337 protein-coding genes, 5 tRNA genes, 1 rRNA gene and 2 riboswitches (2 of these 345 running past the window's edge) are annotated in these 461,373 nt (G+C 61.8%); of the genes, 168 read left to right on the forward strand and 175 right to left on the reverse strand.

Annotated elements, in window-relative coordinates; all coding sequences use genetic code 11:
- The 11 genes from J4862_RS05115 to J4862_RS05165 all read right to left on the reverse strand — a co-directional run.
- On the reverse strand, positions 1–806 hold the 5' portion of the coding sequence (locus tag J4862_RS05115; RefSeq protein ID WP_211788054.1) for an LPS export ABC transporter periplasmic protein LptC. The gene continues 10 nt to the left of window position 1, outside the view; the window shows 806 of its 816 coding nt (coding positions 1–806); the start codon lies at positions 804–806; its stop codon lies off the left edge, out of view.
- A gap of 19 nt (positions 807–825) precedes the next feature.
- Positions 826–2,175 carry a M48 family metallopeptidase gene (locus J4862_RS05120; protein WP_211788055.1) on the reverse strand — a complete coding sequence of 450 codons (1,350 nt, stop codon included), beginning with the start codon at positions 2,173–2,175 and terminating at the stop codon, positions 826–828.
- Positions 2,176–2,229: 54 nt separating this feature from the next.
- The gene (locus tag J4862_RS05125) at positions 2,230–3,528 is read right to left on the reverse strand and encodes a hypothetical protein (RefSeq protein WP_211788056.1); all 1,299 of its coding nucleotides are present in this window, start codon (positions 3,526–3,528) and stop codon (positions 2,230–2,232) included.
- Positions 3,529–3,534: 6 nt separating this feature from the next.
- Positions 3,535–4,263, reverse strand: a complete 729-nt coding sequence (locus J4862_RS05130; RefSeq protein ID WP_211788057.1) for a type III pantothenate kinase — start codon at positions 4,261–4,263, stop codon at positions 3,535–3,537.
- A gap of 128 nt (positions 4,264–4,391) precedes the next feature.
- Positions 4,392–4,841, reverse strand: coding sequence for an rRNA maturation RNase YbeY (gene ybeY, locus J4862_RS05135; RefSeq protein ID WP_211788058.1), 450 nt, complete (start codon positions 4,839–4,841; stop codon positions 4,392–4,394).
- A gap of 28 nt (positions 4,842–4,869) precedes the next feature.
- On the reverse strand, positions 4,870–5,502 hold the full coding sequence (locus J4862_RS05140) for an L-threonylcarbamoyladenylate synthase (protein WP_211788059.1): 633 nt from the start codon (positions 5,500–5,502) through the stop codon (positions 4,870–4,872).
- 27 nt (positions 5,503–5,529) lie between these two features.
- Positions 5,530–6,273: a 23S rRNA (guanosine(2251)-2'-O)-methyltransferase RlmB gene (gene rlmB, locus J4862_RS05145; protein ID WP_211788060.1), complete on the reverse strand. Its 744-nt coding sequence runs from the start codon at positions 6,271–6,273 to the stop codon at positions 5,530–5,532.
- A gap of 91 nt (positions 6,274–6,364) precedes the next feature.
- Positions 6,365–7,066 carry a precorrin-2 C(20)-methyltransferase gene (locus tag J4862_RS05150; RefSeq protein WP_211788061.1) on the reverse strand — a complete coding sequence of 234 codons (702 nt, stop codon included), beginning with the start codon at positions 7,064–7,066 and terminating at the stop codon, positions 6,365–6,367.
- A 485-nt stretch (positions 7,067–7,551) separates the two neighbouring features.
- Positions 7,552–8,739 (reverse strand): PepSY domain-containing protein, encoded by a 1,188-nt coding sequence (locus J4862_RS05155; RefSeq protein ID WP_211788062.1) that lies wholly within the window; start codon positions 8,737–8,739, stop codon positions 7,552–7,554.
- 133 nt (positions 8,740–8,872) lie between these two features.
- Positions 8,873–10,312: a DUF4374 domain-containing protein gene (locus J4862_RS05160; RefSeq protein WP_211788063.1), complete on the reverse strand. Its 1,440-nt coding sequence runs from the start codon at positions 10,310–10,312 to the stop codon at positions 8,873–8,875.
- Between the two features lie 33 nt (positions 10,313–10,345).
- A complete protein-coding gene (locus J4862_RS05165; RefSeq protein WP_211788064.1) occupies positions 10,346–12,739 on the reverse strand; it encodes a TonB-dependent receptor in 2,394 nt (797 codons plus the stop codon).
- A gap of 485 nt (positions 12,740–13,224) precedes the next feature.
- Between J4862_RS05165 and J4862_RS05170 the strand changes: the two genes are divergently transcribed.
- The 3 genes from J4862_RS05170 (at position 13,225) to bioB (ending at position 17,126) form a co-directional block, all read left to right on the forward strand.
- Positions 13,225–14,328, forward strand: coding sequence for a DUF4831 family protein (locus tag J4862_RS05170; protein WP_211788065.1), 1,104 nt, complete (start codon positions 13,225–13,227; stop codon positions 14,326–14,328).
- Between the two features lie 55 nt (positions 14,329–14,383).
- The gene (locus tag J4862_RS05175) at positions 14,384–15,943 is read left to right on the forward strand and encodes a peptide MFS transporter (RefSeq protein ID WP_211788066.1); all 1,560 of its coding nucleotides are present in this window, start codon (positions 14,384–14,386) and stop codon (positions 15,941–15,943) included.
- Between the two features lie 181 nt (positions 15,944–16,124).
- Positions 16,125–17,126 (forward strand): biotin synthase BioB, encoded by a 1,002-nt coding sequence (bioB, locus tag J4862_RS05180; RefSeq protein WP_211788067.1) that lies wholly within the window; start codon positions 16,125–16,127, stop codon positions 17,124–17,126.
- A gap of 510 nt (positions 17,127–17,636) precedes the next feature.
- On the opposite strand, the gene J4862_RS05185 is transcribed toward bioB, so the two are convergent.
- From J4862_RS05185 to nrfH, 12 genes are all read right to left on the reverse strand, one after another.
- The gene (locus J4862_RS05185) at positions 17,637–18,308 is read right to left on the reverse strand and encodes a thiamine diphosphokinase (RefSeq protein WP_211788068.1); all 672 of its coding nucleotides are present in this window, start codon (positions 18,306–18,308) and stop codon (positions 17,637–17,639) included.
- Positions 18,305–18,922, reverse strand: coding sequence for a nicotinamide riboside transporter PnuC (gene pnuC / locus J4862_RS05190; protein WP_211788069.1), 618 nt, complete (start codon positions 18,920–18,922; stop codon positions 18,305–18,307). Before pnuC ends, J4862_RS05185 begins: the two co-directional genes overlap by 4 nt.
- Before the next feature lie 41 nt (positions 18,923–18,963).
- Entirely contained in the window at positions 18,964–21,207 is a 2,244-nt protein-coding gene (locus tag J4862_RS05195) for a TonB-dependent receptor (protein ID WP_249107399.1), read from the reverse strand.
- A gap of 50 nt (positions 21,208–21,257) precedes the next feature.
- A riboswitch (TPP riboswitch) is annotated at positions 21,258–21,368 on the reverse strand.
- Between the two features lie 498 nt (positions 21,369–21,866).
- Positions 21,867–21,948, reverse strand: a tRNA-Leu gene (locus tag J4862_RS05200).
- A gap of 129 nt (positions 21,949–22,077) precedes the next feature.
- Positions 22,078–23,403, reverse strand: coding sequence for an MATE family efflux transporter (locus J4862_RS05205; RefSeq protein WP_249107400.1), 1,326 nt, complete (start codon positions 23,401–23,403; stop codon positions 22,078–22,080).
- A gap of 101 nt (positions 23,404–23,504) precedes the next feature.
- Positions 23,505–24,944 carry a hypothetical protein gene (locus tag J4862_RS05210; protein WP_211788071.1) on the reverse strand — a complete coding sequence of 480 codons (1,440 nt, stop codon included), beginning with the start codon at positions 24,942–24,944 and terminating at the stop codon, positions 23,505–23,507.
- 48 nt (positions 24,945–24,992) lie between these two features.
- Complete coding sequence (locus J4862_RS05215) at positions 24,993–25,637, reverse strand: carbohydrate-binding family 9-like protein (RefSeq protein ID WP_211788072.1); 645 nt, start codon at positions 25,635–25,637, stop codon at positions 24,993–24,995.
- An 88-nt stretch (positions 25,638–25,725) separates the two neighbouring features.
- A complete protein-coding gene (locus J4862_RS05220) occupies positions 25,726–26,313 on the reverse strand; it encodes a LysE family translocator (protein ID WP_249107401.1) in 588 nt (195 codons plus the stop codon).
- A 925-nt stretch (positions 26,314–27,238) separates the two neighbouring features.
- Positions 27,239–28,027 (reverse strand): cytochrome c biogenesis protein CcsA, encoded by a 789-nt coding sequence (gene ccsA / locus J4862_RS05225; protein ID WP_211788074.1) that lies wholly within the window; start codon positions 28,025–28,027, stop codon positions 27,239–27,241.
- A 121-nt stretch (positions 28,028–28,148) separates the two neighbouring features.
- Positions 28,149–29,357 carry a cytochrome c biogenesis protein ResB gene (locus J4862_RS05230; protein WP_211788075.1) on the reverse strand — a complete coding sequence of 403 codons (1,209 nt, stop codon included), beginning with the start codon at positions 29,355–29,357 and terminating at the stop codon, positions 28,149–28,151.
- Positions 29,358–29,490: 133 nt separating this feature from the next.
- The gene (gene nrfA / locus J4862_RS05235) at positions 29,491–30,978 is read right to left on the reverse strand and encodes an ammonia-forming cytochrome c nitrite reductase (protein WP_211788076.1); all 1,488 of its coding nucleotides are present in this window, start codon (positions 30,976–30,978) and stop codon (positions 29,491–29,493) included.
- Positions 30,979–31,034: 56 nt separating this feature from the next.
- The gene (gene nrfH / locus J4862_RS05240; protein ID WP_211788077.1) at positions 31,035–31,619 is read right to left on the reverse strand and encodes a cytochrome c nitrite reductase small subunit; all 585 of its coding nucleotides are present in this window, start codon (positions 31,617–31,619) and stop codon (positions 31,035–31,037) included.
- Between the two features lie 407 nt (positions 31,620–32,026).
- Here nrfH and J4862_RS05245 point away from each other — a divergent pair, with 407 nt between their 5' ends.
- The 7 genes from J4862_RS05245 (at position 32,027) to J4862_RS05275 (ending at position 41,407) form a co-directional block, all read left to right on the forward strand.
- Positions 32,027–32,599 (forward strand): Imm15 family immunity protein, encoded by a 573-nt coding sequence (locus tag J4862_RS05245; RefSeq protein WP_211788078.1) that lies wholly within the window; start codon positions 32,027–32,029, stop codon positions 32,597–32,599.
- Positions 32,596–33,327, forward strand: a complete 732-nt coding sequence (locus tag J4862_RS05250; RefSeq protein WP_211788079.1) for a hypothetical protein — start codon at positions 32,596–32,598, stop codon at positions 33,325–33,327. The genes J4862_RS05245 and J4862_RS05250 overlap by 4 nt, the downstream gene beginning before the upstream one ends.
- A gap of 104 nt (positions 33,328–33,431) precedes the next feature.
- A complete protein-coding gene (locus J4862_RS05255; protein WP_211788080.1) occupies positions 33,432–33,941 on the forward strand; it encodes an SMI1/KNR4 family protein in 510 nt (169 codons plus the stop codon).
- Between the two features lie 288 nt (positions 33,942–34,229).
- A complete protein-coding gene (locus J4862_RS05260; protein WP_211788081.1) occupies positions 34,230–35,033 on the forward strand; it encodes a GLPGLI family protein in 804 nt (267 codons plus the stop codon).
- 6 nt (positions 35,034–35,039) lie between these two features.
- On the forward strand, positions 35,040–37,700 hold the full coding sequence (locus J4862_RS05265) for a carboxypeptidase-like regulatory domain-containing protein (RefSeq protein ID WP_211788082.1): 2,661 nt from the start codon (positions 35,040–35,042) through the stop codon (positions 37,698–37,700).
- A 597-nt stretch (positions 37,701–38,297) separates the two neighbouring features.
- On the forward strand, positions 38,298–39,659 hold the full coding sequence (locus J4862_RS05270) for a trigger factor (protein ID WP_211788083.1): 1,362 nt from the start codon (positions 38,298–38,300) through the stop codon (positions 39,657–39,659).
- Positions 39,660–39,787: 128 nt separating this feature from the next.
- Positions 39,788–41,407: an ABC-F family ATP-binding cassette domain-containing protein gene (locus J4862_RS05275; protein WP_211788084.1), complete on the forward strand. Its 1,620-nt coding sequence runs from the start codon at positions 39,788–39,790 to the stop codon at positions 41,405–41,407.
- Positions 41,408–41,573: 166 nt separating this feature from the next.
- Here the strand turns inward: J4862_RS05275 and J4862_RS05280 are convergent, their stop codons facing one another.
- The 4 genes from J4862_RS05280 to J4862_RS05295 all read right to left on the reverse strand — a co-directional run bounded on the left by J4862_RS05280 (position 41,574) and on the right by J4862_RS05295 (position 47,049).
- On the reverse strand, positions 41,574–42,104 hold the full coding sequence (locus J4862_RS05280) for a GNAT family N-acetyltransferase (RefSeq protein ID WP_211788085.1): 531 nt from the start codon (positions 42,102–42,104) through the stop codon (positions 41,574–41,576).
- 106 nt (positions 42,105–42,210) lie between these two features.
- Positions 42,211–42,711 (reverse strand): flavodoxin, encoded by a 501-nt coding sequence (locus J4862_RS05285; RefSeq protein WP_211788086.1) that lies wholly within the window; start codon positions 42,709–42,711, stop codon positions 42,211–42,213.
- A gap of 83 nt (positions 42,712–42,794) precedes the next feature.
- Positions 42,795–44,768 (reverse strand): fructose-1,6-bisphosphatase, encoded by a 1,974-nt coding sequence (locus tag J4862_RS05290; protein ID WP_211788087.1) that lies wholly within the window; start codon positions 44,766–44,768, stop codon positions 42,795–42,797.
- A 40-nt stretch (positions 44,769–44,808) separates the two neighbouring features.
- The gene (locus J4862_RS05295; protein WP_211788088.1) at positions 44,809–47,049 is read right to left on the reverse strand and encodes a bifunctional (p)ppGpp synthetase/guanosine-3',5'-bis(diphosphate) 3'-pyrophosphohydrolase; all 2,241 of its coding nucleotides are present in this window, start codon (positions 47,047–47,049) and stop codon (positions 44,809–44,811) included.
- Between the two features lie 764 nt (positions 47,050–47,813).
- Here J4862_RS05295 and J4862_RS05300 point away from each other — a divergent pair.
- Together J4862_RS05300 and J4862_RS05305 are read left to right on the forward strand one after the other, a co-directional pair.
- Positions 47,814–50,522, forward strand: a complete 2,709-nt coding sequence (locus J4862_RS05300; RefSeq protein WP_211788089.1) for a peptidase M49 — start codon at positions 47,814–47,816, stop codon at positions 50,520–50,522.
- Between the two features lie 35 nt (positions 50,523–50,557).
- Complete coding sequence (locus J4862_RS05305) at positions 50,558–52,852, forward strand: exo-alpha-sialidase (RefSeq protein ID WP_211788090.1); 2,295 nt, start codon at positions 50,558–50,560, stop codon at positions 52,850–52,852.
- A gap of 371 nt (positions 52,853–53,223) precedes the next feature.
- On the opposite strand, the gene J4862_RS05310 is transcribed toward J4862_RS05305, so the two are convergent.
- From J4862_RS05310 to mce, 7 genes are all read right to left on the reverse strand, one after another.
- Positions 53,224–53,895 (reverse strand): YceI family protein, encoded by a 672-nt coding sequence (locus J4862_RS05310; protein WP_211788091.1) that lies wholly within the window; start codon positions 53,893–53,895, stop codon positions 53,224–53,226.
- Positions 53,896–54,608: 713 nt separating this feature from the next.
- Entirely contained in the window at positions 54,609–55,760 is a 1,152-nt protein-coding gene (locus tag J4862_RS05315; RefSeq protein WP_211788092.1) for a sodium ion-translocating decarboxylase subunit beta, read from the reverse strand.
- 4 nt (positions 55,761–55,764) lie between these two features.
- Complete coding sequence (locus J4862_RS05320; RefSeq protein ID WP_211788093.1) at positions 55,765–56,262, reverse strand: acetyl-CoA carboxylase biotin carboxyl carrier protein subunit; 498 nt, start codon at positions 56,260–56,262, stop codon at positions 55,765–55,767.
- A 35-nt stretch (positions 56,263–56,297) separates the two neighbouring features.
- Positions 56,298–56,474: a hypothetical protein gene (locus tag J4862_RS05325; protein WP_211788094.1), complete on the reverse strand. Its 177-nt coding sequence runs from the start codon at positions 56,472–56,474 to the stop codon at positions 56,298–56,300.
- Positions 56,475–56,489: 15 nt separating this feature from the next.
- Complete coding sequence (locus J4862_RS05330; RefSeq protein WP_211788095.1) at positions 56,490–56,990, reverse strand: OadG family protein; 501 nt, start codon at positions 56,988–56,990, stop codon at positions 56,490–56,492.
- A gap of 48 nt (positions 56,991–57,038) precedes the next feature.
- The gene (locus J4862_RS05335) at positions 57,039–58,592 is read right to left on the reverse strand and encodes an acyl-CoA carboxylase subunit beta (RefSeq protein ID WP_211788096.1); all 1,554 of its coding nucleotides are present in this window, start codon (positions 58,590–58,592) and stop codon (positions 57,039–57,041) included.
- A gap of 167 nt (positions 58,593–58,759) precedes the next feature.
- On the reverse strand, positions 58,760–59,173 hold the full coding sequence (gene mce, locus J4862_RS05340; RefSeq protein WP_211788097.1) for a methylmalonyl-CoA epimerase: 414 nt from the start codon (positions 59,171–59,173) through the stop codon (positions 58,760–58,762).
- Between the two features lie 745 nt (positions 59,174–59,918).
- On the opposite strand from mce, the gene secDF reads away from it, so the two are divergent.
- From secDF to J4862_RS05400, 12 genes are all read left to right on the forward strand, one after another.
- Positions 59,919–62,831, forward strand: coding sequence for a protein translocase subunit SecDF (secDF, locus tag J4862_RS05345; RefSeq protein WP_211788098.1), 2,913 nt, complete (start codon positions 59,919–59,921; stop codon positions 62,829–62,831).
- A 226-nt stretch (positions 62,832–63,057) separates the two neighbouring features.
- A complete protein-coding gene (locus J4862_RS05350; RefSeq protein WP_211788099.1) occupies positions 63,058–64,593 on the forward strand; it encodes a BACON domain-containing protein in 1,536 nt (511 codons plus the stop codon).
- A gap of 50 nt (positions 64,594–64,643) precedes the next feature.
- On the forward strand, positions 64,644–67,427 hold the full coding sequence (locus J4862_RS05355) for a S8 family serine peptidase (RefSeq protein ID WP_211788100.1): 2,784 nt from the start codon (positions 64,644–64,646) through the stop codon (positions 67,425–67,427).
- 15 nt (positions 67,428–67,442) lie between these two features.
- Positions 67,443–68,417, forward strand: a complete 975-nt coding sequence (locus J4862_RS05360; RefSeq protein WP_211788101.1) for a PorV/PorQ family protein — start codon at positions 67,443–67,445, stop codon at positions 68,415–68,417.
- Positions 68,418–69,052: 635 nt separating this feature from the next.
- Positions 69,053–69,274, forward strand: a complete 222-nt coding sequence (locus J4862_RS05365; RefSeq protein WP_005467333.1) for a DUF2795 domain-containing protein — start codon at positions 69,053–69,055, stop codon at positions 69,272–69,274.
- 106 nt (positions 69,275–69,380) lie between these two features.
- Positions 69,381–70,799 (forward strand): SUMF1/EgtB/PvdO family nonheme iron enzyme, encoded by a 1,419-nt coding sequence (locus J4862_RS05370; protein ID WP_211788102.1) that lies wholly within the window; start codon positions 69,381–69,383, stop codon positions 70,797–70,799.
- 9 nt (positions 70,800–70,808) lie between these two features.
- The gene (locus tag J4862_RS05375; RefSeq protein WP_211788103.1) at positions 70,809–71,417 is read left to right on the forward strand and encodes a hypothetical protein; all 609 of its coding nucleotides are present in this window, start codon (positions 70,809–70,811) and stop codon (positions 71,415–71,417) included.
- Positions 71,418–71,493: 76 nt separating this feature from the next.
- Complete coding sequence (locus tag J4862_RS05380) at positions 71,494–72,552, forward strand: GldM family protein (RefSeq protein ID WP_211788104.1); 1,059 nt, start codon at positions 71,494–71,496, stop codon at positions 72,550–72,552.
- A gap of 17 nt (positions 72,553–72,569) precedes the next feature.
- A complete protein-coding gene (locus tag J4862_RS05385; RefSeq protein ID WP_211788105.1) occupies positions 72,570–73,487 on the forward strand; it encodes a hypothetical protein in 918 nt (305 codons plus the stop codon).
- Positions 73,488–73,530: 43 nt separating this feature from the next.
- Positions 73,531–74,130, forward strand: a complete 600-nt coding sequence (locus J4862_RS05390) for a Crp/Fnr family transcriptional regulator (RefSeq protein WP_211788106.1) — start codon at positions 73,531–73,533, stop codon at positions 74,128–74,130.
- 194 nt (positions 74,131–74,324) lie between these two features.
- Entirely contained in the window at positions 74,325–75,179 is an 855-nt protein-coding gene (locus J4862_RS05395) for an alpha/beta fold hydrolase (RefSeq protein ID WP_211788107.1), read from the forward strand.
- Positions 75,180–75,195: 16 nt separating this feature from the next.
- Positions 75,196–76,200, forward strand: coding sequence for an NADP-dependent oxidoreductase (locus tag J4862_RS05400; protein WP_211788108.1), 1,005 nt, complete (start codon positions 75,196–75,198; stop codon positions 76,198–76,200).
- A 170-nt stretch (positions 76,201–76,370) separates the two neighbouring features.
- Here J4862_RS05400 and smpB read toward each other — a convergent pair whose 3' ends face one another.
- The 10 genes from smpB to J4862_RS05450 form a co-directional block, all read right to left on the reverse strand.
- Positions 76,371–76,838 carry an SsrA-binding protein SmpB gene (smpB, locus tag J4862_RS05405; RefSeq protein WP_211788109.1) on the reverse strand — a complete coding sequence of 156 codons (468 nt, stop codon included), beginning with the start codon at positions 76,836–76,838 and terminating at the stop codon, positions 76,371–76,373.
- 15 nt (positions 76,839–76,853) lie between these two features.
- A complete protein-coding gene (locus J4862_RS05410; protein ID WP_211788110.1) occupies positions 76,854–78,044 on the reverse strand; it encodes an LptF/LptG family permease in 1,191 nt (396 codons plus the stop codon).
- A 34-nt stretch (positions 78,045–78,078) separates the two neighbouring features.
- Positions 78,079–79,212: a tRNA guanosine(34) transglycosylase Tgt gene (gene tgt / locus J4862_RS05415; protein WP_211788111.1), complete on the reverse strand. Its 1,134-nt coding sequence runs from the start codon at positions 79,210–79,212 to the stop codon at positions 78,079–78,081.
- Positions 79,213–79,355: 143 nt separating this feature from the next.
- A complete protein-coding gene (locus J4862_RS05420; RefSeq protein WP_211788112.1) occupies positions 79,356–81,140 on the reverse strand; it encodes an aminopeptidase P family protein in 1,785 nt (594 codons plus the stop codon).
- A 66-nt stretch (positions 81,141–81,206) separates the two neighbouring features.
- Entirely contained in the window at positions 81,207–82,739 is a 1,533-nt protein-coding gene (locus J4862_RS05425; protein WP_211788113.1) for a DUF4301 family protein, read from the reverse strand.
- Positions 82,740–83,283: 544 nt separating this feature from the next.
- On the reverse strand, positions 83,284–84,591 hold the full coding sequence (locus tag J4862_RS05430) for a DUF4302 domain-containing protein (RefSeq protein ID WP_211788114.1): 1,308 nt from the start codon (positions 84,589–84,591) through the stop codon (positions 83,284–83,286).
- Positions 84,588–85,637: a substrate import-associated zinc metallohydrolase lipoprotein gene (locus tag J4862_RS05435; protein ID WP_211788115.1), complete on the reverse strand. Its 1,050-nt coding sequence runs from the start codon at positions 85,635–85,637 to the stop codon at positions 84,588–84,590. Before J4862_RS05435 ends, J4862_RS05430 begins: the two co-directional genes overlap by 4 nt.
- Positions 85,638–85,676: 39 nt before the next feature.
- Positions 85,677–87,242 carry a RagB/SusD family nutrient uptake outer membrane protein gene (locus J4862_RS05440; RefSeq protein WP_211788116.1) on the reverse strand — a complete coding sequence of 522 codons (1,566 nt, stop codon included), beginning with the start codon at positions 87,240–87,242 and terminating at the stop codon, positions 85,677–85,679.
- A 30-nt stretch (positions 87,243–87,272) separates the two neighbouring features.
- Positions 87,273–90,386: a SusC/RagA family protein gene (locus J4862_RS05445; RefSeq protein ID WP_211788117.1), complete on the reverse strand. Its 3,114-nt coding sequence runs from the start codon at positions 90,384–90,386 to the stop codon at positions 87,273–87,275.
- A 256-nt stretch (positions 90,387–90,642) separates the two neighbouring features.
- Positions 90,643–91,026 (reverse strand): hypothetical protein, encoded by a 384-nt coding sequence (locus J4862_RS05450; protein ID WP_211788118.1) that lies wholly within the window; start codon positions 91,024–91,026, stop codon positions 90,643–90,645.
- A gap of 814 nt (positions 91,027–91,840) precedes the next feature.
- Between J4862_RS05450 and J4862_RS05455 the strand changes: the two genes are divergently transcribed.
- The 9 genes from J4862_RS05455 (at position 91,841) to J4862_RS05495 (ending at position 104,487) form a co-directional block, all read left to right on the forward strand.
- Positions 91,841–91,913, forward strand: a tRNA-Gly gene (locus J4862_RS05455).
- Positions 91,914–92,054: 141 nt separating this feature from the next.
- Positions 92,055–94,145, forward strand: coding sequence for a DNA topoisomerase 3 (locus J4862_RS05460; protein ID WP_211788119.1), 2,091 nt, complete (start codon positions 92,055–92,057; stop codon positions 94,143–94,145).
- A 146-nt stretch (positions 94,146–94,291) separates the two neighbouring features.
- Positions 94,292–96,643, forward strand: coding sequence for a transglycosylase domain-containing protein (locus tag J4862_RS05465; RefSeq protein WP_211788120.1), 2,352 nt, complete (start codon positions 94,292–94,294; stop codon positions 96,641–96,643).
- 540 nt (positions 96,644–97,183) lie between these two features.
- Positions 97,184–98,104: a 16S rRNA (cytosine(1402)-N(4))-methyltransferase RsmH gene (gene rsmH / locus J4862_RS05470; RefSeq protein WP_211788121.1), complete on the forward strand. Its 921-nt coding sequence runs from the start codon at positions 97,184–97,186 to the stop codon at positions 98,102–98,104.
- A 16-nt stretch (positions 98,105–98,120) separates the two neighbouring features.
- Positions 98,121–98,612, forward strand: coding sequence for an FtsL-like putative cell division protein (locus J4862_RS05475; RefSeq protein ID WP_211788122.1), 492 nt, complete (start codon positions 98,121–98,123; stop codon positions 98,610–98,612).
- A gap of 21 nt (positions 98,613–98,633) precedes the next feature.
- The gene (locus tag J4862_RS05480) at positions 98,634–101,036 is read left to right on the forward strand and encodes a penicillin-binding protein (protein WP_211788123.1); all 2,403 of its coding nucleotides are present in this window, start codon (positions 98,634–98,636) and stop codon (positions 101,034–101,036) included.
- 83 nt (positions 101,037–101,119) lie between these two features.
- The gene (locus J4862_RS05485) at positions 101,120–102,586 is read left to right on the forward strand and encodes a UDP-N-acetylmuramoyl-L-alanyl-D-glutamate--2,6-diaminopimelate ligase (RefSeq protein WP_211788124.1); all 1,467 of its coding nucleotides are present in this window, start codon (positions 101,120–101,122) and stop codon (positions 102,584–102,586) included.
- 32 nt (positions 102,587–102,618) lie between these two features.
- The gene (mraY, locus tag J4862_RS05490) at positions 102,619–103,887 is read left to right on the forward strand and encodes a phospho-N-acetylmuramoyl-pentapeptide-transferase (RefSeq protein WP_211788125.1); all 1,269 of its coding nucleotides are present in this window, start codon (positions 102,619–102,621) and stop codon (positions 103,885–103,887) included.
- A 15-nt stretch (positions 103,888–103,902) separates the two neighbouring features.
- Positions 103,903–104,487 carry a DUF3109 family protein gene (locus J4862_RS05495; protein ID WP_211788126.1) on the forward strand — a complete coding sequence of 195 codons (585 nt, stop codon included), beginning with the start codon at positions 103,903–103,905 and terminating at the stop codon, positions 104,485–104,487.
- Positions 104,488–105,215: 728 nt separating this feature from the next.
- On the opposite strand, the gene J4862_RS05500 is transcribed toward J4862_RS05495, so the two are convergent.
- From J4862_RS05500 to J4862_RS05520, 5 genes are all read right to left on the reverse strand, one after another.
- On the reverse strand, positions 105,216–107,645 hold the full coding sequence (locus J4862_RS05500) for an aspartate kinase (RefSeq protein ID WP_211788127.1): 2,430 nt from the start codon (positions 107,643–107,645) through the stop codon (positions 105,216–105,218).
- 3 nt (positions 107,646–107,648) lie between these two features.
- Complete coding sequence (locus J4862_RS05505; RefSeq protein ID WP_211788128.1) at positions 107,649–108,596, reverse strand: alpha/beta fold hydrolase; 948 nt, start codon at positions 108,594–108,596, stop codon at positions 107,649–107,651.
- The gene (locus J4862_RS05510) at positions 108,589–109,869 is read right to left on the reverse strand and encodes an O-acetylhomoserine aminocarboxypropyltransferase/cysteine synthase family protein (RefSeq protein ID WP_211788129.1); all 1,281 of its coding nucleotides are present in this window, start codon (positions 109,867–109,869) and stop codon (positions 108,589–108,591) included. The genes J4862_RS05505 and J4862_RS05510 overlap by 8 nt, the downstream gene beginning before the upstream one ends.
- Before the next feature lie 788 nt (positions 109,870–110,657).
- Entirely contained in the window at positions 110,658–111,878 is a 1,221-nt protein-coding gene (locus tag J4862_RS05515; RefSeq protein ID WP_211788130.1) for an FRG domain-containing protein, read from the reverse strand.
- A gap of 242 nt (positions 111,879–112,120) precedes the next feature.
- Positions 112,121–113,650, reverse strand: a 16S ribosomal RNA gene (locus tag J4862_RS05520).
- Between the two features lie 967 nt (positions 113,651–114,617).
- On the opposite strand from J4862_RS05520, the gene J4862_RS05525 reads away from it, so the two are divergent.
- Genes J4862_RS05525 through J4862_RS05545 form a run of 5 tightly spaced genes read left to right on the forward strand, consistent with a single transcriptional unit; the run spans position 114,618 to position 120,742 of the window.
- Positions 114,618–116,474, forward strand: a complete 1,857-nt coding sequence (locus J4862_RS05525; RefSeq protein WP_211788131.1) for an ABC transporter ATP-binding protein — start codon at positions 114,618–114,620, stop codon at positions 116,472–116,474.
- 46 nt (positions 116,475–116,520) lie between these two features.
- On the forward strand, positions 116,521–119,163 hold the full coding sequence (locus tag J4862_RS05530) for an AAA family ATPase (protein WP_211788132.1): 2,643 nt from the start codon (positions 116,521–116,523) through the stop codon (positions 119,161–119,163).
- A gap of 6 nt (positions 119,164–119,169) precedes the next feature.
- The gene (locus J4862_RS05535; protein WP_211788133.1) at positions 119,170–119,739 is read left to right on the forward strand and encodes an RNA polymerase sigma factor; all 570 of its coding nucleotides are present in this window, start codon (positions 119,170–119,172) and stop codon (positions 119,737–119,739) included.
- A gap of 60 nt (positions 119,740–119,799) precedes the next feature.
- The gene (locus tag J4862_RS05540; RefSeq protein WP_211788134.1) at positions 119,800–120,183 is read left to right on the forward strand and encodes a hypothetical protein; all 384 of its coding nucleotides are present in this window, start codon (positions 119,800–119,802) and stop codon (positions 120,181–120,183) included.
- A gap of 25 nt (positions 120,184–120,208) precedes the next feature.
- Positions 120,209–120,742: a hypothetical protein gene (locus tag J4862_RS05545; RefSeq protein WP_211788135.1), complete on the forward strand. Its 534-nt coding sequence runs from the start codon at positions 120,209–120,211 to the stop codon at positions 120,740–120,742.
- A gap of 420 nt (positions 120,743–121,162) precedes the next feature.
- On the opposite strand, the gene J4862_RS05550 is transcribed toward J4862_RS05545, so the two are convergent.
- The 18 genes from J4862_RS05550 to rdgB form a co-directional block, all read right to left on the reverse strand.
- On the reverse strand, positions 121,163–122,662 hold the full coding sequence (locus tag J4862_RS05550; RefSeq protein ID WP_211788136.1) for a glutamine synthetase family protein: 1,500 nt from the start codon (positions 122,660–122,662) through the stop codon (positions 121,163–121,165).
- 40 nt (positions 122,663–122,702) lie between these two features.
- Positions 122,703–123,014, reverse strand: coding sequence for a DUF4298 domain-containing protein (locus J4862_RS05555; protein ID WP_211788137.1), 312 nt, complete (start codon positions 123,012–123,014; stop codon positions 122,703–122,705).
- Between the two features lie 212 nt (positions 123,015–123,226).
- The gene (locus J4862_RS05560; RefSeq protein ID WP_211788138.1) at positions 123,227–123,940 is read right to left on the reverse strand and encodes a Bax inhibitor-1/YccA family protein; all 714 of its coding nucleotides are present in this window, start codon (positions 123,938–123,940) and stop codon (positions 123,227–123,229) included.
- 25 nt (positions 123,941–123,965) lie between these two features.
- Positions 123,966–125,663: an OmpP1/FadL family transporter gene (locus J4862_RS05565; RefSeq protein ID WP_211788139.1), complete on the reverse strand. Its 1,698-nt coding sequence runs from the start codon at positions 125,661–125,663 to the stop codon at positions 123,966–123,968.
- 38 nt (positions 125,664–125,701) lie between these two features.
- Positions 125,702–126,943: a hypothetical protein gene (locus J4862_RS05570; protein WP_211788140.1), complete on the reverse strand. Its 1,242-nt coding sequence runs from the start codon at positions 126,941–126,943 to the stop codon at positions 125,702–125,704.
- A gap of 200 nt (positions 126,944–127,143) precedes the next feature.
- Entirely contained in the window at positions 127,144–127,656 is a 513-nt protein-coding gene (locus tag J4862_RS05575; protein ID WP_211788141.1) for a hypothetical protein, read from the reverse strand.
- A gap of 435 nt (positions 127,657–128,091) precedes the next feature.
- A complete protein-coding gene (locus J4862_RS05580) occupies positions 128,092–128,439 on the reverse strand; it encodes a DUF2149 domain-containing protein (protein WP_211788142.1) in 348 nt (115 codons plus the stop codon).
- A gap of 2 nt (positions 128,440–128,441) precedes the next feature.
- Positions 128,442–129,044 (reverse strand): MotA/TolQ/ExbB proton channel family protein, encoded by a 603-nt coding sequence (locus tag J4862_RS05585; protein ID WP_211788143.1) that lies wholly within the window; start codon positions 129,042–129,044, stop codon positions 128,442–128,444.
- A gap of 7 nt (positions 129,045–129,051) precedes the next feature.
- Positions 129,052–129,732, reverse strand: coding sequence for a hypothetical protein (locus tag J4862_RS05590; RefSeq protein WP_211788144.1), 681 nt, complete (start codon positions 129,730–129,732; stop codon positions 129,052–129,054).
- Positions 129,733–129,745: 13 nt separating this feature from the next.
- Positions 129,746–134,080, reverse strand: coding sequence for a cobaltochelatase subunit CobN (locus J4862_RS05595; protein ID WP_211788145.1), 4,335 nt, complete (start codon positions 134,078–134,080; stop codon positions 129,746–129,748).
- A gap of 715 nt (positions 134,081–134,795) precedes the next feature.
- Positions 134,796–136,406 carry a RagB/SusD family nutrient uptake outer membrane protein gene (locus tag J4862_RS05600; RefSeq protein WP_211788146.1) on the reverse strand — a complete coding sequence of 537 codons (1,611 nt, stop codon included), beginning with the start codon at positions 136,404–136,406 and terminating at the stop codon, positions 134,796–134,798.
- A gap of 18 nt (positions 136,407–136,424) precedes the next feature.
- The gene (locus J4862_RS05605) at positions 136,425–139,697 is read right to left on the reverse strand and encodes a SusC/RagA family TonB-linked outer membrane protein (RefSeq protein WP_211788147.1); all 3,273 of its coding nucleotides are present in this window, start codon (positions 139,695–139,697) and stop codon (positions 136,425–136,427) included.
- Positions 139,698–140,363: 666 nt separating this feature from the next.
- Entirely contained in the window at positions 140,364–141,902 is a 1,539-nt protein-coding gene (locus J4862_RS05610; RefSeq protein ID WP_211788148.1) for a YifB family Mg chelatase-like AAA ATPase, read from the reverse strand.
- 89 nt (positions 141,903–141,991) lie between these two features.
- Positions 141,992–142,699, reverse strand: a complete 708-nt coding sequence (locus J4862_RS05615; RefSeq protein ID WP_211788149.1) for a hypothetical protein — start codon at positions 142,697–142,699, stop codon at positions 141,992–141,994.
- On the reverse strand, positions 142,699–144,804 hold the full coding sequence (locus J4862_RS05620) for a GDSL-type esterase/lipase family protein (RefSeq protein WP_211788150.1): 2,106 nt from the start codon (positions 144,802–144,804) through the stop codon (positions 142,699–142,701). The genes J4862_RS05615 and J4862_RS05620 overlap by 1 nt, the downstream gene beginning before the upstream one ends.
- A 17-nt stretch (positions 144,805–144,821) precedes the next feature.
- Positions 144,822–145,433 (reverse strand): DUF4294 domain-containing protein, encoded by a 612-nt coding sequence (locus tag J4862_RS05625; RefSeq protein ID WP_249107402.1) that lies wholly within the window; start codon positions 145,431–145,433, stop codon positions 144,822–144,824.
- Positions 145,434–145,603: 170 nt separating this feature from the next.
- Complete coding sequence (locus J4862_RS05630) at positions 145,604–146,362, reverse strand: 1-acyl-sn-glycerol-3-phosphate acyltransferase (RefSeq protein WP_211788152.1); 759 nt, start codon at positions 146,360–146,362, stop codon at positions 145,604–145,606.
- A 35-nt stretch (positions 146,363–146,397) separates the two neighbouring features.
- Entirely contained in the window at positions 146,398–146,985 is a 588-nt protein-coding gene (rdgB, locus tag J4862_RS05635; RefSeq protein ID WP_211788153.1) for an RdgB/HAM1 family non-canonical purine NTP pyrophosphatase, read from the reverse strand.
- Between the two features lie 102 nt (positions 146,986–147,087).
- Here rdgB and J4862_RS05640 point away from each other — a divergent pair, with 102 nt between their 5' ends.
- Genes J4862_RS05640 through J4862_RS05655 form a run of 4 tightly spaced genes read left to right on the forward strand, consistent with a single transcriptional unit; the run spans position 147,088 to position 150,053 of the window.
- Positions 147,088–147,480 carry an MmcQ/YjbR family DNA-binding protein gene (locus tag J4862_RS05640; RefSeq protein ID WP_211788154.1) on the forward strand — a complete coding sequence of 131 codons (393 nt, stop codon included), beginning with the start codon at positions 147,088–147,090 and terminating at the stop codon, positions 147,478–147,480.
- Positions 147,481–147,526: 46 nt separating this feature from the next.
- A complete protein-coding gene (locus J4862_RS05645) occupies positions 147,527–148,285 on the forward strand; it encodes a biotin--[acetyl-CoA-carboxylase] ligase (RefSeq protein WP_211788155.1) in 759 nt (252 codons plus the stop codon).
- Positions 148,275–149,051 (forward strand): RNA methyltransferase, encoded by a 777-nt coding sequence (locus J4862_RS05650; RefSeq protein WP_211788156.1) that lies wholly within the window; start codon positions 148,275–148,277, stop codon positions 149,049–149,051. The genes J4862_RS05645 and J4862_RS05650 overlap by 11 nt, the downstream gene beginning before the upstream one ends.
- 6 nt (positions 149,052–149,057) lie before the next feature.
- On the forward strand, positions 149,058–150,053 hold the full coding sequence (locus tag J4862_RS05655) for an alpha/beta hydrolase (RefSeq protein ID WP_211788157.1): 996 nt from the start codon (positions 149,058–149,060) through the stop codon (positions 150,051–150,053).
- 73 nt (positions 150,054–150,126) lie between these two features.
- On the opposite strand, the gene J4862_RS05660 is transcribed toward J4862_RS05655, so the two are convergent.
- The 24 genes from J4862_RS05660 to J4862_RS05775 form a co-directional block, all read right to left on the reverse strand.
- A tRNA-Gly gene (locus J4862_RS05660) sits at positions 150,127–150,202 on the reverse strand.
- Positions 150,203–150,282: 80 nt separating this feature from the next.
- The gene (locus J4862_RS05665; protein ID WP_211788158.1) at positions 150,283–150,735 is read right to left on the reverse strand and encodes a hypothetical protein; all 453 of its coding nucleotides are present in this window, start codon (positions 150,733–150,735) and stop codon (positions 150,283–150,285) included.
- Between the two features lie 414 nt (positions 150,736–151,149).
- Positions 151,150–152,559, reverse strand: a complete 1,410-nt coding sequence (locus tag J4862_RS05670; protein WP_211789564.1) for a TrkH family potassium uptake protein — start codon at positions 152,557–152,559, stop codon at positions 151,150–151,152.
- 66 nt (positions 152,560–152,625) lie between these two features.
- Positions 152,626–153,975, reverse strand: coding sequence for a Trk system potassium transporter TrkA (gene trkA / locus J4862_RS05675; RefSeq protein WP_211788159.1), 1,350 nt, complete (start codon positions 153,973–153,975; stop codon positions 152,626–152,628).
- A 2-nt stretch (positions 153,976–153,977) separates the two neighbouring features.
- On the reverse strand, positions 153,978–155,930 hold the full coding sequence (gene dxs, locus J4862_RS05680; protein ID WP_211788160.1) for a 1-deoxy-D-xylulose-5-phosphate synthase: 1,953 nt from the start codon (positions 155,928–155,930) through the stop codon (positions 153,978–153,980).
- Positions 155,931–155,937: 7 nt separating this feature from the next.
- Positions 155,938–157,302, reverse strand: a complete 1,365-nt coding sequence (gene hisS, locus J4862_RS05685) for a histidine--tRNA ligase (RefSeq protein ID WP_211788161.1) — start codon at positions 157,300–157,302, stop codon at positions 155,938–155,940.
- Between the two features lie 60 nt (positions 157,303–157,362).
- Positions 157,363–157,866 (reverse strand): dihydrofolate reductase, encoded by a 504-nt coding sequence (locus J4862_RS05690; protein WP_211788162.1) that lies wholly within the window; start codon positions 157,864–157,866, stop codon positions 157,363–157,365.
- Between the two features lie 26 nt (positions 157,867–157,892).
- On the reverse strand, positions 157,893–158,687 hold the full coding sequence (locus tag J4862_RS05695) for a thymidylate synthase (protein WP_211788163.1): 795 nt from the start codon (positions 158,685–158,687) through the stop codon (positions 157,893–157,895).
- Positions 158,688–159,185: 498 nt separating this feature from the next.
- Complete coding sequence (locus J4862_RS05700; protein ID WP_211788164.1) at positions 159,186–159,467, reverse strand: DUF1294 domain-containing protein; 282 nt, start codon at positions 159,465–159,467, stop codon at positions 159,186–159,188.
- A 5-nt stretch (positions 159,468–159,472) separates the two neighbouring features.
- Positions 159,473–159,871, reverse strand: coding sequence for an FKBP-type peptidyl-prolyl cis-trans isomerase (locus J4862_RS05705; RefSeq protein WP_211788165.1), 399 nt, complete (start codon positions 159,869–159,871; stop codon positions 159,473–159,475).
- Positions 159,872–159,876: 5 nt separating this feature from the next.
- Positions 159,877–160,353: a hypothetical protein gene (locus tag J4862_RS05710; protein ID WP_211788166.1), complete on the reverse strand. Its 477-nt coding sequence runs from the start codon at positions 160,351–160,353 to the stop codon at positions 159,877–159,879.
- Positions 160,354–160,409: 56 nt separating this feature from the next.
- On the reverse strand, positions 160,410–162,080 hold the full coding sequence (locus J4862_RS05715) for an alpha-amylase family glycosyl hydrolase (RefSeq protein ID WP_211788167.1): 1,671 nt from the start codon (positions 162,078–162,080) through the stop codon (positions 160,410–160,412).
- The gene (locus J4862_RS05720; RefSeq protein WP_211788168.1) at positions 162,070–162,858 is read right to left on the reverse strand and encodes a patatin-like phospholipase family protein; all 789 of its coding nucleotides are present in this window, start codon (positions 162,856–162,858) and stop codon (positions 162,070–162,072) included. Before J4862_RS05720 ends, J4862_RS05715 begins: the two co-directional genes overlap by 11 nt.
- Before the next feature lie 151 nt (positions 162,859–163,009).
- Complete coding sequence (locus tag J4862_RS05725; protein WP_211788169.1) at positions 163,010–163,483, reverse strand: biopolymer transporter ExbD; 474 nt, start codon at positions 163,481–163,483, stop codon at positions 163,010–163,012.
- A gap of 7 nt (positions 163,484–163,490) precedes the next feature.
- On the reverse strand, positions 163,491–164,102 hold the full coding sequence (locus J4862_RS05730; RefSeq protein WP_211788170.1) for a biopolymer transporter ExbD: 612 nt from the start codon (positions 164,100–164,102) through the stop codon (positions 163,491–163,493).
- Positions 164,103–164,138: 36 nt separating this feature from the next.
- The gene (locus J4862_RS05735; protein WP_211788171.1) at positions 164,139–164,600 is read right to left on the reverse strand and encodes a hypothetical protein; all 462 of its coding nucleotides are present in this window, start codon (positions 164,598–164,600) and stop codon (positions 164,139–164,141) included.
- Positions 164,601–164,627: 27 nt separating this feature from the next.
- Entirely contained in the window at positions 164,628–165,458 is an 831-nt protein-coding gene (locus J4862_RS05740; RefSeq protein WP_211788172.1) for a MotA/TolQ/ExbB proton channel family protein, read from the reverse strand.
- Between the two features lie 768 nt (positions 165,459–166,226).
- Positions 166,227–167,615: a sodium:proton antiporter NhaD gene (gene nhaD / locus J4862_RS05745; RefSeq protein ID WP_211788173.1), complete on the reverse strand. Its 1,389-nt coding sequence runs from the start codon at positions 167,613–167,615 to the stop codon at positions 166,227–166,229.
- Between the two features lie 60 nt (positions 167,616–167,675).
- Entirely contained in the window at positions 167,676–168,914 is a 1,239-nt protein-coding gene (locus J4862_RS05750) for a phosphatase PAP2 family protein (protein ID WP_211788174.1), read from the reverse strand.
- An 11-nt stretch (positions 168,915–168,925) separates the two neighbouring features.
- The gene (locus J4862_RS05755) at positions 168,926–169,558 is read right to left on the reverse strand and encodes a metal ABC transporter ATP-binding protein (RefSeq protein WP_211788175.1); all 633 of its coding nucleotides are present in this window, start codon (positions 169,556–169,558) and stop codon (positions 168,926–168,928) included.
- 24 nt (positions 169,559–169,582) lie between these two features.
- Positions 169,583–170,443: a metal ABC transporter solute-binding protein, Zn/Mn family gene (locus J4862_RS05760; RefSeq protein WP_211788176.1), complete on the reverse strand. Its 861-nt coding sequence runs from the start codon at positions 170,441–170,443 to the stop codon at positions 169,583–169,585.
- A 65-nt stretch (positions 170,444–170,508) separates the two neighbouring features.
- The gene (locus tag J4862_RS05765; RefSeq protein WP_211788177.1) at positions 170,509–171,480 is read right to left on the reverse strand and encodes a DNA/RNA non-specific endonuclease; all 972 of its coding nucleotides are present in this window, start codon (positions 171,478–171,480) and stop codon (positions 170,509–170,511) included.
- Between the two features lie 15 nt (positions 171,481–171,495).
- Positions 171,496–173,172 (reverse strand): AMP-binding protein, encoded by a 1,677-nt coding sequence (locus tag J4862_RS05770; RefSeq protein ID WP_211788178.1) that lies wholly within the window; start codon positions 173,170–173,172, stop codon positions 171,496–171,498.
- Positions 173,173–173,423: 251 nt separating this feature from the next.
- Entirely contained in the window at positions 173,424–174,131 is a 708-nt protein-coding gene (locus tag J4862_RS05775; protein ID WP_211788179.1) for an energy transducer TonB, read from the reverse strand.
- A gap of 716 nt (positions 174,132–174,847) precedes the next feature.
- On the opposite strand from J4862_RS05775, the gene J4862_RS05780 reads away from it, so the two are divergent.
- From J4862_RS05780 to mutL, 12 genes are all read left to right on the forward strand, one after another.
- Entirely contained in the window at positions 174,848–175,423 is a 576-nt protein-coding gene (locus tag J4862_RS05780) for a 50S ribosomal protein L25/general stress protein Ctc (RefSeq protein ID WP_211788180.1), read from the forward strand.
- A 127-nt stretch (positions 175,424–175,550) separates the two neighbouring features.
- Entirely contained in the window at positions 175,551–177,101 is a 1,551-nt protein-coding gene (gene dacB / locus J4862_RS05785; protein ID WP_211788181.1) for a D-alanyl-D-alanine carboxypeptidase/D-alanyl-D-alanine-endopeptidase, read from the forward strand.
- Between the two features lie 763 nt (positions 177,102–177,864).
- Complete coding sequence (locus J4862_RS05790) at positions 177,865–179,061, forward strand: efflux RND transporter periplasmic adaptor subunit (RefSeq protein ID WP_211788182.1); 1,197 nt, start codon at positions 177,865–177,867, stop codon at positions 179,059–179,061.
- 21 nt (positions 179,062–179,082) lie between these two features.
- Positions 179,083–182,232, forward strand: a complete 3,150-nt coding sequence (locus J4862_RS05795; protein WP_211788183.1) for an efflux RND transporter permease subunit — start codon at positions 179,083–179,085, stop codon at positions 182,230–182,232.
- Entirely contained in the window at positions 182,219–183,619 is a 1,401-nt protein-coding gene (locus J4862_RS05800; RefSeq protein ID WP_211788184.1) for an efflux transporter outer membrane subunit, read from the forward strand. The genes J4862_RS05795 and J4862_RS05800 overlap by 14 nt, the downstream gene beginning before the upstream one ends.
- A gap of 507 nt (positions 183,620–184,126) precedes the next feature.
- On the forward strand, positions 184,127–184,795 hold the full coding sequence (clpP, locus tag J4862_RS05805) for an ATP-dependent Clp endopeptidase proteolytic subunit ClpP (RefSeq protein WP_211788185.1): 669 nt from the start codon (positions 184,127–184,129) through the stop codon (positions 184,793–184,795).
- Between the two features lie 2 nt (positions 184,796–184,797).
- Positions 184,798–186,051, forward strand: coding sequence for an ATP-dependent Clp protease ATP-binding subunit ClpX (clpX, locus tag J4862_RS05810; RefSeq protein WP_211788186.1), 1,254 nt, complete (start codon positions 184,798–184,800; stop codon positions 186,049–186,051).
- A gap of 61 nt (positions 186,052–186,112) precedes the next feature.
- A complete protein-coding gene (gene recQ / locus J4862_RS05815; protein WP_211788187.1) occupies positions 186,113–188,287 on the forward strand; it encodes a DNA helicase RecQ in 2,175 nt (724 codons plus the stop codon).
- A gap of 37 nt (positions 188,288–188,324) precedes the next feature.
- Positions 188,325–189,719, forward strand: coding sequence for a peptidylprolyl isomerase (locus J4862_RS05820; RefSeq protein ID WP_211788188.1), 1,395 nt, complete (start codon positions 188,325–188,327; stop codon positions 189,717–189,719).
- Entirely contained in the window at positions 189,720–191,783 is a 2,064-nt protein-coding gene (locus tag J4862_RS05825) for an OstA-like protein (protein ID WP_211788189.1), read from the forward strand.
- Positions 191,741–192,037 (forward strand): hypothetical protein, encoded by a 297-nt coding sequence (locus J4862_RS05830; RefSeq protein ID WP_211788190.1) that lies wholly within the window; start codon positions 191,741–191,743, stop codon positions 192,035–192,037. The genes J4862_RS05825 and J4862_RS05830 overlap by 43 nt, the downstream gene beginning before the upstream one ends.
- A complete protein-coding gene (gene mutL, locus J4862_RS05835) occupies positions 192,037–193,956 on the forward strand; it encodes a DNA mismatch repair endonuclease MutL (protein WP_211788191.1) in 1,920 nt (639 codons plus the stop codon). Before J4862_RS05830 ends, mutL begins: the two co-directional genes overlap by 1 nt.
- Positions 193,957–194,126: 170 nt before the next feature.
- Here the strand turns inward: mutL and J4862_RS05840 are convergent.
- From J4862_RS05840 to J4862_RS05870, 8 genes are all read right to left on the reverse strand, one after another.
- Positions 194,127–194,199, reverse strand: a tRNA-Pro gene (locus J4862_RS05840).
- Positions 194,200–195,669: 1,470 nt separating this feature from the next.
- On the reverse strand, positions 195,670–197,082 hold the full coding sequence (cobJ, locus tag J4862_RS05845; RefSeq protein WP_211788192.1) for a precorrin-3B C(17)-methyltransferase: 1,413 nt from the start codon (positions 197,080–197,082) through the stop codon (positions 195,670–195,672).
- Between the two features lie 754 nt (positions 197,083–197,836).
- Positions 197,837–199,420 (reverse strand): RagB/SusD family nutrient uptake outer membrane protein, encoded by a 1,584-nt coding sequence (locus tag J4862_RS05850; protein WP_211788193.1) that lies wholly within the window; start codon positions 199,418–199,420, stop codon positions 197,837–197,839.
- Between the two features lie 15 nt (positions 199,421–199,435).
- On the reverse strand, positions 199,436–199,765 hold the full coding sequence (locus J4862_RS08840) for a hypothetical protein (protein WP_249107403.1): 330 nt from the start codon (positions 199,763–199,765) through the stop codon (positions 199,436–199,438).
- A complete protein-coding gene (locus tag J4862_RS05855) occupies positions 199,656–202,427 on the reverse strand; it encodes a SusC/RagA family TonB-linked outer membrane protein (protein ID WP_249107404.1) in 2,772 nt (923 codons plus the stop codon). Before J4862_RS05855 ends, J4862_RS08840 begins: the two co-directional genes overlap by 110 nt.
- Before the next feature lie 113 nt (positions 202,428–202,540).
- Positions 202,541–204,673: a glycoside hydrolase family 97 protein gene (locus tag J4862_RS05860; protein WP_211788194.1), complete on the reverse strand. Its 2,133-nt coding sequence runs from the start codon at positions 204,671–204,673 to the stop codon at positions 202,541–202,543.
- 1,419 nt (positions 204,674–206,092) lie between these two features.
- Complete coding sequence (locus J4862_RS05865; RefSeq protein WP_211788195.1) at positions 206,093–207,793, reverse strand: hypothetical protein; 1,701 nt, start codon at positions 207,791–207,793, stop codon at positions 206,093–206,095.
- A 29-nt stretch (positions 207,794–207,822) separates the two neighbouring features.
- Positions 207,823–210,375 carry a hypothetical protein gene (locus tag J4862_RS05870; RefSeq protein ID WP_249107405.1) on the reverse strand — a complete coding sequence of 851 codons (2,553 nt, stop codon included), beginning with the start codon at positions 210,373–210,375 and terminating at the stop codon, positions 207,823–207,825.
- Between the two features lie 631 nt (positions 210,376–211,006).
- Between J4862_RS05870 and J4862_RS05875 the strand changes: the two genes are divergently transcribed.
- The 14 genes from J4862_RS05875 to J4862_RS05940 all read left to right on the forward strand — a co-directional run bounded on the left by J4862_RS05875 (position 211,007) and on the right by J4862_RS05940 (position 226,644).
- Complete coding sequence (locus J4862_RS05875) at positions 211,007–212,377, forward strand: TolC family protein (RefSeq protein WP_211788196.1); 1,371 nt, start codon at positions 211,007–211,009, stop codon at positions 212,375–212,377.
- A gap of 18 nt (positions 212,378–212,395) precedes the next feature.
- Positions 212,396–213,445 (forward strand): HlyD family secretion protein, encoded by a 1,050-nt coding sequence (locus J4862_RS05880; protein ID WP_211788197.1) that lies wholly within the window; start codon positions 212,396–212,398, stop codon positions 213,443–213,445.
- A 1-nt stretch (position 213,446) separates the two neighbouring features.
- Positions 213,447–214,619 carry an ABC transporter permease gene (locus J4862_RS05885; protein ID WP_211788198.1) on the forward strand — a complete coding sequence of 391 codons (1,173 nt, stop codon included), beginning with the start codon at positions 213,447–213,449 and terminating at the stop codon, positions 214,617–214,619.
- 3 nt (positions 214,620–214,622) lie between these two features.
- Entirely contained in the window at positions 214,623–215,816 is a 1,194-nt protein-coding gene (locus J4862_RS05890; protein WP_211788199.1) for an ABC transporter permease, read from the forward strand.
- 4 nt (positions 215,817–215,820) lie between these two features.
- On the forward strand, positions 215,821–216,462 hold the full coding sequence (locus J4862_RS05895) for an ATP-binding cassette domain-containing protein (RefSeq protein WP_211788200.1): 642 nt from the start codon (positions 215,821–215,823) through the stop codon (positions 216,460–216,462).
- 16 nt (positions 216,463–216,478) lie between these two features.
- Positions 216,479–217,687, forward strand: a complete 1,209-nt coding sequence (locus tag J4862_RS05900) for an FtsX-like permease family protein (protein WP_211788201.1) — start codon at positions 216,479–216,481, stop codon at positions 217,685–217,687.
- Positions 217,688–218,061: 374 nt separating this feature from the next.
- Positions 218,062–218,763 (forward strand): rhomboid family intramembrane serine protease, encoded by a 702-nt coding sequence (locus J4862_RS05905; protein ID WP_211788202.1) that lies wholly within the window; start codon positions 218,062–218,064, stop codon positions 218,761–218,763.
- Positions 218,747–219,646 carry a rhomboid family intramembrane serine protease gene (locus J4862_RS05910; RefSeq protein ID WP_211788203.1) on the forward strand — a complete coding sequence of 300 codons (900 nt, stop codon included), beginning with the start codon at positions 218,747–218,749 and terminating at the stop codon, positions 219,644–219,646. The genes J4862_RS05905 and J4862_RS05910 overlap by 17 nt, the downstream gene beginning before the upstream one ends.
- Entirely contained in the window at positions 219,633–220,766 is a 1,134-nt protein-coding gene (locus J4862_RS05915; RefSeq protein WP_211788204.1) for an endonuclease/exonuclease/phosphatase family protein, read from the forward strand. Before J4862_RS05910 ends, J4862_RS05915 begins: the two co-directional genes overlap by 14 nt.
- Positions 220,767–220,790: 24 nt before the next feature.
- A complete protein-coding gene (locus tag J4862_RS05920) occupies positions 220,791–222,212 on the forward strand; it encodes a polysaccharide deacetylase family protein (protein ID WP_249107406.1) in 1,422 nt (473 codons plus the stop codon).
- Entirely contained in the window at positions 222,202–223,296 is a 1,095-nt protein-coding gene (locus tag J4862_RS05925; protein WP_371742381.1) for a bifunctional 3-deoxy-7-phosphoheptulonate synthase/chorismate mutase type II, read from the forward strand. The genes J4862_RS05920 and J4862_RS05925 overlap by 11 nt, the downstream gene beginning before the upstream one ends.
- Positions 223,297–223,300: 4 nt before the next feature.
- A complete protein-coding gene (locus J4862_RS05930; protein WP_211788205.1) occupies positions 223,301–223,699 on the forward strand; it encodes a 2-amino-4-hydroxy-6-hydroxymethyldihydropteridine diphosphokinase in 399 nt (132 codons plus the stop codon).
- Between the two features lie 37 nt (positions 223,700–223,736).
- Positions 223,737–225,314 (forward strand): tRNA uridine-5-carboxymethylaminomethyl(34) synthesis GTPase MnmE, encoded by a 1,578-nt coding sequence (gene mnmE / locus J4862_RS05935; RefSeq protein WP_211788206.1) that lies wholly within the window; start codon positions 223,737–223,739, stop codon positions 225,312–225,314.
- 184 nt (positions 225,315–225,498) lie between these two features.
- Positions 225,499–226,644 carry a site-specific integrase gene (locus tag J4862_RS05940; RefSeq protein WP_211788207.1) on the forward strand — a complete coding sequence of 382 codons (1,146 nt, stop codon included), beginning with the start codon at positions 225,499–225,501 and terminating at the stop codon, positions 226,642–226,644.
- 72 nt (positions 226,645–226,716) lie between these two features.
- On the opposite strand, the gene J4862_RS05945 is transcribed toward J4862_RS05940, so the two are convergent.
- From J4862_RS05945 to J4862_RS05955, 3 genes are all read right to left on the reverse strand, one after another.
- A complete protein-coding gene (locus tag J4862_RS05945) occupies positions 226,717–227,109 on the reverse strand; it encodes a hypothetical protein (RefSeq protein WP_211788208.1) in 393 nt (130 codons plus the stop codon).
- A 70-nt stretch (positions 227,110–227,179) separates the two neighbouring features.
- Positions 227,180–228,151: a P63C domain-containing protein gene (locus J4862_RS05950; RefSeq protein WP_211788209.1), complete on the reverse strand. Its 972-nt coding sequence runs from the start codon at positions 228,149–228,151 to the stop codon at positions 227,180–227,182.
- Positions 228,152–228,168: 17 nt separating this feature from the next.
- On the reverse strand, positions 228,169–228,783 hold the full coding sequence (locus J4862_RS05955; RefSeq protein WP_211788210.1) for a S24 family peptidase: 615 nt from the start codon (positions 228,781–228,783) through the stop codon (positions 228,169–228,171).
- A 352-nt stretch (positions 228,784–229,135) separates the two neighbouring features.
- On the opposite strand from J4862_RS05955, the gene J4862_RS05960 reads away from it, so the two are divergent.
- The 18 genes from J4862_RS05960 to J4862_RS06045 all read left to right on the forward strand — a co-directional run bounded on the left by J4862_RS05960 (position 229,136) and on the right by J4862_RS06045 (position 248,221).
- Positions 229,136–229,372: a hypothetical protein gene (locus tag J4862_RS05960; RefSeq protein ID WP_211788211.1), complete on the forward strand. Its 237-nt coding sequence runs from the start codon at positions 229,136–229,138 to the stop codon at positions 229,370–229,372.
- 34 nt (positions 229,373–229,406) lie between these two features.
- Positions 229,407–229,661 carry a hypothetical protein gene (locus J4862_RS05965; RefSeq protein WP_211788212.1) on the forward strand — a complete coding sequence of 85 codons (255 nt, stop codon included), beginning with the start codon at positions 229,407–229,409 and terminating at the stop codon, positions 229,659–229,661.
- Between the two features lie 56 nt (positions 229,662–229,717).
- Entirely contained in the window at positions 229,718–229,999 is a 282-nt protein-coding gene (locus J4862_RS05970; protein WP_211788213.1) for a helix-turn-helix domain-containing protein, read from the forward strand.
- 21 nt (positions 230,000–230,020) lie between these two features.
- Entirely contained in the window at positions 230,021–230,347 is a 327-nt protein-coding gene (locus J4862_RS05975; protein ID WP_211788214.1) for a hypothetical protein, read from the forward strand.
- Positions 230,348–230,365: 18 nt separating this feature from the next.
- Positions 230,366–232,363 carry a hypothetical protein gene (locus J4862_RS05980; protein ID WP_211788215.1) on the forward strand — a complete coding sequence of 666 codons (1,998 nt, stop codon included), beginning with the start codon at positions 230,366–230,368 and terminating at the stop codon, positions 232,361–232,363.
- Positions 232,364–232,371: 8 nt separating this feature from the next.
- Positions 232,372–233,295 (forward strand): recombinase RecT, encoded by a 924-nt coding sequence (locus J4862_RS05985; protein WP_211788216.1) that lies wholly within the window; start codon positions 232,372–232,374, stop codon positions 233,293–233,295.
- A gap of 1 nt (position 233,296) precedes the next feature.
- Positions 233,297–234,040 (forward strand): MBL fold metallo-hydrolase, encoded by a 744-nt coding sequence (locus J4862_RS05990; protein ID WP_211788217.1) that lies wholly within the window; start codon positions 233,297–233,299, stop codon positions 234,038–234,040.
- Between the two features lie 2 nt (positions 234,041–234,042).
- A complete protein-coding gene (locus J4862_RS05995; RefSeq protein ID WP_211788218.1) occupies positions 234,043–235,089 on the forward strand; it encodes a DUF4373 domain-containing protein in 1,047 nt (348 codons plus the stop codon).
- 107 nt (positions 235,090–235,196) lie between these two features.
- Positions 235,197–237,083, forward strand: coding sequence for a bifunctional DNA primase/helicase (locus tag J4862_RS06000; protein WP_211788219.1), 1,887 nt, complete (start codon positions 235,197–235,199; stop codon positions 237,081–237,083).
- Positions 237,084–237,152: 69 nt separating this feature from the next.
- Positions 237,153–237,539 (forward strand): hypothetical protein, encoded by a 387-nt coding sequence (locus J4862_RS06005; RefSeq protein WP_211788220.1) that lies wholly within the window; start codon positions 237,153–237,155, stop codon positions 237,537–237,539.
- Between the two features lie 99 nt (positions 237,540–237,638).
- Entirely contained in the window at positions 237,639–238,010 is a 372-nt protein-coding gene (locus tag J4862_RS06010; protein ID WP_211788221.1) for a DUF3310 domain-containing protein, read from the forward strand.
- A gap of 3 nt (positions 238,011–238,013) precedes the next feature.
- Positions 238,014–238,382 carry a hypothetical protein gene (locus tag J4862_RS06015; RefSeq protein WP_211788222.1) on the forward strand — a complete coding sequence of 123 codons (369 nt, stop codon included), beginning with the start codon at positions 238,014–238,016 and terminating at the stop codon, positions 238,380–238,382.
- 58 nt (positions 238,383–238,440) lie between these two features.
- Complete coding sequence (locus J4862_RS06020; protein ID WP_211788223.1) at positions 238,441–238,968, forward strand: hypothetical protein; 528 nt, start codon at positions 238,441–238,443, stop codon at positions 238,966–238,968.
- A gap of 215 nt (positions 238,969–239,183) precedes the next feature.
- Positions 239,184–243,635 (forward strand): tape measure protein, encoded by a 4,452-nt coding sequence (locus tag J4862_RS06025; RefSeq protein ID WP_211788224.1) that lies wholly within the window; start codon positions 239,184–239,186, stop codon positions 243,633–243,635.
- A 20-nt stretch (positions 243,636–243,655) separates the two neighbouring features.
- Entirely contained in the window at positions 243,656–244,576 is a 921-nt protein-coding gene (locus J4862_RS06030; RefSeq protein ID WP_211788225.1) for a hypothetical protein, read from the forward strand.
- 29 nt (positions 244,577–244,605) lie between these two features.
- Positions 244,606–246,009, forward strand: coding sequence for a phage portal protein (locus J4862_RS06035; protein ID WP_211788226.1), 1,404 nt, complete (start codon positions 244,606–244,608; stop codon positions 246,007–246,009).
- Between the two features lie 3 nt (positions 246,010–246,012).
- Entirely contained in the window at positions 246,013–246,231 is a 219-nt protein-coding gene (locus tag J4862_RS06040) for a hypothetical protein (RefSeq protein WP_211788227.1), read from the forward strand.
- On the forward strand, positions 246,215–248,221 hold the full coding sequence (locus J4862_RS06045; RefSeq protein WP_211788228.1) for a toxin glutamine deamidase domain-containing protein: 2,007 nt from the start codon (positions 246,215–246,217) through the stop codon (positions 248,219–248,221). The genes J4862_RS06040 and J4862_RS06045 overlap by 17 nt, the downstream gene beginning before the upstream one ends.
- Positions 248,222–248,577: 356 nt before the next feature.
- Here J4862_RS06045 and J4862_RS06050 read toward each other — a convergent pair whose 3' ends face one another.
- The 5 genes from J4862_RS06050 to J4862_RS06070 form a co-directional block, all read right to left on the reverse strand.
- Positions 248,578–249,687, reverse strand: coding sequence for an ImmA/IrrE family metallo-endopeptidase (locus J4862_RS06050; protein WP_211788229.1), 1,110 nt, complete (start codon positions 249,685–249,687; stop codon positions 248,578–248,580).
- A 12-nt stretch (positions 249,688–249,699) separates the two neighbouring features.
- The gene (locus tag J4862_RS06055; protein WP_211788230.1) at positions 249,700–250,008 is read right to left on the reverse strand and encodes a type II toxin-antitoxin system RelE/ParE family toxin; all 309 of its coding nucleotides are present in this window, start codon (positions 250,006–250,008) and stop codon (positions 249,700–249,702) included.
- A gap of 159 nt (positions 250,009–250,167) precedes the next feature.
- Complete coding sequence (locus J4862_RS06060) at positions 250,168–250,410, reverse strand: hypothetical protein (RefSeq protein WP_211788231.1); 243 nt, start codon at positions 250,408–250,410, stop codon at positions 250,168–250,170.
- A gap of 4 nt (positions 250,411–250,414) precedes the next feature.
- Entirely contained in the window at positions 250,415–250,894 is a 480-nt protein-coding gene (locus J4862_RS06065) for a DUF4494 family protein (protein WP_211788232.1), read from the reverse strand.
- Positions 250,895–250,900: 6 nt separating this feature from the next.
- A complete protein-coding gene (locus tag J4862_RS06070; protein WP_211788233.1) occupies positions 250,901–251,374 on the reverse strand; it encodes a hypothetical protein in 474 nt (157 codons plus the stop codon).
- Positions 251,375–251,669: 295 nt separating this feature from the next.
- Here J4862_RS06070 and J4862_RS06075 point away from each other — a divergent pair, with 295 nt between their 5' ends.
- From J4862_RS06075 to J4862_RS06140, 14 genes are all read left to right on the forward strand, one after another.
- The gene (locus tag J4862_RS06075; RefSeq protein ID WP_211788234.1) at positions 251,670–252,359 is read left to right on the forward strand and encodes a hypothetical protein; all 690 of its coding nucleotides are present in this window, start codon (positions 251,670–251,672) and stop codon (positions 252,357–252,359) included.
- Between the two features lie 33 nt (positions 252,360–252,392).
- Positions 252,393–252,953, forward strand: coding sequence for a hypothetical protein (locus J4862_RS06080; RefSeq protein ID WP_211788235.1), 561 nt, complete (start codon positions 252,393–252,395; stop codon positions 252,951–252,953).
- A gap of 12 nt (positions 252,954–252,965) precedes the next feature.
- Positions 252,966–254,057 (forward strand): major capsid protein, encoded by a 1,092-nt coding sequence (locus tag J4862_RS06085; protein ID WP_211788236.1) that lies wholly within the window; start codon positions 252,966–252,968, stop codon positions 254,055–254,057.
- A 22-nt stretch (positions 254,058–254,079) separates the two neighbouring features.
- A complete protein-coding gene (locus J4862_RS06090) occupies positions 254,080–254,412 on the forward strand; it encodes a hypothetical protein (protein ID WP_211788237.1) in 333 nt (110 codons plus the stop codon).
- Positions 254,409–254,741, forward strand: coding sequence for a hypothetical protein (locus J4862_RS06095; protein WP_211788238.1), 333 nt, complete (start codon positions 254,409–254,411; stop codon positions 254,739–254,741). The genes J4862_RS06090 and J4862_RS06095 overlap by 4 nt, the downstream gene beginning before the upstream one ends.
- A gap of 2 nt (positions 254,742–254,743) precedes the next feature.
- Positions 254,744–255,229 (forward strand): hypothetical protein, encoded by a 486-nt coding sequence (locus tag J4862_RS06100; RefSeq protein ID WP_211788239.1) that lies wholly within the window; start codon positions 254,744–254,746, stop codon positions 255,227–255,229.
- Between the two features lie 15 nt (positions 255,230–255,244).
- Positions 255,245–255,670: a hypothetical protein gene (locus J4862_RS06105; protein ID WP_211788240.1), complete on the forward strand. Its 426-nt coding sequence runs from the start codon at positions 255,245–255,247 to the stop codon at positions 255,668–255,670.
- Positions 255,671–255,695: 25 nt separating this feature from the next.
- Positions 255,696–256,391, forward strand: coding sequence for a BACON domain-containing protein (locus J4862_RS06110; RefSeq protein ID WP_211788241.1), 696 nt, complete (start codon positions 255,696–255,698; stop codon positions 256,389–256,391).
- 66 nt (positions 256,392–256,457) lie between these two features.
- Entirely contained in the window at positions 256,458–261,968 is a 5,511-nt protein-coding gene (locus J4862_RS06115) for a hypothetical protein (RefSeq protein ID WP_211788242.1), read from the forward strand.
- A gap of 107 nt (positions 261,969–262,075) precedes the next feature.
- Entirely contained in the window at positions 262,076–262,585 is a 510-nt protein-coding gene (locus J4862_RS06120; RefSeq protein WP_211788243.1) for a phage holin family protein, read from the forward strand.
- Positions 262,575–262,988 carry a D-Ala-D-Ala carboxypeptidase family metallohydrolase gene (locus J4862_RS06125; protein WP_211788244.1) on the forward strand — a complete coding sequence of 138 codons (414 nt, stop codon included), beginning with the start codon at positions 262,575–262,577 and terminating at the stop codon, positions 262,986–262,988. Before J4862_RS06120 ends, J4862_RS06125 begins: the two co-directional genes overlap by 11 nt.
- A gap of 12 nt (positions 262,989–263,000) precedes the next feature.
- Complete coding sequence (locus tag J4862_RS06130; RefSeq protein WP_211788245.1) at positions 263,001–264,722, forward strand: hypothetical protein; 1,722 nt, start codon at positions 263,001–263,003, stop codon at positions 264,720–264,722.
- A 2-nt stretch (positions 264,723–264,724) separates the two neighbouring features.
- Complete coding sequence (locus J4862_RS06135) at positions 264,725–265,162, forward strand: hypothetical protein (protein WP_211788246.1); 438 nt, start codon at positions 264,725–264,727, stop codon at positions 265,160–265,162.
- Between the two features lie 989 nt (positions 265,163–266,151).
- Positions 266,152–269,931: a hypothetical protein gene (locus J4862_RS06140; RefSeq protein ID WP_211788247.1), complete on the forward strand. Its 3,780-nt coding sequence runs from the start codon at positions 266,152–266,154 to the stop codon at positions 269,929–269,931.
- Between the two features lie 255 nt (positions 269,932–270,186).
- Here the strand turns inward: J4862_RS06140 and J4862_RS06145 are convergent, their stop codons facing one another.
- The 19 genes from J4862_RS06145 to mscL all read right to left on the reverse strand — a co-directional run bounded on the left by J4862_RS06145 (position 270,187) and on the right by mscL (position 296,224).
- Entirely contained in the window at positions 270,187–273,324 is a 3,138-nt protein-coding gene (locus tag J4862_RS06145) for a TonB-dependent receptor (RefSeq protein WP_211788248.1), read from the reverse strand.
- Between the two features lie 240 nt (positions 273,325–273,564).
- Positions 273,565–274,110 (reverse strand): 30S ribosomal protein S16, encoded by a 546-nt coding sequence (locus J4862_RS06150; RefSeq protein WP_211788249.1) that lies wholly within the window; start codon positions 274,108–274,110, stop codon positions 273,565–273,567.
- Between the two features lie 312 nt (positions 274,111–274,422).
- A complete protein-coding gene (locus J4862_RS06155) occupies positions 274,423–275,544 on the reverse strand; it encodes a DUF4876 domain-containing protein (RefSeq protein ID WP_211788250.1) in 1,122 nt (373 codons plus the stop codon).
- A 24-nt stretch (positions 275,545–275,568) separates the two neighbouring features.
- On the reverse strand, positions 275,569–276,978 hold the full coding sequence (locus J4862_RS06160) for a hypothetical protein (protein WP_211788251.1): 1,410 nt from the start codon (positions 276,976–276,978) through the stop codon (positions 275,569–275,571).
- Positions 276,979–277,014: 36 nt separating this feature from the next.
- On the reverse strand, positions 277,015–278,457 hold the full coding sequence (locus J4862_RS06165; RefSeq protein WP_211788252.1) for a hypothetical protein: 1,443 nt from the start codon (positions 278,455–278,457) through the stop codon (positions 277,015–277,017).
- Between the two features lie 2 nt (positions 278,458–278,459).
- Positions 278,460–280,877 carry a TonB-dependent receptor domain-containing protein gene (locus tag J4862_RS06170; RefSeq protein WP_211788253.1) on the reverse strand — a complete coding sequence of 806 codons (2,418 nt, stop codon included), beginning with the start codon at positions 280,875–280,877 and terminating at the stop codon, positions 278,460–278,462.
- Between the two features lie 1,166 nt (positions 280,878–282,043).
- Positions 282,044–282,736 (reverse strand): RluA family pseudouridine synthase, encoded by a 693-nt coding sequence (locus tag J4862_RS06175; RefSeq protein ID WP_211788254.1) that lies wholly within the window; start codon positions 282,734–282,736, stop codon positions 282,044–282,046.
- 10 nt (positions 282,737–282,746) lie between these two features.
- Positions 282,747–283,544 carry a HEAT repeat domain-containing protein gene (locus J4862_RS06180; RefSeq protein WP_211788255.1) on the reverse strand — a complete coding sequence of 266 codons (798 nt, stop codon included), beginning with the start codon at positions 283,542–283,544 and terminating at the stop codon, positions 282,747–282,749.
- A 19-nt stretch (positions 283,545–283,563) separates the two neighbouring features.
- On the reverse strand, positions 283,564–285,360 hold the full coding sequence (locus J4862_RS06185) for a chloride channel protein (protein ID WP_211788256.1): 1,797 nt from the start codon (positions 285,358–285,360) through the stop codon (positions 283,564–283,566).
- 18 nt (positions 285,361–285,378) lie between these two features.
- Entirely contained in the window at positions 285,379–285,972 is a 594-nt protein-coding gene (locus tag J4862_RS06190; RefSeq protein WP_211788257.1) for an L-threonylcarbamoyladenylate synthase, read from the reverse strand.
- A complete protein-coding gene (gene thiL / locus J4862_RS06195) occupies positions 285,959–287,050 on the reverse strand; it encodes a thiamine-phosphate kinase (RefSeq protein ID WP_211788258.1) in 1,092 nt (363 codons plus the stop codon). The genes J4862_RS06190 and thiL overlap by 14 nt, the downstream gene beginning before the upstream one ends.
- Before the next feature lie 31 nt (positions 287,051–287,081).
- Positions 287,082–288,188: a tetraacyldisaccharide 4'-kinase gene (gene lpxK / locus J4862_RS06200; RefSeq protein WP_211788259.1), complete on the reverse strand. Its 1,107-nt coding sequence runs from the start codon at positions 288,186–288,188 to the stop codon at positions 287,082–287,084.
- Positions 288,189–288,221: 33 nt separating this feature from the next.
- Positions 288,222–290,048 carry a signal peptide peptidase SppA gene (sppA, locus tag J4862_RS06205; RefSeq protein WP_211788260.1) on the reverse strand — a complete coding sequence of 609 codons (1,827 nt, stop codon included), beginning with the start codon at positions 290,046–290,048 and terminating at the stop codon, positions 288,222–288,224.
- Between the two features lie 382 nt (positions 290,049–290,430).
- The gene (locus J4862_RS06210; RefSeq protein WP_211788261.1) at positions 290,431–291,612 is read right to left on the reverse strand and encodes a TlpA disulfide reductase family protein; all 1,182 of its coding nucleotides are present in this window, start codon (positions 291,610–291,612) and stop codon (positions 290,431–290,433) included.
- A 62-nt stretch (positions 291,613–291,674) separates the two neighbouring features.
- On the reverse strand, positions 291,675–292,859 hold the full coding sequence (locus tag J4862_RS06215) for a hypothetical protein (RefSeq protein WP_211788262.1): 1,185 nt from the start codon (positions 292,857–292,859) through the stop codon (positions 291,675–291,677).
- On the reverse strand, positions 292,852–293,301 hold the full coding sequence (locus J4862_RS06220) for a YhcH/YjgK/YiaL family protein (RefSeq protein ID WP_211788263.1): 450 nt from the start codon (positions 293,299–293,301) through the stop codon (positions 292,852–292,854). Before J4862_RS06220 ends, J4862_RS06215 begins: the two co-directional genes overlap by 8 nt.
- Before the next feature lie 42 nt (positions 293,302–293,343).
- On the reverse strand, positions 293,344–294,597 hold the full coding sequence (locus J4862_RS06225; protein WP_211788264.1) for an MFS transporter: 1,254 nt from the start codon (positions 294,595–294,597) through the stop codon (positions 293,344–293,346).
- 120 nt (positions 294,598–294,717) lie between these two features.
- Positions 294,718–295,827: a hypothetical protein gene (locus J4862_RS06230; protein ID WP_211788265.1), complete on the reverse strand. Its 1,110-nt coding sequence runs from the start codon at positions 295,825–295,827 to the stop codon at positions 294,718–294,720.
- The gene (gene mscL, locus J4862_RS06235) at positions 295,802–296,224 is read right to left on the reverse strand and encodes a large-conductance mechanosensitive channel protein MscL (protein ID WP_211788266.1); all 423 of its coding nucleotides are present in this window, start codon (positions 296,222–296,224) and stop codon (positions 295,802–295,804) included. The genes J4862_RS06230 and mscL overlap by 26 nt, the downstream gene beginning before the upstream one ends.
- A gap of 613 nt (positions 296,225–296,837) precedes the next feature.
- Between mscL and J4862_RS06240 the strand changes: the two genes are divergently transcribed.
- Positions 296,838–299,201, forward strand: coding sequence for an outer membrane beta-barrel protein (locus tag J4862_RS06240; RefSeq protein WP_249107407.1), 2,364 nt, complete (start codon positions 296,838–296,840; stop codon positions 299,199–299,201).
- A gap of 6 nt (positions 299,202–299,207) precedes the next feature.
- Positions 299,208–300,281 (forward strand): OmpA family protein, encoded by a 1,074-nt coding sequence (locus tag J4862_RS06245; RefSeq protein WP_211788268.1) that lies wholly within the window; start codon positions 299,208–299,210, stop codon positions 300,279–300,281.
- A 243-nt stretch (positions 300,282–300,524) separates the two neighbouring features.
- Here J4862_RS06245 and J4862_RS06250 read toward each other — a convergent pair whose 3' ends face one another.
- The 8 genes from J4862_RS06250 to J4862_RS06285 form a co-directional block, all read right to left on the reverse strand.
- Positions 300,525–300,830, reverse strand: coding sequence for a glutaredoxin-related protein (locus tag J4862_RS06250; protein WP_211788269.1), 306 nt, complete (start codon positions 300,828–300,830; stop codon positions 300,525–300,527).
- 412 nt (positions 300,831–301,242) lie between these two features.
- The gene (locus tag J4862_RS06255; protein WP_211788270.1) at positions 301,243–304,473 is read right to left on the reverse strand and encodes a S41 family peptidase; all 3,231 of its coding nucleotides are present in this window, start codon (positions 304,471–304,473) and stop codon (positions 301,243–301,245) included.
- A gap of 66 nt (positions 304,474–304,539) precedes the next feature.
- Positions 304,540–305,628 carry an RluA family pseudouridine synthase gene (locus tag J4862_RS06260; RefSeq protein ID WP_211789568.1) on the reverse strand — a complete coding sequence of 363 codons (1,089 nt, stop codon included), beginning with the start codon at positions 305,626–305,628 and terminating at the stop codon, positions 304,540–304,542.
- 149 nt (positions 305,629–305,777) lie between these two features.
- Complete coding sequence (locus J4862_RS06265) at positions 305,778–306,431, reverse strand: PASTA domain-containing protein (protein ID WP_211788271.1); 654 nt, start codon at positions 306,429–306,431, stop codon at positions 305,778–305,780.
- A 23-nt stretch (positions 306,432–306,454) separates the two neighbouring features.
- A complete protein-coding gene (locus J4862_RS06270) occupies positions 306,455–307,186 on the reverse strand; it encodes an ABC transporter ATP-binding protein (protein WP_211788272.1) in 732 nt (243 codons plus the stop codon).
- Positions 307,187–307,190: 4 nt separating this feature from the next.
- Positions 307,191–307,937, reverse strand: coding sequence for an ABC transporter permease (locus tag J4862_RS06275; protein WP_211788273.1), 747 nt, complete (start codon positions 307,935–307,937; stop codon positions 307,191–307,193).
- Between the two features lie 36 nt (positions 307,938–307,973).
- The gene (locus tag J4862_RS06280) at positions 307,974–308,606 is read right to left on the reverse strand and encodes an outer membrane lipoprotein carrier protein LolA (protein ID WP_211788274.1); all 633 of its coding nucleotides are present in this window, start codon (positions 308,604–308,606) and stop codon (positions 307,974–307,976) included.
- A 35-nt stretch (positions 308,607–308,641) separates the two neighbouring features.
- Positions 308,642–311,197 (reverse strand): DNA translocase FtsK, encoded by a 2,556-nt coding sequence (locus tag J4862_RS06285; RefSeq protein WP_249107408.1) that lies wholly within the window; start codon positions 311,195–311,197, stop codon positions 308,642–308,644.
- 565 nt (positions 311,198–311,762) lie between these two features.
- On the opposite strand from J4862_RS06285, the gene cysS reads away from it, so the two are divergent.
- From cysS to J4862_RS06305, 4 genes are read left to right on the forward strand one after another with little or no spacing between them, the layout of a single operon-like run.
- On the forward strand, positions 311,763–313,235 hold the full coding sequence (gene cysS / locus J4862_RS06290) for a cysteine--tRNA ligase (protein ID WP_211788275.1): 1,473 nt from the start codon (positions 311,763–311,765) through the stop codon (positions 313,233–313,235).
- Between the two features lie 2 nt (positions 313,236–313,237).
- Positions 313,238–314,230, forward strand: coding sequence for a glycosyltransferase (locus tag J4862_RS06295; RefSeq protein WP_211788276.1), 993 nt, complete (start codon positions 313,238–313,240; stop codon positions 314,228–314,230).
- Positions 314,223–314,831, forward strand: coding sequence for a DUF5106 domain-containing protein (locus tag J4862_RS06300; protein WP_211788277.1), 609 nt, complete (start codon positions 314,223–314,225; stop codon positions 314,829–314,831). Before J4862_RS06295 ends, J4862_RS06300 begins: the two co-directional genes overlap by 8 nt.
- Positions 314,821–315,468, forward strand: coding sequence for a MarR family winged helix-turn-helix transcriptional regulator (locus J4862_RS06305; RefSeq protein ID WP_211788278.1), 648 nt, complete (start codon positions 314,821–314,823; stop codon positions 315,466–315,468). The genes J4862_RS06300 and J4862_RS06305 overlap by 11 nt, the downstream gene beginning before the upstream one ends.
- A 217-nt stretch (positions 315,469–315,685) precedes the next feature.
- On the opposite strand, the gene J4862_RS06310 is transcribed toward J4862_RS06305, so the two are convergent.
- The 3 genes from J4862_RS06310 to J4862_RS06320 are packed head-to-tail and all read right to left on the reverse strand — an operon-like array spanning position 315,686 to position 319,122.
- The gene (locus J4862_RS06310) at positions 315,686–316,573 is read right to left on the reverse strand and encodes a YicC/YloC family endoribonuclease (protein ID WP_211788279.1); all 888 of its coding nucleotides are present in this window, start codon (positions 316,571–316,573) and stop codon (positions 315,686–315,688) included.
- 24 nt (positions 316,574–316,597) lie between these two features.
- The gene (locus tag J4862_RS06315) at positions 316,598–318,100 is read right to left on the reverse strand and encodes a fibronectin type III domain-containing protein (protein ID WP_211788280.1); all 1,503 of its coding nucleotides are present in this window, start codon (positions 318,098–318,100) and stop codon (positions 316,598–316,600) included.
- A gap of 41 nt (positions 318,101–318,141) precedes the next feature.
- Entirely contained in the window at positions 318,142–319,122 is a 981-nt protein-coding gene (locus J4862_RS06320) for a polyprenyl synthetase family protein (protein WP_211788281.1), read from the reverse strand.
- Between the two features lie 494 nt (positions 319,123–319,616).
- Between J4862_RS06320 and J4862_RS06325 the strand changes: the two genes are divergently transcribed.
- From J4862_RS06325 to J4862_RS06390, 14 genes are all read left to right on the forward strand, one after another.
- Entirely contained in the window at positions 319,617–320,468 is an 852-nt protein-coding gene (locus J4862_RS06325) for a DUF4595 domain-containing protein (protein WP_211788282.1), read from the forward strand.
- Between the two features lie 446 nt (positions 320,469–320,914).
- On the forward strand, positions 320,915–321,829 hold the full coding sequence (gene pyrB, locus J4862_RS06330; protein ID WP_211788283.1) for an aspartate carbamoyltransferase: 915 nt from the start codon (positions 320,915–320,917) through the stop codon (positions 321,827–321,829).
- 13 nt (positions 321,830–321,842) lie between these two features.
- Positions 321,843–322,307, forward strand: coding sequence for an aspartate carbamoyltransferase regulatory subunit (locus tag J4862_RS06335; protein ID WP_211788284.1), 465 nt, complete (start codon positions 321,843–321,845; stop codon positions 322,305–322,307).
- Entirely contained in the window at positions 322,304–322,888 is a 585-nt protein-coding gene (locus tag J4862_RS06340) for a flavin reductase family protein (protein ID WP_211788285.1), read from the forward strand. The genes J4862_RS06335 and J4862_RS06340 overlap by 4 nt, the downstream gene beginning before the upstream one ends.
- Positions 322,889–322,991: 103 nt before the next feature.
- The gene (locus J4862_RS06345; protein WP_211788286.1) at positions 322,992–325,586 is read left to right on the forward strand and encodes an endonuclease MutS2; all 2,595 of its coding nucleotides are present in this window, start codon (positions 322,992–322,994) and stop codon (positions 325,584–325,586) included.
- Between the two features lie 394 nt (positions 325,587–325,980).
- Positions 325,981–327,945 (forward strand): threonine--tRNA ligase, encoded by a 1,965-nt coding sequence (gene thrS, locus J4862_RS06350; RefSeq protein ID WP_211789570.1) that lies wholly within the window; start codon positions 325,981–325,983, stop codon positions 327,943–327,945.
- A gap of 87 nt (positions 327,946–328,032) precedes the next feature.
- The gene (gene infC / locus J4862_RS06355) at positions 328,033–328,611 is read left to right on the forward strand and encodes a translation initiation factor IF-3 (protein ID WP_211788287.1); all 579 of its coding nucleotides are present in this window, start codon (positions 328,033–328,035) and stop codon (positions 328,609–328,611) included.
- A 99-nt stretch (positions 328,612–328,710) separates the two neighbouring features.
- Positions 328,711–328,908, forward strand: coding sequence for a 50S ribosomal protein L35 (rpmI, locus tag J4862_RS06360; protein WP_211788288.1), 198 nt, complete (start codon positions 328,711–328,713; stop codon positions 328,906–328,908).
- 122 nt (positions 328,909–329,030) lie between these two features.
- Positions 329,031–329,375 carry a 50S ribosomal protein L20 gene (rplT, locus tag J4862_RS06365; protein ID WP_009432755.1) on the forward strand — a complete coding sequence of 115 codons (345 nt, stop codon included), beginning with the start codon at positions 329,031–329,033 and terminating at the stop codon, positions 329,373–329,375.
- Positions 329,376–329,940: 565 nt separating this feature from the next.
- A complete protein-coding gene (locus J4862_RS06370; protein WP_211788289.1) occupies positions 329,941–333,282 on the forward strand; it encodes a S41 family peptidase in 3,342 nt (1,113 codons plus the stop codon).
- A gap of 554 nt (positions 333,283–333,836) precedes the next feature.
- Positions 333,837–334,358 (forward strand): HAD family hydrolase, encoded by a 522-nt coding sequence (locus J4862_RS06375; protein WP_211788290.1) that lies wholly within the window; start codon positions 333,837–333,839, stop codon positions 334,356–334,358.
- Positions 334,359–334,371: 13 nt separating this feature from the next.
- The gene (locus tag J4862_RS06380) at positions 334,372–335,022 is read left to right on the forward strand and encodes a Maf family nucleotide pyrophosphatase (protein ID WP_211788291.1); all 651 of its coding nucleotides are present in this window, start codon (positions 334,372–334,374) and stop codon (positions 335,020–335,022) included.
- Positions 335,007–336,179: an N-acetylglucosamine-6-phosphate deacetylase gene (gene nagA, locus J4862_RS06385; protein ID WP_211788292.1), complete on the forward strand. Its 1,173-nt coding sequence runs from the start codon at positions 335,007–335,009 to the stop codon at positions 336,177–336,179. Before J4862_RS06380 ends, nagA begins: the two co-directional genes overlap by 16 nt.
- A 120-nt stretch (positions 336,180–336,299) precedes the next feature.
- Positions 336,300–337,853 carry a sulfatase gene (locus J4862_RS06390; protein ID WP_211788293.1) on the forward strand — a complete coding sequence of 518 codons (1,554 nt, stop codon included), beginning with the start codon at positions 336,300–336,302 and terminating at the stop codon, positions 337,851–337,853.
- 504 nt (positions 337,854–338,357) lie between these two features.
- Here the strand turns inward: J4862_RS06390 and J4862_RS06395 are convergent.
- The 5 genes from J4862_RS06395 to ribD form a co-directional block, all read right to left on the reverse strand.
- Positions 338,358–344,258 carry an alpha-2-macroglobulin family protein gene (locus tag J4862_RS06395; protein ID WP_211788294.1) on the reverse strand — a complete coding sequence of 1,967 codons (5,901 nt, stop codon included), beginning with the start codon at positions 344,256–344,258 and terminating at the stop codon, positions 338,358–338,360.
- A gap of 418 nt (positions 344,259–344,676) precedes the next feature.
- On the reverse strand, positions 344,677–346,269 hold the full coding sequence (locus tag J4862_RS06400) for a RagB/SusD family nutrient uptake outer membrane protein (protein ID WP_211788295.1): 1,593 nt from the start codon (positions 346,267–346,269) through the stop codon (positions 344,677–344,679).
- Between the two features lie 14 nt (positions 346,270–346,283).
- Positions 346,284–349,601: a TonB-dependent receptor gene (locus J4862_RS06405; protein WP_211788296.1), complete on the reverse strand. Its 3,318-nt coding sequence runs from the start codon at positions 349,599–349,601 to the stop codon at positions 346,284–346,286.
- A 781-nt stretch (positions 349,602–350,382) separates the two neighbouring features.
- A complete protein-coding gene (gene mnmA / locus J4862_RS06410) occupies positions 350,383–351,564 on the reverse strand; it encodes a tRNA 2-thiouridine(34) synthase MnmA (RefSeq protein WP_211788297.1) in 1,182 nt (393 codons plus the stop codon).
- A gap of 38 nt (positions 351,565–351,602) precedes the next feature.
- Positions 351,603–352,613, reverse strand: a complete 1,011-nt coding sequence (gene ribD, locus J4862_RS06415; protein WP_211788298.1) for a bifunctional diaminohydroxyphosphoribosylaminopyrimidine deaminase/5-amino-6-(5-phosphoribosylamino)uracil reductase RibD — start codon at positions 352,611–352,613, stop codon at positions 351,603–351,605.
- Positions 352,614–352,637: 24 nt separating this feature from the next.
- Here ribD and prmC point away from each other — a divergent pair, with 24 nt between their 5' ends.
- From prmC to J4862_RS06430, 3 genes are read left to right on the forward strand one after another with little or no spacing between them, the layout of a single operon-like run.
- The gene (prmC, locus tag J4862_RS06420) at positions 352,638–353,543 is read left to right on the forward strand and encodes a peptide chain release factor N(5)-glutamine methyltransferase (RefSeq protein ID WP_211788299.1); all 906 of its coding nucleotides are present in this window, start codon (positions 352,638–352,640) and stop codon (positions 353,541–353,543) included.
- Entirely contained in the window at positions 353,540–354,052 is a 513-nt protein-coding gene (locus tag J4862_RS06425) for a regulatory protein RecX (RefSeq protein WP_211788300.1), read from the forward strand. Before prmC ends, J4862_RS06425 begins: the two co-directional genes overlap by 4 nt.
- Before the next feature lie 3 nt (positions 354,053–354,055).
- Entirely contained in the window at positions 354,056–354,877 is an 822-nt protein-coding gene (locus J4862_RS06430; RefSeq protein ID WP_211788301.1) for a ComF family protein, read from the forward strand.
- Here J4862_RS06430 and J4862_RS06435 read toward each other — a convergent pair.
- The 6 genes from J4862_RS06435 to tsaD all read right to left on the reverse strand — a co-directional run bounded on the left by J4862_RS06435 (position 354,861) and on the right by tsaD (position 360,517).
- Complete coding sequence (locus J4862_RS06435) at positions 354,861–355,520, reverse strand: aminotransferase class IV (RefSeq protein WP_211788302.1); 660 nt, start codon at positions 355,518–355,520, stop codon at positions 354,861–354,863. The two genes, J4862_RS06430 and J4862_RS06435, sit on opposite strands and share 17 nt — an antisense overlap.
- Positions 355,521–355,650: 130 nt before the next feature.
- Entirely contained in the window at positions 355,651–356,649 is a 999-nt protein-coding gene (locus tag J4862_RS06440; protein WP_211788303.1) for an aminodeoxychorismate synthase component I, read from the reverse strand.
- On the reverse strand, positions 356,646–357,515 hold the full coding sequence (locus tag J4862_RS06445; RefSeq protein ID WP_211788304.1) for a S1 RNA-binding domain-containing protein: 870 nt from the start codon (positions 357,513–357,515) through the stop codon (positions 356,646–356,648). Before J4862_RS06445 ends, J4862_RS06440 begins: the two co-directional genes overlap by 4 nt.
- 4 nt (positions 357,516–357,519) lie before the next feature.
- A complete protein-coding gene (locus J4862_RS06450) occupies positions 357,520–358,920 on the reverse strand; it encodes a PDZ domain-containing protein (RefSeq protein ID WP_211788305.1) in 1,401 nt (466 codons plus the stop codon).
- Positions 358,921–358,926: 6 nt separating this feature from the next.
- On the reverse strand, positions 358,927–359,448 hold the full coding sequence (locus J4862_RS06455; protein ID WP_211788306.1) for a CinA family protein: 522 nt from the start codon (positions 359,446–359,448) through the stop codon (positions 358,927–358,929).
- 43 nt (positions 359,449–359,491) lie between these two features.
- Positions 359,492–360,517, reverse strand: coding sequence for a tRNA (adenosine(37)-N6)-threonylcarbamoyltransferase complex transferase subunit TsaD (gene tsaD / locus J4862_RS06460; protein WP_211788307.1), 1,026 nt, complete (start codon positions 360,515–360,517; stop codon positions 359,492–359,494).
- Positions 360,518–361,013: 496 nt separating this feature from the next.
- Between tsaD and ftsH the strand changes: the two genes are divergently transcribed.
- The 10 genes from ftsH (at position 361,014) to J4862_RS06510 (ending at position 376,611) form a co-directional block, all read left to right on the forward strand.
- Positions 361,014–363,047 (forward strand): ATP-dependent zinc metalloprotease FtsH, encoded by a 2,034-nt coding sequence (ftsH, locus tag J4862_RS06465; RefSeq protein ID WP_211788308.1) that lies wholly within the window; start codon positions 361,014–361,016, stop codon positions 363,045–363,047.
- 22 nt (positions 363,048–363,069) lie between these two features.
- On the forward strand, positions 363,070–363,897 hold the full coding sequence (locus J4862_RS06470; protein WP_211788309.1) for a phosphatidate cytidylyltransferase: 828 nt from the start codon (positions 363,070–363,072) through the stop codon (positions 363,895–363,897).
- On the forward strand, positions 363,897–365,441 hold the full coding sequence (locus J4862_RS06475) for a glycoside hydrolase family 10 protein (RefSeq protein ID WP_211788310.1): 1,545 nt from the start codon (positions 363,897–363,899) through the stop codon (positions 365,439–365,441). Before J4862_RS06470 ends, J4862_RS06475 begins: the two co-directional genes overlap by 1 nt.
- A 421-nt stretch (positions 365,442–365,862) precedes the next feature.
- On the forward strand, positions 365,863–366,432 hold the full coding sequence (gene efp / locus J4862_RS06480) for an elongation factor P (RefSeq protein WP_211788311.1): 570 nt from the start codon (positions 365,863–365,865) through the stop codon (positions 366,430–366,432).
- 169 nt (positions 366,433–366,601) lie between these two features.
- Positions 366,602–367,519: a dihydrodipicolinate synthase family protein gene (locus J4862_RS06485; protein WP_211788312.1), complete on the forward strand. Its 918-nt coding sequence runs from the start codon at positions 366,602–366,604 to the stop codon at positions 367,517–367,519.
- A gap of 15 nt (positions 367,520–367,534) precedes the next feature.
- Entirely contained in the window at positions 367,535–368,719 is a 1,185-nt protein-coding gene (locus J4862_RS06490; protein ID WP_371742410.1) for an AGE family epimerase/isomerase, read from the forward strand.
- A 598-nt stretch (positions 368,720–369,317) separates the two neighbouring features.
- Positions 369,318–370,535: an N-acetylmuramoyl-L-alanine amidase gene (locus J4862_RS06495; RefSeq protein WP_249107409.1), complete on the forward strand. Its 1,218-nt coding sequence runs from the start codon at positions 369,318–369,320 to the stop codon at positions 370,533–370,535.
- A gap of 51 nt (positions 370,536–370,586) precedes the next feature.
- Positions 370,587–371,465 carry an MlaD family protein gene (locus tag J4862_RS06500; protein ID WP_211788315.1) on the forward strand — a complete coding sequence of 293 codons (879 nt, stop codon included), beginning with the start codon at positions 370,587–370,589 and terminating at the stop codon, positions 371,463–371,465.
- Between the two features lie 37 nt (positions 371,466–371,502).
- Positions 371,503–372,522, forward strand: a complete 1,020-nt coding sequence (locus J4862_RS06505) for an NAD(P)-dependent oxidoreductase (RefSeq protein WP_211788316.1) — start codon at positions 371,503–371,505, stop codon at positions 372,520–372,522.
- A 57-nt stretch (positions 372,523–372,579) separates the two neighbouring features.
- Positions 372,580–376,611 carry a glycoside hydrolase family 2 TIM barrel-domain containing protein gene (locus J4862_RS06510; RefSeq protein ID WP_211788317.1) on the forward strand — a complete coding sequence of 1,344 codons (4,032 nt, stop codon included), beginning with the start codon at positions 372,580–372,582 and terminating at the stop codon, positions 376,609–376,611.
- Between the two features lie 97 nt (positions 376,612–376,708).
- Here J4862_RS06510 and J4862_RS06515 read toward each other — a convergent pair whose 3' ends face one another.
- Complete coding sequence (locus J4862_RS06515; RefSeq protein WP_211788318.1) at positions 376,709–376,936, reverse strand: hypothetical protein; 228 nt, start codon at positions 376,934–376,936, stop codon at positions 376,709–376,711.
- 492 nt (positions 376,937–377,428) lie between these two features.
- On the opposite strand from J4862_RS06515, the gene J4862_RS06520 reads away from it, so the two are divergent.
- From J4862_RS06520 to pgk, 13 genes are all read left to right on the forward strand, one after another.
- Positions 377,429–378,730: an NAD(P)/FAD-dependent oxidoreductase gene (locus J4862_RS06520; protein ID WP_211788319.1), complete on the forward strand. Its 1,302-nt coding sequence runs from the start codon at positions 377,429–377,431 to the stop codon at positions 378,728–378,730.
- A 15-nt stretch (positions 378,731–378,745) separates the two neighbouring features.
- Positions 378,746–379,846, forward strand: a complete 1,101-nt coding sequence (locus tag J4862_RS06525; RefSeq protein ID WP_249107410.1) for a metallophosphoesterase — start codon at positions 378,746–378,748, stop codon at positions 379,844–379,846.
- 249 nt (positions 379,847–380,095) lie between these two features.
- Positions 380,096–380,695, forward strand: a complete 600-nt coding sequence (locus tag J4862_RS06530; protein WP_211788320.1) for a hypothetical protein — start codon at positions 380,096–380,098, stop codon at positions 380,693–380,695.
- A gap of 266 nt (positions 380,696–380,961) precedes the next feature.
- Positions 380,962–382,722 carry an aspartate--tRNA ligase gene (gene aspS / locus J4862_RS06535; protein ID WP_211788321.1) on the forward strand — a complete coding sequence of 587 codons (1,761 nt, stop codon included), beginning with the start codon at positions 380,962–380,964 and terminating at the stop codon, positions 382,720–382,722.
- Positions 382,723–382,801: 79 nt separating this feature from the next.
- A complete protein-coding gene (locus tag J4862_RS06540; protein WP_211788322.1) occupies positions 382,802–383,347 on the forward strand; it encodes a hypothetical protein in 546 nt (181 codons plus the stop codon).
- Complete coding sequence (gene miaA / locus J4862_RS06545; RefSeq protein ID WP_211788323.1) at positions 383,328–384,266, forward strand: tRNA (adenosine(37)-N6)-dimethylallyltransferase MiaA; 939 nt, start codon at positions 383,328–383,330, stop codon at positions 384,264–384,266. Before J4862_RS06540 ends, miaA begins: the two co-directional genes overlap by 20 nt.
- Before the next feature lie 447 nt (positions 384,267–384,713).
- Positions 384,714–385,718: a type I glyceraldehyde-3-phosphate dehydrogenase gene (gene gap / locus J4862_RS06550; protein WP_211788324.1), complete on the forward strand. Its 1,005-nt coding sequence runs from the start codon at positions 384,714–384,716 to the stop codon at positions 385,716–385,718.
- Positions 385,719–386,912: 1,194 nt separating this feature from the next.
- A complete protein-coding gene (locus tag J4862_RS06555; RefSeq protein ID WP_211788325.1) occupies positions 386,913–387,164 on the forward strand; it encodes a YtxH domain-containing protein in 252 nt (83 codons plus the stop codon).
- 114 nt (positions 387,165–387,278) lie between these two features.
- Positions 387,279–388,115: a hypothetical protein gene (locus tag J4862_RS06560; RefSeq protein WP_211788326.1), complete on the forward strand. Its 837-nt coding sequence runs from the start codon at positions 387,279–387,281 to the stop codon at positions 388,113–388,115.
- A gap of 56 nt (positions 388,116–388,171) precedes the next feature.
- Positions 388,172–389,032 carry a carbohydrate kinase gene (locus tag J4862_RS06565; RefSeq protein ID WP_211788327.1) on the forward strand — a complete coding sequence of 287 codons (861 nt, stop codon included), beginning with the start codon at positions 388,172–388,174 and terminating at the stop codon, positions 389,030–389,032.
- Between the two features lie 371 nt (positions 389,033–389,403).
- Complete coding sequence (locus J4862_RS06570; protein ID WP_211788328.1) at positions 389,404–390,126, forward strand: hemerythrin domain-containing protein; 723 nt, start codon at positions 389,404–389,406, stop codon at positions 390,124–390,126.
- A gap of 36 nt (positions 390,127–390,162) precedes the next feature.
- Positions 390,163–390,774: a LuxR C-terminal-related transcriptional regulator gene (locus J4862_RS06575; RefSeq protein ID WP_211788329.1), complete on the forward strand. Its 612-nt coding sequence runs from the start codon at positions 390,163–390,165 to the stop codon at positions 390,772–390,774.
- A 1,772-nt stretch (positions 390,775–392,546) separates the two neighbouring features.
- Positions 392,547–393,803, forward strand: a complete 1,257-nt coding sequence (gene pgk, locus J4862_RS06580; RefSeq protein ID WP_211788330.1) for a phosphoglycerate kinase — start codon at positions 392,547–392,549, stop codon at positions 393,801–393,803.
- Positions 393,804–393,945: 142 nt separating this feature from the next.
- Here the strand turns inward: pgk and der are convergent, their stop codons facing one another.
- The 5 genes from der to J4862_RS06605 form a co-directional block, all read right to left on the reverse strand.
- Positions 393,946–395,256, reverse strand: a complete 1,311-nt coding sequence (gene der / locus J4862_RS06585) for a ribosome biogenesis GTPase Der (protein ID WP_211788331.1) — start codon at positions 395,254–395,256, stop codon at positions 393,946–393,948.
- Positions 395,257–395,295: 39 nt separating this feature from the next.
- A complete protein-coding gene (era, locus tag J4862_RS06590) occupies positions 395,296–396,201 on the reverse strand; it encodes a GTPase Era (protein ID WP_211788332.1) in 906 nt (301 codons plus the stop codon).
- A gap of 101 nt (positions 396,202–396,302) precedes the next feature.
- Entirely contained in the window at positions 396,303–397,304 is a 1,002-nt protein-coding gene (locus J4862_RS06595) for a beta-ketoacyl-ACP synthase III (RefSeq protein WP_211788333.1), read from the reverse strand.
- Between the two features lie 114 nt (positions 397,305–397,418).
- Complete coding sequence (gene rpmF, locus J4862_RS06600; protein WP_211788334.1) at positions 397,419–397,595, reverse strand: 50S ribosomal protein L32; 177 nt, start codon at positions 397,593–397,595, stop codon at positions 397,419–397,421.
- A 23-nt stretch (positions 397,596–397,618) separates the two neighbouring features.
- Positions 397,619–398,158, reverse strand: coding sequence for a DUF177 domain-containing protein (locus tag J4862_RS06605; RefSeq protein WP_211788335.1), 540 nt, complete (start codon positions 398,156–398,158; stop codon positions 397,619–397,621).
- 695 nt (positions 398,159–398,853) lie between these two features.
- Here J4862_RS06605 and J4862_RS06610 point away from each other — a divergent pair.
- The 5 genes from J4862_RS06610 to J4862_RS06630 all read left to right on the forward strand — a co-directional run bounded on the left by J4862_RS06610 (position 398,854) and on the right by J4862_RS06630 (position 405,835).
- Positions 398,854–399,759 (forward strand): diaminopimelate dehydrogenase, encoded by a 906-nt coding sequence (locus J4862_RS06610; RefSeq protein WP_211788336.1) that lies wholly within the window; start codon positions 398,854–398,856, stop codon positions 399,757–399,759.
- A 67-nt stretch (positions 399,760–399,826) separates the two neighbouring features.
- Complete coding sequence (gene lgt / locus J4862_RS06615; RefSeq protein ID WP_211788337.1) at positions 399,827–400,672, forward strand: prolipoprotein diacylglyceryl transferase; 846 nt, start codon at positions 399,827–399,829, stop codon at positions 400,670–400,672.
- Between the two features lie 86 nt (positions 400,673–400,758).
- The gene (locus J4862_RS06620; RefSeq protein ID WP_211788338.1) at positions 400,759–401,970 is read left to right on the forward strand and encodes an FprA family A-type flavoprotein; all 1,212 of its coding nucleotides are present in this window, start codon (positions 400,759–400,761) and stop codon (positions 401,968–401,970) included.
- Between the two features lie 67 nt (positions 401,971–402,037).
- Positions 402,038–402,823, forward strand: coding sequence for a glucosamine-6-phosphate deaminase (gene nagB, locus J4862_RS06625; RefSeq protein ID WP_211788339.1), 786 nt, complete (start codon positions 402,038–402,040; stop codon positions 402,821–402,823).
- Positions 402,824–403,015: 192 nt separating this feature from the next.
- Positions 403,016–405,835, forward strand: coding sequence for a TonB-dependent receptor (locus J4862_RS06630; RefSeq protein WP_211788340.1), 2,820 nt, complete (start codon positions 403,016–403,018; stop codon positions 405,833–405,835).
- Positions 405,836–406,335: 500 nt separating this feature from the next.
- Here the strand turns inward: J4862_RS06630 and murG are convergent, their stop codons facing one another.
- From murG to glgP, 4 genes are all read right to left on the reverse strand, one after another.
- On the reverse strand, positions 406,336–407,433 hold the full coding sequence (gene murG, locus J4862_RS06635; protein ID WP_211788341.1) for an undecaprenyldiphospho-muramoylpentapeptide beta-N-acetylglucosaminyltransferase: 1,098 nt from the start codon (positions 407,431–407,433) through the stop codon (positions 406,336–406,338).
- Positions 407,411–408,745: an FtsW/RodA/SpoVE family cell cycle protein gene (locus tag J4862_RS06640; protein WP_211788342.1), complete on the reverse strand. Its 1,335-nt coding sequence runs from the start codon at positions 408,743–408,745 to the stop codon at positions 407,411–407,413. The genes murG and J4862_RS06640 overlap by 23 nt, the downstream gene beginning before the upstream one ends.
- Positions 408,738–410,123, reverse strand: coding sequence for a UDP-N-acetylmuramoyl-L-alanine--D-glutamate ligase (gene murD, locus J4862_RS06645; protein WP_211788343.1), 1,386 nt, complete (start codon positions 410,121–410,123; stop codon positions 408,738–408,740). Before murD ends, J4862_RS06640 begins: the two co-directional genes overlap by 8 nt.
- 403 nt (positions 410,124–410,526) lie before the next feature.
- Entirely contained in the window at positions 410,527–413,103 is a 2,577-nt protein-coding gene (gene glgP, locus J4862_RS06650) for an alpha-glucan family phosphorylase (protein WP_211788344.1), read from the reverse strand.
- 591 nt (positions 413,104–413,694) lie between these two features.
- Between glgP and J4862_RS06655 the strand changes: the two genes are divergently transcribed.
- Positions 413,695–414,606 (forward strand): hypothetical protein, encoded by a 912-nt coding sequence (locus J4862_RS06655; protein ID WP_211788345.1) that lies wholly within the window; start codon positions 413,695–413,697, stop codon positions 414,604–414,606.
- 1,630 nt (positions 414,607–416,236) lie between these two features.
- Positions 416,237–417,136, forward strand: coding sequence for a DUF3078 domain-containing protein (locus J4862_RS06660; protein ID WP_211788346.1), 900 nt, complete (start codon positions 416,237–416,239; stop codon positions 417,134–417,136).
- A 90-nt stretch (positions 417,137–417,226) separates the two neighbouring features.
- Here J4862_RS06660 and trxA read toward each other — a convergent pair whose 3' ends face one another.
- From trxA to J4862_RS06715, 11 genes are all read right to left on the reverse strand, one after another.
- A complete protein-coding gene (gene trxA, locus J4862_RS06665; RefSeq protein ID WP_211788347.1) occupies positions 417,227–417,541 on the reverse strand; it encodes a thioredoxin in 315 nt (104 codons plus the stop codon).
- A 49-nt stretch (positions 417,542–417,590) separates the two neighbouring features.
- Positions 417,591–421,289: a DNA polymerase III subunit alpha gene (gene dnaE, locus J4862_RS06670; RefSeq protein ID WP_211788348.1), complete on the reverse strand. Its 3,699-nt coding sequence runs from the start codon at positions 421,287–421,289 to the stop codon at positions 417,591–417,593.
- A 208-nt stretch (positions 421,290–421,497) separates the two neighbouring features.
- A complete protein-coding gene (locus J4862_RS06675; RefSeq protein WP_211788349.1) occupies positions 421,498–423,000 on the reverse strand; it encodes an acetyl-CoA hydrolase/transferase family protein in 1,503 nt (500 codons plus the stop codon).
- 56 nt (positions 423,001–423,056) lie between these two features.
- On the reverse strand, positions 423,057–423,749 hold the full coding sequence (gene trmD / locus J4862_RS06680; protein WP_211788350.1) for a tRNA (guanosine(37)-N1)-methyltransferase TrmD: 693 nt from the start codon (positions 423,747–423,749) through the stop codon (positions 423,057–423,059).
- 34 nt (positions 423,750–423,783) lie between these two features.
- Entirely contained in the window at positions 423,784–424,998 is a 1,215-nt protein-coding gene (locus tag J4862_RS06685; protein ID WP_211788351.1) for an ROK family transcriptional regulator, read from the reverse strand.
- 117 nt (positions 424,999–425,115) lie between these two features.
- Entirely contained in the window at positions 425,116–426,534 is a 1,419-nt protein-coding gene (locus J4862_RS06690; RefSeq protein ID WP_211788352.1) for a DEAD/DEAH box helicase, read from the reverse strand.
- A gap of 2,336 nt (positions 426,535–428,870) precedes the next feature.
- A complete protein-coding gene (gene uvrB / locus J4862_RS06695) occupies positions 428,871–430,895 on the reverse strand; it encodes an excinuclease ABC subunit UvrB (RefSeq protein ID WP_211788353.1) in 2,025 nt (674 codons plus the stop codon).
- A 6-nt stretch (positions 430,896–430,901) separates the two neighbouring features.
- Entirely contained in the window at positions 430,902–431,822 is a 921-nt protein-coding gene (locus tag J4862_RS06700; RefSeq protein ID WP_211788354.1) for a mechanosensitive ion channel family protein, read from the reverse strand.
- Between the two features lie 31 nt (positions 431,823–431,853).
- A complete protein-coding gene (locus J4862_RS06705; protein WP_211788355.1) occupies positions 431,854–433,212 on the reverse strand; it encodes an MATE family efflux transporter in 1,359 nt (452 codons plus the stop codon).
- A gap of 7 nt (positions 433,213–433,219) precedes the next feature.
- Positions 433,220–435,220, reverse strand: coding sequence for an LTA synthase family protein (locus J4862_RS06710; RefSeq protein ID WP_211788356.1), 2,001 nt, complete (start codon positions 435,218–435,220; stop codon positions 433,220–433,222).
- A gap of 207 nt (positions 435,221–435,427) precedes the next feature.
- The gene (locus J4862_RS06715; protein ID WP_211788357.1) at positions 435,428–437,221 is read right to left on the reverse strand and encodes a DUF349 domain-containing protein; all 1,794 of its coding nucleotides are present in this window, start codon (positions 437,219–437,221) and stop codon (positions 435,428–435,430) included.
- Positions 437,222–437,754: 533 nt separating this feature from the next.
- Between J4862_RS06715 and pth the strand changes: the two genes are divergently transcribed.
- Complete coding sequence (gene pth, locus J4862_RS06720) at positions 437,755–438,312, forward strand: aminoacyl-tRNA hydrolase (protein WP_211788358.1); 558 nt, start codon at positions 437,755–437,757, stop codon at positions 438,310–438,312.
- A gap of 182 nt (positions 438,313–438,494) precedes the next feature.
- Here the strand turns inward: pth and J4862_RS06725 are convergent, their stop codons facing one another.
- The 4 genes from J4862_RS06725 to J4862_RS06740 form a co-directional block, all read right to left on the reverse strand.
- Positions 438,495–438,968 (reverse strand): Dps family protein, encoded by a 474-nt coding sequence (locus tag J4862_RS06725; protein ID WP_211788359.1) that lies wholly within the window; start codon positions 438,966–438,968, stop codon positions 438,495–438,497.
- A gap of 150 nt (positions 438,969–439,118) precedes the next feature.
- Positions 439,119–439,661 carry a CvpA family protein gene (locus J4862_RS06730; RefSeq protein WP_211788360.1) on the reverse strand — a complete coding sequence of 181 codons (543 nt, stop codon included), beginning with the start codon at positions 439,659–439,661 and terminating at the stop codon, positions 439,119–439,121.
- A gap of 59 nt (positions 439,662–439,720) precedes the next feature.
- Positions 439,721–440,413 (reverse strand): pimeloyl-ACP methyl esterase BioG family protein, encoded by a 693-nt coding sequence (locus J4862_RS06735; protein ID WP_211788361.1) that lies wholly within the window; start codon positions 440,411–440,413, stop codon positions 439,721–439,723.
- A gap of 27 nt (positions 440,414–440,440) precedes the next feature.
- Positions 440,441–440,881, reverse strand: a complete 441-nt coding sequence (locus J4862_RS06740; RefSeq protein ID WP_211788362.1) for a DUF695 domain-containing protein — start codon at positions 440,879–440,881, stop codon at positions 440,441–440,443.
- A gap of 562 nt (positions 440,882–441,443) precedes the next feature.
- Here J4862_RS06740 and ahpC point away from each other — a divergent pair.
- On the forward strand, positions 441,444–442,010 hold the full coding sequence (ahpC, locus tag J4862_RS06745) for an alkyl hydroperoxide reductase subunit C (protein WP_211788363.1): 567 nt from the start codon (positions 441,444–441,446) through the stop codon (positions 442,008–442,010).
- Positions 442,011–442,164: 154 nt separating this feature from the next.
- Entirely contained in the window at positions 442,165–443,712 is a 1,548-nt protein-coding gene (ahpF, locus tag J4862_RS06750; protein WP_211788364.1) for an alkyl hydroperoxide reductase subunit F, read from the forward strand.
- Between the two features lie 142 nt (positions 443,713–443,854).
- Here ahpF and J4862_RS06755 read toward each other — a convergent pair whose 3' ends face one another.
- Positions 443,855–444,628, reverse strand: coding sequence for a YaaA family protein (locus tag J4862_RS06755; protein WP_211788365.1), 774 nt, complete (start codon positions 444,626–444,628; stop codon positions 443,855–443,857).
- Between the two features lie 352 nt (positions 444,629–444,980).
- On the opposite strand from J4862_RS06755, the gene J4862_RS06760 reads away from it, so the two are divergent.
- From J4862_RS06760 to trxB, 7 genes are all read left to right on the forward strand, one after another.
- Positions 444,981–447,743 carry a P-loop NTPase fold protein gene (locus tag J4862_RS06760; protein WP_211788366.1) on the forward strand — a complete coding sequence of 921 codons (2,763 nt, stop codon included), beginning with the start codon at positions 444,981–444,983 and terminating at the stop codon, positions 447,741–447,743.
- A gap of 46 nt (positions 447,744–447,789) precedes the next feature.
- On the forward strand, positions 447,790–449,271 hold the full coding sequence (locus tag J4862_RS06765) for a PepSY domain-containing protein (RefSeq protein ID WP_211788367.1): 1,482 nt from the start codon (positions 447,790–447,792) through the stop codon (positions 449,269–449,271).
- Positions 449,272–449,793: 522 nt separating this feature from the next.
- Positions 449,794–449,870 (forward strand) — tRNA-His (locus J4862_RS06770).
- Between the two features lie 65 nt (positions 449,871–449,935).
- Positions 449,936–450,808 (forward strand): HAD family phosphatase, encoded by an 873-nt coding sequence (locus J4862_RS06775; RefSeq protein ID WP_211788368.1) that lies wholly within the window; start codon positions 449,936–449,938, stop codon positions 450,806–450,808.
- Positions 450,805–451,473, forward strand: coding sequence for a uracil-DNA glycosylase (ung, locus tag J4862_RS06780; RefSeq protein WP_211788369.1), 669 nt, complete (start codon positions 450,805–450,807; stop codon positions 451,471–451,473). The genes J4862_RS06775 and ung overlap by 4 nt, the downstream gene beginning before the upstream one ends.
- A gap of 144 nt (positions 451,474–451,617) precedes the next feature.
- On the forward strand, positions 451,618–452,121 hold the full coding sequence (locus J4862_RS06785) for an RNA polymerase sigma factor (protein WP_211788370.1): 504 nt from the start codon (positions 451,618–451,620) through the stop codon (positions 452,119–452,121).
- 49 nt (positions 452,122–452,170) lie between these two features.
- Positions 452,171–453,118, forward strand: coding sequence for a thioredoxin-disulfide reductase (trxB, locus tag J4862_RS06790; RefSeq protein WP_211788371.1), 948 nt, complete (start codon positions 452,171–452,173; stop codon positions 453,116–453,118).
- A 139-nt stretch (positions 453,119–453,257) separates the two neighbouring features.
- Here the strand turns inward: trxB and J4862_RS06795 are convergent, their stop codons facing one another.
- A complete protein-coding gene (locus tag J4862_RS06795) occupies positions 453,258–454,688 on the reverse strand; it encodes an aspartate ammonia-lyase (RefSeq protein ID WP_211788372.1) in 1,431 nt (476 codons plus the stop codon).
- 484 nt (positions 454,689–455,172) lie between these two features.
- A riboswitch (TPP riboswitch) is annotated at positions 455,173–455,285 on the forward strand.
- A 154-nt stretch (positions 455,286–455,439) separates the two neighbouring features.
- Here J4862_RS06795 and thiS point away from each other — a divergent pair.
- The 5 genes in view from thiS to thiH are tightly spaced (at most 53 nt apart) and all read left to right on the forward strand, a layout consistent with a single transcriptional unit that may run on beyond the window.
- Positions 455,440–455,643 (forward strand): sulfur carrier protein ThiS, encoded by a 204-nt coding sequence (gene thiS / locus J4862_RS06800; protein WP_211788373.1) that lies wholly within the window; start codon positions 455,440–455,442, stop codon positions 455,641–455,643.
- A gap of 53 nt (positions 455,644–455,696) precedes the next feature.
- Positions 455,697–457,529: a phosphomethylpyrimidine synthase ThiC gene (gene thiC / locus J4862_RS06805; protein WP_211788374.1), complete on the forward strand. Its 1,833-nt coding sequence runs from the start codon at positions 455,697–455,699 to the stop codon at positions 457,527–457,529.
- A 3-nt stretch (positions 457,530–457,532) separates the two neighbouring features.
- Positions 457,533–459,572 (forward strand): thiamine phosphate synthase, encoded by a 2,040-nt coding sequence (gene thiE, locus J4862_RS06810; protein WP_211788375.1) that lies wholly within the window; start codon positions 457,533–457,535, stop codon positions 459,570–459,572.
- A 3-nt stretch (positions 459,573–459,575) separates the two neighbouring features.
- Positions 459,576–460,340 (forward strand): thiazole synthase, encoded by a 765-nt coding sequence (locus J4862_RS06815; protein ID WP_211788376.1) that lies wholly within the window; start codon positions 459,576–459,578, stop codon positions 460,338–460,340.
- A gap of 12 nt (positions 460,341–460,352) precedes the next feature.
- On the forward strand, positions 460,353–461,373 hold the 5' portion of the coding sequence (thiH, locus tag J4862_RS06820; protein ID WP_211788377.1) for a 2-iminoacetate synthase ThiH. The gene runs 95 nt beyond the window's last position; the window shows 1,021 of its 1,116 coding nt (coding positions 1–1,021); its start codon is at positions 460,353–460,355; the stop codon falls past the right edge of the window.

Genomic DNA, 461,373 nt, shown 5'->3' on the forward strand with positions numbered 1-461,373 from the left:
CGGGCTGGTGCAGCGGGACGAGCTGAGGCAGCGGGGGTCGACGGAGTAGCTGGAGCGGAGGGGCGAGCAGGGGCTGCAGGCGTAGCGGGGATAGCGGGCTGCACGGGGGACGAGGTAGGTGTGGGAGACGAAGCGGGGGAAGCAGGGGCGGGCTTATCCTCGTACTCTAGGCTGCCCTTATTATCCTGGATCTCGTACCAGCTGAGGTCATCGGTGGCCTCGAAGCGTGAGCCGCGGAGCTCACGCCCCTGAGTAAAGAAGTAGGTCGTGTCCCGCGAATAGAGCTTGCGGGCATCGCGCTGCCAGAAGAGGCGGTGCGTGCTGAGGCGCTCGCCCTTGGGGCCTTGCACCTGGACGTGGCCGACCAGCTCCCACTCCTCGTGCTCGGTGCGCCGTACCGCCGAGTCCGCCTTAATGAAGACCTGGCTGCCCTGACTGCCATCGTAGGGACGGAGCAGCAGGCCCTTGGGGAAGACCCATTCGTTGCGCTCGGGACGCTCATAGATAAGCAGCACTGGGGCCGTCATACGATAGCGGACAAGGCCCGAGTCCGAGATCAACGTGTTGAGCTGGAGCATGCGTGCCGTGTAGAGCGAGTCGGGGTTGACGTCTAGGTTCTTGACCTCGACACGCTCCTTCGTGCAGGCCGTCGTGAGGCCGAGGAAAAGGAGCCCTAAGGCCGCCCCCAGACGCGCGAGCAGCAGGCGTAGGGAAAAAGAGGAGCTCTCCACCGAGGACCTACGATCCTCGGTGGAGAGCTCTAGTTGTAATGGCTTCGCCCCTCGGGGCGAGCGCAAGTCTATCATACGCTAGGTATGCTCTAGACTAAGGGATGACGATGGTCTCGCCACCGATGTTGAGCGTGCTGCCCTTCTTCAGCTCGGGGTGCATGAAGATGTCCTGAGCGGAGGGGAGGTAGCGCTGGTAGGAGGCGATGAGGCGGTTGGCCTGACCTGCTACCTTGGGGTCCACGCTAGCGGCACGGCGCAGCTTGTTGATGACGAGGTAGTAGACGCAGCGCTGCTTCACGGGGTCACCGGGGAAGAAGCTGCTGGCGGAGTTAGCCGTGCTCTGAGCCAGGACGATGAGCGCCTGACCGGAGTTGGGGTTCTCGGCGAGCACCTTGTTGGCATAGGTACGTGCCTGACCGTGGTTGCCCTGCTTGAGCGAGAGCTGGATGAGGACCTCGTAGCACTTGACGCGCTCAGAGGAAGTCTTCGCCAGAGCGATGGCCTTGTTGAGGTACTCCGAAGCCTCGGCGTACTTGCCCGAGGAGATGGCTTCACCAGCCAGACCCATAGCAGCGTTGGCCGTAGGCTCGATATCGAAGAGGTAGCGGCTAGCGCGGAAGACGGCAGGAGCGTCACAGCCAGCAGCCTGGAAGAGGGCTACCGTCGTCGTCAGATAGGCCTTGTCTGCCTTGTGCTCGTCGATCTTGTCCGAGGTGTAGAGCTTGGTCAGCAGGTCACAGCCAGCCAGCCCACTCTGAGCGAACTCAGCATCCATAGGATTCTTGAAGTCCTCGACGAGCTTGCGTGCAGCGGCGTCTTCGCCAGCGGCAGCCAGCGCCTCATCGGCGAAGCCCGTAGCCTCGAGGTAATCCTTGATGTAGTTCTCGATCTTCGTGGTGTCACGCATAGCGACCGAGCGAGAGGCGAAGGTATAGTAGTAGAGGGCCTCAGGAGCCGTAGCGCCCTTGGTCTGAGCGATGGCAGGCTTCAGCCAAGCGTAGATCTTGGTGTAGTCAGCGTCCTTACCTGCTATGGTGAGGTAATCCTTCGTCTTGGCGAGCATAATCTTGTCCACAGGCATCTTGTCGTCGTCGCCGAAGTAGGTAGCGCGATCATCGTAGAGCTTGAGGAGCTGCTCCAGGACAGCCTTCTTCGCTGCGGGATCCTTGGCCTGCTCTAGGCGCCAGTGCAGGATCTTCGAGCCGATGATGTAGATATTCTTAGAGGAGGCGGGGCACTCGTCGTAGGCCTTCTTCCAGTGCTCGAGCGCATCCTGGTAGTTGCCCGTCTTCCCTAGGCTCGTGAAGAGGCTGATGCTTTGGCGGCAGCGGATACTATCCTGACCGTGACCAAAAGGCGTCCCAGAGGCCTTCCCCGTCTGGGCATAAGCAGCCGTGGAGAGAAGTCCCAGGGCTGCGACCAAGAGCATTCTGTTCAGTTTCATGTGTCTTGTCTTCTATTTAGTGTGATATCAATCCTTGTATAGCGATGCGCGAGGCTAGTTGATGCGCGCCTTGCGGAACCAGCCCTCGTTGAAGGTGATGCCGACCGTCAGACCGAGGCTGTGCTCGCTGACCATATCGGCCTTGCCAGGGCGGAGGTAGTTGTAGTCGATGCTGATGTTAAGCAGCGAGCGGCGGTCGATGAGCGGGATCCCGACCCCGAGGGAGGCACCTAGCTCGGTGTAGCCCGTGAGCTCCCCGCTAGGGGTAGGCACCTTGAGGTAGGAGTTCGCTCCGTTCAGCCCGAGGCGATAGCGTGCCTGAGAGAAGGGGTTACGTGCACGGTGGTTGGGAATCCACTCGAGCCCGAGGGCGGCACGATAGCGGTCGGTGAAGCTAGCGTCGCCGTCGGTGTACTTCGACTCACTCCACTTCTGATAGCTGGCGTCGAGGCCGATGAGGAGTGAGTTAGCACGTCGGTAGCTGATCCCGAAGCCCGCGCTGAGGGGTACGATATGCTGGCTCGTCGAGCTCGTCGTGTCGCTCAGCTGGAGGGTGCTCTGATTGGTCTGCCCATTGTAGCGCAGCTGCTGCTGAATGCGCTCCGAGCGCAGCGACATCTTGGGGGCGAAGGTCGCCCCTATCGTGAGGCTATGCTCATGCTTCTTGTCCAGCATCAGCTCGTACTGCAGGCCCGCATCGACCTTGAAGCCCGTCAGGTGGAGCTGCGTCAGGTAGATGGGATTGACCGCCTCCTCACGTAGGAAGTTGATCTGTCGCTGATGCGAGGTGTAGCCGAAGAGGTAGGCGGCATTGACCCCGAGCGAGAAGTGCCCGATACGCCCTGCTAGCCCGAGGTAGAGGTCATTGATGCTCCCCTGCCCCGAGTAGGTACGACGGTAGGGATTGGCCCCCTCGGTGCCCTTGAGCTGCTGGGTATTGCCGAACTGGTAGCCGACCGTCGAGAAGGGCATGATCCCTGCGCTCACCGCCAGATGACGGCTCACGGGGAAGAGGATCGTGGCGTAGTCGAGATTGCCGAGCACGCGGCTATCCGTCTTGCCGTTCTCCTTGAGGTAAGCCCCGCGCAGCGATACGGCCAGATCCATGATGAAGGTCATCGAGTCCACGGCCGTGTAGGAGGCGGGGTTCGCTGGATTGGCCACGAGCCCGTCACGCAGGCTGATGCCTAGTCCTCCCATAGCCCGAGCTGCGGCCGTCTGGCGGGCGCCGAGTCGGCCATAGCCGTAGCGGCTGTAGGGCGAGCGCTCGTTATTGTTCTGCGCGAGCACGCTTGTACTCACGGCCAGGGTGAGGAGGCCGCCATGGACCAGCTGTATGAGTAGCTTCTTCATTGACTACTATTTATTGTACTCCAGTATTTCATTTAGTCCGTAGAGGACAAGATCAGGGTCGACACAGACCTCCTGGCGCAGCGTCTCCTGTATTAACGTAGCATCGCCGCCCGTCAGGTATACCACCGCGTCGGGGTGCGCTGCTCTCAGGGCCTGTATGTAGCCGTCTATCTCATAGACGATCCCCTGCAGCACGCCGCGGCTGATGGCCTCACGCGTCGTCTGCCCGAAGCCGAGCGTCAGATCCTCTAGATCCGAGAGCAGCGGAAGACGCGAGGTGAAGTGATTGAGCGCCTTGGTCCTCGTGTAGAGTCCCGGGGAGATGTTGCCCCCGAGATGGACGCCCTCACTGGTGATCCGCTCGATGGTGATGGCCGTGCCAGCATCCACGACGAGCAGCTCACGCCCTCGGCCTACCCGAGAGTAGGCCCCGACCACCCCCGCGAGGCGATCGCTCCCGAGGCGTGCTCGGTCGTAGCGTATCTCTAGGGGTACTGGGGTGCTCGCCCCGATCTCTATGACCAGAGGCATACGCTCCGACAGCATCCCGAGCAGCGGCTGATCCACCTGGGCTACCGAGCTGTAGACGGCTGCGTCTATGTCGGGATAGACCGCTAGGATCTGATGCACATCGCGCAGGGAGAGCTGGGGGTAGGTACAGTGCTTGTGCAGCTCCTTGCCCACAGCCACCGCTACCTTACATACCGTATTCCCTTGGTCGATGATTAAGTTCACGTCTCGATCGAATTGTCCAATTAGACTACAAAGTAACGGCTTTTCTGCGTAAGAGCGACCACTGGGGCTGGGAGCGGACGCATCTGCGCCGCCTCAAGTCCCTGTAGAAGAGGCATTAGACGGGTCATCTAGAGTAGGAAGGGCTCGCCTGGCTTGAGGTGCGAGCGCAGGAGCTCCAGCGCCTTATCCTCGGCGGCACGCATCTGCTCAGGCTCGCCAGGGGCCTTGTCATTGAGCCCGCAGAGGTGCAGCACCCCATGGATGATCACCCTGTGGAGCTCCTCGTCGAAGGGGACGCTCGCCTCCTCGGCATTGCTCCTGACCGTGTCGAGGCTGATCAAGAGATCACCCGCGATGCGCTGCCCCTCACTGTTGTCAAAGGTGATGATATCGGTGTAATAGTCGTGCTGGAGGAACTCCTGATTGACCCGCAGGATATGCTCGTCGCTACAGAACTGGTAGTACAGCTGGTCGACCTTACGCTTGTAGCTCGCGGCGACCTCCTTGATCCAGGTCTTCACCAGGCGCTCGCGCAGGGCGGGACGCACTACATCCTCATCCGCAAAGAATTCGATCATCGTCTCAATAGATATATATAGGTCTAGGCTAGTCCTCGCGCAGCAGCGGCTCGTCATCGGTCAGACGACCGTGGCCGTGGCGTAGCACCTCGAAGGGCTCGGTCGTGCAGTCCACGATCGTCGAGGGGGCGAGCGGGACAATCCCCGCGTCGAAGACCCCTGCCACCAGGCGCCCGAAGCGCTCATCGATCAGCTCGGGATCGGTCGCATACTCGGGCTCGGTCTCGTCCTCGATGGGGAGCGAGGCCGTCACCAGCGGATTACCGAGGTGCTCCGAGAGCAGACGCCCTACAGCATGCTGTGCTAGGCGTACCCCGACTTCGTTGCGGCGCTTGAAGATCTTGGGCAGTGCCCCCGCAGCTGGTAGGATGAAGGTATAGTTGTGCTCGTGGTCCTTGATGAACTTGAAGGCACGGTCGTTCATCTTGCAGTACTCCGATACCTGGCTCAAGGAGGCGCAGGCGATGGAGAGGGACTTCTTCTTGGGGTCAACCCCCTTGAGACGGCACAGTGCCTCGATCGCCTTGGGCTGCAGGGCATCGCAGCAGTAGGCATAGCCCGAGGCTGTAGGATAGATGAAGACGGCGCCCTCACGCAGCTGGTCGATGAGCTCACTCAGCAGGCGATAGTCGGGGGCGTCGGGGTAGAGTCGTATCAGCATAGCCTCGTCCTCCTCGTATAATATGGCTTAGGCGCCGAGCTGCTCCTGACGTACGGCCTCGTAGATCAGGATACCAGCGGCGACGGAGACGTTGAGCGAACCGATGGCACCGACCTGTGGGATGCGGGTGATGCTATCTGCCATGCGGAGCACATCGGTCGATACGCCGTGGTCCTCAGCGCCCATGACGAGCCCCAGCGGGAGCTGGAGCGCGGTCTCGGTATAGCGCTCCTCGGCCTTCTCCGAGGCAGCCACCACGCGCACACCACTGCTCTGCAGCAGGCCGACAGCTGCGGCGATGCTGCTCACGCGGCACACGGGGATACGGTGCAGGGCCCCGGCGGAGGTCTTGACGGCGTCGGCCGTCACGCTCACGCTGCCCCGCTCGGGGATGACGAGGGCATCTACCCCAGCGCACTCAGCTGTGCGGGCGATCGCGCCGAAGTTACGCACGTCCGTCAGCCCATCCAGCAGCACGATGAAGGGGGCACGCCCCTCCTCGTAGACACGCGCCACCAGCTCCTCCAGCGGCGTGTACTCGATCTCGCTGATGAAGGCGATGACGCCCTGGTGCTGGCGCTGGGTCAAGCGCCCCAGACGCTCCTCGGGGACGAACTGTACGGGTACCGAGCGCTCACGCGAGAGTGCTAGGATACGTGCGCTCTCCTCGGTGCGCAGTCCGCGCCTCATCATTACCTTGTCGATCTCTCGGCCTGCCTCCAGCGCCTCTAGCAGCGGGTGGATGCCGAAGATCATATTACTCTTTGCCATCTATCTTCTTGTCTTTAGCTCAATAGCCTCACGCTGAGGCAGCAGGGCAAAGATACGACAATCCCTGCGTCTAGCCCGAGGCCCAAGCCGCCTAGCGGCGCTTACTGATGATGATCGAGAAGTAGGGGAAGCTGCGCTCTAGGATCTCCTCAGGGCGCTCCGTGACGTACTCCTTGGGCATGCCGACGAACTCGAAGTACTGCCAGCGACGCTCGGGATGAGCCGCCACCGCCCGCTTGATCTCGGCCTCGCACAGCGAGCCCTTCATCACCACGATCGTATGGATAGAGCCCCAGGCCTCCTGCCACTCAGCCTCGGTGGCCTCGCCTGGGATCACACGGCACTGCTCCTCGAGCTGCACCAGCTGCCCGCCCGCCAGCGCATTGCAGGCGATGAAGGCAGGCACCCCGCAGAGCTGACGTACCGCGAGCCCCGCAGCCTCTACCTGCTCGCTGATGTAGGCCGAGGAGGAGTAGAAGCCACTATCGCCCTCAGCCACCACCACGAGGGAGCGCCCGGGCTCGGCCTGCTCGCGGCGGATGAGCTCCTCGGCGAGCTGGCTGTAGGCCGCGCAGGCGCCCTCACGCTGCTTGCTCATCGGCAGATCATAGAGCTGGATCTGCTCGGGGCGAATGCCTAGGGCGAGCATCATCTCCTCGGCCTTGGAGCTGTGGCGTCCCTTGGCCGAGACGGGGACGGGGGCGTAGATGCAATCGGCCGCCTGCAGGCAGCGAAGCGCCTGCAGCGTGATCAGCTCGGGGTCACCTGGCCCCAGGGATACGAAGGATATCATAATCGTAGTGGAGAGCTTAGTTAAGTCATTGGTCGCCTCAGCCTAGTGCTAAGGCGCAGCAAAAATAAGGATTTCTCCCCGCCCAGCGCCTCCCGCTAGCGAGCTGCGTCCTAGGGCTGAAGCCTCCTCCCCTAGCCCTCGGGCTGCCTCCGTGAGTAGAGACAGGACGAAGGATCGGGGCTACTCCTGAGCGCCTTGGCCCTAAGGGGAGGGCTTCTGAGGGATATCAGTCAGCCCCTTGAAGGACGCGAGTGCGGAGCGTGAGGGGTATCAGTCAGGGAGGCCAAGGGATACCAGTCAGGGAGCTAGGATACGCACATCAGCTTGCCCCCACCCTTCCCGGCCTTCATGGATCGGCCTAGACTAGAGGCACTCCTCCTCAGTTAGAGCTCCTCTAGCTGTAGGGCTAAGCGCTCCGAGGCGAGCACCTTGGACTAGGCGAAACCAGCAGCGAAGAGCTACGCGGCTTGGGGGCTAGCCTTGCCCTAAGAGCGGACGGAGCGCTTCTTCGCTCCCTTTCTCCAGCGACGCCGTGCGAAGAGGTAATAGCCCGTGAGCGGCAGCGTCCCCCCGAGGAGTGCCGCTAGGCAGTAGAGGAGCTTGGTCAGCCAGCCACCCCAGGCACCCGTATGGAGGGAGTAGATCCAGCCACGCAGGCGACCTGCAGGCGCGGCCTCATCATAGCGCTTGCACGCGCCGAGGACGCCCGTCTCGGGGTCGAAGCTATAGACATCGGCGGCACGGACGTTCCCCACAGTGCTGCAGCGGGCACTCACCTCGTCCTTACGCAGCGTGATCTCAGGGTAGGGCTTCACCTGGCGCACCGCGGCATAGAGCTGCGGCCAGTAGACAGAGCTCGGCGGTAGTGCTTGGCGTGATGGGCCCGCCCCTTGGCTCTTATCGCCCTTAGCCGCTCTACCCCGAGCGCCTTTACCATGGGCGCCCTTAGCTCCTTCAGGCTTCCCCCCGTGCTGCTCCTTCGGTAGCTCGACGCCTAGGACGGCATAGAAGCCGCTCTTGTACCACTCGAAGGACCAAGTGAGCCCCGTGAGTGACATCACCAGCAGCAGGACGAGCGCATAGACCCCCCCTACCGTGTGCAGCTCGTGCATGAGGCGCGGCCGTCCCTTATCGGTATGGATCTTCAGCCGCTTCCCTAGCCCCTTGAGCTGCTTTGGCCACCAGGCCAGGAGCCCCGTCAGGAGGCTGAGGACGAAGAGGAGCACGCTCGTCCCGACGATGATACGCCCCCAGGAAGGGCCGTCGCCCTCGGTTGGCTTGCTCCAGAGTAGCCAGCGATGCAGGCGGCGGACGGTGGCGAAGAAAGGCGTCCGATCACTCCGCCCGAGGATCGTGCCGCGGTAGGGATCGACGAGGACACCCGCTCCGCGCGGTGCCGACAGGAGGACAGTATAGGAGCGCGTACTATCTGAGGGCACGGTGATGCCCGTGACAGTCACCGTATCGGGGAGCGTCCTGGAGACCGTGAGGGCTAGCTGATCCAGCGGCAGGCGGGGAGTCGGGAGCGGCTCCACGTAGTAGCGAGGGCGGTAGACGAGCTCCGTCAGCTCCTGCTCGAAGGCCAGGACGGCGCCCGAGAGACAGATGAGCGAGATGACGAGACCCAGCGGGAGGCTGAGCCAGAGGTGTAGCTTCTTCGATACTTTACGCATAGTGTCGCTTGACTAAGGAGATAGGTAAGCCTGTAGGGGGATAAAGGAAGAAATCCTAGGGCGCCCTGATCCAGTGTAGACAGGACGCCCTAGGCTAAGGCTTGGGATATAAGTGCAGGCTAAACCAGAGGGCTTAGCGCTGGAGGTAGCCGACAGAGCTGATACGCGTAGCCTCTACCTCGACACGGCGCGTGGCGACGCCCGTCGTGAGGTCGATCGAGTAGAGCGCGGGGCGCTGAGACTTGCTCATGACGGGCACATAGGCTAGCCCCTGCTCCACCAGCGGACGGCCACCGAACTCGGTGACATCCTGAGGCAGCCCCGTCACATTGACCCAGCGACCCGTCTGCGCGTGGAAGATAGCCAGCTGCGAGGCCAGCTGCTGATTGGTCAGCTTAGCGAAGGACTGATCATACAGGTAGAGGAGGAAGGCATCTCCCGAGAGGGGGAAGACATGCTGGAAGCCTCGGTCGCCCGACAGCTGATCGAGGTTGTAGTAGTAGCTCGCATCAAAGGCCTCGGTCCCCTTACGGATACGCATCACCCCAGCGGGGAGCTTGGTGCGCTGACGGGCATCGGTCATCGTCTTGGCAAAGCTAGGCGAGAAGACATAGAGGTCCCCCGAGGCATCGGGCCAGATCATCTGGTAGTACTGGCTCTTGAAGCGACCTGCAGGGTAGCTGATGCGATCAGTCTTGATGACCTTGGGCGAGCTAAGGCGGCTGTCGGCGAAGATAGCCACATGGCAGGAGTCAGGGTACTGCGTCCACTGCAGCTCACCGCGCTTGTAGGCACTGCTCTGGGCTCCTCCGTTCTGGGTCTTCACGAGGTCTTCATTGCCCTTCTTGACCCACTTGCCCGAGACATAGCTATTGCCCTGCCACTGCGCATCTATATTCGCCCCGTACTGACTAAGGCCCATGGGGATGATCCCAGCATAGATCTTGCCCTCGTGAGGCTGTAGGCCGCAGAGCGTGACGAACTCGCCCGTACCGAGGAAGTTCTCGGCCGTCAGCTGGTTGTACTGCGTCTGGGTCTCGGCCTCTGCATCTAGGTAGGTCAGCAGGAAGGACATAGGGCGATAGCCAGCCGCATCGGGCGTGCTCTGTGGCGACTGCCCCGTGGAGCTGGTGATGAGGGTATTGCCTACGATGCCGAAGGAGGTAAAGCGATTGCCCTCGAAGCTCTTGCTTCGCTTGGTCAGCGCCCCATCCGCACCCAGCGCATAGGAGAAGGTCGCCGTCTTGCCTGCCTGGCGGTAGGCGATGCTGTAGAGGTAGCGATGATCATTGAGGTAGACGTACTCGGTGCCGCCATCGGTCTGTAGGCCTTCGGCGACCGAGAGGGTACGCGGGCTGGTGATATCAGTGAGCTTGAGCAGCAGCGTGGTGGACTGGTTGCCCGAGGCACTGGCGTTCACCGCTAGGACATAGTTCTTAGCAGCGGGCTGAGGGCCAGGGTTGGGCTTAGGAGTAGGTTGGGGAGTATCGTTCTTGCTAGAGCAGGAAGCGAGGAGGCCGACACAGAGGGCCAGCCCCGATAGGCCTAGAGAGGGGATCAGATGATAGCGCATGGGGTAGTTGGATTACTGAATAATAAAGGTGAATTAGTGCCCGAGGTGCACGCGTAGCTTGGCGTAGAGGGCACGCCCAGCCTTCTGGAGACTATAGTTATCGTATAGGGCTGCATCGGTCAGATTGCGGCACTCGAGGGAGAGCGCATAGCGCTCCCGAGCCAAGGAGAGCGTCATGGTGAGGTTGTGCGCGAGCTGGTCGGGCACGAGGAAGTCACGGGCGTTCACCCCGAGACGCTCGGAGTAGAAGGTGAAGGCACGCGTATACTGGTTGTCGTAGCCTAGGCTCAGGAGGGAGCCCTCGCCGAGGATCCCCTTTCTCCTGAGGCTAAGCTCGAGGCCTCCGAAGGAGTAAGGGAGGTTAGGCATACGATGCTTGTAGCCCACGTTGGGCAGGCCACTGGTCGGGTCGGTGGGCAGGGCATCGCGTACGTCCATCAGCGTGTAGTTCCCCCCGAGGCTTAGCCAGTCGGCATAGTCGTAGTGCAGGCCGAGGTTGAGCCCACGGGTATGGACGCGGCCGTAGTTGATGTAGCTAGCGCCCCAGTGCCCGCCACCATTATTCTGCACCGTACGCTGGATGTAGTCCCGGGTATCACGCCAGATCAGTCCCCCCTCGAGGAGGAGCTGATGCAGCGCACCGAGGCGATGGCTCCAGCTCGCATTGAGATTGAGGTTATGGCTGTACTCGGGGCGCAGTCCTAGCTTGCCCTGATCGAGGTCATTGTCGCCGAAGAGCTCCGTGATCGAGGGCAGTCGGTAGGCGCGCTCATAGGAGGCCTTGAGCTGCCAGCCACGGCCCAGCTCGGCCGAGCTCGCCAATCCGTAGCCGAAGGTACTGGTCGCATAGCTGTGACGGACGAACTGACCCTGCAGCCCCGTCGTCGCTATAGCCCCCGAGACACGCTGCAGGTAATGCTTCGCGAAGAGCGTCATCCCGAGCCAGCCCTGAGGGCGCAGCTGCAGCGAGAGCCCCGTGACGCCCTTAGCCGTTCGATCGGGGATATCTGTCCCCACGGCCTGGCGCGCCAGCAAGGAGCTCGTCTCGCGGGTGAAGTGACTGAACTGATGGCTCAGCTTGAGCGCTGCGCCCGACCTCAGACGCAGCAGCGAGGATAGGGAGGCCGTCCAGGTACGCTCATCGTCACGATTGTGCGCATAGCCCTGCTCCCCGAGCCCCAGGCCGAGCTCACGCTCTCCGCGCCAGTTGTACTTATAGGCCGTGGTATCGATGAGGGTACTGCGCGCCTGCGTGTAGCTCGTCATCAGCGTCAGATCCAGGCGCCCATCCAGCAGCTGGCGGCGTACGTACTCCAGCGTGGGGGACCAGCTGTAGCCACGGCGATGACGCTCGCCGAAGACGATGCTCTGCCGCACGCCCGTCTGGATCTCCTTGTAGTACTGAGCATAGCGCAGGCTCAGCTGGAGGCGATCTGCCCAGGGCTGGCGCTGCAGACCGAGCTTGGCAATCACCGCCTCATTATGATAGGTATCGTGGAAGCGCTGCACGTGCTCCACGCGGTCTAGGTCGATTGTCCCCGAGGCGAAGTCCTGCACGGGCGTGTCGACCCAGTAGTTGTTGCGCGAATAGTTCTGGAAGGCCTCGACTCCGAAGAAGCCAGCTTGCCCCAGGCGTCCCCCCACGCTGAGCGTCGAGCGATGCGTAGCGAAGGAGCCTGCCGCGTAGGAGGCGTCGACATACCAGGGACGCGTGCGCTGTGAGGTGACGATATTGATCACACCCCCGATAGCGTCCGTAGCGAAGTCCACGGGGACTACCCCTCGGTAGACCTCGATGCGCTCGGCATAGCTGATGGGGATATTATTGAGGCCGAGGCTCCGCCCTAGTCCCTCCTGTGGGATACCGTCGATGAAGACCTTGACATGCTTGCCGCTGAAGCCGTCCAGCGATACATTCGTATCCGAGCCGACCCCGCCCGTCTGACGCACCTTGACGCCTGGCGCTGCAGCGAGGACTTCGCTTAGGCTCTTGGTCGAGGAGCGATAGGCGCGGCTCTCCAGCGTCACGGCGTTATACGGCGATCGCTGCAGACGCCCTATTCCTCGGGCTACGATCTCTACGCCCTCCAGCTGGCGGCTGCTGGCCACGAGGCGGAAGTCTAGCTGTAGCTCAGGCGTGCGCGTCGTCAGCACGAGCTCACGCTGCTGGCTCTGATAGCCTAGCGCAGAGACGCGCAGGCGGTAGCGCCCCTCGGGGAGCTGCAGCTGATAGCCCCCCAGCGAGTCTGCTACGGCGCCCCGTCGGCTTCCCTCGAGCTGCAGGCCAGCGTAGGGGATAGCCTGCCCCTCTGTGGTGAGCACTCGGCCGCGTAAGGTCACGAGGCCTTGCGCCTCGGCTAGGGTCGGGACTAGGAGAAGCAAGAGGAGGAAGTATGGGGCTAGGCCGCGCTGGAGGAGATGATGCATTGACGTAATGGGTCTCAATTCGGTAAAGCGCCGCAAAGATAAGAGTCTGACCTACGCGCCGCAATCACCGAAGATAGGTATTTCCCCTTCGCAGCGCTACAATATAGTAGGTAGGCCGATCCCGCTACTTCGGCCGCAGCACGCTCGCACGCTGCGAGCGACAGCCCTTATGGAAGTCGCTTTGGGGATACTTCACCGGGGTAGAGGTACGGGGAGGTGAGCCCCTCAGCCTCCTGCCCCTTAGCTCGAGCGCCTATGAGGGATATCAGTCAGCGCCGTGAGGGATACCAGTTAGGGGGGCTGAGGGATATCAGTCAGCACCCTCGAGGGATATCCCTCACAGAGGCGAGGGACAAGGCCGAGCAGCACGCCCAGCAGGCCGTGGGGACGGCGCTAGCGCTTTGGCAGGACATTGAGCGTTTTTTAGTAGCTTTGTATAACGAACTTACTAGTATAATGCACGCCTTACACAAGGCCATCATGATATGAGACGTCTTTTGCTGGGCCTCGTGGCCCCTCTTACCCTCGCCAGCCTCGTAGCGTCGACCGAGCTGGCTGCGCAGACGCGCGTCAAGCGCTATGATGTGACCAAGGAAACGGACTACGGTATCGTCTACCGCCTCCCCGAGACACAGCTGAGCTTCGTGCTCGACGTGCGCGAGCAGCACTATCAGCCTGGATCCCTAGCAGCCTACGCCGACAAGTACCTAGGGCGCAGGGTGGAGGGCGAGCCTCAGCACAGCTACCGCCTCGAGTCAGCGCGCGCCGTCCTCACAGGGATCCCCGACGAGACCCAGCAGTTCCTCATCGCCTTCGACCGCAAGACGGTGGCGCCCTTCGTCCTACTCACCGACAAGGGCATCCTCTACAGCATCAACGGCAGCGAGGAGCTCCCCGCGGACCAGGCCCAGCAGATCCCCCTGACGCAGCTACGCTCGGAGCAGCTGCCCGACCAGACTGCCCCTGCCCTGCCCCGCGAATACAGCCAAGCGGGCACCCGCGCCAGCCGCGCCGAGATCGCAGCGAACTATCTCTACGAGCTGCGTGAGTCCTCCATGAACGTCCTCACGGGCGCTGTCGACAACATGCCCAAGGACGGCGAATCCATGCGCCTTGTCCTCGACCGCCTACGCCATGAGGAGGCCCGCACCCTGCGCCTCTTCGCTGGCGACACGACCCAGCGCCTCGTCGCGCACCGCATCGACTACCTCCCCACGGGTGAGGATCTCGAGGCCTACACGCTGGCCCGCTTCTCCCCCAGCCTCGGGCTGCTGGAGCCCTCCGACCTACGCGGCACGCCCATCACCCTCTCCATCAAGGCCCTCGAGCGCGCCGATGAGCTCGACGAGAAGGCCGAGCGCCGACACGAGAAGCAGCTGGAGCATAGCATCGTCTATTGCCGTCCAGGGCTCGCCCTCGTACGCCTCAGCTGGGAGGGCAAGACGCTCCTGCAGGAGAAGGTCCCCCTGACGCAGCTCGGCGCACTGCAGGCCCTAGCGCCCAAGATGCTCAACCTCAACCAGGGGAAGACCACCTCGATCTACCTCGACACCCGTACGGGAGCCGTGCGCCAGATCAAGCAGGAATAGACCAGGCATCACTGCACCAACCATACTAACTCACACCTATCAACAACTAACGTCTATGTTCAAAAATCATCCTAAGGGACTGCTCGCAGCCTCGCTATCCAATATGGGCGAGCGCTTCGGCTTCTACATCATGATGGCGATCCTTACGCTCTTCATCTCGGCCAAGTTTGGTCTATCGGAGAAGACGACGGGCATCATCTACTCGGCATTCTATGCCTCGATCTATCTACTGGCGCTCGTCGGGGGGATCATAGCGGACCGCACCAAGAACTACAAGGGGACGATCATAGCTGGCCTCATCCTCATGGCAGTAGGCTACGTGCTCATCGCCATCCCCACCCCCACCATCGTAGAGAGCATCACGCCCTACCTCACACTGTTCTGCGTCGGGCTGGCGGTCATCGCCTTCGGTAACGGGCTCTTCAAGGGCAACCTGCAGGCACTGATAGGCCAGCTCTACGATGACCCTCAGTACTCCAAGGTCCGTGACGCGGGCTTCCAGATCTTCTACATGTTCATCAACGTAGGGGGGATCTTCGCGCCCTTCGTCGCAGTGGCTATCCGCAACTGGTGGCTCAAGGCCAATGGCTTAGCCTACAACGCCGACCTGCCTGCCCTCTGCCACGACTACCTGCAGCATGGGGAGAGCATGAAGCCCCAGGCGCTGGAGAACCTCAAAGAGCTCGCGACCCGCGTGCCCCTGGATGGTCAGACCTTCGCCAGCACCAAGGACTTCGCCCAGAGCTACCTGAGCGTCTTCTCTGAGGGCTTCCACTACGCCTTCGCCGCAGCGATTGTGATGATCTTCGTCTCCCTGGTCATCTTCTTCGTCAACAAGTCTCGCTTCCCCAATCCCGGGCAGAAGGCAGTGGCTAGCACTGACGGGTCGAAGCTGAGCCGCGAGGAGATCAAGATGAGCGCCCAGGAGGTACGTCAGCGCGTCACAGCACTCTTCGCCGTCTTCGCCGTCGTGATCTTCTTCTGGATGTCCTTCCATCAGAACGGCTTCTCCCTCTCCTACTTCGCCCGTGACTACGTGGATCTCTCGACGATCCGCATTGACCTCGGCTTCACCGTGATCCAGGGGGCCGAGATCTTCCAGGCGGTCAATCCGATCTTCGTCGTCCTGATGACGCCCGTGGTCATGGCCATCTTCGGCGTGCTTGGGCGTAAGGGCAAGGAGCCCTCGGCACCACGCAAGATCGCCATCGGGATGGGTATCGCTGCCCTGGCCTACGTCTTCCTCTCCTTCGTCTCCCTTGACCTGCCGGGCAAGGAAGCCCTTGCGGACATGTCGGAGGCCGCCAAGGAGGGCATGCGCCTGACGCCTATGGTGATGATCGGGCTGTACTTCATCCTCACCGTGGCCGAGCTCTTCATCTCGCCCCTTGGGCTCTCCTTCGTATCCAAGGTAGCACCTCCCCACATGCAGGGGCTGATGCAGGGCTGCTGGCTCGCTGCTACGGCGATCGGGAACTCCCTGCTCTTCATCGGTGGGATCCTCTACACCTCGCTACCCCTCTGGGCCTGCTGGCTCTTCTTCGTGGTGGCCTGCGCCATCTCGATGTTCCTGATGCTCGCCATGCTCAAGTGGCTGGAGCGCATCGCTAAGTAAGCCCACGAGCACCGAGCACATGCACCTCGAGCCGCCGCAGCACGACACGTACTCCCCCCCCCTGGAGACGTGCTGTGCTGCGGCGCTCTATATATATCCTCATCGGCAAGGACTGGCTACCGAATAGCTTAGCCTCTCGCCCCGCTAGCGGCCCTGGCGCTAGCCTGTCACTTAAACACCTATGACCCTAGACATCACCGAGCTCAAGCAGCGCGTCCTCGACGGCGGCAGCCTGAGCCCCGAGGAGGGCTATGCCCTACTCACCCACCCCGACAAGGAGGCCCTCTACGAGGCTGCCCACGAGCTGACCGAGCACTTCCTCGGCAAGGCCTTCGATACCTGCTCCATCATCAATGCCAAGAGTGGCAACTGTCCCGAGGACTGCAAGTGGTGCGCCCAGAGTGGGCACTACGCCACGGGAGCCGAGCGCTACGCTCTGGTCAGCCCCAGCGCCTGCGTGGCACAGGCAGCCTACAATCACAAGCAGGGCATAGGGCGCTTCTCCCTCGTGGCGAGCGGACGACGCCAGACGGACAGCGAGATCAAGCAGATCGCCATCAGCTACCGCGCCATCAAGCGCGCCGTACCCGAGATGAAGTGCTGTGCCTCGCTCGGGCTGCTGAAGGAGCACCAGCTGCAGGAGCTCTTCGAGAGCGGCGTGACCACCTACCACTGCAATATGGAGACCGCCCCCAGCTACTTCGCTCAGCTCTGCACGACACACACCCAGCAGGACAAGGCCGATACCCTCGCTGCCGCCCGTCGCGTAGGCATGCGCATCTGCTGCGGGGGCATCCTCGGGATGGGTGAGACGCTCGAGCAGCGCGTAGAGCTAGCCTTCTATCTACGGAGCCTCGGTTCGGAGAGCATCCCGGTGAACATCCTCCAGCCCATCGAGGGGACGCCCCTCGGCAAAGCCTCTCCGCTGACGCCCGACGAGATCCTCTCCGCCATCGCCCTCTTCCGCTTCGTCAACCCCAAGGCCTTCCTCCGCTTCTCGGGTGGACGCGCCCAGCTCAGCCCCGAGCTGCAGCGCCGTGCGATCTATGTAGGGATCAACTCCGCCATCACGGGCGATCTCTTGACCACCATAGGGCAGCAGGCGCGGCAGGATATGGCGATGATCGAGGAGTGCGGCAAGGAGAACTGCGCTCAGGACTGGGAGGTCAGCTACGACTACTAAGCGCAGGGACGGCTCTTCGTCACCGACCTTCCCCCCCAAGCAATATCCCCCGATAGCTCCACGGAGCTATCGGGGGGTATTATTTAGGACGACTACGAGCCCGATGCAAGGCGGACAGAATGGCCCTTCTTCTCCGCCTCGAGGGCGAACTTAAAGCTAGTGTAAGGGAAGCAAGCCCACGCCCTCCCGCGAGGGAAAGTAGCGGCCGAGCAAGCCACGAGCCTACCCCCAGCCCCGCGAGGGATATCCCTCAGCGCCTTCCACTGATATCCTTCAGCCTCGTCACTGCCGTCCCTCAGCGCGCTGACGGATATCCCTCAGCGCGCCTCCCCTAGCGCGGCAGCCCGCTGAGGCCTGTACCCTCCTTCGCTTTAAGGCAAGGGCTAGGCGGGAGCACCCTAGGCTGCCCCCGCCTGCCCCCAAAGCAGCGCCCCCGCTAGCTCTAGAAAGCTAGCGGGGGCGCGGTATTGAGGCTAGGAGGTTAAGCGGTCGGGCAGCGCCGCTCGGTGGCTAGAGGTTCGCCACGTAGAGGAGTAGCGGCCGCTCCGCCTCGAGGTAGACCTCGGGGGCGGTGGCGCAGTTCAGCGAGCCACTCGACAGCTCCGGCAGCGTGTGCGCCTCCAGCGGCCAGCGTACGCCGCGGAAGGTGAGCGGCTGGCGGTAGAAGTCGAAGACCGAGAGCTGCTGGCCAGGCTCTACCTCCACCAGCGAGGGCTCGGTGATGAGGAGGAAGTAGCCCTCGTCGGTCAGCATCACGAGCTCGTCCACCAGTGGGGCGTAGGTCGGCAGCAGCACCAGGTTCGCCAGCAGGTGATCCTCACGCCCTCCGCTGGCCCCGAGCAGCGTGATGGCGCTTGGCCCGTAGCTGGCATGGAGGTAGCGCATGGTCTTCGTCAAGTCGTTGGTCTCCTGGTCGGGACTATGGTGCGTACGATCCGCGAGGAGCTGCCTCAGCTCGGGGGCAGTGGAGTCGAGGTCACCCACCACGGCGTCGGGTAGGCGCTCGGTGTACTGCCTGAGCTTGTTCACCCCACCATCGCAGCAGGTGAGGCTATAGCCCTCGGCGCCCGCCACCCAGCGGTCGATGAGCGCTAGCGGCAGGGGTGCCTGGGGGAAGGCGCCGTTCGCGAGGACAATGCGCTTGGCCAGCGTCTCGAGGCTATAGCGTGGGTAGTGCTTCATCGGGCTGCAGCTGTAGCGTCCTGCTCCTTCATCAAGAGCGACCACTTGCGGTAGCCGAAGAAGGAGACGACGAAGTTCGTCAGGTAGACCAGCATCGAGAGGTAGTCCTCGGCCGCCCACAGCGAGATGATGCCGGCGGCGTTGGCCACGATCCAGCAGAGCCAGTGCTGGCGCCACTTGCGCCCCATCCAGATCATCCCGACGATGGAGGAGACCGTCAGGAGGCCATCAGCCCAGGGGATGCGCCACTCGGGGAGATAGTTCGTCCCCAGCGCGATGAGGAGGCCGTAGAGGGGGCCCGAGAGGAGGAGCGTCCAGCCGAGCGTGCGGCGTGGGATGTCCGTGATGGGCAGCTCCTCGGCCGCCGTGCTGGGCCTACGACGCAGCCAGACGAACCAGCCCCAGGCGCTCGTCACCAGGTAATAGACGTTGATGGCGAGCATCCCGTAGAGGCGCGCCTCCCAGGCGATAGGGATCCACAGCAGGGGCAGGATGATGCCCACAGGCCACAGCCAGATGCTGGCGCGGTACTCCAGCACGAGCCAGACGAGGGAGATGCAGATGGTGACGAGCTCCAGCGGATGACTCGCCAGATAAGGGAGCACTTGGTCCATAGGGGAAGGGGAATAAGGGTAAGCAGTAGCTACGCGAGCCGCTAGAGGGTGATCGTCGTCCCTAGCAGCAGGTGGCGACCCGCCTGCGGGTAGAAGACGAGCCACGAGGACTCCTGCCCCCCAGAGAGGCCGAAGCCTCCCCAGCCGCCACTGACATAGCGGCGATCCAGCAGGTTGCTGAGCTGTAGGCTCAGGCTCCAGCCCTTGACGAAGCTCACGGGCAGCTCGTAGCCGAAGCGCAGATGCTCTACGTGGTAGCTCGGGATGCTACGCGTCTGGCTGGTCGTATTGTCTAGGTACTGGCGGCCGACAAACTGGCTGGAGAGGGCGGCCTCGAAGCGCCCGAGCGTCAGCGTCAGCGTGTTGCTGACGGTCGCCGAAGGCGAGTAGGCGATCTCCGTATCCTGATACTGCTTGGCCACGAACTTGCCACTGTCGTAGTCCTCGACGTAGAGCGTGTAGTCAGCGATCCGATTGCGGCTCATCCCGAGGGCGAGGTCCCAGCGGAGCGAGGGGAGCAGCAGGAGGGAGGAGGATAGCTCGACGCCCGCGCGGTAGCTCTTGGCGACGTTCTCACTGAGGTCTCCGCCGACGTCGCTCTTCTTGCCGTTCTTCACCAGCTGATCCTTGTAACGCATGTAGTAGACGTTGATGCCCGCGGTGAAGCGCTCGCTGCGGTAGCCGTAGCCCAGCTCCCAGTCGGTGAGGCGCTCGGCACTGGGGTAGTCCTTGGGCGTGACCTTGGTGTAGTTGTCCCTATTGGGCTCGCGGTGTGCTACGGCTACTGAGGCGTAGAGGTGATGCTGGGGGGCGAACTGGTAGAAGAGCCCCGCCTTGGGATTGAAGAAGTTGAAGCGCTTCCTGAGGCTTAGTTCCTGAGGCTTACCCTGCTCTACTCGATCGTTGGTCCCCGATATGCGGTAGTCGATGAAGCGGTACTGCAGGTCGGCGAAGAGGCTCAGCCCCGAGAGGAGCTCATAGCTCGCCTTGACGAAGCCCGAGAGGTCGGTCTTGTGGGCGCGGTTGTCATAGTAGCGCTGCGAGGGGTCGAGGCTGTAGGGCGTGGAGGTGATAGGCGAGCGGTAGCCGTAGTGGTCGTTGACGAAGTGATTCCCCGAGAGGCCCGCCGTCAGCTCCAGGCGGGGCGCCTTGTACTCAAGCCCTGCGATGAGGCCGCCGAAGTCATTGTCCAGATACTTGGCCTGCAGTAGGTCGATCTTCTTGATCTTCTTCGTCGAGCCGTCGGGCTGGGTCTGTGAGAAGCTCGCCAGCCCGAGTTTGGAGAGCTTCTCCTGGGATCTGTACTCATCGTAGTAGCCGTAGCCCTTGGTGTAGTGAGCCGTGAGGCTCAGCGTCAGCCGATCGCTGAGCTGCTGGGTGAGCTGTGCCTGGTAGTGGCGCTGCTCGTAGTTGTCGGTGTTCTCGCGGTAGCGTGCCTCGGAGGCTGGGGCGCTGGGATTGACGTGCCCAGCACTGTTGTAGGTGCGGCCATACTTAGCCTCTTCCTCGGGGCTCAGCCCGTTCCAAGCGATGCCCGTACGCTGCTTGCCGCCGAAGGCCAGGAGCTTGAAGACGCTGCGCTCCCCGAAGTAGCCCGCCTGGAGGAAGTAGGAGTCGCCCTTCGTACCGCTTCGATCCACGTAGCCATCGGTCGCCGTGCGCCCTACGCGTGCCTCGAGGGCCCAGCGGCCAGCGATACGCCCCGTAGAGGCGCTGACCTCACGGCGCAGCGTGTGGAAGGAGCCGCCGAGGACGGAGATCGACGCCTGGGGTGTGAGGGAGAAGTTGTCCGTACGCAGGTTGAGGCTGGCGCCGAAGGCTGCCGAGCCATTGGACGAAGTGCCGACGCCGCGCTGCAGCTGGGCATCCTGGACGCTGGAGGAGAAGTTGGGCATATTGGCCCAGAAGACGCCTTGGCTCTCCGAGTCATTGAGCGGTACGCCGTTGGTCATCACATTGATCCCCGCAGCATCTACCCCGCGCACACGGATGTAGGTGTAGCCGATCCCGAAGCCGGGCTCACTGGTGGCCACGACCGAGGGCGTCTGCAAGAGGAGGTAGGGGATGTCCATCCCGAGGTTGGACTTCTGTAGCTGTACCTTGCCCACGTTGGTGTAGGACATGGGCGTCTTGGCCGAGGCGCGGGTCGCGGTGACCTGCACCTCCTCGAGGCGATGCGTCTTGATGCTATCCTGTAGGCTAAGCCCTATAGCGTGGAGCGAGTGGGAAGGGAGGCCAGTCAGTGAGAGGGCCACCACGGGGAGGATAAGTTTTCTCTTCATCATACAATACTTGTACTATACGGTAGTGCAGAGCGAAGGGAAAGGGTCTACTGGTATGTGATGATGACAATTCCTACGCCAGCATTGTCTGGGTCAAGTGTTGAGGGTCTCATCTCAGCCTCTGACCGCCCTACGGCGGATCATCGGCACCCCTTTGTCCTTGGTTCTTCGGGGAACAAAAATACGGCAGTCCATGCAGATAAGCAAGTTTGCCCCCACGAGCTCCCACCGAGCACCTCCTCTGTCGTGCGGCTGATGCGGGGAGCGAGGTAGCTCGAGCACAGCGAGCTAAGGGCAAGCCCGCGTCGAGACTTCAGAGCTTCGCCTAGGCACTCGGAGCAGAGCGCGCAAGGAGGCGGAGCACCGCGCGAGCCTTGCCCCAGCATCCTGAGGGATATCCCTCAGCGCGCTGACTGCTATCCCTCACGAGCCTGACAGGCGTCCCTCAGCGTGCTGACGGATATCCCTCACGAGCACCTCCCCTAGCGGGGCATAGCAGGCGAGCTTAGTAATCCCCTTCGCCCGCTGTGGAGAGCAAGGAGACTAAGACCGAACTAAGGCTGCCATCTGAGCTAAGGTTGAGAACTAGGGAAGCAAGGGGAAGGGAGCGGTCTAAAAAGACGGAGCGCTTAGCCCTCCTAAGGAGAACTAAGCGCTCTAAGTGCGGCTGAAGGGACTCGAACCCCCACGCCTCGCGGCATCAGATCCTAAGTCTGACGTGGCTACCAATTACACCACAGCCGCCGCTCATCTGCATCACGCTTTCGCGATTTGCTCTGCAAAGGTAGCTCTTTCTCTGCATATACACAAGTTAGGACACAGCCGCAGCCCTCTCGAGAGCTTAGCCTCAAGACGAGGACAGAAGGCCTCCCGCTAGGCGCTCTGCTGCGCCATACGCTGTGTCGCCCAGCGGAAGCGGATCGCCAGCAGGATCCCGAGCAGCAGCAGGCTCACGGGGAAGGAGGACCAGATAGCCGTCAGCTGCGCCCCTGGCTCCGTGAGCCCGAGGTGGAAGCCAAAGGCATAGGACAGCAGCGGAGCCAGCACGAGGTGAATCCCGCAGGCATAGTAGGTCATCCGCTTGACATCCTCGATCCCGCGCAGCGCATTGCCATAGATCACCTGCAGCGCATCCCCTGGCTGATAGAGCGCCATAGGGATAACCGCCAGCGCCGTCATCGTGACCACGGCGGGATCGTCGCTGAAGATATAGCCCAGCCAGTGCCGCCCGAGCAGGAGCCCACTCATCACAAGCAGCGCCACCAGCTCTGCCAGCAGCAGGGCCACGTGGACCACGCTACGCGCACGCGCCACATCGCCCTCCCCATGAGCACGGCTGACGAGGATCGTCGTCGCTGCCCCGAGGCCGTAGTAGATGAAGTAGCCCAGCAGCGTGAGGGTGATGAGATTCTGATGCACCGCCAGCGCGTTCACCCCGAGGGGCGTGACCAGCAGGATGGCCACCGTCCAGGCAGCGGCCTCCACACCCATCTGCACGCCTATGGGGAAGCCTAGGCGGAAGAGGCGACGCAGGAAGGCAGCGTGCAGCCTCAGCTCACGCACGTAGCGATAGGTCACGCCTAGCGTGCGGTTATAGCGCAGTGCCACGAGCAGCACGCCAAGGGCGAAGATGCGGGCGAAGAGCGTCGAGAGCCCCGCGCCGAAGAGGCCCAGCTCGGGGCAGCCCAGCGCGCCGAAGATCAGCAGATAGTTGCCGAGGACGTTCAGGACATTCGACAGCAGGATCGCCCACATAGGCACGATGGTGCGCCCTATCCCGTCGAAGAACTGCTTCAGCGCCCCCGTAGCCATGAAGACCATGAAGCTCGCCAGCTGCAGGAGGTAATAGGAGCGCACCTGCGGTAGCAGGCGCTCGGCCAGGTCGAAGCTCGGGAGGAAGGCGTACACGCCGACCAGCAGGAGCGAGAGCAGCAGCCCGACGGCGAGGTTGAGCAGCAGGCTATGACGCAGCAGACGCCCCAGGCGGCTCGACTGCTGCCGAGCATGCGCCTGCGAGACGAGCGGCGTCAGCCCGTAGCTGAAGCCCAGGCCGAGCACGAAGAAGACCGAGAAGATATTGTTGACAAAGGAGGCTGAGGCCAGCGCATCGGTATGGTACTTCCCCACCATGATGTTGTCGGCAAGGCTGACCAGGATAAGGCCGATCTGCCCTAGGATGATGGGGGTGCCGATGCGCAATAGGTCGGCTAAGGCCAGCCGTCGGCTAGCCCGAGCAAGAGTAGCTTGTGCCAAGAAGATGAGCTATGAGGTAATGAGTAGCGCCGTGAGGCTAGGCTAAGCTAGCGGCGCTCGCTCCAGCTGGAGCTGAGGCAGAGGATGGGGAGGCTGAGGCGCAGCGCCAGGCGTGTCTTGCTCCGCTGCAGCTCGTGCCCGACGAAGAGGCCGAGGCGCGCCATATCCCCCCAGCCGAGGGAATAGCCTCCCTCGAGGTAGCTACGGCCGTCACGCGTCTCTACGGCCTTGAAGTGAAAGGCCTCGTCCAGACGCAGCACCTCCCCCAGACCGCGGCTACGCGTCAGGAAGAAGTCTCGCCCTAGGTAGTTGACGCTCTGGCTCGCCCAGGCCTCGCCGCCCGTGAAGTCTATAGGCATCGTAGCCCAAGCGTAGCGGAAGGGCACACGCCCCAGGTCACTGAGCTGCTCAAAGTAGCGTGCCTCACCACTGTCCAGGAGCTCATCGTCCCAGCGCTTCCCCACCAGTGCGGTGAAGTCCAGCTGGCCTCTACCGAGGACGAAGCTCCCGCGAGCGAAGAGCTCCAGCTGCTGATAGCGGAGATAAGGCACAGCGCTGCGATCCAGCGCGCCGAGGCCCGTAGCCTGCTCGTAGCTTAGCCCAAGCTCACGTCGGTAGCCTATGGGGAGGAGTTCGCCCGCTGCAGTGCGATTGAGCGCCTGTGGGGCCAGCAGCAGCTGCGTGCTGTAGCCAAAGCGGCGATGGTGCTGCAGCGGCAGCTCCACCTGCGGGCGTCGATCCTCCCAGCTCAGCGCCGTGGTGAGGTGCAGCTGCCCTCCGAGGAAGCCGAGGCCATTGCGCAGCGAGACGAAGTCCTTGCTGTAGGCGCGCATCGGGCCATTGCCGAGCTGCAGTGAGGGGTAATAGCCGCGGTAGATCTCCTCGGGCGTCAGGTGGTACGTCCCTCGCGAGGTACGCCCTCCAGAGAGGACGAGGAGCCCCGCGCGCTGGGGCGCGTAGTAGAGCAAGAGATGGTTCTCGCTGAACCACTGGCGGCTACGCAGCGTGTAGTTATTCGAGCTGCGCAGCGCTACGCTACGCCCCGGAGCGAGATGACGCACCAGCTGGACCTCATAGCCCAGCCACTGCCCGTCGATGCTATTGCGGTCGGGGATAAGGTTCGCCAGTCCGTCGATACCCAGCGTCCAGCGCCCAAAGTCGAAGTTGCGCCCCACCGCCAGCTCTACGATCCTGCGGAAGGTATGCCCGCTGCCCCCTGTCTCGGACTGGCGGCTACGCATCTGCCCCGCTGCATAGGCGGCGAGGAAGTGATAGCCCTGCGTATCGTTGTAGGGATAGGGCGGCTCGTAGCGGAAGAGGCGATCGAGGTCGGGGTCAAGGCCCTGAGGCTTGACACGGGGAGCCAGCAGCTGTAGCCGCAGCTGCTCGAGGCGCTGCCGCTCGGTGCTGTCGGACTGCTGTGCCTCAGCCCGCTGCCCCCCGAGGAGGGACAGCAGGCCGAGGAGGAGTAGGATGGGTCGCTTCATCGGGGTCAATGCACTTGGCGGGGGAGCTTGCTCCAGGCTATCCCTAGCCTAGTCCAGCACGAAGGTGCCGAAGAACTGGGGGCGATGGAAGGCCGGCTCCACCTCCTGGATCGGAGCCCAGCTGAGGAAGTGTGGGTGTGCCGTCTTGTCCCCGCACTTGTAGAGATTGGCATAGAACTCGCGGGGCAGCTGTCCTGCAGCATAGCCCATCGTCGTCCAGGGGATAGCCACCGTCAGCTGCCAGGCTGCAGGGCCCGTACGCTCGAGGCCGTGCTGCCCCTGATGGTCACCCCAGCGCTCGATGCTGGCGAATTCCTCGGCGCTCAGCAGTACCGCCTCCGAGGGGCTGGCATGGTGAGCCGCGTAGCAGACACCTGCCGCGTTGAACTCAAAGTTGATGTAGGCCGTGCCGCGCTCGCGCTGCATGAAGAACTCGACGCAGCTATCCTCGTGCACGTAGTTGCCGTCCCCAGGGGAGAGCGTGCGTAGGTCCTCGCCCGAGACGCGGTAGTTGATGTAGAGCGCCTCGGCGTCGTAGGCCAGGTAGGCAGCCACGAGGGGGCGGTGGGGGAAGTCCTGACGCCAGTTCAGCGTGTCGATATAGAGGAGCTGGCCCTGCTCCTGCAGGAGAGGCGTGAATTCCTGTAGGCTGAGGGTGCCGCGCTCGAGGCGGGGAAGTCTAGCTGAAGACATAGGTAGTATAATGTATTGGTGAGCACTCGCTGGGGCTGTCCTGACCGAGGCGGCACGCGTGGCGCCCCAGTAGGGATAGCTCGCCCAGCTATTCGTGGAAGACGGAGTATATACCCATGAGGGCGATGACGATGAGCACGAGGGCGACGATGCGATTGATCCACTCCAGGCGATGTGAGCCGAAGCGATTGGACACCTTGCGCACGATGTAGGTCAGCGTGATCCACCACAGGAGGCACCCAAGCCCTATGCCCGACATCGCGACGAAGAACTCCACGAACTGGAGCTGGACGACGCGCACGAACTCTAGACGCGCATACAGCGGCAGGAAGAGTAGGATGATGAAGGGATTGGAGAGGGTCAGGAAGAAGGCTCCGGAGACCTTCTTCACGCTGTAGGTGGACTTCAGAGGATGGCTCTCGACGGGCTCATCCTCCTCCCCCGTAGGCATACGACGCCGCAGCAAGAAGAAGCAGAAGGCAAGGATGAAGACGCTCCCCCCGAGACGCAGCTCGCTGCTGTAGCGATCCAGCAGATTGAGGATGAAGCCCACCCCGAGGTAAGCGATGAGGCCATACAGCAGATCGCTCAGGGTAGCTCCTAGGCCGACGAGCATACCCTCGCGCCGCCCGCCTCGTGAAGTCTCACGTAGGCAGAGGAGGCCTGTCGGTCCCATAGGTGCGGAGACCAAGACCCCGATAAGTATCCCTTTGAGGAACGTAAAGAGTAGGTCTAGGAGTAACATTGCAGGGACAAAGATACTCATTCTCGAGATACAGCCCCTATATATAGGTATGCGCGAGGCTGCCACTCCCCCAGCTTGGGAGGCTGTAGTGAGGGCTTATTCGGGCCGCCTTAGCCGAGGGGAAGGGCATTCCTTCAGCTCCTAGAGCCACTGGCTGGAGCTTGGTCGTAGTCGCCCCTCGTCGGGGTCGAACTGATACAAGGAGCGTGCTGACCGAGGCATGGAGACGAGCAAGCGGATAGCGGGGGCGGAGCTGAGGGATATCCATGAGGGCTGCTGACTGCTATCAGTCACGGCCGCTACGGACGCCCCTCAGCGCCGTGACCGATATCCCTCAGACGGCCTTCCTCTATACCAGCGCTGCGCTTGGGCTCGCTAGCGGCTTCGCTTAGACCAAAGGCAGAGGAAGGCGGACGAGCTGCTTCGTCACCCCGAGCACTTGCCCCAAGCAGGTCGCGTAAGGAAGATCAAGGAGGTGGGACCAAGAGCTAGAGTAGGCAAGAGCTATACCTTGCGGGGGCAAAACGTATACGTTTCACGGCCAAGACGTATACGTTTTGGGCTCAAGACGTATACGTTTCGGAGGCAAGACGTATAGCCTTCGGTCGTGGAAGATATAGCTTGGGGCGCAGCTAGCCCTTTGCGGCACTTCGCACGGTCCGCAGTGCGAAGGTGCGGCGAAGCACTTCGGCAGCGCGACGAGCGCCTGGCGGGGCGGCAAGCACACACGACAAAGACCGCCCGCCCCTATACGAAGCGTCCCCACCTCCTGCCGTAGCAAAAGATGGGGACGCTGTCTTTACAGCTCGACGCAGGCTCTAGAGGAAGAGCAGCGCGGGGCAGGGCTTAGCCGAACTTAGCCCATGCTGTAGGTGTGGACGCTCACGCCTTGGGCCGAGGGCAGATAGTTGATGCCCCACCAGCACATCTGCAGTAGGATGAAGGAGATGACGAGCCCCCAGAGCGCGGTACGATGGTAGCGGTCAGCCCTCAGGCGCAGATGGATGTAGGCCAGGTAGGCAAACCACGTGGCGGCCGCCCAAGTCTCCTTGGGGTCCCAAGCCCAGTAGTGCCCCCAGGCTTCCTTGGCCCACAGCGCGCCGAAGAGGATCCCGACGGTCATGAAGGCCCAGCCCACCTGCACGAGGTTGTCGCAGATATCGAGCTCATGCTCGGTGGCGGGCTTCTTCTTGAACCACAGCAGATAGGCCGCCATGAGCGCTGCGGCACCGAGCACAGCGTAGGCGAACATATAGACGATGACGTGCGGGGCGAACCACGGGCTCTGCAGCGCAGGCATCAGCGTCTTGTTGTGGATATCGGGGTTCACGAGGTTGATCGTCGTGAAGACCCCAGCCAGCACCGTGCTGAAGGCTAGGATCCAGGGGTAGCGCCAACGGGAATACACGATGAGCCCTGCCGTGGGGAGGAAGAAGGCGTACCACAGACGCGTCTCCCCCATCGTGCGCAGCGGCGGACGCTCCAGCGAGAGCCACAGCCCGAGGATAAAGGCGAAGTAGACAGCTAGCCCAGCGAAGGTAAGGAGGTAGGTGGGAAGGGGACGCTTGTTCCAAGCCGTCCAAGCACCGCCCGCCCACAGCAGGAGGGCAGGGATGGCGAAGTATATGAAGGAATCCCAAGTCATGGAGATCGTACTTAATGAGGTGAAGAGGAGAAGCGATCGAGGCATAGGACGCAGCGGCACACGCTTGAAGCCATCCTAGGCGTGCAGCGTGCGGGGCAGGCCTTCGCTCAGCGAGGGAGCGCTAGCGCCGTTTCTGCGAGAAGATGAAGGTGAGCACAGCACCCGCTAGCAGCAGGAAGATCCCTACGTAGACAGCAGGCAGCCAGGGGTCCTTGACGAGCTCGAAGGTGCTGGTCTCGCTCCATCGGCCCATCGACTCATCGTAGCTGAGCTGATAGATGCGCCAGCCGTCGACGGAGACGGGCTTATTGACCTCGACGGTAGCGACGATGTTCTTCTGCGACCTCGTATAGACATGGATGCGGGAGGCGTAGCGCTCCGGCTCGCGGCGTGCCATCACAAGGCTCAGGTCCTTGGTCAGCTTGAGCTCCTGGAAGGGGAAGAGGTAGCTGCCGCAGGTGACCCAGCCTACCAGAGGCTTGCCCACAGCGCGATCGCCCTCCATGGGCTGCGCCTCCACCAGAAGCGCCGTGACGGCTCCAGACGAGCCCCAGCCGACGTACTTGACGGTGTCGGAGGTGACGACGGGTGCTGCGAGCGGGAGGTTCTGACGCACGCGGATGCGCCACTTCAGGAGCTTGCCCTCGCGGAAGTGCTTATCGACAAGGACGATCTCGGGATTTTTCGCAGGGATAGACTTCCCCGTCTTGCTATTGATGATGAGGAGCTTGGGCGGGTACTCGTCGATGGTGAACTTCTCCAGCTGGATCGCCAGCGGCAGCTCGAGGAAGCCCTGCTCGTGTGTGGCACGCCACTCGGGCATATCCATGCTGGCCGTCAGCTTGACGCGCTCCATGTCGGCACTCCCGAGGGTCGCAGCGACGATAGCGATGAAGACGCCTAGGTGCGACAGTAGGGAGGGCAGCTCTCTGAGACGAAAGTGAAGGATCTGCCGTATCGCGATGAGCCCTACGATACCCGTGAGGCGGCCATAGATGAGCACAAAGGGCCAGAAGGACAGCATACGCGTCAGCCCGATGGGATCGATGGCTCGCTCGTGAGGCGCTACCTGTCGGGTGAGCCCCATCGCCACGGTGAGCAGCGCCGCATAGACGAGCGTGGGAACGGCGGCCTCCGTCGTGAAGAAGAAGGAGAAGAGCCGTACGCGATGACGCAGCGCATAGATGAGGGCCAGGAAGGCGAGGTAGAGGACGAGGCAGATGGCATTGATCGGGAAGGCAAAGGCTGACCAGTCCAGAGGGCCGACGCTGTACTGTAGCGCCAGCCCCACGAGGATCAGCCCTGCACCGGTGACAAAGCCTTCCTTCATTTTCCAGAGTCTATTGAACATAGGAGCGTGGGGAGAGAGGTTGGAGAGAGAGGAAGCGCGGCGGCAGACGATGAGGTCTGTCGCCGCGTCGAAAAGGGATATGGGATGCGACTCTAGCCGAGGGCGGCTAGGTCTAGAGCTCGATGAGCTTGCCTTGCTGCTTAGCCGACTGGACCCACTTGGGGACTACCGTCTTGAGGAACTCAGCCTTATCAGCCTGCAGCTTCTTGCCGTCGAGGCCAATGTAGGCCCAGGCCTTTTCCTTGCTCGAGATATCAGGCATGGGGACGTCACCAGCGAAGCCGTGCTTAGCCAGTACCTTAGCGATGGCCAGTCGTGCCTCCTGTGCATAGCCGAGGCTCTGCCCAAGGATGCGCGTCACCTCCTGCGGTGCGTGGAAGGAAGCTCCGTGGCTAGCGACAGCAAAGTCCCAGCGCCACTGGCTCTTGCGGATAGCCTGCAGGGCATCCTTCATCTCAGGCTCGGTAGCGCCCTTGTCCCAAGCGTACTTAGCCTCGATATGCGCCTTCGCCAGTTCCTTCTCTACGCGGTTGCGTACGTCGTTGGCCATGCGCTGACGATCATACACGTTCCGTCGGAGGGTCTCTTCATCCTCACGGTGGCAGGTCTGACAGGTCTTGTCGATACGGGCCAGAGGACTGACGATCTGGTGGTCGGAGTACTTGACGCCACCCTCGCTCACGTAGGGCATATGGCAGTCAGCACAGGAGACGCCACGCTGTCCATGGATACCCATGCGCCAGAGCTCGTAGTCGGGGTGCTGGGCCTTGAGGATAGGGGCACGGGAGAGCTTGTGCGTGTAGTCGGAGTAGTTCATCTCGTCGTAGTACTTCTCTATATCCTCTACCGTGAAGCCCTTGTCCTGGGGGAAGGTGAGGTACTTGCCGTCACCCTTGAAGTAGTACTCGGTGTGGCACTGCGCGCAGACCAGTGAGCGCATGTCCTGGTGGGACTGCTTGGAGAGATCCTCCCCGCGGCGCTGGAAGGCCTCGTAGATAGCGGGGCGAGCGGGCTTGAGATTCATGGTGCGGGCATCATGACAGTCCGAGCAGCCGATGGTATTGACGATCTCATTACCCCACTGACTCCAGGGGGCCTTGTAGAACTCAGCGATGCCCTTCTCGCGCATCATACGGGGGACGTCGGGGCTCTTACAGGTCCAGCAGGTACCAGGCTGGATATCCTTATTACCATCCACCCCTGGGGAGCCCGTACGTAGGATCTCGGTCATATCCTCGATAGCGTGCTTGTGACCGCGGGGCGTGTTGTACTCCATAGCGAAGGAATAGCCAGCCCAGAGGACGACCATCTCGGGGCGAGCGGCGAGCACATCGGCGCGCTGAGAGCCATTGAACTCACCCTGGTAGGTCGTGTCAGCAGTCCTCTTCCAGGACTGATATTCGCGTGGGAAGTCTTCGGCGAACTTCTCGTTCTGCGAGACGATCGAGTCCGTGAAGAGGTGCTTACGATTGTTGTAGATGCTCACTACCTCAGCGCGACGCTCCAGAAGCGAGGAGACGACGAGGCCAAGGATGAAGACTAGGACCATTGAGCCTCCGAATAGGAGCCATCCCTGCCAACGCTTTAGTTGTTGTGCCATGATCTTGCGTGTCTTTGTTGTTTATACTGAGTGTTGTTCTTATGCAGTAAGGGCGCTTAGTTCACCATCTTCTGCAGCCAGTCAGGCACCGGCGTTTTGGGCAGCGGCACCTGAGCTCCTGGAGTGGACGAAAGGGAATTCATCTTGCCGTGAGCAACGTCTCGGTGACAGTCCCAGCAAGCTTGACCGGCGCCGCACTTGACATCCATGTAGGTGATGCGACCGGTGTTGACCAATTCGGTGTTAAGCGTAGCGTGGCAGCGTACGCAGTTCTCCATGATGACCTCCGCGCTCTCATCGATGGCGCGGATCGCCTGTCGCTCCTGTCGAGTGACAAACTTGTACACATGGTTCATCCCGTCCTTACCCTTGAAGTAGTACTTACGGAATACATTGTCGTGCGGTACGTGACAGTCGTTACACGTGGTATTGCGGGCATGAGCACCATGCATCCACGTAGCGTAGTAGGGGGCCATGATGTGGCAGTTGACACAGGCGGAGGGGTCGTCTCCTAGGTAGGTGTGGAACCTAAGCAAATAGAGGAAGAGCCCGATCAAGCCTACCACCACCCCGCCCACAAGCAGCAGGGCGACCTTCATGCGGCGCCCCAAGCGCGGTAAACGTTGTAGGAATCTGTTCATTACCCTGTATGGTCTAAGTGATAGTTGTACTCCAAATATACACAACTTTTTATTCATTACGATCACGTACTACTTAGGTCGTAGCAAGGTCTATTTACGGACAAATTTTAAGAAGCCTCTGGACAGCTAGCTTACCCCTCTCTGGAGGAGCTGCAAGGCCCTTCCCATCGTCTTTCCAGAAGTAGCCCGAGCGGCCTTCTAGACTAAGGCTCAAAAGCAGAGCCACAAGGCCAAGCTAAGCCACTGCTGGGCACGTGGCGAATTCTCCCTAAATTCGTGCTCGGAGCGGCGTGCCTCTCGACGAAGGGCCGCCAGCTCCGCAGCAAGGTGTACAAATAAAGGAAAGGAATGCAAGGACGCTAGGCTCAGGACTCAGCCAAGCCTCGTCCCAGTCACTCGAGGAACACATGACGCAGCAAGCACAGCAGACATTCATCACCGCCGAGGTGCATCGGCGGCTATTGACGCCCCAGCTCTTCGACGCGATAGCAGGCCTCTGCTTCGCCGACGGGCGCTTCGAGGAGCTGCCGCTTATCACGAGGTACAGCAGCGTGGACTTGCTTAGGGACTACTTCGACGGCGAGGAGCTATCGCGCTACCTGCTTTCCCTGGCCGAGGGCTTACTGCGCGACAGCCGGATCTACCACCGACGCTTGCTCCCACCGCACGTCTACGATAGCCTCTTCAGCTGCCTGACCTTCGTAGACCTCGAGGAGGAATGGGAGGAGGTGGGCTTCTGCGTGCCACAGCTCTTCTTCAGTACGCTCCCCACGGTCAGCTACCTAGACAGCGCCGAGCGCCTCGGGCTGGAGGCGCAGCCTACCTTCGGACGAATCTATGCCCCCTGCCTGGCGGGGCAGGAGCGGCAGATCTACAGGACGAGAACAAGACAAGGCGGAGTGGAGACTGAGCGCATCTACCTGCTCGCCGCCGAGGAGCTGCTCGCAGACAAGCCACCCCACACAGAACAAAGCCTATGACAAGCCAAGGACAGCTCCTAATGAAGGGCGATAAACGAAGTCTAAAGAAGCTCCTTATCGAGCAGCTCGTGGATCTCATAGAGGCAGAGCTTAAGGCCAAGATCAGCACGCAGCTCGGGCGCAATGAGGTGAGCTTTAGGCTGCAGGAGGACGCGATAGAAGTCTTGCGGATGCGCTTCCTGACTGGGACGCACGTCCCTATGGGGGCGGCCTTAGCCTTCATCTTCCACATCAGCGTCACCCAGGGACGGATCGGCAGCCTCCTGAGGTCCTTACTCGATGAAGGGAACAAGCTACAGAGTGTCTATACCGAGCACTCCTCTAACCTCACCCGAAGGGCAGCATTCAGGAACTACGGCATAGTCTGCCTGTATCCTGGCGAGGATGCTCGCAGCCTTGCCCAGCTACTTCTCCCGCCACTTGTCAGGGACTTCATCTCCCCTGCGCTCGCCCTGCTCCGAGAAGAGGAGGTAGTCCTAAGCCAGGTAGTCGCCAAGCCAAGCGCCTATGCCTATCCCCTAGCGACGATCCTGATCCTCCTTTGGCTACAAGGGCGGCTGGATGATTACGAACAGCTGCTCTCTGCTTACCCTGACTTCAAGCCCAGTGATCGCGGACTCGTCCAGCGCCACCAAGTGCTCGAGCAGCTCCGCAGCTTAACGCGCCTGGAGGAGCTACTCGCAGACAAACCACACGACGATACGGCACTAGTCCAAATAGAATCATAATGAAGGAGCAGCAAGCAGCCCACGCTGACAAGATCAAGGTCTCCCTCCTGCGCGAGCCGTAGGGGTAAGCCCCCGCAATTCGCAAGACATATACACTATATATTATGGGCAAGCAGCAAGGTAGTATTCGTCCAGCGAGCGAGCCCGCCCTATTCCACGGGGCGGAGTACGTCGTGGAGGCGCCGCTGAAGAGCGCGGAGGCCGTCGAAGCAGTATACTTGGGCGACTTCCCAGGTAAGGAGGCGCTCATCCACTTCTATACTGAGGTGGGGGCGGGCTCCTTCCCAGACGGGGCGTGTGTCACTTCGGCTGAAGGCGAGGGCGAGGAAGCGCCCGAGTACGGGATGGAGGTCGAGCGCTTCTTCTCCCTAGAGGAGATCCCTGACTACCTAGCCGAATACCAGGAGTTCGGCGACTTCGAGACCTACTGCGCGGGCTATATCCCGATCGCGGGCGATGGCTTCGGGAATGACTTCTTCGTGAGTACCCGCACGGGGGAGGTCTTCTACCTAGACCACGAGTACGGCTTCGAGGAAGGGATCCTCAGGGTCGCAGGGAGCTTCGCCGAGTTCCTTTCCTCGATCTCCCCCCTTGAGCCAGGCACGGCTGACTAAGGCCTAAGGGGCAAGCTCCGCCTCCCCACTCTGAGCACCGCGACCAGCAACCAAGACAGCAGCCCAGCCCTATGCCCAAGGATCCTCAGGCATAGGGCTGGGCTTCCTTATGGATATCAGTCAGCGCTCTGAGGGACGTCAGTCAGGAGTGTGAGGTACGCCCCTCAGCGGCTCCACGGATATCCCTCAGCGCGCCCAGCTACGCCCGTCACGAGCGCCGCACCGAGATCGGGAATGAATTACTACCTTTGAGCCAGGGAACTAACCTCTTCTATTAAGACCACCGCAATGAAGATGAAGACACTAGGCCTGGCCCTCCTTGGCCTCCTCGGCAGCAGCACGCTCGCCGCTCGGGCACAGAGCTCGGACAGCATCGCCCACACGCTCCTGGTAGCGAACTACGACTACAGCTGTCGCAGTACCGACGCCCAGGGGAAGCAGCTCACCATCAGCTACGGCCTCACGCTGCAGGTCGGCCAGGATCAGGCATGTACCCTCGGGCGCAAGCGCCACGACGGGGAGAAGGATCAGAGCGAGCAGCTGCTCTACGTCCCCACCACCTGGCAGAACTACCCCACAGGCCGCATGACCTCCCTCGAGACCGTACCCCCCTACCGCTACCTCACCGATGAGGCGATGCGCCCGCTCCGCTGGACGATGCTCACGGAGCGCGACTCGATCTGCGGGCACCTCTGTCAGAAGGCTACCGCCGAGTACGCGGGACGCAAGTGGACGGCTTGGTTCGCCGAGAGCCTCCCCACGCGCTTCGGCCCCTGGCGCCTGAGCGGGCTCCCTGGACTGATCCTGCGCGCCGTATCGGAGGACGGCATCCACCGCTTCGAATGCCTCGGCGTAGAGGCCGTGAAGGAAGCCATCAGCTACAGCGTGCCCGAGGGGGCGGTGAAGTGTCCACGGAGCAAGTTCGTCGCGCTACGCAACCGCCTCTTCGGTAACCCCAACTACCTCACCCAGCCCTACTACTATATCAAGCCCGAGGAGATCAGTAGCATGACCGTCGTGAAGGGCGCGATGATCCTCGGGGATGTACTGATCAACATGAAGCCTGCCAAGTTCCAGCCCCTAGACTACTAAGCGCGCATGCTACGGCGCCTCTTACTCCTCCTGGTGCTCCTGGTGGGGCTCTCCCCTGCCCGAGCTCAGGCGCAGAGCCAGCCCCAGCTACGACGGATGAGCCTCAGCGGACAGCTGCGCTCGGGCACGGAGCCCGTGGCGGGTGCGGTGCTCGCACTCCTACAGCCCACCGACTCCAGCATGCTGGCCTATGCCATCACGGACAGCCAGGGGCGCTACACGCTCCAGCTCGAGACGGCGCTCCCCGAGCTGCTGCTGCGCGTGCGCAGCCTAGGCTACCGCCCCCAGCTGCGGCGGATCAAGGCCGAGACCCAGAGGCTCGACCTCAGCCTAGAGCGCGAGGAGCGGCTGCTACGGGAGGTGCTGGTCAAGGCACAGCGGCTATGGGCGCAGCGCGACACGCTGAACTACCTCGTCTCGGCCTACACCCTGCAGCAGGACCGCACCATAGGGGACGTGCTGCGTAGGCTACCTGGCATCACCATCGAGGACAACAAGGTGATCAAGTACCAGGGCGTCCCGATCAACCGCTTCTATATCGAAAACCTCGACCTCCTACGGGGGCGCTACAATCTGGCCACCGAGGGGATCAAGGCCGAGGACGTGGCCACCGTGCAGGTACTGGAGCATCACGAGCCCGTGCGTGCGCTGCAGGATCAGCGCCCCGCGCAGCAGGCCGCCATCAACCTACGGCTCAAGGACAAGGCCAAGGGCGTATGGTCGAAGGCCCTACGCCTAGGGGCGGGTGCCTATGCCCCTGGCCCCCTATGGGACGCCACCCTGCAGGCGAGCTACTTCGGCAAGGGGCGGCAGCAGCTCCTCCGCTACAGCAGTGACAATCTAGGACGCGATCACGATCCAGCAGCCGTACTCTATGGTGCCTTCGTCAGCGAGCCCACACAGCTGCTGGAGCTCGTGGCACATGGCCGCCCACCCGTAGGCAATGGCCTCTTCGGCTACCGCCACGGCGCCCACCTCAGCTCCCTTACCAAGCTCGCCGACAGCGCCAGTCTCAGCTACCAGCTCCACTACCGACATCAGTCCACCCACGGCAGCTCCCTCACCGAGACCTCCTACCTCCTGCCCGAGGGGACGAGGCTGCAGCTCACCGAGGACATCAGCGACCGCACGCAGCGCCACGCCACGGAGCTCCAGCTGAGCTACGAGAAGAACCGCGCGCAGAGCTTCGTCAGCAGCACGCTCGTCCTCTCAGGAGAGTGGAATGAGGGGCGCGGGGAGCTGAGCTCCGTGAGCCGCAGGCTCCCCCAGGCTGCGGGAGGCACGGCCGAGATCGGGGAGCGCCTGCAGGCCCTGCATCACCGCACGCTCCGACTGAATAGCCACACGCGCTGGGTGCACCGCGGGGCAGGCGGGGCAGGCTTCGAGTGGAGCTCCACCAACAGCCTCAGTTCGTCGCCTCAGGCCCTAGTGCTGGAGGGGAGCAAGGCAGCACGCCAAGACCTCAGCCTGAGCACCTACGCCTCCTCCAATACGCTCGAGCTGCTGCGCAAGGTCGAGACGCAGCGCTGGACGCTCTCGGCAACAGCGCATCTCGACGCCCGCTACACGACGCTGAGCTCCAGCCTCACCCACCCCGACGTCCCTAGGGGAGGCCGTGGCGAGCTAAGCCATCTACACACCCGCCTCGCGCTGGGCCCCATCCTACGCTACAGCCACGGGACGCTCCAGGGCTCGCTCCGCCTCCCACTCGCCCTCGGCTACACCCTGCTGGACAATACCCCTGTAGCAGGCGAGCGCAGTGATGCCCAGCGGCTGAAGCTGCACCTACAGCCCTCCCTCAGCCTATCGTGGAGGCTCAGTGACAGCTATAGCCTGCAGGCTGGTACCAGCTACAGCGCCAGCGAGACCCCCTGGCGCCAGCTGCTCACAGCGACCATCATGCAGAGCTACCGCAGTCTAGCGCGCTACCGCGCTGCGCTCCACGACAGCCACGCCGCTAGTGCCGAGGCCCGGCTCTCCTATCGGGATCTATTCAGCCGCATCTTTGCCCACATCGAGGCGGGCTGGCGGCGCTCGTGGAGTGACATCAGCTACGGCACACGGCTCGACGAGGAGGGGCAGCGCCTCCTCGAGGCCGCCTACCTCCCCCACCACAGCGAGCGCTACACGCTCACAGCCTACGGGCGCAAGGATCTCGACTGGCAGACGACACAGCTCGCCCTCTCGGCTACGCTCTCCCGCAGCGAGCAGGAGCTCCTCCGTCAGGGCGTCCGCCTCCACTACCGCGCCCTGGGCTACGGCCTACAGGGCTCCGTCGGGCTCGACCTCACCAGCGGCTACCGCCTCGAGTATGATGCCCGCTGGCAGGGGCTCCGCTCCGAGCTCGTGGAGCAGCGCCTCTGGAGCGGCGCACTGACGCAGCGCCTCCAGCTGAGCCTCGCCCTCCTGAACGCACGGCTGCAGGCCAAGCTCCATGCCAAGCACAGCCACGATAGCAGCCTCGCCCTCGGGCAGCGGGACTTCCTCTTCCTCGGGGCGAGCCTGAGCTACAAGCCCAATCGACGCCTGGAGCTCATCCTCGACGGCGACAACCTCAGCGACATCCGCAGCTACGCCACCCGCCGCCTCGAGGAGCTCGAGGAATACCGCAGTGTCTATCACCTGCGCCCCCGCTCGCTCGTCCTCTCCCTACGCCTGACCCTCTGAGCCAGCGCGCACGCCCTGTGCTGAGGCACTGCGGGTAGCTCCTTCCCCCTTTCACTTACCCCCTACCCTCCTCATGCTCCAGTTCGCTGGGGCACAATACGTCTATGCTCATTGCGAGGAGGGGGCGAGGCAGCGGAGCAGCTGAGGACAGAAGGCAGGGCTAAGGGGGAGGGGGCGTGAAGGCTATCCGTCAGCGCTCTGAGGGACGTCAGTCAGGAGCGCAAGGGATAGCCATGAGCCAACTGAGGGATATCCCTTACGGAGGCGGGAGGCCGCCCGCAGCGCGGTGGATCGATGGAGGGCCTCGAGTGGGAGACCCTAGGCAAGCCTTCGCACGCCTCTCGGGGGCGTGGTCATCAGGCCTTCGGGCAAGGCTAGAGCCTCAGCGTGTACGTCAGCGCGACCCGCCAGGCGGCGAGGGCTCGAGGCAGGCCCAGCGGCTCGGGATAGGGATTGGACCTCAGCCCCTCCCTAAATCGGCCTAGTCTTGTCTAAGTGTATGATTTTCCCTATTTTTGTGGCTAATTGTTGCGGGCAGCTCTAGGGCTGCCTGTGGTATCCAAGACAAGAGTAATACATTATATAGAACAAGAAGAAATGGCTGTATCGATTAAGCAGACTTCGGACGTAGCTGCCGTCATCACCGTCTCGGTGAAGGGAGCAGACTACCAGGCACAGGTAGAGAAGGAAATCAAGAACTATCAGAAGAAGGCTACGCTGCCTGGCTTCCGTAAGGGGCACGCACCTCTGGGCCTGATCAAGAAGCAGGTCGGCGAATCCATCAAGGTAGATGAGATCAACCGCTACGTGGTCAAGGAGCTCTTCGGCTACATCGACGAGCAGAAGCTCCAGATCCTCGGGCAGCCCCTGCCCGTAGTCGCAGACTATGACTTCGCTACGCAGGAGGACTTCGACTTCGCCTACGACGTGGCTCTGGCACCCAGCATCGACGTCCAGCTGAGCAAGGAGGACAAGCTGACCTACTACAACATCGCCGCTACCAAGGAGATGGAGGACGAGCAGATCAAGCACATGCTCGACAACGCTGGCACACAGATCGACGCCGAGGAGGTCGCTGACAACGATGTCGTCTACGGCCGTATGGTCGAGCTCGCAGGCGGTGCGCCCAAGGAAGGCGGTATCGTCGCAGAGAAGGCCCTCATCCTCCCCCGCTTCGCACGCAACGAAGAGCAGAAGGCTAAGCTCATCGGCGCTAAGCTCGGTGACGTCCTGACGCTCGTCCCCTACAGCCTCTATGATGGCCAGCCCGCAGAGCTCACCTCGCTGCTCGACATCAAGCGTGAGGACGTGCCCGCACTCGAGGGCGTCGAATTCAGCTACGAGATCAACAAGATCTCCCGCCGTCAGCCCGCTGAGATGAACGAAGCCTTCTTCGTCGAGGCCTTCGGTCAGGAGAGCGAGATCCGCACGGAGGAGGCACTGCGCCAGAACATCCGTGAGAGCTTCGGCGAGCAGTTCGCTACCGAGAGCGACTTCAAGTTCGCCCGCGACCTGCGTGAGCTGCTGCTGGCCAAGGCTGGTGACGTCAAGTACGACGAGGCCCTGCTGAAGCGCATCTTCCTGGCCAACAATAAGGAGGCTAAGGAAGAGGACATCGACCGCGACATGCCCCAGGTGCTGAAGGACATCACCTTCGACCGCATCAAGGGTGACCTACTGAAGGCGCACAACGTCAAGATCGAGGATGCCGACCTCGAGAAGCTGGCTCTGATCGTGGCCAAGAACCAGTTCGCCATGTACGGTATGACCTCTGTGCCCGATGACCTGCTGGCTAGCTACGCCAAGAACATGCTGCAGGACGAGCGCACGAAGGAGAACCTCATCGACCGCGTCGCCGACTCCAAGCTCGCTGAGATCGCCAAGTCCGTGATCAGCGTCGAGGAGAAGACGGTAACTCCCGAGGAGTTCAATGCTCTGGTGAACGGAGCCAAGGCCTAAGGCCACGCCCCTCCCATCGAAGGTCTCTCCACAGGGTCTACGCTCTGTAGAGAGACCTTCGTCTTGTCCACTCGCTAGCCCTCGCAGAGGGGCGAGCATTCACTCGACACCCCTATTACCTATAGCTTATGATCACAGTCAGCGATCTCTCTGTGCAGTTCGGGAAGCGCATCCTCTTCCAGGACGTCAACCTCAAGTTCACCCCCGGCAACTGCTACGGCATCATCGGGGCTAACGGTGCCGGTAAGTCTACCCTACTACGCACCATCAGCGGCGCCCTCGATCCTACGCGTGGGAGCGTCACCCTCGGCCCTGGCGAGCGCCTCTCGGTACTGAGCCAGGACCACTATGCCTTCGACGAGTACACCGTCATGGATACGGTGCTGATGGGGCACAGCGTCCTCTGGGCCATCATGGAGGAGAAGAACGCCCTCTATGCCAAGCCTGACTTCAACGACGAGGACGGCAACCGCGTGGCCGAGCTCGAGGACAAGTTCGCCGAGATGGAGGGCTGGAATGCCGAGAGCGATGCCGCCATGCTCCTGAGCGGCCTCGGCATCAAGGAGGACCTCCACTACAAGCTGATGAAGGAGCTCAGCGGTAAGGAGAAGGTACGCGTGCTGCTGGCACGTGCCCTCTACGGCAAGCCCGACAACCTCCTGCTCGACGAGCCGACCAATGACCTCGACCTCGAGACCGTGGCTTGGCTGGAGCACTACCTCTCAGAGTACGAGCAGACGGTGCTCGTGGTCAGCCACGACCGTCACTTCCTCGACTCGGTCTGCACGCACACGGTGGATATCGACTTCGGCCGCGTACAGCAGTTCGCTGGTAACTATAGCTTCTGGTACGAATCCAGCCAGCTCGCCCTGCGCCAGCAGCAGCAGCAGAACAAGAAGGCAGAGGAGAAGCGCAAGGAGCTGGAGGAATTCATCCGTCGCTTCAGCGCCAATGTGGCCAAGAGCAAGCAGACCACCAGCCGCAAGAAGATGCTGGAGAAGCTGAACGTCGAGGAGATCAAGGCCAGCAGCCGCCGCTACCCAGGGATCATCTTCACCCCCGACCGTGAGCCAGGCAACAAGATCCTTGAGGTCAAGGGTCTGACGGCCTACGCCGACGACGGCACGCTCCTCTTCCGCGACCTCAACTTCAACGTAGAGAAGGACGACAAGATCGTCTTCATCAGTCGAGACCCACGTGCTATGACGGCGCTCTTCCAGATCATCAACGACGAGGAGAAGGCCAGCGAAGGCAGCTACGAGTGGGGGCAGACGATCACGATGGCCTACCTACCGCTGGACAACTCTGCCTTCTTCGACACGGACATGAACCTTGTGGAGTGGCTCTCGCAGTTTGCCGCCGACACCAATGAGGTTTACCTCAAGGGCTTCCTCGGGCGTATGCTCTTCTCTGGCGAAGAGATCCTCAAGAGCGCCTCTGTCCTCTCTGGGGGCGAGAAGATGCGCTGCATGATCTCGCGTATGATGCTCAAGAACGCCAATACGCTCGTCCTTGACAGCCCTACCAACCACCTCGACCTCGAGTCCATCCAGGCCTTCAACAACACGCTCAAGGCCTTCAAGGGCAATGTCCTCTTCACCAGCCATGACCATGAGTTCATCCAGACGGTCGCCAATCGTATCATCGAGCTGACGCCCGGCGGGATCATCGACAAGATCATGGACTACGACGACTACATCACCGACCCCACGGTCGCTGAGCTCAAGGCCAAGTACTACGGCAACTAAGCCGAGCTACCGAAGCCTCTCAAAGCACACAGCCCCCGAGCCGCAGATCTGCGGGCTCGGGGGCTGTGTGCTTTGTAGGGCTAGGGCTGCAGCCTGATGCGAAGGGCTGCGTTGTGCTTCATGGGAGGAGGCGCCGTCTGAGCGGACCAGTCTCGGCGGGCTAGTGCTAGCCGCACTCCCCTTGTGCCGAGGGCTCGGGCGCAAGCTGGGCGTAGTGCCATTCATCTAGGATGCGGCCGTTCTTGATCACAGCACGCTCCAGGACGCAGCAGAGGCGATAGCCGGCCTTCTCGAGGACGCGCTGCGAGGCTTTGTTGTAGTCGAAGACTCCCGCGAAGATGCGTACCAGCCCAAGCTGCTCGAAGCCGTAGGCCGTCATCAGCCGTGCCGCCTCGCTCGCATAGCCGCGTCCCCAGTAGGGCTCACCGATCCAGTAGCCCAGCTCGGCCGAGCAGCGGTGGATGTCTACCCCTGGGACGAGGCCGACGACACCGACCAGCTGCCCCTCAGCCTCAATGGCGAAGTTCAGCTGCGGGCAGTCGGCTTGGCAGAGGGCGATGAAGGCCTCGGCATCCTCGAGGCTATAGGGAGAGGGGATGAAGTCGCGAAGGTTATCCCAGATGCGGCGATTATTGCACAGCGCCGCGAGGGTAGGAGCATCCTCGGGCACGAGGGGACGGAGGCGTACGGAGCTCATAGTAGTGGCTAGCTAGGGTCAAGGGCAAAGGACAATAAAGAACGAGCCCCAGCGGCTCCTCGATCGAGGGGGCGCTGGGGCTCGTCGTGCTTGGGATCTCTAGCTACTAGAGCTCGGGCTGGATCAGAGCTACCCACTTCTCGATGCGCTCATCGGTGAGGTCGGACTGATTGGCCTCGTCGATGCAGAGCCCGATGAGCTTGCCATCCTCTTCGGAGGCCGTAGCGTCGTAGCTGTAGCCTTCGGGAGCGATCGCGCCGATGAAGGTCACGCCAGCACCCGCCAGGCCTTCCTTGATCTTAGCCAGAGCCTCACAGAAGCTGTCGGGATAGCTGTCGGCATCTCCACAGCCGAAGAGGGCTACCTTCTTCCCAGAGAGGGGCTGCTCAGCGAGCTTGGGGAGGAAGTCCTCCCAGTCGTCCTGCAGGTCACCGATCCCCCAGGTCGAGGAGCCGAGGAGGAGCACGTCGAAGGCTGCTGCCTCTGCAGCGCTTGCGCTCGCTACGTCAAAGATGTTTGCTTCAGCACCGAGTGCCTTACCGAGGCGCTGTGCTACCTCACTCGTCGAGCCCGTAGAAGAGCCGTAGAAAATACCAATCTTGCTCATATTATTCTAGCGATGATATGTTAGTAATGTGATTTGCTTCAGCAAAGATAGTAAACTATCTCAGCACTGCACACCTCAGAGGCCTACTCGACCTCCTTGATGAGCCCGTGGCGGTAGGCGTAGAGCAGCTTCTTGAGCTCGGATACCTGATCCTTGAGCACGCCGCCCTGGTCCGTAGCCTGCACCAGCACACGGTCGGTGGCGTACTCTCTGACTACAGAGGTACTGCTGATATCGGCCATATGCTCGATGGCCTCCTTGGTCGAGCTGAAGGGCTCGTGCTTCACTAGGTGCAGCCCCTGCGAGTTGAAGATCAGCGTGTAGCCCGCGATCCCCGTGCTCGACTGATAGGCACGGCTGAAGCCTCCGTCGATGAGCATCAGCTTGCCCCCAGCCTGTAGCGGGTGCTCGCCCTTGACGGCCTTGACGGGCACGTGCCCATTGATGATGTGCGTGTCGGGGCCCGTCAGACCGAACTCCTCAAGGATGCGCTCGCACACCTCCTGCTCCGTACGGTAGACATAGTAGTAGCCCTTCTCCTCGTGGTGCGTAGCCTTGTCGGCGATGAAGTAGCGCTCGAAGGTCGTCATCGCGCTCTTATCGAAGAGCGGCGAGTCGGGGCCGCACCACAGGTACCACATGAAGTCCACAGCCTCCTCGTGCTCCTCCTGGTCGCGCGCGGTCCAGTGCGCCAGGCGGACGAACTCGTCCACGCGGTCCATCAGCGCACGCCCTGCGTAGAGCTTCTTACCGATGCGTACCTTGCGGAAGCTCTTGTCCTTGTTGAGGGGCACGGAGGCGTGGAAGAGGAGGTTATGGTTGTAGGTCAGGTACATGCTGCCCTTCTTGTAGAGGAAGTTGATGTGCGCACGCAGCTTGTCACTGTGGCGGAAGGAGTGCAGCAGACGCTCTACGACCTCGGCCTCCTGCTCAGTCAGGCGGTAGGGGTCGCTGGGGTCCACGGTCGGGAAGTGGGTATCCTTCAGCGGGTGTGTCTGTCCGTCGGGCAGGGTGATCGTCCCCTCACCGAAGTTGATGCGATGCAGTAGGTCGCGATCCTCCATGTGGTACTCGGGACGGCGGGCGATGATCTGGTGCTCGAGCTTGAACTGGATGATGGCGATGGCCTTGTGCATCTGCCCCATCAGCACGAGGCTCTTGTCGTCGTACTTCTCATCCGTATCGCCGAGCTTGGGCTTGAAGGCCTCGCAGGGATCGCTGCCGTAGACCTCCATCGCTAGACGCGCCAGTGGGAGCATATTGATCCCATAGCCACCCTCGAGCGTAGCGGAGTTGGCATAGCGCAGGGCGATACGTATGGCGTTGGCCATGCTGGCGGCATTGCCCACCGCAGCCCCCATCCAGAGCATATCGTGATTGCCCCACTGGAAGTCGAGGTTGTGGTAGGTTAAGAGGCGCTCCATGATGACATCAGCCCCTGGGCCGCGGTCGAAGACGTCGCCCACGATATGCAGCCGGTCGATCGCCAGGCGCTGGATGGTCTCGCACAGGGCCGTGATGAAGTCATCGGCCTGCCCCGTCTCGATGATGGAGTCGAGGATAGCACCGACGTAGGCAGACTTCTTGGGGTTCATGCTGTCCTCGTGCGTCAGCTCCTGCGTGATGTAGCTGTACTGCGGGGGCAGCGCCTTGCGCACCTTACTGCGGGTGTACTTCTCGCTGACGCGCTGCAGCACCTTGATGAGCTGATTGAGCGTGACCTTGTACCAGTCATTGGAGATCTGGTCCGTCTGCGCTAGGCGCTCGAGGCTCTCCTTGGGGTAGTAGATGAGGGTGCAGAGCTGGCGAAGCTCCTGCTCGCGGATCTGGCCTGAGAAGAGGCTCTCTACCTTGGTACGGATGGTCCCCGAGGCATTCTTCAGCACGTGGATGAAGGCCTCGTACTCGCCGTGGATGTCGGCCAGGAAGTGCTCCGTCCCCTTAGGGAGGTTGAGGATGGCCTGGAGGTTCATGATCTCCGAGGCTGCCGCCGCGGCATTGGGGAACTGCTTGGAGAGCAGGCCGAGGTACTTGAGTTCGCGTTCTGTGATGTCCATAGTTGTAGGGTCGTATCGTTTGGGGATGTATTCCTATTACCTATTGCTGGCCGACCTCGCGCACCTGCTTGACGCCCGAGGCCGATCGTATCTTCTTGATGAGGATAGTGAGCGCCTCGCGACGCTCGTAGTAGAGGACGAAGGTGCCGTGGAAGAGGCCGTCCTCTGAGTGGATGGAGTAGCTGCGGAGCTTGATCCCTGCCTCCTTGCGGATGAGCGAGGTGATGTTGGTCGCTATGGCCAGCTCGTCGCGCCCGATGACCTCGAGGCTCGCCAGCTGGCTGTACCCCTCGTCGCCATTCCAGCGCGCGGCGATGATCTTGTGCGGCGAGTGGGCGAACATATCGGGTGCGTTGGGGCAGCTGGTGCGGTGCACCTTGATGCCGCGACTCGTCACCAGGCCGAAGACCTCGTCCCCGAAGAGCGGGTGGCAGCACTGCGCCAGGCTGTAGGCCACCCCCGAGAGGCCGCGGTCGAGGATCAGCATCTCCTTGCTCGAGAGAGGCTGGTCAGCCTCCTGTGGCTCCGTGTAGACGAAGGCCTCAGCTGAGCGCGCAGCGCCGATCGTGGGGCTAGCCTCGAACTGGGCGACCTGCGTCAGCTCCTGCTCGTAGAGGCCAAGGATCTCCGCCGTGTCGATCCGCTCGTGCGTCAGGTCACGGTAGAAGTCGGAGAGCGTCTTGTAGCCCTTGCGCTGCGTGATGCGGATGAAGGCCGCTTCGTCGAAGGGTAGCTTGCGGTTCTTGATCCTGCGGCGTATCATCTCCTTCGCCAGCGCGATGCCCGACTCCTCCTCGGCGCGCAGCAGCTGGCGGATCTTGGCCTTGGCCTTGGGGCTGACGACGATGGACAGCCAGCCTGGCTTGGGACTCTGCTGCGGGGCGGTGAGCACCTCGACGCTGTCGCCATTGTTCAGCACGTGGCGCAGCGAGGCGTTCTTACCGTTGACCTTACCCGAGATGGCCTTAGCGCCCACACGGCTGTGGATGGCAAAGGCAAAGTCCAGAAGGGTCGCCCCTAGCGGGAGCTTGAGGATCTCGCCCATGGGGGTGAAGACATAGATCTCCTGCGCCTTGAGCGTCAGCAGCGAGGCCTCCAGCGTCTGGCGCTTCTCCTCCTCGTGCTCGGAGGTCTTGACCGCCTCGAGGGCCTCACGGACGGAGGCGAGGAATTCGTCCAGCCCGTTCTCACTCTTGATCCCCTTGTAGCGCCAGTGTGCCGCCACGCCCTGCTCGGCGATGGCATCCATGCGGCGCGTACGTATCTGCACCTCTACCCACTTGTTCTCAGGGCCCATGACCGTGGTGTGCAGGCTCTCGTAGCCGTTGCTCTTGGGGATGGAGATCCAGTCCTTGAGACGCTCGGGATTGGGGCGGTACATGTCGGTGATGATGGAGTAGACCTGCCAGCAGGCACTGCGCTCGCGCTCGGCCGGCACGTCGAGGATGACGCGTATGGCGAAGAGGTCATAGATGTCCTCGAAGTTCTGCTTGCGTAGCTTGTTGCTGATGGAGCTGACGCTCTTGACGCGTCCCTTCATCTCGAAGGGCACGCTGAGCTCACGCTCCAGCTGCGCCCGCACGGGGGCGATGAAGGAGGCGATATAGGCGTCGCGGGCGTGCTTGGTCTCGCCGAGCTTGCGGGTGATGAAGCCGTAGGTCTTGGGCTGGAGGTACTTGAGGCAAAGGTCCTCCATCTCGCCCTTGATGGTGTAGAGTCCTAGGCGGTGGGCGATCGGGGCGTAGAGGAAGGAGGTCTCACGCGCCAGCTCCTGCTGGTCGGCCTCGCGGAACATCGAGCGGGCATGCCTCAGCAGATACAGCCGATCGGCTATGATCAGCAGCACGACGCGTATGTCCTCGGCCATGGAGATCAAGAGGCGATGGAAGTTCTCCGAGCTGATGGACTCACGCCGCGTGTAGAGCTCGGCCGTGCGCGCCAGCAGCTGCAGGAGGCGTACCTCCTCGGCTCCCAGCTCGCGCCCCAGCTCCTCGAGGCTCAGGGTACCGCCCTGCACGGGGCGATAGAGCAGCACCGCCAGAGCGCAGTGATGATCCAGTCCCAGCTCGCCGAGGACGAGCAGTGCCACCTCCAGATGCTGGACCAAGCCAGGGATGCTGTGCGTCCCCTCTTGACTGGACTCGAAGCAGCCCGCCTCCTGCGCCGCGCGCAGCCAGAGATAGACACGACGTATTTGCTCGGGGCTCAGCTGAGCATGCAGCTGCCCGAGGAGCTGGCGGCTACAGCGCCAGAGTGCTTGCACTTCGTGGGGTCTAAACATCGGACAAGTAGTGGTCTAAGGGTGACTAGTAGCTGCAATAAAGGTACGAAAAGACCTCCGTCAATCCAATAGACGGCGTCTACCGACCCTTTGCCCTCGTCTACTCCTCGCCCGCAGCTGCGGCCATCGCTAAGCGAAGCGAAGCGCGCCATCCACCTCGACCGAAGGCCTTACGCTGGGGGACTTAGCTCGTCCCCCTCAGCCTCTTAGCCCGCCGCACAGAGGCTCGTGACGAAGCCTTATAAGGCAGTCAGCGAGCCTACATCATAGGCTTGGCGAGCGAAGATCATAGACTTCCCGAGCAAAGTAATAGTATTGCTTGGGATTTATTATATAACTTCTCGGGAAATATTATATTACTTTCTGCGAAATATTATATAACTTTTCTCCAAATATTATATAACTTTTCCCGAATTATTATATTACTTTTCCCGAGAACTTATATAAGAATGCTGGAGAAGTAATATAAGAAAGCGCAAGAAGTATTATTACTTCGCTCGCTCAGCTTAGGAGAAAAGCTCGCCCTACCTTATATATAGCCTTGCCCGCCCCGATAGCTAAGCTCGGCCTACCTTATATATAGGGCTGCTCTACCTTATATATAAGGCGCGCGCGAGGGAGCTGTCGGGGCGGGGGGAGTAGCTGGCCAAGGCCGTACGGCGCGGCTCGGCATATTGGCTTATCTTTGCGTAACGCGGCCCTCAGACGGGCCTTATCCCTGCGCAGACGAGTGCGCTGGGAGACTACAAACATCAGCACAGACAATGCATCATCCAGCACATGGGGCGAGCGTCACACGCTTCGCCGATATAGAGATCCTACGCTACACGATCCCAGGCTTCGAGGCGCTGCCTCTGGAGCGTAAGCTCTTCGTCTATCACCTTAGCCAGGCAGCTCTGGCGGGGCGGGACATCGCCTTCGATCAGAATGGACGTCACGGCCTCCGCCTACGTGCCCTCCTGGAGGGCATCTACCGCCACTACAGCGGCGAGCGCACGACGGCCGACTTCCGCGCCCTAGAGGAATACCTCTTCCGCCTGTGGTTCTCCTCGGGCATACATCATCACTACGGCTCGGAGAAGTTCGAGCCGCACTTCAGCCGCAGCTTCCTCACAGAGGCACTGGACGAGGTGCAGGAGGAGACGGGACAGCTGCTGCGCTTCCGCGGCAAGGAGCTCACGGAGCTGCTGGACCTGATCTTCGACCCCACGATCGCCCCCAAGCGTACCGTGCAGACGGGCGCCGAGGATCTGCTGGCGGCCTCATCGGCGAACTTCTACGCCCCGGGCATCAAGCAGGCCGAGGCCGAGCACTTCTATCGGGAGGCCTACGCTGAGCTCAGCGAACGCGAGGCCGCTGCACCACCTTCGCTCGGGCTCAATAGCCGCCTCTCTAGCACCGAGGACGGCCGCCTCTACGAGGAGGTCTACCGCGTCGGCGGGCTCTACGGCAGTGCCCTAGAGTGCATCTCGGGGCATCTGAAGAGTGCGCTGGCCTACTGCGAGAGCGAGGAGCAGCGACAGAGCATCCTGCATCTACTGCAGTACTACAAGACGGGCGAGCTCTCCGCCTACAATGACTACTGCATCACGTGGGTCGCTGACACAGCGCCCCAGGTGGACTTCATCAACGGCTTCACCGAGGTCTATACCGATCCGCTCGGCATGAAGGGAATGTGGGAGAGCCTCGTGCACATACGCCACGAGGAGGCGAGCAAGCGCACGGCGAAGATCTGCCAGGAGGCGGGATGGTTCGAGGCGCATGCGCCCATCGACCCGCGCTTCCGCAAGGAGTCCCCCCGCGGCGTCTCCGCCACCGTCGTCTCTGTGGCCATGCTCGCAGGGGACTCCTACCCCGCCACACCCATAGGGATCAATCTGCCCAATGCAGACTGGATACGTGCCGAATACGGCTCCAAGTCCGTGACCATAGAGAACATCCACAGCGCCTACGAGATCGCCTCGGAGCACAGCGGACTGACGGAGGCCTTCGTCCACGACGCTGAGACGCTGACGCTGCTGAAGCGCTACGAGGGCACGACCGAGCAGCTGCACACCGACCTACACGAATGCCTCGGCCACGGCTCGGGGCGTCTGCTGGAGGGCGTCAGCCCCGAGGCACTCGGCGCCTACCACTCGACGCTGGAGGAGGCACGCGCGGATCTCTTCGCCCTCTACTACATGGCGGACGAGCACCTCATAGAGCTCGGCCTGCTGCCCGACGGGGAGGCCTACAAGGCTTGCTACTACCGCTACCTGCTCAATGGACTCATCACCCAGCTGGTGCGCATCCGCCCAGGACATCAGCTCGAGGAGGCCCACATGCGCAATCGCGCCCTTATCGCCCGCTACGTCCTAGAGCGCGGGGAGGCCCTCGGCGCCCTGAGCCTCGAGGGGCTCGAGCTCCGCATACACGACTATGCCGCCCTGCGCCCCATCATCGCCGAGCTGCTGGCTGAGGTGCAGCGCATCAAGAGCGAGGGCGACCAGCCCGCAGGCCGTGCCCTTGTAGAGCGCTATGCCGTAGAGGTCGATCCAGAGATGCATGCCGAGATCCTCGAGCGCTACGCCCAGCTCAACATCGCCCCCTATAAGGGCTTCGTCAATCCCCGCCTCGAGCTCGTCTACGATGCCGAGGGCGGTATCAGCGACGTCCTGGCGCACTACGACGAGGGCTATGCTGAGCAGATGCTCCGCTACTCGGAGGAGTACAGCACCCTCACCGAGGACCCCGTCGGCGCCTACGAGCTGCAGCAGCCCGAGCCCTCTGACGCCACGCTCGCCCTAGCCAAGGAGCTGCGCGGGCAGCTGCGCCACGCCATGGACGGGCAGGTGGCCAGCTCGATGCGCAGCAAGGGGCTCTACTACGGGATCAACTTCGGCATCACGCTCGATCATATCCTGCGCCTCAGTGCCCGCCTACCTCAGGACGCCGCTCTAGCACGCTACATCCTCAGCCGCGACGTACGCGAGCTGAAGATCATCGGCCAGCTCATCTACCCCGTCGAGGCCCTCAGCTACGAGGAAGCCTCCACACTGGGACGGACGACCTTCGCCAATCCCGAGCTACGCGACTACCTCGCCAAGCACCTCTTCGACCGCCATCCCGAGGCACCCTACTGGGCGCTGGACTGGATCCTCACCCCACGCGCCCAGCGCTGGGAGGATCTGCTGCCACTGGGCTTCACGATCCTAGCGCGGCAGTTCAGCCGCGGCTTCACGATCAGCTCCGAGGCGCAGCGCCGCCTCCTGCTGCGGGAGACGCTGGAGCTACTCTCCGACGAAGAGCTCCCCTACCCCACGCCACTACAGCGTGCCGCCCTACTGATGCTCAAGCGCTGGGGACGCAGCGACGAGGCGCTCCGCACGCAGCTCCTTGCTTCGGAGGCCCTCGCCCGATGGGCTGAGAGCAGCTCGGCCGTGCAGCGCGAGTTCGCCGACGACCTACGCTTCGAGCTCGAGTCCTTCTCCTGAGAACAGAATGCTAACACCACTATACCCATAGACAGATGAAGTACACCAAGCAGCTTATCAGCCTGGCCCTAGGGAGCGCCCTCACCCTCCCTGTGGCCGCACAGATCCCGCACCGTAGCTATATCGAGCTCGATGGCTTCGGCGACCACCTCTCGGTGCCCGCGCATGCCGACTTCGACATCAGCCCTACGGACAGCTATACGATCTGTCTCTACCTCTCGGGCGACCGCACGATCACCTACGCCTCAGGCCAGCGACTCGTCTCCCGACGGGACACGCAGCTCAAGGAGGGAGACAAGAGCGGCTACGAACTGCTCGGGCTGAAGAACGTCGCCAAGGACTTCTTCGGCGTCTCCACCCCCGACCAGACGGGCGGCTACGCCCACTCGCTGAATGCCTGGGCAGGCGATGCGCTCCTGCGGCGCGAGCTCCGCAGCTGGCACCACGTGGCCTGGGTCGTCGACCGCAGCCAGAGGCGCATGCAGCTCTACATAGACGGGCAGCTGCAGCAGGTCGGTAGGGACAAGGACATAGAGGGGTGGTCGAGCGCCAACAGCCTCCCCGTGCTCCTAGGTGCGGGACGTGCTGCGGGCAAGGCGACGGCCTTCTTCGGCGGCAAGCTCGACAACATCCGCTTCTACAAGCGCGCCCTTAGCGCCGAGGAGATCAAGCGCGATGGACGCACCGAGCGTATCGCCGCACGCACCCCAGGGCTCGTGGCGGCCTTCGACTTCGACGGCTATCAGGCAGGGGCCAGTCAAATCACCGACGCGACGGGACGCCATACGGCCGAGCTCATCGGCTTCGGCACGAAGGTCCAGCACCCCGAGGTGGCCAGCTACCGCGAGTACATGAATAACGCCTCCCTCGTAGGCCGTGGCAAGGATCAGCCGATTTTCAGCTTCAACCTCGGCCTAAGGAAGCCCCTGCCGCTCCACCAGCTGCAGCTCGACCTCACGGGGACGACGGCGCTCAGCGACATTAAGCAGCTGAAGCTCTACGCCACGGATAACCTCGACCGCTTCGACCCACGAAGCCCGGGGCAGCTCCTTGCTGTAGGGACGGTCAAGGGCAATCCGTTCGTCTCCCTCACACCCGTAGGCCGCGGCGCACAGCTCACCAGCGGCACCAAGCTCTGGGTCGTAGCCGACATCTCAGACGAGGCCGGGGAGGGCCACGAGCTGCAGGTCAAGCTCCACGCCATCAGCCTCGGCGCGGGTCGGCAGCCCTTCGCCCCCGAGGCACTGGCCGCAGTGCACAGCTACGGCATCGTCCTGCAGCGCAGCCTCATCTGGGCGCCAGGGGAGAACCACTCCGCTCACTACCGCATCCCAGGCATCATCCGCCTCAACGATGGCACCCTCGTGGCGAGCATCGACAAGCGTAAGAACAGCGAGTACGACCTGCCCGAGGATATCGACATCGAGGTCAAGCACAGCCACGACGGTGGCAAGACCTGGAGTGCCCCCACGACGGTAGCTAAGGGGCGCCCCGAGCAGGGCTTCGGCGACGCCGCTATGGCTACCGATGGCAAGAATATCTACATGGTCATGGTCAGCGGCTCGGGACTGTGGAACTACCCTAGCCAGGCCTCCAAGCCCCTACAGATGTACGCCACCAAGAGCACGGACGGCGGCCGCAGCTGGGAGCCCGTGCGTGAGATCTCCAGCGAGGTCTACACCGACCGCTTCCCCTATGGCGGCTTCTTCGGCTCGGGCAATGGGATCATCACCAGCAAGGGCCGCATCATGTTCGTCGCCGCTATGCGCATGGGCGCCAACTGGGGCGGGCAGATGGACAACGTGCTCGTCTACTCCGACGACCAGGGCAAGAGCTGGCATAGCTCACCCATCGTACGTAGCAACGGTGACGAGGCTAAGGTTATCGAGCTCTCCGACGGATCGCTCCTCGTCTCGAGCCGCAACCGCGCAGGCGGAGCCAACGAACGCACCTTCGTCCGCTCTCGCGACGGCGGCCTCACCTGGACGGCACCTGCCACCTGGCCCGAGCTGAAGGGCAATTCCTGCAACGCCGCCCTCACGCGCTACGCCCCCGTAGGCACCAGCAAGGACAGCCATCTGCTGCTGCACACCCTACCCACCAGCCCCACGCGTGACCACCTGCGCATCTTCCTCAGCGAGGACGAAGGCAAGACCTGGGGCTACTCGCGCGAGCTCTGCCGCGGTGAGGCCGTCTACAGCGAGGTCGTCATCCTCGAGGACGGCACCCTCGGCATCATCAGCGAGGAGAACGATCGCCCCGGCTTCGACATCTACTTCACCCGCGTCTCCCTCGACTGGATCCGCAAGGGGACGAAGCACCAGCGCTAGCCCTCCTCCACTACGCTTCCCTCTAAGGAGGCGCGCCGTGCATCACTTGCACGGCGCGCCTCTCCCTTTTACCGACAAGTAAGCCTAGGACTCCTCGAAGCCTGACCTTACTTCTCGGCAACAGTCGTATCGCTTCCCTTGAGACTAGCGAAAGACAGCCACCACAGCTCTCCCTCGCCTAGCCCTCAAGCATCCACTCCAGCGCTCCAGCGGCTAGGGAGCTCCCTCCCCCGTACCCCAAGCGAAGCACCTCCAGGGAGTACTGCGCTAGCTCCAAGGGCTCACGATCTAGCCCAAGCAAATAGCCCCAGCACCGAGACTCGGTACTGGGGCTATTTGCCTTAGTGTGCGGCCTCGGCCGCAGGGAGGGGCTAGAGCGTCTGAAGGACGAAGCTCAGCTCAATCTCGTCGTTGATGAACTTATCGCCGAGGCCGGTGAAGAAGCTCTTGGAGCCGTACTTCACGTTCCAGTCCGCACGGTTGATGCGGAAGGTCTGGCTGGTGAAGCTGTACTTGCCCGTAGCGGCGTCGCGCTGTATGGAGGCCACGGGGATGGTGATGTTCTTCGTCACATCCTTGAGCGTCAGGTTGCCCTTGAGCTCCTTGATGTCGGCGATCTTGAGCCCTTCGGCGGGGACGTCCGTCAGCTCGAACTTAGCCTCGGGGTACTTCGCAGCGTCGAAGAAATCCTCACCTTCGAGGTGTGCCTTCAGCTTGTCCCCACCGTCCTCGGCCTTGAGGTCCTCGACGATGATGCCGTCCATCTTGATGGTGACGTAGCCGCCGTGCAGCACATCATCCTTGATATCCAGCTGGCCCGCGCTGATGGGGAGCTTGCCGTAGTGCTCTCCGCCGGGCTTGAAGCCCTTCCAGGAGAGGGCCGAGGCCGTAGCGTCTACGGACAGAGCTTCAGCTGCTACATCGCTGACTGCAGCTGCTTCGCTAGCTGCTACACTGCCCTCGCCCTTGCTGCTACCAGAGCAGGAGGCAAGGCTAAGCCCTAGCGCAAAGATCCCGGCCAGGGCAATCGTCTGATACTTCATATTCCTTATATCCTTGTGATGTCGTGGCGCAGGCAGTGCCCGCACCGATACCAATTCTTATACGCCCCTTTCTTGGGGCTATGGGTAAGTAACGCTTGTTCCTTACCTTTTGTTTTGCCTAAGCCTTCGCGGCGCTCAGCTCAGTGCTTGCGCTCCTTACCTTGATTGCCCACCTCCGCCTCGCTGTCGTCCGCTCGCCTAGTCTCGAAGGAGCCTCACGGCCTACAACCACATCGCTCCCCAGCGAAGCGCAAGCATAGTCCGAGGCTCCCTGAGGGATATCAGTCAGGACGCTGAGGGACGTCCTTCAGGAAGCTAAGGGATATCAGTCAGGCAGCTGAGGGATATCCCTCAAGACGCCCGCACAAGGCACGCAGTTTGCTTCGCCCCCCTTGCTCGCTCCCGCTGAGGCAGCTTAGGCGAGGCCTCACCAGCTGAACTGCGAGCACCTTTGGGCAATGGAAACGAACGAATGCTCCTACAAGCGTACTAGGCAATGCATCTACTCTAAGATTCCCCTCCCAAGGAGCGCAGCCTCGGAGCGCTTGCCCCTAAGCAAACCGAGCTATAGACGCGAGCTAGCTTGGGAACAACACCGATGAGGGCGACAAGAGGGCCTAAAATACAGTGTCCGCCCCTCCCTAGCCGAGGCTAAGGGAGAGGCGGACACTCTGTGCACCTATGGGGTGGCGAGGATATGCTATCTCTGAGATCTAGCTGAGGAAGCTCAAGAGGATACCCGCGGCGACGGCTGAACCGATGACCCCAGCTACGTTGGGCCCCATGGCGTGCATGAGGAGGTAGTTGGTCGGGTCATACTCGAGGCCCAGCGTCTGCGAGATGCGCGCCGAGTCGGGCACAGCCGATACCCCGGCATTCCCGATAAGCGGGTTGATCCTATTCTCTGGCTTGAGGAAGAGGTTGAAGAGCTTCACAAAGAGGACTCCGCAGCAGGTGGCCACGATGAAGGAGAAGGCTCCGAGTCCGAAGATCAGCACCGAGTTCCCCGTGAGGAACTCTGTGGCCTGCGTCGAGGCCCCGACCGTCACCCCTAGGAGGATGGTCACGGTGTCGATGAGTGGCCCCTTAGCCGTATCTGCCAGGCGCTTGGTGACGCCGCTCTCACGTAGCAGGTTCCCGAAGAAGAGCATACCCAGAAGAGGGAGCGCCGGTGGGACGAGCATCGTGGTGAGCAGCAGTCCTGCGATGGGGAAGATGATCTTCTCCGTCTGCGAGACCTGGCGGGGGCGCTTCATACGCATGACGCGCTCCTTGGAGGTCGTCAGTAGACGCATGAAGGGGGGCTGGATCACCGGTACGAGGGCCATGTAGGAGTAGGCCGAGACAGCAATCGCGCCGAGTAGGTGGGGCGCTAGGCGGTTGGAGAGGAAGATAGCCGTAGGGCCATCAGCCCCGCCGATGATGCCTATAGCACCAGCCTCTGGGGGAGTAAAGCCCAGCCCCAGAGCTGTCATGTAGGCGGCGAAGATACCAGCCTGCGCAGCAGCCCCGACGAGCATGAGCTTCGGGTTCGAGATGAGCGCGGTGAAGTCGGTCATGGCGCCGATCCCCAGAAAGATCAAGGGCGGATACCAGCCCTGTCGTACTCCCTGATAGAGGATATTCAGCACCGAACCTTCCTCGTAGATACCTACCTGCATCCCCTGCTGCATCGGGATATTACCGATGAGCATGCCGAAGCCAATGGGGATGAGCAGGAGGGGCTCGAACTCGTATTTGATCGCCAAGAAGATGAAGAGCAGCCCCACCAAGATCATGATGAGGTGGCCCATCGTTGCATTCGCCATTCCCGTGAAGGAATAGAACGTCTGCATATTCTCGACTAAGAAGCCCCAGAAGGACATAGTACTAGCCTATGATGACGATGTCCGAGCCTTCGAGGATGTTGTCCCCCTTGGCTACCTTGATCGCCGTGATGACGCCATCGCACTCAGCGTTGATGTTGTTCTCCATCTTCATTGCTTCGAGGATAGCGACGGTCTGGCCTGCCTTGACGCTGTCACCTACAGCTACCTTGATGTCGAGGATGACACCAGGCAGGGGCGACTGTACGGGCGTACCCTTGCCAGCAGGAGCAGCAGGCTCAGCAGCGGGGGCTGGAGCAGCGGCAGGAGCGATGGGCTGGGGTGCTGGGGCTGCAGCTGGAGCAGGGGCAGGAGCTGCAGCGGCTGCGGGTGCTGCGGCAGGCTTAGCTGCGGGGCGAGCCACTGGGGCGCTGAAGCCCTCGTCGAGGATGTCTACCTTGTAGGAGACCCCGTTCACTTCGACAGCAGCGGTCGTACCGTCGATATCGATGATGGCTACGCTGTAGTCGTTGCCGTTGATCTTATACTTGTACTCTTTCATGAGGATGCGTTATTTGTTGGTGTGGTATATCTGTACTATCGAGTAGGCAGCACACGCATGGTGTGCGCCTTGGAGCTCCAGGCCGAGGGGACGCTGCTACGCTTGTAGGTCAGCACGTAGGACTCTTGGTCGTGATTGTGCTTACCCAGCTCCTCATGCAGGGCATAGGAGATAGCGGCGAAGACCTCGGAGAGATTCTTTTCCTGCTGCATAATGCGGGGTTTCGATTAGTGATTATAGCGTTGTAGCCCCTGGATGCGCGCATTCCACTGCGTAGGTCGGCGGCGAATGGTCAGGACGTAGCTCTCGTGGTCGTGCTGGGCCTCGCGCTCGCTAGCCAGTGCCATAGCTATGGCGGCAGCTAGCTCACCCGAGGGCGCAGTGCTCGCGGCGCGGAGGGCCAGCGAGATGGCCACTAGAGCCTCTGGACTGGGCTTCGCTGCTCCAGAGGCAGCGGGGCTACCAGCGGTAGCCTGCGCTACGGGAGCTGTACCCTTACCTCTGGTGAAGAGGCAGCCTAGGTACTTGAAGACCAGCACGAGCATCGTGAGGGCGAGGAAGACGACGAGGACGGCCGTGAGGGTCATGATGAGCCCTGCAGGATCCTGCGCTTGCAGGGTCTGCACCTTCGCGGAGAGCGGGGCGGTCTCGGCCGCCCACAGGCTATCCGCGGCGGCTGCTCCGAGGAGCAGGCCAGCGGATAGTGTGTATCTGCGTAGGGTATTCATGCTGCGGTAGAGCTTGAATGAGGACACGGCTGCGTCTCCAGCGCTAGACTAGAGAGGCAGGTTGTCGTGCTTCTTGGCAGGATTGATCTGCTTCTTGGTACGCAGCTGCTCGAGGGCGCGGATGATGCGGAAGCGCGTGTTGCGTGGCTCGATGACATCATCCATGAAGCCATAGGAGGCAGCGTTGTAGGGGTTGGCGAAGGCCTTGCGGTATTCCTCTTCCTTCTGTGCAGCAGCCTCGGCGGGGTTCTCAGAGGCGGCTACTTCCTTGGCGAAGATGACCTCTACGGCACCTGCAGGGCCCATCACAGCGATCTCAGCCGAGGGCCAAGCGAGGTTGACATCCGAGCGGAGGTGCTTGGAGCTCATGACGATGTAGGCACCACCATAGGCCTTACGCAGCGTGACGGTGATCTTGGGCACCGTAGCCTCCCCGTAGGCGTAGAGCAGCTTAGCACCGTGGACGATGACCCCATTGTACTCCTGGCCCGTACCGGGGAGGAAGCCTGGGACGTCGACGAGCGTAACCAGAGGGATGTTGAAGGCGTCACAGAAGCGGACGAAGCGGGCAGCCTTACGCGAAGCGTTGCTGTCGAGCGCACCGGCCATAACCATGGGCTGGTTCGCTACGATACCGACGCTCTGACCGTTGAAGCGAGCGAAGCCGATGATGATGTTCTTGGCGTAGTCCTTGTGGATCTCGAGGAACTCACCGTTATCGACGATCGTGCCGATGACGTCATACATGTTGTAGCCGCGGTTGGGCTGGTCGGGGATGATGGTATTGAGGACATCATCGACGCGGTCTACAGCGTCCGTGGGCTCTACGCAGGGAGCCTCCTCCATGTTGTTCTGAGGGATGAAGGAGAGCAGGTGACGGATGAGGCGGATACCCTCCTCTTCGTTGTCGACGGCGAAGTGAGCGACACCACTCTTGGAGGCGTGTACGCTAGCACCACCGAGCTGCTCCTGCGTCACATCCTCGCCCGTGACGGTCTTGACGACCTTAGGCCCGGTGAGGAACATGTAGCTCGTGCCCTTGCTCATGATGTTGAAGTCCGTCAGTGCGGGCGAGTAGACAGCACCCCCAGCGCAGGGACCGAAGATCGCGGAGATCTGAGGGACGACACCCGAGGCCAGGATATTGTTCTGGAAGATGTCCCCGTAGCCGCTCAGGGCGTTGATCCCCTCCTGGATACGAGCACCGCCCGAGTCATTCAGACCGATGACAGGGGCACCCATGAGCATAGCCAGCTCCATGACCTTACAGATCTTGGAAGCGAGCATCTCAGAGAGGGCACCGCCGAAGACCGTGAAGTCCTGAGCGAAGACGTAGACCAGACGACCATCGATCGTACCCGAGCCCGTGACGACGCCGTCACCGAGGAACTTCGTCTTGTCGATACCGAAGTTGGTAGAGCGGTGCAGGACGAAGGTATCGATCTCGTCGAAGCTGCCTTCGTCGAGGAGCATGGCGATACGCTCACGTGCGGTGAACTTGCCCTTCTGATGCTGGCTGTCGATTCGCTTCTGGCCGCCACCGAGGTGCGCCTGGGCACGGAGCTGGATCAGCTCCTTGATTTTCTCTAACTGAACACTCATATTGATTAGCTTTTAGACTATTGCTTGTCTAGGTAGTTTGATGGGAAGTCCCGCCGCGGATCCTCTAGGCGCTCAGCCTAGGCTCCCGACAGCGAGAGGGACACAAGCGAGGATGGGATGACAGTAGCCTGATATAGTACTACTATCATCCCATCCTCATCAGATGCTTACTTGACGTCGCGGCTATCGCATAGCTCGGTGAGGACGCCCAGCGTGCTCTTGGGGTGAAGGAAGCCGATATTGAGCCCCTCAGCACCCTTGCGCGACTGCTTGTCGATGAGCTGTACCCCCTTGTCGCCCAGCTCCTGGAGCGCCTCGTCGGTATTGGGCACTGCGAAGGCGATGTGGTGGATCCCCTCGCCGCGCTTCTCGATGAACTTAGCGATCGTGCTTTCAGGCGAGGTAGCCTCGAGGAGCTCGATCTTCGTCTGACCGACCTTGAAGAAAGCCGTCTTGACCTTCTGGTCAGCAACTTCCTCAATGTTATAGCACTTCAGCCCTAGGAGACCTTCGTAGTAGGGCAGGGAGGCCTCGATGCTCTTGACAGCAATACCGAGGTGTTCGATGTGTGTAAGGTTCATAAGCTATCTGTGATGCTTTGAATAATGTTGGTGCGGGGGACGCTCCCCCGCCTGTTCCTACTGCAAATGTAAGAATATATCTCTAATCCCAGGCCATGCTCCGCACCCGAGCCTGTCGAGGGCCTGCGGGCAGCCTACGCTCTGGCCACTCGGGGCCGCACTCAGGCAGGCCTCGCACCGAGCTGCGACCTAAGGGGGACGCCGCCGCGAGGCAAAGGGGAGCGGGAAAAGTAATATAAGAACTGGCACTGAGGGCTATCAGTCAGCGCGCTGAGGGATAAGGGGGACGGCGAAAAGTAATATAAGAATTCTCGGCGCCCCTATAGACGCGCCACGCTGAACTACAGCTCGCGCCTTGCTGAGGGCTTGCTTGGGGCGCGGGGAGTCCTTGGTCGAAGCTCGTGGAGCGCTTATGCACACCTTCCCGAGGGCATTCCACCCAGGCAGCGAGGCCCAGCTCCCCTACCCCTCAGCGCTCCGAGCGAGGTGCGGGAGCGGCAGTCGCGGGGCAAGCGCAGCGGCTGGAGGAGGCCACTTCGGAGGCCGCTCGGAGCTGCTCCCTATACATTATTATATAGCCCCTCGCCCGAGGGGGTGCGGAGGCTCCGCAAGCGGGGGCAGCGCAGGCACAGGAGGCTGGCAGTGGGATATTACGTAGAAAACGGCTATTTTTGTGGGCGTTATACCCCTATATCCACACAGGACCCAAGGAATCAGATAACAATTATATAAGTAAACAGACACGATGCAAAACAAAGGATTTGTGACCTTCGTCACAGCGAGCTTGGCTTTGATCTGTGCCTTCTACCTATCCTTCTCCTTCGTAACGAACCATTACGATAAAAAGGCGGAGCAGATGGGTGAGGCTGCGGGCAAGGCCTACCTCGACTCGATGGCCAACGAGAAGGTCTACTTCGGCTACACCCTCAAGGAGGTGCGTCAGCAGCAGATCGGTCTTGGGCTTGACCTCAAGGGCGGGATGAACGTCATCCTCAAGCTCAACGCTGCCGATCTAGTGAAGAATCTCGCTGGTAATCCAGAGGACCCCAACTTCGCGAAGGCACTCGATGCTGCCTCCAAGAGTCCCTCACAGAGCAACTACATCGACCAGTTCGTCACCGAGTACAAGCGACTCAGCCCTGGGGCTAACCTAGCCGTCCTCTTCGGCTCGGGCGACCTGCGCGACCAGATCAACCCCTCCACGAGTGAGGCTAAGGTCATCGAGCTGCTCAAGGAGAAGTACAACAGTGCTGTCGAGGCCTCGTTCAACGTCCTGCGTGTACGTATCGACCGCTTCGGGGTCGTAGCGCCCAACCTGCAGCGCCTCGAGGGCCAGGGCCGCATCCTCGTCGAGCTCCCTGGTGTCAAGGAGCCCGAGCGTGTACGCGAGCTCCTGCAGCGTAGCGCCAACCTTCAGTTCTGGCGCACCTACACCATCGAGGAGGTGGGCAACGACCTAATGGGTCTGAGCGATCGCCTGCTGGCACTCGGTGCTCCCGCACCTGCTGCAGCCCCCGCCGACAGCCTCGCCGCTGACTCCACGCACCAGCATGTAGCTACGGCACCCGCCGCTGCTGTACCTGCCCACATCGACACGCTGGCCAAGTACCTGCAGATCGGTGGTCGTGGTGGCGCTACTGTCGCTATCGCCAACGACCGCGACCGCAGCAAGATCGACTCCCTGCTGGCCCTGGCGACAGAGCACAAGCTCCTACCCGAGGACCTCAAGCTCATGTGGGGTGCTAAGGCGATTGAAGACCCCAAGACGGGTAAGGCTACCAGCCTCTACGAGCTCTACGCCATCCGCACCAACCGCAGCGGCAAGCCCGACCTCTCGGGGGATGTCGTCGTCAGTGCTAAGGGCGACGTAGACCACCAGCAGATCGGTAGCGCTCAGCCCCACGTCTCCATGACGATGAACCAGGAGGGCGCTCAGATCTGGGCACGCCTGACGAAGGAGAACAAGTACCGCTGCATCGCCATCGTCCTCGACGGGGTCGTCTACTCCGCCCCCAGCATCCGTGACGAGATCACGGGCGGGCAGTCCTCCATCTCGGGGAACTTCACCATCGAGGAGGCGACCGACCTGGCGAACGTGCTGAACTCGGGTAAGATGGAGACCACCATCGTCATCGAGCAGGAGAACGTCGTAGGGCCTACCCTCGGCCGTGCCTCCATCGAGGCTGGGATCATCTCCTTCGCCATCGCTCTGGTGCTGCTGATGATCTACATGTGCCTGGCCTATGGCTTCATCCCTGGGATGATCGCCAACCTCGCCCTCGTGGTCAATAGCTTCTTCACCCTCGGGATCCTGGCTTCCTTCAACGCTGTGCTCACCCTCTCGGGGATCGCCGGGCTTGTCCTGACCCTCGGTATGGCGGTGGACGCCAACGTGCTCATCAACGAGCGCATCAAGGAGGAGCTGCGCAAGGGCAAGGGCATGACGCGCGCCATCGCCGACGGCTATGGCAATGCCTTCAGCGCTATCTTCGACTCCAACCTCACGTCCATCATCACGGGCGTAGTCCTCTTCTACTTCGGCTCGGGCCCCATCCGCGGCTTCGCCACGACGCTCATCATCGGTCTGGTAGCCTCCTTCATCACGGCGGTCTTCCTCACCCGTATGGCCTTCGAGGCGCTGGATAAGCACCACAAGCTGGACAAGGTGACCTACACGACAGCCATGACGCGCAATCTGCTGGTCGACCCCAAGTTCAACTTCCTCGGCGCTCGCATCAAGGGCTACATCCTGCCCGCAGTGCTGCTCATCGCTGGGCTCGTAAGCTACATCAGTGTAGGGCTCAATCAGGGGATCGAGTTCTCGGGCGGACGTAACTACATCATCAAGTTCGACCAGAAGGTAGACAACCAGCAGGTCCGTGAACGTCTGGCTCCCGTCCTCGACGGCAAGCTCGTCCTCACTGCCATTGGTACCGAGGGCAACGAGGTACGCGTCTCGACGAACTACCTCATCGAGAACTCGGGCGACCAGGTAGAGCAGGAGCTCGTGTCCAAGCTCTACGAAGGGCTCAATGGCTTCTATAAGGTCAAGCCCAGCCAGGCAGACTTCGCGACCGAGTACATCGTCAGTTCGCAGAAGGTCAGCGCTAGCATGTCCTCCGACATCACGCAGGGCGCCGTCATCGCCGTCTGCCTCGCGCTGCTCTTCATGGCCGTGTACATCCTCATCCGCTTCCGCAACGTAGCCTTCTCCATCGGGGCCTTCGCCTCGGTCACGGTCACGACGCTGCTCATCATCGCCATGTACGCGCTGCTGTGGAAGGTCATGCCCTTCACCATGGAGGTAGACCAGAACTTCATCGCCGCCCTACTGGCCGTCATCGGCTATGCCATCAATGACGTGGTGATCGTCTTCGACCGTATCCGTGAGGAGCTAGGTCTGCGTCCGCAGGCAGAGCGCTTCGAGGTGATCAACGGCGCACTGAACTCGACGCTCTCCCGTACGCTGAATACTTCCTTCACGACCTTCCTCGTGATGATCATCGTCTTCGGCTTCGGTGGTGCCTCGATGCGTAGCTTCACCTTCACCATCCTCCTCGGGATCATCTTCGGTACCTACTGCACGCTCTTCGTCGCTACGCCGATCGCCTACGAGCTGATCAAGCGTCGCAGCGCCAAGGCAGCAGTCAAGGCCTAGTCCTCCCGCCTCGGGCTCGCTCCTAGCGTAGCCCATGAGCTAGACGCCCCCAGCATCCGCCGATGGATGCTGGGGGCGTCTAGCTTTTTTGTTACCTTTGCTAGGCCGCAGCGGGGGAAGCTGTCCTCCCTACTGTAGCAACCCAAAGAACGCACATACATACCACACTCAGTAGAGCTCGCCCACCCACACGCGACAACCTTTCTCTTAATTACATATACACCCTATGAAACGTGGCATCTACCACTGTACGCTAGCACTACTGCTAGCACTACTGCCTGCCCTCCCCAGCTGCAAGGCGCAGACCGAACTCGAGGAGACCAGCCTCACCGTCTCGACCACGACGCTCAGCTTCGCCAGCACCGCCTCCGAGCAGAGCATCTCCGTACAGACGAGCGCCGAGAGCTGGTCCTACCTCTCCCCACAGGAATTCACTTGGTTCACCCTCGAGCAGAGCGGAGCGCAGCTCAAGGTCAAGGTCAAGGCTAATACCGAGGCGCGTGAGCGCACGGGCGTCATCGCCATCAGCTCGGGCGGACAGCAGCGCCGCGTGCTGGTCAAGCAGGCTGCCGCTGAGGCGACACTCACGACCGAACTCAAGCGCATCGAGCTTCCCCAGGAGGGCGGCACACGCACCATCCTCCTCACCAGCAACGGCGAGGCCATCAAGGCCGAGCTCGCCACCGCGAGCAACTGGCTGAGTATCCTCGAGGTGAGCCCCACCAAGCTCGTCCTCCAGGCAAGCCCCAACAGCGAGCAGGCTGCCCGCTCGGCTAAGATCAACCTCAGCCTCGGCAAGAGTCTGCGTGAGCTCGAGGTCGTCCAGCAGGGTACCCTCTCCTACTACCTTCCCCTAGAGATCTACCCAGCCCCCCTACACCAGATACTTAATTATGAACGCGCGCGCGGGAGTGTCCTCGCCAGCGTCGCGACGGATCAGCAGCAGGGGCGCACGGTCTACCACTTCCTCTCGACCAATCCGCAGATCGCCTCCATCGACTACAGCTTCCAGACCAAGCACCAGCACAGCTACTACACGGCCACCATCACGAGCCAGCACCCCGAGCTCTACAAGGGTAATGCCGCCTTCGCCAGCTACCTCAGCGCCCAGGGCTTCACGAAGCAGGGCGAGAAGAAGCAGGACGATATCCTGATCGAGGTCTACAGCAAGGACAAGAGCTCCTACGTCCTGCAGGTAGTCTACACGCCCACTGCCGTCACCCTCACCTTCCAGTACCTGAGCATACAGCGCCAGAGCTACGCCACCTTCAAGACGCTGCCCATGCAGCTGCAGCTCACCCGCCTCGGGAACCGCAAGATGAATATCCTCGGTACCGCGCGCAGCGAGATCGCCGCCTACGAGGGTGGCCTGCAGAGCACGCTCGACAAGAATCTGGGCGTCGCCACCTATGACCGCTACTACGTCAAGCAGAGCATCGACGGAGAGTTCGTCCGTGGCTACTTCTTCTACGCTGCAGGCGGTGACATCCCCGCAGGCGACCCCCACATCGACCACATCACGGCCGTGCAGGGGCTCTACGAAGAGAAGAGCCTAGGCTTCTACCTTGATGACTTCGGCGAGTACCACCTGACGCAGGAGTTCACCAAGCTGCTCAGCGACGCAGGCTACCAGTACCAGTACCGCCTCAAGGGAGGGCAGCAGTTCTTCTACAACAGCAGCAAGAAGACCGCCCTCTTCGCCTCCATCACCACCCTCGACGGGGTCAAGTACATCCTTCAGATCCAGGCGGCGCTCCTCTAGCGCGGCCCTCGATCGGCATCGCCTTGTACCCTCCAATCAGTCGGTAACAGATGAACAAAGCATTCCTTAGCCTCACGCTGCTCTCGCTCCTCAGCCTAGGAGCCTGCCAGCGTGAGCTTGATACCCCCCAGACGTCCCAGGCGCCGCAGCCCGAGCAGCTCGCTGCCCCCAGCGGGAGCGCCGCCTCGAGCGGCCTCCCCACAGCGGGCGCCGAGCCTGGCAAGCTCTATATCCGCGTCCGTCAGGGAGCGCAGCGCCTCTTCCGCGACTTTGCCTTCCAGCAGAGCGCAGCCAGCAGCGCCCGTGCCCTACAGGCGCTGCCCGAGCAGATGTCACGCAGCCTGCGTAGCATCTCCACCGAGACTCTGCAGCCCGTCTTCCCCATAGACCCGCGCTTCGAGAAGCGTATGCGCCGTGCGGGGCTAGACCGCTGGTACGTAGTGCACTTCGACCAGAAGCAGGAGCTACGCAGTGCCATGCGCACGCTCAGTGCCGTGCCCGAGATCGAGTACGCCGAGCCCGTGTACTCTATGACACGTCCCGCAGGCAAGGCTATCCCCACGGACCTGCCCATAGCCCGACGTGCCTCGTCCGAAGCCATGCCCTACAACGACCCACTCCTCTCCGACCAGTGGCACTATCATAATGTAGGGAAGTACCACGGCTCCATCGCTAGTGCAGACATCGACCTCTTCAAGGCTTGGAAGGTCGAGACGGGTAAGCCCAAGGTCATCGTCTCCATCGTCGACGGGGGGATAGACCTGACCCACCCCGACCTCGTGGACAACCTCTACGTCAACGAGGAGGAGAAGAACGGCACGCCAGGGGTCGACGATGACCAGAACGGATACATCGATGACATCCACGGCTACAACTTCATCAAGGACGACGCCACCATCTACCCAGACAAGGAGTCCCACGGCACGCACGTGGCGGGGACGGTCGCTGCCCGCACGGGCAACGGCATCGGCGTCTCGGGGATCGCTGGGGGCAACGGTACGCCAGGCTCTGGCGTGCGCATCATGAGCTGCCAGATCTTCGGCGCCGAGAAGGAGAACGGCGACTCGCCCGCAGCCATCGTATACGGTGCCAACAACGGTGCGGTGATCAGCCAGAACTCCTGGGGCTACCCCTACAAGGCACAGATCACCGCCATCCCCAAGGTCATTCAGGACGCCGTAGACTACTTCATCAAGTACGCGGGCTGCGACGATGACGGCAATCAGCTCCCCGAGTCACCGATGAAGGGCGGCGTCGTGATCTTCGCCGCAGGTAATGATGGGATGGACTATTATTCCTATCCCGCCGCCTACGATGCCATCATCGCCGTCTCCTCCATGGCACCCAACTGGACTGCCGCCTACTACAGCAACCGCGGTGACTGGGTCGACATCATGGCCCCTGGGGGAGACCTCAACTTCCCCAACGGACAGGTCCTCAGCACGCTCTCCAAGCAGATCACGGGCAAGGAGTACGGCTACATGCAGGGTACATCCATGGCTTGCCCCCACGTCTCAGGTATCGCGGCGCTCATCGTCTCGCACTTCGGTGGACCAGGCTTCACGGCCGAGCAGTGCAAGGAGCGTCTGCTGGGATCGCTGAAGTTCAAGAACATCGACGCCGCCAACCCCAAGTATGCTGGCCGCCTTGGCCGTGGCTATATCGATGCCTCGGCCGTCTTCGCCACCAACCAGCACAAGGCTCCGCAGCGAGTCTCCGCTATCCAGGCCGAACACATCTCCTTCTCCACAGCTGACCTCTCCTGGGAGGCTGTACGCGACGAGGACGACCGTGTGGCTAGCTACTACAAGGTCTACTTCGCCGATCAGCAGCTCACGGCGGCCAACGTCACGAGCCACCTGGTGAGCGAGATCAATGCTGCGGGCATCGAGGCAGGCAGCAAGGTCTTCTACCCCGTAGCAGGGCTGAAGGAGGACACCGAGTACCACGTAGCGGTCGAGGCCGTAGACCGCTGGGGGCAGAGCTCAGGCCTGAGCTTCGCCCGCTTCAAGACGAAGAAGAACACCCCTCCCTCCATCAAGTTCGCCCCCGAGCGCCCGCTCCGCGTCTCCGCCCTAGAGAAGCGCATCTTCCACGTGCAGGTCACCGACCCCGACCATCAGAAGGTGAGCATCCAGCTCAGCGGCGAGCAGCGCGGCGTCAGCTACCAGCAGGAGGGCGACCTGGTGACCTTCACCCTACGCGCCATAGCCCCCCTAGGCAAGCACGAGCTCCTGCTGACGGCGGTGGATGAGCTGGGGGCGAAGAGCGAGCTGCGTATCCCCTTCGAGGTCTACGAGTACCAGCCCCCGACCTTCAGCGCCTCCCTCGGCAGCCAAATCGTAGGGCTGGGTAAGGACCGAAGCCTCGACGTGACGACGGCCCTCAGCTACGACAAGGAGAGTCCCCTGAACTTCAAGGCACACAGCGCCGACGGCAAGGTCGCCTCCGCCAGCATCTCCCCCGAGGGACGCCTGACCATCCACGGCAAGCAGAAGGGCGTGACGAGCATCATCCTCGAGGTCTCGGACGGTATCAGCCAGCCCATCACGACGACCCTGCCCCTACGTGTCGTGAGCGACACCGAGGCCATCGTCTATTCAGTCTACCCGCTCCCCGCGACGACGGAGCTCAATATCGCCCTCGATCCCACGATCGACCAGGCACAGGTAGAGCTACGGAGCCTCATGGGCGTGCAGGTGCTGGAGAAGACCTTCCAGACCAAGGGTAGCGGCGCCATCCGCATCCTCACGCGTCGCCTCACCCCAGGCAGCTACACCCTGCACGTACGCACCGCCAAGGGCAAGTACACGCAGACCTTCGTCAAGAACTAAGTCCTCCCTCACAGCATGATTATCCCTACCAAGCGTCTCCTCCTCGGAGCGCTCCTCGGCCTCACTAGCCTCCCGCTGGCGGCACAGAAGGTCAAGCAGGTGCGTACCCTGCCGCTACTCGAGCTCAGCACGGACGCCCGTAGCGCTGCCCTCGGCGGCAGCCACTACGGCGAGGCCAGCAGCTCGCTCCTCTACACCAATCCCACCAGCCTCCTCTACAGCCCCTCCCAGTTTCACGGCAGTGCCTCGGCACGCCTCATGGGCAGGCTGGAGGGCGCCGACGGCTCGCTGCAGCTCTATCAGGCTACGGCAGGGCTACGCCTCGGGGAGTGGCACGGCCTCTTCGCTGGCTTCCGCTACCTCGGCGGTCTCCAGTACGAGGCGGTGAACGGACAGGAGCAGAGCAAGGGCCCCCTCTCCCCCTATGACTATAGCCTCGACCTAGGCTACGCCCTGCGTCTGGGGCACCTCTCGGCCTACGCCACAGCGGGCTATGTGCAGAGCGAGCTCGGCGACCGCTCCGCCAGCACAGTCACCTTCGGCCTCGGCGCCTTCTACCGCAGCCACGCCGAGGAGCCGAGCCAAGGCCTCAGCTACCTCGTCGGGGCAAAGGCGCAGAACATGAGCCTAGGCTTCAAGTACGCCAAGCACGAGCGCCGCGAGCTCTACGCCCCGGTCTTCGTCGGTGCGGGGGGCGAACTGCACTACGGCCTCAGCCAGGAGCATCGCCTAGGGCTCAGCGCGGGTGCCGACGTCTTCACCTACCCCGTCAATAGCTCCTCGGTGGCCCTACACTTCGGGGGCGAATACAGCTTCCGCCGTATGCTCGCCGCCCGCGTCGGCTATCAGCACGACACGAACGGCCTGCAGGGCTTCACCCTCGGCCTAGGCTACCACGGCCGCCGCTTCCAGTTCGACGGCGCCTACCTAGCCCCGAGCACAAGCGGCGCCAATAGCTCCCTCCTCTTCACGGCGGGCATCTCCCTCTAGCCCTAGGGCAAGTGTAGTCCCTTTGCTAAAGGGCCTGCGCCGAGCCTCCCAAGCACGCAGCGCCCCCAGCCTCCCTCCGCGGAGACTGGGGGCGCTGTCCTTTTCTCCCCTCTGCAAGTTCAGCTTATCCCGAAGCTAGCTCCCCGCTTGCGCCGCCCCAAGCCTTAGGCTTCCTTCACACCCCCTCCCGCCTCCGAGCCTCGCCCAAGCAGCGCCCGGAGGATCTCCCAGCGAAGGCTCCCCGCACTCCCCCTTAGCCTTCAGTTCGCTGACCGATACCCCTCACGGCGCTGACAGATGTCCCTCAGCTCGCCCACTGATATCCCTCAGCTCGATCCGCCTTAGGTCTTAGCTTCGCCCTCCTTATTCCCGCGCTGGGCTAGGGCAGGCGGCAAGCAGTTCCCTAAGCGATAAGTCCCGACCGTAGCCCTGCAAAGGACGCCCACCTGCGAAGCTATCAAGAGCAGACATACGGAGCCCATGCGGACGGCTTGAAGCGCGGAGCAGAGCGAGGGGCGGGCGAGGGCTGTGGGTGGCCTTTTCCTTAGCTTTAGGTCGAATAAGGAATAAATAGTACTTTTGCAGCTACATATTATCAAGACAAGAAGACTTAATCCACAAAACAACAGCAACAAATGTACTGGACCCTAGAACTAGCCTCCAAGCTAGAGGATGCACCGTGGCCTGCCAGCCGTGACGAACTCATAGACTACGCCCAGCGCTCTGGCGCACCCATCGAGGTCATCGAGAACCTCCAGGAGATGGAGGACGAGGGCGAGCTCTACGAGTCCATCGAGGACATCTGGCCTGACTACCCGAGCAAGGAAGACTTCTTCTTCGACGAAGAGGAATACTAGCCTCCGCTCGCTCCCTACCCCTTAGGAGCAGGCTACGGACGCCCTCTAGGATCCCTAGAGCTAGGGCTCCGTATCCTGCTCCTATTCATTACTGCAGTCATCGACGATGAAGCGATCAGCAAGCCTTCTCCCCGCCGCCAGCCTCACGCTAGCGCTCCTACTCGGGGCCTGCGGCTCCCTCAGCTCCAGTGGCAGCCGCCCCTCTGAGAGGCGTGCCCAGCTCGTCTCCTGGAGCGAGCCCGCACCCGCGGGGATGCTCCTCATCCCTCGAGGGCACGTACTGATGGGGCGTGCCGAGGCCGACAGCCTCTGGGGCGAACCGGCTCAGAGTCGGGGCATCTCGGTAGAAGCCTTCTGGATGGATCGCACCGAGGTGACCAATGCCGCCTACCGCGAGTTCGTCCACTGGGTACGTGACTCCATCCTGCGCGAGCGTCTGGCAGACCCTGCCTACGGCGGAGACGAGCGCTATCGGATCACCGAGGACCGCTATGGCGAGCCCGTACGGCCGCATCTGGACTGGTCGCGCCCATTGCCTAGCGAGCGCCGTGCCACGGAGGAGGAGCTACGCGCCCTACGGAGCCTCTACTACACCGACCCCGTGACGGGCGAGCGCCGCCTCGACCCGCGGCAACTCAACTACCGCTATGAGCGCTACGACCGCCACGCCGCGACCCTCTACCGCGACCGACTGCACCGCGCCCAGACGCACACCGCCTGGGACCGCAATCCCACAGAGCGCCCCATCATCAGCAAGGATACAGCCTACCTCGATGCCTCAGGGCGTATCGTGCGCGAGACGCTGACACGCCCCCTCAGCAGCGAATATGACTTCGTCAGCACCTACATCATCCCCGTGCTGCCAGACGAGACCGTCTGGGTCAAGGACTTCCCCGAGGCACGCAATGAGGGCTACAGCAAGAAGTACTTCGAGCACGCGGGCTACGATCAGTACCCCGTGGTAGGCGTCAGCTGGGAGCAGGCCACAGCCTACTGCGCCTGGCGTACGGCCATGACCCTGCGCACGCTGCGTCTCCCCGAGGGGCAGACGCTCGAGGAGTACCGCCTACCCACGGAAGCCGAATGGGAATACGCGGCCCAGCTCGACAAGGAGTGGGGCAAGCATGGCGTACGTCAGACGAAGGGTAAGGTCTGCTTCGTGGGCAACTTCAAGCCCGGCGATGGCGACTACACCGCCGACCGACACCTCATCACCGCGCCTGTGGCCTCCTACGCGCCCAACGCCTTCGGCCTCTACGACATGGCGGGCAACGTCGCCGAGTGGACGAGCACCAGCTGGAGCGCCTCGGGCCTCCTACAGACCAGCGATGTCAACCCCGAGCTACGCCGCAGCGTCAGCTACAGCGACCCGCTGGAGCGCACGCTCAAGGTGCTCAAGGGGGGCTCGTGGAAGGATATCGCCCGCTTCATCCAATCGAGCGACCGCAGCCCCGCAGCGCAGACCGCCCAGCATGCCTATATAGGCTTCCGCTGCGTGCGCTCGGCCATCACCTTCGGCAAATAAGCCTCTGCCATGTCCCTCAGCCCACAGCCCAGTTCGCGCGGATCTCATCTCAGCCGCTGGCTCACCTCACCCCGCGGCCAGCTCCTGCTGCACCGCAGCTACTCCTGGGGAGCCGCGCTGGTCATCCTCGGCGCGCTCTTCAAGATCCTCGAGCTCCCCTACGCGGATCAGCTACTGCTGGTGAGTATGCTCACCGAGTGCCTCATCTTCATCCTCTCGGGCTTCGATAGCCCTAAGGAGGAAGCGGCTACAGGCTCAGAGGCAGGCACGACAGCCCCCCCCCAGGCGAGCCGCCAGCTGCACGAGAGTATCGAGGCGCTACGCCTGAGCGTCGAGCAGCTGAGCCAGCAGCTAGTCCCTTCGCCCAGCCTTCACACGAGCCGCTCTGAGGGCGAAGGGCTCGGCAGCAGCCTCAGCCCCGCAGGCTATCAGGAGGAGCTCCGACAGCTCACCGAGCGCGTGCAGCAGCTGCGCCTCGTCTACGAGACGAGCCTACAGGGGAGCAGCGAATTCCAGCGGCAGAATGAGCGGCTCGTCGCGCAGCTCATCCAGCTCAACGAGCTCTACGCGCGCATGATCCACAGCCTTTCGGTAAGTGCAGGCATCCCGAAGCCTTAGCCGCCCGATCGCCTTAGCTCTCCCACGCGCACTCCCTCTAGCCCATTCCCTAATCCCATCCCTCAGCTCCCCAGCTATGATCCTCGGCGGCAGCCATCCCTATAGGCAGCGCATGATCAACCTCATGTACCTGGTCTTCATCGCACTTCTGGCGATGAAGGTCTCGCCGCGGAAGGAGAAGCAGCCCGCCAAGGCCGAGGGACAGCCGAAGGGCACAGTACCACGAGCACAGACGACTGCCCCCAAGGCGAACAGCTCCCCACGCCCCCAGCTCGAGGCCCTCGTCCTCCCCCCGCAGGGCCCTATCGTCACAGGCGTTCCCACCCGAGCTCGGCTCGTCCTCTCCCTCAGAGACAGTAGCCTACACCCCGAGCTGCAGCTGGGTACGACAGCTACCCCACTTGACGCTGCGGGCACCCTCAGCCTACCGACCTCCCGTGCAGGACGTATCCAGCTCGCAGGCCAAGTCCTCGTGACACACTCCAACGGCCGCCGCGAGCAGCTCCCCTGGCACACCGACTACGAGGTACTCGCCCCGCAGCTTAGCCTCTCCCCGACACTGACGCAGGTCGTCTACGCGGGCATAGACAATCCCCTAGAGCTCGCCGCCGCAGGGCTCAGTACAGAGGCCCTCGTCCTCACAGCCAAGAGCGGCGGGACGCTCCGCTCACTGGGAGCAGGACGCTGGAGTGCACGGCCTACACTTGGGGCAGAGGAGCTACGTCTCGCGATCGCCCAGCGGCTTCCCGATGGGGGAGTGCGCCCCCTAGGCGAGCGCAGCCTCAGGATACGCCCCCTGCCCGACCCGCTTCCCTACCTCCAGCTCGGGGCGCAGCGCTTCCGCGGCGGTCGCATCAGCCGCAGCGCGCTCCTCTCCTCCGCCCAGGTGCAGGCTGCGCTGGATGACGCGCTCCTCGATGTCCGCTACAGTGTCGAGCGCTTCCAGCTCATCGCCTTCGACGCGCTGGGCAATGCCCTCCCCGAGGTGAGCAGCGGCAGCCGCTTCAGCGAGCGCCAGCTACAGCTCATCCGCGAGACGCCACGCGGGCGCCGTCTCTACATCAGCGAGATCATCGCCCGCGGTCCCGATGGTCTCGACCGACGCCTCCCCTCGCTGGAGCTGATCCTCTACTAATAGCCCTCCCCTAGCCTATGAAGTCCCTTATACTGCTCACGATACTCGCTAGCCTTGCCCCCCTTGGGCTCCCTGCACAGCAGCCGACAGGCCGCAGTCCCGAGCTACGCAAGCAGCGCGCAGCCGAGCCTCAGCGTACCCTCCCCCCGAGCCTCGGGGCGCAGCAGTCCGCGAGTGCGCGGCCTACCTCAGGCCTTGCCTGGCGCCGAGGGATCTACCGCCAGCTGCAGCTCACCGAGCCGGCCAATACGCCCATCTATGCCGAGGGCGAGGACGGGCAGAGCCTCTTCGACCTCATCATCCAGCTTTACCTCGGGGGCAAGATCAAGGTCTACACCTACGGCACGGGGCGTGAGCACCTTGACGCCGCCCACGAGCTCGAGCCGCGGGACTTCCTCGAGCGCTTCCGCATCCCCTATACTGAGGCTGCCGCTGGGGTGACGCCCCGCTACCAAGTGCTCCCTGCAGACCTCCCCACGAGCCAGGTACGCAGCTATTACCTCAAGGAGCAGCACAGCCTCGAGCGCGCCACGACCAGCTACCGCCGTGAGGTGGAGCTCCTCTGCCCCATACTGGAGACCGTGGGCGACTACGGGACGGCGCCGATGCCGCTCTTCTGGCTGCGCTACAGCGAGCTCGCGCCCTACCTCCGCGAGCTCCCCACGGCACTGATGCCTGGGGGCAGCCCCGATGCGGGGACGCTGGAGGACTACTTCACCCTCGGCCTCTACCGTGGGGAGATCATCCGAGTGGCGCATGACCCGCTCTACCTTGAGCGAGCGAAGAGCCCCGAGGAGCGCGCAGCCCTACGTCAGCGCCTCGAGGACGAACTGCAGCAGCTACGCAGCCAGCTCTCCGTCCCCGACAGCCTCCGCTACCTCCCGCCCAAGGACAAGGCTGCAAAGGCGGGACGCCGCGAGCCTATCCGTCGCTAAGCGCTCGCCTCAGACTACTCTACCCTAGCAGGCCCCCTTCGCTATGTCCCGCTCCTCCACACTCGACTACGGCAGGCAGCGCCTCGCTGAGCTTTGCCCTAGCCTTCCATCCGACCTCATCGAGGAGCTGACGCTGGGTTGGCGCGTCTTTAGCTTCGGTCGGCGCGAGGAGCTGGCGCCTGCGGGGCGCATCCATCGGGAGGCCTTCCTGATCGTGGAGGGACTGGTACGCGCTTATTACCCCACACCCGAGGAGGACATCACGATCAACTTCATCCCCGAGGGAGACTTCGCTACGCACTACACCTCCCTCGAGGCGCCACGCCCCTCGCACTTCAGCTTCCAGGCTCTAGAGCCCGGCCTAGCCATCGCCTTCTCCTACGAGTACGTCCATCAGCTCTGCCAGCGCCGCCCCGAGACCGAGCGACTGCTACGCCTCCTCCTGGAGCGGGAGTACTCCCGCCTCATGACCCATACCGAGTGCCTACTGCAGCGCCATGCCGAGGATCGCTACCGCATCTTCCTCGAGAGCCACGGGCAGCTACTCAGCCGCATCTCTGTCGCAGATCTCTCGAGCTACCTCGGCGTGAGCCGGCAGAACCTCACCCTCATCCGCAAGCGGCTCCTCGGGAGGAAGCCCTGAGCTTCGCCTCGCCCCAGCTCCCCCCACTAGGCGCACCTACAGCATACGGAGCCGAGGGGCTCCCCATCCCTTACCCTACAGCCTACCCCTAGCACTCGCAGGGACTCACCATCGAGCTTGACAAATATCTGTCAGGTGCGGAGCAAAGGCTTACCCTACCTTTGCACCAGCTAAACAAGATAATGACAGAGACAATGACAAGCTACAAAGCGGCCCCCATAGAGCGCATCGCCGTACAAGGTCAGGCCATCGCCTATAAGCGCGTGGGCAAGCCAGGGGCAAGCCCCATCCTCTTCCTCAATCACCTCGCCGCCAACCTCGACGGCTGTGATCCCTTGATCATCGACACGCTAGCCCAGCACTTCGAGGTGTACTGCTTCGACTACCCAGGGATCGGCCGCTCCGAGGGCAAGGCTCCGCTGAGCATCGAGGCTATGGCAAGCGCTACAATCGGCTTCGTACGGGCACTGGGCCTCGAGCACATCCACCTCCTCGGGCTCTCGCTCGGGGGCTTCGTAGCCCAGGCCATACTGCAGGAGGCACCGACGCTCGTCGAGAGCGTCATCCTCGCAGGGACAGGCCCTGCGGGAGACCGAGGCATCGCCCGTGTCCCGAGGATCACCTTCTACGACATGCTCCGTGGTGCCCTGACGGCAAGCGACGTGCGCCTCTACCTCTTCTTCCCGCAGACCAGCGCAGCTAGAGCTCGGGGCAAGGACTTCATCCAGCGCAGCAAGAGTAGCCAGGACAAGCCCACCACGCTCCCTTCCTTCCTCAGGCAGCTCCGCGCAGTCGTCGCCTGGGCCAAGGCTCCCCAGCAGGACTTCGCAGGCACACAGCATCGGGTATGGGTCGTCAATGGCGACAAGGATCGTATGGTGCCGACCCAGGGCAGCTATGCTCTAGCCGAGCGCCTCCCCAATGCCACACTCACCATCTATAAGGGTGCGGGGCATGGCGCCATCTTCCAGGAGGCCGAGCTCTTCACCCAGCAGGCCATCGCCTTCTACAAGGCCAACGACCCCCTCTACAGCAGTAATAAGGACTAAGAACGACAGCAGCACAATGAAAGCATTACAGATAGCACGCTACAGCAAGACCGACCTCAGCGTACAGCTCACCGAGCTCGAGCGCCCACAGCTAGCGCCCCGCGAGGTACTCATCCAGGTGAAGGCCGCAGGGGTCAATCCCCTAGACAACATGGTCACGCGGGGCGAGGTCAAGCTCATCGTCCCCTACCAGCTCCCCCTGACGATGGGACACGAGTGCTCGGGGGTCATCGCCGAGGTAGGCGCAGAGGTCTCGGACTTCGCGCCAGGCGATCGGGTCTTCACGCGCCTGCCCAATAAGCGCCCTGGCACCTTCGCCGAATACGTAGCCGTCGAGGCCAGCGCCGTGGCGCTGATGCCCCAGACGCTGGACTTCGTAGAGGCTGCCAGCATCCCGCTGACGGCACTCACGGCCTATCAGGCTCTAGAGCTCCTGGGGGCCAAGGCCAGCGAGAGCATCTTCATCTCCGGTGGCTCGGGCGGACTCGGTGCTATGGCCATCCCTCTAGCGAAGGCACGCGGGCTCATCGTCTACACCAACGGCAACGCCGCCAGCCACGAGCGCGTGCTGGGGCTAGGAGCTGATCGCTACCTCGACTACAAGAGCGAGGACTACCTCAAGGAGCTCCCTCAGGTAGACTACGTACTGGACAGCGTCGGGGGTAAGGAGCTAAGCCGAGAGATGAAGCTCCTCAAGGCAGGGGGCAAGATCGTCTCGCTCAAGGGACTCCCCAACGGTCGCTTCGCTCGGCGCTTTGGCCTGCCGCTGTGGAAGCAATGGCTCTTCTCGCTCGTGGCCAGAGGGCTGGAGCGTGAGGCCAAGGCACAGGGCGCTACCTACGAGTTCCTCTTCGTCGAGAGTAACGGCAAGCAGCTGCATGCTATCGCCCAGCTCATCGAGCAGCAGGGCATACGCCCGTCCGTCGACAAAGTATACCCCTTCACCGAGGCAAATGCGGCTCTAGCTAAGGTAGCAGCAGGCGGAGCCGCTGGCAAAATCGTCCTACAGGTCGGGCAGTAGCCCGCCCCCAGCTCCTAAACAAAATAAGGCCCTCACCCCACAGACTCCAACCAGGGAGCGCTGTGGGGCGAGGGCCTTTGATGTATCGTTGGCAAAGAGTGCCGACGCTATGGGAGGGGTGCTGCCGAGCGAGGTACAGCGGCAACGGCGCTAGAGTCTAGGCGGCTGCACTAGCGTTTCATGGCGCGGTCCATCTCGCGGCGGTCGTCCTTCTCTCGCAGCGAGGCGCGCTTGTCGTAGAGCTTCTTCCCGCGGGCGGGAGCGATGACGACCTTCGCCAGGCCTCGCTCGTTGATGAAGATCTTCGTAGCGATGATGGTGACGCCAGGCGTCTGGGCGTAGTCGGCGAGCTTGCGCAGCTCCTTCTTGTTGAGCAGCAGCTTACGGTCGCGCCGCGCCGCATGGTTGTTGTACGAGCCGTAGAAGTACTCGCTGATATTCGCATTGTGCAGCCAGAGCTCGCCGCCATGGAAGTGGCAGAAGGAGTCCACGAGGCTGGCCTTACCGAGGCGTAGCGACTTGATCTCCGTCCCCACGAGGACGATGCCCGCCGTGTAGAGGTCGAGCAGCTCGTAGTCGAAGGTGGCGCGCTTATTCTGTATCTGCACGCTGCGTGGTGCTTTGGGTTTCGTTGCCATAGGGGTAGAGGGTCGTTACTGTGGAGCCTTGCGCCAGAGGGAGAAGGAGATGAAGACGAAGAGGATGTTGGGGAGCCAAGCCGCCAGCCAGGGCGCCATGATGCCCACGGTGGCGAACTGCCCCGTCAGCGTCGTCAAGAGGATGTAGCCGAAGCAGAGTGCGAAGCCGATGACGAGGTTGATCCCGAGGCCGTTCTTCATCTTCTTGGCCGAGAGGACGGCGCCGATGAAGGTGAGGATGAAGGCTGAGAAGATAGCCGCATAGCGCTTGTGCAGCTCGAGCTCGAAGATGCGCGTATTGCTCGCCCCGCGCTCACGCTGGCGCTCCACATAGCGCGAGATCTGGTCGTTGCGCATCTTCAGCGCATCCTTATCGTTGACGAGGAAGTCCGTGGGGCGTATCCTGAGGTTGGTATCGAGGTCGTAGCCCACGGTGTCGATGGCCTTCAGCCCTGGGAAGCGGCGGATGTGGAAGGAGGACATGTGCCAGCTGTCCCCACCCGAGTAGGAGGCCTCCTCGGCCGTGAGGCGGGAGACGAGCTTCTGCCCCTTGAACTCGTCGACGGCTAGCGAATAGGCCACCTGGCTCTGGCTCTCGTAGCTATTGATATAGAGGTAGACGTCCTTGTCGATGGCGATCTGGATGTTGCTCGTGTATTTGGCGGAGCGGCTCTTGATATACTCCTGCTCGAAGGCCAGACGCACCTCATTGCCCGAGGGGATGATGAAGCCATTGAGTACATAGGTCGCAAGCGCGATCACCGCAGCCGAGACCATGTAGGGTCTGAGCAGGCGGCGGAAGCTCATTCCACTAGCTAGCATCGCCACGATCTCCGTATTGGCCGCCATGTTGGAGGTAAAGAAGATGACGGAGATGAAGACGAAGAGGGGACTGAACATATTCGCATAGAAGGGAATGAAGTTCAGGTAGTAGTGGAAGACGATCTTGTAGAGCGGCACCTCGGGCTTGAGGAAGTCCGAGATCTTCTCATTGACGTCGAAGACCACCGCGATCGATAGGATGAGTGCGATGGAGAGGATATAGGTGGAGAGGAAGGTACGGATGAGGTAGCGGTCCGTGCGGCCGAGCCAGGGGCGGTATGCCTTCTTGGGCGCGGCGGGCTGAGCCTGCTCAGCGGCGGGCTCGGTGCTGTCGCTGGGCTGGAGAGTGTGCTGCTCCTCGGGGACTTCGTCGTGGGGCTTCATCGTGGGGATTGAGCTAGCAGGGAGCCTTCCGCCCCTAGAGGCGGTGGTTCATCTGGCGTACCATCTGCTCCTTCCAGGGGAGGAAGTCCCCCTCGAGGATATGACGGCGCGCCTCACGCACGAGGCGGAGGTAGAAGGCGAGGTTGTGGATCGAGGCGATCTGCAGCCCGAGGATCTCGTCGGCACGGATCAGGTGGTGCAGATAGGCCAGACTGTACTGGCTGTCTACGAAGGACCAGCCCTCCTCGTCGATGGGGGAGAACTCACGTGCCCACTTAGCATTGCGGATGTTGATCGTGCCGCGACTGGTGAAGAGCTGCCCGTTGCGCCCGTTGCGCGTGGGCATGATGCAGTCGAACATGTCTACCCCGCGGGCGATGTTCTCCAGCAGGTTAATCGGCGTCCCCACGCCCATCAGGTAGCGGGGCCGATCCTTGGGGAGGATGCTATTGGTCAGCTCGACCATCTCGTACATCTTCTCCGTGGGCTCGCCGACAGCGAGCCCGCCGATGGCGTTCCCCTCAGCTCCGAGGCTAGCGACGAACTCTGCCGCCCGCGTGCGTAGCTCGGGGTAGACGCAGCCCTGCACGATGGGGAAGAGGCTCTGGTGGTAGCCATAGAGCGGGTCGGTCTCCTCGACTCGCTGCACGCAGCGCCGTAGCCAGCGCTCGGTGAGATCCAGCGACTGACGCGCGTAGCGGTAGTCGGCGTCCCCGGGGCAGCACTCGTCGAAGGCCATGATGATGTCCGCCCCGATGACGCGCTCGATGTCCATCACTCGCTCGGGGGTGAAGAGGTGGCGCGATCCGTCGATATGCGAGCGGAAGGTCACCCCCTCCTCCGTGATCTTGCGCCGATGCGCGAGGCTGAAGACCTGATAGCCTCCGCTGTCGGTGAGGATGGAGCCTGACCAGCTGTTGAACTTATGCAGTCCGCCAGCCTCACGCAGCGTCTCCAGCCCGGGACGCAGGTAGAGGTGATAGGTATTCCCTAGGATGATCTGTGCCTGTATGTCCTCGCGAAGCTCCGTCATGTGGACGGCCTTCACAGAGCCGACGGTGCCGACGGGCATGAAGATAGGCGTAAGGATCTCTCCGTGGTCTGTCTCGATGCGGCCAGCTCGTGCTGAGGTCTGGGCGCAGGTCTTATGTAGTTCGAATTTGAGCATATGGATAGCCTCTAGCATCCCTCTAAGGCGGCACTAAGGGCGCTATGATGCTAGGATGTACAAAGATACGAAGATATGCGCAAAGCCCCTCGCCGCCGAGGCAGCGAGAGGCTTCGTGTCTTGTCTCGTGAGGGGAGGAAGGGCTAGAGCGCCGCGGTCTTGGTGCGTAGCCAGGCGGCCTCCTCGGGGCTCAGCAGGGGCTGCAGCGTCTGGTAGACGCGCTCCTGATAGGCATTGTACCACGCCAGCTCCTCGGCCGTCAGCAGGCTCTTGTCCACCAGCTGGTTATCCAGGAAGCAGATGGTCACCGTCTCGAAGCCAAAGAAGCGGCCGAACTCGGTCTCCTCACGCAGCTCTGTGACCACGAGGTTCTCGATGCGGATACCATACTTGCCCGAGCGGTAGATCCCAGGCTCGTTGCTGGTGATCATCCCGAGCTGCAGCTCCGTGGGGTTGACCTCGGTGCGGATGTTCTGCGGCCCCTCATGCACGTTGAGGAAGTAGCCGACGCCATGCCCTGTGCCGTGGCCGTAGTTGAGCCCACGATCCCAGAGCGCCTTGCGCGCCAGGATGTCGATCTGGCTGCCGCGCGTGCCCTCGGGATACTTGGCCAGCGCGATCTGGATGTGCCCCTTCAGCACGAGCGTGTAGTCCGTACGGAGCTCATCGCTAGGGGCGCTGAGGGCGATGGTACGGGTGATGTCGGTCGTACCGTCGATGTACTGTCCGCCGCTGTCGAGCAGTAGCACGCCCTCGGCCTTGACACGCGCTGAGGTCTCGGGATCGGCGTGGTAGTGCACGATGGCGCCATTGCCCTGATAGCCGCAGATGGTGGCGAAGCTGTCGCCGTAGAAGCGCTCACCACGCGCACGGTACTCATTGAGACGTACGTCCAGCTCGTGCTCGGTGTAGCTCTCGTCACGGGCCAGTGCCTCCTCGAGCCACTTGAAGAAGCGCGTCAGCGCTACCCCATCGCGTGCCATGACGCGACGCAGGTTCGCCAGCTCGGTATCGTTCTTGATCGCCTTGAGCTGCGTGAGGGCCGAGACGCCCGAGACCCGACGGCAGTGCGCAGGGATCTGGGAGGCTAGGCGGTAGGTGATGCGCTTAGGGTCTACCAAGAGGCGCACCTCAGCTCCGAGGCCAGCGACGAAGCTATCGATGGCCGTGTAGTCGAGGATGCGCACGCCATTGCCCGTCAGGTCGGCACGCACCTCCTCGGTGACCTTCTCGGGGAGGGTGAAGAGCACGGCGTCATCCGCTCCGATATAGCCGAAGCCCACACCTACGGGATTGTAGGCGACGTCGTAGCCGCGGATATTGAAGACCCAGGCCAGCTCGTCGATCATCGTCACAATGGTCGCATTGGCTCCCTGAGCCTTCAGGCGACTGCGTACCTCAGCGATGCGCTCGGCAGCGGTACGGCCTGCATACTGGGCGGGATGGAGGAAAAGGGGCTTGGCGGGGATGCCAGGGCGATCCTGCCACACGCGCTCCAGCAGATCCTTGTCGAGGCGGTAGCTGATGCCGTAGACCTCGAGCTGACGGCGCGTGTCCTCAGCCTCCGCGAGCGATAGACAGGCGCCATCGGCAGCGACGACAGCGCCTGCACCGAGCTCCTCGGCGAGGAAGCCCTCGATGCTGGGCGTCCCTGGGACGCCCATCTTGTAGAGCTCGATCGTGCTGCCCTCGAGCTGGGCAGCCCCCTGGAGGAAGTAGCGGGAGTCCGTCCACAGCCCCGCCTTGTCGAGCGTGACGACGACGGTACCCGCCGAACCATTGAAGCCGCTGATCCAGCTACGCCCCTGCCAGCGCAAGGGGGTGTATTCGCTGAGGTGGGCATCGGAGGAGGTGATGATGTAGGCGGAGAGGCCCTCGGCCTTCATCGCTTGACGTAGGAGTGCTAGGCGCTCTTTGATTGAACTCATAGGTCAATGATATTTAGGGTTAGTGTTCCTTTGGCTTGATATAGGAGCGGGGCTAAGCCTCTGAGGCTAAGCCTGATGCTCGGGGCGCAAGAGGTCGTTGACCTCCTTGACGGGGTTGAAGGTCTCCAGCGGCACCTCCACGAAGGCGGTATTCCAGTCGTGCATGGCGCCATTCCACAGCCCGGGACGCTCCAGGGCCAGGAGCTCACGGCCTACCTGGCTCTTGTGGGCGATGAAGGCGGTCTTGGGATTGACGTAGCGCTCTAGGTCGAAGGGCTTACCCTGCCAGTCGCGCAGCGAACAGACGAGGTCTACGGGATTGAAGTACTGCCCGGCCTCGAAGAACTGACGCTGCCCCTCGTCGGCCATATTGATCTGGCTGCTCTCGAGGATCTGCAGCGAGCTGCTGCCGTCGGTCTCGCGGATGACAAAGGGTCCCCCGCCGGGCTCACCCTCGTTGCGCACCATACCGCAGACGCGGATGGGGCGGTTCAGCTTCTCACGTAGCCAGGGTGCTAGCGACTCATCGTCCAGCACCTCGGGCAGGCGGATGCCGAAGGCGTCGCGCATGAAGGCGCTCATCTCCTCGAGCTGGCTGTGGCTCACCTTGCCCTTATCCAGCTGGCGCAGGTAGCCGAAGACCTGATCGCGGATGGCGACGAGGACGCCCCCGAGGTACTTCTTGTACATCACGGTCGGGCCCTTGTACAGGTCGAGGACGACGTTGTCGATATTCTTGATGAAGACGATGTCGGCATCCAGCGCATTGAGATTGCGGATCAGCGAGCCATGCCCCCCAGGGCGGAAGAGCAGGCTACCATCCTCGCGGCGGAAGAGCCCCCCTTCAGGGGTCAGCGCCAGCGTATCGGTCGCGGGCTCCTGCTGGCTGAAGCTCACCAGATAGCGCACGCTGTAGTGCTCCTCGTAGCAGTCCTTGACGCGCGCTACGAGGCTCTCGAAGTCACGCTGATGCTCAGGGGAGATGGTGAAGTGCAGGTGTACCTGACCGAGGCTATCGCGAGCGTAGAGGGCGCCCTCGACGAAGTGCTCCTCCAGTGCCGTACGCTCGACCTTATCGTAGCGGTGGAAGAGGAGCAGTCCCTTCGGCTTGCTCCCATAGCCCAGCCCCTTCGGCAGGAGCAGCGTCTCCACGACGGCCTTATAGTCGCCCTGCGCTAGGAGCTTGGGGATGCTCTTCCAGTGGTTGCGCAGGCAGGCCTCATTGAGCAGCTCGTAGAAGGCAAAGTGGTGCAGCTCGTCGAAGAAGCGGCGCTCGGCCTCGGTACGCGGCTCGCTGTAGTCGGCGTCGAGGAAGGAGAAGAGCATCTTGAACATACGCGAGGCAGCGCCCGAGGCGGGTACCATCTTGTACACCGAGGCGTCCTTGCGCTCTAGGTAGCGCTCCCAGAGGCTCATATAGCGCTCCTCTTGGCTGGGCTCATTGCTGATGATACCGTCCTCGAGGGAGGCTGAGGCGAGGATCTCTAGGTAGGGGAAGCCCTGACGAATATCCTCTACCTGCTGGGTGGCCTCCTCAAGGCTGATGCCTCGGCGCTGCAGTTCCTCGAGGTCCTGGGCGGTAAATAGTTCCTGCTCCATAGTGGTCGTGCGTGTATGGTGATCTCCTATAGTGATGGCGGGCGGCAGGCCGCATGCGGGGCGCCGCTCTCGTGTCGTAAAGTTAGCGAATACCCGCGGAACTACCGCACGAAGAGCTCAAGAAAGCCCCCGCCCGCCGCCCCATCCTGCCCCTCACCTCCTTCCCCGCCTCGAGGGACGAGGGAGGGAGAACGGAGCCCCAGCAAGGCGCGCCCTCCCCAAGCCTCGGCTAGCGCAGCAGACACTCCAGCCCCTTTTCCAAGGCTTCCTAAGGACGGGCAGCCTACTAAGGGCCAGCGGCACGATCCTCCGAGGCGCTCGGGAGGCCACGGCACAGCCCTATTCGAGCTCGCTGACGGGTATCCCTCAGAGCGCTGATGGGCGTCCCTCGGGGCGCTGACGGATATCCCTCAGCGCCCTAAGGGATAGGTCGGACGAAGGCAGAAGCCAAGGGTGGGCCTCAGATACATAAAGCACGAGCGCCCGAAGCAGCTAGGCTACTTCGGGCGCTCGCGTCGTGCTTGAGGGATCTAGCAGCGGGGCGCTACTGAGCCGCGTAGAGGTAGAACCACGTCTTCTCGTCCTTGACGCTGGAGAGCTTGTAGTAGGTCGCGCCCTCCGTATCGGTCAGCGTCTCCACCTTGTAGGGCGCACGGGAGCGCAGGCGCGAGATCCAGTAATCGGCCGTCCCAGCGTACCAGTACCAGAAGGTCGTCTCGTTGCCGTCACGCGTCAGGATGTCCAGCTGTGTCGGGTCACTGCCCACGGGGACAAAGTCCGCCTCGTAGGAGAGACGCGTGTAGCTGCCGTCCGACTGCTCGAAGATGGGCATCGTGATGAAGCTCGTCACCTGGGTATCGTTGCCCACGAGGCCTTGCTGCTGATCCGCCTCGGTATTCACCCCTAGGTAGCAGCGCGTACTCATACGTGCCTGGCGGCTGCGGTAGAGGGCGGCATTGACCTGGGTGAAGTAGCTGATGAGCGTAGGGGAGGCATAGCCCGTCGTGAGGTAGAGGACATAGCTCTTGGTAGCCAGCTCCAGAGGTGCCGACACCAGCGAGGTCGTGACATCCCCCTCCAGAGAGGTGACGCTCGTGCCGTCGCTCGAGAGGCGGAAGCCCGAGATCGTAACCCCGCCGATAGTGATCGGCTCGTAGAAGCGCAGCCCCTCGGTCGTGTAGGCAAAGGCCATCTGCTGCCTGCTCGTGCTCGTCCCTTCGCCTGGGAGGACGAACTCCAGCTGGCGGTAGGTCGGGTGCAGACGCAGCTCCACCTTGCCTGCCGTGCCGATCGTGACGGGCACGAGACCCTTGCCCTGGAACTTCTGCGCCATAGCCTGCAGGGCCGCGATCTCCGCCTTGGGATCGGTCGTCATGGGCACGAGACTCATGAGATTGCGGTACTTGCGCCCCTGCAGCAGGATGCTATCGCCACGGGTACCCGTCAGCAGCAGCTCGAAGTCGCCCCCGCGGGCATTACGGAAGTATTCGGTCGAGGTACTGAAGTGGTGCAGGATATTGCTGCGCGTGTCGAAGGCCAGTGTCGGCATATCGATATTGCGCACGGCGTAGGTGGAGCTGGTGGAGGTCGTCGAGAGCTCCGAGAGGGCGGTGACGCGTCCGTCCTTGAACTGCACGTACATCGAGTAGCCCCCATAGGCGCGCTTCGAGTCGGGGTAATAGGTCAGACGCCAGTAGCCATTATGCCCCTCGAGGCTGGCGACCGTCTCCGAGATCGCCTGCTGGGTACGCACGGCAGCCTCGGGGAGCTTGTCCAGATCGCTCGAGCTGGTGCAAGAGCTCATCCAGAGGAGGGAGCCCGCCGTGAGGGCTAGGATCTTCTTGTAGTTCATTGCTGTGTCGTGGATGAGGTCATAGTAGTGAAGTCCTGCCGCGCAAAGTCAGGGTAGCGCTTCTGCAGCTGCGCACGGAGCTTGTCCATATCGAGGCCCCAGGTATTGAGCATGTAGTCCTTGATGATACGGATCTTCTCCTCGATGATGGAGCGACCCGAGCGGGTGCGCCCCGAGGGGACGACATCGGCCGAGACGAGCTTAGCCTCCCACTCCTCGGTGCTCATGATGACATAGTTCCCGAAGAGCTCGGCGAAGTCCTCGTGCGGCTCCTGGCTGGCGTAGTTGGTGATGAAGCCGTACTCGATGGACTTCTTACCCTCGCGCGTCCAGCCCGAGATCCAGTCGGCCTGTCGGTAGTCCAGCGAGGTGATCTTATCGAAGTCCGTCGTGGGCTCGACACGCTGGTGGAAGGTGTGCGCAGCCTCGTGGTACATCGTGCGGAGGTAGACATCCTTGAGACGGTCGAGGTAGGCTGAGTTCTGCCCGTCCAGCCAGTTCTTCCACTGATCGTACTCCGACTGCACCGAGCTGTCCGTCTCCAGCACCTTCTTCAGACTATCCATCGTATGGTAGTAGTTGCCCAGCGAGGGGAAGTCGAAGCTATTGATGTTCATGAAGATGATCTTGATCCCGTTGACCGTCGAGGCACGTGTGTTGGAGTTGCTAGGCGGTGGGTTGTAGGCCAGGAGCCCCGTGAGGACAAAGGCCTGAGGCGTGAAGCGGCGCACGAAGTCCACCCCCATCACCTCGGTGTAGGGCTCGAGGAAGAGGTACTTCAGGACGTTGACGAACTGGAGGCTATTCTGCTCGTTGGCAGGCGAGGTCACCCAGTTGCGCCCGATCTCACTCTCGGTATAGCGGTAGTAGATCTGTATGTTGTAGGGCGAGGTGATCTCACGCTCGATGTACTCATCCATAGCCGTGCGGCTGGAGGCAGGGCTGAGTACAGAGCCCGAGGTAATATCTGCATCCACCTTGCGGCAGCTGCCGAGGGCCATCAGGAGCGAGCCGAGGGCCCACAGGGAGGCGTTCCTTAGAGTCATATGCATAGTGTGGTACGCTCCGTAGAGCGAGCGGGGGATTTACTTAGTGCGGGGCGTGGGCTCCAGGCCAGCGTTGCGGACGTTCTGCGGGATCTGGAAGGTCGTGTGCTCATCCCAGGAGGTGAGGGTCTTGGCGACGGTGAACTTGGCACGATCCTTGGCATCATGGACGAAGCGGAAGACCTCGATCCCGTAGCGGCGGATGTCGAACCAGCGGAGTCCCTCGTGGGCTGTGGCCACACGGCGGCACTGCAGGAGGTGGTGCAGGAGCATCAGCTGATCCTCTCCCCCATCGAGGGTGAAGGCTGGGTGCAGCTGCTTCTTCATCGTCGGATTGGTCGCTGTGCTGTAGTCGAGCGCCTTGTAGAAGGCGATGATCTCGTCCTTGGTGAAGGTCTTCTTCGTCGTGTTGAGGTAGGCGGCGCTCCAGGTGTTGAGGTCGGCTACAGCGGCATCGTACTGCTTCTGGATGATCTCGGCCTCGGCGCGTACCAGTAGGGTCTCCTCGGCTGTGAAGGGGACGCAGAGCGTCTTGTCCTTGTTGCTGGCGTAGTAGGGGTACTTCGACTGGTTGATGACATCACGGTAGTTGTACGAGGGCGAGACGAAGGGGACCTGCCAGTAGTCGGCCTGTGCCGTCGTCGAGCTGCGCCAGATGTTCTCCCCGAGGAAGAGCTCCTCGGCCACGCGATGCGTCATAGAGAAGCGCTTCATATTGGCGTAGGAGAAGTTCGAGACTGCCCCTGAGGTCACGGGCAGCAGGAGGAAGTTCGCCGCCACCGTCTCTCTCGTGTAGAGCTTGGCATAGGCATCCTCGGTCTTCGCGCCGACGATGGCCGCGTCCTGGAACTCCGACCAGCGGCGGGGGCTCTTACCATCGAGGGCCGTCGTAGCATGCTTGATCGCCTTGTCCCACTTCTCGTAGAAGAGGTAGAAGCGAGCGGCGAAGGCCTCGGCCGCAGCCTTGTTGAAGTGGTAGATCTTCTGGCTGTAGAAGCTGTCCAAGATGAGCGGGAGTCCCTCGGTGAGGTCCTTGTCGATGGCGGCATAGACCTCAGCGACGGTATTGCGCGTGTACTTGGGGTCCAGCGTCTCCTCGGGCGCAGTCATGTAGGGCACACCTAGGTCCTTGGCGCTGGTACTGCTGTTGTAGTGCTTACCGAAGAGGTTCACGAGGACGAAGTGCGAGTAGGCGCGGATCACGAGGGCCTCTCCCTTGGCTGCCGCCAGCTCGCTGCCTCCGCCGAGGGCGTCGATAGCCTTCAGCGCAGCATTGGCGTGCTGTATGGAGAGGTAGTGGGAGCGCCACAGGGCACGCAGGCCGTCGGAGCTGTTGTACTCGGGTCCGTCGTTCCAGTAGGCTAGGTCGTAGGTGAACTTGGTGAAGTGCGGGTTGTCCGTACCGTAGTCATCGAGGTTGTCCGTAGACATCTCGCAGGCGTAGGCGTAGGAGGTCAGCGGATAGGCATTGACCAGGATGCGGCGTATCTTGTCGGGGCTGGTCAGGAGCACACGTTCGTCGGGCTGCTCATCCAGGAGCTTATTGCAAGATCCCAGCACGAGGGGAGCGACGAGGGCCACGAGGGGCACGAAGAGTCTATTCATCCTATTCATCATAAGGCTATCTCGTGGGGCTTAGAGTCCGACACGCAGGGTAAGGATCAGCTTGCGCGGAGCAGTGACCGAGGAGCTATACATGTACTCGGGGTCATCGCCACGCAGGCGGGCATCCGAATAGAGGAGCATGAGGTTCTGCGCCTGCAGCTTGAGGGAGAGGTTCTTCAGCGGGGTGCGACGCAGCAGCGCCTTGGAGATGACGTACTCGAGCGAGATCTCCTTGAGGCGAACGAAGTCGGTGCTGACGATACGGGTCGTGGAGGCGCTGTAGGCATAGTAGCCATTGATCAGGTTGTCCGCACCGTACTGGTCGAAGGCATAGCTGGTCGGGAGACGAGGGATGTCGGTATGCGCCTCATCGCCGGGCTTCTTCCAGCGCTGCGTCAGCTCACGGGGGAAGGCCGAGTAGTCATCGGTATTGGTGATGCTACGCAGGCGGGTGACGGCGCCGAACTGGTAGTTGATATTGGCCGAGAGCGAGAAGTTCTTGTAGCGGAAGGTATTGGTCAGCGTCCCCACGTCCGTCGGGTCGAGCGTCCCACTGTACTTGAGGAAGTCGATGTCACTACTGGAGAAGTTGAAGTCGCCCAGCGTCTCCACCCCGCGCTCATTATAGAAGCGCGGCATCCCCTCATTGGTCAGCCCGAGGAAGGGGATAGAGAAGACCGAGGACAGGGGATAGCCCTCGTAGGAGAAGCCCGAGCCCGAGATCATCGTGCGTACCGTGGGATTGCTCAGCAGCGAGGTGATCTTATTCGTCTTATGCAGGTAGGAGAAGCCCGTCGTCCAGCTGAAGTCCTTGAGCTTGAGATTAACCATCGAGAGGGTGAACTGTAGGCCCGAGGACTGCAGCTCAGCCACGTTACCACTCTTCTGCGCTTCTCCACCGATCGACTGCGTGTAGATGGGCCCGACGAGGTCATAGCTGCGGCGGCGGTAGGCGTCGAACTCCGCGGAGATGCGTCCCTTGAAGAGGCCGAAGCCGAGACGTGCCCCGTAGGTCAGGGTCTTCTCGTAGGTCAGGTCGTGGTTCGCTAGGTTGGTGAAGGCAAGGCCGATCTCCTTGGAGCTGGGGCGCCAGGGGATGCTGGGATAGATCTCCTCGAGCGAGTTGGTCACCGAGGGGTTATCCGCGACCATCCCTACATAGGTCTTGAGGCGCAGCGAGGAGAGGGGAGCGAGGTGGCGGAAGAAGCGCTCGCGGTCGACACCCCAGGTCAGCTCCACATTCCACGTCGGGAGCCAGCGCACGTAGCGTGAGGGGCCGAAGCGGTTGCTGGCGTCGAAGCGCAGCAGCGCGTCGATGGAGTAGCGATTGGCGTAGGAGTAGCTGGCGCGCGTCAGCATCCCGATGTTGTTGTTGACTTTGTTGCGTATCGTGTAGTAGTCCTTCCCCTTTTCGTAGAGGCGCTGGATGGCGTCGGGGATGTAGTAGGAGTGATAGCCGAGGTCGTAGAGGACGCCGTAGTTGATGTTCCAGTTGTTCTGCACCGTGCCTTGATTGAGCTCCACGCCCGCGGAGGCAAGGACATTGTGCTGGCCAAAGCTCTGGTGGTAGTCGAGGTCGAGCTTGAAGCTATTGACATAGTTCTGCACGAAGCGGCTCTCCCGTATCCCGCCCTCAGGAAGCACCGAGTAGGGCTGAGCGTAGGGGTCGTTGGGGTCGGTACGCAGGTTCTTGTTGCTGTTGCGTATGTTGGTGGTCTGCATGGCACGCATGCTACGTGCTAGGACAGAGTGCTCGGTATTATCACTGAAGGTCGCGGTACTCGTGTACTTGATGTCGGTGACGAAGGTCGCACGTAGCTGCTTGAGGATATCCCAGGTCGCTGTCCCCTGGATGCCGAGGTAGCCGAGGGTCTTGGTGCGGCGGCTCTCCCGCAGCTCGTCGAAGATGTTGTAGGGGACGTAGTCCTTGGTGTAGTTCTCGTGGGGCAGCAGTGCGCGGCTGGTGCTATTGGCGTACTTGACGGCCGAGGTCAAGGGGTCCTCAGAGGTCGTGTACTCGCCGATGAGGTTGAGCCCGATCTTGAGCGTCGGCAGGAGCTTGTAGTCGGCACTGATGTTGCCCGAATAGGTATTAGCTCGGCTGGCGATCGTCCAGCCTGGGTCGACGCGTGCGGTGAGGGAGGCGAAGAGGTTCGTCTTGCTCGTCCCGCCGTTGAAGCTCAGCGTGTGGTTGTGGACGATGCTATTGCGGTAGAGCTCCTTGAACCAATTGGTATTGGCGTGCTCGGCAGCGCGGAAGTAGGCCAGACGCGAGGCCTCATCGTTCGTCAGGCGTGGCTTGCCCGAGGCGTCGAGCTCGTTGAAGAGCTGGTACATACGCCCGACGAGCCCCTGGTCCTTGTTGGTCTCCAGCGTGTGTATGGGGTACATCCCACCGTCGAGCAGATCCTGGATGAGCGCCACGTGCTGCTGCGAGTTCATGACGTTGAGGTCGTTGTAGGTGGGGATGGGGCGGTACATGAACTCCCCTCGATAGCTGAGGGAGGAGACCCCTGCAGCACCGGAGCGCGTGGTGATCTCTACGACCCCAGCGATCCCGCGTGGGCCGTAGCTGGAGGTCTCGGAGGAGGTGGTGAGGATACGTACAGAGGCGATGTTGTCGACGCTCAGCCCGGGGACGATGCCCGCGGCTACCTGCTTGGGGTCGGCGCCAGAGAAGGCCTCGAGGCTCCCGTAGTCGCTGCCGAGGACGACTCCATTGAGCACCCACAGCGGCCGCGCCTTACCCGTGATCGAGGTAGCCCCACGGCTCGAGGTCGAGAGGATGACCTCATCCTTACCCTCCCCCTGGTGTACGGCAGTGCTGTCGGCCTTGGTCTTATCCTTGTCCACCGCGGGCAGCGTGAGCACCACATCGAGCTGGGGCTGGGTCGCTACTAGGGTCTTGAGGATCTTGCCATCGAGGATGAACTGGAGGGTCTGGCCTGCCTCGAGCTCCAGGACATATAGCCCCTGCTCGGTGGTCACCATACTACGACCGGTCTCCTTCACAACGACTTGGACCTTGGGGAGCACCGCCTTCGAAGCATTGGTGACACGCCCTGTGACCAAGATTTTCTGCGCCGAGGCCGCGCCTCCACCGAGGAGGAGCGCTAGGGCCAGCGCTGAGAGTCTTGTCTTCATATACTCTGTAGATATCGATTGTACCCGCGAAGATACTATTTTTACCCTAGACCAGGGACCCCGCGATTGGCGGCATTTAATTAAGTTTTTAAGGAGATCCGCCCTCACCACCGCCCTGTAGCAAGCTCCCCCAAGAACCCAAGGCCAGCCCCTCACCCCGAGGAGCTGGCCTTGCTCTTTAGCCAAAGGGAAGGGCGCCCTGCTACGCCTCCGTAGGATATGGAGGATTGGGGCAAGGATTTTCCTCCACAGGGGATTATTCTGCCTTTCTACCAAGCATTATCGTTGGAAGATCAGGATCAGGCCAATCGTAGTCTCCGCCTTCAATCGATTTAGAGAGTATAAGCACCTCACATCTCTTGAAGAGCTTGAGAAGATCATTCAAGTTCTGCTTTTCCTCAAAGCCTATAGAGACAATCCTCCCTCTCTCTGAAGCCAAGTCTTTACAAAGGATCGTAAAGGAAGGGGCATACTCATTTGTCTGGATTCTTAGCCCTATTGGCTTAAACTGAGAAGAGGATATTCCTTTGCTCTCCAAATACCCTTCTAACCCCTTATCCATACTGTCGTATAGATCTGCTGCAGACGTTCCTTCGAAGTCTCCATACTTAGCTCTTGCAATCCATTTCTGTTTTTCCATAGCTATTTGTGTTATAATATAGAATCGCGGCAAAGATAGTCTTAAATTCCTTTCCGATACGAATATCAAGAAGCGCTACCCCCTAAGCACACAGAAGCTCCCCATTCTAACTTGAAGCTATACAATTGGAGTCATCCTTACCTCATCGAAAGTCTCTTATCCCCCTGCCCCTCCCCCCAAAAAGAGATGCACGCTAGTGTAGGGAGACGTATCAACCATACAGCAAGCCAAGGAACCATTTTCAGGGCTCTCGTTCTCCACCTAGATACAACACAGACGCCAGCGCTGTGGACGGTCTTAGCACAGCACATCAAGAAACGAACTCGCATACAGGTTGCAGCGCCTTATCCAAGGCCTCGCAACAAGCCCCAAGCCAAGCCCCAGCGAGGCGACAGCCTTGTCCCAGCTCCGCGAGGGATATCCCTCAGCACGCTGACTGCTATCCCTCACGCGTGCCACAGAAGGCACTCAGCCTCCTGAGGGATATCCCTCGCGGAGCCTGCCCTTATCCCGCGCCGCGCGGGGAGCTTGTGACTCAAGGCGGAGTCAAAGTCAAAGACCCCGACTGCCCTTATCCCGCGCCGCGCGGGGAGCTTGCCCAGCCCTTCGCTTACCCTAGCTATAGCGTAGCTCCGCGGGCAGCATGAGGCCTCAGCCCTAGCCTATTACGCACGGAGGCGAGGAGGATGCGGGCGGGCGTCGGGAGGGGATTTGGGGCTGCTTTTGGACGTGCTTTTGGTCAATTCAAAAAAAGGTCTTATCTTTGCAGCGCAAACGGGGCAGGAAGCCGCCCACGAGCGATTGAAATCATAACGCGGAAGTAGCTCAGTTGGTAGAGCATAACCTTGCCAAGGTTAGGGTCGCGGGTTCGAGTCCCGTCTTCCGCTCAACTAAGGTTTCCATAGTTTTGATGTGTATTTGTTTGATGAGGCATTCTGAGATTCAGTAGCAATCTTGGGATGTTTCTTCTTTTTATACCCTAGCCTCCGCTCCCCCTAGAGCCCCAGCCCACCTCACTACGTACACGCATGATCCTTTGCATCGCCGAGAAGCCCAGTGTGGCACGTGACATCGCCAATATCCTAGGCGCGACCCACCGCGAGGGGACGCAGGGCCTGGGGTATATGGAGGGCAACGGCTACGCAGTGACCTGGACCTTCGGCCACCTCTGCACGCTCAAGGAGCCCCACGACTACCACCCCTCCTGGCGCGCCTGGAGCCTCGGCGTCCTGCCGATGATCCCCGAACGCTTCGGTATCAAGCCCATAGAGATCGACCACTACAAGCGTCAGCTCGAGATCATCGAGCGCCTGGTCGGCGAGGCCTCGGAGGTCATCAACTGCGGCGATGCTGGGCAGGAGGGCGAGCTGATCCAGCGCTGGGTGCTGCAGCGCGCAGGCTGTAGCGTACCCGTCAAGCGCCTATGGATCTCCTCCCTCACGGACGAGGCCATACGCGAGGGCTTCGCCCGCCTGCACGACGCGGAGGACTATCAGTCCCTCTATGAGGCAGGCCTAGCGCGCGCCATCGGCGACTGGCTGCTGGGGATGAACGCCACACGCCTCTACACGCTCCGCTACGGCGGGCGTGAGCGCAAGCAGCCCCTCTCTATCGGCCGCGTACAGACCCCCACCCTAGCCCTCATCGTAGAGCGCCAGCAGGAGATCGAGCACTTCGTCCCCGAGACCTACTGGGAGCTCAAGACCCGCTACCGCGATACACTCTTCTCCGCTGACAAGGGGCGCTACAGCGATAGGGCCAAGGCGCAGGCAGCACTAGAGAGCATACAGGGCAAGGAGCTGGAGATCACCTCGGTGAAGAAGAAGGACGGGAAGGAGCTACCGCCCCGCCTCTTCGACCTGACGAGCCTACAGGTGAGCTGCAACCGCAAGTTCGCCATGAGCGCCGAGGAGACGCTGTCCACCGCCCAGAGCCTCTATGAGAAGAAGCTGCTGACCTACCCGCGCGTCGACACCACCTACCTCAGCGAAGACATCTACCCCAAGGTCGCGGGCATCCTGCGCGACCTCGTGACGCCCTACCCGCAGCTAGTGGCCCCGCTGCTGAGCGGCGCCCCCATACGCAAGAGCAAGAAGACCTTCGACAACGCCAAGGTCACCGACCACCACGCCATCATCCCCACAGGGCAGCGCGCCCAGGGGCTCTCGGAGCGCGAGCAGCGCGTCTACGACCTCGTGGCGCGTCACTTCATCGCGGCCTTCTACCCTGACTGCCGCATCAGCACAACCAGCGTCGAGGCCGAGGTAGAGCGGATCAAGTTCAAGGTCTCGGGCAAGGAGATCCTCTCCCCAGGCTGGCGCACGGTCTTCGCAGGCGAAGCGGAGGAGGCCGAGGCCAAGGAGGGCAAGGAGGAGAGCGAGACCGAGGCCATGCTGCTGCCGACCTTCGTCGAGGGCGAGCGCGGCCCCCAGCAGCCCGAGCTCAAGGAGCGCCAGACGCAGCCCCCCAAGTACTACACCGAGGCCACCCTACTGCGCGCCATGGAGACGGCGGGCAAGTTCGTCGAGGACGAGGAGCTCCGCGAGGCCATGAAGGAGAACGGCATAGGCCGCCCCTCCACCCGAGCCAACATCATCGAGACCCTCTTCAAGCGCGGCTACATCGAGAAGGTCAAGCGCAGCCAGATCCACGCCACCGAGACCGGCAAGCAGCTCATAGGGCTCATCAACTACGACCTCCTGAAGAGCGCCGCCCTCACGGGGCAGTGGGAGTACAAGCTCCGCCAGATCGAGCGCCGCGAGCTGGAGCCCCGCAGCTTCATCGAGGAGCTCAAGGAGATGCTCCGCCAGCTGACCCTATCCGTCCTACAGCCCGAGCCGCCCGCTGCGTCCTCCACAGCAGCCGCGCCCGAGCCTACAGCTGCCGCCTCTAGCCCTGCGGCCGACCCGCGAGATACGGGCCTTCGCTGCCCCCGCTGCGGTGCGGGCACACTGCTACGCGGTCGCAGCGCCTTCGGCTGCTCGGCCTACAGCGCAGGCTGCAGCTACCGCATCCCCTTCGCCACCTGCCCCGAGACGAGCAGCCCCGAGGAGCTCGAGGCCTACCTAGAGCGGGAGGCGCGTGAGGCCACAGACAGCGTGCCTGAGTCCCTCTTCTAGGCACTGCCGAGCCGAGGCCTGCACCTAGACCTCCGGCAATGTAGGCAAATGCGTATCTTTGCGCTCATAGAGTATAAGCCCTGCTGCGTCTAGCCCGCCCCTCGGGCGCAGCCCAGCGCAGCAGCTACTATATATATAGGATATAGATGAAGGAAAAGATAAAATCAGGGCTGTGGCTAGCCTTCGGGCTGGCCTGGCTCGGGATCTTCGGCGGGATCTTCGCCATCTCGATGGGCTGGATAGGCTACCTGCCGCCCATCGAGCAGCTGCAGAACCCGATCGATAAGTACGCCTCGCAGATCTTGGCGTCCAATGGCGAGGTCATCGGCACCTTCGCCCACAGCGGCACCAACCGTACCCTCGTCGACTACAAGGACCTATCCCCCGAGCTCGTCAAGGCGCTCATCGCCACCGAGGACGTACGCTTCGAGGAGCACTCGGGCATAGACTTCCGCAGTCTGGCACGCGCCATCTTCAAGACCGGGATCCTGCAGCAGAAGAGCGCTGGCGGTGGGAGCACCATCTCCCAGCAGCTGGCCAAGATGCTCTACTCCCCACCGAGCTCCAACTTCTTCACCCGTATGATGAAGAAGCCCGTGGAGTGGGTCATCGCCGCCAAGCTCGAGCGCTACTACACCAAGAGCGAGATCCTGGCGATGTACCTCAATCAGTTCGACTTCCTCTACAACGCTGTGGGCATCCGTAGCGCGGCCTTTACCTACTTCGGCAAGACGCCCCGTGAGCTCAACGTGCAGGAGGCTGCCGTGCTCGTGGGCATGTGCAAGAACCCCACGATCTACAACCCCGTCCTGCGCCCCAATAGTCCTCTGCCGCTGGAGCGACGCAATACCGTCTTCCAGCAGATGCAGAAGGCAGGCTACTTGACAAGCGCCGAGGTGGACTCCCTCTCCCGCCTGCCGATACAGATCTCCTTCCACCGCGTCGACCACAAGCAGGGCATCGCACCTTACTTCCGCGAGCATCTGCGCAAGATCATGATGGCCGACAAGCCCGAGCGCAGCGACTACGCCTCCTGGCAGTACGACCGCTACCGCGACGATAGCATCCAGTGGGAGAAGAATCCTCTCTTCGGCTGGTGCAACAAGAACCGCAAGAAGGACGGCTCCCCCTACAATATCTACACCGACGGGCTGAAGATCTACACGACGATCTCCCCCGAGATGCAGCGCTATGCCGAGGAGGCTATGCGCGAGCACCTAGCGGACAATCTCCAGCCCGCACTGACGCGTGAGCGCCTGGCGCGTGGCGGCGATCCCTTCAGCACGAGCCTGACGCAGCAGCAGCGCGACGACATCCTGCGCCGTGCCATGAAGCAGTCCGACCGCTGGAAGCTCAATAAGGAGGACGGGCTGTCGGACGAGGCGATCCTCGCCCAGTTCCGCCGCAAGACCAAGATGCAGGTATGGTCGTGGAATGGCCTACGCGATACGGTGATGACGCCCATCGACTCCATCCGCTACATGAAGGGCATCCTCCGCTCGGGCTTCATGGCGATGAACCCGCACAACGGACACGTGCTGGCCTACGTCGGGGGGATCAACTTCGGGCAGTTCCAGTACGACATGATCTCGGACGGACGCCGCCAGACGGGCTCGATCATCAAGCCCTACCTCTACTCCCTCACCATGGCCAACGGCTATTCACCCTGCGACCAAGTGCTGCACGTACAGAAGAGCTACAAGCTCGAGAACGGCCAGTACTGGACGCCGCGCAATACCAACCACCGCCGCGTCGGTGAGATGGTCTCCATCCAGTGGGGGCTGCAGAACTCGGACAACTGGGTGACGGCCGAGCTGATGAGCCGTACCTCGACCAAGGAGTTCAAGCGTCTCTTGGAGAGCTTCGGCCTGCGTGGCCCCATCGAGGAGGCTATGGCCATGTCCCTCGGTACGCCTGAGGCGACCGTCGGCGAGATGGTCTCGGGCTATACGACCTTCGTCAATGACGGCGTGCGCGTCGATCCACTGATGGTCACGCAGATCGAGGATATGAATGGCAACATCGTGGCCACCTTCGCCCCACAGACGACCGAGGTCCTCGACCTCGACGCGGCGAGCAAGATGCTCTACATGCTCCAGAGCGTCGTCGCGGGCGGTACGGCGAGCCGCCTACGCTATGCCTTCGGCCTAGATATGCCCCTAGGGGGGAAGACGGGTACGACGCAGAACAACAGCGATGCTTGGTTCGTGGGCTTCACGCCCGACCTCGTAGCAGGCTGCTGGATCGGCGGTGAAGAGCGTAGTGTGCGCTTCAACTCGATGAACTTCGGTCAAGGTGCCGCCGCTGCGCTGCCTATCTTCGGCCGCTTCCTCAAGAAGGTCTACAGCGACAAGTCGCTGGGCTACCTGACGGGCATCCCCTTCCGCATGCCGCAGGGCTTCTCCCCCTGTGGGGGCAACACCCAGGAGGCTGAGGCCGTCGAGGTCTTCGAGGGCGAAGGCGAAGGTACGAGCTCCGACATACCTCCCATAGAGTAGCCCCCGCCTCCGCGTATTAGCCTTCGGCCTCCCTAGGCTTCTGGAGGCATCATCATCCGCAGCCACTTCCTCAGCTCGAGGGGGTGGCTGCTGTCGTATTGGGGGGCTAGGTAAGGGAAGCGCACGCCCCGCCTTGAGCCCGCGCACAGAGCTTCCTCGGATCTTGATCCAAAGCTCAAGGCGCGCCCCCTTAGCTCTACCCTAAGCCAGCGCAAGCAAAGTCAAGAAGCCACGCCCAGAGCCGCCCATCGAAGGAGTCCGCAGAGGCACAGCGCAGCAGCAGCCTTGTCGGGGCACGCTGAGGGATATCCCTCGGCGGCCTCACCGATATCCCTCAGCCTCGCCACGGATGCCCCTCAGCGGCCTGACTGATATCCCTCAGCACCCCTTACCCTATCCTCCAAGTGCGCCCCCTACCTATTCGCCCCTCCACCGAGTAGCTAGGCGGAGGAAGGAGCGAGGGCGACACGCAGTCTCTGCACGGCGTGGGCTGGCAGCAGCCTGCTAGTTTTCGTATCTTTGTAAGACATTGTAGCTATTATGAACATCGTACGCGCAGAAGACTATCATGTCCCCGTGATGCTCCAGGAGTGTCTCGAGGGGATGCAGCTAAGGCCTGAGGGCTGCTACGTGGATGTGACCTTCGGAGGCGGAGGACACTCGCGGGCTATACTGAAGGAGCTCCAGGGGGCAGGGATGCTCTACTCCTTCGACCAAGACCCCGACGCTGCGGCGCGTGCTCCCCAGCAGCCTTGTTTCACCTTCATCGCCAGCAACTTCCGTCACCTCGCCCGCTTCATGGACTACTACGACCGCCTGGGACAGGTGGACGCTATCCTTGCGGATCTCGGTGTGTCCTCGCATCACTTCGATGCGATGGAGCGCGGCTTCAGCTTCAGGGACGAGACGCCCCTGCTGGATATGCGCATGAATAATAGAGCTGGCCTCAGCGCCCGTGACCTCCTGAATAGCTACGAGGAGGAGCAGCTGGCCGACGTCCTCTACCGCTACGGCGAGCTCAAGCAGAGCCGCAGCCTAGCCAAGCTCATCGTCAAGGCACGCTCTGTCGCCCCCCTGCAGACGGTCGGCGATCTCATCGCTGCCATACGCCCTGCCCTGCGCCCCGACCAAGAGAAGAAGCTGCTGGCGTGCATCTTCCAGGCCCTGCGCATCGAGGTCAACGGCGAGCTCAAGGCCCTCGAGGAGCTCCTCGAGGCTTCGCTCTGCGTGCTACGCCCTGGCGGTCGCCTCGTCGTGATGACCTACCACTCGCTGGAGGATCGCATCGTGAAGAACTTCCTCAAGGGGACGGACGACTCGGCCGAGGCACAGATCTACGGCACCGCTCGCAGCGCCTGGCGCCTCGTCACCCGCAAGCCCCTCGTAGCCTCCGCCGAGGAGCTGGAGCGCAACCCCCGCTCCCGCAGCGCCAAGCTACGTATCGCCGAACGTATCCGCTAAGTCCCCCCGATCCCCGATGAACGCTACCGACCAGCCCAGCAGCGACGAGCGCGACCAGATGCGCGCCCCCTACCTCCAGGAGCATGAGCCCTCCCTAGAGGAGTCCCTTGACGCAGCCGCCGATCGCCTCTCTGGTGAGGAGGATGAGGCCGACGGCGAGATCCCCAGCTCGGGCTGGGAGACCCTCGAGGGCAACCTACTGGCACATCCGCGGGCTCGCTACTGGCTCCAGGTGGCGGGCTTCTACCTCATCTGCGGTATCGCCTGCGTCCTGTGGACCTACCACTTCAGCAGCCAGACGCAGCAGCTCGACCGCCTAGAGCGCCAGCTCAAGGATATACGCTTCCGCTCGCTCTTCATCTCCTCCGAGCTCATCAAGAGCACCCACATCGACAACATCACCCAGCGCGTGACGGACTACCAGCTGCCGCTCGTACCCGCCACCAAGCCGCCCTATCAGCTCATTGACTCGGGACAGTTCCCAGTCCCCAGCCCCGAGGCGAAGTAGCCCCCCTCCCCGCAGTACACTATGTGGTCCAAAGTCCTCATCTTCCTCCAGCAGCTCATCCAGCTACTCCGCAACCTGCGCGCCTGGCTCTGGGCTAGGCTCAGCCCGCTACTTGCCCGCCTGCTCGCCCCCTTCTGCCGCTACGAGGTAGAGACGCTCAAGGGGCGCCGTCTCGTCTGGGACTTCTATCCCCTCGTGATGGCAGGCTTCACCCTGCTCTTCGTCGCGATCATCATCTACGTGATCCGCTTCTCCTACTCCAGCGAGGGGGCACGCTACCGAGCTGCTGCCGAGCGCGTGCAGCGTGAGAAGCGCGTGCAGGACCTCCCCCTGCGCGGCTCCATCCTCGCCAGCGACGAGCGCCCCGTGGCCGTCACGACCCCCGTATATCGCCTGGGCCTGGACTTCCTCTCTGAGCCGCTCAAGGTGCTCTACGCCCCCCTCCCCACAGGCAAGACGCACCAGGACTCCCTCGAGCGCGCCAAGTACTACGCCACGCGGCAGGAGCTCGACTACGGGCTGGATCGCCTGGCGGTACTCATAGACAGCATCTACGACCTCAAGGCACATGGTCTCAGCCGTCAGCAGCTCAAAGCACGCTGGCGCAAGGGGCTAGAGCAGCGCAAGCGTGGTCTACCCGTCATCAATCTGGACGTCAGCTACCAGCAGTACCAGATCCTGATGGCCTCCTCCCCCTTCGCGCCGAAGATCATCAAGAACAAGCGCGTCCCCAGCCTCCTATCCAAGATGATCATCAGCACCGAGCGTACCAAGCGTATCTACCCCTTCGGCTCACTCGCCTACCGCACCATCGGCCAGCTGCAGCCCTCGGGAGAGAACAATATCTCCAAGGGCAAGAGCGGGCTAGAGCTCCGCTACGACGACCTCCTACGTGGCCGCATCGGCTCGGCACGACGCGTCTACTACGGCAATAGCTACCGCCGCATCGTGGACGAACCCGCCCTCGACGGCGCCGACATCGTCACCAACCTCGACATGGACATCCAGAGCATCGTGGAGCACTCCCTACGCGAGCAGCTGCAGCAGCTGGAGGCCGAGAGCGGCACCGTCGTACTGATGGAGGTCAAGACGGGGAAGATCGTCGCCATCTCCAACCTCGAGCAGGTCAAGCGTAGCCCAGGCACCTACAGCGAGTCCATCAATATGGCCATGACCAACAAGGCCGAGCCAGGCTCAACCTTCAAGGTAGCCTCCATGATGGTGGCCCTGGACGATGGGATCGTCCGCCCCAATGACACCATAGACGTCGGCAACGGCCTCTGGCCGCATGAGGGCCGCGTCGTGCGAGACCACAATGCTGGCAAGGGCGGCTACGGACGTATCTCCGTGGCGCAGACCATCATCAAGTCCAGCAACGTAGGGGTCGCCAAGATCATCGTCAAGGGCTATAAGGACAAGCCCGACGAGTACGTCGAGAAGATCCGCAGACTAGGCTTCGGCTTCAACTTCCAGAAGGAGGTCGACCTACAGGGCGTGGAGCGTGCCTCCATCCGCAAGCGCTCGGACAACCCCAACCGCTGGTACAACACCACGCTGGCGTGGATGTCCTACGGCTACGAGACGCAGATCCCCCCGATCTATACGCTGGCCTTCTTCAACGCCATCGCCAACGGCGGACGCTATATGCGCCCCTACTTCGTCTCCGAGATACGCCGCCGCGACAGCCTCACCCAGCACATCGAGCCTAAGGTCCTGAAGGAGCAGATCTGCAAGCCCGAGACGCTGCAGGCGATCCAGGAGATGCTACGCCGTGTGGTCACCGAGGGCACGGGGAAGAAGGCTCGCTCGGCCTACGTCGCCATCAGCGGCAAGAGCGGTACGGCTCAGCTCTCGGGCAAGCACGGCTACCGCGACTCGCTGGGGCAGGTGCGCCACCAGGTATCCTTCTGCGCCTACTTCCCCTCCGAGGCGCCGCGCTACTCTTGTATCGCCGTGATCCGTGCCCCATCAGCCCGCTACAGCGCAGGCGGGGGGGTGATGGCCGCCCCCATCATCCGCCGCATCGCCGAGAGCCTCGTGGCGCTGGAGAAGCCCCGCCCGCTGGACTCCCTCCCTCGCTCGGCCTCGCCGCTAGCCTATACGCGCCATATCGCCGCAGGGCGCACGGAGTCCCTCCTGCAGCTCCTCGAGCAGATGGGACTCCCCACGCCGCAGCTCGGGTCGAAGGCTCCCGCCTACATCCGCATTGATTCGGCCGCCCACATCTCAGCGCTGCCGCTGAACACGCACGATATCCCTGACCTCAGGGGCATGAGCGCTATGGACGCCGTCTACCTCCTGCGTAGCCGCGGCTACCGCGTGCAGCTCGTCGGGGCGGGGAACGTCGTGAGCCAAAGCATCCCAGCAGGTACAGCCGCGGCCCGAGGCAGCGAGATCGTCCTCCAGCTCGGCTACGAGGCCTAGCCTAGCGCCGCACTTCGCCCTCCGAGCAGCCGCCCTCACTTGCCCTCCCCCAAGGGCCTCTCACTAGACAGACCAAGCATCAGATGATACTCTCCCAGCTACTGGCTCGCCTCGACTACCGCACGAGCGCCAGCCCCGAGCAACTCGAGACGCTCGAGGTCACCAGCGTCACCGACGACTCCCGCAGCGTCGTCCCCGGCAGCCTCTTCGTCGCCCTGCAGGGCGTCCACGTCGATGGCAATAGCTTCATCCCCAAGGCGGTGGAGGCAGGCGCCCGCGTCTGTGTCGTCCAGCAGCTCCCAGCCGAGCAGCTCCCAGGCGTCCTCTATATAGAGGTTGCCTCAGCCGCTGAGTCCCTCGGCCTCCTCTCGGCAGCCTGGCACGGCTACCCTGCCGAGCAGCTCCAGGTCATCGGCGTCACGGGGACGAATGGCAAGACGACCATCGCCACCCTCCTCTGGCGCCTCTTCCGCAGCCTTGGCTACAAGGCGGGACTACTGAGCACCGTGTGCAACTACGTCGACGCTGAGGCCGTCCCCTCGACCCACACCACGCCCTCGGCACCGCAGCTGCAGGCGCTCCTGGCGCGTATGCTCGCCGCGGGCTGCACGCACGTCTTCATGGAGGTCAGCTCCCATGCTATGGCACAGCGCCGCGTAGCGGGGATCCCCTTCCGCGGCGGGATCTTCACGAACCTCACTCGCGATCACCTCGACTACCACGGTAGCGTCGAGGAGTACCTCAAGGCCAAGAAGAGCTTCTTCGACGGACTGCCCAAGGGTGCCTTCGCCCTCAGCAATGCCGACGACAAGAACGGCTTCGTGATGCTGCAGAATACTGTCGCCACGCGCTACAGCTACGCCCTGCGCGCCGCAGCCGACTACCGCACCCGCATCCTCGAGTCCTACCCCTACGGCACGCTCATCGAGCTCGAGGGGCAGGAGCTGCTCGTCCAGCTGGTCGGCGAATTCAACGTCTACAACGTCCTAGCCGTCTACGCCGCGGCGCGCCTGCTGGGCCTAGAGCGCAGCGAGGTACTGGTGGCCCTCAGCCAGCTCACAGCTGTCGACGGGCGCTTCCAGACGCTGCTCTCTCCCCGCGGCTACATCGCCGTCGTCGACTACGCCCACACGCCCGACGCCCTGCTGAATGTGCTGGAGACCATCGAGGAGCTGCGGCCTAAGGGCGCCCGCATCCTCTGCGTCGTCGGCTGTGGCGGCGACCGCGACAAGGGGAAGCGTCCCCAGATGGCGCAGGTAGCGGCGCAGCACTCCGACCGCCTGATCCTCACCTCGGACAACCCCCGCAGTGAGGACCCGCTAGCCATCCTCGCGGACATGAAGGCAGGCCTCAGTCCCGACGAGCTGGCCCATACGCTGGTCATCGCCGACCGTGCCGAGGCCATACGTACGGCCACGATGCTCGCCGAGCCCGGGGATATGCTCCTCGTCGCGGGCAAGGGGCATGAGACCTATCAGGAGATCGCGGGCGTGCGTCATCACTTCGACGACAGAGAGATCCTGCAGGCACAGTTCGCCACCGAAGCATAAGCCACACACCTACTCCTCTAAGCATTTAGACTATGATTTATCACCTCTTTGCCTACCTCACGAGCCAGGGCTACAGCTCGACGATCGCACGCCTGATGAGCTACGTCTCGGTACGCGTAGGCCTAGCGGTCATCCTCGCGCTCCTGATCAGCACCATCTGGGGGGGGCGTATGATCAAGTACCTCCAGCGCAAGCAGATCGGTGAGCTGGTACGTGACCTCGGCCTCGAGGGCGAGCAGCAGAAGAAGGGCACCCCCACCATGGGCGGTATCATCATCCTGCTCTCCATACTCATCCCGACGCTCCTCTTCGCACGGCTGGACAATATCTACATCCAGCTGATGATCATCACCACGCTGCTGATGGGGCTGCTGGGCTTCGCTGACGACTATATCAAGGTCTTCAAGAAGGACAAGAACGGCCTGAAGGAGCACTACAAGATCCTCGGGCAGCTGCTCCTAGGGCTCATCGTCGGCGTCACGCTCTACCTCAGCCCCAGCGTCGTCATCAAGCGTAATAGCGAGGTCGTCCGTGAGGGTAATGCCCGTGAGATCCGCTTCGAGACCACCGACACCAAGAGCCTCGAGACGACCATCCCAGGCTTCAAGAACAACAACCTCGACTATGCCGAGCTCATCCCCCTAGGCGATAGCGACACGCGCAAGCTCATCGGCGTGGGTATCTTCATCATCATGACCGTAGGCGTGGTGATGCTCCTCTCCAACGGCGTCAACCTCACCGACGGCGTCGACGGCCTGGCCTCGGGCAGCTCCGCCATCGTGGGGCTCGTCCTCGGCATCCTGGCCTACGTCTCCAGCCACCACGACATGGCGGGCTACCTCAATACGATGTTCATCCCCGGCGCCGAGGAACTGGTGATCTTCGCCGCCACCTTCGTCGGGGCGACCCTCGGCTTCCTCTGGTACAATTCCTACCCTGCGCAGGTCTTCATGGGCGACACGGGCAGCCTGGCCCTCGGGGGGATCATCGGCGTCTTCGCCATCGTCATCCGCAAGGAGCTGCTACTCTTCATCCTCTGCGGGGTCTTCATCGCGGAGTTCGGCTCCTCCTTCATCCAGCGCTTCTACTTCAAGTTCACCCGCCTGACCCGCGGCAAGGGGCAGCGTGTGTTCAAGATGGCGCCCCTGCACCACCACTTCCAGCTGCCTGGCGGTGCCGCGACTGAGGCGCTCTGGAAGCGTCCTGTGCAGAAGGTCCCCGAGGCGAAGCTGACGATGCGCTTCTGGCTCATCGGCATCATCCTCGCCGTGCTGACCATCGTCTCGATGAAGATCCGCTAGCCCTCCCAGCACGCTATGTATCAGATAGAGGATAAGATCGTCAGCCAGGACATCTTCGATGTGCTCTTCGCCTGCGACTATGCCAAGTGCAAAGGCATCTGCTGCGTCGAGGGTGACAGTGGGGCTCCGCTGGAGGCAGGCGAACGGGAGCAGCTGGAGCGCTACCTGCCCGAGGTCAAGCATCTCCTCTCGCCCGCGGCTCTGGACGTCATCGAGGCGCAGGGCGTCAGCTACCTCGATGAGGACGGCGACGAAGTGACCTCCATCGTGGGCGGCAAGGACTGCGTCTTCACCACCTACGACGCTGAGGGCAACTGTCAGTGTGCCTTCGAGAAGGTCTACTACGAGGGCAAGACGGACTGGATCAAGCCCATCAGCTGCCAGCTCTACCCCATCCGCCTGACCAAGTACCGCGACTTCACCGCCGTCAACTACCACAAGTGGTCGGTCTGCAAGTGTGCGCTCAAGCGCGGCAAAAGCCTTGGCCTGCCCGTCTACCGCTTCCTCGAGGGGCCGCTGGTCCGTGCCTTCGGCCGCGAGTGGTACCAGCAGCTCGAGGAGGTCGCCGCCCTCATCAAGGAGGAGCAGATGGGCGACTAGCCGCAGGCAGCGATCGCTCGGCACGCGACCAAGCACCACATACAGATCAAGCCCCACTGGGAAATCTCCTCTCGCGAGGAGCCTTTCCCAGTGGGGCTTGTCTTTTCCTAAGCTCAGCCGCCCCCCCCGCTACAAGCGACGGCCAAGTAGCCCCGCAATATCGGCCAAGCAAGCCCGCCGCACGGCAAGCTCCTAGCACCAGCTCCACACGGGCTATCCCTCAGCCTGCCCACTGATATCCCTCACACCGCCGACTGCCGTCCCTCAGCGCCCTGACTGATATCCCTCAGCAGCCCTCCCCCTATACCAGCACCCCGCCGAGCCCGATACCGCCCCTCGATCACCTAAAGCTGGGGCGAGAGCTACGGTCGCCCCGATCATCTGAAGCAAGAATAGGAGCATATCCCTTGGTGGACTAGCAAGGGATAGGACAGACTAATTAGCTGGCCTTACTTGCGACCAGCCACAGCAAATAGGAGAAGCCCCAACGGGGCGCCCCTTTCAAAGCCCAGGGTGCGCAGCCCTGCAAGGGCGACCAAACCCTGGGTAGTCAGGGGCAATAAGGATAAAGCCCTACAGGGGCGATCCACAAGATGATCGTGGCGACGAAGAAGGACGACGACAGCAGCCATAAAGGGCAAGCCCCGCGTAGAGAGACTCCTCACTCGAGGAGCATCCCTAGCGGGGCTTACCCTTTCCTTAATACCTAGCTAAAAGGGAATAGCCAGCTAGCTCTCGTAGCCCTCGGCGAGCCTCAAGACATCGCCGAAGACGCCGCGCGCCGTGACCACAGCCCCCGCGCCCGCGCCCTGAATGACGATGGGCTGGCTGCCGTAGCTCTCAGTGTAGATCTCGAAGCAGCTATCCGCCCCGCGTACCCTCCCGAGGGGTGAGTCACGCCGTACACGCCTCAGGCCTGCCGAGAGGTGCGCCTCGCCACGCACGCCGTCCCAGACGATGTCGCCGACGTAGCGCAGCACTTCGTCTGGGCCGCAGGCGGCGCGCTCGGCCTGGATAGCCTGCTCCAGCTCCTCGAAGCGCTGCCAGAAGTCCTCTAGGCTCAGCTCCCCAAGGGCCTCGGGGACGGGATTGACCCAGTCGACATCCCCCAGCTCAGCCGCTACATCCAGCTCTCGGACGAGGATGAGCACCTTGCGTGCCACATCCTCCCCACTGAGGTCCTCACGCGGGTCGGGCTCGGTGAGCCCCAGGCGCGCCGACTCCTCGACAACCGCCCGCAGCGTGAGGCTGGGATCCTCCCCGAGGCGGTTGAAGATATAGCTGAGGCTCCCCGAAAAGAGCCCGTGGATACGGGTGATCTGCTCGCCCGCTAGGTGCAGCAGCTTGAGGTTGTCGATCAGCGGAAGGCCCGCACCGACATTCGTCTCGTAGCGATAGCTGCGGCGATGCAGCTGCAGGGTCTGTCGGAGATAGAGGTAGTCGGCGTAGGGGGCGATGTTGGAGCGCTTGTTGGAGGAGACGATATCGAAGCCGTAGCTAGCGAAGAAGGGGTAGAGGGAGGCGATATAGCTGGAGGCGGTGTTGTCCACGAGGATCATGTTCTCCAGCGCATGGCTCTGCCCGTAGTCTACGAGCTGCTCCTCCAGAAGGCCCTCCTGCTCTGCCTCCCGTAGGCGCTCCTCCCAGCCTAGGCCTATGCCCTCGGCATCGAGGAGCAGGTGGCGCGAGTCGGCGATAGCGAAGATCCTCAGGTCAATGTGCTTCTGCTCCCTGAGCTGCTCGCGCTGCTCGATGAGCTGCCCGATGAGCGCACCGCCGACGGTGCCGTGGCCGATGATCGCCAGGTGCACGCGCTTCGGGCGCTCGAAGAGCTCGCCGTGGATGACCTTGAGCGCCTTCGCCCGCTCCTGCTCCGTCACCACGAGGCAGAGGGTATTATCGGGCACCGTATTGCTCAGCAGGATGGGCAGCACCCTGTTGCGTACCAGTGCGCGGTAGGGGCGGTCGAACTCCAGGAGGTTCAGCCCGATGATCGCCACCACCGCCAGCCCCTTCTCGGCATAGATGCGCGTCGTGCGCCCCTCGATGAGGTCCTGGCGGAACTCCGTCTTCAGCGCCTCCACTGCACGATCCGCGTCCCCCTCTGCCACCACGATGGCCGTACCGCGCTCCGTAGAGCCCTGCGATACCAGCCCCGCACTGACATCGGCGTCACGCAGCGCGCCGAAGATACGCGCATCGACCCCCGAGTGTCCCAGCATATTGCGCCCCTCGAAGTGGATGAGGGCACGGTGCGACTGTGAGGCCAGGGCACGCACCACCTCACGGCGTGGCTGTGAGGTCACCAGCGTCCCTCCCGAGCCGCTGCCGTAGCAGAAGGTGCTGAGCACGCGCAGCGGGATATTCTTGGCCTCGAGCGGCTCTATGGTCTTGGTGTGGAGGATCTCGGCGCCGAACTGTGCCAGCTCGGCAGCATCGCCATAGGAGAGCTCGTCGATACGGCGCGCCTCGGGGACGAGCTCGGGATTGGCCGTATAGATGCCATCGACATGGGTATAGTTCTCCATCAGCGAGGCGTCGAGGAAGTTCGCCAGCAGGGCGGCGCTGTAGTTGCTGCCGTTGCGTCCCAGCGTCGTACGTAGCCCCGCAGCATCCCGTGCGATGAAGCCCGTGACGATGGGGATAGCCGCCTCGGGCAGGCGAGCGAAAAGCTCGACGCAGCGCCCACGGGAGCACTCTAGGTCGACCGCCGCAGCGCCGTACTGGCTATCCGTGACGAAGAAGTCCCCCGCATCGATCGCCCGAGTATCGTAGCCCTGCCGTCCCAGCAGGTGCGCCAGGTACTGCACCGAGAGCAGTTCGCCGTAGCTGACAAGCTCGTCCCGAAGGCGCGCACTGCACTCGCGGACAAGGGCGATCCCCGTCAGAAGCTGCGAGAGCCGCTGCCGCTCGGGGTAGAAGGCCAGCGCCGTGCCTGCCACCTGGTGCTCCCAGAAGCGCTCCAGCGAGGCGGCGAAGTCCTCCCCGCGTACAGCCTGATCAATCAGTGCCAGCAGCGCATCCGTACTGCCCCCGCGCGCCGAGACCACGACCACTGGCCGCTCTCCACGCTGGTAGCTGTCGATGATGATCTCTTGGACCCGTGCTATACCAGCACCATTATCTAGGGACTTACCCCCGAACTTCAATACCTTCATAAGCTAGCGAGCGAAATAAGGACGGAGCAAAGCGTTGAGCTGCTCGTACTCCATGAGGAAGGCGTCATGGCCGTGGATCGAGTGGATGACGTCGAGCGTCACCCCCGGACGCAGCGCAGCGAGCGTGCGGTAGGTCGCCTCGGCACGGTCATGCGTGAAGAGCAGATCGCTGTCGATCGAGACGATATGGATGTCCGAGGCGATACGCGCGAGCTCAGCCGCCTCCTGGCAGACACCGATGCTGTAGGTCAGGTAGGTCATCACCCCATAGGCGGAGAGGAGGAAGCGCTCCTTGAGGCGGTCGCCGTGATAGCGTAGCCAGCTCTCTACCCTGTAGCAGCGACCCTCCTCATCCAGCTGGCTGGTGAAGCGCGCATTGAGCGACTGCGGCGTGCGGTAGCAGGCCATAGCGTGGATACGTGCGTCCCTCAGCGGGTCGGAGGAGTTGGCCAGGATCTGCCGCTGGATGAGCGTCTGCGTCAGCAGCCAGTCCGAGGCCCGCCAGTCCGAGGCTATGGGGACGATGTGCTGCGCCAGCTCGGGACGCAGATAGGCCAGCTGCCAGGTCAGCGCCCCACCCATGGAGCCACCCACGATGGCATAGAGCTCAGCGATCCCAAGCGCCTCGAGGCCCTGCAAGATGAGGTGGGCGACATCGAGCAGCGTGAAGCGCTCGGGGTCCTCGCACAGCTCACCATCATAGCCATTGCCCGGGATGTTGAACGCCAGGATCGTGTACACCTCGGGGGAGATCGCCCCCTCGGGGCTGACGAGGCGATTCCACCAGCCCTGCTTCCCCGCTACGGACGAATTGCCCGTGAGGGCGTGGTTGACCAGCACGATGGGGGCTGTCCCCAGTGCTGGCCCAGCGAGCTCGTAGCTCAGGCGCAGCACGGGGTGCAGCTCTCCACGCTCGGAGCGGTAGTCCCTGATCTCTAGGTAGCTAAGCATGCGCTCCTGATGCCGCCAGTGCCTGCTTGATATCGGCCTTGAGGTCCTCTACATCCTCCAGCCCGATGGACAGGCGTACCAGCTCGGGGCTCACACCTGCGCTCTGCTGCTGCTCGGGGCTCAGCTGGCGGTGCGTCGTGCTGCTGGGGTGGATGATGAGCGACTTCGTGTCGCCGAGGTTGGCCACGATGCGGAAGATCTTCGTACTATCGACGAAGGCCTTGGCAGGCTCGTATCCGCCCTTGAGCCCGAAGGTGATGATGGCGCCGAAGCCCCCCTGGAGATAGCGGCTGCAGATCTCGTGGTAGCTATCCGTCTCCAGCCCAGGGTAGTGGATCCACTCCACCTCAGGCTGCTCCTGCAGCCAGCGGGCGATCTTGAGGGCGCTGGCCGAGACCTCGCGGATGCGCAGGGCGAGCGTCTCCAGCCCCTGCAGGACGAGGAAGCTATTGGTCGGGCTGATGCAGCCTCCGAGGTCGCGCAGCCCCTCAACACGAGCCCGCGCGATGAAGGCGGCAGGACCAAAGGCCTCACTGTAGACGAGCCCATGGTAGCCGGGGCTGGGCTCAGTGAAGTCGGGGAACTTACCATTCGTCCAGTCGAACTTCCCCGAGTCGATGACCGCACCGCCCATCGCGGTACCGTTGCCACAGAAGTACTTCGTCAGCGAATAGATGACGATATCCGCGCCGTGCTCGATGGGCTTGAAGAGGATAGGCGTCAGCGTGTTATCCACCACCAGCGGCAGGCCATGCGCGTGGGCGATGTCCGCCACGGCACGGATATCGACGAAGTCCAGCTTGGGGTTCCCCAGCGTCTCGGAGTAGACTAGCCTGGTCGTGGGCTGGATAGCCGCCTCGAAGGCCTTGGGGTCACTGGCATCGACGAAGGTCGTCGTGATCCCGAGGCGGGGAAGCGTGACACTCAGCAGATTGTAAGTCCCCCCATAGACGCTGGAGGAGGCGACAATATGATCCCCCGCACGCAGCAGCGTGAGGATGGTCGTGGCGATGGCACTCATCCCGCAGGCGGTAGCGATCGCCCCGACCCCGCCGTCGATGGCTGCTAGGCGCTGCTCCAGTACGTCGGTCGTGGGATTATTGAGGCGCGTGTAGAGGTAGCTGGCCTCGGCGAGGTCGAAGACCCGAGCCGCATGGTCGCAGCTCTCGAAAGTGAAGGCATTGCCCTGATAGATGGGTACGGAGGTAGCGCCAAGGTTTTGGGAGGGCTCAAACCCTGCGTGTAGGGCTTCTGTCGTAGCGTTCGTCGTCATTGTCGTCTGTGATTAGGAGGGGTGAATAAGCTAGGTCTATATAAGCAGACAGGCCGCTGCCACTCTGATGTGTGCAACGGCCTGTCGGTATATCTCTAGGAGGAGCAGTGCTAGGAGCGCTCGGGGTACACGACAGCCGATGCAGACATCATCTGCATCATCATCATCGTCATGTACATCGTAGCCTTCATCTTAGTTCTTGTCCTTCTTGTCTGCTATCTATACGGCAAAGGTAGTATAAAATTTGTAAAGAGCAAATCCGCACGCGCCGCCTCTCCGCCCCTAGCTCACTCTCCCCCAAGGCAAGCCCTCTCGCTCCACTCCTCATCCCCCTTCTCCCCTTCAAGCTACACCGCCTAGCCCAAGCCACTCCAAGCACGCCTACCCGCCGAGGGCCACGAGCGCTCACAGCCAAGGGCACACGCCTACAAGCAAGGAAGGCAAAGGTGCAAGCGGAAGGGAGAAGGGGACGCAAGATGAAGAAAAAGCAACGCAAGGTAAAGGGTACAAGAGCCGCAGTCCCGTCCCAGCTCCGCGAGGGCTATCCCTCAGCCTCCTGACTGATATCCCTCAAGCCTCCGACTGACGTCCCTCAGTACCCTGACGGATATCCCTCAGACACCCCTCCGCTATCCTCGCGTTCGCTCGCGGCTTACGCACCCCGCCGCTTTGCCTAGGGACTGATTAAGCGGGGCTCTAGCTCGCAGCACGCTGATAGTGCCCTTTTGCCAAGCTCACCGCCAACCCCGAACTCCCTTCCGAGCCTACACCGCAGCCGCTGTCTCACCCTAGAGCTTATACCGCTGCTTCAACTCCTTCGCGTACTGCTCTATGCCTGGATAGATGTATGAATCCGTTATCCCTAGATTCGCCAGCTCCTTGCGGATAGTCTCTTTCTTACCCTTTGGAATAATGAGCTTTCGCTTAATCCACTCGTTAGGTACCTCTAGATGCACCTCCTTACTGAGGGAAGCCCCTCCCCCTACTCCATCATTACCCTTAGCTTGCTTTAGCCCAAGACCGAATAGCAAGAATGCCCCCATCTGATTGATAATACGCTGATTCCCATTCCTCGGCTTCACCAAGAGGATCCTATTCAAGTCATCAACCTTAACCGAGGGAGAGAAGTAAGGCTTCTCCCCCCGAATCTGATAAATGAGTTCTCCAATACTAGCTTGCTCATTGAAGTCCTTCACAGAGGGTAAGGCAAGGCAGTCTTCAGTAATCTCACACTTCGCAAGATTGGCCAGCACAGAGACAGTATCGCTATCATAGTGCTTAACCTTGGTCTCAGGAACAGAAAATAGATAAACTGAACCATCCGCTGCTCTTTCCCTGGCAGCAGCCTGGACAAAGGGGGAGAGATGCTTAGCAATACTTCTTGCAGTATCACGATCTACTTCCCTCAGAATTAAGCTAAGGGCTATCCCAGCCTGTGTCTCATAGTTTTCCGAAGTAGCTGCCCCTGCGGTAACCCCAGCGAGTAATATTGGAAGAATCCTATCAATCTCCTCTTTATCCTTCAGAAAAGCAAGAGAACTCCTCAGCTTACCTAGGCTGTTCTCAGAATTCTCGCGCATCATCTGAGAGACAGCTATCCGTGCTTTATCCAAACTAGTTTGGTCGTCAGAAAGTGCTGATTGACATGCAAAATATAAAGCTATAAGAGGATTCATTGTCACATCTAGGAGTCGTGTAGGAAGTCCATAATGCTGCATATGGACTAGATGGTCCAGGGTGGACCTACATTCGGAGAAGCTCTGAGGTTCATGTGACACCATATTGCGAAAGATCAGATTCTCCTTATCCGCCCCATTAGACGTCCTCAAGAGCGAGGGAAGGAGCTTCCACTCTATATTCGCATGACCTCGATAGAAAGTTTCGGTACCTTCTTTAATATCAATCTGGGCAAGCTGATCAATAAACTCAGCAACTGAGTTCACTACGATCTCATTTTCCGCTGGAGCTACAACGGGAGAGCTACTATGAGCCTCAATATCTTGGTTCATGTGGGGGGGGATTAAGCGATTAAAGTTTTAGAAGACACTGGTACCTTATATAGCATAGGAATGGCAGTAAGCCCAAAAGCAAGAAAGGCGATAACTAGCAGCAGCTAATCATCGCCTCCTCGGATGGGTGAGAACATTGATATGACAGCAGAAGGTAGCACGCGCGCTAAAGGTCCAAAACCTAACACATCTATACGTACATACTACACTAACTATACTAAAGCCCATTTTCAGAACTCCAGAAAGGAGGTGTTCCAGCCGCACCTTCCGGTACGGCTACCTTGTTACGACTTAGCCCCAGTCACCTGTATTACCCTAGGCCGACCCTCGCGGTTACGGACTTTAGGTACTCCAGACTCCCATGGCTTGACGGGCGGTGTGTACAAGGCCCGGGAACGTATTCACCGCGCCATGGCTGATGCGCGATTACTAGCGAATCCAGCTTCACGGAGTCGAGTTGCAGACTCCGATCCGAACTGTGATGGGGTTTGGAGATTCGCATCCTGTCGCCAGGTAGCTGCCCTTTGTCCCCACCATTGTAACACGTGTGTCGCCCCGGATGTAAGGGCCGTGCTGATTTGACGTCATCCCCACCTTCCTCACGCCTTACGACGGCAGTCTCTACGGAGTTCCCAGCATCACCTGATGGCAACCGTAGACAGGGGTTGCGCTCGTTATGGCACTTAAGCCGACACCTCACGGCACGAGCTGACGACAACCATGCAGCACCTACATAGATGCCCCGAAGGGAAGCCGACTTTCACCGGCGGTCATCTACATTTCAATCCCGGGTAAGGTTCCTCGCGTATCATCGAATTAAACCACATGTTCCTCCGCTTGTGCGGGCCCCCGTCAATTCCTTTGAGTTTCACCGTTGCCGGCGTACTCCCCAGGTGGATAACTTAACGCTTTCGCTTAGGAGCATACTGTATATCGCATACGCCCAGTTATCATCGTTTACTGCGTGGACTACCAGGGTATCTAATCCTGTTTGATACCCACGCTTTCGTGCTTCAGCGTCAGTTGTACCTTAGTAAGCTGCCTTCGCAATCGGAGTTCTGCGTGATATCTATGCATTCCACCGCTACACCACGCATTCCGCCTACCTCATCTACACTCAAGCCCGCCAGTATCAATGGCAATTTAGGAGTTAAGCTCCTAGATTTCACCGCTGACTTAACAGGCCGCCTACGCACCCTTTAAACCCAATAAATCCGGATAACGCTCGCATCCTCCGTATTACCGCGGCTGCTGGCACGGAGTTAGCCGATGCTTATTCGTAGGGTACATTCACTGAGGCACACGTGCCCCTCTTTATTCCCCTACAAAAGAAGTTTACAATCCATAAGACAGTCATCCTTCACGCGACTTGGCTGGTTCAGGCTCTCGCCCATTGACCAATATTCCTCACTGCTGCCTCCCGTAGGAGTCTGGTCCGTGTCTCAGTACCAGTGTGGGGGTTCAACCTCTCAGTTCCCCTACCCATCGTCGCCTTGGTGAGCCGTTACCTCACCAACTAGCTAATGGGACGCATGCCTATCTCACAGCGAATTTCATTTCCTTACCAAAGGATGCCCTCCGATAAGTGTACGCGGTATTAGTCCGTCTTTCGACGGGTTATCCCCCTCTGTGAGGCAAGTTGCATACGCGTTACGCACCCGTGCGCCGGTCGCCATCAGTCTTAGCAAGCTAAGACCATGCTGCCCCTCGACTTGCATGTGTTAAGCCTATCGCTAGCGTTCATCCTGAGCCAGGATCAAACTCTTCATTGTCAATATTTTTATTGTACTTTATTTCTGTTTGTCTTGCTCCGAAGATGTTTCTTGCTTCAGATTCATTAGTGTTCTTACCTAAGTAAGGTTCGTATTGACGGTTAGGTCTTTTTGTTCCCTAAACGTTTGTTACTACACTTCTGTTTGTCAATATCAAATATCTCAAAGATCTCTCAAAGTCAGTCAGTAAGCGTCTCTCAGCTCAACTGCCCGTTTTTTTGATTGCGAGTGCAAAGATAAGAGCTTTTATCCAAACCACCAAATCAGCGCGGTGATCCTTTGCTCTGCGTCCTGCTGCGACTTAGTCGTCAGCTAGCCTCGCTATCGTATCTCATTTTCGTCGCGCCCCTCGCTCGGTTTGCGGTTGCAAAGATAGAGCTTTTCTTGAATACAATCCAAATCAAAAGAAAAAGTCGTACGCAAGTGAGCCTATATAAGGGAATTAGGGAAGGCGATTCAAGGCCAGGGAGCCGCTTCGACGGGACTCCCAGCACGGCGGATAGCTGGGAAGAAGGGCTGCTGAAAAGAATGGGAGCAGGGCTGCGAGGCAAGAAGAGCGAGCTACTTTATAGCTCGCGGGGCACCTATATATAAGGATGGACGAGCCGAGATCTAAGGCTCCCCTCCCCCACCGATATCAGTCAGCCGCCCCACTGACGCCCCTCAGAGCGCTGATGGACGTCCGTCAGCACGCTGATGGGTATCAGTCACGGAGAGCACAGATAAAGGCGAGGCAGGCTGCAAGCAGAGCGGAGCGCAGCCGACCTTCGACCCTAAGCCAAGCTAAGAGCCGCTGCGACAGGCACGGCGGGCGGCTTGGCACAATGCGTTTACGCCGATTATCGTATCTTTGATTTAATAGTAATCACACATTAGATATATAATAGACAGCCCCAGGCAGGGCCAGCGGTCGGACGGCGCCCCAAGGAAGCGCCCCGCCCTCCCCCACCCGAGGCCGAGCATTTAGATGAAAGATATCCTCCTACTCCTAAGGCGCTTCATAGCCCCCTTCTACAAGGGCTACCTGTCGCTAGCTGTAGTCTTCAACATACTGGGCGCCCTGCTCAACCTCCTGGCCTTCTCGCTGGTGATGCCCATCCTCAACATCCTCTTCCAGATCGAGGAGCGCGTGACGACCTTCATCCCCTGGTCGAGCATCGACCTCGGCCGCGCCGAGGACTGGGGCCGCCTCACGAAGGTAGCCTCGCACAACTTTGCCTACTTCGTCTCCTCGCTCATCGATCGCGAGGGCGCCTCCTATACCTTAATTATACTAGGGGTGTACTTGACGGTGATGACCTTCCTCAAGGTGGGGGCCACCTACCTCGGGATGTACTTCCTCGTGCCCATACGTACGGGCGTGGTGCGCGACCTTAGGAATCAGCTCAACAGCAAGATTCTCGCCCTGCCGCTGGGCTTCTTCAGCGAGGAGCGCAAGGGCGACGTACTGGCACGCATCACGGGGGACGTCGGCGAGGTGGAGAACTCGGTGATGAGCTCCCTCGACCTCCTGCTCAAGAATCCCATCCTCATCATCATCTACCTCGGCAGTATGCTCGTCCTGAGCTGGCGCCTCACGCTCTTCGTCTTCCTCGTCCTGCCGCTGGCGGGCTTCGTCATGGGGCGCGTGGGCAAGAGCCTCAAGCGCAATAGCCTCGAGGCACAGACGCTGTGGGGTGAGCTCATCAGCCAGGTCGAGGAGACCCTCGGGGGGCTACGTATCGTCAAGGCCTTCCGCGCCGAGCGCTACGTATCGGAGCGCTTCGAGGGGAGCAACGAGCGCTTCCGCCGTACCGTGATGGGCGTCATGCGCCGCCAGCAGCTGGCGCACCCGATGAGCGAGTTCCTCGGCACGATGACCATCGCTATCGTCCTCTGGTACGGGGGTACGCTGATCATCAACCATGAGAGCGGGATGAACGCCTCGGCCTTCATCTACTATCTGGTTATCTTCTACAGCCTCATCAACCCCCTCAAGGAGCTCAGCAAGGGCATCTACGACATCCGTCGCGGGATGGCCTCCATGCAGCGCATCGACAAGATCCTGCAGGCCGAGAGCAATATCCTAGAGCCCGCCGAGCCGAAGGAGCTGCACTTCGACCGCGAGATCAAGCTCGAGCAGGTCTCCTTCCGCTACGAGGACGAATGGGTACTGCGCGATGTCAACCTCACGATCAAGAAGGGCCAGACCGTCGCACTGGTGGGGCACTCGGGCTCGGGTAAGTCTACGCTAGTCGACCTCATCCCCCGCTTCTACGACGTCGTAGAGGGGCGCATCACCATCGACGGCACGGACATCCGTGAGGTCTCGCTGCACGAGCTGCGCGGGCTGATGGGCAATGTCAATCAGGAGCCTATCCTCTTCAACGCCTCGGTCTTCGACAACATCGCCTTCGGCGTGCGTGACGCTAGCCTTGAGGAGGTCAAGCGTGCCGCCGCGGTGGCGCACGCGGATGAGTTCGTTGACGAGCTCCCCGAGGGCTACGACACCAATATCGGCGACCGCGGGGGCAAGCTCTCGGGCGGCCAGCGTCAGCGCCTGAGCATCGCCCGCGCCGTGTACAAGAATCCGCCCATCCTCATCCTCGACGAGGCCACCTCGGCCCTCGACACCAAGAGCGAGCGCCTCGTGCAGAGCGCCCTCGACCGCCTGATGACGGGGCGCACGACCATCGTCATCGCCCACCGCCTCTCCACCATCATCCACGCCGACCTGATCTGCGTGGTCGATGCAGGGCGCATCGTAGAGCAGGGGACGCACGAGGAGCTCCTCAATCTCGGCGGGCACTATGCTCGCCTCCACGCCATCCAGGTACAGGGCTAGCCCCGCAGCTGGGCCCCGCCCCCTTCTCCTAAAGCAGACAGTCGCTATGAAGTACAACTATACGGACACCTTCCGCTCCACCCTCGAGCTCGCCACCGAGCAGGCCCTCCAGCTCGGCCGCAGCGAGATCACGCCCGAGCTGCTCCTCTGGGGCATCCTCAAGGAGGGTACGAGTACTGCCATCAACGTACTGAGCGAACTCGGGGTCTCCAGCGCCCAGCTGATGACGGCTCTTGAGACGCAGATCGCCGCCCGCCCCGAGGAGGCCAGCCGCGAGGAGGAGCCCATGGGCGAGGCCTCCATCTACAGCATCGAGGCGCACGAGGTGCTGGCGCGTGCTGCACGTATCTGCACCATCCTAGACAACTCAGCCATCAGCCCCCTGCACCTGCTGCTGAGTATCTACTACAGCGAGTCCTACACCTTCCTCAGCGACTACCTCAGCGAAGGGCAGATCCCCGAGGACTGGCAGCAGCGCCTCAGCGAGATCAAGCAGCGCCTTAGCCATACAGCAGAGTCAGCCCCCGCCCCCTCCGAGGCGCTGGAGCAGGCCGAGGCACCAGCCAGCGCACCCGCTGCCCTCGAGGAGCAGGCGGCCAATCCCCTCGAGGAACTCAAGCGCCTACTCTCCGACCCCGACCTCCCCATAGGCATCAGCAAGATCAGCATCATCTCCCCACGTAAGGGACGGAGCACCGACGCTCTAGGCAAGCGTCGCCCCGAGGTGCATGAGCTCCGCGGACGAGAGGCCCAAGACCTACTCAACCGCCTACTTGGTGCCAGCCCCATGGACGAGGAGGAGCCCACCAAGGACGCCCAAGCAGGCGAAGACGACACGCCCGAGAGCCCCGCGGAGCAGCGCCTCCGCCGTGAGCGCCGTCAGTCCGAGGCGCTGCAGCCCCTAGGCGAAGTCATCCGCCTCCTGAGCCCCTGCCTCAACGAATACCAGCTCCCCACTCCGCTACAGCGAGGGGAGGAGCTAGAGCAGCTCAAGCAGGCCTTGATACGCCAGCGACTACGCATCCCGCTGCTCGTAGGACCTGCCCATGTGGGGAAGACTTCGCTGCTGCTACGCCTGGCGCTAGACATCGAGCAGAGCTGCGTCCCGGAGGGCTTCCCCTACGAGGCCTGCGTGCTCCTAGACTTCGCGAAGCTGCAGGACAGCATCCTCGAGTACGGCAGCCACGAGCTCGCCCTGCAGCAGCTCGTCGGCCGTATGCGTCGCCACCCCGAGGTACTGCTGCTCATCGACGGGCTGGAGTACTTCGTCAGCCGCAGGGCGCAGGGCATCGAGCTCCTGACACCGCTGCTGCTCTACGCCCGAGAGCTGCGTATCCCCTTCGTCGCGACCACGAGCCCCGAGGGCTACCGACAGATCACCGAGAGCAATAGCATCGCCCGCAGCCTCCTGGAGCCCATCATGCTCGAGCCCCTACCCAAGGGAGAGGGGCGCCAGCGAATGATGCACCAGAGCCTGCACGAGCTGCGCAAGGCCTATCAGATCGACATCAAGATGGAGGAGCAGGAGCTGATCTACGCCCTCTGCGAGCGCTACCTGGGGCACCTTCCCCAGCCCCACGCCCTCATCGAGCTGCTGGAGCGTGCCGCCGCGATCACCCGCCTGAGAGTAGGCACGCTGCCCCGTAGCGGCGTGCGCTCCAAGCGCCGCCTCTACCCCGAGGACCTCTACAAGGCCGTGGCACAGCTGACGCAGCTCCCGCTGGAGCGCATCTCGACGAAGGGCGAGCTGGAGCAGCTGCGCCGCCTCCCCGAGCGGCTCAAGGCACAGGTACTGGGACAGGACGAGGCCGTCCTACGCATCGCCCACACGATACAGCGCGCACGCCTCGGTCTCAGCGACGAGCAGCGCCCCGCCTCCTTCTTCTTCCTGGGGCCGACGGGGGTGGGTAAGACCTATCTGGCGAAGACGCTCGCGCAGGAGCTCTTCGGCAGCGAGGACGCCATGGTACGTATAGATATGAGTGAGTTCGCCGAGGCCTTCGCTGTGACACGCCTCATCGGCGCACCTCCAGGCTATATCGGCTATGGCAAGGGAGGGGAGCTGACCGAGCCCGTACGCACCAAGCCCTACCGCATCATCCTGCTGGACGAGCTAGAGAAGGCGCACCCCGATGTGTACAACATCCTCCTGCAGCTGCTCGAGGACGGGCGCCTGACCGATACGGAGGGGCAAGTCGTGGACTTCCGCCACACGATCATCATCATGACGAGCAATATCGGTTCGCGCGAGGCCAAGGACTTCGCCCACGGACTGGGCTATACGCCTGAGGATAGCGGGAGGCGTAGTGAGGCCATCGTGCGCAAGGCGCTGGGGCGTCGCTTCAGCCCTGAGTTCATCGGCCGCGTCGATGAGTTCATCACCTTCGCTCCGCTGGATGATGCTACGCTCACCGAGATCCTCGCCCTCGAGCTGCAGCCGCTCATCGAGCGCGTCCGCACCCTCGGCTACGGCCTCAGCCTCACCTCCGAGGCCCGCCAGTGGCTCGCCCTACACGAGACCGACCGCGCCCAGGGGGCTCGACCGCTGCGCCGCCGCCTACGCCGCGAGGTAGAGGATCCTCTGATGGACCACATCCTAAGCGAGCAGCTGCAGGTGGGACAGAGCCTAATCATCAGCCTCCGTGACGGCGCCCTACACTATGAGATCACCCCAGGGATCGTAGACTAAGCCGCCATGCCCCACCCGACCATCACCGAGGAAGAGCTGCAGCGACAGCTCGCCGATCCCGCGACACGCCGCAGCGCCTTCGCCACCGTCGTACACCTCTACGCCAAGCAGATCTACTGGCAGATACGCCGCATGGTCTACATGCACGAGGACGCCGACGACCTGGTGCAGGACACCTTCATCAAGGCCTGGGAGGCCATCGGCGGCTTCAGAGGCGAGGCCAAGGTCTCGACCTGGCTCTACCGCATCGCCACCTATGAGGCACTGAACTTCATCAAGAAGCGGCGCAGCGAGGAGGAGCAGCGTGTCGACGCCGGCAGCGACGAGGAAGCCAGCTACCTGCTGGGACGGCTCGTGGCGGACGAATATTTCGACGCCGACGAGGCCGAGCTTCGCTTCCAGAAGGCCCTGCTTAGCCTTCCGCCCAAGCAGCAACTCGTCTTCCGCCTACGCTACTATGACGAGATGCCCTACGAGGAGATGGCTGCCCTCACGGGGACTAGCGAGGGCGCGCTCAAGACCTCCTATCACCTAGCGATGAAAAAGGTCACCGAGCAGCTCAAGAGCAGCGACTAAACCTTAGCCCTTTTGCCTTGTCTCAACTACGAGAGGCAGCATGCGCCTCCACCAGTGTCTATGAATAAGCAGCACGAACTACCCCAGGCGGAGGACAGCCGCCAGCACTACAGCGTCCCCGAGGACTACTTCTCCCAGCTGGAGGAGCGTATCCTCGCGCAGATCCCCGAGGAGGAGCCTGAGGCCGAGGAGCCCAAGCCGAGCCTCTGGATACGCCTCCGCCCCATCGTCTACCTAGCGGCGGTCTTCGTCTCACTCAATCTCCTGATCCGTGCTCTAGCGCCTCAGCAAGGGCAGCCGACGAGCTCGACGCTCGCCTCCGCAGAGCTCAACGACGAGGACTACCGTAGCTACTATAGTGAGTACGGTGCCCACGCCAGCTACCTCGAGGCTGTGGATGCCGTGTACAGCGAGGAGGCCAGCGATCAGACCCTCGAAGAATAGGACAAGCCTCGAAGCATAGGACAGAATGAAGACAAAGACCCACCGAACCGCCCTGCTGAGCCTCCTGGCCCTCACCCTCTGGCTTAGCCCCCTGGAGGCACAGCAGCCCAAGCGCCCCGCCAAGCCCAAGCACGAGTCACTGCACCAGCAGATACGCAGTGCCAAGCGCAAGTACCTCATCGAGGAGCTCAGCCTCACAGAGAAGGAGGCCAAGGACATCATGCCCATCCTCGACGAGCTCGACACCAAGCGCTATCAGCTCTGGCGCGAAGGAGCCCCCTTGGGCAAGCGTATCCGTCAGGGCGACAAGAGCCTCACCGATGCCGAGCTAGAGAAGCACCTCGACTACACGCTCAACGCTAGCGTGCAGGAGGCCGAGCTGGAGCGGACCTACTACAACAAGTGCCGTGGCCTGCTGCCGCTGCATAAGCTCGTGCGCCTTCCCTTTGCCTGCAAGGACTTTGCCCGCGACTTCTTCTCCAAGCACCGCAAGGGCCTCCCACCCCACGGCAAGGACGCCGCTCAGTCCAAGCCTAGCGCTGCTCATCCCAAGAAGTAGCGAGCTCCCCGCGCCAAGGCAGGCCGTCTGCCTTAGCCTCTTGGCAGTACTCACCGCTCCTCGCTCTAAGCAGCCTAGCACAAGGCTGCTCGCACTCCTCCTATCAGAAGGAGGGAGGCACGGAGCAGCGAGCGCCCTCCCCTCAATTAGGTAGGGAAGGGAGATTGTAGTACCTTTGCTAAGAAACTTACACCTCCCTCGTCCCAGCGTGGACACTTCGGGAGAGACAAAGACCCAACTCTCGTCGCCAATAGCGCTGCCGCAGCACGGCGTCCCACGGACACCAAGGAGCAGCAGAGCAGCCACAGGATGCCGACGAGCTCTTAAACGGTCGAAGCCCAATCCAGCATGCCTCATAGGAGGACACTGGATTGGGCTTCTTTAATTATCTAGCTAGGCTGTAGACAGCGCGGACGCTCCCTAGCAGTAGAGGTGACGCTCTACGAGCTCCATGAGGAACTGTGGGTCGGCCTGTGCCTTAGCACGCAGGTCAGCATCCTCGAAGGCCTCGAGCTGACGGATCACGCCGTCGATGGCTGCAGGGCTGAAGACGCCCATAGCCTCGTAGGCAGCACGATCCTGACGCAGGCGCTCAGCCGAAGCGACGCAGGAGGTAGGCAGGCTGTCGAGGTGCTCGACCGAGGAGGCGAACTCGTCCTTGTGGATGTTCACCGAGACATAGGTCTGCTTGGCCAGCTCGAGGGCATTAGGCAGCTCGAAGCCGCGGCGTACGGCCGTCGTGATCCCAGCCAGCAGCAGATAGGCGTTGGCCGAGCCGTCGGAGGCACGGAACTCGATCGTCTGCTTGTTCGTGTAGCGCTTCATCTGAGGCTGCTCCAGCGGATTGACCAGGCTCGACATATCGACCTTCGCGCTCCAGCCAAGCGGCACGCGCACCAGCGCCGAGCGGTTGCGGTCGCCCCAGCATACCGTCGTAGGCGCCTCCTGATGAGGCACGAGGCGGAGGTAGGAGGTGGGGTTCATGTTGCCGAAGGCCGTCAGCGATGCTGCCAGGCTCATCATCCCAGCTACAGCCTTGCGCGCAGTATCCGTCAGCTGCCCCTCGGCATCGACGTACTGGTTCACGCCCTGCTTGTCCACGATCTTGGTATGGATGTGCATGCCGCTACCTGCCTTGCCGACGATGATCTTGGGGGCGAAGGTGACCTTGAGGCCCATACGCCAGCCGAGCTCGAAGAGGATCCACTTACCGAGCTGGAGATGACGGGCTGCCTCCTCGACGGGGACGGGGAGGAACTCGATCTCGTTCTGCTCGTAGTTGTACTCCTCGGTGCTGAAGTTCCCTACCTCACCGTGGCCGTACTTGATCTGCCCGCCACACTGGGCGATGAGGCGCATGGCCTCGGTGCGGAAGGCGATCTGCTTGCTGAAGGGAGCCATCTCGTGGTAGCCACGCTGGTCTACAGCCTCGTAGCCCTCCTCCTTAGGACTGATCACATAGTACTCGAGCTCGCCCATAGCGTGGAACTCCAGCCCGCCCGTAACCTCACGGAAGGCCTGGGCAGCACGGCGCAGGATCTGGTCGGGTGCGATCGAGAGTGGCTGCCCATCCTTGTCCATATAGGCGCAGAAGAAGCTGATCGTGGGCTCATCCGCGAAGGGGTCGAGGAAGGCCGAGGAGAAGATAGGCACCACGTAGAGGTCAGAGGAGCCGGCCTCCATGAAGCCAGGGAAGAGGCTCGAGCCATCGACACGCTCGCCCGAGGAGAGTACCTCGTCGAGGTAGTCGACATCCTGGAGGACGAAGTTGAGCTCCTTGAGGCGGCCGTCGGCAGCGGTGTAGCGGAAGTTCAGCGCATGGATATCGTTCGAGACGATGTAGTGGATGAGGTCAGCCTTGGTGAATTCGGCGGGCTGCTTCCCTAGCGCGCGGGCTATAGGATTGAGGTTGTACTCCATAGCTTGATTGGTGTATAGTGTTAGGTATGCGATAGACTTGTCAGGGGATCGCCTTCATGCGCTCATCTAGGGCCTTGACAGCCTGGATGTGGGCGTAGAGCTGTGTCAAGAGATCAAAGACTGCATCCTCACTCAGCACCCCCTGAGGTAGCTCCTCGGGGTATTCACCGCGATTGCTCCGCTGGTAGTCCAGCTGCCACTGGGGCGAGCTGTAGTAGCGAATCAAGGCCTCCAGCTGGGGGGCTGCTGCCTCCATCTGCTCGAGTAGTAGCTCGGCGCGATTCCCTAGCTCGGTCCAGGCGTTGAGCGCGGCCTCCATCTGGATGAGCCGCTCAATTGACGCTGCGTCCATTGTTCTCTCCTTGGCTAAATCTCTAGCAAATATACGTATTTATCCTACACTTTGTCCTCGCTCAGCGAAGGCCGTGCGGACACTTTGCCACAGCCCGCCGTGAGGCGCCCTCGGTAGCCCCTGGTGAGGGCCTCCCCCTCAAATAATCCAGGCCCGAGTCGACAGCCTAGGGCTGCCGACTCGGGCCTGAACACTTCAGCTAATAGAATCAGTTAATCCCTCCTCCCGCCGAAGATGCGGAGCAGGAAAAGGAAGAGGTTGATAAAGTCAAGGTACAGCGACAGGGCGCCTAGGAGCGCCACGCGCTTGGTGCGCTCCTCATCCTGCGAGGAGGCCAGCAGCATGTGCTTGATCTTCTGCGTGTCGTAGGCCGTCAGCCCGACGAAGATGACCACCCCAGCATAAGAGGTGACGTAGCCCAGCCAGCTAGCGCCGACGAAGATATTGACCACCGAGGCGATGATGATCCCGATGAGGGCCATCGTGAGTAGGCTCCCGAGCTTCGTCAGGTCGCGCTTGGTCGTGTAGCCGACCAGCGCCATAGCGGCGAAGGTACCGGCGGTGATGAGGAAGGTCGTCGTCAGCGAACCCAGCTCATAGACGAGGAAGATGGGACTAAGCGTCAGGCCGTTCAGAGCAGCGTAGACGGCGAAGCAGGCCGTAGCTACGGGCATGCTCATCTTCTCGATGCGCGCGGAGAGGAAGTAGACCAGCACCAGCTCTAGGATGACGAAGCCCCAGAAGGTAAGTGCAATGGTATTGACGAAGCCCGTATCGGCAGCGAGGAGGCCTGCGAAGGCCGTGATCGCCAGCCCGAGGGTCATCCAGAGGAAGGTGCGCTGCAGCGAGCGCTGCACGACGGCTGTATCGAGTACGGCGTAGTCTGCCTCGGCAGACTGCCCGTAGGGATAGGAATTGCTATTCATTGAGTAGTTGTGGGTAGAGCTTAGTCTAGAAGCGATAGGTCAGCGACAGGAGCAGCTCCTGCTGGCGCAGGGACTCCTGAGCAGCCTTGAGGCCAAGGAGGTTCTCGGGCTGCACCTTGCCACTCTGCACATCGGGGTCACGACGGTTGAGCACAGGGCCGTAGTCGCGGACGAAGGGGAAGGCGAAGACCTGATTCGTGCGCTGCTGTGAGACAAAGGCCAGATCCAGCGAGAGGTCGGGCGTGATGCGGTAGCCTGCCCCCAGCGAGAAGGAGTTCAGCGCGCCAGGCAGCGTGTAGTGTACCTGCGTCCCTGGGACGAAGACCTCACCCTGAGCATAGCCCTCAGAGACGACGCCCGACTTGACGGGGCTGCTGCTGTAGCGATAGCCCGCACGCAGCGCCAGGCGCTGCGTAGCCATCAGCTCAGCACCGAGGCGCAGGGTATGTACGCCCGTGTAGTGCGCGGCGATACGCTCATTGTCCGCATCGTAGCGGCTGCCCGTATCCCACATATCGGAGCGTCCCGTCTCCCCGAGGCGCATGCTCCCGTAGAAGGCACACTCGTAGTCGGCGCTGAGGATAGCGCGATGCCCAATGATGTAGGCAGCGCTCGCCCCGAGGCGCCAAGGCGTGTGCAGGCGGAAGGCCGTGGCCGCGGTCGCAGGGCCTACGAGCGGCGTCTGATTGCGGTCATCCTTGCGCGGCGTCACCGTGGGGCTCGCGTCGATATTGGTGTACATGAAGCTCGGCGTATAGAGCGAGGCCCCTATGCGTAGCCCATCGAGGGGCTCATAGAGCAGCCCCAGCCCCACACGGAAGCCACCAGAGGAGATGCTCACGCGGTTCTGCAGCCCGAGGTAGTCGCCCCCCTCGAAGTCCTCACGATAGATGGAGGAGAGGTTGTAGCTCATGTCCGTGTAGGTGAAGCTCGCCCCGAAGCGCAGCGTCTCAGTGGCACGCAGCGCTACCGCTAGATCATAGTCCGTGATCGCGCCCGTCTCACGCAGCGACAGGTAGGCTGCGGAGGGACGCATGATGCGCCCCGAGCCATCGAGGTAATTATTGGAGTAGAGCCCCCCGCGGCCGTTGGGCGACTTGATCCACCCAGCCTGCGCCCCGAAGATGCTGAGCCAGGGGTAGCCATTAGAGAAGGCATTGCGCGAAGCTAGCGTAGCATCGGGGATCAGCTGCCCGTTCTGGTCATACTGGAGGTTATTGACCCCTGCAGCGGCATAGTCGGCTAGGGAGTTATCGAAGCTGCTCGTCCCCTCGGAGCGGCGATAGTTCGCTGCGATGCCCGAGGCAGAGGCACTGAAGCTGCGGTCGAAGCGGCCGGCATTGCGCGCCGCCAGGACGACGGAGAAGTTGCTGCCGCCCTTGGCTCCCATCTGATAGTAGAGCTCCTTGAAGCGGAAGGCCGAGTTCTCCATCTTGCTCTCACCGCCCCCGTACCAGCTGCCCTTATTGACCGACCAGTCGTAGCCGTAGGTGAGGCTGAGGCGGTTGGCCCCAGAGAAGAGGGAGATACCCGCTGGGTTGCGGGCGATGGAGGCAGGGTCAGAGCCGATAGCACCCATGGCGCCCGAGAGGGCGGCATAGCGTGCCGAGCCCTGAGGCTCGTAGGTGTGGGTGAGCTGCAGCGCCGTCGTCTCGCTCTGCGCCGCGAGCGTCAGGGGGCAAAGCATCAGTGCCAGCCCGGTGAGGATCTTATACTGAGTCATCTTAGTCTAGTTCTTAGGAATATCTGAGGCACGGCTGCCTAGCGACGACGTGCGGGTCCGCTGTAGTCGCTACCGCTACCGCCCGTACCGCGCTGCTCGCTGCTGCTGCTCGAGCTTGAGCTCGAGGTGCTGCTGCGGTAGCCTCCCGAGCTGGAGGAGCTACCCTGGCTACGATAGGGCTCGTAGCTCTCGTGACGGCGAGGCTCGTAGGGGACATTGCGGTCGTAGCTACGTGCAGGATAGCTCTGCTGATAGCTGCCACGATCGTAGCCCTGAGCCTCGTAGCTGCGGCTCGTGGAGTAGCCGCTGCGCTCGGTGCTGCGAGGCTGCCATACGCCATCACGTACCTCACCGTCGCGCACCGCCGTATAGGCACTGTAGGCGCTACGTGAGGCGCGCGACTGGCTGAGGGCTCCATTGGAGAAGACCCCAGGGGCATACTTATTATTGTAGTAGTGGTCGCTGTAGGCACGATAGGCACGTCCCTCGGCATAGCCCCAGCTGTAGGGACTGCCCCAGTAGCCATCATAGTAGCCGCCCCAGTAATTGCCGTAGTAGCCGCCATAGTAGCCATTCCAGTAGCTACCCCAACCAGGATAGCCCCAGGACGAATAGCCCCAGTAGGGTGAGCCCCAATAGGGATCATAGCCGCCATACCAGCCTCCCCAGCGGGGATAGCTCCAGGAGGAGTAGCCCCAGCTCCAGGAGGGCATGTACCAGCTAGAGCCCCAGCTCCAGTCCCAGTCCCAGCGGCTCCCCCAGTAGGGACGTGAGCCTACCGAGACATAGACGTCTGGGCCCGCGACGCGGTAGTCGAGGTCGCCCCAGGGATCGGTGTCGATGTAGACGCGGCGCGCGCCATCGATGATGGTCGAGCCATCACCGTAGAAGCGCTGCAGACGTGAGGAGTAGGGTCCCCACACGCGTACATCCTTATCCTTGCGCTGATCGGCGAGCAGCCGAGCCAGCTCGGCGCGCGTCAGCTGGATGGTATCCTCGGGCAGGGCTAGGTGCCCATTGTAGGCATCGAGCTCCTGATCGGCCTTCTTGCGCTTGTAGCTAGCGACGAGCTCGGCCTGCTTCTTCTCCCAGGCCTCGCGCTCGGCGCGGTAGATGGCCTCACGGCGTGCGGCCTCCCTACGCTGCTCCTCATCGATCTTCTTGATATCCCTACGGCTATAATAGGAGTCATCGAGGTAGCGCGTGTCATTCTGTGCCTGGAGCCCGAAGAGGCTCACCAGGCTTACTCCCAGCAGGAGTAGGGACTTCCTTGCATTCATGTCAGTAGTCGCCTTTAGAGTGAAACATCATCAGTGTGCCCCTCGGATACGCGCCGTCGGGGCAGGAGGGCATAGCCTCTCCTATCGTCTTAACGCTCTGAGCCCTAGGGCTAGTATAGTCTGAGACTCAGAGCCCTGCGTGCAGCGCCTGCAGTGAGGAGTATCGACCTCCCGAGCGCGGTGCCCGCAGCGAGCTAGGGCTAGTTCGGCAGCCCTGAGATCTGGCTAAGCTCCTCCACCTCTTCCTCCTCGCGCTCGTACTCCTTGATGAGCTCGGGCAGCTTGCGGTGGAAGAAGGCGATCGTCGCCGCCAGGGCATCATTGAGCCGCAGCGCTAGGGGCGCCACAGGTGTCCCCGGCAGGAGGAAGCTCTCGACCGAGAAGACCACATCGCCCTCCTCATCGACATAGGCCTTGCTGACCTTCTGATCGAAGTCGGTCGCCGCACAGGCCTTGTAGATGAAGGCCTCGTGCACGTCCTCGTAGACGCTGCGCTCGAAGGTCGCCCGCAGCAGGAGGAACTCGGGGTCCTCGGTACGGTAGTAGAAACAGAAGTAGGTGCCTTCGTTCTTATATACGATACGTATATCATTGTCTTGAGTAGGACGATAGCCCTCTGCAGCCAGTGCCTCCAGGATCTCCGGGAGTACCTTCTCTGGCTCCAGCTCTAGGGGCTTATCAGCTGCCGCTCGTGACTTCTTCAGTAGTGCCATACACATCTGTTCGTTTTAGGGCCATAAGTTGGCCCATCTAGGACAAAGATACATAAAAGGGGATAGAGTCGAAGCAATGCGCCAGCCCGCATCCCCTAAGAACGGGCAACTTGACCCGCCGCACGGTCGACCACAAGGGGCGACTTCGCCCTCCCCTGCTCGGGCACTCGTGAGGGATACCCTTCAGCGGGCTGAGGGACGTCCATCAGCGCCGTGAGGGATAGCAGTGGACGCGCTGAGGGATAGCAGTGGGCAAGGTGCAGGCTAGGAGCAAGCTCCCTCAGAGAAGTATCGGAGGCTCCCACTCCCCTACAGCAGCGGCTGTACAAAAAGTATGCCAAGGGCTAGAAAAGAAGCGCCGCGAGCCTCCGCCCCCCGATCGGGAGGTAGAGGCTCGCGGCGCTTCTTTTCTAGCTAGGGACTGAGCCCGTGGGGCTAGTCCTCGGGGACGTAGTAGACCTGGCCGTCCTCCATCTCATAGGCGACGCCGACCTTGCGCCCACGGCTGCCCTGCTTGGTATCCTGGGCATCCTTGCTGGGGGTGTAGCGCTCGATCTTGCCGCCCTTCTTCGTGATGATCTCCATGTTGTCCTTCCCTGGGTTCTTGACCACAGAGAAGTCCTCCTCAGTGAAGACCTCCGTCATATTCATATTCATCACCATGGCCACCATCAGCGAGACGGCGAAGACCATAGCGACGTCGAAGAGGTTGACCACGACCGTCAGCGGGTCGGTATCCTCGCCCTGCATCAGCTTGCTCGGGCGGCGGGGCTTGCGTGCCATACTTACTTCTTGGCTTGGGCCTCCAGGAGGAGGGAGGAGACATACTCGAGGATGCTGACGTCACGCGTGTACCAGCGCTGCTTGTACTGCAGGGTGATGAGGCCGACGAGGCTGATCACCAGCCCCACAACTGTGGTGGCAAAGACGACCTGCATATTATAGGCCATAGCCGCGATATCACCCGAGGAGAGCCCCACCAGCGCGGGACTCATCGCGATGAGCGTCCCGACGAGTCCGAGCACAGGGCCGATCTTCGTCAGCAGCTTAGAGAGGGTGAGGTCCTTCTCCGCTACGTGCTCGTAGCTGCTGAGCTGGTAGTTGACATAGTCCTCCGTCAGCCCTTCCCGCTGCAGCAGGTCATCGAGGTGCTCCACGAAGGCCGAGCGGCGCGTCTTCGGTAGACGAGCCTGCAGCTCGGCGAGCGTCTCGGGCGTCAGGCTGCGCACATCACCGATGAGGCGCGTCGTGTGACGGCGCTGCATGAAGGCATTGTAGAAGCTGCCCACCAGCATCAGCGAGCGCAGGAAGAGGAGAATGAGGAAGAGGATGTCTGGGATGAGCAGACTGTTGGCGATGAGGAAAAGGAGCTTGGAGATCTGATCCATGAGGGATTTATGCTTTGTGTCTAAGGGATTGCTTGATGCGAGGGATGAGGTAGCCGAGGCCGAAGCAGAGGACGGCGATCCCCGCACTGAGTGCGAGGCCACGCCAAGCGATGGGGCTGGAGGGCGCCGTGCGCACCGTCTCGTCCACCGAGGCAATGATGCCGAGGATGAAGGTGAAGAGCTGCACGAGGAAGAAGACCTCCAGGCGCAGCTCCTCCTCGGGCACGAGCCACCTCAGCGCGTGCCCCAGGCCGTAGACCGCCAGCGCGCTCGCCACCGCCAGCAGGAAGGCCAGCAGGCTGAAGCTGACACCCGGCAGGGCGAAGAGCAGTGTACTCTGTAGATAGAAAAGGACGGGAAAGAGCAGGAGCCCAGGATAGGCTGCCAGCGCTAGGGCTAGGAGCTGCCTCCGCCGCGAGCTGGGACGCTCCAGGCGGGAGAAGCTATAGCCAACGAAGAGGGCCACCTCTAGGGAGATGAAGATCGCCGCGTACTCCCGCAGCGAGCGATCAGCGATGTAGGCGGCCAGTCCGGTCTTCGTCTGCTCGATCGCATAGGGCGAGGAGAGGTAGACGAAGCCCCCGAGGAGGAGCGCATAGACCAGCGCGTAGCCTCGTGAGGAGAAGGAGAGGCGTAGTGCTGTAGCCAGCACCACGAAGAGCATGAGGATCTGTACGAGCAGTTCCATAGTGCGGCGGGGCTTAGGCGGCGTCTTGGTCGCGACGACGGCGGTAACGCACGAGCACCAGGAGACCGACGAAGAGGACAGCTACCCCAGCGACGACATAGAGCCCGCTGAAGCTCCTGGACTCGGAGGCAGCGTACTGGTCGCGGACGGTCTCCTTCTTCATCACCATGCCGCTCTTAGAGTCGGGGCCCGTAGCTGTGCCCGACTCGTCGAGCTGCTGCATGCTCTTGTCGAAGGCCTTGGCAGCCTCGGTGTCGACGTGCTGGGCGATGAAGCTACGCAGCTTGCGGTTATCCGCCGTCATGCTCCCCCCCGAGGGGCCGTACTTGGCCACCAGCTCCGTATGGTGCTTCGCCAGCGTCGCCACCTGCTCGGGGCTCGCCTGCCACATGCCCTTGCGGATGGTCTCGAGCATCACAGCAGTGAGGTCCTCGAGCGCGGCGGGGCTCTTCTCCTCGAAGCTCCGCGCCACACCGAGCTGATGGACATCCCGCACGTACATATCGTAGAGCTGGTCCCAGAGCTCCTTATCGATGACCTCAGGCTTCATGACATTCCAGCCGTAGGTGTTGGTGACGACCTCGGCGATGTTGGCCACGCTATTGGCGCCGCCCGCTAGAGCCTCCTTGACGTAGGCGGGATTGAGGACGGTGCTACGGCTCTCGACGCCTATGGCCTCCTTGAGGTCCTGCATGTGCATGTTGGCATGGTTGCGGTAGTCCGCCAGGTAGGTATCGGGGTCCTTACCCGTGACCTGACGTACGGAGAGCGTCAGCCCACCCATGAACTCGTAGACGTGGTCAAGGCTGAGGGCACCCCAGGTATTATTCTGTCGCGGCTGGACGACGACGTCGGTATTGCGCAGCGCGGCACGGAAGAGCGGCTTGACGAAGCGTCCCCAGTCCTCCTTCTTGCCCGTATAGGCCGCCCCCATATTATTAAGGTAGACCTCGGCGATCTCGCGCTCGCTGTCCCACTTGTCCCCTGCCGTGACCATCTCCTGAATGCCCGTGCCGTACATACCGTTGATGCCGCCGAAGATGCGGACATTGGCCAGCTCGCGGGCCTCCTTGGGCGAGAGTCCCTGCTCGACGAGCTCCTTCTCTGTGGCCACAGAGCCCTCGGCGACATAGTTCGGCTGCTCCTCCTTGCCCTGCGCTGCGACGAGCTCAATGGCCTTGGTGATGAGCGCCAGACGTGAGGCCGCCAGGTCGCGGAACTGACCCGAGGTCTGGACGACGACGTCGATGCGAGGACGGCCCAGCTCGCTGGCGGGGATCAGGCGGATGTCCTCCACGGAGCCGAACTGGCTACGCACGGGCTCCACCCCGAGCATGTAGAGCACCTGGGCGATGGTCACGCCCTCGGTCTCGACGAACTCGCTGCTCCAGAAGGTATAGCTGACCTTGGTGGGATACTTACCATGCTGCTCGCGGTAGGCCTTGAGCGTCTGTTGTGCCAGCTGGACGCCGCGGCTCCAGGCACGCTGCGAGGGCGTGCTCTCGGCACGGACAGAGTAGAGATTGCGCCCTGTGGGGACGGTCTGCGGATTGGCCACGACGTCTCCCCCGGGGCTGGGGGCGGTGAAGCCACCCGCTAGCGCATTGACCAGCGCGTCCAGCTCGAGGCGGGGGCTGGCGATGATCGCCTGATGGTAGCGGGGGACGGACTCAATGGCCTTCACCAACTCCATGATCACCTCGGCACGCTCACGCTGCTCCTTGCTCACGCTGGCAGCAGGCGTACTGTGTACAGGCATCTGGTGCATCACCTTCGCCGTGCCCTGAGGTTGCTTGGACGAAGGCGCGGCCGTAGCGGCGTGCTGGGGAGAAGTAGCGGAAGGCTTGGGGGGCGTTGTTGTGCTAGTCTTGGACTGAGCAGCCGGAGTGCTCGCGGTGGGGGCTGCGGACTGCTTGCCAGCCTGAGTGCGGGAGGCCATCATGCGGGCTCGCATCGCCTCGGTGTCCTGCGGCTTGGTGAGGCGGCGTGCCTCGGCGATCTCGGCGGGGCTGAGCTCAGCGAAGCGTGTGACCTGTGCCTCATCCACACGGCCAGCACCGAAGATCTGCCGCACCAGCTGCTGAGCGGGCTGGAGGTAGCGCTGGCCGAAGCGGCGCTTGTCGCTCGTGTTGTCCAGCGGCTTAGCCGCCCGCAGGCGGTCCAGCCTTGCCTTGGCATAGGCAATCGGGTCGGAGCACATAGCGATGACGGTCGACTGCAGCTTGGCTGGCGTGTAGCTGACACCCGTGGTGTAGAGCTGCCCCGTGATCTTCTCCGAGGCGATCTCCTCGGCGAAGTTATCGATACGCTCGATGTCCTTAGACGCGTAGGGACGAGTAAGGACGGAGTCCAGACGTAGGTCGCGGTGTACGCCGAGGTCTACGGCGAGGCGCTTGACGAGGAGCGACTGCTGCTCCTTGGCCGCGGGCTCCTTGAGCTCGTAGTACTTCTCGATGGCCTGCTGCAGCTCGGTGAAGATATGACGTGTGCGGCTCTCGTCGAAGGGCGGCGTGATGTAGGAGACGACGCTCGCGTAGGAGCGGCGCTTGGCCATCATGCTCTCCCCGACGTTCCCTATAGTATAGTAGTAGAAGTGCGGCAGCGGGGCGACGAGCGCCTCCCCCCAGTCGCTGGCGGAGAGGGCGACCTGCTTGCGTGGGGTGAACTCGAGGCTGCCGTGCGTGCCGAAGTGCATCAGGGCATCTGCGTCGAAGGCGTGGCGCGCCCAGAGGTAGGAGGCCACATAGGGGTAAGGGGGCGGAGCGCCTGCGCCGTGGATGATGGCGAAGCTATCCTCGCCGAGGCCCGCCATGGGCTGAGGGAGGAGGATGACCTTACCGTACTGAATGCGCGTGACCGCCAGCTCGGTATCCCCCGAGCGCTGCTGCGTCATGTAGCTGCCGGGGGTAGGGCCGTACTTCTCCTTGAGCTCGGCTAGCTGCTGGGCGCTGAGGTCGGCCTGCATCCACTGATCCAGCTCGGCGCGCTTGACCCAAGCGGGGTGTCCGTGCTGGAGGTAGTCGGCCATCATGCCGCCCGAGACGTCCTGGATGACGGGGCCCTCACGCATCAGCTGCTGGGCGAAGGCCTCCTGGGTCTCGGGAAGCCCCGTGAGGTCGTAGCCTACCGACTGCAGGTGACGCAGGAAGCGATAGAGCGAGGGGACGACCTCCAGCCCCTGTGCGGCGAGGGTCTCCTGTCCAGGGCCCTTGAAGTAATAGATCGCTAGGCGCTTCTCGCTATTAGGCTTCTGCTGGAGCGTGAGGAACTTATGCACCAGCGTGGTGAAGCGGGCGAGGCGCTCGGGGATCGCCCGCAGCATCACCAGCCCCTCCTCATCGCGCTCCTCGGTGGAGAGCACGTAGGGGTAGACGGCGCCGTCGAGCTCGGGCATGCCTATCGTCTGAGAGAGGAAGCTGCCCATCATCCCCTGGGGATCGGACTCCCACTCCTGGCGCCCTGCCATGAGGGTGAGCGGAGCGAGCACGGGGATGTTGCGCTCCTTGAGATAAGCCACGACCTCATCCCCGCCCGTCATCGAGATACGACCGTGGGGGAAGTGGACGAGGAGATCGGGGGAGACCTCCTTGAGGAAGCGCAGGCGCTGGCTGAAGCTCGTCACGGGATAGACGTTGAGCCCCGAGCGCGTCAGGCTCATGATGATGCTGTCGAGGTTCTGCTTGTTGCCGCCGAAGGGGTCATTGAGCCCGCCGACGAGCATGACCTTCTTGGCCCCGGGGTGGTAGTAGCCCTGCTGCTTGAGGTAGGCCTCGTAGTCGCTGAGCTTAGCGAAGGCCACGGACTCATCTACGTGGTAGTAGACATCGGTGGCGCTGGGAGCTACGCTGTCGGGCTCGGGGGCGAACCAGCGCTTGGCATCCACGTAGCGGCGGATGTAGCGGGCCAGTGAGCGGTAGTTGGCCTTATTGCCACTGCCGAAGTACTCGCTGATGCGCTTGCCCTCCTTGCTGCCGAGGGTGTTGATATTGTTCTCGTCGGTGGTGGCGAAGAGGACGAGATGCTTGGCCCCGTGCTTCCCCTGCTCGGCGATCTTAGCCCGGTCCTCTGCTGTCCACTTCAGCCCCATGCCGAAGGTCAGGACGCAGTCGTAGTCCTCCAGCTTATCCAGCTCCGTCTGCTCGAGCTCGTCATAGCTGATGTGCCTGCTGTCATTGGAGCGGATGATACCCGAGGACATATAGCCTGGGAAGTTGACCAGAGCGATGCGCGTCGGGGCACCGTAGTGTCCCCATAGAAGGTAGCCCCCTATCCCGACGAGGAGGCAGGCTAGGAGGAGGGCGATCAGTCCGCGACGGCGGAGTAGATCCCTGAGCTTGGTAGCACTCATACGTATCTATTAAGGTAGTTCATTGTCCCTACAGTGAGGAGGCGGAGCGGCGCCCCGAGCCCCCTACCTATAGCCGTACAGAGCTAGGACTATAGGCTGCTGCAAAAGTACGCCAGTCCGCCACGCGACGGAATACCTATATGTGGGGATATTCGTCCAAGGCCCTCCCTTATAAATAGGTAGGGCCTCCTCCCAAGCCCGCCCCCAGCACAATCCTACCCCTATCCTACCCGAGCCGCGCCCAGCTCGCGGGCGCTGGCTCGAGGGGGCTGGGCGCTCAGCTGGGGCTAGGCAGTGACCAAGGCGCAGAGCGCGCTACCTGAGTGCTACCCTAGACAGCTGTAGCTACCCAAGCCAAGCAATAGCCGTGCCAAAGGAGGCGGGGTGGCGAGCGCGCATGAGGGGCAGCCCCACGGGGAGGCTATACCTATATATGAGGTAAGCGCGGCTACCCAAGCCGCGCAATAGCTGCAGTGGAGGAGGCGGGGCAGAGGAGGCGGGACGTGCAAGAGAGAGAGTATGTGTGTGGGGGGAGAGGGGCAGCACCACGGGGAGGCTATACATATATATAAGGAGTAGCGCCAGCAATCCCCCTCAAAAAGGAGCGCGCCACCGATCCCCTGGAAAGGGCGAAGCCCCCTACCCTACCCGGGCAAGAGGCTTCTACGGATTGTACTAACTAATTAAGATCAATATGCTCTAGGATCTTATGCGGCTAGGGGTTGTCCTGGCAGAGCTTGTTCCCCTTGAGTTCTTGGTAGGGGATGACGAACTGCCAGCGGTTGTCGTCCGCCGTGGTCGGGATCTCCTTGGCGAGGTTGCCCGTATTGCGGTTCAGCCCCACAGTGTAGGCGTTCTTACCTCCACCGAGGCCCTGATAGTTGAGCAGGATGGTGAAGTTGGAGGCCTTGCTGCGGTCGAAGGCCTTCGCCAGACGCTTGAGGTCGAGGAAGCGGACGCCCTCCATGTAGAGGTCGATACGCTTGTGGGCGAAGATCTTGTCGATCAGCGCATCCCCCGACTCGGTAGGTAGGGTGAAGGCGGCATCACGCGTACTGACGATGTCGAGGAGCGTCTGGCGTGCAGCGGCCTCCTTGCCCTGACGCGCCTCAGCCTCGGCCTTGATGTAGTACATCTCAGCCACACGCATCATCACCAGGTCCATGAAGGTAGAGCCCTGAGCCTTGGAGCGGAACTTGATGCACTGCCCCGTGATCTCCCACTGAGGCACATCACCGTTCATCGCGAAGTAGACGCTGTAGGCATCCTTGGGCACCTCGTCGCCCCGGTCGAGGCAGACCCACCACTTGCGGCGTACGTCGCCCGAGCCGAGCTGATCGTAGATGTCACGGTTGATGGCGTAGCGCAGGGACTTGTTGTGTCCAGCGACATTATAGGAGTAGGCTACGGAGAAGCTCCCCCAGCCTAAATCCTGAGTATCGCTCTGGTGATAGCCCCACATCCACTCGGGTGCCTTGTAGTTGTTGAAGCCGTCGATGAGCTCCTCTCCCTTCGCCAGGCGGGAGTTGGACTGCTGGATCGCCTGCGTAGCGTAGTCCTCCGCTGCAGCCCAGTCCTCTTTGCACAGGGCTACACGCGCTGCAATACCGCAGACGGTGGAGTAGCGCAGGTGGTTGCGGTCGGTGGCCTGCTCCAGCCCCTTGAGCACGTCGAGGGACTCCTTGAGGTCCTCCTCGATCTGCTTGTAGGTCTCAGCGACCGTGGAGCGCGCCATCGGCTCGAACTGCTTGGACTGATCCTTATCCGTCCTGAGGATGACCCCGAGGTCGGTGGCAGCGGTAGCCGCACGGTAGCGCTTGGCAAAGAGCTGCACCAGCTGGTGGTAGGCGTAGGCGCGGATGGCCAGGGCCTCGCCATAGGCGTAGCGTGTGGCCACGTGCTTACGCTCCTCCTCGGGCAGGATGGTGCGGTAGCCCGCGATCGCCTTATTGGCGTGCAGGATCAGCGTGTAGTAGCCGTCCCAAGCCTTGTAGGTGAGGCTCTTGTCATTGTCGGTACGATCGCGGTGATCCTGCCAGCGGTAGGTCGCCATGTGGTAGGCGGGCTTGGTATTGATACCATCGTCCCCCAGCATATCCAGCTGTACATTCATCGAGGGGAAGCCGTAGGAGAAGACCTGCTCGAAGTTGTAGTTGTACATCATGTTATGCAGCCCGTTGACGAGCCCCACGATGCCAGGCTCGGTAGCCTCGGCATCCTTATTACTGAGGTTCGCGGTCGGCGTGACGTTGAGGAAGTCCTTCTTGCAGGAGGCCAGCGAGAGGAGCCCGAGGCCGCCTAGGAGTATATACTTCGTGAGTTTCATTGTCGTAGCGATGAGGAGTTAGAAACTTACCTTGAGCGACGTAGAGAAGGTGCGTGGCTGGGCGTAGCCTGCTACAGAGATCACCCCAGAGTAGCTCTGCATCGGGTTCATCCCTCGGCGTGCCGAGAGGACGAAGAGGTTCTCGGCCATGACGCCTATGGCGGCACCCTTGAGCCCGAGCTTCTTGACGATCTTGTCCTCGATGTTGTAGTTCAGCGCGATGTTCTTCAGCGCCAGAGCGGAGCTAGAGATGAGGAAGCGGTCGGACTGCAGCGTGGAGTAGTCCTTCCCCGAGGCCGTGAGGGCGGGGACATCAGTGACGTCACCAGGGTTCTTCCACGCCTTCAGGAGATCGGCGTGCTTGGCACGTCCTCCATTGAGGCTGCGGGACATCAGATCAGCGTAGACCTTGTCGTAGGTCTTACCCCCGAGCTGATAGGCGAAGTTGATGCCGAGGGAGAGACGGCGCCAGGTCAGGTTCGTAGAGAAGCCCCCTGTGACGTCGGGGATCGAGCTGCCGCAGAAGTGACGGCGGGCGAAGTTCCCATCCTTGGTATAGGTAGCCTTGTCCGTATCGTTGAGCCCCTTCTGATCAGGGTAGCGCTCCTTGTCGAGGCGGAACATTGGGCGGCCATCGGCAGGGTCTACCCCGAGGTACTCGTTGAGGTAGAAGTCGTAGATGCTCCCCCCCTCGACATACTTGGTGTACTTGAGCTCGATCCCGTCCTTGCGGTTGGCATCAGGCAGACGGACGATACGATTGGTCAGGAAGGTAGCATTAGCCCCGAGACTCCACTCGAAGTCCTTGGTGCGGAGCAGGGTGCCGTGCAGCTCGAGCTCCAGCCCATAGTTGCGCACCTTACCGATATTGCGATCCTGCGAGCCCATCCCTGAGGAGGCGGGCAGTGAGTAGGCGAAGAGCAGATTGCGCGACTCCTTGTTGAAGAACTCGATCGTCCCCTTGAGGCGACTGCGCAGGAGGACGAACTCCAGGGCGATATCGGTATTCATCTGCGACTCCCAGACGAGGCTAGGATTCCCCAGTACTGCCATACGTAGGCCAGGCTGCTGGTCGTTCTCGTTGGACATACTGTAGAGCGTCTGATAGGGGTAGTAGACCGAGTGGCCCTCCGAGTCGAGGAGGCCGTCATTCCCCGTCCCCCCGATGGAGGCACGTAGCTTCAGCTCATTGATCCAGTCGTAGCGCTGGAGGAAGGATTCCTTGGAGAGGATCCAGCCCGCACCCAGTGACCAGAAGTTCCCCCAGCGGGCATCGGGAGCGAAGCGTGAGGAGCCATCGCGGCGGAAGGAGCCAGAGAAGTTGTAGCGCTGGTCGTAGGTGTAGTTGAGACGAGCGAAGTAGCCCTCCTTGCGGTAGCGTGTGAGGTCAGAGGTGAGGCCAGAGACCTTGGTATAGTTGGACAGCTGGTCGATGACGAGGAACTTCAGTCCCTTCTTCGCCCCATGGAGGTAGTCGTAGTCGTAGCTGTAGCTCTCATGCCCGAGCAGCGCGCTGAGGCTGTGCTTGCCGTAGTCCTTGTCCCAGGAGAGGAGCTGGTTGAAGGTCATCGTCGTCAGGCGTATCTGGTCGTAGTTGAGCAGCCCCCTATTGGACGACTGGTCACCCATGATGTGGTTATAGCGGTGGATGGCCTTCTCGTTATTGACGTCGTAGGAGAGGTTGAGCTGCAGCTTGAGCCCATCCATAGGCTTGATGTCGACGGTGGTACGGGTGGTGACGACATCCTTGCGCGTCGTACGGAGGTCACGCTGTGCGGTCTCGAGGGCGTTGAACCTTCCTAGGTACGGACGATCCTCGCTGTGGTCCCACTGCGGGCGGCCGTTCTCATCGAGGATCAGCTCGCCCGTATGCCGATCACGCAGGTGCATGGGGTAGATGGGGGCGATGCCGTTGACGAAGGAGGGCATATTGGAGGAGTAGGCCCCCAGCGTCCCGGGAGCATCCTGCTCGCTACGGGTGAAGGAGAGGCTCCCCCCGAGGGTGAGGTAGCGGCGCAGGTCGTAGCTGAGGTTGACACGCCCCGAGTAGCGGCGGAAGTTGGTATTCTTCAGGAAGCCCGTCTCATCGAGGTAGCCGAGCGAGAGGAAGGAGCGCATCTTCTCGGTATTGAGCCCCCCGCTGACGCTGTACTCCTGGCGGTGTCCGTGGCCGAAGAGGGCATTATCCCAGTCGAGGTCATCGCCCCACTTGAGGCCCGTGATCTCGGGGTTCATCGTCCCGTCGGGGAGCATGACAGCGGGTATAGAGCCTTTCTTGGGGTCGTAGGTAGTCCCCAGCTGGTATTCCCCAGAGGCGTCAGGCGTGTAGTAGCGCTTGATCCCTGCGTAGGGGTTGTACTTGAGGTCATTGTAGACATCGATGGCAGCCTGCTGCTTAATCGACGTATCCCAGTCGGCATCGCTCATGCCTGCAGGCTTGCGGTAGTTGAGGCGGTAGTCATTGTACCACTGCTGCCAGTGCACCTTGTAGTAGTCCATGGCGCCGATACGGTCGTAGCTGGGGATCCCGCGCTGGGTGAAGCCCTGGCTCATCGAGAAGCTGAAGCTGGGCTCGCCCTTGCTCGCGCCGCTCGCGCCGCGGCGCGTGGTGACGAGGATGACCCCATTCCCTGCGCTCGAGCCGTAGAGGGCGGTAGAGGCAGCGTCCTTGAGGATAGCTACGTTGAGGATATCGGAGGCAGGGAAGTCGGAGAGGCTACCATTATAGATAGCACCGTCGACGACATAGAGCGGAGCAGAGGAGGCATTGATCGAGCCGAAGCCGCGGATGCGGATATCCGCTCCCGAGCCAGGCTGCCCCGAGGACGAGACGACCTGCAGCCCTGGGGCAACCCCCGCCAGCGTCGTGGTGATGTTGGCCACGGGGCGGGACTCCAGCTGCTTGGCCCCGAGCGAGGCCTGTGCCCCGACCAGGCTCTGACGCTTCTGCGTCCCGTAGGCGACGATGACGACGTCGTCCGTGACGCGCTCCTCGGCCTTCAGGATGACCTTCAGCGGCTTACCCGTGAGGGGCACCTTCTGCGTGAGGTAGCCAATACTGCTGATCGTCAGCGTCTTGGCTTGCTCGGGCAGCTTGAGGGTAAAGCGCCCTTGGATATCGGTGAGCACCCCTGTGGAGGGGAATTCAGCACATACGACACTGGCCGCGATGATGGGCTCCTTGTCGTTGGAGGCGATGACCACCCCTGTGACGGTGATCTGCTTCTTCTGCGCCCAGCTGGCTCCTGTGAAGAGGAGCAAGGCCAGGAGAGTGAGTAAACTTCTTCTCATAAGACGCGTGTATTTGAAGTGATCGATAGTGTTTCCTTGTCCTAGTGGGCATCCTGATATGCCGCTAGCGAACTCTTGTGTTGATCCGTCTCGTGTCGTGCTGCGCCGTCCCTCTCTCGTGTGGTATCTTCCTATCCGTGCTACGGCGTCTCGGTAGCCTAGTCTTTCCTTTGTTCGTAGCAAAAGTACACACTCCTCCCATAGAATGCAAGCTCTATTTAAGCAAATATATTAGAAAGACATACATAATTATTTACCGAAGCCGCTACGGGAGCAAAATGTGACAATACGCTACACTCAGCGCCGCTTCCCCACCCGTCAGGACCGCGCTGAGGAGGACAAATAACTTTTATCCGAGCCTAGGGAAAGGCGTCTTTTTGCCAAATTCTCCCCGAAATCAGCCACCCTGGAGCCGCTCCTCCCCCACCCTAAGCAAAAAGACAGCCCCCCCGAGGGCAGCGCAGTGGATGCCAAGGGGGGCTGTCTCTAGGGATAGCAGTCAGCGCTCTGAGGAACGTCAGTCAGCGCCGTGAGGGATAGCAGTCGGGAGGCTGAGGGGTATGGGTCAGCTGCCTGAGTGATCGGGCTCAGGGAGGTAAGCGGGCAAGCGGGGCAAGGGGAGCGGACTGGAGCAAGGGCGGCCCGCCCCCAGCAAGCGCCTGATGGCTAGCGTCCCCAGCTGCTGCGGTCGAGCTTGCGGTAGCTGATGGCCTCGCTGATGTGCTCCTTGCCTATGGTCTCCTCACCCGCGAGGTCGGCGATGGTGCGCGCCACCTTGAGGATGCGGTCGTAGGCGCGGGCCGAGAGGTCGAGGCGCTCCATAGCGACACGCAGCCGCTCCAGCCCCTCGGCATCGGGACGCGCCAGGCGCTGCGTCAGCGCCGCCGTCATCTGAGCGTTGCAGTGCACCCCAGGGCAATCTGCGAAGCGCTGGGTCTGCAGCTCGCGCGCCCGCAGCACCCGCTCTCGGATGGCGGCACTCGCCTCCCCGGGCTCCGTGGCGGAGAGCTTCTCGAAGGGTACGGGAGCTATCTCCACCTGCAGGTCTATGCGGTCCAGCAGCGGGCCTGAGACCTTGCCCAGATAGTGCTGCACCTGCTGCGGCGTGCACTCGCAGTGCCGTGTGGGGTGATTGTAGTAGCCGCAGGGGCAGGGATTCATCGCCGCCACGAGCATGAAGCCCGCGGGGTAGTCCACCGAGTAGCGCGCTCGTGCCACCGTCACCTGCCGCTCCTCCAGCGGCTGGCGCATGACCTCCAGCACGCTGCGGCTGAACTCGGGCAGCTCGTCCAGGAAGAGCACCCCATTATGCGCCAGGCTGATCTCGCCCGGCTGCGGGCTGGCACCGCCCCCCACCAGCGCCACGGGCGAGATGGAGTGATGCGGCGCGCGGAAGGGGCGCGTCGTCATCAGCGTCACATCACGCCCTAGCTTCCCCGAGACGGAGTAGATCTTCGTCGTCTCGAGGGACTCGCCGAGGGTGAAGGGCGGCAGGATGCTCGGTAGGCGCTTGGCCATCATCGACTTGCCGCTCCCTGGGGCACCTATCATCAGGATGTTGTGCCCCCCAGCGGCGGCGACCTCGAGGGCGCGCTTGACCCGCTCCTGCCCCCGCACCTCGGCGAAGTCCAGCGTCAGCTCCTCTCGTGCCTCGTAGAAGGTACGACGCGTATCGACCTCTACCTCGGGGAGCTCCGCCTGCCCCGTGAGCATATCGATGACAGAGCGGAGCGTGGGGGCGCCATAGACCTTGAGCTGATTGACCACCGCGGCCTCGCGCGCATTATCCTCGGGGAGGATGAAGCCCTCGAAGTGCTCTGCACGCGCCTGTATGGCTATGGGCAGCGCCCCGCGGATCGGGCGGAGCGATCCGTCCAGCGACAGTTCGCCCATGATCATGTAGCGCTCGAGGGCCTCCGCGGGGATCTGCCCATCGGCAGCGAGGATGCCGAGGGCTAGCGGCAGATCATAGGCCGAGCCCTCCTTCCGGAGGTCGGCAGGGCTCATGTTGATCACGAGGCGCTTGCCGGGGAACTTGTAGCCGCTGGACTCGATAGCGGAGATGATGCGGTCTTGACTCTCCTTGATGGCGGCATCGGGAAGCCCGACGAGCTGAAAGTAGCAGCCGGGCGTACAGTTGACTTCGATCGTCACCGTCCGCGCCTGGATACTCTGCAGGGCGGCGGCAAAGGTGCGTACGAGCATGGTATATATAAGGTATAGGCGGAGCGGCACCACCTGGGCGCTGCCCCTAGAGCTAGGGAGGAAAAAAGCTAAGGTCAAGTGCCCGAGGGCTACTTGACCTTACCTAGTGTGTCGATGTGGAAGAGGCGGGTGGCGGCGGTCCCCGTCAAGCCGTAGCTGCGGCGTAGCTCAGTGACCAGCCCCAGGCTGTCGCAGAAGGCGATGCCCTCGAGGCTATCGCGGCGCAGCTGCTGGCGTGCCTCGCGTGCGGAGGGCGTAGGCAGGAGGAAGACGAAGCCGAGGCTATCAGGGCGCGCAGCAGCACGCAGACGACGCTGCTCGGTAGCCGTGAGGATCACCCCGCCCTCGGGCGAGGCGAAGACCAGCACCAGCGGATGGCGCGCATAGAGCTCGGAGAGGCTACGCTCGCGCCCCTCGATGTCGCGCCCTGAGAAAGGCAGCGCCGCCGTGGGGCTGAGCTGGACACCCGCTAGAGGCGGCTCCTGCTCCTGCCAGCGCCCTCCACGCAGCTCGTAGTAGCGCAGGCGCTGTCCACCCGCATGGCTGATGAGCACGGCGTGGTAGCGGCTGGTGTCGGGGCTGAGGCTAAGCGCCGCGTCGTAGTGCAGGAGGCTATCCGTGTACTGCGGCTGGCCGATGTAGGTCACGAGCGCCAGCGTATCGCTTGACCCCTGCCGCTCGAGCTTGGTCTCGAGCTCGGGGAGGGAGGAGGAGCGGCAGGCACTAGCGAGGACGAGCAAAGCGAGGGCGCCGAGGCTGCGGCTAAGGAGCTTCTTCATCGGAGTACAACTTGTCATTAGGGACGCACATAGTCTTCGCTGAGGGAGAAGGTCGAGACGGGGAGCCCCGTACGGCCTACGAGATTGGCATCGGTATAGGGGCGCCAGGCGTAGCGTACCGTGAGGCAGCCGCCCTGCAGCTGCGTGGGGACGGTCAGCCGCAGCTCAGCCCCCTGCACTCGAGCCTCGACGGGATAGACGAGCCCATCCTCCGTGAGGAGCTCGAAGCCTCGTATCGGCTGTCCGTCCGAGGTCCTCAGAGCGCTCGTATGGACGAAGCTCAGGAAGAGCTCACCGCCCTGACGCGTGATGCGCGCCACCTCGGGGCTGCGCGCCTCGAGGCTGCGGTAGCCGTAGTCATTATAGAGAGCCAGCAGCGCCAGGCGATGCCCTAGCGGCTGCTTCTGTCGTGGATGGACATCCTTAGGGTCGCCATGGTCGCTGGAGACGATCATCTCAAGGCCCTCGGAGGGGCGCTGCATGCGGCGCTGGCTGTCGCGGAAGTGCGGCCAGGAGGGGCGGTTGATGGAGCTGAGCTGCACGTAGTAGAAGGGCAGGGGCGCACCGAAGTAGCTGCGCCAGCTCTTGACCAGCAGGGGAAAGAGACGCTCGTGCACCTCGATGTTGTGGGCGTTCGACTCGCCCTGATACCAGAGGACGCCGCGCAGCGCATAGTGCTCCAGCGGACGGATGCCCGTATCGAAGAGGTAGTGCGGCGCATAGGGGTGACGCGTCAGCGGGCTATCCTTCAGCTTGACATTCTCCGAGGCACGCTGCCGCACCCAGGGCATGATGAAGTCATTGCTCCGCCAGCGACGCAGCAGCCCAGGGAGCTCCTCCTCGAGGCTCGCGCGGTCGATCCACGCCTCCGTGGGCGCCCCTCCGACGGCGTTGACGATGATGCCGACGGGGACCCTGAGGCTGTCGCGTAGCTCGCGGGCAAAGTGGTAGGCCACGGCCGAGAGGGAGGCAGCCGTCTCAGGTGTCGTGCGCTGCCAGCGGGCAGGCAGGTAGTACTCCAGGCGGTTCAGCGAGTCAAGGAAGCTCACGGGCCAGCTCACGGGGTCGGTAGCGTGCGCGGGCTTCATATCATAGATACGTAGGAGGCTGTCGGAGGCCGAGGCAGCCTGCTGGCGCGTGTCGGTCTCGCGGAGCATCATCGCCATATTGGACTGCCCCGAGCAGAGCCACACCTCGCCGAAGTATACATCGCGTAGGGCGAGGGCCTTGGTCTTGGTCGCAATATCCAGTCTGTAGGGCCCGCCTGCAGCATGGGGCGGCAGCTGGAGCGTCCAGCGGCCATCGTCAGTGGCGCGGGTGGTGAAGCGCTGCCCCTTGAGGCTCACGCGCACCTCTTCGCCGGCATTAGCACGGCCACGCAGCGTGAGGGGACGATCGCGCTGCAGTACCATCCCATCGGTATAGACAGCGGGCAGCTGCAGGCCGCCGTAGTCGCCCGTGATGGCGCCGTAGACCGTCTGCGCTAGGATCACCGCTCCCGCAGGGTCGGGATGGATAGCGTCGGGGAGGTAATGGGGATAGGGATAGAGGGGCTCGTGCAGGTCGATAAGCTGGACGCCCGCCCCGCGTGCCACCTGGTCGATGGCGTGCTGAATCTGGGTCTGCCAGTCCCGCGTGCCCGACTCAAAGCGTGGGTGCTCCGCCCCTATGGGCGTGGTGCGGGCGATGAGGATGCGCACCTTGGGATTGATCGTGCGCAGGGTGTCGATGAGGTGGCGGTAGTTGGGGACGAACTCGTCACGGTAGTTGGGCCAGTTGCGCGGGTCGGTATCGTTGACCCCGAGGTGGATGACGGCGATGTCGGCCTTATAGGCCAGCGCCTGCCGATACTCCTCCTGCTGGACGTAGGGACGGTGGCCGCGCTCCAGCAGCGTCGCCCCAGACTTACCGAAGTTGCCCACCTCGTAGCGCTCTCCCAGCATGCGCTGCAGGAGCGCGGGGTAGGCTTGCTGCTCTCTATCAGGCAATAGGTAGCCGTAGGTGATGCTATTACCTATACAGGCTACGCGTAGGGGCTTACCTTTGTGCCTGGCGGCCTGCCCCGTGAGGGAGAGCCCCGAGAGGGCGAGCACGAGGAGAAGGGGACGTAGTGCTTGCTTCATATTCTATAGTAGGGAGGTCATAGGAGGTGGCGCTCGTAGAGCTGTACGATGCGCTCGGTGACGGCATCATCGGGGTTGTGCTCGGGGTCGTAAGGGGCCTTGAGGCTAGCGCCCATCACGCGAGAGAAGACCTGCCAGGTCCAGGCGCGGAAGCCCCCGAGGAAGGCCTTCACGAGCTCGTAGCCCGTCATGCCGCACTGGCGGTGGATGAGCTTGATCAGGAGCTGTCCCTGCCGGAGCGTCAGGTCGCGCATCTTGGGCTCCATATCGCGGCGCAGCTCCTTCTCCACGAGCTTGAGGTGCGCCTCCTGCTGCTTCTCGGGCAGCGTCTGCATGTATTCGTAGGTCTCGATGATGGTCGCGGCGACGTACTTGGCATAGGGCATCGTCTTCTTGACATCACGGATACGGTGCCACAGCTCACGCCGCTCGGCCAGGCTCAGCGGGCGTACACGGTGCCGCGCGAAGACGTTGACATCGGGTAGATCTACCTCCACGAGGCTGTCATTGACCGTACGCACGATGGCCTGCCGCGGCAGAGGCGTCTGCGCCACCAGCGGAGCGAGCCCACAGCACAGCAGTACCACGAGGAGGAGGCAAGGGCGGGGAGCGAATCGGGGACGTGTCATAGTAAAGCAGGAGCCTAAGTAGATCATCTAGCACGAAGGGCGGAGCGGCGGCTCGGAGTAGCTCCTCGAAGCCGTCCCGCCTCGTCTAGCTAACGCGCGCGACAGGCCTTTTATTGGGTCCAGGCCTCACCTGAGGCGAGCCAGCAGCCCCGTGCGGGGAGGGCCTAGGGCTAGTCCTTGCGCTCGCGAGGGAGCACCGAGGCGATGGTCTGCTGCGCGTGGCGTGCCGAGGCCGCGATATGTGCGGGGGGCTCGGCCAGCTCGCTCATGCGGAAGGCGGGGTGGATCGTGAGGATGATCTTGTGCGGGGAGGGAAGGTAGTGCCCACGCGGCAGGACGTCGTAGGCGCCGTCGATGCTGACGGGCAGAATGGGCACATCCAGCTCCGAGGCTATGACGAAGCCTCCCTTCTTGAAGCGTGTCATGCGCCCCGTCTCGGTGCGGCTGCCTTCGGGGAAGATGAAGATGGAATTGCCCGTAGCGAGCACGCGCTTGGCATCCTCCAGCGTGTGGACGATGGAGGAGGGCTTCGTCTCGTCGACGAAGATGTAGTGCGCCGCAGCGCAGGCCTTACCCACGAAGGGCATCTTGCGCAGCTCGGCCTTCAGCACCCACTTGAAGGGGATGCCGATATGCCCATTGAGGGCGAAGATGTCGTAGGAGCTCTGATGATTGGCCACGACGACACAGGGCGCGTCGGGGCTAGGTAGGTGCTCGCGTCCACGCAGCTCGACAGGACAGAGGCTCACGGCCAGGCAGACGCGTGACCAGATACTCGTGGCCCAGCTGATGAAGGAGGCAGGAGCGCCGAGGAGCCCAGAGAGGATGACGACCAGGCAGCACAGGATCGTCGCCAGGACGAGGAGTGGGCCGCCGATGCAGACGAAGTAAAGGAGGTAAAGCGGGCGTAGGAGGGTGTGTAGGTGCATAGTCTAGAGCTAGTATAGTAGGGGGATCAGTGAGCTCAGTCCTTCAGAGCACGGAGGTAGCTGGCTAGGCGTGCTACGGCGCGGCCTCGGTGGCTCAGAGCGTTCTTCTCGGCCTCGCTGAGCTCGGCGAAGCTCCGCTCACTCCCCTCGGGGCGGAAGACGGGGTCGTAGCCGAAGCCATGCGTCCCGCGACGCTCGGTGAGGATCTCGCCCTCGACCGTCCCCTCGAAGAAGTGCGTCCCGTAGCCATCGATCAGCGCGATGACGGTGCGGAAGCGAGCACGACGGGGACTCGCTACGCCACCCAGGCGCTCCAGCAGCAGGGAGACATTATCCTCTGAGCTGGCCGCATCGCCAGCAAAGCGTGCCGAGCGCACCCCAGGGGCTCCGTCCAGCGCCGCTACCTCGAGGCCCGTATCATCGGCGAAGCAATGGCAGCCGTAATGCTCCCAGATGTAGCGTGCCTTGATCAGGGCGTTGCCCTCGAGGCTATCGGCCGTCTCGGCGATGTCGTCATGGCAGCCCAGCTCGGCGAGACTGATGACCTCAACTTGCCCGGAGAGGATGGCGCGTATCTCCTCGAGCTTGTGGGGGTTATTACTGGCGAATACTAGTTTTTTCATACATTTGCTTGAGTCATGTCCCTGAGCGCACTCACAGGCACCACCTAAGGTGCTGCAAGGCCTCAGCTTACTTAGGCAAAAATAAGGATAAATAGCTTACAGATGGATATAGAGCGCTTCCGCGAGGCCTGTCTAGCGCTACCTCGAGCAGAGGAGGAGATGCCCTTCGGGGACGATGTCCTGACGCTCAAGGTAGCGGGGAAGTGCTTCGCCTTCGTCTCCCTCAGAGGCGATGACCTCGATGCCTACCTCAAGTGCGAGCCTGAGTATGCCCTGCAGCTACGTGCCCACTACGAGGCCATCACCCCAGCACGCAGCCACCTCAACCGCCAGCATTGGAATAGCGTCTACCTCGACCGAGGCCTCCCCTCGGCCGTCATTCTACATCTCCTGCGTCACTCCTATCGGCGCGTCGTGGCGGGCCTCTCCCGCAGCCAGCGCGCTCAGCTGCCTCCGCTCCCCTGGGACGAGGAGCTCGACAGCCCCCTACTCTAGCCTATCTGGCACCCCACCCACCCCACTTCTAAGCACCAGCATCACTATGGACACCTCACTCCTAGAGTTCATCGACCAGGTCGATAGCACCAATACCTACCTCATGGAGCAGATCGCCTCGGGGCGTAGGCTCCCCCAGCTGCACACCGTCGTCGGCCGTCAGCAGACGGCAGGCCGAGGGATGCGCGGCAATAGCTGGGTCTCCCGTCAGGGCGACAGCGTCACCTGCTCACTGCTCCTGCGCTCGGACATGCTGCAGGGACGTGATCAGTTCGCCGTCTCTGAGCTCATCGCCGTAGCCGTCAGCCGCACCTTCGCCTCCTTCATGACCGAGGAGCAGCGCAAGCAGCTGTCCATCAAGTGGCCCAACGACATCTACTGGGGCGACCGCAAGCTCGCCGGCATCCTCATCGAGCACAGCCTGACGGGTCAGCGCGTGGACTACTCGGTCGTCGGCATCGGAATGAACGTCAATGACGAGAGCTTCCCACCCGAGCTCCCCTTCGCCATATCACTCCGCATGATCACGGGGCACAGCCTCCTGCCGATGGAGATCCTCATCCGCCTGCATGATCAGATCGCGCCGCTGCTACCCGACTTCCTCCTCGGCCACTACGCTGACGTGCACCGCACCTTCATGCGTCAGCTCTACCGCCGCGAGGGCTTCCACCTCTTCACCGACGTGCAGGGACAGTTCCGCGCACAGATCAAGGACGTCAGCCCCGAAGGTCGCCTCGTCCTCCAGCGTGAGGATGGCTGGGAGCGTGCCTACGCCTTCAAGGAAGTACGCTTCGATGCTGAGTAAGGCCGATCAGAAGCGCATCAAGGCGCTGCAGGAGCGTAAGGCTCGTGCCGCCGAAGGCTGCTTCGTCGCCGAGGGGCTCAAGCTCACCGAGGAGCTCCTGGGGCACTTCACCTGCGAGCTCCTCGTCCTGCCCGAGCGCCGCTACCCCGAGCTCGAGCCACTCCTCAGGCGCCTACCTCAGGGCACAGCCCCGCAGCGGATCGAGCTCGTCCCCGACAGCTTCGACTGGACGCGCATCAGCGGGCTCAAGCAGCCGCAGTCACAGCTCGCCGTCCTTCGCCTCCCCCAGCCCAGTGCCCCTGAGGAGCCCGACGGCCTCTGCCTCTTCCTCGACCGCGTGCAGGATCCGGGCAACCTGGGGACGATCCTCAGGACGGCGGACTGGTTCGGCATAGAGCATATCTACCTCGCCTCTGGCACGGCCGATCCCTTTGCCCCGAAGGTCGTACAGGCTACGATGGGCGCACTGGCTCGCGTACGTATTCATAAGGTAGAGGACAGCGTGGCCTTCGTCCGCGACTATCCTGGGCGCCGCCTAGGCACCTATCTCGATGGGACGAACCTATACACTGCTACCCTCCCCAGCCCTGCCGAACCCGCACTCCTCATCATGGGCAACGAAGGCCAAGGCATACACCCCGACCTCGCCCCCTACATCGACCTCAGGCTGACGATACCGCCCTACCCCGCGGCGAGTACGCACACCGAGTCGCTCAATGTAGCCATCGCCACCGCCCTCCTCCTCGGTGAGCTCCGCCGCCCCTAGACTACTATGCACTGGATCATAAGACAGCTGACCCTCCTCCTAGCCCTCTGCCTCCTTGGGCCTATCGCTGTGGCGCAGAGCCCCATCGTGCTCGGCGAACGTCTTAGCCTGGCCTCACAGCGCCTAGGCGAGACACGCAGCATAGACATCTACCTCCCTCCCTCTTACCACGACCCGAGCCTCCAGCCCCAAGTCTACCCTGTCGTCTACCTCCTGGACGCCGGGGCGGACTTCCGCTACTTCACGACGCTGATGGAGAAGCTGGCTCAGGGCATCCCCAGCGTCCCAGAGTTCATCGTCGTCGGCATCGAGAGTCGCGAGCGGGAGCGGGACTTCGTCACGGGGAGCAAAGCCTTCTGGGACTTTGTCGCGGACGAACTCACCCCGCAGCTCCAGAGCAAATACCGCTGCAGCGACTATCGCATCCTCGTCGGGCACTCCCTCGGGGGGCTAGCGGTGATCACCGCGCTCTGCGAGCGTCCCGAGCTCTTCAGAGCCTACATCGCCCACGACCCGAGCCTCTGGTGGGGGGATAATGCAGGCCTGCGCATGCTGGAGGCACAGCGCCAGCGCGACTTCGGCGGGCGCATCCTCTACCTATCCTACTCAGGGCAGAAGAAGCGGGACAATGGGCGCCAGCGACACCAGCAGACGATCTCTGCCCTGCAGCGGATGATTGCCGAGGGAGCCTTCAGACAACTCGAGACCTACATCGCGCACTACCCCGAGGAGAATCACGGGAGCGTACAGGTGCGGGGCAACATAGACCTCATGCGTCGTCTCTTCGCCGAGCTCTTCATCGATCGCAGGGAGATCGAGCTACGCCCCAGCGTCATCACCGAGCGTTACGAAGCGCTCTCCCGACGCCTACACTACCCCTTCACCCCTACCGAAGGCTATCTACGCAGTACGGCCAAGTGGCTCGAGGCAACGGGTAAGCGGCAGCAGGCTGAGGAGGTACGCGCCCTACTCCCTGCCCCACGCGGTAGGACCTCTCGGTAGACCCGAGCCGAAGCCTTAGGTATATAAAGCAAGCGCCCCACGATCATCGGATCGTGGGGCGCTTGCTTTTCTGTGGAGCGGAAGACGGGACTCGAACCCGCGACCCTAACCTTGGCAAGGTTATGCTCTACCAACTGAGCTACTTCCGCCTAGCGCGCTGAGGGCTCATTGCCCTTTTGCGCTGCAAAGATAGCACAAAGTTTGTGATCCTGCAAGGGGTGCCCCTCGACTAGTAGACGCGCTGGAGATAGACGGTCGTGGGATCGCTCCCGGTGATGACGAGCTTCAGGAGCTTCTGCTCTTCCTCCAGCACACCCCTGAAGTAATAGATTTCCTTGGAATCCTTGGGGTTCTGGAGCTTGAAGGCTATCTCATTACCCTCACGCAGGCTGTAGTGTAGTCTGAGCGTCGTCTTACTCTGCGTCCTCTTCTGATCTCCCTTCAGTACCTCGTATTCATGCTTCACATAGTCCGCACTGTCAGCGGAGGAGAAGGTAAGGCGCTGATGGCTTCCTTCGCCTTTCACTCCATTAGTATTACCCTTCTGTGGCCAGTATTCATACTTTTCCCACACCGTCCCCTGAATCCAAGAGGGAGGAGTCTGAGGCTCGTCCTTCTTACAGGAAGAGAGGACACCGAGGCCGAGCGCTAGAGCGCCGAGACATAGCTTACGATAATTCATGAGCTTGATCGATTAAAGTGATACCTAGAGCGAGGGCCGCGAAGACCTACTTCGCCCAAAGAAATGAGTAGCGATGTACGTGGCGCATAGGGAGGCTGGGTAAGGGCTGGCAGCGCTTGCTGGCGCTTACCGAGCTTAGCCTTAGCTCCCTACGACAGAATAAAGGTACGACAAAATAGCCAAGGATAAGCCGAGCGACAGCTGCCTCGGGAGAGGGCCGTGACGAGGGCAGCGCAAGGCTCGCTATAAAGACTGCCGCTCCGCCCCCTCATGGGGGCGGGGCGACAAGGATACCAGTCAGGCACGTGCGAGCTATCGGTCACGAGGCTGAGGGACGTCAGTCAGGAGGCCGAGGGATATCCCTCAGCAGCGCTAGAGCATAAGGCAAGGGGAAGGGAGGAAGCGGCGGCGCGCCTAGTGCTTCCAGAAGTAAGGCGTAAGGATGCCGATCACTGTGAAGACCTCGAGGCGTCCCGCGAGCATCAGGAAGCAGAGGGTGAACTTCGTCAGCGCCGTAGCCGAGCCCAGCGAGAAGGCAAATTCGCCTATCCCAGGGCCTGAATTGCTGATCGCTGAGCAGGCCAGACTGAGGCTCGAGATGAAGCCATTGCCATCGGCCAGCAGCACCAGTGCGCCGAAGAGGAGCAGGAGCACATAGAGCACGCAGAAGGCGAGGATCTGGTGTACGACGCTGACGCTGAGCTGCCGGCCATTCATCAGCACGGGCGTCAGCAGGTGGGGATGGATCTGCTTCTTGAACTCGTTGTACAGATTCTTGAGCAGGACGCTAAAGCGCGACATCTTGAGCCCGCCCGAGGTGGAGCCAGCACAGCCGTTGACGAACATCAGGAGCAGAGCCAGCATCCAGGCAAAGCCGCCCCAGGCCGTCACGTCCTGCGTCAGGAAGCCCGTCGAGGAGCCCAGCGAGGTCGTCATGAAGAGTGCCGAGCGGAAGGTCTCCTCCAGCGTACCGTACTCGGAGTGCAGCGCCAGCCACAGCGTCAAGACGAGCGTGATCAGCGCGATAAAGAAGGCATAGGAGCGGAACTCCTCATCACGCAGCAAGCGCCGTGGCTGCCCCTTGAGGGCGAAGTAGACGAGCGTGATATTGAGGCTGCCGACGAACATGAAGGCCGACAGCACGTACTCCGTATAGGGCGAGTGGTAGGCCGCCACTCCAGCATCGCGCGTCGAATAGCCCCCCGTAGAGATACAGGTCATGGCGTGGCAGAGGGCGTCGAAGCAGTTCATCGGCCCCACCCACAGCAGGAGGAAGAGCAGCGAAGTCTCCAGCAGGTACACGCCCCACAGCCAGCGCGCTACGTCGCTGATGCGCGGCAGGAAGCGGTCGTGGGTAATACCCGTAGTCTCAGCATTGTAGATCTGGCTCGCACCGCCGCCGAAGACGGGGATCAGCGCGATGGTGAAGACGACGATCCCCATCCCCCCCTGCCACTGCGTGAGGCTGCGCCAGAAGAGGAGGCTCTTGTCCAGGTGCTCCACCTGATAGAGAATAGTCGTCCCCGTGGTCGTAAAGCCTGAGATCGACTCAAAGAAGGCATCCACTACCCCGTGCCTCGTCGCATGGGAGAGCGCGTAGGGCAGCATCCCCAGCACCGACAGCAGCAGCCAGACGGAGGTGACGGTGAGCATGCCCTCGCGTCGCGAGGCCATCTTGTGCTTCAGCTCACGCCCCAGGTAGCTGAGCCCACTGCCGCAGAGGACGAAGGCGGCCAGTGTCACCAGCCAGGGCATCAGCGACTCATGGTAGTAGAGCGCGATGAGGATCACCGAGAGGAGTATAGCCCCCTCGACGAAGCACATCATCCCTAGGATGCGACTGATGAAGCGGAAGTTGATGGTAGCGCGCACGGGATAGAGGGTCTACTCCTAGAAGAGCCGCTGCAGCTCGTTGATGGAGATATCGTGGTAGAAGATGACGACGTGGTCGTAGGGCTCGAGGATGGTATCGCCCTCGACCATGCAGGGCTGACCGTTGCGTACCATACCGCCGAAGGTGATGTTGGGCGGGAGCTTGAGCTCCGAGATGCGTCGGCCGACGATCTTGGAGTCGCGTCGTGCGACGAGCTCGACGACCTCGGCATTGTTCACGAGCGAGAGGCAGGTGACCTGCCCCGTCTCCTGCCCCAGCAGGATACGGTAGATGTAGCCTGCCGCCAGGAGCTTCTTATTGATGAGCGTCCCGATATCGAGGCGGTAGGCCAGCGGGATGTAGTCGATGTTCTCCTCCTTGGCTACAGTCTTGTAGACCTTGTAGCGCTTGGCAGCGAGGCAGGCCAGGACGTTGGTCTCGGAGTTCTCCGTCAGGGAGACGAAGACCTGCGCGTCCTCGAGGTTGACCTCCTTGATGATCTCGGGGTCACGGCCGTCGCCGTGGTAGATCTCTACGTTGGGGGGGAGCTGCTCGGAGAGCTTGAGACACTTCTCCTTGTCAATCTCGATGAGGGCGATCTCTATGTCGGGCGAGACCTTAGCGATGGTGCGCAGCGCCACAGGGCTGGCGCCCATGATGACCATACGCCTGACGGTGGGGGCGTGCTTGCCCGAGAGCTGACGCACGTAGTCCACGTGGTCAATGCTGCAGGTGAAGAAGACGAGGTCATTGTGCTGTATCTCCGTATCGCCCCGAGGGATGATGGTCTCGAAGTCGCGCTGTATGGCTACGATATGGTAGTGCTTCTCCGCCCCGGGCTCCAGCTCGCGGAGGCTATGCAGCGGCTTGCCCACGATGGGCGCCCCCGCACGTACCTTGACGCCGATGAGCGCCAGCGCGCCGTTGAAGAGCATCACGTACTGCCGCGCCCAGGGATAGCGGGTGATGGCAGCGATCTCCTCGGCAGCCAGCTCCTCGGGATAGATGAGCCAGTCGACGCCGAGCTCCTCCATCAGTGTGCTATATTCGCTCTCGAGATAGGAGTAGTTATTGATACGCGCGATGGTGCGCTTGGCCCCGACGCGCTTGGCGAGCATGGAGGCCATGATATTGGCCGACTCGTCGAGCGTCACCGCGACGAAGAGATCCGCCCCCTCGACGTGTGCGCGCTCGAGATCCTCCAGCAGTGTGGGGCTTCCCTCGACGGGGAGCACCTCGAGGTGATGGGCCGCGCGCTCCAGCTTCTTGGCGTCGGCGTCCATGAGGTAGATGTTCTGCTCCTCGTTGGAGAGCATCTTCGCCAGATGCGTCCCTACCTCACCAGCGCCTGCTATGACAATCCTCATGGCTACTCTGTCTTAGCTTGGTCGTCGGGGAGCAGCTCGCGTGCCGCCCGATAGATAGACTCAGCATCGAGCCCACAGTAGGCACGCTGCTGTGCAGGGCTGCCGTGGGCGATGAACTCATCGGGCAGGCCGAGCGTCTTGATCCGCCCCCGGTAGCCCGACTCCATAGCCAGCTGGAGGACGGCCGAGCCGACCCCACCCGTGAGGCAGCCTTCCTCGACCGTAATGAGCGCAGCGCTCTCAGCGAAGGCCTCCTCGAGGCACGCCGTATCGAGGGGCTTGGCAAAGACGAGGTCGATCTGCCCGACTTCGTAGCCCTCGCTGCGCAGTCTGTCGACGACCTCCGTCACCGACACGCCTATCGGGCCGAGCGTGAGGAAGCAGAGCTGACGTCCACCCCCACGGAGGCGGCGTGCCTGAGCGTAGGGGTAGGAGGCAAGGGGCTGCCTCCAGTCGACGACCGAGCCCGCACCGCGCGGGTAGCGTATGGCAATCGGTCCCTGCCAGTCGAAGCAGGCCGAATACATCAGCTGACGCAGCTGCACCTCATCGTAGGGCGAGCAGACCGTCATGCCTGGGATGGTACGCAGATAGGCCAGGTCAAAGGCCCCCTGGTGCGTCGCCCCATCCTCACCCACCAGCCCCGCGCGGTCGAGGCAGAAGACGACATGCGTCTCCGTCAGCGCCACATCGTGGATCAGCTGGTCGTAGGCGCGCTGCATGAAGGTGGAGTAGATATTGCACACGGGGATGAAGCCCTCGTGCGCCAGCCCCGAGGAGAAGGTCACGGCATGCTCCTCGGCAATGCCGACATCGAAGGAGCGGTAGGGGAAGCGCTCCATCATATAGGTCATAGAGCAGCCCGTAGGCATGGCTGGCGTCACGCCCACGATGCGCTCATCCCGCTCGGCCAGCTCCACGAGCGTGTGGCCGAAGACGTCCTGGAACTTGGGCGGCTCAGGCCTCGTAGAACTAGACTTCAGGCGCTCGCCCGTGGCAGGGTCGAACTTCCCCGGGGCGTGCCATATCGTAGGCTCCTGTTCGGCAGGCGTATAGCCCTTGCCCTTGGTCGTCGCTAGATGCAGTAGACGGGGGCCCTTCATATCCTTGATGTCCCTCAGGATCTGCACCAGCTCCACGACATCATGTCCATCGACGGGCCCGAGGTAGCGGATGTTGAAGCTGTCGAAGAAGTTGGACTGCCCCGAGAGCAGCGCCTTGAGGCGGTTATTGAAGCGCAGCAGCCCCTGCCGCTGGTGCTCCTCCACCAGGTGCAGCTTGCGCAGCACGCGGTAGGACTGGTAGCGGACGTTGTTGTAGGCAGGGCTGGTGAGCAGCTTGACCATGTGACGATTGAGCCCACCGACGTTCTTGTCGATGGACATATTATTATCGTTGAGGATGATCAAGAGGTTGTTGGGGAAGGAGGAGGCGTTGTTGAGGCCTTCGAAGGCCATGCCTCCGCTCATCGCGCCATCGCCGATGAGGGCGACGACACGGCGCTCGTCGTGCTGCAGCTCAGCGCCCACAGCCATCCCCAGCGCGGCGGAGATGGAGTTCGAGGCATGCCCCGCAGCGAAGGTATCATAGGGACTCTCGGAAGGGATAGGGAAGCCAGCCAGCCCGCCCCAGGTACGCAGCGTGTGGAAGGCCTCACGGCGTCCCGTCAGCAGCTTGTGCACATAGGCCTGATGCCCTACGTCCCAGACGATCCTATCCTCAGGCGTGTCGTAGACGTAGTGCAGGGCGACGGTGATCTCTACGACTCCGAGGTTCGCCCCGAGGTGCCCGGGATTGACCGAGAGCGCCTCTAGGAGATAGCGGCGTATCTCGGCGCAGAGCTGAGGGAGCTGCTCGGGGCTAAGGCGTCGGAGCGCCTCTGGGCTGTCGATGGTATCGAGCAGCGGATAGCCCTTAGTGCCCCCAGCGAGCGGTGCTTGTCTCTCTGTATCCATTCCTTGCCTACTTAGTAGCGAAGCGGTCGAAGAGCTCTCCTTCCGAGAGCTGGAGCTGCGTGCCAGCGCGCATATCCTTGACGGTGAAGCGGCCTGCGGCACGCTCCTCCTCGCCGACCAGCACGACATAGGGGATGGCTAGGCTATCGGCGTAGCCCAGCTGCTTCTTCATCTTCGCTGCCTCGGGATAGAGCTCGGTGGCCACCCCAGCACGGCGCAGACGAGCGATGATGGGTAGGAGGTAGCTGACCTCCGCGGCACCGAAGTTCGCAAAGAGGAGCTGTGTGCCCTGGCTCGCGGCCTCTGGGAAGAGGTCCAGCTCGGCCAGCACGTCATAGATACGATCCGCCCCGAAGGAGATACCGACCCCACTCAGCCCATCCATGCCGAAGATCCCCGTGAGGTTGTCGTAGCGACCTCCGCCCGAGATGCTGCCCATGGCGGCATCCAGTGCCTTGACCTCCAGAATAGCCCCCGTATAATAGGAGAGCCCGCGCGCCAGGCTCAGGTCCAGCAGGAGCTCAGCCCCGAGCTCCAGCGGCTCAACATGGTCGAGGATGAAGCTCAGCTCCTCCAGACCCTGCTGTCCCTCGGCGCTCGAGGCAAGGAGTGTGCGAAGGGCGGCGAGCTTCTCCCGGTTGCTACCGCTGAGCTTGAGGAAGGGGCGCAGACGCTCCAGCGCGTCCTCCGCGAGCCCCTTAGTACGCAGCTCGTCGAATACCTTATCCTCCCCGATCTTGTCCAGCTTATCGATGGCGACCGTCACATCCACGAGGCGGTCCCCCACCCCAGCGACCTCAGCGATGCCCGCGAGCACCTTGCGGTTGTTGAGCAGGATGCGTACGCGCAGCCCGAGGCGACGGAAGACCTCATCAATGATCTGCAGCAGCTCAACCTCACTGAGCAGCGAGGTGGAGCCGATGACGTCGGCATCACACTGATAGAACTCGCGGTAGCGCCCCTTCTGCGGGCGGTCAGCACGCCATACGGGCTGGATCTGATAGCGGCGGAAGGGCAGCGTCAGCTGCGCGCGATGCATGACGACATAGCGGGCAAAGGGTACGGTGAGGTCGTAGCGAAGTCCCTTCTCACAGACCTTATTGGCGAAGCGCAGGGCATTACGCTCCAGCAGCTCAGCATCGCTCAGGTCACGCAGGGCGTCGCCCGAGTTGAGCACCTTGAAGAGCAGGCGGTCGCCCTCCTCCCCATACTTGCCCATCAACGTGGAGAGCTGCTCCATCGTCGGGGTCTCGATCTGCCTATAGCCGTAGAGGGCGTAGACGGAGCGTATGGTGTCGAAGATATAGTTGCGGCGGGCCATCTCTACGGGACCGAAGTCGCGCATGCCCTTGGGAAGTGTTGGTTTCTGCATTGTACTCAGCGGCCTAGCTCACTAGGCCTTCTTGTCTGATAGCTCCTAGCAAGGGGGGCGCTACTCGGCAGCCCTGCGCTCTAGCTGGAGCACGTAGGTAGGATATGGATTACGTTCGTCTTGGGGATAGGAGGTACGGCTCAGCTCGACCCAGTCCTCGCTGCGCCATTCGGGGAAGAAGGTGTCGGCCTCGGGGAAGCGAGCCTCCACGATCGTCAGATGCATGGCCTGGCAGTGCGGTAGCGTAGCGGCATAGAGCTCACCGCCACCGATGACGAAGGCCTCAGCGACACCCTCACGCTCCAGCTGCTCGTAGGCGGCCGCGAGTGAGGGGTAGACCTCGGCGTCGGGGAGACTGGGGAGGCTGCGGCTGATGACGACATTGCGCCTATTCGGCAGCGCGCCCTTGGGCAGCGACTCGTAGGTACGGCGCCCCATGATGATGGTGTGCCCCGTGGTCAGCGCCTTGAAGCGCTTGAGGTCCTCGGGCAAGTGCCACAGTAGGTCTCCGTCCTTGCCTATCGCTCGGTCGAGGCCAAGCGCTGCTACGAGTGTCGTACGCATATCGGTGGATGATCTATAGGGGATACTTAGACGGCTACGGGTGCAGCTATGTGCGGATGCGGGTCGTAGCCCTCGAGGCTGAAGTCCTCATAGCAGAAGTCCTCGAGGCGCTTCACCTCGGGATTGAGACGCATCCGCGGCAGCGCACGCGGGCTACGACCGAGCTGCTCGGCTACCTGCTCCATATGATTGCGGTAGATGTGGACATCGCCGAAGGTATGGACGAAGTCGCCCGCCTCGAGCCCCGTCACCTGCGCCATCATCAGCAGCAGGAGGGCATAGGAAGCGATATTAAAGGGCACGCCGAGGAAGACATCGGCGCTGCGCTGGTAGAGCTGCAGGCTCAGGCGCCCCTCGGCGACGTAGAACTGCATGAGGCAGTGGCAGGGTGCCAAGGCCATCTCCTCGAGCTGCGCCACATTCCACGCCGAGACCAGCATACGCCGGCTGTCGGGATCGCGCTGCAGCTGCTCGACGATCTCACGGATCTGGTCGATGTGCCCCCCCTTGTAGTCGGGCCAGGAGCGCCACTGGTAGCCGTAGATAGGCCCCAGCTCGCCAGCCTCGTCCGCCCACTCATTCCATATACGCACACCGTGCTCCTGCAGATAGCGGACGTTGGTATCGCCCTTGAGGAACCACAGCAGCTCGTAGATGATGCTCTTGAGGTGGAGCTTCTTGGTCGTCAGCAGGGGGAAGCCCTCACTGAGGTCGAAGCGCATCTGGTAGCCGAAGGTACTCAGGGTACCCGTCCCCGTGCGATCGCCCTTCTCGTGGCCCACAGCCTGTATATGACGTAGTAGATCGAGATATTGCTGCATTTACTCTGTAGATCTTCGTGCTGGTCGTAGTGACGTCCGTCCTAGCACCATGATGAGAACAAAGATACACATTTTAGCCCGCCTATCCCCGAGCCAGCGGGCGCTCTCGCTAGCTGAGGCATCCGCTGCAGCTCCTCGCAGATGAGACATCCGAGGCACGCACAAGCGAGCTAAGGGGCTCGTCGAGGTAGGGCACGGAGCCGCCTAAGCTCAGCACCTCGAGGCCCCACACGCAGCCACGGCGTGCCTTCACCACGGTCTGCGCTATAGAGGGAGCGCGGGGACGACTTCGGCCCAGCGAGGGGACAGCTTCGTCGCAGCGCGGCGAGGGATATCAGTCAGGGGTACTGAGGGATATCCATCAGGCGCGTGAGGGACATCCGTCAGCCTTCTGAGGGATATCCCTCAGAGACCCTCCCCCTATAGGCACGCGCGGCTTGGGTGATGTGCTGCGTAGCACCCGCGGTCTATTCAGCTCGCCTCTACTCCCCTCAGCCCCTAGTTTACGAGGTAGGCGAAGAAGAGCCAGCTGTGCAGCAGCCAGAAGAGCGGGACGAGGTAGCGGAACTTGGCGTGCGCCGTCTTGTGATGCCAGACGACCATCCCCATAAGGGCCCCCGTACTGCCGCCGAGGGCCGCCAGCGTCAGCAGCAGCCACTCCGGCGTCCGCCGTCCGCCGCGCTTGGCCAGCCCCTTATCTACTCCGTAGACGACGAAGGTCAGCAGCCCCACCAGCGCATAGAGCAGCATGAGGGCTAGGCTTCGGTAGAATTCCTCCATCGCCGCTACATCACGCTAAGGAGCTCAATGTCGAAGATCAGGGTCGATCCCCCGGGGATGCCTGGCTGGTCGTACTTGCCATAGGCCAGCTCGGCAGGCAGGTAGAGCTCCCAGCGCTCGCCCTCGTGCATCTGCTGCAGGGCGATGATCCAGCCCTCTATCAGTTCGCTGAGGCGAAAGGCAGGCGCTACCCCCTCGCGGCTGCTGTCGAAGCACTGTCCATCGATCGTATAGCCCGTATAGTGCACGGTGATGATGCTGCGGGCATTGGGCTGCTTCGCCCCCGCCTTAGCCTCGGTGAGTACCTTATAATAGATCCCCTTAGGTAGGGCTTTGACGTCGGCCTCTCGGCTCTTGGCCGTGAGCCAAGCCTTGTTGGCTGCGCTATATTCTTTCTTCTTCATATCCCTTAGCGATAGCGTAGGTAGCGGTAGCCGTGATAGACGGCACGGACGACATTATTGAGCAGCACCAGCGGCGAGAAGACAACCCCGAGGACGAGATTGAAGAGGAGCTCGAAGCAGCCCCCGCGGCGCTCGATGATCATCGTCTCCTCGCCACGCCAGGAGCGTAGCCTATAGTACTCGCCCTTGATGCCCCACTGGTAGCCCGCCTGGATCGCCGCCAGCATATAGCCACTGACCTGCGGCCGCCCGCCGATATTCCACTCGTAGCCGACCCAGTAGAGGACGCCATAGATGAGGAGACAGCGTACATAGTGCAGCGCGCGCTGGCGCTGGTAGCGGCACCAAGCCTCGTGCTGCCGGCGCTGGCAGTCCGGGCAGAGCTGGCGCGCATCCGCCGCGAGGCAGCTCGTACACAGCCCTGCACCGCAGCCCTGACAGGGTGCTACAGCAGGGGTGTGGGGGTGTTGCTTGCAGTTCATCGTATGCTATATAATAGGTGTGAATAGTCCTTCGCGGGGTCCCTCGGCCTGCGCTCCTAGGCCTCTAGCGGACGCAGGGCGAGGACACGATAGCCACAGGCAGGGAGCTCGAGGCTCAGTACAGCCCAGGAGCTGAGGCTAAGGAGCTGCGTCTCCCCGCTGCGGAGGTCCTCCGCGCGGTAGAGCGCCCCCTCACGGAGGCCAAGCTGCGCGAAGAGGTCCTCGGGGAGGGGCAGCTGCACCGTCCCCGTCTCGGCAGCGTAGCTCACCAGGCAGAGCAGCAGCTCGCCCTCATGATGACGCAGGTAGGCGAGGCTGCCCTCACCGCTCGGATGCAGGCCATAGTAGCCGCCCGAATGCACGATAGGGCTCGTGAGGAGGCCGCCGAGCCAGCGGTAGTCGCCGAGCAGCTCCGCCTCCTCCTCGGTCAGGTACTGCGTGCCCCAGCCGCCGCGCTCCAGCCGCTGGAGCTTATCCAGCGACCAGTAGTCGAAGATGGTCGTACGGCCATCACGTCCGCTGAAGCCCTCGGCATCCATCCCGCGCTCGCCCAGCTCCTGGCCGAAGTAGTGCATCCAGGGATTGGTGCCGCTCAGCGCAGCCACCAGCGAGGAGCGGAAGCCCCGACGCGCGTCGCCGTAGACGAAGTCCGAGGCCAGGCGCTGCTCATCGTGGTTCTCCATGAAGTAGCACATCTCGGGCTGCAGCGCCCCCACGGCATCGCGCACGGCGGTGAAGTCCTCGGGCGCTGCCTCTCCACGCCCTATAGCGATGAGCCTATCGTAGACGCCGACCTTGTCATAGAGGTAGTCGAAGCCCGCCGCCAGATAGCTGGCGTAGCGATGCGGCTGGTAGATCTCGGCGATGAAGAGTAGGCGGGGGAACCCGGCCTTGAGCTGCGGCAGGCACCAGCCCCAGAAGGCCTCGGGCACGAGCTCGGCCATATCGCAGCGGAAGCCGTCCACGCCCTTAGCCGCCCAGTAGCGGAGGATGTCGCGCATCTTGAGCCAGGTCGAGGGGATGGGCTCAGTATGCAGCCCCGTCGCGCCGAGGTAGTCGATGCCGTAATTGAGCTTGATGGTCTCATACCAGTCGTTGATGCTGGGGGAAGGGCTGAAGCAGTCGTTGCCCGTAGCACGGGCGGGCTGTTCGCTATAGCGGGGGAGCTCGGGGCTCTGCCGCGGCAGCTCGAGCGTGGTACCAGGAAGGTAGTAGAAGTTATTGTTGAGGCTGAAGGCAAGCGCGGGATCGTCGCCCGCCCCGAGATCCTCTACCCCCTCGGGACAAACATCCGAATGGTAGCTGCGCGCCACATGATTGGGGATGAAGTCCATGAGGAAGCCCAGCCCCGCAGCGTGCGTACGCTCCACGAGGGCCTCCAGCTCCGCCATACGCTCGGCGGGCTGCTCCACGAGGTCGGGATCCACATCGTAGTAGTCCTTGACGGCATAGGGCGAGCCCGCGACTCCCTTGACCGTATCGGGGTGGTCTGGGCGGATGCCGTAGGCACTGTAGTCGGTCTGGGTGGCGTGCTCCAGCAGACCGATATACCATACATGGCTAGCCCCTAGGCTGCGGATATAGGCCAGGGCCTCAGGCGTGAAGCGGGAGAGCCGCCCAGCACCATTCTCACTGAGGATCCCTCCAGGGATGCGTGTGGTCGAGTCATTGCCCCAGAGGCGGGGCAGGACGGCATAGATAAAGGGCTTGGCAGTGCTATTCTTCATGCTTTATATTACTATTCATAGAGGGGACGAGGGGCGCAAGCTCCTGCTGGGCCAGCTCGTAGCCGATCTTCATGAGAGACTCGGCAGCGCTGACCTCAAACATCCCATAGCGCGTCACCTCGGGACTCTCCAACAGGTAGTCACAGGCTGCACAGTCAGGGATCGCATTCTGACGGAAGACGAGCTCCCAGGAGCGGTTGGCCACAGAGAGCATGGTATGCTCGCACTCGTGGGGCTGCACAGGACCGAGATTCACCCCGATGACCGTCTGGCAGTCCTGACGTATCGTCGTCACGGGGAAGTTACGGAAGAGGCCTCCATCGACATAGGTGTGCCCGTCGATGACCACGGGGGTGAAGAGGATGGGCACCGTGCAGGAGGCGAGGATGATATCCGCCAGCCGCCCCTCCGTGAAGACGTGCTCCACGCCCGCATCCAGGTCAGTGGCCACGATACGCATAGGCAGCGGGAGCTGCTCGAGTCGCTTGTAGGGTAGGTTGCGCTTGAGCAGGCGGTGGAAGGAGGTCGTACGGAAGAGCCCCCCATCAGTAAGCGCCAGGCTCGTTGCCTTGAGGAAGCCCACCTTGCTGAAAAGGTCGTAGATCTCCTGAGGCGCGTAGCCCGAAGCATAGAAGGCCCCCATGATGGAGCCCGCACTGGTACCTGCGATGATCTCGGGCTGTATGCCCGCCTCTGCCATATAGCTCATGACACCGAGGTGCGCGAAGCCCTTGATGCTGCCGCCGCTTAGGGCGAGTCCTAGTCGATATGCTGCCATAGTCTATTGCCTTATAGGGTCTTGCTGCTGCTAAATAAAGTCTTGGTGCAAAGGTAAGGATAGTCGGGGGAATCCGAGAAAAGGACAGCGCCCCGCGGGAGTCGAGACTCCTGCGGGGCGCTGCTTATACTATAGGGCGTAGACTAGCGGACTATTTCTTCGCCTGACGTGCCGAGTAGCTCAGGTTGAGCGCGTCTGCACGACGTAGTTCTTCCTTGATCTGGGAGATGATGTTCATCTTCGTCTCGCGGTCAGCCTTGAGGGATACCTGCATCAGCTTGCGGCGCTCATCCTTGATCTTGCTCTCTGCCTGCTTGATGTAGCTGTAGACAGCGGTAGGATTGGAGGTCACCTGGTCGTTGAGCTGGATCGCGGAGTTGCTCCCGTACATCGCGCGGTACTCCTTGTTGGGCTTACCGACGTAGATGAAGGTTACGAGCGACTTCTCCTCGAGCTTGGTCAGCTCGGTAGCGTTCGGCAGGTTGCTGAAGCTCACCTTAGGCGTCACCTCACGGATCGTCGTCACCATCATGATGAAGAAGAGGAAGGCGAAGACCAAGTCAGGGAGAGAAGAGGTGTTCAACTCGGGCATCTCGCGCCCACCTGATTTATTGAATTTTCCCATTTCCTTCTTACTTCTTTACGAGGTTAGACAGAGGCATCTCGGAGATGTGCATAGGATATGCATCCGTGACGGACTTCTTCTGCTCGGGCGTGAGGTCCTCAAAGCCCTTACCGAAGTTCTGCTTGGCGAACTTATCCCACACTTCATTGTAGGCCTTGATCAGCTCGTTCTGCACGTTGACGTACATCTGATAGCTGGTCTCGACCTCATTCTTGATCGAGATCGCGTAGCCGCTGGTGATGACCTTACGATTCCCTAGGCCGACGATCTCGCGGACCTCGAGCTCGGGGAGATAAGGCTTCTCCTCAGGGTTCATGATGAACTCAACAGCGTAGTCCTTGAGCTGGTCTAGCTTGACGGGGATCAGCTGGTCGACGCCAGCATTATCCTTACGCGAGACCACGATCTCATCGGCACGGTTGACCAGCAAGCGCATGATGTTGCGGTCGTTGATCTCCACTTGCTGCTGCTGCTCTTGCTTAGGGGTGATCGGCGGTAGACGACGCTTCAGCCCCTTATCAGTATCCATTGAGGTTGTAACCAAGAAGAAGATAAGCAACATAAAAGCGATATCGGCGGACGATGACCCGTTGATACCGGGAGTCTTTCTCTTTGCCATGGTGCTTTCTGCTTTATTCGTTATTGATTACAGACCTTATCGCTTCAGAGCCTTGGAGACACTACCCCAGACGGCAGCTCCCAGAGTGACGATGAAGAGGACATAGATAGAGTACAGCCACATATCGGTGACCTTGAGCCAGCCAGACGTATTGTAGGTCTGCGAAGCGTCATTAAGGCCAGAGATGGGGGTACCATCACCGATAGCGTAGGTGATGACGAGCAGTGCTACGAAGGCACCGACGCCCGCCAGGGAGGACACGAGGCCCTTTTTGTTGGACGCAAAGTTGATCACAGCGAAGATCGCCGTAGCGGCGAAGGTCACCAGGAACAGTGCGTAGGTCCAGAAGAGTAAGAGACCCGTGTACGCGTAGTCCTTGTTGCCCTTAGCGTCTACCTCAGCGCCTCCGAAGAAGAAGACGGCGAAGATGATGACACTGATGACAGACAGAGCCAGTAGCGTAGAGCTGGATACCTTACGTATCTTAGTTACAGCCATTGCTTATTCTGGGTATGGGTGAGTGTATTAGCGCTTCTCGTTGTACTTAACGATGAGGTCAAGCAGCGTGATGGAGGCATCTTCCATGCGGTTGAGGATACCTTCCACGAGGGAGAGGATGTAGTTGTAGAAGATCTGAAGGATGAGGGCTACGACGAGACCACCGATGGTCGTGATCAGAGCCACCTTCATACCACCTGCTACGACCGTTGGGCTGATGTCACCGACGCGCTCGATGTTATCGAAGGCCTGGACCATACCGACGACCGTACCAAGGAAGCCGAGCGATGGAGCCATAGCGATGAAGAGCGTGATCCAGGAGAGGTTCTTCTCGAGGAGACCACCCTGTACACCACCGTAGGATACGACAGACTTCTCGACGATGTCGATACCCTGGTTGGCACGCAGCAGCGCCTGGTAGGCGATGGAGGCGATAGGGCCACGCGTGTCACGAGCGATGCTCTTAGCTCTCTCGAGGTCACCAGCAGCCAGTGCAGCCTCGATGTTCTTGAGGAGCTGATCGGGGTTGGTGTTCGCCAGGTTGAGGTAGATGATACGCTCGAGGCAGATAGCCAGACCAAGGATCAGCGTAATGGCGACGAGCGCCATGAAGTCTGCACCCCCTTCGATGAACTTCGTCTTGAGCTCCTGGTGGAAGGTCGTCTCAGCGGCGACTTCTTCACCAGCGGCAGCGCTAGCGTCTGCAGCAGCAGCCTGAGGAGCAGCGGCAGCAGTAGAGTCCACCTGTTCGGTAGCTGGGGCAGCAGCAGCGCTGTCTGCGTTCTGAGCCATAGCAATCGTGGAGAAGCCGGCAGAGAGAAGAGCTACGCAAGCAACGGTTGCGAATAACTTTTTCATTGTCGAATAGTTGTTTGTGAGTTAGTAAGTTTATTATTCTGTTCGTTCCTGAGGGGACCAGCAGCGATCGCTATCGCGCTGATCCAAAGGCCATTCCTCGGCGAGCGACTACTGGGCAGGGCCTAGCAGGAGCAGGGAGAATACAGCTCTTTCAAGTCCAAAAATACAGCTTTTCCTCACTAAAACAAAATCCTCCGTCCGCGCAGCCGATCGCGAGCTCCCCTCTAGGCTAAGCACATCCCTAGCCCGTCCCCCGCCCTGCTCCTAGCTCGAGCTCTGTCCCTCCCCTGCCCGATCGCTCCCCTACCCCAGCTCCCGAGCCTCAGACGCATAAGGGCGGTGGGTCCTCTCAAGCAAAGACAAGCTCTGGGAGAAGATGAGGAGCCAGGAGGGTAAAGCAAGCCAAGCAAGGGCGCCTTGGCTAGGAGAGAGCGAAGGCACCCCCCTGGGCTCGGAGCAGCCGCCGACAGGACCAAGCTACCTCTATATAATAGCGGAGTAGTAGCCCGCCCTAGGGACGGGGGCGCTGAGGGATATCCATCAGCCTCCCGAAGGGTAGCAGTCAGCCTGCGGAGGGATATCCGTGGGCGTGCTGAGGGATATCCCTAAGCGCGCTGCGTGCTAAGCGGGAGGAGCCCCCTCCTAGACTTAGGCTAGCTCCTTCCCCTAAATAAGCAAGCGCGTCCCCACCCGACTGCCTAGACAGCCGGATGGGGACGCGCTTGCTTTGAGGAGCTGGGAGGCCGAGCCCTTAGACCAGCCCCTTAGCTAAAAGATGAGCGACTGCAGCTGGTAGACCAGTGCGCCTGCCAGATAGCCCGCCAGCGCGAAGACACTGAAGCGCTTGAAGTAGTAGCCGAAGCTGATCTCCTCCAGTCCCATCACCGTGACGCCCGTTGCCGAACCGATGATCAGGAGACTGCCGCCCGTCACCGCACAGTAGGCGAGGAAGACCCAGAAGCTCCCATTGACGACGAAGGGCGTCAGCGCCCCGGAGGCATCCACAGGGTACATCCCGAGGACAGCGGCCACGAGGGCCACATTATCCAGCATCGCCGAGAGCACCCCGATGATCCCCGCCAGCAGCCCCGTGCTGGGGATCAGCTCGGTGACGTGCGTGGAGGCCGCCGCCAGCTGCCCGCCCTCGATGAGCGCCGAGACCGACATCAGGATCCCGAGGAAGTAGAAGATCGTCGTCAGATCCGCGCTGTGCAGCAGCTCCGTCATCCTCAGACTCGTGGCCGAGCGCAGGCGCCTCTTATGACGGGAGAACATCAGCTCGGTGTAGATCCACACCAGCACCAGCCCGAAGATGACGCCCATGAAGGCCGGCACGTCGAAGAAGGTCTGCCAGATAGGCACCAGCATCAGCGAAGCGATCCCGAGAAGGAAGACCGTGATACGTGCCGACTGCGGTAGGATGTCGGCCACATCGTCCTCAGGCACATCAGGCAGCGCACGCAGGCGTGCCCCTTTCTTGAAGAGGAGGAAGTGCGTGAGCGTCGTGGCCACGAGCATATTCACCAGCGAAGGGATGATGAGGTGGAAGATCTGGTAGTACGGCGTGATGCGCCCACTATTCCACAGCAGCAGCGTCGTCACGTCCCCGATGGGCGACCACGAGCCCCCGGCATTACAGGCTATGATGCTGAGGCAGGCGTACTTCATGCGGTCGGTGCGGTCGGGCACAAGGCGGCGCAGCACGGCAATGATGACGATAGCGGCAGCGAGGTTATCCAGGAAGGCAGAGAAGAGGAAGGAGGCGAAGGCCACACGCCACAGGAGGCGGCGCTTATTGGTCGTCTCGACGATCTTCGCCACCGATTTGAAGCCCCCGTAGTTATCGATCGTATTGACCAGCACCATGGAGCAGAGGACGAAGAAGAGCGTCCCCGAGACATCGCCGAGGTGCTCGGTGAGCTTGAGGGAGAGGTAGTCCGAGACATCGTGCGCTGCCTCCTCGGCAGGCGCGTGACGCAGGAAGTCGGCGAAGCCCTTCGTGGCGGCGGCGATGTCGGTATCGACCAGCAGGATGAACCAGAGCAGCACGCAGGTCAGCAGCGCCGTGGCGGTCTTGTTCACCTTGATCTGCTCCTCGAAGGCAATCCCAAGGATGCCGAGGACGAAGATCAAGGGCATGAGGTAATAGGTAGACATTGGATGATAGAGCTTGGATAAAAAGGGCTGCTTCACGCAGCCCGAGCCCGAAGCAAGGCTCTAGAGGTAGAGACAGAGGGAGCTACCCAGCCCCCAGTGTAGCCTACGCGCCCGAGACATCTCGCCTGAGGCCGTAGGGAGACTATAGCCCGCAGGGCGATAGCTGAGCCCCAGAGGGAAGCTCAGTGCCAGCTGCGGGCAGACACGCCAGTAGGGCGTCGCCTCTAGCCCCATCGTCAGGGACCAGGTAGGAAACTCGGGGACAGGTACACCTGGGAGGAGTGACTCAGCCCCCAGATGGCGCCGCAGCCCCAGCCAGGGGTGTACCCTTAGGCCGCGGTTGGCGTAGAGCTGCCAGTTGCGTCCCGCCCCGAGCCGTAGCTCGAGGGCCTGTGCCTGCCCCAGCACCTGCTGGTGGCCTCCCACGGCACGCAGCTCATCGAGGCTGAGGAGGAAGTGTCCACGAATGTAGTAGGCGGAGTCCGCCCAGGGGCGGTAGAGGGCAGCCAGCCCGAGGCTGCGGCTATAAAGACGCGCGTGGTCTCGGCGCCGCTCCATGCCATACTCCAGCTGCACGGGCAGCTCGAGCGTCAGCCGCGGGAGCTGCGCCTCGGCGTAGTGATGCGTGCGCAGGGCATAGCGCTTATCCCCGAAGAGCTGCCCCGTGATCCAGTAGCCGACATGCGCCGAGAGGATCCCGAGGCCAGCGCCAGCGACGACGTCGCCCAGCCAATGTCTATTGTTCATCATACGCCCCAGCCCTGTAGCGCCTGCGAGGCTATAGCTGAAGTAGGGCAACCAGGGGTAGCGCCCTCCATACTCGATATTGAGGACTTCGGCCGAGGCAAAGGCCATGGCCGTATGCCCCGAGGGGAAGGAATTGCGCGAGCTGCCATCGGGACGCTGCACGCGTGCCGTGTACTTGATCGCAGAGGTCAGGGCCAGCATCGTCGCCGTAGCGAAGGCATCGGCCGTCAGCGCTTGCCAAGGGCTACGCGAGACACCCTGCAGCCCGCCGAAACTCATCCCCAGCTGCACCGCCATCGGGGCGAACTGCAGGTAGTCGTCGTAGTGGTGGCGGAAGGTGGGTATATAGCCGTTGCGCAGCGCGCGTATATCCTTATTGTGCAGGCTCTGGATGAGGCCGAGGCTGACCAGCGGCACCGTCATCCGCAGCGTGGAGCGGAGGTCCTGCCGCACATACCAGGCGGTGCTATCGGCCTGCTGCGCCCTGAGCGGAGCGCTGAGGCTAGCGACACAGAGCACAAGGGCAAGGAGCGAACGAAGGGATACAAGCATAGCGTGATCTACTAGAACTGTCCGAGGGCAAGCACCTGCCACTGATCCGAGGCCTCGCCCTGCAGGTCGTGCGTCACCAGCAGCAGCGTCGTCTCGCTGGGCACAAGGCGGTAGAGCAGCTCGTCGAACTGCTCGCGATACTTACGGTCGAGGAAGCTGAGCGGCTCATCCAGGATCAGCAACTCGGGCTGCGAGGCCAGCGCCCGAGCTAGCAGCGTGCGCTGCAGCTGCCCGCCGCTGAGCTGCCCGATGGGCTGCGCCAACAGCGAGGAGAGCCCCGCCTCGGCGGCGAGCTGCTCGACCGCCTCACGGCGCGCCCCACGCCCCCGGAGCTCGGCGGGCAGGCCCGAGTCGATGACCTCCTCGACGGAGATGGGGAAGTGGCGATCCAGCTGGTTGATCTGCGGCAGGTAGCTCATCTCGAGCCGCGACGTCTCCTGTCCCGCGCGGTCGTAGCGTACCAGGCGCCCGCCTCTCAGGGGAATGAGCCCCAGGATAGTACGCATCAGCGTCGTCTTGCCACAGCCATTGGGGCCCGTGATCGCCCAGTGGGCGCCACGCTCCACGCTCCAGTCGAAGTGCTCCCGCACGAGCGTATCGGAGTAGCCGAGACTGGCATCCTCCAGCTTGATGATCCTTGGCATAGCTGCTCTTACTTGATTAGGGACTTAGTTCGCGGCCAGTGCCTGGGCGATACGGCGCAGCTCGCCCTGCCAGTCGGCGCTGAGGGGCCTGATGGTCACGGTACGCGCGCCAAGCTCCTGGGCGATGCTCTGGACGATCTTGCTATCGAACTCCTGCTGCACGAAGACGACACGTACCCCAGCGGCGCGCGCCTTGGCCACGATCTCCGCGACATGACGGGGCGAGGGCTCCTTGCCGTCCTCCTCCACCACCAGCTGGGTGAAGCCCCATTCCTCTGCGAACTCTGAGAGCGAGGGGTGATAGATGACGAAGGCCGAGGAGCTGCGCCCACGGAGCGTCGTCTCGAGCTCGGTCTGCAGTGCGTCGAGCTGTGCCGTGAGCGCCTGATGACGCTCACGGTAGCGGGCTGAGTCTTGGGGGCTAAGCTCGAGGAGGCCCACGAGCGCTGCGCTCGCCAGAGCACGCAGCCCGCGCACACTGGTCCAGTAGTGCGGGTCGTGGACAAGGCCATCCGCCCCATGGCTATGCCCGGCGTGCTTTGCCTCCAGGCCTGCATCGAGGCGATAGAGCTTGAGCTCGGGGTTCTGCGTCTTGATCCGCTCGACCCAGCTGCGCTCGAAGCCCAAGTCCCCGACATAGAAGAATCCCTTGCTCTCGGCTAGGGCACGTATGTCCTGCGTCGTGGGCTCGTAGTTCTCTGGGCTCGCTCCCTGCGGCAGGAGCGTCGTCACCTCGGCCTCCTCGCCCGCTAGACGCGAGAGGATATCAGCAGCAGGCGCGATGGTCGCCGTGAGCTGCATCGGGCCTGACACCCGTGCGGCGGGTCGGCAGCCCGAGAAGAGGACGAGCAGCGCGAGGGAGAGGAGAAGTGCAAGACCTTTCATAGGGAGGGGAATCTGATAGGGTAGATGAATGGGGCGACGAAGGGCACGAGCAGGCTAGGCAGCGCCTACTGGTGCCACCAGCGACGCAGGGCCTCACGGCTCGTGGGGGACTCGGTCTCGGCGGCCTCCTCGACGGCATCGGGCAGGTGATAGAAGAAGTCCAGCCCTGTGCGCTGCTCCAGTTCGCGTACCGAGAGGGTCAGCGAAGGGATCTGCACGCTAGGGCCGTAGCTGCGGTGCTCCGTCCAGAAGGCTATGGCGTGGTACTGCCCGCCCTTGCGTGCCAGTACGGCCATCCAGTAGTAGCGCGGGACGACGACACGCCCCTTCATACGCTTCGGCTCGATCTGTCCATCGGCTATGGTGCCGCCCTTGGCGACGTAGAGCGTATCGCAGAGCCCTCTGTCGTCGGCCCAGTCCTGCACGCGGCGCTCTAGGCGATGCCAGATGCCGGCATTGTGCGCCTGCAGCTGGGGGCTCATATTGGTGTAGTAGAAGGTCTGCTCATTGGCCCCGGGCGAATAGACACGGTCCTCCGAGGCGACGAGGTGCCCACGGCTGTAGCCGCTGCGACGGAAGAAGCTCGCGGTATTGTAGCGGGCGGGTACCTTGGGGTCCCAAGCCCAGGCCTCACTGCGGCTGACCTCCTTGACAGCCGTCTCGGGCGTGAAGGAAAAGCAGACCCAGCGGGCATGCAGGCGGGTGACGTCGTACTCCAGCGAATAGGTCACACGCCCCGAGGCGCGATGCGTGACGTAGTAGTTGGCATTGCCTCCCGCCAGTCGCGGCATCTCCAGCAGCGTCGTATCCCCATTGATGATCTCATCCTCGATTGCCCCGAGCGGTGTGTAGGGTGAGGTGCACACCGTGCTATCCCCCGCCTGCCCTAGGGTCTGAGTCCCCACGGAGGGTGCGGCGGCCTCCGAGCGCGAGAGCGCGCGGTAGCCTAGATAGCCTAGTAGGATCAGTAAGAGCGGCAGGAGCCTGCCGAGCTTCCCCCACCCCTTAACCTTAGCTGTACGTCTACGTCGAGCCATGCGCCGTACTACTCCTTATTTATATAGGTAGCGACGTATGCTCTGCTTGGGCGTCTTCTCGAAGGGCTCCTCACGCAGCTCGAAGCGCTGGATCTGCTCGTAGCTCCCCACCTGGGCGTTGAGTGCGGCACGCTGGGCCTGGATCTGCTGCCAGCCCTCCTCGAGCGTAAGGCCATGCTCCTGGAGGAGCTGCTTATTAGGCACGATGAGCGCCTCCAGCTTGCCCTCACGCATCAGCACGAGGCTCTCCTGCACATAGGGCAGCAAGCCGATCTTAGCCTCGATCTCCTCGGGGTAGATGTTCTGCCCGCTAGGCCCGAGGAGCATCGCCTTGGAGCGTCCACGGATGTAGAGGAAGTGGTCGCTGTCCATCGTCCCGAGGTCGCCCGTACGCATCCAGCCGTCCTCGGTGAAGAGCTGGGCCGTCTGCTCGGGATTCTTGTAGTAGCCCATGCAGACGTTCTCCCCGCGCACCTGGATCTCGCCTATGGTGGCATCCTGCTCCTCAGCGTGCTCGCCCTCGAGGGGAGCGATACGCGCCTCCATGTAGGGGTGCAGCACACGGCCGCAGGAGCGCAGGCGCCACTCATCGGCCCCGATATAGGAGATAAGGGGGGCACACTCGGTCATCCCGTAGCCGACGGTGATGGGGAAGCCGATGCGCTTGAGGAAGGCACCGACCTCGGGATTGAGCGCAGCGCCGCCTACGACGACTTGGCGGAAGGCTCCGCCGAGGCCCTCGGTGAGCTGCTGGCGCACCTTGCGGTAGACGATATTGCGGAGGAAGGGCAGGGCGAGCATGAAGCGTACCTTGCGCGACTTCAGCACGGGCTGCAGGGTATTCTGGTAGATCTTCTCCAGCACAAGGGGCACGGAGATGACGATCGTGGGGCGCACCTTGCGGAAGGCTGCCCCGAGGATCTTGGGCGAGGGAACCTTACCGAGCACGACGACGCGCGTGCCGCTAGCCATAGCTAAGCAGAGATTGATCATGCAGCTATAGACGTGCGCCATGGGGAGGAAGCAGAGGAGTACCTCTCCGGGGTTGATGATCTTGCGCTCCATGCAGAAGACGAGGTTGCCCGCGAAGTTATTCCCCGAAAGCATCACGCCCTTGCTGAAGCCCGTCGTCCCCGAGGTGTAGTTCAGTACGAGGAGCTCGTCATTGGGCGTATGGTAGTAGCTAAGCTCCTCGGGACGCATCCCCTCGGGGTAGCGTGCCTGATGCTGGGCGCGTGCCTCCTCGAGCTGACGCTGGAGCGCCTCTTGTCCCTCAGGGCTGTAGAGCGCCGTCCCCTCCTGGAAGTCCACCACGGCCGTGAGCGCGGGATTGAGCTCGGGGCGCATCTGCTCCCACAGCTTGGCATTGATCCCTAGGATACGCGCCTCAGAGTGGCTGATGATCTGCTGGGCATCAGCAGGGGGGAAGTCCTGTAGGATGGGGACGATGACGGCGCCGTAGGTGATGGTTGCCAGGAAGAAGATCCCCCATTCGGCAGAGTCCTTACCCATGAGGGCAACCTTCTCGCCACGCTGCAGTCCCTGGGCGGCAAAGAAGCTATGCCAGCGGTCAATCTCATCGGCCATTCCCCCGAAGGTATAGGCTCGTCCCTCGTAGTTCTCCATCGCGGGCAGGTCCCAGTGCTTGCGGAAGCTGTCCTCAAAGAGCGAAATAAAGTTCTTAGCTATCATCAGCTGTTATCTAGTCGTCAGTCTTTAGGTTGATCGGCACAGAAGACGCACCCCCAGCCCCACTAGGGCCAGGCGCCATCCTAATATATAAAGGGGAGCAAATGCTCCTCCCTCGAGGAGCGCGCTAGCACTAGCACCTACTTCCTCTAATAACAAAGATACTAAATAGCCACAAAAGAGCGAGGTCAGCCCCCTGTATCGGGAGGCTGACCTCGCTGTCTATAGCTGGCGCCAGAGGCGCTACTGTGGTATTACTGCAGGCGGAAGACTACGGGCACGATGAAGCGCGTACGTACGGCCTTACCCTGCTGGCGACCAGGCTTCCACTTAGGCATAGCCTTGACCACACGGACTGCCTCCCTATCGAGCTCGGGGTCTACGCCCTTGATGGTCTCAACCTGAGAGGCGGAGCCATCACGCTCTACGACGAAGCGAACCATGACCTTACCCTGGATACCGTTGTCCACGGCGCGCTCGGGGTACTGGATATTCTTGGCCAGGTACTTCATGAAGGCTTCCATCCCACCGGGGAACTCAGGCTGCTCCTCTACGATCTCGAAGACGGTCTGGTCTACCTCTTCATCGGTGTTGACGTTCTTAGTCCCGAGGGGGATATTGGGAGGAGGAAGGGGCTTATCCTGGTCTGCGGAGACGAAGGATGGCTTGATGACCTCCTTGTTGTTATCCACGACCTTGAACTCCTCAGGCAGCTGGACCTCGGTCTGCTGTGCCTGCTGGGGCTCTGGTTCGGGTTCGTCGGGCTTCTGCTCGTCCTGGATGTTCATCACCTCATCGATATCCTTGAGGTCAAGCCCCGAAGAGGTATTCGTAGCCTGTGCGACGGAACTGCGCCACTCCAAGCTGACGAACACTACAGAGAGAGCTACCAGTAGTCCGAGCAGGAGCGACAGGCCTTTGCCACGCTCGAGGTCTGCCTTGGGGGACTTCTTGATTTCCATTACTGCTACACTTTATAGTTGTGATACATACGTACGCTCCCGCAAAGGGTGGGAGACGACTTAGTTACTTTTCTGAGGGCAAATATACGAATATATTTTTGTTCCACACACAGGCACAGACAGCTGCTGCACCCAGCGCGAGGGAGCGCCCTCGACCACAGGGTGCCTAGCCTGGGCTAGACCCTCGTGGGAGCTGGACGATCGGCGGGGTCTTCGGCTGCTCGGGGGCGGGCCTTCTGTGCCGCCCCTAGCCTATCCTTGTATATAACGTACACGCGCGAGCTCTAGTATCACAGCTTCCACAGAGCGCTCACCTCCCTCAGAGTACCGCAAGGAGCTCGGGGCCCGAGGCGAGGCATAGGCCGCACACCCAGCCCCTCAGGCAGGCAGCAGCACCTTCTCCTAGGAGGTAGCGCGCCCGAGGGATATCCGTCAGCGCGCTGAGGGATATCCCTCGGCGCCATGAGGGACATCCATCAGGAGGCTGAGGGATACCCCTCACAGGCGTCCCCAGCTAGGTGGGAGCGAGCTCCCAAGGCTCGGCGCGCAGGTCGCGCCCGAGCTCGTGCTGGGATAAGTCCGTAATTTATCGTACCTTTGCGGCGTTTTACGATTGTCTCGGAGACGAGCAGCCTGAGCCCAGAGCGCTGGTCTCAGACTCGTGTGATGGGAAATTAGAAGACACTAATTTTGAGTAACACATTATTAAGAACAGAATGAAGACATTCGCACTCAGCGGTGAGCTCCGCACCGAGCTCGGCAAGAAGGCCTCCAAGGGCCTGCGCGCAGGTGACCAGATCCCTGCAGTCCTCTACGGAGGCAACGACGTGGTTCACTTCACGGTTAGCCAGGAGGCTGTCCGCAACCTCGTCTACTCGCCCGACATCTTCGTTATCGACCTCACCATAGGCGGCAAGACGGTCAAGGCCATCCTCAAGGACCTTCAGTTCCACCCCGTCTCCGACGCGATCCTGCACCTCGACTTCCTCCAGGTAGAGGAAGGTAAGGCTATCGTCATGGAAGTACCCGTCGTCCTCACCGGCCACGCCGAAGGTGTGAAGGCAGGGGGTAAGCTCAGCCTCGAGATGCGTAAGCTCAAGGTACGCGCACCCTACACGGAGATCCCCGAGCAGCTCTTCATCGACGTCACCGAGCTTGGTCTGGGTAAGACCATCCAGGTCGGTGCCCTCAGCTTCGATGGCCTCGAGATCATCAACGCTAAGAACGCTGTCGTCTGTGCCGTCAAGCTCACCCGTGCTGCACGTGGTGCTATGGCCAAGAGCGGCAAGTAAGCTCTCCCACGCGCGTCCCACGGACGCAAGTGCTATACTACGAGAGGCTGCTCCATACCGATGGGGCAGCCTCTCTACCTTCAGCCCGCGCGCAGCTCAGCCGCACGGCCTATCATCACCGATCATCATGCGCCCCCTCCTCACCCTCCTACTCCTCTGCGCTCTGCCCCTGGCTGCCCACGTGCGGCATGAGGGACTGCGCACCGCCAAGCAGCTCGAGCAGCGAGGCGGCGCCGTCTGCGTCCTGGTGCGCGACCTCGAGACGGACTCCCTGCTCGTGGACTGGCGCTCGAGGCAGGACTTCTGCCCTGCCTCTCTGACCAAGATCCCCACGACGGCAGCCTTCCTCGCCCTACGGGGTGCAGACTACCGCTTCCGTATGCCGCTACTGCTGGATGGCGTGCAGCAGGGCGAGACCTTCCAGGGGCGACTCATCGTACAGGCCTCGGGCGACCCCTCCCTCGGCTCGCACTACGTCCCCGAGCGCACGCGTCTGCTGCAGCAGCTCGGCGAGCTGCTCCGCCAGCGCGGCATACGCCACTTCACGGGCGGCATACAGCTCCAGCTGCGGAACCTCCCCGAGCCCGCCTACGGCGTACACTGGCTGGAGGAGGATCTAGACAGCTACTACGGAGCCCCCGTCTCGGGCTGCAACATCGGCGACAACTATGCCGACCTCTACCTCTCCAGCGACAGCGAGGGCGCCGCAGCGGACTACGACCTTGCCTCCGTCTCCCTACCGAGCAGCTCAGGGCTCGAGCTGAGCAGCCGCACCAGCGTCAGCTCACAGATCAGCCCCGCGGGGGACAGCGTCTACCTCTCGGGGCAGATACGCCCAGGCCTCATGCGTCGCTACCAGCGTATGCCGCTCTCGAGCCCCGCACACTACGCCGCTCTATGGCTCAGCGAAGGCCTGCAGCAGCGCGGCATCAGCTTCGGCGAAGCACCTCGCCTCGACTACGACCGCCAGACGGCAGGCGATACCCTCGGCGTCTACGAGTCACTGCCGGCCGACACGCTGGTACGCATCACCAACTTCCGCAGCGCCAATGTCTACGCCGAGGCCCTAGCCTACCACCTCAACCGCCCCGAGGAGCGTCCCGAGGGCCTACCCAAGGGCGTGCTGCGCTACTGGACGGATCGGCTCAAGCTCGACAGACGCTCGCTAGATCTACGTGACGGCTCGGGCCTCAGCCGCTCGGGACGCCTCCAGCCGCAGGCTCTAGAGCAGATCCTGCGCTGCGTATGGCAGGACAGCACGCTGCGCGAGCCCTTCCTCTACAGCCTCCCACGTGCGGGCTACGAGGGCTCGGTACGTAGTCTCACCCTCCGCCCCGAGATCACGGCCCAGGTCAAGAGCGGCTCGCTGCGCGGCGTACGCGGCTATGCGGGCTACCTCGAGCATGAGGGACGCTGGTACAGCATCGTCTACATCGCCAACGGCATAGGGGCTGAGGCCGCGCGCCAGGGCTTCATCCAGACGGCCAACGAGCTCTTCTATCCCCCTGCCCCAGCGGCCACGAAGCACAAGGCGGACAGGCACGCCACCAGCGCCAAGGCAGGGGCGAAGAAGTCCCGCAGCAGCTCGGCCAAGGCTACTAAGGGCAAGGCAGCGAAGGCTAAGCCCACGAAGGCCGCCGCCAGCAAAGCCTCCCGTAAGGGCAAGGGCAAGCGCTAGAGCACCACGTCCCCAAAGCAATCAGGCCCCTCACTCCGTGATCGGGGTGAGGGGCCTGAGCTATGGGGGAGCCACGAGTGGATTGAGCGAAAACTCCTATGAACAGGATTTGAGCTCCTGCCTACCTTTGTAATCTACCGCTCTCCCCGAGGGGAGAATGAGCCGCGGCCCATTGTAGCTCGCCATTGGTAGGTAGGTTGACTCGGTTTTCAATGTTGTACGTTGAGTTTCCCTATCGACAACGTGGCTCTTTGAGTCTTTTCCTACGACAAAGTTAAGATTTATATACAAAGAAAGCAAGCCCCCTTCCGCGGGGCGCTTTGCCTAGCTGTTTTGCGCTTTGCCCCTAGGGCTCAGCCCGCATCCCTTAGCCCTCGAGCACGCTTGTCCCATCGAGGCCGAGCCGTGCTGAGAGATATCCATCAGCGCCCTGAGGGACGTCTGTCAGCCGCTTGAGGGATATCAGTCAGCAGAGCACAGGGATATCCATCAACGAGGCGAGGCTTAGGACGGCGCTTCGCAAGCCTCTTGAGCCGCCTCGCCACCAGACGAAGGTCAGCAGGCGGAGGACCTGCTGGGAGCAGGCCAAGCGTCGCCTCGGATGGGCGCAAAAAGCAGTGCCGAGCGCAGCCTAGGCCGCCTCGGCACTTTTCTTCGCAGCAGATTAAACCTTCGCCCCGCTCAGGCATCCAAGTTTTATCCTTTTGCATGCTATCGCCTCGGGTAGCGGCACCAAGACACATCCTTAATAGATATAGAGTATATGACCCACAGACGTATCGTCATCACCTCGCTCAGCCTCGCCCTAGTGGGGCTGCTGGGGCTCAGCGCCTGCGGCGGCTCGGGAGAGCAAGCCCAGCAAGGCGCCCAAGGCGCGCCCGAGCTACCCGTCCGCACCCTCGCCAGCAGTGACTTCTCCGTAGACAACAGCTACCCTGCCGTCATCCGTGGGGAGGATGACGCCGAGATCCGCCCCAAGGTCTCTGGCTTCATCACCAAGGTCCTCGTCAGCGAGGGGCAGGCCGTCCGCCCCGGGCAAGCCCTCTTCCAGCTCGACGACGTCACCTATCGCGCGGCCGTCAATCAGGCTGCCGCCAGCCTCTCCAGTGCCGAGGCTACCCTCTCCACCGCTCAGCTCAACGAGCGCAACAGCAAGGAGCTGCTCGCCAAGAACATCATCAGCACGAGTGCCTACGAGGAGGTCGCCAACGCCCTGAGGAGTGCCACCGCTGGCGTGGCCGTAGCGAAGGCCAACCTCACGGCCGCACGCGAGAACCTCTCCTTCTGCACCGTCTCCAGCCCCGTGGCGGGTGTCGTCGGCTCGATCAACTACCGTGTCGGGAACCTCGTCAGCCCGCAGAGCGCCCAGGCACTGACCCAGGTGTCCAATACCAAGCAGGCCTTCGTCTACTTCTCCCTCTCGGAGCGCGAGCTGCGCTCCTATACGGGGGGCCAGGTCTCGGGCGACCTCACGACGCTCTTCCCCAAGGTACGCCTTACGCTAGCCGACGGCAGCAGCTACCCCGAGGAGGGTACGGTGAAGGGCGTCAGCGGCGTCATCGACCGCACGACGGGCTCGGTGACGCTGCGCGTAGACTTCCCCAACGCCTCAGGCCAGCTGCGTAGCGGGGGCGTCGGCACGGTACATCTACCCGCCCGCACGACGGCGGCGATCCTCGTCCCCCAGTCGGCGACGGTGGAGATGCTGCACAAGAAGTTCGTCTACACACTGGGCTCGGACGGCAAGGTGAAGTTCACCGAGATCACGGTCAGCCCCTACGACGACGGGCAGAGCTATACCGTGACCTCGGGGCTCAAGGTCGGCGATCGCATCGTCACGGCAGGGACGACGACACTACGTGAAGGTATGGAGATCAAGGCCCTGAGCGAAGCCGAATACGCGGCACGCCAGGAGGCGATCCAGAAGCAGATGATGGGCGGCGGCGCCCAGCGTAAATAAGGGTACGATAGCGACTAGACTATGAACCTCACTAGATTCATCCAGCGGCCCGTCCTCTCCACGGTGATCTCGATCTTCATCGTGATCCTCGGGGTCATCGGCCTGCTGCAGCTGCCGATCGAGCAGTACCCCAACATCGCTCCGCCCACCGTCCAGGTGTCGACCGCCTACGCAGGGGCCGATGCCCAGACCGTACTGAACTCAGTGATCGCCCCCCTCGAGGAGCAGATCAATGGCGTAGAGGGCATGACCTACATGACCTCTACGGCGACCAACTCAGGGGGCGCGCAGATCACCGTCTACTTCCGCGAGGGTACAGACCCCGATATGGCGGCCGTCAACGTGCAGAACCGCGTGCAGCAGGCGCAGGCCCTCCTGCCTGCCGACGTCGTGCGCGTCGGGGTGACGACGCAGAAGCGCCAGTCCAGCATGCTTCTCGTCTACTCCCTGAGCAGCACGGATGGACGCTACGACGCGGAGTTCCTGGCCAACTACGCCGACATCAACATCATCCCCTCGATGAAGCGCGTGCAGGGTGTGGGCTCAGCCAATACCTTCAGCCAGTCCACCTACGCCATGCGTCTGTGGCTCGACCCCGATAAGATGCGCGCCTACGGCCTTATCCCCTCGGACGTCTCGGCGATACTCTCAGCGCAGAACTTCGAGGCTGCGCCCGGGAGCCTCGGCGAGTCAGGCGACCGCACCTACGAGTACACGCTGCGCTACAAGGGGCGTCTCAAGGAGCTGAGCGAGTACGAGAACGTCATCCTACGCTCCGACGAGGCCGGCGGTATCATCCGCCTCAAGGACGTGGCCAAGGTAGAGCTTGGCTCCCTCAGCTACGGCTCCAACTCCAAGCTCAACGGCCATCCCGCCGTCTCGGGGATGGTCACTCAGATCGCGGGCTCCAATGCCAACGACATCGTCCGCGATATCAAGGCACAGCTCAAGGAGCTAGAGAAGGACTTCCCTCCCGGTATGGAGATCCAGTACGTCGTGGACGTCACGGACTTCCTCCAGGCCTCGATCGAGCACGTCATCCAGACGCTGCTGGAGGCCTTCCTCCTGGTCTTCATCGTGGTCTACCTCTTCCTGCAGGACCTGCGCTCCACGCTGATCCCCGCTATCGCCGTACCAGTGTCGCTGGTGGGTACCTTCTTTGTGCTGAACCTCTTCGGCTTCTCGCTCAACCTCCTCACGCTCTCGGCGCTGGTGCTCGCCATCGCTATTGTAGTGGATGACGCCATCGTAGTCGTGGAGGCCGTGCATGCCAAGCTCGACGAGGGCTACCAGTCGGCGCGGCAGGCTAGCATCGATGCCATGCACGAGATCTCAGGGGCCATCATCTCCATCACGCTGGTGATGGCGGCGGTCTTCGTACCCGTGTCCTTCATCTCGGGCATCAGTGGGGCCTTCTTCCGCGAGTTCGGGATCACGATGGCCATCGCTATTGTGATCTCGGCGGTGAACGCCCTGACGCTGAGCCCCGCCCTGTGCGCGCTCCTGCTGCGAGCCCACACCGACCACGAGGGGAAGAAGCTCAACTTCGTCAAGCGCTTCCATCTGGCCTTCAACACCGCCTACGATCGACACGTGCAGCGCCCCTATGAGCGCTTCGTCCGCTTCTTCACGGGGCACAAGGTCAGCGCGGCTGTCCTCGTCGTGGTGAGCATCCTCACGACGGGCTACTTCATGATGACGACCAGCAGTGAGCTCGTCCCCAGCGAGGACACGGGCTCCGTGATGGTCGCCGTCTCCACGCCGGCGGGGACGAGCCGCGAGAAGACTGAGGCGCTACTGGCTAAGGTCGCCAAGGTCGCCGAAGCCCAGGAGGGCGTCTCGAAGGTAATGCAGATCTCGGGCTTCAGCTTTATGGGTGGGAGCGGGTCGAACTATGCCTCCATGTTCATCAACATGAAGCCCTTCGACGAGCGCAGCGCTACGGCGGCCGCCGTAGCGCGCACGCTGATGGCCTACGGCGCTACGCTCCCCGACGCGACCGTGATAGCTATGACCCCGCCGATGATCCCTGGCTACGGGATGTCCTCGGGCGTATCACTGACGATGCTCGACCGTACGGGCGGCTCGCTGGACAAGTTCTTCAGCGAGACGCAGAAGTTCCTCGGCGCGCTCAACGCCCGTCCCGAGGTGGCCTACGCCATGACGCAGTACAATGCTAGCTACCCGCAGTACCTCATCGATGTGGACGTGGCGGCCGCGATGCGTAGCGGCACGACGCCTCAGGCCATCCTCGCCACGCTGCAGGGCTACTTCGGTGGGATGTACGTCTCCAATTTTAATAGCTACGGCAAGCTCTACCGTGTCCTCCTGCAGACTGCCCCTGAGGAGCGCCTCGATATCAATGCCCTATCCAGCATCTACGTACGCACGGGGAGCGGGGAGATGGCACCCATCACCAGCTTCATCACGACGGAGAAGGTCTACGGCCCTGCGAGCATCAGCCGCTTCAACCTCTACACCTCGATCGACGTGATGGCTGCTCCCGCCCCAGGCTACGCTACGGGGGACGTCCTCAAGGCGATCTCTGAGGTCTCAGCCCAGACGCTGCCCGCAGGCTACGGCTACGACTATACGGGGCTGACGCGCTCCGAGCAGGAGTCCTCCGATACGACGACGCTGATCTTCGGCCTCTGTCTGCTCTTCGTCTACCTCATCCTGAGCGCTCAGTACGAGAGCTACGTGCTGCCGCTGTCGGTCATCCTGTCCATCCCCTTCGGCCTCTTCGGCTCCTACCTCTTCGTGCAGCTCTTCGGCCACACCAATAATATCTACACGCAGATCGCTCTGATCATGCTCATTGGGCTGCTGGCGAAGAACGCTATCCTCATCGTAGAGTTCGCCGTCGAGCGCCGCCAGCGTGGCCTCAGCATCTACGAGGCTGCCATCCAGGGTGCTGTAGCGCGTCTCCGACCCATCCTCATGACCTCGCTGGCGATGATCATCGGGCTGCTCCCGCTGATGTTCGCCTCGGGCGTCGGCGCCAACGGCAACTCTACGCTCGGCGCTACCACCGTGGGTGGGATGCTCATCGGGATGGTGCTGCAGATCTTCGTCGTCCCCACGCTCTTTGTCATCTTCCAGTACCTCCAGGAGCGCATCAAGCCTCTGGAGCCCAAGGAACCCAATACGCTCGCTCATGAAGAAGCTTAGCCATAGCCTCCTCCCCTGCCTAGGGCTCACGCTCGCCCTCTCCAGCTGCGGCATCTACTCCCGCTACCAGCGCCCCACGGGGATCACTACCGAGGTCTACCGCACAGACCAAGCGGTGCTGGCCTCGGCGGATAGCAGCACCAGCCTCGGGCGCCTGCCCTGGCGCGGGCTCTTCACCGACCCGCAGCTCCAGCAGCTCATAGAGGAGGCGCTGCGGCAGAATGTCGACCTACAGACGGCTGCCCTCTCGGTGCGTCAGGCCGAGGCGCAGCTAAAGGCCGCACGCCTCTCCTTCTTCCCCAGCCTCAGCCTCGCCCCCAGCGTCAGCACCCGCAAGAGCGAAGGTGCCGACGCCACGCACAGCTACGAGCTGCCCGTACAGGCAAGCTGGCAGGTGGACCTCTTCGGCGCGCTGCTCAATGCCTCACGCAGCAGCCAGGCACAGCTGCTGCGGGCCCAGGAGTACCAGCGCCTCGTCCAGAGCCGCCTCATCGCCAGCGTCGCCAATGGCTACTACACGCTGCTGATGCTCGACCGTCAGCTCGCCCTCAGCCAGGAGGCTGCTGGGCTCGCCCAGCGCACCCTCGAGGTGATGCAGGCGCAGAAGGAGCACGGCCGCGCCCTCGAGTCCGCCGTCCAGTCGGCACGTGCGGCGCTCCATCAGGTGCAGGCCAGCCTCCCCGAGATCAAGCGCCAGCGCATCGCAGCCGAGAACAGCCTAGCGCTGCTCCTAGGCCAGTCCCCCCGCAGCTACGAGCGCAGCACGCTGGAGGCACAGAGGCTGCCCGAGCAGCTCTCCGTCGGGCTGCCCGTCCAGCTCCTCAGTCAGCGCCCCGATGTACGTGTGGCGGAGCTGGCTCTGGCCAGCTGCTACTATCAGACGAATGCCGCCCGCTCAGCCCTCTACCCCACGCTCAGCATCAGCGGCAGCCTCGGCTGGGTCGGTAGCCTCGGGCAGGCGGTGGCGAACCCCATGCGTCTGGTCAGCTCTGCCGTCGGTGCGCTGGCGCAGCCCATCTTCGCCCGCGGTCGGCTTGTGGCGGGGCTTCGCGTAGCCCAGGCGGAGCAGGAGAAGGCCCTCCTAGCCTTCCAGCAGAGCCTCCTCTCGGCAGGGGCTGAGGTCAGCAATGCCCTAGCCCTCTACGAGGCCTCCACCGAGCGTGTCGCCGAGGAGGCCAAGCAGATCGAGAGCCTCAAGGCCAATGTCGCCATCACGGAGGAACTCTTCCGCTCGGGCCGCAGCAGCTCCTACCTCGAGGTCATCAGCGCCCAGCAATCGCTCCTGCAGGCTCAGCTGACGGAGGTACGTGACCGCTTCTCCCGCATGCAGGCCGTGGTGAACCTCTACAATGCCCTCGGAGGCGGCGCCGACACGGAGAAGCCTTAGCCTCCCCGAGCCCTATACGCGGCATCGCCCGCACGGCACTCAGCCCGCTCTACTAGAGCGACGATGAGCGCCGTGCGGGCGATGTCTTTTTATATTGCTAGCTAGGGAGCTCCGTCCCCTTCCTTAGCCCTCGCGGGACGAAGGGTATGCTCTCGGCAAGCTCCAGCCCAAGCCTCGCCCGAGCTGAGAGATATCCATCAGCCCACTGAGAGACGTCCGTCAGGAGGCTGAGGGATAGCAGTCAGCGCCGCTCAGGGATATCCCTCAGCTCGGGGAGCCCTTAGGAGAGTGTACCCCGAGCCACTCGAGACGCCGATCTGAGGGACAAGGCGAGGCAGGCGGAGAGCCCGCTGGGAGCAAGCCGAGCACGGCCTCGGATGGAGGCTAAAAGCAGGGGCGAGCGCCGCCTGGACGAGCCGTGGTGTATTCTGAGAATTATTTCTACCTTTGTTAATAGGAGGGCAGACAGATAGCTACCCTCCTGAAGCTATCACCCTAAGACAGATAATGAACGAGTTTAGAAAGTATGCGACGGGGCACCTGGGGATGAACTCCCTCGCCCTGGAGCACTATATGCAGGTACAAAGCAGCTATATCTCCCCTACGATCGTAGAGGAGCGCCCGATGAACGTGGCACAGATGGACGTCTTCTCCCGCCTGATGATGGACCGCATCATCTTCCTAGGCAGCCAAATCGACGACTATGCTGCCAATGTCATTCAGGCGCAGCTCCTCTTCCTCGACAGCAGTGAGCCCGGTAAGGATATCTCTATCTATATCAACTCTCCTGGGGGTAGTGTATATGCTGGCTACGGCATCTATGACACGATGCAGTATATCGGCAGCGACGTCTCGACCATCTGCACGGGGGTAGCCGCCTCCATGGCCTCCATCCTCCTGGTGGCGGGCGCCAAGGGCAAGCGCTTCGCTCTGCCCCACTCCCGCATCATGATCCACCAGCCGCTGGGGGGTATGCAGGGACAGGCCAGCGACATGGAGATCGCCGCACGCGAGATCCTCAAGGTCAAGAAGGAGCTCTATACCATCCTCTCCGAGCACTCAGGGCAGAGCTTCGAGACCATCGAGCGCGACAGCGACCGCGACTACTGGCTCACCGCTCCCGAGGCCCTGGACTACGGGATGATCGACCGCGTACTCAAGCGTGAGGAGAAGTAAGTATGGCTAAGAAGGCAAACAAAGGACACTGCGTCCTCTGCGGACGTCCCGAGGACGAAGTCCCCTTCCTCCTGGAGGGCGTCGACGGCAAGGTCTGCCCTGACTGCGTAGCCCTGGCGATGAACATGCTCAGGGAGAACGAGCTCCTCAAGGAGACCAAGGCTCAGCCCTTCGGCTCCCCCGAGCTCGACCTCAAGGCCCTGCCCAAGCCCCAGGACATCAAGGAGCACCTCGACCACTACGTCGTCGGACAGGACGAGGCCAAGCGCTACCTCTCGGTAGCTGTCTACAATCACTACAAGCGTCTCTTGCAGCACCAGGAGCCCCACGATGAGGTCGAGATCGAGAAGAGCAACATCCTACTACTCGGCCCCACGGGTACGGGCAAGACGCTGCTAGCGAAGACCATCGCCCGCCTCCTGCAGGTACCCTTCACCATCGTAGACGCCACCGTACTGACGCAGGCCGGCTACGTCGGTGAGGACATCGAGAGCCTACTGACGCGCCTCTTGCAGGTCGCCGACTACGACGTGGCGGCGGCCGAGCGCGGCATCGTCTTCATCGACGAGATCGACAAGATCGCCCGCAAGGGGGACAATCCCTCCATCACACGTGACGTCAGTGGCGAGGGCGTCCAGCAGGGTCTGCTCAAGCTCCTGGAGGGCTCCATCGTCAACGTCCCCCCTCAGGGCGGGCGCAAGCACCCCGATCAGCCCATGATCCAGGTGAACACGCAGCACATCCTCTTCATCTGCGCGGGGGCCTTCGACGGCATCGAGCGCAAGATCGCCCACCGCCTCAACACGCGCATCGTCGGCTACAACAGCCCCGGCGCCCAGCACGCCCACCTCAAGGAGGAGGAACTGCTGCGCTACGTCGACGCCCGTGACCTGAAGAGCTACGGCCTCATCCCCGAGATCATCGGCCGCCTGCCCATCATCACGCACCTCAATCCCCTGACGCGCGAGACCCTGCGCATGATCCTCACCGAGCCCCGCAATGCCCTGACGCGCCAGTACACCCGTATGCTCGCCATGGACGGCATCGCCCTGCACTACACCGAGGACGCCCTAGACGCGATCGTGGAGAAGACCATGGAGCAGAAGCTAGGCGCACGCGGTCTACGTGCCATCATGGAGCAGGTGATGATGGAGGCTATGTACCGACTGCCCTCCGAGCAGGTCACAGAGTTCACCATCGACCGCGCCTACGTAGAGGCACGTCTGGCGGAGAGCCAGGGCGTCATCCAGGCTTAGCCCGCCCCGAGCCCCGAGGCCTTAGCGCTCCACCCATCCACCCAGCACACACGATCGTACTATGACAGAGACTCAGCTCCTCAGCGCCCTCAAGCAGTCCTTCGGCTTCGACGCCTTCAAGGGGCAGCAGCTCCCGGTCATTGAGCACACGCTGGCTGGAGGCGATAGCTTCGTCCTCATGCCTACGGGTGGCGGGAAGAGTCTCTGCTATCAGCTGCCTGCCCTCCTGATGGAGGGGACGGCGGTCATCTTCTCCCCCCTGATCGCTCTGATGAAGAATCAGGTGGACGCCATACGTGGCTACTGCACGGAGGATGGGATAGCCCACTTCCTCAACTCGACCCTCTCGCGCCCCCAGCTCGAGCAGGTCAAGGAAGATCTGATCACAGGCCGCACCAAGCTCCTCTACGTAGCCCCCGAGGCCCTGCACCGACAGGAGTATGTGGAGCTGCTGCGCCAGGTCCAGATCTCCTTCTACGCCGTGGATGAGGCACACTGTATCTCGGAGTGGGGGCATGACTTCCGCCCCGAGTACCGCCGCATCCGCAGTCTCATCGAGGATATAGCCTCGCGACCCATCATGGCGCTGACGGCCACTGCTACCCCCAAGGTGCAGCAGGACATCATGCGCAACCTGAAGCTCCGGAATGCTGCCACCTTCCAGAGCTCCTTTAACCGCCCCAATCTCTTCTACCGCATCCTCCCCAAGACGGAGGACACCGACAGCGATATCGTCCGCTACATCCTCACCAACCGAGGCAAGAGCGGCATCATCTACTGCATGCGACGCACCGAGGTCGAGCGGCTAGCAGAGATCCTACAGGCCAACGGCATCAAGGCCCTCCCCTACCACGCAGGTATGGAGGCGAAGGATCGTATGAGCAATCAGGACGACTTCCTCGAGGAGCGTGCTGAGGTCATCGTCGCCACCATCGCCTTCGGCATGGGCATCGACAAGCCCGACGTACGCTACGTCATCCACTACGACATGCCCAAGAGTCTCGAGGGCTACTACCAAGAGACAGGGCGTGCCGGACGCGACGGAGGCGAAGGCGTATGTATCGCCTACTACGACCCGACCGCCCTCGGGAAGCTGGAGCGCTTCACCAAGGGCAAGTCCGTCGCCGACCAGGAGATCGCCAAGGTCCTCCTGAGGGAGACGGCCGACTATGCCGAGACCAAGCTATGCCGCCGCGCATTCCTCCTCCATTACTTCGGGGAGCGCTACGAGCAGACGAACTGTGGCAGTTGTGATAATTGTTTAGTACCTAAGAGTAAAGTGGAAGCAAAAGAACTGCTTTTGAAAGTCCTTGAGGTCGTCAGCACGCTCAAGGAGAAGTTCAACGAAGACTATGTCGTCACGATCCTACGTGGGGAGACCAACAGCGATGTGGAGTCCTTTCACCACGAGGAGCTCGAGTGCTTCGGCATCGGCGAGGGCGTCGAGGAGAGCACTTGGACGACCTGCATACGACAGGCACTCATCGCAGGCTACCTCACCAAGGACGTAGAGCACTACGGCCTACTGAAGCTCACCCCCGCGGGCAAGAAGTTCATGAAGAAGCCCACGAGCTTCGTCATCGAGGTAGAGGACGAGAGCGAGGAGGCACAGCCTAGCAGCTCGGCACAGGGCGGAGGCGAGGCCACCGACCCCATACTCTACGGCCTGATGAAGGACCTCAGGAAGAAGATGGGCCAGCAGAACGATGTGCCGCCCTACGTCATCTTCCAGGACGCCTCCCTCGAAGCCATGGCCACGCTCTACCCCATCACCCTAGAGGAGCTGCAGAATATCCCTGGCGTCGGCGCAGGTAAGGCTGCACGCTACGGACAGAAGTTCCTCGAGCTGATCCGCCGCCACGTCCAAGACAACGACATCCAGCGTCCCGCCGACATCCGAGTACGCACCACGCCCAATAAGTCCAAGCTCAAGGTGAGCATCATCCAGCAGATCGACCGCAAGGTCGCACTGGACGACATCGCCATCGCCCTAGGGCTGGACTTCGAGGATCTGATCCGCGAGGTCGAGGCCATCGTCTACTCGGGCACACGCATCAATATCAATTACTTCATCGAGGACGTTGTAGATGAAGACCGCGTAGCGGACATCTACGAGTACTTCAAGGAGTCCGTCACGGACGACATCAACGAGGCCCTGAGTGAGCTGGGCAGCGACTACTCAGAGGAAGAGGTACGTCTCATACGTATTAAGTTCCTCTCCGAGCTGGCCAACTAGCCCCATCAGCCCCTCCCTATCCCTAGATCCACACGAGATGAAATCGAAGACAGCCCTAGCGCTCCTCTCCCTCCTGCCCCTCGGGGGGCTAGCTCTGGCCCAGGCCAAGAGTGACGAACCACAGAAGCAGAACATCATAGACGAGGTCGTCTGGATGGTAGGTGACGAGCCTATCCTCCTCTCCGATATCGAGTATCAGAAGCTCGTCCTCCGCAGCGAGGGACACACCGAGGGCGACCTCGACTGCGTCATCCCCGAGCGCATCGCTATACAGAAGCTCTTCCTCAACCAGGCCAAGATCGACAGCATCGAGGTAGGTGACACCCAGGTCAACCGTATGGTCGAGATGTGGATACAGAATGCCATCTCCCAGCTGGGATCGCAGGAGAAGCTCGAGGAGTACTTCAATAAGAAGATCGGCCAGATCCGCGAGGAGCAGGCCACCCAGGTGCGCAACGAGGAGATCGTACGTGCCATGCAGCAGCGCATCGCCCAGGATGTGCGTGTCTCGCCCTCCGAGATCAGCGCCTTCTACAAGCAGCTGCCGCAGGACAGCCTCCCCTTCGTCCCCAAGACGGTAGAGGTGCAGATCATCGCCATGCAGCCTCAGATCCCGCTCTCGGAGATCGACCGCGTCAAGGGCGTACTGCGTGGCTATGCCGATGACATCAATGCGGGCAAGCGCGAGTTCTCCACCATCGCTCGCCTCTACTCCGAGGACAAGCGTACGGCAGCCCAGGGCGGAGAGTACGGCTTCGTGGGCAAGGTGTCACTCGACCCTGCCTTCGCCACCGCCATCTTCAACCTCTCGGAGAAGAATCGCGTGTCCCCCATCATCAAGACCGATGAGGGCTACCACATCGCCCAGCTCATCGAGCGCCGCGGCGACCTGGTGAACTTCCGTCACATCCTCATCCGTCCCGTCGTCGAGGAGAAGGCGCTCGAGCAGGCCAGCGCCCGTCTGGACTCGGTCGCTGGCCTTATCAAGGACCAGCGCCTCACCTTCGAGCAGGCTGCCGAGCTCTACTCTGAGGACAAGAACACCTTCAACAACGGCGGACTAATGACCAATAGCTCCAATGAGAGCAACTTCTCCGGCTCGGCACTCTTCCGCTACGAGGAGCTCCCTCAGGACATCGCCAAGGTAGCCTACACGCTCAAGACAGGTGAGGTCTCCAAGCCCTTCACCATGCGCAACGACAAGGGCCTCGAGCAGGTAGCTATCATCCGCATCAAGGCTGAGCACGCCGAGCACATGGCGAACATGAACGCCGACTTCCGCACCATCAAGGAGATGGCGCTGGCCAAGAAGCGTGCCCGCATCATCGACGAATGGATACGGCAGAAGCAGCGCGAGACCTCCATCGTCATGGCTCCGCGCTACCGCGACTGCGCCTTCCAGTACCCAGGCTGGGTTCACGACAAGAAGTAGATGAAGCCTGCCAAGGAACAGCGACTCCCGATAGCCCTAGTCCTCGCCCTCATCCTCGGGGGGCTGAGCTATCTCCACTCTAGTGCGTCCTTCCGCTCCAGCTCCCTGGGCGGAGGGATGCGCGGCATATCGACCCTAGCCGACAGCAGCCAGCGAGGAGCCAAGGGACAGAGTAGCCGTATCTACATCGAGCACGCCGATCTGCTCAGCTACGACGCCTCGCTTCAGCCCGGCGTGCAGCGGCTCAAGGGCGGGGTCATCTTCAGACACGGCAACGCCCGCATGACCTGCGACAGCGCCTACATCAATGAGCAGGCGCAGACCTTCGAGGCCTTCGGCGAGGTGCACATGGTGCAGGGCGACACGGTCAATATGTACGCGCGCTACCTCTACTACGACGGTATCACGCGGCTGGCGAAGCTGCGCTACAACGTGCACCTGGCGAATAAGACCACCGACCTCTACACCGACAGCCTCGACTACGACCGCGTGGCTGACGTCGCCTACTACTTCGAGGGCGGATCCATCACCGACGCTGAGAACACGCTGACCTCGGACTACGGGCAGTTCCTCCCCGCGACGAACGACGCGGAGTTCCGCTACAACGTCAAGCTCGTCGGGCAGCGCACGACGCTCACCACCCAGCATCTCTACTACAACACCGGCACGCAGATAGGGAGCTACGAGGGCCCCACGCTCATCCAGTCCGACTCGGGCCGCATCGAGTCGCGGCGCGGCGTCTATGATGTACGGCGCGACGTGGGGATCCTCCTCGACCGCTCCACTGTCTTCTCGGGGGCGAAGAGCCTGACGGGGGACTCGATCTACTACGACGGCGTGGGCAAGTTCGGCGAGGCCTTCGGTCGCATGCACCTGACCGACACCGTGCAGCGTGCCCAGCTCTTCGGCGAGTACGGCTACTTCGACGACAAGCGTAGCTACGCCTTCGCCACACTGCGCGCCCATGCCGAGGAGTACTCGCAGAAGGACACGCTCTACGTGGCGGCCGACACGCTCGAGCTGATCAGCGTACCCATACACAATCGCTGGCAGCTGGATAGCGTGAAGCGCCTGCGAGCTGCAGGGGAGGAGGCCGACACCATGCAGCGCTACCTACGTGCCTACCGAGGCGTGCGCATCTACCGCCGCGATGCTCAGGCCGTGGCCGACTCGATGAGCTACGTGGCTAAGGACTCTGTCCTCTCGCTCTACGGCCGCCCCATCATGTGGAGCGAGCAGCGCCAGCTGCTGGGGGATACCACCGTCTTCTACTTCCGCGGGCGCAAGCTCGACTACGTGGACGTCCTAGGGAGCGTCCTAGCGGTCGAGCATATCGACAGCGTCGACTACTACAATCAGATGCAGGGCGAGCGCCTACGCGCCTACCTGCAGGATAGCACCATACGCCAGCTGGACGTCTTCGGCAGCGTGGAGTCCATTTTCTATATGAAGGAGGACAAGGGCCCCGACTACACGGGGCTCAACCGTATGACCAGCGCCGCCATGCAGCTGACGCTCGACTCGGGGCGCATCAAGAAGTCCCTTTGGACGGGGCCCGTCGAGGGCAAGGCCTACCCGCTCTCCATGGCAGGATCAGCAGAGGTCAACCGCCTCAAGAGCTTCGTCTGGGCCTCCGACCGCCGTCCCCTCAGCCGCGAGTCTATCGTGCAGTCCAGCGGGGGCGACAGCCTCCAGAGGCCAGGCAACACGCTAGCGGAGCTGCAGCGCTTCAGCGGCGCACGGGCAGCTCTCACAGCCTACGCGCCCTTCGAGCTCCAGGCGAAGGAGGACTCCCTGCGTAGCGACTCCATCGCACGCCACCTGGCGGGCCTCAGCCCCGAGGAATGGCGCCAGCTCTATCAGTACGTCCTCAGCCCAAGCAAGGACGATGCTCAACCCCACCAAAGACCGATCATAGACACATCATGGGTGTACAAAGTTTCTTCAAGCAGAGAAGGCCACGACAGTTCGAGCACAAGCTCATCTATTGGGATCCCCGTCGGGAGGAACTCCAGAAGCGGGTGGCGCGCGTCCGACAGGAGCTTGTCGCTTCGGGAGAACTAAGCGCCGAGGAGGCCCAGCGCCGTACGGCTGCCGAGGAGGCGCTCCCTACGGGCGAGGATCAGATGCTCCCCGACTCGGCCGAGCACTACGATCCCTCGAGCCAGGTACGCGGCAGCTTCATGCGCAGCACGCAGCACCTGCAGCGCCAGCACGAGCGTGGGCTGACGGCCGCTGACCGCGACCGCCGCACCATACGCCTGATGCTCGGGCTGCTGCTCCTGGGCTTTGCCTTCTGGTACTTCTTCCTGCGCTGATGAGTGATATCATCCGTCTCCTCCCCGAGACCATAGCCAATCAGATCGCGGCGGGCGAAGTCGTCCCCGCCCCTGCCTATATCGTCAAGGAGCTCCTAGAGAACTCGATCGACGCAGGCGCCACACGCATCCAGGTCGAGATCCTCGACGCGGGGCGCAGTGCCGTGCAGGTCACCGACGACGGCAAGGGCATGAGCCCGACCGATGCGCGTATGGCCTTCGAGCGCCACGCCACGTCCAAGCTCCGCGAGATCGAGGACCTCGACCGCCTGACCACGATGGGCTTCCGCGGCGAGGCCCTGGCGGCTATCGCCTCCGTCTGCCAGGTGCAGCTTCGTACCCGCACGGCCGAGGCCGAGCTGGGGACAGAGTTGCAGATCGAGGGCGCACGCGTCAAGAGCGCCGAGCCCTGTGCCTGCCCCGTCGGGACGACGCTCAAGGCGATGAACATCTTCTACAACACCCCCGGGCGGCGCAAGCACATCGAGGCACGCAAGGAGTCGACTGACCTCAGCGACATCTGGAAGGAGTTCGCCAAGGTAGCCCTAGCGAACCATCAGGTAGCCTTCGCCCTGCAGGGTGCGGGCAAGTATGACCGCCAGCTCCCCGCCACCTCGCTCAAGGAGCGCATCATAGGCGTGGGGGGGAGCAAGCTCGCCAAGGCGCTCATCCCCCTGAGCTACGAGAGCGAGTTCTGCACCATCCGCGGCTTCATCGGCACGCCCGGCACGGCGGTCAAGAGTGCCCCGCAGCAGTACCTCTTCGTCAATCAGCGCTTCATCCGCCACGCCTACTTCCACAAGGCCATACTGCTGGCCTATGAGAAGTTCGTCCCCGTCGGCACGCAGCCGCACTACTTCCTCTACTTCACCATCCCCGCAGCCAATATCGACGTGAACATCCATCCGCAGAAGACGGATGTACGCTTCACCGACGGCGAGCTCATCTTCAAGATCCTCGAGAGCATCGTGCGCGAGGCCTTCAACGCCCATGCGCTGGCGCCGCTCATAGACTTCGACAACAAGGTCTCCATCGACATCCCCGCCTACCCGGGGCGTCGTGAGGAGGTCAAGAGACTAGATCTAGACGAAGGGCAGGAGCCTCGCACAGAGGGGATGGAGGGCCTTCAGCTGAGCCTCGGTAGACCCGTGCGGCAGACGCTCTCAGGGCGCAGCTACCGCCCCCAGCTGCCCGAGCTGGACTGGAGCGAGCTGGGCGAGAGCTTCGAGAGCCGTAAGTACGACGAGCTGCCCGAGGGCGAGCTCTTCAGCCCCACGCCGACAGCTACCCCGAGCGGGGAAGCCGTCGGGGGCGGTATACGCCTCTCGCAGCTGGGCGCACAGCCCGCTCCTGCCGCAGCCCCCAGCGATATCCTCCTCTACCATGGGCGCTACGCCGTGACGCAGCTGGAGGATAGTCTGGCGCTGATCGACCTCAGGCGCGCCCTGCTCAGGGTGCGCTACGAGGAGCTGCTGCTGGGCCTCAGCGAGGGCAGCTACCCCTCCGAGCAGCCCCTCTTCCCTGAGGTACTGGAGTTCAGCCCCACGGAGCTGCCGACGGCGCAGCATATTATGGAGCTGCTTGCGCCGCTGGGCTTCGACTTCGGCGACCTAGGCAAGGGGCATTACTCCGTAGTGGAGGCACCGAGCTTCATGACGGAGAGCGCCATAGGCTTCGTGCGCCTCATCGTCGCCGACAGCCTCGAGACGCAGCGCGAGGACGCCAGCTACGTGCGGAGCTTCCTCGCGGAGGCTGCCGCCGAGGTACAGGTGCTCAAGGCCACCCTCCCGCGCAGCCCTCAGGAGGCACGCGAACTGATCGAGGAGCTGCTAGGCTGTACCGAGTCGATGACGACGCCCTCAGGCCAGCAGATCATCGCCCGCCTGCCCGAGAGCTTCGTCTCTAGCCTCTTCAGCTAGGCTAAGGCAGCCGCAGGCGAGCTAAGCTAAGTCAAGGCAGCCCACCTCCCCCACGCTAAGGCCGTTCCCCAGGTCGCCCCGCACGACGTCCCCAGCCTGCAGACAGCAACAAAGCCGAAGGGCAAGACCAAGCTACTGGTCTTGCCCTTCGGCTTTATTCCTTTAGGTAGTCGGGATGAGAAGACTCGAACTTCCGACCTCCACGTCCCGAACGTGGCGCGCTACCAACTGTGCTACATCCCGTGCTGTCACGCCTCGGGGGACATCGCCCCACTCGGCCTCAGCGCTGCAAAGGTAAGCAAAATGAATGACAGCCTGCAAGCCTCACCAAGATACGTACTAATACGCCTAGCCTCCAGCCCTATACCTATGCTGCGAGCAGACGAGGGGTACACCCCTGCTACAACACAATCCTTATAAGGGTCGCCCCTATAGGGCTCTGTTCTTAATCGTCATGCCTAACCCAGGGTTTGGTCGCCCTTGCAGGGCTACGCACCCTGGGCTTTGAGCGGATCGCCCCTATAGGGGCTTTACACCACGAGCACAGGTACAGTCCAAGCAGGCCATCTGCAGGGGTAGCTAAGGTCTTCAAGCTGAGCTCCCTTGAGCTCGACATAGGACAGTGCTTTAGGCCAACAACAGATGATACGAAAGCCCACTCAGCCACACGCAGTCCCCAATGCTAGTACATACGGATGGTCCCCACAGCTCCCCACTACCGCTAAAGGAGAGCCCTGTTGAGCCACAACAAGGCACCCTTGCAAGCCCCAAGGGGACAACTGCTAGCGAGCCACAACAAGGCACCACTTACAAGCCAAGGGACGACCCCTCTAAAGCCCAGGGTGCGTAGCCCTGAAAGGGCGACCAAACCCAGGGGCAGCCGAAGTAAAAAGAACAGAGCCCTAGCGGGGCGACCCCTTCAAGGCCCAGGGTGCGTAGCCCTGCAAGGGCGACCAAACCCTGGGTAAGCCGAAGTAAAAAGAACAGAGCCCCAGCGGGGCGACCCCTCCAAAGCCCAGGGTGCGTAGCCCTGAAAGGGCGACCAAACCCTGGGTAAGCCGAAGTAAAAAGAACAGAGCCCTAGCGGGGCGACCCCTCCAAAGCCCAGGGTGCGTAGCCCTGAAAGGGCGACCAAACCCTGGGTAAGCCGAAGTAAAAAGAACAGAGCCCTAGCGGGGCGACCCCTCCAAAGCCCAGGGTGCGTAGCCCTGAAAGGGCGACCAAACCCTGGGTTAGCCGAAGTAAAAAGAACAGAGCCCTAGCGGGGCGACCCCTTCAAGGCCCAGGGTGCGTAGCCCTGAAAGGGCGACCAAACCCTGGGTTAGCCGAAGTAAAAAGGACAGAGCCCTAGCGGGGCGACCCCTCCAAAGCCCAGGGTGCGTAGCCCTGCAAGGGCGACCAAACCCTGGGTAAGCCGAAGTAAAAAGAACAGAGCCCTAGCGGGGCGACCCCTCCAAAGCCCAGGGTGCGTAGCCCTGAAAGGGCGACCAAACCCTGGGGCAGGTAGTACAAATTAGGATAGAGCCCTACAGGGGCGACCCTTAGCCCGAATAGGAGGGCTTACTCTAGGCAGGCACTGTGGAGACGGCACGAGCACTCTGCGCAGAAGCGTAGGGCACTCGGTGGAGGCACCCCTCTAGCGAAGCAGCCAGGCCTATGTCCCCGCTCGGGGACATAGGCCTGGCTGTTCTTGTCGCTCGGCGGGCGGGACGGCTAGACGTCGCGGCCGGGACGGAGCTGCTCGGCGTCGTCGAGCGTCAGGATGCTATTGACGAGCGTCGCGGCGAGGTTGCTGCCGCCCTTACGCCCCTCGACGATGATCTTGGGGATATCCTTGAATACCTTAGCCATGTACTTCGACTCACGCACGTTGACGAAGCCCACGGGCGCAGCGATGATCCCCTGAGGATGGGCCTTGCCGCGGCGGATCAGCTCGCAGAGCTCGATGATGGCCGTCGGTGCATTGCCCACGGCGAAGAGCGCATCGGGGTGCTCCTCTACCGCCAGACGGATACCTGCCTGTGAGCGCGTAATGCCCTTGCTAGCAGCGATCTCAGCTACACGAGGATCGTTGAGGTAGCACTTGACCTCTACGCCGAGGCGCTCGAGGGCGCCCTTACGGATGCCCGAGGCGACCATGGTGACGTCGGTGATGACGGTCTTGAGTCGGCCCTCGACGACAGCCTGATGCATACGCTCGACAGCCTTGGGGTCGGTGTAGAGGATCTTCTCCATCTCGAAGTCCGCCGTCGTATGGATGCTGTGGATGAGCGCCCACTTATGGTCGAGGGGGACATTGGGGTTCGCCAGCTCGCTGTTGATGGTGCGGAAGCTCTCGATCATGATGCCCTGACCGACCTTGACATCCTGCTCCAGCTGCCCCTCACGGTAGTAGCCGCGGGGCGTGATGAAGTGCCCCTCCCAGTTGTAGCTCTGCGTATTGCCGATCAGCACCACGGTGAACATGTCCACCTGCTCGGGGTCGAACTCCGCCAGCGTCGTCAGCGTCACCTCCTGCTCGGGACGCCCTGCCTGGCGTACGTAGCCGACGGGCGTATCGGGCGAGCGGTGCTGGGAGAAGATCTCGATGAGGCGGTAGAGCTGCCAGTAGCGGCCCTGGCTCTTGGGGTTGTAGATAGCGGTAATGAAGTCGCCATAGGCTGCGGCCTCGATGCGGCGCTCGATGCGCAGCCAGGGCGTCATGAGGTCACTCAGCGATAGGATGCAGAGGTCGTGGCCGATGGGGCAGCCCAGCAGTGCTGCGGCCTTCTGGAAGGCACTGATCCCAGGCAGTACCTCGACCTCCAGCCCCTCGATGCCCTTGTCGCGCATCATCTCGTAGATGAGGGGGGACATGCCGTAGATACCAGCGTCACCCGAACTGATGACGCAGACGGTCTTGCCCTCGAGAGCGTAGTTGATGGCCTCCTCGGCACGCTGGCGCTCGGCCTTCATACCGCTGTCTACACAGACAGCGTCGGGGCGCAGATAGGCCTTGACGAAGCGGAAATAATACTTGTATCCTACGATGACATCCGACTCTTGGACGGCGCGCAGCACCGCGGGGGTGATGTCCTCCTCGCTGCCTGGCCCGATGCCGGCGACGATGATCTTATTCTTGTTCATTATGGATGGCTTAAATGCTTTGTTTTGGTCTGTCGACTGCAAAGATAGCCTAAATCCCTCAAGCCCTAAATATCGCGGGCGCTGTAAGCGGGCGAAGGCCTCCCCTCTCTCCAGCCTACGAAGGCTCGTCCAAGTCCGCCCCATGCAGCGCACCAGGAGGCCGCAGCACGACGACAGCCACTCCCCGCCTCGCTGAAGGATATCCCTCAGCCTCCCCACCGACGTCCCTCAGCGCCGCGACGGATAGCCCTCAGCGAGCTGACGGATATCCCTCAGGAGGCCTCCCCCACGAGCCTAGCGACGACGCGGCATAGATCCCACACTTAGCCCCAGGCGGACAAGGGCAAGATACCCTCAGCATATTCACCAGCCATCAGCTAAGGAGAGAAGGCTAAGCGAGCCCCTAAGGGGCGAACCTCCACACAAGGGCTAGCGAAGGCTGTGCCGTGCTCCTGCTGCACGACGAAGGCTTTGAGGGTCGCCCCTGTAGGGCTCTATCCTATTTACTTCATCTTACCCAGGGTTTGGTCGCCCTTGCAGGGCTGCGCACCCTGGGCTTTGAATGGATCGCCCCGCTGGGGCTCGTCAGGGCGCAGGCAGCCAAGGAAAACAAGGATAAGGTACAGCCAACTTGTACGGCACTCCATGAAGCGGACACGGCAGGACACAAAAAAGGCCGCGGCTACCGCAGTCCCTCGGTGAGGAGGGAGCACGGCAGCCGCGGCACACAGCTTATAAAGAGGAAGAAGCTCTCCTAGTAGTTAGGGTTCTGCTTCAGATTCTCAGGGTTGGCCTGGATATCATCGGCAGGGATGGGATAGAGCTTGCGGTAGTCGTCGATGCTCTTGCCACCAGCCTCACCGCCCTTCCAAGGCCAGAGGTAGCTATTACCCGTGAAGAGGCCGAAGCGGATGAGGTCGGTACGGCGCTGAGCCTCCCAGTAGAGCTCACGTCCACGCTCGGCGAGCAGCTCCTTCAGATCAGGCAGCGCACTGTAGTTGCCCGAGGCATTGCCATAGGCACGGGTGCGCAGGAGATTGAGGTACTGCAGGGCCTTGGTAGCGTCGGCATGGCCGCGGACGGCTGCCTCTGCATAGTTGAGGTAGAGCTCCGCTAGACGCAGCAGGGGGAAGTCGGTATCGGCGTGGTCACCGTTGCTGCCGTTGGCGCCTGCGCTGGTGACGTTGCGGAACTTGTAGACATAGACCCCTTGGTCAAAGTTCTTGACGTCGGAGATGGTCGACGTAGCCGCAGCCTTCATCAGGCAGCGCTTATCGGTCGCCGTGTGCGTACCGAAGAGCTCGAGCAGCGTTGTGGTAGCGCGGTTACCCTGCCAGCCTCCGTTGACGCCCATATTCACTCCAGTGACGGCCTTAGCCGTACCCCCCGTGGAGGCATTGATGAGGTAGGTCATCCCACCCCAGTTCTGCGAGCGCTGACCATCATAGTTGATGGAGAGCAGCACCTCGGGGTTATTGACATTGTTGTCCGCCAGGAAGAGGTGGCTGTAGTCCGACTTGAGGCTATAGCTCCCCGAGGAGATGACGCGCTCGGCGTACTGAGCTGCATCGGCGTAGCGCTGCGTCCCGGTGTAGACCTCGGCATTGAGGTAGAGGCGGGAGAGGAGCGCCCAGGCAGCAGCCTTGTCGGCACGGCCGTAGCCCGCAGCCTTAGGCGCTAGCAGGTCGGCATCGATGGCCTTGAGCTCGCTCTCGATGTACTTGAAGAGCTCGGCACGGCTGATCTGCTGGGGGTAGACCTTACCCGTAGCGGTCGCCTCGGTGACGAAGGGAGGATTGCCATAGAGGTCGATGAGCACCCAGTACTGGTAGGCGCGCAGGAAGCGCACCTCAGCACGGTAGGCACGGATGGTCGCATCGTCGGCGCGGGACTCCGTGTTGCGCAGGAAGTCGCTGGCGAGCTTGATCTGGTAGAGCGAGCGGTAGTAGAGCCCACGGACGAAGGGGTTGGAGGCCGACCAGCTGTGTACGTGGATGTCGGGCAGCCCCTGGTCCCCCCAGGCATTGATGGCTAGCTCGGTGGGGAGCTCCTGCAGGACGAAGAGCTGGCGTAGGAAGTCGCTCGAGCCCTCGTCGATCCCAGCGATGTCGGCGCCGTTGCCTTCTCGGGCATCCCCCCCATTACCCGAGAGGCCGTAGGCGCCATAGACCTTGGCTAAGGCCTGCAGCGTCTTGGCAGGATCGGAGAAGATCTTCTCTGGGGTCTCTCCGTTGGTAGGGAAGCGATCCAGATCCTTAGTGCAGGAGCTGAGCCCCAGCAAGGAGGCAGCGCTCAGCACGAGTAGCCCTCGGCGGAGGGTCTTCTTATCTGTATGCATATTCGCGATGGTAGCTTAGAGGGAGAATGAGAGGTTGAGCGTATAGGTGCGGGGGACAGGATAGAGGCTGAAGTCAATCGAGCGCTCGGGGTCTACACCCTTGTAGCTGGAGAGCGTGAAGACATTCTGCACCGTAGCCGAAGCACGCAGGCTCGTACGACCGAGGATGCGACCGAAGTCGTAGCCAAGGGTCAGGTTGTCCATCTTGAGGAAGGAGGCACGATGGAGGAAGTAGTCAGAGAGCATCTGCTTCTCCCCAGCGTTGGCGAAGTTGGAGTGGTTGATCTCGTAGGTCGTATTCTTGAAGTACTGACCCGAGTTCAGCACCGCGGCGTGGTTCGCCATATAGGCGTTGACGTTGTCGTAGATATAGTTGCCGAGGTTGGAGCGCAGGGAGGTCGAGAGCCGTCCAGCGGTCGAAGGTCAGCGTCGTGGAGAGGCCCATGACGACCTTAGGCTCGGGGTCGAAGGCGCGGTACTTGTCGAGGTCGTTGATGGTCTTGTCTCCATTGAGGTTCTCGACCTGATCCTCCAGAGGCTTGCCATCCGCACCGTAGACCTGCTTGTAGACGAAGAAGGTCGAGGGCGCATAGCCCACGCTGTGGATCTGGACGTAGCTACCCGTAGCCCCCTGCACACCACCCGTAGGCACGCCCTGGTAGCCAGGGATCTCGACGGCGTTGAGCTTGGTGATGCGGGTATCGTTGGCACTGATGTTGTAGTTGACATCCCAGGTGAAGCGCTTCGTCTGGATGGGCGTAGCGCTGAGGCTGAGCTCGAAGCCCTTGCTGTCGATGTTCCCTACGTTGGTCAGGATACGGTTGGAGAAGTTGGCCCCCGCTGGTACGGGGATCTCGTTCAGCAGGTCCTTGGTCTTGCGCTGATAGAAGTCCAGCGTACCGGAGAGGCGGTTGCCGAGGAAGGCGAAGTCCAGACCCACGTTGTAGGTAGCGGTCGTCTCCCAGTGGATATCCGCATCGTAGGCCGCAGGGCGCAGCATATTGTAGTAGGTGTCGCCGAGCTGGTAGCGGTTGGTGTTCGTCGAGAGCGCGTAGAAGGGCAGGTAGGTGTAGTTACCGATGCCGTCCTGCTGCCCCGTGACGCCGTAGCCAAGGCGGAGCTTCAGGTCATCAATCCAGGAGATGGGCTTGAGGAAGGACTCCTGGTTCATGCGCCAGGCCAGAGCAAGAGCGGGGAAGACGCCCCAGCGCTGGTCCTTACTGAAGCGCGAGGAGCCGTCGGTACGTACCGTAGCCGTCAGCAGATAGCGGTCCATCAGGTTGTAGTTGAGACGGCCGTAGAAGGACACGAGGGTATTCTGGGGATAGTCTACGGGGAAGACGGGGTTGGTGACCAGCGTCTTGTCGTAGGTGTAGTCAGGGGCGTTGTGCACCGAGGTCTTCCAGTCCTGATAGGAGTACCCAGCCATGACATCGAGGCGGCCCTTGAGGGCAGGGATGTCCTTGGCATAGTTGGCGTAGAAGTCCAGCAGGAGGCTGCGCTTCTGCTGCTCGTAGCTGTTGTTGGTCCCGCTCTTGAGGACGTCGGGCTGCCCAGCACGCTTCAGCGTGTAGCGCTGCCAGCCCAGAGAGGAGTTCTCAGGGATGACGACCGAGCCCTTACCCGAGGCGTAGTCGTAGCCGAGGTTGAGGTTAAAGCGGAGCTCGGGGAGGAAGTGGAGCTTGTAGTCCAGCTGGAGGTTGGCGATCGTACGGAAGACGTCACTGATGTCCTCCTTCTGCTCGAGCAGCGCTACAGGGTTGCGGGGAGCGAGCGTGCGGAGGTTGGAGCCGTCCAGCCAGGTGAAGTAGCCGCCGAAGGGCTGATAGAGGGCATCGCTGCTGCGGACAGGACGCGTAGGGTCGAACTCTACGGCCGCACGGATGGCGTCCTTATTCGCGAAGCGATTGTGCGTAGCGCTGAACTTAGCGTTAGCGTCTACCGAGAGGTGGTTGTCGAAGAAGCGGGGGCTGAGGCTGAGCGAGCCGCTGGCGCGGTTCATCTTATCCGTCTTCAGTACCCCTTCCTGGTGGTAGAAGCCAGCGCTGGCACGGTAGGGCAGCTTGCCCGCAGCACCACTGACGCTGATGTTGTAGTCACCGCCGTAGGCTAGCTGATAGATCTCGTCCTGCCAGTCGGTGCTCGCCGTGCCCAGCTTGGATACGGAGCCAGGAGCGATGCGCTGGATGAGGGCGCGGTAGTCATCGGCAGAGAGGACCTTGACGCGACGGGCAGCCTCGCTGAGCGAGTTCTGCACCGAGACGGCGATCTGGGTCTTCTGGCCCATCTTCCCCTTCTTGGTCGTGATCATGATGACCCCGTTGGAGGCACGCGAGCCGTAGATGGCCGTAGCGGAGGCGTCCTTGAGGACGTTCATCGTGGCGATATCCTGAGGATTGAGCGTGCTGAGGATGCTGGGTGCACCAGAGACGGCCGAGTTCTCGATGGGTACCCCGTCGATGACAATCAGCGGGTCGTTGCTAGCATTGAGCGAGGCGCCACCGCGGATGCGGATACGACCGCCTGCACCAGGCGAACCCTCGGGGGTGATCTGCACCCCGGCTACCTTACCGACGAGCAGGTCGCTAGCCGTGGAGATAGCCCCCTTCTGGAAGCTCTTCTCCCCGATAGAGGTGATGGAGCCGGTGAGGTCCTTCTTCTGCATCGAGCCGTAGCCGATGACGACGACCTCCTTGAGGGACTTGGCCTCCTCTGCGAGGGTGATGGTGAGGGGGAGCTTGCTCGTAGAGAGGTCCACCGTCAGGCTCTTGTAGCCGATGCTAGTGACCACGAGGTGTCCCTTGCGAGGCGCGGATACGGTGAAGTTACCCTCGATGTCGGTGACGGCACCCTTGGGCGTCTCGCGCACCTTGACCGAAGCGCCAATGATTGCTTCGCCCTTCTCGTCGATCACGCGGCCCTTGACCTGGATCTCCTGCGCTAGTGCAGGCAGAGCCACCAGGAGCAGCGAGAGCGCAAGGAGGGTAAGGCGTAAAATCCTTTTCATTCTACGTACTGATAAAGTGAGTGTATGGGATAAAGAGTCCTTGGACACACACTAGGCCGCAGCGCGAGGCTTGTTGTCGACGCTGCAGCCTAGTGCTCGTGGTCCAAAGCGTATTACTTCGTCGCGTCAGGGATGATAGAGATGGCGAAGCCACCACCAGGGGCTGAGGCAAGGCTCAGCTTGCTCCCCTTACGTACCTTGACCTTACGGATGGTGTAGACCTCAGGGTTGGTCTTGTAGTGTGCCCCCTTGGCATCGGCGTAGATGGTAGCCGTGTAGCTCTTGCCTGCATCGAGGAAGTCCAGCGTCAGCTGGCTCTTGTGCCCCTCGTAGCCAGCAACGTTGCCGACGAACCAGCTATCCTTGCCCTTAGCCTTACGGGCGATGGTGATGTACTCCCCTGGCTCAGCCTCGAGGATCTTGCTGTCGTCCCAGTCCACAGCCACGTCCTTGATGAACTGGAAGGCATCCATGTGGCGCTCGTAGACCTCGGGCAGGTCGGCAGCCATCTGCAGCGGGCTGTACATCGTCACGTAGCAGGCCAGCTGGTTACAGATGGTCGTATTGACGTGCGAGTTATTGTCTGGGTTGTACTTATTGATGTCCATCTGGAAGATCCCAGGCGTGTAGTCCATGGGGCCACCGATGAGACGGGTGAAGGGCAATACGGTGAGGTGGTTGGGCTTGTTCCCGCCGAAGGACTGGTACTCCTGACCACGTGCCGACTCCTGCGCGATGAGGTTGGGGTAGGTACGGCTCAGACCCGTCATGTGGACGGACTCGTGGGCGTTGACCGAGATCTTGTGCTTGGCAGCCTCCTTGACGGCGTGCAGGTAGTGGTTGACCATGCTCTGCCCGTAGTGGTACTCACCGCGGGGGATGATGTTGCCTACGTAGCCGCTCTTGACGGCGGTGTAGCCATTGTCGACCATGAACTTGTAGGCGCGCTCCATGTGACGTTCGTAGTTGGTCACCGAGCCCGAGGTCTCGTGGTGCATGATGATCTGCACGCCCTTGCTCCTAGCGTAGTCACGCAGCTCAGCGACGTTGAAGTCAGGGTAAGGCGTGACGAAGTCGAAGACGCGATCCTTCGAATTACCGAACCAATCCTCCCAACCGATATTCCAGCCCTCGACTAGGACAGCATCGAAGCCGTGCTTAGCGGCGAAGTCGATGTACTTCTTCACATTAGCCGTATTGGCGGCGTGCTTCCCGTTAGGCTTGACCTTCGTGTAGTCGGTCTTCCCGATCTTGACGTAGGGCAGGTCGTCGGTGTAGGCCCAGGTGCTCATCCCCGTGATCATCTCCCACCAGACGCCCACGTACTTGATGGGCTTGATCCAGTCGGTCGTCTCGTAGGCGCAGGGCTCGTTGAGGTTGTAGGTCAGCTTAGAGGCAAGGATGTCGCGTGCATCGCGGCTGACGATAGCCGTACGCCAGGGCGTATTGAAGGGTGCCTCGATGTGCCCGCGGTTGCCCTGAGCATCGGGCGTCAGCTCCACGCGGAAGGTCATCGTCTTGTCATCCAGATCAAGGTTGATGGCAGGGAAGTCGATGAGCGCAGCCTCGTGCAGGTTGATGTAGACGTTCTTGTCCGTCTTGAGCATCAGCGGCGTCTGTACCCCAGTCTTGGAGAAAGCCTTCTGGGAGGTATTCTCCGTGAAGGCCTTATCGAAGAGCCCACGCACCTCCGACAGGCGGCTGTGTACGTAGTCATACTCCTCCGTATCGTAGTCGCCTGGGATCCAGTGCGCCTTGTGGTCACCCGTCATGGCGAATTCGGTGAGCTCGCGCTTGACTACGTAGAAGTTGCGATCCTTGCCGCCAGGGAACTCATAGCGGAAGCCCAGCCCGTCGTCGAAGAGACGGAAGCGGATGGCGATGGGGTCGCCGTTGCTCTTCTTCTTGAGCGTGACGAGAAGCTCATTATAGTGGTTGCGGATCTCCTTGACCTCGCCCCAGACGGGCTTCCAGGTCTCGTCGAAGGTCGACTCTTTGGTATCGGTGACCTCTAGCCCCTTGTCGAAGGACTTCTTGGCATCCGTCATCTCGAGCCCTAGGTGGCTCGGGCGGATGATCTCCTGCCCATCGGCGAAGGAGAGTCGATACATTGGGGCACCCTCCTTAGTCATGGAGAAGTGCAGCTGCAGCCCCTTGTTGGGCGAGCTGATCGTCTGTGCCAGAGCGCTCCAGCTCCCCGAGAGAGCCAGGGCACAAGCGACGATCCAATGCTTGGCGTGCATCATACCTTGTCTTATATCTATAAAATGAATGTGCGGGAGACTGTCTGTACCCTATCCAAAGTTGCTCATCAGGGAGCGGCCAGCGGGCGCAGGATGCGGCCCCTCTTGCCCCTTAGAGCACGCAAATATAGAGATAAAGAAGCAGAATAAAAGCCCCCTTTTCCTTAAATAATTAAGGAAGCGCGACAGCACTTTGATATAAAACCCCTCCCTTTAGCCGCACAGTTAAAAGAGCTCCTCGTCGAGACGGTCCAGATCTAGTCTTAGGAGGCTCCCCCAGGCAGTAGACTAAGGAACACTAAACCAAGACACTAAGCCCCATGAGCACCGTAGTCGAAGCCTTCCTAAGACTTTCCCCCAAGCCGCAAGCCTGCCGCTCCTCGTCTAGCCTCGGTTACTGTCTAGACGACTTTGCAAAAGGCTCGTCTATCGAGCCCCCAGCAAGCGAAGTTCAACGCTCCAAGTCCCCTCAACAGCCTCCCCACGGCCTAAGGACGCAGCAAGACCACAGCCTAATGCCGCCCTCCCCACAAGGCCGCGGCAGGGACGAAGCTACCCCACTTACACTGACATCTAAAGCACCCGAAGCCTATGCGCTACCCTTGGATGAGAACAAAAGGCCTCGTAAGCCCCAACGGGGCGACCCGTCCAAAGCCCAGGGTGAGGGAACGCTGGAGGCGTGACGGAACCCTGGGTTTTGGTACATCCATATTCAAAGAGCCCTACAGGGGCGACCCTCAAAGCTGGTCAGCGTGTGATCGGCACGGCACTCCTCGCGCTCTACGAAGGCTTTGAGGGTCGCCCCTGTAGGGCTCTCTCCTTTTTGCCACGCCTAACCCAGGGTTTGGTCGCCCTTGCAGGGCTACGCACCCTGGGCTTTGGACGGGTCGCCCCGCTGGGGCTTAGCCTCCCCTCTCCAGCACGGCCGAAGCAAGGTCAGCAACTTGGTCTATCTTGTACTTCAGTTCAGCTCAAGGGCTTCGCTCCTATTGCTGATACGGAGGGTACTTAAACCCTCGAAGTCCTCCCCAGCGAACTACGTGTCAGGAGGAGGCCCGCTGAGGGGTATCAGTCAGAAGACTGAGGGACGCCAGTCAGCGCCGCAAGGGATAGCAGTGAGGTCGCTGAGGGATATCCCTCACGAAGCTCGCAGCAGGGAGGGAGCGTTCTTCTCATACAGTCCCAGTAAAGGACTGGATTTATCCAAACCAAGCTCTGTCCTTAGCCGCAACACAAGTTAGCCCCTAACCAAAACACAAGGATACGTCTAGTCGAAACCAAAGTTAGTCTCTACTCAAAGAGCAAGGATACCCCTAGCCGAGGTATAAGGGCAGGCCTAGCCGAGGCGAGTAAACGCAAGCGACCGCCCCCCACGAAGCTGGGAGGCGGTCGCTATACAATAATAATATAAGGCGCGAAGCGCTAGTGGCCGAAGATCGAACTGAAGCCGGGCTGACGACGCAGCTGGGCGAACTCGAGGTCCTGATCTACGCGCTGCGCGAGGCTGGGATCCAGCTGGAGCGTACGCTGCAGCGCCGTCAGCGCCTCCTTCGTATCGTTGCTGCGGGCAGCGACGATAGCACGCAGATAGTAGGTCGTAGCGTTGGGCTGCTTGATCGCGGCGATCGTCTGCAGCGCCTTGCTGTAGTCGCGGGCTAGGATGTGCGCTACTACGGCATTGTTGCTCGCGAAGTCCCCGAAGGACGTGCTGGCCTTGACATAGTCGCCCTGACGCAGGTAGAGGTAGCCAAGGGCCTGACCAGCGCCAGGCAGCGCGCTGCCCTCTGCCATCAGTTCGGTAGCCTTCTTCAGATCTCCGTCACGCAGGCTCAGGAGGCCGAGATTCATCTGGCTCTCGGGGTTGGCCTTATGCTTGAGGGCCTGCTCGAACCAGTACTTGGCGGAGGCGAAGTCCTGACGCTCGAGGCAGATCGCACCGATGTTATTGTAGGAGCGGTAGTCCTTGGGGTACTTCTGAATGGTCATCTTGTAGATGTTCTCCTGCTGCACGAGGTCGCTGGTGAGGGTCGCGGCGTAGAGCAGCTCCTCGAGGGAGAGGGCGGCGGGGAACTTGGTCAGCAGCTCCTGGATCTCCTGGTCGCTCTTGCCGAGGATCTTGATATTGGCGATCAGACGCGAGCGGCGCAGCTTGGGCAGCACCTCGTCGGCGAGCTTGCTGAAGACGGCCGAGATGTTGCGGATCTCGCGCTCGCGCTGCTCGGGATCAGGGTACATGCTCAGTACACGCAGTACCAGATCCTTGTCCTGGAAGTTGCTCTGCTCGACTAGCTTCTTGAAGCCCTCCCAGTCCTGAGCCGTGTAGTGGGCGTCGATGGAGACGTCGCCGAGCTTCTCGCGACGGAACTTGCCCTTCAGTACCGAGGTCGTGTTCTTCTCGCGGCTGGCGCTGAGCTTCTCGTTGAGCTCCTTACCGCCATCGGGCGAGGCATAGGCCTGGACCTCGACCGAGACGCGCTGGTTGGGCGTCTCGTTGGCGTTCTGCACCGTGTACTGCCACTCGGTGACCTCCTCCTTGGTCAGCTCGCTGGAGCGGACATTGGACTGCTGGATCTGGAACATGATATTGGCGTCGTAGGCCTCATTGATGACCTTCTGGAAGGCGTCAGGCGCGATGATAGGCGTCACACCCGCCAGCGTGGCCAGCGCCTCGGTAGCCAGCACGCCATCCGCGACCTTGAGCTCGGGGAGGCTGACGACACGGCTGCCCTGCTTGCCCTTAAAGCTCAGGAAGAGCTCGCTGCGCTGCATGGCTGGCTGATAGGGGATGGTGAAGTTCACCGAGCTATTGGAGCCAACGGCGTAGCGCACTACGCGCTCGTTGCCGAGCACCTTCTCGCCCTGGAATCCAGCACCAGCGCCCCACTTCTCGCCGCCCTTGTAGCGCAGCACGGGGACGATGGTCAGCTGGGCGTCCTTAGGGAACCACTTGGCGGGGAAGGTCAGGTGCACCGTGATGGGGACTTGACCACCGACAGCCTCCAGGGGCTGCGGCTCGGCCTTGACGAGGTCTGCTGTGAGCGGGCGGAGCTTCGTCCCACAGCTCGTAGTGATGAGTAGCAGTGCCGTGCTCAGCAGGGCTACCGTTGGGGTCTTCTTAATCATGAAGGTGTGCTTATAGATTGGGATAGTGATTACTCTTGGGGGCTGTCCTCGGGGCGCACACGGCGGGGGAGTAAGGCAGTGGCGAGGGCTGCGAGGAGTAGCAGCACCAGCAGCGCCGAGGAGACCTCAGCCACTAGCTCGGTGCGGTGTATGGACTGAGGGTCGAAGCGCAGCACCAGCTCGTGCGTCCCGGCAGGGATCCAGGCGGCACGCAGCGTATAGTCGGCGCGCAGCAGCTCCAGCTCCTTCGCTCCGTCCAGCACGAGGTGCCAGCCGTGGGGATAGTAGACCTCGGAGAAGACGAGCAGGCGCGGCTGGGGCGTCGTGACCCTGTAGCGCGCCACGCCAGGCTGGTAGTCCAGCAGCTCGACAGCAGGATCGGCACCGACCGTACTGTCGGGGATGAGCTGTGTGGGGCGGTAGCCCTGCAGCTGCGAGGCGAAGCGCTCGTCGACGGCCGCCACGCGGCGCAGCGGCAGCGTGGAGAGGGCGGCCATCTCGGCATCGGCACCCTTGACCCAGGCGATGCTGTCGACGAACCACGCTGCGCCGAAGGCCTCCTCATTACGCTGCACTACGGGCGTGCCGCCCTGACCTGCCTGTGGAGGCAGGATGAAGTAGCGCGTGTCGAGCATATTGTAGGCCTGCATGTTCTGCTGGCTCAGCTGGCGCTCGATGAGATCCTGGTAGCGGCGCAGCTTGGCAGCGTGGTAGCCGCCGACACTGCGGTGCTGGGCACTGGTGGTAGCGTCGTTGAAGGTATTTACGCTGAGGTTCATGACGCGGTAGTGCTTATCCTTGTCCTGCGCGATGAGGCGGTCGGCCTCAGTCACGGGAGCGGCCTGCTGCTCCACCAGCGCCTTGTCGATGAAGAGCTCATCGTGTAGGTAGCGCTTGTCGACCTGCCAGAGGTCGAGGAGCGTGAGCGTACCCAGGAGGAGGTAGAGCATACCTGCTCTGAGGCGTCCCTGATAGTAGAGACCGCAGACGCCCAGCGAGAGGAGGATGATGAAGAAGCTACGCCAGGCGTCGGCCGAGACGATGGAGGCGCGTGCCTCCTTGAGGGCCGCCATGAGCTCAGAGACGGGCATCTGCCCCTGGGCCATAGCCTGGCGGAAGAGCTCCTGCTCCTGCTCGCTGATCAGCGAGAGAAAGGTGCCTGGGATCAGTGCCAGCACCAGGCTGAGCCCGAGGGTCAGTCCGCCCGCGATGAGGAAGCCCCCGCGGTGCTCCTCCACCAGCTCACGGGGACGCTCGACGAAGCGCACCAGCGCCAGCACAGCTAGCACGGGGATGGTGAACTCCGCGATGACGAGGATGGAGGAGACGGTGCGGAACTTGTTGTACAGCGGCACGTAGTCGATGAAGAGGTCGGTGAGCCACATCATGTTGTGCCCCCAGGCCAGCGCTATGGAGAAGATCGTAGCGCCGAGGAGGGCCCACTTGATCGGCCCCTCGACGACGAAGCAGCCCAGCAGGAAGAGGAAGAGGACGAAGGCTCCGACATAGACGGGACCCGCGGTGAAGGGCTGATCGCCCCAGTAGTGATTGAGCTGCCCGAGGATCTGCTGGTACTCGCTGGGGATATGCCCCATAGCATCGGCATCCTCAGCCAGCGCACCCGTGGCACCGCCGTAGGCATTGGGCACGAGCAGCGTCAGCGTCTCGCCCTTGCCGTAGCTCCAGGCCGTGATGTAGTCCTTATCGAGGCCCGAGGCGGTGGCCTCCTTGGCCTGCGCCCCCTGCCCAGCAAGGGGCGTGAGTTCGCTACCTCCACGGATGGTCTCTGCACCGTACTCGTAGGTGTGGTAGAGGTTGGAGCTATTGATGCCGATGGCGATCAGTCCCGAGCCCAGCAGCACGAGCGTGGAGAGGACGAAGCGCCGCAGCTGCCCCGTGCGCACGGCCTCCACGAGGAAGGCGATGAGCAGGAAGAGGATGAGGAAGCCGAAGTAGTAGCTCATCTGCACGTGATTGGAGAGGATCTGCAGCGAGGCGAAGAGCGCCGTCAGCGCAGCCCCCTTGAGGTACTGCCCTCGATAGATGTAGAGGATCCCTGCCAGCGTGGGCGGGATGAAGCAAAGGGTCATCAGCTTCCAGATATGACCCGCGGCAATGAGGATGAGGAAGTAGCTGGAGAAGGTCCACATCACTGCCCCGAGGATGGAGGCGGGGCGCCCCAGACGCAGGGCACGCAGGAAGATGTAGCCGCCCGCCAGGAGGGCGAAGAGCAGCCAGCTATAGTTAGGCAGCAGCGTGAAGGGCCACTGCAGCGTGAGCAGCGTCTGCAGCTTGTGGATCACCCACAGCGAGGGATAGGAGGGCGAGATCTGGTACATGGGCATCCCTCCGAAAAGGCTATTCGTCCAGTAGGAGACCTCTCCTGTGGCCTCGGTGAGGGCACGCACATCTGAGGCCGTGCCGCTGGCCCCGGCCACATCCTGCTGGAAGAGCTCACGCCCCTCGAAGATCGCAGGCATGAAGTACACGAGCGCCAGCCCCATGAAGAGCAGGAGGACACCTAGCCACCAGGGCCAGGAGCGGCGGGCGTGTGCTAGAGCTTGTTTGATCGATAGATTCACTTCGTCGCGTTTTATACCTTGATATATAGTATCCCCAAAGTTACCAAAAATCGGCTAGCTAGCGGCTCTGCGCCTCGCTCCCCGTGGCCTCACCCGCCCTGCTCTCCCCTCCCCCAGCGTGCTACCCCTTCGCTTGGGGCCTCGTCAGGGATATCCATCAAGAGGCTGAGGGACGTCAGTCAGCGCTCTGAGGGACGTCAATGAGCCATCTGAGTGATATCAGTCACAGAGCCTAGGGCTAAAGGGGGCGCACGCTGGGGGATAGGGACACGAGCGTCAGGACAAAGAAGCAGCAAGCGAGGAGCTAAGGACTAAGACGCTAGCAGCTAAGAAGTAGTACGCTTTCAGCTAAAGAGGAAGGACCGCACAGCCCAGCCGAAGCTGCGCCCCTCCTTCGTCTAGAAACAGGCTCCAGCTCCGAGGGGGGCTTCGTCGACTATACCAAAGGAGCACCGAGTACGTATATCTCTGTGATTGCCTACCTTTGCAGGAAGGTATGCGAAGCGGCAAGGCGCGGCAACGGCGGCGTCCATGAGCGCCCTTCGCAGACACCTAAGGACAACACTTGGACTACAGTCACTCCCCGCGCCGCAGCTGCACGAGGAGTGCCAAAGACATTTATAAATAAGGTATGTACAGACACCATCTGCGCCCGCTCCTCGTTACCCTTGGGCTCGTCAGCGCCCTTGCGTCGGGGACGGAGCTACGGGCACAGCGCACGCTCAGCCTCGATTCCTGCCGTCGGCTGGCCCTCAGCCACAGTCGTCTGCTAGAGCAGTGCGACGCCGAGGCTGCAGGCGCTACGGCCAAGCGTCAGGAGGTACTGACGAAGTTCTTCCCCCAGGTCTCGGCACGCGGCCTCTACCTGCACATGCAGAAGGAGCTCCACCTCATTGACTGGTCGACCCCACTGGCGGGCTACAACTTCATCATCCCCGACCGCATCCGCCAGCTCGGCACCATAGACCTGCGCAACGTATGGGTGGCCAACGTGACGGCCATCCAGCCGCTCTACCTCGGCGGCAAGCTCGTCTCGGGCTACCGCATGGCGGGGCTCAACGAGCGCCTGCAGACCGAGCTACGACGCACCACCGAGACCGAGGTCGAGACCAAGCTAGATGAGGTCTACTGGCAGGTCGTCAGCCTCCGCAGCAAGGAGCGCCTCCTGGGCCAGGTCATCAGCCTCCTCGAGCGCACCACGAAGGACGTCGACGCCGCCATAGAGACGGGCGTCGCCACCAAGGCCGACGGGCTGGCTATACGTACCAAGCTAAGCGAGGCCGAGGTCAAGCGCAGCAAGGTCACCAACGGCCTAGCCCTCTCGCGCATGCTACTGGCGGACCTCTGCGGGCTGGAGGAGGACGAACCCTTCACCCTGGCCGACGAGGCCGAGATACAGACCGAGCTCCAGCTGGAGGCCGCCCGTGCCTACCAGAGCGAGGATATAGCCGCCGCCGTGGAGCGCCGCAGCGAGGTACGTAGCCTGCGCCTGGTGGACAGCATCTACGGCCTCAAGGTACGCATGGAGACGGCCGATCTGCTGCCTCAGCTCTATGGCTTCGCCAGCTACTCGGCGACCAATCCGAATAGCTTCAACGGGACGAAGAAGGAATTTGGCAGCCAGTACTACCTCGGCGTGATGCTGCAGGTACCGATCTCCGACCTCTTCTCCGCCACCTTCCGCCGCCGCCAGGCACGCAGCGAGCAGACGGCCAAGCAGCTCCAGCTCGCGGAGGCGCGCAGCAAGATCAGCCTGCAGATCAAGCAGGCCCTACGCGCCGTCGAGGACGCTCGCCGCGCCTGGAGCGCCTCCCTCAAGGCCGTCGAACTGGCGCGCGAGAACATGCGCTACGCCGAGGTCGGCTACCGTGAGGGGGTCATCCCACTGATCAATTACACCCAGTCACAGACAGCCTGGATGAGCGCACAGGATGGACTCATCGACAGCCAGATCCAGCTCCTGCTCAGCAAGAGCAAACTCAAGAATATACTCGCACTCTAGCCCTAGCACCACATGACAATGAGCAACGACAACACCAAGCATACCGACAGCAGCACCTCCAGCCAGGTGCAGAGCGCCAGCCACACGCGTAAGAGCATCATCCTCGGCATTAGCCTCGTAGCCCTAGCCATGCTTCTACTGGCTGCCTCGGGCTATATCTTCTTCGGCCAACCCGAGGACATCATCACCGGTCAGGTCGAGGTCGAGGAGGTACGTATCGCGGGCAAGGTGCCCGGCCGCATCAGTGAGTTCCTCGTCCAGGAGGGGCAGCAGGTACGTCAGGGCGATACCCTCGTACGCATCTACTCGCCCGAGGTACTGGCGAAGCTCGAGCAGGCCGAGGCCGCCAAGAGTGCGGCCGAGGCGCAGCATCAGAAGGCGCTGGCTGGCGCCCGCAAGGAGCAGAAGGAAGGCGCCTACGAGCTCTGGCAGAAGGCTAAGGCTGGCCTCGAGGTCGCCGAGAAGAGCTTCGCCCGCGTCGAGCGCCTCTACAAGGAGGGCGTCCTCCCCGCGCAGAAGTACGACGAGGCTACAGCCCAGCTGCGCGCCATGCAGGCTACCGAGCGTGCTGCCCGCAGTCAGTACGACCTGGCCCTGAGCGGCGCGCAGCGTGAGGACAAGCTGGCGGCAGCTGCCCTCGTAGAGCGTGCTGCGGGTGCGATCTCCGAGGTCGAGGCCTACCGTAGAGAAGGGGCACTGCTCGCCCCACTAGATGGCCGCGTCTCCGAGATTTACCCCCACCGCGGGGAGCTGGTCGGTACGGGCGCGCCCATCATGAGCATCGCCGACACCAAGGCCGTACGTGTACTCTTCGCCCTGCGTGAGGATCAGCTCAGCAAGGTCAAGCAGGGCACGTGCCTCAAGGGCTTCGTCCCCGCCCTCGGGGATAAGGCGATTGAGCTCGAGGTGACCAAGCTCAAGGACCTCGGGAGCTATGCGGCCTGGAAGGCAACCAAGCCCCGCGGTCAGTACGACCTACGTACCTTCGAGGTGACGGCACGCCCCACCAAGGCTCTGGAGGGCCTCCTAGCAGGCATGACCGTCGTCCTCGACAAGGGTCAGCTCTAGTATGGCTGAGCGCCTAAGCAGCATCCTCGAGGTCATGCGGCGTGAGTGGGGGATCCTCCGCACACGCCCCATATACTTCTTCGGGATGATCCTTGCCCCCTTCCTCACGGCCTTCCTCCTGCTCTACATGATGGCAGGCGGGCTGCCACAGGATATGCCCGTCGCGGTCGTAGACGAGGATGGCAGCGCCACCTCACGGGCCCTCGTGCGCAGCCTCGACGCCTTCCAGTCCAGCCGCGTGAGCCTCAGAGCGCTCTCGATGCAGGAGGCGCTCAGCGCCATGCGCCGCGGAGAGGTCTACGCCATCTATCATATCCCGCGCGGGCTGCAGGCCCACGCGGGCTCGGCACGCCAGCCCAAGATCCACTACTATACCAATGGGAGCTACCTGATGGCCGGCAGCTTCACCTTCCGCGACATGAAGATGCTCAGCGAGCTAGCCTCGGCCAAGGTGGGTCTACAGACGGGCCAGGCACGCGGCCGCACCGAGGAGCAGATCATGGGCGCCATACAGCCGATACGCGTACAGCTAGAGGTGATGAGCAATCCCTGGCTCAACTACTCGGCCTACCTGACGACCACCATCCTACCTGGGGTACTGCAGCTGATGATCTTCCTCATTACCTCCTACAGCATCGGCGTCGAGATCAAGCGCCGCACCGCCCGTAGCTGGCTCGCGGCAGCAGACGGCTCCATGGTACGCGCCCTCGTGGGCAAGCTGCTGCCCCATACGCTGATCTTCCTCCTCGTAGGGTGGAGTCTGCAGGGTCTGCTCTATGGCTGGATGGGCTACCCGCTGCAGAGCAGCTGGTGGTCAATGGCAGGAGCGATGCTGGCGCTCGTGCTCTCGGCACAGAGCCTCGGGGCCTTCTTCGTCGCCCTTATCCCTGTACTCAGGATGTCGCTCAGCCTAGGCAGTCTCCTCGGTATGCTCTCCTTCTCCATCTCGGGAATGAGTATCCCAGTGAGCACTATGAGCCCCGCGGTACAGGCGCTGAGTCATATCTTTCCCCTGCGCTACTACTACCAGATCGGCATCAATCAGGCGCTGGTCGGGGCGCCCTGGGTGGAGGCTATGCCGCTCTACCTAGGGCTGCTGGCCTTCCTCCTGCTGCCGCTGGTGACGCTGCCGCGCCTACGCCACTTCCTCCTCCACATGGATTATATCGCCTAGCTCATGTCGCTCACTAGATCGCTCATGATACGCCTCGAGGACGTCCTCGCTATCGCCTGGCGCGAGCTGCGCAGCATCCTTGGCGACAGCGGGGCTATCCTCTTCTTCCTGGTCGTACCCTTCGCCTACCCCTTCCTCTACGCGGCACTCTACGGTGCTGAGGTCGCCCGTGAGGCACCGCTGGTGGTCGTGGATCGCAGCCACTCGGAGCTCAGTCGGGAGTTCGTCCGCCGCATAGACGCCTCCCCCGACGTCTCGGTCGTAGCGCGCGCCACGACCGAGACGGAGGCCACGCCCTACCTCGACCGAGGCGAGGCCTACGGGGTGCTCGTCATCCCCGAGGACTTCAGTCGGCGCCTCATGCAGGGGCGTCAGGCCACGGTCAACCTCCATAGCACCTTCGCCGCCGCCCTCTACTACAAGGGCTACTCGCTGACCGCCACCGAGGTTGCCCTCCAGCTGGGGCGCGAGCTCGAGGCCGAGCGCCACCCCACCGCCTCTACCGAGGCCACGCGCATCCAGGTACGCCCGATCGAGAGCGAGTGGACGAGTAGCTTCAATCCTCAGGGGGGCTTCCAGGGCTTCCTCCTGCCTGGGGTGCTGGTGCTCATCCTCCAGCAGACGCTGCTCCTGGGCTGCTCCATGCTGATGGGGACGCAGCGTGAGCGCGGGACGCTCGCCCGTCCGCGGCTCCATGTCGGAGGGCACTACCTCGGGGTCGTACGTCTGATGCTGGGACGTGCCCTCTGCTATCTGGGGCTCTATACGATGAGCTCGCTCTTCGTGCTCGTCCTAGCCCCGCGCCTCTTCGGCCTACCGCAGCTGCTGGACCTCGGGGTCTACTGCTGGCTGCTGCCGCCGATGCTGCTGGCGATGATCTTCTTTGCTCTCTTCTGGGCGCTGGTGGTGCAGCACCGCGAGAAGACCATGATCCTCTGGGTCTTCACCTCCATTCCCTTCCTCTTCCTCACGGGGCTCTCGTGGCCGCTCAGCGCCATCCCCGCTCCGCTGCGTGCCCTCGGCTACCTCATCCCCTCCACGCCTGGGGTGCAGGCCTATGTCGCGGCCAGCAGCATGGGCGCCCAGGCCTACGATATCCTCCCCCAGTACACGACGCTCTGGGTGCAGGCCATCGTCTACTTCCTCCTCGCCACCTATACCTACGCCCGTATGCTGCGTAGGGAGCCAAGCCACTAAGCCGATGCAGCACATCACCCTCAGCGGAGTATGCCCCGAGGTCTTCCGCGACCAAGCCCTCCAGAGTCAGGTATGGCGTACGGAGCTGACGCTGCTCCGTGGCGAGCGCTACCTCATCGAGGCCAGCTCAGGGGCAGGTAAGAGCAGCCTCTGCAGCTACCTCTACGGCTGGCGCGGGGACTACGAGGGCACGATCGCCTTCGACGGAGCGGACCTCCGCACCTTCAAGGCCTCGCGCTGGACGGAGCTTCGCCAGCATAGCCTCTCCTTCCTCGTGCAGGACATGCGCCTTTTCGAGGAGCTCACCGCCTGGGAGAACGTCCAGCTCAAGAATCAGCTCACTGGCTACCACAGCCCTGAGCGCATCCGCCAGCTCTTCGCTCTCCTCGGAATAGAGGATAAGCTCCACAGCCCAGCACGCCTGCTCTCACTGGGGCAGCAGCAGCGTGTGGCGCTCATCCGCTGCCTCTGCCAGCCCTATGACTTCCTCCTGCTGGACGAGCCCATCAGCCATCTGGACGAGGCCAATGCCCTGACGCTGGCGAGCCTCATCACCGAGGAGGCTGACCAGCAGGGCGCTGGGATCATCGTCACCAGCGTGGGCAAGCAGCTCCCCCTCGACTACGACCAGACGCTCCAGCTCTAATAGGCACAGCCCACCCATGAACGCCCTTCTCCTACGCCTACTGAAGCGCCACATCAGCCCTGCCCAGCTGCTGGGCTTCGTCCTGGCGAACCTCATCGGCCTCGGCATCCTCCTGCTGGGACTACAGTTCTACCGCGACGCCCTGACGGCGCTCTCGGCCAAGGACAGCCTGATGCGCGCCGACTACCTCATCATCTCCAAGCAGGTCTCCTCGGGCCTCTTTGGCTCGCGGGACAATAGCTTCAGCGCCGAGGAGATCGCCGACCTCGAGCAGCAGCCCTTCGTCGCCGCCCTGGGGCGCTTCACCCCCTCTAAGTTCCAGGTCTCGGCAGGCCTAGGCCTGGGCAGCGCGCTCGGCGGTGGGCTCTCGACCTACATGTTCCTCGAGGCCGTCCCCGACCGCTTCCTCGACCTCAAGCCCAGCGACTGGCACTGGGAGGAAGGGCAGCAGGAGGTGCCGCTCATCATCCCGCGCAGCTACCTCGGGCTGTACAACTCAGCCTTCGCCCAGAGCCAAGGCCTCCCCCTGCTGAGTGAGGCGACGATAGGTGCTATCCCGCTGGGGCTGGAGCTCAGAGGAGGGCTAGAGGAGCAGCACTACCGCGGGCGTATCGTCGGCTTCTCCAATAGGCTCAATACGCTCCTTGTCCCCGAGCACTTCATCCAGCAGATGAATCGCCGCCTCGCCCCCGAGCTCCCCGCCAGCCCCACCCGCCTCATCCTCGAGCTACACAACCCGAGCGACCCCGCCATAGCCCTCTATCTACGAGAGCACAGCTACGAGAGCGAAGGCGAGCGCCTGGCCTCTAGCCAGTCGATGTACTTCCTGCGCCTCCTCTCGGGCGTCGTCCTCGGCGTCGGGCTCCTGATCTCTGCCCTCTCGGCCTACCTGCTGCTGCTCTCCATCTACCTCCTCTTGCAGAAGAATAGCCGCCAGCTGGAGAACCTCCTCCTGCTCGGCTACAGCCAGCGCCAGCTCGTCCTGCCCTACGTCCTCCTGACGCTCGTGCTGAATCTGCTGGCCCTGCTGGCCGCCCTAGGGCTCGTCCTCTGGGTACGCGGCTACTACCTCGAGGCGGCCAGCCGCCTCGTCCCCGAGGATCTCGGCGCCTCGCTGCTACCGACGCTGCTCCTAGGGCTGGGCCTGCTGGTGGGGACGACGCTCGTCAACGCCGTGGCCATAGGGCGCAAGGTAAGGAGCCTCCGAGCCTTCGCGCGGCGCTAAGCCCCACCTCCCCGGCCCGCAGGCGCCGAGGCTAGCACCCCCAGCTCCCCAGCGCTCTGACGCGTAAGGGGTAGCTCCGTGAGGGATATCCCTCAGCACCGTCACTGACGTCCCTCAGGGGTGCTGACTGACGTCCCTCAGAGGCCTGACTGATATCCCTCACGGGCGTCCCGCCTTAGCCCGCCACACGCTGAGGCTCGGGAGCAGCTTCGCGCTCACGCGCTGGGAGCGGAGCGCCGAGGAGGCTCACGACAGCCTCGTCCCAGCCATCGCAGCCGAGAGGCAGGCTAGGCAGGGGAGAATGCGTATCTTTGCGGATACTTATTCATGTACTAAGCTGATCAATTAGCTGACCCATATATTAGCTGACCTCTATGCAACAGACCTCGGTATGGAATCGCTGGGCGCCGCCTGCGACGCGCAACCTTATCGTCATCAATATCCTCCTCTGGCTGGCTTCGCTGGCCTTGCTTCGCCACGGCATCGACCTAGATAGCCTCTTCGGGCTGCACTACTTCGCCGCCTCGGACTTCCGCCCGCACCAGCTGCTCACCTATGGCCTGCTGCACAGCCGCGCGGGGCTCGACCACGTGCTGTCCAATATGTTCGCCCTCTGGATGTTCGGCTCCAGCATCGAGCGCCTCTGGGGGAGCAAGCGCTTCCTCATCTATTACTTCGTCTGCGGGATCTCGGCGGGACTGATGCAGGAGCTCAGCTGGCTCTACGAGCTGGGTGACCTCTCGGCCTACTCAGGGGTAGCGACCGAGCAGGGCGTCATCCCCGTGGCGAGCTACATGAACCAGCTCATCACCATCGGCGCCTCGGGCTCGGTCTTCGGTATCCTGCTGGCCTTCGGGGTGATCTTCCCTAATGTGCGCATCTATATCTACTTCCTCTTCCCGATGAAGGCTAAGTACTTCGTCCTCCTCTACGGCCTGCTCGAGCTCTTCCTCGGTGTAAGCAACACGGGGGGCAGCGTGGCGCACTTCGCCCACCTCGGCGGGATGATCGGCGGCCTCATCCTTATCCTGCTGTGGCGTAAGAAGGGAGAGCTCCCCAATGACTGTTACCACTAAGCTCCTACGCCTGCTGGAGCTCGAGGGGACGCTGACAGGGCGCCTCATCCTGCTGCAGCTCGTCGGCTGGCTACTGGTCGGCTGCTGGGGTGAGCTCGACGGGTTCCTTGGGCTCAGCCTCCTGCCGCAGCTGCCCTTCGGCTTCAGCCCCGAGTGGAGCTCCCTCCTACGTGCTCCCTGGACGCTCCTTAGCTATATCTTCCCCCACGAGCACCCGCTACATCTGCTGGCGAACCTCCTCCTGCTCTACTGGGTGGGACTCGAGGTAGAGCGCCAGCTCGGGGCAGCCCGCACGCTCGCGCTCTATATATATGGAGCGCTCGCAGGCTCGCTGAGCTACCTCTTGGGCTACCAGCTGAGCCTCCTCTCGGGGATAGGCCTCATCCTGCCGCTGAGCCTCGTGGGCGCCTCGGCAGCCATTCTCATGGTCGCCTCAGTGAGCCTCCTCACCGCCTGGCCCAGCTACAGCGCCGCGCGGCGTGCTACCCTCGGGCTCGTGAGCCTCCTCGTGGTGGGCTACATCGCCGCAGGGCTCATCAGCGACTTCAACCGCGGTGGGGCGCTGGCGCATCTAGGCGCCATCCTCGCTGGCCTCCTCTACTGGAGCGCCCAGCGCCGCGGCTACGAGCCCAGCCGCGCCCTAGAGGGCTACCTCCAGCGGCACCAGCTCCTGGGCTGCACCCCGAGCGCCGCCCAGACCGAGCCCCTCTCCAGCACCACCTCTCCCCTCAGCGAGGCAGAGCAGAGCGAACTCCTCGCCTTGCAGCAGCGCCTCCGCTACTCGGGCTACCCCAGCCTTACCTCCCAGGAGCAGCAGCGCCTGCTCCACCTCCTCTCTCGATCGACAGACCAGCCCCTGACTCAAGGAGATGCACAAGCCTAGTCCTATCATCCGCATCAGTTCACGTATCGCCAAGGGCGTCCTCCTCGTGGGGACGATCCTCTACGCCCTCCTCTTCCTCTTCGGCGCCTACTCGGGCTACATCGCCCCGATGCGCTGGACGGCCCCCGCCTTCCTCGGGCTCTTCTTCCCCCTCCTACTGGCGGGCTGGACACTGATCAGCCTCTTCTGGCTGCTGACGCTGGACGTCCGTCGGCTCCTCCTCGTAGGTGCCGTCTGGCTCATCGCCCTACCGCAGCTGCTCACCTTCTTCCCCATCTCCCGCTCGACGAAGGTCCTCGGGACGGAGGGCGAACTGCTGCGCGTACTCAGCTACAACGTCAGCGCCTTCGGCTTCAAGCCCCACAGCGCGACGCAGCCCAACCCCATCCTCCAGTACATCCGCAGCAGCGATGCCGACATCGTCTGCCTGCAGGAGGCCATGCTCAACCAGAACCCCGAGGCGGGCGTCGTCACCAAGACGCTGCGTGAATACTTGGCCTCCGACTACCCCTACATCGCCTGCATCCAGGTCGGCACGGGGGGGAGCACCCTGGCCATACTCTCCAAGTACCCCCTCAGCGAGGTCGAGCAGATCCCCGTGCCTACCCATGCCAACGGTGCCATCAAGGCTAAGGTCAAGCTCAAGGGCCGCGAGCTACTGCTGGTGAACGTACACCTCGAGTCCTTCCACCTCAAGGCCGACGACGGTGCCAACTACATCGCTCTGGCGAAGCAAGGCGAGGCCCTGCAGCTCAAGGACGCCCTGCGCGCCAAGCTTGGCCCGACCTTCCGCTACCACAACGCCCAGGCGGTGATCCTCCACGAGCTGATCAAGGCCTACAACAGCCCCCGTGTGCTGGTCTGCGGCGACTTCAACGACACGCCGCTCTCCTACACCCGCCGCAAGATCGGCGACGGGCTCAAGGACGCCTTCGTCGCCCGCGGCAATGGCTTCGGCTTCACCTTCCGCAATCGTCCCTTCATCGTGCGCATCGACCATATCCTCTACGGCAAGGCCTTCCGCGCCCTGAGCTGCGAGATCGACAAGACCGCCGACGAGAGCGATCACTACCCCATCAGCGCCGTCCTCGCCCTAGACGAGGCCTTCTATCAGGACTAGTCTGCCACCCCCTACAGCCCTACCGTGTACGCCAGCAGCCCGTATCCTATACTGTGCTCCAAGATACGCCAGTACCTCATCGACTTCCTCATCGGCCCCGTCGTCCTGCAGGGCCATGGGCAGGAGCGCTACCGTAGGCGCTTCGAGCTCATCGGCTACACCAGCGACCCCGAGGAGATGAAGCAGTACCCGATCGTGATCATCCCCTCGGGCTTCTTCGATCGTAGGATCTACGGCACCGAGGCCGCCTATCCGCAGCTACCCCTCACGGAGTGGCGCGGCATCCCCCTGCTCTTCGGCGAGCCCCGTGAGGAGTGGCATCCCGAGACGGGGCAGTTGATCCTCTACGCCGACCTCCTGGCCTCGGCCTTCTTCCTCGTCTCCCGCTACGAGGAGATGTACTGCCGCAAGCAGCGCGACGACTACGGCCGCTTCCTCGGCAAGTACTCGCTGCCCTACCGTGCGGGCTTCCTCCAGCGCCCCATCGTAGACGAGTACGGCGCTACGCTGCGGCAGCTGGCACTGGACTACGGCCTCGTGGAGCGCTACGGGCTGCAGCTCGAGGAGCGCCCCCAGACCTTCAGCCACGTCAACCTGACACACGACCTAGCGCGCCCCTACAACTACCGCGGCTGGCGCAGCTTCCTACGCGCCTGGCTGCGTGAGGGCAAATCCCTGAGGCAGGCCCTACGCCTCGTGCTCTCGCCCGACGCAGAGGACGACTACTACACCTACCCTAAGTTCCTCGAGTGGGACAAGGCACTACGGGACCAGCTGGATAAGGGGCAGGTGGACCTCTACTTCTTCATCCGCATGCCCTCACGGCACACGCTGGACAAGCCCTGCTATAGGCCCAGGTCGCCCTACATACGCCGCATCCTCCTCGAGGGGAAGCGCCACGGCGTACGCCTCGGGCTGCAGTCTAGCTTCGCCGCAGGCAAGCATGCCGAGCGCATCCGCGAGGAGCGCAGGCTCTTCGAGCACTACTTCAAGCAGCGTCCCCAGGGCGTGCGGCACAATAGGCTGATGTCCTGCGAGCCCGAGGACCTCTTGCAGGCCTACTTCTCAGGCTTCCGCAATGACTTCACCATGGGCTACCCCGATGTCGCGGGCTTCCGCCTCGGCACCTGCCGCCCCGTACGCTTCATCAATCCCAATACACGCCTGCTGACGGATCTAGTGATGCATCCATTGATCCTGCGCGACCTCACGCTCAGCGACGCGCGCTATATGGCGCTCGACCAGGCTGCCGCCACGGAGCTCGCCGAGCAGCTGGTGCGCACCACGGCGCGCTACAACGGCTCCCTCACGCTACTCTGGCACAACGACCTCCTCTCCCAGCGCACGCACCCCTGGCACTCGGTACTCTACCGCGCCATACTGCGCCTGGTGGCCGAGCTCCATCGTGCCCAGCAGGCTCCCGAGCTTGCCTCCATTGACTACTGACCCATCCATGCCCGCCAGTCCCTTCACTAGACTTCACCTAGCCCAAGCCCCCCATCACCCCTGTCCGCTCATCGCTGGGCCCTGCAGCGCCGAGACCGAGGCACAGACCCTCGAGACGGCCCGAGCGCTCGCCGTCCAAGGGGTGCACTACTACCGCGCTAGCCTCTGGAAGCCCCGCACACGCCCAGGCTCCTTCGAGGGCGTCGGTCAGCTAGGCCTCCCCTGGCTAAGGCGTGTGGAGACAGAGCTAGGGATGCAGGCACTGACGGAGGTCGCCACGGCCGAGCATGTTGAGGAGGCCTACGCCGTAGGGCTACGTGCCTTCTGGATCGGCGCCAGGACGACGGCGAGCCCCTTCGCCATCGCCGAGCTGGCGGAGGCCCTTAGCGGTCGGGACGTGCTGCTGCTGGTCAAGAATCCCCCGCAGCCCGACCTCGAGCTCTGGGAAGGCGCCCTCCTACGGCTGCAGGCTGCAGGCATCACGCAGCTGGGGGCGATCCACCGAGGCTTCAGCACCTACGCCCGCGGCAGCTACCGCAACGCTCCGCTCTGGCAGCTGCCCATCGAGCTACAGCGCCGCCACCCCGAGCTAACCATCCTCGTAGACCCCAGCCACATCGCTGGCAACCGACAGCTGGTACCGCTGGTGGCGCGTATGGGGCTGGAGATGAACTTCTCGGGCCTCATCATCGAGACCCACTGCACGCCCGAGGCCGCCTGGAGCGACGCCGCCCAACAGCTGAGTCCGCTTCAGCTGCAGCAGCTCCTCCAGCAGCTCGACCTCGGCCCGGCGAGTCCCAGCGCCGTCCCTTCCCTCGACCTCGACCCGCTACGTGCCGAGATCGACCGCCTCGACGGCCAGCTCCTCTCCCTCCTCTCCGAGCGCATGCAGATAGCCGAGCGCATCGGCGCCCTCAAGCGTGCCGCACACCTGCCCATCGTCCAGCCCGATCGCTACCGTCAGCTCCTGGAGGCGCGTCTGCAGGAGGGGCGTGCCCGCGGCCTTGATGAAGGCTTCGTCCGCGAGCTCTTCAGCTCCATCCACGAGGCCGCCGTACACGTACAGCAGGCAGCACAGCACTAAGGCCATGCGACGCCACCGCTTCGTCCTCACCCTCGGGAGCAACGACCGCCCCAGCGAGCAGATCGCCTGGACCCTGGAGCAGCTGGCGGGCCTGCCGCTAGAGCTTCGGAGCTCTACCCCACGCAGCTCCAGCCCTGTGGACTTCCCCCTCTCCTCCGCCCCCTTTACCGATGTCGTCCTCCTGGGCTATACCGCACTGGAGCTCGACGAACTGCAGCGCCTGCTCAAGGCCCTAGAGCAGCGAGCAGGCCGCACGCCCGAGCAGCGCCGCCTGCACCCCGAGCGCATCCCCATAGACATCGACCTCATCACCTGGGACGGGACCATCCTCAAGCCGAAGGACTGCACCCGCCCCTACCTACAGCAAGGGCTAGCCGAGCTCGGCATCCCGCTCCTCGACTAGCCCCTCTACTTCTCCCCCTCTATCCTCCCCACTCCCTATGAGCTATACCCCCCTTATGAGCGACACGATCTGCGCCGTAGCCACCGCCCCTGGCGTCGGCGGCGTCGCCCTCATCCGCGTCTCGGGCAGCGAAGCCCGCGGCATCGTCGATCAGATCTTCCACTGCCGCCAGCTCGCCACTCTGGAGCGGGCGAAGGATCGCTGTGCCTACTTCGGCCGGATCGTCCATGAGGGGAAGTTCCTCGACGAGGTGCTGGTCACCTGCTTCTACGCCCCGCACAGCTACACGGGTGAGGACGTGGTGGAGATCGCTTGCCACGGCTCCCTCTACATACAGCAGGCGCTCCTCGAGGCGCTGACCGACCAAGGCTGCCGCATGGCCGAGCCAGGCGAATACACCCGCCGCGCCTACCTCAACGGCAAGATGGACCTCAGCCGCGCCGAGGCCGTGGCCGACCTCATCGCCTCGGAGAGTGCCGCGCAGCACCGCATGGCCCTCACGCAGATGCGCGGCGGCTACAGCCGTGAGTTCGCCCAGCTCCGCGAGCGCCTCATCCAGCTGACGGCCTTGATGGAGCTCGAGCTGGACTTCAGCGAGGAGGATGTCACCTTCGCCGATCGCAGCGAGCTCTTGAGCCTGAGCCAGGAGCTGGAGACGAAGATCCAGAGCCTCGTCGAGAGCTTCCGCCTCGGCAATGCCATCAAGAAGGGTATTCCCGTGGCGCTGGCTGGCGCAACCAACGTGGGCAAGAGCACCCTCCTCAACGCCCTCCTCGGCGAGGAGCGTGCCATCGTCAGCGACATCCACGGCACGACGCGCGACACCGTGGAGGAGGTGATGAACGTCGATGGCCTGCTCTTCCGCTTCATCGACACCGCAGGGCTGCGCCACACGGCCGACCAGATCGAAGCCCTCGGCATAGAGCGCAGCTACGCCCGGATTGACGAGGCCAGCCTCATCCTCCTCGTCCTCGACGCCTCCCGCCTGCTCCAAGCCCTCCCCCCTGCCGTCTCCCAGCACTTATCCTCCGCCCACCCCGCCTCCCCAGGCGACAGAGCGGACCAGCTCAAGCCCACCGCCGAAACCAGCAATAAGGGCTGCCACAGCGAACTGCAGCAGCCCCACGCCCCCGAGCCTCAAGAGCCAGCGGACCAGCTTGCCGAGGTGCAGCAGCTACGCCAGCGCCTCGACCCCGCACGGCTCATCGTCCTACTGAATAAGGTAGACCTCCTCGACCCAGCCGAACTAGAGCAGCTCCTTGACCAACTGCCGCAGCTCCTCGAGCTCAGCGCCGATATCCCCATCCTCCCGCTAGCAGCGCGCATGGGCAGCGGGCTCCCCGAGCTCCGCAAGGCGCTGGTCACGCGCCTCGCCCTCCCCGAGCTAAGTCCCTCTTCGCTCGTGGTAAGCAACGCCCGTCACCATGCCCTGCTCAAGCAAGCCGCCGCCCAACTTGCGCTCGTTCGTCAAGGCCTCGCCGAAGGCCTCCCGACCGACCTCCTAGCCCCCGATCTTCACCTCGCGATCAGCGCCCTCGGCGAAGTCACTGGCGGCGAGATCACCAGCGACGCCGTCCTCCACCACATCTTCGCCCACTTCTGCATCGGCAAGTAATGGCAATTTCAGCCAATCAATCGGCAGCAGATAGATAGCATAAGGAGGCAACAACACCCCTTTTGGACAAAGGGTTTACAAGGGGTGAAATCTATTTTTGACTTGCTCCTTATTGCGCTACGCTTGTCGTTTATTTGTTGTAGTTTTGTTGCGCGCAGACGTGAACAACAAAAAGAGCAACAAAATGGCAACGAAAGACCCGGTACGCCTTCGACAGCGAACAACACGGACGGGGCGAACAACGCTCTACCTCGACATCTACGTGGATGGAGTACGTAGCTATGAATACCTAAGACTCTACCTTGAGCCCGAGAACAGCAGGGCGGACAAGGAGAAGAACCGTCAAACCCTTCAGCTTGCCGAAGCCATACGCGCAAAGCGACTTGTGGAAGTGCGCAATGGGCAGTTTGGCTTCAAGTCCTCTTCCCCCAAGGTGCGCTTCTTCGACTACTACCAACGCCTCGTGGAGGAGCGTCTAGGCGAAGAGACCAAGGGAAACTGGGGCAACTGGCGATCCGCCCTCCAGCACCTCAGAGCGTATGAGAAGCGTGAGGCGATCACGCTTTCTGAGATCACTCCTGATTGGGTGCTAGGTTTCCGTGAGTTCCTCAAGCGCGACGCCCGAGCCTTCACCGCCCAGTACACACGACAGGTCAGCAACCGCCCTCTATCGACCAATAGCCAGGTGTCGTACTTCAACAAGCTCCGCGCGTGCCTCCGACAAGCTCACGAGGAGGGGCTGATTGCCACGAACCCAGCCAAGGCAGTAGACAGCATCAAGGAGCAGGAGGGCACACGTATGTACCTCACGATCGAGGAGGTGCAACGCTTGGCACAGACAGACTGCACCTACCCGAGCATCAAGCGTGCATTCCTCTTCTCGTGCCTCACGGGTTTAAGGCGCAGTGACGTGGAGCGTCTCACGTGGGGGGACGTTCACCGACAGGGGGACTTCACACGCATCATCTTCCGACAGAAAAAGACACGAGGTCAGGAGTATCTAGACATCACGCCCGAAGCGGTGGAGCTCATGGGCGAGCGCGGGGAGCCAGCCGAGCACGTCTTCTCAGACCTGCACACAGCAGGATGCACCAACCAAGCCATCCGCCTCTGGGTGCTGAAGGCTGGCATACAGAAGGATATTACCTTCCACTGTGCACGGCATACCTTCGCTACAATGATGCTCGACCTTGGGACGGACATCTACACCGTGAGCAAGCTCCTCGGTCACCGCTTCCTCTCGACGACGCAGGTCTATGCTAAGGTGATGGACAAGAATAAGCAGGAGGCGGTCGCCTCTATTCCCTCCATCCTCCGCCCCAAGGAATAGCAACCTTTCTAAAACGCAACGACGCCCGAACCTACACAGATAGGCTCGGGCGTCGTTGCTTTATCTTGGTATTTACTTGGTGACGGCCTGCCAGCGCTGGCGGTCTTCGTCGGAGAAGGTAGGCACCTGTATAGTAGATAGAGCCTGCGCGTAACTAGCTACTTCCGCCTCTGACATCTTCGGCAAGTAGCCAGCAAGCTCCAGAATGGCGTCAGCCTTGGCTCTCACCTCACGCTGGAGGGTGGACACACGCTCCTCCTTGAGCATTGACCCTTGACCAAGGAGAAGCCATTGGGGGCTTATCTCAGGGAATGCCTCTAAGATGGAGACGAGGGGCTTAACCCCGATAGCCTCGCCCCTGAGAAGCTTGGTTAGGTACTGGGACTTCCAGCCCATCTTCTCCGCGAAGGCCTTCCGTCGTCCGCCCGTGGCATAGGCGACGACGAGGGCGATACGATGCTGCATAAATACTATGGCTTATATCATTTTCGCGAGGTCACGAAAATGGTCGATGAGTTACTTGGTGGATCAATAGTCACTCCCCGAGAAAGTCACTCTCCGAGAATAAGCATAATTGATACTCGTCTTTATCTTCATCAGGAGTCTTCGCCTCTTCGGGCTGGGTGGAAGAAGCAGACAAGGATAGCTTCTTCATATCAGCCTGCGACTGGATGGACTTATTGAACTTATTGATAAAGTCATCCCAGTTATCGGATACCTCCATGATAGCTATTACGCGCTGTATCTGACCAGCAAGATGAACGTTACCAATATCCTCCGTAAGGTGCTGGTGGTATCGCTGCGTAGAATTGCCTCGCTCTGACCTAGGGGTTACACGCTTCAGCTCGTCTAATACACCTTCGGGGAGTTGCTCGTAGATAAGTTTATTAGTCCATGTCCCAACAATCCCTGGCCTCTTCTTTATACTCTCCAGTGTATAGCTCCACCCGTAGAGACGGAATAGATGCTGATAGAAGGTATCAGGGAATCGCTTTTGCCAAGGCAAAAGAGCTTCTGAAACGTAGGCTTTGAGGAGCTTCTGGAGCTCGTCACGCTCTCTACTGTATTGATACCCAGTAGCCTCGTCGACAAGAGCCGCGATCCCTACGTCAGCAAGGGCGAAGAGCAGAGCCTCCGACATTATAGCCAAACGCTCCTGCGATGCCTGAAGAACACCCGAACGCTTGGCGTCTATGTAGACCTTGCAGAGTCCACGAAGCACACGTGCGTCATACCCTGTGCGCGTACCTCCAGATAGGGCTTTATACTCTATAACTTTGGTCCACCCCTTAGTCTCTTCACTGACAAAGGGTTGTAGGTTATTTGCGTTGATAAAGCTGGGCATCTGGTCCGCTCTGCCATTTGCTTTACCTCTTCGTGGGCGATCAAAGGCTTGGAAGACAGCGGTAGCAGTCAGAACGCGCGTCCCGTCGCTTAGCACAGCGCAAGGAAGCTCTTTATCTCCTATTCTCAATACACCTTCATGTGTGGCTCGTAGTTTCGTCATTGTTCCTAGGATTTAGGTTACTCGTAGTGGCGGATGCCACCGAGGACCTCGAATACTGCGGCTATCTGGTCCTTCGGGATATCCTGCTTGTCATAGGCAGGGTTGATGGGCTCTAGCTGGTAGGCCTCTGAGCTTGGTCCCTTACGCAGGCGCTTGATCGTGCGCTGCCCCTGCTTGGTGACTATAGCGTAGACCTTACCTAGGAGCAGGTAGTCCCACCAGCCCTCCACGGGGCGAAGCGCAAGCAGGTCCCCTCCATTGAACTCGGGAGCCATGCTGTCGCCGCGCAGATTTACGTAGAAGACGCCCTTACGATTGTAGGGCTTGAAGTCAATGAAGTACTCTGGGCGCGCGTCTTCGGGATGGTCCACGAACTCTCCGTAGCCGCCCAAGAAATCTACATCGTAGTAGGGCTGTCCCTCACCTGGGGTTTCCTTGACCTTCGCCCAGTTCCCGTCTTCATCCTCCTCACTCCCGCGCTCGCCAGTGCGCTGCCCAACCGCTGAAAGAGCTGTCGCGTCTTTCTTCCCCTCAAGCTCCTCTAGGTAGGCCTCCGCCGACTTAGGCTGTCGGGCGGGCACAGGCGTCGGCTGGCCGCTGAGGAGCAGCTGGTCCACCCAAGGGTGAGACACCTCGGGGAGCTTAGTATGTATGTGTAATGCATATTGTTTTGCTAGGGCATCCCCTAGAGGCTTGACTCCATTGAGGTAGTTCGATAGATTTCCCCTGCTTTGCTCCCCTATCAGTGAGGCAAAGTGTGTCTGATTATGAGCCTTTCCCAACTTTTTTAGATCCTCGAATAGGGATCTAAGTCCCTGCCTATTAGCATTGTCCATACGCGAAATCCCTTTAGCTTCCAGAAAACAATACAAAATGATTTGCATAAGTAAAACAAAATGCATTACCTTTGCAATGAGACAACCGAGGTAACCACGCGAAATACAATCTCGGCGACGAACAAAGGTAACAAAAGAAGTACGAAGTATGACTAGTATTCAATCACTGAGCCCCTACCAGCGGGAGAAGTACGAGCGAGACGCCGCTCTTATGAGCGACTACTACAAGATGAGCAAGCAGTACACGACACTGCGCAGTGTGCTCGACATCCTCAAGCCGAAGTATGGCCTCCACAGCGACAACGCCTTCTACCGAATCCGCACACGCTGGGAGCTGAAGCACGGCAAGCCTCAAGACAAAAAGAGTAAGGCCAAGGGCAAGTAGTCCTCCACTATTCACAGGTATATACGATACAGCTATGTACGTCACGACATCCACCCTCCTAGCGCTCCTCTTGAGACGCTTCCTGCGAGGCCTCCCAGCCCTCACGGCCTCGCTGTCTATGGGGCTTGGCATGCTCCTCTTGATGGGAGATGAAGCCCCTAGCGAGACGCCTCTAACGATGTGGCAGTGGCTCGCCATCAAAGGCCTAGGTCTCGCACTGCTGCTGGCTGGAGCCCTCGCCGCTTGGCGACTTGGCCTGCTCATCGACCAGCCAAACAGCAAGCGCTAACCACCTCACCCTACGCCAACGAAGCTATGGACCAGGCAGTAACAAACACGACTATCATGGAGCGCCTCGACCGCATCGAAGCCCTCACGCTCCTCTCCGCCAAGAGCATCTATGACGCCCCTGAAGCCGCACTCTTCACTGGCTACTCCCTGAATCGGATTCATCGTCTCACCTGCGAGAAGCGAATTCCCCACTACAAGAGGGGCAACAAGCTCTACTTCCACCGCGAGGAGCTGGAGCGCTGGATGCTCGACCGCAAAGTCAAGACCACCGACGAAATCGAAAGCGAAGCTGAGACCTACGCCGTCCTTGGCCGCAAATCGCGAAACCGAGTCTGACCCTAATAATCCCCGAAAAAAATGAGACAAGAAATCGATACCCAGTCAGCCGTCAGCACGAACGACAGGGCGCTCGCGATCAAACTCCTTAAGCAGTCCAAGCACGCCCTGCTCTTGGTCGCTGATGTAGACACCGAGCAGGTGAATCTAGTCAGCATCGCACCCGAGGGGCACGACCTGCGCACCTTCGTTGGCCTGATCAATGTGCTTAAGCGTGTCACGCCACAAGTACTACAGCGCCTCATTGATAACGCGCCCCGTGAGGATATGGAAGTAGCCATGGCCATCCTACAAGACGATAGTGACCAAGTCGAGCAGCCCTTCATCCATAGTCACCTCGCCAATTAACCCCATCACACGAGAACAATGAAACGTATCACCCTACGCTCACTCTACCTCCTTGGCTGGCGAGGCGAGAAAGAGCGCCTCACGAACTTCTCCGCCCACGAGACCACCATCTCTGGCGCTAACGGCTTAGGCAAGTCCCGCCACTTCGACGCCTTCCTTTGGTGCCTCTTCGGCAAAGACCGAGAGGGACGTAAGGACGAGGACATTAAGAGCCGTGATGCTAACGGCAAGACCACCGACAAAGCTCCCTGCGAGGTATCCGCAGTCCTAGAAGTGGACGGCAGGGAGGTGAAGCTACGCCGAGCCTTCGTCGAGGACTGGATCAAGCCACGAGGACAGGCTGAAGAGGTCTTCCGCGGACACCACACCGACTGCTGGTGGGATGATGTGCCAGTTAATGTCACCGAGTATAGCAAGCGTGTTGCTTCGCTTATCGATGAGACGACCTTCAAGCTGTTAACCAATCCCGCTTACTTCGCTTCCCTCGCATGGAAGGATCAGCGAGGCATCCTCTTTGACCTAGCGAGCACCCCCTCTATCGAGGAGATCGCTCAAGGATCTCCCGAGTGGAAGGCTCTCCTTGATCGTCTCTCTGGCAAGAGCCTATCCGACTTCCGCAAGGAGCTATCCGCACGCAAAAAGCGATTAAAGGAAGAGCTTGCTACCATCCAGCCAAAAATTGACCAACTCACCGTCTTAATGCCTGCAACGGCAGATACCGCTCTACTAGAGCAGGAGCTAAAAGACATTGAGGCTCGCGAGGCTGAAATAGACAAGGCGCTATCCTCTCATGCAGAGCTAGAGCGACAGCGTGGAGACGAGCAGGCTAAACTTGAAAAAGAAATAGCAGATCTCCGCCGTGGCCAGCGCCAGATTATCGAAGAGGAGAGGACTCGTGTCGATGAGCTGAACTACAAGGCCAACGCTGAGCGCAGAGACCTTAGCAGACGGATCAAAGAGCTAGAGGATGAAACTAAGAGTCTTGCCGATAAGAGACAGTCTCTGGCGAAAAAACATAAGACCTACGAGGATGAAGCCGAGAAGCTAGACCGACAGATTGACGCTCTTCGGGAGAAATGGGTAGTGGAGAAGAGTACTACCTATAACGGCGATACGACCTGTCCTCACTGTGGGCAACCTCTACCTGAGGAGCAGGTCAATGAGGCTCTAGGGATCTGGGAGAGTGCCAAAGAAGATCGACTAAAGGGTATTGGACTTGAAGCCTCCCGACTCAAGGAAAAGAAGGAGCGAACAGCGCAATCCATCCAGGAGCTGATGAAAGCCATAAGCGAGACCACCCAGCGAACCATCCAGCTAAAGGATGATGAAAAGAAGCTACGATACCAGCTCTCCAACCTCCCAGCACCAGAGGATACTAAGCCAATAGATCCCAAGTATATCCCTGCCTACCAAGAGAAGGAGGCTAGGATAGCTTTCCTCTCCGCCGCAATCGAAGCGAACAGCGCACAGATAACCACTGACAGTACGAAGGCTTACCAAGCCGAACGAAAGAAGCTCAGTGATAGACGGGTGGAGATAGCACTAGCCCTTGAGGAGCAACGTAAGCGTGCGGAATACATCCAGCGCAAACAAGATCTAAGCGAGAGGGGTGTAGAGCTTAGCCAACAAATAGCGGACACTGAGAGGGAGGAGTTTCAGGCTACGAGCCTAAGTCTCCGCCAAGTAGAGGTTAGCGAGGAGGCTATCAACCAGCTCTTCCGAGGCGTCACATTCCAACTGTTTGCCTACACCAACGACGATAGAGATCGTACCTCCCCTATAGAGGTGTGTGTGCCTCTTGTCGATGGAGTCCCTATCCAAGTAGCTAACACAGCTAGCCGTGTTAATGCTGGGCTAGAGATTATCCGTACGCTCTCAGATAAGCGACAGATCACCGCACCCGTATTCATTGACGAGCGGGAGAGTGTGCAGCACATCCCCGAAGATCTACCTATGCAAATCATCAACCTCCGTGTCTCCGACGACACAGAGCTAATAGTCACCCATAATAACTAGGAACAACAATGACACCAACCATCCCATCCGCTGCCGCACCCGCGGTAGCCCAGCCCCAAGCGAACACACTCAAGAGCTTCAACAGAACCATCGCTGACCAACGCACCCAGGACTACCTCCAGCAGGTGCTCTCGGAGAAGAAGTCCTCCTTCGTAAATAATATCACGGCGCTGGTAGCCAACAGCACGGGGCTGCAAGCCTGCGACCCGCTTTCCATCATCTACGCAGGGATTAAGGCGACCGCACTCGACCTGCCGCTCGATCCTAACCTCGGCTTCGCCTACGTCATCCCCTACAATCGAAAGAATGCCCCAGCACAGGCGCAGTTCCAGCTAGGCTACAAGGGCTTCGTGCAGCTCGCTATCCGAAGTGGGCAGTTCCAAGCGATCAACGTCACCGAGGTACGCGAGGGCGAGCTCCAGGACTTCGACCTCCTCACGGGGGAGACTCGCTTTGTCGCCAAGCCTAACCGAGAGGCGCTCCCCGTTGTAGGTTACGTCGCTTACTTCCGACTGACCAACGGATTCGCCAAGAGTCTGTACATGACCCGAGATGAAGTCGAGGCCCACGCCCTCCGATACTCTGAGACCTACAAGAGTACGAAGGCTTGGGTAAAGGCCGCCAGCAAGTGGACAACCGACTTTGACGCTATGGCGAAGAAGACCGTCCTCAAGCTGCTGCTCAGCAAGTACGCCCCCCTATCGGTCGAGATGCAGAATGCTGTCAAGAGCGACCAAGCCGTCATCGATGAGCGAGGCGAAGCGCACTACGTAGACCACGAAGAGTTCTCTGTGGAAGACGTCGCAAACTCCGTAGCGGACGAAGTAGAAGACGTGACGGCCACGGAGGAGATAGACTTCGAAACAGGCGAGATCAAGAGCGCGCCAGCTGAACCAGTCGAAGCCGCACCAGCGCCACAAGCACCCTTCTAAGATGACTCTTCTAGTCCTTGGCTCCAGCAGCGCGGGCAATGCCTACCTCCTGACCGCCAACAATGGCGAGCGTCTACTCCTCGAGTGCGGCGTTAAGCGCACCGAGCTGCTGCGCGCCATGGACTTCGACCTCGCAAGCCTCTCGGGCTGTCTCCTCTCCCACGAGCACGGAGACCACGCCCGAGAGGTGCGCTGGGTCACCAGTCGCAGGATCCCCCTCTATTGCTCCCACGGCACGGCGGAAGCCCTCGGCATACAGGATGACCCAATGCTCCACCCATTGACCAGCAAGCAGACGGTACAGGTCGGCAGCTTCTCCGTCCTACCCTTCTCTGTCCAGCACGACGCCCGCGAGCCGCTCGGGTATCTCGTCGAGCACCACGAGATGGGACGACTAGCCTTCATCACCGACAGCTACCTCTTGAGCTTCCGCCTCCCGAAGGTCACCCACTGGATGATCGAGTGCAACTACTCTCAGGAGCTCATAGAGGAGCGCCTCGTCTCGGGGGCGCTGCACCCAGCACAGTACAAGCGCACGCTGCGTAGCCATATGAGCCTCGACGCCTGCCAAACAACCCTCCTCCGTCACGACCTCCGCTCCGCTCGGCAGGTCGTCCTCCTACACCTCTCCGAAGGCAACGCTGACGAAAGCCTCTGCCTCCGCACCATCCACGACGCCACAGGCCTACCAACCGCCGTGGCCTCACCGCGCCTCCAAATCAATCTCGATAAAGTCCCCTTCTAGCTATGGCAAGTGGAAAAAAGACCAACGCCGACTTCTTCAAGCACGACTCCGACATGCGCAATAACATCAAGGTGCGTGCGCTACGTCGTCGCTTCTCTCACCTAGGCTATGCTGTCTGGTGCTACTTCCTAGAGGTTCTGACCGACGCTGACGGCTTTCAGATTGAGTACAACACCCTCACAAAGGAGCTTATCGCGGGCGACTTTGACGTAACCATCGAAGAACTTGACGACATCGTCGCCTACTGCCAGAAGCTCGGTCTTTTGAAGGTCTCCGACATGCGCCTTTATAGCCCCTCGCTCATCGCTCGATTTGAAGCGATCATCGAAAGCAGGGAGAGGAAATCGGAAATCGCAAGAAAAAAGATTAACGCACGATGGCAACGCAACAGAAATACTACAGTATCAAACAAAGAAGAAAAAGAATACAGCGGTAATACTACAGTACAAAAAAGCGTAGCAGGAAAATACAAAGAAGTAGAAGGAGAAGTAGAAGGAGAAGTAGAAGGAGAAGTAGAAGGAGAAGTAGAAGGAGAAGTAGAAGGAGAAGTAGAAGGAGAAAAAAAGAGAGACAAGCTCTCCAAAAAGTCGGAGGCGGTCGTTTCGCTTTGGAACTCGACCCTAGGCGACCTCCTCCCGAAGGTGGCGGTACTCTCCGAGGGAAGACGCCAGCAGATCTCGGCACGTCTCGCGGAGCTCTCCTCCGATTCAGACGAGGCACTTCAGCAGGTGCAGGCGCTCTTCGACAAGGTGCGCGCTTCGCGCTTCCTCCTCGGCGACAACGACCGCAACTGGACTATCACCATCGACTGGCTCTTCCACTCCTCCGAGAACATCGCCAAAGTCCTCGAGGGTAACTACGACGACAAGCGAGGCATCCGCTCCCAGGCCACCCACCCAGGCATTACTCTCGGAGCGGATGAGCGCATCGAGACCGACGGACGACGCACCTACGGCACAGGCGTAGCTACCGTGCCCCCTGACGCCCCTCCGAGACCCTCCGCACGGCACCAATGGGACGCTAATGCTCTACGTTGGATGTTCATCTAGCTAGCAGGATACCCAAAATTAGCCCCTAGCAGCCTCTTCAGCGGCCTCAAATAGCAAAACAATACACTTGTCCCACCCCGATATTTTTAAGCCGCTAGAGAGCGATTATGAGCAAGAGCTATTCCGACTTCGACATCCAGATACCCTACGGCAAGACCTCAGGTAAGGCCAAGACTATCTGCCCGCAGTGCCACGACAAGCGACGCGACAAGCGTGACAAGAGCCTATCGGTAAACCTCGACGAGGGTATATGGCACTGTCACTACTGCGGCTGGTCCGGGACAATCAAGACCAAAGACCCCGAGCCTTGGCACAACCATGCCCCCATCCGTAAGCAGGCCAAGGTCTACCGACTCCCCGAAACTCCGAAGCGCCCAGAGGTACAGAAGCACGCCCTCTCCGACAAGGCGCTCGCTTGGTTCGCATCCCGGGGCATCTCCCCTCAGACGCTCACCGACCTGCGTATTACCGAGGGGTTGGAGTTCATGCCCCAAAAGGGCGCTCCAGCCAACACCGTGCAGTTCAATTACTACCGCGGTGAGACGCTGGTCAACGTCAAGTATCGAACAGGGGATAAGTGCTTCAAGCTTGTGTCCGGTGCGGAACTCCTCCCCTACAACATCAACGCCATCGGAGGAACGAAGGAGTGCATCATCACGGAGGGGGAGATGGACGCTCTCTCCTTCTGGGAGTGCGGACGTCACGACGTGGTCAGCGTCCCCAACGGAGCAAACGCTAATCTCGACTACCTCGATGACTACCTCGAGCAGTACTTCGACGACAAGGAGGTCATCTACATAGCCGTCGACACCGACACTAAGGGTGTCGTACTACGTGATGAGCTCATACGTCGATTCGGTCCAGAGCGCTGCCGAGTCATCGAGTACGGAGCAGACTGCAAGGATGCCAACGAGCATCTCCAGCGATATGGCAAAGACTCCCTCCTCAAGTGCCTCTACGATGCTCCTGAGATGAAAATCGAAGGCGTCTTCACCGTGAGCGACTTTGAAGGATCGCTCGACGCGCTCTTCGAAAACGGATGGCAACGAGGCGTCACCATAGGACACCCCAACTTCGACGCCCTCTGCTCCTTCGAGACGAAGCGCCTCTGCATCGTCACAGGTATTCCAGGCAGCGGCAAGTCTGAGTTCATTGACGAGATAGCCGAGCGCCTCAACGTCCGCTACGGATGGCGCTTCGCTTACTTCTCACCCGAAAATGCCCCGCTGGCCTACCACGCCTCGAAGCTCATCGAGAAGTTCACCGGCAAGCGCTTCTCCCAGCAGACCCTCTCACACCTCGAGTACAAGCGAGTCAAGGAGCATCTCGAGCGGGACTTCTTCTTCATCTCCCCATCCGACAGCTTCAAGGTCGACAACATTCTCGCCAAGGCTAAATCCCTCGTCCGACGCAAAGGCATCAAGGCTCTAGTCATCGACCCGTACAACAGACTCGAAAGCGACCAGTCCTCCCGACAGTCCGAGACCCTCTACATCTCCGAGCTCCTCGACAAGCTGACCAACTTCGCCCAGCGAAACGACCTACTCATCATCCTGATGGCGCACCCTACCAAGCAGCCAAAAAATAAGGACGGAGTAGTCGAAGCCCCAACGCTCTACGACATCAGCGGCTCGGCAAACTTCTTCAACAAGGCAGACTTCGGCATTGTCGTACATCGTAACAGGCAGCTCGGCAACGTCGAGGTGCACGTCCAAAAGGTCAAGTTCCGACACCTCGGGGAATGCGGTACGGCCACATTCCTCTACAACATCAACAACGGACGTTACACTCCCTTCTCCGCTGGCGAAGCCCCCCAGTGGGACAATGCCTCTCACCTTGACCAAGCGAAAGCCCTACGCATCCAAGAAGCTAAGGACGCCACACAGATAGTCTTCCCTTCACCCAACATCCAAGAAGCCCAAATCACCCCCAATGACCCGCTCTCCTACGCCCACACGGAAGCGGTGACGGACGCCCCTCCGCTTCCTTTCTAGTCAATCGCATAGAGATTTAACAGCAACAAGATCAAGCACTCACACCCTTCTAACGCAACTAGTCCACTTATGACCAACTACGCCCTCCGCATCGACCTGCTTAAGCTCCGCGGTGCCTTTGTCCGCAACCTCCAAGGTGCCACCTCGACCAAGCGCTGCATCATCATCCCAGTAGATGATGATCCCGCCCTCTTCCTTGGCGAGAAGGGCTGCTACCTATCCGCAACGGCTATAGAGCTTAAAGAGCCAAAATACAGCGACACGCACTGCATCAAGGCGGATATCCCCAAGGAGGAGCGGGAGAAACTCAGCGAAGCCGAGCTCCGCGCCCTCCCCATCCTCGGCGGTCTACACGCCATCGTCCGCCAGCCACAGACTATGTCCGTCACCGAAACCCTCGACGCCTCTGCCTTCGCGCCCTCTCCCGAAGGCGTAGCCTCCGACCTACCCTTCTAGCCCGAGGCGAACTGGGAGGACGGTATGCCCTTCGGTCCATGACGCCCTCAGAAGCACGCTCACCCCACCCATATTCAACCCCATCTACCTTTCGCAACAATGAACGCTACAGACACCCAAGTCGGAGGTACACACTACCTCCAAATGCCCTATCAGCCCATCCACCTTATCGCAGAGCTCCAGATGAATTTCTTCCAGGGCAGCATCCTCAAGTACCTATGCCGGTATAGACACAAGGGAGGCAATGAAGACCTGAAGAAGGCGATCCACTACTGCCAGCTCGCCCGAGAGTTACGACCCGCAGATGAGTGCACCTACGGCACGAGGGAGACGGGGCGCATCTTCCGCGACTTCTGCCGAGAGAATGGAGTTCCACCTGCCTTCTGTTTTGTACTCGACGCTGTCCTTTGGTCAGACTGGGATACCGCCGAGGAAATCCTCAACGACATCATTCTTCACTACGAAGAATAGCCCATGCCTCGCCAAAGTAAAACCAAGACGAAATCCAAGGCAAAGGCTACTACCACAGCCTCCGACTTCTTCACTGCACTCTGCCGAAGCGATCTCAAGGCAGAGTGCGTGAAGGAGTTCCGATTTCACCCCGTCCGCAAGTGGCGATTCGACTACGCCCTACCAGACCATCGCCTCGCTATCGAAGTTGAGGGTGGCGTCTGGTCGGGCGGTCGCCATATCCGCCCAAGGGGCTTCCTTGGGGACATGGAGAAGTACAACGCTGCCTCCGCCCTCGGATGGCGTGTGCTCCGTGTCACACCTGATACGCTGCACTCCTCCGCTACTCTTGAGCTCATACGTCAAGCCATTGCTACGGCGGGTAAAGAATGAGCCACAATAAAACCAATCAGTTTCATTAACTTTGAAGAATAATAAGCACCCCAATCCTATGACTGACCCCATCGAGGCACGTGTCGCCTCCACCATTCTACAGACCCCACGAGAGCTAGTCATCGGGGGGCGCACTATCCTAGCGGCGCCTCCGACAACGGCTACGCTCATCCTCGCTTCCGAAGCTATCGCTACGCTTCCCCAGGTAACGCTAGACAGCGAGCGCGTCGCCGAGGAGACCCTCCGTATCGCCAGAGACTGCCGCGCCCTGGGCGAAATCCTCGCCATCCTCATGCTCGGAGCAAAGGGTATCACAGAGACGAGGACGACGACCAAAAAGAAACTATTCGGATTGGTTTCATCGACCTCAACAGAGACTATCGACCTCAAGGGAGAACTTGCCCAGCATCTCCTCCTTCACCTGTCCCCTGCAGATATGTACCGCCTCTTTACGGAGCTGATTAGCGACTTCCAGCTGGCTGATTTTTTCGGCATTACCACTTTCCTCATCGGGGTGAACCTTCTCCGACCGACGAGGGAGGTGGAGACCGAAACGACAGTATTTGGGCGGTCGTCGGAGGCATAGCCAAGGCCTACCACTTCGCTATCGATTACGTCCTCTACGACCTCTCCTGGGCGAACCTCATCCTCCTTGGCGCCGTCATACCCAGCTACAGCCCCCCGAAGGATAAGGACAAGAAGACCGACGAAGAGGTCATTCGCGCCGATGACCCCAAGAACAGAGAGCACCTCCACCGCCTGCTCTCCCAATCCGACTAATCTCCTCAACCCCTTCCAACGATGAACCAAGACAACGGACGTAGCTACTTCGGCATAGCCCTCGACAACTCGCAGCTCAAGCAGGACGCCGAGGAGGCAAAGCGTGTCCTCTCCAGTATCGAGACCTCCGCGTACGCCTCGGGTAAGGAGATAGATGCTGCCTTCCACTCCGGTGCTGACGGGGCAAAAGCACTCGAAGGGTCCCTCTCCACCCTTGGGGCGACCCTCGCAGCCACCTTCGGGACAGGGGCTCTGCTCTCCTTCGCCCGAAGTGTCATCCAAGTCAGGGCTGATATGCAGGGCTTGGGAGCCTCTTTGACCTCTCTCCTGGGCTCAGGGCAGAAGGCTCAGGAAATGCTCTCCGAGCTGACGCGCTTTGGCGCAGAAACCCCGATGGACTTGTCCGACCTGGCGCGTGCCAGTCAGACGATGCTCTCATTCGGCATCGAGGGAGAAAAGATTGTCCCCCTCATCAAGCGTCTCGGTGATATATCGGGTGGCTCGGGGGACAAGCTTCAGTCGCTTGCCTTAGCCTTCTCTCAGATATCCAGCACGGGGCGTCTGATGGGGCAAGACCTCAACCAGATGATCAACGCGGGCTTTAACCCGCTATCGGAGATCGCCCGAACAACCGGCCGTTCGATGGCAGAGCTCAAGAAGGACATGGAGGCAGGGGCTATCAGCATTGATCAGGTCGAAGGGGCGCTACGCTCCGCCACCAGTGCCGGCGGTCTCTTCTACGGCAATCTTGAAGGACAGTCGAAGACCCTCCGAGGTCAGCTCGGTGCACTCTCCGACGCCTACGAGCAAATGCTCAACGAAATCGGGGAGCAGACCGAGGGGGCTATAGGGGCAGGTATTAGACTTGCCACAACCGCCGTAGAGAACTGGCAAACGCTCACCAAGGTCATCTTTGCCGCCGCTGGTGCAGTAGGCACGTACAAGGCAGTGCTTCTCGCCACTGTTGCCCTCGACAAGGCGCGTGCTGCCTCTGCTTGGGTTATCGAAGCTCGCCAGCTCGAAGCGCTCATTGGTGTGCAAGGTGTGGCGATGGTGCAGAAGCAAGGGTTGACCATCGGGACACAAGCCTACACCCTTGCCCTGCGTCAGCAGTTCGTCGCGCAGCAGGCTGCTATCGGCGTCACCGTCAGCGAAGCCCAGCTTACCGCTATCTCCACCGCCAGCAAGGCGACAGCGACAGCGGCCACGGGAGCTCTCTCCGCGGCCAAGACCACCCTCACCGCTGTCACCACGCGTCTCAACGCCGTTCTGATGGCAAACCCCTACGCCCTCGCAGCTGCCGCCGTGGCACTCCTGTCCTACGGCATCTACGAGCTGGCTACCTATGAGACCGAAGCGGAATCCTCTGCACGCAAGCTCAAGGAAGCCCACGCTAATGCGACCAAGGAATACGAAGGGGAGAAGCTGGTCCTTCGTGACCTCTATGCCTCCCTCAAGGAAGCCAAGGAAGCCAGCGACGACAGCACGAAAAGTCAAGAGGCACACAACGAAGCCCTTGCCACCTACGCCCAGAAGAAGGAAGAGTTTCTCAAGAAAGCCCCCCAGGCTGTCAGCGCCCTCGTTAAGGAGCGCCTCGAGGTGAACGACCTTTCAGGTGCCTACAAGCTCCTCACCGACGAGGTGCGCAAGTCCATTATGGCACGCCACCGAGAGCAAGCCATCAAGGAGCTGGGGGACTCGATGTTTGAGCGCAATAAGGAGACACTCCAAGAGCTACGTAGCCAGCTAGCCAAGGCGTATGGACAAGACAAGGGGGATAGCCTATTTGTGAAGTTGCGTAGCGCTATTGAGGGAGGGCAGAAGGTAAATCCCGCATTCGCAGAAAAGACGATGGAGCTCCTTAAGCCAAAGATGGATCCCTTCCACTTTAGGCATGTGCTTAATACTCTTGTGAAGCGCAACGAAGAGCTGGAGAAGGGTATCCGAGATGCCAACGTCCTCTTTGGTGACGCCCCAGGCGAGACGAAGAAGGCACAGGGCAAGCCGCTCGCCAACTTCAACGAGGAGCTAGCTGACTCCAATGCTAAGCTGAAGCGCCTCCTTGACCAGCGGCAGAGGCTCCTAGACAAAGACGCCTCCGCTACGATGGGTAAGAGCTTCAAGGAGGCGCTGGACTCCGTGAACAAGGATATCAAGGAGACAGAAGAGACCATTGCCATCCTCACGGGCAAGAGCAAGAAGGGCGGAAGAAGTGGTGCAGGAGCTAAGTCCACCCCCAACCACGAGCTGGCAGAGCGCAAGCAGCGAGCCATCGACCTGAAGCTCCTCGAAGAGAAGACTCAGCAGGACGAGCAGAGCCGTCTCCTCCGTCAGCAGGAGGAGCGCGTAGCAACGATGGAGGAAGGCTGGAAGAAGGAGGAAGCCCTTATGCTCCTCAATGCTGAGAAGCGCAAAGCCGCTTACCGACGGCTGGAGCAAGACCTCATCGAAGCTCAGCGTACTGAAGCTCGGAAGCAGTGGGAGCAGTCAAACCCCAAAGCCAAGGATAAGGGAGAAGTATTCGACCCTACGACCATAGGAACGGCGGAGCTCGGGGAGCGGGCTCGGGCCATGCTGGCCGAGCAAGCGCGCATCCACCGAGAGCAGGAGCGACAGGAGCAGGAGGCGCACTGGAAGAAGCTCCTCGAGGGTGCGGAGAGCTACGAGCAGCGACGTCTACGCCTGGACGAGGATTTCGCTCGACGACGCGAGGCGCTCTACCAGCACGATACTCAGGGCAAGCGCACCAGCTACCACGAGGGCGTCACCGCTGACAATGAGGTGGAGCTGAACCGCAAGCACGACGAAGCCCTGAGCGCACTTGATCTAGAGATCGCCCAGAGATCGGAGAGCTTCAAGGCGTGGATGGAGAGTATCGCCTCCCTCAGCCTTGACCAGCTCAGTAAGACACTGGAGACGGCGAAGGCTGAGCTGGAGAAGCTGCAATCCGTCCCTGGCGTCTCCTCCACTGATATCGCCACCGCCAAGGCTCGTGTGGACCAGCTGCAGAAGTCCCTAGCGAAAGTCACCGCTAAGGATAAGCTTGCCCCAGAGAAGCGCTCCATTAAGGAGTGGAAAGACCTTGCCGACACCATCGACAAGGGCGCTAAGAGCTTCGACGAGCTGGGAAGTGCTATCGGTGGAACAGTTGGAAAGCTCCTTCGAGGCGTCGGCTCGATAGCCACTGCCACCTTCAGCGCCATTAACTCCGTCGTCCAGCTTACGCAAGCCAGCACTGGAGCTATGGCAGCTACCGCTTCAGGAGCAAGCGCTGCTATGAAGACCGTAGAGAAGGCATCCCTCATCCTTTCTATCGTCACCACAGCCCTCTCCGTAGCGCAGAAGATAGCCTCACTCTTCAACAACGACGAGGAGAAGGACAAGCAGATACAGTCCCTTCAGCGACGCATCGACTCCCTCCAGTGGGAGATTGACCACGCCTCCACCATTCAGCTGGAGAGGTCGATCAGTGCCTTCCAGACCTTGAACGAAGCTATCGAAGCCTCACGTCATCAGGTCGGGGCGTATCGTGGTAGCCTCTTCGATGCTGGTAGGATTGCCGACCACATCGCCCAACAAAACAGCGTAGCTGCTCAGCGCATCGCATCCGTCTACGAGAAGGTCGCCTACTCCGCGAATAAGGTCGTCGGGGCGGAGAAATACCAGAGCGACCGATCTCAAATTAAAGCTATGGCCCAGCAGCAAATAGCGCTGAGTCAGCAGATGGACGCAGAGCGGAGCAAGAAGAAAAGTGACGGGGGGAAAATAGAGGAGTATAAGCGGAAGATCCAAGAGCTTGGCGAGAAGCAGGCGGAGGTCATCAACAAGCTCACCGAAGACGTGCTTGGCGGTGACTTTACCAAGCTAGCAAGCGAGCTGGGTGACGCCATCGCCTCCGCCTTCGACCGAGGGAGCGACGCTGCCGAAGCCTTTAACGCCAAGGCCAGCGACATCATCCGGGACATGGTCAAGAAGCAGCTCACCGAGGAATTGCTGATGAAACCGATGCTTGGGGTTTTCGATAAGTACAAGGCGAAGTTCACGGCGGCAGAGTTCGACCCGAAAAAGATTATCGGGATGACCAGCGAACTGAGCCGTGACCTCAAGGGTATAGGCGATAAGGTAGTGCCAGCCTACACCGCAGCAATGCAGGAGGTGCAGCGGCAGCTCCGTGACACCCTCGGGGCTGGCGAGAGCAACCGCCAAGCCTCGAAGAAGGGCATCGCCACAGCTTCGCAAGACTCCATTGACGAGCTGAACGGCCGTCTCACCGCCATCCAAGGGCACACCTTCTCCATCAACGAGCAGGCTAGACAGCTCAGCGCCACCACGGGCCTCATCCTTCAGAGCGTCGTCCGCATAGAAGGCGAAACCAACGGATTTGGTAGTCGCCTTGAGCGCATGGAGAAGCACCTAGGACGGGTGTCCTCAACCCTAGACGACATCTCCCTATCGGGAATCCGCATCAAGTAACAGAACCCACCATAAATAGAATGACTACTGCAACGAAAGCCATACAAGACCTATACCAACACTGGCTCTCCGCAAAGCAATCTGCCGAACAAAAGGCACGCAAAGAAGGCGACCTCGGCCTAGCAGAGCGCCTCGCCTCCTGCGAGGTCTTCACAGGTCGGGAGGTCTCCATTGTTGAGATCCTGGATAAGCTCCTTAGCATCCAAGGCCGCGAATTCCTCCTCCTCTCGGGCTTCCCCACACTGGAAGTCTTCCGCCAATACAAGCACCTCATCCCCGACGGCTATCCTGTCCTCGTGGATGTTGGCGAGGTGGAGCTAAGCGACGCTCCGAGCATCCTTGGCGTGGACGTGGCTGGGATGGGTCGCGACAGCTCGGTCTACTGCCTCCGTCGCGGTGCTTGGGTAGATACGCTCCAGTGCCACAACTCGGGCGGCAGCGCAGATCACATGGCGACGGCTGGCGAGGTCAGCAGTCGACGACGGAAAGACCCGCGCCTCTTCGTATCCATAGATACCATTGGTGAAGGGGCAGGCGTCTACAGCCGACTCGTAGAGCTAGAGGGGTCGACACCCTACCTCATCAGTTGTAAGGCGAGCGCCTCTGCCAAGCTACGAGATAAGGAGCTAAGCGACCTAACGGGGCAATACCGCTTCGCCAACCTGCGCGCCTACCTGCTTTGGGCAGTGCGCGACTGGCTTAATCCGAAGCATGACACTGGGGCGATGCTACCGCCCGACAGCCAGCTTGCCGAGGAGATGACCGAAGTGCGCTGGTCGTTCCGCTCCGACGGTAAGATACTCATCGAGCCAAAGGAAGAGGTCAAGAAGCGCCTCGGACGAAGCCCCGACCGATTCGACGCCCTAGCCTTCACCTTCTATCCCCTGCAGCACCTACGGCGAAGTGTAGACATCGACCGCCTTGCCTCCATCGTCATCTAAGCCCCTAACCCCCAAACCACCCCTTAACTATGGACATCAACGACATCCTCTCCGACAACAGCATCTCCTTGTCTGACAAGATAGCCCTCCTCAAACAGAAGGGTATCGAAATCCCCACATGGGCAGGACGTAAAGGTCTCGAGGGCGAGTTCAACCCGAAGTACCACCCCGTGATGGACAAGAGCGCCTATCCCGACGTCGTCGGCAAGGACGGCATCGAGCGAGTCACGCGTGTAGCCCTCGACCTGCAGCGCCTTGCCGTCAAGCGTATGACCGAACTCTGCTGTGGCATCCCCGTTCGTCGGGTATACAGCCCCACAGACGACAAGCAGCGCGAGGTGGCTAAGTACCTCGAAGCCATCTTCACCCGTAACCGAATTGACTCGCTCAACATCGAGCGCCTCAACATGCTCTTCGCTGGCTGCGAGGTACTGACACTCTGGTACGCTACCGAAGCTCCCACGAGTGTCTACGGCTTCCCAAGCCAGCTGAAGTTCCGCTCACGCAATTTCTCCCCAATGCTGGGCGACTCGCTGTATCCCCTCTTTGATGAGTACGGAGACCTCATTGCTCTCTCTGTAGCCTACACCCGCAAGGTGGGCAAGACCAAGGTCTCCTTCTTTGACGTCTACACCGACCGCCTACACGTCAAGTACAGCGACTCGGGGAAAGGGGGCTGGCAGGAAGGCGAGCGTGAGGAGACCACCATCGGTAAGATACCCGCGGTCTATATGTACCGACCGACACCCATCTGGGAGAGCACCAGCGAGACGGTCTACGAGATAGAATGGGCGCTCAGTCGTGACGGCAACTACCTGCGCAAGAACTCAAAGCCCCTCTTCGTGGTGATGACCGACGAGGTGATCAGCTACGGCGACGAGAAGAGTGGTGATAAGGAGTTCCGCTCCGTACTCCAGTTCCCATCTAACGCCAAGGCAGAGTACGTCACCTGGGCACAGGCGGTCGAGAACCTTAAGTACTTCGTCGATAGCCTGCGCTCGCTCTTCTTCACCCAGCTTCAGCTCCCCGACTGGTCCTATGAGAAGATGAGCCAGCAGGCGCTATCGGGTGAGAGCCGTAAGCAGCTCTTTATCGACGCCCAGATGAAGGTCTTGGATGAGTCGGGGCGCCTCCTTGAGTTCTTCGACCGAGAGGTGAACGTCGTAAAAGCCTTCCTCAAGACCACGCTAACCGCTCCGGGCTACGCCGAAGCTATCGACGCCCTCTCCGTGGAGACGAAGATAACGCCCTTCGCTATCGCCGACATGCAGGAGCGAGTGAACGTACTCATCACCGCAAACGGTGGTGCGCCGATCATGTCGCAGCGTGAAGCTATCGAGGAGCTGGGCTATTCTGACGACGTGGAGAAGACTATACGAGAGATCAGCGAGCAGAACCAGCCCTCGGTCTACAGCCCACTAGAAGAGCAGTAGCGTATGGCACGCAAGAAACAGAGAGCCGTGAAGCTCTCCGAGGCAGGACTCCGCTGTCGTGACTGTGCCCGGAGCTTCGACTGGCAGAGCCCCTCCTTCGTCGATGGGCGCATGATCCTCTGCCGTTGCCCCTTCAACAAGCACGCAGGGTTGTATCTCGACTTCCTCTCCAACCCAGCCTGCGATTACTTCGCACCACGTACCAATGCCCACACCAAGTAGAAAGGACGCCAAGAAGCCCAAACGTCCCGAGATCTACTACGAAGCCCTGCACCGCCTCCAGCTGGAGCGTTACGCACGCCTCATTGACGAAGCGTTCGATGCTGCGGTCCGTGAGGCGGTAGCTATCGTCGTCACCCTGCCAAAGGTCACGACAAGTGAGGAGAAGCCCTTCACCTTCGCCGACCTACCAGCCTCGAAGCGACGAGTCTCTCAAATGATGGATAGCCTCAAGCAAGGCATCGAGGGGATTATTAAGGGCGGTATCGTGGCGGAGTGGAAGCTTGCGAACAACAAGAACGACGACCTCGTGGCTCAGGTCTTCGGGGACAAAGCAAAGCGTCTCCCCGAAAACCTAAAGAAGCGCTATCTCTCGAACAATGACGACGCACGCGCCGCCTTCCTGCAGCGCAAGGTAGCAGGATTAAACCTCAGCGAGAAGGTTTGGAGGTACGCCGAGCAGTTCAAGGCAGAGATAGAAATGGGGCTGGACGTAGGTATCCGTAGCGGTCTCGACGCTGGAGAGCTTGCTCGAAGCCTGCAGGGGTTTCTCCGTGAGCCGACGCAGCTCTTCCGTCGTGTCCGTGACCAGCACGGCGCCCTCCAGCTCTCCAAGCGTGCCGCCGCCTATCACCCAGGGCAGGGCGTCTACCGCTCTAGCTATAAGAACGCCCGACGTCTTGCCGTCACCGAGACCAACATAGCCTACCGCACCGCTGACTACCTCCGCATCCAGCAGCTGGACTTCGTCGTTGGCATAGAGATTCACCTATCAGGCAATCATACCCACAACGGAAAGCCCTTCCTCTGCATGTGTGACTCCCTCGTGGGGAAGTACCCGAAGGACTTCCGATTTGTCGGATGGCATCCGCACTGCCGCTGCTACGTCACGACGATCCTTAAGACGCCAGAGGAGATAGCTCAGGATATCCAGCGCATCCTTAACGGAGAGCCGATCGATAGCCACAGCGTCAACGAGGTGACGGACACGCCCGACGGCTTCAAGGCGTGGCTCAAACAGAACGAGGAGAACACTGCCCGAGCCTCGCACCTGCCCTACTTCATCAAGGATAACCCCCGGTGGACGGGCATAGCCCTCAAGGGGAAGCTATCAGCGCCAACCGCCGAAGAGCGACGTGCCAAGACGCTCGAACGAGCCAGGGCACGCCATGAGGCACGACGCAGCTTTGACCGTAGGCTAATACAGCATCAATGGGAGGAGCGTCAGATTGTGCGGCGCTATGCCGATGAGCTTCCTAGGTCTCTAGATGAGAAGACTCGCCTAGCTATCGCGCGCAATAGCCGTGAAATAGAAAGAGCCCTCGGTGTCACCAAGGGCAGACCTATGAGTATTGATGAAGCAGACAGGCAGAGCGCCAACCCGAGATATACCCCCAAGTATATACGAGACGAGAATGGCAGATATAAAGATAGATGGGGGCGCAAGCTGAGCTTGAACCCTGAATACAATGAGCGTAAGGCTAAGCCCTACTCTATCAACTGCGCGACCTGTACGCCAGCGTACTTGCTCAGGACAAGAGGGCTCCCTGTTGTCGCAAAGGGTAATACTCGCGGCTCTCTTGTGGAGGCTGTGATGAAAGGGGGCTGGATGAGGCTCTTTACGAATACCGATGGCTCACCGATCGAAATTCAGTCTACGCAAAAATGGGCAGAGGGCAAGAACTACAAGGCTATGAGCCCCAAGAGGTACAAGGAGTTCTTCGAAGAGTCTTGCAAAGAGCCAGGCATATACTACCTCGGAATATCGTGGAGAAGAAGAGGCGCGCATGCCACAATACTCCAGCGCACAGTGGACGGTAGACTGCTATACGTCGAACCTCAAGCAGACAATAGCGATAAAGACAGAACGTCTCTACTATCCCTACTTCAAGGCGGAACGACAAGGCTCAGTCCCTACGATGGTGTCTTTCGGATAGATGATAAGCTGTTTAACCTCGAATACATCTCAATCTTCGCAAAGGAGACCGATTAAGCGCATCCCTTCGCTCGTCGGCAGCTCTGTTACGGAGGCGCCATCAAAGGCGTATACTTCAGGGAAACCAGTTGGTCCGTCTTCAATGGAGGCTACATAGATTTCTTCGCCCTTGTGTGTGCCGATGTACTCAACTGCACCCCCTTCGCAGGATAGGATAAAGGAGGCAGCCTCCTTCACCGCCTCGGGTATGCTCCGCTTGCTCATATTTTTAATAGTGATAGCGTAGGGCGAGCGTCTAAGTATCGACGCTCGCCCTCGCTTGGTTTGCTTTGCAAAGGTAGTAATTGCGCTGGTTACAGATGGTCTCCACTCCGAGAGCTTTGATTATCTTACGCAAAAGGCAGCCGCCTATATCAGGCTTGGGACGGGAGTATCGTCTGTGCATTAAGATCTTTATACTTCGAGTTGCACAGTTTCCACGAAATCCGCTTCTCTCTCACGAGACGCCCCAGCACAACGCAAGGATGGACTTTGTGCCTTCGGGCAAGCTGAGATATTCCAGCCTTGGTCAGAGCGCACTGTGCTATTTCCGATGCTGGAATTAGATGATCGGAGGCGAAGGCATTGGCTTCTAGCTCTTCTTTGCTTTCGCCTTCACATTCACTAGCATCATCAACAAAGATGCGCGCCTGCTGGCTTCGTCCTCGATGAAGCAGGATATGCCCCAGCTCGTGGAAGAAGTTGAAGACGAACATATCGTGCCTCTTCCCCTTCCCCGACAGTACAATAGTAGGAGTGCCACCCACCCACATTGCAACACCACTTATGGAAGCCTTTGGGAGCTGCGGGAGTATGATCAACGCAATCCCCAGCTCAGAAGCTAGTTCCTCTAGCCTTCCTTGGCTTTGATTCGCGTCCATAAGCACCTCCTTAAGTCGAGGAATTGACTGCTGCACCTGCTCTCTATCAAATTGCCCGATCAAGGTACGTTGCTTGGCGAGTATCTGCCCTTGTCGCAGCCATACAGCGGTTGCATAGGGGTCGTGACTGGCTCCCTTGGTCAGCCTGAACTGGGGTAGTAGATCTCCGTAAATCATCCCAAAGGATGAGCTATGAGAGATCCCAAGGAAGGCTAGAAGCTGGCGAACCTTTTCCCCCTTTCCAAGGGAGCTTAGATCTGGTATCCAGCCGCGTTTTACCATCTCCTTATAAGGGAAGCGGGCACCCCAGGTATCCCATTGCGCTTCATGGGCATCACCGATAGTCTGTGAGGCCAAGCAGCCATTATACTTTGCCTGAAGGTTGTTCCACATACGGCTAGGCACACTCGTTACGCAGGAAAGAGCCTCCGCCATCTCCGGGGTGATAGCACTCTTCCCCGTGAGGATATTGCTAATAGTCTTCTCTGGCTTTCCACCAAGTCGGAGAGCAAGCTCTTTGCTTGTCATGTTGTTCTCCTCCAGCCACTCTCTAAGGTACTCCCCTGGATGAAATGCTATTGGATTTTTGTATGTCGTTGCCATTGTCTTATTCGCTTATGGATGGTAGTCTACTGTTTCTATGATGATAACGCAGATTACTTGATTGGTGGGGAGGTCTCCCTCGGGTTTAAAGATAAGACGCAGACCTCCGTCTAAAGAGCAAGCCCATGTACCTGCTCTGTCTCCTGATAGCTGATGAAACTTTCCTGGCATATTTATAACATCGGATAAAGTCTCAGCTGCTTCAAGTGCGGCTATTCGCTTAAAAAGCTTGTCAGCATTGTTTTTGCCTAATTTCTTCAAGGCTTTTTCATAAGAGCTACACAGCTTTTCTATACGACTATTGTCAAATTTAATCTCCATTATAAGCGGTGGATTACACTGCAAAGGTAGTAATTAAATTAACACGATGTGTTATTTCTACTATGATGAAGAAGCCTACACACCCCAATAAATTTAGGTGCGCACCCGAACTTCTCTGGATGCGCACCTAAATGATTGCTCGCAAACCAAGCTAGAGGACTACGCCTTCCGTCGGCTCTTCTTTCGTCGTATCGGCTCGCGGGTCACGCGGCACTTCCTACCCTCGTAGGGGATGCCTTGACGGACGCCCACCTTATAGAGCTGGGAGACCTTGCAGCCTATCTGGTAGGGGGTGAAGAGGTCGTATATCGCCGCTAGGGAGTGAAAGAAGAACTCCGCCGTCTGGTAGCCCTCAGGAGGGATGCGGAAGACGAGCTTGTATATACAGCGAGATTCGCTCATAGATCTACGCCTCAGCTTGTGAGGGGCTCGCGTGCTGGAGGAAGTCAAGGACGGGCGTCTCGACGATGGAGAGCAGGCGATACGCACCTGTATAATCCTCCAGCAGCTCGTACGCTTCGCTGAAGCTGGAGGCGCTGATGAGGTAGGTCTCCTTCTTCGTCTTGCCTTCCTCCTCGTACCCAAGGACTGCGCTGTAGTAGCGGACATCGGTATCGGGAGTGATGGGGGCATGAAGGAAGTCTGCCGCCTTCTTCTGACTTATGGCAGTGACCTCGATGCGCCCTGGAATATTCTCCACACGGCTCTCCGCTCCGTCGGCGCTCTCCACGAGCTTAGTTCCCACGGATGAGCGAGGGGTGAGTTCCTTGACAAGGAGGGCTTCAGCGTCGGTTAGGCTGAAGGCTTCGACTAGGTAGTACTCGGTGACTTTGCCCGAGGAGGTCTCTCGGCTATCTAGCGAGACCTTGGCTTGGTAGATATTCATACTTACTTATAGAGGATTAGAGATTTCGTAGATGAAGTAGCTCTGTCTCTCCCAATTGATGGAGGCGCTGAGTGTTCCGTTTGGCTCGTCAGCCTTTCGGAGGCTATATACTTCAGGAGGGCGAGAGAGGACGACGTAGGTCTTATCGTCCCCTTCGCAGTAGTCTGAAGAGTGCACTATCTGGAAGGGCTCGACACCTAGCGCCTCGGCTTCCGCTACTCTCTTTTTCAGCGATAGTTTACGGGCTATCTGCTTTTGTGCTCCACGGAATGGCGTCTTAGGACTCACGTGGAGCTTCTGCGCGATGAGCATCTGACGGAGGTAGTGGCGAAAATGCGGGGGACACCCGAGTTGATGCCATACAGGAGTACGCTTCTCCTCGTAAAGATGCTCGACCTCATCTATCTCGCTGAGTAGGATCCATATCTCGCCGCCTGCGAGCCGCTTAATCCCTTCGGGGTTAATCTGTCGTAGGTTCATCGCTAGAGGGAGCTTAGGGTGGTGAGGTAGTGGGAGCCTTCCGACAGATTATTGATCGTTGACCTTTGCTGGCTTGGTTCCAAGCCTAGATTTACTGCTTTCATATCGCTTGATTATAAACTTATGGGTTTCCTTTTCGACGCAAAGATAAGTATAATATAATTACAATACCACACCTTGACACCCAATATAACTCACATATATCAAAATAGAAAGCCCAAACAAGCCCAACGCGCGGCGCTAACAGAAGAATAATCAGTATATTTGATGAGAAAACCAATCAGATTACAAGATTATGAAAGAACGTATTCTCGAAGCGCTGCGTGCAAAGTTCCCTGGGCGCAACGCCAACATCCTCGGTAGGATCGCCGACAAGCTCGCTGGAACTACCGCCACGGAAGAGCAAGTGACAACCGCTGTCGAGGGGGTCACTGCCCAGCTGTTAGAGGTAATCGAGAGCTATGGCGATAGCCGAGCCACCGAAGCCACGACAACTGCGGTGGCAAACTACGAGACCAAGCACGGACTCAAGGATGGAAAGCCAGCTACAGAGTCGACGCCTAACCACACCCCGGGGGGAGGTCAAGGCTCTCAGACCGCACCGAAGGAACAGACGGACGAAGTTCCCGCCTGGGCGAAGGCACTCACCGAGCGCCTCGACAAGATGGAAGGACAGCGGACGTCCACGGAGCGGAGAAGCCAGCTTGCGGAGATTTACACTAAGCTCCCCGAGCCACTGCGCAAGCCCTACGAACGCATTAACCTCGACACCCTGAGTGCCGAGGACTTCGCCACGCTGAAGGGTGAAATCACCAGCGAAGTAGACGCCTTAGCGCAGACACTGTCGAGTAAGGGTGCTGTCTTTGGGACACCTAGCTCTCGCAATGGCGCTGGATCAGCCCCAGCGAAGGAGCTTAGCCAAGCCCAGCAGGAAGCCATCGCGCGACGTGAGGGCATCCCCAGCACCGACAGCCAGCCCTTCTAATCACCAACCTATCAACCAAAAGCAACTATGGGAATGACTGTACAGAGACGCAGAGATGACCGAACCCCTCGCGTCCTCATTCACAAGGTAGCCGATATCCGAGGGGGCGTCTCCGTAGACGTCTCCGAGCTGTCGGGCGACTACCTCCCTGAGGGTACGCCCCTCAGCGCCCCCATCGGGGGTATCTGCCACGTAGTCAAGGTAGCACGTGTCTTCGCGGAGGTTCAGGCCTCAGAAACCGCCGTCAAGGTCGCCAAGGGACATCAGTTCAAGGTCGGCGACTTCATCCTCGCAGATGAGGGCAAGGTAGCTACCGCTATCACGAAGATTGACACCTCAGACAAGGGCTTCGACCTCCTCACGCTTAAGGCGGCTCTCGGGTCGCTCCCCATCGGATCGGCTATTGCTGAAGCGAAGGAGGAGAGCGCGAAGACCTCCACCCTCAAGTATAAGCCCATCGCCATCTCGGGTACTGGTGTCAAAATCGACCCGAAGAGCAACCTCACGACCGACGCCTGGCTTATCGCTGTCACCTCGGGGAGTGTCCTCCCCTCGTGCGTAGCGAAGTACCTCCCCACCATCATCAACTACTAACACCTCCGCAATATGATTACAGGAACACTCATCGAGGGGCTCGACTCCCAGATGGTGCAGGCACGAGTCAATACTGCCGATGCTAAGCCCTTCCTCTTCGGGACTTACTTCCCCGTCCGTCGAGTCAATGGCTTCAACTGGCGTATGCTTCAGAACCAGATGGCGAAGAAGAACGTCGCCGCCGACCTGCACACCGACAATGGTTCTATCGTGCGCAAGTCTCGCCCCAACTTTGAGATTGCACGAGGCGACATCCCTCTGATTGCCATCAGTCGAGAGATGACGCGCTCCGAGATCAAGGAATACCAGATGGCGCTGGCCATGGCTGGGGACGCTGACGCTACTGCCCTGGTCCAGTACTGGGGCGAAGACGTGGACTTCTGCTTCAACGGCGTGCAGTCACAGCTCGACTACATCGCCTGGGCGCTCCTCTCCAATGCTGGACGCCTCGCCTTCACGACGCAGAACAACGCCACCTTCGCTAACCAGTTCGACCTTGACTACGACGTCTACGACTTCCAGAAGCAGAAGACCTCGGCCGATTGGGGCAACGCCTCCTCGGCCGACATCATCGGCGACCTAGCTAAGCTGGTGAAGACCGCCAAGACCGAACACGGACTCAATCCCAAGTTCATCTTCATGAATATGGAGGAGTTGTATAAGGTGTGCTCCTCGGAGCAAATCATCAAGGCTTGCTCCTCCTACATCGCCAACGCTGTAGGTGCTGCACAGACGCCTGACCTTGCAGCAGTGAACCAGATGCTCGCTAAGCAGGCGTGGCTCAATGGCCTTCAAATCCGCGTCATCGACCAGACGATTACGCGTGAGTCCCTCTCGGGGGACTTCTCCTCGGGCAACCCCTTCGCCAGCTCGCGCATTGTCCTCTCCGAGACCGAACGCCTCGGCACGACGCAGTACGGCATCCTTCAGGAAAGTGCTCAGGAGGGCGTCATCCGTGTAGAGCGAGCACACACCGTCATCAAGAAGTACAGCACTGTAGAGCCCCTTTCGGAGGTGACTATCGGGCAGGCAGACGCTATCCCTGTCCTCGATACCGCCTACCGTAACCTCTACGTCCGCACCGACGGTCAGGCTTGGGGGTAACCGTATAACACGCTCTACGATTATGGTATCGACCCTTGACCTCCTACGTGGCATCTCTGCTTACCCCATACCTGAGCGTACCCTCCTTGAAGTGGCGCGTCGTCGAGGACTTCACCTCCTTGACGATGCCTCTTCGGAGGTCGTACGATCAAGAGGCTACCAGCTGACGCGCGCAGACCTCCTCGTCTGGCTCTCCCTTTCCCCCAACGTGATGCAGGGCGGACAGATGTATTCCTTCTCGGAGGAGCAGAGGAAGGCGCTTCGACAGCAGGCTTCAGCCATCTATCGGGACTATGGGGAGGAGAACGCAACGACCTCCAAGCCGACCTTCGGCTATAAGGGAACGAATCTATGATCATCCAGAACGGAACGATACAGGTAAAGCTCAAGACCAGCGCCTCGCCGGCTATAGACCCTGAAACGGGCTATCCTAGGAAGGCGGTCGAGGTATGCTGGTCTGAGCCTATCCCCTGCCAGTTCGTGGCGCGTGACTATAGCAACCTTACCCGAGTGCAGGGCGAGGCGGTACGTCTTGCCAAGTACGACATCTTCATTGAAGAGTGCCCCTGCTTCTCAGCGGATCAAGTCCGCCTCGAAGACCTCATCAGAGGTGTCATCGGGGAGTTCTCGGTCATCGAGGCTGAGCCTCTGCCTGCCGTCGGGCAAATACGCTTACGCGTCTAGCTATGCCAGTAAAGAAGCTCACCCCAAAGGACGACACTCAGCGGTACGTCGATGGACAGATGGAGCGACTCCTTCAGGCGGTTGTCTACAACCTCCAGCACATAGGGGAGCAGTGCGTGAACCACGCCCGAAGCCTTCCCTCTCCACCTGCGGAGCTACGTGGCACACCACACGCGCCACACTACATCGATGACTCAGGCAACCTCCGCGCATCTATCGGTTACGTCGTAGCCGTAGATGGGAAGGTCGTCCAAACGGATGGCTTCAAAGGGGCGCAGAATGGTGCGAGCGAAGGAGCGACTTACGCCTCTGACCTCGTCCGTCGGGAGTTCCCTCACGGCATCGTCCTTATCCTTGTGGCTGGCATGCGCTACGCTGCCTACCTCTCAGCTCGGGGCTACGACGTCATCGACTCAGCAGAGCTTCTCGCTGACCGCCTCGTCCCTCAACTTCTCTCTCAACTCGGCTTCAAGCTTTCTCATCAATAGCCCCTCCTTCAGACAATGGCACGCACCAGTAAGCAAGTCCAGGGCGACATCTACCGCCTCCTTCGTCAGAGCGTCCTCGCTTCGGCACTCTCTGGAGGGGTCTATCATGCTGGACAGCGCCCACGCGACAGCCGCATGGAGGACGCCATCATCATCTTCACGGCTGGCGTACCTGGGCAAATAGATGAGGGTATTGTGACGCTCAACATCTATTGTCCCGACATCGATCCCGCGGAGAGTGGCGTCTGGGTCGAGGACATGGAGCGCACAGCAGAGCTGGAGGAGTTAGCTGGAGGGTGGGTGCAACGCCACCTCTCTGCCTCAAGCACCAGCTACCGCTTTCGCCTGATGCAGACCATATACACCGAAGCCGAGCCTTCGATACAGCAGCACTTCGTCGTCGTCAAGCTCGCTTACCGCTACTTCGACGGCGAGGAATAATCCAACCTACTAACCCCTATTAACTATGGCAATTCTTTCTTGGGGCAAGCCCCGAATCCAAAAGTGTACTTCCCTCACTGGTGTACCCGACGGCAACTGGGTAGACCTCGACATCCCCAGGGAAAACACAACCAAGCTCACTCCCCAGGCTGGGCAGGAGACCACCGCCAACGAAGAAGGTGGCGAAACTATCGACATCAGAGCCGGCAAGACAACCTACACCCTAGAGTTCGACCTGTTCGTCAAGAAGGGCGTTGCTCGCGCCTTTGAGGACAACGACGGACTTGTGCCGGGTGAGTATTCTATACGACTTATCCCAGAGGACGAGAGCGCAGAGGGCTTCGTCATCGATCGAGCGACTGTCCGTATCGAGGAAAGTTTCGCCGCTGTCGACGGCAAGATCCTCCACGTCGTCGTCAAGGCACTAAAGCCTCGTGGAGGCAAGACGATCAAGCCCTATACCCACAACGGGCTTACCGTCACCGCCTCTGAGCTCTACTTCCCCTCCACCGCTGACACCACGGGCAAGGAGGTCACTGTCACCTCGACGGCAGTCCCTACAGCTACCGCTAGCGAGCGCTGGCTGACGGCAGAGGTCTCCGCCAAGAAGGTCAAGGTTAAGGTCGAAGCCAACACCACAGGCAAGATCCGTGAAGCTACCGTGACTATCTCAGCCGATGGCAAGAGCGCCCTAGTGAGGGTCACCCAGATACCTGCCTAACCCTCCGCTAGCGCTAGTTGTGGCCCAACCTCACAGCTAGCGCTAGCTCCCTTCTAACGCCCCACTATGAAGATTTACGACAGCCAAGACCAGCTACTCCTCGATGTCGAGGTAGACGACTCCAGCGTCCGCTACCGAGCCATCAAGGGCGAGCATAGCCTCACCCTCAAGTACTCCCTCGCCGAGCACATCGAGCTACCTCGTGGAGCTTGGTGTGAGTACGAGGGTGAACGCTATGAGCTGCTCGGCCCTGAGGCGGTAAAGATGCAGCACACTCGGCACTACGACTACACCCTAACGCTCGAAGCTCAGCAATCACGACTAAAGCTGTGGAAGCTACGCAACCTCATTGACGGACGACTGAAGTTCCCCCTCACAGCAACTCCGCGAGAGCACCTCCAGCTATTGGTGAATGTCCTGAATGAGCGCTCGGGCGGTGGCTGGACGATAGGCGACTGCATCACCGAGCCCGAGCGGCTCATCAGCTACGACCACAACAGCTGCTGGGAGGCGCTCGCCAAGCTCGCCGAGGAATTCAAGACCGAGTGGGAGATCACAGGGAAGCGTATCTCGCTTCGCAAGGTCGAGCACAACAAAAAACAGCCCCTCCGCCTAGGTTATGGGAAAGGTAGGGGGCTGAGGTCAGGGCTGGGACGCAAGGCTGGCGAGGCACTACCGACAGAAATCCTTTGGGTGCAGGGTGGGGATCGAAATATAGACCGCTCACGCTACGGCTCAGCCACGCTCCATCTACCCACGAGTGTGACGATAGCCTACGATGGCGAACACTTCGAGGACGAGCGAGGCTTCGACCGTTTACGTGCCAAGCGCTACAAGACAGACGAGCGAGGGCTGAGCATTCGACGCGCCGATAAGCCGCTCACAACAGCCACCGAGGCCAGCATCAATGCTCCCGACATCTACCCGAGCCGCGTGGGCAGCGTCACGTCTGTCCGAGAGGTGAACGCTACGCAGCATTTCTGGGACTTCTGCGACTCAACCATCCCCGAGTCGCTGGACTACGAGCGCTGTCTCATCGCAGGGCAGACCATGACGGTCATCTTCCAGTCGGGACAACTGGCGGGACGCGAGTTCGAGGTCAAGTATCGACACCAAGGCGCAGCCCACAGCGGCAGGGCAGCTCGCTGCTTCGAGCTAATCCCCCAGGAGCTGGACGGGGTGACGATGCCATCCGCGACCTTTGCCCCGAGGGTTGGAGATAAGTATGCGGTCTTTCACGTTATGCTCCCCTCGGCCTATATCAACGATAGGGCGACACGCTCGGGAGCAGAATGGGAGCTGCTCCGCCGCTGCGTACGACAGCTCTGGGAGCACGAGGAACAGAAGTACAGTTACACCGCCGAGCTGGATGGGCTGTGGGCGAAGAAGGACTGGCTAAACATCGGGGGGCGGCTCATCCTCGGGGGCTATGTCGAGCTGCACGATGAACGGCTCGCGCCCGAAGGTGTATTGCTGCGCATCGTCGGGATCAAGGACTCAGTCAATGATCCCCACAGCCCAATCGTCGAGCTCTCGAACGAACTCGTCAGCGCAGGGCTCTCGGGCAGTATCCTCAAGCTCAAGGACGACGAAGCGCTCGTCGAGGAGTACCACCGATCGGCGCTGCAGTTCACCCGCCGCAGGTTCCGTGACGCAGCCGCCACGGCTGAGGCGCTCCAGTCTGCCCTGCTGGATAAGTTCACCAAGAGCATTTCTCCCATCACTCTGAAGACGATGCAGCTGCTTGTGGGCGATGAGTCACTGCAGTGGCGCTTCGTCCGCACCCCACGCTCCAATGAGACCTTCACCCCGCGCATTGCATGGGAGTCAGAGCGCCTCGTCTTCACCATCGAGGGAGCGACAATACAGCATCAGACTCTTGGCATTACGAGCCTCTCGAGCACACATCGCCCAGAGGAGTATCGGTACTGGACGATGCCGTCCTTCCAATCTCCTGCACTCACCGAGCGTCAAGAGCGCTACTACGTCTACGCACGAGTGGAGCGTGAGGGGAAGGTTGGCAGCTACCGCCTAGAGCGCGAGGCACGAGCGCTGGAGAGCGAATCGGGCTACTACTGGCTGCTCGTTGGGCTGCTGGAGGCCGCCGCTGCCGATGGCTCGCGCTCCTTCGCTCGACTTTATGGCTTTACCGAGATCCTGCCTGGGCAGATGCGCACAGAACGAATCGCCTCGCCCGATGGGGATTTTTTGATAGACCTAGTAGGCAAGCAGATCATCACACCCTCTCTGCGCTTCAGCAGCTCGGGTAAGAGCGTCGAGCAGATCATCGAGGATAAGGCGACCGATGCCAATCGGCACGCAGATGAGACAGTCAAGAGAGCACGTGAGGCGACGCGCCAAGAGATAGAGGAGCTCAAGCGTCACCAGCGCTACAGCCACACCTTTGACCTCTCGACACTTGACTCCTCGAAGTACTACGCCTGCATTGTGTGGCTCTCGGGGACGCCCTACAAGAATCCCAACAGCGCCCGAATCAGAGTCTACTGCGGGCTAGGAGCAGCAAAGGCTGCACCTTCCTACGCGACGAACGCAACGGGCTTTGGCTTGCAGCTGGAGTGGACGGTAAACGGCGAGGGCTTTGGCGGTCGCGAAGCCGAGCGCGTGATCACGGGCTACCAGACGAGGTTCGTCCAGCAAGGAGAGGAGGTCTGCAGTACTCCGAGACAGCGCACTGAGATTAGCGCAGAGTACGTCTACCTACGTGGCGGCTACGTCTATATGATGGACGTGTGGGCAGAGCAAGAGCCACGCGGCTTCTTCCTTGCCGAGGCAGTCTGGGCGGCTGACGGCTATGCGGAGAGGACGATTGCTAGCCCAGTGACGAGCGTCACGCCACCCAAGGCTATATACAGAGAGCTGCGCGACAGCATCGACGAGGGCGACAAGGCTGCACTCAAGGGGGCCAAGAACTACTACGACAAGGAGCGGGAGAAGATAGACGCAAAGATAGACGCCAAGACGCGCGAGCTAGCTGGTCGAATCACCTCGAGCGACGCCAAGCTACTGGAGGCCCAGCAGGCGATGCAAGGGCGATACGCCTCGTTACTGGAGGCCCAGCAGGCGATGCAGGCGGAGCTACAGCGTCAGATTGATAAGCAGGTGGAGAGCCACTACGGCGAGCAACCGCCCTCGGGGCGCTACGGCTGGACGGCTGCCGAGGATGCCAAGCACGAGGGCGACACCTACACCTGCCGCGCCCCTGAGGGCGTCACCATCACGCCCGAGAACGCCGCACAGTACCCAAATGTCGGGAAGAGCTGGCGCTTCAGCCGTGGCGGCTGGGTGGAGCTGGCGGATACTGACCTAACTCGCGCCTTAGCTCTGGCGGGGCAGGCGAAAGCAGCCGCCGATGGTAAGGTGACGCACTTCCGCGGGGACACTATCCCAACGGGTTATCGAGAGGGTGACCTGTGGACGCTGACGTCGGCGTGGAACGGATTCCGCAAGGGCTCTATACTCACCGCCGTCAAGGATGAGGTAGTGGGTCAGTACAACCCGAACCACTGGCGCGAGGAGCTGAGGTACACCGACGACAGCGCAGTGCGTGATCTGCAGCTAGGCGGTCGCAACTACGCGAAAGGCACAGCTGGCGTCAAGGAGGGCAGCGGTTATATGGTCTCTGAGTTCCGCGTTGGTGCTCCGTGGGCGGCTGGGGTGGACTACACCATTAGCTTTATTCTTGGCTCGGAGCATAACGATATGCTTGTCTACCTCTATGTGGACGGATGGAGTGCATCGGACTGCGCTGTACGTGCCGAGGGCACACCCACTCAGGGCGCTGACAGCCTCTACTACGCGCGCTACAGCGCGACCTTTCGGACGACTGAGGAGCGCATAGCCCTGAGCGTTAAGCGTATCGCGGGAGGCAACGGAGGCTTCCGCCTCTATAAGACGAGGAGGGCTGGGGCTAGCGACCAAGGCCGCTACGTCTTGTCTCGAGTTATGCTGGAGCGAGGCAACAAGCCCTCCGACTGGTCGCCTGCTCCTGAGGACACCGACGAGGCCATTAGCAAGGAAGGCCAGGAGGGTCGCAAGTACACCGAGGGCAAGACAAAGGAGGCGAAGGACTACGCGGATACGAAGACCAAGGAGGCGAAGGATGAGGCGGCAAAGAAGGCGAAGGAGCAGGACGGCAAGCTAAAGACGCTTGAGGAGGCACGCGCTGAGCAGGCGAAGGCGCTGCAGCAGCTGGGAGTGCGCCTTGAGGGGCAAGGCGAGGAGCTCAAGGCGGCACAGCGCGGGCTAGAAAGTTATCGCTACCTCACCGAGGTGCTGGGCAAGGGTGACACGCTCATATCGGGCGGTCTGGTGCTCTCGAACATCATTGCCGCGCGAGACTCAACGGGCGGCATACGCTCTTGGGTATCGGGGCTCATCAAAGACAAGCACGGACGCAATTACCCTGCCTTCGCCGCTGGTGTCACGGGTTACGGTACAGCCTCGGAGCGCCGCATCGTGGAGATTAACCACGACGGGAGTGGCCATTTCGGGCTCATGTATATCGACGACAACGGGCGTGTCCTCCGCTTTCGCCCTGAGGGGAGTAAGGCGGGGGAGGTGCTGCGCATCGGTGGCGAGCAGCCCTCTCTGGAGCAGCTGCTGGCGCAGCGCCCCTTCAGCGCTGCCCTTCGCCACTCAGGAGGATTCGACAGGCGCAATCTCGCCGAGACGCTTGGGGCGGAACTCTGGCGCAGCTCGGAAAAATTCTACGCACCTATGGGAGCACATCTGAGCTATCGCATGAGCGTGAGGGGGCTTCGCTGCTTCATTACAGGAGGTGACCCTGCAGTGTACCCAGACATGCGACCTGAGGAATGGGATACAGATGTAGTGCTGACCTTCTCCTTATGGCGCTCTGGTGACTCCTTTGACCCTGTTGCGGAGGTTACCCGCGATGTTGGGGCAAACGCCTCCATGGGGGAGAGAGAGCAGTCGGTGGAGGATGTACACCTTGAGCTCGACCTCCCCACCACGGATACGTACTATACCAAGGTGACTGCCACGCGCAAGAAGCTCTACCACGTCACCGCCTCAAGCAAAGAGCAGGTGGACAAAGTCCCCTCGGGGCTAGAGGTAGTACTGGAGCTTACGGTGCAGGAGTGTACGGGGACGGTGCGCAAAGCCTCGGATGTAGACCAGGAAACGGTCATCTCCACGCGTGGCATCTCGGTGGTGGAGAGTGCGCAGCGCCTCTTCCTCGTAAATAGCTCTTCGGACAGCTCTAGCCCTGTGCTGGCTGTGCGTGGTCGTACGGACGTGCCCGGTATCCTCGCCGCTGCGGAGATCAAGGTGCATCCACGATTAGAGATCGCCAACCGATGGGGCATGCACGCCACGCGCCTCAAGGTGGAACGCATCGGTGGCGGGAGATACCGCGTGACGCACCTGCTGAACCGCCTAGACTACATCGTGCAGCTCACGCCCTACGCCAACGGCTACGGAGGCATGGCGGTGGAGAACAAGCGCGCCTCCTCCTTCGAGGTGGTGACCTATGACCGCACGAGCGGGACGGACGGCACTCCCTTCGCCCTAACTATCATCGGCGACAACGCCTAGTAGGCTATGCTTAGATTACGCCCTCCCCCTCGCCTTTGCCTAGTCCCTCCGATGGCTAGGCGCGATAATAACCAACAGACCAACCATTAACCAAGACCAAGACAAATATGCTTTATCACTTTATGCACCGCCTGCCCATGGAGGGCTTAGTGGCGGACTCCCTACTCTTCGCCCTGCTGCACGCTATGGTGCTGGTGGCGATCTTCATCGACCTAGCCGCAGGCTGGCACAAGGCCAAGCGCCTCGGACAGGCGCGCACTTCCAAGGCGCTACGTCGCACCGTCAGCAAGATAAATAGCTATTACAGCTGTCTCCTCCTCCTATCCATGGTGGACGTGGCGCTCTACCTGATAGACGTCTGGGAGCGCTTCGGCGTGCCTGAGCTACCGTACTTCGCGGCTTTGGGCACGGTCTTCATCCTCATCATTGAGTTACGCAGTGTCTACGAGAATAGGAGCTTTAACGATCCCCAAGCCCCCGACGAAGACGAGGCGATCCTGAGCGATAAGGTCAAGGCGCTAGGCATGACGCTGCGCGACGTGGCAGCCTTTGCTAAGGAGCACAGAGAGCTGCTGGATGAAGTGCTCAAGGGAAAGGAGGCAAGCGATGGAAAGTAAGCACAAGTACTTTAGCCTAGCCGAACTGCTCAGGAGCGAGACGGCGGAGAAGCGCGGCATCCCCAATGTCCCCAGCGCCGACGTCGTGGCGGAGCTGCACCGACTGATGGACTACCTAGACAGTGTGCGCGAGAATTACGGCGCTCCGATACGCGTCTCCAGCGGCTACCGCAGCCCTGCCCTCAACGCAGCGGTCGGAGGCAAGCCCACGAGCCAGCACCTCAAGGGACAGGCGGCCGACCTAGTCACCGACGACCTAAAAAAACTGGGCAATGTCATCCGTCGCTTCGGAGGCTTCGACCAGCTCATCTACGAGCATGTGGGCGGGGCTCGGTGGATCCACGTGTCCATAGCCCCAGAGGGTAGGCCACCTCGGGGTGAAGTCCTATATATAACGAAGTAACAGTATCTGACTATGCATTGCATCAAGCAGAACGCAGATCAGCTCTACCGCGTGCGACGTGGCAACGACCAGCCGTTTACGCTGGTCGTCCGCCGCTCGCCCGAGGGCTACGAACTCGGGGAGGGTAAGGGTGAACAGCTCAGCCCCGAGGAGCTCCGCGAGCTGAGTGTCACCATCTACGAACCCAACTTTGGAGAGGGCTTCACGCCCGACATCCGCACCTTTGGCGATGCTCTAGGATTCGAGCTCAGCCGCGAGCACACCGAACGCTACGGGCTGGGCATCTACGAGGTGGAGGTATCGTTTACCATCGACGGTGAGGACGGAAGGACGCTGCGCGCGCCCCTCTGCCTTGTCGTCAAGGGGGGCGCACACTTCACGGCGCAGAACCATCAGTTAGTCCTCGATCTTGCCCCCATAGCCAAGGGCGAGCGAGGATATCGAGGCCAAAGCGCCTACGAGGCGTACCTTGATAATACGGACGACTACCCTAAGCTCACGGAGGCTGAGTGGATCGCCTCGCTCAAGAGCGCGGCAGATAAACTGCTCGAGGCAAAAGGCTACACGGACAGTAAAGTCGGGGAGCTATCAACCGCGGCCTCCAGCGCCCGAGAGAGCCTCAGAGAGTCGCTGGCTGAGTCAATAGCTAGTGGTATCAATACTGCGGTGTCGACAGCTAATGGATATGCGGACACCAAATTTGGCATAGCCAAGGGATACGCGGACACTGTGCTAACCCTGGCTAAGGGGTATTCGGATGGTCAGCTGGGTATAGCTAGGGGGCACTCTGATACTAACCTCGGGCTGGCTAAGGGGTACGCCGACAATGGCGACGCAGCGACACTTAAGGGCGCAAAAAACTACACTGACCTCCACGTCAAGAAAGCACGTGAGGAGGCACACCAGGAGAGCGAGCTCGTGCGCGAGCTGGCCTATGGTAAGTCCAGGCGCTTTCTCGCCGCCCTCCCGCCAGCCGAGTACAAGGAGGGCGATGAGTGGGTGCTGACTGCGGACTGGACAACCCACAAGCACGGCACTGCGCTAATCGCGGTCAAGGACTCGCGGGCGGGCATCTACTCGCCCGAGGATTGGGCGGAGCTGTACAAGTACTCGCAGATGATTGAGGAGGTCAAGCGTTGGAACGTGCATACTCACACGTTTGACCTGACGCAGCTGGACGCGACCAAGTACTACGCGGCGGTCATCCATATGACTGGTACTAAGAGCATCCCTCATAAGCAGCCCGCGCACTTTGACATCGCGCTGTATGCTGGGCTTGACCCGAGTGTGCCTAAGCCGCCTTATGCGACACATCCGCAAGGCTTTAACCTCGATCTGCGCTGGAGCGTCAATGCCTCGGGCTACGGAGGGCGCAGCGAGGACAGGATGGTCAGCGGCTACAGCAAGGTCTGGGTAGCTCAGGGAGAGGAGGTCGTGAGCGCGCCAAAGCAGCTAATCGCATTGAGCGCGGAGTTTGTGTACCTACGCGGCGGCGGACGCTACCTCGTGGAGGTTAAGTCGGACGTCGCCCCTGCCTTTGCCCTCGCGACCGAACGCTGGACGATCAAAGGCTATGAGACACACGGCATCCCCTCGCCTGTCGATAGCGTCACGCCGCCGAAGACGTCACTAGTCGAGGCGGAGGAGCGAGCAAATAATAAGGTGAGTGCGCTTGAGGCTCGGCTAGCGGCTATTGCCGAGGAGGTGAGGGTGCTCAAGGCTAAACAGTCATAACAATGAGAGATATTAAAGGACAATCATTATGGGCTGCGCTGGCCGTAGCCGCGCTCGCCCTGCTGCTCCTGCTCGCTGGCTGCGGTAGGCGCATCGTCACCGTGCCCGTCGAGCGGGTGCGCATTGAGTGGCGCGACAGCATACGGCGCGACAGCATTATTGTCCGCGAGCGCGACAGCGTTGTAGTCGACAGATACGTCAAGGGTGACACCGTACACGTGGATAGGGTGATCACCCGCTGGCGCGACCGAGAGAGCCACAGCGACGCCTCGGGCGTGAGGGTGCGCGTCGACAGTATCCCCGTCGTACACGAGACCATTAAGGAGGTGCCCAGGCACTGGGTCAAGGACGTACGTGCAGCCGCCCTGTGGTGCTGCCTGCCGCTGGCGTTGCTCGGCCTACTACTCCTTCTGAGGCGCTGGCGGAGTCCTACTATTTAATCACCAGCTCGAGCCTCTTTTAATTAGAGCCCGCCCAATGACCTACGTATTAGATAGATACGTGTGCTCCTTGGGCGAGCCTATTTAATATGATGAGGATGGGCGATTTAATACGCCCCTCCCTACCTAAGACGATAGCAGGCACTGCTACGGTTGAGTCGTTTTTGATGTTGTTCTGATGGTTATTTGTTGCTCAGCACTTAATGAATGATACATAAAGTTCTATAATAGTGCTGGTTTACATATTAAAACTACATTCTGCATCGGTAAGTAGGAGCTTATTAACAAGTATCTTACAAAAGGGGAAGGCGCTCTCCACGAGCGCCTTCCCCTTTTACTTGGAGCCTCCTTGCTTAGCTGTATCAATGCTCCCCGTCCTAAGGGAAGGAGTCGTTTACGTTGCCTTTCTGCTGCTCTTCTAGAGACGCCCCCACTTCGGTGAGCTTAGCAAGTCCAAGCCCAGCAAGCTGTACGGCGACGAAGCCAAATCAAGGTGCGAGCCCTTGTGCAGAAATGCCATCCCAACGCTAAGAGACATCAGTGAAGCCGCCCGAGGGATATCAGTCAGCCCTCCCGATGGATATCAGTCAGCCCGCTGAGGGACGTCAGTCAAGCGACTGAGCGATATCGGTCAGCTCCGTGAGGGATATCCCTCGCGGAGCTGGGGCAAAGCAGTCAGCTCGCGGCGAGGCTGTACACTCTTTGCTGAGTGCCCATACACTCTTTGCTGCACTGCCATTCGCTCTTCGCTCGGGAGCTTGGGAGGGCCTCGCAGCGTATACAGAAGCTTGTGCTCAAGATTATAGGCTAAGGCCGCTACCTTGCCTAGCACTGCGGCGTCCTTAGGCGGGGAGCAATAGCTAGCCGAGTGAAGTTTGTATAGATTGTACGTCTACCTTCTCTACAATCAGACCAAGAGATTATAAGAAGGGAATTATCATTAAATTCGTATTGTCTATTTCGATTATATAAGGTCCCGAGAGCTAATTATGAATCTAATTACAAGAGATCATCTCGATCGCTGGGCTGACACCCCTGATGCCAAGTCTACCTTCCCATATCTCATCTCTAGATTGGTGAGAGCCTCTACTCCCGCCAACACAAAAGTTAATATCCCATGGGGGAGTGCTAGCTATATTGGGGGCTGGGATGGTGTTGTACAGTGTAGCATTGAGACTAGACATATTCCCCTAGGCACCTCCCTTTGGGAGTTCGGCACCTCCAATAATTGCGTAAAGAAGGCGAATGACGACTATGAAAAGCGAAAAAGCGAACCTCTAGGCTTCGACCCAAAGGAGGTAACCTTCGTATTCGTTACCCCAAGGACCTGGATCAAAAAAGGGGACTGGATAGAAAAGAAGCGGAGAGAAGGTCATTGGAAGGATGTACTCGTCTATGATGGAGTAGACCTAGAACAATGGCTTGATGAGGCCCCTGCCGTATCCAGGCACTTTGGGACAGAGGTGGGAGTCTATCCAGAAGATGGAATGATTACAGCGGAAGAGTTCTGGAGCGAATGGTCCATTTCAAGGAAGCTTACCTTACAGCCTAGTTGTGTGATTTCTGGGAGAGGAGCTGAGAAAGAAAAGCTCCTTACAGCTTTAGATGAAGAAGCGGTTCTGATCGGAGTAAGAGCCTCAACGAAGAGAGAAGCGATTGCTTTCATTGCCGCAGCAGCGTGTACCGCTACAACTGGCCGATCACTTTCGCGCACCTTGATCATCAACACAGAGGACAACTTCCGTAGTATCCTCACAAATGCACATCCTCTGATTCTCATTGCTCAATTTGACAATCCAGATCCACTTTATAGAGCAACAGAAAATGGACATCATGTCTTAGTGCCATTAGGGGCGGATGATGAATTCAATATGGAGAGTATCATCCTCCCTGCTGTAGATCGAAATGAATTGATTCAGTCATTAATTGCAAGTGGCCTTACAAGCGATGAGGCATATATGTACACGAGGGAGTCTGGACTTGACCTTACATCTCTCCGTAGGCTTTTGGCCTTCCCTGCTTATGGAGCTGAATGGATGAGCACACAGAATGTTCGAGAGATCATTCCCGCACTCCTCGTAGGTAGATGGAATGAAGGTTATCCAGGAGACACTGAACTCCTAGAGCGCTTGTCAGGGAAAGACTACAAGGACTATCAAGAGATATTATATCCATGGCTTCATTTACCCAACGCTCCACTCAAGCAAATTGGACGAAAATGGAGATTGACCTCTCCTTTGGACTTATGGTCTAGCCTGTCTTCTAGACTTACGAAGAAAGACCTTGAGGTATTTCAAGAGTGTTTTCAGCTGGCCTATGAATCCGAAAATTCCCATATCGATGCTGAGGCAGACAAGGGTCTCCTCTCGACCTCGAGCTCTCAAGAGAGAAGATACTCCTATTGGATCAGAGAAGGCCTCGCTCAATCACTCATCTTAATATCCGGGATAGGGAAGGACAAGTCTCATCGTATAGGGGATGCCCAGAGATGGGTCGATACCATCATAGAGAAGCTACTCTACAATGCGGACGAGAGTGTTTGGCTTTCTGTCCACAAGGAGCTTCCTCTCCTTGCAGAGGCCTCCCCGAGGAGCTTTCTTAACGCAGTGAGAGACTCTTTATCTTCTACTAATCCAGCGATCATGCGACTCTTCAAAGAAGAGGAGGGATTTTGGTCGAAAAGGAGCCATCACCCAGATCTTCTACGGGCTCTCGAAGGACTGGCTTGGCTGCCCGAATATCTGCAGGAATCTAGTTCGATTCTTCTAACGCTAGCTAAACTTGATCCCGGAGGTTCTTTAGCTAATAGACCAATGAATAGCCTCGTAAATATCTTCCATCCTTGGATGTATCAGACACTCGGCTCATGTAGCGAAAAGATTAACACCTTAAAGAGCCTCGTAGATCAGGATCTAGAGGTCTCTTGGGATCTCCTAGTAAAGCTATTCCCGCACTCAGAGGTCGTAAGCAACCTAACTTATAGGATGCGTTGGAGGATGTTCAAGGAAAGTACAGCGCCTTGGTATGATCCTCAAGAAATAGCAACTATGTTTTCGGAGCTGACCGATATGCTAGTAAGCCGATATGCTATCGATGACAAACGACTCTCCGAACTAGTTGCAGCGGCAGCACGGAAAGAAATAGGCTCGCGGAATCGAGAGCGTATTCTACGTCGATGTTTCGAAGTAGCAGGTGGCATTAGCCAGAAGGAACACCAGGCTTGGAATAGACTCCGTGACATTCTAAGTAGACACAGACTGTACGTCGATACCGATTGGGCCCTGACGGAGGAAGAGCTAGCTCCCTTTCAGGAGCTATACAGCCAACTGCAACCCGAAGACGTGATAGAGAGGTCGATTTGGCTATTCAATGATGAGTTTCCCGCCATAGTAGTTCCTCCCTCTAGGACTATAGATCCTCTCAAACAGCACCAAGAGAGAGTAGTGCAAATCAAGCTCGCGAGAGAAGAAGCTGCAAGAGAGCTCATCAATCAAATGGGACTAGCCAAGACGATCGCGTTAAGGAAAGTGGTAAAGCAACCGCGAACTCTTGGAGAAACCTTGGCCGCCGTGCTCACAAGCTCTCATGATATCCAGCGTATATACGAATGTCTAGAAGATGATGACTCGCTCATTGAATTTACTCATGGGTTTATCTATGAGCGCCCAGAACATAGAGATCTGCAACTATTGCAGATATTGGTCCAGGACCTCCAAAAGGTAGGACTCAGTACCAGAGCTATAGCAAACGCTCTTGTGGGAGGGCCTCAAAATAAAGAACTCTGGGACTACATAGACACACTGTGTGAGGAGGTACAACAAGAGTTCTGGCGAAGGATTCGACCTTTATGTGTTCCGATTCTTGATGGGGATCTTGTCTCGTTTATAGGAAAGCTACTACAACACCGCAGATTCTACTCAGCAATAGATATTGCTTGGCTTGGTCGAGACCAGCTCCCTAGTAAGATAATCGTTGATTTACTACGACAAGCTGCGACGAAGGAAGCCTCAGAACCTGGGCATATTGATCAGGATGCAATAGGAATGCTCTTCCGAGCACTCAATAAACGTCAAGACGTCGAGCCTAGCACAATGCTAGAGTTAGAAATCCTCTATCTTGAGCAGCTCATGTATAAGGGGGCTGGAATAGGCGCACCGCACATAGAGGCAGAACTTGCCCACAACCCAGAAAGCTTTGTTCAACTTCTGGAGTGGCTGTATCTCCCTAAAGATCCAAGTCTACAAGAGAAAGAGTCTGAAGGTTTATCTGAGGAGCAGAGACAGAACGCAGCTCATAGAGCCTATTTAGTATTGAGTACTTGGACTAAAATACCGGGAATGCGAGAAGACAAGTCTATTGACGCAGAGGCACTATGGGCTTGGGTGGAAGAAGTTAGAAGCTTGGCAAAACATAGGAATAGGATAGAGGTCGCTGATGCCGAAATCGGTCGTATCCTGGCTCGATACCCGATGGACTCTATCGATAGGGCAGAAGAAGCGATCTTCCACACTATAGAGCGCATCAATACGGAAGATATAAAGAGAGGATACTTAATAGAGCTATTCAATCAACAAGGTGCAACTATCAGGGGGGTATTCGATGGGGGCGCCATTGAACGGCAACGAGCAGAATCCTTCGGGAGCCTAGCCCAAAAGACCCGCCGTGCCTATCCAAACGTATCAAAGATATACCAGGATCTAGAGAACAGGTATCTACGTGAAGCTCATAGGAAAGATGAAGAAGCCGAGGTCGCAAAGCTAGACGGCTAAACACACACCCGAAGCATTGCACTTAGCACACTAGGCCTATTTATTCCGCGCTCTGACAGATATGAGTTCACCGAACGGAGTAGTATGATTAAGATGCTGCCACTAGAGGCGGCTCTTCCTCTGTAAAGCTGCCTGCGACCCGCAGTTGAGTAATAACATAGGTATCGAAGAGAAAGGCCGAGCGCCTCGTCCCCAGGTGGGGGCGAGGCGCTCGGCGTTTTGGGGGAGGCTCCCGCTGGGGGAGCGAGGGGAGGGCTAGAAGATGTACTTCAGACCGACCTGAGCACGCCAGCGAGAGTTGATGTCGCTGTAGCTCCAGGGCTGCTTGGTAGCGTGGTTGAACTCGTAGCTCCCGTCACGCAGCACGGTGATCGGCGTGATGCTGCTGTAGTTCACGTAGGGCTCCATACCCCAGCCGCGGTTCAGCAGGTTCGTCAGGTTGATGACGTCGGCGTTGAGCTGCAGCGTGTGACGGCGGCCGCCTACGTTGACGAAGAAGTCCTGAGCGAAGTGCAGGTCCACCTTGTGGATGAAGGGCGCGACGAAGGCATTACGAGGTGCGATGCGACCTACGTACTGAGCGATGTCGGGATTCTCCTTGAGGAAGGTAGCGTAGTCCATCGCGGAGCGCGAGCTGGAGGCCATCGTCGAGGGGAGGTAGGCTAGGTCGTTGCTCGTACCATCGCCGTTGATGTCGCCATTGTAGAGGATGGAGTAGCGAGGACCCGACTGGCCGTTGTAGATGAGGCCGATCGTGGTAGCGAAGTGCTTGGCGTACTCGACGCGGTAGTTGAGCTGGGCGATCAGGCGGTGGCGAAGGTCGAAGCTGGAGTAGCTGACTTCGTCGGCGTTGATATCGTTCGAGTAGTTGAACTTCCAGTTCGACTCAGCCTGGCTGGAGAGCCCGTCATTGCCGACGACAGCCGCACCGTAGGTATAGGCTACCGAGGCATCGAGGCCGTGACCGAAGTCCTTGCTCAGCGTGGCGGTGAAGTTATAGGTGTAGCCCTTATTCGAGTTCTCTATCATGATGACGGAGGAATAGAGCTTGTCGTCGCGACGCGTATAGGTGGGACGCACCTGGCCAGGAGCGTGGGTGATCGCCTTGCCTGGGCTGAGGGCAAGGTTGCGGTAGCGGATGTTGTTCAGGTTCTTGGTGAACATCCCCTCGATGGAGGCCTTGACGCCCCAGGGAAGGTTAGCCTCGAAGGCCAGGTTGGTACGCCATACCTGAGGGTAGGTGAAGTTCTTGGCCACGAGGTCTACCTCAGTGGAGCCAGGGACGAAGTTAGCGTTGCTCTGGGCGCTACGTGGGTCAGCGCTGAAGCGGACGGAGCCGAGCGTCTTGTTGTTGCCCTCGTAGAGCGAGGTGCGCTCGACCTCGATGCCCGAGTTGGAGAAGCTATTGGAGATCCATACGAAGGGCACGCGACCGGTGAAGACACCCGTACCCCCGCGGATCGTGTAGCGGCGGTCCTCATCTACCGAGTAGCGGAAGCCGAAGCGGGGAGAGAAGAGGGGCTTGATGCCGGGGAGGTAGTGGTTGGTCACTTCGTACTCGCGAGCGATGTCGCCGCTATTGAACTTCTTGTTCTCCGTAGGACGGTCGAGGAAGAAGGGAGCATCGACACGCAGACCGTAGGTCAGACGCAGCTGGTCGTTGACCTTCCAGTCGTCCTGCGCGTAGAGGCTGACCTGGCCAGCGTGGAACTGAGGCGACCAGAGGGGAGTACCCGTCACTGCGGTGTTGACGCGGGAGAGGTTGTAGGTCGAGGGACCCACTTCACCAGCCGTGCCGATGGTCATGAAGTCCACGAGCCCAGGCTGTACGATGGGCTTACCTCCAGCAGGGTTGGGGACCTCACGGTTGCGGTACTCGTAGGTGCCGTAGAGGTTATTGATGAAGAGGTTGCGCATACGGAAGAACTCGTTATGCGTACCGAAGGTGAAGGTGTGGTTCCCAGCGTTCAGCGTAAGGTTGTCCGTCAGGGAGAAGATGTCCTGATCCAGCTCATTGGCCCCTGAGAAGGGATCGGTACCCGCGAAGATGCGGCGGCCACCACCGAGGTTGATCGTCACCGAGGGGAAGGGCTTCCCGGGGAAGCTGCGCTTGTCGCGGATACCGCTGTAGCTAGCACGCAGCTCGTTGGAGACGGTGCTGGAGAGGCGGGAGTTGAGCTCAGCGACGAAGGTGTTGGTGACGCTACGCTTGGTGTAACCGTAGTTACTGAACTTGAGTTGCGTGGCGCTATTGCTGAAGACGTAGGGCTTGTCATCGATGTGGCTGTAGCGCAGGGTAAGGTGGTGGGCCTGGTTGATGTTCCAGTCCAGACGCAGCAGCCCCTTGTAGGTCTCCTCGGGGATGTCCTGTGCCTTGTAGCCACCAGCGTCGTAGCCGAGCTCCTGGAGCTTCTTGGCTACCTGCTCAGCCTCCTCGACGGTGATGCGGGAGAGGCCATCGCCAGGGATGAAGGTAGCGGGTGTGACCTTCTTGACATACTCAGCGTTGGCGAAGAAGAAGAGCTTGTCCTTAATGATGGGCCCGCCGAGGGTGAAGCCGACGGTGTTCTCATACTGCTTGGACAGCTTGGTGCGCTTAGCGACATCCTTACCTGCCGTCGATCCGTAGAAGTCCTGATTATGGTAGAAGTCATAGACCGAGCCGTGCAGGGTGTTGGTCCCAGACTTGGTGATGGCGTTCATGCCGCCACCCGTGAAGCCCGACTGACGGACGTCGAAGGGAGCGATGACGACCTGCAGGGCATCGATGGCCTCGATGGAGATAGCGTTCTTGCCGCTCTGCCCGAGCCCGAAGACGTCGTTGTTGACGGCACCGTCGATCTGGAAGCTATTGAAGCGGCTGTTGGCGCCAGCGAAGGAGCCGTTACCGTTGGACTGCGGCGTGAGCTTGGCGATGTCCATGATGCTGCGCGATACGGTAGGCACGCGCTCGATGTTGCGGCGGGAGAAGCTCGTCCCAGCGCCCGTCTTCTGGAGGTTGAAGGCACTGCCCTTCTTCCCCGTGACGACGACCTCGGTGATCTGCGTCGCGCCGTCCTTCAGCTTGACATTGATGGTCTCGGTCTCGCCGAGCGCCAGGCTGATGTTGTTGAGGGTAAGGGCATCGTAGCCGATGTAGGAGATGGTGATGCTGTAGGGGCCTCCAGGGCGCATCCCGACGATGCTGTAGTTCCCCTTGGCGTTGGTCACGGCGCCATAGGTCGTCCCCGAGGGGAGGTGCTTGGCGACGACGCTTGCGCCGATGAGGTGTTCCTTAGAGGCCTGATCTATGACCGTACCCGTGAGGGCCGAGGTCGTCACCTGCGCCCAGAGGCTGGACGAGGCAAGGCAGATCATCGCCAGGGCGAAGAGACGAAGTAGAGACTTCTTCATACGCTTGCTTTTGTGAAGTGGTGAGAGGTAAATTAGATGGTAGTAGCTGCGCGCTCGCAGCCTCGTGGTACTGTGGACGATGCGTCCTAGTCACTAGGAGTCATCGCCTGAGCCCCCGCCCTAGGACTAGAGGGGGGATAAGTAAAATACGGATACCCACACTCGTCTCCTAGTGGGGGCGAAGGTGTGGGTATCCGTCATATTAGATCGAGTACATCTCCGTGGAGCGTGAGGTCTCGATTATTCTGCGCTTGCTTCTTCCTGTGCGGGTGCTTCTTCCTGTGCGGGTTCAGCCTCTGCCTCGGCAGCAGCCTTAGCCTCAGCCTCAGCCTGCTTCTTAGCAGCTACAGCAGCAGCCTTAGCCTTGTTGGCAGCCTGCTCTGCCTCGAGGGCAGCCTTAGCAGCGTTCTCCTTGTTCTTAGCCAGGCTAGCCTTGACATCGCTCAGCTGGCCGTCCTTCTTAGCCTTCCAAGCCTCGAACTTAGCCTCTGCTGCTGCTTCGTCGAAGGCACCCTTCTGTACGCCGCCCTGGAGGTGCTTCTTCAGCAGGACGCCTTCGTGGGAAAGGATGCTACGAGCGGTGTCGGTGGGCTGTGCCCCCGTGTTGAGCCAATACAAAGCGCGCTCGAAGTTCAAATCTACTGTGGCAGGATTGGTGTTGGGGTTGTAGGTACCAATCTTCTCAATAAACTTGCCATCTCGTGGCGCTCTACTGTCTGCGACGACGATCTTGTAGAAGGCGTAAGCCTTACGACCGTGGCGCTGCAATCTAATCTTAGTTGCCATTTAGTTGAATCTAGGTTAGTAACTCTTGCTTACTTGCATTAGTCGCCGCAAAGATACTCCAAATACTGGAGATAGCAATACTCCCGTAGGGATGTGCCGAAGGTAGGGAAGTCCAAGCCCCCTTACGGTGGGGGACTGGGGAGGGACAAGGGGCGGCGCAGCGCGTGCCTAAGGGGAGCCGTCCTGAGGGATATCAGTCAGGAGGCTGAGGGACGTCCATAAAGCGTGTGAGGGATACCGGTCAGCGCGGCTGACTGGTATCCCTCACAGAGCGGGGTGCTAGGTCGAGGCTAGCGCCCCCGAGGCTAAGGACTAGCGGATGACCTTGCCCTGGCTGTCCTTATTGGAGCGCGAGGCGACCTTGATCTCGAAGTCCGAGGTCGTATTGTCGTCGTCGACGAACTTACGCCCGTCCCAGCGACGCGACAGCGCTAGACCCGAGATACGGGGGTACTCGTTCTTCGGCGTATTGCGCGAGGCGACCTCCGTGACGGCGTTGTAGCCGCGGTCCAGCTTGGTGGGACGCATCTGGTAGAGGCGTTTGGGGCAGATGGTGATGCAGTCGATGACGTGGCTGAAGGGCACCTCGATGACGTAGAAGTCGGCGAAGCTGCTGCTAGTAACGGTGATGTAGTGCAGGTAGCCGCGGTGTCCCTTGCTGTCCTTGTGGTTCTTGGCAAAGTCCTCCTTCGTCCACGGCAGACGGATCAGCGCCAGCCCGCTACGCTCGGAGACGTCGTGGAAGTTGTAGGCGGGGGCGAGCTTGCCGTAGCTATCCGTGTAGGTGTAGATGGCCTCGAGGTCGGGCACCTTGGGGTTGTTCTTGCCCTTGGCATCATTGGAGAGGAAGGCGGCATTGGTCCACTCGTAGTCGGCCTTACTTAGGTCGAGGAAGGCCTCGTAGCCGTGGTACTCCTTGATATCGAAGGGCTCATCGGGCTCGTCCTTGGAGGCTTCCTCGAGCTCGCGGACATAGTTCGCCTTGTGGTCGATGGCGTACTTGGCGATGACGACCTCCTGCTTAGGCTGGATGGGATGATCCTTGCCCGTGCCAGGGAAGCACATCATGCTCCCGACGCCGTAGTACTGGTTGACGAAGTTGTCCTTGGGGGCGAACTGCAGGCTCGTCGAGGGGTCGATGGCATTGGAGCAGAGGGCCAGCCCGTCGAGGTACTTGACCTCGTCGGTGGGGTTGTAGATGACGATGTACTGATCGTCGTCGTACATCTGCTTGGGAGAGAGGTAGCCGTACTTCTTGGAGTCGCGCTGCCAGTAGTGCCCGATGTAGAAGACCTCCTTGATGATGAGGTGGTCGACACGGCTGCGGGCGTTGGATTGCTTCTTGGGCATCCCGTTGCGGGTACAGCTGCTGAGCCCTGACACGAGGGCGATCAGCAGGTAGAGGCCGTAGCGGGATAGGCTATGCTTGGTCATATATATACGGTGTTAGGGAGCTGTCTAGAGGAACCAGTTGCCGAGGCCTGAGCCACCGCCCACGCCATGGGTCTGCACATTCTGCGCCGCCTCGAGGGCCTCCTCCGAGCGCAGGCCGATCTCCTGCCCGAGGAAGTAGTAGAAGGGGTCGTTGGGGTCGATCGTCGTCGGGTCGGTGTCGAAGCTGCTGCAGAAGACCTTGATCGGGATATTGAAGCGCAGCACATCCTTCCACTGCGAGTCTGCGCCGTACTCCTTAGCCTCGTCCGGGTTGTGTGCGTCGGCGCAGATGAACTTGCTGAGGAACTGGTAGGTCGAGTGGCGGCTGAGGTAGGTGTCGCGTGGGATGAGCGCCTTCTTACCCTTGGGACACTTCATCACACGCACGGAGAGGTAGAAGCGCGGCAGGAGATAGGTGGGGCGCGTGTAGCGTCCGCCCTGCCCCGTCGTGGGGTCTACGCGGCGCGTGATCTCCAGCGGCCAGTCGCGGTGGGCGCGGTCGCTCTCGTCGGCCTCGATGTCGAAGTTGAAGTGTCCCTTCAGCCCGACGCGGTCCTGGTCGTAGGGGCCTACCGCCCAGTTGGCATCGTCCTTGGTCAGCGGCGGTAGGAGGCGCTGGTTGAAGAGCTCGCGCACGCCGTCGCCCATGGCGTCATGCACCCAGGTATCGCGGTAGGTGTACTGGAAGATGCTGGGGGTCAGCTTCGCCCGATCCTGCCAGGTGGACTTACCCGCGAAGGTGGGTGAGGGGATAGGCTTAGGGTCGATCGTGCCGCCCTTGACCCACTCGCCGAACTGGTCACGGCCAGGGCGCCAGGTGCCACGCACGTCCATCACCTCGTAGGGCTGCCCCTTGTCGTCGACCTCACTGACGGTGAAGAAGATCTGGTATTGGTCGGACTGCTCGAGGATACGGTCGTTCATCAGGCGCCCCTCCTTATCGAAGAAGTAGAGGACGATCCCCCAGCGCTTGAGCTTCCCACCTATGATGCGGATGTAGTCGGGGCCTTGCTTGCCCTCGTTCTGCTCAAGGTAGGTGACGGTGCTATTGCGCTGGATATCGACCCGAGGCCAAGGCCCCATGCCGTTGTGGATGATGGCGAACTCCTCCTGACGCCAAGGGGCGTTGTGGTAGACGAAGTTGCCGTGCACCATCCCTTCGCTGCCGTGGGAGTGGCCTTCCTTGAACATGACCAGGCAGGTCGCCCAGTCCTTGAAGGCGCCCTCAGGGTCGGGATTCTGCAGCGGCTCGCTGACCTTGACCTTCAGCAGGCTATCGACGTAGCGGTCGGCGCCGCTGTGCGGGACGGCCTTAGCATTGAGGGGGCTGTCCTCGTAGTCCACATGGACGTTGCCGAAGACGAAGCTATCGCAGGACGTGAGGAGGCTACAGAGCCCCAGCAACGCCAGCGCGGATAGAAGTATTCTATTCATCTGATCTTCTCGGTATAGTGGGTGGAGGGGGTGTGACTACATGAGTACCACATTGTGCCGGTACTGCTGGAGGTAGCTCGCGGGCGAGGAGAGGAGCTGCCAGAGCTTCGTCTTGTCGACCTGAGGGTAGTAGCGCTTGACCGACTCGTAGCACTTCTCGGCTCCGTCCTTGGCGTCGGCGATCACGCGGATAGGCAGGGGGTAGTCGATGTCGAAGCTATCCCAGCCCGGCTGCAGCTGGTTGAAGTCCCAGAGGTAGCCCTCGTTGGAGTTAGCCACGTTGCCGTACTTGGCGGGCTTCTCCGTCTCGCCGACGATGCGGGACACCTTATTCTGGATATGGCAGATACGTACCTGGAGCTGGAAGGCTAGGTTAGCCTTGCGGAACTGCATGACGCCCTTGAAGCCGAGGCGGTCGCGGGGAGTCCCCACGTCGAGGCTACGGCTCTGGCGCAGGAAGCCCACCGTCTCGCCATAGCGCTGGCGTGGGGCGTCCGTGTCTGGGTCTACGAAGTCATCGCTGTAGCTGTCGGTAAAGGTCTTACCCAGCTCCTCCTCTACGGGGTCCGTGTCGCGGTACTCATAGGTGAAGAGCTCGGGGGTGAGCTTCCCCAGCGTCTGTAGGTCGATGCCCTTATAGAGGCGGTAGCTCTTGCCGTCCTTGGCCGTGTAGGGCTCGGCATACTCGGGCTTGCCCGAGACCTCGATAGAGCGCCAGGCGAGCTCCTGGCTGTAGGGGACGAGGTTGCCACCTAGGGTGTAGTTCTCTGGGGCAAAGATGTTGCTGGTGGAGAACTTAGAGGCGAGCTCGGCCTTACCCCCCTTGTCGCGGAAGGTATAGCGGTCGTAGTACAGGGGCTGATCCCCGAGCGTGCGGGGGTAGGCTAGGTAGGTGGCCTTGCGCGTCTCGGTCTTGCCGCCCGAGGTGAAGGCTTGGTTCAGCGAGCTATTACCTATGCCGAAGAAGTGCTGATGCACCAGCAGCGTGGCGTTATCCTCGTCTGGGATGGGATAGCCCTCCTTGCTGCGCTTGAAGGGATAGCCTGAGAACTGGTGGTTGATCAGCATCCCATTCTGGTCGTAGTACTTGAGCTCGAGGCCGTAGTAGAGGTTATCGGAGACGACGACGTCGAAGTGGTCACGCTCCGAGACGATGGTCATCTGTCCCTCATCGTCCTTGGCGATGTCGATCTCCTGCATCAGCGGGATGTTGTGCCCGTCGCCTACCACGTGGTAGCTGGCGTAGGTCTGGACCTGCTCGCTGCCGTCGGGGCCGACGCCGATCGTGGCGCCCTTGACCGCTACGCGCAGGATGGCATGGATGGCATAGATCTGCTCGTGGCCCTTGACATCACGCTCGATGGAGGAGGCGGGTGCCTGGATGAGGCCCTTGAAGAACTCATCCACGCGGTCCTCCGAGCAGCTCGTCAGCAGCAGTGCCCCGAGGGCGAGGAGCGATCCGTAGAGTGTCTTATTCATATCTAGAACTTGATGAGGGTACGTAGGGAGAGGTTGATACCACGCTCATGGGCGTAGTAGCGGAAGCGGTCGGTGTACTCCTTGTACAGCGCGTTGAGGATGTTGTCCCCGACGAGCATAAACTTGACCTCACGGCGCTCAGGCAGTCGGATGCCGAACTCCAGGGTCCCGTTGAGCAAGAAGTAAGGGTCGGGCGAATCGGAGACGAGGTCCTTGTCGGGGTCGAAGCGCGTCTGCTTCGTCACGTAGAGCCCCGAGAGCGAGAGCGAGCCGTGGTACTTACCCTTCTGCCCGAAGCTGCGCTCGTAGGTTCCCGAGAGCCCATAGCGGTCGGAGGGCATGAAGGGCAGCCAGCCGCCACGCGTCCTATTGCGCGCTAGGATCCACTCGCCCTTGCCCACGAAGGTCAGCCCCTGCATCGCCTGCACCGTAGCCTCGATGTCGGCCCCGTAGAGACGCACGTCATCCTGATCGTAGACGAACTTGGGGTACTTCCCGCTCGGATGATTGTGATAGCGCTCCTTCCCCTGCCCTATATGGTCGTAGATATAGCTGTCGATGTGCTGGTAGAAGGCGCTCGGCTCGATGGAGAGCAAAGGCGTGCGGTAGCGTCCGCCGAGGACGAGCTTGTAGCCGCGCTCGCTCTCGAGACTCTTATTACCCACGACCCAGTACGAGCCCTCCTGCAGCCCGATGGCGTAGAGCTCGTTGATATCCGGTGGGCGCCACGACCAGCCGATATTGGCGCGCACGTCCCAGTGGTCATTGATGGTATAGTGCGAGGCGAGGCTACTGGTGAAGTTGCTATAGAGCTTGAAGTCGTCGTAGTAGGTATAGTTACTAAGGCTCGTATAGCCATTGACGCTCATGACGCGGAAGTCGTAGCGCATCCCGAGGGCACACTGCAGGGCGCCGAACTGTGCCTTATGCAGCACGTGCCCACCCATGGTGAGGGCGGCGAAGTTCGGTACGAAAGCGGGCTGCTTCGTCCCTGGGTAGTTGAAGTTGGTCTGGTAGGTGCCTGCCGTCCCTACGTCGGTGGTCATGCCCCAGCGGTGCCAGCGTGCGTGCCAGCCTAGGTCGACCTTGAAGGTCTTGAGGATCAGGTCCTGCATCGGCACCCAGCTCCACTCAGTCTTCTTGCGGTTCTCGAACTCCTGACGGAGGTTCTCCTGGAAGGAGGCCGTGACGTCCACCTTGTGGTCATCGTTGATCGTCCACTTCAGCTCGCCCTTGAGGGTGAAGTGCTGCGACTGCTGGAAGGGCGGCTTGATGGTGTAGGAGAAGGGGAAGAAGCTCGAGGGGTCGGGACGCCCGTACTCGAAGCGCTTGGTCAGCTGATCTAGGTCCGAGACCTTACTGGCGTAGTAGATCCCGCTGCGCTGATAGTAGAGGCTGGAGAGGAGCGTCGCCGTCACGCGGCTGCCGTGGTAGCCGAGCTGACCGGAGAGGCTGATATTGTTGTAGCCCGTATTGTTCAGGACATACTCTGCGGTGCTGTAGTCTCCGCCGCGCGTGTACATTCCATGCAGACGGAGTCCCCAGCGGCGGTAGCCCGTCTCGAGGGTCGTCGATCCGCTGAAGCCGCGGGCGTTGGTATCGTAGCCCACATTAGCCTTGCCGCTGAAGTGCAGGCGGTCCTGCCCATGTGGGAGCGGTGCGTCATTGAGCAGGACGACGCCCCCCATAGCCCCGAAGCCATAGCGCACACACTCGGCACCCTTGACGACCTCGACCATGCTGGAGCTGGTATAGTCGATCTCAGGGGCGTGGTCAGCGCCCCAGCTCTGGCTCTCGAGGCGCACGCCATTATTCATCAGGAGGATACGGCTGCTGTGCATGCCCTGGATCACGGGCTTGGCGACCGTGCTCCCCGTGCTGATGGAGCTGACGCCTGGGATAGTCTCGAGCATCTTCGCCAGTGAGGTGGCGCCCCCCTTCTCCAGCTGCTCGCTACTGATGCGTGCCGTCTGCTGGAGCTGGGTGGTATGGCGCTGGCGAGCCGTCACAGTGACCTTGTCGATCTCGCGCACATCTTCCTTGAGGAAGAGGGTGATGGGCTTGCCCTCGATGGGCGTCAGGCTGCGCACCAGCTTCTTGTAGCCGACGGAGCTGACCTCTACACGGAGCGTCGTGGGGAGGCTGCGGAAGCGCAGCGTGCACTGCCCCTGCGCGTCGGTAGAGTTGGGACTAAGCGCCCCCGAGCAGCGCACGATGGCGCCGATGATGGGCTCTCGAGTACGCTCGCTGCGTATGATGAAGGAGAGCTGGTGCTGCTCCGCCTTTGTCTCGAGGTAGCTCGCTGTCCCGGGGTCGGCTGCCAGAGGTAGTGGGCAGATCAGGGGCAGGGCTAGGAGCAAGCCACTGAGCCCGTAGATACGAGTCCAGGGGATGCATTTAGGTACTTGTCTAGCTTGCATAGATATTCATTTCATGATGTTGCGACGATCGATCCTGGTGGCTAGGGGCCAGGCGGTCTTGGTACGGGGGCAAAGGTATCTCAAGGCTTTGAGCCTTTCAATACCCAGTAGTGGGTAATTTTGCCCCACTTTCCCTAGGGCTATACCGAGTAATGCCGATCTTCTGCGGCATTTTACCCAAGGCAGCTCAGTCAGCCCCTCCGCGAGCTGCTTCCCTTAGCTCCCGTCTAGCCCGCGGAGTCCGCTCTCGCAGCTGTTCCTCTAGGCGAAGCACACGCAGGGGCGCAGCGGCTGTCCGTAGCCTACAGCCCGCCGCTTCGCCGCCCCTCGGGTAGGCTGCGCAGACTGATATCCATCAGCGCGCTGACAGCCGTCCCTCAGCTCGCCGACTGACGACCCTCACGGCCGTGACTGATACCCCTCAGCTCCCCCGCCCCTAGCCTCCAAGCCCCCGACAGCCCAAGCTTCAAGCGGTATGACGCTACACTATGGACGTTTTGAGGGTCGCCCCTGTAGGGCTTTATTCCTATTGATCTAGCCTACCCAGGGTTCCGTCACGCTTACAACGTTCCCTCACCCTGGGCTCTGATTGGGTCGCCCTGCAGGGGCTTCTCCAAGCCGCCTGAGCAAGCCTTGAGGATAGCCAGCTCCTCTTTCTACTTATCCCTTAGCCGATCTCTAAGAGTCCCTAGCCTATAGCAGATTTGCGTTAGGATTGCCCTTCTCCTTCTGGACAAGCCCCCGACAGACCAAGTTCCCCGCAGCCTATCCCTACCCATCCAGCTAAGGGCAAGCAGCTGCGCAAGCCCCTGCGGGGCGACCCGTCCAAAGCCCAGGGTGAAGGAACGCTGTAAGCGTGACAGAACCCTGGGTAAAGCATTCCCTTATTCAGCGAGCCCTACAGGGGCGACCCTCAAAACAAGGAAGACCAAGCGCAAAGCGGTATGACGCTACACCGCGGACGCTTTGAGGGTCGCCCCGTTGGGACATCTCCAAGCGGTTTGAGCAAGCCTTGGGCAGCCGCGCTAGCTCCCGACAGCAGCCTCCCGCTTCGTCCCCACTAGGGGCGGAGTGGGATATAAGAAAAGCCTCGGGGGCTGACCGCACTGGTCAGCCCCCGAGGCTCGTAGTCTTAGGGCTAGGTGGAGACGAGACAGGCGAGGCGGCTACTCGCCCGAGAGGGCGTGCCACAGTGGCTCGTCGGGCACAGGGGCCGTCAGATCTAGCGCTATCCCGCTGACGGGATGGACGAAGGTCGTGCGGCGCGAGAGCAGGCTGATGCTGCCGTCAGGATTACTGCGCGCAGCCCCGTACTTGAGGTCGCCTCGTATAGGGCAGCCGATGGCCGCCAGCTGGCAGCGGATCTGATGGTGGCGGCCCGTATGCAGCTCGACCTCCACGAGGTGATAGCGATCGCCCGAGGCGAGGAGACGGTAGCTCAGGCGTGCCAGCTTCGCCCCTGGGCGGTCGGGGCGCTGCGCTACGTAGCTCTTGTTCTGCTGCTCATTACGCACGAGGTAGTGCTCCAGCGTGTCGGACTCCTTCGGCGGGCGGGCGGTGACGATCGCCCAGTAGCGCTTCTGCACCTCGCCACGGCGGAAGAGCTCGTTCATACGGCTCAGTCCCTTGCTCGTCTTGGCAAAGACCACGAGGCCTCCGACGGGTCGGTCAAGGCGATGGACGACGCCGAGGAAGACATTGCCGGGCTTCTGATACTTCTCCTTGAGGTAGCCCTTGAGGGCTTCGCTCAGCGGTTCGTCGCCCGTCTTATCTCCCTGGACGATCTCGCCCGGGCGCTTGCTCACCACCAGCAGGTGGTTATCTTCGTAGATCAGGATAGGGGTGTATGGATGAGCCATAGGAGTAGGGTCATTTATGGAGACTACGTAGGGCGCGCTTGGTGATGTACCTTGTCTCGGGGCAGTCATGCTCCTCGAGCCAAGCCGCGCATAGGGTCTCGACGAACTGTGGCTGGGCCTTGGAGGCATCGTTGAGCCAGTTCCCCACACTATTCTGTACATAGCGCGAGGGGTCTCTACGCAGGGGCGTCAGGATAGGCAAGCCCAGCTCGGGCTGCTCCTTGAGCCGTGTGCTGTGTGCGCACCATACCCCACAGGGGCGGGTAGCCTCCGAGGCAAAGCGGCGAATATACTCGCTCTCATCCGTCTTCGCCCAATCTGCTAGCGCGGGGATAGCCTCATCCAGCTCGTCTATGATCTGCTGGCGAAGGGCAAACCAAGCGACCTCCCGCACGCCGAAGTGTTCGTCTCGAGCGAAGGGGTATATATAGCGTAGGGCCTCCTGCAGGCTCGTATGGGGCTGGGCATAGGCCGCCCAGCAGCGGAGCATGTCGGAGGGGTGTGTGGCCAGCTGATGGAGCAGGGTCTCGTCTCCCTGCTGGCGGGTGAGCTGGCCGAGGCTACGACCTATCACGCTACAGGTACTGTGGGTGGAGGGCTTCCTCTGGGCACGGATCTGAGCTAGGAGCTCGGGGAGATAGTCGCTACGCCCGAGGAGGTAGAGCTGGTGCTCCAGTAGGGCTACTTGGTCTACGGCTAACCACTCGGTGAGGTTGGCCGTCTCGGTCTCGCCTCGATTGATCTGCTCGAGTAGGTCTGTAGGGATCTGAGCGACCGAGCGTGCGCCTACACGTTTGGCTTGGGTCATGTATGGGGGACTACTGGGCTTAGTCGCCGATGAAGGTCGCGTTGAGCACCTCGCGGTAGCTGTTGAAGATGGCACTCTTGGAGATGAAGCCTAGGTAGCGACCCTCATCATCGACGACGGGCATCTTCCACGCCTTAGTCTCGTCGAAGAGGCGCATCACCTTGGTCATCGGCGTCGAGGCATAGACCTTGACCTCGGGTGTGACCATGAAGCGGCGAACGCGGTAGCGCTCGTAGAGCTCGGGGCGGAACATGATGTTGCGCACATTGTCCAGCTCCACGATCCCCACCAGCATACCCTGGCTATCGACGACGGGGAAGGAATTGCGATGGCTGACGCTGATGACGCGCACCATCTCCCCTAGAGTCATGTCGGGACTGACGCGCTCGAAGTCCTGCTCCAGCACGTGCTCGACATTCATCAGCGTCAGCACGGCCGTATCCTTCTGATGCGTCAGGAGCTTACCCTGCTCCGCCAGGCGCAGCGAGTAGATACTGTGCGGCATGAAGATACGTATCGTGGCGAAGGAGGTCAGCGAGACCAGCATCAGCGGCAGGAAGAGGTTGTAGCCGCCCGAGAGCTCGGCGATGAGGAAGACCCCCGTCAAGGGGGCATGCATCACCCCAGCCATCAGGCCCGCCATCCCGAGCAGGATATAGTTCTTCGGCGAGATAAAGACCTGCAGCGAGGAGAAGTAATTGACCAGGTAGGAGAAAATAAAGCCCGTGAAGCCGCCAGCAAAGAGCGTGGGGGCGAAGAGCCCGCCGCAGCCGCCGCCTGAGTTCGTCGCCACCGAGGCGAAGACCTTGAAGAGCAGCGTCAAGAGGAAGAAGGCAAAGACGACCCAATAGGAGCCCGCGAAGCCCTCGAAGAGGCTCCCCTCGAGCAGCTCGATATACTGCCCGTCCAGCAGCGTATTGATCGCATCATAGCCCTCACCATAGAGCGGAGGGAAGAGGAAGATCAAGAGAGAGAGGATGGCCGCGGAGATGAAGTAGCGACGGCGACGGCTCTCCACCCGCTTGAAGGCACCCTCGATGCGGAACATCGTCTTGGAGAAATAGAGCGAGATCAGCCCGCAGAGGATCCCCAGCAGGATCATCAGCGGGATGCGCTCTATATGGTAGGGATCTGTGGGGATGAACTGGAAGAGGATCTCCTTACCCGTGAGGATATAGGCCACAGCGGCCGCAGAGACGGAGCTCACCAGCAGCGGCAGCACTGAGGCCATCGTCAGGTCCAGCAGCAGCACCTCGATGACGAAGACCAGCCCCGTGATGGGTGCCTTGAAGATGCCTCCCAGCGCGCCAGCCACACCGCAGCCGATGAGCAGCATCAGGTTGCGCTGCTCGAGGCGGAAGAGGCGGCCGAAGTTCGACCCAATAGCTGCGCCCGTCAGCACGATGGGCGACTCCGCCCCGACCGAGCCCCCGAAGCCGATGGTGATGGCACTGGCTATGAGTGAGGACCAGGTATTGTGGGGCTTCAGCCGACTCTTGCGCTGCGAGATGGCACTGAGCACCTTCGTCACACCGTGACTGATGTCATCGCGCACCACGTAGCGTACGAAGAGCAGCGACAGCAGGATCCCCAGCGCGGGCAGGATCAAGTAGAGGTAGCTGTGCTCGTCTATACCGAGGAGCAGGAAGCGCTCTATATGATGGATGATGAACTTGAGGAAGGCCGCCAGCAGCGCCATCGTGACACCGATGGAGAGACTAAGCAGGAGGATGAAGTAGCGCTCGCTGATATGCTGCTCCCGCCAGACGATGAGGCGCTCCAGCAGCGTGCGGCCTGTGGCTAGTCCGAGCTTCATAGGGCGATAGCAAGCAGGCTAGGGACGGATGACCTTGACCTCTCCCGAGGGGCCCAGCATGATGATCTGCGAGGGCTTGCTAGGGGTCTTATCCGTCTGACGATAGCGTACGACGTAGTCTACACCCTCAAGGATCGCGGGGCTGATCCCGTCGAAGAAGAGCGGCGTAGGGTCGCCGCTGATATTGGCCGAGGTCGAGACGATGGGGCGACGCAGGCGGCGACAGAGGGCGGAGGAAAACTTCTCCCGGCTCTGCCTAATGCCGAGGCTCTGCCCCTCGCCTAGCAATGAGGGCGCCACACCCTTAGCCCCCTGATAGATGATGGTGATGGGACGCACCGCCAGCTCCATGAGGTCGTAGGCCACATCGGGCACGGGCCCGACGATGGACTCCAGTGGGTAGGTCTCGTCGATGAGTACGAGCATGCTTTTGCTATCGGCACGCTGCTTGAGCTCATAGATGCGGCGCACGGCCTCCTCATTGGTCGCGTCGCAGCCGATGCCCCATACCGTATCGGTAGGATATAGGATGATACCGCCGCGGCGCAGCGTCTCTACGGCCTGAGCTAGGTCCTCGGGGGCGTAGAGCTCCTCGTCCTTAGTCTTCTTCATGAGCCTTGTCTGTAGCTTGGTCCTTGGTATCGGTAGCGGGCGTACCCTCGGCCTCCTCGGGCCAGCCCTGGGCACGCAGCTTGATCTCTGCCCCATCGGGCGTGACGAGGTAGCAGCCTTGTCCCGCCTCCGTGACGTGCCCGATGACGTGCACCCCCTCTAGCGAGCGGATGCGGTCCAGCTCCCCGAGCGGCAGGGTGAAGATGAGCTCGAAGTCCTCGCCGCCGCTGAGGGCCACCGTCGTCGTCGACATGCCGAGCTCCTCGGCCATGCTGGCCGTCTCGACGTCGATAGGTAGGCGCTCCTCGTAAATGCGTATCCCTACGCCGCTTTCCTTAGCTAGGTGAAGCAGTTCGCTCGCCAGACCATCGCTGCTGTCGATCATTGCGGTCGGACGCAGTCCCTGCTCCTGAAGCTGGCGGATGATGTCCTGCCGTGCCTCGGGGCGTAGCTGGCGCTCGAGGATGTACTCACGCCCAGCGAAGTCAGGGTCAAAGTCGCCCGTCTGCCCCGCGAAGACGCGCTTCTCGCGCTCCAGCAGCTGCAGCCCCATGAAGGCCGCACCAAGGTTCCCGCTCACACAGATGAGGTCGGTAGGCTGTGCCCCATTGCGACGCGTCGCCTCCCCCTTAGCCACGATGCCGAGGCAAGTGATGCTCAGGCATAGCCCCGTGAGGCTGGAGCTGGTATCGCCGCCGATGAGGTCCACCCCATAGCGGTCGCAGGCCAGCCTCAGCCCCGCATAGAGCTCTTCGAGGTCCTCCAGCGCGAAGCGTGCCGACACGCCTAGCGAGACGGTGAGCTGCTGCGGGTGCCCGTACATCGCGTAGATATCGGAGAAGCTCGAGACAGCCGCCTTGTAGCCGAGGTGCTTGAGCGGGGTGTAGGTGAGGTCGAAGTGAATGCCCTCCAGCAGGAGGTCGGTCGTGACGAGGGTCTCAGTGCCCTCGGGGTAGGCTACGATGGCGGCATCATCGCCGACACCGAGCACGGTCGTGTCATTATGCTTGGGCAGCCCCTGGGTCAGGTGGCGTATAAGGCCGAACTCCCCGAGCTCGGCCAACTCTGTTCTCTGCATCTAGATGCTTGACTTACTTAGTTCGTACTGCTCAGCGTCTCAGCGCTGGCGGGAGAGCACTGGCTGCGCGCTGCAGCATCTGCTCGAAGGCCTCCCGCTGGTAGAGGATCTCCGTCCGTATGGGGAGGTAGTATAGATGGTCGATCAGCTCGGCGGGCAGCTCGTCCTGCAGCTCCACGAGACGCACGGCATCCTTCTCCGTCGTCATCAGGTAGAGCGGATCGGGGCTCTGGGCTTGCAGCGCCTCGTAGCACTGTGCGATGGTGGCGAGGTCTCGCGAGCGGTAGCTGTGGTGGTCGGGATAGACGAGGCGCTCGACGAGGCGGTACTTGCTCTCGAGGTAGCTGTGGAAGCTCTGCGGCGCGGCTATCCCCGAGAGGGCCACCAGGCGCACCCCGTCGGGCAGCTCGCCCCCACGATGGGAGGAGGCCGTGCCTGCTAGGCTACGTAGCCTGTGCGGACGATGGTAGCAGATGTGCGAGAAGAAGATCTGCTGATGCGGATAGAGCGCGAGGTTGCGCTGCATGATACGCATCTGGATGGGTGACATATCCTCGGGGCACTTCGTCATGATGATGGAGTCGGCGCGGTAGCGCGCTGAGGCAGGCTCACGCAGATTGCCTGCGGGGAGCAGGGCATCCTCATGCAGCTCGCGGCTGGCATCGATCAGGAGGATGCTGAAGGACGGGTGCACGTAGCGGTGCTGGAAGCCATCGTCCAGCAGCACCACCTCGGGACGCTCGGCCTCGGGCAAGGCCATGAGGTAGCGCATCGCTCTGCGGCGGTCGCCGTCGACAATGAGGCGCACCTCAGGATACTTGAGGCTCAGCTGCTTCGGCTCATCGCCTATCTGCTGCACGCTGGCCCCTGGAGTGACGTCCTGCAGGCCACGGCTGGAGCGCTTATAGCCGCGACTGATGACGGCCAGGCGGTAGCTGGGACGCAGCAGCTCGATGATCAGCTCGATGTGCGGCGTCTTACCCGTACCTCCGACGGTGATGTTGCCCACACAGATCAGCGGGATGTCGTAGTGGTGCTCCCGCAGCAGCCCGCTATTGAAGAGGTAGTTGCGGAGGCTCACCCCAGCGCCGTAGACGAGGGAGCAGAGCTTGAGGAGTGGATTGTCGCGGCGCTGCATAGCAGGGAGCTGTGGGGGCTAGCAGGCTAAGGCTTAGTAAGGTGTCGTGCCGTAGGGCAGACGAGCCTGGATGCCTGAATAGGTGGTGAGCTGACGCATCAAGAGGCTGACGCGGCGCTCTTCCTCGGTCATGAACTTGGCACGCAGACGGGCCACGAAGCTATCGGAGGTCTCGCTGGAGAAGAGCTGATCCCAAAGGCTGCGGGAGGTCTCCCCATAGTTCACACGGTAGTTCTTGCTGATGCCAGCGAGCTTGGCGGCCAGTTGGATGGCAGTGTCGAGCCCACCGAGCTCATCGACGAGGCCGAGCTCCTTGGCCTTCGACCCCAGCCATACGCGACCCTGACCAACCTTGTCGACCGAGTCAACGGGCATATCACGCCCCTCGCTGACACGGCTGAGGAAGGTGCGGTAGCCGCGCTCGACCATACGCTGCACAGCGCTGCGCGCCTCGGGACTAAGGCCCTGCAACTGGAAGCCGAAGAAGCTCGCATCGAGCACCCCTGCATAGGGCGAAGTCTTGACGACGTCCATCGACAGTCCAAGACGCTGCGCCAGTGCCGAGGCGTCGGGGATGATGCCGAAGATACCGATCGATCCCGTCAAGGTCATGGGGCTAGCGACGATGGCATCTGCTGCCGAGGCGACGTAGTAGCCCCCCGAGGCTGCGAGGTCTCCCATAGAGACGACGACGGGCATCTTCTTCTTGAGGCGGCGCATCTCGTGCCAAATGGCCTCACTGAGGAAGGCACTACCGCCTGGGCTGTTGATACGCAGCACGAGGGCCTTGGCCTTGCCCTCCTCGGCGACCCGCTTGAGGTCCTGGGCCAGCTGCTCACCTATCCCCTCACCATAGGAGCTGCCCGACATGATGTCGCCCTCGGCATAGAGGACGGTGATCTCGGGAGCATCACGTAGCGGACGACGCTCGTCGGGCTGCGCTACGAGATCCGCGAGGCTGGCCTGGTGCAGCTGCTTGGGGGACTTCACCCCTACAAGGCGGCTGATGATATCCTCCATATCGAGGCGGAAGACCAGGCTATCCACGAGTCGATAGCGCAGTAGCTCACGTGCCTCATCGAAGGCGCGGCCCATATTCGTGAAGGTCTGCAGGCTCTCGACCGAGATACGCCGTGCAGAGGCAATCCCCTGAAGCATGTGCTCCCATACGCCCTCGAGGTACACGCGCGTCTGCTCCCTATTGGGCTCGCTGCGCTGGTCGAGGATGTAGGGCTCGACGGCCCCCTTGTAGGTGCCCACCTTGAAGACCTCGGCCTTGATCCCGAGCTTGTCCAGCGCCTGACGCATCATCATTGTGCTGCTGGCGAGCCCGACGAGGCTCACCGAGCCCTCGGGGTTGATGTAGATCTTGTCCGCTGCCGTAGCTAGGTAATAGGCGCGCTGGTCGTAGCTGTCACCATAGGCGTAGACGAACTTCCCCGACTTCTTGAAGTCGAGGAGCGCATTGCGCAGCTCGTCGATAGACGCCAGTCCCGCATTGAGGGACTCTACGTTGAGATAAATCCCCTTGATCTTATCGCTAGCCTTAGCCCTGCGTATGCCCTCGATGGCCTGCGTCAGCGAGACGGGCTGACTGCCCTTATTGCCTGGCAGGTACTGCATCCAGTCATCGGTGGTCACGATCTCCCGTATGTCCGCCAGGTCAATGCGCAGGACGCTATTAGACGCCAGCTCAGGCACCCGTGAGGAGGGACTCGGGATCATCATCGCAATAAGTACGAAGAAGAACATGATCGCCAGCCCGCAGGCGATGACGTGTGCACCGAGGAAGCCCAAGAAGGCAGCTAGTACCGTTTTCCCAAAGCTGAGTGGTCTACGTGGAAGTGGGGTTATATCCATGATCAAAGGGGCATAAATGCGTGTGTACAAATATACTGATTTATCCCTATAGTCCTTATCACCCCGCTAGATGCCTCTGCGGACAGAGCCTCATCCTACCCCCACCTCCCTCCTCTCATCTATAGACGAAGAGCAGCAGCCTAAGCTCCAGCGGCGCGCAAGCTAAGGAGAAGGTCTCCCGAGGGATATCAGTCAGCCCTCTGAGTGCCGCCAGTCACCGCGCTGAGTACCGTCAGTCAGCCCTCTGAGGGTCGTCAGTCAAGCGGCTGAGGGATAGCGAGCAGGAGGAGAAAGGGTAGGTCTGGAAGAAGGGAGCCCGCCCCCACGTAGCGCTGAGGCTAGGTGGGGGCGGGCTGCTTGGTTTAGGGGGGCGGGGGCGAGGCTAGAGCTTGCCGCCCGTCGTCTTGAGGATCTCGTCGAGCGTCTTGGCGATCCTCGCACCACGCAGGTCGCGGGCTACGATCTTGCCGTCAGGAGCGAAGAGGATGAGCTGAGGGATACCGCTGATACCATAGAGGTCAGTAGCCTCCTCCTTGTTGAAGATCTGAGGCCAGGGCAGCTTGAGCTCCTGGACAGCCTTCAGATAGTCCTCCATCTTATCCCAGACAGCGATGCCGAGGACCTGGAGACCCTTGGGGCCGTAGACCTCCAGAGCCTTCTTGAGGTGGGGCATCTCGGCGCGGCAGGGCCCGCACCAGGAGGCCCAGAAGTCTACCAGCGTGTAGTGCCCCTTGCCGACATAGTCGCTGAGGCGCACCTCCTTCTGGTCGTCGCTGAGGCCCTTGAAGTCCTGGAACATCGCCCCGGGCTGCGTGGCCTCGAGCTTGCGACGGCTGTCGAGGTACTCCTGCACACGGGGGTCCTGCTGCACAGCCTTACCAGCGCGGGAGACGTAGCTCTCGGCCTTGGCGAGGTCGACACTGGAGCCGCGCATGAGTTCGGTCAGGGCGTAGAAGCCGAGCCCGTCGTCCTTGTGCATGTCGAGGACAGCCAAGAGACGAGGCTCGAGGCCGCTGTAGAGCTCGTTTAGGATGGCCTCGCACTTGGCATCGCGCTCCTCAGGGGTGAGCGTGGTGTCCTTGCGAGCAGCCTTGTAGCGCCCGAGGAAGCCATCGGCATAGTTCTCGATCTCCTGGCTGAGCTTAGCGCGCTCGTCGTTGAGCGGCGCGCCCTTAGCGTGCGGGCCGTTCATGGGCGCCTGGATGACCCCCTCCTCGACAATGAAGGGAAGGGCATAGGTCATAGGCAGGTAAAGCTGCCCCGCGAAGCCATCCTCAGCTACGGAGCGGTCGAAGGTAAACTTACCCCCCTCGATCTTGGTGCTGTCGGCGGGCTTCTCCTTCATCGAGCCCTTAGTATAGAGATAGACCCACTGGCCGTTGTGCTTCTCGGGCACGGAGCCGAGGATAAGGTAGCGCCCAGGCTGGTGGGACGCTGGGCTGGCGACCACGGCGCGAGCCTCGGGACGTACGGCGGCCTTCTTGCGGCGCTGAGCCACGGCGGGTAGCGCGGTGGCTACAGCCAGCGCTAGGAGCCCGACGCGGAGCCATTGATTCTTGTTCATTGCGTCTGTTCGATTATTTAAGGTGAATAGTAGCGAATGCTTGCTGTCTGCAGCGGGCACAGCTAAGGCTTAGCCTCGAGGCAGATGATCTGGGGCGTGCGTATGCCCGGCATCTGCTCGCCCTGCATCACGAGGACGCACTCGGGGCTGTAGACGAGGAGAGTGGCGCCAGCGCGAGCAAAGTGCTCGTCCGAGACGCGGCTGGGGAGCCAGCGCCCTCGCTTGGGGTCAAAGAAGCTGAGCGAGCGCTCGAAGCGGTACCACTCCTTAGGGTGGCGCAGGTAGCCCGCCTGCTCGGCCTCTATGCGCGCCCGCTCCTCGGGGGATAGCCCCGAGCTGGGGAGTGCTAGGAGCCGAATGCGCTCGAGGGCTGCGGAGAAGACCTCACGGTCGACGCCGCCAGCCCCAACAAGTGCCCCACCCCAGGGGAAGAGCAGGCCGCCCGAATGCTCGTTGGCCGGCGCTCTACGATAGTAGCCGCGCCAGCCCAGCTCGGGGCGTGAGGTGATGAGGCGGTATAGTCCCTGCTGTACCCGTGCTGGGCGCATCGGGCTACCGGGGGTGAAGCCTCCGCCGACCCAGAGCGTATCGCCCTGCATGGTCGCCACAGGCTGCACGTAGCCCTCGGGGTCGGGTAGATCCGCCAGGCGCTGCCAGCCACGCTCGGGTGCCGAGCGGTCGTAGCGCCATACGGCTCTGGAGGGACGGCCATCCTGATTGCCCCCGACTATATAAAGGTAGCTCCCCGAGGCAGCACCGGCCGCATTGTCGAGCGTGAAGGGGAGCGGAGCGAGCTCTCGGTAGCGCACTTTTCCTCCCTCGAGTGTCAGGGCATAGACCTCACGGCGCGCACCCTCTGGGCTCTGTCCGCCCAGCAGGAAGAGCGTGTCGGCCGTCTGGAGGCTCAGCCCGTAGGCCAGGGGACGAGGCAGCGCCGTCGTCGGGCGCCAGCGGAGCTCCGTGCCGTGGAGCTCGCCGAGGAAGGCCTGGCGGTAGAGGCGCTTGGCTCCGCCCTCGGCCGCAGGACGCTCGGGGAAGTTCGCCCCACCTGCGAAGAAGAGCAGCCCCCCCAGTCGCCCCGCCGCTGCCGCCGACACGCCGAGGCTGTCGTAGGCAGGGTCACCGAAGCGGCTCGGTAGCTCCCTATAGCTCAGCCTCGGCGCGCGTAGACTCGGGCTACAGGAGCCGAGGAGGAGCGCACCGAGGAGGAGCGGGAGCACGAGGGGCAGGGGGGAGCGGCTAGACACGCGCCTTGATGATGAGCTTGCGGATCTTCTCGCCCTGCCCGATCAGCGGCGCATGGGCGTCCTCGGGGTAGACGATGGCGAAGTCTCCAGGCTGGAGATCGACGTAGCTCGTGGGGGTGTCGTCGTAGAGGACGAAGTCATTCTCCACGTCGAAGGCCGCACGTGGGCGCTCGCAGCTGTCGGTGCTGCGCCAGCCGATGCGCTCACGTCCCTCCAGGAGGACATGGATGTCGAGGTAGGCCTGATGGGCCTCCAGTGGCTGGTCGGCCTGGAGGACGGTCGCGGGCTCGACGTTGTTGATGAAGAGCGTGTCGCCCTCCAGCTCGATGCGGCCGAGCTCGGCATGCAGGAGGTCGTGCTCCTTGACGTAGGCGAAGACGCGTGCGAAGAGGGGGTGGAGCGCCTCGTAGCGGGCGCTATCCTTGAGTGTACCTAGTACCATGAGCGTAGGGTGTATATATAATGTATAGGAGGAGCGAGGGGACTACTCCATATTGTCCGTGGTGGGGCGCAGGAGGCTGAGCTGTATCGCTAGGGCCACAAGGACGATGCCCCCCAGCAGGACGAAGCCAAAGCCGAGGTTGCCCTCATCCTTCCAGCGACCCAGTACCTGCGTCACCGCAGCCCCTGCGAAGACGCCTATCATATTCATGAAGCCGTAGGCCGTAGCGCGTAGGCGGGAGGGGACGAACTGGCAGAGGATAGGCATATTGTTCGCGTCGAACATCCCGTAGCCCACGCCGAAGAGGATCCCAGCCCCGACGACGGCGACCGTGGAGTGCCCGTAGCCGAGCAGCATCAGCGAGGGTACGGTCAGCGCCAGCCCTATAGCGCCCGTATAGATACGTCCGCGGAGGTTGCGCTTAACCCAGCGGTCGGAGAGCGTCCCCCCGACGAGTACCCCGACGAAGGAGGCCGCTGCGATGGTGATGGTAGAGAGGGGGCCGGCGGCGCTCATCTCGATCCCGAGGTTCTCGGAGAAGAGGGTCGGCAGCCAGTTCTTCGTAGCCCAGCCGGGGAGACTAGGGACGGCGAAGTAGATGAGAATGGCCCAGAAGGCGACGTTCTGGAAGAGCCAGGCGAAGCTCTGCCCTAGGCTGCGGAGGGTGAAGCTCTCGGCGGGCTTGGCCGAGGCAGAGGCAGCGGGCGCCTTCTTCGGCATCTCGTGCAGGAAGAGCAGCAGTACCCCAGCGTAGACCATCCCGATGATCCCAAAGGTGAAGAAGGTCGTATGCCAGCTGTAGGCCGAGGCGAGCGTGGCACCGAAGCCCCCAATCGCCTGCCCCATATAGAGCCCCGTCATGTGGATCCCTACGGCCAGCGAGCGGCTCTTGCCCTCGTGGTAGTCGGCAATCAGCGAGAGGCCTGCGGGGATGTAGAGGGCCTCACTGACCCCCATCAGGGCACGTAGCACCTTGAGCGTGGTGAAGTCATTGGCCACCCCCATGAGGAAGGTCACGAGCGACCAGATGAAGATACTCCCGACGATGAGCCACTTGCGGTTGACGCGATCAGAGATAGCTCCAGCGAAGGGGCTCACACAGCCATAGATCCAGAGGAAGATGGCCATGAGGATGCCGAAGTTCTCCGCGCTCTGCAGCTCGGTGATGTCCAGCATCATCGCATCCTTCATCGTGCTGAGCATCTGACGGTCCATATAGTTCAGGAGCGCCACGACCCAGAGGAGAGCGACCACGAGCCACGGGTAATAGCTCTTGCTACGTAGTGAGGTAAACATGCGTGTCTTTAGTAGTTAGTGAGCGGGTGAAAACAGATTGATTTACACTATACGAAGGCAAAGATAAGTATTTATCCGAGGAGCGTCCAAGTTACGTGCCTCGGCCGTGTTCCCCCTCTGCTATCGCCTCACGCCCTGCCCGTAGTCGAGGGTGAAGAGCTCCCGGCTACCCTCGGGCCAGTCCCTCAGCTGAGCTCGGTGCGCCAGTACGCCCATCGTGCAGCGCAGGTTGATCTCCACGGCGGGATGCAGTGCGAGGACCTCGCCTCGGCGGTAGACGAAGAGGTCTATACCTATATATCCGACGTAGCTCGAGCCCGCGAGCTGCTCGCTGAGGTAGGCCTCGTGCAGCGCGATCAGAGCCGCCAGCTCCCGCTCGGGGACGAGCGCCCTGAGCCGCTCCCCGAGCTGCTGCTGCGTCCACAGCACATTGCCCGCATAGGCGCCACGCTCGGAGGTGACGAAGTGCGAGTAGCCGACGAAGTGCACCGCGCCCGTCTCGAGGCGCTCGTACTCTAGGGCCCAGTTGGCCACCACCTGCCAGTAGGGCTCGAGGCTCACCGAGCCCAGGCGCTGGCAGCTGCCGACGGCGGAGGCGAGCTCGCGCGCCTCGGGCAGCGCCGAGACGAGCTGCACGCCGCGCCCCGAGGAGCTGTAGGGACGCTTGAGCACGAGCCGCGCACCCGCCGCCTGCTCCGAGCCGAGTCTCCGCCAGAGCTGGAGGAGCCGCCGCTCGGTCTCGGCACGATCCGCCCCCGCCTCCACCCAGTGCGCCCGTAGTGCCTCGGGATAGCCAAGCTCGCGGCAGCAGCGCTCCACGAGCCCCGCGCAGCCTCGACGATGCGCCAGGCGGCGGTAGGGCACATCCAGCTCGGGCAGCAGCAGGCGATAAGGAGCTAGGCAGGGCGCTGCCGTCAGTTCCTTGAGGATATGCGGCTCCAGCACCCAGGGCTTGACCTCCAGTACCGTCCCCGCCTCGGGAGGACGCGGCAGCTCCGCTCCCTCATGATCGAGGAGGCGTGCCGCGCTATCCTCCAGCGCCGGCAGATAGAGGTAGTCGCCCTGCTCTGCGAGTAAACGCAAGAGGTGCGTCGCCTCATAGCGTAGGCGACGCACCTCTCGGCTGGGACTATAGTGCTGCTGGGCTGGGAGGCGCAGAGCCTCCTCTCCCCCAGCGTTGAAGACCCAGAGGCGTGCTGTGGGACTAACCGCGGCGCTTGAGCTCGTCACGGATCTCGCGAAGCAGCTCGATATCCTCAGGCGTGGGAGCGGGTGCTGCAGGAGCTTCCTCTTCCTTCTTGCGGAAGCTGTTCATCAGCTTGATGATGCAGAAGATGGAGAGGGCGATGATGAAGAAGTCTACCGTCGTCTGGACGAAGTTCCCCCAGTTCAGCTCGATAGCCTCCTTGACTACGCTACCGTCAGCAGCGAGCTCTGCAGGGCGCAGGACAGCCTTAGCGTCAGCAAAGTTGCTGCCCGTGATGAGGCCGATGGGAGGCATGATGATGTCATTGACCAGCGAGGATACGATCTTGCCGAAGGCACCACCGATGATGATACCCACTGCCATATCCATGACGTTGCCCTTGAGGGCGAATTCCTTGAATTCCTGTACGAACTTGCTCATAAACTTTGGTTGATTATCAATGTCTGTCACCCTATACGAGTCGCATAGTGGTGTACAAATATAGCAAAAATACGTAAAGAAGTACGCTGCTATCCGCCTCAGCACCTGCCACCTGTAGCCCCGCCGCCTCGCCTCCGCCCCGAGCGGGCAGCGCCTCGTCCTAGGGCGGAGCTCCGTCGAGGGATATCCCTCAGGCCCCTCGAGGGATATCAGTCAGCGCCCTGAGGGACGGCAGTCAAGACGCTGAGGGATATCAGTCAGCGCAGCCCCCCTTAGCTGAGGCTGCGGGACGAACTAAGGGGAGACAAACAGCGCAGCCTATTCCACCGCACCCACTCCTAGGGCTCACCTTGGGCGACCTTAGCCTTCACGAGCTCCAATCCAGCCTCTGCCTGCGGGCTGAGCGTGCGGGGAGGAGCTCCAAAGGAGGACTGCAAGCGGCGGTCTAAAACTAGCGGGGGAAGGCTCAGGCACAAGGAATAATGAACCTTTAAGCGGAATCTTGCTTTCTATTGCAGAAACTCGTGTTTTACTTATCTTTGCAATAGAGTAGCGCGCTCCCTAAAGGGATCGTACACTCTAATTGATTGTGTAACACCATACACGTATGCATATGAAAAAACTCTCTATCGTATTGTGCGCTTCGCTGCTCGCAGGTATCAGCAGCCAAGCTCTAGCACAGGTACAGGATGTCAGCTTCACCGTGGCCCCCGTCATCGGGTATACCCAGTGGAGCAAGAAGCTTAACCTTGGGGATGCTCCCTACTGGGGGATTCGTGCCGGCTTCGGCTTCGGTCCCCTCTTCGAGATCCGCGGGCTCTATGAGCGCAGCTATGACCTTAAGGGCAAGACCAAGGACACGCGTCCCGACTGGGCAGCTAAGTGGCTCGACAAGCTCGACGACTCCAACGCCGACATCGAGCGCATCGGCGGTGAGCTCAAGCTCAACCTCTGGTCCAACGCCGTCGTTACCCCCTACCTCACCGCAGGCGGTGGTGTGATGAAGTTCACCTACACGGGTAAGCCCGTCGGTGGTCTGACGCAGGACTACAAGGAAGAGCAGATCTACGGGGCAGGTGGCCTCGGTCTGAAGTTCAACATGGGTCAGCGCGTCGCCCTCTCCCTCGAGGGGAAGGACCTGATGTTCAACGTCAACGGCAACAACCGCTTCCTCACCGACGCGACCAACGGCAGCAAGCTGCTGCACAACTGGACGGGTCAGGCCTCGCTGGACATCTACTTCGGGGGCTCCTCCTCACAGCCTAGCGACGCCGTATCTCGCGCCTACAAGAACCTCTACACCGACGGCTTCCGCGGCCTCAAGTTCGTCCTCGAGCCTGGCGTAGCCTATGTAGACTTCGCCAACAACACGGGCTACGCTGACCAGTGGTTCGTCGGGGGATCTGCAGGGGTAGACTTCAGCAGCATCTTCGGCCTGCGTGGGTTCTACTATCAGGCTACCGAGAAGCCCCAGACGCTCAAGCTGAACTTCAACGATCAGCTAGCTATGTACGGGGGGAACTTCATCGCTCGCCTCAACATGCCCCTAGGTCTGACGCCTAGCCTCAATATCGGTGCAGGTTACCTGGACGCAGGTAAGAAGTACGTCGGTGACGGCAGCGCAGTCAAGGCCGAGAGCGGTCTCTTCCTCTTCGGTGGTGCTGGGCTCGAGATCCCCCTGCACCGCTACGTCGCCCTCTACGGGAATGTCAACGCCATGCTGACGCAGCGCGGCAATCCCGACATCACGGAGGTGACGAACCCCGAGCAGGTCAAGGTCGCTACCTTCTACCAGGCTGGCCTGCGCTTCAACCTCGGTCGCTCTGCACGCGATGGCCGCGCTCTCTACGAGAACTACAGCCAGGAGCAAGTGAACAGCGCCCTTGCTGAGGCCAACGAAGCCAACCTACAGGAGCTGAACAAGCTGCGCGCCAAGTACGACGCACGCATCCAGAAGCTCAACAAGCAGCTGGAGGAAGCTGTAGCCCGTCAGGACACGGCCTCCGCTGTACGTATCCTCGAGGAGAAGCAGCGCGTGACAGCCAGCGCCAGCACCACCGAGAAGAAGGTGCAGCAGACACAGAATGCGCCCCGCACGGTGACGCTGACCACGACGCAGTTCGAGCAGCTCGTACGTCGCGTCATCAGCGACCTGGAGAAGAGCAAGACGCCCGCTAGCAACTCGCTCTCCGCCATCACCTCGAGCCAGCTCTCCGACCTCGACAAGATCCTCCTGCTGAATGCGCTCTACCACAACCCCCAGGCTACGCAGTTCGCGCTGCCCGCTCTGGCGCCCGCGCAGCCCGTACAGCAGGGTGCTGCTCAGCCCGACGCGCAGCAGGTAGATGCCAATATCGCGCTGGTCAAGCGCCTCGATCAGGTCATCGACCGCCTGGATGCCATCAACAGCAACCAGGAGGCTACCGCCAAGGCCACCACGACCGTAGCGCGCAAGGCCAGTGAGGCCACGACGGGCGCTACGCCTCTGGTGCAGCACGCACAGCAGCACATCATCGTCGCTGATCGTGACGCTGAGGGCAAGGTCCAGGCACAGGAGATCCGTGTCAAGGAGGCTAGCGAGCCCGTCTTCACGCTGACTCGTGCAGGCTTCTTCGTAGCCCCCAACTTCGGTGATCAGTTCCAGCTGAACGCTGGTGTACGTGCCTATGCCCAGATCGGCCAGTCGAAGTTCGACCTCGTGCCCGACGTCTACTACGGCTTCGGCAGCACCAATGGCTTCGGGCTCAATGCCAATCTGCACTACAACCTGCCTAAGTTCCTCGGCGCTGACTTCTCGCCCTACCTCGGCGTAGGTCTTGGCTACAACAAGGTCGGTGCTACCAAGCGCTTCCTCCCCAACTATATCCTCGGCGCTCGTCTAGAGAAGGTGCTGGGTGGGGCGCTCTCGCTCGACTACACGGTACGTGGTGCTCTGCGCAACAATCAGATCGCTGTCGGCTACAGCTTCAACCTCTAGTGCGCTATGAAGTCGCTTAAGACCAAGAGCCTGCTACTAGCCCTTACGCTCCTCGGAGCAGCGGGCACCGAGCTCCGTGCCCAGAGCACGGACTCGGTCGCCCAGCTCCAGGTGAGCCGCGTGGACAGCGTGATCACGCTGACCGAGGATGAGCTGGTGGCTGGCCTACGCGCCATCGCTGAGGCCTGGCAGGCTCGTCAGCAGCAGGTAGTCCCCCAGCAGACCGAGCTCGCTCGCGTGCTGAAGCTCCAGCTGCTGCTCAATAGCCTCGGGCTAAGTGCTGCCCAGCGCCCCGTGCAGCCCGTCGTGGCTGGGGCGGCGCCCGCACAGCGCGTGTACTACCCCGACGTCTATGGCTATGCGCGTCGCTACCAGCAGCCACAGCAGCAGTACCAGGACCTCACCAGTGGCGCTCGCATCGATCGCCTGGAGCGTCTCCTGGAGCTGAGCCTCCTGCAGCGCCAGGCGGAGCAGAAGGTGACGACGCTGCCCGCAGCACAGGCACGTGCAGCACGTCAGACCAATGACTCGCTGCTCTACGTCCTACGCCAGGAGCTCGGTGCCCTACGTCAGGAGCGTGAGGCGCTGCGTCAGCAGCCCAGCCAGGTGCAGCAGCAGCCTCAGCAGCAGCCCACCACGACGCAGATCGTGATGCCTGCCGTACCCCTGCAGCCCGCACAGCCTGTCCAGCAGCCCGTGATGCCCCTGCAGCCGCTGCAGCCCGCTCAGCCTACGAGCGAGCTATCGGATGCGCTGCTGGTGACCTACTTCAAGCGCCAGGTCTTCTTCGCCGTAGGCCGCAGCGAACTGCTGCCCGAGGCACGCCTGACGCTCAACGAGGTCTACCGCTTCCTCAGCCAGGACAGCCAGCTGCGCCTCTTCCTCACGGGCTTTGCCTCCCCTGAGGGAAACGCTAAGCGCAATGCGAGCCTAGCCGAGCAGCGCAGCCGCGCCGTCTTCGACTACCTCGTCAGCTGCGGTGTCTCCCGTGACCGCCTCGTGGCTGTCGCTGGAGGGGTAGACCGCAACACCGATCTCTACGGCGTCGCACGTCGCGTAGATATCGAGCTGAAGAAGTAAAGCCACTCCCCACGAGCACGCTCCATCTAAGGCGTGCCACATAAACAAGGAAGCCCCCGAGGCGCTCACCGATGTGAGCAGCCTCGGGGGCTTCGCTATTAGGATCGTATGCCTAGGGGCTAGGGGCGAAGGTCAGAGCAGGCTGAGCCTCCAGCCTCCTTAGACTAAGAACGGCCATGAGGGAGCCTCGAGGAGCGTCCTAGACGAGGGCGAGGCCTTGTCCACGAGCCGCCAGCGGGCAGCCTAGCAGCCCGAGCCGTCGATGCTGCAGGCAGTACCTGCGGCGACGCTCGCCGAGCGGCGCGACAGCCCAGCCTCCTCGGGACAGAGCGTCACCGTACCATCCTCGAGGACGAAGCAGGGGACCCCTGCCCAACCCTTGCGCTTGGCGACCTCAAAGGCAGGCTCGCTGTCACGGAGGCGAAGGAAGGCCTTGAGGTGGCTGATGTGCGCCCCGATATCTATTACTTCGTAGCGGGCGTCGCCCTTGACCTGCTCCTCGACAGCTGCGCAGTCGGGGCAGCTGGGCATACCATATATCTTGATCATGATGCTTGGTGATGGGATGAAACTTAATAATCTATGTACTCTAGTAACCTCTGAGAAGGCTCGGAGGTTGCGTCACAGCGAGCACTTAGCTCGGCGAAGGCTCGCCGAGGATGTCCGTCTTCCGCCCCCGAGGCTGGGCTAAGTGGCAAGCCTTCGCCCACCTACCTAAGCCCTCCCGCGATCGGGCAAGCTAAGGCGGAGCGCGGGCAGTGCCTACACCCCGCTCCCTAAGGGATATCCCTCAGAGGTCTGACTGCTATCCCTCACGGGCGTGACAGGCGTCCCTCAGCGCGCTGACTGATAGCTCTCAACACCCCTCCCCCTAGTACGAAGCGACTCCGCCCCCGCCGTGCTCCATACGAGCATAGCGGGGGCGGAGTCGTCCTATAGTACCTAATCGGAGGTAGCGGAGCTACTTGCCCAGCACCTCGACAGCCTTCAGTAGCTGCGTGTCGACGCCCTTGAGCACCTTCTCGGGATCGAGGGGGATGATGACGTCGGGGATCATCTGAGTATTCTCGAGATAGGTCCCCTCAGCCGTGCGGTAGCCTACGGCGGGGATGCCGTAGTAGAGGCTGGGGTCGAGGAGCGTATCCCAGTTCACGCTGGTCATCGTACCTGCCACGGGCATCCCGACGACCTTGCCGATATGCTGGTGCTGGTAGACCCAGGGCGTGCCGTGGGCATTGCTGTAGTCGGCTTCGCAGGTGAGCATGACGCTAGGCTTATTCCAGCGGCGGCTCGGCATCTCGCAGTAGTCCTTGCCACGCACCTCCTGCGTCAGGTACTGCTTGCCCGAGAAGAAGACCTCGATATCCTCATGCAGGCGCCCACCGCCGTTGTAGCGGATGTCGATGACGATGCCCTTGCGGTCGTAGTAGCGGCCGAGGGCCTCGGAGTACACGGTACGGAAGTGCTCGTCCGCCATCGAGGGGATATGCACATAGCCGTACTTGCCGCCCGAAGCCTTATCTACCTCGGCGGCACGCTGCTTGACCCAGCGGCGATATAGCAGCGCTGAGAGCTGCCCCGCCGTGATGGGGCGGATGACCTCCTCATGCTCGCTGCCATCGGCGCTGCGGAAGCGTACGAGGAGGCGCTTGCCCGCCTTGTCGCTCAGCAGCGGATAGTAGTCCATCCCCGCCTTGATCTGCTGCCCGTCCAGGGCCAGGATCAGCGCGCCCTGACGCAGACGCGAGTCGGAGCGGTCGAAGGGCCCCCCAGCGACCACCTCATCCACCACGAGCCCATCCCCCGCACGCGGCGAGGAGACGAATAGACCCAGCTCGGCGGTGGGGAAGGACGAGGGCGGAGTGCGGTAGCGCCCGCCCGTGTGGGAGACGTTCAGCTCGCCCAGCAGCTCAGCTAGCAGCTCGGCGAAGTCCTGTGAGTGGCTGATATAGGGCAGGTAGCGGCGGTAGTGGTCGGTGAGCTTGGGCCAGTTGACGCCGTGCATATCCTTGCGGTAGAAGCGGGCAGCCTCCTCACGCACGACCTCCTCATACATAGCGCGGCGCTCAGCAGCGCGGTCGATGGAGCGGCGTCCCGAGAGGCTGATGGGCTTGAGCGTCTCGCTGCGGGGGTCGAACTTCTGCGGGGAGGAGCCGAGGATGAAGTAGGTCTTGCCCTCGCGGTCGCTGTCGAAGAAGGCGGAGCTCAGCCCCAGCTTGCGCAGCAGCCCCGTCGTATGCTTCCTGAGGTCATGCACCCAGAGGTCGTAGCTGCCCTCCGTAGAGGAGAGGTAGTAGAGCTTCTGCCCGTCGGGGCTCATGATGAGGTCGCCGAGCGTGGCGGAGCGTGGGGTGAGGCGCACCGTGCGTAGGTCGAGGTCGTCCCACTCGAGGCGCGTCTCCTTCTTCGTCGCGGTGCTGGTCTTAGCCTCGGCCTTCGTGCTCGTGCTGTCGCTCTTAGCCTTGGCACGCTGCTTCTCCAGCTCCTTATAGAGCTCCTGCTCCTCCTCGCTGCGCAGGTACTGCTCGTGGGCTGCGCGGTTGAGGAAGATCATCATCACGTCGGTCTGCGAGCCCCAGGAGGCGTGGTTACGCATGCCATAGCGCTCGGTCAGGTAGACCAGCGACTGCCCGTCGCGACTCCAGCGAGGCGCCCAGCAGCGGTAGCCGCTGTTGGTGAGGTTGTAGACCTTGCCATCGCCCGAGGTGCTCACCAGGCCGATATCGCTATAGGGCGCATGGTCACGCGCCACGTAGGTAAGCGCCAGCCACTTGCCATCGGGCGACCAGTTGAAGTCAATCTCGCCCGAGCGCTCGTGGGCATAGCGCCCGTCGGTGACCTGGCGGGTCTTGCCTGTGCGGAGGTTGTGGATCATGATGCGCTCGCGGTCGAGGACGAAGGCCAGCTCCGTACCGTCGGGAGAGATCTGTGGGTACATCTGCTCGCCCGAGACGCCGAGCTCGAGGCGCCGCTCGGTGATCTGCGTCGCGTTGGGGAAGTTCGGGTCCTCGCTGCGGGCGATGCGCGCCTCGTAGAGCGCCCAGCTGCCGCCCTTACAGCTCGCGTAGATGAGGCTACGGCCATCGCGGCCGAAGGTCACCCCACGGTCTACCTGTGAGCCGAAGGTCACCTGCTTGGTCGTCGTGTAGTCGGCACTGGTGACGAAGACATCCCCACGGGAGATGAAGGCGATCTGCTTACCGTCGGGCGAGACAGAGGAGGAGCCCAGGCTGCGGCTCATTGAGAGCGTCAGCTGCTCGCCCTCGCTGGAGTCGCGCACGATGCTGATGGGTACGCGCTGCTCGCGCCCGCCAGGGGCCAGTGTATAGATCTCACCCGCGTAGCCGAAGCAGAGGAGCCCCGCCTGCGAACTGCTGAGGAAGCGGACGGGATCGCCCTTGAGCTGCGTGAGGGCGCGGGGCGTGGCGGCCGTATCGTAGAGCGCACGGCTGTAGACGTTCATCGAGCCCCCAGCGCGCTCACTGAGGAAGTAGAGGCTCTTGCCGTCGGGGCTGTAGATCGGGTTACGGTCCTCGCCGTCGTGCTGCACGATCGGGCGGTAGCTGCCTCGAGTGAGGTCGTACTCCCAGAGGTCACGGCTGGCGGAGGAGGTATGATGCTTGCGCCAGGTATCCTCGTAGCTCTTGATGTCCTGATAGAGGAAGCGCTTGCCGTCGGCACTGAAGTGGATCGCCTCGACGGGCGTAGCGGTGACGAGCTCGGGACGGCCGCCCGTGACGGGCACACGGTAGAGCTCGGTGAGGAAGCTCGCAGGGTAGAGCGCCGAGGCTGCAGGATCCTGTAGGTGCGCCTTGAAGACGAGGTAGCGCCCGTCGGGCGTGAAGCACTGGGGCGTCTCCGTACCCGAGTGTGTGGTCAGCTGGCGCAGCTCGCCCCCCGTGGCAGGGATGAGGTAGATATTCGTCCCCTCAGCATTGCGGTCGCTGGAGAAGGCGATATAGCGGCCATCGGGCGACCATACGGGCTGGCTCTCGTAGCTGGAGGCCGTGGTCAGGCGGCGCGCTTCGCCCCCCGTCGTAGGGACCGTATAGATATCCCCCTGATAGGCAAAGGCGATCTGCCGACCATCGGGCGAGATACTCGGGTAGCGCAGCCACAGCGGACGCTCCTGAGCTGCCAGCGTAGCCCCTGAAGCCAGGAGCAGCGTACATAGTACCGTGCGAAGAGTCATACGTGATAAGGAGTAAGGTGATAGATAGTAAAGCCACACAGGTGGACGAGGCAGGCCGCGCGCGGCCTAGTCCTTGTCCACCTGTGCTGCGTAGCCGCGCCAGCGCTCCAAGAGGAGCGCCAGATCGGACGGCAAATCACTGTCGAAGGTCAGCTCCTGCCCCGTGTGCGGATGGACGAAGCCAAGGGTCTTGGCATGGAGGGCCTGCCGCGGGCAGAGGGCGAGGCAGTTCTGGACGAACGGTCGGTAGCGGGCGAACTGATTGCCCCATAGGATGCGGTCGCCGCCGTAGCGCTCGTCGGCGAAGAGCGGGTGCCCGAGGTGCCGCATATGGGCACGTATCTGATGCGTGCGCCCCGTCTCGAGGCGACACTCCACCCAGGAGACATAGGCCAGCTCCTCGAGGACGGTGTAGTGCGTGACGGCGTGCTTGCCCTTGTCGCTACCCTCGGGGTAAACGGCCATCTGGAGGCGATCGCGCTCATCGCGGCCTATATTGCCGACGATGGTGCCCTCAGGGCTGTCGAAACGCCCCCAGACGAGGGCGCGGTAGGTGCGCTTGGTGGTCTTCTCGAAGAACTGACGCGAGAGATGCGCCTTCGTCTCGGGGCGCTTGGCCACGACGAGCAGCCCGCTCGTATCCTTGTCGATGCGGTGCACGAGCCCCAGGCGTGGATCCTCGGGGTCGTAGTGCGGGTCGTCCTTGAGGTAATAGGCCAGGGCATTGACCAGCGTCCCCGTATAGTTGCCATGCCCGGGATGGACGACGAGGCCCGCGGGCTTATTGACCACCAGGAGGTATTCGTCCTCGTAGACGATGTCCAGGGGGATATCCTCGGGGATGATCTCCAGCTGGCGGCGCGGACGGCGCAGCTGGAGCGTGACGACCTCGAGGGGCTTGATGCGGTAGTTGGCCTTGACGGGACGGTCACCGACGAAGACATAGCCGCCCTCCAGCGCCTGCTGGATACGGCTGCGGGAGGTGTGGGGCATGCGCGTGGCGAGGAACTTGTCGATGCGCAGCAGCTCCTGCCCCTTGTCGGCGACGACGCGGAAGTGCTCGTAGAGCGGCGTGCTGTCAGCGTGCGTCAGATAGGAGACGGCGGCGGGATCCCCCGCCTCGTCCTCCTCGTCCTCGAGGAGCTCCCCGTCCAGCTCGTCGGCTAGGGGTGCTTCGTCCCCTGTAGCCCCCAGCTGGCCTTTGCCCCCCTCGGGAGCGTGAGCTGATCCTTGGCTACGTAGCTCCTCGGCGAGCTCAAGTGCGAGCTCAGCCTCGAGCTCGTCTGCGGTAGGCTTGGGCGTGGCTACCACCAGTCCGTCGTATTTTCCTTCTTAGGCTCGGGGGCGACACTCACGCTATCGGCGAGGCTATCGCGTCCCCAGCCCTCGATGAGGCGATCCAGGCCGAGCGTGTCGACGACGGCCGTAGCTACATAGAGGTAGAGCTTGGTATTGACGGGCAGCTGCGTCCCCTGCGGGATGCTCTTGCCATCAGCCGTCTTGAGGTCGACGACCGAGCCCACGTAGCCCCCTGGGACGGTGCGCTGCTCGACCTCCTCGAAGCCTAGCCCGCGCAGCAGCGCCAGGATCTGGCGTGCCGACTGGTCCTTGTAGGCAGGGATGGTCTGATTGCGTGGGTGCAGCCCGTTGATGGCGATGAAGAGCAGACGCCCCGCCTTGACGCGGCTGCCTGGGGCGGGGACGACATCGCGGATCGTGCCGGGGCGGGCGGTCTTGGAGAAGGTCGAGTCGTTGATCTCGTACTCCAGCCCGACGGACTTCAGGATCTGCTCGGCCTCGGCCAGCGTCTTGCCCCTCAGGTCGGGGATGACGACGCTATCGCCATGCTTGGTATAGAGGTCGAGCCCGAAGGTGAGGATGAGGACAAAGAGCAGGCTTAGCCCTATCATAAGGGCCAGATGTGTGAGGAGGGAGTCCTTGGTGAAGAGCTTCTTCATAGATTTGCTAGGGAGAGCGCAGGCTAGAGGCGACCCGCGTTGACGAAGAGGGTGACGGACTCGGGCGTGTCGGGTGCGTCGATGGTGGCGCTACTGCCCTCCCACTCCTTGAGGCCGTTATGGATGTAGATGATCTTGTCCCCGATGGAGTGCACCGAGTTCATATCATGGGTGTTGACGATGGTGGTGATGCCGTACTCACGGGTGATCTCGTAGATGAGCTGGTCGATGACCATGGAGGTCTTGGGGTCAAGGCCCGAGTTCGGCTCGTCGCAGAAGAGGTAGCGAGGATTCAGGGCGATGGCGCGGGCGATGGCCGTGCGCTTCATCATTCCACCGCTGATCTCGGCAGGGTACTTATTGGCTGCGTCTGCCAGCCCGACGCGCTCCAGCAGCTCCATAGCTCGGTGGTAGCGGCGGTCGTAGCTCTCGCGGGAGAACATCTCCATAGGGAAGAGCACATTCTCCACCACCGTCATGCTGTCGAAGAGCGCCGAGCCCTGGAAGAGCATCCCCATCTCGCGGCGCAGGCCCAGCAGGCTAGGCTTGTCCATGCCCACTAGGTCGCGGCCGTCGTAGAGCACCTCCCCTACGTCGGGTGTGATGAGGCCGATCATACACTTGACGAAGACGGACTTCCCCGCTCCGCTACGCCCGATGACGAGGCTGGTCTTACCGGCCTCGAAGGTGGCATCAATACCCTTGAGCACCTCCTTCTCGCCGAAGCGCTTGTAGAGAGACTTTACCTGGATCATAGCGCTAGGTAAGCATGAGGTTGGTGAGCAGCACGTCGAAGAAAAGGATGAGCACGCTGCTATTGACGACGGCACGGGTGCTGGAGGAGCCCACCTGCAGGGCGCCGCCCTTGACGCAGTAGCCGTAGTAGGAGGCTACTGAGGAGATGATGAAGGCGTAGACCAGGCTCTTGATGATGGAGTGGCCTACGTAGGCGGGGGTGAAGAAGAGCTGCAGTCCGTAGACATAGTCCTGGTGCGTCAGCCCGTTGGCCAGGTCGCAGGCGATGTAGCCCCCGTAGATGCCCGTGATCATAGAGAAGATGGAGAGCACTGGGATGAAGCTCATGAAGCCGACGATCTTGGGCAGGATGAGGAAATTGGCTGAGTTGACCCCCATGATCTCCATGGCATCGATCTGCTCCGTGACGCGCATCGTCCCCAGCTCGGAGGCGATGCTGGAGCCTACCTTCCCCGAGAGGATGAGGCACATCACCGTCGAGGAGAACTCTAGGATCATGATCTCACGCGCCGAGTAGCCTATGGTGAAGCGCGGGATGAGCGGGCTGGTCATATTGATCGACAGCTGGATGGTGATCACCGCCCCTATAAAGAAGGAGATGATGAAGACGATCCATATCGAGCCCACACCGAGGCTGTAGATCTCCCGCACGACGGAGCGGTGGAACATGTGCCAGCGCAGCGGCAGGGCGAAGGTACGCCCCATGAGCTGCGTGTACTCACCGATGTTGGCTAGGACTTTGGATTGCATAGATGCACTGTAAGGGAAGGGGAAGGGACTCGACAGCTAGCGTAGGTCGATGACCTCGCAGCCGGGATAGCTACGCTCGCTGAGCACATAGAAGGAGGCCGCAGCTGCATTGCGGTGGCTGGGCGCCCCGAGCTCGGCCGTCAGGCGACTCCCATCGCGCGCCACGAAGACGAGGCGCGTGGGGCTGCCGCTCTTAGTCTGGAAGCTTGCCTCCACACTCCGTATATTACTCTTGCCCTGGGGCACGAAGCGCACAAGGGTCGTCGCTGCGGGAGCTGGGAGCTGGCTACTGGTGAAGCCCTGAGCACGCGAGCGCAGGAAGCGCAGCGGGTTGATCTGCAGCAGCTCCTCCTCCGTGGGGCGCGAATGGGTCAGTGTCTCCTCGGCCTTGTCATAGTAGCTCAGCGTCCCCGAGCTGTAGACAGCAGTGATGCTGCCATACTCGAGGCGGAAGGCATCCCCCTGTAGGTACATGCGCCCCTTGGTCGTGCCCTGCGGCTTGCCCGCACGGTCCTGGAGACGCGTCACGAACTCCACCTGCGCCATGCCCGAGCCGTAGAGGCTCGTCTCGGCGCGCTCGAGCAGCTGCGTCAGCTCTCGGGACTGCTGCGCCGAGGCGGGCAGCAGCCCGAGGATGAGGAGCAGTGCTCCGTATATCACTTGCTTCATATCTTGATCTCTAGAGTCAGCAGGCACGCCCTAGGCTACATCCTGTCGAGGAGCTGCTGTAGGCTGGCCTGATCCTTAATATATACCTCACGCGGCTTACTCCCCTCTTGCGGGCCGACGACACCTGCTCCCTCGAGCTGGTCCATCAGGCGCCCGGCACGGTTGTAGCCGATGTTGAACTTACGCTGTATGTAGGAGGTCGAGCCTACCTGCATCTGCACTACCAGGAGGGCCACCTCGTCGAAGAGGCTATCCTTCTCCTGGGGACTGAACCCCTTATCCTTAGCTCCATCCCCTCCCTCAGGAACGTACTCGGGCAGCTCATAGGCATATCCGAGGCTTTCCTGCGAGGCGATATGCTCGACGATGAGCTCCGTCTCGGGCGTGTCCATGAAGGCACACTGCACGCGTATCATATCCTTGCCCTGATAGAAGAGCATATCCCCGCGACCGATCAGCTGGTTGGCTCCCGGCGAATCGAGGACGGTACGGGAGTCGACCATGGAGAAGACCTTGAAGGCAATACGCGCTGGGAAGTTCGCCTTGATGAGCCCTGTGATGACATCGGTCGAAGGGCGCTGCGTGGCGATGACCATGTGTATCCCCGCGGCGCGCGCCTTCTGCGCCAGACGGGCGATGGGCTGCTCCACCTCCTTGCCGACGGTCATCATCAGATCGGCGAACTCGTCCACGATGAGCACGATGTAGGGCATCAGCTCGTGCCCATCCAGGCGGCTGAGCTCGCCCGAGCGTACCTGCTCGTTGTACTCCTTGATATTGCGCACGGCGCGCCCTGCCGTCTGGAGCTTGCGGTAGCGGTTGTCCATCTCGACGCAGAGCGAATTGAGCGTAGCCACCACCCTACTCATGTCGGTGATGATCGCCTTGTCGGAGTCGGGCAGCTTGGCTAGGAACTGGTGCTCGATCTCCTCGTAGATGGAGAACTCCAGCATCTTGGGGTCCACCATGACGAACTTGAGTTCCTCGGGGCGCTTGCTGTAGAGCAGCGAGGTGATCAGGGCGTTCAGCCCGACACTCTTCCCCTGCCCCGTCGCCCCTGCAATGAGGAGGTGGGGCATCTTCACGAGGTCGAAGATGAAGGGCTCATTGGTGATCGTCTTCCCTATACCTACGGGGAGCTCCATGCGCTCCTGCTGCTCGCGATACTTGCGCGAGGCGAGGATGCTGCGCATCGAGACGGTCTGCGGATTGGAGTTAGGCACCTCGATACCGATCGTCCCCTGGCCAGGCATGGGGGCGATGATACGCACGCCCTCGCTCTTGAGCCCCATGGCGATGTCGTCGTCCATAGCCTTGATGCGCGAGACCTTAATCCCCGAGTCGGGGATGACCTCGTAGAGCGTCACCGTCGGGCCGACGGTCGCCTTGCAGGGCGTGACGGGCATCTTGAAGCTCGCCAGCGTGTCGATGATCCGCTGCTTGTTGTGCTCGATCTCGTCCATGTCTATGCCCGTGGCGCTCTGCTCGTAGTCGCGCAGCAGGTCGATCGAGGGCTTCTGATAGTGCGCCAGCTGTATGCCTGGGGCAAGCGGAGCACGCTCAGGCAGCTCCTCCTCCACAAGGTCATCGGCGGGCGCCTGCTCGACGATCATCCCCTGGCTGGGGTCGAGGTCCGCCGTAGGCTCGGCGCTGAAGACGGGATCAGACGTCCTATAGGGGCTATAGCTGTCGTGCTCGGCCTCGGCACGCAAGGGCGCCTCGTGCGCCTGCTCCATCATCGATGTGTAGGGCAGCTCCTCCTCGTAGAGCTCGTCAGCCAAGCGCTCGGTGTGCTCCTCGGCTGCAGGGCCAGCGGCCTCGTCAGCCTCGGGGGCGACTTCCCCAGGCTTACGCGTCCAGCGCTCCCAGAGGCTCGGACGGCGGAGATGAAGCTCGGGCGCCTTGATCGGCGGATGCTGCACGGCCTTAAGGACACGGTCGGAGCAGAGGATGCTCACGATGATGACCGTCCCCAAGAGCAGCAAGAGGAGCCCCGAAGTCCCCAGGTGCAGCGCGAGCTGCTGGTAGTAGTGTGCGCCCCAGGCTCCGCCGAAGACCAGGAAGGTATCCGAGGGCCAGAGCTGCTGCAGGCCTGTCAGAGCGATCGCGCTCCACAGGGCGAGGAAGCCCCAGAAGAGGAAGCGAGCCAGCGCACGGATCAGGCGCGAATGGCGGTCAAAGACGACATAGAGCGCCGTCTGGAAGCCAAAGGCGAAGAGGGCAAAGGTACCGAAGCCGAAGAGCTCGTTGAAGAGGTAGTTCCCCATGCGTGCCCCGAGGAGGCCAAAGGGATTGCGCACCTCGAGCCCCAGCTCCTGCAGCTGCTGCGGTGTCAGGCTCGGGTCGAGCAGACTCTGGTCTGCGCCCCCCGAGAAGAGGAAGCCCAGGACGGAGCAGAGGCAGAAGGCCAAGAGGAGAAGGAAGCTAAGCGCCAGGACGACGGCCATGCGGTTGTTGTCTCTATTCTTGGAGACGAGCCCACGCAGCCACTGCATGAGGCCTGCTGCCAGCGAGCCCCGCCCGTCGGTCGAGGACGTGCGCTTGGCCTGCGATGATCGTTGTGCTTGCTTTGTCTGGGGTTGTTTCGCCATTGTGAGGATCTACTGGGGCCTAGCACCCATGCTTCTTTATCCTGCAAAAATACTCAAACGGCGGCACTTGCTCAAACGGCTCCTCCCCTCGCTCCCTACCCGAGTGCGCCGCTGGGGCAAGCCGTCCAGCAGCCTAGCTCCAGCCGCTCCCAGCCGCCGCCCGCACAAGACTCCCAGCCCACCGCCCCACGCCTCCCCCAAAGCTACTCCCAGCCCCACCACGAGCTGACTGCCTTACCCAAGCTCTGCGAGAGATATCCCTCAGCCTCGCCACTGGCGACACCCAGCGCTCCGACTGGCGGCACTCAGCGCGCTGACTGGCGGCACTCAGCGCGCTGACTGATATCCTTCACCGCCCCCTCCCCACTAGAGGAGCTGCGCGGTGTGCTTAGGATGGAGGGCGAGCAGGGTATGCTCCCTCCAGCCCTAGGAGGCGGCTTTCCCCACGTCTCATTTCCTAGGAGGCAAGGCAGGGCGGTACGCCTGGCGAAGGGGGTGCGGGCTAAGGCGGGGACTTGTCGTATCTTTGTGGGAAGAACGATCAAGAACATCACCCACTCGCATTATGGAGCACCCACTGCACATATATAATAGCTTGACGCGCCGTCGGGAGCAGTTCGTCCCCCTGGCTGAGCCCCACGTCGGGCTGTACGTCTGCGGGCCTACGGTCTACGGCGATGCCCACCTAGGACACGCCCGCCCCGCCATCACCTTCGACATCCTCTTCCGCTTCCTCCGCCACCTCGGCTATAAGGTGCGCTACGTGCGCAACATCACTGACGTGGGCCATCTGGAGCACGACGCCGATTCGGGCGAAGACAAGATCGCCAAGAAGGCACGCCTCGAGCAGCTCGAGCCCATGGAGGTCGTGCAGTACTACCTCACGCGCTACCACGAGGCGATGGCCCAGCTCGGCGTCCTGCCCCCCAGCATCGAGCCGCAGGCCTCGGGGCACATCCTCGAGCAGATCGCTCTGACGCAGCAGATCCTCGATGCGGGCTTCGCCTACGTCAGCGAAGGCTCGGTCTACTTCGACGTCACGAAGTACGACAAGGTCTACGGCTATGGCGAGCTCAGCGGCCGACGTATCGAGGATATGCTCTCCAACACGCGCAGCCTCGACGGGCAGGACGAGAAGCGCAATCCACTGGACTTCGCCCTGTGGAAGAAGGCCCAGCCCGAGCACATCATGCGCTGGCCCAGCCCTTGGGGCGAAGGCTTCCCGGGCTGGCATGCCGAGTGCACGGCCATGGGGCGTAAGTACCTCGGGGAGCACTTCGACATCCACGGCGGAGGGATGGACCTCGTCTTCCCGCACCACGAGTGCGAGATCGCTCAGGCCAAGGCCTCCCAGGGGGGGCACGAGCTGGTGCGCTACTGGATGCACAATAACATGATCACCATCGAGGGGCAGAAGATGGGCAAGTCGCTGGGCAACTTCATCACCCTGGAGCAGTTCTTCACGGGCGACCATCCCAAGCTGGCGCAGGCCTACAGCCCGATGACGATCCGCTTCTTCATCCTCAGCGCGCACTACCGCGGGACGGTGGACTTCAGCAACGAGGCCCTGCAGGCTGCCCAGAAGGGACTCGGCCGGCTGCTGGATGCCGCAGCCCTCATCGACGGGCTCAAGGCCAGCGCCACGAGCACGGTCGACATCACGGGCCTAGCCCAGCGCTGCCACGAGGCACTCTGTGACGACCTCAATACGCCTATGGTCATCGCCGAGCTCTTCGATGCGGCGCGGGTCATCAATGCCGTACACAACCATCAGGCGACCATCACTGCGGCTGAGATCGAGGAGCTCAGCAACACCTATCGCCTCTACCTCACCGAACTGCTCGGGCTGGTGGATGAGCGCCAGGGCGATGGGGCTGCGCACGAAGCCTTCAGCGGCGCCGTGGAGCTGCTGCTGAGCCTGCGTCAGGATGCCAAGAGCCGCAAGGACTGGACGACCTCCGACCGCATACGTGACGAGCTGACGGCCCTCGGCTTCACCATCAAGGATACCAAGGAGGGGACCGAGTGGTCGCTCTAGCCATGCACTACAGCTTCGTCATCCCCGTCTACAACCGCCCTGAGGAGCTCGAGGAGCTGCTCGGGAGCATCGTGCGGCTCAGAGGGGACTACGCCTACGAGGTCGTCATCGTGGAGGACGGATCGACGCGCAGCAGCGAGGCAGTGGTAGCCCGCTACCGTGACCAGCTGCCTGCCCTCGTCTACCTCGTCGTACCCAATGGCGGCCCCTCTCGGGCACGCAACCTCGGCGTAGCTCAGGCCAGCGGGGAGTACGTCCTCATCCTCGACTCGGACGTCGTCCTACCCGAGGGCTACCTCGCAGCCGTCGACACCGCGCTGCAGGACACGACGGTGGAGGCCTTCGGCGGGCCCGATGCCGCCTCCCCCGACTTCAGTCCCGTGCAGCAGGCCATCAACTACGCGATGACTTCGCCCCTCACCACGGGCGGCATACGCGGGGGCAGCGCTGGGGCGATGGAGCAGTTCAAGCCCCGCAGCTTCAACCTCGGCTGCCGCCGCGAGCGTTACCTCGCCTTGGGCGGCTTCGATGAGCGGATGCGCTTCGGCGAGGATATAGACTTCAGCCTCCGCCTCCTCGAGGCTGGGGCACGGACGATCCTCATCCCTGGGGCTTGGGTCTATCACAAGCGGCGCGTGGACTTCCGCAAGTTCTTCCGTCAGGTGCATAACTCCGGCATCGCCCGTATCCACCTCGAGACACGCCACCCGGGGAGCACGCGTCTAGTGCACCTGCTACCCGCGGCCTTCACGGTCGGCTCCCTCCTGGCGCTTACCTTTGGCTGGGGACGCTGGGGGCTTGTGGCTCTGGCGCTCCTATGGTTCGTCGATGCCCTACAGCGCACGCGAGGCGGGGTGGAGGTCGCCGCACTCTCGGTCGTGGCCTGCTTCGTGCAGCTCTGGGGCTACGGCTCAGGCTTCCTGCGCGCCTGGTGGGGCAAGTACGTCCAGCACAAGCCCGAGTTCACGGCCTTCAAGGATAACTTCTATGACTAGCGCGCAGCTCGTCCTCTCCCTCTCGCTTGGCCTCCTGCTGAGCGCTGCGAGCTGTCGCCCCCAGCTGCAGCCCGACACGCGCTCTGGGCTGGTCATCCCCGAGCGCATCATCAGCCCGCAGGCACGCCTCGACTACGCCATAGTCCACTACTGGGACAAGAGCCCCCAGTGGACACCCGAGCGCGCGGCCGAGCTGGAGCTATGGATCGCCGACTACAGCGGGCTGATCGCAGGCCAAGCCCCCAGCAAGGTGCGCCAGCCGCTCATCAGTAGTCTGGACTACATCCCCAGCGAACTGATCCCGCTGACGCTGGCTAGCTATCGCCGTCAGCTCCTCGACTCGGCCTCACTCCTCCACGACGAGCACAGCTACGCCCTGCTGCTCCTCTGGGCGCGCCACAGCCCCAAGCTCGACTCGGCTCAGCAGGAGGGGGCGCTCGAGGAGCTACGCCTGCTGCGTAAGCGCTGGAGCGGCCCTGCCCCCATCGACAGCCTCATCCTGCAGGACAGCCTGACTCGTGCGGACAGCCTTGCCGCTAGCCCTCAGCCCCTTCCCCGCCCCCGACGAACCAAGCCACGCCCTATAGCCGATGAAGAGTAAGCGACTCCTCACCCAGCTCATCGAATACGTAGAGCTCTTCGAAGCCGCCTTCCCCGAGGCCGAGGAGCTGCACCTGGCGAGCTTCATCACCTTCGTGCAAAGTCTGCTGGAGGACCATAAGGCAGAGCAGTCCCAGCGCCCGAGCCTCGGCCAAGCGATGCCCCTAGAGGTCGACATAGCACGGCATCTGGCCCTGCTGCAGCGCTACTCCAAGAGCTACACCAAGCGTGCTCTGGCCGCCTCCGACACGCTGCAGAGCGAGGAGGAATACTCCTACCTCGTGAGCCTCATCAGCGGTCAGCCCCTGACGAAGACGGAGCTGAACACCCTCAACGCCCTAGAGAAGACCTCGGGCTCAGAGATCATCCGCCGCCTCGTGCAGAAGGGGCTCGCCACCGAGCAGCCCGACGAACGAGATCGCCGCAGCGTACTCGTCTCCATCACCCCACGCGGTAGGGCCGAGCTGCAGAAGGTCTTCCCCCAGCTACATATAGCGGCCTCGCTTCTCTCCCAGCCCCTGCTACCCGAGCAGAAGTCCACGCTGGGGCTCCTACTGAGCTACCTCTGTCAGGAGCACGGCACCCTCTACCCAGCCAAGAGCGATACACCCCTGGAGGAGCTGCTCCATAAGCCCTAGACGAGTAGCGAGCAAGTGCTGACTTGCCTGCCATCTAGGCACAAGGCAAGTTCCCCTTTCCCTTTCGTTCACTTAGGGATAAGTACGAGAATAAGGATAAAAGGCCGCGGGCCCGAGTCTCATAGGTAGACTTGGGCCCGCGGCCTTTATGCTAGCTCAGCTCTCGCAGAGCTGCCGTGGAGGTGGCGCGCAGCTAGGTGCTACGTCTGGGGCGACGCTAGAGGACGTTCAGCACCTGCTCCTTGATCTGCTCCAGCTCATCCTTCATCTGCACGACGAGCTGCTGCATAGCGGCGTGATTGCTCTTAGAGCCCATGGTGTTGATCTCGCGGCCGATCTCCTGAGCAATGAAGCCGAGCGTCTTACCCTGCCCGGGCTGGGGCGCGTCCAGCACCTCCATGAAGTAGCTGAGGTGGTGCGCCAGGCGCGACTTCTCCTCGTTGATATCGAGCTTCTCGATGTAGTAGATGAGCTCCTGCTCGAGGCGTGAGCGATCGTAGTCCCCGCTGGGCATGAGCTTGCGCAGGCCTTCCTCGAGGCGCTGACGCACCTGCTGGATGCGCTCGGCCTCAGGGTAGGTGATCTCCGCCAGCAGTGCCGTGATGCGCTGGATACGCTCGGCGAGCACCTCGTAGAGCATGACGCCTTCCTGACGGCGAAACTCCATAAGCTCGTCCACTGCCTGCTGCGTAGCCTGGCGAAGCACCGCCAGCTCCTCCTCCCCGAGCTCGGGCTGACGCGTGCTCTCGGTATCGAGGACGCCGGGCAGGCGAAGAAGCGCTGCCGTGTCGAGGGGAAGCTCCTGCCCCAGCTCGCTGCTCAGCGCTCTCAGCTGATGGACATAGCCCAGGAGTGCCTCGCGGTTGATGAGGCTGGCGTTGCCCTCGAGGGCGTCGTCATCGATGCTGATGCTGAGGTCAATCTTGCCCCGCTGTAGCTGGCTGGTGATGAGGCTACGCAGCTCGAGCTCGGCCGTGCGGTAGGCCGAGGGGACACGTGCCGAGAGGTCGGCCTGCTTGCTGTTGAGGGACTTGATGGCTACGGTGATGGTACGCGAGCCGTAGCGCAGGGCGGCCTTACCGAAGCCCGTCATGGAGTATATCATAGCTGTGGAAGTATTTGAGAGCGTCTACTTAGTTCGTTTCTTGAGCGCCTCACGGCGGGCACGCTGACGGGCCTCCAGCTCGTGCTGATACTGGGCGGCCTTCTTCTGCCCACGCTTGCTGGAGGCAAAGGCATTATAGTTGAAGATCTCGGGAAGGGCACGGGCGCGGTCGACGAACTTCAGTTCGCCCGTCTCCGTACGGCGCAGCACGAGCTCATCATAGAGGCTATCCCGAGCGGCCAGGCTATCGGGCGGTGCGGTGCCGAGGCGATAGGCGCTGTAGTGCAGCTGGCGGCGGCTGACGACGATATGCTGGTAGAGCGCCAGGCCCGTACCGAGGCGATCATAGCCCTTGTCGAAGGTGTTGTGCGCCTCCTGGCTTACGGCTGGGCTCACCACGAGGACCGGGGAGATCGTGTCCCCCGCAGCACTACGCTGCGAGGCGCGGCCGTAGCAGCCGTCGTGCCCCTGCAGGATCAGGTCGGCCCCCGCAGCGATGAGCTCATCGCGGAGGAAGTAGTGCATCACCAGGTGCTGCTGCTCCTCGAGCACGCGGTCTACGGGCAGGTGCAGCAGCACGATACGCCACTGGCGCTCGTCGCACTGCAGGGCCTGCCTCAGCCAGCTGCGCTGCACCTGGATGCCGCCCCAGCTGATGAGGCGCGCCGCGTCCAGCACGACGAAGCGCACATAGGGGTAGTCAACATAGTAGCTACGCCCTAGATAGCCCTCGGGACCATTGGCAGGGTAAGGGTACTGCGCCCGCCAGCGCGGGTCGAGGGCATAGCCCGTATGTTCCTTGATGTAGGAGGCGGTGCCAGGCACGACGAGCTGCGGCAAGCGGCTGGAGCGTCTGCCAAGGAGCTCGTACCATTCCCTCCAGGCGGCATCATTAGCTCCCGTGAGGTAGTTGCCCGTGAGGGCGTAGAGGTCTAGGTCGGGGAAGCTGCGGTCGATACGCTCCAGCAGCTGGCGCTTCTGCTGGGGGGTGGCTGTGTCCAGAGCCCCAAGGTAAACGAGCTGCAGAGAGTCCGCGGCCTCTATGGGCGTACGGAAGCTGTAGACCTCGGACTGCACGCCGCCCGTCACCAGACGATAGCGGTACTGCGTCCCAGGCTGGAGGCTGTCGAGGGCTACCTGATAGTAGCAGCCGCGCCCCGAGGCGGTCACGACCTGCTGCCCCTCGGCCTGATAGCGTAGCGTCTCGGTCTGCAGGCGGCCACGACGTCCCTTGGGGCGCTCGTAGCTCAGCAGGAGGTAGCTCTCTGCGAGCTCCTCCCCGCAGCGCCAGCTCACCACACGGCTCTGGGCGTAGTCCTCACCTGGCAGCAGCTGCACGCGCTCGATACGCATCGGGCTGCGGTAGCTGGGCTCGTCGGGATCGGCCTGCAGGAGGAAGAAGAGGCCGCAGGCGATGAGCGCCAGCCCAAGCACCAGCAGCGCCAGCACCCACAGGCGCAGACCGAGATAGGTCTTCGGCTTGGGGGGCAGCGGCTTGGGCTTCTTGGGTGATTGGCGACGTGGCATCCCTAGGGGCTTCGATGAATAGGGCTAAGAGCGGTAGCAGGCTAATAGCTGCGCGCTGCGATGTAGTCGGCCAGCGCCAGGAGCGACTGCCTATAGGCGCTGTCGGGGTAGTGTAGGATGAGCTGCTTGGCCTCGTCGATGTAGTGCATGAGGCGCTCCTCGGCATAGCGGATTCCTCCGCCCTCGATGGCGAGCTCCGTCAGCCGCGCTACGCCCTCCTCGCTCAGCGGATGCTGGCTAAGGGTCGCCAGCGCCTCCTTGGTCTCGGGGCTGTCGGGCTGCTGGAGTAGGACGTGAAGCAGGGGCAGCGTGACCTTACCCTCACGCAGGTCGTTGCCCGTGGGCTTACCCACGTCGCCCTTGTAGTAGTCGAAGATATCGTCTCGTATCTGGAAGGCCATCCCCAGGAGCTCACCGATCAGGGTGAAGCGCTCCTTGTCCTCCGTGCTTGCCTCCGTGGTGATAGCGGCAATGCGAGCACAGCTGGCGAAGAGCACCGCCGTCTTCTGCCTGATGATCTCGTAGTAGTTCGCCTCGTCTAGGCGCAGGCTGTCGGCACTCTCGAACTGGCGGATCTCGCCCTCCGTGAGCTCGCGCCCGATGCCCGAGACGATAGCCATCACCTCGAGGTCACGCAGCGCGATAGCGCCGATCAGTGCCGAGGAGAGGATGAAGTCACCCATCAGAACGGCCACGCGATTGTCGAAGATCGCCCCGAGCGTAGGGCGTCCGCGGCGTGTCTTGGCCTCGTCGATGACGTCGTCATGGATGAGGGTCGCGGTATGGATCAGCTCCAGCAGGACGGCGGCATCGATGCTGCGCTGCGCGGGGCTCTTCCCCTCGGGAAGCCCCGAGAGAAGCGCCACGAGGATAGGGCGCACCTTTTTGCCCGTGGAGGCACTGAGCAGCTCGATGGCACGTCCCAGCCACTCCGACTTGGTCGCGAGTATCTCGGCAAATTGGCTATGGAAGTTGTCCACCAGCGTTGCGATGGGCGCCTTGATCTTATCTAGTTGATCCATGAGCAGTCCTTAGTTATCTATTAGTGCAAAAATACGGATAATCCGACAGACGCCTGACGGTCAAGTATAATTTTGCTTAAGTGCAAGGATGCTAGCCATAAGCCCCAGCCTCGCAGCGAGGATCGAACAGCCCCGCCCCAAGGCGACACCCCTACTCCAGCGAGGCGTCAGCCTTACCCGAGCTCCGTGAGGGATAGCCGTCACGGCGCTGAGTGATACCCCTCAGCCTCGCCACTGGCGGCACTCAGCGCTTTGACTGGCGGCACTCAGCGGGCTGACTGATACCCCTCACGGGGGCTCCCTCACTAGAAGCGTAGCGCGGTGTGCTTAGGATGGAGGACGGGCAGGGTATGCTCCCTCCAGCCCTAGGAGGCGGCTTTCCCCACGGCTCATTCAATAGGAGGCAAGGCACACTCCTTAGCGCTACAGGAGGACGCTTGCACCCTGCTGAAGAATTCTCTACCTTCGTTGAGACTTTTTAACACTAAGCAAAAATGAAACAACTAGCAAGCATACTACTGGCAGCAGCAGCCCTGGGCTCCTGCTCCAAGGGGAATGACACCCCCATCGTCCCGACGCCCCCAGCACCAGCCCCGCAGGTAGACTACATCGCCAAGATCGAAGAGTTCGAGCAGGGAAAGCCCGAGAAGCGCTACGAGATCAGCTTCGCCTACGACGCCCAGAAGCGGCTCAGCTCCTTTGTCGAGACCTACCCTCAGGCCACTCCCGCGCAGGTCATCAAGGGCACACTATCCTACTCCGATGAGGCCATCACCCTTGTGTACGAGGAGCATAAGACTCAGGAAGTATTCGTGAAGCCTGCGGAATATCGCCTAGCACTGGACGCCAAAGGCAAAGCCAGCAAACTGCAGGAGACGCATCACTACGCGGGAGGTGAAGACATCCACGCAGAGGAGGGCTATAGCTACAAGGGCGATGGACAGCTCGTGGGCTACAAGCCTTGGTACTACGACACCGCGACCCTAAGCTGGCACAATGGCGATATGACGAAGGTCGTCTATAGCTATAGCTACCTGGGCGTGGATCAGTCACGCACCGATACGAGGACCTATACGACCACGACGAACCGCAGCTACCCCGACCTCAACCTCTTCCTAGCGACTACAGCCCCCACGACGAAGACGAAGGACCTTTGGTCGGACCAGCTCGGCCTACGCTCTACACACCTACTCTCCAGCTTTACAGAGCACTTTAGTCACTCGGGGTCAACCACCAAGAAGACCTTTGCCTACAAGCTGGACGCCAAGGGGAGACCCACCGAGGTAGCGCTAAGCGATAGCGAGGGTACCCCACGCACCTTCATCATCACCTACCTCGAGAAGTAGCTCACGCTATATTCGCTAAGCCGTCAGAGGGAGGGAGCAGATCTGCTCCCTCCCTCTGGTGTATTCTACAGACAGGCTTCGATACCTGAACCTAGATACGACAACTACCAGCGTACGCATTAGCCTCTCCTCGGGCGGCGCCAAGGCTTGGAGTGCGCCGTCAGCCTTGCCCGGAGCTCCGCGAGGAATAGCCGTCACAGCGCTGACTGCTATCCCTCAGCTATTTGACTGGCGGCACTCGGCGCCGTGACTGGCGGCACTCAGAGGGCTGAGGGATATCCCTCACGGGGGCTCCGCCAGTAGAGGTGTGCCGCTGGAGGGCGAAGGGGAGCAGCGCTTGAAGGAGCCGCAGGCGGGAGATCTTAGCCTAGTGCCGAGCAAGCAGGGGCAGGACGCGACGAGCCTAGCGAATTAGTGTTACCTTTGCTCACACTTAGCGACAAGATATGAAGCATCTAGTATCGATCAATCAGCTAGACAGCTCGGAGATCATCCGCCTGCTCGACCGAGCTGCGCTCTTCGAGAACTGCCCCAATCGTAAGCTCCTGGAGGGACGTATCGTGGCGACCCTCTTCTTCGAGCCCTCCACCCGTACGCGCTTGAGCTTCGAGACCGCCGTCAATCGGCTCGGCGGACGCGTCATCGGCTTCTCCGACGCAGCGACCTCCAGCTCCTCCAAGGGCGAGTCGCTCAAGGACACCATCTCCATGGTCGCCAACTACGCCGATGTCATCGTCATGCGACACTTCCTCGAGGGCGCTGCCCTCTATGCCTCGGAGCTTGACCGCACGCCTATCGTCAACGCGGGCGACGGGGCCAACCAGCATCCCTCGCAGACGCTGCTGGACCTCTACTCCATACGCAAGACGCAGGGCACACTCTTCGACCGCACCATTGCCCTGGTGGGGGACCTCAAGTACGGGCGTACGGTGCACTCGCTCATCGAGGGAATGGCGCACTTCCGCCCCCGCTTCATCTTCGTCTCGCCCCCCGAGCTGCGTATGCCGGAGGAGTGCAAGGACTTCTGCCGCCTGCACGGTATCCCCTTCACCGAGACGACGGACTTCGGCCCCGAGGTCATCCAGTCGGTAGACATCCTCTATATGACGCGCGTGCAGCGTGAGCGCTTCATAGATCCCGAGGAGTATGAGCGCGTCAAGAACGTCTACGTGCTGACCCGCTCCATGCTCGAGGGGTGCCGCCCGACGATGCGCATCCTCCACCCGCTGCCGCGCGTCGGGGAGATCGCGCAGGACGTGGATGACACGCCTCAGGCCTACTTCGTCCAGCAGGCGCAGAACGGGCTCTACGTGCGCCAGTCCATCCTCTGCGAGGTGCTCAACATAGAGATAGACAACTAAGCCTCCCTGCCCCATGCCTAAAGAGAAAATGCTGGTCGAAGCGATCCAAGACGGCATCGTCCTCGACCATATACCCGCCGACAAGCTCTTCGCCATCGTCTCGCTGCTGCGCCTACAGCAGCTGACGACCCCCGTGACTATAGGCAACAATCTGCAGAGTGCCCGCCAGCAGCGCAAGGGCGTCATCAAGCTATCCGACCACAAGGTCTCCTCGCGCGAGCTCGACAAGATAGCCCTCATCGCCCCCGAGGTACACCTCAATCGCATCCAGGACTATGAGGTGATCGAGAAGCGCCAGGTCGAGCTCCCCCACGAGGTCTACGACCTAGCACGCTGCCCCAATCCTAAGTGCATCACCAATGCCGAGCCCATGCGCACGCACTTCCACGTGGCGACGCATCCCGAGGACGGCACCGTGATCCTCGAGTGCCACTACTGTGGGCGCAAGACGCCCGCCGAGCAGGCCGAGCTGCTATGAGGACGGACTGGAAGCCCGGGACCCTCATCTACCCGCTCCCTGCTGTGCTGATCAGCTGCGGCGGTATGGGCGAGGGCGAGGAGAGCAATCTCCTGACGGCCTCCTGGGTCAGCACCGTCTGCACCAATCCGCCGATGTGCGTAGTGGGCATACGCCCTGAGCGCCACTCCTACCACATCATCAAGGAGCGGGGCGCCTTCGGCATCAACCTCACCACGCGCGCCATGGCACGGGAGACCGACTGGTGCGGCGTCGTCTCGGGGCGTAGGGAGGACAAGTTCGACCGCTGTGGCTTCACCAAGGAGGCAGGCAGCGTACTCGGCGTGCCCCTGGTGCTCGAGTCCCCCATCAGCATCGAGTGCCGCGTGCGCGAGATCACGCCTCTAGGTAGCCACGACATGTTCCTCTCGGAGGTCGTAGGCGTGCGCGCCGACGAGCAGTACATAGATCCCGAGACGGGCGCCTTCGACATGCAGCGCGCTGGCCTCTTGGTCTACGCGCACGGCCAGTACTTCGGCCTAGGCGAATACCTCGGGCACTTCGGCTGGTCGGTGCGTAAGAAGAAGACCAAGCGCCGTTAGGGCACAGCTCACCACCACACTGGGGAGGAGCAGGCTGCTCCGCCCCTAGAGGCGAGGGCAAGCCGTACCGACGGCCTGCCCTCTCCCCTATTATATATATGGTATGAACGTCCAGACACTAGACCTATATCCCCATAACTACGTCGACAAGATCGGCTTCGTAGAGCTGCGCCAGCTGCTGGCTGCCCACTGCGCCTCCTCGCTAGGGCGCGAGCGCATGCTCTCCCTAGAGGCCTCTGCCGACTACGAGCGTATCTCCCTCGAGCTGGAGGAGACGCGCGAGATGATGCAGCTCCTCACGAGCGAGCACCAGCTGCCCAGCCTCCAGATCGTGGACTGCCGCGAGGCGCTCCACCGCATACGCCCTCAGGGCACCTATGTCGAGGAGCTGGAGCTGCAGGACCTGCTACGCATGCTGGAGACGCTGCACGCCCTGCACCGATTCTTCACCGAGGAGCAGAGCACGGGGGAGCGCGCCGATGAGAGCCTCGTCTACCTCTACCCCCGCCTTACGGCGCTGCTCGAGGACCGACCTACCTTCCCCAAGGTCGAGCAGCATCTGAGGAGCCTCCTGACCGAGGAAGGACGCCTGAGAGACAATGCCTCGCGCGAGCTGCTGCAGATACGCCGCACGCTCGCCGAGACCGAGCGCAGCCTCTCGGGCATGCTGCAGCGCATCCTCACAGGCGCCCGCCGCGAAGGCTGGGTGGAGCAGGACGTGCAGCCCGCCCTACGTGATGGGCGCCTCGTGATCCCCGTCAGCCCGATGCACAAGCGTAAGATTCGCGGCATCGTCCACGATGAGTCCGCCACGGGGAAGACCGTCTACATCGAGCCCGTAGAGCTCGTCGAGGCCAACAACCGTATCCGCGAGCTGGAGAGCGAGGAGCGTCGCGAGGTCATCCGCATCCTTACCGAGGTGGCCAATAGACTACGCCCCAACCTCCGCCACCTGCTGGAGAGCTACGAGCTGCTGGCGACCTACGACTTCGTCTATGCCAAGGCGCACTGGGCGCTGGAGCTGGGGGCGCAGTGTCCGCGCCTTAGCCCCGAGCCGCGTCTGGAATGGTACGGCGCACGCCACCCCCTGCTGCAGCGCTCGCTCAGCGCCTCGGGGCGGAGCATCGTCCCCCTAGACATCACGCTCCAGGCCCCCGATGCGCGTATCCTCCTGATCTCGGGGCCCAACGCTGGGGGTAAGTCCGTATGCCTCAAGACCGTGGGCCTACTGCAGTACCTCCTACAGTGCGGGCTGCCCATCCCCGTGCAGGATCACTCCGAGGCAGGGATCTTCGAGCGGCTCTACATCGACATCGGCGACGAGCAGAGCATAGATGACGACCTCAGCACCTATAGCTCGCACCTGAGGAACATGAAGCACTTCGTGCGCCACGCCGACCGTGCGAGCCTGCTGCTAATCGACGAATTCGGCGGCGGCACCGAGCCCACCATAGGCGGCGCCATAGCTCAGGCGCTGCTGCACCGCTTCAATGACCAAGGGGCCTTCGGCGTCATCACGACGCACTACCAGAACCTCAAGACCTACGCCGAGGACCATCCCGGGCTCATCAACGGCGCCATGCTCTACGACCGCCACGAGATGCGCCCCCTCTTCCGCCTCTCCATTGGGCGCCCGGGGAGCTCCTTCGCCATCGAGATCGCCCGCAAGATCGGCCTCCCCGAGGACGTCATCGCCGAGGTCTCCGAGCAGGTAGGCAGCGAGTACATCGACATGGATAAGTACCTGCAGGACATTATCCGCGACAAGCGCTACTGGGAGACCAAGCGCCAGAGCATACGTCAGGACGAGCGCGCGCTGCAGGAGGCACGACAGCGCTTCGACGAGGGTACCGAGCACCTCAAGAGCGAGCGCAAGAAGATCCTCGAGGAGGCACGCCGCGAGGCAGCCCGCATCATCCAGGAGGCGGGCGGACGCATCGAGCGCACCATCCGCGAGATCCGTGAGGCCGAGGCCGCCAAGGACCAGACACGCCTCATCCGCCAGCAGCTCACCGAGTACAAGGAGGGGCTATCGGCTGAGGAAGAAGCCCTGCAGCTAGCTGCGGCCAAGAAGACGCAGCGAGAGGTGGAGCGCCTCTTGGCGCGCCGTGAGCGTCGTGCCAAGGGCAAGACCCAGCCCAAGGAGCAGCCTCGCCTGGCCGCCCTCGTCACCGACACCGAGCGCGAGGCCGTCGCTAGCCATAGCGTGCTGGGGGAGATCAGCGTCGGCAGCACCGTCCGTATCGAGGGACAGAAAGCGCTGGGGCAGGTCCTCTCGCTCAGCGACCGTGAGGCCGTCGTCGCCCTCGGCGCGCTCAAGACCACCGTCCCGCTGAGCCGCCTGCAGCTCGCCACCAAGGGCGAGGCAGGGCGTCTCAAGCACCAGCAGCATCAGCAGCCCATACAGCCGCAGGCCTCGAGCATCATCGACCAGATCCATCAGAAGCGCTTGCACTTCCGCCACGAGCTGGATGTGCGCGGCTTCCGAGCTGGTGAGGCGCTGGATGCCGTAGGCTACTACGTCGACGAGGCCCTGCAGCTCGGGGTCGGGCAGGTACGTATCCTGCACGGCACGGGCACGGGGGCGCTACGCGAGGCCATACGCAGCTACCTCGGCGGTGTGCGTGGCGTGGCGAACTTCCACGACGAAGATGTACGCTTCGGCGGGGCAGGCATTACCGTCGTCCACATGGAGTAGCCGAGGGCTATCGAGGCTAAGGTAGAGGAAGGCTTTAGGCTTCGCTGGCCGCTACGAGCGGTAAGGGAGGCGAAGCGCCCGCCCCTTGGGACGCTCCCGAGCTTAGCCCCCTGCCCAAGCCGAGCGCAGCCCTTATCCTTATCCTCTCTACCCAGTGAACCGAGCGTGGAGCACCTGCCCCGCTGTGGTCACACGCTAGGGGGAGGGCCGCTGAGGGATATCCCTGAGGAGGCTGAGGGACGGCAGTCAGCACGCTGAGGGACGACAGTCAGCAGGCTGAGGGATATCCCTCACGGAGCTGCGGCGAGGCCATCCGCTCGCTGGGCAACACGCCACGGCAGATTATCGTATCTTTGTACGAACAAGGACATATAATAGCACGTCAATGAGTTCAATGATCAAAGTCACCTTCCCAGACGGCAGCCAGCGGGAGTACCCCGCAGGGACGACCTCTTGGGATATAGCTGGATCGATCAGCCCCCGCCTGCAGCAGGATGTCCTAGCTGCTGGGGTTAATGGTCAGATCTGGGACCTGATGCGCCCCCTCAAGGAGGATACCGAGCTGAAGCTCTATAAGTGGGAAGACCCCGAGGGGAAGTTCGCCTACTGGCACTCCAGCGCCCACCTCATGGCCGAGGCGCTACAGGAGATCTATCCCGAGGTCAAGTTCGGGATCGGCCCCCCCATCGAGAACGGCTTCTACTACGATATAGACCTGGGCGAGGGCGTCCAGATCAAGGATGCAGACCTAGCGGCCATCGAGGCCAAGATGCTCGAGGCGGCAGCGCGCAAGGAGCCCATCATCCGCCGCGACATCACCAAGGCGGAGGTCACGGAGTTCTTCCGTCAGAAGGGCGACGAGTACAAGCTCGAGCTCATCGCGGACCTACCCGACGGCTCGATCACGACCTACACGCAGGGCGGCTTCACCGACCTTTGCCGTGGGCCACACGTCCCCAACACGGGCTACATCAAGGCCGTCAAGCTGCTCAGCGTGGCTGGTGCCTACTGGCGCGGCGACGAGAAGCGCAAGCAGCTGACGCGTATCTACGGGATCACCTTCCCCAAGAAGAAGATGCTCGACGAATACCTGCAGCTCCTCGAGGAGGCCAAGAAGCGCGACCACCGCAAGATCGGCAAGGAGCTCGGGCTCTTCGCCTTCTCGCAGAACGTAGGCTCGGGGCTGCCCCTCTGGCTGCCCCGCGGGACGCAGCTCCGCCTGCGTCTGGAGGACTTCCTCAAGCAGATCCAGAAGCAGTTCGGCTACCAGCAGGTCATCTCCCCACACATCGGCTCCAAGCAGCTCTACGTGACCTCTGGGCACTGGGCGAAGTACGGTGCGGACTCCTTCCGCCCCATCACCACACCCCAGGAGGGAGAGGAATTCATGCTCAAGCCCATGAACTGCCCGCACCACTGCGAGATCTATAAGGCTATGGGCCCCCACTCCTACCGCGACCTGCCGCAGCGCCTGGCAGAGTTCGGCACCGTCTACCGCTACGAGCAGAGCGGAGAGCTGCATGGGCTCACCCGCGTACGTGGCTTCACGCAGGACGACGCGCACCTCTTCTGCCGTCCCGACCAGATCAAGGAGGAGTTCTGCAAGGTGATGGACATCATCTTCATCATCTTCAAGGCACTCAACTTCCAGAACTTCGAGGCCCAGATCTCCCTACGTGACAAGGTCAATAGGGATAAGTATATCGGCAGTGAGGAGAACTGGGAGCGCGCCGAGCAGGCCATCATCGACGCTTGCGCCGAGAAGGGGCTCCCCGCCGTCATCGAGTACGGTGAGGCAGCCTTCTACGGGCCTAAGCTCGACTTCATGGTCAAGGATGCCCTCGGCCGTCGCTGGCAGCTGGGTACGATCCAGGTGGACTACAACCTCCCCGAGCGCTTCGAGCTGGAGTACACGGGCGCGGATAACCGCAAGCATCGTCCCGTGATGATCCACCGCGCGCCCTTCGGCTCTATGGAGCGCTTCGTCGCCGTGCTCATCGAGCATACGGCTGGTCACTTCCCCCTGTGGCTGACGCCCGACCAGGTCGTCATCCTGCCCATCAGCGAGAAGTACAACGACTACGCCTACGAGGTGGCTGCCCAGCTCAACAAGCAGGACATCCGCACGCAGGTGGACGATCGCAACGAGAAGATCGGCCGCAAGATCCGCGACAACGAGCTCAAGCGTATCCCCTACATGCTCATCGTAGGCGAGAAGGAAGCCCAGGAAGGCGAAGTCTCGGTACGTGTGCAGGGTGAGGGTGATAAGGGTTCGCTGAAAATTGCTACCTTTGCAGAGCAAATCGCCGCTGAGGTGGATCGCCAGCTCAACGCTTGGCACACCGAGCAGCAAGCCTAAGAGATAACTTACTTTAAGTAGTCACACAGCAACACTTAAGTAGGGTGCTCCCCTAGCTCGGGGAGCGCCCTACATATAATATACTGAATGGCAGTAGACAACAAACAAAAGTTCCAGTACCGGACGAACGAGGCCATCCGCGTCAAGGAGGTACGTCTCGTCGGGGACAATGTAGAGCAGGGCGTATATCCCATCCAGCAGGCGCTACGCATCGCCGCGGACCAAGAGCTAGACCTGGTAGAGATCTCGCCCAACGTCAACCCACCAGTTTGCCGTGTCGTAGACTACTCTAAGTTCATCTTCCAGCTGAAGAAGAAGCAGAAGGAGCAGAAGGCGAAGAGCGTCAAGGTCGTCGTCAAGGAGATCCGCTTCGGTCCCCAGACTGATGACCACGACTACAACTTCAAGCTCAAGCACGCTAAGGGCTTCCTCAGCGAGGGCGCGAAGGTCAAGGCCTACGTATTCTTCCGTGGACGCTCCATCCTATTTAAGGATCAGGGAGAGGTGCTTCTCTTGCGCTTCGCCAACGACCTTGAGGACTACGGCCGCGTAGAGAGCATGCCCGTCCTGGAAGGTAAGCGCATGACCATCATGCTTGCCCCCAAGAAGGTCGCCACCCCTGCTCCTAAGAAGGACAAGACTAAGGACGAGGAAGACGAGGACTAGTCCCCGCCCCCTCCGACACCATACCCCATCCCACTCCTCGCGCATAGGCTGCGTCAGTGGAGTAGGGCTATAAGTAATCACTCATATAACGAAAAGAAAATGCCTAAGCTGAAGACAAACTCCAGCGCCAAGAAGCGCTTCGCGCTCACGGGCTCTGGTAAGATCAAGCGCAAACATGCCTTCAAGAGTCACATCCTAACCAAGAAGACGAAGAAGCAGAAGCGTAACCTCACCTACTTCACCACCGTGGATCAAGCTGACGTACGCGAAGTCAAGGAGCTCCTCCGTCTCCGCTAGTCTCCGAGAGGTAAGTAAGCCACGATTATTCAGTAACAGAGAGGTAAGCCCACAAGTATCAGCTCGTCCCGAGGCCCTGCCCCGAGCCGCCTGGTCGCTACCAATCACAAAGAAGTAACATCATGCCAAGATCAGTCAATCACGTAGCTTCGCGCGCTAAGAGAAAGCGTATCCTCAAGCTCACTCGTGGGTACTACGGTGCTCGCAAGAACGTCTGGACCGTCGCCAAGAACACTTGGGAGAAGGGTCTGACCTACGCTTTCCGTGACCGCAAGAACAAGAAGCGCAACTTCCGCGCCCTGTGGATCCAGCGTATCAACGCTGCTGCACGCCTGGAGGGACTCTCCTACTCCCGCCTGATGGGCGCCCTGCACGCTCAGGGTATCGAGATCAACCGTAAGGTCCTCGCTGACCTGGCGGTCAATCACCCCGAGGCCTTCAAGGCTATCGTAGCTAAGGTGAAGTAAGCGCCTCGAGCCTCTTAGATATAGAGCAGCCCAGTGGAATGACCTCCGTCATCCCGCTGGGCTGCTCTCTTTGTACCCCGTCCGAGCGGTAGCCTGCGCCCAGTCAAGCGAGGCCAAACTGTAGCAGTCAGCGAGCCGGGAGACAACAGCGGCGAGGGTGAGGAGTTTCAATCAGCGAAACGAAGGATAGCCATCAGCGAAACAACGCTGTAGCAGTCAATGAGCTGAAAGACGGCTGTGGCGAGCTTGAGGGGCGTCAGTCAGCGCCGTAAGGGACGGCAGTCAGCGAGCTGAGGGATATCCCTCACGAAGGCGGGGCGAAGGTGAGACTTCGCTCCGCCTTCGTACTTTTATCGCGCCTCACCCTGCTTGAGCTGGGGGGAGGCTTGCTCTAGAGCGCGAGGCCCTTAGCTCTCGGGGCATGCTGGGATAGGAGCCTCGGGGAGGCAGCCCCAGCACGCCCCCAAGAGGACACCCGAGCCTTAGCCCCAGCAAGCTGTGCTGCGCTCGGGGCTTTTCAGTACCTTTGTTCTAGTCAATTAACTATACGCATGCACACAAGACTATGAAGCAACTCATCCCACTGGCCATCATCGGCTGCCTGACACTGGGCACCCTCGGTAGCCTGAGCGCCCAGAGCTCCCAGCGCCCCCTCTGGCTGCGCCATCAGCAGATCAGCCCCGACGGCCGCAGCATCGCCTTCTGCTACCGCGGTGATATCTATACCGTACCTACCGAAGGAGGGCGCGCGCTGCGTCTGACCTCCAATGCCGCCTACGATGGCACCCCCATCTGGAGCCCCGACAGCCGACAGATCGCCTTCTCCTCCGACCGCGAGGGTGGGCGTGACGTCTTCCTCATCGGTGCCGACGGCACTGAGCTGCGCCGCATCACCTCCAACAGTGCCAAGGAGGTCCCCGTAGCCTTCCTCGATGCCAAGACCCTCCTCTTCCAGGCCGACATCATGCCCACGGTGCAGCTCTCCCTGCATCCCACCCAGGGCTTCGTACAGACCTACGCCGTCAAGCTCGACGCCCAGGAGGCGCGCCCCAAGCTCTGGAACCCCTACCCCATGCTGCAGCCCTCGCTCTCGGGCAAGCAGCTCCTCTACACCGACCATAAGGGCTACGAGGATCAGTGGCGCAAGCACGCCCACTCACCCATCACACGCGACATCTGGCTGCGTGACGAGCAGGGCAAGCACACCAAGCTCACCAGCTTCGACGGCGAGGACCGCAATGCCGTCTGGGACGGGCAGGGCGGCTTCTACTACCTCAGTGAGCGCGAGGGCAACTCCAACATCTACCACCGCACCACCGCGAGCCCCACGGCTGCCGACACACGTCTGACGGACTTCAAGAAAGATCCCGTCCGCTTCCTTTCGCGCGCCACCGACGGCACGCTCTGCTTCGGCTACGACGGCGAGATCTACACGCTGCGCCCTGGCTCGAGCCCGCGCAGAGTGCCCGTACAGATCGTTACCGACGAGGAGGAGCCTAAGGTACAGTACCGTCAGTACAGCTCGGGCGTGAGCTCCTTCGCCGTCGCGCCCTCGGGCAAGGAGATCGCCTTCGTCGTCCACGGCGAGGTCTACGTGACGCACACCGAGTACAAGACCACCAAGCGCATCACCAATACCCCCGTGCAGGAGCGTAGCGTCAGCTTCAGCCCCGACGGCCGCCAGATCGTCTACGCCGCAGAGCGCGATGGGCACTGGAATATCTACATGACCGAGCTGGAGCGCAAGGACGATAAGCTCTTCGTCTACGCTCGTGGGCTCAAGGAGCGCCAGCTGACCCGCAGCCAGGAAGCTTGCTTCCAGCCCACCTTCAGCCCCGACGGCAAGAAGGTCGCCTTCCTACGTGACCGCACCGGCATCTACGTCTACGACCTCGCCTCGGGCAAGGAGACCAAGATACTGGATAAGAGCTACAACTATAGCTACGCCGACGGCGACCAGCACTACCAGTGGAGCCCCGACAGCCAGTGGATCCTGACGAACTACGGCGGCGAGGGCGGCTGGATGCACATCGACTGTGCGCTGGTCAAGGCCGACGGCTCGGGCGAGCGGATCAACCTCACCGAGAGCGGCTACAGGGAGGGCGAGGGCAAGTTCGCCTTCGGCGGCAAGGCCATTCTCTTCAGCTCCGACCGCGCGGGCTACCGCAGCCACGGCAGCTGGGGCTCCGAGAAGGACCTCTACCTGATGTTCCTCGACCGCGAGGCCTACGAGCACTTCCGCCAGACGAAGGAGGAGCGTGAGCTCCGCAAGCAGCAGGGCGAGGATAAGGACAAGGATAAGGACAAGAAGACGGGCGCTGGCGTCTTCGACCTCGAGGACGAGGACTACAGCCCCATCTCCAGCGGCATCCTACGCATAGGCAAGAAGGCCAAGAAGAGCACCCAGACGGCGGCCAAGGACGGCGACAAGAAGAAGGAGGAAGAGCAGAAGAAGCCCTTCAAACCCGACTTCACCGACCGTGAGGACCGTATCGTACGCCTCACCTACGCCTCGGGCTCTATCTCGGACGCCGTCATCAACGGCGAGGGCACCAAGCTCTACTACATCGCCCGCTACGGCACCTCCACCGACCTCTGGGAGCGCGACCTGGAGACGCAGGCCACCCGTATCCTCTCCCCCGGCATCGGTGGCGGCGAACTGATCCTAGGCCAGGACGGCAAGACCGTCTATCTCGGTACGCAGTCGGGACTGAAGAAGCTAGAGAACGGCACGCTGAAGAACATCGAGTTCGCCGCTGACTTCGAGCACCGCCCAGCCGAGGAGCGTAGCTACATCTTCGATCACAGCTGGCAGCAGGTCAAGGAGAAGTTCTACGACGTCAAGCTGCATGGCGTGGACTGGGACTACTACCGCACGACCTACCGCAAGTTCCTCCCGCATATCAACAACGATCAGGACTTTGCCGAGATGCTCTCCGAGCTCCTCGGCGAGCTCAATGCCTCCCACACGGGGGCTCGTGCCTACTCCCGCAGCCAGACTCAGGCCACGGCTAGCCTCGGCGCCTTCTACGACCCCGACTACGAGGGTCGAGGGCTGCGCATCCTCGAGGTGCTCGACTCGGGGCCGCTGGCGCATGGCGAGCGCAAGGTCACCTCTGGCATGATCATCAAGAGCATTGACGGCGAGGACATCCTGCCCGGGCGCGCCCTCGAGCCCTACTTCAATGGCAAGGTCGGCAAGCGCGTCAACCTCAGCATCCTCGATCCCAAGACGGGCAAGACCTTCGAGCACATCGTCAAGCCCATCTCCCAGGAGCAGCAGCGCGAGCTGCTGTACCGCCGCTGGCTACGCCACTGCGAGGAGCTGGTACGTCAGCGCAGCGGGGGCCGTATCGCCTACGTCTACGTGCGGGCAATGAATAGCAGCAGCTTCCGCACCGTCTTCCAGGATCTGCTAGGTAAGTACCGCAATGCCGAGGCGGCCATCGTCGACACCCGCTTCAACGGCGGCGGCTGGCTGCATGAGGATCTCACGCACCTCCTGAGTGGGAAGAAGTACCTCAGCTTCACCCCGCGTGGGCAGTATATCGGCGACGACCCCTTCATGCAGTGGAACAAGCCCAGCTGCGTCCTCATGAGCGAGGGCAACTACAGCAACGGCCACGGCTTCCCCTGGGCCTACAAGACCCTCGGCCTCGGCAAGCTCATCGGCGCCCCCGTCGCGGGGACGATGACGGCCGTATGGTGGGAGTCGCAGATCAATCCCCACATCGTCTTCGGCATCCCGCAGGTCACCTGCTCGGATGAGCAGGGACGCCCGCTGGAGAACCAGACCCTGCAGCCCGACATCCTCATCTACAACACCCCCGAGCAGAGCCTCTCGGGCTACGATGCCCAGCTGATCCGTGCGGTCGATGAGATGATGAAGACCCTACCACAGAAGTAGTAGGCTAGCGCCTGACTTCGCCCCAGGACAGCCCCCAGTGGACAGCGCTCCCGCGACGCCTCCGCTGGGGGCTGTCTGCATCCCGTCCCCCAGCTTATCCACCGACCTATCCCCACTATCCACCGCCCTAGGCTGCAGCACCGCCCCACGCTGCCCCTCCACTACTCCGCATCAAGGACAGGCGCAGGAGCGCCCCCTACCCAGCGCGCTGCGCCTCTAGGGGAGGCGTGCTGAGGGATATCAGTGGGCGCCGTGAGGGACGTCCGTGAGCCGCGTGAGGGATAGCAGTCAGCCCCGTGAGGGATATCAGTCAGCAAGCTGAGCGCAGGCTGTCGCGGCACTGAGTCTTGGCACGGCCTTTGCTAAGAGTCTTAGAGGAGCGGCGGCGAGAGCTATAGGCGGGCGCGCCCTTAGCCTAGGAGGCAGGGGCTGCGAGGCCACTCACCCCGCCTAACCTCCGAAGCAGCTAGCGCGGGCTCAGCCCCAAGGGCACGGGAATACAAGTAGGCGAAATTTGAGCTACTTTTGTATAATAAAAGATTTAAGGAAGCCAGATGAGTAGTATTCCCCACGACCTAAGCCAAATCAAGGCCTTCGTCCTAGACATGGACGGCGTAGTGAGTGCCAACGTCAGCCCCGTCGGGCCCGACGGCATGCCCATGCGTACGGTCAACGTCAAGGACGGCTATGCCATGCAGTACGCCGTGAAGCAAGGCTATACGCTGGCCGTCATCTCGGGTGGCGCGAGCGAAGCGATGACGGAGCGATTCCGCAACCTCGGCGCCAAGTACATCTATATGCGCATCTCCGACAAGGCGCGCCAGCTCGAGCTCCTATGCCAGGAGTCAGGGCTGCGACCCGAGGAGATCGCCTACATCGGAGACGACATCCCCGACATCCCCGTCATGCGCCTAGTGGCCCTCCCCTGCGCCCCTGCCGACGCCGCCCCCGAGGTCAAGTCCATCGCCAAGTACATCTCCCTCTACAATGGGGGCTACGGCGTAGTGCGTGACGTCATCGAGCAGACGCTCAAGGCCAACAGCTGCTGGTCGCTCTCCGAGGGCTTCGGCTGGTAAAGAGGCCCTAGACATGGATCAGATCACACAAGCCGCCGCCACAGCACATCCCCTACTGCAGGGGCTGGCAGGCTGGCGCATCCTCCTCGGCTCGCAGTCGCCGCGCCGCGTGGAGCTGCTGCGGGGGCTAGGCTTACCCTTCGAGCAGCAGGTGCTGCCCGACATCGACGAGTCCTTCCCCGCCACGATGCCGCTCCCCGAGATCCCTGCCTACATCGCAGGGCAGAAGGCCGCGGCCTACCGCGGTGCCCTGGACGAGCGGACGCTCCTCATCACGGCCGACACGCTGGTCTTCGTCGATGACGAGCCGCTGGGCAAGCCTCGGACGCGGGAAGAGGCTGCCGCCATGCTGCGCCGCCTCAGCGGACGCAGGCACTGGGTCACCACGGGACTGGTCTTCACCACTCTCTCCCAGCAGGACAGCTACAGCGATACAGCGGCCGTGGACTTCGCCCCCCTCACGGAGGCCGATATCAGCTACTACCTCGAGCACTACGCCCCGCTAGACAAGGCAGGCGCCTATGGCATCCAGGAGTGGATAGGCTACCGCGCCATCGAGCGTATCGAGGGGAGCTTCTACACGGTCATGGGGCTGCCCGTGCACCTCGTGAGTCATTACCTAAGCACATTTAACAAAACACTATCGTCATGTATACACAAATAGTAGGAGGACGTATCTATACGCCCTCTGGCTGGATCGATGGGGGCTCCGTCCTCATCGAAGGCAAGCAGATCAAGGCAGTGCTGAATACCGAGCTCCCCGTCGTGGGGGCCCGCCTCATCAACGCACGTGGCTCCTACATCATCCCCGGCGGCATCGAGACGCACGTACACGGGGCCGCAGGTGCGGACTTCATGGACGGCACCGTCGAGGCCTTCCGCACGGCAGCGGACTACCACCTGCAGAACGGGACGACGACCATCTACCCCACCCTCTCCACCTCGACCTACGAGACGATCATGAAGGGCATCGAGTGCACCGAGGTACTGCTCGCGGACGAGACCTCCTCGGTCGAAGGCCTGCACCTCGAGGGGCCTTACTTCTCCGTCAAGATGGCCGGTGCCCAGCTCCCCGAGCTGATCCGCCCCGCCCGCCCCGAGGAGTACACCAAGATCATGGAGCGCGGTAAGGGCATCATCAAGCGCTGGGACGCAGCCCCCGAGATCGAGGGTACGCTGGACTTCGGACGCTATGTCAAGGAGTTCGGCGTCGTCACCGCCATCGCCCACACCGAGGCTGGCGAACCCGAGATCAAGGCTGCCTGGGAGCATGGCTATACGCTGGCCACGCACTTCTACAACGCGATGAAGGTCTCCCACAAGAAGGGCGTCTATAAGGTCCCTGGTGCGGTAGAGACGATCCTCGACCTGCCTGACTTCGACATCGAGGTCATCTGCGACGGCATCCACGTGCCCCCGCTGATGGTCAACCTCGCCTACAAGGTCAAGGGTCGCGAACGTATGGCGCTCACCACCGACGCCCTGCTGTACACGGGTACCCCCGCGGACTTCAAGGATCCTACGGGGCACGCCATCGTCGAGGACGGCGTGTGCAAGCTCTCCGACCACTCGGCACTGGCGGGCAGCGTCGCTACGATGGATAGACTCATCCGCACGGCCGTACAGCAGTGCGACATCCCTCTGATCGACGCCGTCTATATGGCCTCGACGACGCCCGCCCGCATCATGAGCATCACCGACACCAAGGGGGCAATCGAGGCAGGCAAGGATGCCGATATCCTCTTCCTCGACGAGGAGCTGCAGCTGCACTTCGTCATGCACCGCGGTCGCGTCGTCCGTGGCGAGGAGTACTGGGCTTAGTACCGCACTCCCCTAGAGCTATGAGAGGCTAGACACGTCCGATCGCGGCGTGCCTAGCCTCTTGGCTTTAGTTCCCTCACAGCACGCCCACTACACAGCACACACTACACCCATCACGCTATGCGCTCTACCCTTCTCCTCAGTCTCGGGAGTGGCCTCCTGCTCCCCGCTACGCTCCTCAGCGCTGCCCAGCCCCTCCCCGCGCGGCGCCCCAATATCCTCCTCTTCCTCGTGGATGATATGGGCTGGCAGGATACCTCCGTATCCTTCGGGAGCGATACGACGGCGCTCAATAGGCGCTACCACACCCCTGCCATGGAGCGCCTGGCGCGCCGTGGCGTGCGCTTCACCGACGCCTACGCTGCACCCGTCTCCTCCCCCAGCCGCTGCAGCCTCCTGACGGGGGCGCACGCCGCACGTCACCGCGTGACCAACTGGACACTGCGCTACGACATGCCCTCCGACCATGCCGACAGCACGCTGCAGGCCCCCGAGTGGAATGTCAATGGCCTCAGCCCGCGCCCCGACACACCCCACACCTACTACGCACGTATGCTGCCCGAGCTGCTGCGTGCGGCGGGCTACCACACGATACACTGCGGCAAGGCGCACTTCGGCGCTATCGGTACACCCGCGGCCGACCCGCTGCAGCTGGGCTTCGAGGTCAATATCGCGGGGCACGCTGCTGGCGGGCCTGCCTCCTTCCTCGGGCGAGCGCGCTACGGACACGACTCGCTGGGCAAGCCCGTCTCTCCTATGGCTGTGCCGGGACTAGAGCGCTACTGGGATACCGACACCTACCTCAGCGAAGCCCTGACGCTGGAGGCCATACAGGCACTGCGGGCGCAGCGTAGCGCAGGCGACCGCCGTCCCTTCTTCCTCTACATGTCGCACTACGCCGTGCACGTGCCCTTCGACAGGGATCAGCGCTTCTATCAGCGCTACCTCGGCGAGGGCTTAGACCCCAAGGAGGCCGCCTACGCCGCGCTCGTCGAGGGCATGGACAAGAGCCTCGGGGATCTGATGGACGAACTGGAGCGCGCAGGTCAGCTCGACGACACGCTCATCCTCTTCATGAGTGACAATGGCGGCCTGGCGGCCTCGGCCTACTGGCACTCGGGGCAGCTGCACTGGCAGAACGCGCCCCTCTACAGCGGCAAGGGCTCCGTCTACGAAGGCGGCATACGCGTGCCGCTCATCGTCGCTGGGCCTGGGGTCGTAGGGCGCGACCGACGCGACAGCCATCCCGTGATGATCGAGGACCTCTTCCCCACGCTGCTGGAGGTCGCTGGAGTCCGCCCCGAGCACCTGCCGCAGCAGGTGGATGGCCGCAGCCTCATCCCGCTACTCGAGGCCAAGCGCCAGCCTCGGGAGCGGACACTCTACTGGACTTATCCACACAACTGGGGATTGGACGGGCCAGGGATCAACTTCCACGCCGCCCTGCGCCAAGGCCGCTGGAAGCTCCTCTACAACTACCGTACGGGCCGCCATCAACTCTATGACCTCACGCACGACCTCGGGGAGCAGCGGGATCTCAGCACGACTTATCCACAGCGTGTACGGCAGCTCGCTCGGCAGCTCGGCCGCTACCTGCGTAGCGTGGGGGCACAGCGCCCCAGCATCAAGGCTACGGGCCAGCCCTGCCCTTGGCCCGACGAAGCCCTACGCTAGCCCCCTGGCTGACCTTAGTGCCAAGGGAAGCCCCCAAGTCCCGAGGCTAAGACCTTCTAAGGGCTCCGCCCTCCCCTCTATACCTGCGCCCCACTGAAGCTCCTAGGCCTCAGCGGGGCGCAGGCATAAGGGGGAGCTCGTCTGAAGGATATCAGTCAGGGCGCTGAGGGACGTCAGTCAGCACCTCGAGGGATATCAGTCAAGGAGCTAAGGGCTATCCCTCGCGAAGCGGGGAGCAAGCGGACAGCAGGCGCCAACGCAGCAGCGGACGCCTCGAGGGGACGCTTGGGACAGCGCCCACACCCCCTCTCCGCCTTAGCCTAAGGGAGGCCTTAGGCCGCTCAGCCTGAGGACGAAGCCCCGAGGCAGCTTAGCCCGAGCCGAAGCGCTCAGTTAGGTACGAGCTTCGCCCGCGCCCATAAAGAAGCCCCCGAGGAATGCTGGATTCCTCGGGGGCTTGCTTATCGGGATGGCGGCGGAGGCAGAGCGCGTGCGCCTGACGGCCTACTCTGTCTTGAGCTCAGAGGTGGTCCGCTGCTCGGGCGATACCGCCGTATGGGCGCTATACTCCGAGACGTAGAGGCTCTCCAGTGTCGTGACGACACCACTATATACCCCGGGGCGCGTCACCCACTGGTCATAGTAGAGCTCCGTCGTCCCTGAGGTCAGCCGATCGACGAAGATATCCGTCCGTCCATCGCGAGGCACGACGTAGGCGTTGCCATATCTGATGGAGGGATAGAAGGGCTTCTGCTCGACGGGCTCGGCATAGCCTGGACGCGGGTCGCTGATCTTGACGTAGTCGAGGCCTTGCTTGAGCTTGATGACGAGCTGGGTGCGTATGCGGGCCCCGATGGGGAGCAGCTCGCCCTCCTCGAGGGGACGGAGGACATCGCGCCCGCCCTCCGTCGTCACGAGATATTGCTGCCGTGTGAGGCTCAGGCCTTCGCCCCAGGCCTTGACCGCTGCCGTAGGGATGCTGTAGTGCAGGCGAGCGGCGCCCCAGATGAGGCTGCCATCCTTCTTGATGACCTGCAGCGCACCCTTGGGACGACGGCTGGGGCTAAGCTCAAGGCTCGCCGTACGCTGGCTGCCCGTGAGCCTGAAGTCCTCCCCGCCCTCGAGCGCGAGTCTGAGTTCCGTGGCCTGAGCTGTGCCCCATGCCTCGAGCTGGGGCTCCGTCAGCGCCTCCAGCGCCAGGACGCTGCAGAGGGGATCCTTCCAGACCATCGTGCGGCGCTGGGTCAAGAGCCAGCGCTGCAGGCGCGGCACGAGGGAGCTATAGGCAGGGTCGAGGCGGAAGGCGCGTAGGGTCTCGACGGCCAGCGGCACCCCTGCCGAGCGACTCCAGTAGGGGATCTCCGCGGGCTGGGCAAAGAAGCTCATCGCGCCCTCATCCGAGAGGTGCTGGGCGAGGACCTTCAGCAGTATAGGCAGCTGCGCTCTGTGCTGCGGGGCTTGCTTGAGGACGTAGGCGATCTTCGCCAGATCCGTGACGGGGGCTTCCTTAGCCCGCTCACTCAGCAGACGCTGGTAGTGGCCGAGCATCGCCGCCAGCGCAGCCGAGCTCGGCACCGCTAGCTGCTGCGTGAGCTGCGCCCGCATATAGAGGTAGTCGAGCGGGATGTCGTAGTAGCCCCAGGGCCCGGGCTTGGATACACGAGCACGGTCCTCCTTGAGGCGCTGGTAGCGCTCGAGTTCCTCACGATCCATATAGGGCTGTGCCTCCCTCAGGAGCCCGAGGAGCTCCTGACGCTGGGGGGACTTAGCCTCCAGCAGCTCCAGCGTGGGCAGCAGGATGGCGATGACCTGCTGGCTGATATAGGCATCAGGCCTCCAGCCCTCGAACCATCCCCAGGTCGCCTCATTGCGTGCGGCCTTGAGCTCAGCGATACGCTGGCGCAGCTCGTGGGCATGATCCTTGGCGGCGAGGAAGTCCAGCAGCCTGCGCTCGGCCTCGAGCTCCCGCTTGAGCTCGTGGTACCAGGGGCTCTTGGCCGCCTCTACGGTGCGTGCCGCCACGAGGCTATCGCTGCGGTGTAGGCTCTGTCTACGGGCGGCGAGCCAAGCAGCGAAGCCGCGCGTCTGCTGTAGGCGCAGCACCTTGGCCTCGGCATAGAGACTGGCGGCCAGCGCGGGCGTACTCTTGTCCTCAGGCTCGGCGAGCTGGGGCAGCGCACCGAGGGCGAGGGCGAGCGGACTGGTCTCGAGCTGCAGCTCCAGGCGTGCTCGGCCGAGCCCCTGACCTAGGGGAGCCAGCAGGCTATCTAGGAAAAGCGTCTTCGTGCCCGCGCCCTCGAAGCTGAAGCTGAGGCCATCACTGAGCTGGGTCTCGTCACTGAGTAGCGGCAGTCTGTGCTGCTCCCCATCGCTGTAGCGGCGCCCCTGGGCCAGTACGCGCAGGCCGATCGAGTCGGCCGAGAGCGTAGGGATCGAGAGGGGCAGCTGCAGCGTTTGGCTGCCCTGAGGCGCTAGGCGGAAGGGCTGCGAGTTCTCGGAGAGGACGCGCTGCGTGCTTAGGTCGAAGAGCTCGAGTCGCAGCGTGCCCTGCTCCTCTTCACGGCTCATATTCACCAGCGTAGCGCTGAGGACAGGCCTATCCCCACGGCGCAGGAAGCGCGGCAGCTGGGGGCGGAGGGAGAAGTCACGGTAGCTAGTCACTAGGCGCTGCTCCTGATAGCGGCGCATATCGGGCGTGTGTGCCAGCAGCACGAGGCGCCAGCGGGTCAGGGCCTCAGGCATGCGGAAGCTCCAGCTGGCCGTCCCCGAGGCATCCGTCGTCAGCCGTGGGAGGAAGTAGGCACTCTCGGCGAAGTCCTGACGCAGGGCCTTCGGCTCCTCTGCCACGTCTATCGGCGCAGCCTGATCCGCCTTCGCCGCAGCGCCTCGGAGCACGCTGGGAGCAGCGGCGAAGGCAGGCCCTATGATGCCGTCCATCCTCCCGGAGAACACCTCGGGCAGCTGGATATCCCCCCTGCCCATGCGTATGGGCATGCGTCGGCCACGGCCCAGCCAGCGGTAGCGGCGAGGCTGCGGCCCCGCTGCGAGGGCGTCGTGGACGAAGGAGCCACCACCTCTCTGAGCCTCACCCCATAGGTCCTCACCATAGACCGAGCGGGCGGGGCTCAGCCCCCAGCGATAGCCTCGGGGGAGCCTCGGCTCCATGTAGGACGGGTATTCGTCCATGAGCTGAAGGCTCGGCCTACTGAGTCTGAGGCGGCCGAAGATATCCAGCGCCGCATCGTACATCCAGGTGGAGACGGCAGCGCCAGCTACGGGCTTGCCTCCCGAGGTCAGCTGCACGCTCCAGCGCTCCTCGGCTCCGGGCTGCGTGCGGTCACGGAGGCTGGTCCACTTGAGCTCCAGCAGCGGTGCGGGCTGCTCTAGGGTGAAGCGCTCACTCGCACGGTAGAGACGGCCCTGATAGACGGTGTAGAGCTGGACCTCCAGCTGGTCGGGCAGCTTATCCTTAGCGGGGAGAGGGAGGGTGAAGAGCTCGATGCGGCCAGCCTTGCTCCGCAGCACACCGCGCGCCAGCTCCCCATAGCGGTGATGGACGACGTAGTGGATGTAGCCACCCTCAAGCCCGCTCACCCAGTGCAGACGGGCTGGGCGCTGGGCGCTGTAGGTCGAGTCTGCACGGAGGGCTAAGAGTGGGGGCACGAAGCCCGCGATCTGCTGATCGCGGCGGCTATCGAAGAGGTAAACGCGGCGATAGCCCTCGTAGCGCGTGCCGCCCTTATAGTGCGCCTTGTAGCGCAGCGTATAGAGGCCCGCCGCTAGCTCTTGGGGCTCGAGCCAGGGGCTGAAGGCTTGGCCTAGGGTTGTCTGCCCGCTGTGACGTAGCCTATCCCCCTCGTAGAGCTCGTAGTCGACCCGCATCGTGGAGTCCACCCACGCCGTCATGGGGTAGGTGAAGCGCAGCTCGGGCAGCGGGCGCGACAGATCCAGGAGCTCGGGGAGGTCTAGCTGGACCTCCCCGAGCACCTCGCCTAGGGCAAGGCTCAGGCTACGCTGTGTCGTCTCGCCTGCCTCGTCTGTGGCCGTCACCTCCACGCGGTAGCTATAGCTGCCGTGGTCCTGCTCGTCCTGCTCTAGCTGACGGCGCAGGGCGCCTAGATCCAGCGGCAGGGCGAAGGCGCCATCTGCCCCCGAGCGCAGCGTGCTATCCAGGAGCACACGGGGCGAGGCATAGTCATAGATCGAGCGCCACGGGCGCCACAGCTGCTCGGCACGCAGTACGCAGCGTAGGCGTGCCCGCTCGACGGGCTCACCACTGAGGCGGCGCAGCTGCCCCTTGACGCTCAGCAGGGCATCCGCGGGATAGGGCCTGGGCGGCTCCTCGAGCTGGAGCTCGAGGGCGTGACGCTTGTACTCGAGGAGCTGTGCGAAGGCCTGCGCCTGGGGCTGTCGGTACTGATAGCCCTGGGGCTCGACGAAGCGCGCACGCAGGTACAGCTGCCCGAGGAGGACCTCTGGAGCTAGGCGATGACTAGCATGATAGCGGCCCAGCTCATCGCTCCGTACCTCCTCGGACCACAGCAGCCCATCACGGGCATCACTCAGCTCGAGGCGTATGCGCTGCCCTCGAGCAGGGCGTGCCTGCCGTGCAAGGAAGCCCACATCGACAGCCTCCCCATAGATATGCATCACTTGGCCTGGGCGGTAGGCGGGGCGGTCAGTCGTCACCCACAGCTGGAGCCCGCGGGCTGCGAAGTCGATGGCAGGCTGGGGCTTCTCGCCATAGCCGTAGTACTTGATACGCAGTGGATCCCTGAGGTCGCGTGCCTGCAGGACGCTCGTCTGCGACTCATGGCGGTCGAGCAGGATGAGCCCGAGGCTATCGGTACGTAGGCTACCCGCTAGTGTGGGCAGGCTCTCGTGGCGCTTGTCATACCTATACTGAGCCAGCTCGAGCCCCGAGAGCGGGCGGCCCGTAGCTGCGTCGAGCCACTGCCGCGGCACGTGATTGGGGCTAGCGGAGGACCAGAGATCTAGCACCATGAAGGCACTGCTGACGAAGGTCTCCTCATGCACCAAGGCGCGCTTCTGCGAGGCGCGGGGATCGAGCTCGGCGCGTACACGGACGAAGTAGTTGCGTCGCTGGGGTAGCTTGAGCTCTAGGACAAGATGCTTCCCCACCTTGGCGAGGCTATCGACGGGGAGCGAGCACTGCTTGACCAGCATGGGCTTATCCTGGGCACTCGGCCTCCAGTCCTCCCCGCGCTCGGTAGGCCTATAGACGCGTGGCGCCTCGTAGAGACTCACCTGCAGGCCACGTACGAGGTAGGCCGTGTCGAGACGTAGGGAGACCTTGTCTGGCATCCCCCAGGGCTGCTCCAGCTGGAGGGACATACTCGGCTCGAGGCGCTCAGCACGCGCCTGCCGCAGCTGCTTCAGTTCGTCGGGCTGCAGCTGCCCCGCCTGGCTGAGGAGGCGATCAGCGAAGCGCGCGGCCTCCAGCGGCTCGCTGCTGTAGAGGTCGACGAGATTGGGCGCTACGGAGCCAAAGTAGTGCTGGTGCTGATAGCGCTGGGCGAAGTGCTCGATACGCTCCATGGCCTGCCGCGCCGTCAGCCTCCCCGACTGGCTCTTCAGCTCGCGCTCCAGCACGAGGAAGTCCGCCAGGAGCGCGCTATAGCTGGTAGTCCCTGCACTGCGAGCCAAGGTGAGGAGCGCTGGCTGGGTGGGGAGTAAGCCCTCGGGATACCTACTGCCTCCCCCGCGCATATCGTGCAGGTAGTCGAGGAGCTCGAGGAGCGCCGAGATGCCCGTTTGCCCCGAGGCCTTCGTCCCCCCAGCTAGATCCAGCAGCTCAAGGTAAGGAGCAGGGATCGGCTGCATGAGGGCAGAGCCCGCTCCTCGGAGCTGCTCCACCAGCTGGAGGTAGTAGCGATCCAGGTCGGCCTGATGCCAGTGCATGAGCTGGGAGAGCGGACGCGCCTTGACGGGAAGCGGCGTATCGAAGGCTGCGCCTCCACGCGTGCTATAGTTCGAGATCATACGTAGGCTGTAGAGCCCGAGGAGGATACGCTCACGGGGGCTGAGCCAAGGCGCTTGCTCGATGGAGGCTAGGGAAATCCCCAGCTGGGACTCCGCCGTACTCGGCCCCTTGAGGGAGTTCTTCACCTCTACCAGTGCCGTAGTGGCCTCGAGGAGTACATCGAGGCGGCGCTGACCCGAGGCAGCATCGAAGAGCTCCTCTGCGGCCGTCACCGCGTCGCGGAGGTGACGCTGTGCCTGGGCTGCCTTGAGCTTGGTGCGCAGCTGCTCGAGGCTAGGCTGTGCCTTGGTCTGCGTGCTCTGTATGCCCTGGGTCTGAGCCTTTAGCCCGAGGGGTACGCCCAGCGAGCCAAGCAGGCCCAGGCTGAGCATCCATATAGCAATCGAAGATCGTCGTGACATCGGATAGTGCTTTAGTAAGTGAAGGAGCCGTGCTCTAGCTCCCGTGAGGACTTTGCACAAATGTACAAAGAAAGCGCTACCCCTTATCCCTGAGCCGCACCCCACCGAGCCACCGCCTGACATCGCGAGCTAAGTGCCCGCCGCCTGACCGATATCCGTCAGGCGGCTGAGGGATAAGTATGACGGCGCTGAGGGATAGCTGTCAGAGTGCTGACTGCTATCCATGAGGGAGCTGAGGTATAGCGGGGACGAGCCGGAGCGCAAGGGGGGACGAGGCTAAGACCCAGCTCAGCCCCCAGCGAATAGGGGCATGAAAAGGCAGCGGCCGCAGTGCCCGTCGAGACGGGACAGCTGCGGCCGCTGCGCTAGAGGTGGGGAGGGAGCTCAGGAGGAGCTGCTCCCCACAGGATGGATAGGCTTAGTAGCCCTCGGTCTGCTTGATCAGCGGGTCGTTATTGAGCACCGTGCGGTCCACAGGCCAGAGGAGCTTCTGACGCTCCGTCGTCTTGAGGATAGGCGTAGGAGCTGTCCCCGTCAGATGGTCGTCGGAGTAAGCAGCAGCAGCGGAGAAGACCAGGGGCTGCTTGCTGGCATCCTGCAGACGAAGCAGGTCATACCAGCGCTTGTACTCCCCTGCGAACTCGTGGTCACGCTCCTTGAGGATAGCCAGCTCGTTGGCCGCGAAGTCGCCGCTGACGAACTCATGCCCTGCGAACTTCGTCCCGAAGGCACGCTTGCGGATCAGGTTGAGCTCCGCCGAGGGATCTTCGCCCAGGGCATTCTTCACCTCAGCCAGCAGCAGCAGGACATCGGCATAGCGGTAGAGGATGACATTGCTGTCATAGATGTGCGCATTGTCCGAGTAGAGCTGTCCCTGATACTTGAGGAATACCGAGCCGGGGAGCAGGTTACCTGGCGTACCGACCGTGAACTCGAAGAAGGTAGCGCTACGACGCGTGTCATCCTCATCGAAGCTAGCCACGAAGCTAGGCTTGTACTCGTTGTAGAGGATCCCCGTGCTCATCGCCTTGAGCGTATCCCCAGGGAAGAGCACCCCGTCCTTATCGCGGGCCGAGCCTACGAAGAGACGGTTCTGGTACATGTAGTGACCGTAGTCATTGGTGGCCTCCTGACGGTCGAAGTAAAGGTTGAGGATGATCTCCTTACCGTTCTTCTTCTTGGCGTCGAAGTTCGCAGCGAACTTATCCTCCAGCTCGAAGGCCTGGCTGCCGACGATACCCTCAAGGGCGGTCTTCGCCTTGCGCAGGTCAGCCTCACCCGTGGCGGTATGGTTGCCCGTGGTCACCTTAGCCGACCAGAGGTATACCTCAGCCTTGAGGAGCTCGGTAGCAGCACGCGACCACTCGGTCTTGATGCTCTTCCAGGGGCTCGTGGCCAGCAGCTCGGAGGACTTCTCTACATCCTTCTTGATGAAGTCCAGCGTCTCCTCGGCCGAGGAGCGCGCCTTGTGGTAGCTCGTGGGGTCGGTGATCGCCTCCTCGGCTACACGGGGCTCCGTCTCGAGGACTACCCCCCCGTAGCTCTTGTAGAGCACGAAGTAGATGTAGGCGCGGATACCGTAGGCCTTACCTAGATAGGTCTTGCGCTCGGCGTCCGTGAGGAAGGGGCACTGCGTCTCTACCTTCTTGATGAAGAGGTTGATGTGCAGCAGGTCACCGTAGAGGCCGCCCCAGTTGGAGATCCCAGGACGGTCAGCATCCAGGACGCTCTGCTTTACCTCCACGGAGGACTGACTCTCGCCTGTGGCCGATACGGTGAACTTCATCGTACCGGCGCGCAGCTCGCCAAAGACGCGGAAGACAGAGTAGTTGTTGCGCAGGATACCATTGAGGGCCTGGTAGTTCGCCTCTACCTGAGCGAGGTTGTTCCAGTAGTTGTTGGTGCCGTAGTGGTCAAGGGGCTTAAGGTCCAGCAGATCACTCTTACAGGAGGACAGTGCAGTCAGCGAGAGGGCGCATGCTACGATCGCCCATAGTCTATACTTATTCATAGAGAGCATACACATTAGAATCCGACATTGAGCCCGAAGACCAGCGTACGAGGCAGGCTGTAGCCACCCATGGTGTCAGCACCTGGCTCAGGCGAATAGACGAGCTTGGCTGCGGTGAGGTAGCCGAGGTTCTGCGCCGTCAGCGAGAGCTCGAGGCTATTCATGGCCATCTTCTTGGTGAGGAACTCGGGCACACGGTAGCTGAGAGAGATCTCACGGAAGGCGAGGTAGTCGCCACGGTAGATGAACTGTGAGGAGCTGCGGTAGAAGTTGGACTTCCCGAGCTGGTCGGCCCAGACGTAGGGCGAGTACTTGGCGTTGGGGTTCTCAGCGCTGAAGGTCTTATCACGGGCGATCGTCAGCGTGTTGAAGGTCCCCTGCATGTTCCCCAGGATCCAAGGCGTACGGCCGTCGATCACGTGGTGGCCGAGCGCGTAGTCTAGGCGAGCCGAGAGGGTGAGCTGGCGCCAGGTGAGCTGCGTGTTGAATCCGCCCGTCACCAGAGGCGTCGAGCGACCGATGTAGACGCGGTCGTACTGGTCGATCACGCCGTCGCCGTTGACGTCGCGCCAGCGTACATCACCGGGCTGGATGGGCAGGGCCTTGATGGCGTCCTTGGTAGCGGCGTCGAGATTAGCCCAGGCCTTAGGCCCGTAGAGGTTCTTGCCAGGGACCTTGTCGATGAGGTTCTCGGGAATCTCTGCCTCGGTGCGGTAGAGGCCCTCGGCCTTGAAGGCGTAGATGTCGCCAGGGCTCTGGCCTTCCTGATAGCCGCCTACCCACTTCTTCTCGTTGCCGTTACCGGTGTAGACCTCATAGGCACCCTGACGGTTGCGCTCTAGGCCGTTATTCGGCAGCTTGAGGATGGTGTTCTTGTTGAAGCCACCATTGAGGCTCGCATTCCAGGTCCAGTCCTTGGTGGAGATGATGCGTGCCGTGAGGTCGAACTCGAAGCCTCGGTTGCGCAGCGAGCCGTTGTTGGTGCTGTAGCCCGAGATCCCTGAGTGCGAGGTGATGGGCATGCTGGCGAACTTGTCGACCGTGATACGATTGTAGTAGGTCAGGTTTGCCATCAGGCGGTTGTTGAAGAAGCCGAGGTCAGCCCCTAGCTCGAAGGTGTTGGTCTTCTCCCAACGGAGGCCGTAGTTAGGCAGGCTGGTGAGGGAGATGGCTTCGTTGCCGCCGTACTTGGACAGGCCATAGCGGCCGTAGAGGTCGTAGGCGCCGATGCCGGAGACGTTACCATTGCTCCCGTAGCTGACGCGGAGCTTGGCGAAGTTAAGCACGTCCTTCAGCCCGCTGAGCTGATTGTAGAAGTTCTCGCGCGAAAGGACCCAGCCAGCAGAGAGTCCAGGGAAGAAGCCCCAGCGGTTATCCACGAGCTTGGAGTAGCCGTCGTAGCGAGCGACCAGCGAGAGGAGGTAGCGGCCATCGTAGTCATAGTTGGCACGGCCGAAGTAGGAGAGGATACGCAGATGCGTGTGGGAGCTGACGGTAGAGCGCTTGCCCTTCTCGTCGGAGGTGTAGCCGAGGGCGGCGAAGTCGTCCACCTTAGCCTCCGAGCCCGAGGCGCTGAGTCCCTTGTAGTAGCTGTCGTAGTACTCGGTACCGGCCATGAGGCTGAGGTTGTGCTTCTCGAAGAGCGTCTTGTTGTAGTTCAGCACCGCATTGTAGGTCTGGTCGAGGGTCTCCGAGGCACCAGCGTAGCTATAGCGCGAGCGATACCACTGTCCAGGAGCCGTGAGGCGGTCACGGTTGAAGGACTCATCCCACGCCTGAGAGAAGTACCAGTTACCGCTCAGCTTCAGCGTCAGCTCCTTGAGGAAGTTGATGGTGAAGGCCTGGCTCATGCTGAACTTATTGGTCTTGTTGTCGCGGAGGTAGCTATCCTTGACGACCTTGTAGTTGATATCCCCGCCACCGAGGCCGATGAGCAGCTGACCCTGGGCATTGCGTAGGCGGAGCGTCGGGGGCAGACCCAGGGCACGGCCGAAGTAGTTGGCATCATCATTACCCAGCTTATTCCAGTCAGCACGCGTGAAGGCAAAGCTGGAGTTGGACGTCAGCCAAGGGCGGATCTTGTAGTCGGCGTTGAGGGCGAAGTTGATACGCTTGTACCAGTCGACCAGCGCATTACCATTGCTGTGGTTGTAGCCGATGTTGGCGTAGTAGTTCCCCCTATCATTACCGCCCGTGAAGCTCAGGTTGTAGTCCTGGCTCATGGCTACGTCCTTGATGTTGTGCTGGCGCAGGCCACCTTCCTCAGAGAAGATGAGCTTCTTGCCCGTCACAGGGTCGGTCATGGTCTTCCAGCCCTGATCGAGGAGGAACTTGAGGTTGTCGTTGTACTCATAGAGGCCGTAGGTCGCCAGGGCGTTCTTGTTCCCATCGAGCGGAGTGACGCCATCCTGATCGAAGTAGGAGCGTCCCGTACCGTAGCCGACATTACCCGACAGCGAGCTGGGATTGGTATAGCCGACGAGCTGACCGCGGGAGTTGGTGAAGACCTCCGAGGAGCGCTTGATGGCCATGCGCTGCATGCGGATGTAGTCCTCCGAGCCGAGGAACTCGTAGAGGTCGTGGAAGTAGTTGGCACTGACCTTAGCCTTGAAGCGGATCTCGCTGAAGCCAGCCTTACCGCGCTTGGTGGTGATGAGGATCACCCCGTTATTGGCACGAGCACCGTAGATAGCCGTAGCCCCAGCGTCCTTCATGACCTCCATGGACTCGATGTCCTCGGGGTTGATGTCATTCAGACCGCTGCGCACCTGCCCGTCGATGACGACCAGAGGCGAGCCCGAGCCATCGAGGTTGGTCCCCCCACGCAGTACGAGAGTAGGTGCCGCACCTGGGCTACCGGAGGTCTGCTGGACACGGAGCCCAGAGACAGCACCCGAGAGGGCCTGTGCGGGGTTGGAGAAGAGCCCCTGCTTGAGACTCTCGTTGCGTACCGTGGCTACGGAGTTGGTCATCTTACTACGCAGCTGACGACCGCCATAGGCTGTGACGACCACCTCATCCGTGACGCGTGCCTCGTCGACGAGGCGTACGGTGATCGGCTTGCTGAGGTCCAGACCTACGAGCTGGATCTTCTGCGTCTGATAGCCGACACTGGAGATGGTGAGGATGGACTTCGTGTTCCGTAGGGTGAGCTTGAAGCGCCCCTCGATGTCGGTAAGGCTACCGTTGGTCGTCCCGACCTCCAGCACGCTAGCGCCGATAACGGCCTCGCCTGCCTTGTCGAGGACGCGCCCCGTGATCACCTTACCCTGAGCCCAAGCAGCGATCGTCGTCATGCAGAGGATGACGAGCGACAGTAATGCTCGTTTCATGTGAGTAGAGTTTTAGTGAATAATAGAGAGTTTAGTGAAGTATTATACGATAGGACGAGCATGTCCGTACGAGTAATCCGTTAGCAGTGTAGTGAGGCTATGGGGGCTCCTAGTCCTGAGCAGAGCGGCCCGAGGGAGCATCTTGCAGGCAATGCGGCCTGTGCATATCGCGTCATGCGGTAGCGCTGTATTGTATAACTATGTGTAGTAAGGAGGCCTCCAACGCCCCATTTGTCGTTCGGCAAAGATAGGCTATTTCGCCGAACTACAAAGTCTCCACTGAGCCTCTAGCACCCTTGGGCCCAGCTGCTCGTCCGAGCGAGCTGCCGAGGTGCTAAGGTAAGTTTTTGAAAGCAAGCCCCCGAAGTGTGAAGATTCCTCATCCCTCAGCGTGCCACGCGCCCACCCCACGCCGAGCGAAGGCAGGACGTAGCTCCAAGCTCGCCCCTGGCGACTGCTCCGCTCGCCCCCGAAGGGGCTGGGGGACGCCAAGTGCTCCCTGCTGGCTCCGCAAGGGATATCCCTCAGCCTCGTGACTGACGTCCCTCACGGCGCTGACTGACGACCCTCACGGCGCCCACTGATATCCCTCAGCGACCCTCCCCCTTAGGCCGAGACTCTGTGGCGAGGCTTCGTCGCCTCCTCAAGACGCATGGAAGGGGGCGAAGCGAGTAGAACAAAGGATAAAAGACGAGCGCCCGCAGCACCACGGATAGAGATACTGCGGGCGCTCGCCCTATACTGGTCTAGCGCTCTAGAGCGCCTCGCGGGAAGGGCTGTGCTAGAAGCCCTTCGTAATCATCCCGCTGCCGAAGCAGAGGTGATGATCCTCCGAATAGACGACAGCATACTGCCCTGGGGCAATGCCCTGAATGGGCTCGGTGCTATCGATGCGGTAGCCCGTCGCGGGATCGTAGCTGAGGACGCCGCGGGTGAACTCGGGCGTGTGGCGGATCTTGAAGCTCACGGCTATAGGCTGGCGCTCGGCAGGCGGCACCACGACCGCCGTCCCCGCCGCGAGGCTCGCCGCACGGCTCCAGGGATCGAGGCTGATGAAGTCGCACTGCTCCATCACCACGTGCTCACCATACTGGTCGGCAGGGTCGTAGCCCTGGCTGACGAGGATGATATTGCGGCGGATATTCTTCTTCACGACGAACCACGGCCCGCCGCTCAGCCCCAGCCCCTTGCGCTGGCCGATCGTGTGGAACCAGTAGCCGCGGTGCTTGCCCAGTACCTTACCCGTCTCGCGCTCGATGATGAGCCCCTCGCGCGTGCCGAGGGCGCGCTCGATGAACTCATTATAGTTGACCTTCCCGAGGAAGCAGATCCCCTGGCTGTCCTTACGCTTGGCACTCAGCAGATGCGCCTCCTCGGCCAGCTGCCGCACCTCGCTCTTGAGGAGGTGCCCCGTGGGGAAGAGGAGCTTGCTGACCTGGGCAAAGTTGATCTGCGCCAGGAAGTCCGTCTGGTCCTTCACCGGGTCGGGCGCCGTACTCAGGTAGAGCTGATCGCCCTCGTAGCAGGTCGTGGCATAGTGCCCCGTGGCGATGAAGTCGAAGTCATGCCCCCACTTCTCCTCGAAGCAACCGAACTTGATGAGCTTATTGCACATCATGTCGGGATTGGGCGTTAGCCCCTTCTTCACCGTGTCTATCGTGTACTGCACCACGCTCGCCCAGTATTCCTCGTGCAGCGAGACGACCTCCAGCGGACAGTCGTAGCGGCGCGCCAGGTGCTGGACGATCTCTAGATCATCCTCCCAGCTGCAGTCCGCGAAGCCGCGCTCCTCCATCCCGATCTGGATATAGAAGAGCGTAGGGCGGTAGCCCGCCGCGCACAGCAGGTGCACGACGACCGAGCTGTCCACACCGCCCGAGACGAGGGCGGCGATGCGGGGCTCAGCGATCCCGCTTCGTGCGAGGCGCTCTTGTAGAGGCGCGATAGCCTGACTTAGGGTCATAATAATATAGGTATATAGAGAGCTGTGAAGGGAGGATACTAGCGGGGGAGGCGCGGGGCGGGCACGCCTACCCCAAGGTGCTGGGCCGAGACCTCGATACAGAGGGCGTCGTAGAGCCCGCTGTCGACGAAGCGCTGCAGGGTTGCTCCTCCACCCTCGACCAGCAGCGACTGGATGCCGTAATCTGCATAGAGGCGCTGCAGGAGCTGCTGCGGCTCGATACGCTCACCCTCGAGGGCGAGGTAGCGGAGGTGCGTCTCATCTACCCCCTCACGGCCGCGCGAGCGCGCAGCCTCCAGGTGGACGATGAGCGTCGGGGCGCCTGCGTCCGAGAAGAGGCGCAGCTCTGGAGGGAGCTGCAGCTGGGGGTCGAGCACCACGCGCAGCGGCGAGCGGCCGTACCACAGGCGGTTGGAGAGCTGGGGATCATCCAGCAGCGCCGTGCGGTAGCCCACGAGGATGGCCTCGTGCTCCATACGCGCGGCGTGCACCGAGCGCTGCTGCAGCGGGGAGCTGAAGGTGACGGGCGCGAGGCTGCGATCTTGACGCGGAGCGTCCATGAAGGCGTCGAAGCTCTGCGCCCACTTGAGCGTGACGAAGGGACGGTGCAGGGTGTGCGCGGTGAAGAAGGGGGCATTGAGCGCCCGTGCCTCGGCCTCCAGCACGCCCAGCGTCACCTCGATGCCTGCACGGCGCAGGCGCTCGATGCCGCGGCCAGAGACCTCAGGGAAGGGGTCGAGCGTGGCCACGACCACGCGCGGGATGCCCACCGTGCAGATGAGCTCGGCACAGGGGGGTGTCTTGCCATAGTGTGCGCAGGGCTCGAGGGTCACGTATAGCGTCGCCTCCCCGAGGAGCTCGGGCTCGGTGACACTACGCACGGCCATCACCTCGGCATGCGGCTGTCCGTAGCTATGGTGGTAGCCCTCGCCGATGATACGCCCCTCATGCACGAGCACCGCCCCCACCATAGGATTGGTCCCCGTCTGTCCCTGCCCTAGAGCTGCCAGCTCCAGCGCACGTCGCATATACTGCTGCGCCTCTGTCATTACTTATCCTTACTTTTGCTCCTAATGGATACGATACATGCCTATTACACGGCAGCGGCCGAGGTCCTCAGCCCGCTCTACGAGCGCAGTGAGGCCCGAGAGATCGCACGGCGCCTCTTAGAGGACGCCCTGGGCTACTCCCGCTCGCAGCTGCTTGTCGTCGACAAAGATACGCTTTTGCCGCCCCACTGCCGGGAGCGCCTCTCCCAGCAGCTCCAGGCGCTGGGCTCGGGACGCCCCCTGCAGTACGTCCTCGGCTACGCGCCTTTCCTCCAGCACAGCCTCTTCGTAGCCCCAGGGGTGCTCATCCCGCGCCCCGAGACGGAGGAGCTCGTGGAGCTCGTCCTCGAGGAGGCATCTAAAGCGGGCTACCGCAGCTTCGTAGACATCGGTACGGGCAGCGGCTGTATCGCCTACGCGCTAGCTGCAGAGCTACCTGAGCTGCAGGCCGCCTATGCCCTTGAGCTCTCGGAGGAGGCGCTGCAGGTCGCCGCGCGCAACTTCGACGCCCTCCGAGCCGCCACGGGGCGCAGCGTACAGCTCTATAGGGAAGACCTCTTCCGCCTCGTCCAGAGCGCAGAGGGCGCCCTACCCCGAGGCCTCGACCTCATCGTCAGCAATCCCCCCTACATTCACCCCGAGGAGGCCGCCGCCATGAGCCCGCAGGTGCTGGAGCACGAGCCGCACCTGGCGCTCTTCGCCCCCGAGACGAGCCCCATAGCCTATTACCTAGCACTGGCCCGGCTCGTGCAGCAGGGCTACCTACGCCCTGGCGGCAGCCTCTGGGTAGAGCTCAACCCCCGCTACGCCGAGGAGACGCTGGAGGCCATGCGCCGTATCGTCGGGCCCGAGGCCTGCACGGCCGAGCTGCTCCGTGACCTCAGCGGCAAGCTCCGCTTCGTCCACCTCCACTACAGCCCACAGCCATGAAGCAGACCGAGCTCACCCCCCAGGAGGCCTACGCCCGTCTAGCCAACTACTGCGCCCAGGCTGAGCGCTCGCCGAGTGACCTACGCCGCCGCATGCAGCGCCTCGAGCTGGCGGAGGAGCTGCAGGCCGAGCTCCTCACGCGCCTCGAGGCTGAGGGCTTCGTGAGCGGCGAACGCTTCGCCCGCGCCTTCGTCCACGACAAGCACCGCTTCAACGGCTGGGGCCCGCGCCGCCTCGAGCACGAGCTACGCCGCCACGGCATCGCCTCCTCCGTGATCGCGGCGGCCCTCGAGGAGCTCGAGGAGGAGACAAGCGCCGAGGACGAGGAGCCCCGCGTCCTCGAGCTGCTGCGTACCAAGCAGCGCAGCCTCCCCGCAGGGCTGGAGCGCCGCAAGGCCTTCGACCGACTGATGCGCTTCGGCCTCTACCGCGGCTACGACTACGACGAAGTGCGGGAGGCCATCACCCAGCTCCTCGACACGGACGAGCCCGACTGGGAGGAGGACTAAGCGATGAGCCAGCCTAAGGAGGGAGCCCACGAGCAGCAGCCGCGGCAAGAGCCATCAAGGTCGCGGGAGCAAGCGCTCCCAGTAGGGCAGGCGCCCCAGAGCCGCTCCGCCCTAGGCCGCTGGGCACGACTCAGCCTTGGCCTCGCCCTAGACCTCCTCTATCCGCGTCCCTGCGCGATCTGCGGGCGGCGCCTAGCCCTCAGCGAGCGCTGCCTCTGCCTCGAGTGCGCCAGCCGCCTGCCCCGCTACCATGAGGAGCATACCTGCGCCCGCGAGCGCCTCCTCGGCTCGCCCCTCATCCGCAGCCTCTCAGCCCTCTCCATCTACCACCATGACGAGGACAGCCACCGCCTGATCACGGCGCTCAAGTACTCAGGCTACCGCGAGCTCGCCCCCTTCATCATCCGCACGGCCCTCAGCGAGGGGCGCCTCCGCCCCCAGCGGGGCGACATCGACCTCATCCTCCCCGTCCCGATAGAGTCCCAGCGTCTCGCCTACCGCGGCTACAACCAAGCGATGCTGCTGGCCGAGGCGCTCGCCCAGCACTACGGCTGCCCCGCCCGTGCCGACTACCTAGGGCGCTACCGCGGGAGCCATTCGCAGACCACGCTCCACCGACAGCAGCGTATGCTCAATGCCCAGCGCGCCTTCTACCTAACTAAAGCGGCCCTGCAGCAAGGGGTGCTACAGGGCCAGCGTGTCCTCCTGGTGGACGACCTCCTGACGACGGGCTCGACGCTACACGCCCTCTGCGACCTACTGGAGGAGGCAGGCGTGGCGGAGGTGCACGTCTTCGTCGCCGCGGTGGCTATACGCGCCGTATGACGAGCTCGGGCGGCGGGAGAAGCGGTGCCGCCTCCAGCGGCATCATCGCATTGATCAGATAGACGCCCCGGCAGGCCGAGAGGTCGGCCACCCCCAGCGGCGCGGTACTGATCCGCCCCGCCTCGAGGAGCCTCCTGCGCTCCGTCCCCTCCAGCAGCGGGCGCTCGGGCGTCCTATAGCCCGCCGCCGTCCACAGCACGATATTGGTATAGCTCGTGTCGCTTAGGCTCCCATCAGGGCGCACGAAGAGCGGTAGCTCCCCCTGCTGCAGCTCCGCCTGCACGGCCTCGAAGAAGCTGCGATCGGCATACTTATAGCTGTAGTCGAAGCCCTCAGGCAGTTCCCAGAGTACGAGCCGCTCCAGCCTGCGAGGCACGTAGGCGAGGCAGCGCAGCTCCTGCACCCCCTCGCGGTCGTAGCTATAGCTCAGGCGGTAGAGTTGCTCGGCGCGATAGCCCTCCCCTAGCTCTGCTCTAAGACGCGCCACGAGGCGCTCGTGGACAAGCTCCTCCAGGAGCGGATGCCCCTCGGGCGCCGCCCCAGCATGAAGCAGCGTACGGCGCACCCGATCGCGGTGTAGCTCGAGGGCATGCGCCTCCTCGCCCCGCAGCCCTAGGGTCTCGAGGTAGCGGCAAGGGGGCATCGGGGAAGTTAGTTCGTCTGTAGGCAAGGCTTGGCTAGGCTAAGGGGAGACTTCGACGCATAGGGCTGGTGAGCGCTCCGATCTTTGCGGGGCAAGGGGAGCAGAGGTAAGAGGAGCCTGGGACACAGGCCTACTGTGGGATGTAGATCTTCTGCAGGCATTCGCGCCACTCGTCCTCGGCCTGGCTGTTGATGGTGATGCCGCCGCCCGAGCGGTAGTAGTAGCGCCTCGTCTCCGCCTCGTACTCGAGGTAGCGAATGAGGACGGCTGTATCCAGGTGCTCCCCATCGAAGTAACCCCACACCCCCGTATAGAAGCCGCGAGGCGCGCCCTCGGCGCTACGGATGAGCTCCAGCGTCGCCCCCTTGGGCGCGCCACTGATGGAGCCCGCAGGCAGGAGCTCCAGCAGAAGATCCCCCAGCCTCAGCGCACTGCGGTCAATGTGCCCGACGACCTCCGAGCTCATCTGCAGCAGCGGCCCGCGCGAGGTCGTGAGCTCGGTGAGGTACTTGAAGCGCTCGACCCGCACCCGCTCGGCCACACGGCTCAGGTCATTGCGCATCAGGTCGACGATGGTATGGTGCTCGCAGCTCTCCTTATAGTCCGAGTGTAGGCGCTCCGCTGCATCAGGCAGGCGGGCGTCGATCGTGCCCTTCATCGGATAGGTACTGAGACGCTCGCCCTCGAGGCGCACGAAGCACTCGGGGGAGAAGGAGACGAAGCGCCCAGGCACGAGGAGGCGGTAGTCCGCACGGCTCGTGACGTAGACTTCCTCCAGCGTGGCCTCGAGCTCGACGGGCGTCCTAAGCGCTAGGTTCACGAGGAAGCTATCCCCGTACATCAGTCCTCTGTGTACCTTCGCGAAGCGCTCGCGGTAACGCTCCAGTGGCTCTACCGTCGGGACGAGGTCAAGCCTAGGGCGCCGAGGGACGGCAGGGCTCGCCGTGCTGTAGCCTGGCAGGGAGAAGAAGTAGCGCGGCTCGGGCTGCTCCAAGGGACGCAACTCGAAGAGCGCCTCCCGCAGCTCGAAGTCCAGGGCAAAGAAGAAGGCCTCACCGCGTAGCGAGGCCTCATTCATCTGCTCCAGCACCTGGGCGACCTGGGGCGAGGGCACAAGGAGGGCGCTCATCGCTTACCCTCCTTGCTGAGGCGTACCGACGTAGGGCTTAGCTCGATGCGGCGTGCCTTGTAGAGCGCCCCTAGAGTCATCTTGAAGGTCTTCTTACTCATGCCCGTCTGCCGCAGGATCTCCTCGGCAGGGCTCTTATCCCCGAGGGTCAGCTGTCCGCCTGCCTGCTCCAGCAGCTCCAGGAGCCGCTCCTGAGCGCCGTCCACCTTGGCATAGCCCACAGGACGCAGCGATAGATCGACCTTATTATCCTCTCGTACCCGCACCACGTAGGCCTCGAGCTGCTCGCCACGGCGAAGCATGCGCGGGGCCGCATCTGTATAGACGAAGCCCCAGTGCTGCCCCTCAATGACGCAGCGGTAGCCCTCCTCGTGCTGCTCGGTGACGATGCAGTGCACCAGCGAGCCGGGGGCGTAGTCCGCAGGGCTACCGCCGAGGTGCTTGGAGAGGCGTGCCGAGCCGACGATCTTCCCACTCATCTGGTCGACGTAGAGATAGACGGCGTAGCTGTAGCCGAGGAGCATCTTGCTGCTCTGCTCACGGAAGGGGACGAAGAGATCACGGTGTATGCCCCACTCCATGAAGGCTCCCGCCTCGGATACGCTGGCGCAGCGGAGGAAGGCCACCTCGCCCACCTGGGCCAGCGGGCGCAGCGTCGTGGCGATGAGGCGCCCTTCATTGTCGTGGTAGACGAAGACCTCTACCTCATCCCCCACCTTTGCATCCTTGGGCAGATACCTAAGCGGCAGGAGGATATCCTGTATCCCGCCATCGAGGTAGGCGCCTATGGAGACAAGGCGTAGGATGGGCAGGCGCTGCACGCGCCCGAGCTGATAGGTCTTCAGCGCTTGGGGCTCACTATTCATCTAACTATTGATCTAAGGGAATGAGGGTAGACTCCTGTCGCAGCTCGGGCTGCAGCTGGAGCGTGTAGCGCTCGCCCGAGCGCTCGATCTCTAGGGTCAGCAGGCCTCCCCGATCCTCGCTCACATAGGGGCGGAAGGCAAAGAGGTAGCTGTAGGGCTGGCTGGCGAAGGCCTTACGTAGCGCGCCGTAGGCCTTGGGGCTCCAGTAGCCGAAGGGCCCTGCCTCACGGTAGCTCTCGGTCTCACGCACGAAGCGGCGATGCTCCTCGGAGAGGTGCGTGAGGTCGGTGTCGCCTAGCGTGTGGCCGTTGATCGCGAGGATGCGATCCCCTGGCTGCAGGCCTGTCGCGAAGGCGGGCGAAGCCTCCTCTACCTCCACCACACACCCTAGATCCTGGAGCGCGTAGTGCAGCCCCGTATAGAGGTAGCGGGAGCGGCGGGCCGTGAAGTGCTGGCGGCTGCCACTAGGGGCGAAGGGGAAGGGGCGCAGCATCACGGGCAGGGTGTAGCGGGCAAAGTCCTTGAGCGTCATCGGCTCACTCAGCCCCTCGCGCGTCTCGGCCAGCCATACGGGGCGCTGCGGATCGGTGGGGCGCGTCATCTGCACGCTGAGCTTGACCTGATAGCTGCCCTCGTCGGGCCCAGCCTCGGGGATGATGGGCAGGAGCTGTACGCGCTCCTCCTCGGGGTGGTAGCGTAGGCTCTGGGCGGGCTTGGCAGCATCGAGGCGCGGGCTCGCCGTAGGCTGCAGCTCGTAGTAGCACTCGATGATGAGGTCGGGCGCAGCCTTGTCCTCCTGCAGTCCGAGGGCCTGCAGCTGGCGGGCGATCATGCTGTAGAGGGCATCGTCCAGCTCCCTATTCTGTTCGCTGGAGGGCGCGAAGGCATAGCGACGCACCGTAGCGAAGTCAAAGCCCGGCTGCACCTGGTAGCTCAGCTGATAGCTCAGCGGCCACTCCGCCTGGTCCTCGGGGCTGTAGGCGGCATAGGCACGTGCCAGCTCACGCTCGGTACGCGCCGCACGACTCTTCGCCTCAGGGATGAGGAGCAGGGTCTCAGGCTTAGGCTGCCCGAGGCGGCGCAGCGTCACGAGGTGCTTCCCCGTGGGGCGCTGCAGCAGTTCGTCTACCTCGCGGGCACTAAGCCCCGCAGTCCCCACCCCATCAATACTAAGTAAGAGGTCACCGACCCGAAGGCCAGCGCGTGTCGCGGGGCTCTCGGGCTGTAGGGCCGTGATGCGTGCGGCGCCCTGCCCCCAGCTCGTGGGGCTGGTGGGGCGCTGCTCCAGACCGAGGCGATAGACGAGCTCGGGCTGCTGGGCGCTGAGGACGCTGGGGCTGCCGAGGGCGAGGAGTGCTGAGGTGAGGCTAAGGATGAGGGGAGAGAGGATACGATACTTCTTCATACCATATTAGTAGTAGATCGTCGCGTCGGACGTGTCGGAGGTGATGAGGCTGTAGGCGAGCTGGTGCATCGCCTCTACGGCGGCCTCGATATTGGCGGTGCGATCGCCGTCTAGGTGCAGGCAGAGCGAGACCTCACGCGGGGAGCCCTTGGGGCGTCGTAGCCAGGCGCCGAGGCAGATCATCCCTACGGGGTGGGTCTCGTCGGCTCCTGTGGGGCCTGCCAGACCCGTAGTACCGAGCCCGAGGTCGGCGCCGAGTCGCTCGGCAGCGCCGCGGGCCATAGCGCGGGCGACCTCCTCACTGACGACATGGCGCTCGGCGATGAGGCGCTCGGGCACCCCGAGGAGGCTGACCTTGAGCTCGGGATGATAGGCGAGGATGCCTCCACGTAGCCAGCCCGAGGCACCCGCGGGTGCGCCTAGGCTAGCTGCTACACGACCTAGCGTGCAGCTCTCGCCCGTGGCGACGGTCAGCTGCTGACGCTCCAGCTCCTCACGGAGTCTCTGGAGCACGGATTCCTGTCCCATAGTTGTAGTCTCTTTAGCTGTAAGGTAGCCACCCCTGGAGCGGCTACATGGTCACGCGGGCGAAGGGCACGGCATCAAGCTCCGTACGCTTGCCCTCTAGGTAGCTGAAGTACCCGTTCATCGCCACCATCGCAGCATTGTCTGTGGTGTAGGCGAACTTCGGGATGAAGATCTCCCAGCCGTAGCGGCAGGCATGATCCTCGAAGGCAGCACGCAGCCCCGTATTGGCCGAGACGCCCCCGGCGACGGCAACCTGGCGTATGCCGAGGTCCTTGGCTGCGGCACGTAGTTTCTTCATCAAGATATCGATGACGGTGGCCTGGAGCGAGGCGCAGAGGTCGGCCTTGCGCTCCTCGATAAAGTTGGGGTTCTCCGCGAGCGCATCCCTCAGCGTGTAGAGGAAGGAGGTCTTGAGCCCGCTGAAGCTATAGTCATAGCCTGGGATGTTGGGCTTGCTGAAGGCGAAGGCCTTGGGATCGCCCTCATTCGCCAGGCGATTGACGACGGGGCCTCCGGGGTAGCCCAGGCCCATGACCTTGGCGCACTTATCGAAGGCCTCACCCGCCGCATCGTCTATAGTCTGCCCGATGATCTCCATATCGGAGGCCGAGCGCACGAGGATGATCTGCGAGTTGCCCCCCGAGACCAAGAGGCAGAGGAAGGGGAAGCTGGGGCTACGATGCTCCTCGCCCTCCTCCTCGATGAAGTGCGCCAGCACGTGGGCATGCAGGTGGTTGACCTCGACCATGGGGATACCGAGGGAGAGGCTGAGCCCCTTGGCAAAGTTGGTCCCCACCAGCAGCGAGCCCAGCAGTCCGGGGCCGCGGGTGAAGGCGATGGCATCGAGCTCATCGGGGCGAATGCCCGCGCGACGTATCGCCTCGCTGACGACGGGGACGATGTTCTGCTCGTGGGCACGGGAGGCGAGCTCGGGCACGACGCCGCCGTAGGCCGCATGTACGGCCTGCGAGGCGATGACATTGCTCAGCAGCTGACGGCCGCGCAGTACGGCCGCCGAGGTGTCGTCGCAGGAGCTCTCTATACCTAATATAATGGGTTCTTCTTTCATTACTGTCTTACACTACCAGCACTCAGCTGGGATTACACAAAAATACGATAATATCCGCGTACACGAGACGGGCTACGCTGCTCGCCCGAGGGGGCTTCCTCGCCGAGTGAGCGCGGCAGCTCCGTCCCCCCTTATCCCTCAGCCTTTGTCACCGATATCCCTCAGCTCGTCCACTGATATCCCTTAGCCTAGCCGACTGGCATCCCTCAGCCGCTCGATGGGTATCCCTCAGCTGCCTCAGGGATGTCGGTCAGCCTAGCCCCAGCATGGGCTCCGCACACGCGCTGCCCGTCGAGAGCCCCGCCCCACAGTGCTCACAGAGGCAGCCAAGGGCGGCACAAGGCACCCACCGAGGAGGCAGAGAGCGAGCCCCCGAAGCCTCGGCCAGCGGCCTCAGAGCTGACAGGGGCAACCGGGATGGCATGTTTTTTGTTACCTTTACATCTAGTGCTATCCGCGCCAGGATAGCCGTGCAGATAGCAAACAACGAATAGACATGATAGAATCAAGTAAGCCAAACAAGCCGCGCCGAGGCTTCAACCTCTTCGGTAAGGAGCTTTGGATCTACGCCATCATCCTCGGGATCCTGGGCGCGCTCTTCCTATGGGACGGCGGCTCGGCCGAGACCAAGAGCGTGAGCTGGGACGAGTTCCAGCGCCTAGCCAAGCAGGAGTCCTTCAGCAAGATCATCGTCGATCGAGGCGAGCACACCGCTGTAGGGATGCTGCGCCCCAGCCAGTCCGACAGCCTCTACAGCGTAGGCAAGAGCCCCATCTTCGGCCGTGTTCAGCCCGAGCGCACGCGCAGCGTCGAGACCGAGATCCCGAGCGTAGACCGCTTCGACAAGTTCTACGAGGAGCAGGCCATCCGCGCACGCGTACAGTATAAGGAGAGTCGCTCGGGGCTGCTGAGCCTCGTGCTGAACTTCCTCCCGCTGGTCATCATCATTGGCTTCTGGATCATCATGCTGCGCCGCCAGTCCAGTGCTATGGGCGGCGGCATGGGTGGTGCGCTGAGCATCGGCAAGAGTAAGGCCCGCCTCTTCGACAAGGACACCGCCTCGGTGACCTTCAAGGACGTCGCTGGCCTGCACGAGGCCAAGGAGGAGGTCGAGGAGATCGTCCACTTCCTCAAGAACCCGGCTAAGTACACGCAGCTCGGGGGTAAGATCCCCAAGGGAGCCCTTCTAGTCGGCCCTCCAGGGACGGGGAAGACGCTACTAGCCAAGGCTGTGGCGGGCGAGGCGCACGTGCCCTTCTTCTCGCTCGCAGGCTCGGACTTCGTCGAGATGTTCGTCGGCGTCGGCGCCAGCCGTGTACGTGACCTCTTCGAGACGGCCAAGCAGAAGGCCCCCTGCATCATCTTCATCGACGAGATCGACGCCATCGGGCGCGCCCGCGGCCAGAAGAACAGCCTCGGCGGCAACGATGAGCGGGAGAACACGCTCAACCAGCTGCTGACCGAGATGGACGGCTTCGGCACCAATAGCGGTATCATCATCCTGGCGGCCACCAACCGCGCCGAGATCCTCGACCCCGCGCTGCTACGTGCGGGACGCTTCGACCGCCAGATCTACGTAGACCTGCCGGACGTCAACGATCGCAAGGAGATCTTCCTCGTCCACCTACGTCCGCTGAAGATCGACGAGACTGTGGACATCGAGCTACTGGCTCGTCGCACCCCCGGCTTCTCAGGGGCGGACATCGCCAATATCTGTAACGAGGCCGCCCTCATCGCCGCCCGTGCGGGTAAGGACTTCGTCTCCCGCGAAGACTTCATGAACGCCATCGACCGCGTCGTCGGCGGGCTGGAGAAGAAGAACAAGATTACCACCGAGGAGGAGCGCCGCAGCATCGCCCTGCACGAGGCAGGGCACGCCACCGTCAGCTGGCACCTGCGCTATGCCAACCCGCTGGTCAAGGTCACCATCGTCCCCCGCGGTAAGGCTCTCGGCGCCGCCTGGTACCTCCCCGAGGAGCGACAGATCACCACGACCCAGGCCCTACGGGATCAGATATGTGCCACTCTGGCAGGGCGCGCCGCCGAGGAGCTCCTCCTAGGACGCATCTCTACGGGCGCGGCCAACGACCTCGAGCATACGACCAAGATCGCCTATGCTATGGTAGCCTACTACGGCATGAGTGAGCGCCTGCCGAACCTCAACTACTACGACATGCAGAGCGATGGCTATGGCCTCACCAAGCCCTACAGCGACAAGACGGCCGAGCTCATCGACCAGGAGGCCAGCCGCATCGTCCAGGAAGAGTACGACCGTGCTAAGGCCACCATCCTCGCCCATCGCGCTGGCCTCGAGGCTCTTGCCGAGCTGCTGCTGGAGCGCGAGGTCATCTACACCGAGGACGTCGAGCATATCTTCGGCAAGCGTGCCTGGGAGAGCCGCGCCGATGAGCTGATGCGCCTCAATGCCGAGCAGCAGCCCGCACCCTCTACCGAGACGAGCAGCCCCGCCCCAGCCTCCGACACCGACCGAGCCGCGGAGACCGAGCCGCCTGCCCCTAGCGATGTATAGCCCTCACCTACTATATTGATCTATGAGCAATCTAGTCAAGCGCACCATCTTCGGCGCCCTCTACGCAGCCCTCATCCTAGCGGCGCTCCTCCTAGGGAGTAGCTCGCTCTACCTGGCCGTCTTCGGCGTCCTGGTCTTCCTGGCGAACTGGGAGTTCTCCAACCTCGTATCCACGCACCGCATCTACCCCCTGCGTCGCATCACCGACGCCGTGGCTGCGGTCTACCTCTTCTGGACGACGCAGTGCATCGCCACCGAGGGCCTCGGGGCGACGATCTACCTGCTGCCCTACGCTGCCTTCCTCCTCTACTCGCTGGTGCGCAGCCTCTACAGCGAGCGCGAGCTCATGCCGGGCGACCTGGCGAAGGTCATCTTCGGGCAGATCTATACGGGCGGCTTCCTCAGCATCGCCCACCTGCTGCACAGCTCACAGATGAGCAGCGGCTACAGCCTGCTCTTCCTCGCCTTCATCGCCATCTGGGTCAATGACTCGGGCGCCTACCTGGCGGGCTCGCAGCTGGGACGGCACAAGCTCTTCCCCAGCCTATCGCCGAACAAGAGCTGGGAGGGCTTCGTCGGCGGCTTCATCGCCTCCGTCCTCGTCTCCTACTTCCTCATGGAGGGCAGCCTCCTCGGACTCGTCTACGGCGCTGTGATCTCGGTGGCAGCCACCTGGGGCGACCTCTTCGAGTCGATGCTCAAGCGTAAGGCGGGCGTCAAGGACTCGGGTAAGGTGATCCCGGGGCACGGCGGTATCCTCGACCGCATCGATAGTCTGCTCTTCGTCCTGCCCTTCCTGGCCTTCGTCGAGTGGATCATCTACGTCTATCAGCACCTACATCTGAGCTAATGCACCGACGCTACACCGAGGCACGCCGCCTACTGCCTGCGCTCCTTCTGTCGCTGCTGCTCCTCTCCTCCTGCGGCCTCAGCCGCGGGCGTGGGACGAAGCTGCCCGATCCGCGCCAGCCGCTCAAGCGTGAGCTGCGCGCCGCTTGGCTCCCCACGATCTACAGGAGCGAATACGCCCAGCTCAGTCCCTACGATGCGGCCGACCTCCTGCTGCGCCGCGTCGAGACGCTGCACCAGCTCGGCTGCAACGCCCTCTTCTTCCAGGTGCGCGCCGAGGGGGATGCCTGGTACCCCAGCACCCTAGAGCCCTGGAGCAAGTACCTGACGGGGCACCAAGGGCAGGCTCCCGAGGAACCCTGGGACCCGCTGGAGCTGGTCCTCGAGGCCTGCCACGAGCGCGGCATGGAGCTCCACGCCTGGATCAACCCCTATCGCGGAGCCTCCAATGCCTCGACCGAACTAGCGCCGACCCACCCCGCACGCCGCTACCCCGAGCTCTTCCTCCGCTACGGCGGGCAGCTCCTGATGAACCCCGGGCACCCGCAGAGCATCCCCTACATCACCAGCGTCGTCAAGAATCTGGTGACGCGCTACGACCTCGACGGCCTGCACTTCGACGACTACTTCTACCCCTACCCTAAGGCGGGCGAGGAGCTGCAGGACGAGGAGACCTTCCGCGCCTATGGCCTCGGCAAGGGCTACGCCCGCGGTGAGAAGGCGCGCTGGCGTAGGGACAAGGTCAATGAGCTGATCCGCGCTACCCGCGAGACGCTCCTCGAGCTGAGGCCGTGGATGCGCTTCGGGGTAAGCCCCTTCGGCATCTACCGCAATGCCAGCAGCGCCCCTGAGGGCAGCCAGACGGCGGGCCTACAGTCCTACGATGACCTCTCGGCCGACGTCCTCTACTGGGCGCACGAGGGCTGGGTAGACTACGTCGTGCCGCAGGTCTACTGGAACCGCGGGCACAAGGTCGCCGACTACGACGTCCTCGTCCCCTGGTGGGCCGAGCAGCTCCCCCGTACGACGCAGCTCTATATCGGGCAGCACGTGGGGCGCACCATGGAGGGACGCCAGCTCGGGGAGAAGCTCCAGCTGAGCCGCCACTACGCCCAGGGCAATGTATGGTGGCCTGCCGACGACCTCCTGCGGAATGTGGGCGGCATCGGCGACAGTCTCTCCATCAGCTACCAGCGCTACCCAGCGCTCCTGCCCGTACAGCACGGTGCTCTGGGCAAGACGAAGGCACCCGCAGCCCCCAGCCGTATCTGGCTGGAGGACGACCGAGAGGGCTTCAGCCTCTGCTGGGAGGATCGCCATCAGAAGGACGATCCCGAGAGCCCCTACCTCTATGTGGTCTACGCCTTCCCCCGCGGGGCGAAGGCCAGCATCAAGGATCCCCGCTACATCCGTCAGATCTCGCGCAGCAGCCGCTACCGCCTGACGATCGACGAGCTGCTGGACGGGGAGCATCAGTTCCTCGTCACGGCGCTCAACCGCTTCTGGCAGGAGAGCAAGCCCCACAAGCTCAAGATACGTCCCTAGCAGGGCGGGGAGCCCCTCACTCCTTAGCTCCGGAGGCAGGCCGCGAAGCCAGTCAAAGGACGAGACTAAGCGCTCATTACGAGTTTCTTAACTCTCTTCCATCGTGCCAGGAGCCTAAGCAGAGCGCGCCGACAGCCCTCCGCCAGAGCTCTGATGGATATCCATCAAGGCGCTGACGGACGTCCCTCGCGCGCCTGACTGCCGTCCCTCAGAGAGCTGACAGATATCCCTCACACTCCCTCCCCCTTGGGCCTCGGTTTCAGCAGCGTAGCTTCGCCCTCCACTCCAGTCCTAGGTAGGGCGGGGCTCCTAGAGGAGGCAAGGAGGTGCTGCGGCTTAGCCGAGGACGCGGCTCGGGGCTGGCTGGACGATTTTGCCTATTTTTGTAGCGCAGAAGTAAACAACAACTTAATATATATCTATGGCTACTACAGCAGATTTCCGCAACGGTATGTGCCTCGACATCGACGGGCAGTACTACTTCATCGTCGAGTTCCTCCACGTCAAGCCTGGGAAGGGCCCTGCCTTCGTTCGCTCCAAGCTCAAGAACATCGCCACGGGTCGTGTCATCGACAAGACCTGGAATAGCGGGGTCAAGGTCGAGGAGGTGCGCATCGAGCGCCGCCCCTACCAGTACCTCTACAAGGACGAGATGGGGCTGAACTTCATGCACCCTGAGACCTTCGAGCAGATCACCATCCCCGAGGCAGTCATCGACGGCGTGCAGTTCCTCAAGGACGGCGACATGGTAGAGGCTATGGTACATGCTGCTACGGAGACCGTACTGACCTGCGAGCTGCCCGCCCATGTCACGCTGCGCGTCACCTACACCGAGCCCGGCCTCAAGGGCGATACGGCGACCAACACGCTCAAGCCTGCTACCGTCGAGACGGGTGCTGAGGTACGCGTGCCCCTCTTCATCACCGAGGGCGAGCTGATCACCATCGACACGCGTGACGGATCCTACGTAGGGCGCGTCAAGGAGGCCTAAGGACAAGGCTCCACAGCTAACCAGGACGCCCGACGAACCGATGGGTTCGCCGGGCGTCTTCGCATTCGAGAATATTCTTACCTTTGCCCCTAGCTGTGGGTAGCGCAGACAGGCGGGGGACTCCCCACCCTACTACCGACAGGCCGTAACTACATTATTATATACAGCAATGGCACATATCCAAGGGCTGCTCGTAGCCCCCTTCACGCCCTTCGACAAGAACGGCGACGTCAATCTCGAGCCTATCGCTCGCTACGCAGAGATGCTGCACCGCAATGGCCTCAAGGGCGTCTTCATCAACGGCTCATCGGGTGAGGGCTACATGCTCAGCGACGAGGAGCGTATGCTCCTAGCCGAGAAGTGGGTCGAGGTAGCACCCAAGGACTTCAAGGTCATCGTCCACGTGGGCAGCACCAGCGTCCGCTCGGCGCATCGTCTGGCACAGCACGCCCAGAAGATCGGTGCCTGGGGGATCGGCTCCATGGCCTCGCCCTTCCCCAAGGTCGGCCGCATCGAGGAGCTCGTCAAGTACTGCGAAGAGATCGCTTCGGGTGCGCCCAATCTCCCCTTCTACTACTACCACATCCCTGTCTTCAACGGCGCCTACCTGCCGATGACGGACTTCCTGCAGGCGGTCGACGGCCGTATCCCCAACTTCGCTGGGATCAAGTTCACCAACGAGAACCTCTATGAGTTCAACCAGTGCAAGCTCTACAAGGACGGCAAGTACGACCTGCTCCACGGCCTCGACGAGACGCTGCTGGCAGGGCTTGCTGCCTGCGACGTACAGGGCGGTATCAGCGGTACGGCCAACTACTGCGGTAATGTGCTGGTAGGCGTCATCGAGGCCTTCCGCGCTGGTGACCTCGAGAAGGCACGTGAGCTGCAGAACTACAATCAGGACGTCATCAACGTCATCGCACGCTACCGCGGCAATATCGTCGCTGGCAAGCGCATCATGAAGCTCATGGGCCTCGACCTCGGGGGCAACCGCACGCCCTTCCGCAACATCACCGACGAGGAGGAGGCACAGATCAAGGCCGAGCTCGAGGCGATCGACTTCTTCAACAAGGGCAACAAGCTCTAGAGCGACGTGGGACAGATCAGCAACTACCTCCGCGCCACGCGTGACCGCTACCGTGAGGACCTAGTGGAGAATATCCTCCCCTTCTGGCTCCAGCACGGGCTCGACCGCAAGCACGGCGGCATCTACACCTGCGTAGATCGGGATGGGACGCTCATGGACACGACCAAGAGCGTATGGTTCCAGGGCCGCTTCGCCTTCGTCGCCTCCTTCGCCTACAATCAGATCGAGCAGCGCCCCGAGTGGCTCGAGGCCGCCCGTACGACCATCGAGTTCATCGAGCGGCACTGCTTCGACACGGATGGGCGTATGTTCTTCGAGGTCACGGAGGACGGCCGCGGCCTGCGTAGGCGCCGCTATGTCTTCAGTGAGAGCTTCGCGGCCATCGCCTTCAGCGAGTATGCCCTAGCCTCGGGAGACAAGCGCTATGCAGAGAAGGCCGTCCAGCTCTTCAAGGACATCCAGCGCTTCCTCACCACCCCCGGCATCCTCGAGCCCAAGTACACCGAGGAGCTCCAGGCACAGGGTCACTCCATCGTGATGATCCTGATCAATACGGCTAGCCGTATCCGTGAGGCGCTGCCCGACCCTGTGCTGGACGCGCAGATCGCCGAGTCGCTGGACAAGCTGGAGCGCTACTTCCTCCACCCCGAGTACAAGGCGCTGCTGGAGATGGTGGGCCCGAATGGGGAGTTCATCGACAGCCTCAGCGGTCGCCTCATCAACCCTGGGCACTGCATCGAGACGGCTTGGTTCATCCTCGAGGAGGCTAAGTATCGCGGGGGTGACAAGCACCTCATCGAGCTCGGCTGCAAGATCCTAGACTGGTCCTGGGACTGGGGCTGGGACGAGCTCTACGGTGGGATCATCAACTTCCGTGACTGCAAGGGCCTGCCCTGTCAGGACTACGCGCAGGACATGAAGTTCTGGTGGCCACAGACCGAGGCCGTCATCGCCACGCTCTACGCCTATCAGATGACGGGTGAGGAGCGCTACCTGAAGATGCACCGACAGATCAGTGACTGGATGTACGCCCACCTCCCCGACCACGAGTACGGCGAGTGGTACGGCTACCTGCACCGCGATGGCTCGGTGGCGCAGCCTGCCAAGGGCAACCTCTTCAAGGGGCCCTTCCACATCCCCCGCATGATGATCAAGGGCTACCAGCTGTGTAGCGAGCTCCTCGCTGCAGAAGAGCGCTAGCCCACTGCCTCAAGCCCCTTAAATAGCTTCGCCCCTGTCTCCCTTCATCGAGGGAGGCAGGGGCGAAGTCCTTTATAGCAGGCGCTCAGCGAGCTAAGGCAGGGATCGGGGAGTCCTTAGACAAGGCGAAGAGAGGAGGGCTAAGCCGCAGACAAACAAGCGCTAAGCAGGACGGGAGGAAGCGCCCAGCAAGGGCTAAGGAGTTCCTAGGCTAAGCAAGCGCACCTTCCGAGCTATCCGTCACGGCGCCGACTGCTATCAGTCGTGCGGCTCAGGGACGGCAGTGCCGACTGCCCGAGCCTAGGGGGACGAGCGGCATGCCTTAGGGGGAGCTTCGCCCACCCTTGAGAGGCCGTGCGGGAGCCACCGAAGGCTGGGGAGCACCTCGCCCTTGAGGCTACTTCCCTCCAGTACGGGCTGTCCCCTGAGCTCTAGGCGCGTCTTCCCTTTGGGAAAAGCCGTATCTTTGTCGCACTACAATATATAAGCTATCCTGCACGCGAGCCCTCTGGACGCGTCCACGGTAGCACCCATCGTCATCAACAGGTATAGCTCAGCTATGTGTCCTCGCTCTAGGTCAGCATCGCACGCGCTCCGTATGGGGCTCTTCATCTTCGTCCTCGGTCTGCTCTGCCCCCAGTGGGCGGATGCGCAGCGCCTATTCACCGTCGTCCTGGATGCAGGACACGGGGGCAAGGACTCGGGTACCGTAGGCAATGGAGGTAAGGAGAAGGACATCACGCTGGCCGTGGCCAAGCTCGTCGGGGCGAAGATCCAGGCTACCCACCCTGAGGTGCGCGTCCTCTACACGCGCCGTACCGACGTCTTCGTCGGGCTACAGGAGCGTGCGGACTTCGCCAACCGCAACCAAGCCTCGATGATGCTCAGCATCCACGTCAATAGCGCCCCGTCCAAGAGCGTCTACGGCACCGAGACCTACGTCCTCGGCGTCGCCAAGCTCGCCAATAACCTCAGCGTAGCGATGCGCGAGAACAAGGCCATGCTCCTGGAGAGCGACTATAAGACGACCTACCGAGGCTTCGACCCGACCTCGACGGAGAGCTACATCATGTTTGACCTCATGCAGGACGCCTACTTCAACAAGAGTATTGACCTGGCGAACCATATACAGCGGCACTACCGCCGCTCAGGCCGCTACAGCCGCGGCGTGCGTCAGGACATCCTCTGGGTACTCAGCCAGTCCGCTATGCCCAGTGTGCTCACCGAGATCGGCTTCCTCTCCAACGCCAGCGAGGCCACCTACATGCTCTCCGCCCAGGGGCAGGAGGAGCTCGCCAGCTCCATCGCGGGAGCCTTCTCCAGCTACTACGCCGCCTGGCGCGGCAAGGCCAGCCCCCGCAGTGCCCGACGCGAGAGCGCCACGACGGCCCCCGAGCCCGAGGCCGAGCCCAGCACTCAGGTCGAGGATACGGCTGATAGCATCACGGCTCATCCCGCCAAGTCCAGTAGCCCGAGCCCTGCTCGTAGCGAGCGCAGCAGCTCCAGCTCCTCAGCCAGCTCCAGCGTCGCCACAAAGGTCAAGGAGGCCTTCAAGAAGCAGCCCGAGGCCAAGCTCACCGAGGGTCTACACTACCGCGTGCAGTTCCTCTCCTCCCCCGAGAAGATCGACACCAAGGACGCGCGCTTCCGCCGCTTCCCCCAGCCCATCGAACGACAGCAGGCGGGTAAGGCTTATATCTACCTACTACCCGCCTGCAAGACCAAGGCCGAAGCCCAAGCTCAGATCAAAGCGCTACCTAAGGCCTACCAGGATGCCTACATCGTCCCCTACAAGGGCTCGCAGCGCCTGCGCTAGCCCGCTCACCCACATTCATCCGATTCATCACTACTGCTCAGCCCGCTCTATATGAAGTTCAAGAAAGAAGTACAGATAGGTCTCCTCACCGTCCTAGCCCTCGTCCTCGGCTACATCGGGATCAACTACCTCAAGGGGATCGAGATCTTCAAGAAGACGACGACCTACTACGCACACTTCGATAACCTCAACAGCGTCACCGTCGCGACGCCCGTCATCGTCAGTGGCTTCAAGGTCGGCTCGGTGCGTGAAGTGCGCTTCGACTACAACCGAGGCTACGGCGCGACCGTAGAGCTAGCGCTGGACCCCCACGTACGCGTCAGCTCCAAGAGCGTCGTCAAGATCAAGATGAACCCTCTGAGTGGCTCCGAGCTCGTCCTCACCATCGACGGCCACGATCCCCGCACCCTCTCCGACGGCGACACCATCTCCAGCGTCTCCCCCGCAGGCGACCTGCTGTCCATAGCGACAGATCAGATCCTCCCCGCCGTCAACAACATGATGCCCACCATCACGCAGACCCTCGTCCGCCTGGACACGCTGCTGCACGACAAGAGTATCGACAGCGTGCTCCTAGCCCTCAAGGGATCCTCCATGCAGCTGCATGCGATGATGGCTGCCCTCAACCAATCCAGCCAGAGCCTCAAGCCCGTGATGGACAACGTGCATGGCCTCACCGGCAACCTCCACGCCTTCAGCGCACAGCTCACCCAGCTCAAGCTCGACTCCATGATGCAGCATCTCAACGAGACGACGCGCCAGCTGCAGCAGGTCACGGCACAGCTCCGCAGCAAGGACAACACGGCAGGGCTCCTGCTCAGCGACCCCAGCCTCTACAACCGTCTGGATAGCCTGGTGAACAATGCCGACCGCCTGATGCGTGACCTCAAGGAGAACCCCAAGCGCTACGTACACTTCTCCGTCTTCTAGCCCCGCCTAGACCGTCCCTACGCTATAGAGCTAGACCATGAGCAGCACACCCCGCCTACTGATCACCGGCTCCTCGGGCTTCATCGGCAGCCATATGCTGCGCGAGGCTCGGGCTGCCGGCTACGAGCTCTGGGTAGCCGTACGCGCTGGCGCCCAGCTGGAGCGCCTCAAGCGCGAGGGCATACGCTACGTGGAGGTCGACTACTACGACGCCGAGCAGATGCGCTCGGCCTTCCACGCCCTCAGCGCCCACTACCCAGGCGAGCCCCTGTGGCACTACGTCATCCACAACGCGGGCATCACCAAGACGGCACGCCTCGAGGAGTTCCAGGAGGTCAACGCCGAGCATACGCTGCGCCTGCTGTCGGCGCTCATCGACCTGCCGCAGCCGCCCGAGCGCTTCGTCCTGATGAGTAGCCTCAGCAGCTACGGCGACATCCACCGCGACGACACGCCGCTACGCGCTGACGATCCGCAGCGCCCGACGACGCGCTACGGCCGCAGCAAGTGCCTGGCGGAGCACTACACCGAGCAGTCGGGCCTCCCCTTCACCATCCTCCTGCCCACAGGCGTCTACGGCCCTGGGGACAAGGACTACCTGATGTCCCTGCGTGGGATCGCTGGCGGCATCAACGCTATGGCGGGCTGCCAGACGCAGTACCTGACCTTCGTCCACGGCGCCGATGTGGCTCGTGCCGCGCTGCACGTCCTCTCTCGGCCCGAGGCTGAGGGCGAGCGCTACATCGTCTCCGACGGCGCTACCTATACGGATATAGAGTACGGGCGGCTCGTCCAGCGTCTGCTAGGACGCCGCCGCGTGCTGCACCTACGCGTCCCGCTACCGCTGCTGTGGGGCGTCTGTCAGCTCGGCTCGCTCTGGGCGCGGCTCAGCGGAAAGGTCACGCCCCTGAATAGGGACAAGTACCCGATCCTGGCCCAGCGCAACTGGCGCTGCGATCCCTCCCCGCTGCTGGCTCTGGGCTGGCAGCCGCGCTACGACCTCGAGGAAGGTCTCCGAGATACCCTAGAGGTAGCCCGAGCCCAAGGGCTCCTCTAGTCCCCCACCGCAAGAATACACAATAGATATACCATCCAAAACGTCTACTACACCGACATGAATCGCTACACCAAGAAGCGTCTCGTGCTGCTCGCAGCAGCCGCGCTGCTCCTAGGCCGTGGAGTAGACCTCGGCGCTCAGGCACTGCTGCCTGGCTACTCCTTCCGTACGGAGGCCGCCCCCACAGGGCAGGAGTGGCAGAACCCCGAGGACTACGCACGCAACAAGCAGCTCCCCCACAGCTATTTCTTCTCCTTCGCCGCGGGCGACCGTGCCGAGCGTGTACTGCCCGAGCACAGCAGCCTCTACCGCAGCCTCGACGGCCGCTGGCGCTTCCACTGGGTACGCACCCCTGAGGAGCGTCCCCAGGACTTCTACCGTCTGGGCTACGATGTCTCCCGCTGGGATGAGGTCAATGTCCCGATGAGCTGGAACGTCTACGGCCTGCAGAAGGACGGCACGCAGCGCTACGGCACGCCTATCTACGTCAATCAGCCCGTGATCTTCTACCACGAGGTCAAGGTCGGCGACTGGAAGAAGGGCGTCATGCGCACGCCGCCCAAGGACTGGACGACCTACCGCGATCGCAACGAGGTGGGCTCCTATCTGCGCCACTTCAGCGTCCCCAGTGACTGGGCGGGCAAGGCCGTCTACATCAACTTCGACGGCGTAGACTCCTTTTTCTATCTCTGGATCGACGGGCGCTACGTGGGCTTCTCGAAGAACTCGCGCAACCTCGCCTCCTTCGATATCTCCCCCTACCTCGACCCCAAGCTCAAGGAGCATACGGTGGCCGTCGAGGTCTACCGCAGCAGCGATGGCTCCTTCCTCGAGGCGCAGGACATGTTCCGCCTGCCGGGGATCTTCCGCTCCGTCTACCTGACGGCCAAGCCCCAGACGCAGCTGCGTGACCTACGTGTACTGCCAGGTCTCACGAAGGACTACCAGACGGGCACGCTGAGCATCACCGCGGAGGTCAGCTCGCTGAGCAAGAAGGCTAAGCCTGGGCAGCAACTCCGCTACAGCCTCTACGGCCTACCGCTCTACTCGGACGAGGCTGAGGCACGCCCCGTAGCTACGGCCACGGCGAAGGTAAGCGCCTTCGGCACGACGGAGGCGCAGCTGACCCTTTCTGAGCCTAGAGTGTGGTCTGCTGAAGCACCTTGGCGCTATGTCCTGGTGGCCGAGCTCTACGACGCTGGGGGCAAGACGCTCCTAGATAAGGCCTCGCTCTACACAGGCTTCCGCACGGTGGAGATCAAGGACACACCTGCCTCGGAGGATGAGTTCGGTATCGCTGGGCGCTACTACTATGTCAATGGCAAGCCCGTCAAGCTCAAGGGGACGAACCGCCACGAGACCAACCCCGCCCTAGGCCATGCCATCACCAAGGAGCAGATGGAGCGCGAGGTCATGATGATGAAGCGCGCCAACATCAACCACGTGCGCAACTCGCACTACCCTCCCAGCCCCTACTGGTACTACCTCTGCGACAAGTACGGCATCTACCTCGAGGACGAGGCCAATATCGAGTCGCACGAGTACTACTACGGCGCGGCCTCGCTCTCGCACGTCCCCGAGTGGGAGACGCAGCACGTGGCGCGCATGCTGGAGATGGTGCATGCCAACTATAACCACCCCTCCATCGTCATCTGGTCGCTCGGGAACGAAGCAGGCCCAGGCGTGAACTTCGTCAAGAGCTACCAGGCTACCAAGAAGCTCGACACCTCGCGCCCCATACAGTACGAGCGCAACAACGAGATCGTCGACATGGGCTCCAACCAGTACCCCTCCGTCTCCTGGGTGCAGGGCGCGGCGAAGGGCGGCTACAAGATCAAGTACCCCTTCCACATCTCGGAGTACGCCCACTCCATGGGTAATGCCTGTGGCGGCCTCAGCGACATGTGGCCGGCCATCGAGAGCACCAACTTCATCTGCGGCGGTGCCATCTGGGACTGGGTCGACCAGGCGCTCTACAACTATAAGCCCGACGGCACGCGCTACCTAGCCTACGGCGGTGACTTCGGCGACAAGCCCAATAGCGGGATGTTCGTCATGAACGGCCTGGTCTTCGCTGACCTCGAGCCCAAGCCTCAGTACTACGAGGTCAAGAAGGTGTATCAGAATGTAGGCTTCGCCTGGGCCGACCGTGCGGCGCACCGCCTGCGCATCAGCAATAAGAACTACTTCACCGACCTCTCCGACTACGAGCTACGCTGGCGCCTCATCGAGGACGGCGTCGTCACCAGGAGCGGCACGCAGCAGCTCCCCGCCATCGGGGCACGCCGGTCGGCCGAGCTCAGCCTCGATCCCAGCCAACTGGGACAGACCTCGCCCGAGAAGGAGTACTTCCTCACCCTCGAGCTCGTCCTCAAGGTAGACAAGCCCTGGGCTAAGGCCGGCTACGTGCAGGCCGACGAGCAGCTCCCCTATCAGAGCAAGCGCCCTGAGGTCGCCCAGCCCTCCAGCGGACTGCGCCTCACGAAGGTCGCCAAGGAGGGGGATAGCTACAGCGTCACGGGTAGGGACTTCTCCGCGGCCTTCGACCTCAAGGAGGGTACGCTCTCCAGCCTCGTCTACGCAGGTGACACGCTGCTGCGCCCTGGTCAGGGTCCCCGCCTGAACGCCTTCCGCGCCCCTGCCGACAATGATATCTGGGCACGCAGACGCTGGGTAGCCAACGGCCTTCACAACCTGCGCCATCAGGTACAGCAGTACAGGGTGCAGCGCCTCGCCGACGGCTCACTGCAGCTCTTCTTCACCGTGCGCTCGCAGGCGCCGAACGCTGCCGTCCTCAAGATGGAGCGCGCCTCAGGCCGCTACGAGATCATCGAGGACACGACGCAGCGCTTCGGTCCCGAGGACTTCCACTTCACCTCGCAGGTCGTCTGGACGGTACGCCCCGACGGGACGATCCAGCTGAACTCGGGCATCAGCTCCAACAAGCCGAACCTCGTCCTGGCGCGTCTCGGCTACGAGTTCGTCCTGCCCAAGAGCTACGACCAGTACCGCTACTACGGCCGCGGCCCGATCAATAACTACGGCGACCGCAAGAGCGGCCAGTTCGTCCAGCTCCACCAGAGCACTGTCGCGGGCCAGTTCATCTCCTTCCCCAAGCCCCAGACGATGGCCAACCGCGAGGACGTACGCTGGACGAGCCTCACCAACGCCGCAGGCAATGGCCTCCTCTTCATCTCCGACAGCCTGATGACGAGCTCCGCCCTGCCCTACTCGGCACTGGATCTGCTGCTCGCCCCGCACCCCACCGAGCTGCCCCCTGCAGGGGACACGCACCTCGTGCTGGGGATCAGCTCCACAGGCCTCGGCGGCTTCAGCTGCGGTCAGGGTCCTCCCACCGAGCAGTACCAGACGAAGGCCGAGCCTCACTACTTCGGCCTGACAATCCGCCCGCTGCGTGGTATCAAGCCTCAGCAGACGCACAGCACGACGGTGCCCCAAGCAGCCGCTGCCCCCATCATCGCCCGCGGGCTGGATGGCATGCTCAGCCTGAAGGCACGCCCCGGCGCCGAGCTGATGATCCAGATCGGCAAGGCTAAGGCGCAGCGCTACACGGGTCCCGTGCTGATGCGCGAGCCCGTCCAGGTCAAGGCCTGGGATAGGCGTCACCCCGAGCTGGTGAGCATCGAGCACTTCACCCGCGTAGAGACGGTGCAGGCAACCATCCTCTCCGCCAGCAGCGAGGAGGTACCCTACGGCGACGAGGCAGCGAACCTCCTCGACTTCGACCCCGGGACGATCTGGCACAGCATGTACTCCGTGACGGTGACCAAGTACCCCCACTGGATCGACTTCGACGTCCTGGACACCAAGCTCATCCGTGCCTTCACCTACCTACCACGTCAGGATGAGAACTGGACGGGCGACATCAAGGACTACGCCATCTCCATCAGTCAGGACGGCAAGACCTGGACGGAGGTGCAGAAGGGGACCTTCGCCAAGGACAAGAAGCTCAAGCGCGTCGACCTCAGCCAGCCTCAGCGCGCCCGCTACCTCCGCTTCACGGCCCTCTCGGCGCAGAACGGTGGCGACTACGCCAGCGGTGCCGAGATGAGCATCATCGCCGACTAGCGCCGCAGCTCAGCACAGCTACTACAGACAGCGCCCGCCTTCCCTAGCTGGGGAGGCGGGCGCTGTCGTATTTAGATACCGGAGCGTCAGGCGGGGGTTAGCCCTGCTGCTTGTACTCGCGGCTTAGTCGGGAGAGGAAGTGCTGCGTCCGTGCAGCTGCTGCGGGCAGACAGAGCACGAAGGCGAGCAGCGGCAGGAAGCTCCGATAGGCCTCCCTGAGGCTCATCCCCTCCTGATAGTAGAAGAGTCCCCAGCCGATGAAGCTGTAGACGATGAGGAGTATCGTACGTACGACGGTGGGGGATAGGAGTTGCTTGGGCTTCATACTTGTGAGCGTATTTGTAGTCATTATGTTAGGAGCAAATGTACACATCTATTCCTATTCGGCGAGCGAGTCGCGGCGCGCGCCGCTGGGGGAGCGACAGCCCCCTGGCCTAAGGGGGAGCCCCACCAGCGCGGCCCAGCCTTTACCGAGCTCGCCACCAAGCGAACGAAGCCCCACAGCCGCGCTGCGGATCGCCCTCACGAAGGCCTGCGGTTGCCGCCAGCGGCAAGGGGCGGCGAGCGCCCAGCCTCCCCAGAGGCGCGCTGAGGGATATCCCTCAGACAGCTGATGGGCATCCCTCACGCGTCTGAAGGACGTCCCTCGAGGAGCTGATGGATATCCCTCAGGAGGCCTCCCTCGATGCCGAGCACGGGCGGTAAGGCTAGGGGAAGCAGCCCTGCGGCGGGTAGAGCACGGGGGACGTAACCTTTTGCGCGCGTGGGCGGTTCTATCCCTGCAGACGAATAAAGACGTATTTAGCTATTCCAATCTATGAGCATCAATATCCCCAGCTCCTCGCTGCCGCGTGTGGTCATCGCAGGTGGAGGCTTCGGCGGGCTCAAGCTCGCCCAGGAGCTCGATAGTAGTCGCTTCCAGATCGTCCTCATCGATCAGAACAACTACCACCAGTTCCCCCCGCTGATCTACCAGGTGGCCTCCTCGGGGCTCGAGCCCAGCAGCATTGCCTTCCCCTTCCGCTCGGCCTTCCGCCGCAAGGGGAACTTCCTCTTCCGCCTAGCATCGGTGGAGGCGGTCGACGCCGAGCACAAGCAGCTCCTCACCTCCGTGGGGCCCGTCAGCTACGACTACCTCGTGCTGGCCTGCGGCGGGACGACGAACTTCTTCGGCAAGGAGCAGGTGGCGCGCCACGCCCTACCGATGAAGACACTCTACGAGTCGATGAACCTGCGTAACGTGCTCCTACAGAATATCGAGCAGGCCCTAGTGGCGGACCATCCCGAGGAGCAGGCCGCCCTACAGCGCGTCATCATCGTCGGTGGTGGCCCCTCAGGGGTCGAGATCGCTGGGGCACTGGCGGAGATGAAGCGCTACGTCCTGCCCAAGGACTACCCCGGGATGGATATCGACGCCTTCGAGATCCATCTGGTGGATGCCGCACCGCGCCTCCTAGGGGCGATGAGTGAGAAGAGCTCCGAGGCCGCAGCCCGTGGGCTGAGGAGCCTAGGGGTGGAGCTGCACTTCGGCAAGATGGTCACCGACTACGACGGGCTGACGCTCTCCTTCGCCGACGGCGAGGCCATGCGCTCCCGCACCGTCATCTGGGTGAGCGGCATCACGGCCAACGAGGTGGCAGGCCTCTCGGCTGAGACCCTCGGCCGTGGCCGCCGTATCCTCGTCGACGCCCATAGCGAGGTCCTCGGCTACCCCGACATCTTCGCCCTCGGCGACCAGAGCCTCATGACCACCGACCCCAACTATCCGCAGGGGCATCCCCAGCTGGCACAGGTAGCCCTACAGCAGGCTAAGCTCCTGGCTGCCAACCTCAAGGCACGCCTCGACGGCCGCTCCCAGCGTCCCTTCGCCTACCGCGACCTCGGCTCTATGGCGACCATCGGGCGTAATAAGGCTGTGGCCGAGATCGGTCGTATGAAGTGGGGCGGCTTCTCCGCCTGGCTGCTCTGGCTGGTCGTGCACCTACGCTCCATCCTCTCGGTGCGCAATAAGATCATCGTCCTGCTGAACTGGGTCTGGAACTACATCACCTACGACCGCTCGCTGCGCCTGATCCTCAAGCGCAATATCCCCGTCGAGCCGCGCGACCTCCACTCTTAGCCGAGCGCTCCCGATATGCCTCCTATAGCTATGATCGTGACGGCTCTCGCCGTCCTTCTCCTCGGCCTCGGCTACTCCAGCTGGCGCCTGGTGACCATTGCCCCCATGACGCCTGCCCTACGCTGGATCGTCCTGGGGCTGTGGCTCGGGGCCTTCGCCCTCAGCCTCGGCAGCCTCCTCCTCAGGGGCGGGCTGTCGGTAGCCCTGACGCGCTACACCTATCCCTTCAGCACGTCCTGGATCTTCTGGCTGCTCTACCTCGTCCTCCTCTTCCTGGCGCTCGACCTGCTGCGCCTCATCCCCCAGCTACGGCCGCTCCTCGCCCCGAGCTGGCCACTGGCGGGCGTGCTGGGGCTCCTCATCGTCGGCATCTTCGCCTGGGGCAGCTACCGCTACCAGCAGAAGGTGCGCGTAGCACTGGAGCTCACCATGGCCAAGCAGCTGGAGCGCCCGATCAAGATCGTCGGCATCAGTGACCTGCACCTAGGCTACACCATAGGGCGCGAGGAGCTGAGCCGCTGGGTGCAGCTGATCAATGCCGAGCGCCCCGACCTCATCCTCATCGCGGGCGACCTCGTGGATGGCGACGTGCGCCCCGTGCTGGAGGATCGTCTCGCCGAACTGGTGAATCAGCTCGAGGCCCCGGTCTACGCCTGCCTCGGCAATCATGAGTACCTCGGCGGCGAGGCGCGGGAGAAGGGCTTCATCCGTCAGACGAAGATCCAGCTGCTGCAGGACTCGGTGGCCACCTTCGAGGACAAGCTCTACATCATCGGGCGCGATGACGCGACGAACCGCCGTCGCCGCTCGCTGCGGGAGCTGACGGCAGGGCTCGACCGCACGAGGCTCATCCTCCTGCTCGACCACCAGCCCCATCACCTCGAGGAGGCTGAGCAGGCGGGCATAGACCTCCAGCTCTCGGGGCACACGCACCGCGGACAGGTCTTCCCCATCAACCTCATCGTGGACCAGCTCTACGAGCGATCACACGGCTACCACCGTCGCGGCGCCACGCAGTACTACGTCTCGAGCGGCATAGGCATCTGGGGCGGCAAGTACCGCATAGGCACCCAGAGCGAATACGCCGTCATCACGCTCCGTCCCCAGGCGAACTAGCCCGAGCGCGCCCCCATCCCAAGGCAGGCCGCAGAGCCTAGCCCTACCCCCATCCTTCCCCAAGCTCAGGGGGCTAACACGGACGCTGTTAGCCCCCTGAACTCTTAGGGACACCAGCACCTTGCGCAGTGCGGGTAATTCCTATATCTTTGCTCCTGCTACACCCCGCCACTGGCCTAAGCGGCGAAGCGACGGGCGCCCCCTGCAGCCGCGGGGAGGCTGTCAGCTACACTACTTATTAAGATCAATATGAAGAAAACAATCCTACAGCTAGGGCTCGCCCTAGCCCTTGGGACAGGCACACTTCTAGCGCAGGAGGCTGAGGCTCCCCTGCAGCGCCACCAATACGGCTTCGAGCTCGGCTCACATAATGGATTCGGCTACGAGTTCCGACTCTCTCGGCGCTTCTCCCTCACGGCTCGGACGGGCTTGGGGATCGGGCTAAGCTATGGTAAAGGGGCTAGCGGAAAGGTAGAGCTGAGCTTCAGCGGTGTAGGCCCTTACCTAGAGTTCGCCCCGCGCTGGTACTTCTCCAAGGCCTCCACTAGCCCCTACTATCAGAAGGGGGGCTACCTGAGCTTCCGCCTAGGGATAGAGGGAGGAGACAAGCTCACCCTCTTCGGCTCCAAGCCGAGTGAGTATCTCTGGACAGACTACAGCCTCTTACAATCCCTGAGCTTCGGATGGACCTTCGGCCTGAGCCAAAAGAGCTACCTGCGCACCTCCCTAGGGCTGGGCTACGCTCGTTACCGCCAGCACGTGTATGATGGCACGAAGTATTGGGTCACGAGCCGCGATCTGAGCGAGATCCCCGTCCTCATGGAGCTGCAGTACGGGATTAGGCTCTAGAGCTGTGTCCCCCCGCGCCGCAGTCTTCCTCCTAGCGTAAGCAGCGGCGGGAGACAGCCAAGGCCTAAGCGCCCTATCGAGGCCACCGAGCGACCCTGCTCGGTGGCCTCCTCGCTATCCAGCCCTAGGGGGCTCAGGGCACCTCAGCGCCAGGCGAGCTGAGCCTACAGCCTAGGCAGCTCAGGGCCGAAGCCGTGCGGCAGGGCGCGGTCGGTCAATTCTTCGTACTTTTGCGCTAGAGACAACACCATACAATAGATATAGCTATGTATCGCACTACTACCTGCGGCGCGCTGCGCCTCAGCCAGGTCGGGGAGCAGGTCACGCTCGCCGGCTGGGTACAGAAGGCACGTCGCATGGGCGGCATGATCTTCGTCGATCTGCGTGACCGCTACGGCATCACGCAGCTGGTCTTCAACGAGAGCCTCGTCGGCCCCGACCTCATCGCCCAGGCTGAGAAGCTGGGGCGCGAATACGTCATCCAGGTCTCGGGCAAGGTCGCCGAGCGTGAGAACAAGAACCCCAAGCTCGACACGGGCGACATCGAGATCCTCGTCGAGCGCCTCAGCGTGCTCAACGCCTCGGAGGTCCCCCCCTTCACCATCGAGGACGAGACCGACGGCGGTGATGACCTGCGTATGAAGTACCGCTACCTCGACCTACGCCGCAGCTGCGTGCGCTCCAACCTCGAGCTGCGTCACCGCTTCGCCCTGGCCGTACGTCGCTACCTCGACGCCCAGGGCTTCCTCGAGGTCGAGACACCCGTACTGATCAAGTCTACCCCTGAGGGCGCCCGCGACTTCGTCGTGCCCTCGCGCATGAACCCCAATCAGTTCTACGCCCTGCCGCAGTCGCCACAGACCTTCAAGCAGCTGCTCATGGTCAGTGGCTTCGACCGCTACTTTCAGATCGTGAAGTGCTTCCGCGACGAAGACCTGCGCGCCGACCGCCAGCCCGAGTTCACGCAGATCGACTGCGAGATGAGCTTTGTGGAGCAGGAGGACGTGCTGACCATCTTCGAGGGCATGACGAAGTACCTCTTCCAGGAGCTGCTGGGCGTGGAGGTCGCCACTCCCTTCCCCCGCATGAGCTGGCAGGAGGCGATGAGCCGCTATGGGTCGGACAAGCCCGACACGCGCTTTGGCATGGAGTTTGTAGAGCTCAAGGATACGCTCTCGGGCTTCGGCTTCGGGGTCTTCGACGATGCCGCCTACATCGGGGGTATCTGTGCCCAGGGTGCCGCCAGCTACACGCGTAAGCAGCTGGATGCCCTGACGGACTTCGTCAAGCGCCCGCAGATCGGCGCTAAGGGCATGGTCTACGCACGCGTCGAGGCCGACGGCACGGTCAAGAGCAGCGTGGACAAGTTCTACAGCCAAGAGACGCTACAGGCACTGGCCTCCAAGATGCAGGCCGCACCCGGCGACCTCATCCTCATCCTCTCGGGGGACGAGCCGATGAAGGTACGCAAGCAGCTCTGCGAGCTCCGTCTTGAGATGGGCTCACAGCTTGGGCTCAGAGACAAGCGCCAGTTCTCCTGCCTCTGGGTGGTGGACTTCCCGCTCTTCGAGTGGGATGAGGAGACGCAGCGCTTCTACGCCATGCACCACCCCTTCACCTCGCCCAAGCCCGAGGACATCCCCCTACTGGCGACCGACCCAGGAGCCGTGCGGGCCAATGCCTACGACATGGTCATCAACGGCGTCGAGGTCGGTGGCGGCTCGATCCGTATCCACGACAGCGGGCTGCAGGCACAGATGTTCGACCTCCTGGGCTTCACCCCCGAGAAGGCTCAGGAGCAGTTCGGCTTCCTGATGAATGCCTTCAAGTACGGGGCTCCTCCCCACGGCGGGCTGGCCTACGGGCTGGATCGCTTCGTCTCGCTCTTCGCTGGGCTGGACAGCATCCGTGACTGTATCGCCTTCCCCAAGAATAATTCCGGCCGCGACGTGATGATCGATGCGCCCTCGCTCATCGACCAGGAGCAGCTCGACGAGCTCTGCCTCTCCCTCTCGCAGCCCAAGTAGCGCCCCCGCAGTAGCACAGGCCCCCCGATGGGCTGTGCTGCCCTTGGGGCTGCACCCGCACCTAGATCCCATCTATATTATGGTATACCGCTTATCCCTACTCTCGGACGAGAACGACTTCTTCCGCCGCGAGCTACTCATCGACTCCGAGGCGAGCTTCCTGCTGCTCAATGACTTCATCCTCGACAGCCTAGGCTACCGTCCCGACGAGCTGACGAGCTTCTACGTCTGCGACGAGGACTGGCAGAAGGAGGAGGAGATCACCCGTATGGACATGGGCTCACGCCCCGACGAGGACAGCCTGCTGATGGCCGACACGCTGCTGGAGGACAAGCTCGAGCGCCGTGGCGACCACCTCTTCTTCGTCTTCGACATGCTCAGTGAGCGCGGCCTCTTCATCGAGGTCGAGGAGCTGCAGCCAGGCAAGAGCCTCGAGACCCCCCAGATGATCCTCAGCGAGGGCAAGGCGCCGAAGCAGATCGCCTCCTTCGAGGAGTCGCTGACACGCGCTGCGGCCATCTCTGGGACGCCCTTCGAGGGCGAGGACTTCGGGGATGAGTCCTTCAGCGAGGACGAGCTGGACCTCGAGGGCTTCGATATCGCGGATGCCGAGAGCCTCTACTAGCAGCCCGCTGCTCCTAGTCCTCGTGGGGCCCACGGGGGTAGGCAAGACGGAGCTAAGCATCCGCCTCGGAGAGCGGCTCTCCACGAGCATCCTCTCGGCTGACTCGCGGCAGATCTATCGCGAGCTCCCTATAGGCACAGCTGCCCCCTCCCTCGAGGAGCGGGCGGCTGTGCCTCATTACTTCGTAGGCACACGCAGCATCCACGACTACTACAGCGCTGCCGACTACGAGCGCGAGGCACTGGAGACGCTGGCGGAGCTCTTCGCCGAGCAGCCCGTCGTCCTCGTCTCGGGCGGCTCAATGATGTACGTCGATGCCCTCTGTCGCGGGCTCGACGCCGTGCCGAGCGTGCCCGAGGACCTGCGCCGTGCCGTGTGGCAGCGCTACGAGGCCGAGGGGCTGGAGGGCATACGCCACGACCTGGAGCAGGTCGACCCCGACTACCTAGGTCAGGTCGACCCAGCCAACTACAAGCGCCTCCTCCACGCCTGGGAGGTCTACCTCGCCACAGGGAGCCCCTTCACCAGCTACCACCGAGGAGAGCCCAAGCAGCGCCCCTTCCGCATCCTGAGGGTGGGGCTGGAGCGACCACGCCCCGAGCTCTACGCCCGCATTGATCGGCGTGTGGAGCTCATGCTCGAGGCGGGGCTGGAGGCCGAGGCGCGCGCCGTCTACCCCTACCGCGCGCTCAACGCGCTCAACACCGTCGGCTACAAGGAGCTCTTCGCCTACTTCGACGGCACCATCGACCGCGCCGAGGCCATCCGCCTAATCCAGCGCAATAGCCGCCACTACGCCCGCAAGCAGCTCAGCTGGTGGCAGCGCGACCCCTCCATCCACTGGCTCGACGCCAGCGCCCCCGACCTCCTCGAGTCCGTCCTAGCCTTACTCGAGGCCCCCATAGCCCCCTTGGACTAAGCGCTGAGCAAGCGCCCCCTCCTCCCCGACCAAGGGCGATTTCCCCTCCCCATAAGCACCACGACACCTGTCCAAGCGGCCTCGCTTGATGCCGCTTAGGCCGCTCAGCGCGGCACCAGCCCGCGGCTCGCTCCGCGAGGGATAGCCCTCAGCCCGCTGACTGCCGTCCCTCACGGCGCTGACTGCCGTCCGTCGGGCGGCTGACGGATATCCCTCAGGAGCCCTTTTCCCCTTGGCTTAGAGCCCCTCTGAGGCGTCTTCGACCTCCTGCCTCGCCCCTAGCCGAGCGAGGTAGGAGGACATTATGCGTCGAGGCCTAGCTGCGCTTAGGTGATGTGGATAAATTTCCGTAAATTTGCGGAGCAAAAGGCGGGTATGCCCTACGGGCTGCCTCGACCAGCGCACCAAAGCAGTATAAATAGTATTCACGTATAAGTAATAAGTAAGATGATTAAAGTAGGTATTAACGGCTTCGGACGTATCGGCCGTTTCGTCTTCCGTGCAGCTCAGAAGCGTACGGACATCGAGATCGTAGGTATCAATGACCTCCTCGACGCAGAGTACATGGCATACATGCTGAAGTACGACACGATGCACGGTCGCTTCGACGGCACGGTAGAAGTCAAGGATGGTAACCTCGTGGTCAACGGCAAGACGATCCGCATCACCGCTGAGCGCAACCCCGCTGACCTGAAGTGGGACGCTATCGGTGCTGAGTACGTCGTCGAGTCTACCGGCCTCTTCCTCTCCAAGGACAAGGCTCAGGGTCACATCGACGCTGGTGCTAAGTATGTCGTAATGTCTGCTCCCTCCAAGGACGACACGCCTATGTTCGTCGTAGGGGTCAACACCGACAAGTACGTCAAGGGCACGCAGTTCGTATCCAACGCTTCGTGCACGACGAACTGTCTCGCTCCCCTGGCTAAGGTCCTGCACGACAACTTCGGCATCACCGACGGTCTGATGACGACGGTACACGCTACGACGGCTACGCAGAAGACGGTAGACGGTCCTAGCGCTAAGGACTGGCGTGGTGGCCGCGCTGCTGCCGGCAACATCATCCCCTCCTCCACGGGTGCTGCTAAGGCTGTAGGTAAGGTTATCCCCGAGCTCAACGGTAAGCTGACGGGTATGAGCTTCCGCGTGCCTACCCTCGACGTCTCTGTCGTTGACCTCACGGTGAACCTCGCTAAGCCTGCTAGCTACGCAGAGATCTGCGAAGTCATCAAGAAGGCTTCTGAAGGCGAACTGAAGGGTATCCTCGGCTACACGGACGAAGACGTTGTATCCAGCGACTTCCTCGGTGACACGCGTACGTCTATCTTCGACGCCAAGGCTGGTATCGCTCTGACGGACAAGTTCGTCAAGCTCGTCAGCTGGTACGACAACGAGATCGGTTACTCCAACAAGGTGCTTGACCTGATCGCTGTCATGGCTAAGGTAAACGGCTAATCGCCCGACACCCCACTATCACGAGCGTCCCGAGACCACGCCCCAGGCGTCTGGTCTCGGGACGCGCTTTTTTTACCCCTAGCCTAAGCCTCACCCACGCTCGCCTCCTCTCAGAGCTAATGTATACGTCGAACTGGGTATAGAGGAAGAGTACTTCGAGCTTTACCTAGACGTAGCTCCTCGAGGAATAAGTATCCTCCCCTCTAGCTTGCTCAAACGGGGAGGACAAGCCCCAACGGGGCGACCCATACAAAGCCCAGGGTGCGTAGCCCTGCAAGGGCGACCAAACCCTGGGTAGGCTAGATAAATAGCTATGAAGCCCTACAGGGGCGACCCTTAAAACGCTCGTAGCGCCGAGGAATGCTGCTCCGACTTCACAGCTGCTCCTTCTAAGGGTCGCCCCTGTAGGGCTCTTTATGTTTGGGGAACTTAACCCAGGGTTCCGTCACGCCTACAGCGTTCCCTCACCCTGGGCTTTGTATGGGTCGCCCCGCTGGGGCTTACCAAGCCGCTTGACCTTAGCGAGTGACACAGATCGCCCCGCTGGGGCTTACTCAGCCGCTTGACCTTAGCGAATAGCAGGGATCAAAGGAGGCTTACTCTATAGCTTCGCGCTCCCCTCCTCGCTCGCAGCGGGTAAAGGAAGGCAGCGCCCGAGGGGCGCGCGGCAGAAGACAGCTGCTGGGCTGCCCGAGGGATGGAGCTCACTGGGTTAGTTAGCAGGCTGCACTGGCTGGTTGATAGACTGCGCTGGGCTAATTGGTAGGACGTGCACAATCGACGGGGAGGGCTGGCAAGGCTCATGGAAAGGGCTCACGCAGCGAAGCAATAGCCCTTAGCGGCCTGACCGATAGCCCTTAGCTGGCTGACCGACAGGCCTCAGGCAGCTCAGGGATCATCCTCGGCTCGCTGACCGATAGCCCTCGGCCGTCTGAGGGATACCCCTCACACCTCTGAGGGACGTCTCTCAAGGCTCTGACGGATACCCATCAGAGCGCCTCCCCTAGGAGCACACCCCACTGCGCGCCCTGCGCCCTCCAGGCAGGAGCAAGGCGCGGCAGGCGCTGGCAGCCTAGAGGAGCAGCCAGCCCCAAGGCAGAAGAAGGGCACTAGGAGGAATTAAGAAAATTGCACTACCTTTGGTAGCAGCGAAAGACGCTAGACACATTCACCCATTTACTAAGGATTACGGATATGGCTAATTGTTCGAAGGGGAATTTCTTCCTCGGCGTGCTCATTGGAGCCGCAGCAGGTGCAGCCGCCGCTTACTTCTCTGACCGTCGTAAGCGCGAGCTCTTCGCAGATAATGTATCCAGCTCTGTAGAGCGCGCCCGTGACAGCATCGTCGAGGGCTACTACGAAGCTAAGGAACGCTATCAGCGCTATCGCAATCGCCTGACCGATGAGACGCAGGAGCTCATCGATGAGCTGAAGGACGAGGAATAGCCCTCGCCCCGACGCACACCCAGCAGTATTAACCACGAGTAGCGCTACCAGAGTACTCAGGGTACCTCGAGTACGCTGAGCACCCTGGTAGCGCTCTCTATGCTACCCACCCCTATGGCTACCCTACAGTTAGACAGCTTCCTCATCAAGCTCTATCGCCTAGGTCGACGACAGCTCGACGTGTCGGTGCTCAGCATCGGCACCCAGATAGCTCGCCGTACCGGGAGTCTCCTCTTCTGGGTGATCATCGGCTTCTTCGCCTTCTTCCTCTTCCTCGCGCTCAATATCGCGGCAGGCTTCGCCCTAGCCTCATCCTTCGATGAGTCCCCCGCCTGGGGCTTCCTCTACCTCGCTCTGGGCTATGTCGGGCTTATCCTCCTGACGCTCCTCCTGCGCTCCTGGCTCCTCCACTGGGTGCGGCAGGCCGTAGCGCGGCGTGTGCTGGCGCGTGCTCGCAAGATCAACGACCAGCTGGATCGTATGACGCCCGAGATCAGCTACCAGTCGAGCCTCGACCGACCCGAGGGCGAAGTCCCCTACACGGCCTTGCAGCGCGGCCTCGGACGTAGCCTCGTCGAGCGAAGCCGCTCGACCGAGGAGATACTGCGCGACGTACGCTACATCAAGGAGAACTACAAGGGCATCCTGGCCAAGACGGCGCAGCGCGAGGCGATGAACTATGCTACGCAGCTGCCTGGGGTCAGCTCCGTCCTACACTTCTTCGGCTACAAGGGGAGCCCCGCGCGCCCCAGCCGCCTCAGTCGTCCTGCCGCCAGCAAGCCCAGCTCCCGCCTCACCAAGGTCCTCGAGACCCATGCCGCGGGCCTAGTCAAGTACGCCCCCTATGCACTCATCGCTTGGGACTTCGTACGCCCGACGCTGATGAGTATCGCCATAGGGCAGCTACAGCACGGCCTGCACCGCCTCTTCACGCGTCGCAAGCGCCGCTAGCCCTCCCCCCTTAGCCCCCCGTCTAGACACAGCACCCTATCTACGCACCAGCCACTATGCACACCATCGTCGGAATAGGAGAAAGCCTCTGGGATATCTTCCCTGACCGCAAGGCCATCGGCGGCGCGCCCGCCAACTTCGCCTACCACTGCCGTAGCCTCGGCCAAGAGGCCTACGCCGTCACAGCCCTCGGGCGAGATGCCCTCGGGGACGAACTGGCCGCAGAGCTCGACGCCCGTGGCCTCGGCCGCTACCTGCAGCGCGTAGACTACCCCACAGGGCGGGTACTCGTGCAGCTCCGCGAGGGACTCCCCAGCTATGAGATCAAGGAGGACGTCGCCTGGGACCACATCGCCTATACGGAGGAGCTGGCGGAGCTCGCCCGCCGCTGCGATGCGGTATGCTTCGGCACGCTGGCGCAGCGCTCGCCCATCAGTGCCGCCACCATCCAGCACTTCATCCAGGAGATGCCCGCAGGTAGTATCAAGGTCTTCGACATCAACCTCCGCCTGCACTACTACAGCCGTGAGATCGTCGAGCAATCCCTGGCGCACGCTACCATCCTCAAGCTCAATGATGAGGAACTGCCCGTCGTGGCCGAGCTTCTAAATATCCACGGCACCGAGCAGGAGATATGCCACACGCTGCTGGAGCGCTATGCGCTGGACAGCCTGCTGCTGACGCGCGGCGCCCTGGGGGTCAATGTCTACTACGTCACGGGCAGCTGCTACCACCCTGCCCTACCCATCGAGGTCGTCGATACGGTCGGTGCAGGCGACTCCTTCACCGCAGCCTACCTCTGCGCGACGCTCATGGGGCGTAGCCACGCCGAGGCCGTGCACAGCGCCTCGCACCTAGCGGCCTACGTCTGCACCTGCCGTGGGGCAATGCCCCAGCTCCCCGAGGAGCTGCGTTAGGGGGCGGGCTTCGCCTGAGGCGGGACAAGGGTGAAGGCTCTGTCGTGCAGCAGCTCCAGCTCACCTCGATGCTAGGGCTAAGGCTAGGCCGATAAAGCGAACAGGACCAACTCTCCCGAGCTGATCCTGTCCTTCGATTTATCACTTAAACGGTTTACTATTTACAAGAGTTACGCGGTCAGAAGCCTTATCACTCTCACAGCACAAAGGTAGATCCTCGGCTGAGATAGCACAATACCTATATGTGATGATTCGGGGGCTAAGGGCTACCTATAAGAGAGGATTGCGCACACGCCGCCTTAGACCTACCTTTGTCCTAGCATCTTCGTGAGGCCTCAGCCCTCACGCGCAGACATTCACCACGCGACGACATGAACTCATACAAGCAACTCCAGGGACAGACCCTGACCAGCCCCATCGGTGCCCTGACCAAGATGAGCGACCTCATCACCAGCAGCGCCGTAGCCCTCCTGATCATCACACGCATGGGCATACCGCTGGGCTTCGGGGAGAAGACCATCAAGCAGCTCTGCCAGGAGCACGGCGTAGACCTCAAGACACTACTGCTGCTGCTCAATAGCGCAGTCGTGGAGAACTATAGTCCCTCCCAGGAGCAGATCCGCAGCGTGCACCTCGACAGCCTGATCACCTACCTGTCGCAGTCGCACTCCTACTTCCTCGACTACCGCCTGCCCTCGATCCGTCAGCGCCTCCTCTCGGCGATCTCCGACTGCCCACAGGAGCTGGCCTACGTGATCCGTCGCTTCTTCGACGAGTATGCCGAGGAGGTACGCAAGCACATGGGCTACGAGGATCGTGTCGTCTTCCCCTATGCCCGCAAGCTCGCCGCTGGGGAGCGCGACAGCCACTACAGCATCGCCATCTTCAGCCGCCGCCATGACCAGATCGAGCTCAAGATCACTGAGCTGAAGAACCTGCTCATCAAGTACTACCCCATCCAGAGCGGCTACGAGCTGACGACCGTCCTATACGATATCTTCAGTATCGAGATGGAGCTAGCCTCGCACAACTATATCGAGGACGAGATCTTCACCCCACACATCAGCTATCTGGAGCAGCAGTTCGCCGACTAGCCCCACACTTCGCATAGCTCCTTATCCTTGCCTCCTATGCTCACCTCGGTCAAAATAGCCATCGCCGAGCCCTCCGCCATCGTGCGCGCGGGACTCGAGGCGCAGCTACGCAAGCTGCAGCACTACAAGGCGCAGATCATCTACCTCATGGACGAGCAGCGCCGTGAGTGGCAGGACGTGGCCGCCGTCATCTCGGCGGACATCTACCTCATCAACCCCATGCTCACCGGGGCCAACCCGCGCGCACAACTCCCCGATCTAGCCTTCGAGACCAAGCTCATGGCCATCGACTACGGGGGCTGCGACCCCGGCATCCTCCGCGAGTACGACGGCGTGATCCGCCTCACCGACAGCCCCGCACAGATCTCTGAGGCCATCGACATCCTGCTGCAGAACGAGCAGGCCGTTGCCTCGGCCAATCTCGAGGCACAGATGCTGACACCCCGCGAGCGCGAGATCATCATCTGCGTCGTCAAGGGGATGACCAATAAGGAGATCGCGGGACAGCTCTACCTCTCCACCCACACCGTCATCACCCATAGGCGCAACATCTCCAAGAAGCTACAGATCCACAGCCCCAGTGGCCTGACGATCTACGCCATCATGAACAAGCTCGTGGAGCTCGAGGACATCAAGGACGAGCTCTAGTCCCCCCTGTGGCGGAGGCTTCGCCCCCGCATCACAGCAGCGCCCCCTATCGCCCCAGCCTAGGCTCGGTCGGTAGGGGGCGCTGCTATTAGCGGTCTTAGGGCAGTATAAGGCTCCCTCGTCCACAAGCTGTCTCAAGGGGCGGAGGTCAGGCGAAGCGAAGACGGGACCAAGTCCCAGCCTGGTCTGAGGCTACTGACGGATATCCCTCAGCGCGCTGACCGATAGCCCTCACGCACGCCACTGACGTCCCTCAGGCGGCTGACTGATATCCCTCACGCGCGCCCCCCTTAGCCCTCTGCTGCGCCACTGCCGCCCCTCAGCGCCCTGGTTGCTATCTCTCAGCGTCCTAACTACTATCCCTCGGCCGAGCCCGCTTTAGCCCTTCGTCACGCACCACATCAAGCAGCCCACGACACGTACCCTAGACCAAGCTAAGTACAAACGGCCGCACAAGCCCCTGCGGGGCGGCCCGATCAAAGCCCAGGGTGAGGGAACGCTGCAGGCGTGACGGAACCCTGGGTTCAAGCAGCCCATACTTAAAGAGCCCTACAGGGGCGACCCTTCAAGCGAACAAAAGCAAAGTCGGAGTGAAACTACCTACGCACTACAGCTACTTTAAGGATCGCCCCTGTAGGGCTCTATCCTTTTTGCCTCGGGCTACCCAGGGTTTGGGCGCCCTTGCAGGGCTGCGCACCCTGGGCTTTGATCGGGTCGCCCCGCTGGGGCTTACCCTACCCGCCCCAGCACCGAGCCCGCCTTAGCCCTTCGCCACGCGCCTCATCAAGTAGCCTGCGACGCATACCCTAGACCAAGCTAAGTACGAGCGGCCGCACAAGCCCCCGCGGGGCGACCCCTTTCAAAGCCCAGGGTGAGGGAACGCCGCAGGCGTGACGGAACCCTGGGTCAAACCGCCCATACTTAAAGAGCCCTACAGGGGCGACCCTTCAAGCGAACAAAAGTAAAGTCGGAGTGAAACTACCTACGCACTACAGCTACTTTAAGGATCGCCCCTGTAGGGCTCTATCCTTTTTGCCTCGGGCTATCCAGGGTTTGGTCGCCCTTGCAGGGCTGCGCACCCTGGGCTTTGATCGGGTCGCCCCGCTAGGGCTTATCCTACCCACCCCAGCGCCGCGCCCGCTTTAGCCCTTCGCCACGCACCACATCAAGCAGCCCGCGACGCATACCCTAGACCAAGCTAAGTACAAACGGCCTCACAAGCCCCTGCGGGGCGACCCCTTTCAAAGCCCAGGGTGAGGGAACGCTGCAGGCGTGACGGAACCCTGGGTCAAACAGCCCATACCTAAAGAGCCCTACAGGGGCGACCCTTCAAGCGAACAAAAGCAAAGTCGGAGTGAAACTACCTACAGCACTACAGCTACTTTAAGGATCGCTCCTGTAGGGCTCTATCCTTTTTGTCTCGGGCTACTCAGGGTTTGGTCGCCCTTGCAGGGCTGCGCACCCTGGGCTTTGATCGGGTCGCCCCGCTGGGGCTTATCCTACCCGCCCCAGCACCGCGCCCGCCTTAGTCCTTCGCCACGCACCACATCAAGCAGCCCACGACGCATACCCTAGACCCAGCAAGATATAGGCAAGGCCTAGCAATTCCACTCAGCCCTATCCTGTGGTAAATATCAGAGCCTACCGAGTCGATCCTTCGGCCTGATATCCATCGGTCTCGAGCCTAGGCGCGGCACGCGGGCTAAGTCACCGCAATTCCGTATTTTTGCGCTGGTAAAAGCTTTTACAATTAACGTTAAACAAGATTGCAGATGAACATTGACCAGTTCAATTTCGCGGGCAAGAAGGCTTTCGTCCGCGTGGACTTCAACGTGCCCCTGGACGCAGACTTCAACATCACGGACGATACGCGTATCCGTGCTGCCCTGCCTACGCTCAAGAAGATCCTTGCCGACGGTGGCTCCGTCATCATCGGTTCGCACCTCGGCCGCCCCAAGAAGGTCGAGGATAAGTTCTCCCTCCGCCACATCCTCGCCCACGTCTCCAAGTGCCTTGGCGTAGACGTCAAGTTCGCCCCCGACTGCGTAGGCGAAGAGGCTCGCGAGCTCGCAGCCAACCTCAAGCCCGGTGAGGCCCTCCTGCTGGAGAACCTCCGCTTCTACGCTGAGGAGGAAGGCAAGCCCCGCGGCCTGGCTGAGGACGCTACGGACGAAGAGAAGGCCGCTGCCAAGAAGGCCATCAAGGAGAGCCAGAAGGAGTTCACCAAGAAGCTCGCTGCTCTGGCTGACGTCTATGTCAACGACGCCTTCGGTACGGCACACCGCGCACACGCCTCCACGGCACTCATCGCTGCTTACTTCGACGCCGACCACAAGCTCTTCGGCTACCTCATGGGTAAGGAGGTCGACGCCGTCAACAAGGTGATGCAGGACATCAAGCGCCCCTTCACCGCCATCATGGGTGGCTCCAAGGTATCGTCCAAGATCGACATCATCGAGAACCTGCTGGGTAAGGTCGACAACCTCATCCTCACCGGTGCCATGACCTATACCTTCTTCAAGGCTAACGGCGGCAACATCGGTGCCTCGCTCTGCGAAGAGGATAAGCTCGACCTGGCACGCGAGATCGTCGCTAAGGCGAAGGCCAACGGCGTGAACCTCGTCCTCTCGACGGACTCCAAGATCGCCGACGCCTTCAGCAACGACGCCAAGACCGCCTTCGCGCAGAACGACAACATCCCCGCGGGCTGGATCGGTATGGACATCGGCCCCGACAGCATCGAGGCCTACCGTAAGGTCATCCTCGAGTCCAAGACCATCCTCTGGAACGGTCCTACGGGTGTCTTCGAGATGGACAACTTCGCCGACGGCTCACGTGCTGTGGCTGCTGCCATCGCTGAGGCTACGGCCAAGGGTGCCTTCTCCCTCGTGGGTGGTGGCGACAGCGTAGCCTGCGTCAACAAGTTCGGCTACGCCGACAAGGTATCCTACGTCTCCACCGGTGGCGGCGCCCTGCTCGAGGCTATCGAGGGCAAGAAGCTCCCCGGCATCGCTGCCATCGAGGAATAAGCCCTCGCTGAGCTAAGCAAAAACAGAAAGCCCCCTAGCGTCCGAGTGACGCTAGGGGGCTTTGCTATTCTACGCTCCTAGGGAGGGGAGCCGAGCTGTGACGTGCTCCAGCGGAGGCTCGCGGCCACAGCTGGGGGCGGCACTACTTCTCGCGGATGAAGATGTTGATGGGCGTACCGGAGAAGTCCCAGTGGGCGCGGATCTGATTCTCGAGGAAGCGGCGGTAGGGCTCCTTGACCCACTGGGGAAGGTTGGCGAAGAAGGCGAAGCTCGGCACGGCCGTAGGCAGCTGCATCACGTACTTGATCTTGATGTACTTACCCTTGGTGGCAGGGGGCGGCGTGGCCTCGATGATGGGCAGCATCACCTCATTGAGCTTGGAGGTCGGGATACGCTTGCTGCGACGCTCGTAGACGGCCTGCACCTCCTCCAGCACCTTGAAGATACGCTGCTTCGTCAGCGCCGAGATGAAGATGATGGGGAAGTCGGTGAAGGGCGCCAGGCGCTGGCGGATAGCGTTCTCGAAGGTCTTGATCACGACCTGGCTCTTGTCCTCGACGAGGTCCCACTTATTGACGCAGACGATGAGGCCCTTGCTGTTCTTCTGTATGAGCGAGAAGATATTGAGGTCCTGCGCCTCGATGCCGCGCGTGGCGTCCAGCATGAGCACGCAGACGTCCGAGTTCTCGATCGCGCGGATGGAGCGGATGACCGAGTAGTACTCTAGGTCCTCGTTGACCTTACCGCGCTTGCGGATGCCGGCCGTATCTACCAGGTAGAAGTTCATGCCGAACTTCGTGTAGTGCGTGTAGATGGAGTCGCGCGTCGTGCCCGCCACGTTGGTGACGATGTTACGCTCCTCGCCGATGAAGGCGTTGATGAGGGAGGACTTCCCTGCGTTGGGGCGGCCGACGATGGCGATACGTGGGGCATCCAGCACCTCATCCTCTGTCGTGCCCTCGGGCAGCTCCTTGACGATGGCGTCCAGCAGATCGCCCGTACCGCTGCCGCTGATAGCCGAGATCGGCATGGGATCCCCGAGGCCGAAGGCGTAGAACTCGGAGGCGGCGTAGTGCTGGGCGAAGTTATCCGCCTTGTTCGCCACCAGCAGCACGGGTTTCTTGGTACGGCGGAGCTTGTGCGCGACCTCGTCGTCGAGGTCGGTGATGCCGTTCTCCACGTCGACGACGAAGAGGATGACGTCGGCCTCGTCCATGGCTACCTGCACCTGCTTATTGATCTCGCCCTCGAATACGTCCTCGCTGCCGACGACCCAGCCGCCCGTGTCGACGATGGAGAACTCGTGGTCGAGCCAGGTGACCTTGCCGTACTGACGGTCGCGCGTCGTACCGGCCTCCTCGCTGACGATGGCGCCACGCGACTGCGTCAGGCGGTTGAAGAGGGTGGACTTCCCGACGTTGGGGCGCCCTACTATTGCTACTAGATGACTCATTGATTCCTGTCTTTGCTGTTAATGTGGGCTCGCCTGGAGCTAGTCGAGGCGGTAGCCATAGGCGCGCAGCATATTGTCGCGGCTGCGCCAGTCCTTCTCTACCTTGACGAAGATCTCAAGGAAGATACGCTTGTCGAAGAAGCGCTCCATGTCCTTGCGCGCCATCATGCCGACCTTCTTGAGCGCTGCGCCCTTGTGCCCGATGATAATGCCCTTTTGGCTGTCACGCTCTACGATGATCAGCGCCTGGATGTGGATGCGCTCGTCCTCTTCCTTGAAGGACTCGACGACGACCTCCACCGAGTAGGGGATCTCCTTCTGGTAGTAGAGCAGCACCTTCTCGCGGATGATCTCGGTGACGAAGAAGCGGGCGGGCTTGTCCGTCAGCGCATCCTTGTCGAAGTACGGGGGTGAGGGTGGGATGAGGCTCTCGATACGGCGGCGTAGCGGCTGGACGTTGAAGTTATTCAGCGCCGATATGGGCACGATCTCCGCCTGGGGTAGCTCGCGGTGCCAGCGCTCGACCAGCTCCTCCAGCCCGCTCTGGGTGGTGAGGTCTACCTTATTGATGACGAGGAGTACGGGGCACTGGAGGCCGCGCACACGCTCGAGGAAGAACTCGTTCTTGTCCGGCGTCTCCACCGTGTCCGTCACGTAGAGCAGCACGTCGGCATCTCCTAGGGCGGACTCGCTGAACTCGAGCATGCTCTCCTGCAGCTTGTAGTTGGGCCGTAGCACGCCGGGCGTATCGCTGTAGACGATCTGCAGCTCGGGCGTATTGACGATACCCATGATGCGGTGGCGCGTGGTCTGTGCCTTGGCAGTGATGATGGAGACGCGCTCCCCTACCAGCAGGTTCATCAGGGTGGACTTCCCTACGTTGGGGTTGCCCACGATATTGACGAAGCCCGAGCGGTGGATGGGCTCTTGTACTACTTCGCTCATCGGTCTTGTAGCCTTATTATAATGATAAGAGCCTTACCAAGCTCCGCACCGCGGGAGGCGGCGCGAAGGCTGGTAAGGTTCTTCAGTGGTGATTGACGCCTTTAGTGCTTAGGCTCGTAGGCCCACTTGACGTAGACGGCACCCCAGGTGAAGCCAGCGCCGAAGGAGGTCAGGATGAGGTTGTCGCCCTTGTGGAGCTTCTTCTCGAACTCCCAAAGGCAGAGGGGGATCGTCGCCGAGCTCGTATTGCCGCGGTACTCGATATTGACCATCACGCGCTCCATAGGCACCTTCATCTCACGCGCCACGGCGTCGATGATACGCAGGTTGGCCTGGTGGGGCACGACCCAAGCGACGTCAGCGTCCGCTAGCCCATTGCGCTCCATGATGGCGCGGCAGCTGGAGGACATGCCCTTGACGGCGTGCTTGAAAACTGCAGCGCCCTCCTGATAGATGTAGTGCTGACGTGCCTCAACCGTCTCGTGCGAAGCGGGGTTGACCGAGCCACCAGCGCGGAGGATCAGGTTGTTACGCCCGATACCATCGGTGTGGAAGCTAGCGTCCATCACCCCGCAGGCCTCCTCGGTAGGCTCGAGGAGCACGCAGCCCGCGCCGTCGCCGAAGAGGGGGCAGGTAGCGCGGTCGGTGTAGTCGACGAAGGCCGTCATCTTCTCCGCCGCGACGACGAGGACACGCTTGTAGCGGCCCGAGCGGATGTAGTTCGCACCCGTCTCCAGCGCGTAGATGAAGCCTGGGCAGGCAGAGACGAGGTCGAAGGTAAAGGCATTGACACAGCCCGTATCGTGCGCTACGATGGAGGCCGTCGTCGGGAAGGTATGGTCGCCTGTATTGGTCGTCAGGATGAGCCCATCGATGGTCTTAGGATCGATGCCGCTGCGCGAGAGGAGGTCCTGGACGGCCTGCACCCCGAGGTAAGCGGCGCCCTTGGTCGGGTCCTTGAGGACGCGACGCTCCTTGATGCCTACGCGCGTAGTGATCCATTCATCGTTGGTATCTACCAGCTTCTCCAGGTCGGCATTGGTCAGCTTGTCTTCTGGCAGGTAGCCGCCGACGGCTGTGATGGCTGCGTTGATTATGCTCATAGTTAGTTATGATTGTTCTTAGAGTTATGATCCTAGCAGATGCAATATAGCACGAAGATACGAAAAAAGCCCCAAAGGCGTCCTTGGGGCTTCTTTCGCTAGTGGGGTCTTAGCCTAGTCCTGCTCGATGGCGAGCTTGCCACGGTAGTAGCCGCAGGCGCCGCATACGGTGTGGTACACGTGCCACTCACCGCAGTTAGCGCACTTAGCTAGCGTAGGCATTGCTGCCTTGTCATGCGTACGACGCTTGGCGGTACGGGTCTTGGACTGTCTTCTCTTAGGATGTGCCATAAGTCTATTTTTGTTTTGAATTACTACTCTTGCTTCAGTTGCTTCAGTGCCGCCCAGCGCTCATCGATACCGTCCTCATCGCGGACGATCTCCTGCTGCTGGGGCTGAGGCTCGTCTGCCGCCACCTTGCTGTAGGCGCGCATCATGTCCTCATTACACTCACCCTCCTCATGCATACGCTGCATCGGCAGGCTCAGCACGATATCCTCGTACATTGTCCACGTCAGGTCGAGGACGCCGTCTTGCTCGGGGATAATCAGGAGCTTCTCACTCTCCTCGCGATGCTCGTCGCCGAACTTCACCACCAGCTCGCGCTCGGTGTACACGTCCAGCTCCAGCGGATCGAGGCAGCGGTCGCAGGTCGTCCCCACGTAGCCGTCATACTCTAGCTCCAGGCTGAAGACCCCTCCGATGTGATGAATGTACACATCGACATACACCTCTCCCGAGGTAAAGTCCTCGGCTCCCAGGTGGTGGAAATAGTCATCCCCCAGCACCCAGTGTAGCTCGTGATCCCCCTCGGAGAGGCTCCTGAGGTTCACTTTATATAAATCGGTATGCATGTGAGGCTCCTTCAGCTATTTATAAAAATCGCCACAAAGATACGGAAAAGGGTGCACAATCACAAGCCAGCACCCAGTCCAAGCACTGCTCAGACTCCTGCCCCCAGAGCCGCCCCGAGTCCTCTCCCCGAGCACGCCGTCCAAGGCAAGCCCAGCGATGGCGAGCCCAACCCACGCTCTGCGGGTGCTCAGCCCCGACAGCGAAGCAGCTTCGTAGGGGCTCAAAGGCCCAGAGACGGGCATCCCTCAAGCTAGTCGAAGCGAGGAAGACAGCAACACAAGCAAAGGGAGAAGTCGCTCAGCATCAAGTCTAAGCGAGCCCCAAGACAAGGCGGGGCGCGCTGTGCCCCTACTCGGAGCGAGCTGCGAGCTAGGTCGGGCTGGGAAAAGTAATATAATATTCGGCGCTGAGGGACGCCAGTCAGCACGCTGAGGGATAAGGGGGAGGGCGAAAAGTTATATAAGAAATCTCGGCCCCACCTTGCTCGCGGCGCGCTGCGAGCTAAGGGGGCGCGCAGGCCGAGCCGCACCGCGGCTTACAGACAGCCTCCACCCACCTTGCCTCCACCCTATCCTTCAGCTTCGCCCGCCCTAGACCAGGAGGCCACTTGCCCGCCCTAGGCTCTGCGGGCTTTTCAGTATCTTTGTCTAGTTAAGATTATAGACACAATTCCACAAGAAGAATAAGAGACCCTATGTCAGAGACTAAGAAGATCAGAGCAGCCGTCGTCGGCTACGGCAATATCGGCCGCTACACCATCGAAGCCCTCAGCGCTGCTCCCGACTTCGAGATCGCAGGCGTCGTCCGCCGCGACCCCACACAGATCCCCCACGAGCTAGAGCCCTACCGCGTCGTCGGCTCCATCCAGGAGCTGGGACAGGTCGATGTGGCCATCCTCTCGACGCCGACGCGTCTGGTGGAGCAGACCGCCCTGGAGCTGCTTCCCCTAGGGATCAATACCGTCGATAGCTTCGACATCCACGGCGACATCCTCGCTCTACGCCGCTCACTGGGCGCTGCAGCTCGCGCCGCAGGCGCCGTCAGCGTCATCGCTGCAGGCTGGGACCCCGGTAGCGACTCCGTCGTGCGCACGCTGATGGAGGCCATCGTGCCCAAGGGAATTACCTATACCAACTTCGGCCCTGGGATGAGCATGGGGCACACCGTAGCCGTCAAGGCCATCGCAGGCGTACACAAGGCGCTCTCGATGACCATTCCCACGGGCACGGGCATCCACCGCCGCATGGTCTACATCGAGCTCGAGCCCGGCTACAAGGCTGACGAAGTCATCGCCGCCATCAAGCGAGACGAGTACTTCGCCCACGATGAGACGCACGTCAGCGTCGTCGACGACGTCGATCAGCTCATCGACATGGGGCACGGCGTGCACATGACGCGCAAGGGCGTCTCGGGCACGACGCAGAACCAGCTGCTGGAGTTCAACATGAAGATCAATAACCCCGCCCTCACGGCGCAGATCCTCGTGGCTGCAGCCCGCGCCGCCTCCCGCCAGCAGCCCGGCTGCTACACCATGCAGGAGCTCCCCGTCATCGACCTGCTGCCCGGCGAGCGCGAGCAGTGGATCGCCAAGCTCTGCTAGCCCCCTCCCCTTCCTCACGGGCTCGGCCCGATACGAACGCATACGCATAGACACCCTATAGATCACGATGCTAGGAGCCATTACATGGGACGTCGATCCCGTGATCTTCGAGATCCTCGGCCGCGACATACGCTGGTACGGCCTACTCTTCGCCCTCGGGCTGCTCATCCTCGGGCCTATGATCGAGGAGCGCATGTGGCGCCGCGAGCGCCTCGATCCCGAGTGGATGAACTCCCTATATATATATGTAGTGGTGGGCACCGTCGTCGGGGCGCGCCTAGGGCACGTCCTCTTCTACGACCCAGGCTACTACCTGGCGCACCCCGCGAAGATCTTCGCCATCTGGGAGGGTGGGCTCGCTAGCCACGGCGGCACACTGGGCATCATCCTCGCGGTATGGCTCTACTCGCGGCGCGTGACGAAGCGATCCATCCTCTGGACGCTCGACCGTCTGGCCGTGCCTACGGGGCTGGCGGCAGCACTCATTCGCCTAGGCAATCTGATGAATAGCGAGATCTTCGGCCGCCCGACAGACCTCCCTTGGGGCTTCCGCTTCCTGCGCGCCATCGAGTACCGAGGACTAGACCCCGAGGCTATCCCCGCCTGCCACCCGACGCAGCTCTACGAGGCGCTGGCCTACCTGGTGACCTTCGGCGTCTGTATGTATCTCTACTGGCAGCGCGATGCCGCACGGCGCTACTCGGGGCTCATCGTGGGCTGGTTCTTCGTGCTCGTCTTCGGCTTCCGCTTCCTCGTCGAGGGGATCAAGAACGTGCAGGAGCGCTGGGAGTACGACCTCATCGCCCAGTGGGGCATCAATATGGGGCAGCTGCTCAGCATCCCCTTCATCCTGGCAGGGCTGGCTCTCATCGTCTACGCCTACCGCCACCCAATCGCAGACCAAGCAAAATAGGATAGGCGCTAGCGGCTGTGGGAGCCCCGCTCCCCAGCCGCTAGCGCCGCACTCCAGCAAAGGAGGAACACTAACTACACACGACTATGTACCAAGTACCACAGATCACCGACTCGATCTACTACGTAGGGGTCAACGACAGGATGAAGGCGCTCTTCGAGAACATGTGGAGCCTCCCGCAGGGCGTCGCCTACAATGCCTACCTGATCGTCGACGAGCAGACCACGCTCATCGACACGGTGGACGTCTGCTACAGCGACATCTTCTTCCACAAGCTCGACCTTATCCTCCAGGGCCGTCCCCTCGACTACCTCATCATCAACCACATGGAGCCTGACCACGGCGGCTCCATCGGGCTGCTGCGCAAGCGCTACCCCGAGCTCAAGATCGTAGGCAATAAGAAGACCTTCGAGATGCTGCGCGGCTTCCACGGGATCACCGAGGGGCTGCACGAGGTCAAGAATGGGGACGCGCTGAGCATAGGCGGGCACGAGTTCTCCTTCCTCATGGCGCCCATGGTGCACTGGCCCGAGGTGATGTTCACCTACGAGCAGCGCAAGCGGGTGCTCTTCACGGCCGACGCCTTCGGCTCCTTCGGGGCGCTGGACGGCATCTTGCGCGACAGCGAGCTCGGCGACCGCTCGGCCTACCTCCGCGAGATGGAGCGCTACTACGCCTGCGTCATCGGCAAGTACGGCCCCTTCGTACAGAAGGCGCTGGCCAATATGGACAAGCAGGGCCTCGCCATCGACCACCTCTGCCCCGCACACGGCGTCGTCTGGACGCCCGAGGGCTTCGGGGAGGCGCGCCGCCTCTACGACCGTCTGTCACGCTTCGAGGCCGAGGACGGCGTGGTCATCCTCTACGGATCGATGTATGGCAATACGGAGCAGCTGGCGGACGTCATCGCCCAGAGCCTCTCGGCAGCGGGCATCAAGCGCATCGTCTGCCACAACGTGAGCAAGTCCGACCCCTCTGCTATCCTCGCCGATATCTTCCGCTACCGCGGCCTCATCATCGGCAGCCCGACCTACTGCGGGGAGCTCTTCACGCCGATCGCCAATCTAATGAACCTCATCCGCATCCGTGACGTCAAGGACAGACTCTACACGGCCTTCGGCTCCTACACCTGGGCGCCCGCCGCGGTCAAGAAGCTGATCCCCTTCGCCGAGGAGATGAAGTGGGAGTTCGTCGGTGAGGCCGTCGAGCTCAAGATGTCCGAGCTCAGCTCCGTGCTCGACCTCAGCTGGGCCCTCGGGCAGGCTATGGCCGCGCGCCTCCTTGCCCCCAAGGGCTAGCCTCCCCTAGCTCCCGCCTCCCTTCACATCAGCCAAGAATACTCACTCTACTAATAAAGATCAAGTAATGCGTCTTATCATCCAGCCTGACTACGCAGGCATCTCTCAGTGGGCGGCAGACTATGTCGTCGCCAAGATCAATGCTGCTCAGCCCAGCGCGGCTAAGCCCTTCGTCCTCGGCCTCCCCACAGGCTCCTCGCCCCTGGGCATGTACCGGGCGCTGGTAGCTGCTCATCAGGCCGGACGCGTGTCCTTCCAGCACGTCGTCACCTTCAACATGGACGAGTACGTCGGTATCCCTGAGAACCATCCTCAGAGCTACCACAGCTTCATGTGGGACAACTTCTTCCGCCACATCGACATCAAGAAGGAGAACGTCCACATCCTCAATGGCAACGCAGCTGACCTCGAGGCCGAGTGCGCCGCCTACGAGGCAGCCATCGAGGCAGCAGGCGGCATCGACCTCTTCCTCGGCGGTATCGGGCCCGACGGACACATCGCCTTCAACGAGCCCGGATCCTCGCTCAGCTCGCGTACCCGCATGAAGACACTGACGACGGACACGATCATCGCCAACAGCCGCTTCTTCGAGGGCGACGTCAACAAGGTACCCAAGACAGCCCTCACCGTCGGTGTCGGCACCGTCATGTCCGCCCGTGAGGTGCTCATCCTCGTCAATGGCCACGGCAAGGCACGCGCCCTGCAGCAGGCTGTCGAGGGCTCAGTGAACCAGATGTGGACTATCACCGCGCTGCAGCTCCACCCCAAGGGCATCATCGTCTGCGACGAGGCAGCCTGCATCGAGCTGAAGGTCGGTACCTACAACTACTTCAAGGACATCGAGCGCCTCTAGCCCACTACGGCTAGCGCCACACCAATACGCCATCAGGGGCGGCCTCGGGGATAGACTCCCTGGGGTCGCCCCTGCTGCTTCTGCTCGGGACGGAGTGCCGCCATAGCGAAGCGAAGGCGCGGCGCATCCACAGCTAGATTAAACCTTAGACCCTCGCTGCAGTCATAGCTGTATAACGTAAGGACAAGCTCTATGACAAAGACAGTGTATCATCTCCTCAGCCTATGCCTCCTCTGGCTCCTCGCCCTCGCGCCCCTCTCGGCGCAGACCACGGCGACGACGCACAGCGTGCAGGGGCAGGTGCTCGATGAGGAGCAGAAGCCCCTGACAGGGGCCAGCGTCAGCCTCCTGCTGCCCGACGGCAAGCTCAAGACGGGCGTGACGACCAGCCGCGACGGCTCCTTCCACCTGCGCTCCGTCGCCAGTGGCAGCTATACCCTCCGCATCACCTTCGTCGGCTACAAGGCCTATAGCAAGACCCTAAAGGTCGCGGGCAAGAACCTCCAGCTCGGTAAGATCAAGCTCGCCGAGGACGGCGCCCTCCTCTCCGAGGTCAAGGTCATCGGCAAGGCCGCCGAGGTCGTCGTCAAGGGCGACACCCTCGAGTTCAACGCCGGCAGCTACACCACGCAGCAGGGCGACGCCGTCGAGGAGCTGGTCAAGAAGCTCCCCGGCGCCACGATCAACGAGCAGGGACAGGTCACCATCAACGGTAAGACCGTCTCGCAGATCATGGTCGACGGCAAGCGCTTCTTCGAGGGCGACCCCAAGGTGGCGCTCAAGAACCTCCCTGCTGAGCTCGTCGACAAGATCCAGGTCGTAGACCGAGACAGCGAGGCCGCACGCCTCTCAGGATTCTCGGACGGCAACGAAGAGACCATCCTCAACCTCACCATCAAGGCGGGGAAGAAGCGCGGCACCTTCGGCACTGCCTTCGCTGGCCTCGGTACGGACAAGCGCTACGAGGGCAGCGCCATGCTCAGCCGCTTCACGGGAGACAACCAGATGACCCTCCTCGGCAGCCTCAACAACACCAATAGCGCAGGCTTCAGCGACGTCTCCTCCGAGCTCGCCTCCGCCAACATGATGCTCAGCATGGCGACCTCCGCACGCGGTAGCCGCCGTGGACCAGGCGGTGGGGGGAACTTCGGCCAGAACAACGGCATCCTCACCTCACGCGTCCTCGGGGGCAATATCAGCCATACCTTCAGCCCGAAGCTGACCTTCGGCGGGAATGCCCTCATCGGGCGCAACTCCCGCGACAAGCAGCTCGAGAGCACCGTGCAGAACATCCTCGGCACGGGCTCCACGACCGAGCGAGGCGGTACCAAGGAGCTCTCGACGAATGACTCCTACGCGGGGAACTTCCGCATCGAGTGGAAGCCCGACAGCCTCACCCAGTTCATCATCTCCCCCCAGCTACGCTACGGCCGCGGCGAGAGCACCTACAGCTCGGCCTACGAGACGCGCAATGACGACGCCACCCAGCAGTCCATCTCTAGCACCACGCAGAGCCAGCAGAGCGAGCAGCGCCAGACCAGCGGCGAGCTCCACCTCGACGCCAGCCGCCGCCTCTCCCAGAGCGGACGCACGCTGACGCTCTCGGCCGAGGGCTCCTTCGACCAGACGCTCGGCGAGGGTATGTACCGCTCTCTGCTGCACAGCCTAGCGCGGATCGAGTCCCTCGACCAGCGTATCGCCACCACCAAGCGCAGCCAGAGCTACCGCGCACGTCTGGGTTGGGTCGAGCCCCTCGGTAAGGGCTTCTTCACCCAGCTGACCTACCAGCTACGCGGTAGCCATTCCGAGAGCCAGCGTGAGGCCTTCGACACCGACGCCACGGGGCAGTACACGCAGCGCAATGCTGCCTACAGCAATGAGTTCCGCTCCGACTACTTCACCCAGCAGGCTGGCCTCGCCCTCAAGAAGAAGGGCAAGACCTACGACGTGACGGCTGGGCTCACCGTCGAGCACGCTCGTAGCAGCAGCTACTCACTGGTAGCTGGCACGGCCGCCCCGACCATCAGCCGCGCAGTGACCAACTTCGCCCCGCAGCTCCGCCTGAGCTACAAGCCGCAGCGCACTACCGAGCTGCGCCTCGACTACAACGGCCGCAGCACGCAGCCCACGACCGAGCAGCTCTCGCCCGTGCAGGACGTCACCAATCCGCTGGTCGTCTATCGCGGGAATCAGGACCTGAGCCCGAGCTTCCAGCATAACCTCTTCATGCGCTACAACAACTTCTGGACGAGCACGCAGACCTCGCTGGCGCTCTTCGGCCACGCGCAGCTGGTACAGGACGCCATCATCTCGCGCTCCGTCTACGACCTCAACACGGGGGTGCGCACCGTAGACTACACCAATGTCAATGGCAATGGGATGCTGGGCCTCGGGGGCTTCTTCACCCAGACGCTCCCAGGGAAGAAGTTCTCCCTGCGCCTGGGCTCGATGAACAACCTCATCCGTAGCAAGACCTTCATCAACGGTGAGGCCAATACCAGCCTCGCGCTGCGCCTCAATGAGAATATGACCCTCAGCTACCGCCATAGCTGGGTCGACCTCAGCCTACGCGGGGGCTGGGGCTACTACAATGCCTCCAATAGCCTCGGCAGCGTCTCTACACCTGCGACCAAGGACTACAGCCTCGGCTGGACCAGCACCTTCACCCTGCCGCTGGGCTTCACCATCGAGGGCGACGCGACCTACACCAAGACCACGGGCTACAGCAGTGGCTATGATCAGGAGCAGACGCTGCTGAATGCGGGGATCTCCTACAGCTTCCTCGCTGGGCGCAAGGCGACCATCCGCCTCAAGGGCTATGACCTCTTGGACAGCCGTCGAAGCATCTGGCGCAACATCACCGCCTCCAGCATCTCCACCGAGGAGACCAATACCCTCGGGCGCTACGCCATGCTGCACTTCATCTACCGCTTCGATAGCTTCGCGGGCGGCGGCAGCAAGAGCGACATGAAGACCAACCGTCAGGGCCCTCCAGGCCCACCTCCCTTCTAGCGCACTCGAGCCTCCTGCTAAGGGAAGGGCCGATTAGCTTCGCCCCCTAGCCTAAGTAAAAGCGCCCCGCTGTAGCCGATGAGCTGCAGCGGGGCGCTACTTTAGGTGGAGGCTCGCTGAGGGATATCAGTGGGGGAGCTGAGGGTCGTCCGTCAGCGCCGTGAGGGGTATCAGTCAGAGGGCTGAGGGATAGTCCTCACAGCGCGCGCAGCAGGCTCGCTCCCCGTCCCGCCTCGGTGCTTGGCTTACGGGAAGGCTTAGACTAAGCCCTCCCGCCCGGTTGCCCGACTCAGCTTCAGCCAAAGCCCAAGGCGGCTTTCCTTTCCCCCTAATTCCATTGACGCCCTAGTCGAGACCCACCCACTAAAGCCACCAAGGACTAGTCTAAGGACACCCGAAGCACCCTTGCAGTAGGGACAAAACGAAGCCAGGGCGCAGACGTCACGGATGACGTCTGCGCCCTGGCTAGTTATTCGGGGGAGTAGTGTGCGCTCGCTGCGCTAGGGGACGAGCTTCGCCAGCTCATCCACGATACGATCGGCCGCCTCCGTGAGAGCGAGCTTCTTGATCTCGGTGGAGAGGCTCTGACGCTGGGGCGCGTCGGCCAGCAGCGCAAGGGCCTTGGGCGTCAATACATCGTGCGCCTCGGCGTCGGTGACGAGGATGGCCGCACCACGCGTGGAGAGCGCCAGCGCGTTCTTCGTCTGATGGTCCTCCGCTACATTGGGTGAGGGGACGAGGATCGTGGGCTTGCCGAGGTGGCAGAGCTCGGAGATAGCGCTCGCCCCTGCACGCGATACGACGACGTCCGCCAGCGTATAGGCCAGATCCATGCGCTGGATGAAGGGCGCGCAGTAGACGGGGAAGCGGTAGCCTGCGAGCAGCTGCTGTGCCTTGTCGGCAAAGCCTGTCCCCGTCTGCCAGATGAGGGCTGCACCCGACTGCTCCCATTCCTGCAGTCGCGCACCGATGGCCTCGTTGATGCTGCGCGCACCGAGGCTGCCGCCTACGACGAGCACCACCTGCTCGGTGTCGGCAGGCAGGCGGAAGTACTCCAGCGCCTCTGCACGCGTCGCGCTGAGCTGCTCGATGGCGGGGCGAATCGGGTTGCCCGTCAGGACGATCTTATCCTTGGGGAAGAAGCGCTCCATCTCGGGATAGGCGACGCAGATCTTCGTCGCCCGCCGCGCGAGGAACTTATTCGTCACGCCCGCATAGGAGTTCTGCTCCTGGATGAGCGTGGGGATGCCGAGGCTCTGAGCTGCCTTGAGCGTCGGGGCACTGGCATAGCCCCCCACGCCGATGACGACCTGGGGCTCGAACTCGCGTATGAGGTCGCGGGCTGTGACCAGCGCGCGGAGGAAGTCCTTCAACACCCCTACGTTTCGCCAGATGCGCTTGCGATCCAGCCCACGTATGTGTAGCCCCTTGATGCGGAAGCCTGCCTGAGGCACGCGCTGCATCTCCATACGGCCTTCGGCGCCGATGAAGAGGATGTCGATCTGGGGATAGCGGCGCTGCAGCGCCTCGGCGATTGAGATGGCAGGGAAGATGTGCCCGCCCGTACCGCCGCCACTAATGATGGCTCGCTGTATCATACTCAGTGCTGGATAGAGAGGGGTGATAGGCCAGGGCCTGCTCGTCGGGAGCCTCGGCACGCTCCAGTGCTTCGGCGGCCTCCGCCTCCGCCAGACGTCGTGCCTCGAGCTGGCGCTGCTCCTCGGCCCAGAGCTTGTAGGCACGCTCGGAGCGGCTCATCCCGATCATGATGCCGAAGGCGATGCTGGTGGCGAAGATGGAGGAGCCCCCGAAGCTGAACATCGGCAGCGTCTGACCCGTATTGAAGAGCCCTGCGCCGACGGCTAGATTGACCAGCGCCTGCAGGGGGTAGATGATGGCGAAGCCGCGCAGCACGTTCGCCCTATAGGCGCTGGACTGACGCCGCGCCTCGCGTAGGATGAGCCACATCCATAGGACGTAGAGCCCCGGCAGGACGAGGAGGCCGAGCCAGCCGTATTCCTCGATGGCGATGGCGTAGATGTAGTCGGAGTAGGCCAGGGCTAGGGCGCTGCGGAACTTACTTTGCCCTGGACCGACGGGCAAGAGGTTCTTGGACGAGGCGATAGCCATGCGTCCCATGTCCTCCTGACCGCCCATATTGATCTCGCGCACCTCGCCCTTGGCGACGCTGTGCTCGTCCACCTTACGCTCGATACGGGCGCGCCAGGTCGAGGCACGGCCGGGCAGCCACGAGGGCGGCAGCGTCATCAGGGCGATCCCACCCAGTAGCGCCAGCCCCACGGTGACGCGGACGAACCAACGGAAGGAGCGCCAAGGCGCACGCAGCACGATGCTGTAGATGCCGATGAAGAGGACGAAGATGATCCCCGTAGAGAGGTTGCTGCTCGCCAGGATAGCGATCAGGATGCCCGAGAGGACGTAGTAGGCGGTGAACTGCTTCCAGCGCTTGGGGTTGCGCTTCCAGCTATTGCCCGCCGCTACGGCGCCCCACAGGACGAGAGCGATACGCATGAGCTCGGAGGGCTGCACCGAGATGCCAGCGATGTAGATCCAGCGCTCGGCGCCGTTCTTGCCCGAGCCCGCCACGAGCAGCCAGGCGATGAGCAGCGGCATGGCGAGCATCATGAGACGCGGCGCCCAGTTCCTCATGAAGCGCGAGGAGAACTGGCTGACGATGGCGCAGAGGACGAAGCCTCCGAAGAGGAAGAGGATATGCTTGAAGATAGGCATACCACTGCCTGCCTTGTACACCTCGCTGCTGATGGCGCTCGAGACGATGAGCGTCGAGAGGATCATGAAGGCGATGTAGAGCGCCCACAGAGCCCCGTTGCCATCCAGCAGGCGCTGCACCAGGCTGCGCCTATCGACTACCTCGTGCAGGCTATCCATGGGCCTCGGCGTCCTGGATGAGGCGCTGCACGACGCTGCGGAAGCTATCCCCGCGGTGGATGTAGCTCTTGAAGAGGTCGAAGCTAGCACAGGCAGGCGAGAGCAGCACCGTATCTCCAGGCTGCGCCATAGCACGGGCATGGTCGATGGCCTCCTCCATGCTGAGGGCGGAGGCGATCTGGGGTACCTCGCCGTGGAAGGTCTGGTAGAGCTTCAGGACGTCGGTCGTGAGGAAGACGAGGCCACGCGCCCCAGCCTTCACCAGCTCGCTGATGTCCATGTAGTCGTTGCCCTTGTCCTGCCCCCCGAGGATGAGCACGTAGGGTGTGGTCATGGTGCGCAGGGCGTAGTAGGTGCTGCTGACGTTGGTCGCCTTGGAGTCATTGATGTAGCGCACGCCGTCCAGCACGCCGACCTTCTCGAGGCGGTGAGGGACGTTGACGAAGTCCGTCAGTGCACCACGAAGCACCTCCTCACTGACGCCGAGCCGTAGGGCGGCGATGGAGGCAGCCATAGCGTTCTGCAGGTTGTGCGGCCCCTGGAGGGCGAGCTGATCCAGCGGGAAGGAGAAGTCGTGCCCCTCGAAGTGGATGCGCATCGTGCCCTCGTCGCTCTTGTCCGCTGCCGAGCCTACCTGCGGGTAGGTCAGGAAGGGCAAGCACTGCATGGGCATAGGCTGGTGCGTCATCACGTAGCGGGAGACGAACTCGTCCTCGCCCCAGTAGATGAAGGCGTCGTCGCTGGTCTGATTCTGCAGGATGCGCATCTTGGACAGGGCGTACTCCTCGAAGTTGTAGTGATAGCGGTCGAGGTGGTCGGGCGTGATGTTCATCAAGAGGGCGACGTGCACGCGGAACTCGTGCATATCGTCCAGCTGGAAGCTGCTGAGCTCGATGACGAAGTAGTCGGGCTGCTCGTCGGTCATGACCTGACGGGCGAGGCTGAAGCCCACATTACCCGCCAGTCCCACGGAGAGCCCTGCCTCGGAGAGGATGTGGTGCAGCCACATCGTGGTGGTCGTCTTGCCATTGCTCCCCGTGATGCCGATGACCTTCGTCCCAGGGCGCAGGTAGCGACCCGCCAGCTCAATCTCCGAGATCACGGGGATGCCTGCAGCGCGTATAGCCTGCATGATCGGTGCCTTCTCGGGGATCCCGGGGCTCTTGACGATCTCGTGAGCGCGTAGGATCAGCTCAGTGCTGTGCACGCCCTCCTCGTAGGGGATGGCAGCGGCCTCGAGCTCCGCCTTATACTTATCTGCTATCGTGCCATAGTCCGACACGAAGACCGTGAGGCCACGGCTCTTGTAGAGGAGCGCTGCCCCTACACCACTCTCGCCTGCTCCGAGGACTACGGCCTCGTACTTGACTTCCATCATGATTGTCCTGAGATATCTAGCTTGTGTCCGCTCGGCTAGGGCCCTACGTGAGGGGCTAGCTGGGTGCGGGCTACTTGTCCTACAATTTTAATCATTTCCCCCCACATAGCCAAGGCACTAGCCACGCTCGGGCGACACGGTACCGCCCGCAGCTGCCAGCATCTCGCATGAGGCTAGGGGCGAAGGCAGGCCCTCTGGCAGAGCGCCCCCGCCTAAGCTCAGGGGAAGCGAAGGCCTCAAGCCTCACCAAGCTCGCTGCGAGCACCCCTATATATAAGGAGTACCAAGCCCGCCGCCTCCCAAAGGCCAGCGGGGCGACAGCCCTACCCCGAGGCACGCTGTCGCCCCGCTAGGAGCTATACTATAGTAGATCGCGGGCGCGCCCGCGAGTCTCTTGGGAGGGCTAGCCGAGGGCTACCCAGCGTACGAGTGCGAAGTCCATCTGGTGGGGCAACTCGGGGTGCGTGGGCAGGATGCGCAGGGCACGCTTGAAGTGCCCGGGCTTGCTCTGGACAAAGTTCAGCTCGTAGGTGCAGCGGCTGCCCGTGCTGTCGATCAGGCGCAGCGGCGTCTTCTCGACCAGCTTGAGCTGCCCCTTATCGTCCTCGGCGGCATCGACGAGCTCGACCAGCAGGTCGCAGCTGAGGGCGCCCTTGTCGAGGACGAGCTGGATCGTCTCGGTGCTGCCCGTGTGGCGCTGACCCGAGCTACCGATGCTGTGGCCATCGTTGCTGACGCTGACGATCTGCAGGCTATCCCAGTGCGCCAGGACGCCGTGCTTCCAGCCGACCAGCTCGTGGGCGATGGCGTTGTTATCCGCATGCAGGCGTGCCGAGCGAGCGGCCAGCTTGCAGTAGAAGCGCTCGAAGTAGTCGTCCATCATACGGCGCATCGTGTAGTGCGGCGCGATGTAGTTCATCGAGTTCTTCATCGTCTGGACCCAGCCCTCAGAGAAGGCCTTGCCCTCGCGGTTGAAGTAGAGGGGTACGATCTCCTTCTCCAGCAAGTCGTAGATGGTCGTAGCGTCGAGCTTGTCCTGCAGGCTCTGGTCGGTGAAGGTACGCTTGTCCGTCAGGGCCCAGCCAGCCCCCTCACGATAGCCTTCATACCACCAGCCGTCGAGGACGGAGAGGTTGAGCACGCCGTTCATCTCGGCCTTCTCCCCCGAGGTCCCCGAGGCCTCCAGCGGACGTGTAGGCGTATTCAGCCAGATGTCGACGCCCGCGATGAGCTTGCTCGCCAGACGCATATCGTAGTTCTCCAGGAAGATGATCTTGCCGACGAACTCAGGGCGGCGGCTGATCTCCAGGATATACTTGATGAGCCCCTGCCCCCCGCCGTCGGCAGGGTGCGCCTTACCCGTGAAGAGGAACTGCACGGGGTACTTAGGATTGTTGACGATACGCTCCAGACGCTCCAGGTCGGTGAAGAGCAGGTGCGCACGCTTGTAGGTAGCGAAGCGGCGACCGAAGCCGATGAGCAGCGCGTTGGGGTTGATGCCCTCCAGTACGCTCATCGTCGTCTCGGGCGCAGCACTGCCGCGCAGCCACTTCTCCCCGTAGAAGGTACGGATATGCTCGATGAGGCGGTGCTTGATCGTCAGGTGCGTATCCCACAGCTCCTCGCTGGGGACGGACTGCACGCGCGACCAGGTCTCCTCGCTCGTCTGCTGCTTGATGAAGTCCTCACCGAGGTGCTTGCGGTAGAAGGCCTGCCACTCGGGCGCAGCCCAGGTGGGGAGGTGTACGCCGTTGGTGACGTAGCCCACGTGCAGCTCCTCGGGGAAGAAGCCTCGCCATACGGGGGCGAACATCTGCTGCGACACACGGCCGTGGAGCAGGCTCACCCCGTTGGCCTCCTGGCAGGTGTTGAGGGCGAAGACGCTCATGGAGAACTTCTCATCGCTCCCGGGATGCTCACGACCGAGGTCGACGAACTCGCCCCAGGAGATCCCGAGGCGCTGAGGCAGATGGCCGAGGTACTTACCGAGGAGGTCCTCTGCGAAGTAGTCGTGCCCTGCAGGTACAGGCGTATGCACGGTGTAGAGCGAGGAGGCGCGCACCAGCTCGAGGGCCTCGTCGAAGCTACGACCCTCGCCCTCGACGTAGTCCAGCAGACGCTGGGCGTTCATGAAGGCCGCGTGGCCCTCGTTCATGTGGTAGACGTCCTTCTTGATGCCGAGCTTGGTGAGCAGCTGCACGCCCCCCATCCCGAGGAGGTACTCCTGCTTCATACGGTTCTCCCAGTCCCCACCATAGAGCTGGTGGGTGATGGAGCGATCCCATTCGCTATTCTGGGCGATGTCGGTATCGAGGAGGTAGAGGGAGATACGGCCGACCTTGACCTTCCACACATAGCAGTAGACGGTGTGGCTGGAGTAGGGTACCTCGAGGACGAAGGGCGTCTGCCCGTCCTGCTGGAAGACCTGCTCGAGGGGGAGCTGGGCGAAGTCCTGCGCCTCGTAGCTGGCCTGCTGCTGGCCCTCGGGGCTCAGCGTCTGGGTGAAGTAGCCATAGCGGTAGAGGAAGCCCACAGCCGTCATACGGACGTTGCTATCGCTGGCCTCCTTGAGGTAGTCCCCAGCCAGGACGCCGAGACCACCCGAGTAGATCTTGAGGACATTGGTCAGCCCGTACTCCATGCTGAAGTAGGCGACGCTGGGGCGCTCGGTGTCGGCGGGTTCGTCGATATAGGCCTTATAATCGGCATAGACAGCCTCGAGCTCGGCCATCAGGGCGGCATCGGTGGTGATGCGCTGGATATCCTCGCTGGAGAGCTGGCGGAGCAGCATGACGGGGTTCCCCTCCGTGGACTCCCACAGCTCGGGCGAAAGAGTCTTGTAGAGGTGGTGGGCACGTGGGTTCCATACCCACCAGAGGTTGTGTGCTAGTTCTTCTAGTCGTGCCAGCTCAGCGGGGAGCTGGGCATAAGCGTAGATACTGGTCCATACAGGATCATTCGCGCGCTTGCTTGCGATCATAGTGCAATGATGATTCAGTCCAATCGTATTAAAGTGGGCGTACCCCTCTATTTTTGTCGCACAAAGATACATAAATCTCTCTGCCCCTGCCTCCCGAGCGGCTCAAAGCGCCCCGCCCTCGGGGCACTCCGCTCGCCCCCACCCCAGGCAAAACATTTCCCACAGCCAAATAATCGCTCCCCCAGCCCCCAGCGCGCCCTCCCCTCCCCCTTAAGGCAGCTCCCATCCAAAGCCCAAGCTAAGCCGCATCCGCACACAAGTCCGCCCGTCCCCCTGCTCCGCTGCGGCGTGCACTGCACCCCGCCTCCTAGCCTCGCTGACCCCTATCCCTCAGCACGCTGAGGGATACCCCTCACGCCCGCCACGGATGTCCCTCACGGCGCTGACTGATATCCCTCAGCACCCCCTCCCCTTATCCCCAGCCGCGACGCGAAGCTCTTCGGCCCTATGCTTAGCCCTGGGGAGGAATAGCTGCCCAAGGACGGGACGAGACACCTCTCGGTAGGCTGGGCGGGGCCCTATTGCTTGTCCTAGAAAGATTTTATACTTTTGTTACAGTTCACCATACCTAACTTAACAACTCAAGCACATATGAAGAGACTAGCAAGCATACTACTCATAGCAGCGGCCCTCGGCTCCTGCTCCAAGGGGAATACGGACAGCCCTACGCCACCAGCGCCACCAGCACCCTCCACGTCCCAGATCTCCCTCGTACCCGCACAGCCGATAGACTACATCAGCAAGATCGAGGAATATGTAGTACATGGATATTCCAATCGTGGGAGGGCTCTTGTCAAGACATACACCTTCGAATATGACGGCCAAAAGCGTTTGATTTCCTTTTCTCTGAGCTCTGATCCTAAAGTGAAACATCCGTGGACGATCACGTACGATGACCGCACGATCACCATACGTGATAAGGATGGAATGCCCTCACAGATCTTGACACTCGACCCTCAGGGGAGAGTATCAAAGCACGAAGACATCTATTACAAAAAGAACAAGGAGGGGGGCTTAGTCCAGGGGGAGTCAGCGGTCGAGAAGGATTACACCTATGACAGCAAGGGATACTACCTATCCCATACCTCGCCACGATACGACTCCAGCGCAGAATGGCAGGACGGCAACTTGGTAAAGCGCACCTATACCAATTCAACTGAGACACCTAGTCGTATACCCCAGGTATTGACTCATGAGTATAGCTCCATACCTAATCGTTCCTTTCCCGACCTCAACTTTATCATAAAACGCTTCGTGGGCTGGTCTGGGGAGCCGCAGCCGTACCTTTGGTCTCACATTCAAGGGCTACGCTCTGCCAAGCTCATCTCCTCCCAAGCACTACCCCTCTACGAGAATGATGGAACTCCCCGAGGGCCGATGGAGAGTCGATGGGCCTACAAATTAGATGCTAAGGGGAGACCCATCGACCTCGAGATGAGCTTATTCTTTCACAACTTCTGGGATAGAGGTATGGCCTATGTCATCACCTATCTAGACAAGTAGTCTTCGCTACATCCGCATACCTCATCCTCAGAGGGAGGCGCCTCTTTAGGTGCCTCCCTCTGATGCTTCTAAGGAGAGCGCACCCCGCTCCTAGCTCGATCTTGCGAAACAGGCAAATCCCCCTTAATGCCGCTTGCTCCCCGAGCCACAGCACCTCCCCCTCCGCTTCGGCGTGCGCTGCGCCCCGCCCCCTATCCTCCCTGACCCCTATCCCTCAGCGCGCTGAGGGATACCCCTCACGCCCGCGACTGCCGTCCCTCACGGCGCTGACTGATACCCCTCAGCCCAGCCCAGCCCTTAAGGTTGTAGACCGTCAGCTTACCCCCTACCCGCTCGCACCCCGTGCAAAAGGAGCTCAGCCCTCAGAGTTATAGACCGTCAGCTTACCCCCCTACCCCGCTCGCAGCTCGTGCAAAAGGAGTCCAGCCCCTATAGGGGCGATCCATCCAAAGCCCAGGGTGCGTAGCCCTGCAAGGGCGACCAAACCCTGGGTAGCCTAGATAAAGAAAAAACAAAGCCCTGCAGGGGCGATCCTTAAAGCGTCCACAGGGCAGTAGTACGATACGCTCTCCCACTTGTCCGCTCTAGGGGTCGCCCCTGTAGGGCTACCTTGGAATGGGTATGACTAACCCAGGGTTTGGTCGCCCTTGCAGGGCTACGCACCCTGGGCTCTGAAAGGGTCGCCCCGCTAGGGCTTCGGAGGCGCTCGTCCAAAGCTAATGGCAAGGCACACGAAGCAACACGCTTGACCCGCCCCACTCGGAGGAACAGCAGTGGGCGGCCAAAGGCGCACCAGACTAGGCAACATAGGAGGGACGAGGTGCAGGGAGAGCTGCTCGCCATCGCACCATTAGCCTAGAGCAAAGCATAATGAGCTTGTCAGCCCCGTACTCAGCTTGTGCAGGAGGAGCTCAGCCCTCAGAGTCTAGACCATCAGCTCGCCCCCTACCCCGCTCGCAGCTCGTGCAAAAGGAGCTCAACCCTCAGATTTCTAGACCGTCAGCTTACCCTCTACCTCACTCGCAGCTCGTGCAAAAGGAGCTCAGCCCTCAGAGTTCTAGACCGTCAGCTCGCCCCCTACCCCGCTCGCAGCTCGAGCAAAAGGAGCTCAACCCTCAGAGTTCTAGACCGTCAGCTTACCCCCTACCCCGCTCGCAGCTCGTGCAAAAGGAGCTCAGCCCCTATAGGGGCGATCCCTCCAAAGCCCAGGGTGCGTAGCCCTGCAAGGGCGACCAAACCCTGGGTAACTTGGGTCAAACAAAGACAGAGCCCTGCAGGGGCGATCCTTAAAGCATCCGTAAAGCCGTAGTACGATGCGCTCCCCCGCTTATTCGCTCTATGGGTCGCCCCTGTAGGGCGCTTTCTTGGGGTGGATATGACTGACCCAGGGTTTGGTCGCCCTTGCAGGGCTACGCACCCTGGGCTCTGAGAGGGTCGCCCCGCTAGGGCTTCTGAGACTATTCGTCCTAAGCTAATAGCTAGGGCTACGACGCGGGGACGTTCGTCTTCGCAGCCTCATACGCGGGGGCGCGCTCTATTAAATACTGTAAAAGACTTATCTTTGCGGCCGATCGCCACTGCTAGGCTGGCGGATAATCACACAGACAGTAATCACAAAAACGACAACAAGATGAAGCAACTCTTTCTCTCTGCCCTCCTCCTGCTTTCCTCGGGAGTGGCTATGGCGCAGGACGCTCCTGCGACGACGGACTCCAAGTGGAAGGTCGGTGGTATCACGGGCCTCAACCTCGCCCAGACCTCGCTGACCAACTGGTCCGCTGGGGGTGAGAACTCCATGACCTGGAACCTCTACCTCAACGCTACGGCGAACTACAAGGGCGAGAAGTGGAGCTGGGACAACGCCCTGATCACCGACTTCGGGAAGACCTTCACCTCGAGCAACAAGTGGCTCAAGAGCATGGACAAGATCAACCTGACCAGCAAGCTCGGCCGCTCCATCTCGCAGCACTGGAACGTGTCGCTGCTCGGGGACTTCCTCTCGCAGTTCGACCTCGGCTACGACGCCTCTACCAATCCCAACATCGCGGGGAATAAGGACAAGTACATCTCCAAGTTCTTCGCCCCTGCCTACCTGACGGTCGCTGCAGGTATGGACTACAAGCCCAACGACAACTTCTCCCTGCTGCTCTCCCCCGCCACGGGTAAGATGACCTTCGTCCTGGACAAGAAGCTCTCCGACGCAGGTGCCTTCGGCGTAGAGCCCGGCAAGAAGCACCTGGCGCAGCTCGGTGCGCTGGCCGTAGCCAACTACAAGCAGGATCTGGCGTCCAACATCAAGCTCGTCACCAAGCTGACCCTCTTCACGCCCTACGACAAGGACTTCGGTAACGTCGACGTCAACTGGGATATGATGCTGGCCTTCAAGATCAATAAGTTCCTCACCACGACGCTGACGACCAACCTCATCTACGATGACAACGTCAAGACGGTCGACGGTGCAGGCAATCCCCGCGGTGCCAAGGTACAGTTCCGCGAGGTCCTCGGCCTCGGTCTGGCCTATAGCTTCTAGGAGCCGCGACTAGCCCCCAAACAAAGAGCCGCCCCCAGGTCACACGAGGTGACCTGGGGGCGGCTTCTTTACTTAGCCTCAGGCGGAGGACTAGAGGGCTGCGTCTACAGCCTTCTTGAGCGTGTCGTAGTCCTGGGCGCCGACGATCTTGTTGACGAGCTCACCGTTCTTGATGAAGAGGATGGTGGGGATGTTGCGGATACCGAAGCGGCTGGGCAGCTCCTGGTCACGGTCTACATCGCACTTGCCGATGACGGCCTTACCCTCGTACTCATGGGCGAGCTTCTCGATGTGGGGACCTACCAGCTGGCAGGGTCCGCACCACGTTGCCCAAAAGTCTACGACGACTAGCTGGCCGCTCGTAGCGAGCTGCTCGAAGTTCTGGCTGTTGATTTCTAGTGCCATGATTCTTTCCTTTCTTACTTAGTGTTACTATTATATTGGTCTATGCTCTCTAGCGTACCGACATCACGATACCACTGGCGCGACAGAAGTCCAGCAGCTGTGGCGTCGGCTTGATGGGATTGCGGTCGTAGCTGAGCTGTACGTCGTGGCGACCCGTCCCATCGGTGATACGAATAGATAACATAGCTTCTCCTGGATTGTTCGTAATGAACTGGCTAAGCTCCTCAATGACCTCTTGGCTGACGGCGCGCACATCGATCTCGAGGTGCACAGCGCTCATCGTCGTGTCGATGACCTCAGAGAGTAGGGAGATGCGACTGACCGAGAGCTCCAGCTCGTCGCCATAGCGGCGACGCTGTACCGTCCCCTGCACGAAGATGAAGAGCCCCTTGTGGCAATACTGCTGGAAGTTGACGTAGTTGCTGCTGAAGAGCGCTAGGTCAAAGGAGCCGAAGGTATCCTCGATCGTGATACGCGCATAGGGGTCGCCGCGCTTGGTGAAGCCGTTGTACACCTTGGAGACCATACCGCCGAAGGAGACCGTACGCCCTTCGCCGACCGCCTCGAGGTCGTTCAGCTCGAGGGCATTGACGGGGCAGTAGCACTCCAGCAGCACACGGTAGGGGTCCAGCGGATTGCCCGAGAGGTAGAGCCCGACGAGGTCGCGCTCGCGGTTGAGGCGCTCCAGATCGCTCAGCTCTACATAGTGCTCGGGCGGTGTGGGACGCGGTAGCTGCATGGCCTCCTCGTCTTCGCCGAAGAGCGAGGACTCATTGCGGCTCTGCTCGGACTGCAGCGTCTGGGCATAGCGCACGAGGGCGGAGAGGAAGTTGTCGTCCCTGAAGTTGCTCTCCAGAGGCGCCGTGTAGAGCTCGCGCTGGTAGCCGAAGCTATCGAAGCCGCCCGCGAAGATGAGGCTCTCGAGCGTCTTCTTATTGATCACCGAGATAGGCACGCGCTCGAAGAAGTCATAGACGTCGCTGAAGGGCCCGTGCTCCTCCCGCTCGCGGATGATGGCCTCGACGGCCGAGCTACCCACACCCTTGATGGCGTTGAGCCCGAAGCGGATGTTGCCCTCCTGGTTGACGGCGAACTTGAAGTCTGACTCATTGACATCGGGGCTCAGCACCTTGATGCCCATGGCGCGACACTCGTCCATCAGCTTGATGATCTCGGTGATGTTGCTGAGATTGCGGCTCAGCGCCCCAGCCATGTACTCGGCGGGATAGTTCGCCTTGAGGTAGGCCGTCTGGTAGGCAACCCAGCTGTAGCAGGTGGCATGACTCTTGTTGAAGGCGTAGGAGGCGAACTTGGCCCAGTCGGCCCATATCTTCTCCAGCGTCGCCTTGTCGTGGCCATTCTTGGTCCCCCCGTCGAGGAACTTCACCTTGAGGGCGGCCATCTTGTCCGCGAGCTTCTTCCCCATCGCCTTGCGGAGCTCATCGCTCTGCCCTCGGGTGAAGTCGGCGATCTCACGCGAGAGGAGCATCACCTGCTCCTGATAGACGGTGATGCCGTAGGTATCCTTGAGGTAGCGCTCCATGCAGGGCAGGTCATAGGTGATGTCCTTGCGTCCGTGCTTGCGGTCGATGAAGTCGGGGATGTAGTCCATAGGCCCCGGGCGGTAGAGGGCATTCATCGCGATGAGGTCCTCGAAGGTCGAGGGCTCCAGCTCGCGCAGGTACTTCTGCATGCCGGCGGACTCGAACTGGAAGGTCCCCACCGTCTTGCCCTCGGCGTAGAGCTGGTAGGTCTTAGCGTCGTCTATGGGGATGCGGTCGATGTCGATCTCTAGGCCGCGGCTCTTCTTGATATTGAGCAGGGCCTCCTTGATGACCGAGAGCGTCTTCAGCCCCAGGAAGTCCATCTTGATCAGCCCCGTGGACTCGATGACCGAGCCCTCGTACTGCGTCACCAGCATGCTCTCGCCCGTAGCCTTGTCCTCGGCCGTGCTGAGGGGCACGACATCGCTGATGTCCATCTTGCCGATGATAATCCCGCAGGCGTGGACACCCGTGCTGCGGATGTTGCCCTCCAGCATCTGGGCGTACTTCAGCGTATCGTGTAGCAGGGGATCAGGGCTCAGCGAAGCCTTCTTGAGCTCCTCGACGTACTCGATGGAGTCGGCGATGCTGACGCCCTTCTTGTCGGGGATCTTGTCGGGGATGAGCTTAGTGAGGCGATCGCTCTCGTTCAGGGGGAGCTTCTGCACACGAGCCACGTCCTTGATGGCGCTCTTGGCGGCCATCGTGCCATAGGTGACGATATGCGCCACGCGCTCATAGCCGTACTTATCCGTGACCCAGCGCAGGACATCGGCGCGACCATCGTCGTCGAAGTCCACATCGATATCGGGCATGGAGATACGGTCGGGGTTGAGGAAGCGCTCGAAGAGCAGGTCGTAGCGTATCGGGTCAATATCCGTGATGCCTAGACAGTAGGCCACGGCCGAGCCCGCAGCCGAGCCGCGCCCTGGGCCTACGAAGACGCCCATATCGCGAGCGGCAGCGATGAAGTCCTGCACGATGAGGAAGTAGCCGGGGAAGCCCATACCCTTGATCGTAGCCAGCTCGAAGTCGATGCGCTCCCGCACCTCCTCCGTCAGTCCCTCCTCGCCGTACTTGCGCCGAGCGCCCTCGTAGGTGAGGTGTCGCAGATAGTCGTCATCGTCTTCGTAGCCCTCGGGGATGGGGAAGTCGGGCATCAAGGGGCCGTGGTCGATGCTGTAGAGCTCGACCTTGTCGCAGATCTCCTGGGTCGCCGCCAGCACCTGGGGGACGTCGGCGAAGAGCTCGTACATCTCGCTCCGCGTCTTCATCCACTCCTGCTTGCTGTAGCGCATGCGCTTGGGATCATTGAGGTCCTTGCCCGTGCTGAGACAGATTAGGCGATCGTGCGCCTCGGCATCCTCCTCGTTGAGGAAATGGATATCGTTGGTCGCGATGACCTTCACCCCGTGCTTCTGCCCTAGCTCTAGCAGCACCGCATTGACGCGCTGCTGCAGCTCGTAGGTCTCCTGATTGCCCAGCGGGTTGGTCGTCTTGTGACGCTGCAGCTCCAGGTAGAAGTCCTCCCCGAAGATCCCCTGAAACCACTCGATGCTCCGCTCGGCCTCCTCGATGTTCCCATTAAGGATGTGCTGCGGGATCTCCCCGCCGAGGCAAGCTGAGGATACGATGATGCCCTCATGGTACTCCTCCAGCAGCTCCTTGTCGATGCGGGGGCGGTAGTAGTAGCCATCGATCCAGGCGCGGGAGACCATCTTGATGAGGTTCTTGTAGCCGGTGAGGTTCTTAGCCAGCAGGACGAGGTGCCAGCCGCTGTTGTCTATGGACTGGGTGGGGCGATAGGGGTTGGGGACGTTGGCCTCCTTCTTGAAGCGAGAGCGGCGGGCGCAGTAGACCTCGCAGCCGAGGATGGGCTTGAAGAGCGGCCGAGCCTCGGCCGCCGCCAGCTGCGCACGTAGCTCCTCGAGTCGTGCCTCCTCCTCAGTCGTGCGTGCCTCCTGTTCCTCGAAGGCAGCGATCTGCTTCGCGAGGTCCTTGCGCTCCCCGAGCAGCGGGGCGTTCTTCTTGCTGACGTAGTCGTAGAACTCCTTGATGCCGAACATCGCCCCGTGGTCGGTCAGGGCGATGCCACTCATGCCATCCTTGATGGCCTTATCTACCAGCCCCTTGACAGAGGCCTGACCATCGAGAAGCGAGAACTGGGAGTGCACATGTAGGTGTACGAAGGGCTGATTGTCCATTATCACGTGAGTAAGGGGAAGGAGGGCTGCGGCCGTCTCGCCGCTGCGGGATACAAAGATACGGGAATGCCCGCTATCGCTCGTCTTCCTTTACCCAAGCCGCTCTATATAAAGCATCCGCGCTCCGCCCCCTCAAGCGAGGGAGCGGAGCGCGGTGCATTTGGGGGGCAGCAGGGCAAGACGCCGTGCCGCTAGCGCGAGCTGCGAGCTACTTAGCCTGGTGGTACTTCGACCAGTCTACATTACGCATATCGCCCGAGGCTGCAGCCTCCTGGTGGAAGGCGAAGCAGCAGTCCAGCGCCTGAGGCGTGTGGCCCTTGACGCCGAGCTCGAGGTACTGACGCAGCAGATCGCGGTAGTCGGGGTGCACGCAGTTGTTGATGATCTCCTCGGCACGCTGGCGGGGATCCTTGCCGCGCAGGTCAGCCACCCCGTACTCGGTGATGATGACCTTGACCGAGTGCTCGCTGTGGTCGAGGTGCGAGACCATGGGGACGAAGGCCGAGATCTTACCGTCCTTAGCCGTCGATGGCGTGGTGAAGATGGAGAGGTAGCCGTTACGGGCGAAGTCACCCGAGCCCCCGAGGCCGTTCATCATGCGCGTACCATTGACGTGCGTGGAGTTGACGTTGCCGAAGATGTCGGCCTCCAGTGCCGTGTTGATGGTGATGATCCCGAGGCGGCGTACGATCTCAGGGTTGTTGGAGTACTCCTGGGGACGCAGCAGCAGCTTGTCCTTGAAGAAGTCGAGGTTGCCGTAGATGTCCTGGATCACCGAGCGCGAGACGGAGAGCGAGCAGCCGCTGGCAAACTTGACACGCCCCTTCTTCATCAGCGCGATGACGGCGTCCTGGATGACCTCCGTGTAGACCTCGAAGGCAGGGATCTGCTCGTTGTCCCCGAGGGCGCCGAGGACGGCGTTGGCAACGTTACCCACCCCACTCTGCAGGGGGAGGAACTCCTTGGGCAGGCGGCCAGCCTCCATCTCAGCGATGAGGAACTTCGCCACATTGTTCCCGATGGCCTGCGTGACCTCGTCCAGCGGAGCGAAGCCGCCCTCATCGTTGGGCTCGCTGGTGCGTACGACACCGACGATCTTGGCGGGGTCTACCTTGACGAAGGGCTGACCGACACGATCGCTGGGATGGTAGACGGGCATATCCTTGCGGTGGGGTGGATCCAGTGGCTCGGCGATGTCGTGGATACCGCGGATTTCCTTGGGGTGCTTATCGTTGAGCTCGACGATGATCTTGTCCGCCAGGCGGCAGATGGTAGGCAGGATGCCGACGCCCGAGGTGGGGACGATCTCGCCGTCCTCGGTGACGTCCGCTGCCTCGACGATGGCGACGTCGACCTTACCGAGGAAGCCGTAGCGCAGCTCCTGAGCGACCATCGAGAGGTGCATGTCGAAGTAAGGGTTCGTCCCGGCATTGATCCCGGTGCGCATGTCCTTATTGGACTGGTAGGGCGTGCGGAACTTGACAGCCTCGGCACGTGCTAGTGCGCCATCGAGGCGGTCGCCCGTGCTGGCGCCGGTGAACATACCGATCTTGAAGGGACGACCGGCGGCGTGCTCTGCTTCGGCACGCTTGGCGATAGCGCCGGGGACGACCTTAGGGCACCCTGCAGGGGTAAAGCCGCTAAAGCCCACATTGTCATTGTGCTGCACGAGGGCAGCTGCTTCGTCTGCTGTGATGAACTTCAAAGCCATGATTGCTGTATGAGTGTGGATACTTGTTTGTACTGGCAAATGTAAGGAAATACTCGCTATCGGCGGCTGCCCCCCTTATCGAGGAGGTCGGGCCGCAGGCGGCGCGTACGCTCGAGCGCCTGCTCCATCTTCCAGCTCTCGATGCGGGCGGCATGGCCGCTCAGTAGCACCTCGGGCACCGTCCAGCCCTTGTACTCGGCGGGGCGGGTGTAGATGGGCGGTGCTAGGAGGTCGTCCTGGAAGGTATCTGAGAGGGCGCTCTCGGCGTCACCGATGACCCCAGGCAGTAGGCGTACCACGGCGTCGGCGATGATCGCCGCGGGTAGCTCACCGCCCGTCAGCACGTAGTCGCCGACCGAGATCTCACGCGTGATGAGGTGCTCGCGTATGCGGTGGTCTATGCCCTTGTAGTGCCCACAGAGGATGATGATGTTCCCCTTGAGGCTCAGCTCGTTGGCTATGCCCTGATCGAAGGTCTCTCCATCGGGCGAGGTGTAGATGATCTCGTCGTAGGCACGCTGGCTGGTGAGCTCGCTGATCGCCCTATCTATGGGCTCGACCTGCAGGATCATACCCGCCTCGCCCCCGAAGGGGTAGTCATCCACCCGACGCCATCTATTGGTCGAGTAGTCGCGGAGATTGTGTACATGGAGCTCAGCGAGCCCCTTGGCCTGGGCACGCCCGAGGATGGAGTGCCTCAGCGGGCTCTCCAGCAGCTCGGGGATGACGGTGATGATGTCTATGCGCACGTATACCTATATATAATGTATGGTGGATGCTGGGCTACTCGGCGAAGCGTCGCGTACGTGCCAGCATGCAGGCCCCAACGAGCCCAGCGCGGTCGCCCAGCGTAGCCGTGGCGATGCGCGTGTCACGCGTGACGAGGCTCAGCGAATAGGTGCGTACCGAGGCCTCGATCTGCTGGGTGAAGTAGCCGCCTGCGTCGGCAAGGCTGCCGCCGACGATGACCAGCTCGGGGTTGAAGACGTTGATGAGATTGGCGATCTGCTTGCCCAGCTGTAGACCGATCTCGCTGAGCACCTGCAGGCAGAGCATATCCTCCTGGGCGCAGGCCTGCAGGAGATCCGAGAGCGTGATGCTACGTCCCTCGGCTAGCACTGCGGAGAGACTCGAACTCTCGCCAGCGCGGATGCGGGCCTCGAGCTTACGGCACATGGCCTGCCCGCTGACCTCGGTCTCGAGGCAACCCTTCTTCCCACAGTGGCAGAGGATCTGATTGTCGTAGACCGAGATGTGCCCCAGCTCACCCGAGAAGCCCGACTTCCCTAAGTAGATCTCGTGGTCGATGATCATCCCGAGGCCGAGCCCCCAGCTGACGTTGACGTAGAGGGCATTATGCACATCGGCCCCCTTACCGCAGCCCTGAGTGAACTCCCCGAAGGCCATGCCACGCGTGTCGTTGTCGATCGAGACGCGCGTGCCGAGGCGCTTACCGAGCACCTCGGAGAGGGCTTGGTCGGAGTAGAAGTTGAAGAGCGTGTAGCTATGCCCTGTAGCGGGGTTGATGCGCCCAGGGATGTTGATATTGATGTTGAGGATCTCGGAGCGCTGGCGTCCCGTGCGGGTGATGAACTCGTCGATGATGCGGCAGATCTCCTCCACCGCCTCGGGAGTATTCTCCAGCACGAAGGGCAGATCATACTCGACCTCGAGGAGCTCGCTCTGTAGGTTGATCAGGCCGATGTTGATGTAGGAGCGCTTGACGTCCACACCGATGAAGTAACCGCCCTCGGGCTTGAGCCCGAAGAGCATGGGGAAGCGGCCGGCCTCGATCTCCAGCTTGCCCTCCTCCTGCACGCAGCCCGCATCGATCAGCTCCTGCAGGATGCGCGAGGCGGTAGGCGCACTCACCGAGAGCTCCTTGGCGATGTCCGACATGGTAGCTGTGCGGTGGCGCAGTAGGTAGTTGATGACATGGAGCTTCAGCTGTCCGCGCTTAGCTCCTAGGGCGAGCTCCTCTAGTAGTTCTGCTGTCATAGGGATAGATAGGTAGTGTATAGCGAGGCTGCTGCAGCGTGCCGGAGCAAGCTCTGCGCTGCAGCAGCCTCTATAGGGTAGTGTGTATCATTGCTAGTGGAAGGGGAGGGCTAGAGGCTAGCTCGCGCTACCGCCTCCACTGGCGCCGCCCTGAGCCTCGCGGGGCTTGCGGCGCTTCTGGCCCTTGCCGTGGGCCCCCTTGGGGCGCTGACCCTCGCGGGGCTGTTGCCCTTCGGCCTTCGCCCCCTCGGGACGTGGACCGCGGCCGCCTTCCTTGCGCCCGCCGCCGCTACGGCCTCCACCACTGCGACCCGAGCCGCCACTGCGGCCTCCGCCACCACCGCTACGTCCGCCGCCGCGTCCGCTGGGGACACGCTTGGAGGGGTCATAGCTAGGCACAGGGCCGAAGGAGGGGTCCACGGGGATCTTGTAGATCTCGCGCCCGAGGAAGTCCTCGATACGGCCGAAGCCGTACTGCTCGCGCTCGCTAACGAAGGTGATGGCCAGCCCCTCATCATTGCCCCCACGCGCCGTACGCCCGATACGGTGAACGTAGTCCTCGGGGTCGTGTGGGATGTCGAAGTTGATGACCATACGGATGTTGTCGATGTCGATCCCGCGCGCCACGACGTCGGTGGCGACGAGGAGATCCACGGTGCCGGCCTTGAAGGAGCGCATGACCTCTTCGCGCTTCTCCTGCGTCAGGTCGCTGTGCATCTGCTCGACGCGGATGTCGAGCTTGCTGAGGGTGCGCGCCAGCTCCTTTACCTTGAGCTTGGAGGAGGAGAAGATGATGGTACGTGTGGGAGGCGTCTCATGGAAGAGCTGCGTCAGGATGGGCACCTTCTGCGCCTCGTAGCAGACATAGGCCGACTGCACGATGGACTCGGGCGGACGGGAGATCGCCAGCTCCACCTCTGCAGGGTTGCGCAGGATCGTGTGGGCGAACTTCTTGATCCTCGGCGGCATCGTCGCCGAGAACATCACGTGCTGGCAGTCCTCGGGCAGCGCCTTGTAGATCTGCAGGATGTCCTCCTGGAATCCCATGTCCAGCATGCGGTCAGCCTCGTCCAGGACGAAGTAGTGCACGCCCGAGAGGTCGGCCTGCTGCAGGTTGAGCAGCGAGATGAGGCGGCCTGGGGTGGCGATGACGATGTCGGCGCCCTTGTCCATGCCGCGGCGCTGCTGCTCCCAGGCGATGCCGTCGGTACCGCCATAGATGGCTACGGAGGAGATGGGGAGGAAGTAGGAGAAGCCCTCGACCTGCTGCTCGATCTGTATCGCCAGCTCGCGCGTGGGGGCCATGATGAGGGCATTCACCTTGGTGGGGTCGCCTTCGCCACGGCTTAGGCGGTTGATGATGGGTAGTAGGTAGGCGGCTGTCTTCCCCGTGCCCGTCTGGGCGCAGCCTATCATATCTCGCCCCTCGAGGAGCAGTGGGATGGTAGCCTCTTGTACGGGTGTGGTCTCGAAGAAGTTCATTGCCTCGAGTCCGTCCAGTACTTCGTCTTCCAGATCTAGTTCGTCAAAATACATATTCGCTAATGGCTTGATATACAAATATACCGCTTTTCTAGCGAACAGCCCCTGCCTCGAGGCCCTGCTGAGGCCTAAGGCCGCCCGCCGCTCCTCCCTACCTCGAATAGGCTCTGAGCCTTAGCCATCTCCCGCACAGCCCCGAGCGTCTCGCCGAGCCCTTCCTCCAGCCCCCCGCGTCTCTGCACTATCTCGGGCAGCGCTGGGGGATATCCTTTTCCCACGCCCCTCTACTCCGTCCTAGCGTCCTAAGACCAGCCCCCCGCGTCTCTGCACTATCTCGGGCGAAGCTGAGGGATAGAGCAAATCAGCTACTCAAAGGGCTGGCCGCGAGGTCGTCTCTTAGCCCTAGCGGAGCAAGACATGCTTGCCCGAGCAATCCATCAAGCGACCCGTGGAGCTAAGCCCCTATAGGGGCGACCCACCCAAAGCCCAGGGTGCGCAGCCCTGAAAGGGCGACCAAACCCTGGGTAGGATACAGCCAATGAAGACGAAGCCCTACAGGGGCGACCCTGGAAACCGCTGTGGCCAGCATCGGACAGCGTCCTCTCCCCTATTCCTGCTAAGGGTCGCCCCTGTAGGGCTCTAATCGCATGAATATGCTTGACCCAGGGTTCCGTCACACTTGCAGCGTTCCCTCACCCTGGGCTGTGAAGGGGTCGCCCCGCTAGGGCTTACGCAGCCGCTCGCATACCCCCTCTGTCGGAGGATGGTGCTACGGGTATCTTCCACGTCCCCCCCTCAATAAGGGCGCGGCGCTGAGGGGTCAGTCCCGCCCCCGCTCTCCCCTACCTCATCTAGGCTCTGAGCCCTAGCCTTTTCCCCTCACCGCCCTTACTCCGTCCTAGCGTCTTAGGGCCAGCCTCCCACGCCTCTGCGCTATCTCGGGCGGCGCTGAGGGATAGAGCAAATCAGCTACTCAAAGGGCTGTCCGCGAGGTCGTCTTTTAGCTCTGGCGGAGCAAGACATGCTTACTCGAGCCATCCATCAAGCGACCCGTGGAGCTAAGCCCCTATAGGGGCGACCCACCCAAAGCCCAGGGTGCGCAGCCCTGAAAGGGCGACCAAACCCTGGGCAGGATACAGCCAATGAAGACGAAGCCCTACAGGGGCGACCCTGGAAACCGCTGTGGCCAGCATCGGACAGCGTCCTCTCCCCTATTTCTACTAAGGGTCGCCCCTGTAGGGCTCTAGGTGCATGGGTATGCTTGACCCAGGGTTCCGTCACGCTTGCAGCGTTCCCTCACCCTGGGCTTTGGAGGGGTCGCCCCGCTAGGGCTTACGCAGCCGCTCGTGTACCCCCTCTGTCGGAGGATGGTGCTACGACTATCTTGCGCGTCTTCCCCCTTCAATGAGGGCGGCGCTGAAGGGTCAGCCCCGTCCGCGATCTCGCTACCTCATCTAGGCTCTGAGCCCTAGCCTTTTCCCCTCGCCGCCCTTACTCCGTCCTAGCGTCTTAAGGCCAGCCTCCCACGCCTCTGCGCTATCTCGGGCGGCGCTGAGGGATAGAGCAAATCAGCTACTCAAAGGGCTGTCCGCGAGGTCGTCTTTTAGCCCTGGCGGAGCAAGACATGCTTGCCCGAGCCATCCATCAAGCGACCCCTGGAGCTAAGCCCCCATAGGGGCGACCCACCCAAAGCCCAGGGTGCGCAGCCCTGAAAGGGCGACCAAACCCTGGGTAGGCCAGTGGTATAAGAAACAGAGCCCTACAGGGGCGACCCTTGAAACCGCTATGGGCAGCATCGTGCAGCGCCCCCTCCCCTACTCCTGCTAAGGGTCGCCCCTGTAGGGCTCTAATCGCATGGATATGCTTGACCCAGGGTTCCGTCACGCTTGCAGCGTTCCCTCACCCTGGGCTTTGAAGGGATCGCCCCGCTGGGGCTTACGCAGCCGCTCGTGTGCTCCCTCGGTCGGAGGCTGGTGCTACGGGTATCTTGTGCGTCAAGCCCCCAAGGAGGGCGGCGCTGAAGGGTCAGCCCCGTCCGCGATCTCGCTACCTCATCTAGGCGTTAAGCCCTAGCCTTTTCCCGCGCCGCCCCTACTCCGCCCTAGCGGCCTAAGGCCAGCCGCCCACGCCTCTGCGCTATCTCGGGCAGCGCTGAGGGATAGCCTTCAGAGCGCTGACGGACGTCAGTGAGGCGGCTGACTGACGTCCCTCAGACGGCTGAGAGATATCCCTCGCCCTGCCTTCCCCTAGCGCGTGGCCTACCTTAGCCCATGCCCGAGGAGCTTTCCCCACGAAGGAAGGAGCACAAAGGAAGAGCCCCGAGCGCTATCCTAGGGATAGGGCTCTCGGGGCTCTGTACTTAGTGGGGGAAGGCTACTCGGGACGGGCGGCTAGCTAAGCAGACGGACGCGCTCCTCGAGGTGCTGAAGCTCGTTGCGCAGGCGCGCAGCCTCGATGAAGTCGAGCTCGGCAGCGGCAGCCATCATCTCGGAGCGCTTGAGCTCGACGAGCTTCTTGAGCTTGTCGACGCTCAGCACCTCCTCCAGCGGATCGGGCACAGCAGCCGTGGGGTCGGCCTCCATGTAGGCCACGGGCTGCCCTTCGTCCCCCTTGCGGTCGGGGAAGATAGAGCTGCTGTTCTTGACGATCTGCTGCGGCGTGATGCCGTGTGCCTCATTGTAGGCGATCTGCTTGCGACGGCGGCGCTCGGTCTCCTCTATGGTGCGGCGCATGCTGTCGGTGATCTTGTCCCCGTAGAAGATGACGCGGCCACGGACGTTACGCGCCGCGCGGCCTGCCGTCTGCGTCAGTGAGCGATGCGAGCGGAGGAAGCCTTCCTTATCGGCATCCAGCACCGCCACCAGCGCTACCTCGGGTAGGTCAAGCCCCTCACGCAGGAGGTTGACGCCGATGAGGACGTCGTACTTACCCGCGCGCAGGTCCTCCATGATCTGTATGCGGTCGAGGGTGCTGACGTCGCTATGGATATAGCTGCAGGCGACGCCATGGCGCAGCAGGTACTCCGAGAGCTCCTCGGCCATGCGCTTGGTGAGCGTCGTCACCAGCACGCGCTCCCCAGCCTCCACCGCCAGCTGGATCTCGTGCTCGAGGTCATCGACCTGATGCGCCGTGGGGCGCACCTCGATGATGGGATCTAGTAGACCCGTCGGGCGGATGAGCTGCTCGACCACCACGCCCTCGCTCTTGGCCAGCTCGTATTCGGCTGGCGTAGCACTGATGTAGAGGATACGCGGGGTCAGGCTGTCGAACTCCTCAAAGGTCAGCGGCCTATTATCCAGCGCGGCCGGCAGGCGGAAGCCGTGCTCCACGAGGCTGATCTTGCGGCTTCGGTCGCCGCCGTACATGGCGTGGATCTGCGGGACGGTGACGTGGCTCTCGTCGATAATAAGGAGGAAGTCCTTGGGGAAGTAGTCCAGCAGGCAGAAGGGGCGCTCGCCAGGCTTGCGCCCATCGAAGTAGCGGGAATAGTTCTCAATGCCCGAGCAATAGCCCAGCTCGCGTATCATCTCCAGGTCATAGGTGGTGCGCTCGTAGAGACGCTTGGCCTCGTAGGGCTTGTCCTCAGCCTCCAGCTCCGCCACGCGGGCACCGAGGTCGACGTCGATCTGCCCCACGGCGGTATTGACCTGCTCCTGGGTCGTGACGAAGAGGTTGGCGGGATGGATCACCAGACGCGACAGAGGGCCGTACTCGCGCCCACTGATGGGGTCGAAGGAAGCGATGCGCTCGATCTCTCCGTCCCAGAAGGTCACGCGGTAGGCCACGCCGTCGAAGCCTTCGATCGCGGGGAAGACATCCACCGTATCCCCCTTGACGCGGAAGTAGCCCGCCTCGAAGGTGATGCGGTCATTGACATAGTGGTTGAGCACGAGGTCACGCTTGAACTGCTCTAGACTATAGTGGTCGCCCTCGCTCAGGCGGATGATCTTCTCCTCGAAGGCCTTGGGGTCAGCCATACCATAGAGGCAGGAGACGGAGGAGATGACGATGACGTCCTGGCGCCCCGAGAGCAGCGAGGCCGTCGCCCTGAGGCGCAGCTTCTCGATCTCGGCATTGATGGCCATATCCTTCTCGATGTAGGTATCGGAGGCAGCGATATAGGCCTCGGGCTGGTAGTAGTCGTAGTAGGAGACGAAGTACTCGACGGCGTTGTCGGGGAAGAAGGCCTTGAACTCGGCGTAGAGCTGCGCGGCCAGCGTCTTGTTGTGGCTCAGCACGAGCGTCGGCTTCTGGACGCCCGCGATGACATTGGCCGCAGTGAAGGTCTTCCCCGAGCCCGTCACCCCGAGCAGCGTCTGGAAGGGCACGCCCTGCTCGAAGCCACGGACGAGCTCGTCGATGGCCTGCGGCTGGTCGCCTGTCGGGCGGAAGCGGGAGGTAAGCTGAAAAGGCATAGCGTGCTACTTACCCTGGTGGAGCGTCAGCTGTGGGAAGGGGAAGCCGATGCCCTGCTCGTTGAAGGCGGCGTAGACGCGCTCGTTGAAGTCCCAGTACACCGCCCAGAGGTCGCCCGAGGCGACCCAGGCACGCACGAGGATATCGACCGAGCTGCTATTGAGTTGGTGCAGGACGATGGTCGGCTCGGGGCTCGTCAGCACGCGCTCGTCCCGCTGGAGGAGGCTCTGGATGACGCCACGCACGCGGGGCACGTCCTCATCGTACTCGATGCCGATGGTCCACTCCACGCGGCGCAGCCCCTCGTGGGAGAAGTTGACGATGACATTGCTGCTGAGGACGCCGTTGGGTATGAAGGTCGTCTTATTATCAGGCGTCAGCACCTCGGTGTGGAAGAGCTTGACGGCGCGCACCGTCCCCTCGGAGCCTTGGGCGGAGATGAAGTCACCGATGCCGAAGGGCTTCGTGACCATGATGATGACCCCGCCGGCGAGGTTCTGCAGCTGGCCACTGAGCGCCATACCGACGGCCAGACCCATGGAGGCCAGCACGGCGGCGAAGGATACGGACTTGACCCCGAGGATGCCCGCCAGCGTGAGGCCGAGGGCGATGTAGCAGAGCGCGGAGAAGAGCGAGTCCAGTAGCGTGACGGCCACACCATCCAGCTGGCGACGGCGAAGGATGCCGTCGATGAGGCGCTGCAGGCGGCGGATGACGATGCGCCCGAGCCAGAAGAGCAGCAGGACGAGCAGCACCCGAAGGCCGAAGTTGATCAGGGCGTTGAGCCCCGCCTCTAGCTGCTCGTGGCCGAACCAACGCTTGACATCGAGGTTGAGAGGCTGCGTAGCGGTGTCGAGCGCGCTACGCATGTTGCTCGCCGCAGCCGTATCGGCAGGGAGCACACTAGTAAGGAGTAGTAGCTTCATAAGGGTATAAGGAATGATGATTGCGCCCTGCCTACAGCCCCTCGAGCTGGGCTGCGGCCTGACGGATATGCTGCTGGCGCTGCCAGAGATAGAAGCCGAGCATCACCAGCCCCTTGAGGATCGAGGAGAGACTGATGGCCCACCAGACGGCCTCGATTCCCCAGCCCCAGGAGGCGAAGAGGAGTGCCATAGGGATGCGCAGATAGGTGAGGACGAAGCTCACCGTGGCGGGGACGTAGGTGCGCCCCAGCCCGTAGAAGAGCCCGCCCGCCGTGATCTCCAGCATCATGAAGGCCTGCGACAGCCCCACGATACGCAGGTAGACACCGCCCGCCTCATAGGCCGCCCGCTCGGGGACGATGAAGGCGAAGATCTGCTCCCCAAGGAAGACGAAGAGCAGCGTCCCGACGATCCCCACCGAGAGGGTGAAGGTCAGCGCGCGGCGGAAGGCCTCGTAGACACGTGGCAGGCGCCGAGCGGCATAGTTCTGCCCGACGAGTGTCGTGAGCGCAGTAGTGACACCGCTGGCGGTATTCCACGTCAGGGACTCGATCTGTGCCCCTGAGGTCATCGTCGCCACGCCGATATGCCCGCCGAGGCTGGAGACCATGCGCCCCATGTAGATACTGACGAAGGCGAAGAGCACCTGGAGCGAGGCCACGGGCAGGCCTATCTGTAGGATGCGCAGCACATAGCTACGCTGCAGCCGCACTAGGAAGGGGAAGCCGCCGAAGAGGCGGTCGCGGCGCACCCGCTGCCAGAAGAGGATGAAGACCACCGCCTGGCTCGTCACCGTCGCCAGCGCTGCCCCCGAGACGCCCCAGCCCAGCGTGTGGATGAAGAGCGGGTCGAGGAGCATATTGCCCACCAGCCCCACGCAGGAGATGCGGAAGGGCGTGCGGCTGTCGCCTATGGCATTGTAGAGCCCCGTCAGCGCTGCCGTGAGGTAGACCTCGGGGAAGCCGATGAGCGAGATGTAAAAGTAATGTAGGGCATCGCTGCGCACCTCGGGCTCGAGCTGGTAGAGGTCGATCATCGGTGCGGCGAGCCCTGCGTAGAGGAGCAGCATCCCGAGGCCGAGCAGGAGGCTCATCAGCACATTGTGCGAGGCATAGCTACGTGCCTCGTCGAGGCGCCCTGCCCCTACGCTCTGCGAGATGGTGACCTCGCTGCCCGTCTTGGTAATCAGGGAGATGGAGGCAGCGATCCAGGAGAAGACCGCCGCAGCGCCCACCGCAGCCAGCGCCTTACTACTGAGCTGCCCCAGCCAGATCATGTCGGTGAAGCTATAGGCGATCTGTATGAAGGAGGTACCCATGATGGGCAGCGCCAGCTGATAGAGGTGGCGGCGCAGGTCGCCCTGCGTGAGGTCCTTGATCTTATCGTTCATCGAGCGGCTAATGGGTGGGCGTATGCGCGGCCTGAGCGGTGGGCTCCAGCGGTGCGACGAGGGTCAGCTTGTTCTCCCGCATACGCTGGGAGTAGGTCTGTAGATAGGCCTGGAGGCGGCGCAACATCGTCTGCTCGGGCGTGCCTAGGCGACCCTTGAGGTCGTGCTGCTGCAGGCGGTCACGCTTGAGATCGTAGAGCGCCAGCACCTTCTCCCCATCGTACTGCAGCAGCCACTGCCCCTCCTCCATCTGGTAGACCCCATCCATATAGTTGACGGCGAAGCGGGGGCGACTCGCATCGAAGACGCTGCTGCCGAAGGCGATCATCGGCCGCTCGTCCCCCACTAGGTCCAGTACCGTGGGGTAGATATCCGACTGCGAGACCACGGCCTCAGCCTCACGCCCCTGCAGCTCCCCACTGGGGTCGAAGAGGATAATGGGCACTCGGAAGGCGCCCGCCGAGGTCTTGTACTCCCTCAGGACCCCGGGCACGGCGTGGTCTGCCACGAGGACGAAGAGCGTGCGCTGATACCAGGGCTGACGGCTCGCGGTCTCGAAGAAACGCCGCAGCGCTAGATCCGTGTAGGCTATGCTCTGGTGGTAGGGGATCTCGCCCTTGGGCAGCTGCCCCTTGTACTGGTCAGGCACGCGGAAGGGATGGTGCGAGGAGAGGGTGAAGACCGTCGAGAAGAAGGGCTCGGGGAGCTGCGTCAGTTCGCGTGCCATATACTGCAGGAAGGGCTCGTCCCATATCCCCCAGTGCCCGTCATAGTCGGCGTCATGGCCGTACTCAGTCATACCGTAGTAGCGGCGGACGCCTGCCTGCTTGACGAAGGCGTCAAAGCCCATCGAGCCGTTGGGCGCGCCGTGGAAGAAGGCCGTCGTATAGCCCATCGAGTCGAGACGTGCTGGGAGCGAGGGCAGCTCATTACCCGAGTAGACGGAGAGGATGAAAGGGCTGCGGGGCTTGAGCAGGGAGGTGAGGATGGAGGGCATGGCGTCGATGGACTTCGAGCCATTGGCATAGGCCTCCTCGAAGACATAGGAGCGCTGCATCAGGCTATCGATGAAGGGCGTGTAGCCACGGTAGCCGGGGACGTCCCTATTGAGCCCCCCGACCCACTCACGTGCGAAGCTCTCCCAGATGATGAGCACGACATTGCGCCCGCGGAAGCTCCCCGAGCGCGGCGTCCCCCCAGGGCGATAGATGGGGTCGAAGTACTGCCGTGCCTCGGCCTCGCTGAAGTAGCGGTACTCGGGCAGCGCCTCCTTGCCCAGCGTGCGGATGAGGCAGAAGGGGGTGTTGAGCACCAGCGCACGCTGCTGTGGCTGCTCGATGTAGATGGCAGCATTGCTCAGCGTGATGGGGCGCGTCGTCCCTGCCGAGCCGCCGCGCATGCCGATGACGGCGAGCACTACCGTCACGATGAGCGCGAGGCTCCCAGCCAGCCTATAGGAGAGGAGCCGCACGCGAGGTGCCACTGCGGGACGCGGGAGACGCCTATCCACCACGACCAGCAGCAGGATGAGCCCCAGCCCCGTGAGCGTCACGCCCCAGTAGTCGACGAAGAAGCGAAGGAAGTGCAGCGGATTCTCATTGCCGAACTCTGCGAAGACGGAGCTCGTCGTACGCTTGAAGGTGAAGCGGTAGTAGACCGCATCCCCGAGGTTGAGGATGAGGGCCAGACTATTGACCGTGAGGTAGAGTGCCGAGAGGAAGTGCTGATAGCCGCGGCGGAAGGTAAAGGCCAGCGGCAGCAGGCTGAGCACCCCGAGCAGGACGTGCGTGTAGCTCAGCGCCGAGAGGTCAAAGTACAGTCCCCCCACGAACATCCGCCCGAGCTGTGCCGCGCTCGAGACATCCAAGAGGTCCTTATTATATAGGTAGAAGAAGGCACGCGCGGCGCTGTAGAGGGCCATGGCCAGGAGCAGGCGCAGCCCCAGGAGGCGACACTGTGCCCCGAGGGCCCGCAGCCAGTCCGTCTGTCTGCGATCTTGTAGACTCATATCGTATCTTGTTGATTAGCTTACAAAGGTACTACATTGGGTCCTATCACCGTGCTCCCCTGCCGCTCTGAGCCGCGAGCTAGCTAGCTCGCGGCGAGGGGACAGGTACTAAGCCCAGCGAGGGGCGACCGAGCGTAGGACACGCTGGGTCGCCCCTCGCTGGGCTTTCTTATTGGGGGCGCTTGCGAGCCGAGAGGGTGCGGGCGGCTAGGCCTCCTGCCCCTCGGCATCGAGGAGCGCGAGCTTCTGCTCGGCCAGCTTGATGTCCTCGATCAGCGCGCTACGCTTACGCTCCAGCTCCGTCAGGAGGCTGCTACCCGAGGCGCTGCTGATGCTCAGACGTGTGAGGTTGCTCTCGTAGGTCTCCAGCTCGCTGCGTAGGCGGTCGAGGTGACGCTGCATACGGCTGCGCTCACCCTGCAGGGTGCCGCCGCGCTCCTCGAGATGCTTGAGCGTGTCGCCGTAGCCCGAGAGGCGGCGAGCAGCGCGGTTCTTGCGCAGGATACCATGGAGCTGATCCAGCAGCTCACGGTAGCGGGCGTTGATCTCCTCCTTGTACTGCTGGGGGACGAAGCCTATGGCCTTCCACTTGGTGTTGTACTCCGCTAGGACGTCACTGAGGTTGGTCGGCAGCTCGCCCTCCAGGAGGGCAGCCAGCTCGTCGAGGATCTGACGCTTGGCGGTGAGGTGCTCCTGCGCAGCTCCACGGGGGGAGCTATGCTGGCGCCCTTCCTTGCGACGGCGCTCGAAGAAGTAGTCGAAGTGCTCGCGGAACTCGGACCAGATACGCTGGCTATAGCGCTGCGAGACCGAGCCGAGGGCCTTCCACTCCTCCTGCAGCTGGCGCAGCTCGGCCGCAGCAGCATCCCAGTCAGTGCGCTCGCGCAGCTCCTTGGCACGGGCGATGAGGGCGCGCTTCTGCGTCAGCACCTCGTGCTCCTGTGCGTGGCTGGCGCGGACGAACTCCCCGCGGTGCAGGAAGAAGGTATCGATCCCGGCGCGGAAGCGCTGCCATACCTGATCGTTGTCCTTGCGTGGCGCGTGGCCTATGGTCTTCCACTCCGCCTGCCAGGCCTTGATCTGCTCGACCCCCTTGGCCCAGGCGTTGTGCGTGGTGAAGCCGCCCTGCTCTAGGAGCGCCTCGACGGCCTCGCAGAGCTTGACCTTGGCCTGGAGGTTCTCCTCCTCGCTGGCCTTCTTCTGGTCGTGGAACTCCTGGTGGCGCTTGTGCTGCGCCGTTGTCAAGGCCTTGTACTCGGCCTGAATCTCGGCGCGCTGCTCCTTGGCCACAGGGCCGAGCTCATGCCACTGAGCGATGAGCTCGGTCAGCTGGCGGTGGGCTAGGATGGGGTCCTTGACGCTCTCCAGCGCGCGCAGCTCCTCGAGGAGGGCACGCTTGGCCTCCAGGTTCTTCTTGAAGTCCAGCTGGCGCAGGTCGTCGTTGATGGCCTTGAGATCGTAGAACTGGTCGCGCAGCTCGTAGAAGCGCTTGGAGAGCGGTCCCTGATCCTGCTGGGCGACCTCTCCGATCGCCTTCCATTCGTCGCGGAGCTGGACGAAGTCGCCATAGAGCTTGGCGAAGTCCTGGCCCTCCTCATTGCCCTTGAAGAGCTGCTCGAAGCGGCCGAGCAGCGCCTCGCGCTTCTCCTTATTCTCCTTATACAGCTGCTCGAGGAGCTCCTGACGCTTGCGGTCGCGCTCCTTGAAGGTGGTGAAGAGGTCCTCTAGGCGGCTCTCATGGATCTCGAGGGTCTCGCGCTCGGCGGGAGTGAGCTCGGCACTGAGGGCGGCCTTGCGACGCTGGAACTGGTTCTTGATGAGGTCTACCACCTTGCGATCGGGCAGCTCGTCCTGCTGGAGGAGTACCGCCAGATGATCCACGAGCTGCTGGGGGCTCATCGCCTGAAGGCTAGGGCTAGTAGTATCAACGACCTGGGGTGCAGCGTCTGGGGCTGCGAGCTCTGTGTGCGGAGCTTCGTGGGCATTCTGTGGTAGTTCCATATCTCTGATCTCCTTATTATATAGACGCGCCCTGCCCGAGCTGAGGAGCTAGCGAACAGCAGGCGTACGATGATGCGAATTCTTGCGTACTACAAAGAAAAGTATTTTTACACGTTATTCCAAGCCCCGCCTATAATCTCCGCGAGAAGTCACCCCACCCGCTCCCCCCAGCGGCACGGGACGAGCGTGCCCCCTCGGCTCGGAGCTCTCCGCCCTAGCCGCGCCTAGCCTAGCCCCTTAGCTCTCTGAGCAGCGCCCTCCCGAGGCTCCCAGCGCCTGCCTCGCGGGCCCCCGAGCGCCTCCTCCCCACGTGCCGAGCTGCCGCGAGGGATATCCCTCACGGGGGCTGAGGGCTATCCCTCAGCGCCGTCCCAGACGTCCCCCAGCGCCTCACCGATATCCCTCAGCTAGCCTCCCCTAAGGGGCGAGCTGGGCGCAGCACCACGGGCAGCCGCTGAGAATTGCGTATCTTCGCATCCCCCACCCCACCCTCAGCGCGGGGCGGGCATACCTAGCACCAAGAGCATAGAGATATGAAATATCTGATCGTAGGCCTCGGCAACATCGGGGCCGAGTATGAGGCCACGCGCCACAACATAGGCTTCCGCATCGCCGACGCGCTCGCGGCACGCATGGGCGCACGCTTCGAGACCAAGCGCTACGGCGCCGTAGCCACAGGGCGCATCAAGAGCGCGCAGCTCGTCCTCCTGAAGCCCTCGACCTACATGAACCTCAGCGGCGAGGCCGTGCGCTACTGGATGAGCACGGAGAAGATCCCCATCGAGCGCGTCCTCGTCCTCGTCGACGACCTCGCCCTACCCTTCGGCACGCTGCGGCTCAAGGGCAAGGGCAGCGACGCGGGGCACAATGGGCTGAAGAACATCGCCCAGCTCCTCGGCTCGCAGAGCTACCCGCGTCTACGCTTCGGTATAGGCAATGACTTCCCCCAGGGGGCGCAGATCGACTACGTCCTAGGGCGCTTCTCCCGCGAGGAGGAGACGGCGCTGCCCGAGCTGCTGGAGCGCTGCTGCGACATCACCGCCGCCTTCTGCCTCGAGGGCATCGGCCCGACGATGAACCGCTACAACTAGCCGCTACCCGCCCCTGAGCCTAAGGGGCTCGACCCTCCAAGTAAAATAAGCCAAGCCGCCCCACGAGCATCCTACTCGTGGGGCGGCTTGGCTTATTCATCGCTCTACCTACGGGCGTACCGCAGGGAGCTCAGCTAGAGCTAGTACTGCGCGGGGTGTGCTATAGAGCCCGCGCTGGGGGACTAGCCCTCGTAGGCAGCGAGCATCCAGATGCTCTTCTCCTGCTCGTCGAGGAGGGCGCTGATGAGGTCGCCCGTGACGATGTCGTCAGCGGCCTCGGCAGCAGCAGCCACCTTACGCTCCTGAGCGACGAGCACGCGGAGGCTGTCGAGCAGCTCGGGGAGGATCTGCTTGGGGTCGCGGACATCGTGCGACTCCTTGATGGTAGCGATCTTGAGGTACTCGCTGAAGCGGTTCTCAGGCGTAGCGCCCAGCTGCAGGAGACGCTCTGCGATCTCGTCTACATGCTCGGCAGCACCGTTGTAGTAGGACTCGAACTGTGCGTGCAGGGTGAAGAACTGGGGCCCACGTACGTGCCAGTGGTAGCCGCGCAGGTTGGTGTAGTAGACCTGGAAGTCTGCCAGGAGCTGTGCTAGTTCCTTTACCACAGCTGCGGCCTTGGTCTGGTCAATGCCAGTGATCGATAGTACGTTCATAGTCGTCTTGTATTGAGTTAAGTATTCCTATCAGTGATCTCTGCCCTCTTCTCTGGAGAGGACACTGCAAAGGTAAGACGAGACTCCTGGGCGACCAACAGCGTGTATCAATTTGTAAATAAACGGAGTCTATACCCCGCCCCTTGCCTACTATAGCTGAGGCTGGGGACTCATCGCGTCCTCGCTTGGCTCGCCGAAGAGCAGCGTCTTGGCCTCGGTGATCTCATCGACGGCAGCGATCAGTCGCGGGTAGAGATAGGAGGCCTGGCGCGCGCTCGGAGGCAGCTGCGACTGGCTATCATAGGGCGGTGTGGGCAGGATGCCCTCCACCAGCAGACAGCCGTAGCCCATGAGGTAGACCCCCACCAGCAGCCCGAGCACCAAGCCCAGGATGCGGTCCAGCACGCCGAGGAAGGTACCCTTGGTCAGCGAGGCAAACCAGCCCCCGACGACGCGGATGAGGATGTAGACGAGGGCGAAGGACAGCAGCGGCAGCAGCACCATCCAGCCGCCGAGCTGCTCCCCCTCCGCTCCGCCGAGGATCTGCTGCAGGTAGGGCGTCAGGTGCCAGGACTCGCGGAAGGCGATGACAAGGGCTGCAACCTGCAGGACGCGCTTGACAGCGCCCCCGAAGAGGCCCGAGAGGGCGAAGAGCAGCACTGCTCCGCCCAGGAAGATATCTAATTGGTTCATGTGTCGTATAGCTAGGGAGCGGGCGGCGCACCTTGGCCCGCCCGAGTGCTCTGAGCCGTCTAGCGCCAGAGCTGCTCCCAGTGGGTGAATAGTGGGAAGAGGTAGTGTACCCCCTCATCGATGACCTGCGGCTCGAGGCCCTGCCCCTGCCAGTAGCGCAGCTGGTGCGCGGGTGGGAGGATGCGGTCATCACCCCCGACATAGGCGCGCGTCCAGAGGCCGAGGGCGCTGGGCTTGGGGCTCGGGTGCTCCTCGGCGCGCATGAGGTGGTAGAGGGCATCGTGCTCGGCCTGCAGCTCGGCCGTGGTGCGGGCGTGCAGCGCCTCATAGAGGTGGCGCATGCTCCTTGCGCCGCAGAAGCGGCGATCGAAGCGCTGCCTATTGTCCTCCCTAAGCTCGCCGCGCATCATCTCGTAGTGCAGCTGCGGGATGCCGAGGCGGTCATCCATCGGATAGCCCGTACCCGCCACGGCCGTAGCCGAATGGATACGCGCCCGCAGCTCGGGGTGGGCCGCCACGAAGCTATCCACGGCCCACACGCCCATAGACCAGGCGACGATGCGGAGCTCACTGTAGCGACTGAAGTCGAAGTCCAGCGTCTCGGCGCCCTCGGCATAGTACCAGAGGCTCAGGAGGTCGTAGCCCTCGGGCCGCTCCAGGTGCTCCACTGCCACGGGTGTCATCCCCCAGCCCGAGAAGTAAAGGATCAGCCGCCCCTCGGGCACGGCAGCTGGCGTGAACTGCTGGTACATAGCGCTCGGCTCTTGGGCTACCGGGGGCTAGTCCTCATCCTCGTCCTGCTCCATCTGGAGCATCTCGCGGTAGTCCGTCCAGTCGGGGTCCTCCTGGCAGTCGATCTCCAGCGGGAGGGTCGGATAGGGCGCCAGGCAAGCGTTGAGCCGCTCGCCGAAGGTCGGCAGGTGACGCGTGTAGAAGGTCCAGTCCTTCGCCCCGCCCCCAGTATAGTTGCCCGTCATGATGGCGAGCTTGTCCCGCTCCATCGTCCGCCGCAGTAGGGGCTCGATCTCCTCGATGAGCTGTGCTGTCGCCTCGTCGGGCATCCCATCGGCCTCGGCCGCATAGGGCCAGGAGATGGCGACACGCACGCGCAGGCTGCCCGAGGCGATGAACTGCTCCAGCTCCTTGCGTACGGTCACGAAGACCAGTTGCCCGCCCTCGGTGTGGCTGAGCGAGGTGAACCATTCGTCCGTCAGTTTCATTGCTTATCCTATATATATGTATGGCGCTTGGCCAGGGCTAAAGGTAAGAAAAAAGCGAGGGATCCCGTATGGAATCCCCCACTCTAGATGTGAAGTCACAACAGAACTCCCCGAAGGGGTATCCTTATTGTGATTGGCTTCTCGTTTATGTACTGCAAAGGTACGCAGAATATCTCGCCCGCGCAATAGCCCCGAGGCCGAGGCGGTGCAGCCCCTCCGCGCTCAGCGCCTCGCCCCCCTTAGCCCCACCTCCACCCGCCCTACTGCGGGGGCACCGCTGAGGGATATCCATCACGGCGCTGAGGGCTATCCTTCACGGCGTCGAGGGACGTCCATCAGCGCGCTGAGGGCTATCAGTCAGGGCGGGGCGAGCTAGGGGCGGGTAAGGGGGAGCCTAGGCGAAGGGCAGCGGGACGAGGCTAGGAGCGGCAGCGGGGCGAGGCTATACAGCATATTTATCTACCTATAAACGCAGACGATTGGTAAGCTGGAGGGCTTAAACTATCTTTGCACTCGTAATCCCAATTACAGATTATTCAACATTCATTTAAGGACATACATCATGAGCATCATCAACAGCGAGCTCCCAGAATTCAAGGTCAACGCCTATCGCAAGGACAAGGGCTTCTTCGAAGTAACGCAGGAGGACCTCAAGGGCAAGTGGAGCATCTTCTTCTTCTACCCCGGTGACTTCACCTTCGTCTGCCCCACCGAGCTGGCCGACCTGGCTGACCACTACGAGGAGTTCCAGAAGCTGGGCGTAGACATCTACTCCATCAGTACGGACTCGCACTTCGTCCACAAGGCATGGGCTGACGCTACCGATACCATCGCCAAGGTCCAGTACACGATGCTTGCCGACATGACCTTCGAGCTGTCCTACGCTATGGGCGTACTCGGCGAGGAGTCTGGCCAGGCTTACCGCGGTACCTTCCTCTTCAACCCCGACGGACTGGTGAAGATCGCCGAGATCCACGACAATGGGATCGGGCGTGACGCTACCGAGCTGCTGCGCAAGGTCAAGGCTGCGAAGTTCGTCTACGAGCACCCCGGCCAGGTCTGCCCCGCTAAGTGGCAGGAAGGCGACGCTACCCTCCAGCCTAGCATCGACCTCGTAGGTAAGATCTAGACCAAGCGCGCGAGACCGAGCTAGTACCCATAGCTCCTCGAGCCATCTGCTAGGGGAGAAGGAGCCGCCTGAGGTGCGCTTCTTCTCCCCTAGCTTTACCCCACGGCTCCTCCCTAGTACCCCAAGACCCTAGCATCATCTAGCCTTTACCCCTATGACACTAGACCAGAATATCCTCGAGCAGCTGCGTGGTATCTTCGCCCAGCTCGAGCAGTCCTATACCCTCCTCGTCGAGAACGACGGCTCCCCCAAGGCCGCCGAGCTCCTCACCCTAGCACGTGACTTTGCCTCCACCAGCGAGCGCCTCAGCTACGAGGAGCGCCCCAGTGCGACGCTCCGCCTGAGCCTCCTGCGCGGCAGCGAGCCTACGGGCATCTCCTTCCGCGCCATCCCCGGCGGGCACGAGTTCACCTCCCTGATCCTGGCCGTACTGAATGCCGACGGCAAGGGTAAGAACCTACCCGAGGAGGTCTTCGTCCGTCGCATCGCTGCCCTCAAGACGCCGCTGCGCCTGACCACCTATGCCTCCCTCAGCTGTACCAACTGTCCCGAGGTCGTGCAGGCGCTCAACCTCATGGCCCTCTATAATCCTGGGCTCGAGCACGAGATGGTCGACGGCGCCCTCTTCCAGGCTGAGGTCGACCGCCTCGGCATCGCCAGCGTCCCCGCCGTATATATGGGGGACGAACTCGTCCACGTCGGTAAGGCCTCCCTCAGCGAACTCCTTCTCGCCCTCGAGGCTAAGGTAGGTGCCGAGGCCATCAGTGCCGAGCCCATCCGCCGCGCCTATGACCTCGTCGTCGTCGGGGGTGGCCCAGCAGGGATTGCCTCCGCCATCTACTCCGCGCGCAAGGGGCTCAAGGTAGCCGTCGTGGCCGAGCGCATCGGCGGTCAGGTCAATGAGACGACGGGCATCGAGAATATCCCCTCCGTCGCCCACACCACGGGCACGCAGCTGGCCGCGGACCTGCGTAAGCACGCCGAGGTCTACTCCATCGCCCTCCTGGACAACCGTCAGGTAGAGCGCATCGAGCTGGTGCAGGGGCTCAAGGAGCTACACACCAACCTCGGTGAGATCATCGCCACAGAGCAGGTCATCATCGCTACGGGCGCCAGCTGGCGCAAGCTCGGTGTCCCCGGCGAGGCCGAGTACATCGGCCGCGGGGTAGCCTTCTGCCCCCACTGCGACGGGCCCTTCTTCAAGGGCAAGGACATCGCTGTCATCGGCGGGGGCAACTCGGGCATCGAGGCCGCCATCGACCTGGCGGGCATCTGCAAGAGCGTCACCGTGCTGGAGTATGCCGACACGCTGCGCGCCGACACCGTCCTGCAGGAGAAGGCAGCCAGCCTCCCCAACGTCAGCATCCGCACCGCCATGGCCACCAAGGAGGTCCTCGGCGATGGCGCCAAGGTCACTGGGCTCAAGGTAGCCCCTCGTGACGGCGGCGATGAGGAGACGCTCGCGCTGGATGGCCTCTTCGTACAGATCGGGCTGGCAGCCAATACCAAGGCCTTCGACGGACTCCTCGAGCTACGCCGCGGGGAGATCATCATCGACGAGCGCTGCCGTACCTCGGTCGAGGGTATCTACGCTGCGGGCGACTGCACGACCGTGCCCTACAAGCAGATCGTCATCGCTATGGGCGAGGGTGCTAAGGCAGCCCTCACCGCCTTCGACGACCGCATCCGCTCGGGCAAGTAGTCCTGCCGCGGGCAGCACGCCAAGATCTCTTCTATATTCCAAGGCACAGCGCCCCGAGTCTCCGGAGAGACTCGGGGCGCTGTCTGTATAGGGCCCGCGCAGGCTGTGCCTCTCGGGCGGAGGTCCTCGGTAGGGCTGGGACTTAGGACTCCAGCACGTAGACCCATTCGTCCGCAGTCGACTCCGCCGCGCTGTAGACGAAGCCCTCGGGCGCAAGTGCCTGCACGGCCGCCAGATCCTCGGTAGGCTGGCGCAGCAGCGTCCCCGCCATCGTGCCGCGGGCCATCTTGGTATAGACGACGATCTGCTTGAGCCCGCCGTCGGGCCTACGTACGTAGAAGCTCGGGGTGATCACCCGCAGTGCCCGACGCACCTCCTCCCAGTGGAAGAGCCCCCGCATCTCGTCGCTGGCGAGGAAGAGCAGCGTCCCGCCGCAGGCCTGCCCCCGCTCGATGAGGACGGGCGTCAGCAGGTCACGCCAGTAGTCGAAAAGGCGCCCTTCGCCGATTTCAGGCAGGCGCACCGTCCCCTCCATACGGTAGGGACGAATGAGGTCGCTGGGGCGCAAGAGGCCGTAGGCGAAGGAGGTCATCAGGAGGTGCTCCGTAGCGTAGTGCCACTCCCCGGCGCTGAGCGTCGGCGCATCGAGCTTGCGATAGACCATACCCGAATAGCTGAGCAGCGCCTGCTGCTCGGGCGTACCCTCGTCGAAGAAGCTGCGCTGACGGCGGTAGACCTCCTCACTGAGCTTCGGGCTAAGGCCGAGGGCGCGCCCCAGCTCCTCGGCGCTGAGCCGCAGCGACTGGGCGATGATACGCTCGGCCTCGCTCTGGAAGCGTGCTCGAGTGTGGGTGAAGTGCGCGGCCAGCCGCTTGCGCTGGGTGAAGGTCTTGGCTGGGGAAATGAGTAGAAGCATCCTTGGCTGAATCTAGGTGAATGGCGGGCGGCGGCGCGCTGCGCCGCTGCCCTCGCCTCCACCAAAGGTAAGGCTTATCCCCCGAACGCCCCGCGTCGCCGCCCTCCTTCCTCCCCTTCGCCCTCTCCCCGCGAGCCAACCGCTAGGCTGCCGCCCTCCCTTCCGCAGCCTCCTGACCGATATCCCTCAACGCGCGCCACTGATACCCCTCACGCGCGCCACAGACGACCCTCAGCGCCCTGACTGATATCCCTCACAATCCCTCCCCCACTAGCCGCACCCCGCCGCCCCTTAGCTCCGCGCACCCGCTCCGCCAATTCGCCTTATCTTTATACCCATAAAACAGAGCACGATGAGCCCCAACGACGCCCCCCAAAACCAAGACGCAGGCAGCCCAAACCCAAGCCAGGAGGCCGCCCCCGAGCCCAAAGCCTCGCGCCTCAAGAAAGCCTACAAAGCTACCTCCAGCCTCCTCCGCAGGTGCTGGGACAAACGCCGAGCACTTCCTAGATTTATTCGCTGGAAGTTCCCCAGTATGGTTGAATATGCCTCTGACGTACTGGCTGAAGTACGTGTGCCCATCGTCCTTGGGGTATCCTTCGTTTTCCTCCACAAGCCTATCGAAGAGTTTGCGGTCAAGCGCCTCGTAGCCCCGCTCCTCGCTCACTTCGATACCGGATGGCTATCGAGCCTCCTAGCGCTAGGGCTAGCATTTATCCTATTCTTGCGTTTTATTCAACTCGGCAGGAGACGCTACATAGTAGGGGGCAAGGGTGTACTCAGCGCAATCCTTATCCTCCTAGGCTACGGCTACTACCGCTTTGTCCATCCCGACTTTGAGTTCTATGTACTCTTCGACAAAGCCTGCCCTATTGCCTTTGCTGACCTCATCCTGCTAGCTTGTCTTTTGACCATATTGCTCAAGGCATGGACACACTATACAAAGCCTACATCTTCACTAGAAGAGAAACATACCGAAGGACTCCTTATCGATCACCCGCTTACGGAAGAAGAAGAGGACATCTGTAGCTGGAGAGACTTTGCTGTAACCATAACTAAGCATCTCCTGGCTACAGATACCTCGCACGCGGCCTTTAGCCTCGGTATCGTTGCCTCCTGGGGCGAGGGTAAGTCCTCCTTCATGGGCATCATGCAGCGCTACCTACAGCAAGCGCAGCGCGAGGTCATCGTCATGCGCTTCAACCCTTGGCTCTACGATAAGGAGGCACAGCTGACGAAGGTCTTCTTCGAGGAGCTACGCCGTACACTTGCCCCCTACAGTAGCAAGCTCTCCAAGAGCATAGGCAACTACGCCGACCTGCTGCTCGCAGTAGATAGCAGCTGGCTAAAGCTCGCCCACCAGCTGCTCCGCTTGTCCCAGCGCAGCACTACGGAGCAGTTTGACCAGCTCTCTCAAGAGATCCAAAAGCTCGGCAGAAAGGTCGTCATCTTCATCGACGACGTAGACCGACTGACGCGGGAGGAACTGCTGGAGCTCTTCAACCTCGTGCGTAACTCCTCTAATCTACCTTGCCTCTACTTCGTCCTGGCCTACGACAAAAGCTACGTCCTCAAGACGCTCAAGGGTAACAGCGACGACCATATGAACCGCTACCCCGAGAAGATCCTCCAAGAGGAGTACCGCCTCCCCAAGCTTACCTCAGACAAAATATGGGCAGCCTTAAAACATTCCCTCCAGGAAATAGTCAGATATGATATTGCTCAGGATGTATACCTGATAATATCAGACATCCAGCAGCTCAATTTACCGTATCACCTAACAACCATTCGCATGGTTAGACGCGTGATTAACGGCTTTATATCACATGGAGCCTCGATACAAAGAAAAGGCTGGATTAACACTCAAGACTTCTTTATACTGGAGCTCATCCACTATGTCTACCCTGTTGTATATGAGTTCCTCTTAGACATGTACAAAGCAGCCGCCTTCCCTATAAGCCATCCGTTCCAGGACAACCCGCTATCTATATTTAAGATAAAGGAATCGCACATAAAGATTCTGTTTCCGTCCCACTCTACAGAGCAGCATCGACAAGGGTCTATGACCGTACATACAGGCTTATCCTCATTAGCTCAACTGATAGCTTGGTACTGGGGGGAGAAAAGAGAGGCATTTGAGGCCTGCCAGCTCAGTAAGGCCACCGAATGCCACATCGAACATCTGCTCAACCTTCTTTGGGGAGAGGATCGCCCATTAGAGGGGCGACAAATTAACCATACAGGTTATTGGGCTCGCTACTTCTACCGCGACTTTCTTGAAGCAGATTTAGCCGAACGCGACTTCGAAGCTCTCGCGAACGAACAAGATAGAGAGAAGCGAAAGGCACAATTAAGGAAATGGCAAGAAGCCAAAGGAGAAGGCTTCAAGCTAACCGTCACAGAGTACACTCCAGAGACCAGGCAAGAGGCAGCGAATATCATATGGGCTGCGCTTTACTGGAATAGTCTTCGCTTTACCCGTCCACGGATTGGACACATCGAGATTGATCGGCTCTTAGTAAGGGCAAGAATACCAGCGAAGAACGCACGAGAGCTCCTAGCTGGGCTATTAGAAGATAAAGATCTAGCCATAGGCGCTATGATCTACACTCGTAGATGGCTACTTGAGGAGGAGGCGGAGTTTCGGTATTTCACCCAAGAAGAACTCCAAGCAAAACAAATCTCTATCTTCGAGATGGCTATGACTAACGGCTGCAAGACTTCTGAGCTATATACTCTATGGTACCTTGCAGGAAAGCCAAACGGCTACGTTATCCAAAAGGGAAGCAGGCCAGATAGACTCAACGAACTCATGCGAGAAGCAGTAGCCCATGATCCTTGGAAGGTCATGTTCTGCTTCTTCCAAGAATTCCAGAATGGTCTTCATCTATGCCCAATTCCGTGGGACACCCTAGAGGAGTTTGAAGAATTCTTACTGGGGCTAGACTCACACTATACTAACGACCTTATCCCCATTATTCGGGAATACCGGAAAACGGGAAAAATAGAGGAGTTCCCCCGCCTTATGTCGGGCGGCCTCTCGACAGAGAAACTACTCCTTCTATTTGAATCTGACTTTATTGAACCCGCTCTTGATTATCTTAAGGGGTATTAGTTCCACCCCTAGCCCCCCACGCCATTAACCACACCTTATATATAGTATGCAGATCCGTACATTCATGATCAAGACGCACCGCCTGCTGGGGGCGGTGATGAGCGTCTTCTTTGTCGCGTGGTTCCTCTCAGGGATCGTGCTCATCTACAAGCCTTACCCGAAGTACACTCAGGACGAAGCGCTGGCCCATAGCGCACGTATCCCTGAGGCGCTGCCCAGCACGGACAGCCTCGCGGCCGTCCTTAGGGCGCGGGGGATGGACACACTGCAGCTCTCGAGCCTAAGCCTGCAGGGGGGCAGCTATGCCGACAGTCGTGCACGGCTCGTACTGCAGCCCGAGGAAGGCGAACGCGCGGAGCTGGCCTTCGACGGTGACAGCCTCCGCAGCCTCGTCCTCGACCGCGCCTACCTCGAGGACATCGCCAGCCGCTGGGGGCAGCGCATCGAGCGCATCGACACGATCCAGGAGCTGGACCAGTGGGTACCCTTCGGTCGTCTGCGGGCGGAGCTCCCCTTCTACCGCCTTCTACTCACGGGGGGCGCAGGGCACGAGGTCTATGTCTCGAGCCTCACGGGGCGCGTACTGCAGGAGTCCACACGCGTGGAGCGAGCCTGGGCCTGGGCAGGGGCGATCCCGCACTGGATCTACTTCACCTGGATCCGCAGCCAGCAGGAGCTGTGGCGCTGGGTCATCATCGTCCTCGGTGCGCTGGGCACGATGATGGCGGTGACGGGCTTCTACATCGGCATCTCCTACTACCGTATGCGGGGGCGGAGGAAGGGCAGCAAGCTCTATTCGCCCTTTACGAAGAAGCGCTACCAGTGGCACCACGCCTTCGGCACCGTGGGCGGACTACTCACCATCACCTGGGTGCTGACAGGGCTGCTGTCGGTGGTGCACTACCCACACACCGAGACCGAAGAGTACGCCGTGGAGCGCCTCGAGGGGGCGCCGCTTCGCCTGGAGGCCTACCGCACCGATCTGGAGGCGCTGCGACAGGCTGAGCCCGAGCTGCGCCGCCTCAGCTTCTACTCCTGGGGCGACATCCCCCTGCTGCAGGCCGAGGGAGGCGAAGAGGTGCACTACTACGATGCCCGCAGCGCGCAGCCCCGCCGTCTAGAGCTCACCGAGGCCGAGATCACGGGCGAGCTGCAGAAGGTCTTCGGCGCGGAGCACCAGTACCGACGCGACTTCCTCCAGGAGTACGACAGCTATTATATAGATCGCGCGCGTAAGCTGCCGCTGCCCGTCTGGCGCATCGCCATCGACACCAAGGAGCACCACAGCTACTACGTCTCGCCCGAGCGCGGACGCGGTAGGCTCATCGCCGACAACGAGCGGATCGACGCCTGGATGTTCTCCAAGCTGCACCGCCTGCAGTTCGCGAAGCTCGTCGCGCAGCCCTGGCTGTGGACGGTAGTGATGTGGGCCTTCCTCCTCATCGGTACGATCACCTCCGTGACGGGCCTATGGATGACGGGCGACTACCTCAAGCGGCTCTGGAGGAAGCGCCGCCGTAGACCCTAGCCCCACGAGGCCCCGAGGACGAGCCGCCCAGCATAGCCCCCTCTGCTGGTCGGCTCGTGGCATCTATCCCAAGGCCTAGCTGAGCCCGACCCAGGCTAAGGGACGCCGCCCCTCCCCCTTCCGAGCGCAAGCGAAGCAAGCTCCCCGCGCGGCTCCGCCCAAGGCCTCCCGAGGCGGCGACGAAGGGGGCAAAGCACGCCGACAGCCCGAGCGCAGCGCCGCGAGGGATATCCCTCAGCCTCCTCACCGACGTCCCTCACGCTCGCCACGGACGTTCCTCAGCCCGCTGACTGATATCCCTCGCGCGGCCTCCCCCTTAGCACGGGGCTCCGCTCGGGGCTCTGTGTCGCAGCACGCGAGGCCCTACACGAGGAGCGGGAGGAGGGGGCTAGGCGGCAGGCAATCGGACGCTTAGCCTAGGCGCGAAGCGGGGCAGAGGACGGCGCGAAGGGCAGGGCAGCAGGCTATTTGGTAGTGTCCGAAAGTCTTCTTATCTTTGCAGCGCTTTAGGGCAATCAGATGGTGGTTGTAGCTCAGTTGGTTAGAGCACTGGATTGTGGTTCCAGGTGTCGCGGGTTCGAGTCCCGTCTTCCACCCCAAGGCAAATGGGCATACGGCAGCGCCGTGTGCCCATCCTTCGTTTACGGCCCAGCATAGTCAGAGGATGTCCCATAGCCATCAGATCACCTTCCTCCGTAGCCTCAGCACCGAGGAGCAGCATCAGCTCGCGGAGCTCTGCCGTCCCCTCGGGGAGGCAGTGCTCCAGCCCCTACGCACTGCCCCCGAGCTCCATAGGCTGCAGCTCGAGCTGGATGCTGCCGAAGGTGCGCAGGAGCGGGCCGAGCGCCGCCGCCTGCTGGAGTGCCTCCTGCCCTGGGCACGCGGGCGCTCGCTGCCCTTCTACTACCCCAGCTCAGAGGCCGTGCGGCCGATCCGACGTGTGGCCTTCGACCTCGACGGCACACTCATCCGAGACGAACTCATGGTACTGCTGGCGGGGCAGAGGGGATGCGGCGAGGAGATGCAGCAGCTCACCGAGGCCGCCATGTGCGGCGCGCGTCCGTTCCGCGAGAGCTTCGTAGCACGCAGCCAGCTGCTCCTCGGCCTCAGCGAGGCGGAGCTACTGCGGCCGCTCGCTCAGCTGAGCTTCGCCCCCGATGCCGCCGAGCTCATCGCGCAGCTCCAGCAGCGGGGGCTCGAGCTCTGCCTCATCACGGGCGCCTACGAGCCTCTAGCGGCCGCCCTCGGCGCGCAGCTCGGCCTCCCGCTCGGCTGCGCCAGTGCCGTACGTATGGAGGGCGGGCGCCTGGCAGGACTCATCGAGGAGGCCATCGTCGACGCCGAGGCCAAGGCGCGCTACCTCGAGGCCTGGGCGGGCTGCGAGCTGCACGCCACGCTCGCCCTAGGGGACGGTGCCAACGATATCCACATGCTCTCCACCGCGGGCCACGCCCTGCACTACAGCTGTATAGCGCCCTCCGCACCCTCATTTATCCACCTGCTGGAGCTCCTCCAGCGCCTTAGCCACATCCTATGAACGTCCGTATCGAAGCCAGCTGGCGCGAGGCCCTCGCCGCCGAGTTCGACAAGCTCTACTTCGGCATCCTCACCGACAGGATACGCAGCGAGTACCAGAGCGGTCACGCCATCTACCCACCCGCAGGGCAGATCTTCCGCGCCCTCGACCTCTGTCCCCTCGATCGGGTACGCGTCGTCATCTTAGGCCAAGACCCCTACCACGGCGCGGGCCAAGCCGAGGGTCTCGCCTTCTCCGTCCCCCATGGCATCGCTGTGCCGCCGAGCCTGGTGAACATCAAGCAAGAGATCGCCGACGACCTCGGCCGCCCCTCCATCATCACCGGCGGCGAGCTCCTACCCTGGGTGGAGCAGGGCGTACTGCTGCTCAATACCACGCTCACCGTCCGCTCGGGCGAGGCCGCCTCCCATCAGGGGCTGGGCTGGGAGACCTTCACCGACGCCGTCATCCAGCTGGTCAGCCAGCGCTGCGACCATGTCGTCTTCCTCCTCTGGGGTAGCCCCGCTAGGCGTAAGGCCGCTATGATCGACGCCACGCGCCACTGCATTCTGGAGGCGCCGCACCCCTCGCCGCTGTCGGCGCACCGCGGCTTCTTCGGCTGCCGCCACTTCTCCCGCGCCAATGCCTACCTCCAGCAGCAGGGCCTTGCCCCTATCCAGTGGTAGCCTCTCCTAGGTATAGACGGGCTCAATAATCCCATTTAGTAGGCAGGCGGTAGGGCAGCGGAGAAGTCGTATCTTTGTAAAAAAGAAATAAGCCCCCGCAGTACCCTGCGACGCGGCTTGGACAGCTAAAAGAAAGGTAGCACTATGGACGTACTCCAGATACAAAAGGACCTCATCGGGATGCAGGACTATATGAAGAACTTCGCACGTAGCCTCACCAAGGACGAGGCCGATGCTGAGGACCTGACCCAGGACACGACGCTGCGCGTGCTGAACAACTATGATAAGTTCGTCGACAACGTCAACTTCAAGGGCTGGGTGCTGAAGATCATGCGCAACATCTTCATCAATAACTACCACAAGCTCGTACGTACACAGGAGCTCATCGACTATAATGTGGACGCCTACAACGTGCCCCTGATGAGCGACGGCGGGGAGAACACCCCCGAGGGCTCTATGGACATCAAGGAGATCACAGAGGCCATCTCGGCTCTACAGCCGACGCTCAAGGAACCCTTCTCCATGTACGTCTCAGGCTATAAGTACAGCGAGATCGCCGAGACCCTCGGTATACCTCTGGGCACGGTCAAGAGCCGTATCTTCTTCGCCCGCCAGGAGCTCCAGCGCAAGCTGCGCGACCTGCGCTAGGCGCCTTACACCCCTTTCCACCCCTTCCGAATCATAAGGAATACCATATATGAATAGAGAACATCGTCGCAGCCTGATCATTGGCTCAGGCCCAGCAGGCTACACCGCCGCCATCTATGCGGGACGCGCCAACCTCGCACCCCTCCTCTATGAGGGCATACAGCCCGGCGGCCAGCTCACACAGACCACAGAGGTGGAGAACTTCCCCGGCTACCCCGAGGGCGTCACGGGCCCCGTACTGATGCAGGACCTGCGCAAGCAGGCCGAGCGCTTCGGCACTGAGGTACGCTCGGGTCTGGCCACCAAGGTAGACCTCTCCCAGCGCCCCTATGTCGTGACCTTCAGCGACGGCGTAGAGGTCGAGGCTGACACGATCATCATCTCCACGGGAGCCTCCGCTAAGTACCTCGGCCTCGAGGATGAGACGAAGTACGCCGGTATGGGCGTCTCGGCCTGCGCTACCTGTGACGGCTTCTTCTACCGCGGCAAGACGGTCGCCGTCGTCGGTGGTGGCGACACCGCCTGCGAGGAGGCGCTCTATCTGGCAGGCCTCGCGTCCAAGGTCTACATGATCGTGCGCAAGGACCACCTCCGTGCCTCGGACATCATGCGCCAGCGCGTCGAGCAGCACGAGCGTATCACCATCCTCTACGAGCACAATACGGTGGGGCTCTTCGGGGACAATGGTGTCGAGGGGGCCCACCTCGTCAAGCGCCTCGGCCAGCCCGATGAGGAGCACGTGGATATCGCTATCGACGGCTTCTTCCTGGCAATCGGTCACCACCCCAACTCCGAGCTCTTCGCCGACTACCTCGACCTCGACGAGACGGGCTACATCATCACTGAGGGCGCTACCCCACGTACCAAGGTGCCTGGCGTCTTCGCTGCTGGGGACGTCGCCGACCCGCTCTACCGCCAGGCGATCACCGCTGCGGCCTCGGGCTGCAAGGCAGCTATGGAGGCCGAGCGCTACCTCAACGATCAGGGCCTCCTCTAGCGAGTGCCCGCTGAGGATCGGGAGCTAAGCCCACAAGGCACAGCCCCGAGCTCGACAAACGACAAAGGACAGCGCCTCATCCACACGTGTGGATGAGGCGCTGTCCTTTTTGCTTGGGCGAGGCCTGAGGCCGATCGAGCTACTTGAGCGGCTTGATGTCGAGGCGCACGGGCTGGATCATGTTCTCAGGCGCCAGCACCTTGTCCAGATCCTCCTGGGTAAGGATGCCGTGCTCGATGACCAGGTCGTAGACGCTACGCCCCGTCTCGAGGGCCTCCTTGGCGATCTTGGTGGAGTTCTTGTAGCCGATGATGGGGTTGAGGGCGGTGACGATACCGATGCTGTTGCGCACATAGCTGCGGCAGGTCTCCTCATTGGCCGTGATGCCCTCGATGCAGAGGGTACGCAGCGTGTCGAAGCCCTGGATCATCAGATCGATGGACTCGAAGCAGCACTGAGCCATCACGGGCTCCATAGCGTTGAGCTCCATCTGAGAGGCGTCGCCCGCCATGGTGACGCAGAGGTCGTTCCCCATGACCTTGTAGCAGACCTGGCTCATGACCTCGGGGATGACGGGGTTGACCTTGCCGGGCATGATGGACGAGCCAGGCTGCATGGCGGGCAGGTTGATCTCGCCGAGCCCACAGCGGGGGCCGCTGGAGAGCAGGCGCAGGTCATTACAGATCTTGTTGACCTTGACGGCGATGCGGCGTAGGGCGGAGCTGTAGCCGATCATCTCGCTGGTGTCGCTCGTGGCACCGACGAAGTCGTCCGTACGCGTGATAGGCCAGCCCGTGATCTCCGCCATAGCGGCCGTGCAGTAGTCGGCGTACTCGGGCTCAGAGGAGATCCCCGTGCCGATGGCCGTAGCCCCCATGTTGATGGCGAGGAACTGCTGGGCAGCGTAGTCAAGGTTGGCGATCTCGTGGCGCAGGATGGAGGCGAAGCCGCCGAAGGTCTGCCCCAGCGTCATGGGCACAGCGTCCTGCAGCTGCGTACGGCCCATCTTCACCACGTGGGCGAACTGGCGGGACTTAGCCTCCAGCGCCTCGATGAGCTGGATGAAGTGCGGGCGCAGCTTGAGGTGCGAGGCATAGAGGCCGAGGTGGATGGCCGTGGGGTAAGCGTCGTTGGTCGACTGCGAGCCGTTGACATGGTCATTGGGCGAGAGGTACTTGAACTCGCCCTTGGCGTGCCCCATCAGCTCGAGGGCACGGTTGCAGATGACCTCATTGGCGTTCATATTGGTCGTCGTGCCCGCCCCGCCCTGGATCATGTCCACGGGGAACTGGTCGTGGTGCTTGCCCTCGAGGAGCTCGTGACAGGCGGTGACGATGGCGTCCTTCTGCTGGTCGCTCAGCAGGCCGAGGCGGTGGTTGGCAATCGCCGCGGCCTCCTTCGTCCACGCGAGGCCGTGGATGAAGAGCGGGTAGTCAGAGAGGTGGAAGGCGCTGATGTTGAAGTTCTCTACTCCACGGAGCGTCTGCACGCCATAGAGCTTGTCGTTGCTGATCTGGCGTTCGCCGATCAGATCACTTTCTATGCGAAAGTCCTGGACTGATGTAGCCATAGTAGTGACTGGTATAGCTTGATGAATAGTTATCGGTAGAGCAAAGGTACTTATTTTTCCCTCCCAGCGCACCCCAAGTTTTAGGCTGTCAAAGGCTTATCCTAGGACAAAAGCACGCAGTCCCCGCACAAAAGGCAGCCCAAAACACGTCATTCTACCACAAAGCAAAGCCCGAAGCGCACCCAGAGCGAGCAAACAACGTCTTTTTACCACCTCTCGCAGCCTCCTCCCGCAGCTCGCTCAGCCGCCCCGCCTACTCCTCGCGCTGCCCTGCGACCAAGGCCTCCCCTTCCTGACCGATATGCCTCAGAGCACTGACTGATATCCCTCACGCCTCTGACTGCCGTCCCTCACGGCGCTGATGGATATTCCTCAGCGCAGCCCGACAGGCCTCGGAGCTGCGCTAGGGCTTATCCCCCCTGCCTTAGTCCTATCTCCAAGGCGACGGAGACAAGGGAAAAGAAAAAAGCCTACCTTTGCCCCAAGCAACTCAAAGGGGTGCTGGCTGTAGACCTCCGTCGTCTACCGCTGTGCTGAGATTATACCCGAGGACCTGATCCAGGTAATACTGGCGTAGGCATAGAGTGAAGGCAAGCACTTGCCGCTTATACTCCATGATCTTCATCTGACCCTCCGGTGCCGCGGTGTATCCCAGCCCGCTGCCGCCCCCACGTGCCGCTCCCAGCGCCGCCCGCGGGTGAGGCTGCTGCATCCCTAGAGCTGCCTCTATCATCACCTAGTAGCTCTCTCGATGCAGATCACCGTCAACGGCGAGCCCCACCAGCTCCCCACTCCCCTCAGCCTCCGTGAGGCCCTCGACAGCCTCGGCCTCACCCTCCCGACACACGCCGCCCTCGCCCTCAACGAGCGGGTCGTCCCCCGCAGCGCCCTCGACAGCACGCAGCTCCAGGCGGGCGACGCGCTCCTCATCATCCAGCCCACCTTCGGCGGATAGTCCCGAGGCGCCCCTTAGCCCTTAATTCTCACCCTACACTTCCCCCTAAGCCTATGAAGATCAAAGATGTCGTCACCCACGGCCCCCTCACCGGGTCAGAGAAGATCTACGTCACCAGCCCCCGTATGCCCCACGTGCGGGTAGGCATGCGCCGCATCCCCCTCTCGGACACCATAGAGGAGGACGGCAGCCGCAGCCCCAACGCCCCCGTCATCGTCTACGACACGGGCGGCCCCTACACCGACGCCGCCTATCAGGTAGACCTCGAGCGCGGCCTACCGCGCCTGCGCGAGCCCTGGATCGAGGGGCGCGGCGACACCCTCCAGAGCGAAGGCCTCGGCAGCAGCTATGCCCGCCAGCGTCTAGCCCAGCGCGCCCTCGACGGCCTGCGCTACCAGCACATCGTCCCCCACCCCCGTCGCGCCCAGGGCGACTGCGTGACCCAGCGCTACTACGCCGTGCGCGGCATCATCACCGAAGAGATGGAGTACGTGGCGCTGCGGGAGAACCAGCAGATCGAGGAGCTACGCGAGCGCCACAGCCGCGGCGGCGACCCCAAGGGCGCCGTGCTGCCTGAGCTGGTGACGGCAGAGTTCGTCCGAGAGGAGCTGGCCAGCGGCCGCGCCATCCTCCCAGCGAACATCAACCACCCCGAGAGCGAGCCCATGATCATCGGCCGCAACTTCCTCTGTAAGGTCAATGCCAACATCGGCAACTCCGCCATCACCAGCAGCATCGCCGAGGAGGTAGAGAAGGCCGTCTGGGCGACCCGCTGGGGCGCCGACACCGTCATGGACCTCTCCACAGGCCGTCATATCCACGAGACCCGCGAGTGGATCCTGCGCAATAGCCCCGTGCCCATCGGCACCGTCCCCCTCTATCAGGCGCTGGAGAAGGTACACGGGCGTGTCGAGGAGCTGAGCTGGGAGATCTACCGCGACACGCTCATCGAGCAGGCCGAGCAGGGCGTGGACTACTTCACCATCCACGCAGGCCTCAGGAAGGAGCACATCCCACTGACGCTCGGCCGCCTGACGGGTATCGTCAGCCGTGGAGGGGCGATCATGGCGGGCTGGTGCATCGCCCACGACCGCGAGAGCTTCCTCTACGAGCACTTCGAGGAGATCTGTCGGATCGCCGCGCGCTACGATGTCGCCCTCTCCCTCGGCGACGGTCTGCGCCCTGGCAGCATACAGGACGCCAACGACGCGGCGCAGATGGCCGAGCTCAAGACCCTAGGCGAACTGAACCGCATCGCCGCCCGCCACTACGTCCAGGTCATGATCGAGGGCCCGGGGCACATCCCCATGCACCTCATCCCTGAGAATATGACGCGCGAGCTCCTCGACTGCGACGAGGCGCCCTTCTACACCCTCGGGCCGCTGGTCTCGGATATCGGCGCGGGCTACGACCACATCACGGGCGCCATCGGGGCGGCCATGATCGGGCACCTCGGCACGGCTATGCTCTGCTACGTGACGCAGAAGGAGCACCTAGGCCTGCCCGAGCGCGAGGACGTACGTCAGGGCGTGGTGACCTACAAGCTCGCTGCCCACGCCGCCGACCTGGCGAAGGGACACCCCACGGCCTACATCCGTGACCACGCGATGAGCAAGGCGCGCTACGAGTTCCGCTGGCGGGATCAGTTCCACCTCGCCCTCGACCCTGAGCGCGCCCGTGAGTACCACGACCAGACGCTGCCCGACGACTCGCACAAGGAGCGGCACTTCTGCTCGATGTGCGGCGAGCACTTCTGCTCGATGCGCGTCAACCGTAGCTTCCGTCAGGCGCTGGCGGCACGTACCGTCGGCAAGGACGGCGTGCCCGTGGTCGGACTCGTGCGCCCCAGCGATGTCGCCCCTCATAGCTGCTCGGGCGGCCACTAGCCTATGCGCCGAGACCAAGTCATCGTCCTCACGCCCCCCGAGTGGCGGGGGGCTGTGGAGGCGAGCTGGATCGCCACGCTGCTGCGCCTCGGCGTGGGACGCGTGCACATCCGCAAGCCCAAGGCCAGCACCGCGGAGCTCAGCGCCCTCCTCGAGGCCATCCCCCGCGCCCTGAGGCGGCACTGCGTCCTCTCGCAGCAGCCCGAGCTCGTACGCCGCTACGGCCTCGGCGGCCTGCACCTCTCGGTACGCGGCTGGCGGGAGCTCAGCGCCCGCCCGTCCCTTGCCTCGGGGCAGCTCGTCGGTGTCAGCTGCCACAGCCGTGAGGAGCTCCAGGCGCTGCCCTTCGCCCCCGACTACGCCTACCTCAGCCCCGTGGCGCCCAGCCTCAGCAAGGCAGGCTACGGCGCGGCACAGCAGCTCTGGACGGAGCTGGAGCTCCAGGAGCTCTGCACCGAGACGCCCTTCCCGCTGATCGCCCTCGGGGGCATAGCGCCAGCCACCGCGGGGCGCTTCCTCCGCCTAGGCTTCGCGGGCGTGGCAAGCCTGGGCTACTGGCAGGGGCTGTCGCTCGAGGAGCTCCCCGAGGCACTGCGACGCCTCAGCGCCCCGCACCTGCTGCTCTGCGGAGGGCTCGACCCTACGGGCGGGGCGGGCATCACGGCCGACCTCTGCCACGCCGAGCGCCTCGGGGCCCTGAGCTACAGCCTCATCACGGCCGTCACGAGTCAGGACGCGGAGCACTTCTACGGCCTCACGCCGCTCGGGGAGGAGGAGCTCCGCGGGCAGCTGCGGAGCCTCGAGGCGCTGCCCCCGCCCGAGGTGGCCAAGATCGGCCTCGTGGCCTCGCTGGAGCAGCTGCAGACGCTCGCGGGGCTGATCCGCGCCCGCTACCCCCACTGCCTCATCCTCTGGGACCCGATCCTGCGCAGCAGCTCGGGCTATCAGCTCCTCCCGCCGCCCAGCGCCGAGGAGCTGGAGGCGGCGCTGCGGGAGGTGGACCTCCTCCTACCTAACGCCTACGAGCAGCGCCTGCTCCTCGGGGGACTTAGCCCCGCAGAGGCCGTACGCCGCTGGCGCTGCAGCATCATCTGTAAGGGCGCTCGACCGAGCCCCGCCCTTATCCCCAGTCTAGGCGCAAGGCACGACACGAAGGCAGGAGAGCGCGCTTCGACAGGACAGTCTGCCGACCTGGCCGCCAGCGGCAGCACCATCAGCGACCTCGGCTACACGCCCGAGGGCCAGTGTATAGCCAGCTGCTGCCCGCCCGCGGGCACCGACCGCCACGGCACGGGTTGCCTCTATGGCACGGAGCTTGCCCATGCGCTGGCCTCGGGGCTCGGCCTCGAGACCGCTATGCGGCGTGCCCAGCGTGCGGTGAGCCACTACCGCCAGGGACTAACTCCACCTGCCGCACGCCCTCGTCCGACGCTGGGGCGGCGTATGTTCGTCACCCACGGCAGCACGCCCGAGGAGCTCCTGCTGCAGACCGAGCGCGTGCTGAGCCTTGGCCTCTGCGACCTCGTGGAGCTGCGGATGAAGGCGGCGAGCGCACCCCTCCGAGAGGCCGCAGCCCGCCAGCTGCTCAGCCTCTGCCGCAGCTACGACGTCCCGCTGCTGATCAACGACGACGTGGAGCTGGCCTTCCGCATCGCCGCCGACGGCGTGCACCTCGGGCAAGAGGATTGCCCGCCCGAGCGCGCCCGCCAGCTGCTGGGCCCCGAGGCCCTCATCGGCCTGACCTGCAATGACGCCCAGCAGCTCGAGCGCGCCCTACAGCTACCCATAGACTACATAGGCCTCGGCCCCTGCCACTACACAGAGACCAAGCAGCGCCTAGCGCCCATCCTCGGGCACGAAGGCTACCGCCGCCTCCAGCTCCACGACTACCCGCTGCCCATCTACGCCATAGGCGGCATCGAGCCCCAGGAGGAGCCCGAGCTGCGCGCCCTCGGCCTCCACGGTATCGCCATGAGCCGCTCCCTACTTCGATTCACAGGGGAGGCTAAGACGCCCCTACCCCATACGCCTACTAGACCCTAGACCATGCTTACCATAGCTGATAAGACCTTCCACAGCCGGCTCTTCCTCGGGACGGGCAAGTTCGCCTCCTCCCAGCTGATGGCCGAGGCCGTGCGCGCCTCGGGCAGCCAGCTCGTGACCCTCGCCCTCAAGCGCCTCGAGCTCGACCGCCCCGAGAGCGATAGCCTCCTGAGCCCGCTCCTTACCGAGGGGCTTAGCCTCCTGCCCAATACCAGCGGCGCACGCACCGCACGTGAGGCCATCCTCGCGGCCGAACTCAGCCGCGAGGCGCTCCAGACGAACTGGCTCAAGCTCGAGATCCACCCCGACCCACGCTACCTCATGCCCGACCCCATAGAGACGCTGGAGGCCGCGACGGAGCTCGTGCGTCGTGGCTTCGTCGTCCTGCCCTACGTGCAGGCCGACCCCGTGCTCTGCAAGCGCCTCGAGGAGGCAGGCTGCGCCACCGTCATGCCGCTGGCCGCCCCAATAGGGAGCAACCGCGGACTCGACACCCGCGAGCTGCTGCGCATCATCATCGCCGAGAGCAGCATCCCCGTCGTCGTGGATGCGGGCCTAGGCTGCCCGAGTCACGCCGCCGAGTGCATGGAGCTGGGCGCAGACGCTGTGCTCGTGAATACCGCCATAGCCACCGCCGCCGATCCCGTAGCCATGGCCGAGGCCTTCCGCCTAGGCGTCGAGGCAGGACGTAAGGCCTACGAGGCACGCATCGCGCCCCAGCGTGGCTTCGCCCAAGCCTCCTCACCGCTGACCGCCTTCCTCTCCTGAGCCCGGCCGACGATGCTACCGACGAGTGCCTACGACTACCTGCAGCGCTATGACTTCGGTCGGCTGCAGGAGGCGATCTATAGCCAGCGCCCCGCCGACGTAGAGCGTGCGCTGAGCCGCCCCCACCGCGAGCTGACGGACTTCCTTGCCCTCATCTCGCCCGCAGCAGAGGCCTACCTCGAGCCCATGGCTCGAGAGGCGCAGCGCCTGACCCTCGAGCGCTACGGCCGCACCCTGCAGCTCTACCTGCCCCTCTACCTATCCAATGTGTGCTCCAATAGCTGCGTGTACTGCGGCTTCAGCGTCGAGCACCACATCCGCCGCCGCCGGCTGACGCTCTCGGAGATCGACCGCGAGGTGGCGGCGATCAAGGAGCTGGGCTTCCGCCACCTGCTGCTGGTGAGCGGCGAAGACCTGCGCGCCAGCTCCTGGCACTACTATCTGGAGGTGGTGAAGCACCTGCGGCCGCACTTCGCCCAGCTCTCGCTGGAGGTGCAGCCGCTGGAGACGGAGCAGTACGCCGCCCTCGGGGAGGCAGGCATCAGCTACGTCTGCGTCTATCAGGAGACCTACCACGAGGCGGCCTACCCTAAGTATCACCTCCAGGGGAAGAAGGCCGACTACCGCTACCGCCTCGAGACGCCCGACCGCATCGCCCAGGCAGGCATCCCCAAGATCGGGCTGGGTGCCCTCTTGGGCCTCGAGGAATGGCGCACCGACAGCGCCTTCACCGCCCTGCATCTGGACTACCTCAAGCACCGCTACCGCCAGACCCGCTACTCCGTCTCCCTCCCGCGCCTCAGGCCTGCCGTCGGGGGCTACGACCCCGCCTACCCCATCGATGACCGCGGCGTGCTGCAGCTGATCCTGGCCTACCGCCTACTGGATCCGCATCTCGAGATCTCGCTCTCGACGCGCGAGTCGGAGACCTTCCGCAACCATGTCCTCCCGCTGGGCATCACGAGCATGAGTGCGGGGAGCCACACCGAGCCCGGGGGCTACGCCGAGCAGCATGAGGATCTGGAGCAGTTCG

The organism is Porphyromonas sp. oral taxon 275, from assembly GCF_018127745.1.
Classification (GTDB): Bacteria; Bacteroidota; Bacteroidia; order Bacteroidales; family Porphyromonadaceae; genus Porphyromonas.

Coding starts and splice junctions, on each gene's coding strand:
- J4862_RS05120 (WP_211788055.1), bottom strand. CDS start 2,175: ATGAAACTGAACAGAATGCTCTTGGTCGCAGCCCTGGGACTTCTCTCC.
- J4862_RS05125 (WP_211788056.1), bottom strand. CDS start 3,528: ATGAAGAAGCTACTCATACAGCTGGTCCATGGCGGCCTCCTCACCCTG.
- ybeY (WP_211788058.1), bottom strand. CDS start 4,841: ATGATCGAATTCTTTGCGGATGAGGATGTAGTGCGTCCCGCCCTGCGC.
- J4862_RS05140 (WP_211788059.1), bottom strand. CDS start 5,502: ATGCTGATACGACTCTACCCCGACGCCCCCGACTATCGCCTGCTGAGT.
- rlmB (WP_211788060.1), bottom strand. CDS start 6,273: ATGGCAAAGAGTAATATGATCTTCGGCATCCACCCGCTGCTAGAGGCG.
- J4862_RS05150 (WP_211788061.1), bottom strand. CDS start 7,066: ATGATATCCTTCGTATCCCTGGGGCCAGGTGACCCCGAGCTGATCACG.
- J4862_RS05155 (WP_211788062.1), bottom strand. CDS start 8,739: ATGCGTAAAGTATCGAAGAAGCTACACCTCTGGCTCAGCCTCCCGCTG.
- J4862_RS05160 (WP_211788063.1), bottom strand. CDS start 10,312: ATGCGCTATCATCTGATCCCCTCTCTAGGCCTATCGGGGCTGGCCCTC.
- J4862_RS05165 (WP_211788064.1), bottom strand. CDS start 12,739: ATGCATCATCTCCTCCAGCGCGGCCTAGCCCCATACTTCCTCCTCTTG.
- J4862_RS05170 (WP_211788065.1), top strand. CDS start 13,225: ATGAGACGTCTTTTGCTGGGCCTCGTGGCCCCTCTTACCCTCGCCAGC.
- J4862_RS05175 (WP_211788066.1), top strand. CDS start 14,384: ATGTTCAAAAATCATCCTAAGGGACTGCTCGCAGCCTCGCTATCCAAT.
- bioB (WP_211788067.1), top strand. CDS start 16,125: ATGACCCTAGACATCACCGAGCTCAAGCAGCGCGTCCTCGACGGCGGC.
- J4862_RS05185 (WP_211788068.1), bottom strand. CDS start 18,308: ATGAAGCACTACCCACGCTATAGCCTCGAGACGCTGGCCAAGCGCATT.
- pnuC (WP_211788069.1), bottom strand. CDS start 18,922: ATGGACCAAGTGCTCCCTTATCTGGCGAGTCATCCGCTGGAGCTCGTC.
- J4862_RS05195 (WP_249107399.1), bottom strand. CDS start 21,207: ATGATGAAGAGAAAACTTATCCTCCCCGTGGTGGCCCTCTCACTGACT.
- J4862_RS05210 (WP_211788071.1), bottom strand. CDS start 24,944: ATGAAGCGACCCATCCTACTCCTCCTCGGCCTGCTGTCCCTCCTCGGG.
- J4862_RS05215 (WP_211788072.1), bottom strand. CDS start 25,637: ATGTCTTCAGCTAGACTTCCCCGCCTCGAGCGCGGCACCCTCAGCCTA.
- J4862_RS05220 (WP_249107401.1), bottom strand. CDS start 26,313: ATGGGACCGACAGGCCTCCTCTGCCTACGTGAGACTTCACGAGGCGGG.
- ccsA (WP_211788074.1), bottom strand. CDS start 28,027: ATGACTTGGGATTCCTTCATATACTTCGCCATCCCTGCCCTCCTGCTG.
- J4862_RS05230 (WP_211788075.1), bottom strand. CDS start 29,357: ATGAAGGAAGGCTTTGTCACCGGTGCAGGGCTGATCCTCGTGGGGCTG.
- nrfA (WP_211788076.1), bottom strand. CDS start 30,978: ATGGCACAACAACTAAAGCGTTGGCAGGGATGGCTCCTATTCGGAGGC.
- nrfH (WP_211788077.1), bottom strand. CDS start 31,619: ATGAACAGATTCCTACAACGTTTACCGCGCTTGGGGCGCCGCATGAAG.
- J4862_RS05245 (WP_211788078.1), top strand. CDS start 32,027: ATGACGCAGCAAGCACAGCAGACATTCATCACCGCCGAGGTGCATCGG.
- J4862_RS05250 (WP_211788079.1), top strand. CDS start 32,596: ATGACAAGCCAAGGACAGCTCCTAATGAAGGGCGATAAACGAAGTCTA.
- J4862_RS05255 (WP_211788080.1), top strand. CDS start 33,432: ATGGGCAAGCAGCAAGGTAGTATTCGTCCAGCGAGCGAGCCCGCCCTA.
- J4862_RS05260 (WP_211788081.1), top strand. CDS start 34,230: ATGAAGATGAAGACACTAGGCCTGGCCCTCCTTGGCCTCCTCGGCAGC.
- J4862_RS05265 (WP_211788082.1), top strand. CDS start 35,040: ATGCTACGGCGCCTCTTACTCCTCCTGGTGCTCCTGGTGGGGCTCTCC.
- J4862_RS05270 (WP_211788083.1), top strand. CDS start 38,298: ATGGCTGTATCGATTAAGCAGACTTCGGACGTAGCTGCCGTCATCACC.
- J4862_RS05275 (WP_211788084.1), top strand. CDS start 39,788: ATGATCACAGTCAGCGATCTCTCTGTGCAGTTCGGGAAGCGCATCCTC.
- J4862_RS05280 (WP_211788085.1), bottom strand. CDS start 42,104: ATGAGCTCCGTACGCCTCCGTCCCCTCGTGCCCGAGGATGCTCCTACC.
- J4862_RS05285 (WP_211788086.1), bottom strand. CDS start 42,711: ATGAGCAAGATTGGTATTTTCTACGGCTCTTCTACGGGCTCGACGAGT.
- J4862_RS05290 (WP_211788087.1), bottom strand. CDS start 44,768: ATGGACATCACAGAACGCGAACTCAAGTACCTCGGCCTGCTCTCCAAG.
- J4862_RS05295 (WP_211788088.1), bottom strand. CDS start 47,049: ATGTTTAGACCCCACGAAGTGCAAGCACTCTGGCGCTGTAGCCGCCAG.
- J4862_RS05300 (WP_211788089.1), top strand. CDS start 47,814: ATGCATCATCCAGCACATGGGGCGAGCGTCACACGCTTCGCCGATATA.
- J4862_RS05305 (WP_211788090.1), top strand. CDS start 50,558: ATGAAGTACACCAAGCAGCTTATCAGCCTGGCCCTAGGGAGCGCCCTC.
- J4862_RS05310 (WP_211788091.1), bottom strand. CDS start 53,895: ATGAAGTATCAGACGATTGCCCTGGCCGGGATCTTTGCGCTAGGGCTT.
- J4862_RS05315 (WP_211788092.1), bottom strand. CDS start 55,760: ATGTCCTTCTGGGGCTTCTTAGTCGAGAATATGCAGACGTTCTATTCC.
- J4862_RS05320 (WP_211788093.1), bottom strand. CDS start 56,262: ATGAAAGAGTACAAGTATAAGATCAACGGCAACGACTACAGCGTAGCC.
- J4862_RS05325 (WP_211788094.1), bottom strand. CDS start 56,474: ATGCAGCAGGAAAAGAATCTCTCCGAGGTCTTCGCCGCTATCTCCTAT.
- J4862_RS05330 (WP_211788095.1), bottom strand. CDS start 56,990: ATGAATACCCTACGCAGATACACACTATCCGCTGGCCTGCTCCTCGGA.
- J4862_RS05335 (WP_211788096.1), bottom strand. CDS start 58,592: ATGAGTGTTCAGTTAGAGAAAATCAAGGAGCTGATCCAGCTCCGTGCC.
- mce (WP_211788097.1), bottom strand. CDS start 59,173: ATGAACCTTACACACATCGAACACCTCGGTATTGCTGTCAAGAGCATC.
- secDF (WP_211788098.1), top strand. CDS start 59,919: ATGCAAAACAAAGGATTTGTGACCTTCGTCACAGCGAGCTTGGCTTTG.
- J4862_RS05350 (WP_211788099.1), top strand. CDS start 63,058: ATGAAACGTGGCATCTACCACTGTACGCTAGCACTACTGCTAGCACTA.
- J4862_RS05355 (WP_211788100.1), top strand. CDS start 64,644: ATGAACAAAGCATTCCTTAGCCTCACGCTGCTCTCGCTCCTCAGCCTA.
- J4862_RS05360 (WP_211788101.1), top strand. CDS start 67,443: ATGATTATCCCTACCAAGCGTCTCCTCCTCGGAGCGCTCCTCGGCCTC.
- J4862_RS05365 (WP_005467333.1), top strand. CDS start 69,053: ATGTACTGGACCCTAGAACTAGCCTCCAAGCTAGAGGATGCACCGTGG.
- J4862_RS05370 (WP_211788102.1), top strand. CDS start 69,381: ATGAAGCGATCAGCAAGCCTTCTCCCCGCCGCCAGCCTCACGCTAGCG.
- J4862_RS05375 (WP_211788103.1), top strand. CDS start 70,809: ATGTCCCTCAGCCCACAGCCCAGTTCGCGCGGATCTCATCTCAGCCGC.
- J4862_RS05380 (WP_211788104.1), top strand. CDS start 71,494: ATGATCCTCGGCGGCAGCCATCCCTATAGGCAGCGCATGATCAACCTC.
- J4862_RS05385 (WP_211788105.1), top strand. CDS start 72,570: ATGAAGTCCCTTATACTGCTCACGATACTCGCTAGCCTTGCCCCCCTT.
- J4862_RS05390 (WP_211788106.1), top strand. CDS start 73,531: ATGTCCCGCTCCTCCACACTCGACTACGGCAGGCAGCGCCTCGCTGAG.
- J4862_RS05395 (WP_211788107.1), top strand. CDS start 74,325: ATGACAAGCTACAAAGCGGCCCCCATAGAGCGCATCGCCGTACAAGGT.
- J4862_RS05400 (WP_211788108.1), top strand. CDS start 75,196: ATGAAAGCATTACAGATAGCACGCTACAGCAAGACCGACCTCAGCGTA.
- smpB (WP_211788109.1), bottom strand. CDS start 76,838: ATGGCAACGAAACCCAAAGCACCACGCAGCGTGCAGATACAGAATAAG.
- J4862_RS05410 (WP_211788110.1), bottom strand. CDS start 78,044: ATGAAGCCCCACGACGAAGTCCCCGAGGAGCAGCACACTCTCCAGCCC.
- tgt (WP_211788111.1), bottom strand. CDS start 79,212: ATGCTCAAATTCGAACTACATAAGACCTGCGCCCAGACCTCAGCACGA.
- J4862_RS05420 (WP_211788112.1), bottom strand. CDS start 81,140: ATGAGTTCAATCAAAGAGCGCCTAGCACTCCTACGTCAAGCGATGAAG.
- J4862_RS05425 (WP_211788113.1), bottom strand. CDS start 82,739: ATGGAGCAGGAACTATTTACCGCCCAGGACCTCGAGGAACTGCAGCGC.
- J4862_RS05430 (WP_211788114.1), bottom strand. CDS start 84,591: ATGAACTACAAGAAGATCCTAGCCCTCACGGCGGGCTCCCTCCTCTGG.
- J4862_RS05435 (WP_211788115.1), bottom strand. CDS start 85,637: ATGACTCTAAGGAACGCCTCCCTGTGGGCCCTCGGCTCGCTCCTGATG.
- J4862_RS05440 (WP_211788116.1), bottom strand. CDS start 87,242: ATGAATAGACTCTTCGTGCCCCTCGTGGCCCTCGTCGCTCCCCTCGTG.
- J4862_RS05445 (WP_211788117.1), bottom strand. CDS start 90,386: ATGAAGACAAGACTCTCAGCGCTGGCCCTAGCGCTCCTCCTCGGTGGA.
- J4862_RS05450 (WP_211788118.1), bottom strand. CDS start 91,026: ATGGAAAAACAGAAATGGATTGCAAGAGCTAAGTATGGAGACTTCGAA.
- J4862_RS05460 (WP_211788119.1), top strand. CDS start 92,055: ATGATCCTTTGCATCGCCGAGAAGCCCAGTGTGGCACGTGACATCGCC.
- J4862_RS05465 (WP_211788120.1), top strand. CDS start 94,292: ATGAAGGAAAAGATAAAATCAGGGCTGTGGCTAGCCTTCGGGCTGGCC.
- rsmH (WP_211788121.1), top strand. CDS start 97,184: ATGAACATCGTACGCGCAGAAGACTATCATGTCCCCGTGATGCTCCAG.
- J4862_RS05475 (WP_211788122.1), top strand. CDS start 98,121: ATGAACGCTACCGACCAGCCCAGCAGCGACGAGCGCGACCAGATGCGC.
- J4862_RS05480 (WP_211788123.1), top strand. CDS start 98,634: ATGTGGTCCAAAGTCCTCATCTTCCTCCAGCAGCTCATCCAGCTACTC.
- J4862_RS05485 (WP_211788124.1), top strand. CDS start 101,120: ATGATACTCTCCCAGCTACTGGCTCGCCTCGACTACCGCACGAGCGCC.
- mraY (WP_211788125.1), top strand. CDS start 102,619: ATGATTTATCACCTCTTTGCCTACCTCACGAGCCAGGGCTACAGCTCG.
- J4862_RS05495 (WP_211788126.1), top strand. CDS start 103,903: ATGTATCAGATAGAGGATAAGATCGTCAGCCAGGACATCTTCGATGTG.
- J4862_RS05500 (WP_211788127.1), bottom strand. CDS start 107,645: ATGAAGGTATTGAAGTTCGGGGGTAAGTCCCTAGATAATGGTGCTGGT.
- J4862_RS05505 (WP_211788128.1), bottom strand. CDS start 108,596: ATGCTTAGCTACCTAGAGATCAGGGACTACCGCTCCGAGCGTGGAGAG.
- J4862_RS05510 (WP_211788129.1), bottom strand. CDS start 109,869: ATGACGACGAACGCTACGACAGAAGCCCTACACGCAGGGTTTGAGCCC.
- J4862_RS05515 (WP_211788130.1), bottom strand. CDS start 111,878: ATGAACCAAGATATTGAGGCTCATAGTAGCTCTCCCGTTGTAGCTCCA.
- J4862_RS05525 (WP_211788131.1), top strand. CDS start 114,618: ATGAAAGATATCCTCCTACTCCTAAGGCGCTTCATAGCCCCCTTCTAC.
- J4862_RS05530 (WP_211788132.1), top strand. CDS start 116,521: ATGAAGTACAACTATACGGACACCTTCCGCTCCACCCTCGAGCTCGCC.
- J4862_RS05535 (WP_211788133.1), top strand. CDS start 119,170: ATGCCCCACCCGACCATCACCGAGGAAGAGCTGCAGCGACAGCTCGCC.
- J4862_RS05540 (WP_211788134.1), top strand. CDS start 119,800: ATGAATAAGCAGCACGAACTACCCCAGGCGGAGGACAGCCGCCAGCAC.
- J4862_RS05545 (WP_211788135.1), top strand. CDS start 120,209: ATGAAGACAAAGACCCACCGAACCGCCCTGCTGAGCCTCCTGGCCCTC.
- J4862_RS05550 (WP_211788136.1), bottom strand. CDS start 122,662: ATGGAGTACAACCTCAATCCTATAGCCCGCGCGCTAGGGAAGCAGCCC.
- J4862_RS05555 (WP_211788137.1), bottom strand. CDS start 123,014: ATGGACGCAGCGTCAATTGAGCGGCTCATCCAGATGGAGGCCGCGCTC.
- J4862_RS05560 (WP_211788138.1), bottom strand. CDS start 123,940: ATGAATAGCAATTCCTATCCCTACGGGCAGTCTGCCGAGGCAGACTAC.
- J4862_RS05565 (WP_211788139.1), bottom strand. CDS start 125,663: ATGACTCAGTATAAGATCCTCACCGGGCTGGCACTGATGCTTTGCCCC.
- J4862_RS05570 (WP_211788140.1), bottom strand. CDS start 126,943: ATGAATGCAAGGAAGTCCCTACTCCTGCTGGGAGTAAGCCTGGTGAGC.
- J4862_RS05575 (WP_211788141.1), bottom strand. CDS start 127,656: ATGGCACTACTGAAGAAGTCACGAGCGGCAGCTGATAAGCCCCTAGAG.
- J4862_RS05580 (WP_211788142.1), bottom strand. CDS start 128,439: ATGGCACGCAAGCCCCGCCGCCCGAGCAAGCTGATGCAGGGCGAGGAT.
- J4862_RS05585 (WP_211788143.1), bottom strand. CDS start 129,044: ATGGATCAGATCTCCAAGCTCCTTTTCCTCATCGCCAACAGTCTGCTC.
- J4862_RS05590 (WP_211788144.1), bottom strand. CDS start 129,732: ATGGAACTGCTCGTACAGATCCTCATGCTCTTCGTGGTGCTGGCTACA.
- J4862_RS05595 (WP_211788145.1), bottom strand. CDS start 134,080: ATGAGTGCTACCAAGCTCAGGGATCTACTCCGCCGTCGCGGACTGATC.
- J4862_RS05600 (WP_211788146.1), bottom strand. CDS start 136,406: ATGAAACTCACGAAGTATATACTCCTAGGCGGCCTCGGGCTCCTCTCG.
- J4862_RS05605 (WP_211788147.1), bottom strand. CDS start 139,697: ATGAGAAGAAGTTTACTCACTCTCCTGGCCTTGCTCCTCTTCACAGGA.
- J4862_RS05610 (WP_211788148.1), bottom strand. CDS start 141,902: ATGCTCGTACGCACCTTTGCCGCCGCCCTGCAGAGTATCCAGGCGCGG.
- J4862_RS05615 (WP_211788149.1), bottom strand. CDS start 142,699: ATGACAAGTTGTACTCCGATGAAGAAGCTCCTTAGCCGCAGCCTCGGC.
- J4862_RS05620 (WP_211788150.1), bottom strand. CDS start 144,804: ATGAAGCAAGCACTACGTCCCCTTCTCCTCGTGCTCGCCCTCTCGGGG.
- J4862_RS05625 (WP_249107402.1), bottom strand. CDS start 145,433: ATGACACGTCCCCGATTCGCTCCCCGCCCTTGCCTCCTCCTCGTGGTA.
- J4862_RS05630 (WP_211788152.1), bottom strand. CDS start 146,362: ATGCACCTACACACCCTCCTACGCCCGCTTTACCTCCTTTACTTCGTC.
- rdgB (WP_211788153.1), bottom strand. CDS start 146,985: ATGAAAAAACTAGTATTCGCCAGTAATAACCCCCACAAGCTCGAGGAG.
- J4862_RS05640 (WP_211788154.1), top strand. CDS start 147,088: ATGGATATAGAGCGCTTCCGCGAGGCCTGTCTAGCGCTACCTCGAGCA.
- J4862_RS05645 (WP_211788155.1), top strand. CDS start 147,527: ATGGACACCTCACTCCTAGAGTTCATCGACCAGGTCGATAGCACCAAT.
- J4862_RS05650 (WP_211788156.1), top strand. CDS start 148,275: ATGCTGAGTAAGGCCGATCAGAAGCGCATCAAGGCGCTGCAGGAGCGT.
- J4862_RS05655 (WP_211788157.1), top strand. CDS start 149,058: ATGCACTGGATCATAAGACAGCTGACCCTCCTCCTAGCCCTCTGCCTC.
- J4862_RS05665 (WP_211788158.1), bottom strand. CDS start 150,735: ATGAATTATCGTAAGCTATGTCTCGGCGCTCTAGCGCTCGGCCTCGGT.
- J4862_RS05670 (WP_211789564.1), bottom strand. CDS start 152,559: ATGTGCTTCGTCGAGGGGGCTATACTCCTCTCGGTGATCCTCATCGCG.
- trkA (WP_211788159.1), bottom strand. CDS start 153,975: ATGAGGATTGTCATAGCAGGCGCTGGTGAGGTAGGGACGCATCTGGCG.
- dxs (WP_211788160.1), bottom strand. CDS start 155,930: ATGGATACAGAGAGACAAGCACCGCTCGCTGGGGGCACTAAGGGCTAT.
- hisS (WP_211788161.1), bottom strand. CDS start 157,302: ATGCAGAAACCAACACTTCCCAAGGGCATGCGCGACTTCGGTCCCGTA.
- J4862_RS05690 (WP_211788162.1), bottom strand. CDS start 157,866: ATGCGTACGACACTCGTAGCAGCGCTTGGCCTCGACCGAGCGATAGGC.
- J4862_RS05695 (WP_211788163.1), bottom strand. CDS start 158,687: ATGCAGCAATATCTCGATCTACTACGTCATATACAGGCTGTGGGCCAC.
- J4862_RS05700 (WP_211788164.1), bottom strand. CDS start 159,467: ATGGAGGAATTCTACCGAAGCCTAGCCCTCATGCTGCTCTATGCGCTG.
- J4862_RS05705 (WP_211788165.1), bottom strand. CDS start 159,871: ATGAAGAAGAAAGAATATAGCGCAGCCAACAAGGCTTGGCTCACGGCC.
- J4862_RS05710 (WP_211788166.1), bottom strand. CDS start 160,353: ATGAACTGCAAGCAACACCCCCACACCCCTGCTGTAGCACCCTGTCAG.
- J4862_RS05715 (WP_211788167.1), bottom strand. CDS start 162,080: ATGAAGAATAGCACTGCCAAGCCCTTTATCTATGCCGTCCTGCCCCGC.
- J4862_RS05720 (WP_211788168.1), bottom strand. CDS start 162,858: ATGGCAGCATATCGACTAGGACTCGCCCTAAGCGGCGGCAGCATCAAG.
- J4862_RS05725 (WP_211788169.1), bottom strand. CDS start 163,483: ATGGGAAAATTCAATAAATCAGGTGGGCGCGAGATGCCCGAGTTGAAC.
- J4862_RS05730 (WP_211788170.1), bottom strand. CDS start 164,102: ATGGCAAAGAGAAAGACTCCCGGTATCAACGGGTCATCGTCCGCCGAT.
- J4862_RS05735 (WP_211788171.1), bottom strand. CDS start 164,600: ATGGCTGTAACTAAGATACGTAAGGTATCCAGCTCTACGCTACTGGCT.
- J4862_RS05740 (WP_211788172.1), bottom strand. CDS start 165,458: ATGAAAAAGTTATTCGCAACCGTTGCTTGCGTAGCTCTTCTCTCTGCC.
- nhaD (WP_211788173.1), bottom strand. CDS start 167,615: ATGTCTACCTATTACCTCATGCCCTTGATCTTCGTCCTCGGCATCCTT.
- J4862_RS05750 (WP_211788174.1), bottom strand. CDS start 168,914: ATGCTTGTATCCCTTCGTTCGCTCCTTGCCCTTGTGCTCTGTGTCGCT.
- J4862_RS05755 (WP_211788175.1), bottom strand. CDS start 169,558: ATGCCAAGGATCATCAAGCTGGAGGATGCCAGTCTCGGCTACTCCGAT.
- J4862_RS05760 (WP_211788176.1), bottom strand. CDS start 170,443: ATGAAAGGTCTTGCACTTCTCCTCTCCCTCGCGCTGCTCGTCCTCTTC.
- J4862_RS05765 (WP_211788177.1), bottom strand. CDS start 171,480: ATGGCTCGACGTAGACGTACAGCTAAGGTTAAGGGGTGGGGGAAGCTC.
- J4862_RS05770 (WP_211788178.1), bottom strand. CDS start 173,172: ATGATAGCTAAGAACTTTATTTCGCTCTTTGAGGACAGCTTCCGCAAG.
- J4862_RS05775 (WP_211788179.1), bottom strand. CDS start 174,131: ATGGAAATCAAGAAGTCCCCCAAGGCAGACCTCGAGCGTGGCAAAGGC.
- J4862_RS05780 (WP_211788180.1), top strand. CDS start 174,848: ATGAAGACATTCGCACTCAGCGGTGAGCTCCGCACCGAGCTCGGCAAG.
- dacB (WP_211788181.1), top strand. CDS start 175,551: ATGCGCCCCCTCCTCACCCTCCTACTCCTCTGCGCTCTGCCCCTGGCT.
- J4862_RS05790 (WP_211788182.1), top strand. CDS start 177,865: ATGACCCACAGACGTATCGTCATCACCTCGCTCAGCCTCGCCCTAGTG.
- J4862_RS05795 (WP_211788183.1), top strand. CDS start 179,083: ATGAACCTCACTAGATTCATCCAGCGGCCCGTCCTCTCCACGGTGATC.
- J4862_RS05800 (WP_211788184.1), top strand. CDS start 182,219: ATGAAGAAGCTTAGCCATAGCCTCCTCCCCTGCCTAGGGCTCACGCTC.
- clpP (WP_211788185.1), top strand. CDS start 184,127: ATGAACGAGTTTAGAAAGTATGCGACGGGGCACCTGGGGATGAACTCC.
- clpX (WP_211788186.1), top strand. CDS start 184,798: ATGGCTAAGAAGGCAAACAAAGGACACTGCGTCCTCTGCGGACGTCCC.
- recQ (WP_211788187.1), top strand. CDS start 186,113: ATGACAGAGACTCAGCTCCTCAGCGCCCTCAAGCAGTCCTTCGGCTTC.
- J4862_RS05820 (WP_211788188.1), top strand. CDS start 188,325: ATGAAATCGAAGACAGCCCTAGCGCTCCTCTCCCTCCTGCCCCTCGGG.
- J4862_RS05825 (WP_211788189.1), top strand. CDS start 189,720: ATGAAGCCTGCCAAGGAACAGCGACTCCCGATAGCCCTAGTCCTCGCC.
- mutL (WP_211788191.1), top strand. CDS start 192,037: ATGAGTGATATCATCCGTCTCCTCCCCGAGACCATAGCCAATCAGATC.
- cobJ (WP_211788192.1), bottom strand. CDS start 197,082: ATGAACAAGAATAAGATCATCGTCGCCGGCATCGGGCCAGGCAGCGAG.
- J4862_RS05850 (WP_211788193.1), bottom strand. CDS start 199,420: ATGCATACAGATAAGAAGACCCTCCGCCGAGGGCTACTCGTGCTGAGC.
- J4862_RS08840 (WP_249107403.1), bottom strand. CDS start 199,765: ATGGCGAACCACGCCGCGGTGCTGAACTCGGGTCAGTACTTCAAGAAT.
- J4862_RS05855 (WP_249107404.1), bottom strand. CDS start 202,427: ATGAAAAGGATTTTACGCCTTACCCTCCTTGCGCTCTCGCTGCTCCTG.
- J4862_RS05860 (WP_211788194.1), bottom strand. CDS start 204,673: ATGATGCACGCCAAGCATTGGATCGTCGCTTGTGCCCTGGCTCTCTCG.
- J4862_RS05865 (WP_211788195.1), bottom strand. CDS start 207,793: ATGATTAAGAAGACCCCAACGGTAGCCCTGCTGAGCACGGCACTGCTA.
- J4862_RS05875 (WP_211788196.1), top strand. CDS start 211,007: ATGTACAGACACCATCTGCGCCCGCTCCTCGTTACCCTTGGGCTCGTC.
- J4862_RS05880 (WP_211788197.1), top strand. CDS start 212,396: ATGAGCAACGACAACACCAAGCATACCGACAGCAGCACCTCCAGCCAG.
- J4862_RS05885 (WP_211788198.1), top strand. CDS start 213,447: ATGGCTGAGCGCCTAAGCAGCATCCTCGAGGTCATGCGGCGTGAGTGG.
- J4862_RS05890 (WP_211788199.1), top strand. CDS start 214,623: ATGTCGCTCACTAGATCGCTCATGATACGCCTCGAGGACGTCCTCGCT.
- J4862_RS05895 (WP_211788200.1), top strand. CDS start 215,821: ATGCAGCACATCACCCTCAGCGGAGTATGCCCCGAGGTCTTCCGCGAC.
- J4862_RS05900 (WP_211788201.1), top strand. CDS start 216,479: ATGAACGCCCTTCTCCTACGCCTACTGAAGCGCCACATCAGCCCTGCC.
- J4862_RS05905 (WP_211788202.1), top strand. CDS start 218,062: ATGCAACAGACCTCGGTATGGAATCGCTGGGCGCCGCCTGCGACGCGC.
- J4862_RS05910 (WP_211788203.1), top strand. CDS start 218,747: ATGACTGTTACCACTAAGCTCCTACGCCTGCTGGAGCTCGAGGGGACG.
- J4862_RS05915 (WP_211788204.1), top strand. CDS start 219,633: ATGCACAAGCCTAGTCCTATCATCCGCATCAGTTCACGTATCGCCAAG.
- J4862_RS05930 (WP_211788205.1), top strand. CDS start 223,301: ATGCGACGCCACCGCTTCGTCCTCACCCTCGGGAGCAACGACCGCCCC.
- mnmE (WP_211788206.1), top strand. CDS start 223,737: ATGAGCTATACCCCCCTTATGAGCGACACGATCTGCGCCGTAGCCACC.
- J4862_RS05940 (WP_211788207.1), top strand. CDS start 225,499: ATGGCAACGAAAGACCCGGTACGCCTTCGACAGCGAACAACACGGACG.
- J4862_RS05945 (WP_211788208.1), bottom strand. CDS start 227,109: ATGCAGCATCGTATCGCCCTCGTCGTCGCCTATGCCACGGGCGGACGA.
- J4862_RS05950 (WP_211788209.1), bottom strand. CDS start 228,151: ATGACGAAACTACGAGCCACACATGAAGGTGTATTGAGAATAGGAGAT.
- J4862_RS05960 (WP_211788211.1), top strand. CDS start 229,136: ATGACTAGTATTCAATCACTGAGCCCCTACCAGCGGGAGAAGTACGAG.
- J4862_RS05965 (WP_211788212.1), top strand. CDS start 229,407: ATGTACGTCACGACATCCACCCTCCTAGCGCTCCTCTTGAGACGCTTC.
- J4862_RS05970 (WP_211788213.1), top strand. CDS start 229,718: ATGGAGCGCCTCGACCGCATCGAAGCCCTCACGCTCCTCTCCGCCAAG.
- J4862_RS05975 (WP_211788214.1), top strand. CDS start 230,021: ATGAGACAAGAAATCGATACCCAGTCAGCCGTCAGCACGAACGACAGG.
- J4862_RS05980 (WP_211788215.1), top strand. CDS start 230,366: ATGAAACGTATCACCCTACGCTCACTCTACCTCCTTGGCTGGCGAGGC.
- J4862_RS05985 (WP_211788216.1), top strand. CDS start 232,372: ATGACACCAACCATCCCATCCGCTGCCGCACCCGCGGTAGCCCAGCCC.
- J4862_RS05990 (WP_211788217.1), top strand. CDS start 233,297: ATGACTCTTCTAGTCCTTGGCTCCAGCAGCGCGGGCAATGCCTACCTC.
- J4862_RS05995 (WP_211788218.1), top strand. CDS start 234,043: ATGGCAAGTGGAAAAAAGACCAACGCCGACTTCTTCAAGCACGACTCC.
- J4862_RS06000 (WP_211788219.1), top strand. CDS start 235,197: ATGAGCAAGAGCTATTCCGACTTCGACATCCAGATACCCTACGGCAAG.
- J4862_RS06005 (WP_211788220.1), top strand. CDS start 237,153: ATGACCAACTACGCCCTCCGCATCGACCTGCTTAAGCTCCGCGGTGCC.
- J4862_RS06010 (WP_211788221.1), top strand. CDS start 237,639: ATGAACGCTACAGACACCCAAGTCGGAGGTACACACTACCTCCAAATG.
- J4862_RS06015 (WP_211788222.1), top strand. CDS start 238,014: ATGCCTCGCCAAAGTAAAACCAAGACGAAATCCAAGGCAAAGGCTACT.
- J4862_RS06020 (WP_211788223.1), top strand. CDS start 238,441: ATGACTGACCCCATCGAGGCACGTGTCGCCTCCACCATTCTACAGACC.
- J4862_RS06025 (WP_211788224.1), top strand. CDS start 239,184: ATGAACCAAGACAACGGACGTAGCTACTTCGGCATAGCCCTCGACAAC.
- J4862_RS06030 (WP_211788225.1), top strand. CDS start 243,656: ATGACTACTGCAACGAAAGCCATACAAGACCTATACCAACACTGGCTC.
- J4862_RS06035 (WP_211788226.1), top strand. CDS start 244,606: ATGGACATCAACGACATCCTCTCCGACAACAGCATCTCCTTGTCTGAC.
- J4862_RS06040 (WP_211788227.1), top strand. CDS start 246,013: ATGGCACGCAAGAAACAGAGAGCCGTGAAGCTCTCCGAGGCAGGACTC.
- J4862_RS06045 (WP_211788228.1), top strand. CDS start 246,215: ATGCCCACACCAAGTAGAAAGGACGCCAAGAAGCCCAAACGTCCCGAG.
- J4862_RS06050 (WP_211788229.1), bottom strand. CDS start 249,687: ATGGCAACGACATACAAAAATCCAATAGCATTTCATCCAGGGGAGTAC.
- J4862_RS06055 (WP_211788230.1), bottom strand. CDS start 250,008: ATGGAGATTAAATTTGACAATAGTCGTATAGAAAAGCTGTGTAGCTCT.
- J4862_RS06060 (WP_211788231.1), bottom strand. CDS start 250,410: ATGAGCGAATCTCGCTGTATATACAAGCTCGTCTTCCGCATCCCTCCT.
- J4862_RS06065 (WP_211788232.1), bottom strand. CDS start 250,894: ATGAATATCTACCAAGCCAAGGTCTCGCTAGATAGCCGAGAGACCTCC.
- J4862_RS06070 (WP_211788233.1), bottom strand. CDS start 251,374: ATGAACCTACGACAGATTAACCCCGAAGGGATTAAGCGGCTCGCAGGC.
- J4862_RS06075 (WP_211788234.1), top strand. CDS start 251,670: ATGAAAGAACGTATTCTCGAAGCGCTGCGTGCAAAGTTCCCTGGGCGC.
- J4862_RS06080 (WP_211788235.1), top strand. CDS start 252,393: ATGACTGTACAGAGACGCAGAGATGACCGAACCCCTCGCGTCCTCATT.
- J4862_RS06085 (WP_211788236.1), top strand. CDS start 252,966: ATGATTACAGGAACACTCATCGAGGGGCTCGACTCCCAGATGGTGCAG.
- J4862_RS06090 (WP_211788237.1), top strand. CDS start 254,080: ATGGTATCGACCCTTGACCTCCTACGTGGCATCTCTGCTTACCCCATA.
- J4862_RS06095 (WP_211788238.1), top strand. CDS start 254,409: ATGATCATCCAGAACGGAACGATACAGGTAAAGCTCAAGACCAGCGCC.
- J4862_RS06100 (WP_211788239.1), top strand. CDS start 254,744: ATGCCAGTAAAGAAGCTCACCCCAAAGGACGACACTCAGCGGTACGTC.
- J4862_RS06105 (WP_211788240.1), top strand. CDS start 255,245: ATGGCACGCACCAGTAAGCAAGTCCAGGGCGACATCTACCGCCTCCTT.
- J4862_RS06110 (WP_211788241.1), top strand. CDS start 255,696: ATGGCAATTCTTTCTTGGGGCAAGCCCCGAATCCAAAAGTGTACTTCC.
- J4862_RS06115 (WP_211788242.1), top strand. CDS start 256,458: ATGAAGATTTACGACAGCCAAGACCAGCTACTCCTCGATGTCGAGGTA.
- J4862_RS06120 (WP_211788243.1), top strand. CDS start 262,076: ATGCTTTATCACTTTATGCACCGCCTGCCCATGGAGGGCTTAGTGGCG.
- J4862_RS06125 (WP_211788244.1), top strand. CDS start 262,575: ATGGAAAGTAAGCACAAGTACTTTAGCCTAGCCGAACTGCTCAGGAGC.
- J4862_RS06130 (WP_211788245.1), top strand. CDS start 263,001: ATGCATTGCATCAAGCAGAACGCAGATCAGCTCTACCGCGTGCGACGT.
- J4862_RS06135 (WP_211788246.1), top strand. CDS start 264,725: ATGAGAGATATTAAAGGACAATCATTATGGGCTGCGCTGGCCGTAGCC.
- J4862_RS06140 (WP_211788247.1), top strand. CDS start 266,152: ATGAATCTAATTACAAGAGATCATCTCGATCGCTGGGCTGACACCCCT.
- J4862_RS06145 (WP_211788248.1), bottom strand. CDS start 273,324: ATGAAGAAGTCTCTACTTCGTCTCTTCGCCCTGGCGATGATCTGCCTT.
- J4862_RS06150 (WP_211788249.1), bottom strand. CDS start 274,110: ATGGCAACTAAGATTAGATTGCAGCGCCACGGTCGTAAGGCTTACGCC.
- J4862_RS06155 (WP_211788250.1), bottom strand. CDS start 275,544: ATGACCAAGCATAGCCTATCCCGCTACGGCCTCTACCTGCTGATCGCC.
- J4862_RS06160 (WP_211788251.1), bottom strand. CDS start 276,978: ATGAATAGAATACTTCTATCCGCGCTGGCGTTGCTGGGGCTCTGTAGC.
- J4862_RS06165 (WP_211788252.1), bottom strand. CDS start 278,457: ATGAATAAGACACTCTACGGATCGCTCCTCGCCCTCGGGGCACTGCTG.
- J4862_RS06170 (WP_211788253.1), bottom strand. CDS start 280,877: ATGCAAGCTAGACAAGTACCTAAATGCATCCCCTGGACTCGTATCTAC.
- J4862_RS06175 (WP_211788254.1), bottom strand. CDS start 282,736: ATGGCTCATCCATACACCCCTATCCTGATCTACGAAGATAACCACCTG.
- J4862_RS06180 (WP_211788255.1), bottom strand. CDS start 283,544: ATGACCCAAGCCAAACGTGTAGGCGCACGCTCGGTCGCTCAGATCCCT.
- J4862_RS06185 (WP_211788256.1), bottom strand. CDS start 285,360: ATGAAGCTCGGACTAGCCACAGGCCGCACGCTGCTGGAGCGCCTCATC.
- J4862_RS06190 (WP_211788257.1), bottom strand. CDS start 285,972: ATGAAGAAGACTAAGGACGAGGAGCTCTACGCCCCCGAGGACCTAGCT.
- thiL (WP_211788258.1), bottom strand. CDS start 287,050: ATGCAGAGAACAGAGTTGGCCGAGCTCGGGGAGTTCGGCCTTATACGC.
- lpxK (WP_211788259.1), bottom strand. CDS start 288,188: ATGCAGCGCCGCGACAATCCACTCCTCAAGCTCTGCTCCCTCGTCTAC.
- sppA (WP_211788260.1), bottom strand. CDS start 290,048: ATGGATATAACCCCACTTCCACGTAGACCACTCAGCTTTGGGAAAACG.
- J4862_RS06210 (WP_211788261.1), bottom strand. CDS start 291,612: ATGAACAAGAATCAATGGCTCCGCGTCGGGCTCCTAGCGCTGGCTGTA.
- J4862_RS06220 (WP_211788263.1), bottom strand. CDS start 293,301: ATGGTACTAGGTACACTCAAGGATAGCGCCCGCTACGAGGCGCTCCAC.
- J4862_RS06225 (WP_211788264.1), bottom strand. CDS start 294,597: ATGTTTACCTCACTACGTAGCAAGAGCTATTACCCGTGGCTCGTGGTC.
- mscL (WP_211788266.1), bottom strand. CDS start 296,224: ATGAGCAAGTTCGTACAGGAATTCAAGGAATTCGCCCTCAAGGGCAAC.
- J4862_RS06240 (WP_249107407.1), top strand. CDS start 296,838: ATGAAAAAACTCTCTATCGTATTGTGCGCTTCGCTGCTCGCAGGTATC.
- J4862_RS06245 (WP_211788268.1), top strand. CDS start 299,208: ATGAAGTCGCTTAAGACCAAGAGCCTGCTACTAGCCCTTACGCTCCTC.
- J4862_RS06250 (WP_211788269.1), bottom strand. CDS start 300,830: ATGATCAAGATATATGGTATGCCCAGCTGCCCCGACTGCGCAGCTGTC.
- J4862_RS06255 (WP_211788270.1), bottom strand. CDS start 304,473: ATGACTCTTCGCACGGTACTATGTACGCTGCTCCTGGCTTCAGGGGCT.
- J4862_RS06265 (WP_211788271.1), bottom strand. CDS start 306,431: ATGAAGAAGCTCTTCACCAAGGACTCCCTCCTCACACATCTGGCCCTT.
- J4862_RS06270 (WP_211788272.1), bottom strand. CDS start 307,186: ATGATCCAGGTAAAGTCTCTCTACAAGCGCTTCGGCGAGAAGGAGGTG.
- J4862_RS06275 (WP_211788273.1), bottom strand. CDS start 307,937: ATGCAATCCAAAGTCCTAGCCAACATCGGTGAGTACACGCAGCTCATG.
- J4862_RS06280 (WP_211788274.1), bottom strand. CDS start 308,606: ATGAAGCAAGTGATATACGGAGCACTGCTCCTCATCCTCGGGCTGCTG.
- J4862_RS06285 (WP_249107408.1), bottom strand. CDS start 311,197: ATGGCGAAACAACCCCAGACAAAGCAAGCACAACGATCATCGCAGGCC.
- cysS (WP_211788275.1), top strand. CDS start 311,763: ATGGAGCACCCACTGCACATATATAATAGCTTGACGCGCCGTCGGGAG.
- J4862_RS06295 (WP_211788276.1), top strand. CDS start 313,238: ATGCACTACAGCTTCGTCATCCCCGTCTACAACCGCCCTGAGGAGCTC.
- J4862_RS06300 (WP_211788277.1), top strand. CDS start 314,223: ATGACTAGCGCGCAGCTCGTCCTCTCCCTCTCGCTTGGCCTCCTGCTG.
- J4862_RS06305 (WP_211788278.1), top strand. CDS start 314,821: ATGAAGAGTAAGCGACTCCTCACCCAGCTCATCGAATACGTAGAGCTC.
- J4862_RS06310 (WP_211788279.1), bottom strand. CDS start 316,573: ATGATATACTCCATGACGGGCTTCGGTAAGGCCGCCCTGCGCTACGGC.
- J4862_RS06315 (WP_211788280.1), bottom strand. CDS start 318,100: ATGCCACGTCGCCAATCACCCAAGAAGCCCAAGCCGCTGCCCCCCAAG.
- J4862_RS06320 (WP_211788281.1), bottom strand. CDS start 319,122: ATGGATCAACTAGATAAGATCAAGGCGCCCATCGCAACGCTGGTGGAC.
- J4862_RS06325 (WP_211788282.1), top strand. CDS start 319,617: ATGAAACAACTAGCAAGCATACTACTGGCAGCAGCAGCCCTGGGCTCC.
- pyrB (WP_211788283.1), top strand. CDS start 320,915: ATGAAGCATCTAGTATCGATCAATCAGCTAGACAGCTCGGAGATCATC.
- J4862_RS06335 (WP_211788284.1), top strand. CDS start 321,843: ATGCCTAAAGAGAAAATGCTGGTCGAAGCGATCCAAGACGGCATCGTC.
- J4862_RS06340 (WP_211788285.1), top strand. CDS start 322,304: ATGAGGACGGACTGGAAGCCCGGGACCCTCATCTACCCGCTCCCTGCT.
- J4862_RS06345 (WP_211788286.1), top strand. CDS start 322,992: ATGAACGTCCAGACACTAGACCTATATCCCCATAACTACGTCGACAAG.
- thrS (WP_211789570.1), top strand. CDS start 325,981: ATGATCAAAGTCACCTTCCCAGACGGCAGCCAGCGGGAGTACCCCGCA.
- infC (WP_211788287.1), top strand. CDS start 328,033: ATGGCAGTAGACAACAAACAAAAGTTCCAGTACCGGACGAACGAGGCC.
- rpmI (WP_211788288.1), top strand. CDS start 328,711: ATGCCTAAGCTGAAGACAAACTCCAGCGCCAAGAAGCGCTTCGCGCTC.
- rplT (WP_009432755.1), top strand. CDS start 329,031: ATGCCAAGATCAGTCAATCACGTAGCTTCGCGCGCTAAGAGAAAGCGT.
- J4862_RS06370 (WP_211788289.1), top strand. CDS start 329,941: ATGAAGCAACTCATCCCACTGGCCATCATCGGCTGCCTGACACTGGGC.
- J4862_RS06375 (WP_211788290.1), top strand. CDS start 333,837: ATGAGTAGTATTCCCCACGACCTAAGCCAAATCAAGGCCTTCGTCCTA.
- J4862_RS06380 (WP_211788291.1), top strand. CDS start 334,372: ATGGATCAGATCACACAAGCCGCCGCCACAGCACATCCCCTACTGCAG.
- nagA (WP_211788292.1), top strand. CDS start 335,007: ATGTATACACAAATAGTAGGAGGACGTATCTATACGCCCTCTGGCTGG.
- J4862_RS06390 (WP_211788293.1), top strand. CDS start 336,300: ATGCGCTCTACCCTTCTCCTCAGTCTCGGGAGTGGCCTCCTGCTCCCC.
- J4862_RS06395 (WP_211788294.1), bottom strand. CDS start 344,258: ATGTCACGACGATCTTCGATTGCTATATGGATGCTCAGCCTGGGCCTG.
- J4862_RS06400 (WP_211788295.1), bottom strand. CDS start 346,269: ATGAATAAGTATAGACTATGGGCGATCGTAGCATGCGCCCTCTCGCTG.
- J4862_RS06405 (WP_211788296.1), bottom strand. CDS start 349,601: ATGAAACGAGCATTACTGTCGCTCGTCATCCTCTGCATGACGACGATC.
- mnmA (WP_211788297.1), bottom strand. CDS start 351,564: ATGACCCTAAGTCAGGCTATCGCGCCTCTACAAGAGCGCCTCGCACGA.
- ribD (WP_211788298.1), bottom strand. CDS start 352,613: ATGACAGAGGCGCAGCAGTATATGCGACGTGCGCTGGAGCTGGCAGCT.
- prmC (WP_211788299.1), top strand. CDS start 352,638: ATGGATACGATACATGCCTATTACACGGCAGCGGCCGAGGTCCTCAGC.
- J4862_RS06425 (WP_211788300.1), top strand. CDS start 353,540: ATGAAGCAGACCGAGCTCACCCCCCAGGAGGCCTACGCCCGTCTAGCC.
- J4862_RS06430 (WP_211788301.1), top strand. CDS start 354,056: ATGAGCCAGCCTAAGGAGGGAGCCCACGAGCAGCAGCCGCGGCAAGAG.
- J4862_RS06435 (WP_211788302.1), bottom strand. CDS start 355,520: ATGCCCCCTTGCCGCTACCTCGAGACCCTAGGGCTGCGGGGCGAGGAG.
- J4862_RS06440 (WP_211788303.1), bottom strand. CDS start 356,649: ATGAGCGCCCTCCTTGTGCCCTCGCCCCAGGTCGCCCAGGTGCTGGAG.
- J4862_RS06445 (WP_211788304.1), bottom strand. CDS start 357,515: ATGAATAGTGAGCCCCAAGCGCTGAAGACCTATCAGCTCGGGCGCGTG.
- J4862_RS06450 (WP_211788305.1), bottom strand. CDS start 358,920: ATGAAGAAGTATCGTATCCTCTCTCCCCTCATCCTTAGCCTCACCTCA.
- J4862_RS06455 (WP_211788306.1), bottom strand. CDS start 359,448: ATGGGACAGGAATCCGTGCTCCAGAGACTCCGTGAGGAGCTGGAGCGT.
- tsaD (WP_211788307.1), bottom strand. CDS start 360,517: ATGAAAGAAGAACCCATTATATTAGGTATAGAGAGCTCCTGCGACGAC.
- ftsH (WP_211788308.1), top strand. CDS start 361,014: ATGATAGAATCAAGTAAGCCAAACAAGCCGCGCCGAGGCTTCAACCTC.
- J4862_RS06470 (WP_211788309.1), top strand. CDS start 363,070: ATGAGCAATCTAGTCAAGCGCACCATCTTCGGCGCCCTCTACGCAGCC.
- J4862_RS06475 (WP_211788310.1), top strand. CDS start 363,897: ATGCACCGACGCTACACCGAGGCACGCCGCCTACTGCCTGCGCTCCTT.
- efp (WP_211788311.1), top strand. CDS start 365,863: ATGGCTACTACAGCAGATTTCCGCAACGGTATGTGCCTCGACATCGAC.
- J4862_RS06485 (WP_211788312.1), top strand. CDS start 366,602: ATGGCACATATCCAAGGGCTGCTCGTAGCCCCCTTCACGCCCTTCGAC.
- J4862_RS06495 (WP_249107409.1), top strand. CDS start 369,318: ATGGGGCTCTTCATCTTCGTCCTCGGTCTGCTCTGCCCCCAGTGGGCG.
- J4862_RS06500 (WP_211788315.1), top strand. CDS start 370,587: ATGAAGTTCAAGAAAGAAGTACAGATAGGTCTCCTCACCGTCCTAGCC.
- J4862_RS06505 (WP_211788316.1), top strand. CDS start 371,503: ATGAGCAGCACACCCCGCCTACTGATCACCGGCTCCTCGGGCTTCATC.
- J4862_RS06510 (WP_211788317.1), top strand. CDS start 372,580: ATGAATCGCTACACCAAGAAGCGTCTCGTGCTGCTCGCAGCAGCCGCG.
- J4862_RS06515 (WP_211788318.1), bottom strand. CDS start 376,936: ATGAAGCCCAAGCAACTCCTATCCCCCACCGTCGTACGTACGATACTC.
- J4862_RS06520 (WP_211788319.1), top strand. CDS start 377,429: ATGAGCATCAATATCCCCAGCTCCTCGCTGCCGCGTGTGGTCATCGCA.
- J4862_RS06525 (WP_249107410.1), top strand. CDS start 378,746: ATGCCTCCTATAGCTATGATCGTGACGGCTCTCGCCGTCCTTCTCCTC.
- J4862_RS06530 (WP_211788320.1), top strand. CDS start 380,096: ATGAAGAAAACAATCCTACAGCTAGGGCTCGCCCTAGCCCTTGGGACA.
- aspS (WP_211788321.1), top strand. CDS start 380,962: ATGTATCGCACTACTACCTGCGGCGCGCTGCGCCTCAGCCAGGTCGGG.
- J4862_RS06540 (WP_211788322.1), top strand. CDS start 382,802: ATGGTATACCGCTTATCCCTACTCTCGGACGAGAACGACTTCTTCCGC.
- miaA (WP_211788323.1), top strand. CDS start 383,328: ATGCCGAGAGCCTCTACTAGCAGCCCGCTGCTCCTAGTCCTCGTGGGG.
- gap (WP_211788324.1), top strand. CDS start 384,714: ATGATTAAAGTAGGTATTAACGGCTTCGGACGTATCGGCCGTTTCGTC.
- J4862_RS06555 (WP_211788325.1), top strand. CDS start 386,913: ATGGCTAATTGTTCGAAGGGGAATTTCTTCCTCGGCGTGCTCATTGGA.
- J4862_RS06560 (WP_211788326.1), top strand. CDS start 387,279: ATGGCTACCCTACAGTTAGACAGCTTCCTCATCAAGCTCTATCGCCTA.
- J4862_RS06565 (WP_211788327.1), top strand. CDS start 388,172: ATGCACACCATCGTCGGAATAGGAGAAAGCCTCTGGGATATCTTCCCT.
- J4862_RS06570 (WP_211788328.1), top strand. CDS start 389,404: ATGAACTCATACAAGCAACTCCAGGGACAGACCCTGACCAGCCCCATC.
- J4862_RS06575 (WP_211788329.1), top strand. CDS start 390,163: ATGCTCACCTCGGTCAAAATAGCCATCGCCGAGCCCTCCGCCATCGTG.
- pgk (WP_211788330.1), top strand. CDS start 392,547: ATGAACATTGACCAGTTCAATTTCGCGGGCAAGAAGGCTTTCGTCCGC.
- der (WP_211788331.1), bottom strand. CDS start 395,256: ATGAGTCATCTAGTAGCAATAGTAGGGCGCCCCAACGTCGGGAAGTCC.
- era (WP_211788332.1), bottom strand. CDS start 396,201: ATGAGCGAAGTAGTACAAGAGCCCATCCACCGCTCGGGCTTCGTCAAT.
- J4862_RS06595 (WP_211788333.1), bottom strand. CDS start 397,304: ATGAGCATAATCAACGCAGCCATCACAGCCGTCGGCGGCTACCTGCCA.
- rpmF (WP_211788334.1), bottom strand. CDS start 397,595: ATGGCACATCCTAAGAGAAGACAGTCCAAGACCCGTACCGCCAAGCGT.
- J4862_RS06605 (WP_211788335.1), bottom strand. CDS start 398,158: ATGCATACCGATTTATATAAAGTGAACCTCAGGAGCCTCTCCGAGGGG.
- J4862_RS06610 (WP_211788336.1), top strand. CDS start 398,854: ATGTCAGAGACTAAGAAGATCAGAGCAGCCGTCGTCGGCTACGGCAAT.
- lgt (WP_211788337.1), top strand. CDS start 399,827: ATGCTAGGAGCCATTACATGGGACGTCGATCCCGTGATCTTCGAGATC.
- J4862_RS06620 (WP_211788338.1), top strand. CDS start 400,759: ATGTACCAAGTACCACAGATCACCGACTCGATCTACTACGTAGGGGTC.
- nagB (WP_211788339.1), top strand. CDS start 402,038: ATGCGTCTTATCATCCAGCCTGACTACGCAGGCATCTCTCAGTGGGCG.
- J4862_RS06630 (WP_211788340.1), top strand. CDS start 403,016: ATGACAAAGACAGTGTATCATCTCCTCAGCCTATGCCTCCTCTGGCTC.
- murG (WP_211788341.1), bottom strand. CDS start 407,433: ATGATACAGCGAGCCATCATTAGTGGCGGCGGTACGGGCGGGCACATC.
- J4862_RS06640 (WP_211788342.1), bottom strand. CDS start 408,745: ATGGATAGCCTGCACGAGGTAGTCGATAGGCGCAGCCTGGTGCAGCGC.
- murD (WP_211788343.1), bottom strand. CDS start 410,123: ATGATGGAAGTCAAGTACGAGGCCGTAGTCCTCGGAGCAGGCGAGAGT.
- glgP (WP_211788344.1), bottom strand. CDS start 413,103: ATGATCGCAAGCAAGCGCGCGAATGATCCTGTATGGACCAGTATCTAC.
- J4862_RS06655 (WP_211788345.1), top strand. CDS start 413,695: ATGAAGAGACTAGCAAGCATACTACTCATAGCAGCGGCCCTCGGCTCC.
- J4862_RS06660 (WP_211788346.1), top strand. CDS start 416,237: ATGAAGCAACTCTTTCTCTCTGCCCTCCTCCTGCTTTCCTCGGGAGTG.
- trxA (WP_211788347.1), bottom strand. CDS start 417,541: ATGGCACTAGAAATCAACAGCCAGAACTTCGAGCAGCTCGCTACGAGC.
- dnaE (WP_211788348.1), bottom strand. CDS start 421,289: ATGGACAATCAGCCCTTCGTACACCTACATGTGCACTCCCAGTTCTCG.
- J4862_RS06675 (WP_211788349.1), bottom strand. CDS start 423,000: ATGGCTTTGAAGTTCATCACAGCAGACGAAGCAGCTGCCCTCGTGCAG.
- J4862_RS06685 (WP_211788351.1), bottom strand. CDS start 424,998: ATGACAGCAGAACTACTAGAGGAGCTCGCCCTAGGAGCTAAGCGCGGA.
- J4862_RS06690 (WP_211788352.1), bottom strand. CDS start 426,534: ATGTATTTTGACGAACTAGATCTGGAAGACGAAGTACTGGACGGACTC.
- uvrB (WP_211788353.1), bottom strand. CDS start 430,895: ATGCCTTTTCAGCTTACCTCCCGCTTCCGCCCGACAGGCGACCAGCCG.
- J4862_RS06700 (WP_211788354.1), bottom strand. CDS start 431,822: ATGAAGCTACTACTCCTTACTAGTGTGCTCCCTGCCGATACGGCTGCG.
- J4862_RS06705 (WP_211788355.1), bottom strand. CDS start 433,212: ATGAACGATAAGATCAAGGACCTCACGCAGGGCGACCTGCGCCGCCAC.
- J4862_RS06710 (WP_211788356.1), bottom strand. CDS start 435,220: ATGAGTCTACAAGATCGCAGACAGACGGACTGGCTGCGGGCCCTCGGG.
- J4862_RS06715 (WP_211788357.1), bottom strand. CDS start 437,221: ATGGAACTACCACAGAATGCCCACGAAGCTCCGCACACAGAGCTCGCA.
- pth (WP_211788358.1), top strand. CDS start 437,755: ATGAAATATCTGATCGTAGGCCTCGGCAACATCGGGGCCGAGTATGAG.
- J4862_RS06725 (WP_211788359.1), bottom strand. CDS start 438,968: ATGAACGTACTATCGATCACTGGCATTGACCAGACCAAGGCCGCAGCT.
- J4862_RS06730 (WP_211788360.1), bottom strand. CDS start 439,661: ATGAACCAATTAGATATCTTCCTGGGCGGAGCAGTGCTGCTCTTCGCC.
- J4862_RS06735 (WP_211788361.1), bottom strand. CDS start 440,413: ATGTACCAGCAGTTCACGCCAGCTGCCGTGCCCGAGGGGCGGCTGATC.
- J4862_RS06740 (WP_211788362.1), bottom strand. CDS start 440,881: ATGAAACTGACGGACGAATGGTTCACCTCGCTCAGCCACACCGAGGGC.
- ahpC (WP_211788363.1), top strand. CDS start 441,444: ATGAGCATCATCAACAGCGAGCTCCCAGAATTCAAGGTCAACGCCTAT.
- ahpF (WP_211788364.1), top strand. CDS start 442,165: ATGACACTAGACCAGAATATCCTCGAGCAGCTGCGTGGTATCTTCGCC.
- J4862_RS06755 (WP_211788365.1), bottom strand. CDS start 444,628: ATGCTTCTACTCATTTCCCCAGCCAAGACCTTCACCCAGCGCAAGCGG.
- J4862_RS06760 (WP_211788366.1), top strand. CDS start 444,981: ATGAGCCCCAACGACGCCCCCCAAAACCAAGACGCAGGCAGCCCAAAC.
- J4862_RS06765 (WP_211788367.1), top strand. CDS start 447,790: ATGCAGATCCGTACATTCATGATCAAGACGCACCGCCTGCTGGGGGCG.
- J4862_RS06775 (WP_211788368.1), top strand. CDS start 449,936: ATGTCCCATAGCCATCAGATCACCTTCCTCCGTAGCCTCAGCACCGAG.
- ung (WP_211788369.1), top strand. CDS start 450,805: ATGAACGTCCGTATCGAAGCCAGCTGGCGCGAGGCCCTCGCCGCCGAG.
- J4862_RS06785 (WP_211788370.1), top strand. CDS start 451,618: ATGGACGTACTCCAGATACAAAAGGACCTCATCGGGATGCAGGACTAT.
- trxB (WP_211788371.1), top strand. CDS start 452,171: ATGAATAGAGAACATCGTCGCAGCCTGATCATTGGCTCAGGCCCAGCA.
- J4862_RS06795 (WP_211788372.1), bottom strand. CDS start 454,688: ATGGCTACATCAGTCCAGGACTTTCGCATAGAAAGTGATCTGATCGGC.
- thiS (WP_211788373.1), top strand. CDS start 455,440: ATGCAGATCACCGTCAACGGCGAGCCCCACCAGCTCCCCACTCCCCTC.
- thiC (WP_211788374.1), top strand. CDS start 455,697: ATGAAGATCAAAGATGTCGTCACCCACGGCCCCCTCACCGGGTCAGAG.
- thiE (WP_211788375.1), top strand. CDS start 457,533: ATGCGCCGAGACCAAGTCATCGTCCTCACGCCCCCCGAGTGGCGGGGG.
- J4862_RS06815 (WP_211788376.1), top strand. CDS start 459,576: ATGCTTACCATAGCTGATAAGACCTTCCACAGCCGGCTCTTCCTCGGG.